409 protein-coding genes, 1 tRNA gene, 1 pseudogene and 1 riboswitch (2 of these 412 only partly in view) are annotated in these 455146 nt (G+C 69.4%); of the genes and pseudogenes, 186 read left to right on the plus strand and 225 right to left on the minus strand.

Annotated elements, in window-relative coordinates; translation table 11 throughout:
- Positions 1-1362, minus strand: partial view of an ABC transporter substrate-binding protein gene (locus JOE67_RS06180; protein ID WP_204974620.1) — the 5' portion only. 291 nt of this gene lie to the left of the window's left edge; the window shows 1362 of its 1653 coding nt (coding positions 1-1362); its start codon is at positions 1360-1362; its stop codon lies off the left edge, out of view.
- Positions 1362-3059, minus strand: coding sequence for an amidohydrolase (locus JOE67_RS06185; protein WP_204974621.1), 1698 nt, complete (start codon positions 3057-3059; stop codon positions 1362-1364). Before JOE67_RS06185 ends, JOE67_RS06180 begins: the two co-directional genes overlap by 1 nt.
- Positions 3060-3210: 151 nt before the next feature.
- Here JOE67_RS06185 and JOE67_RS06190 point away from each other — a divergent pair, with 151 nt between their 5' ends.
- From JOE67_RS06190 to JOE67_RS06205, 4 genes are read left to right on the plus strand one after another with little or no spacing between them, the layout of a single operon-like run.
- A complete protein-coding gene (locus JOE67_RS06190) occupies positions 3211-3888 on the plus strand; it encodes a TetR/AcrR family transcriptional regulator (protein ID WP_204974622.1) in 678 nt (225 codons plus the stop codon).
- A gap of 27 nt (positions 3889-3915) precedes the next feature.
- The gene (locus tag JOE67_RS06195; RefSeq protein WP_204974623.1) at positions 3916-5166 is read left to right on the plus strand and encodes a flavin-dependent oxidoreductase; all 1251 of its coding nucleotides are present in this window, start codon (positions 3916-3918) and stop codon (positions 5164-5166) included.
- Positions 5163-5633 (plus strand): DUF3237 domain-containing protein, encoded by a 471-nt coding sequence (locus JOE67_RS06200; RefSeq protein ID WP_204974624.1) that lies wholly within the window; start codon positions 5163-5165, stop codon positions 5631-5633. Before JOE67_RS06195 ends, JOE67_RS06200 begins: the two co-directional genes overlap by 4 nt.
- A 49-nt stretch (positions 5634-5682) precedes the next feature.
- Positions 5683-7119: a carboxylesterase/lipase family protein gene (locus tag JOE67_RS06205; RefSeq protein ID WP_338041518.1), complete on the plus strand. Its 1437-nt coding sequence runs from the start codon at positions 5683-5685 to the stop codon at positions 7117-7119.
- 36 nt (positions 7120-7155) lie between these two features.
- Here the strand turns inward: JOE67_RS06205 and JOE67_RS06210 are convergent, their stop codons facing one another.
- From JOE67_RS06210 to JOE67_RS06220, 3 genes are read right to left on the minus strand one after another with little or no spacing between them, the layout of a single operon-like run.
- Positions 7156-8085: a carbohydrate ABC transporter permease gene (locus JOE67_RS06210; RefSeq protein WP_338041519.1), complete on the minus strand. Its 930-nt coding sequence runs from the start codon at positions 8083-8085 to the stop codon at positions 7156-7158.
- Positions 8086-8094: 9 nt separating this feature from the next.
- Complete coding sequence (locus tag JOE67_RS06215; protein ID WP_204974626.1) at positions 8095-9054, minus strand: carbohydrate ABC transporter permease; 960 nt, start codon at positions 9052-9054, stop codon at positions 8095-8097.
- Complete coding sequence (locus JOE67_RS06220) at positions 9051-10346, minus strand: ABC transporter substrate-binding protein (RefSeq protein ID WP_204974627.1); 1296 nt, start codon at positions 10344-10346, stop codon at positions 9051-9053. The genes JOE67_RS06215 and JOE67_RS06220 overlap by 4 nt, the downstream gene beginning before the upstream one ends.
- A gap of 231 nt (positions 10347-10577) precedes the next feature.
- On the opposite strand from JOE67_RS06220, the gene JOE67_RS06225 reads away from it, so the two are divergent.
- From JOE67_RS06225 to JOE67_RS06240, 4 genes are read left to right on the plus strand one after another with little or no spacing between them, the layout of a single operon-like run.
- Complete coding sequence (locus JOE67_RS06225) at positions 10578-11708, plus strand: GntR family transcriptional regulator (protein WP_204974628.1); 1131 nt, start codon at positions 10578-10580, stop codon at positions 11706-11708.
- Between the two features lie 33 nt (positions 11709-11741).
- Positions 11742-12734: a Gfo/Idh/MocA family oxidoreductase gene (locus JOE67_RS06230; protein WP_204974629.1), complete on the plus strand. Its 993-nt coding sequence runs from the start codon at positions 11742-11744 to the stop codon at positions 12732-12734.
- The gene (locus JOE67_RS06235; protein ID WP_204974630.1) at positions 12731-14155 is read left to right on the plus strand and encodes a sulfatase-like hydrolase/transferase; all 1425 of its coding nucleotides are present in this window, start codon (positions 12731-12733) and stop codon (positions 14153-14155) included. Before JOE67_RS06230 ends, JOE67_RS06235 begins: the two co-directional genes overlap by 4 nt.
- Positions 14152-15555 (plus strand): sulfatase family protein, encoded by a 1404-nt coding sequence (locus tag JOE67_RS06240; protein WP_204974631.1) that lies wholly within the window; start codon positions 14152-14154, stop codon positions 15553-15555. The genes JOE67_RS06235 and JOE67_RS06240 overlap by 4 nt, the downstream gene beginning before the upstream one ends.
- A gap of 4 nt (positions 15556-15559) precedes the next feature.
- Here JOE67_RS06240 and JOE67_RS06245 read toward each other — a convergent pair whose 3' ends face one another.
- Positions 15560-16981, minus strand: a complete 1422-nt coding sequence (locus tag JOE67_RS06245) for a sulfatase family protein (RefSeq protein ID WP_204974632.1) — start codon at positions 16979-16981, stop codon at positions 15560-15562.
- Positions 16982-17109: 128 nt separating this feature from the next.
- Between JOE67_RS06245 and JOE67_RS06250 the strand changes: the two genes are divergently transcribed.
- A complete protein-coding gene (locus JOE67_RS06250) occupies positions 17110-19524 on the plus strand; it encodes a polysaccharide lyase 8 family protein (protein WP_204974633.1) in 2415 nt (804 codons plus the stop codon).
- Between the two features lie 84 nt (positions 19525-19608).
- Here JOE67_RS06250 and JOE67_RS06255 read toward each other — a convergent pair whose 3' ends face one another.
- The 6 genes from JOE67_RS06255 to JOE67_RS06280 form a co-directional block, all read right to left on the minus strand.
- The gene (locus JOE67_RS06255) at positions 19609-23061 is read right to left on the minus strand and encodes a bifunctional proline dehydrogenase/L-glutamate gamma-semialdehyde dehydrogenase (RefSeq protein ID WP_204974634.1); all 3453 of its coding nucleotides are present in this window, start codon (positions 23059-23061) and stop codon (positions 19609-19611) included.
- A gap of 122 nt (positions 23062-23183) precedes the next feature.
- The gene (locus JOE67_RS06260; RefSeq protein WP_204974635.1) at positions 23184-23480 is read right to left on the minus strand and encodes a hypothetical protein; all 297 of its coding nucleotides are present in this window, start codon (positions 23478-23480) and stop codon (positions 23184-23186) included.
- Positions 23481-23485: 5 nt separating this feature from the next.
- Positions 23486-23767 (minus strand): hypothetical protein, encoded by a 282-nt coding sequence (locus JOE67_RS06265; protein ID WP_204974636.1) that lies wholly within the window; start codon positions 23765-23767, stop codon positions 23486-23488.
- Positions 23764-24138 (minus strand): hypothetical protein, encoded by a 375-nt coding sequence (locus tag JOE67_RS06270; RefSeq protein WP_204974637.1) that lies wholly within the window; start codon positions 24136-24138, stop codon positions 23764-23766. Before JOE67_RS06270 ends, JOE67_RS06265 begins: the two co-directional genes overlap by 4 nt.
- On the minus strand, positions 24131-24763 hold the full coding sequence (locus tag JOE67_RS06275) for a hypothetical protein (protein ID WP_204974638.1): 633 nt from the start codon (positions 24761-24763) through the stop codon (positions 24131-24133). The genes JOE67_RS06270 and JOE67_RS06275 overlap by 8 nt, the downstream gene beginning before the upstream one ends.
- The gene (locus JOE67_RS06280) at positions 24763-25464 is read right to left on the minus strand and encodes a WXG100-like domain-containing protein (RefSeq protein ID WP_204974639.1); all 702 of its coding nucleotides are present in this window, start codon (positions 25462-25464) and stop codon (positions 24763-24765) included. Before JOE67_RS06280 ends, JOE67_RS06275 begins: the two co-directional genes overlap by 1 nt.
- A gap of 142 nt (positions 25465-25606) precedes the next feature.
- Here JOE67_RS06280 and JOE67_RS06285 point away from each other — a divergent pair, with 142 nt between their 5' ends.
- Together JOE67_RS06285 and JOE67_RS06290 are read left to right on the plus strand one after the other, a co-directional pair.
- Complete coding sequence (locus JOE67_RS06285; protein WP_204974640.1) at positions 25607-26500, plus strand: LysR substrate-binding domain-containing protein; 894 nt, start codon at positions 25607-25609, stop codon at positions 26498-26500.
- Positions 26501-26532: 32 nt separating this feature from the next.
- Complete coding sequence (locus tag JOE67_RS06290) at positions 26533-27168, plus strand: DUF6226 family protein (RefSeq protein ID WP_204974641.1); 636 nt, start codon at positions 26533-26535, stop codon at positions 27166-27168.
- Between the two features lies 1 nt (position 27169).
- Here the strand turns inward: JOE67_RS06290 and JOE67_RS06295 are convergent, their stop codons facing one another.
- The 5 genes from JOE67_RS06295 to JOE67_RS06315 all read right to left on the minus strand — a co-directional run bounded on the left by JOE67_RS06295 (position 27170) and on the right by JOE67_RS06315 (position 31696).
- A complete protein-coding gene (locus tag JOE67_RS06295) occupies positions 27170-28105 on the minus strand; it encodes a DNA-methyltransferase (RefSeq protein WP_204974642.1) in 936 nt (311 codons plus the stop codon).
- A gap of 107 nt (positions 28106-28212) precedes the next feature.
- Positions 28213-29262, minus strand: a complete 1050-nt coding sequence (locus JOE67_RS06300) for a lipoate-protein ligase LplAB (RefSeq protein ID WP_204974643.1) — start codon at positions 29260-29262, stop codon at positions 28213-28215.
- A gap of 41 nt (positions 29263-29303) precedes the next feature.
- Positions 29304-30011 (minus strand): nicotinamide riboside transporter PnuC, encoded by a 708-nt coding sequence (pnuC, locus tag JOE67_RS06305; RefSeq protein ID WP_338041520.1) that lies wholly within the window; start codon positions 30009-30011, stop codon positions 29304-29306.
- A 1-nt stretch (position 30012) separates the two neighbouring features.
- Positions 30013-30876 carry an alpha/beta hydrolase gene (locus JOE67_RS06310; protein ID WP_204974644.1) on the minus strand — a complete coding sequence of 288 codons (864 nt, stop codon included), beginning with the start codon at positions 30874-30876 and terminating at the stop codon, positions 30013-30015.
- A 76-nt stretch (positions 30877-30952) separates the two neighbouring features.
- Positions 30953-31696 (minus strand): copper homeostasis protein CutC, encoded by a 744-nt coding sequence (locus tag JOE67_RS06315; protein ID WP_239528010.1) that lies wholly within the window; start codon positions 31694-31696, stop codon positions 30953-30955.
- 97 nt (positions 31697-31793) lie between these two features.
- On the opposite strand from JOE67_RS06315, the gene JOE67_RS06320 reads away from it, so the two are divergent.
- Genes JOE67_RS06320 through JOE67_RS06345 form a run of 6 tightly spaced genes read left to right on the plus strand, consistent with a single transcriptional unit; the run spans position 31794 to position 38720 of the window.
- On the plus strand, positions 31794-32225 hold the full coding sequence (locus tag JOE67_RS06320) for a MarR family winged helix-turn-helix transcriptional regulator (protein ID WP_204974647.1): 432 nt from the start codon (positions 31794-31796) through the stop codon (positions 32223-32225).
- Positions 32222-33580, plus strand: a complete 1359-nt coding sequence (locus tag JOE67_RS06325) for an MFS transporter (RefSeq protein WP_239528012.1) — start codon at positions 32222-32224, stop codon at positions 33578-33580. The genes JOE67_RS06320 and JOE67_RS06325 overlap by 4 nt, the downstream gene beginning before the upstream one ends.
- Positions 33581-33582: 2 nt before the next feature.
- The gene (locus JOE67_RS06330; protein WP_204974648.1) at positions 33583-34761 is read left to right on the plus strand and encodes a Bcr/CflA family efflux MFS transporter; all 1179 of its coding nucleotides are present in this window, start codon (positions 33583-33585) and stop codon (positions 34759-34761) included.
- 32 nt (positions 34762-34793) lie between these two features.
- Positions 34794-35111 carry a hypothetical protein gene (locus JOE67_RS06335; RefSeq protein WP_204977171.1) on the plus strand — a complete coding sequence of 106 codons (318 nt, stop codon included), beginning with the start codon at positions 34794-34796 and terminating at the stop codon, positions 35109-35111.
- A 28-nt stretch (positions 35112-35139) separates the two neighbouring features.
- Entirely contained in the window at positions 35140-37023 is a 1884-nt protein-coding gene (locus JOE67_RS06340; protein WP_204974649.1) for a BCCT family transporter, read from the plus strand.
- A gap of 47 nt (positions 37024-37070) precedes the next feature.
- Positions 37071-38720, plus strand: coding sequence for a molybdopterin-dependent oxidoreductase (locus JOE67_RS06345; RefSeq protein ID WP_204974650.1), 1650 nt, complete (start codon positions 37071-37073; stop codon positions 38718-38720).
- A gap of 152 nt (positions 38721-38872) precedes the next feature.
- Here JOE67_RS06345 and rocD read toward each other — a convergent pair whose 3' ends face one another.
- The 7 genes from rocD to JOE67_RS06380 all read right to left on the minus strand — a co-directional run bounded on the left by rocD (position 38873) and on the right by JOE67_RS06380 (position 47777).
- The gene (rocD, locus tag JOE67_RS06350; protein WP_204974651.1) at positions 38873-40057 is read right to left on the minus strand and encodes an ornithine--oxo-acid transaminase; all 1185 of its coding nucleotides are present in this window, start codon (positions 40055-40057) and stop codon (positions 38873-38875) included.
- Positions 40054-40932, minus strand: coding sequence for a dimethylargininase (ddaH, locus tag JOE67_RS06355; protein ID WP_204974652.1), 879 nt, complete (start codon positions 40930-40932; stop codon positions 40054-40056). Before ddaH ends, rocD begins: the two co-directional genes overlap by 4 nt.
- A 219-nt stretch (positions 40933-41151) precedes the next feature.
- Positions 41152-42222 carry a M14 family zinc carboxypeptidase gene (locus JOE67_RS06360; protein ID WP_204974653.1) on the minus strand — a complete coding sequence of 357 codons (1071 nt, stop codon included), beginning with the start codon at positions 42220-42222 and terminating at the stop codon, positions 41152-41154.
- A gap of 155 nt (positions 42223-42377) precedes the next feature.
- On the minus strand, positions 42378-43361 hold the full coding sequence (locus JOE67_RS06365; protein ID WP_204974654.1) for an NAD(P)-dependent alcohol dehydrogenase: 984 nt from the start codon (positions 43359-43361) through the stop codon (positions 42378-42380).
- Position 43362: 1 nt separating this feature from the next.
- Entirely contained in the window at positions 43363-43596 is a 234-nt protein-coding gene (locus tag JOE67_RS06370) for a helix-turn-helix transcriptional regulator (protein ID WP_204974655.1), read from the minus strand.
- Positions 43596-44030: a hypothetical protein gene (locus JOE67_RS06375; RefSeq protein ID WP_204974656.1), complete on the minus strand. Its 435-nt coding sequence runs from the start codon at positions 44028-44030 to the stop codon at positions 43596-43598. The genes JOE67_RS06370 and JOE67_RS06375 overlap by 1 nt, the downstream gene beginning before the upstream one ends.
- An 84-nt stretch (positions 44031-44114) precedes the next feature.
- The gene (locus JOE67_RS06380) at positions 44115-47777 is read right to left on the minus strand and encodes a proline dehydrogenase family protein (protein ID WP_204974657.1); all 3663 of its coding nucleotides are present in this window, start codon (positions 47775-47777) and stop codon (positions 44115-44117) included.
- Positions 47778-47838: 61 nt separating this feature from the next.
- Between JOE67_RS06380 and JOE67_RS06385 the strand changes: the two genes are divergently transcribed.
- The 3 genes from JOE67_RS06385 to JOE67_RS06395 are packed head-to-tail and all read left to right on the plus strand — an operon-like array spanning position 47839 to position 49729.
- Positions 47839-48552: a hypothetical protein gene (locus JOE67_RS06385; protein WP_204974658.1), complete on the plus strand. Its 714-nt coding sequence runs from the start codon at positions 47839-47841 to the stop codon at positions 48550-48552.
- On the plus strand, positions 48546-49124 hold the full coding sequence (locus JOE67_RS06390; protein WP_204974659.1) for a hypothetical protein: 579 nt from the start codon (positions 48546-48548) through the stop codon (positions 49122-49124). Before JOE67_RS06385 ends, JOE67_RS06390 begins: the two co-directional genes overlap by 7 nt.
- A complete protein-coding gene (locus JOE67_RS06395) occupies positions 49121-49729 on the plus strand; it encodes a hypothetical protein (RefSeq protein ID WP_204974660.1) in 609 nt (202 codons plus the stop codon). The genes JOE67_RS06390 and JOE67_RS06395 overlap by 4 nt, the downstream gene beginning before the upstream one ends.
- Here JOE67_RS06395 and JOE67_RS06400 read toward each other — a convergent pair.
- Both JOE67_RS06400 and JOE67_RS06405 read right to left on the minus strand, forming a co-directional pair.
- Entirely contained in the window at positions 49630-51120 is a 1491-nt protein-coding gene (locus tag JOE67_RS06400) for a hypothetical protein (protein ID WP_204974661.1), read from the minus strand. The two genes, JOE67_RS06395 and JOE67_RS06400, sit on opposite strands and share 100 nt — an antisense overlap.
- A 33-nt stretch (positions 51121-51153) precedes the next feature.
- Positions 51154-51714, minus strand: coding sequence for a thioesterase family protein (locus JOE67_RS06405; RefSeq protein ID WP_204974662.1), 561 nt, complete (start codon positions 51712-51714; stop codon positions 51154-51156).
- Positions 51715-51834: 120 nt separating this feature from the next.
- Here JOE67_RS06405 and JOE67_RS06410 point away from each other — a divergent pair, with 120 nt between their 5' ends.
- On the plus strand, positions 51835-52344 hold the full coding sequence (locus tag JOE67_RS06410) for a GNAT family N-acetyltransferase (protein WP_239528014.1): 510 nt from the start codon (positions 51835-51837) through the stop codon (positions 52342-52344).
- Positions 52345-52462: 118 nt separating this feature from the next.
- Here JOE67_RS06410 and pntB read toward each other — a convergent pair whose 3' ends face one another.
- The 5 genes from pntB to JOE67_RS06435 form a co-directional block, all read right to left on the minus strand.
- Positions 52463-53863, minus strand: coding sequence for a Re/Si-specific NAD(P)(+) transhydrogenase subunit beta (gene pntB, locus JOE67_RS06415; protein ID WP_204974664.1), 1401 nt, complete (start codon positions 53861-53863; stop codon positions 52463-52465).
- Positions 53860-55401: a Re/Si-specific NAD(P)(+) transhydrogenase subunit alpha gene (locus JOE67_RS06420; protein WP_204974665.1), complete on the minus strand. Its 1542-nt coding sequence runs from the start codon at positions 55399-55401 to the stop codon at positions 53860-53862. Before JOE67_RS06420 ends, pntB begins: the two co-directional genes overlap by 4 nt.
- A gap of 277 nt (positions 55402-55678) precedes the next feature.
- Positions 55679-57508, minus strand: a complete 1830-nt coding sequence (locus JOE67_RS06425; RefSeq protein ID WP_204974666.1) for a cytochrome b/b6 domain-containing protein — start codon at positions 57506-57508, stop codon at positions 55679-55681.
- A 5-nt stretch (positions 57509-57513) separates the two neighbouring features.
- Positions 57514-58485, minus strand: a complete 972-nt coding sequence (locus JOE67_RS06430; RefSeq protein WP_204974667.1) for an electron transfer flavoprotein subunit alpha/FixB family protein — start codon at positions 58483-58485, stop codon at positions 57514-57516.
- A 1-nt stretch (position 58486) separates the two neighbouring features.
- Complete coding sequence (locus JOE67_RS06435) at positions 58487-59263, minus strand: electron transfer flavoprotein subunit beta/FixA family protein (protein ID WP_204974668.1); 777 nt, start codon at positions 59261-59263, stop codon at positions 58487-58489.
- A gap of 116 nt (positions 59264-59379) precedes the next feature.
- Here JOE67_RS06435 and JOE67_RS06440 point away from each other — a divergent pair, with 116 nt between their 5' ends.
- From JOE67_RS06440 to JOE67_RS06450, 3 genes are all read left to right on the plus strand, one after another.
- Positions 59380-59916 carry a MarR family winged helix-turn-helix transcriptional regulator gene (locus JOE67_RS06440; protein ID WP_204974669.1) on the plus strand — a complete coding sequence of 179 codons (537 nt, stop codon included), beginning with the start codon at positions 59380-59382 and terminating at the stop codon, positions 59914-59916.
- Entirely contained in the window at positions 59916-60362 is a 447-nt protein-coding gene (locus JOE67_RS06445) for an SRPBCC family protein (protein ID WP_204974670.1), read from the plus strand. The genes JOE67_RS06440 and JOE67_RS06445 overlap by 1 nt, the downstream gene beginning before the upstream one ends.
- 100 nt (positions 60363-60462) lie before the next feature.
- On the plus strand, positions 60463-60912 hold the full coding sequence (locus JOE67_RS06450) for a YdeI/OmpD-associated family protein (protein WP_204974671.1): 450 nt from the start codon (positions 60463-60465) through the stop codon (positions 60910-60912).
- A gap of 10 nt (positions 60913-60922) precedes the next feature.
- Here JOE67_RS06450 and JOE67_RS06455 read toward each other — a convergent pair whose 3' ends face one another.
- The 5 genes from JOE67_RS06455 to JOE67_RS06475 form a co-directional block, all read right to left on the minus strand.
- Positions 60923-61372, minus strand: a complete 450-nt coding sequence (locus JOE67_RS06455; protein ID WP_204974672.1) for a putative immunity protein — start codon at positions 61370-61372, stop codon at positions 60923-60925.
- Positions 61369-62145 (minus strand): enoyl-CoA hydratase-related protein, encoded by a 777-nt coding sequence (locus tag JOE67_RS06460; protein ID WP_204974673.1) that lies wholly within the window; start codon positions 62143-62145, stop codon positions 61369-61371. The genes JOE67_RS06455 and JOE67_RS06460 overlap by 4 nt, the downstream gene beginning before the upstream one ends.
- Positions 62146-62308: 163 nt before the next feature.
- Complete coding sequence (gene mmsB, locus JOE67_RS06465) at positions 62309-63196, minus strand: 3-hydroxyisobutyrate dehydrogenase (protein ID WP_204974674.1); 888 nt, start codon at positions 63194-63196, stop codon at positions 62309-62311.
- Positions 63193-64380: an acyl-CoA dehydrogenase family protein gene (locus JOE67_RS06470; RefSeq protein WP_204974675.1), complete on the minus strand. Its 1188-nt coding sequence runs from the start codon at positions 64378-64380 to the stop codon at positions 63193-63195. Before JOE67_RS06470 ends, mmsB begins: the two co-directional genes overlap by 4 nt.
- 30 nt (positions 64381-64410) lie before the next feature.
- On the minus strand, positions 64411-65913 hold the full coding sequence (locus JOE67_RS06475) for a CoA-acylating methylmalonate-semialdehyde dehydrogenase (RefSeq protein WP_204974676.1): 1503 nt from the start codon (positions 65911-65913) through the stop codon (positions 64411-64413).
- Between the two features lie 249 nt (positions 65914-66162).
- Between JOE67_RS06475 and JOE67_RS06480 the strand changes: the two genes are divergently transcribed.
- Positions 66163-68976 (plus strand): immune inhibitor A domain-containing protein, encoded by a 2814-nt coding sequence (locus tag JOE67_RS06480; RefSeq protein WP_204974677.1) that lies wholly within the window; start codon positions 66163-66165, stop codon positions 68974-68976.
- A gap of 73 nt (positions 68977-69049) precedes the next feature.
- Here JOE67_RS06480 and pulA read toward each other — a convergent pair whose 3' ends face one another.
- From pulA to JOE67_RS06550, 14 genes are all read right to left on the minus strand, one after another.
- Complete coding sequence (pulA, locus tag JOE67_RS06485) at positions 69050-74848, minus strand: pullulanase-type alpha-1,6-glucosidase (RefSeq protein WP_204974678.1); 5799 nt, start codon at positions 74846-74848, stop codon at positions 69050-69052.
- Between the two features lie 285 nt (positions 74849-75133).
- Complete coding sequence (locus tag JOE67_RS06490) at positions 75134-76312, minus strand: thiolase family protein (protein ID WP_204974679.1); 1179 nt, start codon at positions 76310-76312, stop codon at positions 75134-75136.
- A gap of 50 nt (positions 76313-76362) precedes the next feature.
- Positions 76363-77307 (minus strand): aldose epimerase family protein, encoded by a 945-nt coding sequence (locus JOE67_RS06495; RefSeq protein ID WP_204974680.1) that lies wholly within the window; start codon positions 77305-77307, stop codon positions 76363-76365.
- The gene (gene araA, locus JOE67_RS06500; protein ID WP_204974681.1) at positions 77304-78827 is read right to left on the minus strand and encodes an L-arabinose isomerase; all 1524 of its coding nucleotides are present in this window, start codon (positions 78825-78827) and stop codon (positions 77304-77306) included. The genes JOE67_RS06495 and araA overlap by 4 nt, the downstream gene beginning before the upstream one ends.
- Positions 78828-78871: 44 nt before the next feature.
- Positions 78872-80440, minus strand: coding sequence for a xylulokinase (locus JOE67_RS06505; RefSeq protein ID WP_204974682.1), 1569 nt, complete (start codon positions 80438-80440; stop codon positions 78872-78874).
- Positions 80437-81171, minus strand: coding sequence for an L-ribulose-5-phosphate 4-epimerase (locus JOE67_RS06510; protein WP_204974683.1), 735 nt, complete (start codon positions 81169-81171; stop codon positions 80437-80439). The genes JOE67_RS06505 and JOE67_RS06510 overlap by 4 nt, the downstream gene beginning before the upstream one ends.
- A 263-nt stretch (positions 81172-81434) precedes the next feature.
- Entirely contained in the window at positions 81435-82445 is a 1011-nt protein-coding gene (locus JOE67_RS06515; RefSeq protein WP_204974684.1) for a LacI family DNA-binding transcriptional regulator, read from the minus strand.
- 25 nt (positions 82446-82470) lie between these two features.
- On the minus strand, positions 82471-83508 hold the full coding sequence (locus JOE67_RS06520) for an ABC transporter permease (protein WP_204974685.1): 1038 nt from the start codon (positions 83506-83508) through the stop codon (positions 82471-82473).
- Positions 83505-84575: an ABC transporter permease gene (locus tag JOE67_RS06525; RefSeq protein ID WP_204974686.1), complete on the minus strand. Its 1071-nt coding sequence runs from the start codon at positions 84573-84575 to the stop codon at positions 83505-83507. Before JOE67_RS06525 ends, JOE67_RS06520 begins: the two co-directional genes overlap by 4 nt.
- Positions 84572-86179 carry a sugar ABC transporter ATP-binding protein gene (locus tag JOE67_RS06530; RefSeq protein WP_204974687.1) on the minus strand — a complete coding sequence of 536 codons (1608 nt, stop codon included), beginning with the start codon at positions 86177-86179 and terminating at the stop codon, positions 84572-84574. The genes JOE67_RS06525 and JOE67_RS06530 overlap by 4 nt, the downstream gene beginning before the upstream one ends.
- A 62-nt stretch (positions 86180-86241) precedes the next feature.
- On the minus strand, positions 86242-87246 hold the full coding sequence (locus JOE67_RS06535) for a substrate-binding domain-containing protein (RefSeq protein ID WP_204974688.1): 1005 nt from the start codon (positions 87244-87246) through the stop codon (positions 86242-86244).
- Positions 87247-87393: 147 nt separating this feature from the next.
- Positions 87394-88923 carry a sugar ABC transporter ATP-binding protein gene (locus JOE67_RS06540; protein ID WP_338041522.1) on the minus strand — a complete coding sequence of 510 codons (1530 nt, stop codon included), beginning with the start codon at positions 88921-88923 and terminating at the stop codon, positions 87394-87396.
- A complete protein-coding gene (locus JOE67_RS06545; protein ID WP_204974689.1) occupies positions 88920-89939 on the minus strand; it encodes a LacI family DNA-binding transcriptional regulator in 1020 nt (339 codons plus the stop codon). The genes JOE67_RS06540 and JOE67_RS06545 overlap by 4 nt, the downstream gene beginning before the upstream one ends.
- Positions 89940-90048: 109 nt before the next feature.
- A complete protein-coding gene (locus JOE67_RS06550; protein WP_338041523.1) occupies positions 90049-92541 on the minus strand; it encodes a family 43 glycosylhydrolase in 2493 nt (830 codons plus the stop codon).
- Positions 92542-92915: 374 nt separating this feature from the next.
- Here JOE67_RS06550 and JOE67_RS06555 point away from each other — a divergent pair, with 374 nt between their 5' ends.
- Entirely contained in the window at positions 92916-93734 is an 819-nt protein-coding gene (locus JOE67_RS06555; RefSeq protein ID WP_204974690.1) for an aldo/keto reductase, read from the plus strand.
- A gap of 42 nt (positions 93735-93776) precedes the next feature.
- Here the strand turns inward: JOE67_RS06555 and JOE67_RS06560 are convergent, their stop codons facing one another.
- From JOE67_RS06560 to JOE67_RS06575, 4 genes are all read right to left on the minus strand, one after another.
- On the minus strand, positions 93777-94964 hold the full coding sequence (locus JOE67_RS06560) for a bifunctional 2-methylcitrate synthase/citrate synthase (RefSeq protein WP_204974691.1): 1188 nt from the start codon (positions 94962-94964) through the stop codon (positions 93777-93779).
- Positions 94965-94968: 4 nt separating this feature from the next.
- Positions 94969-95871 (minus strand): methylisocitrate lyase, encoded by a 903-nt coding sequence (prpB, locus tag JOE67_RS06565; RefSeq protein WP_204974692.1) that lies wholly within the window; start codon positions 95869-95871, stop codon positions 94969-94971.
- Between the two features lie 90 nt (positions 95872-95961).
- Positions 95962-97488, minus strand: a complete 1527-nt coding sequence (locus JOE67_RS06570; protein ID WP_204974693.1) for an MmgE/PrpD family protein — start codon at positions 97486-97488, stop codon at positions 95962-95964.
- Complete coding sequence (locus JOE67_RS06575) at positions 97485-98144, minus strand: GntR family transcriptional regulator (protein WP_204974694.1); 660 nt, start codon at positions 98142-98144, stop codon at positions 97485-97487. The genes JOE67_RS06570 and JOE67_RS06575 overlap by 4 nt, the downstream gene beginning before the upstream one ends.
- A 161-nt stretch (positions 98145-98305) precedes the next feature.
- On the opposite strand from JOE67_RS06575, the gene JOE67_RS06580 reads away from it, so the two are divergent.
- From JOE67_RS06580 to JOE67_RS06595, 4 genes are read left to right on the plus strand one after another with little or no spacing between them, the layout of a single operon-like run.
- The gene (locus JOE67_RS06580; protein ID WP_338041524.1) at positions 98306-98692 is read left to right on the plus strand and encodes a PadR family transcriptional regulator; all 387 of its coding nucleotides are present in this window, start codon (positions 98306-98308) and stop codon (positions 98690-98692) included.
- Between the two features lies 1 nt (position 98693).
- Positions 98694-99068 carry a DUF1048 domain-containing protein gene (locus JOE67_RS06585; RefSeq protein WP_204974695.1) on the plus strand — a complete coding sequence of 125 codons (375 nt, stop codon included), beginning with the start codon at positions 98694-98696 and terminating at the stop codon, positions 99066-99068.
- Positions 99065-99832, plus strand: coding sequence for an ABC transporter ATP-binding protein (locus JOE67_RS06590; protein ID WP_204974696.1), 768 nt, complete (start codon positions 99065-99067; stop codon positions 99830-99832). The genes JOE67_RS06585 and JOE67_RS06590 overlap by 4 nt, the downstream gene beginning before the upstream one ends.
- Positions 99829-100596, plus strand: a complete 768-nt coding sequence (locus tag JOE67_RS06595) for an ABC transporter permease (protein ID WP_204974697.1) — start codon at positions 99829-99831, stop codon at positions 100594-100596. Before JOE67_RS06590 ends, JOE67_RS06595 begins: the two co-directional genes overlap by 4 nt.
- 133 nt (positions 100597-100729) lie before the next feature.
- Here JOE67_RS06595 and JOE67_RS06600 read toward each other — a convergent pair whose 3' ends face one another.
- Complete coding sequence (locus JOE67_RS06600; protein ID WP_204974698.1) at positions 100730-101848, minus strand: EamA family transporter; 1119 nt, start codon at positions 101846-101848, stop codon at positions 100730-100732.
- Positions 101849-101887: 39 nt separating this feature from the next.
- On the opposite strand from JOE67_RS06600, the gene JOE67_RS06605 reads away from it, so the two are divergent.
- The 8 genes from JOE67_RS06605 (at position 101888) to JOE67_RS06640 (ending at position 110378) form a co-directional block, all read left to right on the plus strand.
- On the plus strand, positions 101888-102424 hold the full coding sequence (locus JOE67_RS06605) for a CGNR zinc finger domain-containing protein (RefSeq protein WP_204974699.1): 537 nt from the start codon (positions 101888-101890) through the stop codon (positions 102422-102424).
- A gap of 422 nt (positions 102425-102846) precedes the next feature.
- Positions 102847-104118: an ABC transporter substrate-binding protein gene (locus tag JOE67_RS06610; protein ID WP_204974700.1), complete on the plus strand. Its 1272-nt coding sequence runs from the start codon at positions 102847-102849 to the stop codon at positions 104116-104118.
- A gap of 73 nt (positions 104119-104191) precedes the next feature.
- Positions 104192-105109 carry a carbohydrate ABC transporter permease gene (locus JOE67_RS06615; protein WP_204974701.1) on the plus strand — a complete coding sequence of 306 codons (918 nt, stop codon included), beginning with the start codon at positions 104192-104194 and terminating at the stop codon, positions 105107-105109.
- On the plus strand, positions 105109-105966 hold the full coding sequence (locus JOE67_RS06620) for a carbohydrate ABC transporter permease (RefSeq protein WP_239528016.1): 858 nt from the start codon (positions 105109-105111) through the stop codon (positions 105964-105966). The genes JOE67_RS06615 and JOE67_RS06620 overlap by 1 nt, the downstream gene beginning before the upstream one ends.
- Before the next feature lie 2 nt (positions 105967-105968).
- Entirely contained in the window at positions 105969-107873 is a 1905-nt protein-coding gene (locus tag JOE67_RS06625; RefSeq protein ID WP_239528018.1) for a DUF8034 domain-containing protein, read from the plus strand.
- A complete protein-coding gene (locus JOE67_RS06630; protein ID WP_204974703.1) occupies positions 107870-108670 on the plus strand; it encodes an RraA family protein in 801 nt (266 codons plus the stop codon). Before JOE67_RS06625 ends, JOE67_RS06630 begins: the two co-directional genes overlap by 4 nt.
- The gene (locus JOE67_RS06635) at positions 108640-109578 is read left to right on the plus strand and encodes an aldo/keto reductase (protein WP_204974704.1); all 939 of its coding nucleotides are present in this window, start codon (positions 108640-108642) and stop codon (positions 109576-109578) included. Before JOE67_RS06630 ends, JOE67_RS06635 begins: the two co-directional genes overlap by 31 nt.
- A 2-nt stretch (positions 109579-109580) precedes the next feature.
- Complete coding sequence (locus JOE67_RS06640; RefSeq protein WP_239528445.1) at positions 109581-110378, plus strand: amidohydrolase family protein; 798 nt, start codon at positions 109581-109583, stop codon at positions 110376-110378.
- A 27-nt stretch (positions 110379-110405) separates the two neighbouring features.
- On the opposite strand, the gene JOE67_RS06645 is transcribed toward JOE67_RS06640, so the two are convergent.
- The 3 genes from JOE67_RS06645 to JOE67_RS06655 are packed head-to-tail and all read right to left on the minus strand — an operon-like array spanning position 110406 to position 115743.
- Positions 110406-111056: a GntR family transcriptional regulator gene (locus tag JOE67_RS06645; protein WP_204974706.1), complete on the minus strand. Its 651-nt coding sequence runs from the start codon at positions 111054-111056 to the stop codon at positions 110406-110408.
- A gap of 32 nt (positions 111057-111088) precedes the next feature.
- Positions 111089-111691 (minus strand): SGNH/GDSL hydrolase family protein, encoded by a 603-nt coding sequence (locus JOE67_RS06650; RefSeq protein ID WP_204974707.1) that lies wholly within the window; start codon positions 111689-111691, stop codon positions 111089-111091.
- Positions 111682-115743, minus strand: a complete 4062-nt coding sequence (locus tag JOE67_RS06655; RefSeq protein ID WP_204974708.1) for an Ig-like domain-containing protein — start codon at positions 115741-115743, stop codon at positions 111682-111684. Before JOE67_RS06655 ends, JOE67_RS06650 begins: the two co-directional genes overlap by 10 nt.
- A gap of 328 nt (positions 115744-116071) precedes the next feature.
- Here JOE67_RS06655 and JOE67_RS06660 point away from each other — a divergent pair, with 328 nt between their 5' ends.
- From JOE67_RS06660 to JOE67_RS06685, 6 genes are all read left to right on the plus strand, one after another.
- The gene (locus JOE67_RS06660) at positions 116072-116926 is read left to right on the plus strand and encodes a carbohydrate ABC transporter permease (protein WP_204974709.1); all 855 of its coding nucleotides are present in this window, start codon (positions 116072-116074) and stop codon (positions 116924-116926) included.
- Positions 116923-117828: a carbohydrate ABC transporter permease gene (locus JOE67_RS06665; RefSeq protein ID WP_204974710.1), complete on the plus strand. Its 906-nt coding sequence runs from the start codon at positions 116923-116925 to the stop codon at positions 117826-117828. Before JOE67_RS06660 ends, JOE67_RS06665 begins: the two co-directional genes overlap by 4 nt.
- A 42-nt stretch (positions 117829-117870) precedes the next feature.
- Positions 117871-119199, plus strand: a complete 1329-nt coding sequence (locus tag JOE67_RS06670) for an extracellular solute-binding protein (RefSeq protein WP_204974711.1) — start codon at positions 117871-117873, stop codon at positions 119197-119199.
- Positions 119199-120605 (plus strand): BNR-4 repeat-containing protein, encoded by a 1407-nt coding sequence (locus JOE67_RS06675; RefSeq protein ID WP_239528020.1) that lies wholly within the window; start codon positions 119199-119201, stop codon positions 120603-120605. Before JOE67_RS06670 ends, JOE67_RS06675 begins: the two co-directional genes overlap by 1 nt.
- Before the next feature lie 91 nt (positions 120606-120696).
- Complete coding sequence (locus JOE67_RS06680; protein ID WP_204974712.1) at positions 120697-122958, plus strand: FAD-dependent oxidoreductase; 2262 nt, start codon at positions 120697-120699, stop codon at positions 122956-122958.
- A 68-nt stretch (positions 122959-123026) separates the two neighbouring features.
- Positions 123027-123929 (plus strand): LacI family DNA-binding transcriptional regulator, encoded by a 903-nt coding sequence (locus JOE67_RS06685; RefSeq protein ID WP_338041525.1) that lies wholly within the window; start codon positions 123027-123029, stop codon positions 123927-123929.
- Between the two features lie 2 nt (positions 123930-123931).
- On the opposite strand, the gene JOE67_RS06690 is transcribed toward JOE67_RS06685, so the two are convergent.
- Complete coding sequence (locus JOE67_RS06690) at positions 123932-124717, minus strand: DeoR/GlpR family DNA-binding transcription regulator (RefSeq protein ID WP_204974713.1); 786 nt, start codon at positions 124715-124717, stop codon at positions 123932-123934.
- Positions 124718-124797: 80 nt separating this feature from the next.
- On the opposite strand from JOE67_RS06690, the gene JOE67_RS06695 reads away from it, so the two are divergent.
- Positions 124798-125796 carry an acetylxylan esterase gene (locus tag JOE67_RS06695; protein WP_204974714.1) on the plus strand — a complete coding sequence of 333 codons (999 nt, stop codon included), beginning with the start codon at positions 124798-124800 and terminating at the stop codon, positions 125794-125796.
- A gap of 30 nt (positions 125797-125826) precedes the next feature.
- On the opposite strand, the gene JOE67_RS06700 is transcribed toward JOE67_RS06695, so the two are convergent.
- The 4 genes from JOE67_RS06700 to JOE67_RS06715 form a co-directional block, all read right to left on the minus strand.
- Complete coding sequence (locus JOE67_RS06700; protein ID WP_204974715.1) at positions 125827-126186, minus strand: VOC family protein; 360 nt, start codon at positions 126184-126186, stop codon at positions 125827-125829.
- An 85-nt stretch (positions 126187-126271) separates the two neighbouring features.
- Positions 126272-126691, minus strand: a complete 420-nt coding sequence (locus JOE67_RS06705; protein ID WP_204974716.1) for an RbsD/FucU family protein — start codon at positions 126689-126691, stop codon at positions 126272-126274.
- Between the two features lie 84 nt (positions 126692-126775).
- A complete protein-coding gene (locus JOE67_RS06710) occupies positions 126776-127726 on the minus strand; it encodes an aldo/keto reductase (RefSeq protein ID WP_204974717.1) in 951 nt (316 codons plus the stop codon).
- The gene (locus JOE67_RS06715) at positions 127713-129008 is read right to left on the minus strand and encodes an enolase C-terminal domain-like protein (protein WP_204974718.1); all 1296 of its coding nucleotides are present in this window, start codon (positions 129006-129008) and stop codon (positions 127713-127715) included. The genes JOE67_RS06710 and JOE67_RS06715 overlap by 14 nt, the downstream gene beginning before the upstream one ends.
- A gap of 119 nt (positions 129009-129127) precedes the next feature.
- On the opposite strand from JOE67_RS06715, the gene JOE67_RS06720 reads away from it, so the two are divergent.
- Positions 129128-129982 (plus strand): fumarylacetoacetate hydrolase family protein, encoded by an 855-nt coding sequence (locus JOE67_RS06720; protein ID WP_204974719.1) that lies wholly within the window; start codon positions 129128-129130, stop codon positions 129980-129982.
- A complete protein-coding gene (locus tag JOE67_RS06725; protein WP_204974720.1) occupies positions 129970-130725 on the plus strand; it encodes an SDR family NAD(P)-dependent oxidoreductase in 756 nt (251 codons plus the stop codon). Before JOE67_RS06720 ends, JOE67_RS06725 begins: the two co-directional genes overlap by 13 nt.
- 89 nt (positions 130726-130814) lie before the next feature.
- Here the strand turns inward: JOE67_RS06725 and JOE67_RS06730 are convergent, their stop codons facing one another.
- Positions 130815-131675 (minus strand): amidohydrolase family protein, encoded by an 861-nt coding sequence (locus JOE67_RS06730; RefSeq protein ID WP_204974721.1) that lies wholly within the window; start codon positions 131673-131675, stop codon positions 130815-130817.
- A gap of 69 nt (positions 131676-131744) precedes the next feature.
- Here JOE67_RS06730 and JOE67_RS06735 point away from each other — a divergent pair, with 69 nt between their 5' ends.
- The 4 genes from JOE67_RS06735 to JOE67_RS06750 all read left to right on the plus strand — a co-directional run bounded on the left by JOE67_RS06735 (position 131745) and on the right by JOE67_RS06750 (position 135539).
- Positions 131745-132425 carry a FadR/GntR family transcriptional regulator gene (locus JOE67_RS06735; RefSeq protein ID WP_204974722.1) on the plus strand — a complete coding sequence of 227 codons (681 nt, stop codon included), beginning with the start codon at positions 131745-131747 and terminating at the stop codon, positions 132423-132425.
- Positions 132426-132450: 25 nt separating this feature from the next.
- The gene (locus tag JOE67_RS06740) at positions 132451-133500 is read left to right on the plus strand and encodes a PLP-dependent cysteine synthase family protein (RefSeq protein ID WP_204974723.1); all 1050 of its coding nucleotides are present in this window, start codon (positions 132451-132453) and stop codon (positions 133498-133500) included.
- A gap of 113 nt (positions 133501-133613) precedes the next feature.
- Positions 133614-134123: a glycine cleavage system transcriptional repressor gene (locus JOE67_RS06745; RefSeq protein ID WP_204974724.1), complete on the plus strand. Its 510-nt coding sequence runs from the start codon at positions 133614-133616 to the stop codon at positions 134121-134123.
- 36 nt (positions 134124-134159) lie between these two features.
- Entirely contained in the window at positions 134160-135539 is a 1380-nt protein-coding gene (locus tag JOE67_RS06750) for an FAD-binding oxidoreductase (protein ID WP_204974725.1), read from the plus strand.
- Between the two features lie 10 nt (positions 135540-135549).
- On the opposite strand, the gene JOE67_RS06755 is transcribed toward JOE67_RS06750, so the two are convergent.
- Entirely contained in the window at positions 135550-136230 is a 681-nt protein-coding gene (locus JOE67_RS06755; protein ID WP_204974726.1) for a FadR/GntR family transcriptional regulator, read from the minus strand.
- Between the two features lie 154 nt (positions 136231-136384).
- On the opposite strand from JOE67_RS06755, the gene JOE67_RS06760 reads away from it, so the two are divergent.
- From JOE67_RS06760 to JOE67_RS06775, 4 genes are read left to right on the plus strand one after another with little or no spacing between them, the layout of a single operon-like run.
- Positions 136385-137620 carry an aminotransferase class V-fold PLP-dependent enzyme gene (locus tag JOE67_RS06760; RefSeq protein ID WP_204974727.1) on the plus strand — a complete coding sequence of 412 codons (1236 nt, stop codon included), beginning with the start codon at positions 136385-136387 and terminating at the stop codon, positions 137618-137620.
- A gap of 47 nt (positions 137621-137667) precedes the next feature.
- Positions 137668-138975 carry an extracellular solute-binding protein gene (locus tag JOE67_RS06765; RefSeq protein WP_204974728.1) on the plus strand — a complete coding sequence of 436 codons (1308 nt, stop codon included), beginning with the start codon at positions 137668-137670 and terminating at the stop codon, positions 138973-138975.
- Positions 138976-138980: 5 nt separating this feature from the next.
- On the plus strand, positions 138981-139952 hold the full coding sequence (locus JOE67_RS06770) for a carbohydrate ABC transporter permease (RefSeq protein WP_239528022.1): 972 nt from the start codon (positions 138981-138983) through the stop codon (positions 139950-139952).
- Positions 139949-140872, plus strand: a complete 924-nt coding sequence (locus JOE67_RS06775) for a carbohydrate ABC transporter permease (protein ID WP_239528025.1) — start codon at positions 139949-139951, stop codon at positions 140870-140872. Before JOE67_RS06770 ends, JOE67_RS06775 begins: the two co-directional genes overlap by 4 nt.
- A 115-nt stretch (positions 140873-140987) precedes the next feature.
- On the opposite strand, the gene JOE67_RS06780 is transcribed toward JOE67_RS06775, so the two are convergent.
- Together JOE67_RS06780 and JOE67_RS06785 are read right to left on the minus strand one after the other, a co-directional pair.
- Positions 140988-142001, minus strand: a complete 1014-nt coding sequence (locus JOE67_RS06780; RefSeq protein ID WP_204974729.1) for an aldo/keto reductase family protein — start codon at positions 141999-142001, stop codon at positions 140988-140990.
- Between the two features lie 67 nt (positions 142002-142068).
- The gene (locus tag JOE67_RS06785) at positions 142069-143661 is read right to left on the minus strand and encodes a DUF4407 domain-containing protein (protein ID WP_204974730.1); all 1593 of its coding nucleotides are present in this window, start codon (positions 143659-143661) and stop codon (positions 142069-142071) included.
- A gap of 104 nt (positions 143662-143765) precedes the next feature.
- On the opposite strand from JOE67_RS06785, the gene JOE67_RS06790 reads away from it, so the two are divergent.
- Positions 143766-144239 (plus strand): SixA phosphatase family protein, encoded by a 474-nt coding sequence (locus JOE67_RS06790; RefSeq protein ID WP_204974731.1) that lies wholly within the window; start codon positions 143766-143768, stop codon positions 144237-144239.
- Positions 144240-144334: 95 nt separating this feature from the next.
- Here JOE67_RS06790 and rlmN read toward each other — a convergent pair whose 3' ends face one another.
- Positions 144335-145606, minus strand: coding sequence for a dual-specificity RNA methyltransferase RlmN (gene rlmN / locus JOE67_RS06795; RefSeq protein ID WP_239528027.1), 1272 nt, complete (start codon positions 145604-145606; stop codon positions 144335-144337).
- A 40-nt stretch (positions 145607-145646) separates the two neighbouring features.
- On the opposite strand from rlmN, the gene JOE67_RS06800 reads away from it, so the two are divergent.
- The gene (locus JOE67_RS06800) at positions 145647-146402 is read left to right on the plus strand and encodes a sulfite exporter TauE/SafE family protein (protein WP_204974732.1); all 756 of its coding nucleotides are present in this window, start codon (positions 145647-145649) and stop codon (positions 146400-146402) included.
- A gap of 12 nt (positions 146403-146414) precedes the next feature.
- Here JOE67_RS06800 and JOE67_RS06805 read toward each other — a convergent pair whose 3' ends face one another.
- The gene (locus JOE67_RS06805; protein ID WP_204974733.1) at positions 146415-147245 is read right to left on the minus strand and encodes an SDR family oxidoreductase; all 831 of its coding nucleotides are present in this window, start codon (positions 147243-147245) and stop codon (positions 146415-146417) included.
- 101 nt (positions 147246-147346) lie between these two features.
- Positions 147347-148108 carry an SDR family NAD(P)-dependent oxidoreductase gene (locus tag JOE67_RS06810; protein WP_204974734.1) on the minus strand — a complete coding sequence of 254 codons (762 nt, stop codon included), beginning with the start codon at positions 148106-148108 and terminating at the stop codon, positions 147347-147349.
- 118 nt (positions 148109-148226) lie between these two features.
- Between JOE67_RS06810 and JOE67_RS06815 the strand changes: the two genes are divergently transcribed.
- A complete protein-coding gene (locus tag JOE67_RS06815) occupies positions 148227-148586 on the plus strand; it encodes a DUF488 domain-containing protein (protein ID WP_204974735.1) in 360 nt (119 codons plus the stop codon).
- A gap of 28 nt (positions 148587-148614) precedes the next feature.
- Here JOE67_RS06815 and JOE67_RS06820 read toward each other — a convergent pair whose 3' ends face one another.
- The 3 genes from JOE67_RS06820 to JOE67_RS06830 form a co-directional block, all read right to left on the minus strand.
- Positions 148615-149415 carry an energy-coupling factor transporter transmembrane component T family protein gene (locus JOE67_RS06820; RefSeq protein WP_204974736.1) on the minus strand — a complete coding sequence of 267 codons (801 nt, stop codon included), beginning with the start codon at positions 149413-149415 and terminating at the stop codon, positions 148615-148617.
- Positions 149416-149420: 5 nt separating this feature from the next.
- Positions 149421-150875, minus strand: a complete 1455-nt coding sequence (locus JOE67_RS06825; RefSeq protein ID WP_204974737.1) for an ABC transporter ATP-binding protein — start codon at positions 150873-150875, stop codon at positions 149421-149423.
- A 2-nt stretch (positions 150876-150877) separates the two neighbouring features.
- A complete protein-coding gene (locus JOE67_RS06830; protein WP_204974738.1) occupies positions 150878-151525 on the minus strand; it encodes an ECF transporter S component in 648 nt (215 codons plus the stop codon).
- A riboswitch (TPP riboswitch) is annotated at positions 151518-151627 on the minus strand. Its footprint overlaps the gene before it by 8 nt.
- Positions 151628-151700: 73 nt before the next feature.
- On the opposite strand from JOE67_RS06830, the gene JOE67_RS15495 reads away from it, so the two are divergent.
- Positions 151701-153335 (plus strand): D-alanyl-D-alanine carboxypeptidase, encoded by a 1635-nt coding sequence (locus JOE67_RS15495; protein WP_204974739.1) that lies wholly within the window; start codon positions 151701-151703, stop codon positions 153333-153335.
- A gap of 180 nt (positions 153336-153515) precedes the next feature.
- Here JOE67_RS15495 and JOE67_RS06840 read toward each other — a convergent pair whose 3' ends face one another.
- Both JOE67_RS06840 and JOE67_RS06845 read right to left on the minus strand, forming a co-directional pair.
- On the minus strand, positions 153516-155777 hold the full coding sequence (locus JOE67_RS06840; RefSeq protein ID WP_204974740.1) for an ABC transporter ATP-binding protein: 2262 nt from the start codon (positions 155775-155777) through the stop codon (positions 153516-153518).
- Entirely contained in the window at positions 155774-157501 is a 1728-nt protein-coding gene (locus JOE67_RS06845; protein WP_204974741.1) for an ABC transporter transmembrane domain-containing protein, read from the minus strand. Before JOE67_RS06845 ends, JOE67_RS06840 begins: the two co-directional genes overlap by 4 nt.
- Positions 157502-157651: 150 nt before the next feature.
- Here JOE67_RS06845 and JOE67_RS06850 point away from each other — a divergent pair, with 150 nt between their 5' ends.
- Positions 157652-158809, plus strand: coding sequence for a glycosyltransferase family 4 protein (locus tag JOE67_RS06850; RefSeq protein ID WP_204974742.1), 1158 nt, complete (start codon positions 157652-157654; stop codon positions 158807-158809).
- Positions 158810-158837: 28 nt separating this feature from the next.
- On the opposite strand, the gene JOE67_RS06855 is transcribed toward JOE67_RS06850, so the two are convergent.
- The gene (locus JOE67_RS06855) at positions 158838-159896 is read right to left on the minus strand and encodes an enoyl-CoA hydratase/isomerase family protein (protein ID WP_338041526.1); all 1059 of its coding nucleotides are present in this window, start codon (positions 159894-159896) and stop codon (positions 158838-158840) included.
- Between the two features lie 134 nt (positions 159897-160030).
- Between JOE67_RS06855 and JOE67_RS06860 the strand changes: the two genes are divergently transcribed.
- Positions 160031-162736 (plus strand): ABC transporter ATP-binding protein, encoded by a 2706-nt coding sequence (locus JOE67_RS06860; RefSeq protein WP_204974744.1) that lies wholly within the window; start codon positions 160031-160033, stop codon positions 162734-162736.
- Between the two features lie 39 nt (positions 162737-162775).
- Here JOE67_RS06860 and JOE67_RS06865 read toward each other — a convergent pair whose 3' ends face one another.
- From JOE67_RS06865 to hemE, 11 genes are all read right to left on the minus strand, one after another.
- A complete protein-coding gene (locus tag JOE67_RS06865) occupies positions 162776-163228 on the minus strand; it encodes a hypothetical protein (RefSeq protein ID WP_204974745.1) in 453 nt (150 codons plus the stop codon).
- A 282-nt stretch (positions 163229-163510) separates the two neighbouring features.
- A complete protein-coding gene (gene hemL, locus JOE67_RS06870) occupies positions 163511-164824 on the minus strand; it encodes a glutamate-1-semialdehyde 2,1-aminomutase (RefSeq protein ID WP_204974746.1) in 1314 nt (437 codons plus the stop codon).
- A 123-nt stretch (positions 164825-164947) separates the two neighbouring features.
- On the minus strand, positions 164948-165931 hold the full coding sequence (hemB, locus tag JOE67_RS06875) for a porphobilinogen synthase (RefSeq protein ID WP_204974747.1): 984 nt from the start codon (positions 165929-165931) through the stop codon (positions 164948-164950).
- Positions 165928-166725 carry a uroporphyrinogen-III synthase gene (locus JOE67_RS06880; RefSeq protein WP_204974748.1) on the minus strand — a complete coding sequence of 266 codons (798 nt, stop codon included), beginning with the start codon at positions 166723-166725 and terminating at the stop codon, positions 165928-165930. The genes hemB and JOE67_RS06880 overlap by 4 nt, the downstream gene beginning before the upstream one ends.
- A gap of 10 nt (positions 166726-166735) precedes the next feature.
- On the minus strand, positions 166736-167722 hold the full coding sequence (hemC, locus tag JOE67_RS06885; protein ID WP_204974749.1) for a hydroxymethylbilane synthase: 987 nt from the start codon (positions 167720-167722) through the stop codon (positions 166736-166738).
- Positions 167719-168396, minus strand: a complete 678-nt coding sequence (hemQ, locus tag JOE67_RS06890) for a hydrogen peroxide-dependent heme synthase (protein ID WP_204974750.1) — start codon at positions 168394-168396, stop codon at positions 167719-167721. Before hemQ ends, hemC begins: the two co-directional genes overlap by 4 nt.
- 69 nt (positions 168397-168465) lie before the next feature.
- On the minus strand, positions 168466-168813 hold the full coding sequence (locus JOE67_RS06895; protein WP_239528030.1) for a hypothetical protein: 348 nt from the start codon (positions 168811-168813) through the stop codon (positions 168466-168468).
- Entirely contained in the window at positions 168800-169210 is a 411-nt protein-coding gene (locus JOE67_RS06900; RefSeq protein ID WP_204974751.1) for a phage holin family protein, read from the minus strand. The genes JOE67_RS06895 and JOE67_RS06900 overlap by 14 nt, the downstream gene beginning before the upstream one ends.
- 3 nt (positions 169211-169213) lie before the next feature.
- Positions 169214-169612: a hypothetical protein gene (locus tag JOE67_RS06905; protein ID WP_204974752.1), complete on the minus strand. Its 399-nt coding sequence runs from the start codon at positions 169610-169612 to the stop codon at positions 169214-169216.
- A 114-nt stretch (positions 169613-169726) separates the two neighbouring features.
- A complete protein-coding gene (locus JOE67_RS06910) occupies positions 169727-171193 on the minus strand; it encodes a protoporphyrinogen/coproporphyrinogen oxidase (protein WP_204974753.1) in 1467 nt (488 codons plus the stop codon).
- Between the two features lie 148 nt (positions 171194-171341).
- Positions 171342-172355, minus strand: a complete 1014-nt coding sequence (hemE, locus tag JOE67_RS06915) for a uroporphyrinogen decarboxylase (RefSeq protein WP_239528032.1) — start codon at positions 172353-172355, stop codon at positions 171342-171344.
- Positions 172356-172499: 144 nt separating this feature from the next.
- Here hemE and JOE67_RS06920 point away from each other — a divergent pair, with 144 nt between their 5' ends.
- From JOE67_RS06920 to JOE67_RS06935, 4 genes are all read left to right on the plus strand, one after another.
- Positions 172500-173768 carry a glutamyl-tRNA reductase gene (locus JOE67_RS06920; RefSeq protein WP_204974755.1) on the plus strand — a complete coding sequence of 423 codons (1269 nt, stop codon included), beginning with the start codon at positions 172500-172502 and terminating at the stop codon, positions 173766-173768.
- Positions 173769-173966: 198 nt separating this feature from the next.
- Positions 173967-174380 (plus strand): NAD(+)--rifampin ADP-ribosyltransferase, encoded by a 414-nt coding sequence (gene arr / locus JOE67_RS06925; RefSeq protein WP_204974756.1) that lies wholly within the window; start codon positions 173967-173969, stop codon positions 174378-174380.
- A 28-nt stretch (positions 174381-174408) separates the two neighbouring features.
- The gene (locus tag JOE67_RS06930) at positions 174409-174984 is read left to right on the plus strand and encodes an HhH-GPD-type base excision DNA repair protein (RefSeq protein WP_204974757.1); all 576 of its coding nucleotides are present in this window, start codon (positions 174409-174411) and stop codon (positions 174982-174984) included.
- A complete protein-coding gene (locus JOE67_RS06935; protein ID WP_204974758.1) occupies positions 174981-175406 on the plus strand; it encodes a DUF1801 domain-containing protein in 426 nt (141 codons plus the stop codon). The genes JOE67_RS06930 and JOE67_RS06935 overlap by 4 nt, the downstream gene beginning before the upstream one ends.
- A gap of 39 nt (positions 175407-175445) precedes the next feature.
- Here the strand turns inward: JOE67_RS06935 and JOE67_RS06940 are convergent, their stop codons facing one another.
- The 7 genes from JOE67_RS06940 to JOE67_RS06970 form a co-directional block, all read right to left on the minus strand.
- Positions 175446-175919, minus strand: a complete 474-nt coding sequence (locus tag JOE67_RS06940; protein WP_204974759.1) for an adenylyltransferase/cytidyltransferase family protein — start codon at positions 175917-175919, stop codon at positions 175446-175448.
- Positions 175920-175948: 29 nt separating this feature from the next.
- Entirely contained in the window at positions 175949-177421 is a 1473-nt protein-coding gene (locus tag JOE67_RS06945; protein WP_204974760.1) for a family 20 glycosylhydrolase, read from the minus strand.
- Between the two features lie 25 nt (positions 177422-177446).
- Positions 177447-178649, minus strand: coding sequence for an endo-beta-N-acetylglucosaminidase H (locus JOE67_RS06950; RefSeq protein ID WP_204974761.1), 1203 nt, complete (start codon positions 178647-178649; stop codon positions 177447-177449).
- A 1-nt stretch (position 178650) separates the two neighbouring features.
- Positions 178651-181935: a glycoside hydrolase domain-containing protein gene (locus JOE67_RS06955; RefSeq protein WP_204974762.1), complete on the minus strand. Its 3285-nt coding sequence runs from the start codon at positions 181933-181935 to the stop codon at positions 178651-178653.
- A complete protein-coding gene (locus JOE67_RS06960; RefSeq protein WP_204974763.1) occupies positions 181932-182858 on the minus strand; it encodes a carbohydrate ABC transporter permease in 927 nt (308 codons plus the stop codon). Before JOE67_RS06960 ends, JOE67_RS06955 begins: the two co-directional genes overlap by 4 nt.
- Positions 182855-183742, minus strand: a complete 888-nt coding sequence (locus JOE67_RS06965; protein ID WP_204974764.1) for a carbohydrate ABC transporter permease — start codon at positions 183740-183742, stop codon at positions 182855-182857. Before JOE67_RS06965 ends, JOE67_RS06960 begins: the two co-directional genes overlap by 4 nt.
- 78 nt (positions 183743-183820) lie before the next feature.
- A complete protein-coding gene (locus tag JOE67_RS06970) occupies positions 183821-185119 on the minus strand; it encodes an ABC transporter substrate-binding protein (protein WP_204974765.1) in 1299 nt (432 codons plus the stop codon).
- A 140-nt stretch (positions 185120-185259) separates the two neighbouring features.
- On the opposite strand from JOE67_RS06970, the gene JOE67_RS06975 reads away from it, so the two are divergent.
- Positions 185260-186558: a glycoside hydrolase 5 family protein gene (locus JOE67_RS06975; protein WP_204974766.1), complete on the plus strand. Its 1299-nt coding sequence runs from the start codon at positions 185260-185262 to the stop codon at positions 186556-186558.
- A 16-nt stretch (positions 186559-186574) separates the two neighbouring features.
- On the opposite strand, the gene JOE67_RS06980 is transcribed toward JOE67_RS06975, so the two are convergent.
- Entirely contained in the window at positions 186575-187600 is a 1026-nt protein-coding gene (locus tag JOE67_RS06980; protein WP_204974767.1) for a LacI family DNA-binding transcriptional regulator, read from the minus strand.
- 92 nt (positions 187601-187692) lie between these two features.
- Here JOE67_RS06980 and JOE67_RS06985 point away from each other — a divergent pair, with 92 nt between their 5' ends.
- Entirely contained in the window at positions 187693-190668 is a 2976-nt protein-coding gene (locus JOE67_RS06985) for a glycoside hydrolase family 38 N-terminal domain-containing protein (protein ID WP_204974768.1), read from the plus strand.
- A gap of 620 nt (positions 190669-191288) precedes the next feature.
- Here JOE67_RS06985 and JOE67_RS06990 read toward each other — a convergent pair.
- Complete coding sequence (locus JOE67_RS06990; RefSeq protein ID WP_204974769.1) at positions 191289-191723, minus strand: hypothetical protein; 435 nt, start codon at positions 191721-191723, stop codon at positions 191289-191291.
- Positions 191724-192135: 412 nt separating this feature from the next.
- Positions 192136-193521, minus strand: a complete 1386-nt coding sequence (locus JOE67_RS06995; RefSeq protein ID WP_204974770.1) for a glycine--tRNA ligase — start codon at positions 193519-193521, stop codon at positions 192136-192138.
- Positions 193522-193631: 110 nt separating this feature from the next.
- On the opposite strand from JOE67_RS06995, the gene JOE67_RS07000 reads away from it, so the two are divergent.
- Positions 193632-194045: a VOC family protein gene (locus JOE67_RS07000; RefSeq protein ID WP_204974771.1), complete on the plus strand. Its 414-nt coding sequence runs from the start codon at positions 193632-193634 to the stop codon at positions 194043-194045.
- A 1-nt stretch (position 194046) separates the two neighbouring features.
- Here the strand turns inward: JOE67_RS07000 and JOE67_RS07005 are convergent, their stop codons facing one another.
- From JOE67_RS07005 to JOE67_RS07015, 3 genes are read right to left on the minus strand one after another with little or no spacing between them, the layout of a single operon-like run.
- On the minus strand, positions 194047-194736 hold the full coding sequence (locus tag JOE67_RS07005) for a GNAT family N-acetyltransferase (RefSeq protein ID WP_204974772.1): 690 nt from the start codon (positions 194734-194736) through the stop codon (positions 194047-194049).
- A 58-nt stretch (positions 194737-194794) separates the two neighbouring features.
- The gene (locus JOE67_RS07010) at positions 194795-195172 is read right to left on the minus strand and encodes a DUF4870 domain-containing protein (RefSeq protein WP_204974773.1); all 378 of its coding nucleotides are present in this window, start codon (positions 195170-195172) and stop codon (positions 194795-194797) included.
- Between the two features lie 38 nt (positions 195173-195210).
- Positions 195211-195831 (minus strand): hypothetical protein, encoded by a 621-nt coding sequence (locus tag JOE67_RS07015; RefSeq protein ID WP_204974774.1) that lies wholly within the window; start codon positions 195829-195831, stop codon positions 195211-195213.
- An 88-nt stretch (positions 195832-195919) separates the two neighbouring features.
- Here JOE67_RS07015 and JOE67_RS07020 point away from each other — a divergent pair, with 88 nt between their 5' ends.
- The 3 genes from JOE67_RS07020 (at position 195920) to JOE67_RS07030 (ending at position 199819) form a co-directional block, all read left to right on the plus strand.
- Positions 195920-196708: a TspO/MBR family protein gene (locus tag JOE67_RS07020; protein ID WP_204974775.1), complete on the plus strand. Its 789-nt coding sequence runs from the start codon at positions 195920-195922 to the stop codon at positions 196706-196708.
- 50 nt (positions 196709-196758) lie between these two features.
- A complete protein-coding gene (locus JOE67_RS07025) occupies positions 196759-198228 on the plus strand; it encodes a peptide MFS transporter (RefSeq protein ID WP_204974776.1) in 1470 nt (489 codons plus the stop codon).
- Positions 198229-198376: 148 nt separating this feature from the next.
- Positions 198377-199819, plus strand: coding sequence for an MFS transporter (locus JOE67_RS07030; RefSeq protein ID WP_204974777.1), 1443 nt, complete (start codon positions 198377-198379; stop codon positions 199817-199819).
- Positions 199820-199920: 101 nt separating this feature from the next.
- Here JOE67_RS07030 and JOE67_RS07035 read toward each other — a convergent pair whose 3' ends face one another.
- Complete coding sequence (locus tag JOE67_RS07035; RefSeq protein ID WP_338041527.1) at positions 199921-200856, minus strand: serine hydrolase; 936 nt, start codon at positions 200854-200856, stop codon at positions 199921-199923.
- 114 nt (positions 200857-200970) lie between these two features.
- A complete protein-coding gene (locus tag JOE67_RS07040; RefSeq protein WP_204974779.1) occupies positions 200971-202935 on the minus strand; it encodes a M13 family metallopeptidase in 1965 nt (654 codons plus the stop codon).
- 72 nt (positions 202936-203007) lie between these two features.
- Between JOE67_RS07040 and JOE67_RS07045 the strand changes: the two genes are divergently transcribed.
- On the plus strand, positions 203008-204087 hold the full coding sequence (locus JOE67_RS07045) for a hypothetical protein (RefSeq protein ID WP_204974780.1): 1080 nt from the start codon (positions 203008-203010) through the stop codon (positions 204085-204087).
- Positions 204088-204095: 8 nt separating this feature from the next.
- Here the strand turns inward: JOE67_RS07045 and JOE67_RS07050 are convergent, their stop codons facing one another.
- The gene (locus tag JOE67_RS07050; protein ID WP_204974781.1) at positions 204096-204737 is read right to left on the minus strand and encodes a TetR/AcrR family transcriptional regulator; all 642 of its coding nucleotides are present in this window, start codon (positions 204735-204737) and stop codon (positions 204096-204098) included.
- A gap of 69 nt (positions 204738-204806) precedes the next feature.
- Here JOE67_RS07050 and JOE67_RS07055 point away from each other — a divergent pair, with 69 nt between their 5' ends.
- The 3 genes from JOE67_RS07055 to JOE67_RS07065 are packed head-to-tail and all read left to right on the plus strand — an operon-like array spanning position 204807 to position 208986.
- The gene (locus JOE67_RS07055) at positions 204807-205844 is read left to right on the plus strand and encodes an agmatine deiminase family protein (protein WP_204974782.1); all 1038 of its coding nucleotides are present in this window, start codon (positions 204807-204809) and stop codon (positions 205842-205844) included.
- Positions 205844-207547 carry an amidase gene (locus tag JOE67_RS07060; protein ID WP_204974783.1) on the plus strand — a complete coding sequence of 568 codons (1704 nt, stop codon included), beginning with the start codon at positions 205844-205846 and terminating at the stop codon, positions 207545-207547. Before JOE67_RS07055 ends, JOE67_RS07060 begins: the two co-directional genes overlap by 1 nt.
- 35 nt (positions 207548-207582) lie before the next feature.
- Positions 207583-208986 carry an APC family permease gene (locus tag JOE67_RS07065; protein WP_204974784.1) on the plus strand — a complete coding sequence of 468 codons (1404 nt, stop codon included), beginning with the start codon at positions 207583-207585 and terminating at the stop codon, positions 208984-208986.
- A 91-nt stretch (positions 208987-209077) separates the two neighbouring features.
- Here JOE67_RS07065 and JOE67_RS07070 read toward each other — a convergent pair whose 3' ends face one another.
- Positions 209078-209686: a TetR/AcrR family transcriptional regulator gene (locus tag JOE67_RS07070; RefSeq protein WP_204974785.1), complete on the minus strand. Its 609-nt coding sequence runs from the start codon at positions 209684-209686 to the stop codon at positions 209078-209080.
- 103 nt (positions 209687-209789) lie between these two features.
- Here JOE67_RS07070 and JOE67_RS07075 point away from each other — a divergent pair, with 103 nt between their 5' ends.
- The 3 genes from JOE67_RS07075 to JOE67_RS07085 all read left to right on the plus strand — a co-directional run bounded on the left by JOE67_RS07075 (position 209790) and on the right by JOE67_RS07085 (position 214600).
- Positions 209790-211208 carry a purine-cytosine permease family protein gene (locus JOE67_RS07075; RefSeq protein WP_204974786.1) on the plus strand — a complete coding sequence of 473 codons (1419 nt, stop codon included), beginning with the start codon at positions 209790-209792 and terminating at the stop codon, positions 211206-211208.
- Positions 211205-212809, plus strand: coding sequence for an amidohydrolase (locus tag JOE67_RS07080; protein ID WP_204974787.1), 1605 nt, complete (start codon positions 211205-211207; stop codon positions 212807-212809). Before JOE67_RS07075 ends, JOE67_RS07080 begins: the two co-directional genes overlap by 4 nt.
- Positions 212810-212932: 123 nt before the next feature.
- Complete coding sequence (locus JOE67_RS07085; RefSeq protein WP_420827654.1) at positions 212933-214600, plus strand: GspE/PulE family protein; 1668 nt, start codon at positions 212933-212935, stop codon at positions 214598-214600.
- Between the two features lie 3 nt (positions 214601-214603).
- Here the strand turns inward: JOE67_RS07085 and JOE67_RS07090 are convergent, their stop codons facing one another.
- From JOE67_RS07090 to JOE67_RS07135, 10 genes are read right to left on the minus strand one after another with little or no spacing between them, the layout of a single operon-like run.
- Complete coding sequence (locus tag JOE67_RS07090; protein ID WP_204976764.1) at positions 214604-215842, minus strand: type II secretion system F family protein; 1239 nt, start codon at positions 215840-215842, stop codon at positions 214604-214606.
- Positions 215842-216978 carry a type IV pilus twitching motility protein PilT gene (locus tag JOE67_RS07095; protein ID WP_204974788.1) on the minus strand — a complete coding sequence of 379 codons (1137 nt, stop codon included), beginning with the start codon at positions 216976-216978 and terminating at the stop codon, positions 215842-215844. Before JOE67_RS07095 ends, JOE67_RS07090 begins: the two co-directional genes overlap by 1 nt.
- 1 nt (position 216979) lies before the next feature.
- Entirely contained in the window at positions 216980-217699 is a 720-nt protein-coding gene (locus JOE67_RS07100; protein WP_204974789.1) for a hypothetical protein, read from the minus strand.
- Positions 217699-218364: a hypothetical protein gene (locus tag JOE67_RS07105; protein WP_204974790.1), complete on the minus strand. Its 666-nt coding sequence runs from the start codon at positions 218362-218364 to the stop codon at positions 217699-217701. The genes JOE67_RS07100 and JOE67_RS07105 overlap by 1 nt, the downstream gene beginning before the upstream one ends.
- Complete coding sequence (gene pilM / locus JOE67_RS07110; RefSeq protein ID WP_204974791.1) at positions 218364-219389, minus strand: pilus assembly protein PilM; 1026 nt, start codon at positions 219387-219389, stop codon at positions 218364-218366. The genes JOE67_RS07105 and pilM overlap by 1 nt, the downstream gene beginning before the upstream one ends.
- 11 nt (positions 219390-219400) lie before the next feature.
- Positions 219401-220312, minus strand: a complete 912-nt coding sequence (locus tag JOE67_RS07115) for a prepilin peptidase (RefSeq protein ID WP_204974792.1) — start codon at positions 220310-220312, stop codon at positions 219401-219403.
- Entirely contained in the window at positions 220312-221895 is a 1584-nt protein-coding gene (locus JOE67_RS07120; RefSeq protein WP_204974793.1) for a bactofilin family protein, read from the minus strand. The genes JOE67_RS07115 and JOE67_RS07120 overlap by 1 nt, the downstream gene beginning before the upstream one ends.
- Before the next feature lie 50 nt (positions 221896-221945).
- Positions 221946-222533, minus strand: a complete 588-nt coding sequence (locus JOE67_RS07125) for a type II secretion system protein (protein ID WP_204974794.1) — start codon at positions 222531-222533, stop codon at positions 221946-221948.
- Complete coding sequence (locus JOE67_RS07130) at positions 222530-222970, minus strand: type IV pilus modification PilV family protein (RefSeq protein WP_204974795.1); 441 nt, start codon at positions 222968-222970, stop codon at positions 222530-222532. The genes JOE67_RS07125 and JOE67_RS07130 overlap by 4 nt, the downstream gene beginning before the upstream one ends.
- A 22-nt stretch (positions 222971-222992) precedes the next feature.
- A complete protein-coding gene (locus tag JOE67_RS07135) occupies positions 222993-223412 on the minus strand; it encodes a type IV pilin protein (protein ID WP_204974796.1) in 420 nt (139 codons plus the stop codon).
- Positions 223413-223716: 304 nt separating this feature from the next.
- Between JOE67_RS07135 and JOE67_RS07140 the strand changes: the two genes are divergently transcribed.
- Positions 223717-224166, plus strand: a complete 450-nt coding sequence (locus tag JOE67_RS07140) for a hypothetical protein (RefSeq protein WP_204974797.1) — start codon at positions 223717-223719, stop codon at positions 224164-224166.
- 3 nt (positions 224167-224169) lie between these two features.
- Here JOE67_RS07140 and JOE67_RS07145 read toward each other — a convergent pair whose 3' ends face one another.
- The gene (locus JOE67_RS07145; RefSeq protein ID WP_204974798.1) at positions 224170-224727 is read right to left on the minus strand and encodes a DnaJ family domain-containing protein; all 558 of its coding nucleotides are present in this window, start codon (positions 224725-224727) and stop codon (positions 224170-224172) included.
- A gap of 86 nt (positions 224728-224813) precedes the next feature.
- Here JOE67_RS07145 and JOE67_RS07150 point away from each other — a divergent pair, with 86 nt between their 5' ends.
- The 3 genes from JOE67_RS07150 to JOE67_RS07160 all read left to right on the plus strand — a co-directional run bounded on the left by JOE67_RS07150 (position 224814) and on the right by JOE67_RS07160 (position 228147).
- The gene (locus JOE67_RS07150) at positions 224814-225290 is read left to right on the plus strand and encodes a GNAT family N-acetyltransferase (protein WP_204974799.1); all 477 of its coding nucleotides are present in this window, start codon (positions 224814-224816) and stop codon (positions 225288-225290) included.
- 85 nt (positions 225291-225375) lie between these two features.
- Positions 225376-226731, plus strand: a complete 1356-nt coding sequence (locus JOE67_RS07155) for an HNH endonuclease signature motif containing protein (RefSeq protein WP_204974800.1) — start codon at positions 225376-225378, stop codon at positions 226729-226731.
- An 81-nt stretch (positions 226732-226812) separates the two neighbouring features.
- A complete protein-coding gene (locus JOE67_RS07160; protein ID WP_204974801.1) occupies positions 226813-228147 on the plus strand; it encodes an MATE family efflux transporter in 1335 nt (444 codons plus the stop codon).
- Positions 228148-228269: 122 nt separating this feature from the next.
- Here JOE67_RS07160 and JOE67_RS07165 read toward each other — a convergent pair whose 3' ends face one another.
- The gene (locus tag JOE67_RS07165; protein ID WP_204974802.1) at positions 228270-229985 is read right to left on the minus strand and encodes an acyl-CoA dehydrogenase family protein; all 1716 of its coding nucleotides are present in this window, start codon (positions 229983-229985) and stop codon (positions 228270-228272) included.
- Between the two features lie 80 nt (positions 229986-230065).
- Entirely contained in the window at positions 230066-230686 is a 621-nt protein-coding gene (locus JOE67_RS07170; RefSeq protein WP_204974803.1) for a TrmH family RNA methyltransferase, read from the minus strand.
- Between the two features lie 115 nt (positions 230687-230801).
- On the opposite strand from JOE67_RS07170, the gene JOE67_RS07175 reads away from it, so the two are divergent.
- From JOE67_RS07175 to JOE67_RS07185, 3 genes are all read left to right on the plus strand, one after another.
- Positions 230802-232088, plus strand: a complete 1287-nt coding sequence (locus JOE67_RS07175; protein ID WP_420827638.1) for an Nramp family divalent metal transporter — start codon at positions 230802-230804, stop codon at positions 232086-232088.
- Between the two features lie 116 nt (positions 232089-232204).
- A complete protein-coding gene (locus JOE67_RS07180) occupies positions 232205-232531 on the plus strand; it encodes a hypothetical protein (protein WP_204974804.1) in 327 nt (108 codons plus the stop codon).
- A gap of 2 nt (positions 232532-232533) precedes the next feature.
- Positions 232534-233136 (plus strand): iron dependent repressor, metal binding and dimerization domain protein, encoded by a 603-nt coding sequence (locus tag JOE67_RS07185; RefSeq protein ID WP_204974805.1) that lies wholly within the window; start codon positions 232534-232536, stop codon positions 233134-233136.
- 147 nt (positions 233137-233283) lie between these two features.
- Here the strand turns inward: JOE67_RS07185 and JOE67_RS07190 are convergent, their stop codons facing one another.
- Both JOE67_RS07190 and JOE67_RS07195 read right to left on the minus strand, forming a co-directional pair.
- Positions 233284-234732, minus strand: coding sequence for a Na+/H+ antiporter NhaC family protein (locus JOE67_RS07190; protein WP_204974806.1), 1449 nt, complete (start codon positions 234730-234732; stop codon positions 233284-233286).
- A 102-nt stretch (positions 234733-234834) separates the two neighbouring features.
- The gene (locus tag JOE67_RS07195; RefSeq protein ID WP_204974807.1) at positions 234835-236448 is read right to left on the minus strand and encodes an amidohydrolase; all 1614 of its coding nucleotides are present in this window, start codon (positions 236446-236448) and stop codon (positions 234835-234837) included.
- A 60-nt stretch (positions 236449-236508) separates the two neighbouring features.
- Here JOE67_RS07195 and JOE67_RS07200 point away from each other — a divergent pair, with 60 nt between their 5' ends.
- From JOE67_RS07200 to JOE67_RS07210, 3 genes are read left to right on the plus strand one after another with little or no spacing between them, the layout of a single operon-like run.
- Positions 236509-237162: a TetR/AcrR family transcriptional regulator gene (locus JOE67_RS07200; protein WP_204974808.1), complete on the plus strand. Its 654-nt coding sequence runs from the start codon at positions 236509-236511 to the stop codon at positions 237160-237162.
- Between the two features lie 47 nt (positions 237163-237209).
- Complete coding sequence (locus JOE67_RS07205) at positions 237210-237374, plus strand: hypothetical protein (RefSeq protein ID WP_204974809.1); 165 nt, start codon at positions 237210-237212, stop codon at positions 237372-237374.
- Positions 237374-237943 carry a YdeI/OmpD-associated family protein gene (locus JOE67_RS07210; protein ID WP_204974810.1) on the plus strand — a complete coding sequence of 190 codons (570 nt, stop codon included), beginning with the start codon at positions 237374-237376 and terminating at the stop codon, positions 237941-237943. The genes JOE67_RS07205 and JOE67_RS07210 overlap by 1 nt, the downstream gene beginning before the upstream one ends.
- An 8-nt stretch (positions 237944-237951) precedes the next feature.
- Here JOE67_RS07210 and pyrE read toward each other — a convergent pair whose 3' ends face one another.
- Positions 237952-238512 carry an orotate phosphoribosyltransferase gene (gene pyrE / locus JOE67_RS07215; RefSeq protein WP_204974811.1) on the minus strand — a complete coding sequence of 187 codons (561 nt, stop codon included), beginning with the start codon at positions 238510-238512 and terminating at the stop codon, positions 237952-237954.
- A 43-nt stretch (positions 238513-238555) separates the two neighbouring features.
- Between pyrE and JOE67_RS07220 the strand changes: the two genes are divergently transcribed.
- Genes JOE67_RS07220 through JOE67_RS07230 form a run of 3 tightly spaced genes read left to right on the plus strand, consistent with a single transcriptional unit; the run spans position 238556 to position 240803 of the window.
- Positions 238556-239092 (plus strand): YbhB/YbcL family Raf kinase inhibitor-like protein, encoded by a 537-nt coding sequence (locus tag JOE67_RS07220; protein WP_204974812.1) that lies wholly within the window; start codon positions 238556-238558, stop codon positions 239090-239092.
- Positions 239093-239133: 41 nt separating this feature from the next.
- Complete coding sequence (locus tag JOE67_RS07225; RefSeq protein ID WP_204974813.1) at positions 239134-239982, plus strand: exodeoxyribonuclease III; 849 nt, start codon at positions 239134-239136, stop codon at positions 239980-239982.
- On the plus strand, positions 239979-240803 hold the full coding sequence (locus JOE67_RS07230; RefSeq protein ID WP_338041529.1) for a Cof-type HAD-IIB family hydrolase: 825 nt from the start codon (positions 239979-239981) through the stop codon (positions 240801-240803). The genes JOE67_RS07225 and JOE67_RS07230 overlap by 4 nt, the downstream gene beginning before the upstream one ends.
- Positions 240804-240807: 4 nt before the next feature.
- On the opposite strand, the gene JOE67_RS07235 is transcribed toward JOE67_RS07230, so the two are convergent.
- Positions 240808-241431, minus strand: coding sequence for a dihydrofolate reductase family protein (locus JOE67_RS07235; protein ID WP_204974814.1), 624 nt, complete (start codon positions 241429-241431; stop codon positions 240808-240810).
- Here JOE67_RS07235 and JOE67_RS15640 point away from each other — a divergent pair.
- Positions 241430-241558 (plus strand): hypothetical protein, encoded by a 129-nt coding sequence (locus JOE67_RS15640; protein ID WP_274606814.1) that lies wholly within the window; start codon positions 241430-241432, stop codon positions 241556-241558. The two genes, JOE67_RS07235 and JOE67_RS15640, sit on opposite strands and share 2 nt — an antisense overlap.
- A 145-nt stretch (positions 241559-241703) precedes the next feature.
- Here JOE67_RS15640 and JOE67_RS07240 read toward each other — a convergent pair whose 3' ends face one another.
- The gene (locus JOE67_RS07240; RefSeq protein ID WP_204974815.1) at positions 241704-242879 is read right to left on the minus strand and encodes an MFS transporter; all 1176 of its coding nucleotides are present in this window, start codon (positions 242877-242879) and stop codon (positions 241704-241706) included.
- Positions 242880-242930: 51 nt separating this feature from the next.
- On the opposite strand from JOE67_RS07240, the gene JOE67_RS07245 reads away from it, so the two are divergent.
- The 7 genes from JOE67_RS07245 to JOE67_RS07275 all read left to right on the plus strand — a co-directional run bounded on the left by JOE67_RS07245 (position 242931) and on the right by JOE67_RS07275 (position 249788).
- Complete coding sequence (locus JOE67_RS07245; RefSeq protein ID WP_204974816.1) at positions 242931-243719, plus strand: HAD-IIA family hydrolase; 789 nt, start codon at positions 242931-242933, stop codon at positions 243717-243719.
- Positions 243720-243799: 80 nt separating this feature from the next.
- Complete coding sequence (locus JOE67_RS07250) at positions 243800-245134, plus strand: sensor histidine kinase (RefSeq protein WP_204974817.1); 1335 nt, start codon at positions 243800-243802, stop codon at positions 245132-245134.
- The gene (locus tag JOE67_RS07255; protein WP_204974818.1) at positions 245131-245799 is read left to right on the plus strand and encodes a response regulator; all 669 of its coding nucleotides are present in this window, start codon (positions 245131-245133) and stop codon (positions 245797-245799) included. Before JOE67_RS07250 ends, JOE67_RS07255 begins: the two co-directional genes overlap by 4 nt.
- A gap of 8 nt (positions 245800-245807) precedes the next feature.
- A complete protein-coding gene (locus JOE67_RS07260) occupies positions 245808-246986 on the plus strand; it encodes a benzoate/H(+) symporter BenE family transporter (RefSeq protein WP_204974819.1) in 1179 nt (392 codons plus the stop codon).
- Positions 246987-247059: 73 nt separating this feature from the next.
- Positions 247060-247950 carry an ABC transporter ATP-binding protein gene (locus JOE67_RS07265; protein ID WP_204974820.1) on the plus strand — a complete coding sequence of 297 codons (891 nt, stop codon included), beginning with the start codon at positions 247060-247062 and terminating at the stop codon, positions 247948-247950.
- Positions 247947-249014, plus strand: coding sequence for an ABC transporter permease (locus JOE67_RS07270; RefSeq protein ID WP_204974821.1), 1068 nt, complete (start codon positions 247947-247949; stop codon positions 249012-249014). The genes JOE67_RS07265 and JOE67_RS07270 overlap by 4 nt, the downstream gene beginning before the upstream one ends.
- 186 nt (positions 249015-249200) lie before the next feature.
- On the plus strand, positions 249201-249788 hold the full coding sequence (locus JOE67_RS07275; RefSeq protein WP_204974822.1) for a nitroreductase family protein: 588 nt from the start codon (positions 249201-249203) through the stop codon (positions 249786-249788).
- A 61-nt stretch (positions 249789-249849) separates the two neighbouring features.
- Here the strand turns inward: JOE67_RS07275 and JOE67_RS07280 are convergent.
- Positions 249850-251645: pseudogene (locus JOE67_RS07280) on the minus strand (glycoside hydrolase family 15 protein).
- A 75-nt stretch (positions 251646-251720) separates the two neighbouring features.
- Between JOE67_RS07280 and JOE67_RS07285 the strand changes: the two are divergent.
- Positions 251721-253139, plus strand: coding sequence for a glucose-6-phosphate dehydrogenase (locus JOE67_RS07285; RefSeq protein WP_204974823.1), 1419 nt, complete (start codon positions 251721-251723; stop codon positions 253137-253139).
- 28 nt (positions 253140-253167) lie between these two features.
- Entirely contained in the window at positions 253168-253464 is a 297-nt protein-coding gene (locus JOE67_RS07290; protein ID WP_204974824.1) for a hypothetical protein, read from the plus strand.
- 59 nt (positions 253465-253523) lie between these two features.
- Here JOE67_RS07290 and JOE67_RS07295 read toward each other — a convergent pair whose 3' ends face one another.
- Both JOE67_RS07295 and JOE67_RS07300 read right to left on the minus strand, forming a co-directional pair.
- Complete coding sequence (locus tag JOE67_RS07295) at positions 253524-254981, minus strand: nucleobase:cation symporter-2 family protein (protein WP_204974825.1); 1458 nt, start codon at positions 254979-254981, stop codon at positions 253524-253526.
- 48 nt (positions 254982-255029) lie between these two features.
- Positions 255030-256397 carry an 8-oxoguanine deaminase gene (locus tag JOE67_RS07300; RefSeq protein WP_204974826.1) on the minus strand — a complete coding sequence of 456 codons (1368 nt, stop codon included), beginning with the start codon at positions 256395-256397 and terminating at the stop codon, positions 255030-255032.
- Positions 256398-256648: 251 nt separating this feature from the next.
- Between JOE67_RS07300 and JOE67_RS07305 the strand changes: the two genes are divergently transcribed.
- Complete coding sequence (locus JOE67_RS07305; protein WP_204974827.1) at positions 256649-258214, plus strand: hypothetical protein; 1566 nt, start codon at positions 256649-256651, stop codon at positions 258212-258214.
- 57 nt (positions 258215-258271) lie between these two features.
- Here the strand turns inward: JOE67_RS07305 and JOE67_RS07310 are convergent, their stop codons facing one another.
- Complete coding sequence (locus JOE67_RS07310; RefSeq protein ID WP_204974828.1) at positions 258272-260425, minus strand: ATP-dependent Clp protease ATP-binding subunit; 2154 nt, start codon at positions 260423-260425, stop codon at positions 258272-258274.
- Between the two features lie 233 nt (positions 260426-260658).
- Here JOE67_RS07310 and JOE67_RS07315 point away from each other — a divergent pair, with 233 nt between their 5' ends.
- The 4 genes from JOE67_RS07315 (at position 260659) to xdhC (ending at position 266164) form a co-directional block, all read left to right on the plus strand.
- Positions 260659-261060: a hypothetical protein gene (locus JOE67_RS07315; protein ID WP_204974829.1), complete on the plus strand. Its 402-nt coding sequence runs from the start codon at positions 260659-260661 to the stop codon at positions 261058-261060.
- A 436-nt stretch (positions 261061-261496) separates the two neighbouring features.
- Entirely contained in the window at positions 261497-262981 is a 1485-nt protein-coding gene (locus tag JOE67_RS07320) for a xanthine dehydrogenase small subunit (protein WP_204974830.1), read from the plus strand.
- Positions 262978-265341, plus strand: coding sequence for a xanthine dehydrogenase molybdopterin binding subunit (xdhB, locus tag JOE67_RS07325; protein WP_204974831.1), 2364 nt, complete (start codon positions 262978-262980; stop codon positions 265339-265341). The genes JOE67_RS07320 and xdhB overlap by 4 nt, the downstream gene beginning before the upstream one ends.
- Before the next feature lies 1 nt (position 265342).
- Complete coding sequence (xdhC, locus tag JOE67_RS07330) at positions 265343-266164, plus strand: xanthine dehydrogenase accessory protein XdhC (RefSeq protein ID WP_204974832.1); 822 nt, start codon at positions 265343-265345, stop codon at positions 266162-266164.
- A gap of 74 nt (positions 266165-266238) precedes the next feature.
- Here xdhC and JOE67_RS07335 read toward each other — a convergent pair whose 3' ends face one another.
- Positions 266239-267759, minus strand: coding sequence for an NCS2 family permease (locus tag JOE67_RS07335; RefSeq protein WP_204974833.1), 1521 nt, complete (start codon positions 267757-267759; stop codon positions 266239-266241).
- 130 nt (positions 267760-267889) lie between these two features.
- Positions 267890-268393 (minus strand): nucleoside deaminase, encoded by a 504-nt coding sequence (locus JOE67_RS07340; protein ID WP_204974834.1) that lies wholly within the window; start codon positions 268391-268393, stop codon positions 267890-267892.
- A 218-nt stretch (positions 268394-268611) separates the two neighbouring features.
- On the opposite strand from JOE67_RS07340, the gene moaA reads away from it, so the two are divergent.
- Positions 268612-269640 (plus strand): GTP 3',8-cyclase MoaA, encoded by a 1029-nt coding sequence (gene moaA / locus JOE67_RS07345; RefSeq protein ID WP_239528035.1) that lies wholly within the window; start codon positions 268612-268614, stop codon positions 269638-269640.
- Between the two features lie 22 nt (positions 269641-269662).
- Here moaA and coaBC read toward each other — a convergent pair whose 3' ends face one another.
- Positions 269663-270892, minus strand: a complete 1230-nt coding sequence (coaBC, locus tag JOE67_RS07350; RefSeq protein WP_204974836.1) for a bifunctional phosphopantothenoylcysteine decarboxylase/phosphopantothenate--cysteine ligase CoaBC — start codon at positions 270890-270892, stop codon at positions 269663-269665.
- A gap of 54 nt (positions 270893-270946) precedes the next feature.
- Between coaBC and JOE67_RS07355 the strand changes: the two genes are divergently transcribed.
- Both JOE67_RS07355 and JOE67_RS07360 read left to right on the plus strand, forming a co-directional pair.
- Entirely contained in the window at positions 270947-271663 is a 717-nt protein-coding gene (locus tag JOE67_RS07355) for an NRDE family protein (protein ID WP_204974837.1), read from the plus strand.
- 157 nt (positions 271664-271820) lie between these two features.
- Entirely contained in the window at positions 271821-271967 is a 147-nt protein-coding gene (locus tag JOE67_RS07360; RefSeq protein WP_204974838.1) for a hypothetical protein, read from the plus strand.
- A gap of 142 nt (positions 271968-272109) precedes the next feature.
- Here JOE67_RS07360 and JOE67_RS07365 read toward each other — a convergent pair whose 3' ends face one another.
- Genes JOE67_RS07365 through JOE67_RS07380 form a run of 4 tightly spaced genes read right to left on the minus strand, consistent with a single transcriptional unit; the run spans position 272110 to position 276741 of the window.
- Entirely contained in the window at positions 272110-273240 is a 1131-nt protein-coding gene (locus tag JOE67_RS07365) for a glycerate kinase (RefSeq protein ID WP_204974839.1), read from the minus strand.
- 5 nt (positions 273241-273245) lie between these two features.
- A complete protein-coding gene (gcl, locus tag JOE67_RS07370) occupies positions 273246-275033 on the minus strand; it encodes a glyoxylate carboligase (protein WP_204974840.1) in 1788 nt (595 codons plus the stop codon).
- 9 nt (positions 275034-275042) lie between these two features.
- Complete coding sequence (locus tag JOE67_RS07375; RefSeq protein WP_204974841.1) at positions 275043-275927, minus strand: 2-hydroxy-3-oxopropionate reductase; 885 nt, start codon at positions 275925-275927, stop codon at positions 275043-275045.
- 28 nt (positions 275928-275955) lie between these two features.
- Complete coding sequence (locus JOE67_RS07380) at positions 275956-276741, minus strand: hydroxypyruvate isomerase family protein (protein ID WP_204974842.1); 786 nt, start codon at positions 276739-276741, stop codon at positions 275956-275958.
- A gap of 268 nt (positions 276742-277009) precedes the next feature.
- Here JOE67_RS07380 and JOE67_RS07385 point away from each other — a divergent pair, with 268 nt between their 5' ends.
- Positions 277010-278389, plus strand: a complete 1380-nt coding sequence (locus JOE67_RS07385; protein ID WP_204974843.1) for an MFS transporter — start codon at positions 277010-277012, stop codon at positions 278387-278389.
- A 112-nt stretch (positions 278390-278501) separates the two neighbouring features.
- Here the strand turns inward: JOE67_RS07385 and JOE67_RS07390 are convergent, their stop codons facing one another.
- The 3 genes from JOE67_RS07390 to JOE67_RS07400 are packed head-to-tail and all read right to left on the minus strand — an operon-like array spanning position 278502 to position 281976.
- The gene (locus JOE67_RS07390) at positions 278502-279314 is read right to left on the minus strand and encodes a bifunctional allantoicase/(S)-ureidoglycine aminohydrolase (protein WP_204976770.1); all 813 of its coding nucleotides are present in this window, start codon (positions 279312-279314) and stop codon (positions 278502-278504) included.
- Positions 279311-280576 (minus strand): DUF6986 family protein, encoded by a 1266-nt coding sequence (locus JOE67_RS07395; protein ID WP_204974844.1) that lies wholly within the window; start codon positions 280574-280576, stop codon positions 279311-279313. The genes JOE67_RS07390 and JOE67_RS07395 overlap by 4 nt, the downstream gene beginning before the upstream one ends.
- Positions 280577-280581: 5 nt before the next feature.
- Positions 280582-281976 carry an NAD-dependent malic enzyme gene (locus tag JOE67_RS07400; protein ID WP_204974845.1) on the minus strand — a complete coding sequence of 465 codons (1395 nt, stop codon included), beginning with the start codon at positions 281974-281976 and terminating at the stop codon, positions 280582-280584.
- A gap of 195 nt (positions 281977-282171) precedes the next feature.
- Between JOE67_RS07400 and JOE67_RS07405 the strand changes: the two genes are divergently transcribed.
- Positions 282172-282939, plus strand: coding sequence for an IclR family transcriptional regulator (locus JOE67_RS07405; protein ID WP_204974846.1), 768 nt, complete (start codon positions 282172-282174; stop codon positions 282937-282939).
- A 73-nt stretch (positions 282940-283012) separates the two neighbouring features.
- On the opposite strand, the gene aceE is transcribed toward JOE67_RS07405, so the two are convergent.
- A complete protein-coding gene (gene aceE / locus JOE67_RS07410) occupies positions 283013-285739 on the minus strand; it encodes a pyruvate dehydrogenase (acetyl-transferring), homodimeric type (protein WP_204974847.1) in 2727 nt (908 codons plus the stop codon).
- A 64-nt stretch (positions 285740-285803) separates the two neighbouring features.
- On the opposite strand from aceE, the gene JOE67_RS07415 reads away from it, so the two are divergent.
- Positions 285804-286556, plus strand: a complete 753-nt coding sequence (locus JOE67_RS07415; RefSeq protein ID WP_204974848.1) for an SDR family oxidoreductase — start codon at positions 285804-285806, stop codon at positions 286554-286556.
- Positions 286557-286645: 89 nt separating this feature from the next.
- Here the strand turns inward: JOE67_RS07415 and pucL are convergent, their stop codons facing one another.
- From pucL to JOE67_RS07440, 5 genes are all read right to left on the minus strand, one after another.
- Positions 286646-287539 carry a factor-independent urate hydroxylase gene (pucL, locus tag JOE67_RS07420; protein WP_204974849.1) on the minus strand — a complete coding sequence of 298 codons (894 nt, stop codon included), beginning with the start codon at positions 287537-287539 and terminating at the stop codon, positions 286646-286648.
- 9 nt (positions 287540-287548) lie between these two features.
- On the minus strand, positions 287549-287890 hold the full coding sequence (gene uraH / locus JOE67_RS07425; protein ID WP_204974850.1) for a hydroxyisourate hydrolase: 342 nt from the start codon (positions 287888-287890) through the stop codon (positions 287549-287551).
- Between the two features lie 11 nt (positions 287891-287901).
- The gene (uraD, locus tag JOE67_RS07430) at positions 287902-288390 is read right to left on the minus strand and encodes a 2-oxo-4-hydroxy-4-carboxy-5-ureidoimidazoline decarboxylase (protein ID WP_204974851.1); all 489 of its coding nucleotides are present in this window, start codon (positions 288388-288390) and stop codon (positions 287902-287904) included.
- Between the two features lie 179 nt (positions 288391-288569).
- Entirely contained in the window at positions 288570-289037 is a 468-nt protein-coding gene (bcp, locus tag JOE67_RS07435; RefSeq protein WP_204974852.1) for a thioredoxin-dependent thiol peroxidase, read from the minus strand.
- A 45-nt stretch (positions 289038-289082) separates the two neighbouring features.
- Positions 289083-289940, minus strand: coding sequence for an HpcH/HpaI aldolase/citrate lyase family protein (locus JOE67_RS07440; RefSeq protein WP_071641968.1), 858 nt, complete (start codon positions 289938-289940; stop codon positions 289083-289085).
- Between the two features lie 215 nt (positions 289941-290155).
- Here JOE67_RS07440 and JOE67_RS07445 point away from each other — a divergent pair, with 215 nt between their 5' ends.
- The 3 genes from JOE67_RS07445 (at position 290156) to allB (ending at position 293901) form a co-directional block, all read left to right on the plus strand.
- Positions 290156-291685 carry an NCS1 family nucleobase:cation symporter-1 gene (locus tag JOE67_RS07445; RefSeq protein WP_071641966.1) on the plus strand — a complete coding sequence of 510 codons (1530 nt, stop codon included), beginning with the start codon at positions 290156-290158 and terminating at the stop codon, positions 291683-291685.
- A 23-nt stretch (positions 291686-291708) separates the two neighbouring features.
- Positions 291709-292434, plus strand: coding sequence for an aspartate/glutamate racemase family protein (locus tag JOE67_RS07450; RefSeq protein WP_071641964.1), 726 nt, complete (start codon positions 291709-291711; stop codon positions 292432-292434).
- 69 nt (positions 292435-292503) lie between these two features.
- Positions 292504-293901 (plus strand): allantoinase AllB, encoded by a 1398-nt coding sequence (gene allB / locus JOE67_RS07455; RefSeq protein ID WP_204974853.1) that lies wholly within the window; start codon positions 292504-292506, stop codon positions 293899-293901.
- Positions 293902-293962: 61 nt separating this feature from the next.
- Here the strand turns inward: allB and JOE67_RS07460 are convergent, their stop codons facing one another.
- Entirely contained in the window at positions 293963-294931 is a 969-nt protein-coding gene (locus tag JOE67_RS07460) for a GlxA family transcriptional regulator (protein ID WP_071641957.1), read from the minus strand.
- Positions 294932-295030: 99 nt separating this feature from the next.
- Here JOE67_RS07460 and JOE67_RS07465 point away from each other — a divergent pair, with 99 nt between their 5' ends.
- The gene (locus JOE67_RS07465) at positions 295031-295174 is read left to right on the plus strand and encodes a hypothetical protein (RefSeq protein ID WP_204974854.1); all 144 of its coding nucleotides are present in this window, start codon (positions 295031-295033) and stop codon (positions 295172-295174) included.
- A gap of 26 nt (positions 295175-295200) precedes the next feature.
- On the opposite strand, the gene JOE67_RS07470 is transcribed toward JOE67_RS07465, so the two are convergent.
- Positions 295201-296379: a glycosyltransferase gene (locus JOE67_RS07470; RefSeq protein WP_204974855.1), complete on the minus strand. Its 1179-nt coding sequence runs from the start codon at positions 296377-296379 to the stop codon at positions 295201-295203.
- Positions 296380-296473: 94 nt separating this feature from the next.
- Here JOE67_RS07470 and JOE67_RS07475 point away from each other — a divergent pair, with 94 nt between their 5' ends.
- Both JOE67_RS07475 and mgtE read left to right on the plus strand, forming a co-directional pair.
- Positions 296474-297058 (plus strand): hypothetical protein, encoded by a 585-nt coding sequence (locus tag JOE67_RS07475; RefSeq protein ID WP_204974856.1) that lies wholly within the window; start codon positions 296474-296476, stop codon positions 297056-297058.
- Between the two features lie 224 nt (positions 297059-297282).
- Positions 297283-298641: a magnesium transporter gene (mgtE, locus tag JOE67_RS07480; RefSeq protein WP_204974857.1), complete on the plus strand. Its 1359-nt coding sequence runs from the start codon at positions 297283-297285 to the stop codon at positions 298639-298641.
- Positions 298642-298743: 102 nt separating this feature from the next.
- On the opposite strand, the gene JOE67_RS07485 is transcribed toward mgtE, so the two are convergent.
- The 7 genes from JOE67_RS07485 to JOE67_RS07515 all read right to left on the minus strand — a co-directional run bounded on the left by JOE67_RS07485 (position 298744) and on the right by JOE67_RS07515 (position 304616).
- Positions 298744-299217: a hypothetical protein gene (locus JOE67_RS07485; protein WP_204974858.1), complete on the minus strand. Its 474-nt coding sequence runs from the start codon at positions 299215-299217 to the stop codon at positions 298744-298746.
- A gap of 142 nt (positions 299218-299359) precedes the next feature.
- A complete protein-coding gene (locus tag JOE67_RS07490; RefSeq protein WP_204974859.1) occupies positions 299360-299839 on the minus strand; it encodes a hypothetical protein in 480 nt (159 codons plus the stop codon).
- Positions 299840-299970: 131 nt separating this feature from the next.
- Positions 299971-300429 carry a heat shock protein transcriptional repressor HspR gene (locus JOE67_RS07495; RefSeq protein ID WP_204974860.1) on the minus strand — a complete coding sequence of 153 codons (459 nt, stop codon included), beginning with the start codon at positions 300427-300429 and terminating at the stop codon, positions 299971-299973.
- A 2-nt stretch (positions 300430-300431) separates the two neighbouring features.
- Entirely contained in the window at positions 300432-301415 is a 984-nt protein-coding gene (locus JOE67_RS07500; protein WP_204974861.1) for a DnaJ C-terminal domain-containing protein, read from the minus strand.
- A gap of 7 nt (positions 301416-301422) precedes the next feature.
- Entirely contained in the window at positions 301423-302070 is a 648-nt protein-coding gene (locus tag JOE67_RS07505; RefSeq protein ID WP_204974862.1) for a nucleotide exchange factor GrpE, read from the minus strand.
- A gap of 2 nt (positions 302071-302072) precedes the next feature.
- On the minus strand, positions 302073-303932 hold the full coding sequence (gene dnaK / locus JOE67_RS07510) for a molecular chaperone DnaK (protein WP_204974863.1): 1860 nt from the start codon (positions 303930-303932) through the stop codon (positions 302073-302075).
- A gap of 117 nt (positions 303933-304049) precedes the next feature.
- Positions 304050-304616: an ATP-dependent endonuclease gene (locus JOE67_RS07515; protein ID WP_204974864.1), complete on the minus strand. Its 567-nt coding sequence runs from the start codon at positions 304614-304616 to the stop codon at positions 304050-304052.
- Between the two features lie 102 nt (positions 304617-304718).
- On the opposite strand from JOE67_RS07515, the gene JOE67_RS07520 reads away from it, so the two are divergent.
- The 12 genes from JOE67_RS07520 to JOE67_RS07575 all read left to right on the plus strand — a co-directional run bounded on the left by JOE67_RS07520 (position 304719) and on the right by JOE67_RS07575 (position 316978).
- Positions 304719-305408: a sirohydrochlorin chelatase gene (locus JOE67_RS07520; RefSeq protein ID WP_204974865.1), complete on the plus strand. Its 690-nt coding sequence runs from the start codon at positions 304719-304721 to the stop codon at positions 305406-305408.
- A 304-nt stretch (positions 305409-305712) separates the two neighbouring features.
- Positions 305713-307434, plus strand: coding sequence for a nitrite/sulfite reductase (locus JOE67_RS07525; RefSeq protein WP_204974866.1), 1722 nt, complete (start codon positions 305713-305715; stop codon positions 307432-307434).
- The gene (locus JOE67_RS07530) at positions 307431-308171 is read left to right on the plus strand and encodes a phosphoadenylyl-sulfate reductase (protein ID WP_204974867.1); all 741 of its coding nucleotides are present in this window, start codon (positions 307431-307433) and stop codon (positions 308169-308171) included. Before JOE67_RS07525 ends, JOE67_RS07530 begins: the two co-directional genes overlap by 4 nt.
- Entirely contained in the window at positions 308168-309082 is a 915-nt protein-coding gene (gene cysD / locus JOE67_RS07535) for a sulfate adenylyltransferase subunit CysD (RefSeq protein ID WP_239528039.1), read from the plus strand. The genes JOE67_RS07530 and cysD overlap by 4 nt, the downstream gene beginning before the upstream one ends.
- Complete coding sequence (locus JOE67_RS07540) at positions 309082-310380, plus strand: sulfate adenylyltransferase subunit 1 (protein WP_204974869.1); 1299 nt, start codon at positions 309082-309084, stop codon at positions 310378-310380. Before cysD ends, JOE67_RS07540 begins: the two co-directional genes overlap by 1 nt.
- Positions 310381-310440: 60 nt before the next feature.
- Complete coding sequence (locus tag JOE67_RS07545; protein WP_420827655.1) at positions 310441-311517, plus strand: ABC transporter substrate-binding protein; 1077 nt, start codon at positions 310441-310443, stop codon at positions 311515-311517.
- Positions 311517-312371 carry an ABC transporter ATP-binding protein gene (locus tag JOE67_RS07550; RefSeq protein ID WP_204974870.1) on the plus strand — a complete coding sequence of 285 codons (855 nt, stop codon included), beginning with the start codon at positions 311517-311519 and terminating at the stop codon, positions 312369-312371. Before JOE67_RS07545 ends, JOE67_RS07550 begins: the two co-directional genes overlap by 1 nt.
- Positions 312361-313266 (plus strand): ABC transporter permease, encoded by a 906-nt coding sequence (locus JOE67_RS07555; protein WP_204974871.1) that lies wholly within the window; start codon positions 312361-312363, stop codon positions 313264-313266. The genes JOE67_RS07550 and JOE67_RS07555 overlap by 11 nt, the downstream gene beginning before the upstream one ends.
- Complete coding sequence (gene cobA, locus JOE67_RS07560) at positions 313263-314357, plus strand: uroporphyrinogen-III C-methyltransferase (protein ID WP_204974872.1); 1095 nt, start codon at positions 313263-313265, stop codon at positions 314355-314357. Before JOE67_RS07555 ends, cobA begins: the two co-directional genes overlap by 4 nt.
- Entirely contained in the window at positions 314354-315739 is a 1386-nt protein-coding gene (locus tag JOE67_RS07565) for an FAD-dependent oxidoreductase (protein WP_204974873.1), read from the plus strand. Before cobA ends, JOE67_RS07565 begins: the two co-directional genes overlap by 4 nt.
- On the plus strand, positions 315736-316065 hold the full coding sequence (gene fdxA, locus JOE67_RS07570) for a ferredoxin (RefSeq protein ID WP_204974874.1): 330 nt from the start codon (positions 315736-315738) through the stop codon (positions 316063-316065). The genes JOE67_RS07565 and fdxA overlap by 4 nt, the downstream gene beginning before the upstream one ends.
- Positions 316058-316978 (plus strand): NAD(P)/FAD-dependent oxidoreductase, encoded by a 921-nt coding sequence (locus tag JOE67_RS07575; RefSeq protein WP_204974875.1) that lies wholly within the window; start codon positions 316058-316060, stop codon positions 316976-316978. Before fdxA ends, JOE67_RS07575 begins: the two co-directional genes overlap by 8 nt.
- 45 nt (positions 316979-317023) lie before the next feature.
- On the opposite strand, the gene JOE67_RS07580 is transcribed toward JOE67_RS07575, so the two are convergent.
- Positions 317024-317485: a DUF3817 domain-containing protein gene (locus JOE67_RS07580; protein ID WP_204974876.1), complete on the minus strand. Its 462-nt coding sequence runs from the start codon at positions 317483-317485 to the stop codon at positions 317024-317026.
- A 96-nt stretch (positions 317486-317581) separates the two neighbouring features.
- Here JOE67_RS07580 and JOE67_RS07585 point away from each other — a divergent pair, with 96 nt between their 5' ends.
- The 5 genes from JOE67_RS07585 (at position 317582) to JOE67_RS07605 (ending at position 324307) form a co-directional block, all read left to right on the plus strand.
- Positions 317582-317947, plus strand: coding sequence for an ArsR/SmtB family transcription factor (locus JOE67_RS07585; protein ID WP_204974877.1), 366 nt, complete (start codon positions 317582-317584; stop codon positions 317945-317947).
- On the plus strand, positions 317944-318942 hold the full coding sequence (locus JOE67_RS07590; RefSeq protein WP_204974878.1) for a cation diffusion facilitator family transporter: 999 nt from the start codon (positions 317944-317946) through the stop codon (positions 318940-318942). The genes JOE67_RS07585 and JOE67_RS07590 overlap by 4 nt, the downstream gene beginning before the upstream one ends.
- Positions 318943-319371: 429 nt before the next feature.
- Complete coding sequence (locus tag JOE67_RS07595) at positions 319372-320232, plus strand: serine protein kinase RIO (protein WP_338041532.1); 861 nt, start codon at positions 319372-319374, stop codon at positions 320230-320232.
- 129 nt (positions 320233-320361) lie between these two features.
- Positions 320362-321795, plus strand: a complete 1434-nt coding sequence (locus tag JOE67_RS07600; protein WP_204974880.1) for an MFS transporter — start codon at positions 320362-320364, stop codon at positions 321793-321795.
- Between the two features lie 133 nt (positions 321796-321928).
- A complete protein-coding gene (locus JOE67_RS07605; RefSeq protein WP_204974881.1) occupies positions 321929-324307 on the plus strand; it encodes a glycoside hydrolase family 65 protein in 2379 nt (792 codons plus the stop codon).
- 9 nt (positions 324308-324316) lie between these two features.
- Here the strand turns inward: JOE67_RS07605 and JOE67_RS07610 are convergent, their stop codons facing one another.
- Complete coding sequence (locus tag JOE67_RS07610) at positions 324317-325528, minus strand: NAD(P)/FAD-dependent oxidoreductase (protein WP_204974882.1); 1212 nt, start codon at positions 325526-325528, stop codon at positions 324317-324319.
- 96 nt (positions 325529-325624) lie between these two features.
- Positions 325625-326284 carry a TetR family transcriptional regulator C-terminal domain-containing protein gene (locus JOE67_RS07615; protein WP_204974883.1) on the minus strand — a complete coding sequence of 220 codons (660 nt, stop codon included), beginning with the start codon at positions 326282-326284 and terminating at the stop codon, positions 325625-325627.
- Positions 326285-326350: 66 nt separating this feature from the next.
- Between JOE67_RS07615 and JOE67_RS07620 the strand changes: the two genes are divergently transcribed.
- Positions 326351-327247 (plus strand): alpha/beta fold hydrolase, encoded by an 897-nt coding sequence (locus JOE67_RS07620; protein WP_204974884.1) that lies wholly within the window; start codon positions 326351-326353, stop codon positions 327245-327247.
- A 6-nt stretch (positions 327248-327253) separates the two neighbouring features.
- Here JOE67_RS07620 and JOE67_RS07625 read toward each other — a convergent pair whose 3' ends face one another.
- Positions 327254-327766, minus strand: coding sequence for a MarR family winged helix-turn-helix transcriptional regulator (locus JOE67_RS07625; protein WP_204974885.1), 513 nt, complete (start codon positions 327764-327766; stop codon positions 327254-327256).
- Positions 327767-327809: 43 nt separating this feature from the next.
- On the minus strand, positions 327810-329000 hold the full coding sequence (locus tag JOE67_RS15645) for a hypothetical protein (RefSeq protein ID WP_204974886.1): 1191 nt from the start codon (positions 328998-329000) through the stop codon (positions 327810-327812).
- Positions 329001-329110: 110 nt separating this feature from the next.
- Between JOE67_RS15645 and JOE67_RS07635 the strand changes: the two genes are divergently transcribed.
- A complete protein-coding gene (locus JOE67_RS07635) occupies positions 329111-330001 on the plus strand; it encodes an AraC family transcriptional regulator (protein ID WP_204974887.1) in 891 nt (296 codons plus the stop codon).
- A gap of 361 nt (positions 330002-330362) precedes the next feature.
- Here the strand turns inward: JOE67_RS07635 and JOE67_RS07640 are convergent, their stop codons facing one another.
- Positions 330363-331562 (minus strand): MFS transporter, encoded by a 1200-nt coding sequence (locus JOE67_RS07640; RefSeq protein ID WP_204974888.1) that lies wholly within the window; start codon positions 331560-331562, stop codon positions 330363-330365.
- Between the two features lie 158 nt (positions 331563-331720).
- Complete coding sequence (gene dcd, locus JOE67_RS07645) at positions 331721-332326, minus strand: dCTP deaminase (RefSeq protein ID WP_204974889.1); 606 nt, start codon at positions 332324-332326, stop codon at positions 331721-331723.
- Between the two features lie 220 nt (positions 332327-332546).
- Here dcd and JOE67_RS07650 point away from each other — a divergent pair, with 220 nt between their 5' ends.
- The 5 genes from JOE67_RS07650 to JOE67_RS07670 all read left to right on the plus strand — a co-directional run bounded on the left by JOE67_RS07650 (position 332547) and on the right by JOE67_RS07670 (position 337708).
- A complete protein-coding gene (locus JOE67_RS07650; protein ID WP_204974890.1) occupies positions 332547-333113 on the plus strand; it encodes a TasA family protein in 567 nt (188 codons plus the stop codon).
- Positions 333114-333180: 67 nt separating this feature from the next.
- The gene (locus tag JOE67_RS07655; RefSeq protein ID WP_204974891.1) at positions 333181-333711 is read left to right on the plus strand and encodes a signal peptidase I; all 531 of its coding nucleotides are present in this window, start codon (positions 333181-333183) and stop codon (positions 333709-333711) included.
- Positions 333712-333856: 145 nt separating this feature from the next.
- Positions 333857-335722 (plus strand): Ig-like domain-containing protein, encoded by a 1866-nt coding sequence (locus tag JOE67_RS07660; RefSeq protein ID WP_204974892.1) that lies wholly within the window; start codon positions 333857-333859, stop codon positions 335720-335722.
- Positions 335723-335772: 50 nt separating this feature from the next.
- The gene (locus JOE67_RS07665) at positions 335773-336492 is read left to right on the plus strand and encodes a response regulator transcription factor (protein ID WP_338041533.1); all 720 of its coding nucleotides are present in this window, start codon (positions 335773-335775) and stop codon (positions 336490-336492) included.
- A complete protein-coding gene (locus JOE67_RS07670) occupies positions 336485-337708 on the plus strand; it encodes a sensor histidine kinase (protein ID WP_204974894.1) in 1224 nt (407 codons plus the stop codon). The genes JOE67_RS07665 and JOE67_RS07670 overlap by 8 nt, the downstream gene beginning before the upstream one ends.
- A 34-nt stretch (positions 337709-337742) precedes the next feature.
- On the opposite strand, the gene JOE67_RS07675 is transcribed toward JOE67_RS07670, so the two are convergent.
- The 4 genes from JOE67_RS07675 to JOE67_RS07690 are packed head-to-tail and all read right to left on the minus strand — an operon-like array spanning position 337743 to position 341435.
- The gene (locus JOE67_RS07675) at positions 337743-338408 is read right to left on the minus strand and encodes a response regulator (protein WP_204974895.1); all 666 of its coding nucleotides are present in this window, start codon (positions 338406-338408) and stop codon (positions 337743-337745) included.
- Entirely contained in the window at positions 338405-339658 is a 1254-nt protein-coding gene (locus JOE67_RS07680; protein ID WP_204974896.1) for a histidine kinase, read from the minus strand. Before JOE67_RS07680 ends, JOE67_RS07675 begins: the two co-directional genes overlap by 4 nt.
- 26 nt (positions 339659-339684) lie before the next feature.
- Positions 339685-340494, minus strand: a complete 810-nt coding sequence (locus JOE67_RS07685) for an ABC transporter permease subunit (protein ID WP_204974897.1) — start codon at positions 340492-340494, stop codon at positions 339685-339687.
- Complete coding sequence (locus JOE67_RS07690) at positions 340491-341435, minus strand: ABC transporter ATP-binding protein (RefSeq protein ID WP_204974898.1); 945 nt, start codon at positions 341433-341435, stop codon at positions 340491-340493. The genes JOE67_RS07685 and JOE67_RS07690 overlap by 4 nt, the downstream gene beginning before the upstream one ends.
- Positions 341436-341719: 284 nt before the next feature.
- On the opposite strand from JOE67_RS07690, the gene JOE67_RS07695 reads away from it, so the two are divergent.
- Positions 341720-341793: transfer RNA gene (locus JOE67_RS07695), tRNA-Gly, on the plus strand.
- Positions 341794-341855: 62 nt separating this feature from the next.
- Complete coding sequence (locus tag JOE67_RS07700; RefSeq protein ID WP_239528043.1) at positions 341856-342593, plus strand: IclR family transcriptional regulator; 738 nt, start codon at positions 341856-341858, stop codon at positions 342591-342593.
- On the opposite strand, the gene JOE67_RS07705 is transcribed toward JOE67_RS07700, so the two are convergent.
- The 3 genes from JOE67_RS07705 to JOE67_RS07715 are packed head-to-tail and all read right to left on the minus strand — an operon-like array spanning position 342590 to position 345963.
- On the minus strand, positions 342590-343336 hold the full coding sequence (locus JOE67_RS07705; protein ID WP_204974900.1) for an IclR family transcriptional regulator domain-containing protein: 747 nt from the start codon (positions 343334-343336) through the stop codon (positions 342590-342592). The two genes, JOE67_RS07700 and JOE67_RS07705, sit on opposite strands and share 4 nt — an antisense overlap.
- A gap of 30 nt (positions 343337-343366) precedes the next feature.
- On the minus strand, positions 343367-344488 hold the full coding sequence (gene alr / locus JOE67_RS07710) for an alanine racemase (protein WP_204974901.1): 1122 nt from the start codon (positions 344486-344488) through the stop codon (positions 343367-343369).
- Positions 344485-345963 (minus strand): amino acid permease, encoded by a 1479-nt coding sequence (locus JOE67_RS07715; protein WP_204974902.1) that lies wholly within the window; start codon positions 345961-345963, stop codon positions 344485-344487. The genes alr and JOE67_RS07715 overlap by 4 nt, the downstream gene beginning before the upstream one ends.
- 266 nt (positions 345964-346229) lie before the next feature.
- Here JOE67_RS07715 and JOE67_RS07720 point away from each other — a divergent pair, with 266 nt between their 5' ends.
- Positions 346230-347285 (plus strand): homoserine dehydrogenase, encoded by a 1056-nt coding sequence (locus tag JOE67_RS07720; RefSeq protein WP_204974903.1) that lies wholly within the window; start codon positions 346230-346232, stop codon positions 347283-347285.
- Positions 347282-348679 carry an aldehyde dehydrogenase family protein gene (locus tag JOE67_RS07725; RefSeq protein ID WP_204974904.1) on the plus strand — a complete coding sequence of 466 codons (1398 nt, stop codon included), beginning with the start codon at positions 347282-347284 and terminating at the stop codon, positions 348677-348679. Before JOE67_RS07720 ends, JOE67_RS07725 begins: the two co-directional genes overlap by 4 nt.
- Positions 348680-348735: 56 nt before the next feature.
- On the opposite strand, the gene JOE67_RS07730 is transcribed toward JOE67_RS07725, so the two are convergent.
- The gene (locus tag JOE67_RS07730; protein ID WP_204974905.1) at positions 348736-349176 is read right to left on the minus strand and encodes an Lrp/AsnC family transcriptional regulator; all 441 of its coding nucleotides are present in this window, start codon (positions 349174-349176) and stop codon (positions 348736-348738) included.
- An 89-nt stretch (positions 349177-349265) separates the two neighbouring features.
- On the opposite strand from JOE67_RS07730, the gene JOE67_RS07735 reads away from it, so the two are divergent.
- The gene (locus JOE67_RS07735) at positions 349266-350468 is read left to right on the plus strand and encodes an aminotransferase class V-fold PLP-dependent enzyme (RefSeq protein ID WP_204974906.1); all 1203 of its coding nucleotides are present in this window, start codon (positions 349266-349268) and stop codon (positions 350466-350468) included.
- An 18-nt stretch (positions 350469-350486) separates the two neighbouring features.
- Here JOE67_RS07735 and JOE67_RS07740 read toward each other — a convergent pair whose 3' ends face one another.
- Entirely contained in the window at positions 350487-350681 is a 195-nt protein-coding gene (locus JOE67_RS07740) for a hypothetical protein (RefSeq protein ID WP_204974907.1), read from the minus strand.
- 168 nt (positions 350682-350849) lie between these two features.
- Here JOE67_RS07740 and JOE67_RS07745 point away from each other — a divergent pair, with 168 nt between their 5' ends.
- From JOE67_RS07745 to JOE67_RS07755, 3 genes are all read left to right on the plus strand, one after another.
- Positions 350850-351695 carry a pyruvate, water dikinase regulatory protein gene (locus JOE67_RS07745; RefSeq protein ID WP_204974908.1) on the plus strand — a complete coding sequence of 282 codons (846 nt, stop codon included), beginning with the start codon at positions 350850-350852 and terminating at the stop codon, positions 351693-351695.
- Positions 351696-351720: 25 nt separating this feature from the next.
- Positions 351721-354105, plus strand: coding sequence for a phosphoenolpyruvate synthase (ppsA, locus tag JOE67_RS07750; protein ID WP_204974909.1), 2385 nt, complete (start codon positions 351721-351723; stop codon positions 354103-354105).
- Between the two features lie 139 nt (positions 354106-354244).
- On the plus strand, positions 354245-354586 hold the full coding sequence (locus JOE67_RS07755; protein WP_204974910.1) for a protein-L-isoaspartate carboxylmethyltransferase: 342 nt from the start codon (positions 354245-354247) through the stop codon (positions 354584-354586).
- 20 nt (positions 354587-354606) lie between these two features.
- On the opposite strand, the gene JOE67_RS07760 is transcribed toward JOE67_RS07755, so the two are convergent.
- A complete protein-coding gene (locus JOE67_RS07760; RefSeq protein WP_204974911.1) occupies positions 354607-355005 on the minus strand; it encodes a peptide ABC transporter permease in 399 nt (132 codons plus the stop codon).
- Positions 355002-355361 (minus strand): DUF7882 family protein, encoded by a 360-nt coding sequence (locus JOE67_RS07765; RefSeq protein WP_204974912.1) that lies wholly within the window; start codon positions 355359-355361, stop codon positions 355002-355004. The genes JOE67_RS07760 and JOE67_RS07765 overlap by 4 nt, the downstream gene beginning before the upstream one ends.
- A 122-nt stretch (positions 355362-355483) precedes the next feature.
- Between JOE67_RS07765 and JOE67_RS07770 the strand changes: the two genes are divergently transcribed.
- Complete coding sequence (locus tag JOE67_RS07770) at positions 355484-355951, plus strand: MarR family winged helix-turn-helix transcriptional regulator (RefSeq protein ID WP_204974913.1); 468 nt, start codon at positions 355484-355486, stop codon at positions 355949-355951.
- Between the two features lie 34 nt (positions 355952-355985).
- On the opposite strand, the gene JOE67_RS07775 is transcribed toward JOE67_RS07770, so the two are convergent.
- The 7 genes from JOE67_RS07775 to JOE67_RS07805 all read right to left on the minus strand — a co-directional run bounded on the left by JOE67_RS07775 (position 355986) and on the right by JOE67_RS07805 (position 363293).
- Positions 355986-357182: a MalY/PatB family protein gene (locus JOE67_RS07775; protein WP_204974914.1), complete on the minus strand. Its 1197-nt coding sequence runs from the start codon at positions 357180-357182 to the stop codon at positions 355986-355988.
- 67 nt (positions 357183-357249) lie between these two features.
- On the minus strand, positions 357250-358266 hold the full coding sequence (gene corA, locus JOE67_RS07780; protein ID WP_204974915.1) for a magnesium/cobalt transporter CorA: 1017 nt from the start codon (positions 358264-358266) through the stop codon (positions 357250-357252).
- A gap of 89 nt (positions 358267-358355) precedes the next feature.
- Positions 358356-358925, minus strand: coding sequence for a copper resistance CopC family protein (locus JOE67_RS07785; RefSeq protein ID WP_204974916.1), 570 nt, complete (start codon positions 358923-358925; stop codon positions 358356-358358).
- Between the two features lie 83 nt (positions 358926-359008).
- Positions 359009-359599, minus strand: coding sequence for a hypothetical protein (locus JOE67_RS07790; RefSeq protein WP_204974917.1), 591 nt, complete (start codon positions 359597-359599; stop codon positions 359009-359011).
- 12 nt (positions 359600-359611) lie between these two features.
- Positions 359612-360520 carry an EamA family transporter gene (locus JOE67_RS07795; protein WP_338041534.1) on the minus strand — a complete coding sequence of 303 codons (909 nt, stop codon included), beginning with the start codon at positions 360518-360520 and terminating at the stop codon, positions 359612-359614.
- The gene (locus JOE67_RS07800) at positions 360517-361803 is read right to left on the minus strand and encodes a serine hydrolase domain-containing protein (protein ID WP_204974918.1); all 1287 of its coding nucleotides are present in this window, start codon (positions 361801-361803) and stop codon (positions 360517-360519) included. The genes JOE67_RS07795 and JOE67_RS07800 overlap by 4 nt, the downstream gene beginning before the upstream one ends.
- Before the next feature lie 59 nt (positions 361804-361862).
- Positions 361863-363293 (minus strand): AAA family ATPase, encoded by a 1431-nt coding sequence (locus JOE67_RS07805; protein ID WP_204974919.1) that lies wholly within the window; start codon positions 363291-363293, stop codon positions 361863-361865.
- 81 nt (positions 363294-363374) lie between these two features.
- Here JOE67_RS07805 and JOE67_RS07810 point away from each other — a divergent pair, with 81 nt between their 5' ends.
- Positions 363375-364475, plus strand: coding sequence for a hypothetical protein (locus JOE67_RS07810; RefSeq protein WP_239528045.1), 1101 nt, complete (start codon positions 363375-363377; stop codon positions 364473-364475).
- A 4-nt stretch (positions 364476-364479) separates the two neighbouring features.
- Here the strand turns inward: JOE67_RS07810 and JOE67_RS07815 are convergent, their stop codons facing one another.
- The 4 genes from JOE67_RS07815 to JOE67_RS07830 all read right to left on the minus strand — a co-directional run bounded on the left by JOE67_RS07815 (position 364480) and on the right by JOE67_RS07830 (position 369663).
- Complete coding sequence (locus tag JOE67_RS07815) at positions 364480-366483, minus strand: cytochrome c oxidase assembly protein (RefSeq protein ID WP_204974920.1); 2004 nt, start codon at positions 366481-366483, stop codon at positions 364480-364482.
- Between the two features lie 71 nt (positions 366484-366554).
- Positions 366555-366842 carry an HU family DNA-binding protein gene (locus JOE67_RS07820; RefSeq protein ID WP_071645077.1) on the minus strand — a complete coding sequence of 96 codons (288 nt, stop codon included), beginning with the start codon at positions 366840-366842 and terminating at the stop codon, positions 366555-366557.
- A 204-nt stretch (positions 366843-367046) separates the two neighbouring features.
- Positions 367047-368501, minus strand: a complete 1455-nt coding sequence (locus tag JOE67_RS07825; RefSeq protein WP_239528047.1) for an APC family permease — start codon at positions 368499-368501, stop codon at positions 367047-367049.
- Positions 368502-368532: 31 nt separating this feature from the next.
- The gene (locus JOE67_RS07830) at positions 368533-369663 is read right to left on the minus strand and encodes a DmpA family aminopeptidase (RefSeq protein ID WP_204974921.1); all 1131 of its coding nucleotides are present in this window, start codon (positions 369661-369663) and stop codon (positions 368533-368535) included.
- 110 nt (positions 369664-369773) lie between these two features.
- On the opposite strand from JOE67_RS07830, the gene JOE67_RS07835 reads away from it, so the two are divergent.
- Positions 369774-370385, plus strand: coding sequence for a TetR family transcriptional regulator (locus tag JOE67_RS07835; RefSeq protein ID WP_204974922.1), 612 nt, complete (start codon positions 369774-369776; stop codon positions 370383-370385).
- Between the two features lie 69 nt (positions 370386-370454).
- On the opposite strand, the gene rpsN is transcribed toward JOE67_RS07835, so the two are convergent.
- Genes rpsN through rpmB form a run of 3 tightly spaced genes read right to left on the minus strand, consistent with a single transcriptional unit; the run spans position 370455 to position 371170 of the window.
- Positions 370455-370760 (minus strand): 30S ribosomal protein S14, encoded by a 306-nt coding sequence (gene rpsN / locus JOE67_RS07840; RefSeq protein ID WP_099195867.1) that lies wholly within the window; start codon positions 370758-370760, stop codon positions 370455-370457.
- A gap of 3 nt (positions 370761-370763) precedes the next feature.
- The gene (gene rpmG, locus JOE67_RS07845) at positions 370764-370934 is read right to left on the minus strand and encodes a 50S ribosomal protein L33 (protein ID WP_045250846.1); all 171 of its coding nucleotides are present in this window, start codon (positions 370932-370934) and stop codon (positions 370764-370766) included.
- Positions 370934-371170 (minus strand): 50S ribosomal protein L28, encoded by a 237-nt coding sequence (gene rpmB, locus JOE67_RS07850; RefSeq protein WP_071645079.1) that lies wholly within the window; start codon positions 371168-371170, stop codon positions 370934-370936. The genes rpmG and rpmB overlap by 1 nt, the downstream gene beginning before the upstream one ends.
- Before the next feature lie 352 nt (positions 371171-371522).
- Here rpmB and JOE67_RS07855 point away from each other — a divergent pair, with 352 nt between their 5' ends.
- Positions 371523-372731 (plus strand): Gfo/Idh/MocA family protein, encoded by a 1209-nt coding sequence (locus JOE67_RS07855; protein WP_204974923.1) that lies wholly within the window; start codon positions 371523-371525, stop codon positions 372729-372731.
- Complete coding sequence (locus JOE67_RS07860; protein WP_204974924.1) at positions 372721-373722, plus strand: LacI family DNA-binding transcriptional regulator; 1002 nt, start codon at positions 372721-372723, stop codon at positions 373720-373722. The genes JOE67_RS07855 and JOE67_RS07860 overlap by 11 nt, the downstream gene beginning before the upstream one ends.
- Positions 373723-373856: 134 nt before the next feature.
- On the opposite strand, the gene JOE67_RS07865 is transcribed toward JOE67_RS07860, so the two are convergent.
- From JOE67_RS07865 to JOE67_RS07900, 8 genes are all read right to left on the minus strand, one after another.
- Positions 373857-374528 carry a DNA-3-methyladenine glycosylase gene (locus JOE67_RS07865; RefSeq protein WP_204974925.1) on the minus strand — a complete coding sequence of 224 codons (672 nt, stop codon included), beginning with the start codon at positions 374526-374528 and terminating at the stop codon, positions 373857-373859.
- A gap of 13 nt (positions 374529-374541) precedes the next feature.
- A complete protein-coding gene (locus JOE67_RS07870) occupies positions 374542-376248 on the minus strand; it encodes a hypothetical protein (RefSeq protein ID WP_204974926.1) in 1707 nt (568 codons plus the stop codon).
- Complete coding sequence (locus JOE67_RS07875) at positions 376238-377038, minus strand: TIGR03943 family putative permease subunit (protein WP_239528049.1); 801 nt, start codon at positions 377036-377038, stop codon at positions 376238-376240. The genes JOE67_RS07870 and JOE67_RS07875 overlap by 11 nt, the downstream gene beginning before the upstream one ends.
- The gene (locus JOE67_RS07880) at positions 377031-378065 is read right to left on the minus strand and encodes a permease (RefSeq protein ID WP_420827639.1); all 1035 of its coding nucleotides are present in this window, start codon (positions 378063-378065) and stop codon (positions 377031-377033) included. The genes JOE67_RS07875 and JOE67_RS07880 overlap by 8 nt, the downstream gene beginning before the upstream one ends.
- Positions 378062-378478, minus strand: coding sequence for a Fur family transcriptional regulator (locus JOE67_RS07885; protein ID WP_204974927.1), 417 nt, complete (start codon positions 378476-378478; stop codon positions 378062-378064). The genes JOE67_RS07880 and JOE67_RS07885 overlap by 4 nt, the downstream gene beginning before the upstream one ends.
- Before the next feature lie 77 nt (positions 378479-378555).
- The gene (locus JOE67_RS07890; protein WP_204974928.1) at positions 378556-379416 is read right to left on the minus strand and encodes a metal ABC transporter permease; all 861 of its coding nucleotides are present in this window, start codon (positions 379414-379416) and stop codon (positions 378556-378558) included.
- Positions 379413-380261: a metal ABC transporter ATP-binding protein gene (locus JOE67_RS07895; RefSeq protein ID WP_204974929.1), complete on the minus strand. Its 849-nt coding sequence runs from the start codon at positions 380259-380261 to the stop codon at positions 379413-379415. The genes JOE67_RS07890 and JOE67_RS07895 overlap by 4 nt, the downstream gene beginning before the upstream one ends.
- Positions 380258-381253: a metal ABC transporter solute-binding protein, Zn/Mn family gene (locus JOE67_RS07900; protein WP_204974930.1), complete on the minus strand. Its 996-nt coding sequence runs from the start codon at positions 381251-381253 to the stop codon at positions 380258-380260. The genes JOE67_RS07895 and JOE67_RS07900 overlap by 4 nt, the downstream gene beginning before the upstream one ends.
- A gap of 143 nt (positions 381254-381396) precedes the next feature.
- Here JOE67_RS07900 and mshB point away from each other — a divergent pair, with 143 nt between their 5' ends.
- From mshB to JOE67_RS07940, 8 genes are all read left to right on the plus strand, one after another.
- Complete coding sequence (mshB, locus tag JOE67_RS07905) at positions 381397-382293, plus strand: N-acetyl-1-D-myo-inositol-2-amino-2-deoxy-alpha-D-glucopyranoside deacetylase (RefSeq protein WP_204974931.1); 897 nt, start codon at positions 381397-381399, stop codon at positions 382291-382293.
- On the plus strand, positions 382293-383411 hold the full coding sequence (locus JOE67_RS07910) for an ROK family protein (RefSeq protein WP_204974932.1): 1119 nt from the start codon (positions 382293-382295) through the stop codon (positions 383409-383411). Before mshB ends, JOE67_RS07910 begins: the two co-directional genes overlap by 1 nt.
- A gap of 73 nt (positions 383412-383484) precedes the next feature.
- Positions 383485-384585 carry an extracellular solute-binding protein gene (locus JOE67_RS07915; protein ID WP_204974933.1) on the plus strand — a complete coding sequence of 367 codons (1101 nt, stop codon included), beginning with the start codon at positions 383485-383487 and terminating at the stop codon, positions 384583-384585.
- 8 nt (positions 384586-384593) lie between these two features.
- Positions 384594-385682 (plus strand): ABC transporter ATP-binding protein, encoded by a 1089-nt coding sequence (locus tag JOE67_RS07920; protein ID WP_204974934.1) that lies wholly within the window; start codon positions 384594-384596, stop codon positions 385680-385682.
- Entirely contained in the window at positions 385679-387421 is a 1743-nt protein-coding gene (locus JOE67_RS07925) for an ABC transporter permease (protein WP_204974935.1), read from the plus strand. Before JOE67_RS07920 ends, JOE67_RS07925 begins: the two co-directional genes overlap by 4 nt.
- Before the next feature lie 53 nt (positions 387422-387474).
- A complete protein-coding gene (gene argH / locus JOE67_RS07930) occupies positions 387475-388980 on the plus strand; it encodes an argininosuccinate lyase (RefSeq protein WP_204974936.1) in 1506 nt (501 codons plus the stop codon).
- A gap of 20 nt (positions 388981-389000) precedes the next feature.
- Positions 389001-389876, plus strand: a complete 876-nt coding sequence (locus JOE67_RS07935; RefSeq protein WP_204974937.1) for an ROK family protein — start codon at positions 389001-389003, stop codon at positions 389874-389876.
- 160 nt (positions 389877-390036) lie between these two features.
- Positions 390037-392832, plus strand: coding sequence for a PIG-L family deacetylase (locus tag JOE67_RS07940; protein ID WP_204974938.1), 2796 nt, complete (start codon positions 390037-390039; stop codon positions 392830-392832).
- Between the two features lie 101 nt (positions 392833-392933).
- Here the strand turns inward: JOE67_RS07940 and JOE67_RS07945 are convergent, their stop codons facing one another.
- A complete protein-coding gene (locus JOE67_RS07945) occupies positions 392934-394601 on the minus strand; it encodes a glycoside hydrolase family 13 protein (protein ID WP_204974939.1) in 1668 nt (555 codons plus the stop codon).
- A 283-nt stretch (positions 394602-394884) separates the two neighbouring features.
- On the opposite strand from JOE67_RS07945, the gene JOE67_RS07950 reads away from it, so the two are divergent.
- Entirely contained in the window at positions 394885-395097 is a 213-nt protein-coding gene (locus JOE67_RS07950) for a hypothetical protein (protein WP_204974940.1), read from the plus strand.
- A gap of 87 nt (positions 395098-395184) precedes the next feature.
- Here the strand turns inward: JOE67_RS07950 and JOE67_RS07955 are convergent, their stop codons facing one another.
- The 5 genes from JOE67_RS07955 to JOE67_RS07975 all read right to left on the minus strand — a co-directional run bounded on the left by JOE67_RS07955 (position 395185) and on the right by JOE67_RS07975 (position 400502).
- A complete protein-coding gene (locus tag JOE67_RS07955) occupies positions 395185-395769 on the minus strand; it encodes a DUF1349 domain-containing protein (protein ID WP_204974941.1) in 585 nt (194 codons plus the stop codon).
- 28 nt (positions 395770-395797) lie between these two features.
- Entirely contained in the window at positions 395798-397111 is a 1314-nt protein-coding gene (locus tag JOE67_RS07960; protein WP_204974942.1) for a dihydrolipoamide acetyltransferase family protein, read from the minus strand.
- A gap of 119 nt (positions 397112-397230) precedes the next feature.
- Positions 397231-398211 (minus strand): alpha-ketoacid dehydrogenase subunit beta, encoded by a 981-nt coding sequence (locus JOE67_RS07965; RefSeq protein ID WP_204974943.1) that lies wholly within the window; start codon positions 398209-398211, stop codon positions 397231-397233.
- A complete protein-coding gene (locus tag JOE67_RS07970; protein WP_204974944.1) occupies positions 398211-399338 on the minus strand; it encodes a thiamine pyrophosphate-dependent enzyme in 1128 nt (375 codons plus the stop codon). The genes JOE67_RS07965 and JOE67_RS07970 overlap by 1 nt, the downstream gene beginning before the upstream one ends.
- Before the next feature lie 96 nt (positions 399339-399434).
- A complete protein-coding gene (locus JOE67_RS07975) occupies positions 399435-400502 on the minus strand; it encodes a histidinol-phosphate transaminase (protein ID WP_204974945.1) in 1068 nt (355 codons plus the stop codon).
- 112 nt (positions 400503-400614) lie between these two features.
- Here JOE67_RS07975 and JOE67_RS07980 point away from each other — a divergent pair, with 112 nt between their 5' ends.
- Positions 400615-401016, plus strand: coding sequence for a phage holin family protein (locus tag JOE67_RS07980; protein WP_204974946.1), 402 nt, complete (start codon positions 400615-400617; stop codon positions 401014-401016).
- 19 nt (positions 401017-401035) lie between these two features.
- On the opposite strand, the gene JOE67_RS07985 is transcribed toward JOE67_RS07980, so the two are convergent.
- Positions 401036-402340 carry a WXG100 family type VII secretion target gene (locus JOE67_RS07985; protein ID WP_204974947.1) on the minus strand — a complete coding sequence of 435 codons (1305 nt, stop codon included), beginning with the start codon at positions 402338-402340 and terminating at the stop codon, positions 401036-401038.
- Entirely contained in the window at positions 402337-402597 is a 261-nt protein-coding gene (locus JOE67_RS07990) for a hypothetical protein (protein WP_204974948.1), read from the minus strand. Before JOE67_RS07990 ends, JOE67_RS07985 begins: the two co-directional genes overlap by 4 nt.
- Before the next feature lie 113 nt (positions 402598-402710).
- Here JOE67_RS07990 and JOE67_RS07995 point away from each other — a divergent pair, with 113 nt between their 5' ends.
- The 3 genes from JOE67_RS07995 to JOE67_RS08005 all read left to right on the plus strand — a co-directional run bounded on the left by JOE67_RS07995 (position 402711) and on the right by JOE67_RS08005 (position 405852).
- Positions 402711-403223, plus strand: a complete 513-nt coding sequence (locus JOE67_RS07995; RefSeq protein ID WP_204974949.1) for a low molecular weight protein-tyrosine-phosphatase — start codon at positions 402711-402713, stop codon at positions 403221-403223.
- Positions 403224-403260: 37 nt separating this feature from the next.
- Positions 403261-404634: an adenylosuccinate lyase gene (gene purB / locus JOE67_RS08000; protein WP_204976783.1), complete on the plus strand. Its 1374-nt coding sequence runs from the start codon at positions 403261-403263 to the stop codon at positions 404632-404634.
- Positions 404635-404766: 132 nt separating this feature from the next.
- Complete coding sequence (locus tag JOE67_RS08005; RefSeq protein WP_204974950.1) at positions 404767-405852, plus strand: PQQ-dependent sugar dehydrogenase; 1086 nt, start codon at positions 404767-404769, stop codon at positions 405850-405852.
- A 12-nt stretch (positions 405853-405864) separates the two neighbouring features.
- Here the strand turns inward: JOE67_RS08005 and JOE67_RS08010 are convergent, their stop codons facing one another.
- Positions 405865-406266, minus strand: a complete 402-nt coding sequence (locus tag JOE67_RS08010) for a hypothetical protein (protein WP_204974951.1) — start codon at positions 406264-406266, stop codon at positions 405865-405867.
- Complete coding sequence (locus JOE67_RS08015) at positions 406263-406934, minus strand: acyl-CoA synthetase (RefSeq protein WP_204974952.1); 672 nt, start codon at positions 406932-406934, stop codon at positions 406263-406265. Before JOE67_RS08015 ends, JOE67_RS08010 begins: the two co-directional genes overlap by 4 nt.
- A gap of 115 nt (positions 406935-407049) precedes the next feature.
- On the opposite strand from JOE67_RS08015, the gene JOE67_RS08020 reads away from it, so the two are divergent.
- The 3 genes from JOE67_RS08020 to JOE67_RS08030 all read left to right on the plus strand — a co-directional run bounded on the left by JOE67_RS08020 (position 407050) and on the right by JOE67_RS08030 (position 409374).
- A complete protein-coding gene (locus JOE67_RS08020) occupies positions 407050-407388 on the plus strand; it encodes a PadR family transcriptional regulator (protein WP_204974953.1) in 339 nt (112 codons plus the stop codon).
- Positions 407385-408374 carry an HAAS signaling domain-containing protein gene (locus JOE67_RS08025; protein ID WP_204974954.1) on the plus strand — a complete coding sequence of 330 codons (990 nt, stop codon included), beginning with the start codon at positions 407385-407387 and terminating at the stop codon, positions 408372-408374. Before JOE67_RS08020 ends, JOE67_RS08025 begins: the two co-directional genes overlap by 4 nt.
- Before the next feature lie 103 nt (positions 408375-408477).
- On the plus strand, positions 408478-409374 hold the full coding sequence (locus JOE67_RS08030; protein ID WP_338041535.1) for a DMT family transporter: 897 nt from the start codon (positions 408478-408480) through the stop codon (positions 409372-409374).
- On the opposite strand, the gene JOE67_RS08035 is transcribed toward JOE67_RS08030, so the two are convergent.
- Positions 409343-411397, minus strand: a complete 2055-nt coding sequence (locus tag JOE67_RS08035) for a YhgE/Pip domain-containing protein (RefSeq protein ID WP_204974955.1) — start codon at positions 411395-411397, stop codon at positions 409343-409345. The two genes, JOE67_RS08030 and JOE67_RS08035, sit on opposite strands and share 32 nt — an antisense overlap.
- A gap of 230 nt (positions 411398-411627) precedes the next feature.
- Between JOE67_RS08035 and JOE67_RS08040 the strand changes: the two genes are divergently transcribed.
- Positions 411628-413355 (plus strand): AMP-binding protein, encoded by a 1728-nt coding sequence (locus JOE67_RS08040; protein ID WP_204974956.1) that lies wholly within the window; start codon positions 411628-411630, stop codon positions 413353-413355.
- 24 nt (positions 413356-413379) lie between these two features.
- Here JOE67_RS08040 and JOE67_RS08045 read toward each other — a convergent pair whose 3' ends face one another.
- Positions 413380-413811: a hypothetical protein gene (locus JOE67_RS08045; RefSeq protein WP_204974957.1), complete on the minus strand. Its 432-nt coding sequence runs from the start codon at positions 413809-413811 to the stop codon at positions 413380-413382.
- Positions 413812-413988: 177 nt separating this feature from the next.
- Positions 413989-415479 (minus strand): MATE family efflux transporter, encoded by a 1491-nt coding sequence (locus tag JOE67_RS08050; RefSeq protein ID WP_204974958.1) that lies wholly within the window; start codon positions 415477-415479, stop codon positions 413989-413991.
- 197 nt (positions 415480-415676) lie between these two features.
- On the opposite strand from JOE67_RS08050, the gene JOE67_RS08055 reads away from it, so the two are divergent.
- The 8 genes from JOE67_RS08055 to JOE67_RS08090 all read left to right on the plus strand — a co-directional run bounded on the left by JOE67_RS08055 (position 415677) and on the right by JOE67_RS08090 (position 422579).
- On the plus strand, positions 415677-416645 hold the full coding sequence (locus JOE67_RS08055; RefSeq protein WP_204974959.1) for a DNA topoisomerase IB: 969 nt from the start codon (positions 415677-415679) through the stop codon (positions 416643-416645).
- A gap of 68 nt (positions 416646-416713) precedes the next feature.
- Positions 416714-416944 (plus strand): hypothetical protein, encoded by a 231-nt coding sequence (locus JOE67_RS08060; protein ID WP_204974960.1) that lies wholly within the window; start codon positions 416714-416716, stop codon positions 416942-416944.
- Between the two features lie 155 nt (positions 416945-417099).
- Positions 417100-417867 (plus strand): alpha/beta fold hydrolase, encoded by a 768-nt coding sequence (locus tag JOE67_RS08065; RefSeq protein ID WP_204976785.1) that lies wholly within the window; start codon positions 417100-417102, stop codon positions 417865-417867.
- 41 nt (positions 417868-417908) lie between these two features.
- Positions 417909-418817, plus strand: coding sequence for a J domain-containing protein (locus JOE67_RS08070; protein ID WP_338041536.1), 909 nt, complete (start codon positions 417909-417911; stop codon positions 418815-418817).
- A gap of 50 nt (positions 418818-418867) precedes the next feature.
- Positions 418868-419641 (plus strand): alpha/beta fold hydrolase, encoded by a 774-nt coding sequence (locus JOE67_RS08075; RefSeq protein WP_204974962.1) that lies wholly within the window; start codon positions 418868-418870, stop codon positions 419639-419641.
- Between the two features lie 25 nt (positions 419642-419666).
- Complete coding sequence (locus JOE67_RS08080; protein WP_338041537.1) at positions 419667-420323, plus strand: histidine phosphatase family protein; 657 nt, start codon at positions 419667-419669, stop codon at positions 420321-420323.
- 67 nt (positions 420324-420390) lie between these two features.
- Positions 420391-421290, plus strand: coding sequence for a DUF4328 domain-containing protein (locus JOE67_RS15650; protein ID WP_204974963.1), 900 nt, complete (start codon positions 420391-420393; stop codon positions 421288-421290).
- A 101-nt stretch (positions 421291-421391) separates the two neighbouring features.
- Positions 421392-422579 (plus strand): AI-2E family transporter, encoded by a 1188-nt coding sequence (locus JOE67_RS08090; RefSeq protein ID WP_204974964.1) that lies wholly within the window; start codon positions 421392-421394, stop codon positions 422577-422579.
- A gap of 79 nt (positions 422580-422658) precedes the next feature.
- Here JOE67_RS08090 and dnaB read toward each other — a convergent pair whose 3' ends face one another.
- Positions 422659-424050, minus strand: a complete 1392-nt coding sequence (gene dnaB, locus JOE67_RS08095; protein WP_204974965.1) for a replicative DNA helicase — start codon at positions 424048-424050, stop codon at positions 422659-422661.
- 498 nt (positions 424051-424548) lie between these two features.
- On the opposite strand from dnaB, the gene JOE67_RS08100 reads away from it, so the two are divergent.
- From JOE67_RS08100 to JOE67_RS15655, 3 genes are all read left to right on the plus strand, one after another.
- Entirely contained in the window at positions 424549-425571 is a 1023-nt protein-coding gene (locus tag JOE67_RS08100; protein ID WP_204974966.1) for a hypothetical protein, read from the plus strand.
- Between the two features lie 428 nt (positions 425572-425999).
- Entirely contained in the window at positions 426000-427031 is a 1032-nt protein-coding gene (locus JOE67_RS08105) for a hypothetical protein (protein ID WP_204974967.1), read from the plus strand.
- Between the two features lie 83 nt (positions 427032-427114).
- Complete coding sequence (locus tag JOE67_RS15655; protein WP_204974968.1) at positions 427115-428839, plus strand: chaplin family protein; 1725 nt, start codon at positions 427115-427117, stop codon at positions 428837-428839.
- Between the two features lie 491 nt (positions 428840-429330).
- Here the strand turns inward: JOE67_RS15655 and rplI are convergent, their stop codons facing one another.
- The 14 genes from rplI to JOE67_RS08180 all read right to left on the minus strand — a co-directional run bounded on the left by rplI (position 429331) and on the right by JOE67_RS08180 (position 442174).
- Entirely contained in the window at positions 429331-429783 is a 453-nt protein-coding gene (rplI, locus tag JOE67_RS08115) for a 50S ribosomal protein L9 (RefSeq protein WP_204974969.1), read from the minus strand.
- Positions 429784-429794: 11 nt separating this feature from the next.
- Positions 429795-430049, minus strand: a complete 255-nt coding sequence (rpsR, locus tag JOE67_RS08120) for a 30S ribosomal protein S18 (RefSeq protein WP_071641238.1) — start codon at positions 430047-430049, stop codon at positions 429795-429797.
- A 46-nt stretch (positions 430050-430095) separates the two neighbouring features.
- Positions 430096-430590 (minus strand): single-stranded DNA-binding protein, encoded by a 495-nt coding sequence (locus JOE67_RS08125; RefSeq protein ID WP_204974970.1) that lies wholly within the window; start codon positions 430588-430590, stop codon positions 430096-430098.
- A 5-nt stretch (positions 430591-430595) separates the two neighbouring features.
- Positions 430596-430961 (minus strand): 30S ribosomal protein S6, encoded by a 366-nt coding sequence (gene rpsF / locus JOE67_RS08130; RefSeq protein WP_204974971.1) that lies wholly within the window; start codon positions 430959-430961, stop codon positions 430596-430598.
- Between the two features lie 120 nt (positions 430962-431081).
- The gene (locus tag JOE67_RS08135) at positions 431082-432413 is read right to left on the minus strand and encodes a DUF6716 putative glycosyltransferase (protein WP_204974972.1); all 1332 of its coding nucleotides are present in this window, start codon (positions 432411-432413) and stop codon (positions 431082-431084) included.
- Positions 432410-433282, minus strand: coding sequence for an N-acetylneuraminate synthase family protein (locus JOE67_RS08140; protein ID WP_204974973.1), 873 nt, complete (start codon positions 433280-433282; stop codon positions 432410-432412). The genes JOE67_RS08135 and JOE67_RS08140 overlap by 4 nt, the downstream gene beginning before the upstream one ends.
- A 144-nt stretch (positions 433283-433426) precedes the next feature.
- A complete protein-coding gene (locus JOE67_RS08145) occupies positions 433427-434590 on the minus strand; it encodes an acylneuraminate cytidylyltransferase (protein ID WP_204974974.1) in 1164 nt (387 codons plus the stop codon).
- Positions 434587-435945 carry a polysialyltransferase family glycosyltransferase gene (locus JOE67_RS08150; protein WP_204974975.1) on the minus strand — a complete coding sequence of 453 codons (1359 nt, stop codon included), beginning with the start codon at positions 435943-435945 and terminating at the stop codon, positions 434587-434589. The genes JOE67_RS08145 and JOE67_RS08150 overlap by 4 nt, the downstream gene beginning before the upstream one ends.
- Positions 435942-436919: a glycosyltransferase gene (locus JOE67_RS08155; protein ID WP_204974976.1), complete on the minus strand. Its 978-nt coding sequence runs from the start codon at positions 436917-436919 to the stop codon at positions 435942-435944. Before JOE67_RS08155 ends, JOE67_RS08150 begins: the two co-directional genes overlap by 4 nt.
- Before the next feature lie 64 nt (positions 436920-436983).
- A complete protein-coding gene (locus JOE67_RS08160; protein WP_204974977.1) occupies positions 436984-437823 on the minus strand; it encodes an ABC transporter ATP-binding protein in 840 nt (279 codons plus the stop codon).
- Entirely contained in the window at positions 437813-438607 is a 795-nt protein-coding gene (locus tag JOE67_RS08165; protein ID WP_204974978.1) for an ABC transporter ATP-binding protein, read from the minus strand. The genes JOE67_RS08160 and JOE67_RS08165 overlap by 11 nt, the downstream gene beginning before the upstream one ends.
- On the minus strand, positions 438604-439509 hold the full coding sequence (locus JOE67_RS08170) for an ABC transporter permease (RefSeq protein ID WP_204974979.1): 906 nt from the start codon (positions 439507-439509) through the stop codon (positions 438604-438606). Before JOE67_RS08170 ends, JOE67_RS08165 begins: the two co-directional genes overlap by 4 nt.
- On the minus strand, positions 439506-440567 hold the full coding sequence (locus tag JOE67_RS08175) for an ABC transporter permease (protein ID WP_204974980.1): 1062 nt from the start codon (positions 440565-440567) through the stop codon (positions 439506-439508). The genes JOE67_RS08170 and JOE67_RS08175 overlap by 4 nt, the downstream gene beginning before the upstream one ends.
- Before the next feature lie 14 nt (positions 440568-440581).
- Positions 440582-442174 (minus strand): ABC transporter substrate-binding protein, encoded by a 1593-nt coding sequence (locus tag JOE67_RS08180; protein ID WP_204974981.1) that lies wholly within the window; start codon positions 442172-442174, stop codon positions 440582-440584.
- Between the two features lie 149 nt (positions 442175-442323).
- Between JOE67_RS08180 and JOE67_RS08185 the strand changes: the two genes are divergently transcribed.
- Positions 442324-442911: an Lrp/AsnC family transcriptional regulator gene (locus JOE67_RS08185; RefSeq protein ID WP_204974982.1), complete on the plus strand. Its 588-nt coding sequence runs from the start codon at positions 442324-442326 to the stop codon at positions 442909-442911.
- 14 nt (positions 442912-442925) lie between these two features.
- Here JOE67_RS08185 and JOE67_RS08190 read toward each other — a convergent pair whose 3' ends face one another.
- Positions 442926-443285: an avidin-fold protein gene (locus JOE67_RS08190; protein ID WP_338041538.1), complete on the minus strand. Its 360-nt coding sequence runs from the start codon at positions 443283-443285 to the stop codon at positions 442926-442928.
- 29 nt (positions 443286-443314) lie between these two features.
- Here JOE67_RS08190 and JOE67_RS08195 point away from each other — a divergent pair, with 29 nt between their 5' ends.
- Positions 443315-444481, plus strand: a complete 1167-nt coding sequence (locus tag JOE67_RS08195) for a hypothetical protein (protein WP_204974983.1) — start codon at positions 443315-443317, stop codon at positions 444479-444481.
- Positions 444482-444495: 14 nt separating this feature from the next.
- Here JOE67_RS08195 and JOE67_RS08200 read toward each other — a convergent pair whose 3' ends face one another.
- From JOE67_RS08200 to JOE67_RS08215, 4 genes are all read right to left on the minus strand, one after another.
- Positions 444496-444891: a DUF779 domain-containing protein gene (locus JOE67_RS08200; protein WP_204974984.1), complete on the minus strand. Its 396-nt coding sequence runs from the start codon at positions 444889-444891 to the stop codon at positions 444496-444498.
- A gap of 71 nt (positions 444892-444962) precedes the next feature.
- Positions 444963-446510 carry an acetaldehyde dehydrogenase ExaC gene (exaC, locus tag JOE67_RS08205; RefSeq protein WP_204974985.1) on the minus strand — a complete coding sequence of 516 codons (1548 nt, stop codon included), beginning with the start codon at positions 446508-446510 and terminating at the stop codon, positions 444963-444965.
- Positions 446511-446702: 192 nt separating this feature from the next.
- Positions 446703-448028, minus strand: coding sequence for a GAF domain-containing protein (locus JOE67_RS08210; RefSeq protein ID WP_204974986.1), 1326 nt, complete (start codon positions 448026-448028; stop codon positions 446703-446705).
- Positions 448029-448097: 69 nt separating this feature from the next.
- Positions 448098-449525: a CCA tRNA nucleotidyltransferase gene (locus JOE67_RS08215; RefSeq protein ID WP_204974987.1), complete on the minus strand. Its 1428-nt coding sequence runs from the start codon at positions 449523-449525 to the stop codon at positions 448098-448100.
- 154 nt (positions 449526-449679) lie between these two features.
- Here JOE67_RS08215 and JOE67_RS08220 point away from each other — a divergent pair, with 154 nt between their 5' ends.
- Positions 449680-450144, plus strand: a complete 465-nt coding sequence (locus tag JOE67_RS08220) for an ASCH domain-containing protein (RefSeq protein WP_204974988.1) — start codon at positions 449680-449682, stop codon at positions 450142-450144.
- A gap of 164 nt (positions 450145-450308) precedes the next feature.
- Here JOE67_RS08220 and JOE67_RS08225 read toward each other — a convergent pair whose 3' ends face one another.
- Positions 450309-455146 carry the 3' portion of a metallophosphoesterase gene (locus JOE67_RS08225; protein ID WP_204974989.1) on the minus strand. The gene runs 196 nt beyond the window's last position, so only the last 4838 of its 5034 coding nucleotides appear in the window; its start codon lies beyond the right edge, outside the window; its stop codon occupies positions 450309-450311.

Consider the following 455146-nt stretch of genomic DNA (forward strand, 5'->3'; position numbering starts at 1 on the left):
GCTCGAGAGATACCAGCTCGTGTAGAACAGGTCGACGCCTTCGCGCGCGCTCGGGTCGGAGAACAGCGCGGTATAGGCGGCGGGGCTGACCGACTCGATCTTCAGCGTCAACCCGATCGACTGGGCGGCGGCTGCGGTGGCCTGCGAGATGACGGCGAAGTCGTTTCCGATCGGCGCGGTGACATACGTGAGCTCCTCGCCCTCGACGCCGGCCTCGGCGATGAGCTTCTTGGCCTCTTCGAGGTTCTGCTCGTACGAGCTGATGTCGTCGAACGCGGCGGTGCGCGCGCCCTCGGAGGCATCGCCCCACACCGTCTCGGTGGTGAAGACGTCGGTGACCTCGCCGACGCCGCGGGCCGATGCCTGGATCATGCCCTCACGGTCCATCGCGAGCAGCAGCGCCTTGCGCACGCGCACGTCTCCGAGCGGACCCTCGAGGTCGCTGATCACGAGGTCGCCGACGGCGGTGCTCGGCGCGAACAGCGCATCGCCCTTCCCCGAGGCGCGCAGCTGCGGCACTGCCTCGATCGGGATCATCCACGAGCCATCGACGTCGCCCGACTTGAGCGCGTTGACGCGCGCGGTCGAATCGCCCATGAAGACGAATCTCACCTCGCCCGAGCGGGCGCGGAGATCCTCGTCCCAGTAGTCGTCGTTGCGGGTGAGGGTGATCGACTCGCCTGACTTCCACTCGGTCAGCGAGAACGGACCGGTGCAGTTGACCAATCCGGTCGAGTTGCCGTAGTCCTGTCCCTTCTCGGCGAGCGTGGCCGCCGATTCGACCACGCCCGCCGAGCCGCCCATCGAGAGGTTGAACTGCGAGTCGGGCGTCTTCATCGTCACGGTGACCTCGCGGTCGCCCGTCTTCTCGATGCCGGCGACGTTCTGGTACACCGAATACCACGAGGATCCGACGGCGGGATCGAGGTGGCGGCTGAGCGACGCGACGACGTCGTCGGCGGTGAGCGCGGCTCCGTCGTGGAAGCGCACTCCGTCGCGGATCGTGTACACCCAGGTGGTGGGCGTGGGGTGGTCGAACTTCTCGGCGAGCGCGGGGCTGAGCGTGAAGTCGGGGTTCAGGCGCAGCAGCGACTCGCAGACGTTCGCGAGCACCTGGTTGTCGCTGTAGTCGAAGGCGTACGCGTAGTCGAGCGAGTAGGGCTCGGAGTAGCTGGCGAAGGTGAAGCTGTCGATGTCGCCGCTGGGCGCGGCGGTCTCGGTCGTCAGCTTCCAGTCGAGCGATGTGTCGCCGTCGGCGTCATCGGTGCTGTTCGCAGCGGGCCCGCAGCCGGTCAGCAGACCGGCTGCGAGAAGAACGGCGGCGCCGAGGGCGACCGGCCGGGCGTTTCGGGTCGGGTTCATCAGGACTCCCTGGACGGGTCGGGTGAGGAGGTGGCGGATGCTGTGGTTCTGCGGTCATGGAGCCTGCGGCCGGTGATCCAGGTCTGCTCGACCTGGGCGCGGTGCAGCTCGTGGGCGGGCAGGGCGAACGGGTCGGGGGAGATCACGACCAGGTCGGCGAGGTATCCCTCGCGGATGCTGCCGGTGTCGTGATCGCGGTGGTTCACCCAGGCGCTACCCGATGTGTATGCGGCGAGTGCGGTAACCAGGTCGAGGCGCTGGTGCGCACCGCCGAGAGGATCCCGCTCAGAGCCCGGGTAGGCGCGGTTCACGGCGATGTGGATCGCGTCGAGCGGTGCCGCGCTCGACACGGGCCAGTCGCTTCCCGCCGCGAAGCGGGCGCCGGCGCGTGCGAGGTCGCCGAAGGGGTACTGACGGTCGACGAGCCCGTCCTGCAGGAACGGCAGGGTGAGTTCGTCGAGCTGGTCTTCGTGCGTGGCCCACAGCGCCTGCAGATTGGCGACGGCGTCGAGCTCGGCGAACCGGGGCACGTCCTCCTCGGCGATGATCTGCAGGTGAGCGAGGTGGTGCCGGCCGTCGGTGGGGCCGTTGGCCGCCCGAGCGGCTTCGAGCGCGTCGAGGCCCTCGCGCACGGCACGGTCGCCGAGCGCGTGCATGTGCACCTGCTGACCGGCGGCGTCGAGGGCCGTGACGTACTCGCGCAGCCGCTCGGGGTCGATGAAGCTCAGCCCATGGTTGCCGGTGTCATGACCGTGGTGGTCGCGGTACGGCGTGAGCATCGCCGCGGTCTGGTTCTCGGCGACGCCGTCGACCATGATCTTCGTCGTGCCGACGCTGAGGCGGCCGGCGGGCTCGAGTGCGGCGATGCGCTCTCGTTCGGCGACCATGTGCTCGACCTGCTCGATGCCGCCGTCTCGCACCCACCACTGGGCGCCGGTCACGTGCACCTGCAGCGCGCCCTCGACGAGCGCGCGCTCGTAGATCGGAAGCGGGTCGCTGAGCGCGGCGTTGCCGTGGCCCACCATGGCGTCCTGCCAGCCGGTGATGCCGAGCGCGATGAGCTCGTCCTGCGCGCGCAGCAGGCCGCGGTACGACAGCTCGGCGTCAGTTCCAGGGCGCACGGCGGCGAACAGCTCGCCCGCGCCTTCGTGAAAGGTACCCGCAGGGAATCCGTCCGGCTCGCGCTCGATCCGCCCGTCTGCGGGGTCGGCCGTCGCCGCGGTCAGGCCTGCGCGGCGGATGGCCTCGCTCGACGCCCAGGCGCTGTGGTGGTCGCGGCTCAGCAGCAGCACGGGCCTGCCGGGTGCCGCGTCGTCGAGCAGCGTGCGCACGGGGGCGCCGCCCGGGAAGTGGTCCATCGACCACCCGCCACCGAGGATCCACTCCTCGTCGGGATTGGCCTCGGCGTAGGCGCGCACGCGCTCTACCGCGTCAGCGGCCGATCCGGCCTCGCTGAGGTTGCACTGCAGCAGCTCGACGCCGCCGCCGACGGCGTGGATGTGCGCGTCCTGGAATCCGGGGCTCAAGAGCGCTCCGTCGAGGTCGATGCGCTCGGCACGGTCGCCCGCGATCTCGAAGGCCTCCGCCTCGGGAACGACGGCGGCGATGCGCCCGTCGCGGATCACGACCGCATGGCCGTGCAGGGGCTCGCCGGCGCCGGTGAAGACCGAGCCGCCGTGGAAGACGATGTCCGTCATTCCGTTCCTTCCTCGTCGAAGTGTGGGGTCGGCTCACGCTAAAGGCTGCGCAACGCCGATGTCAACACTGTTGACAACATTGTTTCCATCCGCCACGATCGCATGGCACGATGAGATGACACCGCACGACGATCGAAGAGGACACACCGCCATGTCGAACGCCTCAGCCTCCGACCGCACGGCGCGAGCGCGCCTCGACGCCGACGTCATCCTCGAGGCGGGTCTCGACCTGGCATCCACCGGCGTGCCATCGATCTCGGTCCGCGAGCTCGGCACCCGCCTCGGCTCGGATCCGACCGCGATCTACCGCCACTTCCGCAGCAAGGAAGCCCTGATGGCAGCACTGCTCGACGAGCTCAACGCCCGGGCCGTCGCCTCCGTCGACGTGCCGGCCGACGACTGGCAGGGCCGCCTGCGCGCGCTCGCCGAGTCGACCCTCGACTGGTACACCAGGCATCCGGCGATCGCCGTCGAGGCGACCTCACTCACCACCCACGGCGCCGGCGAGCTCACCGCCGTCGAACTCATGCTCGACGCCTTCCACCGCGCGGGCCTGCGCGACGCAGAGCTCGTGCGCCACTACGCCCTGATGGCGACCCATGTGCTCTCGGTCACGGCCGGCATCGCCCGCAGCCACGCCGAGCGGCAGGGCACCGGCACAAGCACCGACACCAGCTCGTGGTTCGACGCGCCGCTGCTCGCCGACCCGCGGACCTTCCCGCTCATCGCGGCCAACAGCGCGGCGCTCACCGACCTGCAGGACCGCGATCTGTTCCTCATGGGGGTGGACCTCATCATCGAATCCGCCGCACGCACCGCGGCATCCTGACACCCGCGCACCCCTGGAGAGACATCAATGAAGATCGTCATCGTCGGCGCCGGCATCGGCGGCCTCGCGACCGCCCTCAGCCTCGAGGCCGCCGGCCTGCGCGACATCGAGATCCACGAGCGCAGCACCGAGATCCGCGGCCTCGGCGTGGGCCTCAACCTGCTGCCGCACGCGATCCGCGAGCTCACCGAGCTGGGCCTCGCCGAGCGCATCAGCACGCTCGGCGTCGCGCCCACGACCCTCAGCTACATGAACCGCCAGGGTCAGCTGATCTGGAGCGAGCCGCGCGGAGTCGAGGCCGGATACCGCTGGCCGCAGCTGTCTGTGCACCGCGGGCGGCTGCAGCTCGCGCTGCGGGATGCGGTGATCGAGCGGCTGGGGGATGTGATCCGCCTCGGCCATCGCCTCATCGATGTGCGCAGCGGTGATGAGGGCCGCGAGATCGCGCGGTTCGAGAACGCCTCGGGGCTTCAGGTCGAGGCCGAAGGCGACGTGATCGTCGGCGCCGACGGCATCCACTCCGCCCTGCGTGCCCTGCGTTATCCGGCCGAGGGAGCCCCGCCGTGGAGTGGTCTGACGCTGTGGCGCGGCGTCGCCGTGGTGCCCGGGTTCCTCGACGGGCGCACCATGATCATGGCGGGCGACCCCGAGCAGAAGTTCGTCGCCTATCCCCTCGCCCCCGAGCAGGGCGACCAGGGGGTGCGGGTGAACTTCATCGCCGAGCGCCGCGGCACCGGCTCCCCCGACGCCGACTGGAACCGCTCGGTCGAGCCCGAGCCGATCGCCGCGCTGTTCGAGGGCTGGACCTATGACTGGCTCGACATCCCTGCGGTCATCGCGGCTGCCGAGCAGATCCTCGAGTACCCGATGGTCGACCGCGACGCCCTCCCGCAATGGACCTTCGGGCGCACCACCCTGCTCGGCGACGCAGCCCATGCGATGTACCCGAACGGCTCGAACGGAGGATCCCAGGCGATCCTCGATGCACGCACCCTCGCCTTCCACCTCGCGACCGCAGCCGACATCGACGCTGCGCTGGCCGGCTACGAAGAAGATCGTCGTCCGGCGATGACCGCGCTTCTGTCGACCACCCGCGCGACCGGACCCGAGCGCGTGATGCAGATCGCACGCGAGCGCGCACCCGAGGGCTTCGCCGACATCCACGAGGTGATCCCGGCCGAAGAGCTCGAAGAGGTGGCGAACGGCTACAAGCGCGCCGCAGGCTTCCACCCCGCGACGCTCAACGAGCGCGCGTCGCTGTCGGCGGTGCGCGCATGACGTTCGACGCGCTGCCGTTCCCCTCGTTGACCCCCGCCTTCGACGTCACCGTCGACCTCGCCCCGCCGGAGGTGCACGGTGCGACCAGCGCAGGCTTCCGACGCGTCGTGCCGATCATGGGAGGCCGCATCAGCGGCAGTATCGACGCCGACCTTCTGCCCGGTGGCGCCGACTGGCAGCTCGTGCGTGCCGACGGCACCATCGAGGTGGATGCCCGCTATTCGGCGCGCACGGCCGATGGCGACCTGCTTCTGCTGCACGCCTCGGGGCTGCGCACAGGAACGCCAGATGTTCTCGACTGCCTGGCCCGCGGGGAAGATGTCGACCCGCACGACTACACCTTCCGCACCGTGGTGCGCATCGAGACAGCATCGCGGAAGCTGGACGCGCTTCAGCGCTCGCTGTTCCTGGCATCCGCCGAGCGCCAGGCGAACGCGGTGCGCTACCGTGCGCACCGCGTCGGCTGACGTGGCTGTCGACCGTCGGGGCGGCGGGAACGCCGGTTACGCTGGTGCCGTGGGTGAGATCGCACTGACCACAGAGGGCCCCGTCCGCGGCATCCGCCGACCCGACGGGTCGCTCGCGTTCCTCGGCATCCCGTACGCCGCCCCGCCGACCGGACGGCGCCGCTTCCAGCCTCCGCAGCCGGTCCCGCCGTGGACCGAACCGCTCGATGCGACCGAGTACGGTCCGACTCCGCAGCGGCGCGAGGAGCCCAATGCGATCATCCCCGAGCCGAGCATCCCCGGGTCGGCGACCCTGAACCTCAACGTCTTCACGCCGGCTCTCGACGGCCGGGCGCCCGTGCTCGTCTGGATCCACGGCGGCGGGTACTCATCGGGCTCGGCGGCCAGCCCCTGGTACGACGGGCGCGCATTCGTGCGCGACGGCGTCGTCGTCGTCGCGATCTCGTACCGCCTCGGCTTCGACGGCTTCGGGGTGATCGACGGCGCCTCAGACAACCGCGGCGTGCGCGACTGGATCGCAGCCCTCGAATGGGTGCAGCGCAGCATCGCCGGATTCGGCGGCGACCCCTCGCGCGTCACCATCGCGGGGCAGTCGGCTGGCGGTGGCGCGGTGCTGACGCTGTTCGGGATGCCCGCGGCGCAGCATCTGTTCCATGCCGGCATCTCGCTCAGCGGCGCTCTCGGCGACCTGCCCCGTGAGCACGCCCGCGAGCGCAGTGCACGCCTGGCCGGGATGGTCGGCTGCGAGCCGACGCTCGACGGCTTCCGCGGCGTGAAGGAACGCGAGCTGACGAGGCGGCAGTACGAGGCATCCCTGCTCGGCAAGACCGGCCTGGCAGCGACGACCGCGACCCTCACCGACGGGCTGCCATGGGGGCCGGTGATCGACGGAGAGCTGATCACCCGTCCGACGATCGACTCGTTCGCGGCGGGCGTCGGCGCCGACAAGCCGCTGCTGCTCGGCGCCACAGACGACGAGTTCACGATGGTGTTCGACAGCGCCCCGCGCATCCTGCGGTGGGTGCCGGTGCCGCTCGCCCTGCGCATCGTCGAGAAGACCGGCACGCTGCGCCGCGGCTGGCGCCGCGCGAATCGCGCCCGTCGCGGCTCGGGCGCGGCCCTCGGCCGCTTCGTCACCGATCGCGTGTTCCGCTCGCTCGTGGTGCGGGTCGCCGAGACCCGACGGGATGCCCGCACCTGGACATATCGGTTCGCCTGGGCCTCGCCGACCAACCGGTGGTCGTTCCACTGCCTTGACGTGCCGTTCTGGTTCGACTGCCTCGACGATCAGCACGTCGCCCGCATCGCCGGCACCGACCCCCCGCAGCACCTGGCCGACGAGATGCACGCCGCCGCTGTCGCCTTCGTCCGCGACGGCGAGCCCGGCTGGCCGGCCTGGCGCACCGAACCGGGGATGACGCGGGTCTTCGGCGACCAGCCGGCCCTGTCGCGCTCGGCCTACGACGACGCCCTGCCCCTCGTCTGAGGGGCAGGTGCCGGTGTCGCATCGAAGCGGTTCAGCTCACTTGCCCATGCCGAGGGTGAGACCCTCGGTGAGTCGCCGGCCGACCCAGAGGTAGATCGCCAGCATCGGCAGCACGACGATGCAGAGGCCGGCGAACAGGCCACCCCAATCCGCGCCCGAGTACGTCTGCTGCTGGATGAACGAGATCAGCGCCACCGGCAGGGTGTACTTGTCGGTCGACTGCAGCAGGGTCAGCGCCAGGAGCGTCTCGTTCCAGTGCGAGATCACCTGCAGCACGAACGCCGTCAGGATTCCGCCCTTGGCGAGCGGCAGCGTGATGCGCCAGAACGTGCCGAACGCCGTGACGCCGTCGAGGGCGGCGGCCTCCTCCATCTCCAGCGGCAGGGAGCGGAAGAACGCGGTGAGAAGGAACACGGTGAACGGCATCGAGACGCCGATGTACACGAGGTTGAGGCCGATCAGGCTGTCGGTGAGGTACACCTCGTTCAGCATGACGAAGAGCGGGATCACGATCACCTGTGCGGGAATGCCGAGCCCGAGCACGAAGTACAGGGTGAGCGAGTTCGTCACGCGATTCTCGACGCGGCTCAGATAGTAGGCGGCCGGTGCCGCGATGGCCACCGTCAGGAACGACGAGACCACGGTCGTGACGACGCTGTTCATGGTCGCGGTGGCGAAGTCGCCCACCGTCCACGCGGTCACGAAGTTGACCGGGTCGAGCGAGGTCGGCATCCCCCACGGGTCGTTGAGGATCGAGCGCGTGTCGCGGAACGCCTGGACGACCATCCAGGCCATCCACCCGATGTTCAGCGCGACGAAGATCCACAGCAGCACGAGGCCGATGCCCCGCAGCACGCTGCGATCGCGTCCGATGGCAGCACGGCGCGGACGGGAACGCGGGCCCTTCGGCACGATCAGCGTGCGCGTCGTCTGGTCCGATGCGGGTGAGGGGGCGGTGAGTGTCACGGTCATCTCCTAGAACTCGATCGCTTCACGCTTCATCGCGCGGCGCAGCAGCAGCACCAGCACCGACACGAGGGCGAGGGAGAGCACCGCGGATGCCGACGCGGCACCGTATGCGGGCACCGACTCCCCCGAGAACGCCGTCACGTAGGTGTACACGGCGGTGGTCCAGGTCTGCGTCGGCGGCATGCCCTGGCCGCTGGATCCCCCGAACACCCAGATGATCTCGAAGATCTTCACCGAGGAGATCGTCCACAGCACGGCGCAGGTGCCGAAGACGTCCCAGGTGAGCGGCAGGATCACGTAGCGCAGCCGCTGGAAGGCGTTGGCGCCGGCCAGCGCGCAGTCCTCGTAGTAGTACGGCGGGATGCGGTCGACCCCCGCCATGAGGATCGTGGTGAAGTAGCCGGTGGTGATCCAGATCAGCATCACCATGATGAGCGGGAAGAGGTTGTCCTGGGCGAGCCAGGCCGGTGGCTCCTTCACGCCCAGACCCCCGAGCAGGGTGTTCACCAGACCGCCCGGGTTGAAGATGAACCCGGCGAGCACCCCGAAGATCATGGCGTTCACCAGGTGCGGGAAGAAGATCACCGAGCGGGCGACCTTGCGCCCGACCATGTCGCGCAGCACCAGCGTCAGGCCGAACGCGATGACGAAGATCGCGATGCCCACCACGAACAGCAGCAGCAGCGTGTTGCCGAACGAGCGCAGGAACAGCTGATCTGAGAACAGACGGACGTAGTTGCCCAGGCCGACGAACTCCATGGGGCCGGCGCCGGCCCACTTGTTGAAGCTGATCCACACGGCGAAGATCGCGGGGACGACGAACAGCACCGTGTAGAACACGAACGCCGGTCCGACGAAGGGCACGAACAGTCGCCGCCTCGCCTTGTCGATCGTGCTGCCACCGCCGTGCCGCCCGCGACGAGCGACACGGCCGGCGGGCACGGCCACCACAGCGGCCTCGGTCATGAGTTCTGCTTCCAGTAGTCGATCTGCCCGCTCTTCATCGTCTTCACGAACTGCGCGGCGTCGGTCTTGCCGAGCACGAGATCGTTGATCGCGGGCCACAGCAGCTTCTCGGTGTACCCGGGGAAGCTGATGCCGTCGTTCTGCAGGAAGTACGAGCCGGCGCCGTCGAGCGCGGACTTCACCGACGTCATCTCCTCGCTGACCGCGGCATCCTGACGGATCGGCAGGATCTTGGCGTCGGTACCGAGGGCATCCTGGTACTCCTTGCGCAGGAAGAACGAGGCGAGCTTCTGCGCATTTCCCTCGTTGCGAGCCCTGGCGGGCACCGCGAATCCGACGAAGTCGGCCCGCTCGGCGTCGCTGCCGCCGTCGATCAGCGGGAACGGGAACGACGAGTACTCGAACCCGTCAGCGGCGTACGGCCCGGTCTCGGTCGGGATCCAGGTGCCATTGAAGAGCAGGGCGGCCTTGTTGTCGGCCCATGCCTGCTGCTGCGCCGGCCACTTGCTCGCGTTGTAGCCGTCGATGAAGTAGTTCCCGTCGACGAGCTGCTCGACGAGCTGAGCGGCCTCGAGCGCCTCGTCCGAGTCCCATGCCTCGCCGGTCTCGTCTGCGGCCATCTCCTTGAGGGAGCCGGGGCCGGCGATGCGGATCATCGCCGAGGTGTACCAGTACGCGTTGTAGCCGGCCACGTCGCCGTCGATCGCGAGAGGGGTCTCGCCCGCGGCCTTCATGACGTCCATGACCGAGAGGAAGTCGTCCCAGGTCTTGGGCGGGCTCTCCACCAGCTCGGGGTGCGCCGAGGCGTTGAACCAGAACGCGTCGCTGGTGAGCGAGTAGGGCAGCATCCAGGGCGCGTCCGCGCCGTCCACCGTGAGCACGTCGCCCTTCAGGTACGCTTCCGGCACGAGCGCCGAGACCTTCTCGCCCTCGACGTCCGCGTCGTAGGCCTGGTCGAGCGGCTTCGCCTGGCCGGTCTCGGCAAGCACCGGAGCCAGACGCGCGAACGAGCCGTCGACGAGATCGGGGACCTTGTTCGTGTTGAGCGTCGGCACGACCTTCTTCACGTTGTCGCGCCCCTGCCACTGCACGTTCACCTCGATGCCGGTCTCCTTCTCGAAGTCGGCGATCGCAGCCGCGACGACCTTCTGCTGCGCTTCGCCCTCCTTCCACATCGACCAGTAGGTGAGCTCCTTCGACTCCGTGCCCGCGCTGCCTGATGCGCATCCGGCTGCGGAGAGCGCGACCGCGCCAATGAGGACGAGTGCTGAGAGCTTTCGGGACTTCGCCATCGGATTTCCTTCCGTCTGAGAGCGGCTTCTTCGCCTGCGTCGGTTGACTCTCGCTCTCACACAAGAGAGCAATCAAGGAGTAATCCCGAAATCGTGCCGACCGTTACGCCCCAATACCCCGGATGACGTCATCCATGCCACGGAAAGCCAGGAGAGGAATCGAGGAATACGTCTTTATTTCTCTCTTGCACGACCACAGAATCGGAGGAAGTGGAACGGAGGGGGATCGTCATGGCCGGAAAGCGCACTGCATCCGTGCGAGACGCGGAGTCGCGCGGGCTCAAGTTCGAGGTTCTCGCGGACCAGTTGCGCCGCGGCATCCTCGCCGGCACCTGGACGGCCGGACAGAAGCTTCCGACGGAGCAGGAGCTCTCGAAGGAGACCGGCCTGTCGCTGACGACCGTGCGCCGTGCGTTCGACGAACTGGTCGCAGAGAGGATCGTCGTTCGCCGCCAGGGCGCCGGCAGCTTCGTCGCTCATACGCGACCGCGAGAGCAGAATGCACGCCGGCGCATCGGCGTGCTGCTTCCCGACACGCAGCTGTATTACCCGCGTGTGCTGCAGGGCATAGACGAGTCGCTGTCAGCCGCCGGCGCATCCCTTCAGCTGGCCACGTACCGATACCGTCCGGAACGTGAAGACGAGGCGATCGCCTCACTCCTCGACGCCGGTGTCGACGGTCTGCTGCTCGCGCCGACCCTGACCGGACTCGAGGCGCCGTTCGAACGCGCGCAGGAGCTGCTGGCGCTGCCCGTTCCCGTCGTCCTCGTCGAGCGCAGCCTGCAGGAGCTGGGCCCTGCCGACACCACCGAGCATGTCTGCTCGGATCACGCCGGCGGGGCGTTCGACGCGGTGCGCCACCTCGCGCGCCTGGGTCACACGCGCATCGCGCTTCTCACCCGCTCGCGCACCGTCACCGAGTACGGCGTCGTCCAGGGCTACCGGCGTGCGATCGACGACCTCGGCCTTCCCGCAGGGCTGGAGTTCTCGCAGGGCAAGGCCGAGTGGGTGGCGGACGCGGCCTCGTCGGCGCTGCGCGCCGTGCGCGACTTCGAGGCCACAGCCGCGCTCGTGTTCGGTGACCGCGAGGCCACGATGCTCGAGGGAGCCGCGAACCGCGACGGCATCTCGATACCGGATGACCTCGCGATGGTCTCGTACGACGACGAGGTCGCGGATCTGGCCGGGGTCCCACTGACCGCGGTCGCCCCACCGAAGTACCGCATCGGCCGGATGGCCGGAGACATCATGCTGCGGCGGCTCGTCGAGGGCGACGAATGCCCGCTGCATCAGATCAGGCTCCGCCCGCGGATCGTGGTCAGGCGCTCGTGTGGCGCCGACCGGCAGCATGACCACAACTGACGAACACCGAACGACAGCCGACGAGGAGAACACGTGCGCATCGGATTGATCGGGGCAGGAGCGGTCGCGCCGTTCCACATCGCGGCGGCGACGGCCCTGGAGGGCATCGAGCTGACCGCCGTGTGCGACATCGACGCGGCCATCGCCCGTCGCGCGGCCTCAGGAAGCAGGGCGGCGGTATACACCGACCATCGAGCCATGCTCGAGGCGGGCGTCGTCGATGCCGTCATCGTGAACACGCCGCACGCACTGCACCTGCCGATGACGCAGGATGCCGCTGCCGCCGGTGTCCACGTCATGGTCGAGAAGCCCATGGCCACGACGGTGGACGACTGCGGTCGGCTGATCTCGGCCTGCAACCGGGCCGGGGTGGCGCTCACCGTGGGCCATATCCAGCACTTCATGCCCGACAAGCTCGCGGCACGACGGGTGATCGACTCGGGCGAGCTGGGCGCCGTGCGGATGATCCGTGACAACCGCAGCACCGATTACCGCCCCGGAACCCGTCCTGCGTGGTTCTTCGCACCGGCGATCGCGGGCGGCGGAGCGCTGATGAACATCGGCGGCCACTGCCTCGATCGATCACTGTGGCTCGGCGACGGGCGGGCGGTCGAGGTCATGGCGAGTGCGGTGAACCGCTTCGGGGCAGCCGTCGAGACCGATGGCGGGATGCTGGTTCGCCTCGACAACGGCGTCGGCGTGACCATCGCGGTGATCAGCGACCCCGCCACGCGCGGCGACAGCATGACGGTCGTCTGCGAGGAGGGGGTCATCGAGCTCGACCCGCGTCAGGGCGCGACCGTGCACGTCGACGGCCGCTCCCGGGTCGTGCACTCCGTCGGCGAGCACGACATCCAGAACGCGTTCACGGCGCAGCTGGCGGACTTCGCGGCCGTGATCGGCGGCGCAGACCCCGCTGTGCCGCTCAGCCACGCGCGCCACGTGGTCGAGGTCGTGCTGGCCGCCTACCGCTCCGCGCAGGAAGGGACGACCGTGGCCATCGCACGAGAGGAGGTCGTCGCGTGACATCCACCCGGCCGAACATCGTGATGGTCGTCAGCGACGATCAGGGCCCGTGGGCCCTCGGCGCCGCAGGCAACCACGAGATCCGCACCCCCGTGCTCGACGAGCTCGCCGAGCGCGGCGTGCGCCTGGATCGGTTCTTCTGCGCGTCGCCCGTGTGCTCCCCGGCGCGCGCATCTCTGCTCACCGGCCGCATTCCCTCAGCGCACGGTGTGCACGACTACCTCGACGGCGTCCACGCCGGTCCGGCCAGCCGCGACCATCTGCAGGGCTTCACGACCCTGACCGACGCGCTGGCCGACGCCGGATACCGTCTCGGGCTGTCGGGCAAGTGGCACCTGGGCGCGAGCGACGTCCCCCGTCGCGGTTTCGTGCACTGGTACGCGCTGGAGGGCGGGGGCAGCCCGTACCACGACGCCGTGATGTACCGCGGTGCTGAACGCGAGCACGTGACCGGCTATCTCACCGACGTCATCGCCGACGATGCCGTCGCGTTCATCGACGCAGAGCAGGCGCACGACGCGCCCTTCTTCCTGGCCGTGAACTTCACGGCGCCGCACAAGCCCTTCGCCGGCCAGCATCCCGACGAGTACACCGCGCTCTACCGCGACTGCGCGTTCGACACCTGCCCGCAGGAGCAGCCGCACCCCTGGCTGCAGACGCTGGACGGGGCGCCGATCGGCGGCGAGTCAGACGCGCGCGAAGCCCTGATCGGGTACTTCGCCGCCGTCACCGCGATGGATGCCGCGATCGGCCGCATCATCGATGCCCTGCGGAGGAACGACCGCGAGGACGACACGATCGTCGTCTTCCTCAGCGACAACGGCTTCAGCTGCGGACAGCACGGATTCTGGGGCAAGGGGAACGGCACCTTCCCCATGAACATGTACGACGAGTCGGTGATGGTCCCGTTCATCGTCTCGGCGCCGTGGATGCTGCCCTCCGGCGCCGTGGACGATCGGCTGCACAGCGCATACGACCTGCCCGCCACTCTGATGGAGCTGGCGGGCCTCGACGGATCGCCCTTCGAATCAGGGCCGGGACGCAGCTTCGCCGCCGCGCTGCGCGGTGATCTCACCGCGGCGCCCGCCGAGCAGCGTCCCGTCGTGGTGCACAGCGAGTACGGCCCGGTGCGGATGATCCGCACACACGATCGCAAGTACGTGCACCGGCATCCGTACGGGCCGCACGAGCTGTACGACCTGGCCGCCGATCCGCGCGAGCGGCGCAACCTCGCCGACCTGCCGTCGCACCGTGGCGAGGTCGCACGTCTGCGCGGCATGCTGCACGACTGGTTCGCCGAGCACTCCGCGGCGGACGCCGACGGCCAGGGGCTCCCCGTGTTCGGCGCCGGGCAGACCCGGCCGCTCGGCGACGACCCGCTCGGCGCCTTCGCCCTGCCCGGCTGGGACGGTGCCCGATGACCCGGCCGAACATCCTGCTGATCGTCTCGGATGATCACGGTCATGCCGACCGCTCCGCACTCGGGACGCCAGGGGTGCACACGCCCGTGCTGGATCGCATCGCAGCGGAAGGGGCGACGTTCACCGACGCCTACGTCACGGCGCCGATCTGCTCGCCGTCGCGAGCGGCGATCATGACGGGTCGCTATCAGCAGCGGTGGGGCGGGCTCTGGTTCGACTCGGCCGACCTCGGCACCGCCGCGACCGTCGCCGAACGCCTGCGCGACGCGGGCTACACCACCGGCTACTTCGGCAAGGTGCACTACGGCGACGAGACCGTGACCGACCGTGGTGCTCCCCCGAACCACGGCTTCGACGAGTCGTTCTACGGACTGGCGGGGCAGTCGATGGGCCGCCTGCACTACCTGCACCATTCGGACGCGGCTACCACCGCGTACGGCGAGGCTGCCGAGCCGATGGGCGTACAGCCGTTCTGGTCGGGAGATCAGCCGGCCGAGTTCGATGGCTTCACGACCGACGAGATCGCCGATCGGGCGATCGACTTCATCCGCAGGCGCGCCGCCGACGGCCCGTTCTTCGCCACCGTGGCGTTCAACGCCGTGCACAACTTCTGCTGGCAGCTGCCCGAGGAGGAGCTGCAGGCCCGCGGGCTCGCGGGCTATGAGGACTGGAACCCCGGCGCATCCCGCTACCTCGACTGGTACGACGGCGCCATCAGCCCGAATCTGCCCGACGGACGGGCCTACTACCTGGCTCAGCTCGATCTCATGGATCGCGCGATCGGCCGGCTCCTCGATGCGGTCGAGGCGCAGGATGCCTCATCGGAGACGATCGTGGTGTACCTGACGGACAACGGCGGCTCGCAGTGCAACTACGGCGACAACGGCGGGCTGCGGGGCTCGAAGTACACGCTGTGGGAGGGCGGCATCCGGGTCCCGTTCCTGGTCAGGTGGCCGGGCGTCGCCGAGCCGGGCAGCATCGTCGGCGATCCAGTCAGTGCGCTCGATCTGGCATCCACCTTCGTCTCGGCGGCAGGCCTGCCTGCCTCGCCGGACGACGACGGATGCGACCTGCGTTCGCTGCTGTCGACGGCGCGCGATGCATCCGCTCATCCGGCCGAGCGCGAGCTGCACTGGGACTGCGGCTGGCAGTGGGCCGTTCGGCGAGGCGGATGGAAACTTCTGTCGGTCGCGGGAGACGACCCCATCGCCGCTCATGTGCGTGCGGTCGAGCACACAGAGACGGGTGACGGCCTGATCCTGACCGACCTCGCAGGAGATCCGGGTGAGCGCGACAACCTCGCCAGCCGCCGGCCGCGGCTCGTCGCCGAACTGCAGCAGGCCCACCGGAGGTGGCGCGAAGAGGTCGGCCTGCCGCCGGACCCGCCTATCCGGCCCTGACCCGTCAGGCCCTGACCCGGCAGGCCCTGACCGCTGACTCGGGGTAGGTCGCGGCGAGAGCGTCGCGGCCCGCCCATGCGTCTCCGGTCTCGTCGAGCATGCGCATCAGCGCGTCGGCGAGCAGCGCGGCGGCGGGGTCGTCCGGCCTGCTGTCGAGCTCGAACGGGTCGCGCCGGAGCTCGAAGTACTCGACCTCCAGCCCGTCGGACGGATGCCAGGTGGCCACGATCTTCTCGTCGCGCGTGCGCAGTCCCCTGGCGCTCGTCGGGTCCGAGCGTGCGGGGTACCGCAGGTACAGGGCGGCATCGCTCGGGTCTCCCTCGCGGGCGGATGCGGACGTCGCGAGGAGTGCGGCTGAGCGGTCGCGCCCTGCCATCCGCGGATCTCGCGTCGTGACACCGGCGAGCCCCAGAATCGTCGGCGCGAAGTCGAGCGAGTCGATCAGCACGTCGGCCTTCCCCGCCGGGACGAGCCCCGGAGAGTGCACGATGAGCGGAAGGCGCATCGACTCCTCGTACGCCACGTTCTTGTACATCAGCCCGTGACTGCCCAGCTGCATGCCGTGGTCGGAGGTGAACAGGATGACCGTCGGGCGTGCACCGCCGCGCCTCTCCACTGCGGCGGCGAGCCGGCCGACCTGCTCGTCGACACCTGTGACGGCGGCGAAGTAGTCGCGCGCGATCGCCGCCGCCTCGGCACTCGCCTCGGTGCCCCACGGCACATTTGGGCGCGTGAGCAACGAGCGCTCGTCGAATTCGGCGTACATCCCGCGATAGCGCTCGGGCACCTGATCGAACGGCTGGTGCGGAGGATTGAGCGACAGCATCAGCGCGAACGGCTCGGCATCGTCGAGTCCGGCGATGTGCTCCACGGCGATGTCGGTCTCGTGCTCGGCCGACCAGCGGTCGACATCGACGCGCTCGTGCCGGCCGGCACCCGCGGTCCAGTAGTGCGGGGCGAGGTGCCGATCGGCCGCACCGTAGGAGTACCAGTAGTCGAAGCCGAACCGTCGGGCGGGCGGCGACCAGGCATCCCAGACCTTCCCGTCGTCGCGACGCCCCTCGCCCGACTGCTCGTCTTCCGCTGTCGGCGGTTCAAGATGCCACTTGCCGATGTAGCCGGTCCGGTAGCCGTGGTCGCGCAGGATGCTCGCCCACGTCGGCAGTCCGTCTCGCAGCCCCACGCCGTCGAGAGCCGACTCGGAGTGGACGTTGAGCGTGACCCCGTTCACCTCGGGCCGCATGCCGGTGAGGAACATGGCGCGATGGGGGCTGCACACCGGATAGCAGCTGACCGCCTGACGCGCCAGGCAGCCCGTGTCGGCGAGACGATCGAGATTCGGGGTGCTCACCGGGTCTTCGCCGAGGATGCCGAGGGCTGCGGCCCGGAACTGGTCTGACATGACCACGAGGATGTTCGGTCGCATCGGCTGCTCCTCCCGTGCTCGCGCGGTGCGAGTCGTGCTCATTCAAGGCGCCGCGAAGATGAGGAATCAACATTGATTCCTCATCTTCCGCGCTCCTAACCTCGCTGCCAACGACCGAAGGAGTTCGAATGTTCACCCCCACTCGCCGCACCGTCCTGCAGCTCGGCGGCTTCGCCGTGGCGTCGGCCCTGCTCCTCGACGCGAGCCGCCCTCTGACCGCAGCCGCGTCGCTGCACCCCCTCGCCGTCGGCTCCGCCGAGATCGAGGCGCTGCGCACCCGGTGGGTGGAGACGCTGACCGGGCGCAGCATCATCGCGGGCTCGCCCGCGACCTTCGCATCGGCCATCGCCCGGCAGGACAGGGGAACCGATGCCCTGCTGGCGAAGATCAGCCCGACATCGACCCGCTACTTCTCGGACCAGGACTGGTCGATCGGCGCCACCGACATCGCGAAGTCGAACGCGATGCGCATGAACTACTCCGGCATCCAGACGCTCGCTGTCTCCTGGTCGACGCCGGGCTCGAAGCACGAGGGCTCCCCCGCCGTTCTCGACGCCGCACTGCGCGGACTCGCCCACATGCACGAGCGGATCTACAACCCCGGCACGTCGTGGTGGGGCAACTGGTGGTCGTGGAACATCGGAGCCGCACAGCCGCTGGCGAACACGATGGCCCTTCTGCACGACGAGCTCGACCAGGCCGAGATCGAGAAGTACTGCACGGCCATCGACCATTTCCTGCCCGACCGCGACCCGCGCATGCAGCAGCACCCGACCGGCCCCAAGGAGTCCGACGGGGCCAACCGCGTCGATATCTGCCAGGCCATCATCGTGCGGGCGATCGTGCAGCCCGACCCCGAACTGCTCCGTGCGTCGGTAGCCGCGCTGAGCGACACCTGGCAGTACATCACCGAGGGCAACGGCTTCTTCCGCGACGGCTCGTTCGTGCAGCACTCCACGATCGGCTACACCGGCACCTACGGCCTGGTGCTGCTGGGCGGGCTCGCGAAGATCTTCGCTCTTCTGGCGGGTACGGCCTTCGACGTCACGGACCCGAGCAGGGCGAATGTCACGGGAGTCGTGGAGGGGTCCTTCGCACCGCTGATGTTCCGCGGGCAGATGATGGACGCCGTGCGCGGACGCGCTGTCGCCCGGTACGCCGAGCGCAGCATGACCAACGGCAACGATCTGATCGAGCACACGCTGCGCCTCGCGCAGTCGGCCGACACCGCCACGGCCGCGCGCTGGCGCGGGCTCTGCCGGCAGTGGATCGAAGGCAACCCCGCCGCGAGCATCACCTCGACGACGAACATCGTTCGCCTCTCCCTGGTCACCGAGCTGCTGGGCTCCGATACGGCCGCCGTGGCAGACCCGACCGGACCACGGCTCTTCCCCGCCATGGACCGGCTCGTCCACCGCGGTGCCGACGGCTCCTGGGCCCTCGCGGTCGCGATGTGCTCGAACCGGATCGCCTGGCACGAGGGCACCGAGGCCGAGAACTTCGAGGGCGTCAAGACCAGTCAGGGCATGACATACCTGTACCTGCGAGGCGACGAAGACCACTTCGACGATGAGTTCTGGTCGACCTCCGATCTCAGTGCGCCTCCCGGCACCACGGTCGACCTGACCCCGCTGCCGCGCAACCCGGAGGGCGAATGGGGCGAGCGCACGCCCGCCAACGACTGGACCGGAGGCGTCGTCTTCGAAGACACCGCGCTGGCAGCGATGCATCTGGTCGCGCCAGGAGGGACGGGCCTCGTGGCGCGCAAAGCCTGGTTCACCCTGCCGGATGCCTACGTCGCGCTGGGCACCGGCATCTCGACGGACAGCGAGGGCGAGGTGCGCACCACGATCGAGCACCGCAACCTCGGCACCTCCGCGCGCCGCCTGCTCGTCGACGGTGCTCCCGTGACGACGCAGAAGACCGTGGCCGGCGCACGATGGGCGCACCTGGAGGGCGTGGGAGGATACGTGCTGCTCGACGGCTCCGCCGACCTGATCGCGAGCGTCGCCGAGCGCGAGGGAACCTGGCGGCGCAACAGCACGAACGCGGCAGCGGGAACGGACGTGCTGCAGCGGCGCTGGTACGGAACGCTGAGCGTCTCGCACGGCGTGGGAGGTTCGGCAGGCGGCGGGTACGCCTACGCCGTGCATCCGGGCGCCGATCCGGAGACGACCGCGGCCGCCGCCCGCTCCCCTCGCGTCCTGGTGCTGCGCAACGACGAGGTGGCTCAGGCGATCCGGCACTCAGGGCACGTGACGGCGGCCACCTTCTGGGCGGCCGGATCCGCAGGAGGGCTCGGCGCCGATCGCCCCGCCTGCGCCATCGCGCGCATCACTCCCGGCATGGTGCGGATGTCGGTGAGCGATCCGACTCAGGCAGCCGCGACGCTCGTGATCGACGTCGCAGCCACTGACGTCACGCGGGTGCAGGGCGCCGACGCCGGGCGCGTCGCGCTCACTCGCCGCGGCGATGGCATCCGTCTCACCATCGACACCTCCGGCACAGCCGGCACGACCCTGCAGTTCTCCCTGCACCGCTGACCGGCGGGCGGCGCCATCCCCCAACCAGAGACGCACCCCCGGATGTCTCCGGAGGTGCGTCTCTGAGCTTTCAGCGGATGCGGGTCAGCGCACCGGCTCGAGAAGCGGGATCTCGTAGCGGTGCGGGGTGCCGAAGCGGTGCGCGGTGATCGACACGGCCTGCTCGCGCAGGAAGGTCAGCAGCTCGACGCGGCCGGCCGAGACGACCGGGTTGGCGTAGATCGCGAGGCTGGGCGAGCCCTCGACCGCGGTCGCCGTCTCGAGCACATCGGCACCGATCAGGCGCACGCGGCCGCCGGCAGCTGCCAGGCGCTGGGCGTGGGATGCCCAGGCGGCGGCGTCTTCGGTCACCACGACGACGTCGTGCGCGCCCAGCCAGGTCACCACCGGCGCGGGCAGCGCCGAGGCCGTGCTGACGGTGACGCGGGCCCGCAGGCGCGCACCGGCGGCCGCGACGCGCAGCAGCTCGGCGACGCGAGCGCCCTCGAAGCGGATCGCGACGGGCAGAGCCTGGTAGCGCAGCGCGTTCTGCTCGGTGACGAGGCCCGTGGCGTCGCGAACCACGCCGAACTCGGCGGCGACGGCGTCGATGTCGGTGGCCAGCGCACCGCGCAGCCACTCGGCGTCAGCGCCCTCGACGAGCTCGACGGCCGACGATGCGAGGGCGTCGAGCTTCGTGCCGGTCTGCACGGGGGCATCCGTCCACTCCGACAGACCCACGAGGTAGTTCGGGCCACCGGCCTTGGAGCCGGCGCCGACAGCCGCCTTCTTCCAGCCGCCGAACGGCTGACGCTGCACGATGGCGCCGGTGGTGCCGCGGTTCACGTAGACGTTTCCGGCCTGGATGTTCGCGAGCCACTGCTGCACCTCGTCGGTGTCGAGCGAGTGGATGCCGCTGGTGAGGCCGTAGTCGATGTCGTTGACGATGTCGATCGCCTCGGTCAGCGAATCGGCGGTCATCACGCCGAGCACCGGGCCGAAGTACTCGACCTTGTGGAACTCGCTGCCGCGCTTCACGCCGTCGCGGATGCCGGGGCTCCACAGCTGGCCGGCCTCGTCGAGCTTCTTGGGCTCGAGCATCCACGACTGGCCGGGGTGCAGCTCGGTGAGGGCGCCGAGCAGCTTGCCCTCGGCGGGCCCGATCAGCGGGCCGATGCGGTTCGTGCCGTCTTCGGGCATTCCGACCTCGTAGGCGCGCACGGCGTCGACGAGCTGGCGACGGAAGCGCTCCGACTTCGCGACCGACCCGACGAGCACGACGAGCGACGCGGCAGAGCACTTCTGGCCCGCGTGACCGAAGGCCGAGTAGGCGACGTCCTTCGCGGCGAGGTCGAGGTCTGCCGACGGGGTGACGATGATGGCGTTCTTGCCGCTGGTCTCAGCGAGCAGGGGCAGGTCGGCGCGGAAGCCGCGGAACAGCTCGGCCGTCTCGAAGCCACCGGTCAGGATGACGCGGCCGACGGCCGGGTCGCTGACCAGCTGGGTGCCGAGCTCGCGCCCGTCGAGCTGAACGTACTGCAGCACGTCGCGGGGCACACCGGCCTCCCACAGCGCCTCGACCATGACCGCACCAGAGCGGCGGGCCTGGCGAGCGGGCTTGATGATCACCGGCGAGCCGGTGGCGAGGGCCGACAGCACGGATCCGGCGGGGATGGCGACCGGGAAGTTCCACGGCGGGGTGACGACCGTGAGGCCGACGGGCTGCATGACGGCGCCGTCGACGTCGGCGAGCTTCTTCGCGCTCTCGGCGTAGTAGTGCGCGAAGTCGATCGCCTCGGAGACCTCGGGGTCGCCCTGCTCGATGATCTTGCCTGCCTCGGAGCCCATGACCTCGAGCAGCTCGGCGCGGCGGGCTTCGAGGATGTCACCGGCGCGGTGCAGGATCTCGGCCCGGCCGGCGGCGCCGAGCGCACGCCAGGCCTCACCGGATGCGACGGCCGTGGCGATGCGGTCGGACACCTGCTGCGAGGTGCTGAGCGTGTTCGCGGCCACGGTCTCGTCGCCGAGGGTCGAGCCGACCATGCGCGAGCGGATCGCGTCGGCCCACGCGCGGTTGCCTGCGAGCGACGGGTCGGTGTCGGGGGTGTTGACGAAGCCGTCGCGGGCAGCCGGCTCTGCCGGCAGCTGACGGTTCTGCACGCGGTTGGCCGCGGGCACCTCGGTGGGGATCGTCTGGATGGATGCCAGGAAGCGCTGCTTCTCGCGCTCGAACAGCGCCGGGTCGGTGTCGAGGTCGAACACCGCCGACATGAAGTTCTCGTGCGATGCGCCCTCTTCGAGGCGGCGGATCAGGTACGCGATGGCGACGTCGAACTCGTCGGGGTGCACGACGGGCGTGTAGAGCAGCAGCGAGCCGACGGTGCGCTTGACGACCTCGGCCTGAGCGGTGGCCATGCCGAGCAGCATCTCGAACTCGATGCCCTGGGTGACCCCGCGCTTCTCGGCGAGAAGCCAGGCGAGGGCGATGTCGAAGAGGTTGTGGCCCGCGACGCCGATGCGCACATTGCCCACGTGCTCGGGGCGCAGCGAGTACTCGATGACCGCCTTGTACGACGAGTCGGACTCCTGCTTGGTCGACCAGGTCGCGAGCGGCCAGCCGTGGGTCTCGGCGTCGACGGTCTCCATCGGCAGGTTGGCGCCCTTGACGACGCGCACCTTGATCGGCGCACCGCCGTCTGCGACGCGGGAGGCGGCCCACTCCTGCAGGCGCATCATCGCCGAGAGGGCGTCGGGCAGGTATGCCTGCAGCACGATGCCCGCCTCGAGGTTCTTGAACTCGGGGCGGTCGAGGATGCTGGTGAAGACCGCGATGGTGAGGTCGAGGTCCTTGTACTCCTCCATGTCGAGGTTGATGAACTTCGCGCCGGCGGGGCCGCCCTTGGCGGCGATCCGGTACAGCGGCAGAAGAGCCTCGGCGGCATCGGTGACGGCCTCGTCGAATGCCCAGGGGCTGTGCGGTGCGACGGTCGACGACACCTTGATCGAGACGTAGTCGACGTCGTCGCGCTCGAGCAGGCGGCGAGTGCCCTCGAGTCGGCGCTTGGCCTCTTCACGGCCGAGGATCGCCTCGCCGAGCAGGTTGATGTTGAGCTTCACGCCCTGCGACTCGCGGATGTGCTTGATCGCGGCGCCGAGCTTCTCGTCGCGCGCGTCGACGATGAGGTGACGCACCATCTGGCGCAGCACGGCGCGGGCCGACGGCACGACGACGCCGGGCACGATGCCGGCGGCGAAGCCGCCGAGGCCGATCGCTCCGCGCATCGGCGCGGGCAGGAAGCCGGGGGTCAGCGGCACGAGCTCCTTGAGCTTCGCGGCTGCGACCTTGAGGTCTTCAGGACGCACGACGCCGTCGACGAAGCCGACCGTGAAGTCGAGGCCGTTCGGGTCGCGCAGCACGCCGGCGAGACGCTCGCCTGCGGCATCCGTCGGAACGTCGCGGCTCTCGACGAGCCACCTCCTGACGAGGGCGACGGCCTCGTCACCGAGGGCGGCGAGTTCGGCGATGGATGCTTCGTGAGCAGGCGCGGGGGAGGTCATTCCTACAGGATGCCGGTATCCACTCTGTAAGAAAAGCGATCATTCACGATGATGACCGTTCGGTTGCGTCGATGGATCGGGAGTCCGATCAGGCGCCTGGAACGGCGAGAGCGACGACGACTTCAGCGCGCGTTGTAGGTGAACGCCCAGTACAGCGCCGCGAGTGCGTCGTCACTGAGCTCCGGATGCCGGTCGGCCATCTGCGCGTGTGCCTTCCGCCCGCCTTCCGCGAGCGTGCTGACGGACCAGTCGACCTCGATCGCCATCATCTCGTCGACGATCGCCCGCACGCGAGCGAGTACGTCGGCCGCTTCAGCGCCGGCAAGCGCGACCACTGCGGCCTCATCGGCCTTGGGGAACGCCGAGCGTCCCTTCGCCAGGTACTCGACGATCGCCCGGCTGAGCGTGTCGCCTGCCACGTCGATCAGGCTCGCGGAAGGTCTGGAGGATGCGGGAAGTCGATACCCACCGCCGCTTCGAGCGCCTCGAGGTCGGGCAGTTCTTTAAGAGCATGCTCGCGGGAGATCACCTGAGGGAAGCTGAAGGCCCCGACCTCCCAGTACGCACCGCAGAAGCGGCAGCGCCGCACCTCGGCCATGTACTCGATGCTCTCGCCGATCGCGACCGGCTGCGCGGCCGGGGCGTAGGTGGCCCAGTAGCCCGAGCAGACCTCACACGACCCGGGATAGCGCCCGCCCGCGGTCATCGCGATCGGATCTCGTTCAGAAGCGCCTCGTCGATCGCGAAGCCCGTCGTCGGGGTGCGCACGAGAAGTGCGTGACCCGGCGCGACGCCGCGAACGACGTCGATACCCTTCATCGAGACGGCGTACTGCGCGAGATCTGTGGCGACTCGCACCGCCACGAGAGAATCGCAGACCAGCATGTGAGAGACGCCGTCGACGTCGACGAGCACGGGCTGCAACGGCCCCTTGGCAGGATCGCTGCCGCTCGGAACCACGACCACGGTATCGAGGAAGCCGTTGATCAGAGCATCGTGCTCCGCCTGCCCGCCTGCGGCCGCTTTCGCGGCGAGAGCGTCGATCAGCAGGGGCTCGGACCCACTCGGCTCAACCATAGATACCGAGAATATCCCACACGCCGCCCTCACCCAGCTGGAAGACGACAGTGCCTGGAGGGAGCGGCGTGCCGCCGTCGACCACGAACTCACGCGTGGCGTTGGGGTAGTGCACACCGTTGATGTTCACAGCCGTGTGGCCTCCGGGGAGGTAGTGCAGGAAGCCGCCCGCATCCTCAGAGGTCGGCAGTCTCTGCGGCAGGTGGTCGACCGGGATCATCGCACCGAAGACCGGCTGGCCCTTCATGGCCGCCTCGGTGACGTTCGGCGCCATGCCGCTCTCGATCGCGGCGTCGATCGGGCTCGACACGTTCACCGCATCCTCAGAGGGCATCATGAAGACCGCACTCCCCGGACGACCGAGAGTCGCGTTGTCGGCGGTGTAGTACTTCAGCTGATCCTCGCCGAAGAAGCGGACGCCGTGCGAGTACGACGGGCCGTTTCCGCCGCCGCCTCCGTTACCGCCCGGCGGATCGAACTTGTCGATGCCCCTGACCTGGTGCACCACGTTGTCGAAGTGGTCGGTGAGGTTGTCGGTCAGCTGGTGCAGCTTGTCGCGCGAGTGCGCGAAGCCGTCGAGCACCGCCTGTCGCAGCTCGCGGAAGATCGGCTTCAGGGCGCTCATCAGTCGTCGCCTCCGAAGTCCAGGGCCGAGAACTCGGCGAAGAACGTCGAGGTCAGCGTCTGGATGTCGGAACCGTGCACCTTCATCGTGCTCTGCGCGTCTTCGAGGGCCTGCAGGTCTGCCTGGAACTCGTCCGAGTCTCCGACGGATGCCTCGACCATGGGCGCATCGAGGATGGCGTCGATGACAGCGGGAAGCTGGGCGGCCATCGGCTCGATGACGGCGGGCGCCAGCTGGTTCAGCAGCTGCTCGACCGCGATGTCGACCGCGGCGTTGAGCAGCTTCTTCTTGATGATCAGCATGGGACCGGCGCCGACGGCGGTGATCGGGTTGGTCAGCATGCCCACGAGCGCGATCATCGTCGTCGTCACGTCGACGATGACCTTCATCTTGAGCGCGAAGATCGCCCCGGCGCCGACATCCATCGCGACCGCAGCCGGCGGCATGATGTCGATCAGCTTCTGCAGGTTCTGCGAGCGGTTCGTGTTCCAGGCGCTCATCGTCGCCGGCCCGGTCTTGCCCATCAGCGACGCGGTGAGCTCGCTGTTCATCTGGCGGTCGACGGCCTGCACGATGCCCTCGAGGTCGTCGCCGAAGTTGCGCACGAGCACGGCGCCCTTGCGCACCTCGTCCTCGTCGATATCGGGCCACTCGAATCCGAGCTTCTCCATGATCCAGACGAGTTCGTTCGGCAACATCATTCCCACGGCACAACCTCCTGGAGAACCGTATCCGGCCATAGGGGGCGCGCGCGATGGGGAGCACTCCCCATGCCGCCCTGCTCGCGCGAACCGCCGAATCTAGGATGTAAGGGTCCCGTCCGGCCGTAGAAAGCAGATCCCGGTGTTCGAACTCCGCCGCCTCCGGCTGCTGCACGAGCTGGCCCTGCGCGGCACGATCGCCGAGGTCGCGGCATCTCTGTCGTACTCCCCCTCGACCGTCTCGCAGCAGCTCGCGCTGCTCGAGAAAGAGGCGGGGGTGGCGCTGCTCGAGCCCGACGGCCGCCGGGTGCGGCTCACGCCGCAGGGCCGGATGCTGGCCGAGCACGCCGCACGTGCACTCGAACTCGATGAAGAGGCGCGCGCGGCGCTGACCGCCCATGCGGGCTGGGAGCCGGTGCGCATCGCCGCCATGCCCACCGCGGCGCAGACGATCGCACCCGCCGCGCTGACACTGCTGGCCGAGCGCGAGCCCGCGCTGCGGGTCGAGCTCGCGGAGCTGCCTCCGGAGGAGAGCCTGTTCGAGCTCTGGGCGCGCCGCTTCGACCTGGTGATCGCCGAGCAGTACCCGGGCCAGACCCGTGAGCAGCGCGATGGCGTCGTGCACGAGCTTCTCGGCGAGGACCCGATCCGCATCGTGCTGCCGCCGTCCGAGCATCCGCTCCCCCTGCATGAGCTGCGTGATCGCGCCTGGGTGATGGAGCCCGAGGGAACAGCGGTGCGGCAGTGGACGGTGCAGCAGTGCCGGGCCGCCGGGTTCGAACCCGACGTGCGGTTCGAGGCCGCCGATCTCACCGCCCACGTGCGGCTCGTGGCATCCGGCCATGCCGTGGGCATGCTGCCCGACCTGATCTGGGGTGACGAGCCGAGCCCGCTCACCGTCGCCGAGCTGCCGGGTTCGCCCGTGCGCGAGGTGTTCACCGCGGTGCGCGCCGCCTCACGTTCGCACGAGGCCGTCGATCTCGTCCGCACCGCCCTGCGCGACGCCTTCGCCGCCCACCGCCGCGTCGCGCCCTAGCCGAACCGCCGCGTCAGCGCGAGGATGGACGCATGCCCTCGTACCTGCGCCCTGCCGTCGCGCCGCCGGTCTTCCGCGACGACGACGGCCGCGTGATCAAGTACGGGCGACGCTGGGCCGACTCGCCTCCGGAAGACAGCTACTCCGTCGACCGGAACCCCGAGCGCTTCGCACCGCTGCACACGATCGCCGACGCGCTCATCGACCACCTTCTCGCCGAGTACGACGCGGAGGCTGACGACGGCCTCGAGGTCGCGGCGGACCTGATCCGCCCTCACCCCGATGTCGTGCGCGCCGTGCGGATCCGGTCGCGCGACCCTGCCTGTGCGGCGCTGACCTTCGTGTTCACCGGGTATCCGGGCATCCTGCTGCACGCCGGCGTGCTGCACGACTTCTTCTACCCGGCCTGCGGATGCGAGGCCTGCGACGAGGAGTGGTCGGCCGGGGCCGACGACCTCGAGGAGCAGGTCCTCGCCGTCGTCACCGGGAACTTCCGCGAGAGCATCAGCGCCGGGCATCGCCCGTGGATCGACTCCGAGACGGTGTTCCCCAACGGATCGAGCTCGAGCCAGTCGCGCGGCGAGGACGTGCCGCCCGAGCGCCTCGCCGCGGCGGTCCAGGCTCTCGCAGGCCGGACGGGCGCGTGGGCGCCGGCGCCTCGCGGCTGAGTCAGACCGCGCGCACTCCGGCGTGCGGCATCCGCTCGCGCATCACGCGGATCGCCTCGGGGTTGTCGTCGACGAGCACGGCGTGCCGTCCGAGCCCCGACGCGACGGCTCCCGTGGTGCCAGAGCCGGCGAACAGGTCCAGTACGCGATCGCCGGGCCGCGATGACGCCTGCACGATGCGCCGCAGAATGCCCTCGGGCTTCTGGGTCGGATAGCCGGTCTTCTCACGCCCTGTTGTGGGCACGATCGTGTGCCACCAGACGTCGGTGGGCAGCTTGCCCCGCGCGGCCTTCGCCGCTGTCACGAGGCCGGGGGCCATATAGGGCTCGCGGTCGATGTCGTCGGCGTTGAACACGTGCCGCCCGGGGTTCTTGGCGTACACCAGGATCGTGTCGTGCTTGGTGGGCCAGCGGCTGCGCGACTTCGCGCCGTAGTCGTACGCCCAGATGAGCTCGTTCAAGAAGCAGTCGCGCCCGAAGACGGCATCCATCATCACTTTGGCGTAGTGCGCCTCGCGGTAGTCGAGGTGCAGGTACAGGGTGCCGTCGTCGGCCAGCAGCCGCCATGCCTCTTCCAGCCGCGGCATGAGGAAGTCGCCGTAGTCGTCGAAGCGGTCGTCGAACGTGCGCAGCATGCCCCGAACCCGCTCGTACGAATGCCCGTGGAACCCGTAGCGGATCTCCTTCTCGGCATCCGGCTGTTCAGAACTCCGGAGATCCGTCTCCGATTCGGCGGGTTCGGCGGCCGGGGGGGCCGAATCGGCGGAGATCTCCGGAGTTATGACCAGGCGCCGGGCGGTGACGACCTCACGGCCGCGGATGCGGCCGGTGTTGAACGGAGGGTCGAGGTAGACCAGGGTGAACGATCCGGATGCCAGCGATGCGGCCGCCGCGAGGTTGTCGCCCTCGATGATCTCGACCGTGCCGGGCTGAGCCATGTGCTCCTGGCGCGGAGTTGTGCGCTTCGCGCGGACGGATCTCGCGGATTCTTCCGCGGCAGGCGCACTTCTCCGCGCGGAGCGCTCGCCCTCCGGAGCCGTCACACTCACGGAACCCGGTGCAGCCACGCGTCGGTCGCGAACTTGCTCTCGACCAGCGCCTCGGCCTCGGCGTACTCGTCGGCGGTGATCGCGCCGTCCTCTGCGCCGGTCAGCGCCCGGAACGTGGCCTTGAAGCGCTCGATGATCTCGGCGCGCTCCATGCCGGTCTGCGTCCGCAGCGGGTCGACGCGCTTGGCGGCCGATGTCGTGCCCTTGTCGCTGAGCTTCTCGCGGCCGATGCGCAGCACCTCGGTCATGGTCTGGCCGTCGATGTCGTACGAGATGGTCGCGTGGTGCAGCACTCCCCCGTTGGCCAGGCGCTTCTGCGCGGCGCCGCCGATCTTGCCGGTGGGCGAGGCGATGTCGTTGAGCGGCTGATAGGTGGCCTCGATTCCGATCGAGCGCAGCGCGTGCAGCACCCAGTCGTCGAGGAAGGCGTACGAGTCGGCGAAGGTCATGCCCTGCACGAGAGAGGCGGGCACGTACAGCGAGTAGGTGATGATCTGACCGGCGGCCATCATCATGGCGCCGCCGCCCGAGATGCGGCGCACCACGTCGAAGCCGTGCCTGGCCGCGCCGTCGGGGTCGACCTCGTTGCGGTACGACTGGAACGACCCGATCACCACAGCCGACTCGTCCCACTCCCAGATGCGCAGGGTGGGGCGACGCCGGCCCTCTCCGACGCGCGAGGTGAGCACCTCGTCGAGCGCGAGGTTCATGCGGGGCGAGACGGCCTTCTCGTGCACGATCTCCCAGTCGAAGTCGCGCCAGCCTGGTGCGGTCACGAGGGCGCGGCGCACCACGGTGCCGACGGCCTCGGGCGAGAAGCCGAGCAGCTGGGCTCCATCGGGCAGTGCTGCGCGCACGGCGGCGGCGATCGTGGCGACATCCGCCTCGACGGGCATGCCCTCGACAGCGGCGTTGATGGCCTCGAGAGCCGTGTCGGGTTCGAGGAAGAAGTCGCCCGCGAGGCGGAAGTCGCGGATCAGTCCGTCTGCGACCTCGAGGTCGACGACGACGAGCTTTCCACCGGGAACCTTGTACTCACCATGCACCCTTCGATCTTAACCGCGCGCCCGTCGCAGATCGCCGGGCTTCACCCGCGCGCGCCCCGCACCGTCGGATCGGGCAGGTCGGTGTCGATACGAGGTTTGGCCCCGCGCGATGCGCGCATCCACACGAAGAACCCGACGATCGTGAACGCGCCGTAGAAGAGGTACATGAAGGCGGTGGCGTAGTAGCCCGCCGAGAACAGCAGCGGCACGCCCACGGCATCCACCGCCACCCAGATCAGCCAGAACTCGACCCAGCCCTTCGCCATAGCCCAGGTCGCCAGCAGCGACCCGACGAACGTCCACGCGTCGCTCCACACGGGCTCGTACGAACCCAGCATCCGGAACAGGGGCGTGAGCGCAGCCGTCCCCGCCACCAGGGCGACGACCAGCAGCAGCCGGGTGCGGCCGGACGCCCACCGCGGCGTCACGGCATGACCGTCGCTGTCGCGGGCCTGGCGCCAGCGCACCCATCCGTAGACCGACACGGCGATGAACATCACCTGCCGCCCGGCTTGACCGATCAGGTTGGCGGCGTGCTCGGTGCCGAACAGGCTGCCGAGGAAGACGGTGAGCAGCAGCAGGTTGCCCACGATGCCCACGGGCCACGCCCACAGCCGGCGGCGCATCGCGCCGAGCGCGCTCGCGAGTCCGAAGGCGTTGCCGACCACCTCGCGCACGAGCAGCGCCGACGAGCCGATGGCGATCTGCGCATTGAACGCGTCGATCAGCCACTGCAGAACGACGCCCACCTCAGTTCTTCGCCGGGATGCGCGCGTCGAGCCACGCGAGCAGATCTGCACGCACCTCGTCCTGCTGCAGCTCGTTGAAGATCTCGTGGCGCGCGTCCGGGTAGACGAGGGTGGTCACGTCGTCGAGGCCCGACCGCGTGCGGTAGGCATCGGCGAGCTTGTGCACGCTGCGCGGACCGCCGACCGGGTCGTCGCGGCCGACCATCAGCAGCACGGGGATCTGGCGCCCGAGGTTGCGCTTCGGCAGCCCGTACAGGCGCGCGGCCTCGATCGGGCCGAAGAGCGTGAGCAGCGGCACCTCGGTGGTCAGCGGGTCGTCGTGGAACGCCGCCCACACGGCCTCGTCGCGCGAGAGCCATTCGAGGCCATCGGCGTCCGGCCCCTTCCACCGTGCGTTGAGCGGCGCGGCGTTGAGATCGCGCGGGGTGCGCAGGGCAGAGCCCGACAGGACGACCGCGTCGTACGCCTCCGGATGCTGGTTCAGCAGCATCTGCGACAGGAACGACCCCCACGAGTGCCCGAGCAGGACCAGCGGCAGGCCGGGGCGCTCTGAGCGGATGATCTCGGTCAGCTGCCAGCACGCGGCGACGGCCGCGCGAAGACCTCCTGGTCCGAGTCGGCCGAGCTTCGCAGGACCGCCGTGCTGCCGGATGCCCGTGCGCCCGTGCCCGCGGTGGTCGTCGGCGTATACGTGGAACCCGGCGCCGGTCAGCGCCTCGATCGTGCGCACGTAGCGTCCGGCGTGCTCGCCGACGCCGTGCAGCAGCTGCACGACGCCGCGGGCGGTTCCGACCGCTTCGTAGACGTCGTAGACGATGGCGATGCCGTGGGCATCGACGAACTCAGCGGTGCGAGGGGCGGCCATGCGTCCGAGTCTACGGATGCGGTGCACGGCAGCGGTTCCGGCCGCGCAGAGCGCCTCGCCGCGTCGGCTCAACAGCTCAGGCGGCGTGGGCTCGCGCCAGCGCGCCGACGATCGAGCGAGCGGCGTCGAGGTCGGTGATCTCGTGGCCGGCGTCGCCGTCGCTCGCCGAGCCGAGGCGCACGCCGTTGTCGGCCGTCATGGTGCGCTTCGCCGAGAAGTGCACCGCGTCGACGCCCGTGCTCGCGACCGTCACGACATCGGCGGCGGTGATGCCGCTGCCCGCCATCACCTCTATGTCGCCGGCGGCCTCGCGCACGAGGGCCCGCAGCACATCGAGGCCGTCGACCGCCCGCGATGCCCCGCCGGAGGTGAGCACCCGGCTCATGCCCAGCTCGCGCGCCAGCCGGAGGGCAGCGAGAGGATCGGGGGTCGTGTCGACCACGCGGTGCACGGTGACGGGGGCTCCGGCGGCGGCGTCACGCAGCCGCACGAGGCCGTCGCGATCGAGTCCGCCGGTCGCGTCCTGGCATCCGATCACGACGCCGTGGGCGCCGGCGGCGAGCGCGACGCGCACATCGCGCTCCATGACGACGAACTCATCGTCGTCGTAGTGGAAGTCGCCCGCGCGCGGTCGGATCAGCACGTGCACCTCGGGTCCGCTGTCTCCCCGCGCCTCGACCGCCAGCTCGATCGTGGCCTGCGACGGCGTGAGGCCGCCGAGTGCCAGCGCCTGTGTCAGCTCTACCCGGGTCGCGCCGATCTCCCGCGCGATGCGCACGCCGGCGGTGTTCTGGACGGCGACTTCGAGCGCGAGTGGCATGAGAATCATTTTCTCACCCGACGGAGCACCGCGACAGATCAGCGGGCAATATTTTCATCCGCCCGGCGGCTGAAATCTTAGTTAGGCTATCTAAGTAATGCCTGCCGACTTCGATGACTCCGCCGCCGAGCTCCGTTACGCCCTCTTCCGCCTCACCCGACGCCTGCGCTCTGCGCGCGCCGTCGACGCGATGAGCGACGCCCAGCTCGCGACGCTCGGTGCGCTGCGCGCGCACGGACGACGCACGCTCTCGAGCCTCGCCGAGCACGAGCACGTCACCGCCCCCACGATGAGCGCGACCGTCAACGGCCTGGCCGACCTCGGGCTCGTGGTGCGCGTGCCCGACGAAGACGACCGGCGCCGGGTCTACGTCGAGCTGACCGATCAGGGTGAGAGCGTCGTCATCGAGACGATCCGCAAGCGCAACCAGCTGATGTCCGACCTGATCGACGCACAGCGGTTCGACGAAGACGAGCTGGCCGTGCTGCACTCCGCGTCCTCTCTGCTGCGACGGATGGCCGACGCATGAGCCCCTCGTCCACGGGCATGTTCCGCTCGTTCCGCAACTTCAACTACCGCACGTGGTTCCTCGGCGGCGTCATCTCGAACATCGGCGGCTGGATGCAGGCCACCGCCCAGGACTGGGTGGTGCTCACCGAGCTCACCGACAACGACGCCACCGCGATGGGCGTCACCATGGCCCTGCAGTTCGGCCCTCCCCTCGTGCTCGTGAGCCTCACCGGCTGGGTGGCCGACCGCTTCGACCGGCGCCGCGTGCTGCTGTGCACGCAGGCCGCCCTGATGCTGCTGGCGATCGCCGTGGCCGTGCTGCTGCTCACCGGGGTCATGACCCTGCCGCTGATGTTCGTCTTCGCGGCCGCGTTCGGTGTCGCGAACGCGTTCGACGCACCCGCACGGCAGGCGTTCGTGTCAGACATGGTGAGCCTGGAAGACACCTCGAACGCCGTCGCCCTGAACTCGGCCGCGTTCAACATGGCACGGCTGGTCGGGCCCGCCGTCGGCGGAATCCTCATCGTTCTGCTCGGCACGGGCTGGGTCTTCGTCGCCAATGCCGTCACGTTCCTCGCCATGATCGTGGCGCTGATGCTCATCCGCGTGCACGAGCTGACTCCGCGAGTGAAGAACCACAGCGGCGGAGGCCTCGGAGAGGGCTTCCGCTACGTGTGGCGTCGTCCCGACCTGCTCGTGGTGTTCGTGATGGTGTTCCTGATCGGCGCGTTCGGCATGAACTTCCCGATCTTCGCATCGACCATGGCGCTCGAGTTCGGCCGCGACGCCGACGGATACGGCGTGCTCAGCTCTGTACTGGCGATCGGGTCGCTGACCGGGGCTCTGCTCGCGGCGCGCCGCGATCGCGCCCGCGTGCGGGTGCTGGTCATCGCGGCGGGAGGGTTCGGCGTGGCATCCGTCATCTCCGCCCTCATGCCCACCTACTGGGCGTACGGCGCGACGCTCATGCTCGTCGGGTTCACGATCGTCACCATGCTGACCACCGCGAACGGGTACGTGCAGACGACGACGGATGCCGCGCTGCGCGGCCGGGTGCTCGCGCTCTACATGGCCGTGATCATGGGATCCACTCCGATCGGCGCTCCGATCGCCGGCTGGATCGTCGATACTTTCTCGGCCCGGACGGCCATCATGGTCGGCGGAGTGGCCGGCATCGTCGCGTTCGGCATCGGGATCGGATGGATGCTGTGGTCGGGCCGCCTGCACCGCAGCAGCGACCGCCGCTTCCAGCTGACGCTCGACGAGACCCGCCCGCTGTCGGTGATCCGCGCGATGGACCCCGGCTCATTCGACGATCGCCCGACCGCCACCACGCCCATCCGACTCGCGGACCCGCGCGACGGCGAGGACTGACGGTGCCGCAGCACCCCCGCCGGCTCATGATCGCGCTCGGCGCGCTCACGGCCTTCGGCCCCATCTCGCTCGACGTGTACCTGCCGTCGCTGCCGCAGCTCGGCACCGACCTCGGCGCCTCGGAGTCGCTCACGCAGTTCACGATGAGCGCGTGCATGATCGGTCTCGCGCTGGGGCAGCTGCTGTGGGGACCGATCAGCGACCGATTCGGCCGTCGGATGCCGCTGATCCTGGCCATCTCCGGGTTCGTCGTCACCTCGGTGCTGTGCGCCCTGGCGCCCACCATCGAGACGCTGATCGTGGTGCGCATCGTGCAGGGCCTGTGCGGCGCCGCCGGCATGGTGATCGCGAGGGCCGTGGTGCATGACGTGTTCTCGGGCGCCGAGGCGGTCGCCGCGTACTCGACGCTCGCGGCCGTCATGGGTGTCGCCCCTGTGCTCGCGCCGCTCATCGGCGGCGCGGTCGCGACCGTGTCCGACTGGCGCGGGGTGTTCATCGCGCTCGCGGTGATCGGCGCTCTGCTGCTCGCCACCGCCGCTTCGGTTCCCGAGACGCTCGATCGCGCGCACCGCACAACGGGCGGCATCGGCAGCGACGTGCGCGGCCTCGGATCGGCGCTCGCGAACCGCGGCTTCATGCTCAGCGCGGTCACTCTCGGATGCGCCTCTGTCGCCCTGTTCACCTACCTGCAGCTGTCTCCCTTCGTGCTGCAGCAGCAGTTCGGTCTGACCGCGCAGCAGTTCGCGCTCGTGTTCGCCGCGAATTCGATCGGCATCATGGCCATGGCGCAGCTCGACCGTCGCCTGGCCGGCCGGGTGCCCGGCCTGCGGCTGCTGCGGTGGACGCTGACCGTCGCCATCGCCGCCTCGGTCGCGCTGACGCTGGCCGGGATGCTCGGATCGGCCGTTCCCTGGCTGCTCGTGCCGCTCTTCGTCGCGATGTCGACCCACGGCGTGAACAACCCGTCGCTGACCGCGATCGCCCTCGGGCGGATCCGGCACAGCGCGGGGTCGGCCTCGGCCGTGCTGGGCACCCTGTCGATGCTGCTCGGCGCGTTCGTGCCGCCGCTCGTGTCGATGCTCGGGGTGTCGGCGACGATCATGGGCGCGACGATGCTGGCATCCTTCACCGTCGCCCTGGTGCTGCTCCTCTGCCAGCCGCGCGCTGTCAAGGGGGTGTGAGCGCGCCGCACCGCACGCCTACCGTCGCGGGCATGAATGACCCGGAGCGCACCCCGAAGTACGGCTCACCTGACGGCCAGCACCCGCACGTGCCCGGTCACGACCCGCTGGGCAGCGGCATGCCCCGCCAGCAGGAGTGGGCGCAGGCGGAGTCGTCGGAGTCCGCCGACGACGCCTCGCCTCCAGACGAGACTGCGGCGGCGAACGCGTCGCAGGAGCCTGCCGGTGACCGCGCCGACGACGGCGCCCCGCTGGGTGGCGATGAGAACACCGAAGACCAGCTGACGGCAGACACGGCGGTCGAGCGCGACGCGCTGAAGTCGCTCGACCCCGACGACACTCCCGCGTGAGGTCGCGGATCTCGGTAGCGTGGAGAGCATGAGCGGAAACCGAGACGCGTCTGATCCGAACGCCACCGCGACACCGGATGCCCCGACCGCGGCGTCTGCGCGCGAGCCAGAGGTGCTGAGGTGGGTCTTCTGGCCCGCCGCCGTCATCGTCGTGGTGTTCGCGCTGTTCGCGCTGCTGCTGCCCGGTGTCGCCGAGACGGCGTTCCAGGCCATCCAGACGAGCATCGTCAACGCGTTCAACTGGTACTACGTGCTGATCGCCGCGTTCTTCGTGGCGTTCTGCCTGTTCCTCGGGTTCAGCCGCTTCGGCGACATCAAGCTCGGCCGCGACGACGAAGAGCCCGAGTTCTCGCTGATGAGCTGGTTCTCGCTGCTCTTCGCGGCCGGAATGGGCATCGGCCTCGTCTTCTACGGCGTGAGCGAGCCGCTCTCGCACTACACGAACCCCCGTCCGGGCGTCGAGGGCACTCCAGCCCAGCTGGCGCAGGCCGCCCTCGGCCAGACCTATCTGCACTGGGGCGTGCACGCCTGGTCGATCTACGTGGTGATCGGCATCGCGCTCGCCTACGCGATCCACCGCCGCCGTCGTCCCATCTCGATCCGGTGGACCCTCGAGCCCCTGCTCGGCAGGAAGGTCGAGGGCGCGTGGGGCCACGCGATCGACGTGATCGCTCTGGTCGGCACGCTGTTCGGCGTCGCCACATCGCTCGGCCTCGGCGTGCTGCAGATGAGCTCGGGGCTGCACACGGCTGGCATCGCCGACCCCGACGAGACGACGCAGGTCGTGCTGATCCTGATCATCTCGGTGTTCGTGCTCATGTCGGTGCTCTCGGGCGTGACCAAGGGCATGAAGTGGCTCTCGAACGCCAACCTCGTGCTCGCCGGGCTGCTGGTCGTCTACCTTCTCGCGGTCGGGCCGACCGAATTCCTGCTGCGCGACTTCGTGCAGTCGATCGGCTACTACATCCAGAACTTCGTCGGCCTGTCGTTCAACGTCAGCGCCTTCCAGGGCACCGAGGGCGAGCAGTGGCAGTCGTCCTGGACCTCGTTCTACTGGGGCTGGTGGATCTCATGGGCACCCTTCGTCGGCATCTTCATCGCCCGGGTCTCGAAGGGCCGCACGGTGCGCGAGTTCGTCGTCGGCGTGATTCTCGTGCCGACGCTGCTCGGCATCCTCTGGTTCGCCGTCCTGGGCGGATCGGCCCTCGCGCTCGAGCTCGCAGAGCCGGGCACCCTGACCGGCCCCGAGGGCACGGTCGACCTGCAGGGAGCCCTGTTCACGCTGCTGCAGAACGTGCCCGGATCGATGATCGTCAGCATCGGCGCGATCCTGCTGCTCGCGATCTTCTTCATCACCTCGGCCGACTCCGGCGCGCTGGTGATGGGCATGATCGCCACCGGCGGCAAGCCGGAGCCCAAGCGCTGGATCCGCACGTTCTTCGTTGCGGTCACGGCACTGCTGGCCATCGCGCTGCTGCTGTCGGGCGGCCTGACCGCGCTGCAGACGGCGGCCATCACGATCGCGCTGCCGTTCAGCGTGGTCATGCTGCTGATGTGCTGGTCGACGGTGGTCGCGTTCAGCCGTGAACGCCGGGCGTACGCCAAAGCCGAGCGCGCGCAGTTCATCGACAAGATCGGCGACTACTACGGGCTCGAGGTCGAGGCGCACGACGCGACCGGAGTGTTCGGCGCGCAGCCCCGGTGGATGCGCCGGCTGCAGCGCTCGTTCGGCCTGCCTGTCGCCCCGGCGGACCCGGCGCGAGCGACGCCGGGAGCGCTGGCGGCCGAGAGCCACGTCGACTCCACGCCGTCGACGCAGGACGTCGACGTGCTGATCGCCGAGGACGAGCTGGCCGGTCTCGACGATCCCGACGTGAAGCCGCAGGAGTCCGGTCCGTTCCTGAAGGACTGACCTGCGGGAGGGTCCGGACCGTAACGAGGCGCGCGTAGCCTTGACGCATGAAGGGCACTTCACGGCGACGCGGCATGGCTGCGCTCGCGGGCATCGCGGCTGCGGTGCTCGGCGCAGGTGCCGGCGAGCTGCTCGCCGCCCTGTTCGCCCCCTCGTCGAGCCCGTTCGCCGTCGTCGGCGGAGCCCTGATCGACGCGGCACCGACCTGGGCCAAGGACACGGCGATCGCCTGGTTCGGCACGGCAGACAAGGCCGCCCTGCTCATCGGGATCGCGATCGTGCTTCTCGCACTCTCCGCGGCGGCGGGCATCGTCGAGGTGCACCGACGCCGCGTCGGTGTGGTCGCCCTGGTGGTGATGGGCACGGCCGTCGGCGTGCTCGCGCTGACCAGAGCGGATGCCGGGATGCTGGCCTGGCTGCCGTCGGTCCTCGCCGGAGCTGTCGCCGCGACCGCGCTGCGGATGCTGGTGCGCGGCGCCTCGTTCGCCGGTGCGGCGGCGGCGGTGGCGCCCGAATCGGTGAACGCGCCGCGGCCCGGATCGGTGCGCGTGGGCGACTCGGCGCCGACGCCCGGATCGGTGCCGGCGGACGAACGGGCTGCGGGCACGGCATCCGGATCCCCCTCCATCTCCTCGCGACGGGCCTTTCTCGTCTGGGCCGGTGGCACCGCCCTCGTCGGCGTTGCCCTGGCCGCCGCCGGTGCGCTCACCAAGGCCGGCTCGGCGGCGGTCGCCGTCGCCCGCGACGCGCTGCGGCTGCCCCGCGCGGCATCGCCGGCCCCGGTCGCGCCGTCCGGCGCCGAACTCGATGTGGCGGGCATCTCGCCGTTGATCACGCCGAACCGCGACTTCTACCGCATCGACACCGCCCTCGTCGTGCCGACCGTAGATCCTGCCGAGTGGCGGCTGCGCATCCACGGCATGGTCGACCACGAGGTCACGCTCACCTGGGACGAGCTGCTCGCTCTGCCCCTCGTCGAGCGGGCGGTGACGCTGTCGTGCGTGTCGAACCCCGTCGGCGGCGACCTCGTCGGCAACGCCGTGTGGCTCGGGTACCCGATCCGTGAGCTGCTGGCTCGCGCGGCTCCACACTCCGACGCCGACATGGTGCTCTCGACCTCTGCCGACGGCTTCACCGCCGGCACGCCGCTGGAGGCGCTGACCGATGACCGCGACGCCCTGCTCGCGATCGGCATGAACGGCGAGCCCCTTCCGCTCGCACATGGCTTCCCTGTGCGCATGGTCGTGCCGGGTCTGTACGGCTACGTCTCGGCGACGAAGTGGGTGACCGAACTCGAGGTGACGCGCTTCGACCGCTCTCGCGCGTACTGGACCGACCGCGGCTGGTCGGCGGAGGGCCCGATCAAGCTGCAGTCCCGCATCGATGTGCCGCGGGGTGGCGGCGGCGTCGACGCGGGCGACGCGGTGATCGCGGGCGTCGCGTGGCAGCCCGGTTCAGGGGTCTCGGGGGTCGAGGTGCAGGTCGACGACGGCCCGTGGGAGCGCGCCGAGCTGGCATCCGCTCTGTCGGACGACACCTGGGTGCAGTGGCGCACGCCCTGGCGCGCGGAGCCCGGCGATCACCGCATCCGGTGCCGGGCCATCGCCGCCGACGGCACCTCGCAGACAGACGCGATCGCCCCGCCTGCACCCGACGGCGCCACCGGGTGGCACACGATCTCGGTCACCGTCGCCTGACCCGCCGCGGCCCCGCCCCCGGCCCCGGCCCGCGTGCCCGCCCGCCCCCGCCGAGACCTGCACTTCCCGCCGAGACCTGCGCTTCCCGCCGAGACCTGCAGTTGCTACTGCAGGTCTCGGCAAAAAGTGCAGGTCTCGACGACGGGTGGCGGTCAGCCTTCGAGCACGAGGCGCAGCTGCTCGACGGCCCAGTCGAGCTCGGTCGCGCGGATGACCAGCGGCGGAGCGATGCGGATCGTCTGCCCGTGGGTGTCCTTCACGAGCACGCCGCGCTCGCGCAGCTTCTCAGCGATCTCACGACCCGTGCCGTACGCAGGGTCGATGTCGACGCCCGCCCAGAGACCCGCGATGCGCACGGCGGCCACGCCGTGACCGATGAGCGCCTCGAGAGCCGATCCCAGGTGCGCGCCGAGCCGGCGGGCGCGCTCCTGGAACTCGCCGGTGCTGAGCATCTCGACGACCTTGTGGCCGACGGCCGCCGCGAGCGGGTTGCCGCCGAACGTCGAACCGTGCTCCCCTGCTCGGATGACCCCGAGCACGTGGCGGTCGCCGACGACCGCCGATACGGGCAGGATGCCGCCGCCGAGCGCCTTGCCGAGCAGGTACAGATCGGGCACGACGCCCTCGCGCTCGCACGCGAAGGTCTCGCCGACCCGGCCCAGGCCCGACTGGATCTCGTCGGCGATGAACAGCACGTTCTTCTCGTCGCAGATCTCGCGCACGCGCCGCAGGTAGCCGTCGGGCGGGATGATCACGCCACCTTCCCCCTGGATCGGCTCGATGAGCACGGCGGCGGTGTCATCGGTGATCGCAGCGGCGATCGCATCGGCATCCCCGTAGGGCACGGTGTCGAAGCCGGGCGTGTACGGCCCGAAGTCGTCACGCGCCTGCGGGTCGTCGCTGAAGCTGATGATCGTGGTGGTGCGGCCGTGGAAGTTGCCGGCCGCGACGACGATCCGCGCTCTGCCCTCGGCGATGCCCTTGACCCGGTAGCCCCACGCGCGAGCGACCTTGACCCCGGTCTCGACTGCCTCGGCGCCCGTGTTCATGGGCAGCACGAGATCCTTCCCGCACAGCTCGGCGAGCGCGGCGGCGAAGGGCTCCAGCTGGTCGTTCATGAACGCGCGGCTGGTCAGCGTCACCCTGCCGAGCTGCGACGTGAGCGCGTCGACGATCGCCGGATGCCGGTGGCCGAAGTTCACCGCCGAGTAGGCCGCCAGAAGGTCGAGATAGCGTCTGCCGTCGGCATCCGTGACCCATACGCCCTCACCCCGGGCGACGACGACGGGCAGCGGGTGGTAGTTCTCGGCGACGTGCGGCTCGACCGCGGACATCATGCGCCGCGCAGTTCCAGCGTGCAGCACTTGATGCCGCCGCCGCCGAGCAGCAGCTCGGAGAGGTCGACGGTGATCGGGTTGTAGCCGCGCTCGCGCAGCTGCTTCTCGAAGCCCTTCGCCCGCGGCGAGATGATGACGTTGTAGCCGTCGCTCGCGGAGTTCAGGCCGAAGACGGCGCCGTCCTCATCGCTGACGATGATCGCGTCGGGGAAGCGCTCGGCGAGGATCTTCTGCGACGCCTCGTCGAAGGCGGCAGGCAGGTAGGCGACGTTGGCACGCTCGGGGCCGCCGTTCTCGACGCCCTGCACGGGGTCGAGAACGGTGAGGGCGGTGTCGAGGTGATAGAAGCGCGGGTCGACGAGGTTCAGCGTCACGACCTCGCGACCGAACACCTCGCCCACCTCGAGGTGGCTGTCACCGACTGAGCGGAAGCCGGTGCCTGCGAGGATCACGTCGCCGACGAGCAGGAAGTCGCCCTCGCCCTCGTTGACCTGCTCAGGCATGACGGTGTCGAAGCCGTTGGCGCGGAACCAGTCGGCGAAGGCGGGCGCCTCGCCCTTGCGCTGCTCGAAGTAGAACTCGGGCACGTACGCACGGCCGCCGATGACGAAGCCGCCGTTGGCGGTGTAGACCATGTCGGGGTAGCCGGCGAGCGGCTCGATCAGCTCGACCTCGTGGCCCAGCTCGAGGTACAGGTCGTGCAGCTTCTGCCACTGTTCGACCGCCTTGGCGGTGTCGGTGGGCTTGGTGGGCTCCATCCACGGGTTGATGGAGTAGTTGACCGTGAAGTGCTCGGGACGGCACATCAGGTAGCGACGGTGGTGTGCCGTGCGGGTGGGGGCGTCGATCGTCGTCGCGGTGTCAGGCGTGGACATGAGTGCTCCTCGAGAAGGTGCGGCGGACGCTGTCCAGGGGCCTGGCGGAAGTTCGACCCGCCCCTCCGATGCGGAGGGCGGGGAAGATGCGACAAGGCACGCCACAGATATTTTTGCATCCGGATGCTGAGAATCGCCACCCGCGCGGGGAGGGATTCCGGATGCCGCCGGGTCCCGGTGCGCGCGTACGCGCGCACCGGGACCCGCCGCATCGGCCGATCACTCGTCGGCGCTGGAACCAGAACGCTGCTCGGCCAGGGTGTCCCAGAACGAGATGTCAGCCGTCTCGATCTCGCCGCTGGCGATCGCCCGGATGGTGCTCTCGAGCGTGAGGACCGTCTGCTGCCGGAGGTAGCCGTTCGACTTCTGCCCGAGCACGGCACCGGGGTTCTCGTGATCGCTCATGCCGCGCATCTCGAAGAGCAGGGTCGAGATGCCGTACTCGGCGGCGATGCCGTTGCGCGCGATGGTGTTGGCCGTGCCGCCGACGTACTTGCCGAGGTGACCCCAGCCGGTCGCGTCGACGTTCTGGTAGACGATCGCGCCGAGGCGCTTCGATCCTTCGAGCACATCGGGGGCGACGTCAGGAGTCGTCGGGTACAGGATCGAGCCCGACACGAGCTTGCCGTCGATACGCGACTGCGTGCCCTGGTGGTGCAGGTCGATCATGTAGTCGATGTCGTACTTCGTCAGCACATTGCCGTGCAGTGCCTGGATCTCAGGCTGCGTCTTGGCGACGTGGTCGCGGTTGATGTCGACGTTGTTCGCGTTGTACCTGGTCAGATGGCGATCGCCTGCCGCCAGGTAGTCGTCGAGCGGGAAGTCGACGTCGCCCATGGCACCGTCGGGGTTGAGCATCGGCAGCACGAGGATGTTGATGTTCTCGAGAACACCCTTCATGCGTCCGCTGCCGAGGTGCTTGATGACCTCGAGCGCCCCCTCGGTGGTGAGCTGCTCGTTGCCGTGCTGCTGTGTGAGGAACAGGATCGTGGGGTTGGCGGGGTCGGACAGGTACTTCGCGAGGTACAGGTCGCGGCCCTTCACCGACTGTCCGATGACCTCCAGCTCGAGCGCCGCCTGCTTGGCATCCTGCGCCTTGAGCTCGGCGACCATCGAGTCGTAGGTGTGCAGTATCGACGTGTTGATCGTCTCGTGCCCGTTGTAGTCGGGGCCCTCTCCGACGGCGAGCGCAGGGGATGCGCTCAGGGCGAGGACGAGAGCCGAGCCGGCCAGGGCGCAGCCGACTTTCGTGCTCAGGCGGGCGGCTGATCGGAAGGGAGTGCTTTTCATGGGGAGTTCTCCTTTGAACCGAATGGTGGGCCGGAAGTCCGCTTCTCGGTATTCCGGTCAGCACCGGGACCCTTCGATCCAATCACGCGGCTCCGGGCCGGGCAATCGTTTTCCGCAGAGCCGCACGCGCCCGTTATCGCATCGGGCGCTGCACCTCACCCGGCGACGTGCACCACGACCTTCCCGACCGTGTGGCCGGCCTCGACGTGAGCGAGGGCGTCGGCGACGTCGGCGAACGAGTACTCCCGCTCGATCAGCGGATGAAGTCTCCCGACCGCCACGAGGTCGAGCAGCCGCGTGAGGATCTCAGCCCTCGGCGTCGCCGCAAGAGAGCGGATGCGGCGGTTCGAGCCGGCCGAGAGCAGCGCGGCCCGCAGCATCCGGGGCACGGGTCCGAGCACCCGACCGCCATCGCCGCCGACGAGCACGACCGATCCACCGTCGCGGACGAGGCGGCGGAGGTCGCGCAGCGGCGCCCCGCTGGCGATCTCGACCACGGCGTCGTACGATTCGGCAGGCAGTCGCGCAGGCCGGGTGTCGCGGTCGATCACGTGGGCGCCGAGGCCTTCGACGACGACACGGTTGCGCGCGCTGCACGTGGCGTCCACCTGCGCCCCGCGCAGCGCCGCGAGCTGCACGGCGAAGGTGCCGACGCCGCCAGAGGCGCCGAGGATCAGCACTCGCTGCCCGTCGCCGACGCCGGACGCATCGAGCGCCTGCCAGGCGGTGCCGGCGGCGATGGGCAGGGTCGCGGCCAGGTGGGGTGCGACGGCGGCAGGCCGCCGTGCGAGTCGCACCGCCGGAGCCACCGCGTACTGGGCCAGCCCTCCCCCACCGGGCAGCTCGACGACGACCTCCTCGTCGACGTCCACGCCGTCGACGCCCTCGCCGAGCGCGACCACGGTGCCGGCGACGTCCATGCCTCGCACGGGGTTGCGCGGACGGCGGATGCCGAACACGGGCCGCACCAGCAGTGGGTCGCCGAGCATGATCCGCACATCGCCGGCGTTGAGCGCGGTCGCGCGCACCTGCAGAAGCACCTCTCCCCGGCCGGGGGCGGGAATCGGTCTCTCGACTCGTCTGACCCCGGATGCGGGTCCGTAGCCTTCCTGCTCCCAGGCGCTCATCGTCTCGGGCATGTCAGTCCTCTCGCTTCTGAGTCGGTTCGGGGTACTGGAAGAGGTCTTCGAGCGGCAGGCCGAAGGCACGGGCGATCTGGAAGGCGATTTCGAGCGTGGGCGAGTACCTGCCCTGTTCGATTGCAATGAGGGTCTGCCTGGTGACGCCGATCAGCCCGGCGAGTTCGGCCTGGGTCATCCCCGCCTCTTCGCGCCGCGAGCGGATCGTGTTGGTGACGAGGGTGGGCTTGACCATCAGACGAGCCCGCGCCGGTAGGCGATGACCCGTGCGATGCCGCCGATCAGGGCCGAGATCGCGAACCCGAGGAACATGGTGTTCGCGATCCAGAACAGATGGGCGCCTGCGCCGCACAAGGCGATGACGACCAGTCCGGCGATCACGAGGAAGGAGTGCTCGACCCGGCCGCCGAGGCGGCTGATGTCACGATCGCGGATGTCGGTGGTGGTCGCCGATTGCGGGTCGCGCATGCCGGCCACGATCCCCCACAGGACGCTCAGGACGACGGTCAGCACGATGCCGCCGCCGATGGTCCACAGCATGAGCGGCAGCCAGTCGACCGACGTCAGCTCGCCGCCGCCAGCGCTTCTCAGCACCAGTGCGGCGTAGACCGCGATGGTGATCACCGAGACGATGAGCTGCGACCAGGCGACTCGTTCCTGATAGACCATCGGACACCTCCATGTAAAAGATTCTTTACACGCAGGCTAGGCCCGCCTCGTGATAGATGTCAAGAATCTTTTACATCACCCGAGTCAGATGACGTCGGCACTCCAGTCGTCGGGGTTGCCGAAGCGGTGCGCCGTGATCGAGATCGCCTGCTCGTGCACGAACGGCAGCAGCTCGATGCGGCCGGCCGAGGTCACCTCGCCGTCGTAGACCGCGAGGTCGGGGTCACCCTCGACAGCCTCCGCGAGCGCGCGGTGCAGCGACGCGACCGTGTACCGTGCCCCGATCAGCCGCACCCGGTCAGGGGTGGCGGCCACGGAGGCACCCTCTTCTGCGGGGATGCCGCGGCGCAGCATCCGGTCGATCCACTCGGCATCGCTCTCGACCGCCACCAGCACGCCCAGGTCGCCCAGTTCGCCCCTGATGCCGGCGGGGAGGCCCGCCGGCACCGAGAGCATGAACTCCGCGCCAGAGCGGATACCCGCGAGCACTACCCGCAGCACCTCGTGCAGCGGAGCGTCGGCGGTGGCGCGCACCGCAACGGGCACCGGCCGGTAGCGGAGCAGATTGCGCTCGACGCCGAGCTGCGACACGTCGCGCACCTGGCCGAACTCGCGGTCCCAGGCGACGGCGTCGGCGAGCGCCGACTGTCGCAGCCATTCGAACCCCTCGAAGTCGAGCGACGGCTGGGCCGCCTCGATGAGAGCCGCGATGCGCACGTCGAGGCCGCGCAGGTGCAGGGTGTTCGACGCCTTGCCGCGCGGACGGGAGCGCCATGCTCCGAGACCGATCAGGTAGTGGGGTCCGCCGGCCTTGGCGCCGGGGCCGACCGACGAGCGCTTCCAGCCGCCGAAGGGCTGGCGCTGCACGATCGCCCCGGTGATCCCCCGATTGACGTAGAGGTTCCCTGCCTGCACATGCTCGAGCCACAGAGCCAGGTCTGCGGGATCCTGAGTGTGCAGACCGGCCGTGAGGCCGTACGAGACGGCGTTCTGCAGGTCGATCGCGGCGCTCAGCGTGGGCGCGTGCATGATGCCGAGCATCGGACCGAAGAACTCCTCGAGGTGCGTGCGAGATCCGGGCTGCACCCCGACGCGCACACCGGGGCTCCACAGGCGACCGCTGTCGTCGAGCGAGCGTGGCTCGATCAGCCACTTCTCATCGCCCTCCAGTCGGGTGAGCGCCCAGTCGAGCTTGCCCTGCGGCCGCTCGATCACCGGACCGACTTCAGCCCTGGGGTCCGACGGCCACGCGACCCGCAGCGAGCGGACGGCGTCGAGCAGCTGACGCACGAATCGCTTCGAGTGGCCGACAGGCCCGACGAGGATCGCGAGCGAGGCTGCCGAGCACTTCTGGCCCGCGTGGCCGAACGCGCTCTTCACGAGATCCGCGACAGCCAGATCGATGTCGGCGGTCGGGGTGATGACGATCGCGTTCTTGCCGCTGGTCTCGGCGAGCAGCGGCAGGTCGGGCCGCCACGAGCGGAACAGCGCAGCGGTGTCCCACGACCCGGTGAGGATCACCCGGTCGACCGCCGGATGCGTGATGAGCTGCTTTCCGAGCTCGCGCTCCCCCAGCTCGACGAGCGCGAGCACGTCTCGGGGCACCCCGGCCTGCCACAGCGCTTCGGCGATCACCGCCGCGCACCGGCGCGCCTGATGCGCCGGCTTGAAGACCACCCCCGATCCGGCGGCGAGCGCCGCGAGCACTCCCCCGGCCGGGATCGCGAGGGGGAAGTTCCAGGGCGGAGTGACGACGGTGACCTTCGCGGGCTCGAACACCGCGCCGCTGATGGCGTCGAGCTCGCGGCAGGTCGCGGCGTAGTACTTCGCCATGTCGACGGCCTCGCTCACCTCGACGTCGGCCTCGGCGAACACCTTCCCGGTCTCGACGGCGGCGACCTCGATCAGTTCGCCACGGCGCGCGGCGAGAGCGGCGGCGGCGCGCTGCAGGATCTGCGCGCGTTCGGCGGCTGGCCTGGATCCCCAGGCGGATGCTGCGCCCTGAACGCGCTCGATCACGGCATGCAGCCCCTCCGCGTCGTCGATGCGCGATGCACGCAGGGTGGGAATGCCGAGTCCTCGGTCGCGGGCGATGTGCGCGAAGATCTCGCCCGCCCAGGCGCGGTTCGCCGGGAGCGCGGGGTCGCTGTCTGCGGTGTTCTCGAAGCCAGGGGCGCCGTCGGCGGCCGTCAGCTCCTGCCTGGCGTAGACGGCTGTCTGCAGGAACGGATCGTCAGCGCCCTCGTCGATGCCCGACGACCCGCGAGCGATGTCGAGCACGACCTCGGTGAGACCCTCGTCGGCCGTCCGCGGCTGCGCGAGCGGACGCACCGATTCATGTGCCGGCGCTGCGCGGTTCTGCGTGCGCCGGGGCCCGGCCAGCAGACTGCGGTCACGTGAGCGGGTGATCGAGTCGACGAAGCGCAGCCGCTCGCGTTCGAAGAGAGAGGGGTCGTCTGCGAGATGGAAGGCGGCCGACAGGAAGTTCGACGACGAGGCGTTCTCGTCGAGACGGCGCACGAGGTAGCTGATCGCGACGTCGAACTCGTTCGGATCGACGACGGGAACATAGAGCAGCACGGGACCGACCTCGCGCGAGACGGCCTCGACCTGGCCCTGCGCCATTCCGAGCAGCATCTCGAACTCGATCGCGTCGCGCACCCCGCGCTCGCCGGCGAGCAGCCAGGCGTACGCGATGTCGAAGAGGTTGTGCCCTGCGACGCCGATGCGCACGGCCGAGGTGCTGCGCTGCTCGAAGGCCACGTCCAGGCAGCGCAGATAGTTGGCGTCGGTGTCGAGCTTGGTGCCGTAGGGGGCCTGCGGCCAGCCGTGCATCACCGCATCGACCTTCTCCATCGCGAGATTCGCGCCCTTCACGAGCCGGATCTTGATCGGGGCGCCGCGATGCTCGACCCGGTTGCGGGCCCAGGCAGTGAGCTCGCGCAACGCGGTCAGCGCATCGGGCAGGTAGGTCTGCAGCACGATGCCCGCTTCGAGCGCCGCGAGCCTCGGGTCTTCGAGCAGCCGGGTGAACACCGCGATCGTGAGGTCGAGGTCGCGGTACTCCTCCATGTCGAGGTTGATGAACGTGCCGTTGTCGGCGGCGGTGAGGTACAGCGGCAGCAGCCGCTCGACGACCTCGTCGACCGTCTGCTCGAACGCCCACATCGACAGGTGACTGACGATCGCCGACACCTTCACCGAGACGTAGTCGACGTCATCGCGGCGGATGAGCTCGTGGATGCCCTCGAGGCGCCGTCGCGCCTCGGCATCGCCCAGCACCGCCTCGCCCAGAAGATTGAGGTTGAGCCGGGCTCCCGCCTCAGAACCCGTGCGGATCTTCTCGAGGGCGGGCCCGAGCTTGTCGGGCCTGGCGTCGACGATGAGGTGCCCGACCATCTCGCGCAGCACGCGCCGGGCGATCGGCACCGTCGGCACGGGCAGCACAGGCGCGACGCCGCCGCCCAGGCGGACGACCCCTCGCAGGTACCAGGGCAGGAAGTCCGGCGCCAGCGGCGCGACGCGGCGGAGGCTGGATGCTGCGGCCGCCGCGCTCTCGGGCCGCATCACTCCGTCCACGAATCCGAGCGTGAACGGCAGACCCTTGGGGTCGTGCAGCACGCCCGCGAGCCGCTGCGCGGCAGGATCGACCTGCACCTGCGCCGCCTCGTCGACCCAGCGCCGGGCGAGTGCCGTGGCGGCATCGGCCAGGCGACGATCAGAGGACGATGACGACAGCTCAGCCATGCATCCAGAGTAGGCACGATCGGTCGCGCGGCGCGGAACCGCTGCGTTCTATGCTGTGTTCGTGGGGGAGAAGAAGGCGCTCGGTCCGCGCGCGAGCGCGCGCGAGGCGGCTGCCCAGGCGACGGCAGCCGCACAGGCGACTGCGCGTGATCGGACCCCGTCGCGTGTGCGATGGGTGCGCACCATGGCCGACCGCATCCCTACGAAATGGGCGAGCATGATCGGCGTGGGACTCTTCCTCGCCGCGACCGCGTCGTTCGGCGGGCTGAACAGCGTCGCCGCCCCCGAGACGTCCCAGGTCGAGGTCGGCGAGCACGTCGTCACGTCGAACCTCGACATGGCCGTCGACAGCGCCTACCTCTCCGACCGCGTCGAGAACGGAAGCTCCGCCGACAAGGAGAACGGCGAGCGCGTGCTGGCGGTGCGGATGAGGATCACAAACCTCTTCCCCGAAGCCCGCACGATGCGCGCGTCGACCGGGTTGCAGGGCACCCGCATCGTCGGCGGCCCTGACAAGACGCCCGAGTTCAGCCGACCAGGCGAGACCACTCAGGGCGTGCTGGCCCTGCAGCCCGGCGTGTCTGACGAGATCATCCTGTCGTGGACGGTCAACGCATCCGACTACAGCGCAGGCGACCAGGTGCGCATCGCGCTGTCCGACCCGCAGACCTACCGTGGGCAGTTCCTCGACGACGATCTGCACTGGTTCGAAGGCGGCACATCGGCAGTCGTCACCGCGACTCTCGAGGATCTCGGGGAGGGGGACCCGTGGTGAGACGTCTGCTTCCCTGGGCGATCACGATCGGCCTGCTGGTCGCGGCGTGGCTCGTCGCCCAGGCGACCCCCGGTGACGACTCCGCGGAGCGCGCCTTCGTGCAGCAAGCAGAAGTCGGCGAGCGCGTCGAGGGCCGTGATCTCGCCGTCACCGTGCAGCGCGTGCGGGCTGCCGAGGCGATCACGACTCCCGCCGGATGGCGGGCCGAGGGCACGTGGGTCGTCGTCGAGATGGATGCCGAAGCCGTCCTCACCGAATACGGAAACCTGCTGAGCCGGACCGTGCTTGAGGTCGGCGACCGCGTCTACAGCGCGACCGAACGCGGCGAGGGCGAGAGCAGCATCGACGACTACATGCTCTCGGGCGAACAGCTCGTGCCGGGCATCCCGAAGTCGGGGGTGCTGGCGTTCCAGCTGCCGGATGACGAGAGCCTGACCGGGGCCGCGATGCTCGAACTGGCCACGGATCGGTTCCCCGTCTACGACTCGATCATCACGGTGCAGATCGACCTCGACGCCTTGCCCGTCGAGAACTCGGTCGAGCTCGAGACGGTGGATTGGGCGGGCGAATGAGCGGCCGCAGCTGGTGGAAGGCGAACGCGGTCGCGCTCGGCATGCTGGTGGTGCTGCTGCCCGCGGGGGCCGTCGCGATCGGCTGGAAGGACTGGACCGCGGCGAACAGCACCGCGTTCAACCGGGTGACGCCGGTGATCGCCTCCGACGGCGAGACAGTCGAGCTGTCCGGCGCGACGTGGGGGCCGATCCGCTCCGCAGCAATCCATGACACAGAAGGCATGACCACTCCCCCGAACACACGCGTGATCGGGGTCGCCATACCGGTGAAGCCCGATCCGGTCGATCCCGAAGATCCCAGCGACCCGGTGAAGTGCAACAGCCCGCTGATCATCGAGCAGAGCACAGGCCGTCAGTGGAACGAGAGCAGCTTCGAGCTCGGCTTCGACTACAGCTCGACCGAGTACAGGGAGTGCGACTCAACGGTCACCGAGCCGTACGAGATCATCGTTCCCTTCGCGATCCCGGAAGACGCCGAGGGCCCGTTCTGGATCGACGTGGTGCCCTACAACGGCTTCGGCAAGGACGGCGAGCTGCTCGATCCCGACGAGGGCGGCACCGGCGTCGACGGCCGGTTCGTGCGGTTCGAGATCGACCCGTCCTGACCGGACGGAAGCGGAGGCGCCCCCTCGGGCAATGGCTCAGCGCCACGCGCATCGGCAACAACCGCTGCCTCATCGGGAATCGTGACCTCGGCAGGAATCGGCACCTCGGCGACGGCCGGCTGCGCGGGCTGCTCGATGGCATCCTGAGCGATCTCCTCGGCGAGCGCCTCGGACTCCTCCGCGCGCGCTGAGCGCGTCGCCTTCAGCGTGCTGTCGTACGCGGCCGAGACCAGAGCGATACGAGCAGGCTCGGCGATCAGCAGCGGCGCGGTGGCGATCAGCGTCGAGAACGTGCCCCAGACCACGAGCTCCTGCGGTCCGACCAGCGTCACGATGGCGAGGCGTCCGAGCGGTTCGAGCGCAAGCGCCACGGTGTACAGCAGCACGTAGGCGGCGATCATGATCGGGCCCGCGCGCCACATCAGCACGATCGCCCGCCCGATCGGGCGGAACCGCGACGTCAGCTCGTCGCCCAGGTCGCCGGCGCGACGACGGATGGCGCTCGGCACCCGCTCTGCGCGTGCCTTCGCTCGTTCGAGCAACCGGTTCTCGATGCGCAGCTTCTCGGCCACGATCGTCTGCCCGAAGATGACCCCCGCGATCATCAGCCAGGCAAGGGGCTGCAAGATGATGCCGCCGGCCTCACCGAGCAGCCAGCCGATGGCGTCCCACACCGCAGCGAGCGGCGCGAGCTGCTCGCCGACCCAGGTGCGCACGCCGTCGAGCCAGACCATCGCGACGCGGGTGTCGACCCAGCCCTGCACCGCCGAGGTCGCATCGCCGATGAGGGCGACGGCGAACGCCACCCACACGACCTCCAGATACACGGCGACCAGCGCCGCGAACCTGGGCAGCCGGTCTGACCACTTCTTCCACGCCCACCGGCCCGCGTACGCGAGCCCGATGATGAGCAGCACCCAGGGCCCGAGCGACACCTCCAGGGCCACATCCTGCTCCGTCACCTCGCGCCCACCCACCGCTGCACTGAGGTTGTTCCCGAAGGAGATGGCGAGTGCGATGTTCGCGTACTCGGCGGCGTCTTCCTTCAGGTTCCCGGCGGCGGCGTAGACCGCGTAGAAGGGCAGGATGCTGGCCATCAGCGATCCGACGAACGCGGTGCGCCGCTCGCGAGCGTCTTCGGGAACGGGAGCGATCGCCTGCAGATTGCGCAGCCCGTCGCGTACGACGAGGAACATGCCCACGAAGCTGATCAGGCGCGCGAGTACCGCCAGCGGCAGGATCAGCATGCCCAGCGTGCTGTTGTATCCGCCGACGAAGCCCGCGAGCTGGATGATGAAGTACCGCGCCACCACGCCGGCGAAGAACCACAGCAGCAGCGCAGGCCAGTGTCGCCACAGCACGCGCCCTGTCGCCTTGAGCATCTCCCCCACGCGCACAGATTACCGCGCGCGGGCGGCGGCCCGTCAGCGCCAGACGCTCGGGGCGGGCTTCTTCGTCGAAGGCAGCGCAGAGGCCGATGACCAGTCGTGGATCCACGGCTCGACCTCGGGCAATCCCTGCGGCTTGCCGACCGCGGCGAACAGCTCCTCGTTGCTGACCGTGCCGCCGCTGCGGCGCAGCATCCGCGACCTGACGATCACCCTGGCGTACACCTCGCCGTCGACCACGGCGCGGTGCTCGAGGAAGACGGCCTTGTCGTCGTGGCCGACGAAGCGCGACTCGACGTCGAACCGCTGCCAGAGCTGCAGCGACTTGCGGAAGGTCACCGTCTCACTCGAGACGACCGCGTACCAGCCTCGTTCGTTCATGGCATCGAACAGGCCGGTGCGGATCAGCAGGTCCCAGCGTCCGAGGTCGAACAGCGACAGGTAGCGGCCGTTGTTCATATGACGCAGGATGTCGAGGTCAGTGGGCAGGGTGGTGAGCCGGATGCGGCTGACCGCCGACGGGTCGAGGCCCTGACCGCGGCGCGTGCGCAGCCGTGCCTGCAGGATGACGAGGAGGGTGCGCCAGATCACATTCACAAGGGGCGATAGTAGCGATCCACGATGAAACCCCCAACTTCATTGGCTGATCACCACATACGGCTTCATGTGTCATCGGCGGATTTCACCTCCGCGGCAGCGGCGCGTAGAGTCACGCACATGAGCACCGAAGCCCATACCGAGATCATCGTCCGACCCGTCCGCGATGTCGATGCGGAAGCCCTCGGTCGCGTGCACGCCCAGTGCTGGCACGAGACCTACGACCATCTGATCAGCAAGGCAGCACTCGAGCGCATCTCGCCGCGTCGCATGGCCGAGCTCTGGACGAACTGGGCCCGCCAGGGCGACGACTTCCGCATGAGCGCGGCGCTCGTCGACGGCGAGATCGTCGGATTCGTCGGCTCGGGCCCCGCTCGCGACAAAGACGCCCCGGCGCTGCGCGAGCTCTACTTCATCTACCTGCTCGACCAGTACCACGGCACGGGCATCGGGCAGAAGCTCTTCGACGCGGCCGTCTACGAGGGCGAGCCGAGCTACCTGTGGGTCGCCGACGACAACCCGCGTGCTCACCGCTTCTATCAGCGCAACGGGTTCGTGCTCGACGGCGAGAGCCACACCGAGCCGTTCCTCGGCGAGTCCCTCACCGAGGTGAGGTTCGTCCGCGCCTGATCTCGCGGGCCCGGTCCTCACCCCTGCCTGACTACCTCACCCCTGCTGATTCACGTGGATCAGCAGGGGTGAGGTAGTTGAGCAGGGGCGTCGGCGACAGAGCATCCGGATGCCCGCCTCACAGCGCCCGGATGATGTCCTCCACTCGCTCCTTGGCATCGCCGAACAGCATCTGCGCGTTGTCGCGGAAGAACAGCGGGTTCTGCACGCCCGCGTACCCCGCGGCCATCGAGCGCTTGAACACGATGACGTTCTCGGCCTCCCAGACACGCAGCACGGGCATCCCGGCGATGGGGCTTCCCGGGTCCTCGGCGGCGGCGGGGTTGACGGTGTCGTTCGCGCCGATCACGAGCACGACCGAGGTCGATGCGAAGTCGTCGTTGATCTCGTCCATGCCGAGCACGATGTCGTACGGCACCTTCGCTTCGGCCAGCAGCACGTTCATGTGGCCAGGCAGACGTCCGGCGACCGGATGGATGCCGAAGCGCACGTCCACGCCCCGGTCGCGCAGCCGAGCCACCAGATCGGCGACGGGGTACTGCGCCTGAGCGACGGCCATGCCGTAGCCGGGAGTGATGATCACGCTGCTCGCGTTCTCGAGCATCGCGGCGGCGGTGTCGGCGGTGATCTCGCGGTGCTCGCCGTGCTCGTCGTCGGATGCCGTCGACGCCACGATCCCGAATCCTCCGGCGATCACCGACAGGAACGACCGGTTCATCGCCGTGCACATGATGTACGACAGGTACGCACCCGACGACCCGACCAGCGCGCCGGTGACGATCAGCAGGTCGTTGTTCAGCAGGAAGCCGGCGGCGGCCGCCGCCCATCCCGAGTAGCTGTTCAGCATCGATACGACCACGGGCATGTCGCCACCGCCGATGGATGCCACCAGATGCCAGCCGAGCGCGAACGCCAGCGCAGTGACGGCGACGAGCAGCCAGAGCTGCGGGTCGATCACGAACCACACGGTGAGCGCGACGAAGGCGACCAGAGCCCCGACGTTGAGCACGTTCTTGCCAGGGAGCATGAGCGGGCGAGATGACATCTTCGCCGACAGCTTCAGGTACGCGACGATCGATCCGGTGAAGGTGACACCGCCGATGAAGACGCCGATGAACACCTCGGCGTTGTGGATGTCGACCAATCGGGCGGGGATCGCTGCGTGCGCGAGGTGCCCGTTCCACCCGACGAGCACAGCGGCGAGGCCGACGAAGCTGTGCAGCAGGGCGATCAGCTCGGGCATCTCGGTCATCTGCACGACCTTGGCGCGCCACAGGCCGATGGCCGCGCCGATCAGCACGCCCACGGCGAGCAGGCTGAGTCCGAGCGTCGCTCCGGGCTCTCCCCAGGCATCCGCGATCGTGAGCGCCAGCGTCGCGCCCAGTGCGATGGTCATCCCGGTGATGCCGTAGATCACGCCGGCGCGGGCCGATTCGTGCCGGCTGAGACCGGCGAGGCTGAGGATGAACAGCAGGGCCGCGACGATGTACGCGGCGGCGGCGAATGCGTCGACGGTCACCTGCTGCCTCCCTTCTGGAACATGCCGAGCATTCGCCGCGTCACGGCGAACCCGCCGAAGATGTTGATGCTGGCGACGAGCACGGCCACGGCGGCGATCACCTGCACGAGCGGGTTGCCGTCGGTGATCTGCAGCATGGCGCCGACGATGATCACGCCCGAGATCGCGTTGGTGACCGACATGAGCGGCGTGTGCAGGGCGTGGTGCACCTTGCCGATCACGTAGAAGCCGACCACGACCGAGAGCATGAGCACGGTGAAGTGCTGCGGCAGCGGTGCGGGCGCGAAGGCGTTCACGAGGAACAGCGCGGCGATGCCGGCGACGATGAGCCCCGCCTTCTTCGCCGCCGACATCGGCTGCTTCTCGGGCACGGGGGCGGGCCCGGCCTTCGGAGCGGATGCCGTCGGCGCCGCCGCGACCTGCACCGCAGGAGGTGGCCAGGTGACCTCGCCGTCGCGGACGACGGTCACCGAGCGCTGCACCACGTCGTCGAAGTCGATCGTGATCGCGCCGTCCTTGTTCGGGGTGAGCAGGGCGACGAGATTGGCGACGTTCGTGCCGTAGAGCTGGGATGCCTGGGTCGCGAGCCTCGAGGCGAGATCGGTGTATCCGAGGATGATCACGCCGTTCGCAGTGACCACCCGCTGGCCGGCGACCGAGCCCTCGACGTTGCCGCCCTGTGCTGCCGCCATGTCGATGATGACGCTGCCCGGCTTCATGAGCGAGACGTCGGCTGCGGTGATCAGACGAGGAGCCGCGCGCCCCGGGATCAGCGCCGTGGTGATGATGATGTCGACGTCGGCCGCCTGCTCGCTGTAGATCTCGGCGGCGCGGCGGTCGTAGTCGGCGCTGGTGGCCTTGGCGTAGCCGTCGGTCGACTTCTCGACCTGCACGTCGACGTCGAGATACGTGCCGCCGACCGAGCGCACCTGATCGGCGACCTCGGGTCGGGGGTCGGTGGCTCGAACGATGGCGCCGAGGCTCGAAGCCGCTCCGATCGCGGCCAGCCCGGCGACACCGGCCCCCGCGATGAGCACTTTCGCCGGGGGCACCTTGCCGGCCGCCGTCACCTGACCTGTGAAGAAGCGCCCGAACTCGTGGGCGGCCTCGACGACCGCGCGATACCCGGCGATGTTCGCCATCGAGCTGAGCACATCCATCGACTGCGCCCGCGAGATGCGCGGCACGGCGTCGAGCGCGAGTGCCGTGATGCCGCGCTGCGCGAGGGATTCGACCAGCTCGGGTCGCAGGGCGGGCGACAGCAGGCCGATGAGCGTCGCGCCGTCCGCGAGCCGGGCGATCTCGGCATCCGTCGGCGGATTGACCTTCAGCACCACCTCGCTCGCCCACGCCTCATCGGGCGGCACGATGCGCGCACCGGCGTCGGCGTACGCCTCGTCCGGGTACGACGAGCGCGCACCCGCCCCCTGTTCGACGACCACGTCGTGGCCGAGCTTCATCAACGTCTGCACGGTCGCCGGGGTCGCGGCGACCCGCGCCTCGTCCGGCTGCTCCTGCACGATTCCGATCCGCGTCATCGCGATCCTTTCCCGTCCGGCGTCCTCGCCGGTTCGCTCAGGTTACTGAGCAAGGCGAAGGAAACGAACGCACAGCAACCAGATGACGCCTCAAGAATCAGCGTTCTTGTCGCAGGGCGAAACCCCGGACGTCTGTCGCGGCACTCCGGGCGTCGCCGCCCCCTCTGAACGCCCTCGCCCCCTCTGATCGACGGGGATCACCGGGGGCGAGGATGCCGAGCGGGGGCGAGGATGCTCAGCCGGGGCGAGGATGCCGAGCGGGGGCGAGGATGCCGGGTCAGCGACCGGATACCTGCCCGAACAGCTTCGCGATCGGAGCGAGCACGAGCGGACGCGCGGCGAACCAGCCTGCGGCGATCACCGCGACGGCGAGCACGAACACCCAGAACCCCGTCCAGTTCGCGGCGTACTCGATGCCGTCGACCGATCCCTGGGCGGCGAACATGTGGTTGAGGTTGCGCAGCATCCCCGTCAGGAAAACCAGCGCGACGTGCACGATGATGAAGGCCACGAAGTAGAGCATCACGGGGAAGTGCAGCGCCCGCGCCCACTCGACCGGGTACGCCTTCGACAGCTTCTCGGCCTTCTTCGGCCACAGGCCAGACATGCGGAACCCGGTGACGATCGCGAGCGGAGCCGCGATGAACACGGTCGCGAAGTACGCGAGCTGCTGCAGGCTGTTGTAGTTGACCCAGCCGTTGTCGGTCGGCCAGTCGAACGAGACGTACTGCAGACCGGCCGAGAGCGCGTTCGGGAAGACCTCCCAGCTCGTGGGCACGATGCGCGCCCAGTGGCCGGTGGTGAACAGCAGCACCACGAAGATGACGCCGTTGATGATCCAGAGCAGGTCGAGCGCCTGGTGGAACCACAGCGTCAGGCTGATCTTGCCCTTGCTGTCGCGACGCGGACTCCAGAACACCGTGGGCCGCTTCTCGCTGCGCACGCGCAGGCCCGAGCGGATGATCAGCACCATCAGGAACATGTTGAAGAAGTGGGCCCAGTTGGCCCAGGGGGCGAATCCCGGCTCGACCTCGATGGCGGGGTGGTACTCGCCCGGGTACGTCGCTAGGAAGTCCTGCATGGCCGGCGTGCTGAGGAAGGTGCGGACGAGGAAGACCGCAGCGACGGCCAGCAGACCGAGGGATGCCAGCCCCAGCAGACCCCCGATGGCCCGCGGCCACGTCGGCCGCAGCGGAGAGGGCTCGGGCAGCGGTTCGGTCGCATGCCGGGGCGCGCGGCCCTGCCAGACCGTGCGTGGGTACGGGAGAGGCGTCGACACGTCGGGCGTGGATGCCGCGACGACCGCGACGTCCTGGGCTGCGGGTGCCTCCGCGGTCGCAGCGACCTCGGGGGCGGGGGCCTCAGGGTTCGCGGCGGCCGGGGATCCTCCGGTCGCGTCGACCGGTGCGGTCCCGGCGACCCTCGCGGTCCCGGCGACCGGCGCGGTCCCGGCGACCGGCGCGGTCCCGGCGACCGCGCCTCCGTCGGCGATCGCGGGCACAGTGCCCGCCGGGGGCCACGGCTCCCCTCCGGCGACGCGCGGCAGGCCACGGCGCACAGCGCCGCGGGCATCCGTCGCGGTGGGGGTGGCCATCGGCGCGGCGAGTGCACCACCTGCTGCCGACTGCACCACTTCTTCGCGCGGGGAAGTGGTGTTCTCGGCGACATCCGGTGCGACCGAGGCCGCAGCAGGCGCGGCTGCCGAACCGGGTGCGGTGGCCGAAGCAGGCGTAGCGGCGGATGCCACTGCCGCGGCGTCCGCGGGAGGCCAGGGCTCACCGCCGGCCACACGAGGCAGCCCGCGCCGCAGGCTCAGCGCGGCGGGGACTGGGGCATCCGGAGTCGACGCGGCCGGGGCTGGTGCCGCAGCGGCACCGGCACCGGCGACGGCAGGGGTTGCCGCCGACAGCACCACATCGTCGCGCGAAGAAGCAGTGTTCTCGACGGCATCCGGTGCACTGGGCGCCTCAACGACCGGCGCCTCAACGACCGGCCCCTCAGCGACCGACTCGGAGGCGACGGCGGCAGGCGCCTCGATCTCCGTGGCAGGAGGCCACGGCTCGCCGCCCTTCACGCGCGGAAGACCTCGACGGATCGATCCGGCCATGGCGATCACTTCTTCCGGGCTTCGAGCGCCTCGATCAGCTGCGGCACGACGGTGAACACGTCCCCGACGATGCCGAAGTCGGCGACGTCGAAGATCGGCGCGTCGCCGTCCTTGTTGATCGCGACGATCGTCTTGGCCGTCTGCATTCCCGCGCGGTGCTGGATCGCACCCGAGATGCCGAGCGCGACGTACAGCTGCGGCGAGACCGACACTCCGGTCTGCCCGACCTGGTGAGCATAGGGGATGTATCCGGCGTCGACGGCGGCGCGCGAGGCGCCGACCGCGGCGCCGAGGGCGTCGGCAAGCTGCTCGACGAGCACGAACTTCTCCTTCGAGCCGAGCCCGCGCCCGCCCGAGACGACTCGGGTGGCTCCACGGAGCTCGGGCCGCGACGAGGTCTTCTCCTCGGCCGCGATCTCACCCGCGGTGGCTGCCGCCGCTCCGGATGCCGTGACCGCCAGCTCTTCGACCACGGGCGAGGCGACGGCCTCGGCACGCGCGTCGACGGCGCCCTGGCGCACCGTGATCACGGGCGCCCCGAAGGTCGGCGCGGAGTCGGTGAGGTACGAGCCGCCGTAGACCGAGTGCTGCGCGGTGACGCCCTCGTCATCGCGTGAGACGCCGATCGCGTCGACCGAGAGCGCGAGCTTCTCGCGCACCGCGAAGCGCCCGGCGACATCGCGCCCGGCGATCGAGTTGGAGATGAGCACGGCATCCGGCTGCACCTCGCGATATGCCGCCTGCAGGGCGTCGACCATCGGCACGGTGAGCGACGAGGCGTCGCCTGCCGCAGTGAGCACGACCTGTGCGCCCGCCGCAGCTGCCGCGTCGGCAGCTGCCTGACTGCCGCCGACAACCAGCGCCACGGGGGCTCCGATCGTCGAGGCGGCGCCGATGAGAGCAGCCGTGCTGCTCGCTGCGTCGCCAGACGGGTCGACGTCGACGAGGACGAGGATCGACTTCTCGGGGTACGCCATGTCACACCAGCCTGTTCTGCGCGAGGAACTCGACGAGCTGCGCCGCGGCGTCGCCCTCGTCGGTGATCTTGACTCCGGCGGCCCGCGGGGGCTTCTCTGCCACGGTCGTCATGATCGTGCGGGGCGCGAGGGCCGGGTCGGCCGAGACGCCGAGGTCGGCCAGCGAGAGCACCTCGAGCGGCTTCTTCTTCGCGGCCATGATGCCCTTGAAGTTGGGGAACCGAGCATCCGGAAGTGCCTCGGTGATGGAGATGACGGCCGGAAGCGGCACAGTGACGTCCTGCGTGCCGGCGTCGCCGGTGCGGGTGCCGGTGAGCTGCCCGTCGCCGATCTCGACCGCGCTCAGCGCGGTGGCCTGGGCGTAGCCGAGGTGCTCGGCGAGCATCGCGGGGATGACTCCGCCCGAGCCGTCAGTCGACAGGTTTCCGGTGATGACCAGGTCGGGCTCTCCGCGGCGGATCGCGGCGGCGAGCACCTCTGCCGTGAGGGTGAGGTCGGCTCCGCGCAGCTCTTCGTCGACGACGTGCACGGCAGATGCCGCACCGATCGCGAGCGAGCGGCGGACGGATGCCGTGGCCGTCTCGGGGGCCATCGAGAGGCTGACCACCTCGGCGCCGGGGTTCTTGTCGGCGTACGACAGGGCGACCTCGAGTGCGCGCTCGGTGATCTCGTCGAGGACGACGTCACCCGCCCCTCGATCCGCCAGACCCGTCTCGAGGTCGAGCTTGCGGTCACCGTAGGTGTCGGGCACTTCCTTCACCAGGACGTAGATCTTCATTGAACCTCCCTCACGCAGGTTCGATCCTACCCGCGCGTTCCTCTGGAATCAGGTCTCACCTCACATGATACTGAGTCTCGAAGCCGTTCGGGCGCGCTTGCCGATACCGTTGGTTCATGGCTCGTCCCCGCCCTCTTCCGATCGACCCGCTCGCCGAGGCGAAGCGGCAGTGGCTCGCGCACGGCTGGACGGATGCGGCCGAGGGCATGGCCGTGGTCACGTCGGTGATGCGGGCGCAGCAGCTGCTGCTCGCTCGGGTGGATGCCGCCCTCAAGCCGTTCCAGGTGACCTTCGCCCGATACGAGGTGCTGCGTCTGCTCGCCTTCAGCCGCACCGGCACGCTGCCGCTGTCGAGCGTCGTGGCGCGTCTGCAGGTGCATGCGACGAGCGTGACGAGCACCGCCGAGCGCCTCGTGCGCGACGGACTGGTGCGCCGCGACCCGCATCCGCACGACGGTCGCGCCGCGCTCCTCACCCTCACCGACTCGGGGCGAGACCTCGTCGAGCGGGCGACGGCGGCGCTGAACACCGAGGTGTTCTCGTCTCCTGGGCTGGATGCCGACGACGCGGCATCCCTCGTCGGAATCGTCGCCCGCCTGCGCAAGAACGCCGGCGACTTCACCGACCCCAGGCCCACGCCCGACCCGCTCTGATGCCGTCGTTCACCCTCGAACGCGTCGTCGCCGCATCGCCGGAGCAGGTCTTCGACCTCTCGCTCGACGTCGGGCTGCATCTGGCGTCGCAGCGCTCCCACGGCGAGCGCGTGGCGTCGGGGCGCACCTCAGGTCTGCTCGGAGACGGCGAGCACATCACCTGGAGCGCGCGGCACTTCGGGGTGAGATTCCGGATGGCCTCTGTCGTGTTCGACGTCGACCGCCCTCGACGCTTCCGCGATCGGCAGGTGCGAGGACCCTTCGGGTCGTTCCTGCACACCCACGAGTTCGAGCCCGTCGACGGCGGCACGCTGATGCGCGACACGATCCGGTTCCGCTCACCCCTCGGCCCCCTCGGCAGGCTCGTCGACGCCGCCGTGATGCGGCGGCATCTGATGCGCGTGATCACCGAGCGCAACGACGCGATCAGTGCGCATTTCGGCTGACCCCGCTTTCGAATCGCTCACCTGGCAGCCGATCGGGCCGGAGAAGTGCAATTCGACCGATTCGAAGCGCTGACGCACACCGGCTCATAAGATGACCGGCATGAGCGAACTCCGACTGAACACGATTCTCGAGCCGATGGGTCCGGCCGGCGCGATCGTGCTCGACGACGATCAGGTCGCCACCCTGAGCAGCGCTAAGGCCTTCCCGGTGGTCGTCACCATCGGCGATCGCACCGCCCGGCTGCGCCTCGCCCGTATGGGCGGGAAGAACCTCATCGGCTTCAGCAAGGCGGCGCGCGCCGAGATGGGCGTCGAGCTCGGCGACGAGTTCGACGCGATCATCACTCCGGATGCCGAGGAGCGCACCGTCGATGTACCGGACGTGCTCGCCGCCGCGCTGGAGTCCGACCCTGTCGCGAGGGCGGCATTCGAGGCACTCGCATACTCACGCCGCAAGGAGATCGCGCGGTCGATCGCCGACGCCAAGCAGGATGCCACGCGTCAGCGTCGCCTCGAGAAGGCGCTCGCCGACCTCCGCACCGCCCTCTGAGCCGGCAGCCTCAGTCGCCGTCGTAGACGTAATGGTCGAAGCGCTCGGGCACGCGCATGCGCTGCCAGGCGAGCTCTTCATCGCGCCGCGATCGGTCTCCGGGAAACGCCTTGGCCGTGTACCGCGGCACCTGGCGGGCGTGCCCGGCCATATGCGCGACGGCCGCTGCCTGTCCGCACACCCGCGCGGCGGCGATCGCGTTCGGGTCGGTCGACTCCCGTGCCGCGGCATGGCAGGCGAAGGCCGTCTCGCGCACCTCGTCTATGCCGAGCTCACCGCGCAGGAACGCGTGAGCGGCGTCGAGCGCCTCGCGGGGGCGGGAGTCGTGCGGGCGCTCGGCGAGGAACAGAGGCAGCATCCGCTCTGCGCATGCCACCGTCCACTGCACGAGCTCGCGGCGGTCGTCTTCTGAGAGGGTCAGGTCGGCATCGTCGGGCAGCGGTCCCATGGCGGCGCTCATCGGTGCTGGAAATGAGGGGGGCGCTTCTCGCGGAACGCGGCCATCCCCTCCTTCTGGTCCGCGGTGTCGAACAGGGCGGCGAACTGCTGCTTCTCGACGGCGAGACCCGCCTCGAGGGTGGTCTCCATCGCGGCATCCAGGGTCGCCTTCGCCGCGTACAGCGACGGGAGCGACTTCTCGGCGATCGTCTCGGCGAGCCGGGTGGCCTCGTCGATCAGGTCGGCTGCGGGCACGACGCGTGAGACGAGTCCGATGCGCTCGGCCTCATCGGCTTTGATCAGGCGGCCCGACAGGATGAGCTCGGCGGCCTTGTAGTAGCCGACCGCGCGGATGAGCCGCTGCGTTCCGCCCATGCCCGGCACCACGCCGAGGTTGATCTCGGGCTGACCGAACGTGGCCGTGTCGGCGGCGAGGATGATGTCGCACATCATCGCCAGCTCGCAGCCGCCGCCGAGCGCGTAGCCAGACACTGCGGCGATCACGGGGGTCCTGACCGCGGCGAAGCGTGTCCAGGCGCCGAAGTGGTCGGTGTCGAGCATCTCGGCGCCGGTCTTCGACTCCATCTCCTTGATGTCGGCTCCGGCGGCGAACGCGCGCTCGGATCCCGTCACCACGATCGCGCCGACGCTGTCGTCGGCATCGAAGGCGGATGCCGCTGCCGCGACCTCCTCGGAGACCTGGCCGTTCAGGGCATTCAGGGCCTGCGGCCGGTTGAGGGTGATCCAGCCCACCCGTCCTCGCTGTTCGACAAGGATCGTCTCGTACTCGGTCATGGATGCTCCCTCCGCCGCCCCACTGCGGCTCCTCCAGTATCTCAGTTCGCCTGTCGCGACGACGCTGGCGCTCCGCGTGCGCGTGGCCCACGCGGCCGCCTCGCCGGTGACGGGACGGCCTCGAGGGCCACGGGGATGGGAGCTCAGCCGCGCGACACGGCGGTCACACAGTGCCCTCGCGGATGTCGGTGATGATGCCCGAGAAGTCGCGACCGGCACCCTCGCCGTCGGCGAACGCGGCGTAGAGCTGCTGCGCGAGGCGGCCCATCCTGGCATCCGTTCCGGTCTGCTCGATCGCCTGCAGCGCGAGCCCCAGGTCCTTCGCCATCAGCGCTCCGGCGAAACCGGGCTGGTAGTCGCGGTTGGCCGGGCTCGTGGGCACCGGCCCAGGAACGGGACAGTTGGTCGTGATCGACCAGCACTGACCGGATGCCTGTGACACGACGTCGAAGAGGGCCTGGTGCTCGAGGCCGAGCCGCTCGCCGAGGACGAAAGCCTCGGCGACGGCGATCTGCGAGACGGCCAGGATCATGTTGTTGCACACCTTGGCTGCCTGGCCGAGGCCTGGTCCGCCGCAGTGCACGATGCGCTTGCCCATCGCCTCCAGCAGCGGCAGCGCCGCCGCGAAGTCGTCATCCGACCCGCCGACCATGAACGCCAGAGTGCCGTTCTCGGCGCCGACGACGCCGCCGGAGACGGGCGCGTCGACATTGCGATGTCCGGCGGCGAGCGCGAGCTCGTGGGCGGTGCGGGCCTCGTCGACCGCGATGGTCGACGACTCGATGAACAGGGTTCCGGGGGCGGCCGCGCCGAGCAGCTCATCCTCGTATGCGCTGATCACGTGCCTGCCTGCGGGGAACATGGTGATCACGACCTCGGCTTCGGCCACCGCCTCGGCCCCGCTCGCGGCGACCGGGATGCCGGCGGCCCTGGCCGCGTCGGTCGCGGCCGGCATGAGGTCGAAGCCGTGCACCTCGTGCCCCGCCTTCACGAGGTTCACGGCCATAGGCAGGCCCATGTGGCCGAGGCCCAGGAAGGCGATGCGCGTCATGATGCGCTCCGCATCGAGGCCGATCCGGCTGGGCGCAGCATCTCGCGTCCGACGATGAGTCGCATGATCTCGTTCGTCCCTTCCAGGATCTGGTGCACGCGCAGGTCGCGCACGACCCTCTCCACTCCGTAGTCCTGAAGGTAGCCGTAGCCGCCGTGCAGCTGAAGGGCCCTGTTGGCGACCTCGAAGCCCGCGTCCGTGGCGAACCGCTTCGCCATGGCGCAGCGCATCGTGGCATCCGGGGCCTTCTCGTCGACTGCCCGCGCGCCGTCCTGCACCATCAGGCGGGCGGCCTGCAGCTCGGTGCGCATGTCGGCGATCGCGAAGAGGATCGACTGCTTCTCGGCGAGCGGCTCGCCGAAGGCGACGCGCTCGTGCACGTACTGCACGGCCTTCTCGAGCGCCCACTGCGCGCCGCCCAGCGAGCAGGCGGCGATGTTCAGCCGGCCGCCGTTGAGGCCCGACATCGCGATGGCGAAACCGCGGCCCTCGTCGCCGAGCATCGCCGAGGCCGGAACCCGCACGCCGTCGAGGATGACCTGCCTGGTGGGCTGGGCGTGCCAGCCCATCTTCTTCTCGGGGGCGCCGAAGCTGAGGCCGTCGGCGTCGCCGGGCACGAGGAACGCGCTGATCCCCCTTGCACCCGATCCGGCATCGCCCGTGCGCGCCATCACCACGTACACCCCGGCCTCGCCCGCGCCCGAGATGAACTGCTTGACGCCCGTGAGCACGTAGTCGTCGCCGTCCCGGGTCGCGCTGGTGGCGATGTTCGCGGCATCCGACCCCGCTCCCGGCTCGGTGAGGCAGTAGCCGCCGAACTGCTGCATGGCGGTCAGCGGCGGCAGCCACTGGGCGCGTTGAGCGTCGTCGCCGTAGGTGTCGATCATCCACGCCACCATGTTGTGGATCGAGATGTACGCGGCGACCGCAGGATCACCCTTCGCCAGCTCCTCGAAGATGGCGACGGTGTCGACGCGGGCGAGCCCTGTGCCGCCGAACTCCTCGCCGACGTAGATGCCGCCCAGCCCCAGCTCGCCGCCGCGGTGCAGCGATTCGCGGGGGAAGATGTGCTTCTCGTCGCGCTCGGCGGCGAAGGGGGCGAGCTCGGTCTCGGCGAACTCGCGCACGGCGTCGAGGATCGCCTCTCGTTCCTCGGCGGTGACGGTGGTCGTGATCATGGTCATCGTTCTGATTCCTGAGCGATCGGTCGCGGACTAGTTCATGGTGGGGATGACGAAGCTTGCTCCGTCTCGCACCCCGTGCGAGGGCCAGCGGCTCGTGACCGTCTTCGTCTTCGTGTAGAAGCGGAACGCGTCGGTGCCGTGCTGATTGAGGTCGCCGAATCCGCTGCGCTTCCAGCCGCCGAAGGTGAAGTACGCGATCGGCACGGGGATCGGCACGTTGACGCCGACCATTCCGACGTTCACCCTCGCGGTGAAGTCGCGGGCGGCGTCGCCGTCGCGCGTGAAGATCGAGACGCCGTTGCCGTATTCGTGGTCGGATGCCATCGCCAGCGCCTCTTCATAGTCGGCGGCGCGCGCGATCACGAGCACGGGCCCAAAGATCTCCTCGCGGTAGATCGCCATGTCGGTGGTGACGTGGTCGAACAGGGTCGGTCCGAGATAGAAGCCGTCTTCATGGCCCTCGACCGTGAAGCCGCGCCCGTCGGCGAGCAGCGTCGCGCCCTCGTCGAGCCCCTGCTCGATGTACCCCGTGACCCGGTTCACGGCATCGCGGGTGACGAGCGGCCCGTAGTCCACGCCCTCGGACAGCGAGGGGCCGACCTTGAGCTCGGCGACGCGCTCGGTGAGCTTGGCGGCAAGGGCATCCGCCGTCTCCTCCCCCACCGGCACCGCCACCGAGATCGCCATGCAGCGCTCGCCCGCCGAGCCGAAGCCGGCGCCCATCAGGGCGTCGGCGACCTGGTCGAGGTCGGCGTCCGGCATCACGATGAGGTGGTTCTTCGCGCCGCCGAAGCACTGCGCACGCTTGCCGTTCGCGATCGCTGTCGTGTAGATGTACTCGGCGATCGGGGTCGAGCCGACGAAGCCGACCGCCTGGATGCGCGGATCGGCGATCAGGGCGTCCACCGCCTCCTTGTCGCCGTGCACGACGTTGAAGACGCCGGCGGGCAGGCCGGCCTCGAGGAACAGCTCGGCGAGCTTGACGGGAACCGAGGGGTCACGCTCGCTCGGCTTGAGGACGTAGGTGTTGCCGGATGCGATCGCGGGACCGGCCTTCCACAGCGGGATCATCGCCGGGAAGTTGAACGGCGTGATGCCGGCGACCACGCCGAGCGGCTGGCGCATCGAGTAGACGTCGATGCCGGCGCCCACGCCGGTCGAGAACTCGCCCTTGAGCAGGTGCGGTGCGCCGATGCAGAACTCGATGACCTCGAGTCCGCGCTGCACGTCGCCCTTGGCGTCTTCGAAGGTCTTGCCGTGCTCGCTCGAGAGCAGGCGCGCGATCTCGTCCATGTCGCGGTTCACGAGATCGACGAAGCGCATGAGCACGCGGGCGCGCTTCTGCGGGTTGGTCGCCGCCCACTCCGGCTGCGCGGCCTCGGCGACGTCGATCGCCGCACGCACCTCGTCGGTGGTGGCGAGGGGCACGCGGGCCTGCACGGCGCCCGTGCTGGGCTCGAAGACGTCGGCGACGCGGCCGCCGACGGATTCGACATGCTTTCCGCCTACGAAATGGGGGATCATACGGGTCATTGTGCTGACACTCCTCTGCACCTTCTTTGGCACTGTGACCAGGATACGCGGAGCACCGACCATTTACTAGGGCTTCCTAGTAAATGGTCGAACCGCGTGCCGGAGCATCCGATCGCCGAATCTTTTCCGGCGCTTCCTCTTCCCTCTCAGCGATTCGACAGGTAAACCCTTATCTGTGCGCCCTGACCGGGGCGCTTCATTTCGCACCGTCGCGAGATCCCTTCACGACGGTGTCCGAAGGGAGAAGCAATGTCACATCGGACTGCCCCAGCGCGACGACGCGCCGTGGCCGCGACGTCCGCCTTCGTGATCGCTGCCGCAGGCCTCACGGCCTTCGGCGGAGCGAGCGCGACCGCGGCACCGTCGCCCGACACCGGGGCCCCACAGGCGGCGCCGCAGATCGGCTCTGACGAGTACTACATGAACTACGTCGCGCCTCGAGCCGACAACATGGTCGAGGTGCCGGCGGATGCGCCGATCGCCAACACCAAGGGTCAGATGAAGCGCTCGGTGAGCGGCGAGGCCATCGAGAAGGCCACCGCTCACGACCAGAAGTTCGCCCAGGGCAACCCCAAGGCCGCAGCGCAGCTGGCCAAGACCGAGGCGAAGTCGATCAAGACCGGCAAGAGCCCCAAGGCCCTGAAGAAGGCGAAGGGCACGCAGGAGGCGAAGCTTCTCACGATCCTCGTCGAGTTCGACGGCACCGAGGACTTCAGCGACCTCTACGTGCCGACGGAATTCGGCGCGACCGACTGCAAGCCGGGTAGCGTTCAGGGCCCGACCCTGCACAACAACATCCCGAACCCCGCCGACACCGAGCAGCTCGACAACAACTCGATGTGGGTGCCGGACTTCTCGAGCGAGCACTTCAACAAGATGCTGTTCACCGACGAGGGCATCACCGAGCGCGTGCGCACCGACCTCACCGGCCCCGATGGCAAGCCCGGCTTCGACATCTCCGGCTACACCATGAAGAAGATGTACGAGGAGATGTCGCGCGGCGCCTATTCGCTCAGCGGCGAGGCCACCGAGTGGGTCAAGGTGCCCCACTCCGAGGGCTACTACGGCGCCACCGTCTGCCACAAGAACGACAAGGGCGAGTGGGAGGCCGGCCCCATGCAGGACATGCAGGGCCACCCCGACAACCCGCTCGGACCGGGCCAGCTGCCCATCGACGCGGTTGCGGCCGTGGCGGCGCAGAACCCCGACTTCCCGTGGGCCGACTACGACATCGAAGACCAGGGCGACCGTGACGGCGACGGCAACGTCAACGAGCCCGACGGCGTCATCGACCACGTCGTGCTCGTGCACGCCGGTGCCGACAAGTCCGGCGGCGGCGGCGAAGAGGGTACCTACGCCATCTGGGCGCACTCGTCGGCTGTCGCCGGTGGCGCCACGATCCCCGGAACCGACCTCAAGATCTCGAACTACATCGTGCAGCCCGAGGACTCGGGCGTCGGCGTCTTCGCCCACGAGTACGGGCACGACCTCGGTCTCCCCGACCTCTACGACACGTCGAACGCCGGCAACTCCGACGTCGACTTCTGGGATCTGATGAGCTCGGGCTCGCACTCCGGCCCCATCTTCCAGTCGATGCCCACCCACATGGGCCTCTGGGACAAGTGGGTGCTCGGCTGGGCCGACCCGGAGGTCGTGAACCCCGGCGACGACACCCGCACCATCAAGGTGGGCCAGACCTCGCGCCCGAAGAAGGGCACCGAGGACGGCATCAAGGTGAATCTGCCCGACAAGAAGATCGTGCTGTCGACGCCGCACAGCGGTGACGACATGTGGTACTCCGGTGCAGACCAGAGCTGGGCCGACGTCACCCTCACCCGCAGCATCGACAGCGTTCCCGCGAACGCGAAGTTCTGGATGTGGAACGACTACGTCATCGAGGAGGACTGGGACTACGGCTTCGTCGAGGTCTCGACCGACGGCGGCAAGACGTGGGGCGAGCAGAAGGTCTACGACGAGGCCGGCGCGCTGGTCTCGACCGACGACGGCTACTCCGACCCCAACGGGCGCCTCAAGGACTTCGGCGGCAAGAAGTACGGCCTCACCGGATCCAGCGACGGATGGCGTCACGACTACATCGACCTGTCGGCGTACGCCGGTCAGAGCATCCAGGTGCGCCTGCGTCAGGCGACCGACGCGGCCTTCGAGGAGCGCGGCTGGTTCGCCGACGACTTCGCCCTGACCAGCGGCGCTGACACCGTCTGGAGCGACGACGTCGAGAACGGTGACAACGGCTGGACCGCCGCGGTCGGCACGTGGACCGACACCACCGGCGCCGGCTGGCACCACGACAGCGGCACCCAGATCAAGGCGCAGTACTACCTGGTCGAGTGGCGCAACCTCGACGGCTTCGACGAGGGCCTGAAGTACGGCTACACCACGGTGTACAGCGACGAGGCCTGGAAGGTCGAGAAGGTGCCGTACAACGCACCTGGTGCGCTGGTCTGGTACCGCGACACCACCTACGGCAGCACCAACCACGTCGCGTCCAACCACACGGCTCTGCCGAGCTGGGGCGCGAAGGGCGGCCTGCTGCTCGTCGACAGCCACTTCGACCCGCTGCGCCGCACCGGCGCACAGGCCGCGATGGACCCGTCGCCGCTGAAGAACATCTCCAGCCGCGCCCAGTCGTCGAACGCCGCGTTCGGTCTGCAGCCGACGTACTCGTTCAAGGACTGCTCGGTCGACGAGAACTACAACGAGGCCTGCACCACGCTGGCCCCGCAGCCGCCGGTGAGCACGTTCACCGACGACAAGGGCTGGGTGCCCGGCCTCGAGGTTCGCGACGGCCAGCTGTACTACCGCCTGCGTGACGCCTCGGTCGTCGTGCCGTCGGTCGGTGACGCCCCGTACTCCACTCGCGTGGTGAACGCGGACGGCTCGCCCGCCACCGCCCTCTACGGTCTCGACCTGGGCAACACCCTGCTCGGCAGCGGCAACCCCGCTGACGACGGGGTCGGCTACGGCACCGTGATCAGCGTGAAGAAGGCGATGCAGGGCAACACCGCAGTGCTCATCTCGGTCACGCCGCCCGCGGCGCAGTGATCGCGATCTGATCGCTCAAGCGGAAGCGCCGGCCACCCTCGGGTGACCGGCGCTTTCGCGTGCGCTGAGGGCGTCAGCGCCCCTGGGCGTCGACCAGCACGGCGACCGTACGGGCTGGCACGGTGACCGTGCCGGTCGTGGCATCCCACGTCGTCTTCTTCACGACCGCGTCGGCACCCTTGGCCTGTGCCCGCGTCAGCGCGAACGAGCGGCCGGCGAGACCGTCGACCGTCTGCGTGACGGCATCCGGCGAGGCGTTGAACACGACGAGTGCGCCGTCGAGAGCGGGATCGACGTCGGCACCCACGAGGTCGTCGATCTGCATGACGATGACGCCGGGCGCGGCATCCGCTCCCCCGTTCGGGAAGGTGACCTTCTGCTCGATCAGCTTCGCCGAACCCAGGCGAAGCAGGTCGACCTCGCTGCGCACGCGCAGCAGATCGAGCGCGGATGCCTCGGCCGCGGCCATGTCGGCCGCCTTCGGCTCGAGCGCAGGGTTCTCGAGAAGCGGACGCATGGCACCCCACTTGCCCTCATTGTCGGCCGCCATCGGTAGACCGGAGCCGAAGGTCGACTCCTTGCCTGTCCAGTCGATGCGGTTGAACCAGTCACCGGAGTCGTAGCTGTTGCGGTCGAGCGACTTCGAGCGCAGCAGCTCGGTGCCCGCGTGCCAGAACGACGGCGACTGAGACAGCGTCACCGTGGCGAGCGACAGCGTGTTCATGCGCACCCGGTCTGCCATCGAGGTGCCGACTGGCAGCTTGAAGACCGACAGGTCGTAGAGCGTCTCGTTGTCGTGCGCATCGACGTAGTTGATGACCTCGTCGGGTTCGTCGGCGTATCCGGCACGGGAGCCGCGATAGTCGATGTCATCACCCGAGGTGACCTTGCCGTCGCTGGTCGTGAACGAGAAGTCGCGCAGGTTGCCTGCGAGGCCCAGCTTGACGAGATCGGTCTCGTGCCCGAGGTCGGCCAGCGCCTGCGGGGTGCTGCCGTTGATCGGGTCGCCGTTCGGGTCCGTGCCGAGTCCGGTGCCGAAACCCTGACGGAACGTCGACGAGCCGTCCACCGGGCTGCCGCCGTGCACGGCATCGCGCAGCCGGTCGTTGAACGTGCCGATGCCCGTGCCGCCGAGCTGACCCTGCACGGCCTGCTCGAACAGCGCATTGTTCGCGACCTCGCCGAAGTTCCAGCCTTCGCCGTAGAGGTAGATGGCCTTGCCGTCGACGCCGTCCTCGTCGAGGGTGAGCGCGTCGAGCGCCTCGCGCACGGCGAGCATGTTGCCCACCGAGTGGTGACCCATCAGGTCGAACCGGAATCCGTCGACCTTGTAGTGCCGCGCCCAGGTGACGACCGAGTCGACCATGAGCTTCTGCGCGACCTCGTTCTCGGTCGCCACGTTCTGACAGCAGGTCGAGGTCTCGACGGCGCCCGCGGCGTTGAGGCGGTGGTAGTAGCCGGGAACGACGCGATCGAGCACAGAGCGGTCGCCCTGGCCCGAGGCGGCGGTGTGGTTGAAGACCTGGTCGAGCACCACCTGCAGGCCCATGCCGTGCAGCGCCCCGACCATCGAGCGGAACTCGGCGACCCGCGCCCCGCCCTCGGGATTCACCGCGTACGACCCCTCGGGGGTCGAGTAGTGGTACGGGTCGTAGCCCCAGTTGAAGCCGTCGTCGCCGGCGATCGCCGATACGCACGCCTGCTGCGCCGTGTCGGCCGGGCCGTACGAGCCGAGGTCGCACGCCGGCGTCGCCTGCGCGTCGCGGTTCTCCTCGATCGTCGCGATGTCGAACGAGGGGAGCAGATGCACCGTGTTGATCCCGGCATCCGCCAGTTGACGCAGCTGCTTCGCCCCTGCACCGTCGCGGGTGAAGGCGAGGTACGTGCCGCGCTCAGCGGCTGGCACGCTCGTGTCACCGATCGAGAAGTCGCGGATGTGCAGCTCGTAGATCGCGCGATCGACGGGCCGGTCGACCACGGGCGTCTTCGTCTTGCGCCAGTCCTTGGGCTGGAACGCCTTGTCGGCGAGGTCGACGGCGACGGAGCGCTCGGAGTTCTCGGTGAGGGCGACCGAGTACGGGTCGGTGACGCGGTTGGTCTCGATCCTGCCCGTGGTCGGGGCGTAGACGACGACCTCCCACAGGTACTCGTCGTTCTTCAGGGCCTTCTTGCCCTTGACCGTCCAGACGCCCGATGCCCGGTCGTACGCGGCCTTGTGACGGACTGGCTCCGCGTCGGCGCCGGCCTCCGCGTCCCAGGTGAGCAGCGTCGCGCTCTGCGCGGTGGGCGCCCACAGGCGGAAGGTCGGGTTGACGCCCGCGAACGTGACACCGAGCGTCTGCTTCTGCACCTGGTCGGCGTAGAGGTCGTCGAGCACACCCGCGATCTGCATACCCGTGAAGGCGGTGAGCGCACCGGTCGTGTCTCGCTGCGCGACGGCCAGCTGACCCTTCAGAAGGGCCGCGACGTCGGCATCAGGCACCCGCAGGGCGAGGTAGCCGCCGAGCGCGGGGAAGCGCTTCTTCTGCGCATCGGTGAGTCCGCCGGCGATCTGCTCGAGCGCGATCGGTTCGGCGGCGGTCACCTCTGCGTCGGCGACCTTCACCGAGGCGTCTGCCGAGGCGTACAGCTCGTACGCGGCACGATCGGTCGAGCCGAGGTCAGCCGGCCACGCGATGGTCGTCTCGTCGATCCAGTGCGCACGCAGCTCGCCGGTGCCGGGCAGCGGCGCGTCGTCTGCCGTGACCTCGAGCACGTGCGTGGCGAGCGTGTACCGGAACGAGGTGACCTTGCCCTCAGTGGCGCTGAACGAGATGTTCGCGCCGTCCCTCGCCCCGCCGGCTCCGTAGTTCTCGGCCCAGCTGAGTCCATGCGCGACCTTCAGCTCGTAGGCGCCCGTCGGCAGCGATGAGGTCGAGAACTCGTACACCCCGTCGCGGTCGCCGTCGGCCATCAGCGTGGCGAGGCAGTCGGGCATCCAGTCGCCTGCGCAGCCGAGCTCTTCCTGCAGCGAGCCGGGCAGGGTCACGATCGGGCCTTCCGAACTCGACTGCACGATGTTCGTGCGGGGGTCGAAATAGAACGAGATGGGCCCGCCCTTGTGCGAGACGGTGACGTTCGGCCCGTCCGGCACGCCGTTCGCGCCGTAGTTGACCGCCCAGCTGCCGTCGATGGCGGCCTTGTACTCGTAGTCGCCTGCTGGCAGATCGAAGGTGCCAGCCCACACGCCGTCGGCGCGCAGGGTCAGCTTCGCCTTCTCGCAGGCCGGATCCCAGTCGCCGGCGCAGCCCATCTCGGAGTTCAGGCTGCCAGGCACGGTCACCATCTCGATGGGCGACTCGGGCTGCTCGTCGACGGCGAGCGAGACCTGGTTGCCGACCGAGGCGTAGGTGGATGCTGCGGCGTGGCCGCCTGCGGCATCCGTCGTCACCGCACGGTACTCGACCAGCGTTCCCTTCTTCAGCCCGCGGATGTCGTGGTACACGCGCGGCTCGGTGTCTTCGGCGGCGCCGAGCGCGTGCCACTCGTCGGATCCGACGACGCGCCACGCGAAGCTCGTCTGCGCCCACTGGTCGGCGATGCCGGCCTGAACAGGCGACTGTCCGCTGAGGCCGGCACCCGGGGCGGGTGCGGCGATCGTCACGGGCGCGGCCTCGGCCGGGGCGGTGACCGTGCCATCCGCCTTCCACACCACGGCCGAGAGGGCGGGCACCGTGACGGTCGTCGCGGCGCCGGCATCCGTCGTCACCGGCGTGCCGTCGCCGTACAGCACGGCGTACGAGGCGTCGGCGGTGAGGGTCGTGAGGTCGACGGTCTGCGCGGAGGTCGCGTTGTTGACCGCGACCAGGTACTCGACCTTCTCATCGGCGTCGACGCGCGAGAAGGCGTAGACGCCTGCGCCCGACGCCGCGTGGCGCTCGATCTGAGCACCGTCGCGCAGGGCGGGGTGCGCCTCGCGCAGCGCCGAGAGCCCCGCGATGTGCTCGTAGAGCGGGGCGTCGGTGCCGTAGCGGTCGACGGATCCCGCCTTCTCGCCGGTGATCAGATTCTGGTTCGCGTACTCGTCGACCTGGGTGGCGAAGAGCGTCTGACGGGCGTCCTTGTCGCCGCCGGCGCCCGCGAAGCCCTGCTCGTCGCCGTAGTACACGACCGGCTGGCCACGGGTGAGGAACATGAGCTCGTTCGCGAGCTCGGTGCGCTGCAGCGGAGCATCCGTCCGCTGCAGGAAGGAGCCCACCCGGCCCATGTCGTGGTTGCCGAGGAAGGTCGGCAGGGCCGTCGCACTCGAATCGGGGGTCGTGTACCGGTCATCGCCGGCGAACAGGGTCTGCAGGCCCTTCGCCGAGTTTCCCGATGCGTAGCTTACCGCCGACGACTGGAAGGTGAAGTCGAGCACCGAGTTCATGTCGGTGTCGCGCACGTACGGCGCGAGCTTGACGGGGTCGGCGTCGTACACCTCGCCGAACATGAAGAACTCGTCGTCGCCCTTCGCGTGCGCGTAGTCGAGCACCTCCTTGGTCCAGGTCTGCCAGAACTCGAAGTTCACATGCTTGACCGTGTCGATGCGGAATCCATCGATGCCGAGGTCGATCCAGTCCTGATACACCTGCACGAAGCCGTTCACGACCGTCGGATGCTCGGTCATCAGGTCGTCGAGTCCGTCGAAGTCGCCGTAGGTGACGGACTCCCCCGACCAGGTCGAGTTTCCGCGGTTGTGGTACAGCGTGGGGTCGTTGAGCCAGTCCGGCGTCTTCGCGGTCTTCTCGGCCTCGGCTACCACGGGCGTGTAGGGGAAGCTCGTCGCGGGGTCGAGAGCCGGGAAGCCGTCGGTGCCCGCGTACTCGGCCGGGTCGAACGCCGTGCCGTCGGCCGCCTTGTACGGCTCGGTCGCCTGATCGATGTACGAGTACTGCTTCTCGCTGTAGTCGATCACGTCGGCGGTGTGGTTGGTGATGATGTCGAAGTACACCTTGATGCCGCGCTGATGCGCATCGGCGATGAGCGCCTCGAGCTCGGCATTGGTGCCCAGGTGCGGGTCGATGCGCGTGAAATCCGTCACCCAGTAGCCGTGATAGCCCGCGCTCGCGTTGTCGCCTGTACCCTGCACGGGCTTGTTCGCGAAGCTCGGGGTGAGCCAGATGGCCGTCGTGCCGAGCCCCTCGATGTAGTCGAGCCGGTCATGCAGCCCCGCGATGTCGCCGCCCTGGAAGAAGCCCTTGTTCGCCGGATCGAATCCGGTCGCGAGGCGGTCGCCCTCGATGCCGCCGGTGTCGTTCGACGTGTCGCCGTTCGCGAAGCGGTCGGTCATCACGAAGTAGAACTGCTCGTCGGACCCCGGCTGCCGCACCGGCTTCTCGATGAGCGCGTCGTCGTCCGATGAGTAGCCCTGGCGCAGGTCCTCGACCGCGACGCCGACGCGCTTCAGCCCGGCGTCGAAGGTGAAGCGCAGGGTGGCGGGCCCGGCGACGGTCAGCGGGATGTTGTCGCCGCCCCCGTCGAGACCATAGGCCTCATCCCAGCTGTCGTCGAGCGCGACCTTGTACTCGTAGCTGCCAGCCGGCACCTCGAACGCGGCCGAGTAGATGCCCTCGGCCCCGGTCGGGGCGAGCTCGGTCGCGGCGCAGTCGGGTGCCCAGTCTGCGGTGCAGCCGAGCTCGGACTGCAGGTCGCCGACGAGGGCGACGGTGCGGTCGGCGGCGGCGGCCGGCGCCGCGAGGGCGCCGAACGATGACAGGCCGGATGCCACGAGCGCGGCGGTGGCGAGCAGGGCGGTACGGCGTAGAGAGGTCTTCTTCGACACAGGGACTCCGTCAGGAAGGGCGCGGCGGCGCGCCGGTGGCTGTGCTGTGAAGGTAACAGCCCGCTGCGTCATTCTGCAAGCGCTTCCAGTATTCGGATGCGGGGATTCCGGCACCTCAGGACCAACCTTGCGCCTTCGGACGCAAGCGCTTTCAGCGCCTGCACCGAGGGTTGGGTCGCTGTTCACCTTGCTGTCACCTGCGCCGCGTACAACTGACTGTGCGCGGCGACAGAGCTTGACCGGATCGGGTGCCTGCCACCGCCGCGCCGTGGTGAGCGAGCCGCTCCCACCGCGGTCTCAGACCGCGAGACCCCCGCCGAATCGGGTCGGCGGGGGTCTCCCTCTTCAGTCGATGGGTCAGAGGCGCTCGACGATGAGCGCGTTCGCCATGCCGCCGCCCTCGCACATGGTCTGCAGTCCGAGGCGTCCGTCGATCGCCTCGAGGTGGTCGAGCAGGGTGCCGAGCAAGCGGGTTCCCGACGAGCCCAGCGCATGCCCCAGGGCGATCGCGCCCCCGCGCGGATTCAGCTTCGCCGGATCGGCGCCGAGCTCTGCGGCCCAGGCGAGCGGCACCGAGGCGAACGCCTCATTGACCTCATAGGCGTCGAGGTCGTCGATGGTGAGGCCGGCGCGTTCGAGCACGCGGCGCGTGGCGGGAATGGGGCCGGTGAGCATGAGCAGCGGGTCGTCGCCGATCACATCGAGCGCGACGATGCGCGCCCGCGGAGTGAGGCCGAGCTGCTCGGCGCGGTCGGCGCTCATCATCAGCGCCGCCGATGCCCCGTCGGTGAGCGGCGAGGAGTTGCCTGGCGTGATCGCCCACTCGATCTCAGGGAAGCGTGCGGCGAGGGCGTCGGTGCGGAACGATGCCGGAAGCCCCGCGAGCCTGTCGGCCGTGGTGCCCTCGCGCACTGTCTCGTCGATCCGGGCATCCGGCGCCTCTGCGACGGCCACGACCGTGCGGTCGAAGAAGCCGTCGCGCCAGGCCTGCGCCGCGCGGGCGTGCGACTCGGCGGCGAAGGCGTCGAGACGCCCGCGGTCGAAGCCCCAGCGCTGCGCGATCAGCTCCGCGCTCACGCCCTGGTTGACGAGGCCGTCGGGGTAGCGCTCGCGCAGCCGCGGCGACAGGGGCGACCCGCCGGCGGCCGACGCGCCGAGCGGCACGCGGCTCATCGACTCCACTCCCCCGACGATCACGATGTCGCTCTCGCCTGCCGCGATGCCGGCCGCGGCGAAGTGCACGGCCTGCTGACTCGAACCGCACTGGCGGTCGATGGTCGTCGCCGGAACGGTCTCGTCGAATCCCGCGGCGAGCACGGCCTGGCGAGCGATGTTCATCGCCTGGTCGCCGACCTGGCTCACGCAGCCGAGCAGCACGTCATCGATCTGGCCGGATTCGAGGCCGTTGCGCTCGAGGACGCTCTGCAGCACGCCAGCCGCGAGATCGACGGGATGCACGCCCGACAGCATCCCGCCCGGCTTGCCGCGCCCGACCGGGGTGCGGACGACATCGACGATCACGGCTTCGCTGCTCATGACTCCATCCTCGCGCGTTCCGTCGCCCCGCGGCGCGTCCCGCTGACGGATCAGACCGCCTGGATCGTCCAGGAGGCCGCGTGCGACTCGCCGGAGGCGAGCGCGATCAGGCCCATTCCGGAGGTGAAGGCATCGGGGGCGCAGGTCATGGGCTCCACCGCGAGACCGACCCGGTGCGTGGTGAGGTCGTCCGGGGTGTCTGCCGTGTGCACTTGCACCCACGGACACGCCTCGCCCCAGCTGATCGCTGTGCCCGTGCCGTCCGGCGCCCGCACTTCGACGCGCGACAGGCCGCCATCGCGATCGAGTGCGGTGAAGGCGTGGTCGATGAACGTCGTGCCGATCGGCCGCGGGGTGCGGAAGTCCCACTGCGGATGCCTGTCGACCGGCTCGACGCAGACCGGGATCAGCCGGTCTGCGGTCACGGTCAGCACCTCGGATGCCGGAAGCGACAGCGTCCACGAGTCGACGGCCGAGGCGCCCGAAGCGTCGGCGACGAGGTAGGGGTGCGGACCGGTGCCCCAGGGTGCGGCATCCGGACCCAGATTGCGGCCGGTGACCACCTGCGTGAGTCCTCCGGCGTCGAGCCGGTACTCGACCTCGACCTCGACGCGGAACGGATAGCCCGCCTGCGGCTCGACCACCGCGGCCAGCACGACGCGATCCGACTCGACCACCCGATCGGCGAACTCGAGCCAGCCGACCAGTCCATGCAGGGCATGCCCGCGTGCGGGCTCGGTCAGCGGCAGCCGGTGCTGCATGCCGTCGAACGCGTAACGACCGTCGACGACACGGTTCGGCCACGGCGCGAGCGTCGCCCCGCGGTACCCCGGACGCACGTCGTCGGCCTCGAACGGCACGACCAGGTCGCGGCCGTGGTGCGTCAGCGTGCGAAGCGTCGCGCCGACGCTCGCGATCACCGCCTCGTAGCCGTGCCCCGCGAGGGCGAGCTGGCGGCCGGAGCGCGGCCGCCCCTCGGCCTCGGTCGGCGTCACAGCCCCTGCGCCAGGCGGTAGTAGGCCTGGTTCCAGCGCACCTGCTTCTGGAACTCGGGCAGCGTGGTGGACTCGTCGATCACGAGCAGCTCGATCTCGGCCATCTCGGCGAAGTCGCGGAACGCGTCGATCCCGACGGCCGTCGACATCACGGTGTGGTGGGCAGCGCCGGCGGTGAGCCAGGCTGCGGCGCTCGTGGTGAAGTCCGGCGCCGGCTTCCACACGGCGCGCCCCACGGGCAGCTTCGGCAGGGCGGCACGGGGCTCGACGTTCTCGACGACGTTCGCGGTGAGGCGGAACCGGTCGCGCATGTCGCTCAGCGCGACGACGACCGCGGGGCCCGGATCGGCGGTGAAGACCAGACGCACGGGGTCGCCCTTGCCGCCGATGCCGAGCGGGTGGACCTCGAGGGTGGGCTTGGCGGTGGTGAGCGAGGGCGAGACCTCGAGCATGTGCGCGCCGAGGATGAGCTCGTCGCCAGGGGTCATGTCGTAGGTGTAGTCCTCCATGAGGCTCGCGCCACCGGGCAGACCCGCCCCCATGACGTTGGCGACGCGCACGAGGATCGCCGTCTTCCAGTCGCCCTCGGCGCCGAAGCCGTACCCCTCGGCCATCAGCCGCTGCACGGCGAGACCAGGCAGCTGCTTCAGCTCGCCGAGGTCCTCGAACGACGTGGTGAAGGCGCCGAAGCCGCCCTCCTCGAGGAACGAGCGCAGGCCGATCTCGATCGCTGCGCCGTCGCGCAGCGACTGGTGACGCTCGCCGCCTGCGCGCAGCTCGGAGGCGACCTCGTACAGCTCCTCGTACTCGGCGACGAGGGCGTCGATCTCCTGCTCGGACGCGGCGGCCACGGCATCCGCCAGATCGTTCACGCCCCACGTGTTGACCTGAACGCCGAAGCGCAGCTCGGCCTCGGTCTTGTCGCCCTCGGTCACCGCGACGAAGCGCATGTTGTCGCCGAAGCGCGCGAGCTTGAGAGAGCGGGCGGCGGCGAGGCCGGCGGCGGCGCGCTGCCAGGTGCCGAGCTCCTGACGCACCCGCGGGTCGGAGGCGTGCCCGACGACGGTCTTGCGCGGCACGCCCAGCCGGGTCTGGATGTACCCGAACTCGCGGTCGCCGTGCGCCGCCTGGTTGAGATTCATGAAGTCGAAGTCGATGTCGGCCCAGGGCAGCTCGACGTTCGCCTGCGTGTGCAGGTGGGCGAGAGGCTTCTGCAGGGCATCCAGGCCGGCGATCCACATCTTCGCGGGACTGAACGTGTGCATCCACGCGACAAGGCCGATGACGTTGTCGGCGGCGTTGGCCTCGAGCGCGATGCGCTTGATGGCGACCGAGTCGGTGAGCACCGGCTTCCAGACGATCCGCACCGGGGTCTCATCGGCCTCGTCGAGCAGGTGCGCGATCTGCTGCGACTGCTCGGCGACCTGCGCGAGCGTCTCAGGACCGTACAGGTGCTGACTGCCGGTGAGGAACCAGACCTCGTACTCGTCGAGGGCGGTGGTGAGCGGCGTGCGGGTCATGGGGTTCCTTGCGTTCTGGCGTGCGGCTGGTGCGGTCGAGGGGGTCAGAGAGCGGCGACCGCGGCGACCTCGACGGCGATGCCGGCGCGGTAGCGGTCGAGATAGGCGGCGTATCCGGCGACGTCGTCGGCCATCGGTTCGGCGACCCGGATGGCGGCACCGGCGAACACACGCTCGGCGAGGTGATCGCCGAGCGGACGGTCGGATCCGAGGTACGCCGCGAGCACGGCGATGCCCCAGGCTCCGCCTTCGGATGCCGTGTCGCCGACGGCGACGGGGGCGTTCAGCGCTCCCGCGAGGAAGCGCTGCGCGACGCCGGCCGTGCGGAAGATGCCACCGTGCGCGAACATCCGGTCGATCGCCACGCCCTCGCCCGCGAGCACCTGCATGCCCAGGGCCAGGGTGCCGAAGACGCCGTACAGCTGGCTGCGCATGACGTTGGCCAGCGTGAAGCGGCTGTCGGGGGTGCGAACGAAGAGCGGGCGGCCCTCGTCGGTGCCGGTGATCGGCTCGCCCGCGAGGTGATTGTAAGCGAGCAGACCGCCCGCGTCCGGTTCTCCGTCGAGCGCCTCGCGGAACAGGGTCTCGAAGACGGCATCCGCCGAGTGCGGGGTTCCGGATGCCTCGGCGAACCGCGCGAACATGCCCACCCAGGCCGCCAGCTCGCTGGCGCCGTTGTTGCAGTGCACCATCGCGACGGCGTCACCCGCGGGCGTGGTGACCAGGTCGAGCTCATGGTGCACTTCGGCGAGCGGACGCTCGAGCACGACCATCGCGAAGATGCTGGTGCCGGCGCTGACGTTTCCGGTTCGGGGAGCCGTGGCGTTCGTCGCGACCATCCCGGTGCCTGCGTCGCCCTCAGGCGGACAGAACGGGATGCCGGGCTGCAGCGCTCCGGTCGGGTCGAGCAGCGCGGCCCCGGCGGTCGTCAGCGCACCGGCCTCGGCACCGGCGACCAGCACCTCGGGCAGCAGCGCGCGCAGGTCGCCGCCGGTGTGGGCGTCGTACCGCTCGATGAGCGGCTGATCGTAGTCGCGCGTCGCCGAGTCGATCGGGAACATGCCCGATGCGTCGCCGATGCCGAGCACGCGCCGCCCCGTCAGCTGCCAGTGCACGTAGCCGGCGAGCGTCGTGAAGAACCGCACCTCGTCGGCGTGCGGCTCGGCGTCGAGCTGGGCCTGGCGCAGATGGGCGATCGACCAGCGCAGCGGGATGTTGACGCCGAGCAGCTCGGTCAGCTCGGCTGCCGCAGGGCCGGTGTTCGTGTTGCGCCAGGTGCGGAACGGCACGAGCAGGTCACCCGAGCGGTCGAACGCGAGGTAGCCGTGCATCATGGCCGAGATGCCGATGGTGCCGAAGGTGGAGGGGCGGATGCCGTAGCGGTCGTACGCATCCGCGATGAGGCCGGCGTAGGCCTCTTGCAGGCCGTTCCACACGGCGTCGAGCGAGTAGGTCCACAGGCGGTTCTCGAACCGGTTCTCCCAGTCGTGGAAGCCGGTCGCGAGCACCTCGTGGGTGTCGGCGTCGATCAGGCAGGCCTTGATGCGCGTCGAGCCCAGCTCGATGCCGAGCGCTGTGCGGCCCGAGCGGATGGCCTCTGCGGTGGCGCTCATCGGCGGGCATCCGAGTTCTGGCCGTAGACGTTCTGGTACCGGTCGTACAGGCTGTCGATCGCAGCCTGCGGGATGGGGATGAGCGGCCCCGCCTCCCGTGCGTGGTGCACGGTGCGGGCGACGTCCTCGACCATGACGGCCGCCTTCACCGCGTCCTTCGCGTCGACGCCGATCGTGAACGGGCCGTGGTTCTGCATGAGCACTGCGCGCGAGCGATGCCCCGTGAGCGTGTCGACGATCCCGCGGCCGATCGAGTCGTCGCCGATGATCGCGAAGGGTCCGACCGGAATCGGACCGCCGAACTCGTCGGCCATGGCCGTGATCACGCAGGGGATCTCCTCTCCCCTGGCGGCCCAGGCGACCGCGTAGGTCGAGTGGGTGTGCACCACCCCGCCGACCTGTGGCATGTGGCGGTACACGTAGGCGTGGGCGGCGGTGTCGCTCGACGGCGAGCGGTCGCCGCCTTCGCTGCCTGGCACGACGTTGCCGTCGAGGTCGCAGAGGATCATGTTCTCCGGTGCGAGGTCGTCGTAGCTCACCCCGGACGGCTTGATGACGAACAGGTCGGCGGTGCCGTCGTCTGAGAGGCGGACGCGTCCTGAGACGTTGCCACCGGTCCAGACGACGAGACCGTAGCGGACGAGTTCGCCGTGCAGGCGGGCGACGTCGGCGCGGACGGATCGGATCGCTGCCTCGACCTCGGGGGTGAAGGCGGGAACTGCACTGGTCACGGGCACCTCATCACGCCGGTCACTGTGACCGGTCACAGTCAGTGTGACACCGGCACCCGGCGAGCGTCAAGGGCGCAGTGCGCGAGATGCGTGCGTCACAACTCAGGAGATCCGCGGCCAGCGCCGGCACACATTCCCGGAATCCCGTGGCCGGTGCGGCCGCACGTGCGGCGGATCTCCTGAGTTAGGGCGCAGTGCGGCCGCAAGTGCGCGGCTCTCGCCCTGCGCGGAGCGGGCCGGTCGCGGGTCAGGCCGGTCGCGGGTCAGCGCGGCGTTGCGATCGAGTCGCGCCGCACCAGCACCGGCTCCACCGGCGCGAGATCGGATGCTGCGGCGTCCGCTCCGCCGAGCAGGGCGGCAACCGCGCGCCGCGCAAGCTCATCGAAGTCCTGCCGCACGGTCGTGAGCTTCGGCCAGTAGTACGCGGCGTCCGGGACATCGTCGAAGCCGACGACGCTGATGTCGCCTGGTACCGACAGCCCCGCCTCGTGCAGCCCGCCGAGCAGGCCGAGCGCCATCTGGTCGTTCGCCGCGAACACCGCGGTGACCCTCGAGTCGCGGATCGCGGCGGTGGCGGAGTAGCCGGAGCCCGCCGACCAGTCCCCCGCGAGCACCGGGCCGGGCTCCAGCCCGCGGGCCGCGAGCTCGGCGGTGAAGCCATCGGCACGGGACTCCGCCTCGAGCCAGTCGGCTGGTCCGGCCAGATGGGCGATCCGGGTGTGCCCTGCATCCGCCAGTGCGGCGACGGCCAATCTGGCGCCTGCGACCTGGTCGACCGAGAGACCGCGCGCGCCGCGATCCGAGGAGTGCAGGGTGACGACCGGCACGCCGATGCGCAGTTCGTCGAGCGCCTCGAGGGTGCCGGCGTGGGGCGCGACGACGACGATGCCCTCCACGCCCTGGGCGACCAGATGCTCGACAGCCGAGACGACGGCGGCGGCGTCCCCGGCGTCCGCGAACGCGGCGCTCACCCAGTAGCCGACCTCTCGGGCCGAGGCCTCGATTGCGGCGATGCTGCGCGAGGGACCGTACTGCAGGGCATCCGAGGCGAGCACTCCGAGGGTTCGGGATCGGCGGGTGCCGAGTGCGCGCGCCGCATTGTTCATGCGGTAGCCGAGCTCAGCCATGGCCGCGAGCACGCGCTCTCGCGTCGCCGTCGCGACCTCCGGATGCTCGTTGAGCACCCGCGACACGGTCTGACGCGAGACCCCGGCGAGCGCGGCGACCTCGCGCACACCCGCCGTGCGCTGGGGCGCCTGACCTGATCCGCTCATCGTCCCGAGTGTACGGCCCGTCGCGCTACTCCTTCTTGCGGGTGACCGCGCGCTGCAGCAGCACGAACACGAGCAGGATGCCGCCGGTGATGATCGTCGTCATCTCGGGCGGAATGCCGCCGTCCCTCGTGATGAGGACCGTCATGAGGCCCAGCACGAGCGCGCCGACGACCGATCCGAGCACGTAGCCGTACGCGCCCGTGAGCACCGTGCCGCCGATGACCGCGGCCGCGATGGCGTCGAGCTCCCAGCCGATGCCGGTGATGTTCTGCGCGGTGCCGAGGCGAGCGGTGTAGAGCACAGCGGCGAGACCCGCCAGGGCTCCGCTGATCACATAGACGAGCACCTTGGTGCGATGAACCGGCAGGCCCATGAGCAGCGCCGAGTTCTCGGAGCCGCCGATCGCGTACACGGTGCGACCGGTGCGCGTGCGGTGCAGCACGAAGAACGCGGCGAGTACGACGATCACGGCGACGATCACCGCCGGAGTGACGGTCAGGTCGTTGACCTTGGGCCCGTCGATGAGCTTGATCTTCTCGCCGATCCACCGCAGGCCCGAGTCCTCGGGCAGCCGCTCGGGCTGCGTGCTCAGCAGCGAGGCGAGCCCTCGCCCGAGGAACATCATCGCGAGCGTGGCGATGAACGGCTGCACGTTGAAGTAGCGGATCAGCACGCCGGAGACGAGGCCGAACACAGCGCCGATGACGATCATCGTCACCGCGACCGCGAACGGGTTCCATCCGGCGTTCACCAGCATCACGCCCGCGACCGACGAGAAGGCGATGATCGAGCCGACCGACAGGTCTATGCCGCCCGTGATGATGACGAACGTCAGGGCGACCGCGAGCACGATGAGGTGCGCATTGTTGATGAGCAGGTTCGACAGGGTGCTGGCCTGCACGATGCGCCCGTACGCGATCTCGCCGTAGACGATCATGCCGACGAAGATGACGACCGAGGCGATGGTCGGCAGCACCGACGGGTTCGAGGTGACGCTGCGCCCGACTCGGGCGGCGAGCGCCGCACCGGCGGGGCGGGCGGGGGTCGCGGTCGCGGAGCTCATGCCGCCACCTCCTTCTTCGGTGCGTCGACGCTCGGGGCGGTGGCGGCCGACCTCCGCCGGCGGAACCATGCCCGCACGCGGTCGGACTGCAGCAGGCAGATGACGATGATGACGAGCGCCTTGAACGCCGGAGTAGCCGACGACGAGACGCCGAGGAACAGCACGGTCTTGTCGAGGGTGGCGATCAGGAGCGCTCCGACGAACGCGCCCGAGAGCGAGAACTTGCCGCCCATGAGAGAGGCTCCGCCGATGACGACGGCGAGGATGGCGTCGAGCTCGAGCTGGTATCCGGTGCGGGAGATGTCGACGGTCATCACGCTGCCGACCGACATGACGCCTGCGACACCCGCGAGCACGCCGCTGAGGATGTAGGCGGTCAGCAGCAGCCCCTTCGGCTTGATCCCGGCCATCCGGCTGGCCTTGGGGTTGATGCCGATCGCCTCGATCATGAGGCCGAGGGCGCTGCGCCGCACGACCCAGGCGACGGCGATCACGATCGCGACCGCGAGGATGAAGACGACGGGGATGCCGAGGACGTAGCCGTTGGCGATCCACCGGTACGACTCGTTGGATGCCGCGGTGTTCTGCCCGCCCGTGATCACCTTGGCGATGCCGCGGCCGGCGAGCATGAGCACCAGGGTCGCGATGAACGGCTGCAGCCCGACATAGGCGACGAGCACGCCGTTGACGGCGCCGAGCGCCGCTGTGACGAGCAGCGACAGCCCGACCGCGGTGAACGCCGCGCCGGCGGATCCGGTCGCACCCGGTCCGCTGAGGAACTCCATCGACACCGCTCCGGCGACGGCCATCATCGAGCCGACCGAGAGGTCGATGCCCGCGGTCGCGATCACCAGCGACATGCCGATCGCGATCATCATGATCGGGGCCGCCTGGCGCAGGATGTCGATCACGTTGCCGACCAGGTTGCCGTTGTTGGGGTTGATCGAGATGGCGAGATAGCCGGGGTCCTTCATCACGTTGAGCACGAGCAGCGCGACGATCGCGATGATGCCCCAGAAGAACGGCTTGTGGATGAGGTCTCGCCAGACGGCGGTCGCGTTGTTCATCGCGCGCCCTCCTCTGCGGTCGTTGCGGTGATGGTCTCGGGCAGGGCGCCCTGCGCGTCGTCGAGCGTGGCTGCCGCGGCATCCGTCCCGTGCGCCGCGATGACGTCGACGATCTCCTGGGCCGTCACGTCGGGCCCGTTCTGGATCTCGCCGATCTTCTCATGGTCCTTGAGCACGACGATCCGCTCCGAGAGGCGCACGACCTCTTCGAGCTCCGATGAGATGAACACGACGGCGACCCCTTCTTCGGCGAGCGCCGCGACGGCCTCCTGGATCTCCGCCTTGGCTCCGACGTCGATACCGCGGGTCGGCTCGTCGAGGATCAGCACCTCGGGCTGGGTCGCGAGCCAGCGGCCGAGCAGCACCTTCTGCTGGTTGCCGCCGGAGAGGTTCTTGATGAGGCGGTTGGGGTCGGCCGGGCGCACGTTCAGCTCGGCGATGTACTTCGCGACGAGGGCATCCTGCTCCCGCCGCGGGATGGGTCTGGCCCACCCGCGTTCCGCCTGCACGGCGAGGATGATGTTCTCGCGCACGGTCAGGTCGCCGACGATCCCCTCGTCTCGACGGTTCTCGGTCGAGAAGGCGATGCGCTGGGCCAGCCCCTCGGCGGGCGACGTGATGCTGACGCTGCGCCCGCGCAGCGACAGCTCCCCCTGGTCGGGGCGATCGGCGCCGTAGAGCAGGCGGGCGAGTTCTGTGCGGCCGGAGCCGAGCAGGCCGGCGAGGCCGACCACCTCGCCAGGGCGGATGTCGAGGTCGGTGGGCTCGACGGATCCCCGGCGGCCGATTCCGGATGCGGAGAGCAGCGGCTGCTCATCGGATGCGCGCGGGGCGGTGCGGCGGTTTCCGCCGAGCGACTTCAGTGCATCGAGGTCTTTGCCGATCATCTTCGAGATCAGCGCGTGCCGGTCGAGCTCGCGCGTGAGGTACTCGCCCTCGTAGCGTCCGTTGCGCAGCACCGTGAGGCGGTCGCTGATCGCGTAGATCTGGTCGAGGAAGTGCGAGACGAAGAGGATCGCGACGCCCTGATCGCGGAGGGTCCGCATCACGCGGAACAGCCCGTCGACCTCGGCGGCGTCGAGGCTCGACGTCGGCTCGTCGAGGATGAGCACCTTGGCCTTGATGGCCATAGCGCGGCTGATCGCGACGAGCTGCTGCATCGCGATCGAGAGAGTGGAGAGCGGCCTGCGGGTGTCGAGCCGGTCGAGTCCGAGGCGGGCGAGCGCGTCGGTCGCCGCGCGGTGGGTGGCTCGCCAGTCGACGCCGAACGGCCCCCGCACCTCGTGCCCGAGCATGACGTTCTCGCCGATGCTGAGGTTGGGTGCGAGGTTCACCTCTTGGTAGACGGTGGAGATCCCGGCATCCTGAGCGTCGCCGGTTCCGGCGAACCGCCTCTCCTGCCCGGCCACCACGATCGCTCCGGAGTCGATCCGGTAGACGCCGGTGAGCGCCTTGATGAGGGTGGACTTGCCGGCGCCGTTCTCGCCCATCAGGGCGTGCACCTCTCCGGGGAAGAGGCGGAACTCGACGTCGTCCAGAGCCTTCACCCCGGGGAACTCGATCGAGATCCCGCGCATCTGCACGATGGGCAGTTCTTCGGTCATCGCTGTCTCTCCGTCTGGGTCGACGAGGCCGGGTGGCGCAGCGCGCGCCACCCGGCTCCCGGTCAGTACTTGCGGTCGGCGAGCACGGCCTTCGCCGCGTCGGCCGAGTCGAACGCCTCGCTCGGAACGATGATGTACGGCTCGACGTCCTCGCCGTCGAGCGCCTTCTGCACGACCTCGAGCGCGGTCTCGCCGAAGAGCGGGTTGTACTCGTGCACGTAGCTGAGCTTGCCGTCGGCGAGCGCCTGGATCGCATTCTTCGTGCCGTCGATCGTGGCGATCTTGATGTCCTCGCCGACGACGAGACCGGCCTCTTCTGCGGCCTGAGCGGCTCCGAGACCCATCTCGTCGTTCTGCGCGAACACGAACTGGATGTCGTTGCCGTTGGCCTTGAGCATGGTCTCGAGGACGCTCTTGCCCTCTTCCGTCGACCAGTTCGCCGTCTGCGCGTCGACCTTGGTCAGCTGCGCGCCTCCCAGGCCCTCTTCGAAGCCCTTGTTGCGCTCGTTCACGACGCCGACACCGGCCGGGCCCTCGAGCACGACGTAGTTGCCGCCGTCGGGGAAGGCGCTCGCCGCCCAGGCGCCGACCTCCTTGGCGACCTCGACGTTGTCGGGCGCGATGCGGGTGACGTACAGGCTGTCATCGTCGGGCTCGATGCCGCGGTCGAGCAGGATGACCGGGATCTCGGCCTCCTGCGCGAGCTTGAGCGAGTCCTCCCAGCCGGTGGCCTCTGTCGCCGAGAGCAGGATCACGTCTACGCCCTCATCGACGAAGGCGGTGAAGCTGTCGATCTGCGACTTCTGGTCGAGGTTCGCCGCTGGTGCGTAGCTGAGCTCGTACCCGGCCTCCTCTGTGAACGTGTCCTTGATGTTCTGCTCGTTCGCCTGACGCCAGCCGCCCTCGGGGCCGACCGCGACGAACCCGACGTTGATCAGATCGCCCGAGCCGCCGTCGGCGCCCGCATCCGCATCGGCCGTCCCTCCGCTGCAGCCCGTCAGGCCGAGCGCGAGAGCGCCGACCGCGGCGAAGCCGAGTACCGCTGTGATGTGCCTCTTTGCAGACATTGTTCTCCTCCTTGAGACCGGGTGCCGCCCGGGTGGACCGTGATGGTCCGATGTGGGTTCGCAGGACGTGGGTGCGTCCTGGCAAGGATGTTACCGGGAACATTCCGCTGAACACAAGAGATGTTTCTGCGGCGACCGCCGGCGCCGTCAGGCGTGGTCGGCGGCGATCATCTCGACGACCGTGTCGACCGTGACTCCTGGCCCGTTGCTCAGCTCGCCGATCTTCTCGCGATCCTTGAGCACGAGGATCCGATCGCTCAGCCGCACGACCTCTTCCAGCTCGGACGAGATGAACACCACGGCGGTCCCCTCGGCGGCCAGCCGGCTGACGCGCCGCTGGATCTCCAGCTTCGCCGAGACGTCGATGCCGCGTGTCGGCTCGTCGAGGATCAGCACATGGGGCCTGACGATCAGCGCCCGGGCGAGCATGACCTTCTGCTGGGTGCCGCCCGAGAGCAGCTCGACCGGACGATCGAGCTCGCCAGGGTCGAGATGGAGCGCGTCGATGCAGGCATCCACCAGCCCGGCCTGCTCCGCCCTCGACACCGGACGAGTCCACCCGCGCACCGCCTGCAGCGACAGCAGGATGTTCTCGCGCGCGGTCAGCCCGGCGACGATCCCGTCGGTGCGCCTGCTCTCGCTCGACCGCGAGATGCGCCTGCGCAGCGCCGCCGACGGGCTGCGCAGAGCGACCCGCTCGCCAGAGACCTGCAGGTCGCCTGCATCGGGGCGCAGCGCTCCGCCGAGCAGCGAGGCCAGCTCGGTGCGGCCGGAACCGCGCAGCCCGGCGAATCCGACGATCTCACCTCGGTGCACCTCGACGTCGGTCGGCGCGAGCACTCCGCGACGGCCGATGCCCTCGGCCCTGAGCGCCGGCTCGCCCTCCGCCTGGTAGTGGTGCGCCTTGCGCTCCGACCCGAGGGCGCGCAGCCCGTCGATGTCCTTGCCGAGCATCTGCGAGATGAGGTCGGCGCGCTCAAGGTCGCGCGTGGCGTGCTCGCCGACCTTCCTGCCGCCCCGCAGCACGGTCATCCGGTCGCTGATCGCGAATGCCTGCTCGAGGAAGTGCGACACGAACAGGATGGCCGTGCCGCCGTCGCGCAGTCCGCGGATCACCCGCATGAGCGTCGCGACCTCTGCCTGGTCGAGGCTCGCAGTCGGCTCATCGAGCACCAGCACCCGTGGTTCGTCGACGACGGACCGCGCCAGTGCGACCAGCTGCTTCTGCGCGGGCGACAGCTGAGTCAGCGGTGTGCGCGGGTCGAGCTCGTCGAGGCCGAGCCGGGCGAGCGCCCGAGCGGCATCCGCCCTCGTGCGGCGCCAGTCGATGCCGAAGCGGCCCCGGCGCTCACGCCCCAGCATCACATTCTCGGCGACGCTGAGGTTCGGGCTCAGCTGCGCCTCCTGGAACACGGTCGCGATTCCCGCCGCGCGGCTGGCCGCGACGCCCGAGAACTCGCGCGCATCCCCGTCGACGAGCAGCATGCCTGCGACAGGGCGCCGCGTGCCCGTGAGCACGCCGATCAGCGTCGACTTGCCCGCGCCGTTCTCGCCCATGAGGGCGTGCACCTCACCGGGGAAGAGCCGGAAGTCGACGTCGTCGAGCGCACGCATGCCGGGGAAGTCGACCGTGATCCCGAGCATCTCGATGATGGGGTCGACGGGCGAGGCGGTCACCGCACCTCCCTCGGCGGCGCGGTCGATTCGCGCACGACGAGCTCGGTGGGGATGCGCGTGACCTGGGGGATCTCGCGCTTCTCGATGGCCGCGCGCAGCATCTCGACCGCGGCCGAGCCCAGCGCCTCGAAATCCTGGCGGACGGTGGTCAGCGGCGGCAGGAAGTGCCGGGCCAGCGGCACATCGTCGAAGCCCACGACGCTGAGGTCGCCCGGAACGTCGAACCCGCGGTCGTGCAGGCCGTGGATGAGGCCGATCGCGGTGTCATCGTTCGCGGCGAAGATGGCGGTGAAGTCGGGCAGTCGCTTCAGGCCGATGGCGAAATCGTAGGCGAAGTCCGCGCTCCAGTCGCCGACGACGATCGGCCGCTCGCGCACTCCCCACGACTTCGCCCTGGTGTGGAAGGCCCGCTCACGGGCACGGGCGTCGAGCCAGTCGAGAGGTCCCGATACGTGCAGGATGTCGCGGTGGCCGAGAGAGACGAGGTGGTCGACGACCAGCGCGGCTCCCGCGTTCTGGTCGATCGACACCGTGAGGAACGTGGGATCGGCATCCGCCTTGATCACCAGCATCGGCACGCTCATGGCGACGCGGCGCAGGGCGGCCACGGACGACGACCGAGGGGCGATCACGCAGATCGCATCGACCCCCTGAGTGGTGAGGCTGTCGACCGCGTCCTGCGGGGTCAACGGGTCGCCTTCGAGTAGCGCGACGGGCGTCACGGAGTAGCCGGCGCCGCGGGCGGCGAGCTCGACGGCCCGGAGGATGCTGGTCGGCCCGTGCGCCACTGCGCTCTCGACGATCACGCCGATGCGCTGGCTGCGCTGCGTGGCCAGAGCCCTCGCGACGAGGTTCGGACGGTAGTCGAGCTCTTCGATCGCCTCGAGCACGCGACGTCGCGTCTCGGGCTTGATGTTCGGGTAGTCGTTGAGCACCCGCGAGACCGTCATGTGCGAGACACCCGCGATCGTCGCGACCTGCCTGATGTTCGGCTTGTCTGAACCGACGTTCGCCATGCGGTCCTCCGTCGAGCGTGCTTCTCGCGATGTTATCGGGAACGACTCGGGCGGCACAATGAGGGGCCGGCCGGAGCGTACTCCGGCCGGCCCCGATCGCGGATCGCGATCAGCCGCAGCGCGCGACCGGTGTCGCGATCTCCTGCGTCAGGTCGACCCGCTCGCCGTCCACCACGGCGGTAGCGGAGACGGTGATCACGCCTTCGGGCACGACGGCCCGCTTGGTGTTCACCACCGTCGACGCAGCGGCACCGGCGTCGACCGCGCCGATGCCCCGGCGTCCGTACGGCGTCTCCACCGTGAACGAAGCCGGCACGGCGGCGCCGTTGGTCACGCGGATGGTCAGGCTGATGAACTTGCCCGCCAGGCAGCGATCGGTGACCTCGACGGTGAAGGGCAGCGCCGGCGCGATGTCGCGCTCGAACGCCCAGTTGTCGACCTCGACGAGGCCGGCACCGTCTTCAGCGCCTTCCGGGGCGGCGAACACGAAGAACACGTCGTGCTCTCCGGTCGCCCCTTCCACATCGGCCTGCACGGTGGTCCACTCTCCGAGCGCTCCCGTGAGCGGGATCTCAGCGACGACCGGGCCGTCGACCTGGTCGAGTCGCACCTGGACGCTGCCGCCCGCGACGAGCGGCTTCACCCGGGCGGACACCGTCTTCGCGCCGGCGCCGAAGTCGACACCCGAGATACCCGCGAAATCGCCATCGTCGACCTTCGACAGCACCATGTTGCCGCCGCCGTTGTGCTCGGGGAACTCGACCGACGAGGCATCCGTCTTGGTGACGGCGAGTCCGAGCTGCCAGGCGAGTGTCTCGGCCTCGAACGTTCGGTACGGGTCGAAGGCCTCGACCTGCTCGACACCGGCGCGCGTTCCGACGATCGGCTTGATGGTGCCGTCTTCGTTGAACTCGAGCTTGTCGATGTGCACCGAGCGATAGCCCTGGGTCGACCCGGGTGTGCCGAGAGCCGCAGCCCATGCCGCACCGCGCGTCTGCGCGTGATACGTGAAGTAGGTCTCGCCCTTGAACTCGAACATGTCGGAGTGGTTGTTGCCCCCGTTGCCCGCACCGAAGAACGTCGACTGGTTGAGGAACGCCTCTCCTGCGTACTTCGAGGCCGGCAGGTCCATCGGGTCATCGGTCATCATGTAGGCGATGGCGCCGGTTCTCGGGTACTTGCCCGCCTCGGCCTTCACCTGGAAGTTCGACGAGTACGAGTAGTAGTACCTGCCGTCGCGCTTGAACATGCTCGATGCCTCGAACATGCCGGGGCCGTCGATCTCGACCGGGTCGCCGTCAAGGGTGACCATGTCGTCCTTCAGCTTGACCACGCGGGTCGACTTGGGGTTCTGCGGGCCCTGCACGTTCGGCGCGGTGCCGATCTGCGAGTTGCCGCCGAAGTAGAGGTACGCCTGACCGTCGTCGTCGATGAACACCTCAGGGTCGAAGAGCCACATGCCCGCCGGGAATCCGCCCGAGGCGATGTAGTCGCGCGACACGGTGTCGGGGATGATCTTCTTGCCGAGCGGATCGGTCCACGGGCCGAGCGGCGAGCCGCCGACGACCACGGCGGTTCCCGTGCCGCTATCGCAGAAGTACAGGTAGACCTTGCCGTCCTTCTCGATGGCCGCGGGTGCCCACGAGTTGCGGGCCCACGGCGCCGCACCGCCCTCGCGCGCGATCGGCACCGCACCGTGGTCGACCCAGTTGACCATGTCGCTGGTCGACATCACGTTGAGCCGGGTGATCGCACCGTAGCCGTTCGACTGCGTCGGCAGCCCGTTGGCGTCCTTGCTGTTCGCCTCGTACTGCTGCGTGTCGTCGGTGGAGTAGATGTAGAGGCGGCCGTTGTAGACGAGGTGGTGCGGGTCTGCGCCGAACTTGTGGCCGACCAGCGGGTTGTGGTCGCCGATCGGCTTGGTCTGCACCTTCTCGAGGCTCGTGAAGGCCGGCTGCTCCGGGGCGTCGGCGATCTTGATCAGCGAGAGCTCGTCGACCGCGAAGTCCTGCAGCGCACCCGATCCCCATGGGGTCTCGACGAAGAACCAGCCCGCGGCGGCGTGCTTGGCCTCGGCCGTGAACTGCTGGGTGAACGAGCCCCATTCGCCCTTGGTGAACGTGGTGCCGTAATCGGCGCAGCCGTTGAAGTTCGTCGGGCAGAAGGTGAAGTTGAACCGCTGCGTGTCGGCGCCCTCGGTGTACTTCAGCTTGCCGCTCATCCGGTAGGTGGCCCCCGTCTCGAGTCGTCCGCTGACGTTCGCGAACGGACCGGACTGGGTGTTCTCGCGCCCCGTCACGGCCAGCGAGTGCGTGCCGCTGGCGGCATCCGTGCTGAGGGCGAGAGTCCCGCCTCTGGTGTTCGTCCATCCGGCGTAGTCGCCGGCGAAGCGGCCATCGGGCAGCAGGTTGCCCGGCACCGGCGGCACTTCAGGACCGGCCGCCACGACGGCCTGAGGGGCGAGGGCGACCGGCGTCGCCGAAGCAGACTGGCCGATGGCGACCGCCGATGAGGCGATCAGTGCCGTCACGCCCGCCAGGGCGGCGACGCGACGCGCCGATCGACGCCGCCCGCGGCGGACGTCGTTGTCGATTGTTCTCACGTGTACGTACTCCTTCTACTGCATCGGCCGTTCATGGGCGCGACAGAGCGCACGCGCACTCGAGCACCGGCCTGAGGCCGCTGCGGCACGGGGTGCCGAGAGGACGCGCCGAGGACGGCGGTGGGGATCGGCCGGACGGCCGGCGGCGGAGCCGCTGTCTCAGCTGGGGCCGGGCCACCGGGTTCGGTGCGGGTCTCTCCTCCTCGAGATACGACGGATGCCACGGCATGGGATCAGCTGCCTCGGATGTTACCGGTATCACAATGGCGTCCACAAGACCTGTGCGGAGTGATTCTCCCGACCCCGGCGCACCCCACGCGCCGGACGCGACGAGCCGGCCTCCAGGGTGCGCCGCGCCGTGTGAGGATGTCGGCATGCCCGCATCGTTCCCCCTCGCAGACGGCACCCGGCTTCCGGCGCTCGGTTTCGGCCTCTACAAGGTGCCGGTCGAGCAGACCGCCGAGGTGGCTCTCGCCGCGATCGAGGCCGGCTACCGGCTGGTCGACGGCGCGCAGTTCTACCGCAACGAGCGCGAGCTGGGCGAGGCCATCCGCGAGTCAGGGCGCCGCGACCAGCTGCTCGTCGCCTCGAAGTTCTGGGGCGACCCTGTGCAGAGCCGGGCGCAGGCGCTCGCCGACTTCGCGCAGTCCGAGCACGACCTCGGCATCGGGCCGCTCGACCTGTACCTGATCCACTGGCCGCGCTCGACGCGGGGCACGTTCGTCGAGGTCTGGCGCGGACTCATCGAGCTGCAGCAAGAGGGGCGCGTGCGCACGATCGGCGTCGCCAACTTCGAGATCGACGACCTGCGTCGTCTCATCGACGACACCGGCGTCGCCCCCGCACTCAACCAAGTGGAATCGCACCCGTGGCTGCCGCAGCATGAGCTGCGCGCGTTCCACTCAGAGCACGGCATCGTCACTCAGGCGTGGAGTCCGCTCGGTCGCGGGCGGCTGCTCGATGACCCCACCCTGGCCGGCATCGCGGCGAAGCACTCGGTGTCGGTCGCCCAGGTCATCCTGCGCTGGCATCTGCAGCTGGGCGGAGCCGCGGTGGTCAAGTCCGTGCATCCGGATCGTCTGCGTCAGAATCTCGATCTCGACGGCTTCGACCTCGACGCCGACGATCTCACCGCCGTCGCCGCGCTCGAGACCGGCGAGCGCACCGGCACCCACCCCCGCGACCGGCAGTAGGCGCCGGCGCCTATCGCCGGCCGCAGCGAATCGGGATGCCGGTCAGCCGGCGGCTTCCTCCGGGCGCTCCTGCACGTCGATCGCCGCAGTGTCGGGCACGTAGGCCTGGATATGACGCTCGTCGACGCCGTTGTACGCCGACAGCGGGCGGATCAGCGCGTTCGCGCCCTGCTGCTCGGCGATGTGCGCCGTCCAGCCGACGATGCGCGCCGCGATGAACAGCGGCGTGAAGGTGAGCGTGTCGTAGCCGATCAGGTTGTACGCCGGGCCCGACGGGTAGTCGAGGTTCGGGTAGATGCCCTTGCGATCGACGAACTCGCTCTCGAGCGTCTCGTACAGCTCGGCCACGTCGGGGCGGTCGTAGTGCTCGACGAGCGAGTCCAGGGCAGCCTTCATTGTGGGCACCCGCGAGTCGCCTCGCTTGTACACGCGGTGGCCGAAGCCCATGATCTTGCGCTTCTCGGCGAGCGCCTTATCGAGCCAGGGCACGACCTGGTCGGCCGACCCTATCTCGTCGAAGATGTGCATCACGGCCTCGTTGGCGCCGCCGTGCAGCGGGCCCTTGAGCGCGCCGATCGCACCCACCACCGCCGAGTACAGGTCACTCAGGGTCGAGGTGATCACGCGGGCGGTGAAGGTCGATGCGTTGAACGAGTGCTCGGCGTACAGGATCATCGAGCGGTTGAACGCGTCGACGACCGTCTCGTGCGGCTCTTCTCCGAACGTCAGCCACAGGAAGTTCGCGGCATAGTCGAGGTCGTCCCTCGATTCGACGAGCTCCTGGCCGCGGCGCCGGCGCTGGCCATACGAGACCACGGCCGGCAGCACCGCGAACAGCTGCAGGCTGCGCTGCAGGTTCTGCTCGGGGGTGCCCACGGCATCCAGCACGTTGCCCGTGCCCGCGGTCTCGAAGGCGCCGATCACGCTGACCGCCGTGCGCACCTCGTCCATCGGGTGCGAGTCGAGCGGCAGGGCGTCGATCGCCGCCTTGACCTCGGGCGTGAGGGCACGGTGAGCGCGCTCGGTCGCACGGAACTCCGCCAGCTGCGCATCGGTCGGCAGCTCGCCATGCCACAGCAGGTAGGCGACGGCCTCGAACGACTGGGTCGCCGCGAGCTCCTGCACCGGGTATCCGCGGTAGAGCAGGCTGTTGGTCTCGGGGTTGACCTTGCTGATGGCCGTCACGTCGGCGACGACGCCGGCCAGGCCCTTCCGGATCTCATCGGTCATGCGCTCAGCCCTTCTCGATGGTGAAGTTGAAGACTCCCGAGTCGAAGTGGTTGTACGACTCGTAGTCGATCAGATCATAGAGATCGGCGCGGTGCTGCATCTCGCCGAGCTTCGAGGTCAGGTGCCCCTCGTCGTTCAGGGTATCGAGTGCGCGACCGGCCGCGCCCATCGCGATGCGCAGCAGCGAGACCGGCCAGATCACGATGTTCACGCCGACATCGCGCAGCTGGTCGACCGAGAACAGGTCGCTCTTGCCGAACTCGGTCATGTTGGCGAGGATCGGCACGTCGACGGCATCCCGGATCGCGGCGAACTCCTCGAGCGAGCGCATCGCCTCGGGGAAGATCGCGTCGGCCCCGGCATCCACCAGCGCCTTGGCGCGGTCCTTCGCGACCTCGAGTCCGTCGACGGCGGCGATGTCGGTGCGCGCCATGATGAGGAAGTTCCGGTCGCGTCGTGCGTCGACCGCAGCCCGGATGCGCTTGACGGCCGTGTCCTCGTCGACGACCGACTTGCCGTCGAGGTGCCCGCAGCGCTTCGGGTTGATCTGATCCTCGATGTGCGCTCCGGCGATGCCGGCGTCTTCGAGGGCCTGGATCGTGCGGGCGACGTTCATCGGCTCGCCGAATCCGGTGTCGGCATCGATGATCGCCGGCAGCTCGGTCATCCGCGCGATCTGCTGGCCGCGCCCGGCGACCTCGGTGAGCGTCGTGAGCCCGATGTCGGGAAGGCCGAGGTCGGCCGAGAGGACGGCACCCGAGATGTAGACGCCCTCGAACCCCTTCTGCTCGATGAGTCGCGCGCTGAGCGGGTTGAACGCGCCGGGGAACCGCAGCAGCTCACCCGACGCGAGCCGCTCCCGGAACGCCCGGCGCTTCTCGTGCGCCGGAGTGGTGGAGTACAGCATGAGAACCTCCTTCAGCTTTCGAATAGCTCGACTGGCGGCGAAACCAGCCGACAACGGGCCAGTTGAGCGATTCGACGGCGGGTCAGACTTTCAGAACAGGCCCTTCGGGGCGTCGGCGGATGCCAGCAGGCGCGGCTTCGCGACGATCGAGAGCTCCTGCACCTCGTCGGCGGTGAGCTCGGGGAGCCTCTGCACCAGCGACAGGAAGCGCTCGATCTCGGCCACCTCGAGCACGGGCTCGGCGAGGATGCGGAACTTGCGGATGTAGTTCTCGCGCGTGAAGGGGCGGGCGCCCAGCGGGTGCGCGTCGGCGACGGCGATCTCATCGACCACCGTCGTGCCGTCGGTCAGCGTGATCTCCACGCGTCCGCCGAACGCCTTCTCGGCGGGGTCGATGGAGTGGTAGCGGCGGGTCCACTCCGGGTCCTCCGCGGTGGTGATCTTGTTCCACAGCTCGACGGTGTCTGCCCGCCCGGCGCGCTCGGGAGTGTACGAGTCGACGTGGTGCCAGGTGCCGTCCTGCAGTGCGACCGCCAGGATGTACGGGATCGAGTGGTCGAGCGTCTCGCGCGATGCGGTCGGGTCGTACTTCTGCGGGTCGTTCGCGCCCGAGCCGATCACGTTGTGCGTGTGGTGACTGGTGTGCAGCACGATCGACTCGATGTTCGCCGGGTCGCGCAGCTCGGGCCGCGCGGTGCCGAGGCGGCGCGCGAGGTCGATGATCGCCTGCGCCTGGTACTCGGCCGAGTGCTCCTTGGTGTACGTGTCGAGGATCGCGCGCTTCGGCTCGCCTGCCGCGGGCAGCGGCACCTCGTACGAGGCGTCCTTGCCGTCGAGCATCCAGGCGATCACGCCGTCTTCGCCTTCGTAGATCGGTGACGGCGAGGTCTGGCCGCGCATGGCACGGTCGACGGCCTCGACGGCCATCTTGCCTGCGAAGGCCGGGGCGTGCGCCTTCCAGGTCGAGATCTCGCCCTTGCGGCTCTGACGGGTGGCGGTGGTCGTGTGCAGCGCCTGGCCGATGGCCTGGTAGATGGTCTCGGCGTCGAGGCCGAGCAGGGTGCCGATGCCGGCTGCCGCCGACGGGCCGAGGTGCGCGACGTGGTCGATCTTGTGCTTGTGCAGCGAGATCGCCTTCACGAGATCGACCTGGATCTCGTAGCCGGTGGCGAGGGCGCGCACGAGCGCGCGGCCGTCGGCTCCCGTGTGCTGGGCGACGGCGACGATCGGCGGGATGTTGTCGCCGGGGTGCGAGTACTCGGCGGCGAGGAAGGTGTCGTGGTAGTCGAGCTCGCGCACGGCGACGCCGTTCGCCCATGCCGCCCACTCGGGGCTGGTGCGCTCATCGAGGGTGCAGCCGAACACGGTGGCTCCCCTGCCGCCGGTCGAGACGGGGTGGCTGAACGCCTGGGCGCGGGCCGCGTTGATCGGGCCGCGGGTAAGGGATGCCGCAGCGACCGACGCGTTGTCGATGATGCGGTTGATGATCATGTCGACCACCTCCGGCTCGACCTCGACGGGGTCGACGGCGACCTGCGCGATCTTCCAGGCGAGCTGCTCCTCGCGGGGAAGCTCTTCTTCCGAGCGGTAGACGCGGACGTGGTGGTTGACGGTCATCGTGTTCCTTCCGTGAGGGACTGCAGGATGCTCTCGAGAGCGTTGTGGAGGTGGACGTGGGTGGCATGGGCGGCGAGATCCGCGTCGCGGGATGCCAGGGCGCGGGCGATCAGCAGGTGCTCGCGCGCCGAGGCGGCGAGCCGCTCGGGTTTGTCGCGAGCCATCCGTCGCACGCGCACGAGGTGGGTGCGGACGGTGCGGAGGGCCGATGAGAGGTAGTCGTTGCCCACCGCGGCGTCGAGCTGGGCATCGAGGCGGGCGATGAGGGCGTAGTACGCGTCGCGGCCCTCATCGCCGTCGAGGTCGACATCGGCGAACTCGTCGGCGAGAGCGGCGAAGGCCCTGGCATCCCCCCGCTGGGCGGCGAGGCGGGCCGAGGTCTCTTCGAGAGCACGGCGGATCTCGAACAGGGCGCGAATGTCGTCGGCATCGAGCCCCGCGACGACGGTCACGCGCGGGGACTGCTGCACGGCGAGGCCGTCGGCGGCGAGGCGGCGCAGCGCCTCGCGCATGGGCGTGCGGCTGACGCCGAGCCTCGTCGCCTGCTCGACCTCGCCGAGCACGGTGCCTGCGGAGAGGGTCCCCGACTGGATCTCTTCGAGCAGCGTCTGGTAGGCGCGGTCGCTCGCTCTGACGCGGTCGACGATGGTGCTCATACCGCGAGCGTATACACAAAGGCGACCGAATGCCAGAATCTCTGCACCTGCATGAACTTGCGTATACATAAACCGAGCTCGATTCACTCTTGCACTCCCGCTACTCAGTGTTACTATGTACCAGTAGTCAACATCACTGAGTACTGGTAGGGAGGGTCGAAGTGGGCAAGCAGATGACCGAGATGCTGAAGGGCACGCTCGAGGGAATCGTCCTCGCCCTGCTCGCGGGGCACCCCGCATACGGATACGAGATCACCACGCAGCTGCGCGACCGCGGCTTCGTCGAGATCGCAGAGGGCACCGTGTACGCACTGCTCGTGCGCATCGAGCAGAAGGGCCTCGTCGACGTCGAGAAGGTGCCCAGCGAGAAGGGACCACCGCGCAAGGTGTTCACCCTCAACGCGCAGGGCGCGCAGGAGCTCGCGGAGTTCTGGAGCACGTGGACCTTCCTGACAGAGCGGATCGACCAGCTCCGCTCCCCCGACACCGACACCGGCACCGACACCGACACCGACAAGACGAACACCGCCCCTGAAGGAGAGAACTGACATGGCCGCCAAGTGGATCGAAGCGCTCACCGGATCGCTCGAGCAGAAGAAGCAGTACAAGAACGCCAAGGGCCGCATCGACGCACTGCCCGAACCGCATCGCACCGCCGCCACGGCGATGCACCGCTACCTGCTGTACTACGGCGGCGTCACCGACGGAGACACCCTCACCCAGATGTTCGTCGACCTCGCCGACTTGTGGGAGCGGGCCGCGATCGACGGCATCCCTGTGGGCGAGATCACGGGAGACGACCCCGTCGACTTCACCGAGACCTTCGCGCAGTCGTACGCCGGCACCCGCTGGATCGACAAGGAGCGCGCCCGCCTCGCCGAGGCGATCGAGACCGCCCGACGAGAAGAAGGGGAACGATCATGAACGACGCAGCCACCAGCGCCATCCGCGTCCGCGGCATCCGCAAGTCCTACGGCGATCTCGCCGTGCTGCGCGGAGTCGACCTCGACGTCGCACAGGGCAGCATCTTCGCCCTGCTCGGGTCGAACGGCGCCGGCAAGACGACGCTGGTCAGGATCCTGTCGACGCTGCTGCCGGCGGACGCCGGCACGGCATCCGTCCTCGGCTCCGACGTGGCCGGAGATGCTCGGCGCGTGCGGGAGGCGATCAGCCTCACCGGTCAGTTCGCCGCCGTCGACGAAGTGCTCACCGGCCGCGAGAACCTCGTCCTCGTGGCGAAACTGCGGCACCTCCCCGACCCGGGCGGGGTGGCGGATGCCCTGCTCACCCGATTCCGGCTGACGGATGCCGGCAGCAGGCGCGCCGGCACCTACTCCGGCGGCATGCGCCGCCGACTCGACATCGCGATGAGCCTGGTCGGCGAGCCCGAGGTGATCTTCCTCGACGAGCCGACCACTGGCCTCGACCCCGAGGCCCGCATCGAGGTGTGGGACATCGTGAAAGAGCTCGCGGGCTCCGGACGCACCGTGCTGCTCACCACGCAGTACCTCGACGAGGCGGAGCATCTCGCCGACCGCATCGCGATTCTGCATGAGGGCGGCATCATCGCGAACGGCACGCTCGCCGAGCTGAAGGGCCTGCTGCCCGCCGCGAAGGTCGAGTACGTCGAGAAGCAGCCCACTCTCGAGGAGATCTTCCTCGCCGTCACAAGGAGGGACGCAGCATGACCACCCACGCACTGGCGGACACCGCCACTCTCACCGGCCGCTCGCTGCGGCACATCTTCCGAAGCCCCGACACGATCATCACGACCGCAGTCACCCCGATCGCGCTGATGCTGCTGTTCACGTTCGTCTTCGGCGGTGCGCTGCGCCAGAGCATCGGAGACGCGAGCTACGTCGACTATCTGCTTCCCGGCATCCTGCTGATCGCGATCGCGTCCGGCATCGCCTACACGGCGTTCCGGCTGTTCACCGATCTGCAGGGCGGCATCTTCGAGCGGTTCCACTCCATGCCGATCGCTCGGTCGAGCGTGCTGTGGGCGCATGTGCTCACATCGCTCGTCGCCAACGGCGTGACCGTCGCGATCATCTTCGGGGTGGGGTTCGCGATGGGCTTCCGCACCTCGGCCGGCGTGCTCGAGTGGCTGGCGGTGCTGGGCATCCTGGCGCTGTTCACCCTCGCCCTCACCTGGCTCGCGGTGATCGCAGGGCTGACCGCCAAGACGGTCGACGGAGCGAGCGCATTCTCGTACCCGCTGATCTTCCTGCCGTTCATCAGCTCCGCGTTCGTGCCGACCCAGACGATGCCGGGGCCGGTGCGCTGGTTCGCTGAGAACCAGCCGGTCACGTCGATCGTGAACTCGATCCAGGCGCTGTTCGCCGGACGCCCGGTGGGGGCGGAGATCTGGATCGCGCTGGCCTGGTGCGTGGGCATCCTGGTCGTCGCGTACCTGTTCGCGATGCGCGCGTACCGCCGCCGCATCGCCTGACCCCGCCGCGCGATCCCCTCGGCACGCCGAGACCTGCACGTGCCGCCGAGACCTGCGGTTGCAACTGCAGGTCTCGGCGCCACGTGCAGGTTTCGGTGAGATGCGGGGCGCGACGAGAGGGCCAGCGTCGGCGCTACGGCGAGACGGCTGCGGGCAGCCTGTCGCCCTCGGGACGATCCGCCTCGGGGTCGTCGGGGCGATCCGCCTCGGGGTCGTCGGGCTCGGGCTGGTCAGGGTGCGACCGGGCGGTCTCCTGCTGGTCGGATTCTGGCCGGCCGGCCTCAGGCAGAACCGGATGCTGTGGCGCCGTCACTCCGGACTCGCCGAGCTTGACGATGATGACGCCGGCGAGCACCAGCATCCCTCCGATCGCCTGCACGGGCCCAGGCACCTGCCCGAGCATCAGCCAGCCGAACACCATCGCGGCGACCACCTCGGACAGCGCGATGAACGACGCCAGCCGCGAGCCGAGGATGCGGGTCGAGGCGATGCCGAGGCCGTAGGCGAGAGCCGTCGCGATGACCCCGACCGCGATCACCGGGACGAACCACGGCACGGTCATCACGCGGAACTCCACGTCGGCCGTGGTCCACGCGAAGGGCAGCACACCGACGACCGCGGCGACCGTCAGGCCGATCGAGCCGATCAGCAGACCCAGGCCGGCGAGGGCGATCGGCGGCAGGCCGGTGTCGCCGCGCCCCGAGAGCACGAAATAGGTCGCCGCACCCACCATCGCGCCGAGGGCGAAGAGGATGCCGCCGACGTTCACGTCGCCGCCGGTCAGCACGTCGAGCATGAGCACGAGTCCCGCGAACGCGATCACGGCGCCGATGATGCTGCGCCGGCTCGGGCGCTCACCGCGCCGAACCCAGAGCCAGAGGATCACCGCGATCGGAGCGGTGTACTCGATGAGCAGGGCGATGCCGACATCCATCACGGCGACCGCCTGGAAGTAGCAGAGCTGGGCGGTCGTGACGGCCAGGAGGCCGTACATCACGATCATCCCGGCGTTCTTGCGCACCATGGCCCAGCGGCCGCGCAACGCGATCAGGGTGGGCACGAGAAGCACGATCGCCGCGACCCACATGCGCACGGTGACCGCGGCGCCGGGGGTCCAGCCGGCGTCGATCAGACCGCGCGCGAAGACGCCTGAGGTGCCGAACGACAACGCAGCGCCGAGCGCGAAGAGCAGACCGATGTTGACCCCGCGGCGCGCGGCCGGCAGGCGGATGTCATCGACGACGGTGCTCATGAGATGTGACACTATCCCCGCGCCATGTAAGGTGTCAACATGATTTTCACCGATGACACCGAGGGCGCTCTGCGATCGGCCGTCTGGCTGGTGAACTCCGCCCAGGAGCCCGACACCCTCACGACGATCGCCGACGAGCGCGCGTTCCTCTCGCTCTTCCCCTACACGGGCCGGATCGACCGCGACGCCGCCGAGGTCACAGCCCTTCGCGAGCTGCGCGGACGCCTGCGGACCATGCTGCTCGCCCCTCGCGACCAGATGGTCGCCGAGGTGAACGCGGCCCTCGCCGAGAGCACTCTCGCGCCTCAGCTGCGACGCCACGACGGCATCGACTGGCACCTGCACGCGGTCGGCGACGACCATCCGTTGGCCGAACGCATACTGATCGAGACCGCGATGGCGATGATCGACGTCATCCGTGCAGACGAGGGCAGCCGCATCGCGGTGTGCGACGACGCCGACTGCGAGGCCATCGCGCTCGACCTGTCGCGCAATCGATCGAAGCGCTACTGCTCGACCACCTGCGCGAACCGCAATGCGGTCGCCGCGTACCGCGCGCGACGCGCCCGCGACTGACCCCGCCGCTGCGCGCCGGCACCCTCACACGCCCCTCCCCGCGCCGCCCCGCCCCGCCCCGCGCCGCCCCGCGCCGCCCCGTCCCGGCCCGCATCCGCCGGACCATCCACGTTCAGGTCGCGATCCGCCACGGAAAGAACCCCGAATAGCGGGCCGAAGTGCGACCTGAACGACAGGCGGCCGGGCCGAATCGCGACCCGAACAAGCACGTGCCCGAGTCAGCGGGCCGAATTGGCGACCTGAACGAGCACGGCGGACAGCGCCCGCCCGGGCCAGCGCCCGCCCGGGCCAGCGCCCGCCGAGACCCGCACGCGCCGCGGGTGGCGGATGCCCCCACCCATGGACGCCGTCCGGAGCACTTCACAAACGATTATCGATTAGTGTAATCTCCTGAGCAGCACCCACCCCCGAAAGGATCAATGATGATCAAGGCTCGACTTCTTCCCGCGGTCGGCATCACCGCCGTCGCGGCACTCGCCCTGGCGGGCTGCAGCGGCAGCGCCGGCGCCGGCGAGGGCGGTGACTCGAACGAGAAGGTCACCCTGCGGATGCTCGTGAACGTCACGCCCAACCTCACCGAGGAGTTCTGGAACGACCTGGTCGCCCCGTTCGAGAAGGCGAACGAGAACATCGACGTCGTCATCCAGGACCCGGGCGCCGAGGGCGTCGCGGCCGCCGTGCCCCGTCTGCTGGCATCCGGCGACGCCCCCGACATCGTCCAGTCCCTCGCCCCGAACGGGAAGCTCGCCCCCGAGCTCGTCGACCTCTCGCAGTACGAATGGGCCAAGAACGGCCCGCTCGCCGAGCAGTACTCGATGGACGGCAAGTACCTCATGGCCGGCATCGGCGTGCAGCTGCAGAGCCTGTTCTTCTACAACAAGACCGCCTTCGAAGAGGCGGGCATCACCGAGCTCCCCGAGACCGTCGACGATCTGACCGCCGCGCTCGGCAAGCTCAAGGACGCCGGCTGGACTCCGATCCAGGAGGGCGGCGACTGGATGTCGAGCCACACCCTGCAGTCGCTCGCCCTGCCCTCGGTGATCGCAGAGAACCCGAAGTGGTACCAGCAGATGTCGGCCGGCGAGGTCACCTTCGGTGAGACCTACGGCCCGGCGATCGAGGTCTTCTCGGACTGGGTGAAGCAGGGCTACGTGCCGAAGGAGGCGCTGGGCATCAAGTACCCGGATGCCGAGCAGTCGTTCCTCTCGGGCAAGACCGCGATCTACTCCATGGGCAGCTGGTTCGCCGGATCGCAGGCGAAGGCAGCGGACTCGGCCGAGATCGGCGTCTTCCGCGCGCCCGCGATGGATGCCGGTGAGCAGCCGGCGATGGGCGCGAACATCGCCAGCCCGTACTCGATCCTCAAGGTGAGCGAGCACCAGGACGCAGCGGCGAAGCTGATCGAGTACCTCACCACCGACAAGACGGCGGTGGCCGATCAGCTCGAGGTCGACGGCAACTTCCGCGACGGCTACGAGTACGAGATGACCGACCTCGGCAAGGAGCTGCTGCAGATCGTCGCCGACACCCCGGCTGAGGCATACACCCCCACCGGCGGCGGCTACGGCGAGCGCACCCTGCCCGACGGCTACGCCAACGAGATCAATACCCAGACGCAGGCGCTGATGGGCGGCACGTCGGCCGCCGACGTCGTCGAGGCGATGGATGCCTGGTTCGCTGCGAACGCGGGCTGATCTGCCCTCCGTGTCCCGGGGCGCCCGCCGCCCCGGGACACGCACGCCCCACCCCCGACAGGAGCCTCGACGCATGAGCTCGACGATCGCCCCGCAGCGTCGCAGCGGCGCCGCGCAGCGCTGGCGGCGCCGCGTCCCCGGCCTGATCATGGCCACTCCCGCCGTGGCGGTGTTCCTCGCGATGTTCGTCATCCCGATGATCCTTGCCGGAGTGCTGAGCTTCACCGACTGGACGGGCTACAGCCTCAACTTCGACTTCGTCGGCTGGGACAACTACGCCAGGGCCTTCCGCAACCCCCGCTCGATCTCGGCCGCCGTGTTCACGGGCGTCATCGCCCTCGTCGGCACGCTGTTCTGCAACCTGGTCGGTCTCGCGATCGCCGCGCTGATCTCGGGACCGGGGCGCTCGAACACGATTCTGCGGACGATCTTCTTCTACCCGTACGTGATCAGCTCACTGATCATCGGCTTCATCTGGTCGGCGATGCTCGCCCCGACCGGCGCGGTGAACGGGATGCTCGCCTCCTTCGGCCTTCCGGCCATGCCATTCCTCACCGACCCGACCTTCGCGAAGGCGAGCGTGATCTTCACCATCGTGTGGTCGCATTTCGGCTTCAACATGATCCTCTTCCTCGCCGGCATCAAGTCGGTGCCCGCCGAGTACTACGAGGCGGCGACGGTGGACGGCGCATCGCGCTGGCAGCAGTTCCGCTCGATCACGGTCCCCCTGATCGCACCGGTGTTCACCGTGAACATCGTGCTGACCCTGGTCGGGCTGCTCAAGGCCTACGACGTCGTGCTGTCGCTGACCGACGGCGGACCGGCGGGCTCGACCCAGACGATCGTCTACCAGATCCTCAAGGACTCGTTCGCGAACTCGGCGCTGGGATTCGGCGCCGCGCAGTCGATCGTGCTCCTCATCGTGACGGCCGTGATCGGCCTCGGCGTGACGCTGGTGCGCCGCCGTGCAGAGCAGAAGGCGGTCGACTGATGATCCGGCAGACGCGCAACCGCCCCTCGGCACTGGTCGGCGGCATCCGCTGGCTCGTGCTCGGAGTCGTGGCGATCACGATGCTGATCCCCATGTACACGATGGTGATCAACGCCTTCAAGCCGCAGAAGGACATCATCGAGAGCCCCCTGCTGATCACCCCGCAGAGCTTCACCCTCGACTTCCTGTGGGCGGCGATCACCAGCAGCAAGTTCAACGTCATCGCCGCGTACGGCATCACACTGCTGTTCGTCGTGGTGGTCAACATCTTCTGCATCCTGCTGTCGGCTCCGGTCGCCTACGTGATCGCGCGCGGCCGCTCGAAGTGGCATCTTGGTCTGCTGCTGCTGTTCGTCTCCGGCCTGTTCATCCCCGGTCAGGTCACGCTGATCCCTGTGGTCTTCGTGCTGCGGATGCTGGGACTGATCAACACCATCCCCGGCTTCATCCTGTTCGAGACCGCGGCGACGCTGCCTGTCACGATCTTCCTGTTCAGCGCGTATCTGCGCAGCGTGCCCCGCGACATCGACGAGGCGGCGGCGCTCGACGGAGCAGGACCGGTGCGCGCGTTCTGGTCGTGCATCTTCCCGATCATGAAGCCGGTCGTCGCGACGATCGTCGTGCTCAACTCGATCGGCGTGTGGAACGACTTCGTCAGCCCGCAGATCATCCTCGGGCCGAGCTCGGGCATCTACACGGTCACGACCGGCGTATACGCCGCGGTCGGCCAGTTCTCGACCGACTACACGCAGGTGTTCCCGACCCTGCTGCTCGCGGTGCTGCCTGCCATGGTGTTCTTCATCGTCATGCAGCGGCACATCATCGGCGGCCTCGTGGCCGGTGCGACGAAGGGATGACCATGACCCCCCTCTCCGCTCCGCTGCGCTCGATCCCTGCCTGGGCGGTGCTGCAGCGACGCCTCTTCGACGAGGTCGAGCAGGCCAGACGCGTGTTCCGCGATCGCTACACCACACCCGACGGACGGCTGCGCGGGGTGGCCGAGTTCGAGGACCGTGACGGGGTCGACGACCTGTACGAGCCGTTCTTCAACTGGCCGGCGTTCTACCTGCTGGGCGGGCCGGATGAGGCTCTCGCCGACAGCAAGCGCGTCTGGGAGGGCGTGACGGCTCAGCTGACCGAGGCGGGCATGCTGACCGACGAGTACGACAACGGCTACGACTGGTTCCACCAGGGCGAGTCGCTGCTGTTCTTCGCCGGCATCTGCGCCGCCGATCCGGCGGATGCCCGGTACGCGACGCGCGCGCGGCGCTTCGCGCGCCTGTTCATCGACCCCGCGCAGGGCAACTACGACGCCGAGCACAATGTTCTCCGCGCTCCGCACAACGGCGCCCTTGGCGCCCGGCCTGGTCTCGACGACACGGTCGTTCCCTACTCGGCCGATCGTGCCGAGATGCGCCCCTACGGGCTGCCGATCCACGGCCTGGACGGCATCCGCACCTGGGACGACCTCGCCGACCCCGAGAAGGCGCTGCGGATGTCGGAGGAGATGCATCGACGTGCGCAGGGCGACATCGCCGTGAATCTCGCGGCGACCTCGCTCGCCGCGAACGCCTGGCTGTACGACGGCGACGACACCGCTGCCGCGTGGATCCGGCGCTACGTCGACGGCTGGCGCGAGCGCACAGGCGACAGCATCATGCCCGACAGCGTCGGACCGGACGGCGTGGCCGGATCGATGCAGGAGGGTCGCTGGTGGGGCGGGCACTACGGCTGGACCTGGCCGCACGGCTTCCACTCGGTGGGGATGAGCGCTCTCATCGGAGCGCTCAATCACGCCCTCATCAGTCGCGACGACGCGGCTCTCGATCTCGTGCGCACCATGCTCGACACTCTGCTCGCGGAGGCGCGCTCCGGCTCGGTCGCCGAGAGCTCGTACAGCCTCCGCGGAGGGTGGACGGCGCGCTTCGGCGCCGCCGCACAGGAACAAGGGATGCTGGTGCCGTATCGCCACGGGGCTGACGGCTGGTTCGACTTCGGCCCGCTCCAGCTCGACGTGCCGGTGTGGCTCTGGTGGTGGACGCGCTCGGACGCCGACCGAGAGCGCCTCGAACGCGCGATCGCTGGCATCCCCGCATCCGCCGACCGCATCGCCCCCTTCCGCGACAAGACGGAGGCGGGCCACGAGGCGGGCTGGTTCGACTTCCTCTCCGGCCGCCTGCCCGACTACCCGGAGCGCGCCCTCGAGATGGCGCTGGGGCAGGTCGCCAGGCGCACCGCGATGATGCTGGGTGATGCGCAGGACCCCGATGCCACCCACCTGCACTTCTGGCAGCGGGTGAACCCGGTGGTCACCGAGGTACTGACGCAGCTCATCGGCGGGGCGCCTCAGGTGCTGTACAACGGCGGGCTCGGGCACACTGCGCTGCGCTACGAAGACGTCGATCGCGCACGACCCGGTCTGCCCGACGACGTGGCGGCGCTCGTGCACCGGCTCGACGCCGACGGCGTCGGCGTGCGACTGGTGAACACCTCGATCGTGCACACCCGCACCGTGCGGCTGCGCGGCGGGCGCTTCGGCCTCGACCGCATCGTGCGGGCCGCCGCCGCCGTCGAGGACTCCTCGGGCCACCCCGGCGCATCCGGCACATACGCCTCGCCGATAGGGGCCGTCGCGCTCGCCACCGTCGACTGCGACGACGATCTGGTCGTCGTGCTCCCTCCCGCGCACGGCACCGACCTCGACCTGACCATCGCGCGGGCGACCGGCTCGCCCCGCCACCTCACCTTCGAAGGACAGCCATGAGCGACGACCTGATCCGGCCCGACTTCCCCCTGCCCGTGCGTGGATCGCAGTACAGCCGCACCGACGAGGCCGTGATCGACGAGTTCGCCTCGATCTCCTCAGCGACGGCGTGCGCGAAGCTGCATCAGCTCGGCATCCGCCGCACCTTCGTCGACGGGCCACGGCCGCTGACGACCGGCACGCGGGTGGTCGGCTCCGCTCTGACCCTGCAGTTCATGCCGCAGCGCGAGGACCTCGCGCTGCCGCAGGACCCGACGGCCGGCGTCGAGCAGGAGTACGCCGAGCGTCACACCGCGCTCTGGCACGTGCTCGAAGCCGTGCAGCCCGGCGATGTGCTGGTCGTGCAGGCCTATGGCAGCCGCTTCTCGGGCTGCCTGGGCGACATCCTGGTCCGCTACTTCATGCGCAAGGGCGGCGCGGGGATCGTCGTCGACGGGCGCATCCGCGACGCGGCCCGCATCCGCGAGCTCGGGATCCCCGTCTGGTGCACGGGCGAGACGCCGCACTATGCCTCCCAGTCCGAGCTCGCTCCGTGGGCGTACGACGTGCCGGTCGCCGTCGGCGGCGCCCTGTGCATGCCGGGCGACCTCATCGTCGCCGACGACGACGGTCCGGTAGTCGTACCGCAGGCGATGGCACCGCAGGTGGTCGCCTCGGCGCGCGATCACGAGGAATGGGAGGTGTTCAGCCGCCAGCGCCTCGACGAGGGCGCGCGTCTGAGCGACTATTACCCCCTGACCCCCGACAGCCGTGAGGAGTACGAGGCATGGCGTTCGCTGCAGAGCTCCGCCCGCTGACGCCCGTCGCCGGCGCACACGACGACCTCGGTCTCGGGTGCGCGCCGATCGGCAACCTGTTCACCCCGGTGACGGACGCCGATGCGGTGGCGACGATCGAGACGGCGCTGTCTCTGGGGGTGCGGTTCTTCGACACCGCGCCCCTGTATGGCGACGGCGAGAGCGAGCGCAAGCTGGGCCTCGCTCTGCGAGGTGTGCCGCGGAATGAGGTGGTGCTCGCCACCAAGGTCGGCCGCCGCCTCCTGGATGCCGACGGCTCGCCCGTCGCCCCCGGCGCCACCGGCTCGTCGTCGGTGACCGATCTCAGTCGTGATGGCGTGTGGCGCAGCCTCGAGGGCTCGCTTGCACGCCTGGGCACCGACCGCGTGGATGTGCTGCACCTGCACGACCCGCTCGATGTCGAGGCCGGCCTCTCTGGAGCGATGACGGCGCTGACGGAGCTGCGCACCCAAGGGGTGGTGCGGGCGATCAGCGTGGGGCTCGGGCGCCTCGAGCCTCTCGAGCGCTTCGTCGCGTCGGCTCCCCTCGACGTGGTGATGGAGGCCGGGCGGCTGACGCTGCTCGACCGGTCGGCAGAGGAGCGCCTGATGCCCCTGGCCGAGGCACGCGGCATCGGGGTGATCGCCGCCGGCGTGTTCAACTCGGGCATCCTCGCCGACCCAGACACCGCGCCGTTCTTCGAGTACCGACCGGCGGATGCCGACCAGATCGAGCGGGCGCGCCGGCTTCAGGCGCTGTGCCGCGAGCACGGCGTCGCGCTGGCCGACGCCGCCGTGCAGTTCCCCCTGCGCCGCGGCGCCGACGCCGTCGTCGTCGGCGCTCGCACGCCCGCCGAGGTCGAGGCGTTCGTCGCAGGGCGAGGGGCCGAGATCCCGGCGGCGCTGTGGGACGCGCTCGTGCGCGGGTGACCATGCGGATCGTCGACGCGCACGTGCACGTGTGGGATGCGACGGCGTTTCCCATCCCCTGGCTGCGCGACGGGATGGGCCTGCCCGCCGTGGCGTCGCCCGCCGACTACCGCGCCGTGGCCGAGGCCTGCGGGATCGTCTCGGGGGTCGCGGTGCAGGTCGCCGACTCGGCCGCGGAGGCGCGCTGGCTCTCCGCCATCACCGACGCGGATGCCGTGCTGTCGCGCGCTGTGCTGCAGTACGAGCCGGCGCCCGGCCGGGCCTTCGGGGCGACGGCGGACGGCGGTGCGGGCTTCTCCGGCATCCGAGCCGCTGTGCCGCAGCGCGCCGCCGATCTCTCGGATGTGCCTGGCCTCGACCGGCTCGCCGCCGCGCTCGGCGCATCGGGGCGCGTTCTCGAGCTGCTGATCCGCCCCGAGCAGCTCGGCGGGGCCGCGGCTCTGGCTGCCCGGCATCCGTCGACACCCGTGGTGATCTGTCATCTCGGCCTCGGCTTCGCTGACGCGACCGCCGAATGGGCCGCCGGCCTCGGCGCTCTCGCGGGGCAGCCCAACGCGCACGCGAAGTTCTCTGGACTGATCTCGCCGACCCGCACCGATGCCGAGCTCTCGCACATGGCCGATATCGCCCTCGCCGCGTTCGGTCCCGAGAGGCTGATGTTCGGCGGCGACTGGCCGCTCTCGGTCCGCGTCGCGGACTATCCTCGGCTGCTCACGAGAGTGCGTCTGGCGGTGCCGGATGCCGCAGGTGCAGCCTTCTGGCACGGCACCGCCGAGCGGTTGTACGGCCTGCACGCCTGACAGGCGTCGCCCACGAGACGCGGTGCGTCAGTCGAGCAGCGTTCCCGCCGCGTGCGCACGGAACAGGTCGGCTGCGGCGTCGGGCGCATCGCCCTCGAGCACGTCGAGCAGACCGCGGTGCCAGTCGGCGACCTCGTGCCAGTCGCCCGTGAAGGTCGGGTCGCCGAGCACGTGCATCGAGCGCAGGCTCGGCTCGAGCAGATCCCACATCTTGGGAAGGTACGCGTTGCCGCTCGCCTCGATCACGGCGCGGTGGAACGCGAAGTCGAGTTCGCGGAAGCGCGCGAGATCGCTGTTCTCGGCTGCCGTGTGCATGCCCTCGATGAACTGTTCGAGAGCGCTGCGCCGCTCGGCGTCCAGCCCGCCGCAGGCCAGGCGACCCGCGAGCGCCTCCAGTTCGACCCTGGCGACCTTCGCCTGCGCCGCCTCTTCGGCCGAGTAGCTGGCGACGAAGTTGCCCTGATGGCGAACGTGCGAGACGAGACCCTCGTGCGCCAGGCGCTTGAGGGCGTCGCGCACCGGCGCCTGACTCACCTCGAGCTGGCGGGCGAGCTGCGACTCGACGAGCTGCTCCCCCGGACCCAGCGTCGAGTCCTTGATCATCGCCTTGATCATGGCGTAGATCTGGTCAGACAGCAGTCCGCGCTGCAGGCCTGCGGCGCCCATCACATCGGTCATGGTGCTCATTCTACTTCCGTTATCGACTATCGCTAATGACCCAGCGCGCGGTAGGCATCGCGCCAGGCCTGCGCGATCGCGCGCGATGCCTCCGGCAGCGGATGCACGCCGTCGGGGGCGAGGTCCGCGGCATCCCGTCCGCGAGCGGCCTCGGTCAGCACATCGTGCAGCCGCACCAGCTGCGCGCCGAACCCGGTCGCGAGCCGGGCGACCGCCGCGCGCTTCTCGTCCAGCTCCGGGAGCCACTCGCGCTGCTCGTCGCTCACGGGCAGCAGGTACGGCTCCATGAGGATGAGCTGCGGCGAACCGGCCCGGACCGCCGAGGCCAGCAGGCCGCGCATCGTCGACTCGAACCGCTCTGTCGGCGTGGGGTCGCCACTGTCGAAGCGACGCCAGACCTCGTTCACGCCGACGTAGACCGTCAGCACGTCCGGCGCCGCCGGCAGCAGATCCGAGTCCCACCGGGCGGCGAGATCCGCCGCCCGGTTGCCGGCGATGCCGAGGTTGACCACCTCGGCACCGCCGGCCGTCAGCTCGGGCGCGAGCATCGAGACATAGCCGTCGCCGAGCGAGCTCGGGTCGGTCCTGTCGCGTCCGGCGTCCGTGATCGAATCGCCGATGAAGATCAGCCGCATCGCTCCACTTCCAGATCCTTCTTGTTGTCCTTCGGTCGCACCGAGATCGGCAGCGTCACCGTCGCACCCTCGTGCGTCACGGTGAGCGTCTGCTTCGGCGCCACCTTCCGGCTGTCGAATCCGCTCACCATATCGGCCGTCACCTGCATCTGCGTCACGCGGTCGTCGCTCCACGCGACATCGAGCAGCATGCCTGAGACGTCGAGTTCCTCACCACGCAGGTAGCGGGTCTTGGGAGTGGCGTCCTTCGACCAGCAGATCGACACGACCTCGGCGTCCGACGGCGCCGGACGCACCGCGAAGGTGTTGGTCTTGCCGTAGTGATACAGGTTGAAGAAGCCGTCCGCCGCGATCTTCAGGTTCTCGCGTGCGTCCAGCATGTTCCACACGGTCTTGCCGTCCACCCGCAGCACGACGCGACTCGCGTCGCCCTCCTCGATCGCGCCCACCTCGATGAGATGGGTGCTGTCCGGCTCGATGACGGTGTTCGGGATGATGTCGAGCATCGTCTGGCCGGGAGACCAGCTCTGGAACTCGATCGTGTCCTCCTTGATGACGAACACATACCCGGTGTTCGAGTTCTGCCAGGCCGGAAGACCGGTCTGATCGGAGCGCACCTGGAAGCCGTACCAGCCGCCGTCGAACGTGCCGAAGTCCGCCTCGACCTGAAGCAGCTTCGAGCCGAATCGCTCGGCCTTGTAGCCGTACACGCCCTGTTCCGTCAGCTTCACGCCGTTCTCATCGACGGCGATCCCCTTCGCGACGCTCCAGTTCGCGGCATCCGTCAGCTGCTCGTCGAGCCGCTGAGTCGGATACTCCGCATCCGTGACCGTCACCGCGACCTGGGCGGTCAGCGACGGATCGGCGACGGATGCGGCAGTGATCGTTGTCGTCCCCGCGCTCACCCCGGCGATGCGGCCGTCGGCGACGGTCGCGATCGCGGGATCGGCGCTTGTCCAGCTGACGCGCGTGTCACTGGCGTCTTCCGGAGCGGTGGTCGCCTTGACCGTCCGGCGCTCGCCGGTGCGGAGGTCGAGCTTCTCGGAGTCGAGCACCACGCCCGTCACCGGCACATCCGAGAGCGAGAAGCCGATGTTGTCGATGTCGAGGCTCGTGAAGCCCTCGACGTAGAAGCCGACGCGACCGGCTGCCGCGGGTGCGGGATCCTTGCCCTCGAGCGACACCTTGCCATTGGTGACGATGCGGATCGTGCCGTCCTGCACGGCGATGCGCACGTGCGAGGTGCGGCCGTTCGGAAGGCCCTCGCCGGCGGGCAGCACCTTCTCGGCGACGATCTGCCAGTTGCTGTCGAAGATGGTCCAGGTGGGGCCGGCGTCGGCGTTGCGGTAGCGGATGTAGCCCCCGCGGTTCTGATGGCGGTTGTAGATCAGCAGATCGGACTTCACCGTGTCGCCCGCGGGCGGGGTGACGTCGAAGTCGAGCACGAACTCGCTGAAGTCCCTCGGCAGCAGGGCGTTGGCGCCGTTCACGATGCGGTAGACCTTGTTGCCGCTCGCATCCGTCTGGATGCTGCGGTTGGGGTCGGTCGGCCAGCCGTTCGCGCCCGATTCGAAGTCGGTGAAGTGCAGCACGCCGTCACCCTCCGAGACGATCACCTCGATGGTGGCCGTCTTGGCGGAGTCCGACTTCGCCGTCGCCGTGATCGTCGTGGCGCCAGGGCCCACGCCGAGCACGATGCCCTTGTCGTTCACGGTGACGACCGATGTGTCGGCCGAGGCGTAGGTGAACTCGGCACCCGACGCGTTCCACGGCAGCGGGACCGCGCGGAGGCGCACCTCGTCACCGGCGTCGAGCAGCAGCTTCTCGCTGTCGAAGGCGACCGCCTCCAAGTCGATGCTCTCGGGCGACTGGGAGTGGCCGATATGGCCCTGCAGCCCGATCTTGTCGAAGGCGATGGCCTCGAACCCGGGGATCTTCGTGAAGACCTCGGAGTCGGCTTTCAGCGTGTAGTCGCCGTTCGCCGCATCGACGAAGCCGGGGTCGGCTGTGGCGACCATGTTGACACCGTAGTTGAGCAGGTTCTTGCCGTCTTTCGCGCCCTGATCGTTGATGCCGGCGATCGGCTTGCGGTTCGGGTTCCAGACGACGTTCTTCGCGAACGTGCTGTGGTTCGGGTAGTAGTGGTCGTCCTCGAAGAAGTGCCCGAGCTCGGGGTACTTCTCGAGGTACGGGGTTCCGACGAAGTCGTTGTTCTCCTCGAAGACGCGCTTCCACTCCGGCATGTACGAACGGTCGACCACGTTGCCCTCCTGGTCGCCCATCCACTGCTCGTAGTTGTCGTAGGGCGCGAAGGCGTCGACGAAGACGTTGTTCGTCGCGGAGATGTAGTCGGCGGACCCGCTCTTGATCGCCGCGTTGCCCATGTTGACGAACACGTTCTTCTCGATCGTGAGGTCCCACGTGAAGTTGTCGGCGTAGATGCCCTCGACGCCGGCCATGCCGACCCCGATGTCGTGGAAGTGGTTCTCGCGGAACACGTGGCCGCGCTGCTGCGGGGTCATGCCCGAGTTCATGTAGATCGCACCCAGGTCGTTGAACATCTTGCAGACGTCGTACACCTCGTTGCGCTCGAACAGGTGGTCGTTGCCGTGCACGATGATGCCGGGGTGCGGTGCGTCGTGGATCTTGTTGTTCTTGGCGACGTTGCCGACGCCGTCGAACATCACGCCGGGGTTGTAGGCCTTGTGGTAGTACGCGAAGTCGGCGATCTCAGAGTTCTGCACCCGGTTGCGCCCTGGCGCGAGGGTCTTCTTGTCGCCGCCCTGCAGCACGACGCCGACACCGCCGACGTGAGTGATCCGCGAGTCGGTGACCGCGTGGTCGCGTCCGCCCCTGTTGATCGGGATGCCGTCGTACGTGTACCTGCCCGGCGAGTTGATCAGCACACCGCCGTCGGTGAAGTTGCGGATGTCGGCGTGCGAGATGGTGACGTTCGACCCGCCGAGGACGACGGCCGCGGTCGCCCTGCCGTACTCCATGACGATGTCGTCGAAGGTGATGTGCGAGGCATCCTCGGCGCGGATCATCGGCTCGTCGAGCGTGGTGACCGTCACGTCGCCGCGGCCCTGGGTGAAGGCGGCGTTCGGGATGAGGTAGAGCTTGCCGGCGTCGCGATCGATGTAGTACTCACCGGGAGCGTCGAGCTCTTCGAGAAGGTTCTGCGCGAAGTGGAAGTCAGGGAACCAGCTCTTCATGATTCCGGACATCTCGCCGTAGCGCAGCGTGATGGTCTTGGCGGCCGTGTCGATCTTCTCGATCTTGTTGTACGACCATTCCCAGCTGTAGCCGAAGATGCCGTCGAGCCAGATGTCCTTCGCCGCCGTCCAGTGCTTGGGGCGGTCGTAGGTGTAGGCGAACGTGCCACCGCGCTCCTGCAGGTCGGCGTCGCTGCGGGTGGGGCCGGGGTCGATGATGTCGCCCATCTGCACGGTGGGAGTCGCGGCGTCGGCGTTGGGCCAGCGGGCGAGAGTCATGCCCTGCCCCTCGATGAACAGCTCCATCGGCGGGGTCTCGCTGACGTCGTTCGCCTTCCAGTATCCGTGCCTGCTCAGCTGGCCGTAATCGGTGAGGCCCATGGCCTCGAGGTCGATCTCGAGCACCTTGTCTCGCGCGCTCGCCTCGACGATGCGCTCGGTGACCGCGGTGTCGGAGACCTTCGAGAACCGGTCGCGCGGCAGATCGCGCCCTCCCGTCAGGGTCGCCGTCTCGCCGGGGTACGAGCGGTACTCGATGGGCGCGTCGGCGGTGCCCGAGTCGTCTGCGCCGAGCAGGAACGACGAGCTGCGCTGGTACTCGCCCTCGCGCAGCAGGACGGTCATTCCCTCGGGCAGGCCGGTGTCGCCTTTGAGTTGGCGGATGCGGTCGCGCGCGCCTTCGAGTGTGGCCAGAGGTGCATCGATGGACCCCGCTGCGCTGTCGTCACCTCCCGGTGCCACATACAGTGTCGGTCCGTCGGCGGCCGACGCGGGCGCGACCGCGAAGGCCGTGCCGATCATCGCCGCGATCGCAGCTGCTGCAAGTGCACGCTTCATTGCGTCTCCGATTGCTCTCTGGGGAGTGGGCCGATCGGACGACCCATCGGGAGCCTAGCTAATCGATAATCGCTAATCAAGGATGGATCTGGCGTCCGTCCGAGACATGAACTGCACACTTCTTTACATTTGCCCTCACAATCTCTCGTTACTTGATCGTGACTGATTGCAGTTGACCCGACCGTCGCAGTCCGAAACACTGGTGTTTCCGCGATACCCGCACTCATCGCCGAGAATCTCGAAGGCCAAGGATGTCCATTTCATGACACAAGTACCCATTTCTTCACAGAAGACGACGGGTCATCGCCCCCGGCGACTGACAGACGGGATGTTCGCCCTCCTGCTGACCGCGCCCGGGCTCGCCCTTCTGGCCGCTGTCGTCGTGTACCCCCTGATCACCGCGCTCATCACCGCGTTCTACAAGCAGAGCCTCGTGGAGCCGGGCCGCGAGTTCGTCGGTTTCGACAACATCGTCGATGTCCTGAGCGGCGACTTCTTCACACTGCTCAGCCAGACCATCGTCTTCACGCTCGGCACGACCATCGCGCCGTTCGTGATCGGCTTCGGTCTCGCGCTGGCGCTGAACACGAAGATCCGCGGCGCCAAGGTGCTGCGTGGTCTCATGCTGGTCCCGTGGCTCATTCCGGGCGTCGTGGTCTCGTTCCTCTGGATGTGGATCTTCAACGCCAACTACGGCGTCATGAATGCGCTGCTCGAGTCGGTCGGCCTCATCGACGCGCCGCAGGCCTGGCTCGCGGATCCGACCACGGCCATGATCGCCGTGATCGTCGCGAAGACCTGGCAGTCGTTCCCCTGGATGATGGTCATGCTGCTCGCCGGACTGCAGACGGTTCCGCCCGAGCTGCACGAGGCGGCCGAGATCGACGGCGCCGGCACCGTCCGCCGCTTCTTCTCGATCACCGTCCCCCAGATGAGCGGCATCATCGGCCTCGTGCTGCTGCTCGAGTTCATCTGGAACTTCCAGCACTTCGACATCATCTACGTGCTCACCGGCGGCGGACCCGCCGGCTCCACCGAGACCTTCGCCACCGCGGTGTACGAGACCGCCTTCGACGGCTTCGACCTCGGCAAGGCCGGCGCCCTCGGCCTGCTGTGGATGGTGCTGCTGATGGGACTCGTCGTCGTCTACGTCCGCTTTTCCGAGAAGGGGGAGAAGCGATGACCGCGCTGCTCACCGAACCGCCCGCCGTGGCATCCGCCCCGCCCGCTCAGCCGCCCCGCAAGCGCCGCGTGCGTGCCGACCATCGTGCCGTGACCGTCAGCGCCTGGGTCGCCGTCGTCGTGTTCGGCGGTTTCGCGCTGCTCCCGGTGTACTGGCTGCTCTCGACATCGCTCACACCGCGCACCGAGGTCTTCTCGTACCCGCCGCGCCTGTTCCCCTCCGAGATCAGCTTCGACGCGTACCTCGCCCTCGCGAACAACCCCGCCCTGTTCGGCTATCTCCGCAACAGCATCATCGTCTCGGTGATCACCGCCGTGCTGTCGGTCATCGTCTCGGCCTACATGGGATACGCGTTCTCGAAGTTCCGCTACCGCGGTCGGCGCAGCCTGATGTACTTCGTGCTCGCCTCGCAGATGTTCCCCCAGGCGCTGCTGCTGATCACGCTCTACAGCGTCTTCGCCGCCTACGGACTGCTCAACAGCTACGCCGCGCTGGTGCTGTCGTTCACGACGTTCACCCTGCCCCTGTGCGTGTGGATGCTGAAGGGCTTCTTCGACACGATCCCCGACGAGCTCATCGAGGCCGCCCTGGTCGATGGAGCCTCGCGCATGCGCATCATCCACTCCATCGTGCTGCCCCTCGCCGCACCCGGTCTGATCGCCGCGGGCCTGTTCGCGTTCGTGCGCGGCTGGAACGACTTCATCTTCGCGCTGACCCTCGCCGGTCCTGACAAGCAGACCCTGCCGCCAGGGCTCGTGAACACGTTCATCGGCGAGGCCTCGACAGCCTGGCCCGAACTGATGGCCGCCTCGCTGGTCGTCTCGCTGCCTGTCGCGATCGCCTTCATCGCTCTGCAGCGCTACCTCGTCGGCGGTATGACCGCCGGTGCCGTCAAGGGCTGACCCGCCCGCCCCTCCCCTCCATCACTCGAAGAAGAGAGAATCATGTCCCACCCCACCCCCTCCCTCTCGCGTCGCCAGCTGCTGCAGTTCGCAGGACTCGGCACCGCAGGCCTGCTGCTGGCCGGCTGCATGCCCAGCGGCGGATCCGCCGGTGGCGCCCCAGCCGCATCAAGCGGCTCGCTGAAGCCCGGCGGGTTCACCGCGGCCGACTTCGACTTCGCCAGCTGGTCGCTCACCGAAGAGGCCGCCGCTCCGGCGATCCGCGCCCTTCTCGACGGCTACGCGAAGAAGAGCAAGGTCGACATCACCGAGGTGTCGTTCCCCTACAACGAGTACTTCAAGCAGCTGATGCTGCAGGTGCGCGGCGGCCAGTTCTCGGGCGCGGCCCACGTCGACGTCGCCTGGCTCGCGTCGCTGGCCGCCCTCGGCAAGCTCGAAGACGTCTCCGCATTCACCAAGGACCGCGGCTACACCGCCTCGTCGCTCGAAGCCGCGCAGTTCGACGGCGTGCAGTACGGCTTCCCCTGGACCATCGGCGCCATCGGACTGGTGACCAACTCCGAGCTGATCCAGAAGGCCGGCATCGACGAGTTCCCCGTCACGGTCGACGAGTACGAGGGCGCGCTCAAGAAGCTGAAGGGACTCGGCGGAGGCCTGATCCCCTACGCCGCGTCGACGAAGGCCGCCCAGCTCAAGGACATCCTCATCTGGATGGAGACCTTCGGCAGCCCGCTCGTGAAGGACGGCAAGGTCGCCATCGGCGATGACGCCTCGATCGAAGCGGTCACCTGGTACAAGTCGCTGTACGACCAGGGCCTGATCGCTGCAGACGTCGACCGCTTCGACGCCCGCGCGCTGTTCTCGCAGGGCCGGGCGGCCATCTACGACGACGCACCCGTCGGCCGCAACGCTGTGGTGAAGGACTCGCCCGACGCCAAGCTCGGCGAGAAGCTCGTCGCAGAGTCGCGCCCCGTGCTCAAGAAGGGCGACACCCCTCGTGCGCTGGTCTGGGGCGGCGCGATCGTCGTCGTCGGCGGCGCGGGCGGCGACGCGACCGGAACCGCGGCCGAGTTCGGGCAGTGGGCCACGAGCGACCTCGACGCGGTCATCGCCGACTACGAGGTGCGCGGACTGCCGCCGGTGATCGAGAAGGCCCAGAGCTCCGAGGCGGTCACCTCCGACGCGTTCGGCGCTCGCTTCGCCGAGAAGATCACCGCAACGGCGACCGTGAACCCGTTCTGGCAGTACCCCGAGTACGCCCAGGTCGAGACCGCCATCGCCGAGCGCGTGCAGGCGGTGCTGGTCGGCCAGCAGAGCCCGAAGGATGCCATGACCCAGGCCGGCGAGGCCGCACAGAAGCTGATCGGCTGATGGGCATCCCGATGTCTCGTCGTCGCACCGTCCTGGCCGCCGCTGCCCTCTCGGCCGTGACCGCTGCCGGCCTCGCGCCGGCTGCCGTCGCCGCTGTGCACCCCACCCATGTCGAGACGGTTCCGTTCACCGTCGACGGCTCCAACCAGTCCGGCTGGTGGAACCCCCTCGCCGTGGTGGACGACATCACGTACTTCGCGTACAACGTCCCCGCAGGCGTGAACCGGCACGAGGTGCATCTCGCATCGCGTTCCGCCGCCGGCGAGTGGACATCCGGATGCCTCCGGCTCGACACGGGCGCATGCGCGAACTACCTGAACGACAACGGCCACAACCAGCCGTCGATCGCGATCGACGGCGCGGGCGACATCCATGTCTTCGCCTCGATGCATCACGAGGACTGGAACTACTTCCGCTCCACGACCCCCGGTGACGTCACCTCGCTCGTCGAGGTCAGTGCCGAGCTGCCCGATCAGGGCGGCACCATCTCGTACCCGATCACCTCGGTCGGTCCCGACGGAGACGTGTGGCTCATGGTCCGGACGGGCCCTGACACGCAGGCGCGCCGCGACGGAGTGCTCTACCACTACGACCTCGCCACCGGGGCGTGGGAGCGCGAGACCGTGATCGCCTCGGCGACGAACTTCTCGGTCTACCCCGACGACCTGATCGTCGATGACGACAACAAGGTGCACGTACTGTGGGAGTGGCACCGCTGGGCCGCAGGCCCGTACCGCCACCTCGGCTCCTACGCGATCTGGGATCCGCAGACGCGGTCGTTCGCCGATATCGCCGGCAACGCGCTGCCCGCCCCTATCAGGCCGAGCACTCCTGGGCAGGTCGTCTTCCAGCCGTTCACCGGGGGTGAGGACATGAACAGCACGACGCCGGCGTTCCAGACCGCCAAGATGGCGGTCAAGGACGGTCGCCTCGACAGCGTCGTGTACCGCTACACGGCCGACGGCTCGACGCGCTTCGACCTGCTCCGCGCCACCTGGAGCGGCACGGAGTGGCAGCGTGAGACGCTCATCGATGTCGACGCCCTCGGCGCCGACATCGACACGATCGCCGCGATGGATGCCACGGCGCACGGCTCGAAGAGCCGCGCCTACGCCGTGCTGTCGGTGCCGGTGTGCGGTGTCGCAACGAGCCAGGTCGTGATGCTCGAGTCGGCCAAGGGCCGCACCGGGTGGGCGATCGAGGCGATCGGCGACCCGATGCGCGGGCAGCAGCGCCTGCGCGCCGCGACGGCCGACGACGGCACCGACGTGCTCTATCTGAGCGCACCGGCGACCGCGGGCGGCGGCACCCTGCGCTACGCCGAGGTGCCGCGCTCCGGTCAGAAGCGCACCGGCGGCTCACTCGCGCAGATCGTCGCCGACCTGCGCGCGGACTGCGCGCCCTGACCCGCACCGCTGAACCCATCACCCGTGACACCCCCGGCGGGTGCCGGCCCGCCGGCACCCGCCACCCTCAGAACCCAGGAGAACCCCTGCCATGCGCACGCAGACCATCGAAGCCGACATCATCGTCGTCGGAGGAGGCCTTGCCGGTGTGAGCGCCGCCGTCGCCGCAGCCCGGCACGGCCGGCGCACCGTGCTGATCAACAACCGTCCCGTGCTGGGCGGCAACTCCTCCTCGGAGGTGCGGGTCTGGGTCTGCGGAGCCACCGCGCACGGAAACCAGCGCTGGGCCCGCGAGACGGGGATCATCGGCGAGATGCTGCTCGAGAACCAGTACCGCAACCCCGAAGGGAACCCGGTCTACTGGGACGACGTCGTGCTCGACATCGTGCGCCGCGAGCCCAATCTCACGCTGCTCCTCAACACCGAGGTGCTCGAGGCCGAGGCCACCGGACCCGACGACGATCGCCGCGTCACGTCGGTGACCGGGTGGACGATGGGCTCCGAGGTGCGCACCATCTTCCGCGGCCCCCTGTTCCTCGACTGCACCGGCGACGGGCTGATCGGTCGCCTGGTCGGCGCCCGCCACCGCCTCGGCAAGGAGAGCCGCGCCGAGTTCGACGAGGAATGGGCCCCGGAGGAGCCGATCCGGGAGTTCCTCGGATCGACCCTGCTGTTCTACACGAAGGATCTCGGGCATCCGGTCAAGTACGTCGCCCCCGAGTCGGCGAAGGACATCAGCACGACCCCCATCCCCGCGACCCGCATCATCCGCAGCGGTGACAGCGGCGCCCACTACTGGTGGATCGAGTGGGGAGGGCAGCTCGACATCGTCGACGACAACGAGCGGATCCGCGACGAGCTGCGCTCGGTCATCCTCGGCATCTGGGACCACATCAAGAACTCCGGCGAGTTCGACGCCGACAACCTCACGCTGGAATGGATCGGGAACATCCCCGGCAAGCGCGAGTACCGCCGCTTCATCGGCGACTACACGCTGCGTCAGCAGGACATCCTCGAGCAGGTCGCGTTCGACGACGGCGTCGCCTTCGGCGGCTGGTCGATCGACCTGCACCCGGCTGAGGGCATGTACGCCACCGGCGCCGGCGCCGTGCAGCGCTTCTCGGACGGCGTGTTCGAGATCCCGTTCCGGTCGCTGTACTCGGTGAACGTCTCGAACCTGCTGATGGCGGGCCGCAACATCTCGGCCACCCACATCGCCTTCGGCGCCGCACGGGTCATGGCCACGTGCGCGGCGATGGGAGAGGCGGCCGGCACGGCGGCATCCCTCTGCCTCGACCACGACGCCACCCCGCGCGAGCTGTACGAGAACCACCGCGCCGAGCTGCGCCAGGCGCTGCTGCGCGCCGACGCATCGCTGATCGGCGTCGCCAACGAAGACCCGGCCGACCTCGCCCGCTCGGCCCGCGTGACGGCGTCGGGATGGCAGCGCACGGTCGCGGCCGGAGCGGATGGGCCCGCCGCCGGAGCGCACGCGCTCGCCGAGGATCTGGGCATCGTGGTGCCTGTGCATCCCGTGCTCGAGACCACCGACCTGCTGCTCAGCGCGACGACCGACACGAGCCTGACGGTCGAGGTCTGGTCGACCGGTCGCCCGCAGAACTTCGTGCCGGCCCACCTCGAGCACAGCGCGACCGTCGAGGTGACCGCCGGCGGCCCTGCATGGGTGACCGCGCAGACTCCCTTCGCCCCCGCCGACCCGCAGAACGTCGTCGTGGTGCTGCGTGCGAACCCCGACGTCAGCGTGCACCTGACCGACGTGCTCCCCGCGGGCGTGCTCACCCTCGTGCACCGCGTCGACAACGACGACCAGAACGTCGAGATCAGCGACGACGGACTGCTGGTCAAGTGGCCGACCAAGCCGCTGCGCGGCAGGGCGCCCGTCTTCCGCACCGCCCCCGAGACCGCGGCGCTGGCGCCGGAGCGGGCCGTGTCGGGATTCAACCGTCCCTTCGGAGGCCCCCACATGTGGGCGTCCGAACCGCTGGCGACCGCCGGGCCGGCGTGGCTGCGTCTGGACTGGGATGCCCCGGTCGAGGCCCGCGAGATCCGACTGGTGTTCGATGACGAGGTCGACGTGTCGCTCAATACGCTGCACCACCACCGCAACCCCGACGAGATCATGCCTCAGCTGGTGCGCGACTACCGGGTCGAGGTGCTGTCCGCCGCATCGGGCGAGTGGACGACCGCGATCGATGAGCGGGGCAACCGCCACCGGCACCGCGTGCACTCCCTTCCCGCCGACCTCGGCGCCTTCACCGCGGCCCGCCTGGTCATCGAGGCGACGAACGGCGCCGCGGCGGCCCGCGTGATCGCCTTCAGGGTCCAGTCGTGATGGATGACGCTAACGTGATGCACACCCGCCTTCCGGCGGGTGAACGTCGGGCATCCAGGAGGCCGAAGGTGACGACCGCACCCGATCGCGAGCGGCGCCCCGCGCGCTCGGTCCCCGCCGCGCGCTCGTCGCGGACGGGACTGATCGCTCTCGCCGTCCCGCATCTCGAAGAGCCGTACTTCGCCGAGCTGAGCTCCCGGCTCGTGCGCGGCGCCGAGGCGCGCGGCATGGCCGTGCTGATCGTTCAGACAGAGGGAGACCACGCCCGCGAGGTGGACGTCGCCAACGGTGTCGGCCTGCCCGACATCGACGGCCTGATCCACATCCCGCGGTCGCTGACCGTGGCCGACCTCACCCGCCGCACCTCCCCAGGGCCGCTGGTGCTGCTGGGCGAGCACATCCAGGTCAGTCCGTTCACGCACATCACGATCGACAACCGCGGCGCCGCCCGCACCGCGACCGAACATCTCATCGCTGCCGGATGCCGTCGCATCGCCTTCATCGGCCGTCGCGACGCTCGCCCGTCGGATGCCGCCGACCGGCGCCACGCGGGGTATCTCGAAGCGCTCGACGCCGCGGGCATCGCGATCGACGACGCGCTCACCCTGCAGGTCGACGCGTTCAGCGCGGAGGAGGGCGAGCGGGCGACCGGCGAGATCGTGGGCGCCGTCGGCGATCTCGACGGCATCGTCTGCTCGAACGACTCGGTCGCGCTCGGTGCGCTGGCGGCACTGGCCGCGCACGGACGCCGCGTCCCGCAGGACATCGCCGTGGTCGGCATCGACGACATCCGCGCGGCGCGCTTCTCGGTGCCGGCGCTCACGTCGGTCGCACCGGACCACGACCAGCTGGTCGACGCGGCCTTCACCGAGCTCGAGCGTCAGCTCACCGCCCCTCTGGGTGCGAACCTGCCCGTGCGGCACGTCACCATTCCCGCCCGCCTCGTGAAGAGGGCGAGCACGGCGCGCTGATGTCAGCCGCTGTGCCCCGCCGCGACGACGTCGAGGCGCCCGACGTGATCGCGCAGCTGTTCGGCGGCGTCGGCAGGAAGAGCATCATCCGAGATCAGACGGTCGATGTCGCTCAGCTCGGCGATGGTCGTCAGCCCCACGACCTGCCAGCGACTGTGCTCGGCGAGCACGATCACCTCGCGGGCCATGGCCATGAAGGCGCGGTACGTCTCGGCCTCGAGCAGATTCATCGTGGTCAGCCCCGCCTGCACGTCGAGTCCGTGAGCGTCGAGGAAGACCAGGTCGCAGTGCAGCTGCTCGAGCGCGCGCACAGCCACAGGGCCGACGAGCGACTGCGACGGCGTGCGCACCCCGCCGGTGAGCACGACGGTCTGCGTATACGGGGCATCGGAGCGCGACGGGGGCGAGAAGAGGTCGGACACCAGCAGGGAGTTCGTCACGATCGTCAGATCCGCGATGCCTCTGAGCTCATGGGCCAGTGCCAGTCCCGCTTCGCCGCCCGAGATGCCGATCGCCATCCCCGGCTCCACGAGGTCGGCAGCAGCGGATGCGATGGCCCTCAGCTCCGATCGCGACGTCGTCGCCGCGCCGCTCACCGGCCGGCCGGCGCCGATCGCCCGCACTCCCCCGCGCACCTTCTGCACCTCGCCGTCTTCGGCGAGCAGGTCGATGTCGCGGCGCACCGTCATGTCACTGACGCCGAGGGTCGAGGCCAGCTCGCTGAGCGGCAGAGTGCCTCGCTCGCGCACCAGGGCGAGAATGCGCTCGCGTCGCTCGGTGACCAGCATCCGCTCTCCTTCTCGTGCCGTGACCAGTCTGCCACGCGCGCCACCCCCGACCCGATTCCCGACAGGACCCCGCACTGCGCATGACCTTTCCTGCTCCCTACGATCTCTGGTTCCCCGACGCGGCTTTCGACGGCAGCTACGGCTTCACGCTCGACACGCTCCGAGCCGTGGCTCCGGTGCCGCCGACGCCGGGTTTCGCCGACCGCTGGCGCGGTTGGCGCGAAAGCGCCCGGTCGACGGATGCCGTGCCGCGGGTCCTCTCGAGCAGCGACCGCGGCGGCCGACGGGTGTCGCTCATCGAGCTGTCGGGCGTCGACGGCGTTCGCCTGCGCGCCTGGTACGTCGAGCCGCTCGCCGAGGCGCCTCGCGTGGGCGTGGTGCACAGCCACGGCTACGGCGGGCGCGAGCGCGTGGATCTCAGCCGCGTGCCGCGCGATGCCGCCGCGATCTTCCCGGTGGCGCGGGGACTGGGTGCGCTGAACGTCGATGTCGGGGCGCCGGAGGAGCGCGAGGCGCACGTGCTCACCGGGCTCTCAGACCCGGAGGTGTACGTGATCGGGCTCTGCGCTCGCGACCTGTGGCTCGCGGGCGATGCGCTGCGCGAGCTGGCCGGCGACCTTCCCCTCTACTTCGTGGGCGAGAGCTTCGGCGGCGGCCTCGGCGCGCTCGCCGTGCCCTGGGACGACCGCTATGTCGGAGCGACCCTCGTCGTGCCCACCTTCGGGCAGTACGACGAGCGCCTCGCGGCGCCCTGCCTCGGCAGCGGAGAGCACCAGCGGAGGCACGTGAAACGGCATCCCGAGGCTCGTGAGCAGCTGCGGCCCTTCGACGCCTCCACCTCGGCGCTGTTCTTCCGCATCCCCGTGCGGGTCGAAGCGGCGCTCTGGGACCAGTACGTGCCGCCGCCTGGACAATTCTCGATCGCGAATGCCGTGCCGGCGGATCTCCTCGAGCTGGAGGTGCTGCCCGCAGGTCACGCCGAGTACCCCGGCCTCGGTCGCGTGATCATCGACGCGCGTCGCGCCGGTCGCGAGCATCTGGAGCGGTCGCTCACCCTGGCCTCTGAACCACGCGGCTGACCATCGACCGACGGGCCGAGGGGAGGCAGGTCAGCCGACGGTGCCCTCGAACAGGCCGATGCTGTTGCCGTCGAGGTCGGAGATCACCGCCCAGGCGCTCGTCTCGGTGATCGGCATCTTCTCCATCAGCACGGTCGCGCCGGCATCCTTCGCCAGAGCGATCGTCTCGTCGATCGAGTCGACCTCGACGTACGAGCGCGGCTGCGTGAAGCCCTCGCCTCGAGGCGCCAGTCCCCCGCCCGAGATGCCGTTCGGTGCCTGCCACATCGGGTAGCCCTCGAAGCCGGGAAGCTCGGCGATGTTCCAGCCGAACAGCCTGCTGTAGAAGGCGGTCGCCGCCGCCATGTCGGATACCGGGATGTCGATGTGCGTGATGTCGCCGTGAGCCATGAGCGTTCCTTCTGCGAGGGGGAAGAGCGGATGCCCAGATTCTGCGCCCGCACCGCACCGCGCACAAGGGGCGGCACCGCCGTCGTCAGCGCGAGGGGTGCCCGACGACGCCCTTGCGCAGCAGAGCGTTGCCGTATTTGCGGGTCTCGCCGGTGCGGACCATGAGGTAGGCGTCCTTCGCGATGTCGTAATAGGCGAAGCGCTCGACGAAGCGGGTGGTGTCGACATCGGTGCCCGCTGCGGCCATCAGCTCGCGCTGCACGTCGAGCACCGTCGCGTCCGCCGACTCCATCAGGTCGATGCCGGGGGCGTCGTCGAGCGGCAGCACCGAGCGGATCGCCGCGACCACATCCGGCGTCGTCGTGCCCGGGAGGTCGACGACCCTGGCCCCCAGCGCCCACGCGGGGAAGTGCGCGTCGGCGACGACGACGGCGTCGGAGTGCCCCATCCGGTCGAGATGCAGCAGCATCTCCCCGGTGAGCAGCGGGTGGATTCCCTCAAGCATCGGTCAGTCCTCTCTCAGTTGCCGAATCGCGTGATCCGCTGCATCTCCGTACCGGATGCCGCGGTTCAGACGATTCGAAAGATGTCACACCTCCGCCAGCTCGGCCCAGAGCTCGGCGGGGATGTCGACGTGCATCCGCTCGGCGTTCTGCCGCACGGACTCCGGATTCGAGGTGCCGAAGACCACGGTCGTCACCACAGGGTGCCGGGCAGGGAACTGCAGAGCCGCGGCGGGCAGCTCCACCCCGTGCGCCGCGCAGATGGCCGCCAGTCGCTGCGCCCGCTCGAGCACCTGCGGGGGCACGGCGCCGTAGTTGTACGTCGCCGTCGCGGCAGGCGACGACGTCGCGAGAAGCCCGGAGTTGAACACCGCGGCGTCGACGACCCGCACGCCTCGTTCCATGCACACCGGGAACAGCTCTTCCAGGGCAGGCTGCTCGAGCAGCGTGTACCGGCCGGCGATCATCACCAGATCGAGGTCTCCCTCGCGCACGGCCCGCGCCGCGACCGCGGCATCGTTCACGCCGACTCCGATCTCGCGCACCAGGCCCTCGGCGCGCAGGTCGGCCAGCGCGGGCAGCCCTTCGCGCAGGCCGCGGTCGAGGTCGTAGACGTCGGGATCGTGGAGGTAGAGCACGTCGACCCGATCCAGCCCGAGACGCTCGAGGGAGTCGTCCAGGCTGCGGCGGATGCCATCCGCGCTGGGATCGAATCGGCGGATCATGTCATCGGGCACGTCGAAGCCCTCACCATCCCGTCCGCCGGCGAAGTGCGGGTTGGGCTCGAGGAGCCGGCCCACCTTGGTCGAGATGACGTACTCGTCGCGGGGCTTGGAGCGCAGGAATGCGCCCAGCCGGCGCTCGCTCAGGCCCAGCCCGTAATGAGGAGCAGTGTCGAAGTAGCGGATGCCGCTCTGCCACGCCGCCTCCAGCGCCGCTTCGACGGTCTCATCGTCGACTGCCCGGTACAGGTTGCCGGCGGATGCGGCGCCGAAGCCGAGCGGACCGAACTCGATCCGCGACTCAGTCGACGACATGCTCGCCCTTCCACGTGTACTTCGCGATGCTCTCAGCCTTCATCTGCATGCTCGTACCAGGCGCGGTGGGCGCCGTGTACGACCCGCCGCGGATGTCGGTGGGGGCGACGAAGTGCTCGTGCAGGTGGTCGACGTACTCGATCAGCCGGCCCTCTCGAGTGCCGCTGACGGCGACGAAGTCGAACATCGACAGGTGCTGCACGGCCTCGCACAGACCCACGCCGCCCGCGTGCGGGCAGACCGGCACGCCGAACTTCGCGGCGAGCAGCAGGTTGGCGATGTTCTCGTTGACACCGGCGACGCGCACCGCGTCGATCTGCATCACGCCGATGGCGTCGGCCTGCAGCAGCTGCTTGAAGATCATCCGGTTCTGCGCGTGCTCGCCCGTGGCGACCCGGATGGGCGCGACGCCGCGGGCGATCTCGGCGTGCCCGAGGATGTCGTCGGGGCTGGTGGGCTCCTCGATCCATGCGGGTTCGAACTCGGCGAGCGCGTTGACCCACTCGATGGCCTCCGACACCTCCCAGCGCTGGTTGGCGTCGATCGCGATGGGGAAGTCCGGACCGCACACCTCCCTGGCCTTGCGGAAGCGTCGGATGTCGTCATCGAGGTCGGCGCCGACCTTCAGCTTGATCTGCGTGAAGCCGTCGGCCATCGCCTCGCGGGCAAGGCGCTCGAGCTTCTCGTCGGAGTATCCGAGCCAGCCGGGGCTGGTGGTGTAGCCGGGGTATCCGGATGCCAGCAGCTCGGCCTCGCGGTCGGCTCGGCCCGCCTCGGCGGCGCGGAGGATGTCGAGGGCCTCGTCGCGGGTGAGTGCGTTGGTGAGATAGCGGAAGTCGACGAGGTCGACGATCTGCTCGGGGGTCATGCGCGACAGCAGCTGCCACAGCGGCAGACCGGCGCGCTTGGCCTTGATGTCCCACAGCGCGTTGATCACGGCGCCGATGGCCATGTGCATCACGCCCTTCTCAGGACCGAGCCACCGCAGCTGCGAATCCCCGATGATCTCGCGGAAGATGCCGCCCATGTCGTCCAGCAGCGGCTCGATCTCACGACCGACGAGGTGCCCGGCGAGCGCGTCGATGGCAGCGACCTGCACGTCGTTTCCGCGGCCGATCGTGAACACGAACGAGTGGCCCTCGATGCCGTCGCCGGCGTCGGTGCGCACCACGACGTAGGCCGCGGAGTAGTCGGGGTCGGGGTTCATGGCATCCGAGCCGTCGAGGCTCAGAGAGGTGGGGAAGCGGATGTCGCTGGTGTCCAGCGCGACGATGCGGCTCACTGTGCTCCTTCAGGGGCGTCGGATGGGTGACGCCGCGCTTGAGTGTAAACATCCGATGTCTATACTGTCAATCACGGACGCCGCCCCGGCATCCCGCCTCCCTGAGGAGAAGGAGAACCATGAAGTTCGCGCGACTCGGCGAGCCAGGACGCGAGATCCCCGTCGTCATCGACGGCGACCGCACCCTCGATCTGCGCTCCGTGACATCGGACGTGAACGGCGACTTCCTCGCCGACGACCCCGTCGGCCGCACCCGCGCGGCCCTCGATGCCGGGTCGCTGCCCGAACTGGCCGATGCCGCAGAGCGGCGCATCGGCGCCCCGATCGCCAGGCCCAGCGCCGTCATCTGCATCGGGATGAACTACGCGGCGCACGCCGCGGAGTCGGGATCCGAGCCGCCGAGCATCCCGATCATCTTCCTCAAGACGCCGAACACGGTGGTCGGCCCGAACGACGACGTCACCATCCCGCGGGGCAGCGAGAAGACCGACTGGGAGGTCGAGCTCGGCATCGTCATCGGTGCCCGCACCGCCTACCTCGACTCACCGGAAGAGGCCGACGCCCACATCGCCGGCTTCGTGCTGGCGAATGACGTGTCGGAGCGGGACTTCCAGATGACCGTCTCCGGCGGCCAGTGGTCGAAGGGCAAGATCGCCGCGGGCTTCAACCCGACCGGCCCCTGGCTCGTGACGCCTGACGAGGTCGACGCGTCGTCGCTCGGGCTGCGCAGCTTCGTGAACGGCGAGCCGCGCCAGGACTCCAGCACGAGCGACATGATCTTCGACGTGCGCACCATCGTGCACCACCTGTCGCAGTACGTCACTCTCGAGCCCGGTGACCTGATCCTCACCGGCACCCCGCAGGGCGTCGCCCTGTCGGGCAAGTACCCCTACCTCGCGCCTGGCGACGTCGTCGAGGTCGAGATCGATGGCCTGGGCCGTCAGAAGCAGAGGTTCGTGGCATGGGAGCGTTGAGCACAGAGGGCCTCGTCGCGATCGTGACGGGCGCGGCGTCCGGCATCGGGGCGGCCATCGCGCGTCGCCTGCACGACGAGGGTGCGCAGGTCGCGGTGCTCGACCGCGACATCTCCGCCGCCGCTCCCGAATTCGCCGCCTTCACGGCGGACATCGCGGATCGGGCATCCGTCGACGCGGCCGTCGCCGCGGTAGGCGAGCGGTTCGGCCGCATCGACATCGTGATCAACAACGCAGGCATCGGCGCCCAGGGCGACATCACCGCGAACGACGACGACGAGTGGGCGCGGGTGCTCTCGGTGAACGTCACCGGCATCGCCCGCGTCACCGGCGCCGCACTGCCGTGGCTGCGACGGTCGCCGGCCGCGGCTGTCTGCAACACGGCATCCATCGCCTCGACCACCGGCCTGCCCCAGCGCGCGCTGTACTCGGCGTCGAAGGGCGCGGTCAGCGCCCTGACGCGTGCGATGGCCGCGGATCATCTCCGCGAGGGCATCCGGGTCAACGCCGTCAACCCCGGCACGGCCGACACTCCCTGGGTGGGGCGGCTGCTCGACTCGGCCGACGACCCCGCGGCGGAGCGCGCCGCGCTCAACGCCCGCCAGCCGCACGGCCGGCTCGTGTCGGCCGACGAGGTGGCCGGCGCCGTGCTGTACCTCGTGAGCCCGGCATCCGGGTCGACGACCGGGACGTTCATCGAGGTCGACGGCGGCATGGCATCCCTGCGCCTGCGCTCGGAGTGATCCCCCCTCACAGGTGACCCTCGGGCCCGACGCTCAGGTCGCGACGCCGCGTAGCGGGTCGAGTCGCGACCTGGGCGGGGAACGGCGGCTCAGCGGATGCCGTAGAACGCGAGCGCGTTCTCCCAGAAGAGGCCGTCTGCGTCCACGCCCCGTGACGCGGCCCAGTCGGCAACGGTCTGCAGCCACCGCTGCCGGCTGCCGGGCACGAAGTCCCCTGCCACAGCCGACACCGGCCAGTCGCTGCCCCACATCAGCCGCTGCGGACCGAACGCCTCGAGCGCCGCGTCGAAGAACGGCGCGACCTGGGCATCCGTCCACTCCCCACCCGTCTCCGCGGGCAGACCGGACAGCTTGCAGAACACCTGCGGATGCCGGGCGAGATCGGCGATGTCCCGTGACCACTCGGCGCTCGGCCGCAGCGGTGCCTGCGCCGTGCCGAGCGCGGGCTTGCCCAGATGGTCGAGCACGACAGGAAGCTCGGGAACGGCTGCGGCGAGCGCGGTGACATCCGACAGCTGGCTCGCCCGCACGCAGGCGTCGAAAGTCCACCCTCGGGATGCCAGGGCGCGAGCCCCCGCGATGAATGCGGCGCTCTGCGCGAGGCCGTCCGCCTCGCCCTGCAGCAGATGACGGACCCCGACCACGCGCTCGTGCACCGCGAGCGCATCGAGGTGCCGCTCGGTCTCGGCGCCCCGGTCGAGGCGCGCACCCGCCACCGCGGCCACGACCCCCGACTGCAGCGCGATCGAGTCGACCCAGCGCATCTCCGCCAGCTGCTGGTCCTCGACGGGGTCGGCCTGCACGAAGATGGCGACCTCTTCGTCGACGCCCGTGAGCGCGTCCTCGTCGATCTCGATGTCTGAGAAGGTGGCGTCCAGGGGTCCGTCGAGCCAGGTGTAGTCCAGAGCGGCAGGGTCCCAGAGGTGCAGGTGTGAGTCGACGACGCGCATGCGCCCATCCTGCCTCAGCAGGACCCACGATCGCGCGCAGACATCCGATCACTGTGGAATGATGTCGCCATGGCTCTCACCGACGACGCGATCGAGAAGATCAAGGCGATGATCGTGTCGGGCGAGCTGCGCCCCGGCGACCGCCTGCCACCCGAGAAGGAGCTCGCCGAGCACCTCGGGCTCTCGCGCAATTCGCTGCGCGAGGCCGTCAAGGCGCTCGAGATCATCCGCGTGCTCGACGTGCGCCGCGGTGACGGCACCTACGTGACCAGCCTCGAACCGCATCTCCTGCTCGAGGCCATCAGCTTCGTGATCGACATGCACGACGACGACTCGCTTCTCGAGCTTTTCGCCGTGCGCCGCATGCTGGAATCGCAGGCGACGGGGATCGCCGCGCAGGCGGCCTCCGACGAGCAGTCCCGCGCCCTGATCGACGAGGTCGCGTCGATCGATGCCGAGACGGTGAGCATCGACGACCTGGTCGCGCACGATCTGCGCTTCCACAGCGACATCGTGCGCCTCACCGGCAACGGCTACCTGCTGAGCCTGGTCGAGAGCCTGAGCAGCCGCACGATCCGCGCGCGGGTGTGGCGCGGGCTCACCGAGCAGGATGCCGTCGAGCGCACCATCTCAGAGCACCGCGCCATCGCCGAGGCGATCGCGCAGCACGATTCCGCTCTCGCCACCTCGCTCGCGACCGCGCACGTCGCGGGCATCGAGCGCTGGCTGCGGCAGGCGACATCGGCGTGAGCGCCGCCCGCTACGCTCGAGAACCATGAGCGATTGGGTCAGTTCCGCCATCCAGGTGCTCGAAGCGGACGGCAACCGCTCGGCCGACACGCACCTGCACCTGTTTCCGCTGCCCGCGGAGTGGGGCATCGACCTGTACCTCAAGGACGAGTCGGTGCACCCGACCGGATCGCTCAAGCATCGGCTGGCGCGCTCGCTCATCCTGTACGGGCTCGTGAACGGCCTGATCGACGAGGGCACGACCCTGGTCGAGTCGTCGAGCGGGTCGACCGCCGTGTCGGAGGCGTACTTCGCCCGGATGCTCGGTCTGACCTTCATCACGGTCGTGCCGCGCTCGACCAGCCAGGAGAAGATCGACCTCATCGAGTTCTACGGCGGCCAGTGCCACTTCGTCGAGCACGCCGACCAGATCTCGCCAGAGGCGCGCCGGCTCGCCGCCGGATGCAACGGCCACTACCTCGACCAGTTCACGTTCGCCGAGCGGGCCACCGACTGGCGGGGCAACAACAACATCGCCGAGAGCGTGTTCAGCCAGCTGTCGCAGGAGAGGCATCCGATCCCCCGCTGGATCGTCGTGGGCGCAGGAACCGGCGGCACGAGCGCGACGTTCGGCCGTTACGTGCGCTATCGCCGCCACGCGACCGAGGTCGCGGTCGTCGACCCTGAGGGCTCGGCCTTCTACGCCGGCTGGAAGGGCGATGCGCATGCCACGGGCCAGCCTTCGCGCATCGAGGGCATCGGCCGGCCGCGGGTCGAGCCGTCGTTCGTGCCGAGCGTGATCGACGAGATGATCCCCGTTCCCGACGCGGCGTCGGTCGCCGCCATCCGGCTGCTGCGCGAGCGCACCCTGCACTGGACGGGCGGGTCGACCGGCACGAATCTGTACGGCGCGTTCGAGCTGATCGGGCGCATGCGCGATGCCGGCGAGACGGGCAGCGTGGTCACCCTGATCTGCGACAGCGGCGTGCGCTACGCGCAGACGTACTACGACGACGCCTGGGTCGCCGCGCAGGGCTGGGACCTCGCTCCGCACCGCGAGCGCATGGAGCGCTTCCTCGACGGCGGCGCGTGGTGAACGCGATCGTGCGTTCATAAATCAGGAGAGCCGGGGCGGAAGTGGCTCGGCCGGTGCGGTTGCGGCCCGAAAGCGGCCGTTCCTCCTGAGTTGTGAACGGCTACGCTGAGCGCATGACCACGCTCATCCTCACGGTCGCGGGAGCGGATCGCCCCGGACTCGTCTCGGCCGTCGCCGATGTCGTCGCCGCCCACGGCGGCAACTGGGAGAACAGCCAGCTCGCCGAGCTCGCCGGCACCTTCGCGGGGGTCATCGAGATCTCGGTCGCCGACGACCGCGTCGACGCCCTGCGGACCGACCTCGATGCGCTCGACGGGATGCTGTCGATCACCGTGCACACGGGCGCCGACACCTCGGCGTCCGACTCGGATCAGCGCATCTCGATCAGCGTGCTCGGCAACGATCGCCCGGGCATCGTGCGCGAGATCTCGGGCGTGCTGAGCACGCACGCGCTCAGCATCGAGAACATGACCACGCAGACCCGTGACGCGGCGATGGCCGGCGGGCGTCTGTTCGAGTCCTCGGTGACCGCGACGCTGCCGTCGTCGGCCGACCTCGATGCCCTGCGCGGCGACATCGAGCGGCTGACGCACGACCTGCAGGTCGACATCACCACGCTCTGACCATCGGCGCGGCCACCGTGTGACACAGTGGAGGCCATGCTCTCCGAAAGCGTGATCTCCGCTCTCGTCGACGCCATCGGCGCCGACGCCGTCGTCACCTCTCCGGACTCGCTCGAGGCGTACCGTCGCGATCGCGCGGACGATCCGGATGCCGGCGTCCCGCTCGCCGTCGTACGGGCGTCGTCGACGGAAGACGTGCAGGCGGCCGTGCGCATCGCGGCCGGTGCGGGGATCGGGGTCGTACCGCGCGGCGCGGGCTCGGGTCTCTCCGGCGGATCGACGGCTGTCGACGGCGCGATCGTCGTCTCGCTGGAGCGGATGCGCGAGATCACGATCGACCCCACCATGCAGATGGCCGTCGTGCAGCCGGGGGCGTTCAACGCCGAGGTGAAGGCTGCGGCATCCGAGCACGGTCTCTGGTACCCGCCGGACCCGTCTTCGTGGGAGTTCTGCTCGATCGGCGGCAACATCGCCACCAACGCCGGCGGGCTCTGCTGCGTGAAGTACGGGGTGACCACCGATTACGTGCTGGGGCTGACCGTGGTGCTCGCCGACGGCCGCGCCGTCACGCTCGGCGGCCCTCGCCTCAAGGACGTGGCGGGCCTCTCGCTCACCAAGCTCTTCGTCGGCAGCGAGGGCACCCTCGGCATCGTGACCGAGGCGGTGCTGCGGCTCGTGCCCGCTCAGCGCCAGCCCACCACGCTCGTCGCGATGTTCCCCACGGTCGCCGGCGCGATCCAGGCCGTGGTCGACATCAAGGCGGCGATGCGGCCCTCGATGCTCGAGTTCATGGATCGGGTCACGATCAACGCGGTCGAAGACGTCACTCGCATGGAGCTCGATCGCACCGCCGCGGCGATGCTGATCGTGCAGTCCGACGAGCCCGCCGAGGTGGCCACCGCGCAGATCGAGCAGATCGAGCAGCTGTGCGGGCTGAACGGCGCCTCGGAGGTCTATGCGACGAGCGACCCCGACGAGAGTGAGGCGCTGGTCGAGGCGCGCCGTATCGCGATCCCCTGCGTCGAGAAGCGGGGGACGCTGCTGCTCGAAGACGTCGGCGCGCCGCTTCCACGCCTCGGCGACCTGCTCGAGGGCGTACGCGCGATCGCCGAGAACCGCGGCGTCGAGATCGCCGTCGTCGCGCATGCGGGCGACGGCAACACGCATCCGCTGATCGTGTTCGACCCGGCGGATGCCGATCAGAAGGCCCGCGCCGAACTCGCCTTCGGCGAGGTCATGGACCTCGCCATCGCGCTCGGCGGCACGATCACCGGCGAGCACGGCGTCGGCCGCCTCAAGCAGCCGTGGCTGGCCGACTACCTCGGCGACGACGTCCTCGAGCTGAACCTGCGCATCAAGAAGGCTCTCGACCCGCAGAACATCCTGAATCCGGGGGCGATGTTCGGCCGGCTCTGAGCATCTGTGCTCAGGCGCTGCCGGAGTTCTTCTTGACCCAGTACTCGGTGTAGGCCACGTGGGCTGACGCGGCTGCCGCCGCGGCGACAGGGTCGCCCTCCCTCAGCCCGCGCAGGATCGCCCGATGGCCGGCATCGGAGTGCAGCTTGAGCTCGGCCGCGTCGTCGGGATCCGACATCCGGTACGAGCGGGAGCGCGATCTCAGCACGCCGATGAGGCTGGTCAGGGCGTCCTGGCCCGCGACCTCGGCGATCGTCATGTGGAACTCGTGGTCGATGCGGGACTGCTCGTCGAGGTCGGCCGTCGCCTCGTTCGCGTCGAGAAGACCGTCGAGGCGGTCGAGGGTCTCCTCGTCGATCCGAGATGCGGCGAGCGCAGTGGCGTGCGGCTCGAGGGCCCGGCGCAGCTCGGTCAGCTCCAGCACCCCCTCCATCGGAAGCAGCCCGACGGTGAGCGAGAGGCTGCCGATGAGGTCGGCGGCACGGAGCTCGCTCACGTAGCTGCCCGAGCCGTGCCTCGTCTCGAGCACGCCGAGAGCGGCGAGCATCCGGATGGCCTCACGCAGCGATCCGCGCGAGACTCCGAGCTGCTCGCAGAGCTCGCCCTCGCTGGGCAGCCGGTCTCCTGGGCGCAGCGCGCTGTCGGCGATGAGCGATCGCAACCCGTGCAGGGCCGTGTCCAGTGCGCTCATCGGTCCTCCATCGATCCGCTGGAGTGAGTATGGCGGATGCTACTCACCGTTCCAATTCGTAGGACGACTTTGTCGCATAATCGCCGCTGGCGTCGCATATTCACCCCTGGTATGGCAAAGTTGTGCAACAAGTTACCGAAACCTGCGAGGAAGCATGACCACGGCAGCGCCGTTCCCCCTGATCCGGCTGAAGTCCTACGAGCGCGCCCGTGACGCATGGCCGCTCGACCCGGCGATCATCCACCTCAACCACGGTTCCTTCGGCGCAGTGCCCACCGCGGTCGTCGAGCACCAGAACGCGCTGCGCCATCAGGCCGACCTCACCCCTGTCGGCTGGTTCCCGCGCATCGCCGAGCAGGTCCGCGAAGCCATCGAGCAGACGGCACCGTTCGTCGGAGCACGCGCCGACGACAGCGCCTTCGTGCCGAACGCCTCGGCGGCAGCCACCGTCGTGTACAACTCGCTGCGTCTCGGCGCCGGCGACGAGATCCTGGTCACCGACCACGGCTACGGCGCGGTGACCATGGGCGCGCAGCGCCTGGCCCGTCGCTTCGGGGCCGCCGTGCGCGTCGTCGAGCTGCCGCTGCTGGCATCCGACGACGAGGTGGTGCGGCGATTCTCCGACGCGATGACCGCCCACACGCGACTCATCGTGATCGACCAGATCACCTCCCCCACCGCACGGATGCTGCCCACCCGGCGCATCGCCGATATCGCCGCCGAGCGCGGTGTGCGCACCCTCGTCGACGGCGCGCACGCACCGGGGCTCATCGCCTCGGCCGCGGAGCAGGCGGGCGGCGACTGGTGGTTCGGCAACATGCACAAGTGGCCGTGCGCCCCGCGGGGGTCGGCACTGCTGGTGACCACGGCGGCCGACCGTCAGGAGCTGTGGCCGCTGATCGACTCGTGGGGCGCACCCGAGCCGTACCCGCACCGCTTCGACACGCAGGGCACCATCGACGCGACGACGTACATCGCGACGCCGGCCGCGATCGACTTCGTCGAGAGCGAGTTCGGCTGGGACGCCGCCCGTGACGCACTGTCGGCACTCGCCGACGCCGGCGCCGAGATGATCGCCGAGGCGCTGCGCCCCTTCAGCACTCACGAACCCCTCACCCCACTGCCGTCGCCCGTCCCCTCGATGCGGCTGGTCCGGCTGCCGGACGGCCTCGGAGCGAGTCGCGAAGAGGCCGATGCGCTGCGCATGGACCTCTTCGACGAAGAAGGCGTCGAGACCGCCTTCACCAGCTTCCGCGGCATCGGCTACTTCCGCCTCTCGGCGCACCTCTACACCGAGGCATCCGACTTCGAGGCGTTCGTCGAGCGCTGCGTGCCGCAGATCCTGCGCCGCGCCGGCATCCGCGTTCCCCTCACGACCACCATCGCCTGAGCACCCCGCCCCCAGAAGATCCCCAACCCACCACAGAGAGGCACATCGTGAAGCACAAGATCTTGACGACCGTCGCAGGAATCGGCACCGTCGCCGTTCTCGCCCTCACCGGATGCTCGCCGTCGGCCGGATCGGCCGACGGCAAGGTCACGCTGCAGATGGTCGAGAGCCTGACCAACCCTGCGCGCACCGAGCTGATCCGCGGACTGCTCGACGACTTCGAGAAGCAGAACCCCGACATCACGGTCAAGCTCGTCTCGCCGCCCACCGAGCAGGCCGACCAGAAGATCCAGCAGATGCTGCAGTCGGGCAAGGGCGTCGACGTGCTCGAGGTCCGAGACATCACCGTCGGCCCCTTCTCGAACAACGGCTGGCTGCGCGACCTGAGCGGCGACGTGAAGAAGTGGGACGGATGGGACGCGCTCACCGAGAACGCGCAGTCCGCGTCGGTCGCCGAGGACGGCAAGAGCTACTTCCTGCCATACGGGTTCTACGGCCTGTCGCTGTTCTACCGCAAGGACCTCGTCGAGCAGGCAGGGTTCGACGGCCCGCCGAGCAGCTGGAAGGAGCTGCTCGAGCAGGCGTCGGCCATCCAGGATCCGTCCAAGAACATCTACGGCTACGCGTTCCGCGGCGGCCAGAACGCGAACAGCAACGTCGTCGCCGCGATCGAGGCGTACACGATCGACGACCTCGACGTCGACGACGCGTTCCTGCTGAAGAACGGCGACACCATGTTCTCGGCTCCCGAGGCGCAGGATGCCGTCGACGATTACTTCGACCTGTTCAAGAAGGCCTCGCCGCCCTCGGCGGTGTCGTGGGGCTACCCCGAGATGGTCGCCGGCTTCACGAACGGCTCCACCGCGTTCCTGCTGCAGGACCCCGAGGTCATCGCGACCGTGCAGGACTCCTCGCTGAAGCCCGAGCAGTGGGACACCGCTCCCCTGCTCACCGGCCCCAGCGGCAAGGCCGCGCAGCCGCTCGCCGTCGCGGGCTGGGGTGTCGCCGAGAAGAGCGCCAACAGCGAGGCGGCCGTCAAGCTCGTCGAGTTCCTCGCCTCCGAGGAGCCGGCGACCGAGTTCGCGCAGGCGAACAGCCTCGTGCCGATCGTCACCTCGGCCGCTGACGACGAGTTCTACAAGACCGGCCCGTGGACGAGCTACGTCACGATGACCGAGAACCCCGACACCTACATCAACGTGCGCCAGCCGCGCGGTGTGAGCTGGTGGACGGAGTGGATCCAGAAGTCCGATCAGGATGTGCAGAAGGTGCTTCTCGGGAACATGACCACCGAAGAGCTGCTGACGTCCTGGGACGAGTTCTGGACGGAGAAGTACGCCGCGGAGAAGGGCTGATCGCCTTGTCCGCTCCGACCACCCGCGGCATCCGCGCGAGCCGCGGCCTCCGCGAGAGGGGCTCCGCCGGCACCACCGGCGGGGCCTCCCCCTCGCGTCGCCCGTTCCGCGCACGCCACGCGCTGACCCTTCTCGCGTTCATGGCGCCGGCGATCGTGTTCGTGTGCTGGTTCACGTACGCCCCGATGCTGCAGGGTGCCCGCATGGCGTTCCACGACTGGAACCTGTGGGACCTCACCTCGACCCCGTTCGTGGGGTTCGACAACTTCGTCACCGTCTTCCAGGATCCGGCGTTCCCGACCGTCGCATGGAACTCCGTGCTCTGGGTGGTCGGCTCGCTCGTGCCGCAGCTGGTGATCGGCTTCCTGATCGCACTCGCGCTGCGCAAGCGGTTCCGCTTCCGCGGCCTGTATCAGGCTCTCGTCTTCTTCCCCTGGGCTGTCTCGGGCTTCCTGATCGGGATGCTCTTCCGCTGGATGTTCAACGCCGAGTTCGGCGTCGTGAACGACCTGCTCATGAAGGCGGGGCTGATCGATGCGCCGCTGCCGTGGCTGGCAGACCCGAAGCTCGCGATGTTCGCCGTGATCGTCGCCAACGTCTGGTACGGGGTCACATTCTTCGCGATCATGATCCTCGCCGCGCTGCAGTCGGTCCCCGATGACGTGCTCGAAGCCGCCAGCCTCGACGGCGCAGGCAAGGCACGCCAGCTCTTCTCGATCATCATCCCGTACATCTCGGTGACGCTGTTCCTGACCGTGCTGCTGCGCGTGATCTGGATCTTCAACTTCCCCGACATCATCTGGGCGATGACGAGCGGCGGACCGGCGAACCAGACGCACATCATCACGACCTGGATGATCAACTACACGCAGCAGGGCAACTACGGCATCGCCAGCGCGATCGGCCTCATCGTCGTCGCATTCCTGTTCGTCTTCTGCGCGTTCTATCTCATGGCGATGCGGAAGGCTCAGCGATGACCACCCTGACCGGCTCCACTTCGGCGCGCACCTCGATCACCGACACGCGCCGCGTGACCGTCCCCGACCCGGCATCCGCACCCCGCGGCCCGCGCAAGGTGACCGTCGGCGGCGTGATCCGGGTCGTCGGACTCGCGCTGTGGCTCATCATCACGCTGTTCCCGCTGTACTGGATCGCGCTGACCTCGTTCAAGTCGCCTGGCACCATCAACCGCTACCCGATCGAGTACTGGCCGAGCGAGCCGTCGCTCGAGAACTACGTCAGCCTGTTCGAGACGAGCTCGTTCGGCGTCTTCCTGGGCAACTCCGCCCTGGTGGCGGTCACGGCCGGTGCGGTGGCGACGCTCATCGCCCTGCTCAGCGCCTACGTCCTCGCGCGCTTCGAGTTCCGCGGCAAGGGACCCGTGCTGATCGCGTTCCTGCTGACACAGATGATCCCGGCGTTCATCGCGCTCGGACCGCTGTACTCCATGATGAGCGACCTGGGTCTGGTCGACACCAAACCCGGCCTCATCCTCGTGTACATCGCGATCTGCATCCCGTTCTCGACGGTCATGCTGCGGGGCTTCTTCGAGAACGTGCCCGACGCGCTCGAAGAGGCGGCGCAGATCGACGGATGCTCCCGCCTGGGCGCACTGTTCCGCGTCCTCGTCCCGGTGATGACACCAGGCATCATCGCAGCGTTCATCTTCAACTTCGTCAACTGCTGGAACGAGCTGTTCCTGTCGGTCGTGCTGATGAACACCGATGAGAACCGCACTGTCCCGTCGGCGCTGAACGGATTCATCTCCACGTTCAACATCGACTGGGGCTCCATGTCAGCCGCGGCCGTGCTGACGATCCTCCCGACGATGCTGATGTTCGCGCTCGCGAGCCGCTGGATCGTCCAGGGACTGACCTCCGGCGCCGTCAAGGAGTGACCGCTCGCGCGGACGCCCGTCTCGGGCATCCGCAGCACTCAGGTCGCGATCCGCCCCGCTGTTTCACCGAGATGGCGGGACGAATCGCGACCTGAGCGCGTTGAGGAGTAGGGCGTCAGACCAGTCGCGTCTTCGGCGAGACGTCGTAGGTGTCTTCGGGGTCGGTGTTCGCCACTCCACCGAGCGCCTCGTCGATCGCCGTCATCACGTCGGCGCCGAGACGCACGCCCGAGGCCTTCACGGTCTCGGCGAGCTGCTCGGGGCGCGACGCGCCCACGAGGGCGGCGGCGACGTTCTGGTTCTGCAGCACCCAGGCGATGGCGAGCTGCGGCATCGTGAGTCCGGCATCGGCGGCGATGGGCTTGAGCCTCTGCACCGCCTCGAGGATGTCGTCCTGCAGCAGGCGCTTGATGAAGTCGGCGCCCGAGTGCGGGTCGGTCGCGCGCGAGCCGTCGGGCACGGGCTGACCGGGGAGGTACTTGCCGCTCAGCACGCCCTGCGCCATCGGCGACCACACGATCTGCGAGATCCCGAGGCTCTCCGAGGTGGGCACGACCTTGCCCTCGATCACGCGGTGCAGCATCGAGTACTGCGGCTGGTTCGAGATCAGCTGGAAGCCCAGCTGGCGCGACAGCGCGTGACCTTCGCGCAGCTGCTCGGCCGTCCACTCCGAGACGCCGATGTACAGCGCCTTGCCCTGCCGCACGACGTCGGCGAACGCCTGCATCGTCTCTTCGAGAGGAGTCTCGTAGTCGTAGCGGTGCGCCTGGTACAGGTCGACGTAGTCGGTGCCGAGTCGCTGCAGCGAGCCTTCGATCGACTCGAAGATGTGCTTGCGGCTGAGCCCGGTGTCGTTCGGACCCTTCGGTCCGGTCGGGAAGTAGACCTTGGTGAAGATCTCGAGGCCGGCGCGGCGCTGACCAGCGAGCGCCTTGCCGAGCACGACCTCAGCGGCCGTGTTCGCATAGGTGTCCGCGGTGTCGAACGTGGTGATGCCGGCGTCGAGTGCGGCGTGCACCGTCGCGATCGCCGCCTCGTCACCCACCTGCGACGCGTGGGTCACCCAGTTGCCGTAGGTGATCTCCGAGACCTTGAGCCCGCTGTTTCCGAGGTAGCGATAGTTGACCATGCACCAACGCTATCCGCGATCGGCGCGATGACGGCCAGATGAGTCGGGCCTTGACAACCGGGCGATGTCAGACCGAAGTGGTCTCGCGGATGTCGGCCCGGGTCATCGGCTGGGTCGGCGCCGGATCGGTCGCGACCGCCGCCGGTGACGAACCGGATGCCCGTGACGCGGCGGCAGGGGCATCCGCAGCGGTCACGATCGCCGCACGATCGCGGAAGCCCTCGGCGGTGACCCGGTCGAGGTCGACCTGCTTGCGGATATCGCGTGCGCGCTCGTAGAGCGACGGGTCGCCCCAGCTGGTGAGCACCTTCACGAGCACGGGCAGCAGCTCGATCATGAAGAACAGCGCGGCGATCAGCCAGTGCGCCCAGAAGATCGTCGGCTCCTTCTCGCCGAGGCGGTTGAGTCCGGTGATCTGACTGAGCAGGCCGATCGCGCCCGCGTTGCCCTGGGCGACCGAGTCGGCGCGCGCGTTGTATGCGGCGAGCGCCTGCTCGTAGGTCTTCTTCGCGGCGGGAAGCTGATCCTTCGCCTGCTCGCGGTTGGCCTGCTCGGATGCCGCGGTGTTGGCCTTCGCGTCGGTCTCTGCTGTCGACAGGTCGTCGTTCGCCGACCGGAGCTGCGCCGACAGCGCGTCGTAGGTCTGCTGAGCCTGGGCGAGCTGCGCCTTCGCGGCGTCGGAGCTGGAGCCCTCGCCGTTCACGCCGGTGCAGCCCGGCACGGTGCCAGCGCCCTCGCCGGTCAGCTCGCACTGGTACAGCGCACGGGCCGAGTCGATGACCTTCTGCTGCTCGGCCATCTTGGCGGTCAGCTCGTCGACGGTCGACTTCGCGGCGCTCGTGCTCGCCGAGCCCGAGTCGGTGCCGGCGACGACGCCGGTCGCGGCCTGGTTCTCGAGGGCGGCGACGCGCTCGGTCGCCGCGTCGAGGGCCTTCTTCTCGGGGCCCTTCTCGAGGGCATCCTGGTCGGACTGCGACTGGGTGATGTTGGTGGATGCCACCTCGCGGGCGATGTCGTTGTGGAACACCTGGAGCACGAGGGGCTCGGCGACGAGGAATCCGATCAGCGCGGCCATGGCGACACGGGGCAGCGCCAGCGCGAGCATCTTGCCGACATTGCGGGTCGACGACATCGTCGAGGTGAGGAAGCGGTCGAGGTTGAAGATGATCGCCGCCCACACGAGCGCCAGCGGGATCGCGACCCAGATGGCGACCTGCACGCCGGTCGTCAGCGCGAACATCATCGAGATCGCCGAGACCAGCGCGGTGCCGACCAGTACGAAGAACATCTGCACGAAGCGCGGGGTCTCGCCGGGCACCCGGTCAAGGATCTCGCCCTCGGCGCCGCCGAGGATCGCCATCGTCCGCATGCGCGAACCGGGGGTGCGGGGCCGTCGCTCGCGCTTCGGCCGCGGTGCGCGCTTTGGACGACGCGACTCGGCCGGCTCGTCGGATGCTGCGGGCTCGGCTTCCTCGATCACCGTGGTCGGGTGCGTCTCAGGAGCGTCGTCAGCGGGCTGCGCGGTCTCGGAGCCGGTGGGCTCGTACTGGCGCAGGAAATCGAGGTCTTCGTCGGTGACCGAGCCTTCGGGGGCGTCGGACTCGAACGAGATCCGCCCCTGGGAATCCATCCGGCCAGGGCGATGTGCGGAATAGGACATCCCTCCAGAGTAGGAAACCCCGGCTGTGCGACTCCCGGACGATCCCTGCGAGCGGCTCACAGAAAAGGGTGCGGAGAGCGGTGGCGGATGCCAGGCTGGGCGTCATGAAGACGCTGCTGCTGGCCCGTCACGCGAAGTCCGACTGGGGCGATCAGGCGGTGCGCGACCACGATCGCCCGCTCAACGCCCGCGGGATGCGCGACGCCCCGGCGATGGCGGCCAGGCTCGTCGGCGAAGGGGTGCCGTTGGGGCACATCGTGTCGAGCACGGCGCTTCGCGCCCGCACCACGGCCGACGAGTACGCGGCGGCGTTCCGCCTCGAGGTCGCCGACGAGCCGGCGCTGTACGCGGCGTCGGCCCGCACCATCCTGTCGGTGGCCGCGGCGCTTCCGGATGCCGTCGACGTCGCGATGCTCGTCGGCCACAACCCCGGAATGGCGGATGCTGTCGCCGAGCTCACCGGCGAGCACGTCGAGTTCCCGACGTGCGCCGTCGCGGAGTGCGCGGTGGACGTCGAGTCGTGGGCGGAGCTGATCGAGGGTTCGGGCCGCCTGGTGTCGCTGCGCACGCCCCGCTGACCGTGATGCGTCCTCGCCCCCTCTGAGCGTCCTCGCCCCCTCTGGATCGCGTGATTCAGAGGGGGCGAGGACGACGAGCAGGGGCGACGACGAGGTCAGACCAGCGCGGCGGCCTCGGCCTCGTCTTCGCTGGTGGCGACGAGCTGACCGCAGGCGCCGTCGATCTCCTTGCCGCGGGTGTCGCGCAGAGTGGTCGGGATGCCCGCGTCGTTGAGCCGGCGCACGAACTCGTTCTGCACGTCGACCTCGGAGGCCGTCCAGATCGAACCAGGCGTGGGGTTCAGCGGGATGGGGTTCACATGCACCCAGCCGCGGCCGCGAGAGTTCAGCTTCGAGGCGAGCAGGTCGGCGCGCCACGGGTGGTCGTTCATGTCCTTGATCAGGGCGTACTCGATCGACACGCGGCGCCCGGTCTTCTCGAAGTACTCGCGGGCGGCATCCAGCGCCTCGCCGACCTTCCAGCGCGAGTTCACCGGGATCAGCTCGTCGCGCAGCTCGTCGTCCGGCGCGTGCAGCGACAGCGCGAAGGTGACCGGGATGTCTTCATCCGCGAGCTTCTTGATCGCGGGAACCAGGCCGACGGTCGACACCGTGATTCCCCGGGCGCTCATACCGAGGCCGTCGGGCTGCGGCGCGACCATGATGCGCACGGCGTCCATGACCCGCTTGTAGTTGGCGAGTGGCTCGCCCATGCCCATGAAGACGATGTTCGAGACGCGCTCCATCGAGTGGTCGTTCGCCTTCTTGCCGCCGAGCTCGCCGTTCGCGATGGCCCGGTTGGCGCGCACGATCTGCTCGATGATCTCGGCGGTCGACATGTTGCGGGTGAGCCCCGCCTGGCCGGTGGCGCAGAACGGGCAGTTCATGCCGCAGCCTGCCTGCGAAGAGACGCACAGCGTGATGCGGCCGGGGTAGCGCATGAGCACCGACTCGACGAGGGCGCCGTCGTGCAGACGCCACAGGAACTTGATCGTGTCGCCCTTGTCGGTCTCGAGGCGCTTCACCTCGGTCATCAGGGGCGGCAGCGTGCCGGCGACGAGCTCCTCGCGCTGAGCGGCGGGAAGGTCGGTCATATGCGCCGGGTCCGAGGTGTAGTGCGTGAAGTAGTGGGTCGACAGCTGCTTCGCGCGGAAGCCGGGCAGGCCCAGCTCCTTCACCTTCTCGACGCGCTCGGCGGGCGTCAGGTCGGCCAGGTGGACGGGCGGCTTGCCGCGCTTCGGGCTGGCGAACTGCAGGAGCGGGCGCCCCTCGGCATCCTTCTGCTGCGTCCATCCCTCGGTCGCGGGGCGCACCTGAGTGCCGCGGGCGGGCCCGGTCTTGCGCACGGGCGTGCTGCGGGAGGGCGGCGTCTTGTCGGATGCGGGCATGAGTCAAGGGTACGGCGTACCGGCTGGGAGACTGGAGGGCATGGAGATCTGGGCGTGGGCGCTGCTGGCCTTCGCGGCGCTCATCGCCGGACTCGGCAAGACAGCCCTGCCCGGCAGCTCGACCATCGCGGTGGTGATTCTGGCATCCGTCCTGCCTGCACGCACGTCGACGGCGGCGATGCTGCTGCTGTTCATCGTCGGCGACGTGTTCGCGCTCATCGCCTACCGGCGGCACGCCGACTGGCGCACTCTGCTGCGGCTCGCGCCGGCGGTCGTGGTCGGTCTGCTCGTGGGCGCGGTGTTCCTCGCGGTGAGCACCGACGGGATCGTGCGCCGCACGATCGGCGTCATCCTGCTGGCGATGATCGCGCTCACGCTGTGGCGCCGGCATCGGGCATCGGCCCGACCGGCCGGTGCCGATGCTGAGCCCGGCGCACGGGCATCCGGTCGTATCGCCGCCGGCGGATACGGCACCCTCGCCGGATTCACGACGATGGTCGCCAACTCGGGCGGGCCCGTGATGTCGATGTACTTCCTCGCGACCCGCACCCCGGTGAAGGTGTTCCTCGGCACCTCGGCATGGTTCTTCGCGATCGTCAACCTCACCAAGGTGCCGTTCCTCGCCGGCATCGGACTGCTGACGCCCGAGGTGCTGCTGCTCGATCTCACGCTCGCGCCGATGGTCGTGATCGGTGCGCTGATCGGCATCCGCCTGGCCAGACGGATGCCGCAGCAGCTGTTCGACCGGCTCGTGATCGCACTCACGATCGCCGGATCCGTCTATCTGCTGTTCTGAAGGAGCGCCCCCTCAGTCGAGGAAGATGTCGGGGAACAGCCGGTCGTCGGGGGTGCCGGGCACCGCTGCGTACTTCGAGAAGTCGGTGACGCCGTCGGCCTCGAGCACGTCCTCGACGATCAGGGTCTGACCCGTGTACTCAGCGGCGGGCTTGGTGATCACCGAGTACGCGGCATCGGCGTAGATGTCGGCCGTGCGGCTGGCCGCCATCACCCTGTCGCCGCCCAGCAGGTTCTGCACGGCGGCGGTGGCGATCGTGGTGCGTGGCCAGAGCGTGTTGGCGGCGATGCCGGCATCCGCGAACTCGGCCGCGAGCCCCAGCGTCGCCATCGTCATCCCGTACTTCGCGAGCGTGTACCCGGTGTGCGCACCCAGCCACTTCGGCGAGATGTTCAGCGGCGGCGACAGCGACAGGATGTGCGGGTTCGCCGCCTCGCGCAGCACGGGCACGGCCGCACGGGAGAGCATGAAGGTGCCGCGCACGTTGACGTCCTGCATGAGGTCGTACTTCTTCGCGGCGAGGTCGAGCGAGCGCGAGAGATCGATGACGCTGGCGTTGTTGATGACGATGTCGATGCCGCCGAACTCGCCCTGCGTCTTCATGACGGCCTCGGTCACCTGGTCGTCGTCGCGCACGTCGCCGACGATCGGCAGCGCCTGCCCGCCGGCCGCGCGGATCGCCTCGGCGGCCGAGTGCACCGTCCCCTCCAGCTTGGGATGAGGGGTGTCGGTCTTCGCGAGCATCGCGATGTTCGCGCCGTCGGCGGCTGCGCGCAGCGCGATCGCGAGGCCGATGCCGCGGCTGCCGCCCGACATCAGGATGGTCTTTCCGGCCAGTGACATGGTCTCTCCCTTGCTGGGTGGCGCTTTCTGCTTTCGAATCGCGTGAGTTGCTGTATTTCGGTCGAGATCGCCGCAATTCACGCGATTCGAACCGAGGTGGTTTACTTCGGTGCCATGCGGATGGCGCCGTCGAGACGGATCGTCTCGCCGTTGAGGTAGCCGTTGGCCACGATGTGCTCGACGAGCGCGGCGTACTCGTCGGGCTTGCCGAGCCGCGACGGATACGGCACCTGCTGACCGAGCGAGTCCTGCGCGGCCTGCGGCAGGCCGGCGAGCATCGGGGTCTCCATGATGCCGGGGGCGATGGTGCAGACCCGGATGCCGTGGCGCGCGAGCTCACGGGCGATCGGCAGCGTCATCGCATGCACGCCGCCCTTCGATGCCGAGTAGGCGGGCTGGCCGATCTGGCCGTCGAACGCCGCGACGCTGGCGGTGTTGACGATGACGCCGCGGTCGCCGCCCTCGGTCGGCTCGGTCTGGGCGATCACGGCGGCGGCCTGCGAGATGACGTTGAAGGTGCCGACGAGGTTGATGCGGATGATGCGTTCGAACGCGTCGAGCTCGGCGGGGTTTCCGTCGCGGTCGAGGACCTTGGCGGGAGGGGCGATGCCGGCGCAGTTCACGACGACGCGCAGCGGGGCGACGGCATGGGCGGATGCCACGGCCGCGGCGACCTGCTCGGAGCTCGTCACGTCGGCAGGCAGGAAGAGCCCGCCGAGCTCGGCGGCGATCTCCTCGCCGGGGCAGCTCGGAAGGTCGATGATCGCGACCCGCGCTCCGGCCGCGGAGAGCCTGCGTGCGGTGGCGAGGCCGAGTCCGCTCGCGCCGCCCGTGATGAGCGCGCCCTGTCCCGTGATCTGCATCGTGTTCTCCTTCGAACGGTTCGGCGCCGGTCGGACGTCGAATGCGACTGAGTCTCAGCATACGTGGTTCTGAGTCTCCCGCTGGTGCCGTGGCCGCGAGCGGGTGGATGCTGAGGATATGGAACTTCGTCGCAGACGAGCCTACGACAGCGCATCACCCGACGACGGGTTCCGCGTGCTGGTCGACCGGCTCTGGCCGAGGGGCGTCTCGAAGGAGCGCGCGGCGATCGATCTCTGGGCGAAGGACGTCGCGCCGACCACCGAGCTGCGTCGCGAATGGCACGCCCCCGGCGCCGACTTCGACGCCAGCGCCCAGCACTACCGCGCGCAGCTCGAGGGGGAATCCGCGGGTGCTCTCGCGGCCCTCGTCGACGAGCTGCGCGGGCGTCCCGTCGTCACCCTCGTCTACGCCGTCAACGACACCGAGCGCAACCACGCGATCGTGCTCGAGGATGTGCTTCGGTCGCTTCTCGACTGACCCTGTCGGCACCTTGCGCGGGACCGGATCAGCTCCAGACGAACCTGAAGACGCCCGAGGCGACGGCCGCGGCGATCGCGAGCACCATGATCGCGATCCCGCCTGCCAGGGCCATGGCATCCCGCGGGTGCAGGCGCGAGGGCCGCGACCACGTGCGCTCGATCCCCGAGCCGAACCCGCGCGCCTCCATCGCCATCGCGAGCTTCGTGCCGCGACGCACCGCGAACACCAGCAGCACGAACGCCATCGAGAAGAACCGCCTGACGGCACCGGAATCTCCCACGCCGCGCGCACGTCGAGCCAGGGCCATCGTGCGCCAGTCGTCGAGGAAGAGACCGAGCATGCGCGTACCGGCCAGCGCCCCGAGCACGAAGCGACTGGGCAGGTGCGCCACCTGCGAGAGCGCATCGCCGAGCTCGGTCGGATCCGTGCGCCCGAACAGCAGGATCGTCGGCAGCCCCAGGGCGATCACCCGCAGGGTCACCGCGATGGCCAGTGAGATCGACCCATCGCTGATCACGGCGAACCCGAACTGCCAGTACACCCTCCCCTCCGGCTCCGCGTAGAGCAGCATGCTGATGCCAGCGAGCGGCGAGAACACGATGATCGGCAGCATGCGCAGCAGCACCGTGCGCACCGGCAGGCCTGTCAGCGGCAGGCACAGCAGCTGCAGCCCGATCGCCACCAGGGCGCTCACCGGATCGATGGACGCGAAGAGCGGCACCGACAGCACCAGCGCCAGCACGATCTTGGTGACCGGGTTGACGCCGTCGAGCCAAGCGGTGCGCTCACCCGAGCGCTCGGCCGATGCCGCCGCCGGCAGATCCATCCGACTCATCGCACGCCCATCGCGTCGAGCTCGAGACGCTGGCCGCCGAGGTGCCGGATCACCTGATCGTCATGACTCACGGCGATCACGGTGCGACCAGCGGCGATCTCGTTCTGCAGCAGCTCGACGATGCCGATCCACCCGCGCCGATCCTGCCCGAACGTCGGCTCGTCGAGAACCATCACCTGCGGAGAGGCCGCCAGCACCGTGGCGACCGAGAGCCGGCGCTTCTGCCCGCCACTGAGCGTGAAGGGATTGGCGAGCCCGAGCGGCGCGAGCTGCAGCCGTTCCAGCAGGTCGTCGACGATCGCCTCCACTTGGCTGGCGGACATGCCCAGTGCCCGAGGTCCGACGGCGAGCTCATCGCGCAGCGTGCGGGAGAGGAACTGATGCTCGGGCTCCTGGAACACCGTGCCGATGCGCGTGAGCAGTTCGCGCGAGGTCCATTTCGATGGACGGCGTCCGCTGCGACCCGCCAGATCGGGTGCCGACTCGACGGCTCCGGCCAGTTCGGGCAGAAGTCCAGCGAGAGTGAGCGCCAGCGTTGATTTGCCCGCCCCGTTCGGCCCGGTGATGACCGTCGCCATCGCCCGCGGCACATCGAGATCGAGATGCGACTGCACCGGCGTGCGCCGATCGCGGGAGACCGACAGGTCGTGCGTCTCGAGCACGGCGTCCGTGGGCACCACCCTGCCCAGCACCGCGAGCTCCACATCGTGATGCGGCACCCACACGCCCGCATCCGCGAGCGCATCACGATGCGCGCCGAACACCTCAGCCGGAGTGCCGTCGGCGAGCAGCCCGCCGTCGGCATCCAGAACGATCACCCGTGTGAGCAGGTCGACCCAGATCTCGGTGCGGTGCTCGACGACGACCAGCGTGGCGCCAGTGTCGTCGAGCACGCGTGCCACGCTGTCGCGCACGTCACGCACGCCCTGCGGGTCGAGGTTCGCCGTCGGCTCGTCGAGCAGCAGCAGGCCAGGACGCATCGCGAGCACGCCGGCGAGCGCGAGGCGCTGCTTCTGCCCGCCCGACAGCGCTTTGGTCGGCCGGTCGAGGGGAACGTCGAGCCCCACGGCCTCCATCGCCTCGGCTACCCGCACAGGAATCTCCTCGGCAGGCACCGCGAGATTCTCACAGCCGAACGCGACATCATCGCCGACCTTCGACAGCACCACTCCGGCGTCCGGGTCCTGCAGCACGAGCCCGATGTCGCCGCGGCGGGACTCCGGTATCGCACCGTCGACCAGCAGCGAGCCGGTGCGCTCACCTTCCTCGGCGTCCCCGAGGACACCGGCGAGTGCGGCCAGCAGCGTGGACTTCCCCGCACCGGACGCGCCGAGCAGCAGCACCCGTTCGCCCGGCTCGATGGTGAGGGAGACGTCGCTGACGGCCGGGAGACGCCTTCCGGCGTACCGCCAGCCCCACCCGTTCGCGCAGACGCGAGCAGGAGCCGACATCGTCAGACCTCCTGGCGGGCTTCCCGGCCGGCGGCGAACCTGCTCAGTGCTCCCGTCGACGCGAGTGCGCGCACCAGCAGCCAGCCGACGAGACCGGCCAGCAGCGCGCCCGACACGACCAGCGTTCCCAGGTAGATCGAGTTGAACTCGACGCTCTTCAGGATGTTCGGCGACGAGCCGTAGAACAGTTCGAACACCCAGGCCGCGGCGGCGGCGCCGACACCGGCGAGCATGGCCACCGGCAGGGTGAAGCGGCGGTAGAGGAACAGCGCGAAGATGAGCTCGGCGCCGAGCCCCTGCACCAGGCCCGACAGCACGGTCGAGATGCCCCACACGTTGCCGATCAGCGCTGAGACGATCGCCGCGATCAGCTCGACCACGAGAGCGGCTCCTGGCTTGCGGATCACCAGACCGCCGAGCACACCGCCCAGCAGCCAGATGCCGACGGCGATGCCGCCGAGACCGGGGGTGAGGGCGTCGGCCGCGCCGAACCACGCGTACCCGGCGCCGTTCCAGGCCCAGAAGATCAGGCCCGTGGCGACCCCGAGCACCGCGGCGACGACGATGTCGACGACACGCCACTTCAGCTTGCGTGCGGGCGGTGCGGTCGTCGCGTTCTCGGTGACGGAACGGTGCGTGGACGTACTCATATGAACTCCTCCCTGCGCCGGCATGATCCGGATCAGGTTCGACGGTCGAAGCGCTTTTCGCTTCCTCTCAGCCCGCCCGTGCGGACTCCCGTGGTGATGGCTCCATCATAGCGCCGGTCGCGCGGCCGCGGGCCTGCGTTTCGTCCCGCGAAACACCGGCCTGTAGCGTGGTGAGGTGACCCCTCCCCCAGAGTCCACGCGCCCTGTCACGCGCCGCGTCATGCGCGAGCGCACACGCGCGCGGGCCGCCCGCGCATCCGGCGATGCCGCGACGCTGCCGAAGTTCGGCGACAGCCTCGGGCCGGAACTGGCCGCGACCAGGGATACTGACGCTGTGGATGTCGAGCGGAAAGCGCCTGCAGACGCGCCCGAGGGCGCTGTCGAGCGCGCCGATGACGCGCCTTCGGAGAGAACCATGCTCGCGACGACGGCAGGCGTCGCGGCGGGGACCTCGCCCACCGGCGGCGCGCCCCAGGCGTGGGCTGACGAAGAGCGTCCGCCGACCGCACTGACGTGGCTGGAGACGTCCGCCCTGCTCGATGAGCACCCGGCCGCAGCCGAACCCCGCCCGCTCTTCGAGGGCGCCAGGCTGACACCAGGATGGCGGCGCCCCCGCATCCTGGTCCCCCTCGGCATCGTCGCCGCACTCTGCGGCGCCTACGTCTCGACCACGCTGATGTGGCCGCTGAACCAGGTCTCCCCGACGGCGCAGGCATCCGCCGTGACGATCGCCCCCGCTCCCGCCGCCGCCGTCACCTGGCCGGCGCAGGGCAGCGCGGCGGTGGGCATCCAGGGCATTGCACCGGTGACCTCGACTGCGTCGGCAGACGAGATCGCGAGCATCTCCAAGGTCGTCAGCGTGATGATGGTGCTCGACGAGCTGCCGCTGAAGGTGGGCGAGCAGGGACCGAGCTTCCGTTTCACCTACGCCGACTCCCGCGAGTTCTGGCGCTACCGCGAGGCGAACCAGTCGTCGCTCGACGTGCCCGTCGGCGGCAGCCTCACCGAGTACCAGATGCTGCAGGGCATCATGCTCGGCTCGGCGAACAACTACATCGACCGCCTCTCCGACGAGCTGTGGGGTTCCGACCGGGCTTTCGCCCAGGCTTCGGCGCAGTGGCTCAGCGATCGCGGCATCGAGGGCGTGACCCTCGCCTCTCCCTCGGGGTTCGACAAGCGGAACGTCGCACCGCCCGGCGCGCTCATCCAGATCGCGGAGCTGGCGATGGCGAACCCCGTCTTCGCCGAGATCGTGGCCACCCGCACGGCCGAGATCCCAGGCGTCGGCACCGTGACCAATACCAACCAGATGCTCGATGACCCCGGAGTCGTCGGCATCAAGACAGGCACTCTTTCGCACTGGAACCTGCTCACCGCGAAGGACATCACCGTGGGCGACACGACCGTGCGGCTGTTCAGCGCCGTGCTCGGTCAGGACGATAACAAGGCGCGCCTGGCCGCGACCCGCCAGCTGCTCGCCGACGTCGAGAAGAGCCTCACCGAGCAGGCGCCGTCGGTGCCGGCGGGCACCGTGGTCGGGCACGTGAGCACCGAGTGGGGTGCCCGGGTCGACATCGTGGCCGACGCGGATACGCGGGTGCTGCTGTGGAACGGCGCTGAGGCGACCTCGTCGACCTCGTTCTCGCTGGGCGAGAAGACGAAGAAGGGCGCCGAGGTCGGCACGCTCACTGCAGAGGGTCCGCTCGACACGGCGACGACGCCGGTCTCGCTGGCCGATGACATCACGCAGCCGAGCGCCTGGTGGCGCCTGACCCACCCGCTCGAGCTCTTCGGCCTCGACAACGACTGATTCTCGGGGTTGCCGCGCGAGTGCACCATGTCGCGCCGAGGTCACCGTGTGCCGGCGCCGGTAGGTGGTGAGTTCGGCGGAGCATGGTGCATTCGGCGCCAGGACTGACCGCATGCACACGCAGAGCGCTCGCCCCGGGATCGGGGCGGGCGCTCTGCTGCTCTGTGCGGTGCCGCGCGGTCAGTCGCGGCGGGGGTCGGATGCCGTGGACTCTGCGTCCTTCACGGCTTCGCCGAGCTGGTGCGCGTCGGGTGCGGCGACGACTCTCTGCTCTGCGGCTGTCTCGGCCTCCGTCTCGGCTTCGTCTTCGGCGTCTCCGGTGACGATCACGGGCACGGAGCCGGTGAGCGCCTCCTCGGCGTCGATGTCGGTCGCGGCCTGCTCGAACTGCGACTGGTACAGCCGCCAGTATGCGCCCTGCTTCGCGATCAGCTCGTCGTGGTCGCCCTGCTCGACGATGTCGCCGTGCTCCATCACGAGGATGAGGTCGGCGTCGCGGATCGTCGACAGGCGGTGAGCGATCACGAACGACGTGCGTCCTTCGCGAAGGGCTGCCATCGCCTGCTGCAGCAGCAGCTCGGTGCGGGTGTCGACGGCGCTGGTCGCCTCATCGAGGATGAGGATCGACGGCCGCGAGACGAACGCCCGTGCGATGGTGATGAGCTGTCGCTCACCCGCCGACACGTTCGAGGCGTCTTCGTCGAGCACGGTCTCGTAGCCCTCGGGCAGTGAGTGCACGAACCGGTCGACGTAGGTCGCCTCGGCGGCCGCGATGATCTGCTCGTCTGTGGCCGCATCGTTGCCGTAGCGGATGTTCTCGCGGATCGAGCCCGCGAAGAGCCACGGGTCCTGCAGCACCATGCCGGTGCGACGGCGCAGGTCGTCGCGACGCATCTCGGAGATGTCCTGACCGTCGAGCAGGATGCGACCCGAGTTCAGCTCGTAGAACCGCATGATGAGGTTCACGAGCGTCGTCTTGCCTGCACCCGTCGGCCCCACGATCGCGACCGTCTGCCCTGGTTCGACGCGGAACGAGAGGTCCTTGATGAGCGGACGGTCCTCGCTGTACGAGAACGCGACGTGCTCGAACTCGATCACGCCCTTGCCCTCGGGCGCGGTGGGCGCGTCATCGGCATCCGGATCCTGCTCGTCAGCGTCGAGCAGGTCGAAGACCCGCTCGGCCGACGCGGTGCCCGACTGCACGACGGCGGCCATGCCGCCCAGCTCGCTGAGCGGCTGACTGAACTGCTGCGAGTACTGGATGAACGCCTGCACGTCGCCGAGGCGCAGGTTGCCGCCGGCGACCAGCAGACCGCCGAGCACTGCGATGCCGACGTACTGCAGGTTTCCGACGAACATCATGGCGGGCATGATGATGCCCGACAGGAACTGCGCCTTGAACGCGGCCTGGAAGAGCTCTTCGTTCTCGACCTGGAAGCTCTCGAGCGCGTCCTTCTCGCGGCCGAACACCTTGACCAGCGCGTGACCGGAGAAGGCCTCTTCGACGCGGGCGTTCAGACGGCCGACCTTGCGCCACTGCTGACCGAAGGCCTTCTGCGAGCGCGGGCCGATGATGCCGAAGATGACGCCCATCAGCGGCAGGGAGACGAGTGCGACGAGCGCGAGCTGCCACGAGATCGAGAACATCATCACGAGCACGCCGATAACGGTGAGCACGCTGGTCAGCGCGCCGGACAGCGACTGCTGCATCGTCTGCGTGATGTTGTCGATGTCGTTGGTGACGCGCGAGATCAGCTCACCGCGCTGCACCTTGTCGAAGTACGACAGCGGCAGGCGGTTGATCTTCGCCTCGACGTCTTCACGCAGGCGCCACATGGTGCGCACCATGATGACGTTGATGACGTAGCCCTGCAGCCAGCTGAGGATCGACGCGACCACATAGATCGCCAGCACGGCGATGATGATCCAGCGCAGCCGCTCGAAGTCGACGCCGTCGCCGACGGCGAAGTCGTCCATGGCCGAGACCATGTTGGCGAACTCGTCCTGTCCGGCACCGCGCAGCGCCTCGACGACCTGGTCGCGGCTGGTGCCCCGCGGGAATCCGGGCGCTCCACCGAAGCCCTGCCCGAGCACGCTCGAGATGAAGCCCTCGTACACGACGTTGGTCGCCTCGCCGAGCACCTTCGGCGCCGCGACGGCCAGCACGACCCCGACGGCGCCGAAGAACGACACCAGCGCGAACCACCATGCCGACGGCTTGAGCAGCCCGATCATCCGTTTGAAGCTCGGCCCGAAGTTGTCGGCCTTGCCCGGTGCGGGGCCGTCGAACATGCCGCCGCCCTCGAGGCGCGCCTTCTCGGCGAGCTCGGCCTCTTCCTTCTCGGCCTCGGTCATCTCGACCTCGGCCACCGCTGTCCCCTGAGCGCGCGCGGCGAGCGCGCGCTCACGACGCGACTCCTTCTTGTCTGCGTTGCCGCTCATGCGTCCACCCCCAGCTGCGACTCGACGATCTCTCGATACGTGGCGCTCGTGGCCAGCAGCTCGTCGTGCGTGCCGACACCCACGACCGCACCGTCGTCGAGCACCACGATGCGGTCCGCATCGGTGATCGTCGAGACGCGCTGCGCGACGACGATCTTGGTGACGTCGGGCAGCTCTCTCCAGAGCGCCTGGCGCAGCCGGGCATCCGTCGTCAGGTCGAGAGCCGAGAACGAGTCGTCGAAGATCAGGATGCGCGGCCGGTGCACGATCGCCCTGGCGATCGCGAGGCGCTGGCGCTGACCGCCCGAGACGTTCGTGCCGCCCTGAGCGATGCGCGACTCGAGCCGGTCGGGCATCGCCTCGACGAAGTCGCGACCCTGCGCGATCTCGAGGGCCGCCCACAGTTCGTCGTCGGTGGCGTCGGCGCGTCCGTAGCGGAGGTTGGATGCCACGGTGCCCGAGAAGAGGAAGGGACGCTGAGGCACCAGCCCGAGGTCCTGCCAGAGGGCGTCGAGATCGGCATCCCTCACGTCGACCCCGCCGACGCTCACCGAGCCGCCGGTCGCATCGAACAGGCGCGGGATCAGCGAGACCAGCGTGGTCTTGCCCGACCCGGTGGAGCCGATGATCGCCACCGTCTCGCCCGGCTTCGCGTCGAAGCTGATGTCGGAGAGCACGGGCACCTCGGCGCCCGGGTAGGTGAACTCGACGTTGCGGAACGCGACGGCACCGGGCTCGGGGAACTCGGCGACGCCGTTCTCGGGGCGGCTCATCGTCGACTCGGCGTCGAGCACCTCGCCGACACGCTCGGCCGAGACGGCGGCACGCGGGATCATCATCGCCATGAAGCTCGACATGATCACGCCCATCATGATCTGGCCGATGTACTGCATGAACGCGAAGATCGTGCCGATCTCGGCGTTGCCCGCGTTGATCTCGACGCCACCGAACCACACGACCGCGACGATCGTGACGTTGAGCACGAGCATGAACAGCGGGAACATCAGCACGAACAGCGAGCCGATGTTGCGACCGAGCACCATCAGGTCGGTGTTGACCTCGCGGAAGCGGCGCTCTTCGATGCGCTCGCGCACGAAGGCGCGCACGACGCGCACACCCGTGAGCTGCTCGCGCATGATGCGGTTGACGTCGTCGAGCTTCGCCTGGTTGCGGCGGAACAGCGGCACCATGCGGCCGATGATCAGCACCGCGATGATCAGCAGCAGCGGCACCGAGACCGCGATCAGCCAGCTGAGGCCGACGTCGGTCTGGATGGCCTTGATGATGCCGCCGATCGCGAGCAGCGGGGCGGTGACGAACATCGTCGCGCCCATCATCGCGAGCATCTGCACCTGCTGCACGTCGTTCGTGTTGCGGGTGATCAGCGAGCCGGCGCCGAACTGCGACACCTCGCGCTCGGAGAAGCCGCTGACGCGCGAGAACACGTCGGCGCGCATGTCGCGCCCGGCGCTCATCGCCATCCTGGCGGCGAAGTAGGTGGCGAAGATGGAGGCGAGGATCTGGCCGAGGGAGACGAGCAGCATGAAGCCGCCGCGGCTCCAGATGTAGCCGATGTCGGCCTTCGCGACGCCGTTGTTGATGATGTCGGCGTTGATCTCGGGCAGGTTGAGCGATGCCATGACGCTGGCGAACTGCAGCACGACGATCGTGACCAGCAGCGGCCAGTATCTCTTCAGATAGCGGATGAGGAGTTTTCCGAGCACAGGCGGACTTCCTTGTGAGAATTCGGAGGGCCGAAACGCGGCCATCAGACAGAGTGCCACGAAGCGCCGACATTCGTATCCCCCTCAAGGATGACCTTCGCTGTCAGCGGAAACAGGTGCTCGAGATGACCCCTGAATAGACTCGCTGTCATGCCCTTCGAGAACGCCGCCCGCGTGCTGATGGTGTGCGACTACTCGCTCAGATACCTCGGGGGCGCTCAGACCGCCTTCGTCCGACAGGCCGAGGCGCTCGCCGGCGAGGGCGCGAAGGTCGTCGTCCTGGCGCCGGACGCCGAAGCCCTGGCTGCAGAGGGCATCATCACGGTCTCCCCTCCCCGACGAGGCACGATCCCGGTGCTCGACCTCCCGCTGCTCGGCCGCGCACGAGATCTCGAGCCGCTGGTCGCCGCGACGATCCGCAGACACGGCATAGAAGCGGTCATCGTGCACTCCGAGTTCGCGCTCGCCGCCGCCGCGATAGATGTGGCGCGGCAGCTGGGCATCCCGTCGCTCCACACGGTGCACACGTTCTTCTGGCGTGCCCCTGCGGCGCTCGCGCTCTTCGCACCGGTCGTGTCCCGCGTGCACAGGGCACTCACCGGCATCCGGAGCGGCGGCCGCTTCACCGGCAGCCACCCGCTGAACAACGCCCTGCGCACCATGACCCTGCGGATCGCCGAACGCGCTGACATCGTGCTGTCTCCGTCGAAGCATCAGGCCGTCGCGCTGCACGAGGCGGGAGCGGGGCGCGTCGAGGCGTTCTCGAACGTCGCCCAGCCGCTGCAGGTCGCCGCTGCGCCGGACGGCGGGCCGCTGCGCCTGCTATGGGTGGCGCGCTTCGCGCCCGAGAAGCGTCTCGATGTCGCGCTCGACGCCATGCGCCTCGTGGTCGAGCGGCTCGGCGAAGACCGCGTGCACCTCGACGTGGCCGGCGGCACGCACCGGCGACTGCCGGGGGTCACGTTCCACGGACCGGTTCCGGGTGAGCGCGTGGCCCAGCTGATGGATGCCGCGGATGCCGCGCTCATCACCTCGCTGGGCTTCGACAATCAGCCGATGGTCGCGCTCGAGGCGTTCGCGCACGGTCGCCCGGTGATCGTCAGCGACCCTGTGCTCGCGACGGAGTTCGGCGATGCCGCCCTCGGCACTCCGACACCGGATGCCGAAGGGCTCGCCGGCCTGATCATCCGGCTCGAGGCCGACCGCTCGCTGCTCGCCGCGCCGCGCGAGGGCGCTGTCGCCTATGCGAGCGAGCGCGTGGCATCGGCGCACGTCGCACGGCTGCTGGAGCTCGCCGCCTCGGTCTGAGCTACGCGCCTGCCGCCAGGCTCACGGCTCAGAACAGCGCCGGCTCCGGCACGTAGCTCCGCGCGGGCGCGCCCGGGTCGGCGGGCAGCTCAGCCACGGTGGCCGGCTGCCACTTCGGGTTGCGGTCCTTGTCGACCAGCTGCGCCCGGATGCCCTCGACGAGGTCCGGGTGGTGGTGACCGAACCACATCACGCGGCGGTACTCCCCCTCGAGCGCCTCGCGCACCCCGCTCATCGCGCGGGCCTCGCGCACCGCGTCGAGCGTGACGGCAAGACCGGTGGGGGCGAGCTCCTCGAGCGTGGCGAGGGCCGATGCGGCATCCGGGGCATCCGAATCCCGCAGCCGCTGCATGATCTCGCCCACCGTGTCTGCCGAGAACGCCTCGTCGATCCATCCCCGGGCAGCCGGCAGGGCCGAAGGCTCGGGCGTCTCGTCGAACAGCAGCGCCATCTCGTTCGGGGTGCCGGGGTCGGCGCGGGTCGCGAGCGCATCGCGCAGCCCGTGGAGGTTCTCGGAGGGCACGTAGTGATCCGCGAACCCCAGGTACAGGGCATCCGACGCGCTCATGCTCTGCCCGGTGAGGCCGAAGTACTCCCCCAGCCTGCCCGGTGCCCGCCCCAGCAGCCAGGTGCCGCCGACGTCGGGGGTGAAGCCGATGCGCGTCTCGGGCATCGCCAGACGCGACCGCTCGGTCACGATGCGCACGGCGGCGTGACCGGCGAGGCCGATGCCGCCGCCCATCGTGATGCCGTCGGCGAAGACGACGACCGGCTTGGGGTACTCGGCGATCATCGCGTTCATGACGTACTCGGCGCGGAAGAAGTCGGCGATGTGCTCGGGGTGACCGCTGGTGATCGAGTCGTACAGCGCGCGCACGTCGCCTCCGGCGCACAGTCCACGGTCGCCAGCGCCGTCGATCAGCACGGTCTGCACGTCGGTGTCGTCGATCCATGCGGTGAGCGCCGCGGTGATCTGCTCGATCATGCCGAGATCGAGAGCGTTGATCGCCCGCGGCCGGTTGAGCGTGATGCGTCCGAGCGAGCTCTCGGTGCGGGCGAGGACGGTGGCGGCTTCGGTGTCGATCACGCCTGCCAGGCTACTCCGCTTCACGTTCTGCCCCCATTTGGGCACCATGATGGGCGCTTTCGGCAGGTGAAGCCACGGTTTCCGCGGATTTCCGAGAAGATGGGAGGAATTGTCCCGAAGACGAGAGGTCGACCATGCCCGAAGGACAGGTGCTCGAGTTCAGCCAGGTCACGAAGCGCTTCGGCGCCGTGACCGCGGTTTCCGATCTCTCCGTGCGGGTCGAGCCGGGCGCTGTCACCGGCTTCCTCGGCCCGAACGGCGCCGGCAAGACGACCTCGCTTCGCATCCTTCTCGGTCAGATTCGACCCACATCCGGCACCGCGACGATCGGCGGCGCGAGCTACTCCGATCTGCGCCACCCGCTGCGCACCGTCGGCGCCGTGCTCGAGGAGTCGGCCTACCGCCCGCGCCGCACCGCCAGCCGCCAGCTGCTGATCGCCGCGAAGGCGAACGGCATCCCGTCGGCCCGCGTCGACGAGGTGCTGCGCCTGGTCGGCCTGCAGGAAGACGCCGACACCCGTCTGGGCAGTTACTCGCTCGGCATGCGTCAGCGCCTCGCCGTCGCATGCGCCCTGCTGGGCGACCCGGGCGTGCTCGTGCTCGACGAGCCGGCGAACGGACTCGATCCCGAGGGCATCCGCTGGATGCGCCTGCTCATGCGCCGCCTCGCCGATGAGGGGCGCACCGTGCTCGTCTCGTCGCATGTGCTGAGCGAGATCGAGCAGGTCGCAGACAACGTCGTCGTGCTCTCGAAGGGACGCGCCGTGCACGCGGGTCCTATCTCCGAACTCGCGGATGCCTCGGGCGGAGCCGTCGTGGTGGACGCCGAGAACCGCGCACCCCTGATCACCGCGCTCTCTGCCGCCAAGCTCGACTTCGATGTGCTGCGCTCGGGCGTCACCGTGCGCGATTCGGACTCCGCGACGGTCGGTGCGGTCGCCGCGGCGGCAGGTGTCGCCCTGACGATGCTGCAGCAGCGCGGGCCGAGCCTCGAGGAGGTCTTCCTCGATCTGGTCTACGGTCGACGCTCCGACAGCCCCCGGCTCGACACGTCAGCCAACCCGGTCGCACATGCCCCGCTGACGGCCCCTGCGATCGACGACGCGGGCGACGTCGCGCTGGTCGCCGGCGGCGTGCCGCTCGCCGGCGCCGCGGCCGTCGTGGCCGATGGCGGAATGGTCGCCGCCGCGGGCGTCGGATACGGCGCTGCGCCTCACGACGCTGCGGATGCTGCGGATGCTGCGGATGCTGCCGCGACCCCGGATTCGGCTGCCTCGGATGAGCCGCATGCCGCCGTCGGCGACGACGTGCAGGCCGAGAGCACCGACGAGCATGGCGATGCGGCCGCGACGGAAGGGCCCGGGGCTGGCGCCTCTGACGCCGACGCCGGTGCCGATGCCGATGCCGATGCCGATGCCGATGCCGATGCCGATGGCGATGCCGATGCGATGTCGTCGGATGAGGCCCGTGCCGCTGAGCAGAGCGATGACGATCTCGTCGACACCCTGACCGATGCCGCACCCGCGGAAGACGCCGACGAGGCCGATGACGCCGAGGGGAGCGACCAGCACGCTGAGGCGGATGCTGAGCCCGCCGACCTCACCGAGGGCGACATCGCCATCGCCGGCCTGTTCGGCGCCGCGGTTGAGGAGTCGGACGAGGACCGCGCCGACGCTCCGGACGAGCACGCGGAGCAGCAGCACGAGGGATCGACTGACGCGGTCGAGACGGCCGATCAGCACGGCGATGACGCGCACGCCGAGCAGGGCGAAGACGCGCAGGGCGACGAGCACGCTGACGACGAGCAGGGTGACCGCGAGCGGGGCGATGAGGACCGCGATGACGCGGACGCTGACGAGGGTCGCGCCGACGAGGCGCGGACCGACACCCAGCAGGGCGGCGCCGAGCAGGGCGACGACCTCGCGGCCGGCGAACAGCACGACGAGCACGCCGCCGACGCGCAGCACCAGGTTGAGCAGAGCCACGCTGAGCACGGCGACGGCGCGCAGGGCCACGCTGAGCACGACGACGCCGAGCACACCGAGCAGGGCGACGCCGAGCAGGGCGACGACCTCGCGGCCGGCGAGCAGCACGACGAGCACGCCGCCGACGCGCACGCTGCGGGCGAGCACTCCCCCGAGGGCCACGACACGCAGCACGCCGATGAGCAGCAGCCGGCCCATGAGAACGACGCAGCGCCCGCGTCCCCCGAGCACGATGGCGCCGCCGACGAATCGCAGAGCCACGCGGAGCACGACGCCGAGCATGGCGACGCCGTCGCCGCGGAGCACGACGCACAGCACGACGACGACGACGCCGCGGAGCACGACGCACAGCACGACGACGCCGTCGCCGCGGAGCACGACGCGGCGGACGAGGAGTCGGCGGACGAGCATCCCGCAGCCGACGGCACTGATTCGAGCGCTGACGAGCCGTCCGACGAGACGCGCCCGCTGATCCTCCCGCTGGCGACCGAGGCCGTCACCCTTCCGTCGGCCACCGTCGAGCCGACGTTCACCGAGCTGATCACGGGCATCCCGGCATCCGTCACCACCGAGGGTGCCGACGGCCCGACGGCGACGACCGAGGCGATCTCGATCGTGACTCCCGAACTCGCGCACGATGAGGACGAGGACGCGGTTGACGACGGTGACGACGACCCGCGACTCGCCGCGATGCGCACCTCGCTGTCGGCCGCGGCCAGCCGCTTCTTCGACGGACCCGCTCCCGACTACCCGTACAGCTCGCGCGCCGAGCGTCGTGAAGACGCCGCCGAGGCGTCGGCGAACGACGAGGGCGCCGCGCAGCACGACGACGGCGAGCGGGACGACCACAGCTGAGCACGGCGGCACTGGGCGCCGTGCTCGTCTCGCGACAGGTCAGATGGTGCGCGGTCGCGGACGGATGACCGGACGCTGGCGCGACTTCTGCACCGGAACCGATCCGGTCGCGATGTCCACCACGTCTTCCGGCTGATCGGTCACCTCAAGACGCAGCGCCTGGGTGAGCGCCAGCCCGTGGCGGGTCGTGAGGATCAGCCGTTGGAACTGCGGATCGCCCTCGAGATCGATGACCACGCTCGGCTTGCGCCGGCGGATGAGCACGAAGTCGGTGGTCTCCGCGGCCTTCCACGTACCGGCGGCGAGAATGCCCGGGATGTGCGTGCCAGGGCCGGGCACGCCGCGCAGCCAGGTCCAGGCATCCTGAGTCAGCTGCACCTTGGTGATGTGATCGCGCTCGATGCGCACGTTCTCGCGATGGAAGGTCGACGCCCGCTCGATGGGCGAGAGCACGACCTCGAGCCGTGTCTGATCCAGCAGCAGGGTCACCATGCGTCCAGTCTGCCAGCGCGCACGGGCGACACGCGCATGACTTGCTGACAGGACGGCAACGATCCTGTTGTGCCGAACCGCAATCCGGCACGCGGGACGTCTCAGACCGAACGTCCGCACACCGGCGTGGCGCCCCACGACACGCCGCCGGAACACTAGACGGTCCGAGACTCCCGACAGCGAACCCGGCACGCGGGACGTCTCAGACCGAACGTCCGCACACCGGCATGGCGCCCCACGACACGCCGCCGGAACACTAGACGGTCCCAGACTCCCGACGGATCAGGCGGATGCCGCGGCCGCAGCCGCCGCAGGCAGCGCCGCCTCGATGGCAGCGAGCTCGTCTTCGCCGTGCGCGGCCGTGAGGAACCACGCCTCGAAGACGCTCGGCGGCAGCGCCACGCCGTGCTCGCGCATCGAGTGGAAGAACGGCGCATACCGGAACGACTCCTGCGTCTGCGCGGTCGCATAGTCCTGCGGAGCCTCGGGGAGGAAGGCGACGCCGAACAGGTTGCCCGCCCTGGGCACGGAGTGCACGACTCCGGCATCCGTCAGCGCGGCGTCCAGCGCCACAGACAGGCGCTCGGCCGAGGCGTCGATCCGCGCGTACACCTCGGGCGTCGCGAGCCGCAGCGTTGCGATGCCGGCTGCGACCGAGAGCGGGTTACCCGACAGGGTGCCCGCCTGGTACACGGGGCCGACCGGAGCCAGCATCTCCATGACCGCCGCGCTGCCGCCGAGGGCGGCGAGAGGCATGCCGCCGCCGATGACCTTGCCGAACGTGATGATGTCGGGAACGTACTGCTCGCCCGCCTGCTGCTGCAGGCCCCAGAACCCGGCGGGGTGCACGCGGAAGCCGGTGAGCACCTCGTCGAGGATCATCAGCGCGCCGTGCGCGTGCGCGGTGTCGGCGATGAGCTTGTTGAAGCCGGGCAGGGGCGCGACGACGCCCATGTTCGCCGAGGCCGCCTCGACGATGACCGCGGCGATGCGCTCGCCATGCTCGGCGAAGACCGCGGCCAGGGCATCCGGGTCGTTGTAGTCGATGACCAGCGTCTGCGCGGCGATCGGCGCGGGCACTCCAGCCGAACCGGGCAGGGCGAGGGTGGCGACACCCGAGCCGGCGGCGGCGAGCAGGCCGTCGGAGTGGCCGTGGTAGTGCCCGGCGAACTTGACCAGCAGGTCGCGTCCTGTGGCGCCGCGAGCGAGCCGGATGGCGGTCATGGTCGCCTCGGTGCCCGTCGACACCAGGCGCACGCGCTCGACCGGGCGCACGTCGCCGTGCCGCACGCGATCGGCGATCAGCTGAGCCAGCTCGACCTCGCCCTCGGTGGGTGCGCCGAACGAGAGGCCGCGGGTCGCGGCATCCTGAACCGCCTGCACGACCTCGGGATGCGCATGGCCGAGCAGAGCCGGCCCCCATGACGCGACGAGGTCGAGGTACTCGTGACCGGCGGCGTCGGTCACACGGGCGCCGGTTGCGGATGCCAGGAACCGCGGCGTCCCCCCGACCGAGCCGTAGGCCCGCACGGGCGAGTTCACTCCGCCGGGGATCACAGAGCGGGCGGTGTCGAACAGGGAGTCGTTGCGGTCCATGCATCCAGCCTACGGATACCGGCTATGAGCGGCTCCTCAGCCACTGGGCGGCTTCGCTCGCCCTGTTTCGACTCGATCGGCTCCGCCGCTCGCACTCAACAACCGTTCTGGCGCTGACGCGCCTCAGCGGCTCCTCAACCACTGGGCGGCTTCGCTCGCCCAGTAACTGAGGACCGCATCGGCACCGGCTCGGCGGATCGACAGGAGCGACTCGAGCACCGCGGCCCGGCGGTCGATCCATCCGTTCGCGGCGGCAGCCTCGACCATCGCGTACTCGCCCGACACCTGGTACGCCCACACGGGCACGTCGACGGCGTCGCGCACCTCGCGCAGCACATCGAGGAAGCCCATGGCCGGCTTGACCATGACGATGTCGGCGCCCTCATCCTGATCGAACAGGGCCTCGCGCACACCCTCGCGGCGGTTGCCGGGATCCATCTGGTACGTGCGCCGGTCGCCCGTGAGCTGCGAGTCGACGGCCTCGCGGAACGGGCCGTAGAACGCGCTCGCGTACTTCGCCGAGTACGCGAGGATCAGGGTGTCGGAGAAGCCCTCATCATCGAGCGCCTCGCGGATGATCGCGACCTGGCCGTCCATCATCCCGCTGAGCCCCAGCAGCTGCGAGCCGGCGCGCGCCTGAGCGAGGGCCATCGAGGCGTACCGCTCGAGGGTGGCGTCGTTGTCGACGGCGCCGTCCGACGACAGCACACCGCAGTGGCCGTGGTCGGTGAACTCGTCGAGGCAGAGATCGGTCTGCACGACGAGCGCGTCGCCCACTTCTGCAGCCAGTGCGGCCGTCGCGACGTTGAGGATGCCGTCGGGATCGTCAGCGCCGGAGCCGATCGCATCGCGCACGGCAGGGACGCCGAAGAGCATGACTCCGCCGACGCCGGCCTCGGCCGCCTCGACCGCCGCGCGACGCAGAGAATCGAGGGAGTGCTGCACGACACCGGGCATCGAGCCGATCGGCGCAGGGTCGGTCAGACCCTCGCGCACGAACATGGGCAGAACGAGCTGACGCGGCTCGAGCGAGGTCTCGCGCACCAGGTTGCGCACGGGCGCCGACTGGCGCAGGCGACGCAGCCGCGCCTCGGGGAAGCGGCTCACGGCGCGAACTCGTCTGCTGCGTGAGGAAGGGTGAAGCGCGAGACCGTGTCGATCAGGGCATCCACCGTCTGCTTGTCGGCGATGGCTGTGACCGGAAGACCGGCCTTCTCGGCGTCCTTGGCCGTGCGGGGTCCGATCGCGGCGAGCATCGTCGTGTCGGGGATCTCGGGGAACTGCTCCCGCACCTGCTTGGCGACCGATCCGCTCGTGATCAGGATCGCGTTGATGCGGCCGTTCTCGACATCGCGGCGGATGCGGTCGGTGACCGGCACCCCCACCGTGCGGTACGCGACGACGCTGTCGACGTCGTGCCCGGCCTCTGTGAGCATGACCGACAGCACGGGCTTCGCGATCTCGCTGCGCAGGGTGAGGATGCGCTGCGCGTCGGGCTCGATCGAGATGATCTTCTCGGCCATGCCCGCCGCCGAGTTGTCGAGCTCGGGCATGAGCGCGACGTCGTAGCCGGCGGCCTGCAGGGCCGCGGCGGTCGTTTCGCCGACGGCGGCGACCTTGGTGCGCGACGGGATCTCGACCCGGTGCGCATAGAGCACGTCTACCGTCGTGGCGCTGGTGATCGTCAGCCAGTCGTACTCGCCGGCCTGCAGACGGGCGAGGGCGGCGTCGAGGGCATCCTGGTCTGTTGTCGGGGCGAAGTTGATGAGCGGTGCCACCACCGGCACCGCACCGAGCGAGCGAAGGCTGGCGGCGACGCCATCACCCCAGGGGCCGCCTCTGGGCACGAGAACGCGCCAGCCGTCGAGCGGCCTTGCGGTCTTGGTATCGGAAGCAGTCATCTGATCACTCTCACGGAAGGAGGTCGGCCGCTCCCTGTTCGAGCAGCCGATGGGCCGCAGAGTCGCCGAGCTCACGAGCCGTGCGCATCGGGTCTGCACCATCGGCAGCATCCGCTCCGTTGCCGCTGCCGTTCCGTCGAATATACCCCCTGCTCAGGGACTCGGTGACGTCGAGACCGATCCGGCGTCCGCCGCCGGGTTCGTATACGACCGCGCGCACCCGGATGCTGTCTTCTGTGACGACCGCGTGGGCAGCCATCGGCGCCTGGCAGCCAGCCTCGAGGCCGGCGAGAACTGCGCGCTCGACCGTCACCGCGATGCGGGTCTCGAGGTGATCGAGCTGCGACAGCGCGTGCAGCAGATCGGCCGGAGCATCGGCCGTGGTCTCGACCGCCAGGGCCCCCTGACCGGGCGCGGTCGGCCATTCGGTGAGGCCGAGCGACTCACGGCGCAGCGTCGTCTCGGATCCGAGACGGGTGAGCCCCGCTGCCGCGAGGATCACTGCATCCAGCTCGCCGGACGACACCCGCTCGAGACGCGAGTCGACGTTGCCTCGGATGTCGACGACCTCGGCGTGCGGCGCCCTGCGCCGCACCTGCGCGATGCGACGAGGCGAGCCGGTGCCGACCGTGCTGCCGTGACGCAGCTCGTGCAGGGGCGTGCCGCCGCGCGTGATGACGACATCCCTGGCATCCGCCCGCCGCGGCGTCGCCGCGATGACCAGCTCGGGCGGCACGGCCGTCGGCAGATCTTTCAGCGAGTGCACGAGGATGTCGCACTCCCCCGCGATCAGCGCTTCGCGCAGGCGGTTGGCGAAGATGCCGGTGCCGCCGATCTCGGAGAGGGATGCCCGGTTCGTGTCGCCCTCGGAGACGATCGGAACGAGCTCGACGGGGCGCCCTGCGACAGCGGCGAGAGCGTCGGCCACGTGACCCGACTGCGCCTGCGCGAGAGCGCTGCGTCTGGTTCCCAGCCGGATCGGCGCGAGGGTGCTCACTGCAGCACTTCTGCGATCTCGTCGAGGCGCAGGCGGCGCCCGGTGTAGAAGGGCACCTCCTCCTTCACGTAGCGACGCGCCTCGGTGTAGCGCAGGTCACGCATGAGGTCGACGAGCTCGGTCGGCGAATCCGACTCGAGCGGAAGCAGCCATTCATAGTCGCCGAGGGCGAAGGCCGCGACGGTGTTGGCGATCACGCCGGTGAACGCGGCGCCCTTGCGACCGTGGTCGGCGAGCATCTTGCGACGCTCGGACTCGTCGATCAGATACCACTCGGGCGTGCGCACGAACGGGTACAGGCAGAGCCAGTCCTTGGGCTCGACGCCGCGCAGGAAGCCGGGCACGTGCTGGCGGTTGAACTCGGCGTCGCGATGCACGCCCATGACGTTCCACACCGGAAGCAGGTCGCGCAGCAGATCGGTGCGGCGCAGGCGGCGCAGGGCGCGCTGCAGCTCTTCGACGGTGTCGCCGTGCAGCCAGACCATGAGGTCGGCGTCGGCCTTGAGCCCGCTGACGTCGTAGAAGCCGCGGACCGTGACACCCGAGTTCTCGATGTGGCCGACGAGAACCTCGAGTTCGGACGCGTCGGCTTCGATCGCCGGGGCTGCGGGGTTGCGACCCCACACTGCCCACAGGGTGAATCCGGACGGGTGTGCATCGAGCGTTTCGGACATGCTTCCAGTCTGCCCCTTCTCAGCGAGGGCGGCGAACCGGGGCGAGCGTCCGCCCGTGCAAGCCTCCGCTCAGCGAGAGATCGCGCGGGCGATCACCCACACGAGTCCGCCGACGGTCGCGGCTGCGGCGACGACAGCGGCCCCCGCACCCACCGGGTTGCGGTGCGCGAAGGCGCGAGCGCGCACGACGCCGCGCGCCGTCGCCTTCTCGATGCGACGAGGGAAGTTGCCCCGGACCTCGATTGCCGCGAGAGCGGCGCGGAGTTCGGCACGGGCCGACTCCACGGGGTCGACGATCCCCACCGGCACGACAGTGCGCGGCAGGGGGCTCTGCACGATGTCGGCGTTGCGTGCGAGTTCGGCGTTGCGTGCTCGCTCGTCGCGGCGTGCCACCTCGGTGTACTCAGAGTCGGTCATGTTCGGGAGCTCCCTTGATGAGACGCACATCGGTGGCGACAGCCTGGCCGGGGTTCTCGCGCTTGGTCACCTTGCGGAAGCGCGCGATGCCGAGAAGCGCGAAGATCACGATGAAGACGAGCAGGAATCCGAAGACAGCGAGGGCCGAGACCCACGCCGGCCACCACGAGCTCAGGCCGATGATGCCGAACGCCAGCAGTACGGGGATCGCCCAGAACAGCAGGAAGAGGACGATCACGAACCACAGGCTGCCGATACCGGCGTCTTTCGCGGTGCGCGAGACCCACGCCTTGGCGGCGTTGACCTCGGCGGTCACGAGATTGCGAACCAGCTCGGGCAGATCCCCGAGCAGGGTCAGCAGGCTGTCGTCGGCACGATCGCGGTATCCGCGAAGCATCCGTCAGGCCTTTTTCTTGGGCGTGACGCTGTCAGACCCGACCGGCTTGGCGGGGGGCATGGTGCCGCCCGACTTCGCGTCGTTCGAATCCTTGGCGTCGGCCACCTTCTCTGCCGCGTCCTTGGTCGCGTCGATGGCGCCGTCGAGCTTCTCGCCCGGAGTCGTGCCCGACTTCGAGACGGCCTTGGCGACCTTGACCGCACCGGTCCAGACGGCACCGGGAACGGCGGCGGCCTGCGACTTGGCGAAGTCCTGCACGCGCGAGACCTGCTCCTGAACCGGGTCGAGGTTCCACACCTTCAACCACTGCGTCTTGATCTGCTGGTAGCGCTCGCGCCCCGCTCGACTGCCGAGGACGTAGCCTGCGCCGAGTCCGATGACGAGTCCGATCTTTCCCTTCATGAGGGCCTCCTGACGTTGGTTGCGGCCTCTTCCGCGTTCCAGGGTAACCGCATATTCCCGATTCGACATCTGGTCTTGCGCGTGGAGCCGGATAGATGTAGCGCTCGCTCGGGTTCAGTCCCAGAGCAGGTCGCCGCGCAGCCTGTCGGCCTCGGCGACAGCATCCGGAATCACCTGCGCCAGCCCCGTGCCGGCGACCCACGCGCCCACGACGGCGAGCCCAGCGACCGCCTGCACCGCGGCGCGCACGGCGGCGCGACGCTCGGTCGCGCCGATCAGCGACGTCGGCTGCGCCTGCACATGCCTGGCGCGATGGGCGGCGAGCAGCTGGTTCGGGTGCAGGGTGACGCCGAGCAGCGCGGATGCCTCTGACAGGGCGAGCGCGGCGGCCGCATCGTCGTCGAGGGCGGCCGTCGCCGCCGGCTCGCCCTGACTGCCGAACGACACCCGAACGAGGTGACGGCCGGATGCCGCATCACGCAGCCAGTCCCATTTGGCGGTCGAGTGCGTGAGCGCCTTGGCGGTGTGGCTGCCGGGAACGGTGAGCACGCCGCTGCCGCGCGGAGCCGCGTCGAGTTCGGGCGCGTCGAGCAGCAGCGTGACGATCTCGATCTCGGGGGCGGCGCCGGCGTCCCCGAGCCCTGCGACATGTGCGTCGATGAGGCGCCGGGCCGACGGCTCGGCGGTGGCGACGACCACCCCGGTGGCGTGCAGGGAGGTCACGACCGAGGCATCCGGATTCTCGTCGGCCGGTGCCTCGATCTCGACCGTCCAGCCGTCGCCGTCGTGGTCGAGACGGGTGGCCACGGTTCCGGTCCGCACATCGGCGCCGTACGCGGTGAGGTCGGCGCGCAGCGCGTCGACCAGCCGGCTCATCCCGCCGACGAGTCCGAGCACCGCAGCGCCTGGTGCCGTTCCCTTGCGCTCGGCGGCGAGCAGGCCGACGGCTCCGCTCAGGGAGCCGATGCGGGTGAGGGCTGCGTTGAGTCCGGGGGCGGCGACGTCGGTGTCGACGTCGTCCGGGTCGGCCGAGTAGACACCGGCGGTGACGGGGGCGACGAGCCGGTCGCGTACGCGCGCGCCCATGCGCGAGCCGACGAGCTTGCCGAGGCTGCGCTCGTGTCCGACGGTCAGCGGCGGGCGAAGGCGGTCGACATAGGCGCGCCAGGCACCTCGCCAGCCGATGATGCGCCGCACGTCTTCCTGGAAGGGATTGGCCGGGATGCCGAGAAGGCTGCCGACCGGAAGCGGCGCGGCGGGGGCATCGGGGATTCCGCTGAGCCAGGCAGCGCCGCCCTGCGGTGGAATGATCGCATCCGTGAGTCCGAGTTCGTCGACCAGCGCGCGCACGTGTCCGCCGCGCGTGGCGAAGCTCTCGGCACCCACATCGACGACGATGCCGCCGAGCTCGGCCGAGCGGATGCTGCCGCCGAGCGCGTCCGAGGCTTCGAGCACCGTCACGCGCATACCGACCTTCGCGCACTCGCGAGCGGCGACGAGGCCGCCGATCCCGCCGCCCACGACGACGATGTGCTGCTGCGCCGCGCGCGCGGCGAGTTCGGGCGAGTGCTCGGATGTCATGCTGCGATTCTTCCACCGAGGCCTATGCGGCGGATGCCCACAGCTGACCGTTCACAACTCAGGAGATTCCGGCTGATGAAGGCCGGCTCCGTACTGGAACCCTGCCTCCAGGCCGGTCGGCGCCTGAATTACGAACATGCGGCGAGGGTCAGAGCTCGCCGTGGGCCAGCTGCACGATGCGCGTCAGCTGATCGGGATCGGTCTCGGGCGGCACGCCGTGCCCGAGGTTGAGGATGTGGCCCTTGGCGCCCCGGCCGCGCGCGATCACGTCGCGCACGTGCGCTTCGAGCACGGGCCACGGCGCCTGCAGCATGGCGGGGTCGATGTTGCCCTGCACCGCGGTGTCGGGTCCGACGATCGAGATCGCCTCGTCGAGCGGCATGCGCCAGTCGACGCCGACCGCCGAGGCCGTGCCGTCGAGGCGCATGTCGGCGAGGAAGGGTCCGGTGCCGACGCCGAAGTGGATGCTCGGCAGGCCGATGCCCTCGAGCGCGGCCTTCGAGTGCTGCGCGATGTGCGCGCGGTAGTCTGCGGTGCTCAGTGAGCCGGCCCACGAGTCGAACAGCTGCACGACCGAGGCGCCGGCATCGCGCTGGATCTCGAGGAAGCGGCGCGAGATGCGCGAGAGCCATCCGGCGAGCGCGTTCCATGCCTCAGGGTCGGCGTGCATCATGGCGCGGGCGCGGAGGTGCTCCTTCGACGGGCCGCCCTCGATCAGGTACGCGGCAAGCGTGAACGGCGCTCCGGCGAACCCGATCAGCGGAGTGTCGCCGAGCTCGGCGACGGTGAGGCGCACAGCCTCGGCGACCGCAGTGCCGTCGAGGTCGGCCGGGTCGATCTGCGTGATCTTCGCGACGTCGTCGGCCGTGCGCACCGGGTTCGCGAAAACAGGACCGCGACCAGGTTCGATCTCGACGTCGACGCCGGCCAGGCGCAGCGGAATGACGATGTCGCTGAAGAACACCGCGGCATCGACCTTGTGCCTGCGCACGGGCTGCAGCGTGATCTCGGAAGCGAGGTCGGGGGTGAGGCAGGCGTCCAGCATGCGGGTTCCGACGCGCAGCTCGCGGTACTCGGGAAGCGACCGCCCGGCCTGACGCATGAACCAGACGGGGGTGCGCTCGGGGGTATCACCCGCGAGCGCGCGCAGCAGATCACTCATGCCGCCATCCTCGCATCGAGCGCCTATGCACGCGCCGGGCATGGCACAGCACACCCGTGGGCGAGGAGCCGGGGTGCGGCAGCGCACCCCGGGGTTAGGTCGCCCTTGGATGCCCTTCTGAAATACCGGGCGTAGACTTGTCGGGTGCTGCTCTGCGTGACGGCGAGTCACAAGACCGCCTCTTTCGAACTGCTCGAACGCCTCAGCCGCCACCCCGAGACCGTCGCCCCCAGCCTGATGGCTGCCGGCGTGCAGGGAGCCGTCGTGCTCGCCACCTGCAACCGATTCGAAGCCTACGTAGAGGCCGATGAGGTGGATTCGGAGGCGGTCATCGAGACGGTCGCGCAGGCCACTGGCATCCCCGCCGCAGATCTCTCGGGCTCGTACCAGGTCGTCGACGACCCGCACGTCGCCGAGCACCTCTTCGCGGTCGCATCCGGCCTCGAGTCGGTCGTGTCGGGCGAGGGCGAGATCGCGGGGCAGGTCCGCCGCGCCCTGAGCGGAGCCCGCGAGCAGGGCACCACCTCGCCGCAGCTCGAGCGCCTGTTCCAGCGCGCCAGCCAGGCGCAGCGCAAGGTCAAGAACGTGACGGCCCTGCATCGCGCCGGCCGCTCGCTCGTGCGTCTCTCGCTCGAGCTGGCCGACAGCCGCATCGCCGACTGGAGCGCCGAGCGCGTGCTGCTCGTCGGCACCGGCTCGTACGCCGCGGTCACTCTCGCGACGCTGCGCGAGCGCGGCGCCGTCGACATCTCGGTCTACTCCCCGTCTGGCCGGGCTGTGCCGTTCGCCAAGAAGCACGGCATCCGCCCTGTCTCGGCCGATGGCTACGCGACCGTCGCTCAGCGCTCGTCGCTGCTGATCACCTGCACCGCGACCGAGATGGTGCTGGGGCCGGCGCAGTTCGAGCGCACGGCCGGCTCGGGTTCCGGATGCCCGGTTCCCGGGCACTCCGCCCCGCAGCTCGTCATCGATCTCGGGATGCCGCGCAACGTCGACCCCGCAGTGGCTCAGCTCGAGGGCGTCGCGCTGCTCGACCTCGAGACCATCCGCCTGCACGCTCCGCTCGAAGAGCTGCACGCGACGGATGCCGCGCGCGATGTGGTGCGCGAGGCTGCCGAGAGCTTCCATCTCGACGGCTCGCGTCAGAGCGTGACGCCCGCGGTCGTCGCGCTGCGCACCCACATCTTCGGGCTGCTCGAGGCGGAGATCGATCGTGCCCGCCGTCGCGGTGACGAGAACGGTCTGGTCGAGCAGGCGATGCGCCACCTCGCCGGCGTGCTTCTGCACACTCCGACGACGCGGGCGCACGAGCTCGCTGCCGAGGGCCGTGCCGACGAGTTCCACGCCGCACTCGAGACCCTGTACGGCCTGAGCGCCGACTCTGCCAGCGCGTCGGACGCCGCGACCGCCTGATCCGGCCCCACCTGGGCATCCGGTCTCGCGCTGCGGTCTCGCGCCGCAGTCTCGCGCTGCACGCGTCGCGCTGCAGTCTCGCGCTGCACGCTTCGCGCGGCAATGTGCACTTCCCGCGGATCGGATCCGCGGATTCATCCGCGCGAAGCGCACAACTCCGCGCGAAGCGCACACCGAACCCGGTGCGACACTGGGTGCATGGCTCTCGACGACGGCCCCTTCTTCCACGGCACCACCGCTGCGCTGCAGCCAGGGGACCTGCTCACGGCAGGCTTCCCCTCGAACTACCGACCAGAGATCGTGATGAACCACGTGTACTTCACGGCGCTGCGCGACGGAGCGGGACTTGCGGCCGAGCTGGCCGCAGAACTGGCATCCGGCGAAGCCGAGCCGCACGTGTACCGCATCGAGCCGACGGGCGAGTTCGAGAACGACCCGAACGTCACCGACAAGAAGTTCCCCGGCAACCCGACCCGCTCGTACCGCACCGCCCGTCCGCTGCGGGTCGTGGAAGAGGTGCACGACTGGACGCGACTGTCGCCGGGTGACCTGCAGTCCTGGCGCGAGCGACTGACGACGCTGCGCGACAGCCGGGCCGAGATCATCAACTAGCGACGCGGGCCTCTGCGAAACTGGACGCATGGCCCTTCACATCACCGGAGACACCGCCGCCGACGACCTGCTCACGAACAACCCGCTCGCTCTGCTGGTGGGCATGCTGCTCGACCAGCAGGTTCCCATGGAGACCGCCTTCGCCGGTCCGCTCAAGATCGAGCAGCGCACAGGAGCGGCCGACGCCGCCGCCATCGCGAGCATGGATCCGGATGCCTTTCTCGAGGCGTTCACGCAGACGCCGGCCGTTCACCGTTTCCCCGGCTCGATGGCCACGCGGGTGCAGACGCTCTGCCAGACGCTGGTCGACGAGTGGGGCGGGGATGCGTCCGCTCTGTGGACGTCGGGTGACCCCGATGGCCGTGAGGTGCTCACGCGCCTGAAGAAGCTGCCCGGGTTCGGCGAGCAGAAGGCGAAGATCTTCCTGGCTCTGCTGGGCAAGCAGTACGGCTTCACCGGCGCGGGGTGGCGCGAGGCATCCGCTCCCTACGGCGAGGAGAACGCGTACCGCAGCGTCGCCGATATCGTCTCGCCCGAGTCGCTGACCAAGGTACGCGAGCACAAGAAGGCGATGAAGGCGGCCGCCAAGGCGGCGAAGGAGTGAAGCCGACCGGCGACGACGTCGCTGGCCTGATCGCTCGATCGGCTCCGGCGATCCGGCGGCGGGATGCCGAGACCCTGACCGCCCTGATGCAGGAGATCTCGGGGCGCGACCCCGTGGTGTGGGGCACGATCATCGGCTTCGGCCAGGTGCACTACCGGTACCCCACCGGAACCGAAGGAGACACCGGACTGCTCGCCTTCGCTCCGCGCACGGCGGCGACGACGATCTACCTGCTCGACGGCGTCGACGCGCACGCCGACGCGCTGGCGCAGCTGGGCCCGCACACCTCGGGCGCCGGATGCCTGTACATCAAGGATCTCGAGCAGATCGACCTCGACGTGCTGCGGGGCGTCCTGACCAGGTCGCTCGCCTGGGCTGAAGCGGGCGGCAGCGAAGGGATTCAGCTCACCGTCGTGAGCTGAGCGTCGACCTCCCTGCGCCGCCGTCAGCCCGCCGGAGGCTCAGCCGCGGGCGACGCGCTCGGCCTCTTTCGCGGCCACGATCTTGCGCAGGCCCGAGCTCGAGAAACGGTGGTTGCGGCTGTTGAAGTACAGCTCGATGCCGGCCTCTTCGCAGTAGCTGCGGCCGGTGAAGTCGCGGTCCTCGTACTCGTCGCCGACGATGCGCACGTCGAGCTTGAACGAGCGCAGGATGTCTTCCAGGTCCTGCTCGGTCGAATACGGGACGATCTCGTCGACGTACTCGCAGCCCCGCAGCTGGATGTAGCGCTCGACGACCGTCTGGGTCGGAGCGTTCTTCTCGGGGCGGTCGAGCGTGGGGTCCATCTGCAGACCGCAGATGAGGTAGTCGCACTGCCGCTTCGCTTCGGCGAGCATCATGATGTGCCCGGCGTGCAGCAGGTCGAAGGTGGAGAAGGTGATCCCCACCCGCGGCCCGGGGTTGTAGTCCTGGTGCTTCTTGACGGTCTCGCTCATGGCGTCCTTCCGTATGGCTTCAGATGATTCTATGGGGACGCAACCCGGGTAACCGCCGTGCCGACGGCGTCGTCCAGCCGCGAGAACTCCTCCAGGGTGAGCCGGGAGCCGCCGTTCCAGCCGCGTTCGGCCATGGCGCGCAGCGGCCCGCGCACACCGGCGGCGACCTCGGCCGGAGTCTGTGCACCGGGGTCGTCCGCCCACATCGCGAACGAGCAGCCTCGCAGTTGGGGCGGGTATGGCTGCGTGATCTCCTGCCGCTTCCGGCCATGCGGTGACGAGTCCGGCAGCGATGGGAACAGGCCCGGATGCCAGTCTGCCTCCCAGACGCGCATCGCGGTCGGGTACCGGTAGCCGGCGTTCTCGCCGAGCACGTAGTAGAACACCGCGTCGCTGACGTTCACGACCGAGTGGCCGGCCGCCAGCGCATCCGCCAGCGGGCGCATCTGAGCGTGCCAGTTCGTCCACCATGTCAGCTCGACCCCGGGGTCGAGCCGCACGCACGACCCCCGCAGCATCCCGTCGTTCCAGACGCGCGTCGTGAACCCCCGCCGGCGCAGGTGGGCCGCCATCTCGTTGACGAATCCGGTGAGCAGGTCGAATCCGCTGGCTCCGGAGCCGTGCCGCGCGATGGCCGCCGCGGCGAGCGCGGGGTGATCGTCGATGCGGGCGAAGTCGACGAACTCGTCGCCGCCGAGATTCCACCGCGTGCTGTGGGGGAAATGCGCGACCATGTCGTCGATGAGAGCACGGGCGAAGTCGACCGCCTCGCCGCGGGTGATGTCGAGCGCGTTCTCGCTGCGCACGAGCGCGTAGGGGTCGCTGGAGGCGGGCATCCGCAGCTCCGGATGCCGGTTCAGCACCCACCCGAGGTGTCCGGGCATGTCGAGGGAGGGGACGACGTCGATGTGGAGCGACCGGGCGGTCTCGACGATGCGCCGCGCTTCGTGCGCGGTGATGTGGTCGGGCGAGACCACTTCGGGGAAGGCGTCGGAGGCCAGCCGGAACCCCTCGTTCTCGGAGAAGTGCCATTGCAGCACGTTCACGCCGACGTCGGCGGCGTCGTGCAGCAGAGCGATGATCCAGTCGGCCGGATAGTGCTTGCGGGCCGCGTCGAGGTGGATGCCTCGTTCGGAGACCGCGGGCGCGCTCTCGACGCGGCCGTGCGGCACGTGTTCTTGCGCGCGCAGGTTGTGCAGCAGCTGCCGGGCTGCGCGGAAGGCGCCGGCCGCCGTCCGCGCCTCGATGACGATGTCGTCGCCCACGTCGATCGCGAACGCCTCGCGCGAGGGCCGGGTGGTCGACTCGCGCAGAGCGATGCGCGACCCCTCCCCCGGCGGGATGCCGAGGTCGGCGAACTCCTGCTGCAGGCGGGCGGCCTCGTCGGCGAACTCGGGACCGTCAGCCTGCACGGTCGCCGAGGCCGGACGCCAGCATCCGCCCGCGGGCACGAAGCGGGACGGCTGCGGCAGCGCGAGCCACGCCGCAGCCGTCCCGGTCATGTGTTCTCCCGTTCTGCCGCTGTGATCAGCGGCAGGCCGGCACGGCGTACGGCTCGACGAGATCGAGCGTGCCGTCGGGCCCGGTCACGCTGACGGTCAGCTCGCCGTCGGCGGCCGCGCCGCGCTTCGCCTGCTGCACGACGGTGCGGCTCTCACCGCCGGCGATGCCGCTCACCGTGCGTGTTCCGACCGACGAGGCGACCGTCGCGCTGAGCTCCGCATCGTCGGCGCTGTCGATGCGCACCTTCAGCTTCACGTCACCGCCGGCGCAGGTGGCCTGCACCTCGAGGTCGACGTCGTACCACGGGGCGCGGTAGGCGGTGGCGTGACCGGTGAGGATCTCGGTGATCTTCGACAGGTACGCCGAATGATCGCCGGCGGTGAGGTTGTACGTCACGTAGACGCCGTAGCCCTCGTCGACGGTTCGCTGGGCCAGAGCGGTCGCGCGATCGACGCTGGTGCTGGTCAGGTCGACGGCGGCGGCGCCGAACTGGTCCTTGGTCATCCCCGGCACCTGCGGCGGGTTCCACGCACCGTAGTACGGGTTCCACGAGTAGTCGAGATTCTCGCTCGCGCCGGTGCCCTCCCAGTCGGTGAGGTCGTACGACGGACCGATGTTGTAGAGCGTGATCAGCTTGTCGGGGCCGAGGCGATCGCGCAGCTCGTCGAGCAGGTAGGCGAACGAGGTGGGGTTCGGCTGAGCGGTGCCGTTGTTGCCGTAGCCCGACCACTCGTCGTCGAAGTCGATGCCGTCGAGGCCGTAGGTCTCGACCGCATCGGCGAGCTGGTCGGCGAACGCCGCGGCGCTCTCGCGCGAGGTGAAGTTCGCGAATCCCGCGCCCTGGTGGTTGCCGAGCACCGAGAGCAGCACCTTGGTGCCTCGTTCCTGCAGCGGGCGGATCTGCGTGTCCGCCTGCTCGAGCGTCTCGGTCACGCGCTCGTTGAGGTGCAGGTACGCCTGCTGCGAGTCGACGTCGTAGTTGATGTTGGCGGCGAAGATCATCGCCATGTCGAACGCGGGCCGGTCGGTGCCTTCGAGCGTGTAGTCGGCGACGTTGGCCATGTCGTTGCTGTTGACCTCGACGTAGACGACGCGCTTCGGGTCGTCTACGTCGTGTGGCGCGGTCGGCGCGGCGGATGCCGCCGCGGGCACGGTCAGGCCTGCGATGGCCAGGCCGATGGCTGCGACGGCGGCGATGCCGGCGCGGCGGGGAGCTGAGGACTGCATGTCATTCCTTCCGATCTGCTTCTTCGAATTCCGGTGGGGATGCCAGATCGAACAGCTCGATCTGACGCAGGGTGAGGGCGCTCGCCGTGGCGTGCACCCTCAGCATTCGGGCGGTGACGGGTTCCGCGAACGTGAAGGGGGTGGTGCGGTCGGCGGGCAGCGGCTCGCGATGCGTGGTCGCGATGTCGCGCCACGTGCGGCCGTCGTCGCTTGCCTGCCAGACCCAGTGGCCGTCGACCATGGGGTCGCCGGCGGTGAGGGTGACGTCGGTGACGGTGCGCGGCGCATCGAAGGCCCAGCCGGCGTCGGTGACGGCGAGCGCCTCGGCACCGGCATCGTCGAACAGCGCCGCGTGGGCTGCGTCGAGCGGCTCGCCGTGAGCGGCGGTGAGATCCGGATGCCGTTCCGCCGCCTGCGCGTCGGCATCCCACAGCCCGCTTCGCGCCGCCTCACCGGGGTCGGCGGTGAAGAACAGCTCGAGCAGGCGATCGCCGCGGAGGGCGTCGACCGAGAGCGTCGCGTTCTCGAGCGGTGCGGCGTCGAGGGTCGCGGACGCCAGGTATCGGGCATCCGGATCCGGGCGATGCGACACGACCCGCAGACGCGAGCCGTCGGCTCGGCGCAGGGTGATGTCGTCGAACAGCGGGCAGCCGAGGCGCAGCTCGCCGGAGGCGAGCTCGAGCGGATACAGCCCGACGGCGGCCCACAGCCACCACATGCTCATCTCGCCGTTGTCTTCGTCGCCCGGAAAGCCCTGACCGATCATGGCGCCCGCGAACAGGCGTCCGGCGAGCTCGTTCGCGAGGGCGCCTGCCTGCCACGGGCGGTCGCCGTGCACGTGCATCCACGGGATGTGATGCGCGGGCTGGTTCGAGATCGCGCACATGCCGCTGCGCTGGGCGCGTGCCTCGCGCTGCTCATGGATCACGGTGCCGTAGCTGCCACCGAAGGCCTCGTCACCCGTCTCGGGCTCGGCGAAGAGGCGGTCGAGGTGCGCGCGCAGAGGCGCGCGGCCGCCGTGCAGAGCCGCGAGGCCTGCGCCGTCGTGCACGGCGCTGACCGACATTCCCCATGCGTTGGTCTCGACGTTGTCGCCGCCCCAGACGCGCGGGTCGAACTCGTCGGCGAATCGGCCGGAGCGGTCGCGGCCGCGGAAGAATCCGGATGCCGGGTCGAACAGCACGCGGTACGACAGCGCCCTGTTGCCGAAGTAGCGTGCGTAGGCGGCGTAGCGGGCACTGTCGGTGTTCGAATCGCAGGACGTGCCGGTATTCGGCCCGCCGGGCGACCGGGTGAGCGATTCGACACCGGCGAGCCGGCGCGCGAAGCGTGCGATGCCCGCGTCGGACATCGCGTTCTCGAGGCTCCAGCTCATGCCCTCGGGCACGTCACGGCTGACGTAGCCGGCGAACCGTCCGCGGGCGATGCCCTTGCGGCCCTTGCGGGGGTCGTCGCTCGGCTCGCAGGCGTTGCGCCAGGCCGTCTCGAACGCGGCCCGCTCGTCGAACGAGATGCCCCACCGCTCGGCGTCGGCGAAGATCTGGTCGCTGGAGGTGCCGACCATCGAGTCGACGTAGCCGGGCGCGCTCCACCGTGCCATCCATCCGCCGCGTGCCGCCTGCTGCAGCAGACCGTCGAGCATGCGTCCGGCCCGCGGGGCGTCGAACAGCGCTAGCGCCGGCCAGGCGGTGCGATAGGTGTCCCAGTAACCGTTGTTCACGAACAGCTCGCCGTCGGCGATCGGTGCACCGGTCGCGTCTTCGCCATGTTCGGCGGCCGGCACGGTCGGATCGGCGAACTGCAGCCGAGGCTGCTCGGGCGAGCCGACGTTCTCGGCGGTCGTGTTCGGGTACAGGTGCAGGCGATACAGCGCAGAGGCGATCTGCGCCTGGGCCTCATCATCGGCGAGGCCGCGGAACGGCCGATCCTCGGGGTCGAGGTCGGGGATCTCGACGGCGCCGAGCAGCGTGTTCCACTCATCGCGCAGATCGTCGCGCAGGCTGTCGAATCCCCGTGCCGGCGGCAGCTCCTCGGCCAGCGCCCGCCGGGCCTGCTCGATCGAGAGGAACGACTGCGCGACGCGCAGCTCGAGGCCACCGGCCGCGCTCAGCACAGCGGATGCTCCGGTCTCGGTCAGCTCAGCGGCGGCTTGCCCGCCGACGACGCTGCCCGCGAAGTACGCGCGGGGCGGGTTGCCCCAATCGGCGGAGCCCTCGGGCGTCCAGCCGTCGAAGGTTCCGTCGGGGTGGATGGTGACGCGGCCCTCACCGTCGGGCGACCCCACCGCGAAGCCGACGGTGGTGCGCGGGTCGTCGGCGAGCAGCCGGAACGCGCCGCCGTGCGATGTCGCGGTCATCTCGGCCATGCCGCCGCCGACAAGCTCGGCCCGATACACGTGCGGCCGGGCGTGCTCGGTGCCGGGGGCGATGCGCAGCAGCACGTGGCCCGCGTCGTCGGCCGCGCCCACGAACGGCCGCAGCTGCAGCACGCCGCGGTCGCCGATCCAGGGGCTCGGCTGATGGGAGAACTGCAGCGCGGCGAGCGGCCGCCCGCGGGCGTCGTCGTGCACCGACCAGCGGTACGGCCACCGGGTGTCGGCCACCTGCGTGGCGGGGGTGAGGAAGCAGAAGCCGTGCGGCACGGCGGTGATCGGGATCGTGTTTCCCCGCGAGAAGCGATCGCCCGAGTGGCTGCCGCGGCGGGTGTCGACGCGATCGGCCGCCGTGAGGTCGCGGCCGGACACGGTCGGGGGCGCCAGGGCATCCGTCGTGCTGCCCAGCACGAGCTCGACGAAGCCCTCCACGATCTGCTCGCCGTCGTCGGAGCCTGCGGCGAGCGCCGGTGCGCCCAGCACCACCTCGACGCGAGCGACCCACCCCGCCCAAGGCTCGAGCGACACCGAATCGGCGTTCCACTGCTCGGGCATCGACCACGCCGCCGCGAACTGCGCCTCGGCCGTCAGGCCGAAGCCGTAGCGATCGCGCACCATCGGATGCTCGCTGAGACGCTCCTCCGGCGTGCCGGCCGCGCGCTCGAACACGACGTCGACGGTCACGGCGAGCGCCGAGTGCGGGGCGTGCACGGCATCGGGACCATCCGCGTAGAACGCCCAGTGCAGCACGGCATCCGGAGCCACCTCGAACGCGCCGGGCAGCGGCACCCGCTGCACACCGGCGGCGGGGTCGAAGCGGAACGCGTGCACCTGCCCGCCGAGCACGCCGGCGAGAGGCCGGGATGACGGCGGGTCCGCAGGACCGTCCGCCCTCCTCAGCTCGGCCGAGGTCATCCCTTGACCGCTCCCTCTTGCACTCCCTGGAAGAAGAAGCGCTGCATGACGGAGAACAGCACGATGATCGGAATCAGGGCGACCATGGTGCCCGCCGCGATCATGCGCGGGTCGGGCGAGAAGTTGCCGTTCAGGTACGCCATGCCGACTGTCAGCGTGTACTTGCTCGGGTCGGTGAGCACCATCAGCGGCCACAGGTAGTCGTCCCACTGGCCGATGAAGGTGAAGATCGCGACGACGCTCGCCATGCCCTTCACGTTGGGCCAGACGATGTGCCGGATGCGCTGCCAGGTGGTGGCGCCGTCGACGGTTGCGGCGTCGAGCACGTCCTGCGGGATCATGCGGCAGGCGGTGGCGATCAGCAGCACGTTCATCGCGCCGATCGCGCCCGGCAGGAAGACGCCCCACAGCGAGTTGGCGAGGCCGAGCGAGTTGATCGTGAGCAGGTTGGCCGTCACGGTCACCTCACCGGGCAGCAGCATGGTCGAGACCAGGATGCCCAGGGCGATGTACTTGCCGCGGAACTTCATGCACGCGAGGGCGTATCCGCCGAACAGCGAGAGCACAACGTTGGTGATGACCGAGCCGACAGCGACGAGCAGCGAGTGCCAGGCGTAGGTGTACACCGGGATCAGGTCGGTGACCTTGATGTAGTTCTCGATGGTCGGGTCGGTGGGGATGAAGTTCGGCGGGAAGGTGTAGAGGTCGTCGGCCGGACCCTTGAACGAGGTCGACAGCTGCCAGACGAACGGTCCGATGACGAGCAGCAGGACCATGGTGAGCAGCACGTACCGGCCGATCAGGCCGCCGATGGTGGGCTTGCTGAAGTCGCCCGACCCCTTCCGGCGGAACCGGCGGTCCGGGCGCAGCTGCTGGGGCTGGGTCTGCTCGGGGGACGCGGGGAGATCCTGCAGGACGCTCATGCCGGCACCTTCGCCTTCTTCTCGCGGTTCATCAGGGCGATCGCGACCAGCGGGATCAGCGTCAGCAGGAACAGGGCGACGCTGATCGCGGCGGCGTAGCCGAGGTTGCCGTTCAGGCCCGAGCCGACCTGGCGGATCAGCATGACGATCGACATGTTGTAGCCGCCGGGGCCTCCCGTGCCGTTCGAGAGCACGTCGAGCTCGGTGAACACGCGCATCGCCGAGACGGCGACGAGCACCGAGATCAGCAGCATCGCGCCCCGCACGCTCGGGATGGTGACGCTGACGAAGCGGCGGAAGCTGCCGGCCCCGTCGAGCATGGCCGCCTCGTGCAGATCCTTGCCGACGTTGCCGAGCGCGGCGAGGTACACGACCATGTAGTAGCCGAGGCCCTTCCATACGGTGAGCAGGATCGAGACGCCGAGCATCCACCACCGGTCGACCAGGAAGGCGACGGGCTGGTCTGTGACGCCCATCCACTGCAGGCCCTCGTTGATGATGCCGCGGCTGTCGAACAGCCACCCCCAGATGAGCGCGACGACCACGACCGAAGCGATCACCGGGAAGTAGTACGTCGTGCGGAAGAGCGCGATCCCGGGGATGTTCTTCTCGACCAGCAGGGCGAGCAGCAGCGGCAGGATCGTCAGCAGCGGCACGCAGACGACCACGTAGATGAGGCACGTGACCAGCGCGTAGCGGAACTGCTCGTCGGTCAGCAGGCGCTCGTAGTGCTCGAACCCCACCGGCTGCACGGGTTGCAGGGGCCGCGCGTCGGTGAAGCTGAGCACGACCGTGTTGAGGAACGGCCAGAGCGAGAACACCAGCACCCAGATGACGGCGGGCGCCAGGAGCAGCCAGGGTGTGAACCACCTGTGCGACTTCATGTGTGCTGCCTTTCGTCGGTGCGTATGCCGGGTGCTGGTGTTCTGCGCTTGTGTCGGTCGTCGATCAGACGCGGTGCGTCACTGATCGATGCGGTTGTCGTTGGCGTACTTGACGATCTTGTCGAGCGTCTCCTTGGCCGGAGCGTCGCCGCGGATCGCGAGCGCCATCTGCTGGTTGAGGTAGTCGGTCATGCCGCCGGTCCACTGGAACGGCGTCGCCTCGGCGTTCGGGATCGCGTCGAACATGACCTTCATCGCCTGCGCCTGCGCCGGGTCGAGGTCACCCTCGACGGCGCTGACGACCTCATCGGCGCCCTCTGCAGTGCCGGGTGCGAAGCCGACCGCGATCTTCACGAACTCGACCTGGTTCTTCTGGTTGGTGACGAACTCGGCGAACGCGAGAGCGGCGGCCTTGTTGTCGGAGTCGGCGGCGACGTTCACGCCCTGCACGAACAGCGGCGGGATGCCGGGGCGCGGCGTCGCGACAGTGGTCTCGAGCAGCGACGGAGCCTTGGTGCGCAGGTCGCCGGCGAAACCAGAGCCTCCGGTCGAGTACGCGACCTTCTCCTGCAGGTACATCTCGGCGTTGCCGCCGTAGCTGCCGGTCAGCGACTCGGGCGGCATGGCACCGGCCTTGTACGCGTCGGCGTACTGCTGCACGATCTCGACCGCCTCGGGGGTGTTGAAGATGAACGTGCCGTCGTCGTCCATGATGTCGATGTCGGCAGACACGAAGGTGTCGAGCCCGGGCATCGACGAGACGAGCTTGACCTTGCCATTCGAGTCGGCGGCGACCTTCTTGGCGAGCTCGAGCCATGCGTCGGTCGAGGTGGGCAGATCGGCTTCCTTCACTCCGACCTCGCCGAGCTGCTTCATGTTCCACCACGACTCATCGCTGCCGAGGTACCAGGGCAGGCCGTAGGTGCCGTCGACGCCGGTGAAGTTGCTGTACGCGTCCCAGCCACCCTCGTTGTACTTGTCTTCGAGCTCGGGATCGGCCTCGTCGAGGTCGAGCAGCTTGCCGGCCTTGACCAGCGGGAACGCGATGTCGGGCGGCAGGTTGAGCACGTCGGGCAGCGTGTTCGAGTTCGCCTGGCTGAGGATCTTGTCCTGATAGCCGTCGCCGGGCTGGTCGAGCCACTCGACCTTGACCTTGGGGTGCTCCTTCTCGAAGTCCTTGATCAGCGCCTCGAAGTACGGCGTGAACTTCTCGTTCTTCAGCGACCAGGTCTGGAACTGGATCTCGCCGCTCAGCTCGCCCTTCGTGTCGACCGCTCCGCCGTCTCCTGGTGCGGGAGCGGCGCCGCCCGTGCAGCCCGCGAGGGCCAGCGCGGTCACCGCGGCGAGTCCGGTAGCGAGAGTCGTTCTGATCCTCATGGACGTTCTCCTTCGAAGTGGTCCGGGATGTTCGCCCCTTCGGGTGGCATCCTCAACTAAACCGTTATAGTGTCCATAGCATTGCACATGACGGGCGCCCCGTCCAGCGAGACCGTGATCCATCCAACGAAAGGACAGCGATGTCCGCGCCATCCCCCGCCGCGCCCCTTCGCTTCGGCGCGAACTACACGCCGTCGACGAACTGGATGCATTCCTGGCTCTCGCTGAACCTCGACGACGTGCGTCGCGACTTCGACGGGCTCGCCCGCCTCGGGCTCGACCACGTGCGCATCTTCCCGCTCTGGACGGTGCTGCAGCCCAACCGCTCGCTGATCCGCGCCGAGGCCGTCGCCGACGTGCGCGCGGTCGTCGATGCGGGGGCCGAGTTCGGTCTCGATGTGAGCGTCGACGTCATCCAGGGACACCTGTCGAGCTTCGACTTCATCCCCTCGTGGCTCTACACGTGGCACGACAAGAACATGTTCACGCACCCCGACGCGCTCAGCGGCCAGGTGGCGCTGGTCGAGCGTCTGGGCGAGGCGCTCGACGGGGCGAAGAACTTCCTCGGGTTCACGACGGGCAACGAGACCAACCAGTTCTCGGCATCCGTGCATCCCTCCCCGTGGCCGGTGACGACCGCCGAGGCGGCGAACTGGATCACCACCCTCCTCGATGCGGCCGACCGCACCGCCCCCGGCCGCGAGCACGTGCACAGCGAGTACGACGCCGCCTGGTACCTCGACGGCCACGGCTTCACCCCGGCCCTCGCCGCGCGCCTGGGCGCGATGACGACCGTGCACTCGTGGATCTTCAACGGCACCGCGCAGCGCTATGGCGGCAGATCACAGGCATCCGACCGCCATGCCGAGTACATGATCGAGGTGTCGCGCGCGTTCGCGACCGACCCTCACCGCAGCACCTGGCTGCAGGAGGTCGGCGCCCCGTCGAACTGCCTCGCCGACGACGAGACGCCCGGGTTCCTCGAAGCGACCGTGCGCAACGCCGCCCGCACCGAGAACCTGTGGGGCGTCACCTGGTGGTGCTCGCACGACGTCAGCCGCAGCCTCGTCGACTTCCCCGAGCTGGAGTACTCGCTCGGCCTGATCGACCAGTCGGGCGCAGCCAAGCCCATCGGCCGGCGATACGCCGAGATCATCCCCGAGCTGCGCGAGCGCGGCCCCCACGTGCCTCGATCGGTGGGGATCGTGATCGAGGTCGACGCCGACGACACTCCCGTCAGCCGCGGAGCTCTCGCACCAGGCGGACCGATCTTCGCTGCGTGGGTGCAGGCGTGCGAGAGCGGGGTGGATGCCGCGTTCGTCACGTCGAGGACCGCGGCGGATGCTGCAGCACTGGCCTCACGCGGGATCACGGAGCTCGTGCATCCCGACCTGTCGAAGCCCGTCGCAACCTACTCGTCGAACAACACCGTCGTCTGACGGGCGGGGCGCGCGCTCAACCCTGAGGGCGACCGGTGCTCTCGCGCACCGTCAGCGTCGGCACGGGGCCCATGCGGTCGGGCAGCACCTCGGAGGCGTCGAGCTGCTCGAGCAGGAAGTCGGCCGCCCGCTCCCCCAGCAGGAACGTGTCTCGCGTGAGACAGGTTATCGAGGGATGCACGAGGCCGGTGACGATCGAGTCGTCGAACGACGCCAGCGACAGCTCGCCGGGCACCCGCACGCCCATCTCCTGCGTGACCCGGAGGCCTGCGATCGCCATCATGTCGTTGTCGAACACGACGGCGGTGGGCAGCTCGGCCCGGCTCAGCAGCGAGCGCATGACGGTCGAGACCTGCGAAGGCGAGTAGTCGGTCTCGACGACTTCGCCGCGCACTCCGCGCGCGGACATCGCGTCGAGCACTCCCCGGCGCAGGCGCACGTGCTCGTGCGCGGCCGCACCGGAGATGTAGACAATGTGCCGATGGCCGAGGCGGGCGAGATACCCGAACACCGTCTCGGCGGCAGCCGAGTCGTCGAGCCAGAGCGTCGCGTGCTCGCCGTCGGGCGACGGCTGTCCGCCGATGGTGATCGACGGCAGACCCAGCGTGCGCAGCAGTTCGGGGCGCGGGTCGTCGACGCGCGGATCGAGCACGAGCACGCCGTCGACCTGATTCGCCCTCCGCCACCGGCGGTACGTGTCGAGCTCCTCCTCGAGCGTGGGTACGACGACCAGCTGCATACCGATGCGCCGGGCCGCGAGCGACGACTGCACGCCGGCGATGAGATCTGTGAAGAACGCCTCTGTGCCGAGGGTGCGCGCCGGACGGTTGACGGCGAAGCCGATGACCCCGGCGTGTGCACCGACGAGGGCGCGCGCAGTCGAGCTCGGGCGCCAGTCGTGCTGGTCGGCGATCGCGAGGATGCGCTGCCTGGTCTCTTCGCTCACACCCGGACGCCCGTTGAGGGCGAAGGACACCGCGCCAGGAGACACACCCGCCTGCCTCGCGATGTCCGCGATGGTGACACGCTTGGACCGTGGCATAGACTCACCGTACTAGATCGTTTTAGTTGCGATCGTCCCCTGGGCCCCCACGGCCGATCGCCCTCATTCTCCCACCGCGAAGGAGCGCCCCCGTGCACGAAGAGACCTCGCTCACCGTCGGACGCGTGAACCGCGTGCTGCTCGAACGAGTCCGGCCGGCGGTGCACTCCGCTCGCGTGCCGCTCGAGATCACCGCGCATCAGCTGCCCGGCGAGCCGATCAGCCCGGCCGAGGGCCTCGCCCTCGACTTCCAGCCCTTCGAAGCCGGCACCATGTGGGGCCCGGCCTGGGGCACCACCTGGTTCCGCCTGCGCGGACAGGTGCCCGCCGAATGGGCCGGCCGCAAGGTCGAGGCGCTGATCGACCTCGGCTTCGACATCAACATGACCGGCTTCCAGTGCGAGGCGCTCGCGTACCGCCCCGACGGCACCCCGATCAAGAGCATCAACCCGCGCAATCAGTGGCTTCCGGTCGACGTCGCATCCGGCGGAGCCGTCGAGTTCTATCTCGAAGGCGCCTCGAACCCCGTGCTGCTCGACTACCACCCCTTCCTCCCCACGCAGGAGGGCGACATCCGCACCTCCTCACCCGAGCCGCTGTACCGCGTGCGCCACATGGATCTCGCCGTCTTCGAGCCCGAGGTCTTCGATCTCTCCCTGGACCTCGAGGTGCTCATCGAGCTGCAGGCCGAGCTGCCCGAGACCAGCCCGCGTCGCATGCGCATCCTGCAGGCGCTCGACAACGCCCTCGATGCCCTCGACCTGCAGCGCATCGTCGAGACCGCACCCGACGCCCGTGCCCAGCTGGTCGACGTGCTCGCCTCGCCGGCCGACGCCAGTGCGCACCGCATCGCGGCCATCGGCCACGCGCACATCGACTCGGCGTGGCTGTGGCCGGTGCGCGAAACGATCCGCAAGGTCGCCCGCACCACCTCATCGATGACCACCCTGATCGACGAGCAGCCCGACTTCCTCTACGGCATGTCGAGCGCGCAGCAGTACGCCTGGATCAAGGAGCACCGCCCCGAGGTCTTCGAACGAGTGCGCGATGCCGTCAAGGCAGGCCGGTTCCTGCCGCTCGGCGGCATGTGGGTCGAGTCCGACACGGTCATGCCCACCGGCGAGTCGCTCGTGCGTCAGTTCTCGCACGGCCAGCGCTTCTTCGAGCGGGAGTTCGGCATCCGGTCGAAGGGCGTCTGGCTGCCTGACAGCTTCGGCTACTCCCCTGCGCTGCCGCAGCTGATGCGCCGTGCCGGATTCGAGTGGTTCTTCACGCAGAAGATCTCGTGGAACCAGCGCAACGTCTTCCCCCACCACAGCTTCCTGTGGGAGGGCATCGACGGCTCGCGCATGTTCACGCACTTCCCGCCGATGGACACCTACAACTCGCAGCTGAGCGGCATGGAGGTCGCGAAGGCCTCCCGCCAGTTCAAGGAGAACCGCGTCGCGACCATGTCGATCGCGCCCGTCGGCTGGGGCGACGGCGGTGGCGGCACGACCCGCGAGATGACGGGCAAGGCCCAGCGCATGGCGTCGCTCGAGGGTGCAGCGCAGGTCGAGTGGAAGCATCCGGATGCCTTCTTCGACGACGCCAAGGCCGAGTTGACCGACCCGGCCGTCTGGGTCGGCGAGCTGTACCTCGAGCTGCACCGCGGCACGCTCACCAGCCAGCACGCGACCAAGGCGCTGCACCGCTGGGCCGAGCAGGCGCTGATCGAGGCCGAGCTGTGGGCGGCGACGGCCGCCGTGCAGCTCGGCGCCGAGTACCCGCACGACGAGCTCGACCGGCTGTGGCAGCTCGTGCTGCTGCACGAGTTCCACGACATCCTGCCCGGAACGTCGATCGCGTGGGTGCATCGCGAGGCGGTCGAGGTGCTGTCGGGTGTGCTGGCGGATGCCCGCGACCTGGCATCCATGGCACGCGCGGCACTTGCCGGCGACGGAGAGCGCGAGCTGGTGTTCGACCGGATGACAGCGGGCGCATCGGCCGCTGTCGCGGCGGGCGCATCGGCGACCCTCTCGGACGGCGAGAACGGCTCGTTCGTGCTGTCGAACGACCTCGTCACCGTCACCGTGTCGGCCGAGGGACTGATCACCTCGGCCGTCGACGAGGCCACCGGCCGCGAGACGATTCCGGCGGGCAAGCCGGCGAACCTGTTCCAGCTGCACCAGGACTTCCCGAACATGTGGGATGCGTGGGACATCGACCGGTACTACAAGAACCGCGTCGACGATCTCACGGCGGTCTCGTCGATCGAGGCGTCGATGGTCGACGGCGCCGCCGTCGTGGTCGTGAAGCGCCAGTTCTCGGCATCCGCTCTCACGCAGACGATCAGCCTGTGCCCGGGCTCCCGCACGGTCTCGCTGCGCAACGACATCGACTGGCATGAGACCGAGAAGCTGCTCAAGCTCGCCTTCCCGCTCGACATCTTCGCGCGGGAGACGCTGGCCGAGACGCAGTTCGGCTTCCAGCGACGCGTCACGCACGTGAACACGAGCTGGGAGGCGGCGAAGTTCGAGACCTCGATGCACCGCTTCGTGCTCGCGCAGGAAGACGACGGCTTCGGCGCCGCGCTCATCAACGACTCGATCTACGGTTACGACACCTCGCGTGATGTCGACGGCGACGACGTCACGACGACCGTGCGCCTGTCGCTGCTGCGCGCCCCCCGGTTCCCCGATCCCGACACCGACCACGGCCGTCACCAGATCGAGGTCGGACTGGTGGTCGGAGCGGATGCCGAGATCGCGACGGCAGAGGGCATCCGTCTCAACGCTCCGGCGACCGTCGTGCGCGGCGGTCAGGACGTGCAGCCGCTCGTCTCCGTCAGCGGCAAGGGCATCGTGCTCTCGTCGGTGAAGCTGGCCGACGACCGCTCGGGCGACGTGATCGTGCGCGTCTACGAGGCGCTGGGCCGTCGCACGACCGGGTCGCTGACCGTCGGGTTCCCGCACTCCGAGATCCGCGAGGTCTCGCTGATCGAAGACGAGCTCGACGACGCCCGCACGGGTGGCGAACTCGTGCTCAAGCCCTTCGAGGTGCGCACCCTGCGCATCGCGCGCTCCTGAGCCGGGGCGGTTCGTCGCCGCCCCTGCTGAGCGTCGCCGCCCCTGCTGAATCGCGTGATTCGGCAGGGGCGGCGGCGTTTCACAGGGGCGAGGTCAGGTGGTCGCGGCGACAGAGTCGGGGATTAACGCGCTGCAAAGATTCTCTGTTCTTTCGTGCATGTTCGGCCGCAAGAGTGGGAATCGATGTCGGATGCTGGATTCAACCCCCAGACATCCGCGCGAAGGAGCCTCACATGGACCGCGAGAACGACATCATCGACACCGACGCCCTGCTGCACATCGGCCGCCCGTACTGGTTCGACCGTCACCCGTCGCAGGCCGAAGGCGAAGACTTCTGATCACACGCTGATCTGGCGGACGGGCCCCTCAGGATCATGGCGATCCGGAGGGGTCCGTTTGCGTCCGGCGTCGGATTTCTCGGACCATTCGGTTCGCACACGGCGCGGCGGATGCTGACACGCCGCAGCACGGGCATCCGGCCCGGAGTTCCGACCGGCGCCCCCGGCGCGCGCCCGGGTCGGAAGCCTCGGACCGTTCGGCCCCCGCACGGCGCGGCGGATGCTGACACGCCGCGGCACGAGCATCCGGCCCGGCAGTTCCGACCGGCTCGCATGCGCGACTCAGCGCATCGCCGCGTGCACCCAGATGACAAGCCAGCCCAGCAGGAGGAACAGCAGCGCCACGCCCGCGAGCAGACGCTGCACCGGAGTGGACCGCCGCCAACGGGACCACGCGATGACGACGGCGACGAGGCACACCACCGTGCCGGCCACGGCGACGAGCGTGACGGTCTGGCCGGTCTGCACGGTGATCGTGCCACCTGTTGTGGCGTCGTACACGCATGCACGACCGATCGGGAGGAACGTGACGTCGGCTGCGAACCGGGGCATCTCGCCGGTCATGACCGCGTTCTCGGGCACGCTGCGAAGGCACGCACCGTCGATCTCACGAGAGTTCCCGTACTGCGAGAGCACGGCGACCCAGATGGCGGCCTGTCCGACGAAGGCCAGAATGATCAGCCAGGCGGTGTGCACCCTCTGTGTCGCCCGTGTCATCCGGCCAGTGTTCCACAGCGTCGCTGTGAGGTCAGCGCATCGTCGATGTCGCTCGCGGTCTGACGTCGGAAGTCTCGGACCATTCGGTCTGCGGGCGGCGTGCCGGATGCTGACGCGCCGCGCCGCGAGCATCCGGGCTGGTAATTCCGACAGCCCCGGAGCCCAGCGGAGTCAGTGAACGGCCGGCTGTCGGAAGTCCCGGGCCATCCGGTGCGCGCACGGCGCGGCGGATGCTGACACGCCGCGCCACGAGCATCCGGTCTGGCACTTCCGACGGTCGCGTCCGGCAGTTCCGACCGGCCTGACAACCCAACCCGACCGACCCGACCCAACCCACCCCAACCCACCCCCGCCCCGCACACGACGAAGCCCCGATTCACCGCGGTGAATCGGGGCTCCGCGGAGACAGGCCTCAGGCGCCGCGCAGGCGCTCAGCCAGGTAGGCCTCGAGGTTGTCGAGCGGCACGCGCTCCTGACCCATGGTGTCGCGGTCGCGCACGGTGACGGCGCGATCGTCGAGCGAGTCGAAGTCGACCGTCACGCAGAACGGGGTGCCGACCTCGTCCTGGCGGCGGTAGCGGCGGCCGATGGCGCCGGCGTCGTCGAAGTCGATGGTCCAGTTGCCGCGCAGCGTGTCGGCCACCTCGCGGGCGAGCGGCGAGAGGCGCTCGTTGCGCGACAGCGGCAGCACGGCGACCTTGATGGGCGCGAGGCGCGGGTCGAGCTTGAGTACGGTGCGCGTGTCGGTGCCGCCCTTGGCGTTGGGCACCTCTTCCTCTTCGTACGCGTCGACGAGGAAGGCCATCATGGCGCGGGTGAGTCCGAACGACGGCTCGATCACGTAAGGCGTGTAGCGCTCTCCGGATGCCTGGTCGAAGTACGTCAGCGACTGGCCGGAAGCCTCGCTGTGCGACGACAGGTCGTAGTCGGTGCGGTTGGCGACACCCATCAGCTCGCCCCACTCCGAGCCCTGGAAGCCGAAGCGGTACTCGACGTCGATGGTGCCGGCCGAGTAGTGCGCGCGGTCGTCTTCGGGGACGTCGTACTGACGGATGTTCTCGGGGTCGATGCCGAGGTCGATGAACCAGTTCCAGCACGCCTCGACCCAGTGGTCGAACCATTCCTTGGCTTCGGCGGGCGGCACGAAGTACTCGATCTCCATCTGCTCGAACTCGCGGGTGCGGAAGATGAAGTTTCCGGGGGTGATCTCGTTGCGGAACGCCTTGCCGACCTGGCCGATGCCGAACGGCGGCTTCTTGCGCGAGGCGGTGAGCACGTTCGAGAAGTTCACGAAGATGCCCTGCGCGGTCTCGGGACGCATGTAGTGCAGGCCCGACTCGTCGTCGACGACGCCGAGATAGGTCTTCACGAGACCCGAGAACGACTTCGGCTCGGTCCACTTGCCGCGGGTGCCGCAGTCGGGGCAGACGATGTCGGCCAGGCCGTTCTCGGGCTGGCGGCCCTTCTTGGCGACGAACGCCTCGACGAGGTGGTCTTCACGGTGGCGCTTGTGGCACTGCAGGCACTCGACGAGCGGGTCGCTGAAGGTCGCGACGTGGCCCGACGCCTCCCACACGCGCTTGGGCAGGATGATCGACGAGTCGAGGCCGACCATGTCGCCGCGTCCGCGCACGAACGTCTGCCACCACTGGCGACGGATGTTCTCTTTCAGCTCGGTGCCGAGGGGGCCGTAGTCCCATGCAGAACGCGAACCGCCGTAGATCTCACCCGCTTGGAACACGAACCCGCGGTGGCGGGCGAGGGCGATGACCTTGTCAAGACGGGACTGTTCGGCCACGGTGGCTCCAATGGTCGGATGCTGCGGGTGAGAAGCCCGTGAACACGGGCATCCCAATCCTACCCGCGACGCCCTTCCGGCATGTCGGATGCCGGTGGGATGCTGGGGCCATGGAACAGCGCGTGAGCTTCATCACCCTCGCCGTGGCCGACGTCGCCCGCACTCGGAGGTTCTACGTCGACGGACTCGGCTGGCAGCCGATCTTCGAGTCCGACGACGTGATCATGCTGCCCGTCGCCGAGCACCTGATCCTGTCGCTGTGGAGCGTCGACGGCTTCACCGCCGAGATCGGCGCGGCACCCGCATCCGGGATCGCACCGATCACCCTCGCGCACAACCTCGAGACCGAAGCCGAGGTCGACGCCGTGCTCGCCGAGGCCCAGGCGCTGGGCGCGACCGTCTCACCCGCGGCGAGGCGCGAGTGGGGCGGCTATTCGGGGTACTTCGCCGATCCAGACGGCTTCCGGTGGGAGATCGCGGTCAACCCGGGCGACACCGGTGCGTTCGTGCTGCCCCGAGCGTGACCTATTCGGTGAAGAGGTAGCCGCGCTCGTTGTCGAAACCGGCGATCTTCAGGCCACGACCGAGCAGCTCCTCCATCTCGCCGCGCAGACGCAGGCGCCACTCGTGCGCGGCATCGGGGTCGCTGACGCGCATCGCCTCGATGTCGTCCGGGATCTCGAGCGTCGCGACGACCGATTCGGATGCCGGGGGCTTGGCGATGTCGGCCAGCGCCCACTGCACGTCGAGACGGTCGCTCTCGTCGCCCGCGTCGCCGCCACCGAAGATGCCGTAGCGGTTCACCGAGTAGCCGCTCACGCGTGCGCCGAGCACGGTGAGGAAGAAGTGCGCGTTGCGGGCGACCAGCGGGTCGTACGTCCAGGTGATGCTGCCGACCTCGCGCGAGAAGGCCCACTGACGCTGGTGCTCCTTGAGCTCGCGACCCCAGCCGCGGCCACGGTACTCGGGCAGCAGGGCGGTGATGTGCGAGTGCATCGTGCGCTTTCCCGGCTCGCCGAAGAAGGCGATCGAGGCGCCGACCATGCGCTCCTGTCCGTCGCTGTCGTCGAACAGTCCGACGACGTAGTTGCCCGAGTGCTGCAGGGCACGCAGCGTGCCGGCGTCGATGACGCGGTTCTCGCCGCGGATCGAATCCAGCAACTCCTGGGCGTCGATGATCAGTTCAACGGTGTCGAGATCTCGAATCGTGCGCACGATGTCAGTCTTTCCTTCTCGGAGCGATTGCGAAAACGCCGGATGCCCGGGTGCCGCGTCAGCGGACGAAGCGGATGCTCATCGGGTACTCGTACGGCCAGCCGCCGTTCGACTTCACCGCCGCGATGATGCTGAAGACGATGTTGAGCACCCATGCGGCGAGCATGATGAGCAGGCCGATGCCGATGATCGACAGCAGGCTGCCGACGAAGTAGGCGATCAGCAGCGTCAGCTGGAAGTTCAGGGCGGTTGCGGTGTGCGCCCGGACGAACGGCCCGCGCTCCTTGAGCACGAGGTAGCCGATCAGTGCAGGCAGGAACTGGAACAGGATCCCCCCGACGTGCACGAGCGTCGACCACATCTTCTCGTCGGACGGGCTCATCGGCTGCGGTGCTGCCGCGTAGGGTCCGGGCTGCGGCGGGGGAATGTTGCTCATGCGGCCAGCGTACCGGGGCTGTCAGCGAGCCGGAAAGGTCAGCGGGCGGGGAAGGCTTCACCTCCGCCTGCGGCGAGCGCGTGCGCGACGATCTCGAGGTACTCCTGCATCATCGCGTCTGGCATGGCCGGCAACGCCTGCTCCCAGTAGGGCAGGATCGCCCCGCGGCCCTGCATCATCCCAGCCGGTCGTGCGTACGCCCACAGGTGCAGATGCGCCGACCCGTCGTTCCAGCGCGAGAAGTGACAGCGGGCGACCGCAGGGATGCTCTTGGCGGCCTCCGAGACACGCTGCAGAATCGGGCCCAGCCCGGCGAGCACCTCGATCGGGGCGTCTTCGAGCGTGACGTGCCTGCGCGGCGAGATGGCGCCGATGAACGGGATGCCGCTGGCGCCCTGCATGCCGCCGCTGACGCGCCACTCATCGTCCTGCCAGATCGTGTGCTCGTTCGCGGGCCTGCAGTGACCGCACTGCGACGGGTCGAGTTCGCCGCTGCGCGGCTTCTCGGGCACGAGCATCGGCTCGAGCGGCAGCAGCTCGAATGCGGCGATGCTCGCGCGAGGACCGCTGCCGGGTATGCCGCTCGTGTCGAGGGTCTGCCCGATGGGGGCCCAGCGGTGCCAGTCGGTGTCGGCGGGATGCTGCTCGTCGGCGCTCATGGGTCCATCGAACCACGTGGTACCGACGAAGCCCCGCTGTGTCAACGGGCCAGCCGAGCCCCCACCGCCCGCCGGTAGGGTCGGCGGCATGCACAGCACCGGACGCGACATCGTGAGGCAGTCGACCATCATCGCCGCGGCGGTGTTCATGATCATCGGGGCAGCCGTCGGCGGCGGCGCGTTCGGCGGCGAGTCGGTCGCCGAACTGCAGAACGGTGCGCTGTCGGCGCAGGGCTCGTACCTGGCTCCAGCCGGACCTGCGTTCGCGATCTGGTCTGTCATCTATCTCGGACTCGCCGCGTACACGGTGTGGCAGGCGCTGCCCGCGCAGCGCGACAGCACTCGTCAGCGGGTGATCGGGTGGTGGGTCGCGGCGTCGATGGTGCTCAACGGCCTGTGGCTGGTGACCGCCCGCTACCTGAACCTCGTCGCGACCGTGATCGTGATCGCCGCTCTTCTCGCCGTGCTGGCCCGCATCATCATCATGCTCGGGCGCGATAGGGCATCCGGTGTCGTCGATCTCACCCTCTTCGACGGCACGATGGGACTGCACTTCGGCTGGGTGACGATCGCGACGGTCGCGAACACCGCCGCGTGGTTGACGCAGACGCTGCCGGCCGAGCTCGGCGAGCAGGCGGATGCATGGGGCATCGCCGTTCTCGTCGTCGTCGCCGTCATCGCCGTCGCGAGCGCTCTCGCCTCGCGCCGGCTCGCGCCGGCGCTCGCCACGTCATGGGGCCTCGTCTGGCTCGCGGTCGGACGGCTCGGGGGCGAGCCGGAGAGCACGCCGATCGGCGTGACGGCGCTGGTCGTCGCCGCCGTGGTCATCGTCGCGGGAGTGATCGGGATGCTGCGGGCCCGGCGCGCCCTGCGCTGACAGGCATCCACGGCCCCGGGCCGCATCAAGGCGAAGCGTAGGCTGGAACGATGCCTTCCCCAGAGACACCCTCCGCCACGACCCCGGCGGAGAAGCACTTCCTCGGTCAGCCACGCGCACTGGCCCACCTCTTCGGCGTCGAGATGTGGGAGCGCTTCAGCTTCTACGGCATGCAGGGAATCCTGCTGATCTACCTGTACTTCAGCGTCACCAAGGGCGGGCTGGGGCTCGACGAGGCGGTCGCCGGAGGCATCGTCGGCGCCTACGGCGGATCGGTCTACCTCTCGACGATCCTCGGCGCCTGGCTCGCCGACCGCCTGTTCGGCTCGGAGCGGGTGCTGTTCGGCAGCGCGATCGTGATCGTCGCGGGTCACCTGGCGCTCGCCCTCATCCCCGGCATCGCCGGTGTGGCCGTGGGCCTGGTGCTCGTCGCGCTCGGATCGGGAGGCCTGAAGGCCAATGCGACCGCTGTCGTCGGCACGCTGTACGCCGAGGACGACACTCGCCGCGACGCCGGTTTCTCGCTGTTCTACCTCGGCATCAACCTGGGCTCGTTCTTCGGTCCGCTGCTCACCGGTCTGCTGCAGAAGTCGGTCGGCTTCCACTGGGGCTTCGGGCTCGCCGCGGTCGGCATGACCGCCGGCCTGATCCAGTACAGCTTCGGTCGCAAGGAGCTGCCGGCTGCGGCGCGCGAGGTTCCCAACCCGCTGCCGCGCGGCCGCTACCCGCTGTTCGCCGGCATCGCCGTCGGCGGCATCGCCGTGATCGCCCTGCTCGTGCTGGTGGGCGTGATCCGCGCCGACAACCTCGCGAGCATCGTGATCTTCTGCGCTCTCGCGGCGACCATCGCGTACTTCGCCGTCATCCTGTCGAGCCGTCACATCGACTCGACTGAGCGCTCGCGGGTGTGGGCGTTCGTGCCGCTGTTCATCACCAGCGTCGCGTTCTGGTCGCTGTACCAGCAGCAGTTCACCGTGCTGACCGTCTACAGCGACAAGCGCCTCGACCGCTCGCTGTTCGGCATGGAACTGCCCGTATCGGCCGTGCAGTCGATCAACCCGGTGTTCATCATCGTCTTCTCGGGCATCTTCGCCGCCCTGTGGACGCGCCTCGGCTCCCGCCAGCCGTCGACCCCGGTGAAGTTCGCACTCGGCACCGCGCTGATGGGCGGGGCGTTCCTGCTGTTCCTGCCGTTCGCGAACGGCGGCGAGGGCTCGACCCCGTTGCTCGCGATCGCCGGCATCCTGTTCGTGTTCACGGTCGCCGAGCTGCTTCTGTCGCCCATCGGCCTGTCTGCGGCGACCAAGCTCGCACCTGCCCGCTTCAAGACGCAGATGGTGGCGCTGTTCTTCCTGTCGATCTCGCTCGGCACGGCGATCTCGGGTTGGCTCGTGCAGTTCTACGACCCGACGAACGAGGTGCCGTACTTCACGGTGCTCGGCCTGATCGCGATCGCGGTCGGTGCGGGCCTGTTCGCGTCGGTGAAGCCCGTCATGAAGCTGATGAAGGGCGTCAGCTGACGAGATCGGCTTCGGAGACGCGGCGGTCGTCCTGAGATCCGGATGCCCGGCATCCGGCGTCCGGATGCCCGGCGTCCGGAACCTGGCCGACCTGCCGGATCCGAGGCGTTCGCGCCGTCGCCCCTCCGGGCACCGGTAGCCTCGTTCGGTGGGCAATGCGGATGACAGAGCGAGGAAGCGGCTCTCCCGCACCCCCTCCCGGGCGGCGATCATCGCGGTGCTGGCGTTCGTCGGGCTCTGCTCGGCGTTCATGTTCACGCTGGTCGTGCCGCTGCAGGCCGAGCTTCCGCGGCTGCTGAACGCCTCGCGCGAAGACACCAGCTGGGTCGTGACGATCACACTGCTCGTCGCCGCCGTGGCGACTCCGATCTCAGGACGTCTCGGCGACATGTACGGCAAGCGCCGCGTCGTGATCGCGCTGCTCGCCCTGCTCGCGGTCGGCTCGATCGTCGCGGCACTGTCGTCGTCGATCATCGGGGTGATCATCGGTCGCGCCCTGCAGGGTGCGACGACCGGAGTCGTTCCGCTGGGCATCGCGATCATGCGCGACGTGCTGCCGCCTGAGCGCCTCGGCACGGCGGTCGCACTGATGAGTGCGACCATGGGCGTCGGCGGGGCGGTCGGGATGCCCGTCGCCGCGTTCGTCGCCGAGAACGCCGATTGGCACGGGCTGTTCTGGCTCGCCGCCGGGCTGGGCGTGATCGGACTGGTGCTGGTTCTGCTGGTGGTTCCGGATGACGTGCTGCTCGCACCGGGTCGGCTCGACGTCGTCGGCGCGCTCGGCCTCGCTGCGGGGCTCACCGGCCTGCTGCTGTACGTGTCGCGAGGCGCGGAGTGGGGCTGGACCTCGCCCTTCGGCCTGACGTGCCTGATCGGCGGGCTCGCTGTGCTGGGCGTCTGGGGCTGGTATCAGCTGAGGGCGAAGGAGCCGCTGCTCGACCTGCGCGTCGCCGCGCGACCGGCCGTGCTCTTCACGAACATCGCCGCCATCGGCATGGGCTTCGCCCTGTTCTCGTCGAACGTGACCTTTCCGCAGATGCTCGAGCTGCCCCGCGAGTCCGGTTCGGGGCTGGGTCTCGACATGTTCGCCGCGGCCATGATCGTCGCCATCTCGGGCGTCATGATGATGATCATCTCACCGCTGTCCGGCTGGCTCGAGCGCACCGTGGGACCGCGGCCGCTGTTCACGGTCGGCACCGCGGCGATCGTGCTCGCCTATGCGTTCGTGCTGATCTGGTCGACCGAGGTGTGGCACTTCGTCATCGCCAACGTGCTGATCGGGATCGGGATCGGATTCGCGTTCGCCGCTATGCCGATGATCATCATGCGCGCCGTGCCCGCGCACGAGACCGGAGCCTCGAACGGCCTGAACGCGCTGTTCCGCTCGGTCGGCACCTCGACCGCATCGGCGGTCATGGGTGGTGTGCTGGCCGCGATGAGCATCGAGGTCGGCGGGCGCGCGATCCCGACCCGCGAAGCCTTCGAGGTGTGCTTCTGGCTGTCGATCGTCGCGGGGGTCATCGGCTTCGCGCTGACGTTCCTGATCCCCCGGCATCCCGCCGCCGAGGCGCATCCGGCCCTCCCCCGCTGACCGCGCGTCGCCGGCGTCCGCCGGTGGCCGGTCCGGATGCCGGCACCGGTGCGTCAGGGCCTGGGCCGACACCCGCAGATCGAGCGCCGCACCCACTGGGCTCAGTGCGTGTACTCCATGAGGTCGGTGCCCAGCACACGGAACGCGTCGTGCGCGCGCAGCCGGTGGCTGATCGAGAGGTCGTCGAAGCACACGGTCAGGGCGTAGGCGACGCCGGACCGCGGCCCGACGAGCACTCCCGCCTCAGCGCGCACGCCCCTGTCGCGTCCGGTCTTGTTGATGAACAGCAGCCGGTGCGCGTCGTTGTCGTGCGCGAACGGGTCGAGGCCGGTGGCCGACGCGACCAGGCTGAGATCGTGGTTGAGGCTGAGCCACTCCGCGACCTGCGCGCTGACGGCCGCATCGACGGCCTGCGAGTCGACGAGGGCCGCGAACAGCTTCGCGAACTCGCGGGTCGTGCCGACCGCGACGTGCGGAGCGTCGTCAGGGCCGCGTTTGTCGCGGAATCGGTCGAGCACCGCGCTGCGCGGCATCCCGAGCGACACCATGCGCGCACGCACCTGATCGTGACCTACGGCGTCGAGCAGCACGTTCGCGGCAGTCGGGTCGCCCGCAGCTGCGGCGAGCACGGCGAGGTCGATGAGCGGCAGCGCGGGCGCGCGCAGGTGGCGCCACAGGCCGGCGCGGGTGACCAGCGAGTCGTCGGGGCGGTCGACGATGCGCAGCGGGTCGAGCGTACGCGATTCGAAGCCGGCGGCCGCCTCGACCAGCACGGGAACGACACCGAGCCCGGCGATAGGCAGGGGAACGTGGTCGTCTCCCGACAGCACGACGCACCCCGAGTCGAGTTCGGCGACGTGCACCGAGACCTGCGCACCGCTCTGCGCCAGCTCTTCGAGCCGGTGAAGGCTCGGCGCGAACGACCGGCGGTCGACGGCAGCGCGGCGCGGAACGCGACGCCCGCCGCGGGGCGCACGACGGCGGATCGCGGGCGCGCCCGATGCGGGCTCGGAGCCGGGAGCGGAGGACGGAACCACGCGCGAAGTCCTAACAGGAGTGGTGGGAGCAGCGTCTGTGGGGATCAGCCCCTCCTGCCGAACCCCCATGCCTAGGTCAGCATAGTCGCGCGACCTCCGCCCGGTAACCCGACCTCACCAGATCGTGACGCGCTGTTCCTTCGGCAGGTGCAGGCGGTCGCCCTCGTTCACGTCGAAAGCCTCGTAGAAGGCATCGATGTTGCTGAGGATCTGGTTGCAGCGGAACTCGTTGGGCGAGTGCGGATCGATCGTGAGCAGGCGGATGGTCTCCGCGTCGCGGCTCTTCTGCTGCCACACCTGGGCCCACGACAGCAGCAGGCGCTGGATGCCCGTGTAGCCGTCGATCACGGGCGCCTCTTCGCCGTCGAGCGACAGCTCGTATGCCTTCAGGGCGATGCCGAGTCCGCCGAGGTCGCCGATGTTCTCGCCGATCGTGAGCGCACCGTTCACGGTGTTCTCGTCGCTGAGGCCGAGCGGCACGAGCACGTCGTACTGTGCGATGAGCGCCTTGGTGCGCTCGTCGAACGCCGCGCGATCAGCATCCGTCCACCAGTCCTGCAGACGACCGTCGCCGTCGTACCGGCTGCCCTGGTCGTCGAAGCCGTGGCCGATCTCGTGGCCGATCACCGCGCCGATGCCGCCGTAGTTCGCGGCCGCGTCGCGGCCGGCGTCGAAGAACGGGTACTGCAGGATCGCCGCCGGGAAGACGATCTCGTTCATCAGCGGGTTGTAGTACGCGTTGACCATCTGCGGCGGCATGTGCCATTCGTCGCGGTCGATCGGTCCGCCGACCTTCTTGACCTGACGGTCGTGCTCGAACACCGTCGCGCGGTGCGCGTTGCCGACGAGGTCGGCCGGGTCGATCTCGACGCCGTCGTATTCGCGCCACACGTCGGGGTGGCCGATCTTCGGACGGAACGTGTCGAGCTTGGCGAGCGCCTTCTCTCGCGTCTCGGGGCTCATCCAGTCGAGTTCCTGGATGCTCTGGCGGTACGCCTCGATGAGGTTCGCCACGAGCTCGTCCATGGCGGCCTTGGACTCTGACGGGAAGTGACGCTCGACGTAGATCTTCCCGACGGCGTCGCCGAGCGAGCCCTCGACGAGCGAGACACCGCGCTTCCAGCGCTCGCGGATCGACGGGGTGCCGGTGAGCTCGGTGCCGTAGAACGAGAAGTTCTCGTCGATGAAGTCGTCAGTGAGGTAGGCGGCCATGCCATGCACGACCTTGGCGCGCAGCCACGCCTTCCAGTCGTCGAGGCGCTCGTCGACGAGCAGAGCGCCGAGCCCTTCGAAGAAGCTGGGCTGATAGACGACGAGCTCGTCGAAAGCGCTCGGGTTGGCCACGGCCACGGCATCGCGCCACGGCACGAGGTCGACGCCGACGAGGTTCTGGAACTCGTCCCACGACTGCAGGTTGTAGGTCTTGACGGCGTCGCGCGAGGCGACGTTGTCCCAGTGGTGGCCGGCGATGTCGTGCTCGAGGCCGAAGGCGCGGTCGGCCTGGCCTGCCGGGTCGTCGATTTCGGCGAGGGTGAGGATGCGCTCGAGGTGCGCACGGTACGCGGCGCGGGTGCCGTCGAAGCTCTCGAGACGGTAGTAGCTCTCGTCGGGCAGCGAGAGACCGGCCTGCACGACGAACGGCACGTAGCGCTCGGGCTTGCCGGGGTCGGGCTCGATGAAGACGCCGATCAGCGCGGCGATGCCGTCGCGGTCGAGCGTGCCGACGGTCTGAAGGAACGACGGGATGCTGTCGATCGCGTCGACCTTGGCGAGCTCGGCCTTCAGGGGTGCGAGGCCCAGCTCGGCGATGCGCTGGGTGTCCATGAAGCTGCGGAACAGGTCGCCGACCTTGCGCTCGAGGGTGCCCTCTGCGGCGTCCTGCGACTCGACGATGATCTCGCGGACATCCTTCTCGGCCTGCTCTGCGAGCATGTGGAACGAGCCCCAGCGCGCCTTGTCTGCGGGGATCTCGGCGGCGTCGAGCCACGCGCCGTTGACGTGGCGGTAGAGGTCGTCCTGCGGACGGATGTCGGAGCTGAACTCGCTGATGGCAAGGCCGGAGGGCAGAACGTCAGTCATGCCCTCAGCCTATGCGGCGCCGCGGACGTCTCAGGTGATGGATAGGGTCTGGAAGAGGCAGAGGAGCGCGACATGATCGACAACCCATTCGTGACATGGGCGGTGGTGGGCATCGTCACGGTCGCCTCGATGAGCCTGTTCGCTTCAATCCTCAACCTCGCGCAGTACGCGACGATGCGGCCACCGCGACTCCGCCGATTCGCCGCAGTCAGGCATCGCGCTCTGGGCCTGCAGCAGCTGCTTCTGCCAGCGCTGCTCGCTCTGGGCACCGGCCTCATCATCAGCATGTCAGCCACCTACCTGACCGCCGGGTTCCGGGAACCGGGGGCCGGTGACGACACCCTGATCGGCCTGGCGCTGCTCGTCGCCGCGTTTCTGCTCGCGGCTGTGATCGGTGCGTTCCTCTTGACGGGCGGGGTCGAGATCGCCGACCTCGCGAAAGATCCCGTGACCATCACCTCGGCGGCAGGTTCTCTCACCGGCGCGGCCCCGGACGACGCAGCTGCGCTCGCCGACCTCCGGACGAACCTCGCTGAGTGGCGCCGGGTACGAGGCGTGCGGGCGTTCTTCTCCAATCGCGACCTGGGCGACGATGCACTCAACAGCGCGCTCGACGCTGTCATCGATGCGCGGGCGGCGAAGCTGTCGACGTCGATCCGCTATCTGCGGCCGCGACTTCTCATGCCCGTGCTCCGAGCGTTCCCGTCGATGCTGCTCGGCCCGCTGACGGTGATCTCGGGGCTGGTCATCGCACTGGTGGCGCTGCAGATCGATCCGTCACGAGGCAGCCTGCAGTGGGCTGGTGTGACGGCGGCCGTGGTGACGATGGTCCTTCTCGCCTTCGCGGCGACCGTGTTCCACTGGTGGAGCAAGCTGCTCTGCGCCGTGAGGCAGTACGCCGACTATCGGTCGTACGAGCTGCCGGCGGCCCAGGCGCTCGACGAGGCAGACGCGCGGATCACCGGCGAGCTGGCCCGCCGGCAGGGGCTGGCCGCTCTACCCGCTCGTCTCGACATGCTCGCGGCGGCGGTGTCTGCACCCGGGCGCAGGAAGGCAGGTCCGGAGCTGCTCGGTGCCGTAGCCGTCGGCGCCGTCACCGCCTGCACTGCGCTCCTGGTCTCGAGAGCCGGCGCTCGACGCGGCGACCGCTGAAGCTCGCGTCAGCCGCGCGGGCTGAGCTCGGCCACGATCGTCCCGGCCCGCGCACCCACGAGCGTCTCGCACGCCTGGGCCAGGCGCTCGGCGAACGCTGCGCCGTCGGTGCGGCGGGTGAGGGCGTGCGCGGCGATGCCGTCGATCATGGCGAGGATCTGCCATCCGACGGCCAGGGGGTCCTCGGTGGTGAAGAGCCGGGCATCCCTGCCCTCGTCGATCACTGCGGCGATGAATGACTGCCAGGCGTCCATCTGCTCTTCGATGGCCTCGGCGAGCGCGGCGCTGCCGCGGCCGAGCGACCAGGCGTCGACCCAGATCAGGGTGACGTCGTTGTGGCCGCTGTCGAGCACGGTCTCGATCATGCGGGCGACGCGGGCGGGCGGTGAGTCCGCGAGGGCGACCTCGGCGCGGATCTCATCGAGCTCGGCGCTGACGAGTTCGCGGAAGGTGCGCACGAGAAGGTCGTCCATGCTCTCGACGTAGTGCGCGACGAGTCCGGATGCGACCCCGGCGCGGGCTGCGACGGCCCGCAGGGTGAGGGCCGACAGCCCGTCCTCTCGGGCGACGGCCAGCGCGGCGTCGTGGATCTCGGCGGATCGCTGCTGCGGGCTCTTGCGCGTGCGAGTGCGGGTGGCGGGTGTTGACATGGTGCCTCCAGTGTAGGAACATCATCTATTGATCGCTAGATCAATAGACAGCCGGGCAAAGGAGACCACATGAGCTGGCGGATGCCGCACGAAGGCGCACAGCACGACCGCACCTGGATGGCGTTCCCCCGCGCCGGCGTCACGCTGGGCGACGGCTCCGAATGGCAGGAGACGGCGTACCGCTCCTGGACCGACACGGCGCTCGCGATCGCCGAGTTCGAGCCCGTCACCATGGTCGTCGACCCGACCGAGGTCGAGCGCGCGAAGCGCATGCTCGGCTCCGACGTCGAGATCGTCGAGTCGCCCCTCGACGAGTTCTGGATGCGAGACTTCGGGCCCACCTTCGTCGTCGACGACGAGCGCCCGGGCGTGCTCGGCGCAGTCGACTGGATCTTCAACGGCTGGGGCGCTCCGGCCTGGGCCGAGTGGCAGGTATCGGCCGGGATAGCCCGCATCGTCGCCGAGCGGGTCGGCGCCGAGCTCGTCAGCTCGGTGCTGGTGAACGAGGGCGGTGGCATCCACGTCGACGGCGAGGGCACGGTGCTGCTCACCGAGACCGTGCAGCTCGACCCCAACCGCAATCCGTACGCCGACAAGGCACGCATCGAGGCCGAGATGCTGCGCACCCTCGGCGCCGAGAAAGCGATCTGGCTGCCCCGCGGCCTCACGCGCGACTACGACGAGTTCGGCACCAACGGACACGTCGACATCGTGGCCGCTTTCGCCGGCCCCGGTCGTGTGCTGCTGCATCGGCAGGACGACCCCGCGCACCCCGACCACGAGGTCACCCGCGACCTCAAGCAGATGCTGCAGCAGCAGACGGATGCCGCCGGCCGCACCCTCGAGATCATCGACGTGCCCGCTCCCGCCGAGCTGCGCGACGACGAGGGCTTCGTCGACTGGAGCTACATCAACCATCTCGTCGTCAACGACGGCGTCGTCGTGTGCGGTTTCGGAGAGGAGAAGGCGGATGCCCGTGCCAGGGAGATCCTCGAAGAGGCCTACGGCCGTCGTGCCGTGACCGTCGACGCCCGCCCGATCTTCGCGCGCGGCGGCGGCATCCACTGCATCACCCAGCAGCAGCCGCGCCTCGAGAGGAGCAACTGATGTTCGACGTCTACGAGCGCTCGATCGCCGAGCTGCGCGCGGCCCTCGAGTCGGGTGAGACCACGAGCGTCGAGCTCGTGCGGGCGTACCTCGCCCGCATCGACGCCTACGACGGCCCCGACACCGAGACCGCGCTGAACGCGGTGGTCGTGCGCAATCCGGATGCCCTGGCCGAGGCCGCGGCATCAGACTCCCGCCGGGCCGCAGGCGAGACGCGGGGGCCGCTCGACGGCATCCCGTACACGGCGAAGGACAGCTACCTCGTGACCGGGCTGACGGCTGCGGCCGGGTCGCCCGCGTTCGCCGACCTCGTCGCACAGCGTGATGCGTTCACGATCGAGCGCCTGCGTGCGGGCGGGGCGATCTGCCTGGGTCTGACGAACATGCCGCCGATGGCGAACGGCGGCATGCAGCGCGGTGTCTACGGCAGAGCCGAGAGCCCGTACAGCGCCGAGTGGCTGACGAGCGCGTTCGGATCCGGCTCGTCGAACGGCTCGGGCACCGCGACGGCGGCGAGCTTCGGCGCCTTCGGCCTCGGCGAAGAGACCTGGTCGAGCGGCCGCGCCCCCGCGTCGTGCAACGCGCTCGTCGCCTACACGCCCAGCCGCGGCGTGATCTCGGTGCGCGGCAACTGGCCACTCGTGCCGACCATGGACGTCGTCGTGCCGCACACCCGCACGATGGCCGACCTGCTCGAGGTGCTCGACGTGATCGTCGCCGACGACGCCGATGCCCGCGGCGACTTCTGGCGCGCGCAGCCGTGGGTGCGCATCCCGGCCGCGTCGGAGGTGCGACCAGGGTCGTACCCCGCGATCGCCCCGGCGAACCTGCGCGGCATGCGCATCGGCATCCCGAAGATGTACATCAACGCCGACCCGGATGCCGGCACCGGCACCACCATCGGCGGGCCGACGGGTCAGAAGGTCGAGACCCGCGGGTCGATCATCGAGCTGTGGCAGCAGGCGCGTCTCGATCTGGAAGCAGCCGGAGCCGCGGTCGTCGAGGTCGACTTCCCCGCTGTCACCAACTACGAGGGCGACCGTGCGGGCGCCCCGACCATCGCCACCCGAGGGCTGGTGAGCCCCGAGTTCCTGAAGAGCGAGATCGTCGACCTGTCGGCATGGGCGTGGGACGACTTCCTCGCCGCGAACGGCGATCCGAACCTCGGCACGCTCGTCGGCGTCGACGGCGCGACGATCTTCCCCGCGCCTGAGGGCGCCCTTCCCGACCGGTACGACGGCTTCGACGACGACATCGCCACATACCCGGCTCAGGTCGAGGCGCATCCGTACGCGAGTGTCACCGACATCCCGCATCTCGAAGAGGGGGTGCGCGGGCTGGAAGAGACCCGGCGCATCGATCTCGAGCAGTGGATGGACGGGCTCGGACTCGACGCCGTCGCCTTCCCGGCCATGGCCGACATCGGCCGCGCCGACATGGACGTGAATCCCGCGTCGGCGGCGGCGGGCTGGCGCAACGGCGTGTGGGTCGCGAACGGCAATCTCGTGCCGCGGCACCTGGGCATCCCGACGGTCACCGTGCCGATGGGGACCATGGCCGACATCGGCATGCCGGTGGGCCTGACCTTCGCCGGCCGCGCCTACGACGACACCGCGCTGCTCGCCCTCGGCCTCGCCTTCGAGACCACCGGCGACCGCCGCACCCCTCCCCCGCGCACGCCACGGCTTCCCGACGCCGACTGACGCGCGCTCATCGCTGGTTTACAGAGAGGTAACCCATGACCACCACCGCACCAGGCGCACCGAGTCTGCACCGCAGCCTCACGCAGCGTCACGTCGTCTTCATCGGACTGGCGTACATGTCGCCGTTCGCCGTGTTCGACACCTTCGGCATCGTCTCGGAGGCCACCAAGGGCCACGTGCCCATGTCGTACATCATCATCACGATCGCGGTGCTGTTCACCGCGTTCAGCTACGCGAAGATGGTGCGCGTCTACCCGTCTGCGGGCTCGGCGTACACGTACACCCGCCGCACGATCGGCGCCCCGGTCGGATTCATGGTCGGCTGGGTGGCGCTGCTCGACTATCTGTTCCTGCCGATGATCAACGCGCTGCTGGCCGGCATCTACCTGTCGGCGTCGTTCCCCGACGTGCCCGAGTGGGTGTGGATCGTCGGGCTCATCGTGATCATCACGGCGCTGAACATCGTCGGCGTGCGCATCAGCGCGGTCGCGAACATGATCATGGTCGTCTTCCAGGCGCTGCTCGCCGCCGTGTTCCTCGTGCTCACGATCGGCGCGATCACCAGCGACAACGCCCTCGCCTTCACTTTCGCGCCCTTCTACTCGATGAGCGCAGACCTCGCGAGCCTGGTCGGGGGCGCCGCCGTGCTCGCCCTCGCCTTCCTCGGCTTCGATGCGGTCACCACGCTGTCTGAAGAGACGGTCGACCCCCGCCGCACGGTGCCGCGCGCGATCATGTGGATCGCCGCCCTCGGCGCCGCCTTCTTCGTCACGATCACCTACGTCATGCAGACCCTCGTGCCCGACATCGACGCGCTCTCGGCGATCACGCCCGACATCGAGGGCGCCTCGCCGTACATCGCGCTGTTCATCGGCGGCATCGTGTTCCAGACGTTCTTCCTCGCCGGGGCGACGGTGTCGGTGCTCTCGTCCGGCCTCGCGTCGCAGCTCAGCGCCTCACGTCTGCTGTTCGCGATGGGCCGCGATGGCATCATCCCGCGAAAGGTCTTCGGCTACGTGCACCCGCGCCTGGGCACGCCGGTGTTCAACATCGTCGTCGTCGGCGCGATCGCGCTGACCGCGCTGGGGCTCGACCTGAACGCGGCGACGTCGCTGATCAACTTCGGCGCCTTCACCGCATTCGCGTTCGTCAACCTGTCGGTGATCGCGTTCTGGTGGCGCCACCGCGGTGACGAGAGCACACGCGGCTCGGTGCTCGCCTGGACCGTGGTGCCGGGCATCGGCTTCGTCATCAACCTCTGGCTGTGGCTGAGCCTCGACCAGATGGCCATGACGGTCGGCCTGATCTGGGCCGGAGTGGGCGCGCTGTACCTGCTGTGGCTGACCCGCGGCTTCCGCCGCCCGACACCCGAGGTCGCCTTCGACGAGGCAGAGGATCTTCCGACCGGCGTCGTGCGGACCCCGAAGGTCAACGCCTGACGCGGGAGCGCACCGAAGACTCAGAGACGCAGGTTCCCGGTCATCCGGACCTGCGTCTCGTCTTTCCGCGGGAGCGCGCCGGCTACTCGACCTACCCGAGCGCGCCGTCCGGCAGCCCCAGCGTCCACGCGGCGACGTCGGCGACGAAGCTGGAGTAGCCGAAGCGCTCGGGGCCGGGCGGGTCGTTGACGTAGGTGGTCGTCGCGTCGACGGCCATCAGGATGCGCACGGCCGCGGCACCGGCATCCGCAGTCCGGAACTCTCCACGCGACAATCCTGACGCGACGATCTCGGTGATGCGCTCGAGGTACGCGGCCTCCTGCGCGGCGATGGCCGCGGCGAGCGCGGGGGTGAAGCGCGAGAGGTGACGGGCGTTCAGCCACAGACGCGAGAGCGGGACGGATGCCTCTGACGCGAAGAATGCGACGAACCGCGCCATCCTCTCGCTGGGGGTGCCCTCGCCGAGCAGCACCTCGGTGCGCTCGCTCGACGCGGCGCGCTCGAATGCGGCGATGACGAGGTCCTGCACGGCGGGGAAATAGTGCGAGATCAGGCCTGGTCGCACGCCGATGCGCTCGGCGACGGCGCGCACGGTGATGCGCTCGAGTCCGTCGTCGAGGGCGATCCCGGCAGCCGCGGCGAGGATCTCCTCACGGCGCTGGCCTGGCTGTTTCCGCGTGTACGAAGCGGGGCTTGACATCACCTTCCCCATGTTATTGGATAAGTGACCAACAGCACTATTGGCTACCCGATCAATAAGGATCGCCCAGGACGACGACGTCCCAGACCGCTGAGAGGCACCCATGTCCCTGAACCCCGCGAGCGACGCTGCGGCAGACGCGGCTTCCGCCACCCACCCCGAGACGCGCGGCATCGAGCTCATCGGCGACGCCGAGCGCCACGGCCGACCCCGCGACCTGTTCTTCGTCTGGGCCGCACCCAACGTCAGCGTGCTCAACTTCACCGTCGGCGCGACGCTCATCGTGCTCGGTCTCGAGCTCTGGCAGGCACTGCTCGTGATCATCGCCGGAGCATTGCCGTGGATCTTCACCGGCGTCATCGCGATCTCGGGCCCCGCAGCCGGCACATCGGGCTCGGTGATCATGCGCGCGATGTACGGCGTCATCGGCAACCGCATCGTGGTCGCGTTCATGGGCTGGCTGGTATCGGCCGTCTACCTCGCGCTCAACTGGCTCGCCGCCGCCTTCCTCGGCGCCGACATGCTCGCCCGCCTAGGATGGGACGCCCCCATCGCCGCACCCATCGTGGTGACGATCGTCGTCGCCGCCGTCACCGTTCTCGTCGCGGTCTACGGCCACGGACTGATCCTGCGCACCTACACCTACGTCGCGGTGCTGCTGCTCGCGATCTTCCTCGTGCTCACCGGGTTCATCCTGCCGAACGTCGACTGGGCGTACCGGGCCGCAGAGCCGCTCCAGGGCGGCGCGCTGTGGTCTGCGGCATCCATCGGGTTCGCGATCCTGGCATCCTCTCCCCTGTCGTACATCAACAGCCCCGATATGGCGCGATACCTGCCCCGCTCGACGCCGCCGGGTCGCATCATCGCCGCGACCGCCCTCGGCGGCGCGGTGCCCGGCGTCTTCTTCACGACGATGGGCGCGCTGATGGCGACCGCCGTGAGCGCGGAAGATCTGCAGTTCGGCGTCGAGGGCGTCATGCTCGGCATGCTGCCCGCCGCCCTCGCACCCCTGCTCGTGTTCGGCGTGATCCTGAACACCGTCGCCCTGAACGGCATGACGACGTACACCTCGAGCATGGCGCTGCAGGCGATCGGCGTCCCGCTGCGGCGCATCCCCGCCGCGATCGTCGTCGGTGTGATCGGCACGGCGCTCACCATCTACCTGACGCTGTCGACCACGTTCCTCAGCGCGGTGAATCTGATCCTGCAGTTCCTCATCGTGGTCGCCGCGCCCGTGATGGCGATCTTCGTGGTCGACGTGGTGCTGCGCCGCAACCGCTACGACGGACTCGACCTGTTCGACGACCGGCCGGGTGGACGCTACTGGTACTCGGGCGGGTGGGGTGTTCCCGGGATCGTCGCCTTCGTGGTCGGCATCATCGCAAGCGCGCTCTGCCTGTCGACCGACGTGTGGACCGGCCCGATCGCCGAGGCACTCGGCTACATCGACCTGTCGGTCCCGGTCGGCGTTATCGTCGCCGGAGGCCTGTACGCAGTGATGAGCGGAAAGGTCGCACGATGACGACGCAGCTGTACACCGGAGGACGCATCTTCACGGCCGACCGGCGGGCCTGGGCGACCGCGATGGTGCTGGCGGGCGACCGCATCCAGTACGTCGGCGACGACGCCACCGCGAGCCGCATCGCCGGGCTGGATGCCGAGCGGCATCCGCTCGACGGAGCGCTGGTGCTGCCAGGGTTCGTCGACGCGCACTCGCATGTGATCCACACCGGCGAGGCGGCGCAGCAGGTCGACCTGTGGAGCGCGGCCGATCTGACGCAGATCCAGGCGGCGATCTCCGAGGCGGCGGCCGCCGATCCGGAAGCCGTGCGCATCCGCGCTCAGGGGTGGCAGCAGAGCGCGGTCGCTCACCCCACCAGGCAGATGCTCGACGAGATCGTGCCGGATCGCCCCGTGTACGTGCAGGCGTTCGACCTGCACTCGATGTGGCTGAACACCGCGGCGCTGGCCGAAGTGGGGATCGGCGACGACACCGCCGACCCGGTCGGCGGTCGCATCCACCGCGACGCGGACGGCCACGCCAGCGGCGTCATCGACGAGACGGCCATGCAGCAGTTCGCCTGGGCGGCACTCGACAGCTTCGAGACCGAGGCCGACACCGACCGCGCGCTCGAGGTGGCGCTGCGCGGCTTCGCCGAGACCGGCGTCACCGCGGTGACCGACATGGCTCTCGATGAGGCGCAGCTGGCGACCATGCGCCGGTCGTATGCGGCGGGCGCTCTGACGACCCGCATCTCGGCGCACTGGCTGCTGAACCCGACCGGCGATGCCGAGAAGGACCTCGCTCAGGTGCACCGCGCCGCCGAGCTGGCCGACGCGATGGGCGACGACTGGCTGCGCGTCATCGGGGTCAAGATCCTCTCCGACGGCACCGTCGACGGCTGCACGGCGGCGGTGCGCGCGCCGTACGCCGACGGATCGCTGCCCGAGCCCGTGTGGTCGCTCGACGCCCTGACGACGGTCGTGGTCGCGGCCGATGCCGCCGGACTGCAGGTCGCGATCCACGCGATCGGCGATGCGGCCGTGGCGAACGCGATCACGGCGATCGAGCGCGCCGTCGCCGAGAACGGCCCGGCCCAGCGCCGGCACCGCATCGAGCACCTCGAGGTCGTCGACCCCGACGACATCGAGCGCCTCGCAGCCCTCGGCATCACGGCGTCGATGCAGCCCGTGCACTCCGACCCCGCTATTCAGGACAACTGGCGCGCGATGCTGGGAGACCAGCGCATCGACCGCGGATACCCCTGGCCCGAGATGACCGAGCAGGGCGCGACCCTGGTGTTCGGCACCGACTCCCCCACCTCGCACTTCGATCCCCTGCCGAACATGTTCATCGCCGCGACGCGGCGATCGGCGCTGAACCCGGCCCTCGAGCCGAACGTCGAGCGGTACAAGCTGCCGCTGGCGGATGCTGTGATCCACGCCACGCGCGACGCCGCCTGGGCGTGCCGCGCCGAGAACCGCTACGGCCGACTCGCGGCCGGGCTGCTCGCCGACTTCATCGTGCTGGATCGGAATGTGTTCGAGCGCCCTGCGGAGGAGCTGCTGGAGGCGCGGGTCGTGCGCACGGTCGTCGGCGGAGCCGTGGTCTACGAGGCCTGAGGGCGGGGCCCGCCGGAGCGGGTTTCCGCGGAATTCGGGGGCGACGGGCGGGGCTGGTTCGGCTTAGTATGAAGCCAGGTGAGTGCCCTAGGGGGGGCGGTGCTCACGGGAATGGGGATCGCTGTGCGAGGACTCGCGCATACTCTTGTGCTGACCGGCGCGGCCAGGGCCGATGACGTGTCGGCCGCCATGGCCGCCGTCGGCGACGGCGACGAGCTCGGCCCCTGGCTGGTGCGCAAGGGAGCCACCACCGACGCCCAGCTCGCCGAGGCGATCGCGCTCGCCACGAACCACCGTTACATCGATCTGTCGACGTACGAGTTCGATCCCGATGTGATCGCCCTCGTGCCGGGCAACCTCTGCCGCCGCTACCGGCTGATCCCGTTGCGCGTGATGCGCGACGAGCTGACCGTCGCGATGATCGACCCGACCGACATCATCGCGCTCGACGACATCGCGAGCCTGACTGACATGCGCGTCACGCCGATCGTCGCGGCGGCGGATGCCCTGGCGCAGACCTTCGAGCGCTTCCTGCGCTCCGACGGCGAGCTGACCGACCTGTCTGAGCAGATAGGGGAATCGTCGAGCTCATCCGACATCGTCTTCACCGAGCACCTCGACGATCAGGACGCCGATGCGCCCGTCGTGCGTTTCGTGAACCTGCTGATCACACAGGCGATCAACGACCGTGCGAGCGACATCCACATCGAACCGGGCGAGCACCGGCTGACCGTGCGGTTCCGCATCGACGGTGTGCTGCACGAGATGCAGAGCGCCGACCGCGGCATTCAGGACGGCGTGATCTCGCGACTGAAGATCATGTCGTCGATCGACATCGCCGAGCGTCGTGTGCCGCAGGACGGCCGCATCTCGGTGCTGCACGAAGGACGCTCCGTCGACCTTCGCGTGGCGACTCTGCCGACGGTGTGGGGCGAGAAGATCGTCATGCGCATCCTCGACAACACCGGTCAGTCGATGACGATGGAAGACCTGCGCTTCTCGCCGGTCAACCGCGACCGGTTCAGCGACGCGATCACCCGGCCCCACGGCATGGTGCTGGTGACCGGTCCGACCGGCTCGGGCAAGTCGACCACTCTGTACACGGCGCTGCGCACGGTCGCGAACCCCCGGATCAACGTGATCACGGTCGAAGACCCGGTCGAGTACCGCATCGCGGGCATCAACCAGGTGCAGGTGAATCCCCGTGCCGGCCTCACCTTCGCGACCGCGCTGCGCTCGATCCTGCGCTCCGACCCCGATGTCGTGCTCGTCGGAGAGATCCGCGACCGCGAGACGGCCGCGATCTCGATCGAGGCGGCACTCACCGGTCACCTCGTGCTCTCGACCCTGCACACGAACGACGCCCCGAGCGCGCTGACGCGTCTGACCGAGATCGGCATCGAGCCCTTCCTCGTGGCGACCGCGTTGAGCGCCGTCGTCGCGCAGCGCCTTGCCCGGCGACTGTGCATGCGGTGCCGCAAGCCGTACGAGGGCGATGCCAAGATGCTGCGGCAGATCGGCATGCCTCCCGCTCTGATCGACTCGGCCGACGTACATGTCGCCGTCGGGTGCGCGAGCTGCTCGAACACCGGCTACCGCGGCCGGGTCGCCCTGCACGAGGTGATGACCGTCACCGACGAGATCGAGCAGCGGCTGGTCGCCCGCGCGACCGGTGCCGACCTGCGTGAGCTCGCGCTGAGGCAGGGCATGCTCGAGCTGCGCGACGACGGCTGGACGAAGGTCGCCGACGGCATCACGACGATCGAGGAAGTGCTGCGCGTCTCGGTGTGACGGTCAGCCCTGTTTCGCGATGTCGCCGTAGAGGGTGAAGATCGGCATGTACAGCGCGATCACCATTCCGCCGATCACCACGCCGAGACCCACGATGAGCACCGGCTCGATGAGCGACGACAGCTGCTCGGTCGCGGTCTCGACCTCATCCTCATAGAAGTCGGCGATGCTGCCGAGCATCTGGCCGAGCGTTCCCGACTCCTCACCGACGGCGACCATCTGCGACACCATCGGCGGGAACACGGCGGCGTTCGACAGGGGCACGGCGAACGAGCGACCCGCGCGGATCGACTCTTGGATGTCGCGCACGGTCTGCTCGATCTTCCAGTTGCTCGACGCCTGGCCCACGATCGACAGCGCCTGGATGATCGGCACACCGGCGTCGAGCATCATCGATAGGTTCCGCGAGAACCGCGCGACGGCCATCTTGGTCACCAGCGCGCCGAAGATCGGGAGCTTCAGCTTGATCGGGTCGACGATCTTTCGATAGCCGTCCGTGTAGCGGTTGCGCATCCACCACACCCACCCGATCAGCACTGCCAGCGCGATCACAGGCAGGATCCAGATCATGTTGTGCGAGATCGTCACGAGGATGAGCGTCGGCAGCGGCAGCTCGCCGCCCAGTCCCTCGAACATGTCCTCAAACACCGGCACGATGAACGTCACCATGACAAGCACGCCGAGCATCGCGATCACGAGCACCACAGCCGGGTACGTCGTCGCGGATCGGATCTTGCCGTGCAGCTCTGCCTGCTTCTGGTAGTTCTCGGCGATCGACTCGAGCGCGGCCCCGAGGAAGCCGCCCGACTCCCCGACGCGCACGATCGACACCATCAGCGGGGGGAAGATGAGCGGATGCCGCTGCAGCGACGCTGACAGCGACGAGCCCGTCTCCACATCATTGGCCACCATCGAGACCACGGCACTGAGCTTCTTGTCGGAGGTCTGGTCCGCCAGCACGTTGAGCGTGCGCAGCAGAGGCAGACCGGCGTTGATCAGCGCTGACATCTGCCGAGCGAAGATGGCGAGCGTCTTGGCCGGCACGCCCTTCTTCAGACTGGGGAGTGTGATCTCGCGTCGCAGGCCGGTCTTGGCCAGAGCCGAGACCTCGATGGGCATGAGGCCCTGAGCTCTGAGCTTTGCAGTCACGACGGCCTCGCTGGTGGCATCCATCGTGCCCTTGAGGGTGTGCGTCGTGTTGGGGTCGATGGCCTGATACTGCCACTCCTGCATCGTGGCCATCACGAACCCCACTCTTCGAGCTGCTGGTCGACGGCATAGTGCGACCATGAGTCGGCGTCGAAGTCGTTCGCACGCACGAAGACGTTGTCGAGCGATGCGGGGTCCGATGCGAAGGTGCGAGCCACCGCCGCCGCGACCGTCCCCTCGCCGACCAGGCGGCGCAGGTCCTGATCGAGGGTGTGCATGCCGTCGTTCGCGCCCGCCTGCATGGCGGTGTAGAGCTGAGCCACCTGCCCTTCGCGGATGAGGTTGGCCACGGCGGGATTGTTGACGAGCACCTCGGTCGCAATCGTCCGTCCGCCGGACTGCGCGCGCGGCAGCAGGGTCTGGCTGATGACTCCCTGCAAGGTGTCGCCGAGCTGGGTCCGGATCTGATGCTGCTGATCGGCGGGGAACACGTCGACGATGCGGTTCACCGACTTCGCAGCGCCCTGGGTGTGCAGCGTGGAGAGCACGAGGTGGCCCGTCTCCGCGGCCGACAACGCGGTCATGATCGACTCGGGGTCTCGAAGCTCGCCGACGAGAATGACGTCGGGATCCTGACGCAGCACGCGCCGCAGCGCCTCGGCGAACGAGTTGGTGTCGCTGCCCACCTCGCGTTGGTGGATCAGAGCCCGCTTGCTGGTGTGGTGGAACTCGATCGGGTCCTCGATCGTGACGATGTGCACCGGGCGGGTGCTGTTGATGATGTCGACCATGGCGGTCAGCGTGGTCGACTTGCCAGATCCGGTCGGGCCCGTCAGCAGCACAAGGCCGCGCGGGCGCAGGGCGAGGTCTCTCGCGATCGCGGGCGCTCCGAGCTGCTCGAGCGTGAACACCTGTTCGGGAATGAAGCGCAGCGCGATGGCGATGGAGCCCAGCTGCTGGAACACGTTGACGCGCAGGCGCCCGACGCCATCGACGGCGAAGGCCAGGTCGACCTCGTGTCGCTCGTCGAACTCGGCACGCTGACCGCTGTTCATCAGCGTGAAGGCCGCGGATCGGACCCAGCTGTCGCTGAGCACATCCGGGTGCCCAGGGATGGCGACGAGGTCGCCGTCCACGCGCATCAGCGGGATCGCCTCGGCAGTGATGTGCACGTCGGATGCACCGGATTCGGCACCGACGCGAAGCAGATCGTCGAGAGTCTCAGTCATGTCATTCGTCTCCATCGTCGTGCAGGAAGGCGATCACCGTGATCTGCATGTCGAAGGTCTCAGCTGTGCGGGTGGTGGTCACAGAGTCGATCGCGATGCCCCTCGGCCCGGCCCTGAGACCGTCGAGGAACGCGAATGCGCTGCTGATGTCGGTGGCGCTCGCGCGGATGGTCAGCTCGACCTGCTGTCGCGACGGTTCAGTTGCGGCAGGCGTCGCGGCGTCGGTTCCCTCGGCAGCCGCGCCCTCAGGGGTCGCGGCGGCGGCTGCGTCGTCGGCGACCTCGGCCGCATCGTCGATCGGGGTTCCGGTCTCGGTCTGCTCGGCCGGTTCCGCTGGTGCGCCGGGAGCGTCCGCGCCGCCGGTGGTGCCCGTCCGGGCGGCGTACGGCGCGAGATCGCCCCTGCTGACGCCGGTGATCTCGACGCCGGCCGATGTGCCCGCACGCGAGATGCGGTCGAACACCTGGTTCAGCAGCTCTCCGTCGGGGATCTGCGCGCGCAGCTGTTCAACGCCGCTCTCGATCTCGTCGAGGCGCTCGTTCTGCGCGGTGAGGTCGGCGATCTGCGCTTCATACCCCGCATTCGTGGTCTCGACCTGCTGCCGCTGGCCCGCTGCGGTGAAGACGCCGCCCACGAGGGGCACGACGCCGACCAGAACGGCCGCAGCGAGCACGGCGGCCGCGACGAGCGCTCCGATCAGAGTGATCAGCTGCTTCGTCATCACTTCGCCTCTTCTTCCGGCTCGGTGGCGAACCGCCCTGTGTACACGTTCTGATCGAATGCGACGTCCATCGTGTATGTGAAGCGGCCTTCGTCAGCAGTGCTCTCGATGAGGGCATTCGCGTCGCTGCGCACGATCGCCGGCACGTTTCGCAGCCGCGCGGCGATCGTGGCGATCTCCAGCGTGTTCGGGCTGTCGAGAGTGATGGTCCCGCTGAGTCCGATCTTGTTCGCCGCCTCTTCCTCATTGATCGCCAGCGCCGAGGGCGGTCCCGGCGTCAGCTCGAAGCCGACGAGTCGCACATCGCCGGGAAGCTGCGATTCGATCTTGCGCTGGATGTCCTTCCAGACCAGGTCAGACCCCATGGCCTCGGCGAGGTATCCGCGCAGTTCGCGGTCCGTAGCGAGAGCGCCGCTCACCTCGGACAGCGAGCCGATCTGCGTGATCAGGATGTTCGTGCGAGTCTGCTCGGACGCCAGCTGCTGCTGGGCGAATTGATTCCACACCCAGGCACCGGCGACGAGCAGCACCGAGACGATGATCGCCGCGATGCCGACCCACACCCACCGGCCGGCAAGGGCCTCTCGCTCCCGCCGTGCGACTTCAGACGGCGGCAGCAGGTTCACACGGGGGGCCTGGCCCACCATGGCGGCTGTGCGTGCCATCAGCTGTCCTTTCCGAGCGCGAGACCGAGGGTGCTCACGAGATTCAGCGCGAGCTCGCCCGTCGGCGCGCTCTCACGCATCGCGATCACCTCGGGCAGGCCGATCACCCTCACGGGTGCCCCCGCGTGCTCATTCAGGCCTGCCTGCACGCCCTCGACCATCGCTCCGGCGCCCGTGAGCAGCACCTGCTGGATCTGGGCGGCGCCGGGGCGGTTCAGGTAGAACGACAGCGTGCTTCGCAGACGCGCGATGAGATCGGCTGAGGGGCGCCCGCCGACGTCGCCGCGCAGAGCGCCGCGCGGCAGCACGCCGGCGCTGCCGACAACGCTTCCGGCGAGCTCGGCGGCCGGTGCCGTCATGCTCTCGTCTGACGCGATCAGGCTGCGCCGGCGGACGGCCGCGGTCTCGAGGTCAGCGGGAAGGATGCGGACGAACTCGGGAATGCCATCCCGCATGATCACGATCTGCGTCGTGTGGTCTCCGACATGGATGACGGCGACCGTGCCCTGCGGCGCGACGACGCGTCCGGCCCGAGCCAGTCCGAACGCCGTGAGGTCGACCGCCTGCACCCGCAGCTTCGTCCGCGTGAAGGCCGCGATGAGCTGCTCCACGGTGTCGGCGACGGCGGCGACGAGCAGCCCGTGCAGCTGCTCGCCCTGCTGCGACGTGGGGTAGTAGTCGAGCACCGCCTGGCTGACCGGAACAGGAAGCAGGTCCTGCACCTGGAAGGGCAGCGCCTTGCGCAGCAGCTCGGGCGGCATGGCTGCCGTGCTGTACTCACGGACGAGCACGCGGCGACTGGCGATGCCGAGGGTGACGGAACGGCCCTTGATGCGTGCGGTCGTCCACAGCTGCCGCAGCGCGACGGCGACCGCCCCCTCGTCGATGATCTCGGAGTCTTTCGCGGCGTCGGGCGGCAACGCCACTTCGCCGAAGGCGACCACGCGCGGGGAGCGCCCGGCGCTGACCTCCACCGCGCGCACGCTCTCTTCGGTGATCTCGACACCGACGTGAGTGGCTGCCATTGTCATGACTCCTAGCTGTACAGGCCCAGGTACCAGCGGCCTACCGGCTCACCGATAAGGATTCCGACCCACGCTCCCGCGAGAATCCACGGGCCGAACGGGATCGCTGTCTTCCGTTTCGCTCGATTCAACAGCATCAGGCAGATTCCGAACACTCCACCGAGCAGGAAGGCGGCGAAAGCACCGACGGCGAGCGCTCCCCATCCGAACCAGCCCAGCACCGTTCCGACCAGGCCGGCGAGCTTCACGTCGCCGCCGCCCATGCCGCGCGGACTGATCACACGCACGACGAAATAGAAGACGTACAGTGCGGCGCCGCCGATGAGCGCGCGCAGGAACGGCCACCAGTCGATCTCGCCGCTCGCCGACGCCCGGCCGGGCGATGCGCTCAGTTCACCGGCAGCGGCAGGGAACATGCCCGACAGCACGGTCGTGATCAGCAGCAGGATGACGATCGCCGCCCAGCCCGGCAGCACGATCGCATTCGGCAGCCGCTTCGTATCGAGGTCGATGAGTGTCAGAGCGATGCTCAGGCTCGCGAAGACAAGGAGCATCACGAGAACGCCCCAGAATTCCGCCGTTCCGAACCACAGAGCGCCGTCGACGGGGCGGGCGTCGAGCGGCCGTCCGGCCGCCACACCCCACGCGACACCCGCAAACAGCACGGCCGTGGCGGCTTCAACGAGCGGATAGCGCGCCGATATCGGAGTTGAACAGCTCGCGCATCGCCTCCGCAGCGCCAACCACGACGCCACCGGTATGTTCTGATACCAGCGGATGCTTGCGTTGCATCCGGGGCATCTGCTCTCTCGCAGCAGGGAGATTCCGGCCGGTACGCGATACGCGACCACGTTGAGGAAAGATCCGATTGCGAGCCCGAACAGCCCTGCGAACACTGCGACGAAGATGACGGCCGCCGCCATCAGCGCTCCACTTGCCGGGTGCGGTCGCTCAGCGAGTACTCCATCTGCGTGACGATGACGGCGTCATCGCTCTCGCCGCGCACCTTGCAGCCCAGCTTCTTGAACGCGTCCGGCCAGCTCATGGTCGCGCAGGTGTACGACGCCCCGTTGCCGAACATCACCGACCCGGTGTCGTTCGAGTACAGCTGTCCGGTGAAGCTCGCTCTGACGTTGCCGGTGAGTCCGCACGGTGTGTAGATCATGATCTTCGCGCCCGACACATTGGCTCCGCTAGCGATGTCGATCGTGTCCTTCTGACTGCCGTTGCCGCAGGTCGGCGACGTCTCGCCGTCGGTGAGCGCCCTGTTGGCGTCGGCATGCAGGAAGACCAGCTGCTTGCCGCCCGTCAGGCCGGTGTTGAGCGTCAGGTTCATCCTCTTGCCCGCCGGCGCGAGAAAGACGACGTCCTTGTTCAGGGCGACCGACGACGGGCCGGTCAGAGTGATGTCGGTGCTCACCGACGAGCAACCGCGGTAGTCCAAGGCGATCGGAGTGGTGGGCCCGGTGGAGAGCAGCGAGATGATCTCGGCCGAGGTCTTCGTGCAGGCCGAGACCGGGGCGACGTTCCAGCTGGACGTCTCGTCGAGGTCGATCCACGAGGTGACCGATTTGATGAAGGCCAGCGTGGGGTCGAAGACCGGTGAGGGAGCAGCAGTCGTCTGCGAGCCAGAGACGACCCACTTGCTCCCCACGTTGATCGATCCCGTGGCCGAGACGTTGCCGTACACCCGACCGTCCGTGGCTCCCGTGTTGGTCAGGTCGATGCTGCCACCGGCCAGAAGGTTGCCCGACCCGACCGGGGTGGGCGGCGCCTTGCCGAGCACAGAGCCGTTCGACGTGAACGTGATGTTGCCCGCCGCTCGCACCTCTCCCGTCACCTTGACCAGCTGAGAAGCCCCGTTGACGTTCTCGTGAGCCCAGATGCTGCCGTTCACCGTGCAGTCTCGGCTGAGGTTGACGCTGCCGTTCGTCACGTAGAGATCACCGTTGATGGTTCCTTCGTTCGCGCAGGTGTAATCGCCCGAGCGCACGACGAGGTCGCCGGTGTAGTTCGAGACCGTGGAGGTCACACCTCCGGCGAAGTAGGCGAGCACACCGCCCGCGTACATTTTCTCGGCGTGCTCCCACCGGTAGATCGAATCGATCTCCGCGCGCGCACCCTGAGCATCGGTGCCGATCGAATTGATGACGAAATAGCCGAGCTTCTCGCTCACCGGCGGGCAGGTCTGTGACAGCCCGCTGTCTTCGTGACTCGACGGAGCCACGTCACTCGGCGTCCAGTAGATCGAGTACTGGAACTGCACCGGCGATGCGTTCGTGCTGTTCCACGAAGTGGTGTCGCATGTAAAGCTCTTGCGGTCGGCAGACACTCCAGCGGTCAGCAGGGCATAGGCGGTGTCGCGGCCGGATTCGGCCGAGATGAAGGCCTGCGTGCTGCTGCGGTTGGCGGTATTGGCTTGCACAGTGAAGACGACACTCGCCGCGATGGTCGACGCGACGAGGAATCCGAGCAGCATCACGACGACGACGACGGCGACCAGCACGGCACCGGCGTCATTCGGAGAATGGGGGGCGCGTCGTGAAGACGATCGGATCATGGCCAGCACGGCGACACCCCTGACCCCGCGCCGGTGTTTCGGGCTGCCACCTCGCCTCGGAACACGACCGGCGAGGCCTCAGTGCGGATCTGGAACGAGTAGGTAATCACGTTGCCGTCCTTGGTGAAGTAGGTGGGGGACGGAGAGACGTCCTGCCGGATGGTCGGGCCTTTCCATGGGGGTGTGGTCCAGGAGGGGGTCCCGGATCCGGCGGTCATGAAGGCCGCCGAACCCTTGGCGGTGTCGGCCGGATCAGCGGGGGCGAACTTGAAAGCCTGGCAAGTTTTCGTGCCAGCCCCGATTGTCCAGATGGTCAAGGTATCCGCTCCCGAGACCCGCGTACCGTCGGAATTTCGCACCGCGTGTTCGACTGCGGACGCCACGACCTGACCCTCGTTCGTCGCCACAGTCGTGGAGCTCACCTGCCGCTGGGTGTTCCAGGAGTTGACGAGGATCATCGTGACGACTCCGCCGAGCAGCGCCACGATGAGGACGACGACGATCAGCTCGATGAGTGAGATGCCGTCGTCACTTGCGCCTGCGGGTCCTCTCGGTCGCCGCAAGGAGTCAATCGGGGGGGTCATTGCTTCACGTAGATGATCGCGTCGACGCGCACCAGGATCGAGGAATCGTGGACGGCGTCGAGCGACACCTGAACTGCGGTCTTCGGTGTGCACGTCGGGTTCCTCCCCCCGGCGGTCGGCGCCTCGATGCTGAACTCCCGGTTGGTGCCTTCGAAGTACGGATCGGCGATAGCGCGGATGGCGTTGACCTTGGCGCAGGTCTGCGCTGTACGCGCTTCTTCTATGAGGCTGTTGAGCTCACGGGTGGCCGTCGCAGTGACCGACTGCGTGGAGGACTGACTGATGCCTCGCGCAAGAAACGGAAGCAAGGCGACCGCGATGATAGCGAGGAGCATCATCGCGATGACGACCTCGACCAGACCGAAGCCCTCATCCGAACGCGTGCGAAACATCTGAGTTCTGCCAAAACCATCTGTAGCGGGGATGACAGCAGTCATCCCCGCTGCAGGCGGCATCAGATTAAGGGCATCCTGGACCTTCGAGCTTGGCGTCCAAGTCCGAGGGCCAACGAGTGTTACCCGCCGCAACATCGGCACTCACACACACGTCGTTCACCTGGGTGTCAGTCAGGGCGAAAGTTCCTCCGACCCCAACCGTGATGTCGTCATTGCTGACGCTGGCGAGAGCGGTCGTGGGTGTGGTTGCAGTGTCGTTGTCCCCCAGGGCGGCGGCGACCGCTGCGGCACCGTTGGCGGCGGCGCTGTCGATCGCAGCCTGCTGCGAGGACCTTTGAATGTTGCCGAACACCGGAATGGCGATCGCGACCAGGATGCCGAGGATCACGACGACGATGATGAGCTCGATGAGAGAGAAGCCGGCCTCGCCGTTCTCCTCCCGCTCGGCCTTCTTGGCCTCGATGAGGCGGCGGATAGTGAGCATGCTTGAGGTTCCCTCCGGGATAACGGTGTGTGGGGGTAGGTCCCTGGGCATGGCTCACTGAGTCAGCGTCATTGCTGACGGCGTCAGTTTCCCCGGGGTCTCGGAGTCGCCGTCATCCCATTTGAAAACGACTCCTCAGAGGTCATAGTGGCCCCCTAAAGGGGGCAAGCGCAAGAACTAATTGTCACGTTCAGATCACGCTCTCCTCGATATCGAAATATGCGTGATATCGCGTAACTAGTACGCCGAACTACGTGGAATTCACGCACTCGATCCAGTTATCGAACGCGCTAGTGTCCAGACCATGAAGATCCGCATCGCCGCCCTGCTGGCGCTGCCCCTGGTGCTGTGCTCATGCAGCGTCGTCGACGCCGTAACAGCGCCCGTGGGCCCAGCCCAGATAGGCACGACGATCGAGCAGCAGGAGACGACGCAGCGACCCGCTGGAGCGCTCGACTGGTCGGCCGCGCGAGCGAGCATCGGCAGCACGGCAACGGTCTGCGGGCCGGTCGTCAGCACGTTCACAGCGACGAAGAGCGAAGGGCAGCCGACGTTCCTCAACCTCGGAGTCGACCACCCCGACCCCGCCGGCCTCACCGTCGTCATCTTCGGCGACCACCGCAGCGCCTTCCCGTTCGACCCCGCGCTCGAGTACGACGCCGCCGAGATCTGCGTCACCGGCGAGATCCGCCCGCACGAGCAGTTCGTTCAGATCGAAGCGCGGACCCCCGAGCAGATCACCGTGATCGGCTGATCCTCAGCGACGCCACCAGCGTCGAGTGCGCCGCGGCTCAGCATCCGGAAGCGTCTCGGCGCGGGCATCCGCGATCCGAGCCGCACGACGCTCCCGCCATGCCGCCACCTCGGCGTCGATGTCGCGCGGCCGCGTCACCACCGGCGGCCCGCCCCGCAGCTGCCGCCGCGCATCGACCACACGGCGGTTGAAGTCGTCGAGCACGACGCGCACATCCTCCTCGCGGCCGAGCTGATCCAGCTCGCCGTCGAGCTCACGGTCTTCGACCCGGAGCATGAGAGCGGGCGGACCGAGGCCAGACAGGTTCTCGGTCTCGATCTTGCGGCGGATCCACCAGTCGGGATCGTGATGCGAGCCCAGGCCCTCGAGCGGCTTGCCTGCGCCGGGCAGGTTGTCGAACTCGCCCCGGCGGATCGCGAGCTGGATGGCCGTCTCGACGAACTCCGCCTTGTTCTGCGCATTGAGCACCATCGACGCTTCTGCGTCCTGATCGGCATCCGTGCTCTCGCCCGCGTCACGGCGGGCTCGGTAGCGGGCGGCATTGCTCATCGCATCAGACATGAGAGGCACCTCCGTGCTCTCCAGGGTACGCGGGTGACGGCGCTCGGGCCCCGGGCGATCACCAAGCGCCCTGAGACAATGGGCCGGTGTCCTCCCCGCAGCCATCAGCCGTTCCGGCCCTGCGCATCCGTCCCTCGAAGGGGGTGGAAGAGTATCCGGCGCTCGCCTCGATCTGGCGTGGTGCTGTCGACGCGACCCATGACTTCCTCGCAGACCCGGATCGCGACGACATCGAGGCCAGGCTGCAGTCCGACTACTTCCCCGCGGTCGTGCTCTGCGTCGCGGAGCGCGATGGCGTGCCCGTGGGATTCGCGGGCACCCTCGACGGGAATCTCGAGATGCTCTTCATCGATGCGAGCCGGCGTGGTGAGGGAATCGGCACCGCACTGCTCTCGCACACGATCGCAGAGCATGGCGTGCGCAAGGTCGACGTCAACGAGCAGAACCTCCCGGCCACAGCCTTCTACACCCGCCGCGGGTTCGAGGTGGTCGGACGCAACGACACCGATGAGGCCGGTCGGCCTTACCCGCTGCTGCACCTCCGACTGAATCGTTCATCGTAGTTCTGTTCGAAGATTAGGGGTCAGAAAGTGTCGCTTTCTCGTACCTTTGGTTTACTGCGGGTGGACTGAGACCTAGGCTTCTTTCATGTCAGTAACCGCTCTTCATCCCCTGCGAGAGGCCGTCGCGGCTCTCGCCGGCATGTGGGCGGATGCTGCGACCGCAGCCGATCTCGACCGCGCTGACCTCGTGTCGATGACCCGCGCCATCGGGTCGGCCAGACGTGCGCTCGACGCCCTGCAGGCGGATATCGCCGCGGCGATCGCGCATGAGTCGCGGCCCGAGCTGGGCGCGGAGTCACTCGCAAAGCAGCAGGGGTTCCGGAACACGGCGCAGCTCATCGCCACGACCACCGGCACCAGCGCAGGAGACGCCGCTCGGCTGGTGAAGGTCGGGGAGGCGATCGCTCCGCGGCGTGATCTTCTGGGCGAGCCGGCGCCGGCGAAGTATCCGGCCGTGCAGGCGGGCGTGATCTCTGGCGCCCTCGGCGGGCCGGCCGCAGCGCTGATCGTGGAGTTCCTCGACAGGGCACGCGTGGGCGTCGACAAGGCTGTCGTGGCCGATGTGGAGCGGCAGCTCGTCGACCGAGCGGTCGGACTGTCACTCGACGACGTCCGCCGGCTGGTGAAGCGCGCCGAAGCGCTGCTCGAAGCAGACAGGCTCGAAGCGCGCGAAGAAGAACGGCGTGCGCAGCGGTCGCTGAGCATCTTCGAGCGCGACGGGATGCTGCACCTGAACCTCGTGACGCCTGTCGAAGAGGGCGCGGCGATCAGAGCCGCGGTCGACGGATACGTGACGGCGCAGTTCCAGGCCCGGAAAGACGTCGACGCCGGCGGGGCGGATGCCGATCAGCGCACCGTCGCCATGATGCGCGCCGACGCGCTCAGCCTGTTCTGCAGCCACGTGCTCGACTGCGACAGCCGGATGCCCGTCAGCGGCGCCACCGTGATCGTCCGCATCAACGCGTCGGACCTCGAGAACGGCACCGGGCACGGCACCATCGACGGCGTCGACCAGCCCATCTCGGTCGCCTCGGTCCGCCGGATGGCGGCGTCAGGCGGAGTGATCCCGTGCGTGCTCGACTCGACCGGAGAGATCCTCGACTGGGGACGCGAGAAGCGACTGTTCACGAGGGCTCAGAAGCTCGCGCTCGTCGATCGCGACGGCGGATGCGCCATGTGCGGGCTCCCCCCGAACATGACCGAGGTGCACCACATCAGATGGTGGAGCCGAGATGCGGGCCCGACCGACCTGCGCAACGGAATCCTGCTGTGCTCGACCTGTCACCACCGCATTCACGACAACGGGTGGGAGATCCGCGTGGAAGGCGCCGACAGGCGATCCGGCACCAGGGGGCGAGTGTGGTTCGTCCCACCGCCCCACGTCGACCCGACCCGAGCACCCCGCCTCGGCGGCAGAGCCCGCTACGACATCGCCGCCTGACGCCCGCGCGGCCGGCGCGGCGACCCTCCCGGCCCGGCACCCGCCGCGCGGGGCGTCCGAGCCACCCCATAGGCTCGTGAGGTGGCATCCACCGCATCCCCTTCCTCCTCTCTCAACCGCGAGATCCTGCGCCTCGCGGTGCCGGCGCTGGGCGCGCTCGTCGCCGAGCCCGCCTTCCTCATCCTCGACTCGGTGATGGTCGGCCACCTCGGCACATCACCCCTCGCCGGCCTCGGCATCGCCAGCGCCGTGCTGCAGACGATCGTCGGCCTGATGATCTTCCTCGCGTACTCGACGACCCCCGCCGTGGCCCGCCGATTCGGCGCCGGCAACCCCGGCGACGCCGTCTCGGTCGGCATCGACGGCATGTGGCTCGCCCTCGGACTCGGCGCCGTGCTCGCCGCCGCCGGAGCCGTCGCGAGCCCCGCACTGGTCGCCGCGTTCGGGGCATCCGACGCCGTCTCGACTGAGGCGCAGACCTACCTCACCATCTCGATGTGGGGCCTGCCCGCCATGCTCATCGTGTTCGCCGCGACCGGGCTGCTGCGCGGCATGCAAGACACCATGACCCCGCTGTGGATCGCCGGTCTCGGCTTCGGCGCCAACGCCCTGCTCAACTGGATCTTCATCTACGGGTTCGGCTGGGGCATCGCCGGCTCCGCCTTCGGCACCGTCGCCGCGCAGTGGGGGATGGTCGCCGCGTACGTCGTCGTCATCCGCCGCCTCGCCCTCAGGCACGGCGCATCGATGAAGGCGCAGCGCGACGGCATCCGCGGCACCGCCCGCTCGGGCGGATGGCTGTTCCTGCGCACCGTCAGCCTGCGCGTCGCACTGCTGGCGACCGTCGCGGTCGCGACCGGCATCGGCACGCAGGAGCTCGCCGGCTGGCAGATCGCCTTCACCATCTTCTCGACCGCCGCGTTCGCGCTCGACGCGCTCGCGATCGCCGCGCAGGCGATGATCGGCAAGAGCCTCGGCTCGGGCGACATCGACCAGGTGCACCGCGTGCTGCGCCGCACCGTCGCGTGGGGCGCATGGTTCGGCGTGATCGTCGGCGCCACGATCGCCGCCCTGTCTGGCGTGATCGGGGTCGTCTTCACCGGGGATGCCGAGATCGGCGCGCTCGTGCAGCCCGCCTTCCTCGTGCTCGCCATCGCCCAGCCGATCGCCGGAATCGTGTTCGTGCTCGACGGCGTGCTGATGGGCGCGAACGACGCCCGCTACCTCGCGATCGCCGGTCTGCTCAACCTCGTGCCGTTCCTCCCTGCACTGTGGATCATCTCAGCCACCGGCGTCGACGGCACAGCAGGCCTCATCTGGCTCGCCGCCGCCTTCTTCGGCATCTACCTGCTCGCCCGCCTCGGCACGCTCGGCTGGCGGGTGCGCACCGACGCCTGGACCAGGGTCGGCGCCTGACCCTCTGACGCCGCCGACGAACCCCGGGTTCCGTACGGCGCCGGACTCACGCCGCCCACACCGGCGCGGACTGGCGCCGACCGTCCCGGACCGGCGCCGAACAGCGCGGATGAGTCACCTGCTCAGGCGACCTCGCCCGCTGCCACCGTCTCGGCGAGCATGTGCACCCGAGGCAGGTGGTGCGCTCCATAGAAGTCGGCAGACACCAGGCGCGCGGCGTCAGAAGCATCCAGAGTCTCGTGCGTCAGCACAGCGGCGACTGCGAGAGCATGCATCCAGCCACCGGCGAGCGTTCCGAGCAGCATCAGGTACGGCACGCTGACGCCGTACGCGTCGCGGGTCGCGCCGAAGCCCACGACGGATGCCGTGGCGCGGCGAGCCGCCTCCACCGCGCGCTCGAGGCGATCGGCCGTGCGCCCCGCGACCTCGTGGTCGAGGGCGCGCAGCTGCCCCACGGTCTCACCGATGAGACCGAACAGCGACTCGGCCGTCGCGCCGCCGTCGCGGATCACCTTGCGACCGATGAGGTCGTTCGACTGGATCGCGGTCGTGCCCTCGTAGATCGGCATGATCCGGGCATCCCGGTAGTGCTGCGCGACGCCGGTCTCTTCGATGAAGCCCATACCGCCGTGCACCTGGATCGCATCGCTCGTGAGGGCGACGGCGTCTTCGGTCGCCCAGCCCTTCAGGATCGGCACGAAGAACTCCGCCAGCGATCCCGTCCCGTCGGTGTCGGCGCGGTCGAACAGGTCGCCGAGGTAGACGCCGAGAGCGCGCATGGCGAACAGGCGGCTCTGCATCGACAGCAGCAGCCGGCGCACGTCAGGGTGCTCGGCGATCGGCGCGCCGGCGGGGCGGTCGAGCACCGCGCCCTGACGGCGGTCGTTCGTGTAGGCGACGGCCTGCTGGTAGGCCCGGTCGGAGATTCCGGTCGCCTGGAAGCCCATGCCAGCGCGCGCCGAGTTCATCATGACGAACATGCCCGCGAGCCCGCCGCCGACCTCGCCGACGAGGTACCCGGTCGCGTCCTCGTAGGCGAGCACGCAGGTGGGGCTGCCGTGGATGCCGAGCTTGTGCTCGAGCGCCACCGTCGCGACGGCGTTGCGCTCGCCCGGCTTGCCCGACGCGTCGGGCAGGAACTTGGGCACGACGAACAGCGACAGGCCCTTCGCCCCGGCGGGGGCGTCGGGCGTGCGCGCGAGCACGAGGTGCACGATGTTCTCGGCGACGTCGTGGTCGCCCCAGGTGATGAAGATCTTCTGGCCGCTGACGCCCCACGATCCGTCGGCGCGCGGGGTGGCGATCGTGCGGATCGCGCCCAGGTCGGTGCCGGCGTCGGGCTCGGTGAGGTTCATCGTGCCTGTCCACTCGCCCGAGACGAGCTTGGTGAGGTAGATCTCGCGGAGCTCGTCGGATGCCGCCGCATCGAGCGCGTGGATCTGACCGGCTGTCAGAAGCCAGCAGAGCGCGAAGGCGGCGTTGGAGGCGTTCCAGATCTCACCCAGGCCCGCGCGGATCGACCCGGGCAGGCCATCGCCGCCGGCCGACTCGGGCGCCTCGGCGCTGACCCAGCCTGCCTCGACGAACGCCTGGTAGGCCTGGGCGAAGCCGTCGGGAAGCCGCACCTGCCCGTCTTCGATGCGAGCGCCCTCGCGGTCGCCGCTGGTTTCGAGCGGTGCGAGGACGGATGCCGCGAACTCGCCGGCCCCCGCGATGATCTCGGTGGCATCCTCGGCCGTGAACGCGCCGCTCGTCGCGCGGGCGGGCAGGTCGAGACCGAACGCCTCGCCGAAGAGGAAGCGGTAGTCGTCGACCGGGGGGACGTAGTCGGATGCCATGGTGCACTCCATTCGGGTGAAACTCAGACCCAGTTTACGCGAGACTGCGTCTCAGTGGAATGGGCGAGTCCGGCATCCGCTCAGGCGTACCGGCGGCACCACTCGTACATCACGACGGCGGCGGCGGCACTGGCGTTGATCGAGCGGGTCGAGCCGTACTGCGTGATCTCGATGTGGCCGGATGCCGCGGCGAGCGCCTCATCCGACAGCCCAGGCCCCTCCTGCCCGAACAGCAGGACGCAGCGCTCGGGCAGCTCGGCGCGGTCGACCGGCACGGCCTCGCCGACGTTGTCGACGGCGATGATCGGGATGCCCTCGCTCGCAGCCCACGCCGCGAACGTCTCGACGTCGGGATGGTGCACCACGTGCTGGTACCGGTCTGTGACCATCGCGCCGCGCTTGTTCCACCGCCGACGGCCGATGATGTGCACGGTATCGGCGAGGAAGGCATTGGCGCTGCGCACGATCGAGCCGATGTTCATGTCGTGCTGCCAGTTCTCGATGGCGACATGGAACGGATGCCGCTGCGTGTCGAGGTCGGCGACGATGGCATCCATCCGCCAGTACCGGTAGCGGTCGATGACGTTGCGGGTGTCGCCGTGCGCGAGCAGCTCGTGGTCGTAGTGCTCATCGGCCGGCCACTCGCCCTGCCATGGGCCGACGCCGTAGCCCGGCTGCGCCTCTGAACCGGTCTCATCCATCACGACCCAGCGTAGCCGCGGGTGCCCCTGCCGGCTCGAATCGCTCAGGTCGGGGGCCGCGATCGGCGCCGGTCGAATGATCTGGAAGCGAGGGCCACCGATGCTATGTTTAGGCATGCCGAAAAATCAGGTTCATGAACCCGGTCCGCAGCCGATCCGGGTGCGCAGGTCATGGATGCGCAGCGCCTGGCTGCTCGGCCCCGCCCTCGTCGCCGGCGTCGCCTACCTCGACCCCGGCAACGTCGCGAGCAACATGACCGCCGGCGCCCGCTACGGCTACCTGCTCGTGTGGGTCGTGATCGCAGGCAACGTGATGGCCTGGCTGATCCAGTACCTCTCGGCGAAGCTCGGCATCGTCACGGGTCGCAGCCTGCCCGAGGTGCTGGGCACCCGCATCCGCAACCGCTGGGCGCGCCGCGCGTACTGGCTGCAGGCAGAGCTCGTCGCCATGGCAACCGACATCGCCGAGGTGCTCGGCGGAGCGGTCGCACTGAACCTGCTCTTCGGCGTGCCTCTGCTGCTGGGCGGCGCGATCACCGGTGCCGTCTCGATCGTGCTGCTCGCGATCCAGACCCGCCGCGGACCACGGCATTTCGAGTTCGTCATCATCGGCCTGATGACCGTGATCGTCATCGGGTTCGTCGCCGGGCTGTTCGTCGCACCGCCCGACCCCGCCGGCGTGGTCGGCGGCATGCTGCCGCGCTTCGCCGACAGCGGATCGGTGCTGCTCGCGGCATCCATCCTCGGTGCGACCGTCATGCCGCACGCGATCTACGCGCACAGCGCCCTGACCCGCGACCGGTTCGGTTCCGGCAGCGGCACGGCCTCTTCGGGGTCGCGACTTCCGAGCATCCGGATGCTGCTCACCGTCACCCGCTGGGATGTGACCATCGCCATGATCATCGCCGGCTCGGTGAATCTCGCGATCCTGCTGCTTGCCGCCGCCAATCTGCCCGGCGTCGAGGGCACCGACTCGCTCGAGGGTGCGCACGCCGCGATCAGCGCCGGACTCGGGCCGATCATCGGCACCCTCTTCGCGGTCGGCCTGCTGGCATCAGGGCTCGCCTCGACCTCGGTCGGCGCCTACGCCGGGGCCGAGATCATGCACGGGCTGCTGACCGTGCGCGTGCCTGTGCTCGCGCGGCGGCTGGTCACGCTGATCCCGGCGCTCATCATCCTCGGCGTCGGGTTCGACCCCACGCTGGCGCTCGTGCTCAGCCAGGTCGTGCTGTCGTTCGGCATCCCGTTCGCCCTGATCCCGCTCGTGGTCCTGACCGCTCAGCGTCGCACGCTCGGCGAGCACGCGAACCGGCGGCTGACCACGGTGCTCGGCGTGGTGTTCGCCGCTCTGCTGATCACGCTCAACGGCGTGCTGCTCTGGCTCGTCGCGACCGGGGCCTGACGCGGGCCCACTCCACTCGCTCTCGTCGAGACAAAGCCCGGCAGACAATCTCCGCAGCAGCGGCGAAAGCAGCGCGATCGAAGGGCCGGGCGAGCACCGCGGGTAGGCTCGAGAGCATGCCCTCCTCCCCCGCCAAGAAGCACCGCGACGACTCCGAGGCGCGCCGCGCGATGCAGCTGAGCACCTGGTTCGCGCTCGGTGCGGCGGCGCTGGGAGTGCTGCTCATCGCGCTGCCGAAGCTGCTGCCCGCGGGCGGACCGTGGGTGCAGCTGGGTCTCGGCGCGCTGACGCTGTTCCTCGCCTTCCGCGCCCGCACGATCGGCACGCGAGGCGTCAACGACTACGACGGACGCCTGTCACTGCTCGCGGCGATCGCCGGCTTCGCGATCCTCTTCTTCGCGGGCAACGCCGCCTTCACCGTGCTCGCCTCGATGAACGGCTGACCGTGGCATCCCCCGCCTTCGACGACTACCTCAAGACGGTCTACGCGCACACCGAATGGCAGGACGCGCCGATCACCCCATCGCAGCTCGCCGCCGCCCTCGGCATCGCCCCGTCGAGCGTCACCGAGATGGTCAAGAAGCTCGCCGCCGCCGGGCTCGTCTCGCACGTTCCGTACGGCGCGGTGAAGCTCACGGATGCCGGGCGCGGGCGCGCCCTGCAGATGCTGCGCCGCCACAGGTTGATCGAGACGTGGCTGGTGCGCGAGTTCGGCTACGCCTGGCACGAGGTGCACGACGAGGCGGAGGTGCTCGAGCACACCATCAGCGACCGGCTGCTGGATGCCATCGACGAGCGTCTCGGCCGACCGCGGTTCGACCCGCACGGCGACGCCATCCCCGACGCCGACGGCGAGGTCGTGCGTGAGCCCTTCGTGCTGCTCGCCGACGCCGCGTCAGGGCACCGCGGGCGCGTGCTGCGCGTGAGCGATCGCGATCCCGAGCTGCTCCAGCAGCTCGAGGATGCCGGCATCTCCGTCGGTGCCGAGATCACCGCCCCGGCCGACCTGCCTGCCGGCGCGGCCGATGCGGTGTGGCTGAGCGCCTGACGTCAGCGCCGCTCATCGCGACCGCGTCAGTCGCCGCTCCGCGCGACCGCTTCGTCGGCCGTTCTGACGACCGACGCTTCGCGCGCGGGACCCCGGGTCCCCAGTCGAAGCGACCGGGGGCGCCGGGGTCTGCCGCAGCCGCCGCGATCACACCATCGCGAACCCGGCGACCAGGTAGGCGATGAGCGACAGCACCGCGGCGATGCCCGCGTAGGGCAGGATCGCCAGCATCAGGTTGATCGGCTTGATGCCGATCGTGCGCGAGGCGAGGATGATGCCGTCGCCGTACAGGCAGGTCGTGCTTCCCAGCGCTGCACCCGAGAAGACCGCGGCACCTGCCAGGATCGGGTCGGCGCCGAGGGCGACCGCGAGCGGCAGCACGACGGGCGTGATGACGGCGGCGAGGTCCCAGAACGATCCGGTGGCGTAGGCGTAGATGCCGCACACGACGAAGACGATCGCCGGCAGCAGCGCAGGGGTGAGCACCGGCTCGGTGACCTGGATGACGAACTCGGCGAGCTGCAGGGCGATGTTCATCTCCTGCACCATGAAGGCGAGCACGGTCAGCACGATGACGAAGAGCATGCTCTCGATGCCCTGCATGGCGCCGTCGACGATGCCGCGCAGCGTGAGGCGGCGCTCGATCAGGGCGAGCGCGACGGTGACCGCGAGGGCAGCCCCGGTGCCGGTGACGACGTTCGCGTCGGTCGCGATGGTGACGCCGACCAGCGTGGCCATCACGATCAGGAACGACCACGGCCGCGCCTGACGCGGCCGGCCGATCACATCGGTCGAGACGGCGACGGCGACGCGCTGGGCGGTCGACCCGTCGGCGTCGTCGGCGCGCAGCTCGGCCAGCAGCCTGCCGCCCTCGGCGACGCGCTCGTCGTCGGTGGTGCCCAGGGGGAAGACGTCGCCGTCGCGATCCGCCCGCTCGGCGTCACGGCGCAGGAGGCCGATGCGCGGCAGCCAGCCGGCGCTCATCAGCAGCGCGACGACGAGCGCCGCCCAGCCGAAGAAGATCAGCGGGATGGCCTGCAGATACGCGCCGAAACCGCTGCCGCCGACCGTCACGCCCTCGGCCTCGAACAGGCCTGAGAAGAACAGCGCCCAGGTCGAGACAGGGACGAGCACGGCGATCGGCGCGGCGGTCATCTTCATGATCGAGCCGAGCTGCGTGCGCGGCACGCGGTAGCGGTCGGTGACGGCCTTCATCGAGGTGCCGACGGTGAGCACGTTCAGGTAGTCGTCGACGAACAGCACGACCGAGAGCACGAAGGTCAGCAGTGTCGACTTGCGACGGGAGTTGATGAATCGCTCGGCCCAGGCGGCGAAGTCGGAGACGATGCCCGACTTCTCGAACAGGGTGATGAGGATGCCGAAGAGCACGACGATGAGCAGCAGCCACTGCGCGGTCTCGTTCGACAGTGACTTGCCGACGTATTCGACCCAGATGTCGAAGCCGCCCACGCCGCCGAGCAGGACGGCGCCGACGACGGTGCCGCACAGCAGTGCCAGCAGGGTGCGGCGGGTGAGGACGGCGACGATGAGAATCGTCACGATCGGCAGGAGCGCGAGTGCGCCATATGCGGGCATGGGGAATCACCTCGGTGTGATCGATGCGCGGACGCGCAGGTTCGGGGCGGGAAGGAGGGGCGGGAAGGAGGGGCGGGGAGGGCTCGGGCGGGTGCGAGCGGATCAGGCGGGGATGCCGCCGACGACGGTGCGCAGGATGGGCGCGTCCGGAAGGTCGTCGGGCGCGATGTGCAGAGGGTTCTCCTCCCACACCACGTAATCGGCGCGGCAGCCGGGAGCGATCCGCCCCAGGTCGCCGTCCCCCTGGGCGCGAGCAGCGCCGACGGTGTAGCCGTGCAGGGCCTGGTAGGCCGTGAGTCGCTGCTCGGGTTCGAAGACGGGCGCGTCTGGCTGGCCGGGACGGCGGCGCAGCATCGCCCATGCCAGTCCGATGCGCGCGTCGTTCTGCGCGATCGGCCAGTCGGAGCCGAGTGCGACGGGTGCGCCGGCAGCCCAGAAGTCGCCTGCCCGCCACGCGCGTGCGACACGCTCGGGGCCGAGGCGACGCGACCACTCGTCGGAGCCGTCGGCCTTGCGCCACTGCAGGTGCAGGGGCTGCACGGATGCCGTGATGCCGGCAGCCGCGATGCGCCGGACGTCGCGATCGGTCGTCAGCTCGAGGTGCTCGATGCGGTGCGGAGCGCCGTTCGCGCTGCGGGCGCCGGCGGCGAGGTACGCGTCGACGACCTCGCTGACCGCACGGTCGCCGATGGCGTGGGTGGCCACCTGGAATCCGGCATCGGCGTACTCACGCACGGTGCGGGCGTAGGCCGCGGCGTTCTTCCAGAAGGGCTCGCCCCCGCCGCCGTCGATGTCGAGCTCGTGCAGCCACGCGGTGCCGGTCTCGACCACGCCGTCGGCGTAGAGCTTCACCACGCCGCCGCGCCAGCGTCCGCCGCGGCGGTCGCGCATGCGCAGGTTCTCGGCGGTGCGATCGGCATCGAAGCCGGGCTCGTGATCGATCGCCGAGACGATGCGCACCGGCAGACCGGGGCCGCTCTCGAGCTCGTCGAGCAGCGCAAGGGTGTCGAAGCCGCCGTCCATGATCGCTCCGCCGGTCAGGCCCGAGCCGGTGAGCCCGCGCAGCAGGTCGTGCGCTGCGGCGAGCTCGGCCTCGCGGCTGAGGGCGGGTGCAGCCTTGCGCACCGGCTCGTAGGCGGGCAGTTCGCGCAGCTCGCCAGTCGGGCTGCCCGCCGCGTCGACGACGATGCAGGAGCTGTCGTCGAAGTCGCGCGCGCGGTCGATCCCGGCCCGCGTGAGAGCAGCCGCGCTGGCCAGCGCCGTGTGCCCGTCGTAGAGGATGACGAGAGCGGGAAGGCCGCGAACGGCGTCCTCGATCGCGGCCGACGTCATCGGCACGTCGTGGAAGACGTCGTAGTCGAGGTTCCAGGCGCGTACCCAGGGGTCGGCGTCATCGGCGATCGCGCGATCCGCCTCGGCACGCAGCACCTCGCGCAGCCGTTCGATCGTCGTGATGCCGCCGAGGTCTGCACCGGCCGTGAGAGCGATGCCCTGCAGAGGGTGCAGGTGCGCGTCGATGAGGCCTGGGGTCACCGTCGCACCGTGCAGATCGAGCACCTCCGTGCGGGCGGTGCGGAGCTCCCGAACGATGTCGTCGGACCCGACCGCGATGAACCGGCCGTCGCGGATCGCGAACGCGGTGGCCGCGGGGCGCCGCGGATCCATGGTCACGACGCGCGCGCCCGTGACGATAGTGTCGGCTCCGACATCCCGCATGGCATCTCTTCCCGCAGTAGAATTGAAAGTGTTTCAATAAAGTAGCAGAATCGAGCTCCGATGATGAGAACCCCGCGGGGCGCGGGGCGCCCCACGGCACCCCTGCTCACCGAGGACCGCATCCTGCAGGCCGCGTTCCGGCTGACGCGCGAGCGCACTCCCCGGCAGTTCACGATGACCGCGCTGGCCGAGGCGCTGGGCGTGCGCACCTCGGCGCTGTATCACCACTTCGCGAACCGCGACGCGGTGATCCGGGCTATGCGCGGCCGCATCTCGGCGATGATCGACACCGAATGGCAGCAGAGCGACGACCTCGCACGCACCCTCGAGTCGTGGGGGCACGCCTACCGCTCGGCGATGCTCGCCGCCCCCGGCGCCATCGTGATGCTGGCGACCCTGCCCATCGACGAGGACGCCTCCTCGTTCGCACAGTACGAGCACGTCACCCGGCTCATGACCGCCGACGGATGGCCCGTCGAGAAGGCTGCCGACGCGATCATCGCGATCGAGTCCTTCGTGATCGGATCGGCCCTCGACGCCCTGGCCCCCGCCGACAACATGTCGCCTGGTGCCCTCGCCGAGACGTTCCCCGCCTTCGCCGACGCCGAGCGCCGTCGTGCCGCCGCGAGCGACGACCCGGCGCGCCGCACCTTCGCGATCGGTCTCACCGCCCTCATCCACGGGCTCACGCACTGGGCCGCCCGCCGCGACTGATGGCCCCGCAGCGCCTAAGCTGAACGGACCGGATCGAGAGGACGCCCATGGACCAGCAGGACATGCTCTTCCTGGTGCTGATCAGCATCGGCCTCGCGTCGCTCACGATCGTCGTCATCCAGCTGCTCAAGCGCCCCAGCCGCGACAACCGCGGCGAGTGGTACGAGGGTCCGTGGGACGATGACGACACGCCCCGCGGGCGCAAACGCTGATGGGGGCTCTCGACGACGGCGAGCGGATCACCGCACCGGATGCCGGTACGTGGCGCGCCTGGCTCGACGAGAACCACATGCGCGCCGGCGGCGTCTGGCTGCTGCACGTGCGCCGCGCGAGCGACGACGGCCTCTCCTACGAAGACGCGGTTCGGCAGGCGCTCTGCTTCGGCTGGATCGACGGCCCCGTGCGCACCTTCGGCGATGACACCGTCGGGCAGTGGTTCTCACCGCGTCGACGCGGCAGCGGATGGGCGGCGACGAACAAGGCCCGACTGATCGAACTCGAGGCGGCCGGCTTGCTGGCCCCTGCGGGCATCCGGGTGATCGAGGCAGCGAAGGCCGACGGATCGTGGACGATGCTCGACGGCCCAGAGGCCGGCATCGAGCCCGACGACTTCGCCGCGGCGCTGGATGCCGTTCCCGCCGCGCGCGAGAACTGGAACGCCTTCCCCAAGTCGGTGAAGAAGCTCGGCCTCACGAGCATCGCCACGGCCAAGCGCGCCGAGACCCGGGCATCCCGCATCGCGAAGATCGTCGCCGACGCGGCCGTCGGCAGGCGGCCCTGACGTGGAGGCTACTGCGGGTCGAGAGCCAGGTCGTCGAGGTCGTAGGCGGCGAGCCACTGCAGGCCCTCGGCCTCGATAGCGGCCTGTGCGCCGGTCTTGCGGTCGACGATCACGGCGACCGCGACGACCTCTGCGCCCTCGCGGCGCAGGACCTCGACGGCCTTCAGAGCCGACTGCCCAGTGGTCGAGGTGTCTTCGAGCACCACGACCAGCTTGCCCGCGACGTCGGCACCCTCGACCTGGCGGCCGCGGCCGTGGTCCTTCGGCTCCTTGCGCACGACGAACGCGTCGAGCGGACGGTCGGATGCCACCGAGGCGTGCATCACGGAGTTCGCGATCGGGTCGGCGCCGAGCGTCAGGCCCCCGACGGCCGAGATGTCGTGGTCTTTGATGAGGTCGAGCATGATGCGCCCGATCGCGGGAGCCGCGCGGTGATCGAGCGTGAGCTTGCGCATGTCGACGTAGTAGGTCGCCTTCTTGCCGCTCGAGAGCGTGAAGTCGCCGTGGAACACCGCCTCATCCTTGATGAGGTCTAGCAGGGACTGGCGGTCTTCGGCGAGGGTGGTCACGGATTCATCCTATTCGGCCTACCGTTGAGCGCAGGAGGTCCACATGTTCTCATTCGATCCCTATGCCGAGCTCGCCCGGCTGCGCCCCGTCGCGCCGCTAGAGCTGACCAGCCCCGACTTCGACGCGGGCGGGCCGCTGCCCGGCTTCGCGTGGTCGTCGGATCGGGCCGGTGAAGACCGGCATCCGACCCTCGAATGGTCCGACCCGCCTGCCGGGACCCTCAGCTTCGCCATCTCGTGCTTCGACCCCGACGCCCCGACCGGATCGGGCTTCTGGCACTGGGCCGCGTACGACATCGCCCCCGACGTGCGCCGGCTCGACAGCGGCGACGGCACCTCGGCGAACCTGCCGACCGGTGCCGTGGTGCTGCCGAACGAGGCCCGCACCGAGCGCTTCATCGGCGCGGCTCCGCCCGCCGGCACGGGCGTGCATCGCTACTTCTTCGTCGTCGACGCGCTCGACGTCGACCACCTCGACCTCGAGCCCGGATCGACACCGGCGGTACTCGGCTTCAACAGGCACTTCCACACGCTGGCGCGCGGCGTGCTGATCGGCACGGGAGACCCCTCGGAGCGCTAGGCCCGGCCGCGGCTGTCCGCCGCCACGAATAGGCTGGATGCATGCGTCTGGCCACCTGGAACATCAACTCGATCCGCACCCGCGTCTCGCGCGCCGTCGACTTCGCCGTGCGGGAAGACATCGATGTGCTGGCCTTCCAGGAGATCAAGTGCAAGCCCGAGCAGTTCCCGTACCAGCCGTTCGAAGAGGCCGGCTACCAGGTCGAGGTTCACGGGCTGAACCAGTGGAATGGCGTCGCGATCGCGAGCCGCCTGCCGATGACCGACGTGCGCACCTCGTTCGCGGGGCAGCCGGGGTTCGCGAAGGGGCATGAGGGCCCCGACGCCCCGCTCGAGGCCAGGGCCCTCGGCGTGATGGTCGACGGAGTGCGGGTGTGGAGCCTGTACGTGCCCAACGGCCGCTCGCTGAACGACGAGCACTACCACTACAAGCTGCACTGGCTCGAGGCTCTGCGCACCGCGACCGCCGCCGAGCTCGCCGCCGATCCGAACCTGCCGCTCGCCCTCGTCGGCGACTTCAACATCATCCCGTTCGATCACGACAACGGCGACCCGGCCATCGTGCAGGGCTTCTCGACGCACGTGTCGCCGCCCGAGCGCGAGGCGTTCTTCGCCCTCGAGTCGGCAGGCGTCACCGACGTCGTGCGCCCGCTGATCCCGGAGGGCTTCACGTACTGGGACTACCAGCGCCTCAAGTTCCCGCGGAACGAGGGCATCCGCATCGATTTCGTGCTCGGCTCGAAGCCCTTCGCCGACGCCGTCACAGGCGCGGCGATCCACCGCAACGAGCGCAAGGGCGAGCAGCCCAGCGACCACGTGCCCGTCGTCGTCGACCTCGACTTCGGCGGTGACGACGACGGCGACGGCGACATGCCGATGATCTTCGCGTGAGCGCTCTCTCGGGCATCCGCCTGATCGCGACCGACCTCGACGGCACGCTGCTCGATGACGGCGGGCGGGTGAGCGCGCGCACACGTGCGGCTCTCGACGCCGCCCGCGATGCCGGGATCGAGACCATCCCCGTCACCGCCCGCCAGCCGATCGGGCTGCGGCCGATCGCCGAGCAGGCCGGCTTCGACTCGTGGGCGCTGTGCGGCAACGGCGCCTACGGACTGCACCTGAAGACCGGCGAGCACCTGTTCGCAGAAGAGATCCCCGCCGACGTGCAGCGCGAGCTGGCTGAGGCGCTGCTGAAGAGCATCCCGGATCTGGTCTTCGCCAGCGTGCGCGACGCAGGCGAGGGTTTCGTGGCCCAGCACGGCTACGCCGACATCGCGCAGCTGAGCGACCACAAGCGCGACCCGCAGACGATGGGCGGCGTCGCACTCGACGAGGTCGTCGGATCGCCCAGCCTCAAGCTCGTCATCCGGCATGCGTCGGTGCCCATCGACGAGATCTTCATGGCGCTGAATGCGCTGGGCCTCACGGGTTTCGCTGCGACTCTGTCCGGTGCACCGTTCGTCGAGGTGATGGCGCAGGGCGTGACCAAGGCCACCGGGCTCGCGCAGGTGTGCGAGCGGCTCGGCGTCGAGCACTCCCAGGTGCTGGCCTTCGGCGACGCGCTCAACGACCTCGAGATGCTGCAGTGGGCAGGTCATGGCGTCGCGATGGCGAACGCGATCGACGTCGTGCGCGATGCCGCCGACGAGGTCACCGCATCGAACCACGACGACGGCGTCGCCGCGGTGATCGAGCGGATGCTCGAGGGCTGAGCCTTCAGGACCCCATGGTGCCGGTGCGCACCTCTCCCGGTTCGGGGGCATAGCGCAGCAGCAGGGCGCCGCCGTCTCCTGTCTCGGCGCTGATCAGGCGCATGTTGTGCGGGGCCGCTCCGTCGGGGAACACCTTCTTGCCCCGCCCGAGGACCACGGGGTACACCCAGAGCTGCAGCTCGTCGTAGAGCTGCTCGGCGAGCAGGGTCTGCACGAGGTCGACGCTGCCGATCACGTGCACGTCCTGATGCCGCTCGCGCAGGCTGGCGATCTCGGCGGCGAGGTCGTCGCCGATTAGCGTCGAGCCCTGCCAGTCGAGCGCGAGCGAGGCATCCCGCGATGCCACGTATTTCGGCACCCGGTCGAACAGCTGCCCGATCGGCCCCTCCGGCCCGGTCGTGTGCTGCGGCCAGTATCCGGCGAAGATGTCGTACGTGCGGCGTCCGAGCAGCAGGGCGTCGAGGGTCTGCATGCCCGTCATCACGCTCTCGCCCACCGCCTGGCTCGGGTATCCCGCCTGCCATCCGCCGTACGGGAAGTCGTCGCTCGGATCCTCTTCCGGGCCGCCCGGCGCCTGGGCGACGCCGTCGAGGGTGGTGAACAGGTCGATGATGATGCGTCCGCTCATGACGTTCATCATGCGCCTGCTCTCTCGGGCGCGAAACCCCGATCTCGGCGGCACCCCGCCCATCCCGACGATGTGGCCGGGCGGCTGGGGCATCCTCGCCCCTGCTGGTCGTCCTCGCCCCTGCTGATCGACGCGAATGAGCAGGGGCGACGACGCTGAGCAGGGGCGACGACGCTGAGCAGGGGCGACGACGCTGAGCAGGGGCGGGAGCCAGGGGCTCAGGCGGACAAACCGGCGCGAGCCAGGCCGACGAGCCAGCACGACCCACGCCCTCAGCGCGAGCGGCGCAGGCCGAGCGCGGCGAGTGCGCCGGCTCCGGCGGTGAGCGCCGCGACGACGAGCAGGCCGGCGCCGGCGACGGATGCTGTGCCGACCGCACCGGCGATCAGCGGACCGCCCGCGTCTCCCAGCTCGCGCCCGAGCTCGGCCGATCCCATCGTGCGACCCATGCGCTCCTCGGGCGTCGAGGCGGCGAGGTGCGAGAAGGCGACCGGGGTGGCCGACCCGACGCCGACGCCCACCAGCAGGGCGGTCGCGATGAGTCCGATGAGCGCCGGCGTCAGGGCATCCAGCGCCACCGCACCCGACAGCGCGAGGCCCGCAGCGATCAGCGCAAGACCGCCGATCCCGCCGACGCGCACCGAGATGCGGCCGCGGTCATGCGCGGTGCCTACCAGCGGCTGAACGACGGCCGACGCCACCGCGAGCACCGTCACCAGTGCCATGCTGCCGACCGTGCCGATGCCGGCCTGGCGGGCGAGCAGCGGCAGGAAGCCGACCGCGACGGCGAGCGCGCCGGTCGTCGCAGCGAGCACGAGGGTGGGCACGACAAACCCGGGCGCTGTGAGCTCGCGTCCGAGGTCGACGAGCGTCACCCTCGTGCGCGGCAGCACGGGCACCTTCGGCACGGCGAGCATCACCCACACGGCGGCGACGAGGCCGATCACGGCGAGCGCCCAGAACAACGAGGGCAGACCGCCCCACACGACGAGCACGGCGCCGAACAGCGGCCCGAGTGCGTAGCCGAGGCTCTTCCACGATCCGTAGCGTCCGAAGTACCTGCCGCGCGAGGCGCCGTCGGTCAGTCTGGCGACGGCGGCCGACGATGCGGGCGAGAACGCCGACGCCGCCGCCCCCTGGCCGAAGCGCGCGACGATCAGTCCGACCGTGCCCGGTACGAGCGCGCCGAGCACCGAGAACGCCGTGAACGCGAGCAGCCCGCCGACGATCACCGGCCGCACGCCGACGCGATCGCTGAGCGCACCGAACAGGGGTTTGAGCAGCACCTCGGCGAGGTCGTACAGCGCGAGGGTGAGGCCGAAGGCCAGCAGGGTCCAGCCGATGTCGTCGGTCTCGGCACCGAGCGCCGCCGCGATGCCGTGCGCCCCGAACGCGGTCGTGAAGCCCGCGAGGTACAGGGGCGCGAGGCGGGGGCGCGGGTCGGTCACGCTCGATTCTCACACGTGCCGCGCTCGGGCTTCGGCCGATAGCCTGAAGCCATGGCTGATCGCTCCGAGATCGAATGCTGGCTCACAGACATGGACGGCGTCCTCGTGCACGAGAACGACGCCATCCCCGGGGCGTCCGAGCTTCTCGCGGGGTGGGAGCGCGACGGCATCCCGTACCTCGTGCTCACCAACAACTCGATCTTCACGGCGCGCGACCTGTCGGCCCGGCTGCGCGCCAGCGGCCTGCACGTGCCTGAGCACCGCATCTGGACCTCAGCCCTCGCCACCGCCGACTTCCTCGCCCAGCAGCTGCCTGGCGGCTCGGCGTTCGTGATCGGCGAGGCGGGTCTGCTCACGGCTCTGCACGAGGCCGGCTTCATCATGACCGAGACGCGGCCCGACTTCGTCGTGGTCGGCGAGACGCGCAACTACTCATTCGAGGCGATCACCAAGGCGATCCGTCTCATCGGCGCGGGCGCGCGCTTCATCGTCACCAACCCCGACGCCACCGGCCCCAGCGCCGAGGGCCCGCTGCCCGCGACCGGCGCGATCGCCGCGCTGATCACCAAGGCGACGGGGCGAGAGCCGTACGTGGTGGGCAAGCCGAACCCGATGATGTTCCGCTCGGCCCTGAACAAGATCGGTGCCCACTCCGAGAAGACGGGCATGATCGGCGACCGCATGGACACCGACATCGTCGCCGGCATCGAAGCCGGCCTGCACACGGTGCTGGTCATGACCGGCATCAGCGACCGCGTCGAGATCGAGCGGTATCCGTTCCGTCCCGACGAGATCGTGCAGTCCGTCGCTGATCTGCTTCCGCCCGAGCGCACCGACTGACGCGCTCGGTCGCGAGTTCGCCCGCCCCGTCCGCCGTGAGGGGGATGCCGTGGCATCCTCCGCCTCCGTAAGTTGGAGAGATGCCCGAGTCCGCCGCCTTCACGCGCACGCCGACCGACCGCGACCGGCAGCAGGACGTGCTGCTCGCCGTGGTCATGCTGGTCGGCGGCGTCATCAGCGCGGCGCTGTCGACCATCGCCGGCCTCTACGGCGATGAGCAGGCGCCGATGTGGTGGGCGCTGCTGGTGGTCGTCGGCATCTCGCTGCCGCTGATCGTGCGGCGCCGCTACCCCGCTGCGGTCGCCATCGTGATCGCGCTCGTCATGTTCACGAGCGTCACGCTGCGCGTGCCTGAGATCTACGCGACGAACATCGCCATGTTCGTCGCCCTGTACACGGTCGGCGCGTGGATGAACGATCGCCGCCGTGCGTTCTTCGTGCGCGCGGGCATCATCCTCGGCATGTTCATCTGGCTCCTCATCGTCATGTACCGCGACGCCATCGACGAGGCCGACAAGGCCGACGTCGCTGCCGGGCTCTTCTCGCCGTTCGTCGCGTTCATGATGATCAACCTGCTCATCAACGTGCTCTACTTCGGCGGCGCCTACTACTTCGGCGAGCGCTCGTGGCAGGCGGCGGCGCAGCGCTTCGCCCTCGAAGAGCGCACGCGCGAGCTCGAGGCCCAGCGAGAGATCACGGCCGCGCAGGCGGTGGCGCTCGACCGGGTGCGCATCGCGCGCGAGCTGCACGATGTCGTGGCGCATCACGTGTCGGTCATGGGCGTGCAGGCCGGGGCCGCGCGGCTCGTGATCGACAGCGACCCCGATGAGGCGAAGCGCATGCTGGCAGGCGTGGAGCAGGCGTCGCGTGAGGCGATCAGAGACTTCCGGCAGTTGCTTGAGACCCTGCGCGATCCTGGCGACGGCGGGTCGGATGAGCCGTCGTCGGTCGGGCTGGCAGACATCGAGCGGCTCGCTCAGGCGTCTCGGGATGCCGGGCTGCCCACCGATTTCACCGTGATCGGCGAGCCCGTCGCGGTGCCGTCGACCGTCGAGGTCAACCTGTACCGCATCGCGCAGGAGGCGCTCACGAACGCCCGTCGTCACGCCGGCTCGGGAGCTTCGGCCGACGTGCGGCTGCGCTGGGTTCCGGATGCCGTGGAGCTGGAGATCGTGAACACGGGCCGTTCGGTGGGCGTGCTTCGCCCTGGTCTCGGTCAACTGGGCATGCGCGAGCGCGCTCTTGCGTCGGGCGGTGAGATCGAGCTGCAGCCGCGTCCGCAGGGCGGATTCCGTGTGCGGGTGGCCGTGCCGCTGGGCGCCTCTTCCGAGTTCGAGTCGCGCGAAGTGCAGATTCCAGGCCCCCAGGGCGACCAGTTGAGCGATGCGAACGCTGAGAGAGGGGCCCTCCGATGATCCGCGTGCTCCTGGTCGACGACCACGCCATGCTGCGGGCGGGTTTCCGGGCGATCCTCAGCACGCAGCCCGATATCGAGGTCGTCGGCGAGGCCGCGACCGGCGCCGAGGGCGTGCGGCTCGCCGCCGATCTGCAGCCGGACGTCATCACGATGGACGTGCAGATGCCGGACATGGACGGCATCGAGGCGACCAGGCGCATCATCGCAGACCCCGCGAGCACGGCGTCGATCGCGATCGTCACGACCTTCGATCGCGACGAATACCTCTTCCAGGCGCTGGATGCCGGGGCAGGGGGTTTCCTTCTGAAGAACGCCGGCCCTGAGGAGCTGATCACCGCGGTGCGGGCGCTGGCCGCAGGCGACGGGATCCTGGCTCCGGAGGTGACCAGGCGGGTGCTCGCCAGGTTCACGGCACCGGTCGGCGGGCCGCAAGAACGGAGCGCCCCCGCTCCCGCACGCGTACTCGCCGAGCCCCTCACCGACCGGGAGTCCGAGGTTCTCACGCTCATGGCCGACGCGCGCAGCAATGCCGAGATCGCCGGCGAGCTCTTCATCGGCGAGGCGACCGTGAAGACGCATGTGTCGCGCGTGCTGCAGAAGCTGGGCGCGCGCGACCGGGTGCAGGCGATCGTGCTCGCCCACCGCCACGGACTCACCCGATGAGCGCCGGCATGCGCCCTTCGCCGGCCCGCCCCTCGCCGACCCGCCCGATCACCGCCGGCATCGTCACCGCGCTCGTCGGGTTCACCAGCTCGTTCGCCGTGGTGCTCACCGGACTCGACGCCGTCGGCGCGAGGCCGGCGCAGGCGGCCAGCGGCCTGCTCGCGCTCAGCCTCACGATGGGCGCCGCGTGCATCATCCTCGCCTGGCGCTACCGCATGCCGATCACCTCGGCCTGGTCGACCCCCGGTGCCGCGCTGCTCGCCGCGATCAGCGCGGTGGACGGCGGCTGGCCGGCCGCGGTCGGCGCATTTCTCGTCGTCGCGGCACTCATCCTGCTCACGGCGCTCGTGCCGAGCCTCGGCGCGCTCATCGCGGCGATCCCGCCGTCGATCGCGCAGGCCATGCTCGCCGGGGTGCTGCTGCCGCTGTGCATCGCCCCGGTCGCCGGCATCGTGACGAATCCGTGGGGCGTGGTGCCCGTGGTGCTCACCTGGCTGGTCGTCACGCGGATCGCCCCTCGATGGGCGGTGCCTGCGGCCTTCGTGACTGCGACGGTCGTCGTGGTGGTCGGCATCGCGGCATCCGGAACCGAGGTCGATCCGGCCGCGCTCCTTCCGGCTTTCACGCTGACAGCGCCCGCCTTCACGGTGGGGTCGATCGTGGGCATCGCACTGCCGCTGTTCATCGTCACGATGGCCTCGCAGAACGTGCCGGGCATCGCGGTCATGCGCAGCTTCGGATACGAGGTGCCCTGGCGGCCGGCGATGCTCGTCACGGGCATCGGCACCGCGCTCGGTGCGCCTGCCGGCGGCCACGCGATCAACCTCGCCGCGATCAGCGCCGCTCTCGCCGCGGCTCCCGACGCCGAGCCGGATCCGGCCCGACGCTGGATCGCCGGCATCTCGACCGGCGTCTCGTACATCGTGCTCGGCGGCCTGTCGGCCGTCTTCGCCGCGCTCGTGCTGCTGGCGCCGGCCGCGGTCATCCCCGCCGTCGCCGGACTCGCACTGTTCGGCGCGTTCGGCTCGGCGGTGCAGCAGGCGATCGACGACCCCGGCGAGCGGATGCCCGCCGTCGTGACGTTCCTGGTCGCGGCATCCGGCATCGCCCTGCTCGGCATCAGCGCCGCGTTCTGGGCGCTGGTCGCCGGTCTGCTCGTCCGGGCCGTGCTGCACCTCGGCAGGTAGGCCGCGGGAGGGACCCGCCGGATCAGCCGCAGGGGGGATGCCGGGCACCACCCGCCTTCCCTAGCGTGAGGGCATGAGCGTTCTCAGACTCGACGGCATCACCAAGAGCTACGGCTCGCGCAGAGTGCTCGACGGCATCCGGTTCGACGTCGCCCCAGGGCGGCTGACCGGATTCGTCGGCGGCAACGGCGCAGGCAAGACGACCACCATGCGCATCATCCTCGGCGTGCTCGCCGCCGACGGCGGCACCGTCACTCTCGGCGACCGGCCGGCCACCACCGCCGACCGGCAGCGCTTCGGGTACATGCCAGAGGAGCGAGGGCTGTACCCGAAGATGAAGGTGCTCGAGCAGGTGGTCTATCTCGCGCGCCTGCACGGCTTCAGCAAGGCGGATGCCACGACGCGCGCCACCGCGCTGCTCGAGGAGCTCGGGCTGGCCGAGCGCCTGAACGAGAAGATCGAGGCGCTGTCGCTCGGAAACCAGCAGCGCGCGCAGATCGCCGCCGCCCTCGTGCACGACCCGCAGGTGCTGATCCTCGACGAGCCGTTCTCGGGCCTCGACCCGCTCGCGGTCGACGTGGTCGCCGAGGTGCTGCAGCGTCGTGCCGCTGCAGGAGCCGCCATCCTGTTCTCGTCGCACCAGCTCGACGTGGTCGAGCGGCTCTGCGACGACCTGATCATCATCGCCGGCGGCACGATCCGCGCCGCCGGATCGCGAGAAGAGCTGCGTTCGGCGCACTCCACGCTGCGGTACCAGCTGCACTCCAGCGGCGATGCCGGCTGGCTGCGCAGCGAGCCCGGCGTCGCGGTGCTCGACTTCGAGGGAGGTTCGGCGCTGTTCGACGTCGACGCTCCCGACACCGCGCAGCGCGTGCTGCGTCAGGCCATGGACCGAGGCGCCGTGTCGAGCTTCGCCCCCCAGCATCCCTCACTCGCCCAGATCTTCAAGGAGGTCATCGCATGAACAGCGCGATCTGGCTCGTCGCCGAACGTGAGATCACCGCGAAGCTGCGCAGTCGTGCGTTCGTCATCGCCACGGGCATCCTGCTGCTGATCGCCCTCGCCGGGGTGCTGATCGGCGGGTTCGCGAGCAAGAGCCCGTCCGCGGATGCCATCGCGGTCACGCCCGAGACGGCGAGCGCGGTCGAGGGGATTCCCGGGGTGGAGGCGCATCAGGTCGCCGACCGCGCCGCCGCGGAGAAGCTCGTCACCGCCGACGACGTCGAGGCGGCCCTCGTGCCCGGCGACAGAAACGGGTTCGGGTTCGTCATCCTCGCGAAGGAGAACGCGCCGTCGGACCTGATGATGATGCTGTCTCAGTCGCCGACCGTCGAGATCCTGCAGCCGGCCGGCACCGACCCGCTGCTGCGCTACCTCGTGGCGCTCGGCTTCGGGCTCGTCTTCCTGATGGCGGCATCGACCTTCGGAGGCACGATCGCGCAGAGCGTGGTGGAGGAGAAGCAGACCCGCGTGGTCGAGCTGCTCATCTCGGCGATCCCGACGCGGGCGCTGCTCGCGGGCAAGGTGCTGGGGAACACGGTGCTCGCGATGGGGCAGATCATCGCCCTCGCGGTGATCGCGATCGTCGGGCTGATCGTCACCGGGCAGGAGGACGTGCTCAGTGGCATCGGGGCGCCGATCCTCTGGTTCGCGGTGTTCTTCCTGTTCGGGTTCGTGCTGCTGGCGGCGCTGTACGCGGCGGCGGCATCGATGGTGTCGCGTCAGGAGGACATCGGCTCGACCACCATGCCGCTCATGATGCTGGTGATGGCGCCGTACTTCCTCGTGATCTTCTTCAACGACAACCCGCTGGTGCTGACGATCATGTCGTACGTGCCCTTCTCGGCCCCGGTGGCGATGCCGGTGCGGATGTTCGTCGGCGAGGCGCAGTGGTGGGAGGGCGCGCTGTCGCTCGTGATCCTCGTGGCATCGTGCGTCGCGGCGATCCTCGTGGCGTCGAAGATCTACGAGAACTCGCTGCTGCGGATGGGCGGACGCGTGAAGCTCGCCGAGGCCCTGCGGGGCTGATCAGGCGTCGCGAGACCTCTTGTTCCCGCACGAGACGGCGCTGGCGCGCATCCGTCTCGTGCGGGAACTCGCGCCTCGTGTGAGGGAATCTGCGGATGCCGGGAATATGCGCATGCATAGGCTCGTTGGAGCACTCAGGACGATGAGGTCCGCCCGTGATCAGCCGTAAACGAAAGGCCTCATCTGATGAGCACCCCTGTCCTCGACCGCACCGCCCAGACCGAGCACCCCGTCCTCGACGTCCTCGCCGACCGGTGGAGCCCCCGGGCCTTCGACTCCGAGACGCCCATCGACGAGGCCAAGCTCTCGTCCGCACTCGAGGCGGCCCGCTGGAGCCCCAGCGCCAACAACTCGCAGCCCTGGCGCTTCATCGTCGCCCGCCGCGGCACCGAGCTGCACCGCGGCATCCACTCGGCACTGATGGGCTTCAACCAGGCCTGGGCCGGCAACGCCGCTGCACTCATCGTCGCGGTCGCCGAGACCGTGAACGAAGAGGGCGCCCCGATCTCGCACGCCGTCTACGACCTCGGCCAGTCGGTCGCCCACCTGTCGGTGCAGGCCCACCACGACGGCCTCGTCGTGCACCAGATGAGCGGCTTCGACGCCGACGACCTGCGCGAGGTCACCGGCCTCGGCGAGCGCTTCACCCCGATCACCGTCATCGCCCTGGGCGACCTCGGCGACGCGGGCGCTCTGCCCGAGGTGCTGCAGGAGCGCGAGTCGGCCCCGCGCGTCCGCCGCCCGATCGACGAAACAGTGCTCGCCAACGCCTGAGCCCGCTGCTTTTTCCACGACGAGAGCGCCGTCCCCTCTGGGGCGGCGCTCTCGTCGTTCGTCAGCGGGGCGTGCTCTCGCCACCGCTCAGCGCATCGGCGGCGCGCACGAGTGCGAGGTGCGAGAACGCCTGCGGAGTATTGCCGAGCTGACGCCGGTTCACCGGGTCGTACTCCTCTGCCAGCATCCCGACGTCGTTCGTCAGGGCGCAGAGCCGATCCATGAGCGCAGACGCCTCTTCGCGCCGGCCCGTGCTCGCGTACTGCTCGACCAGCCAGAACGAGCACGCGAGAAAAGGGCTCTCCTCCCCCGTGAGCCCGTCCACACCGCTCTGCGTGCGATAGCGGTGCAGCAGACCGTCATGCATGAGCGTCTGCTCGATGCGGGCGACCGTCGCCAGCATGCGCGGATCGTCGGCCGCGCAGTAGCCGACCTCCGGAAGCAGCAGCAGCGACGCATCCACCTCGTCGGTGTCGTAGTGCTGGGTGAAATGCCCGTCGCGCACTCCCCGTCGGTCGATCTCCGACCGCAGCAGGTCGCGCAGCTTGCGCCATGTGCCGACCGCTCCGGGCAGCCCGTACTGCTCGACAGCCCGCACGCCGCGGTCGAAGGCGGCCCACATCATCACCCGCGAGTGGGTGAACATGCGCGCGGGTCCGCGGATCTCCCACAGTCCCTGATCCGGACGCCCGATCTGATCAGCCGCGAAGCGCAGCAGGCTGCGCTCGAGCGGCCACGAGAACTCGCTGTCCTTCAGACCGGCGGCCCGTGCGGCGGACAGGGTCACGAGCACCTCGCCCACGACATCCGCCTGGTACTGCCCCCACGCTCCGTTGCCGACCCGCACCGGCGCCGAGGCGGCATACCCCGGCAGCGCCCTCAGCACGCTCTCGGTCAGATCGCGCTCCCCCGCCAGTCCGTACATGATCTGCAGGTCGGCGGGGTCGCCTGCCACCGCCCGCAGCAGCCACTCGCGCCAGCTGTCGGCCAGACCGAGGAAGCCGTGATCGAGCAGCGCCTCGAGCGTGAGCGCCGCGTCGCGCAGCCACACATAGCGGTAGTCCAGTTGCGCTCGCCCCCGATCTGCTCGGACAGCGCCATGGTCGCGGCGGCCGCGATGCCGCCCGTCTCGTGGTTGGTCAGCGCACGCAGGATCAGCAGCGAGCGGACCACCTTCTCGTGGTGCGGCCCCGAATGCTCGATCCTGTCGGCCCAGCTCTGCCACCACGTCTTCGTCACCTCGAGCACCTCATCGACGTCGAGCGGCTCGGGCGCCGGCCGATGCGAGGGGAACCAGGCGAGCTGCAGGTCGCGCACCTCTCCGGCCGTCACGCGCACCTCGCCGCGGTGCTCATGATCGACGGCCGTCAGCCGCGCCCCTCGCACGCCGAGCGCGTCCGGCCCGGCCATCGCGACCAGCTGCGGCTCCGCGTCGGTGCCGGTCTGCCGCACCCACGGCATCGCCCGCGAGTAGTCGAACCGGATGCTGAGCCGCTGCGTGAACGACATCTCGCCGGCGACGCCGACGATGCGGCGCACGACATCCGTCCGCCTGATCTGCACGCCGGGATCGGGATCTATCGGCATGAAGTCGTGCACCTCGGCGACCGCATCCCCGCTCTGCCAGCGCGTGACCAGCACGAACGTGTCGCGGTCGTAGTGACGAGTGGCCGTGGCATCCGGATCGTCGGGGCGCAGCAGCCATCGCCCGTGCGATTCGTCGCCGAGCAGAGCGGCGAACGTGCTCGCCGAGTCCAGCCGGGGCAGACAGAGCCAGTCGATGCTGCCCTCTCTCGACACGAGCGCCGCGGTGCGGCAGTTGCTGAGCAGGGCATAGTCCTCGATCGGCGTCACCACCCGGGCAGTCTCGCACCGCCGCCTCGCCGGCCGCACCCCCTTGCTTTCAGCGGGGCGGCGACTACCGTCGGTGTCATGTCGACGACCACCGCATCGCCTTCCGCCACCACGCCTGCGACCACGACGCTCTTCATCCTCGGAGCAACGGGCGACCTCACCTCGCGGCTGCTGCTGCCATCGCTCGCGTCTCTGCTGTGCAAAGAGCAGAAGCACCGGGTCATCCTCCGGGGGTCGGGAACCGAGGAGTGGGATGCCGCGACCTGGCGCGCCACGATCGAGAAGGCATTCGCCGACCAGCCGCAGGCGATGGACCGCGTCGAGATCGCCGACTACATGCGCGCCGATGTGACGGATGCCTCGGCCGTGGCGTCGCTCGTCGAGACGCTCGATCCCGCGACCGTGCTCTACTTCGCCCTCCCGCCGGCCGTGACCGCCGCGGCGATCGATGCGATGGAGGGTCTGACACTGCCCGAGGGCACCGTGCTCGCGATGGAGAAGCCGTTCGGTCAGGACGAGCAGTCGGCCCACGAGCTCAACCAGAAGCTCTTGGCCCTGGTGCCCGAGAAGCAGATCTTCCGGGTCGACCACTTCCTCGGCCGGTCGACCCTGCTCAACCTGCTCGGCGTGCGCCTCGCGAACCGCATCTGGGAACCGGTGTGGTCGGCCGAGCACATCGAGCAGGTGCTCATCCGCTTCGACGAGTCGGTCGCCCTCGAAGGCCGGGCGCGCTACTACGACAAGGCGGGAGCCATGATCGACATGATCCAGAGCCACCTGCTGCAGGTGCTCGCACTGCTCGCGATGGATCCGCCGGCAACCCTCCACGAGCGCGATCTGCGCGACGCGAAGGCCGCGGTGCTGCGCGCCACGCATGTGATGGACGACGATCCCGCACGCTGGTCGCGCCGTGCTCAGTACACGGCCGGCACCCAGAAGCTCGCCGACGGCGGCTCGCGTGAGCTGCCCTCGTACCGCGACGAGGAGGGCGTCGACAACGTGCGCAAGACCGAGACGCTCGCAGAGGTGGTCTTCGAGGTGGCCAGCGACCGCTGGACAGGGGTGCCGTTCATCCTGCGCTCGGGCAAGGGCCTCGACCGCAAGCACTCCGAGATCGTGGTGACCTTCAAGCCGGTGCGCCATCTGCCGCCAGGGCTCACCGGCAGCCCGTCCGACGGCGGCCGGCTGACGTTCTCGCTGGGGCCGGACGAGATGCACCTGCGGCTGCACGTCACGGGCGGCGACGACCCGTTCGCGCTGCGCGACGAAGACCTCGTGACCGAGCTCGGCGTCGGCCAGCAGCGGTCGTACGAGGAGGTTCTCGACGAGCTGCTCGACGGCGACGTCGCCCTGTCTGTCCGGGCCGACGAGGCCGAGGAGTGCTGGCGGATCATCCAGCCGGTGCGCGATGCCTGGGCTCGCGGCGAGACTCCGCTCGATGAGTACCCCGCCGGTTCCACGGGCCCGGCGTCGTGGAAGACGTCACAGGCGTCATGAGACGCGCGGAGAGCAAACAGGAGGGACGATGCACGAAGACCGAGTGACCGTGACAGCGACGAACACTCACCTGTATCGCGGGGCGCGGCTGCTGGCTCCGCTGTCCGCAGCGGAACTCTCATCCGGCCCGCGGGGCCTGCAGATCGTGTTCCGCGACGGCGTGGAGATCCCCGCAGAGCTGCTGCAGCACGATGACGGCGATTTCGCGATCGACGTCCCCGAGTACCTCACCGCCGCCGGCTCCACGATCACCACACGCATCTGGCATGTGACGATCGATGCGGTCGACGACACCTCGGCGATCGTCGTCGGCACGAAGGTGTGACGAAGACGAGCCCGGTCGTGGCGACCGGGCTCGTCTCACGGTGTCAGGTGCCAGGCCGGCTAGTGGTCGGCCCGCTCGACGTCGACCTCGTTGCCGTCCTTGTCGACGACCTTGCCGTCGACGACCGAGTCGCCGTCTTCCAGGGCATCCAGGATGTAGATCGGGATGCTGCGGGTCGGAGCCGACACGAACGCGTTCTTGCGCTTCACGCCACCGAGGTGGTTGAACAGCAGGTTCAGGAAGATCGCGGCGACCGCTGCCGAGCTGATGCCCGAGTGGAAGATCGTGTTGAACCAGTCGGGCATCTGGTCGTAGATCGTCGGAGCGGCGATCGGCAGCATGCCGATGCCGAGCGACGCCGCGACGATGATCAGGTTCATGTTGCCGCGGTAGTCGACCTTCGCCAGGGTGCGGATACCGGATGCCGCGACCGAGCCGAACAGCACGATGCCCGCTCCGCCGAGCACCGGCGAGGGGATCTCGCCGACGACGCGTCCGAGGACCGGCAGCAGACCGAGGATGACGAGCACGACACCACCGGCGGTGACGACGAAGCGGCTCTTGACACCGGTGATGGCGACCAGGCCCACGTTCTGAGCGAAGGCCGACTGGGTGAAGGTGCCGAAGATCGGCGACACGGCGCTGGAGAGCATGTCGGCGCGCAGGCCGTCGGCGATGCGCTTCTTGTCGACCTTGGTGTTGACGATCTCGCCGACGGCGAGGATGTCGGCCGTGGTCTCGGTGAGCGTCACGAGGATGACGATGAACATCGAGATGATCGCGGCGATCTCGAACGTCGGCCAGCCGAAGGCGAACGGCGTCGGGAACGCGAAGATCGCGCCCTCGCCGACCTGCGAGAAGTCGACGCGTCCGAGGAACGCGGCGAAGATGGTGCCGGCGACGATCGCGAGCAGGATCGACAGGCGCGAGACCGCGCCGACGGGCACCTTGCTGAGGATCAGCACGAACAGCAGCGTGACGAAGGCGAGCAGCAGGTTCTCGGGTGCGCCGAAGTCGTCGGCCGTGGCGTTTCCGCCCATCGCCCAGCGTGCCGCGACCGGCAGCAGGGTCAGGCCGATCGTGGTGATCACGACACCGGTGACGACCGGCGGGAAGAACCGGATGACCATCGCGAAGATCGGCGCGATCAAGAGGCCGATCACCGACGCGGCTATCACCGACCCGAACACCGCCGGCAGACCGCCGCCGTTGGTGACGATCGCGCCCATGGTCGCGACGCCGGCGAACGAGACGCCCTGCACGAGAGGCAGCTGCGAGCCGAAGAACGGGATGCCGACCGTCTGCAGGATCGTCGCGAGACCGCCCATGAAGAGGCACGACGCGATGAGCACGCCGATCTCTGCAGGGTTGAGTCCGGCGAGCTGCCCGATGATCAGCGGCGGGGCGATGATGCCGCCGTACATCGTGAGCACGTGCTGGAGCCCGTACCCGAAGGTGGCGCCGATGGACAGGCGCTCGTCCTCCGGGCGGAGCGCTTCCTTCGTCTGCTTACTCATTTTCTGGACCTCTTCGTCGAGTGGGGTGGATCGGTGTTTCGGGGGATGTCAGGAATGTCGGGCGAGAAGGCCGCGGGCCGCCTCGCTGTGGTGGGCGATGAGCTGGGGAAGGTCGAGGCCGACGATCTGACCGTCGAGCACCCGCCACGCGCCGCCGACCATGACGCGGTCAGCACGCTCTGCGCCGCAGAGCAGCAGAGCCGCGACCGGGTCGTGGCTGCCTGAGAAGCGCAGCTCGTGGAGCGTGAACATCGCGAGATCTGCCTGCTTGCCCGGTGCGAGCACTCCGACGTCGTTGCGGCCGAGTGCCCTGGCCGACCCCTGGGTCGCCCAGTCGAGGGCGCGCTCGGGGGTGACCGCGGCGGCGCCGTAGCGCAGTCGCTGCAGGTAGAGCGCCTGGCGCACCTCCTGGATCATGTTCGATCCGTCGTTGGATGCCGAGCCGTCGACGCCGAGCCCGACCGGCACGCCGGCTTCCTGCAGCTCGACAGCGCGGGCGATGCCCGACGCGAGTCGCATGTTCGAGGTGGCGCAGTGCGAGACGGCAGTGCCGGCGGCACCCAGCCGCGCGATCTCGTCGTCGTCGAAGTGGATGCCGTGGGCGAGCCACGTGCGGCCGCTCAGCCACCCGACGCTCTCGAGGTAGTCGACCGTGCGCAGGCCGAACATCTCGCGGCAGAAGTCCTCTTCGTCGAGGGTCTCGGCGAGGTGGGTGTGCAGGCGCACGTCGAGGTCGTGGGCGAGCTGGGCGGTGTCGCGCATGACGCCCGTCGTGACGGAGAACGGCGAGCACGGCGCGAGGCCGATCTGCACGAAGGCGCCCTCGCCGCGCTCGTGGTACGCGCCGATGAGGCGCTCGCTGTCGGCGAGGATCGTCTCGGCGTCCTGAACGGTCTGCTGCGGCGGCAGCCCGCCGTCCTTCTCACCGAGCGACATCGAGCCGCGGGTGAGGGTCGCGCGCATGCCGAGCTTCTTGACGACGTCGACCTGCACGTCGATGCCCTCTTCGAGGCCGTTCGGGAACAGGTAGTGGTGGTCGGCCGCGGTGGTGCAGCCCGACAGCAGCAGCTCGGCGAGGGCGGCGGTCGTCGCGAGCTCGAGGTCGCGCGGAGTGAGCCCTGCCCATACGCCGTACAGACCCTTCAGCCAGCCGAACAGCTCGGCGCTGACGACCGGGGTCCAGGCACGGGTGAGCGTCTGGTAGAAGTGGTGGTGCGTGTTGATCAGACCGGGGATGATCACGTGTCTCGACGCGTCGATGGTCTCATCGACCGGGCGCGTGGGCGCGCCGCCCGCCGGGACGGCCTCGAGCACACGCGAACCCTCGACCACGATGCCGCCGCGGGCGTCGGCGGTGTCACCGGTGTAGATGCCGAGCGGGTTCTTCAGCCAGATGCTGCGCTGCGGTGCGGTCATGGGGGTGTGCTCCATCTCGGGATCAGCGAAGCCGGCGGATCCGGCTCTCGGGGTGAGCCAGCTCAGTTCGCCTGTCTGCTGATCCAGGTGCCTCCGTCTTCGGAGGCACTCCCGATCATGACCGATCGCCGGGAGCAACGTCAATAGTTTTTCCGAATATCGAACGCAAGCTTCCATATCATGAAAAGATTGCGAGCGTCGGCCGGTGTGTGCCATCCGTGAGCGGGAGGACCATCGGTAGCGTGGGGCCTGTGAACGCCCATCCGCCTGCCGACGCCGCCGCCTCGCGTGACCTGCGCCTCCAGCGTGAGATGAACACCGCGATCACCAAGGGACGTCGGGCCGTCGTGGTCTCGGCCTTTGGAGCCGCTTTCTTCTCCTCGGTTCTCGCCTACCTCGCGGTGACCCTACTCGATCCGCCCGCTGTCGACTTCGGCAGGACGCTCGAAGGCCTGCACCGAGACCTCGTAGGTCAGCTCGCCGACGGCACCCAGCCTCACGACATCGATCCCGACGCCCGAATCTACGGGTTTCTGGCTGTCTTCGCCGCCATCGCGATCGCTCTCGCGGTAGCCCTCGACGCGACAGGACGCCGGCTCCACGCCCTCGACGAGAGCCGGCCGACGGGGAGGCCCTTCTGGGAGAACGAGTTCACGGCCTACTCCGCGTGGGCCCAGGCGGGCGCGGCCTTTCGCGTGCTCACGTTCATCGAGCTGCTGGTCCTGAGCGCAGTCACCGGCCTTTCAGCGCTCGTCGCGCTCTCTCTCAGCGTCGGCGGAGCAGGGCGTCTGCCTGCACTCACCGCGTGGCTGCTGACAGCGCTGCTGCTTCTCGAGGCGACCCGAGGCTTCTACGTCTGGCTCGTTGCGAGCGATCTGAAGACCGTGCCCGATGCGGCCGAGCTGCAGCGACGCGTGGAGGAGCTTCGGCGCCCCGCTCTCCGTCGACGCGTTCGCCGGCTGACGACTAGCGCGCTTCTGCTCGTCTCTCTACTCGTCCTCGCGGTGTCTTCGTGGAGCACGGTCGGGCCGGCGGCGGCCGGCCCGATCATCGGCGCCGTCATCCTGTCCGCAGCGGTGTGGCTCGGAAGCCGCGCGATCGCCCGCGGCGCGGTTCTCGAGTGGGGAGCGACCCGCATGACCACGGTGGCGATGGCGTCGATCCTGGCGGCCCTCTTTCTGCTCTTCTTCGCGCTGACCCTCGTCGCCGAGATGGCCGCTGCCATGTCGGCGGGGCGTGCCGCGTCCGACACGCCACTCTGGTGGGCGCTGGGCGCGGTCGTGGGCCTCACGACGGCGGGAATCGCCGGGGTGCTCGACGCAGGCGGCGTCTTCCCGCGATCATCCTCCGCTCTGGACTGGCAGACCTCAGCGCCGCTGTCTCAGCCGCACCCCCAGACGCCCAGGCGCAGCGTGGGCCTGCTCGCGCTCATCACGTTCGCAGGAGGCCTTGCCCTCGCCGACGGCCCGTCGGATCTGGGACCCGCGCTCATCGTCAGCGCGACGGTCGTCACGGTGGTCTCGCTGCTGCACTGCGCCAGTGGCCGCACGCGATTCATGCTGAACCTCGGCGTCACCACGGTTCTCGCCGCCATACTGGCCCATCGACTCGGCGAAGCCGACACGGTGCATGCGTTTCTCGCCATCCTGCTGTTCGCTGTGGTGCTGATCGCGAATCTCGCGTCGACTCGCACGCGCACCACCGCGGCCTTCTCCGTTCTCACCCCGGTCGCAGAGGGAATCCGGCGAAGGCGGCTCAAGGCGTGGGAGGCGCGTCTCGCAGCGGTGGGGATCACCGCGCCGACGCCCGTCGACTGACGCGGTGAAGGGCGGCCAGCCCTCCACAGCCCGGCCGACGGACGTCGGGTGGGCGGTTCAGACGCCGCCGGAGGCGGTGAGGGCGAGGCCGCTGCCGTCGGCCGCGACGTCGACCCGGACGATGTCTCCGTCGCGCACGCCGCCCGAGAGCAGCGCGGTCGCAAGGCGGTTCTGCACCTCGGTCTGGATGAGCCGGCGCAGCGGGCGAGCACCGAACACCGGGTCGTACCCCCGCTCGGCGAGCCAGGCTCGGGCATCCGGAGTCACTGCCAGCGTCAGCCGGCGATCCCCGAGCCGGCGCTGCAGGCCGTCGACCGCGAGCTCGACGATCTGCGCGAGGTCGTCGTGCGAGAGCGCCTGGAACATAACGATGTCGTCGAGTCGGTTCAGGAACTCGGGACGGAACGACTGCCGCACCAGCGCCATCACCGCCTCGCGCTTGTCGTCGGTCGACATGACGGGGTCGATGAGGATCGGCGAGCCGATGTTGGAGGTGAGGATCAGAATCACGTTCGAGAAGTCGACCGTGCGGCCCTGCCCGTCGGTCAGCCGTCCGTCGTCGAGCACCTGCAGCAGCACGTCGAACACCTCGGGGTGCGCCTTCTCGACCTCGTCGAGCAGCACCACCGAGTACGGGCGTCGCCGCACCGCCTCGGTCAGCTGGCCGCCCTGCTCGTAGCCGATGTACCCGGGAGGGGCGCCGACGAGGCGCGAGACGGAGTGCTTCTCTCCGTACTCGCTCATGTCGATGCGCACCATGGCGTGCTCGTCGTCGAAGAGGAACTCCGCGAGCGCCTTGGCCAGCTCGGTCTTGCCCACGCCGGTCGGGCCGAGGAAGAGGAAGGATCCCGTCGGGCGACCGGGGTCGCTGATGCCGGCGCGCGAGCGCCGGACGGCATCGGACACGGCCTTCACGGCATCCTTCTGCCCGATCAGGCGCTTGCCGAGCTCGCTCTCGAGATGCAGCAGCTTCTCGCTCTCTCCCTGCAGAAGACGGCCGACCGGGATGCCCGTCCACGCGGCGATCACGGCGGCGATGTCCTCTTCGGTGACCTGCTCGTTGACCATCCGCCCCTCGTTCGAGACGGCCGCCTCGGCCTGCTCGGCCTCGGCGATCTCGGCGTTGAGGCGCCGGATGGTCTCGTACTCGAGCTTGGATGCCTTGGTGTAATCGCCCTCGCGCATCGCGAGGTCACGCTGGGTCGTCGCCTCGTCGAGCTGCTTCTTCAGTTCGCCGACGCGATTCAGGCCCTGACGCTCCCGCGCCCAGCGCTCCTCGAGGGCGGCGAGTTCGTGCTCGAGTCCGGCCATCTGCTCACGGAGGGCCGCGAGGCGCTCCTTCGAGGCGGCGTCCTTCTCGCGCTTGAGGGCGAGCTCTTCGAGCTTCATCCGGTCGACCTGGCGCTTGAGCTCGTCGATCTCGACGGGAGACGAGTCGATCTCCATCTTCAGCCGCGACATGGCCTCGTCGATCAGGTCGATCGCCTTGTCAGGCAGCTGGCGGCTGGGCAGGTAGCGGTTCGACAGGGCAGCGGATGCCACGAGTGCGGTGTCGGAGATCGTGACCCCGTGATGCGCCTCATAGCGGCCCTTGAGCCCACGCAGGATCGCCACGGTGTCCTCCACCGAGGGCTCGCCGACGTATACCTGCTGGAACCGTCGCTCCAGAGCGGCATCCTTCTCGATGAACTCGCGGTACTCGTTCAGGGTGGTGGCCCCGATCATGCGCAGCTCGCCGCGGGCGAGCATCGGCTTGAGCATGTTGGATGCCGCGACCGAGCCCTCGCCGCCGCCGGCCCCCATCAGCACGTGCAGCTCATCGATGAACGTGATGACCTTGCCGTCGGATTCGGTGATCTCCTTGAGCACGCTCTTGAGACGCTCCTCGAACTGTCCGCGGTACATGGCGCCGGCGACGAGGGCCGAGATGTCGAGTGAGACGAGCTCCTTGTCCTTGAGGGACTCGGCGACGTCGCCCGCGACGATGCGCTGCGCGAGACCCTCGACGACGGCGGTCTTTCCGACGCCGGGCTCGCCGATGAGCACGGGGTTGTTCTTCGTGCGTCGGGTGAGCACCTGGCTCACCCGTCGGATCTCGCTGTCGCGGCCGATCACCGGGTCGAGCTTGCCCTGGCGGGCGCGATCGGTGAGGTTGATGCCGAACTGCTCCAGGGCGCTCTGCTGCTCGTCGTTCTGTGCCGGGTTGGTCATTCGTCCTCCTGCGGAGACTCCTTCAAAGTTGAGTGTTGATGACTCAAGTTTACGTCGAGAGGCGAATCACGGCAACCCAGTGACATTCTTCACCTGCTGACCGCCCCCATCAGCAGCACGGCCGCAGCCGATCCTGACGACTGTTCATGCCATCTGAACAGCGTTTCAGCCAGAATGCAGGGGATTCACCCCACTCCGCGTCACGAATCGGAGCGCGCCCACTCTCTTCAGATATGGGAGCGATTCAGCGCGTTGACGACACGACACACCCCGAGACCACTGGGGGGCCGCTGGGCAGCGACATCTACCGGGACCTGCTTCGGGGCAGCGCCGACGGCGCGCTGCTGCACCGCCACACCTGGGAGATCCTGAACACCATGGTCGAGCGTGAGCTGCAGCAGCCCGAACCGCCGACCGAGGAATCACTGTTCGCGGCGAGCACCATCGGCGGGCCGCTGCGCGCCCGTCGCTTCCGCCGTCGCCTCGACCACCTCGTCCGCCTGGGACTCGCTCAGCGCCAGGAGCGCTGGGTGCGGCCGACCGTCGCCGGAGTCGCCGCCGTGCGCCCGCTGTGGTCGCAGGTCGACGGCCCCGTGCGCACGAAGCTCCGCTCCCTCATGCCCGACGACGCCTGAACTGCCGCCACCCGCTCACCCGCGACGCCTCACGGGTGCTTGACCGCCTCCCGGCACCCCGCGTACACTGACCGGTGATCAGAAAGAAGTTTCCGAATCCTGGAACTCGCAGACGATTCGGAATACAGCGAAGACTGGACTCAGTGAAGAGAGGGGCCGTGATGCACGTCGACGTTCACGCCACCGCCCCCTCCGAGAGTGCCACCGCATGGGGGAACTGGTACGCCCACGGCGCCTGAGTCGCCGCCTACGGAATCGCCTTCATCACGATTCCGAGGCCTCGCCATCGGTTCGCACTAGACTCACGGCAACCGCGCGCGACGTCGCCATGTGATCGCCCGGTGCGAGCGCAGTGCGGCGCTCACCCCTCGGGATCTCAGCAGGCACGCGAGCAGCGTGCGCAGAGACGCCTCCGCGTCATACCCGAGGAGAGACAATGACTGACATCACGGTCACCGTGAACGGGCAGAGCCGCCCGCTCGACGGTGTGGCCACCCACGTGACGGCGCTCGACTGGCTGCGCGAGTCGGGCCTGCCAGGCAGCAAGGAAGGTTGCGCTGAGGGCGAGTGCGGCGCGTGCGCGATGATGATCGCCACGGCCGACGACGACGGCACGACCCGCTGGACGCCCGTCAACGCCTGCCTGGTTCCGGTCTACGCACTCGACGGCCAGGAGATCGTGACCGCCGAAGGCCTCGGTGGCGTAGAGAACCTGCATCCGGTGCAGCAGAAGCTGGCCGAGGCCGGCGGATCCCAGTGCGGCTACTGCACCCCGGGGTTCGCGTGCAGCATGGCCGCCGAGTACTACCGACCAGAGCGCGACTCGGCCGGCGACGACTGCCCCGTGCACGTCGGCGACGCAGTGCACGACGGCGACAGCGATCACGAGATCGGTCCGAACGGCTTCGACCTGCACGCCCTCAGTGGCAACCTGTGCCGCTGCACCGGCTACCGCCCGATCCGCGATGCGGCGTACGCTCTGGGCGCGCCTGAGGGCGACGATCCGCTGCAGCAGCGCCTGTCGCAGCCCGCTCCCCCGGTCGTCCCCACCGATGTCGAGGTGGCGGGCGGACGCTTCGTGCGCCCCTCCACCCTCGCCGACGCCCTGCGTCTGCTGCGCGATGAGCCGGATGCCCTGATCGTCGCCGGCTCGACCGACTGGGGCGTCGAGGTCAACATCCGCGGCCGTCGGGCCCCGTTCGTGGTCGCGATCGACCAGCTCGACGAGCTGCGCGGTCTCACCGAGACCGACGAGTACGTCGAGATCGGCGCTGCCCTGCCGCTCTCGGATGTCGAGCGCCGCCTCGGCGGCCGCGTGCCGCTGCTCGCCAAGCTGTTCCCGCAGTTCGCCTCCCGCCTGATCCGCAACCGCGGAACCATCGGCGGAAACCTCGGCACCGGATCGCCGATCGGCGACACCCCGCCGGCGCTCCTCGCCCTCGATGCGCGCCTGCTGCTGGCATCCGTCGACGGCGAGCGCGAGGTGCCGCTGGCCGACTACTTCACCGGCTACCGGCAGACCGTGCGCGCGAAGGACGAGCTGATCACCGCCGTGCGCATCCCGCTGCCGCTCGCCGAGTACACCGCGTTCCACAAGATCGCGAAGCGCCGCTTCGACGACATCTCGTCGGTCGCGATCGGCTTCGCGTTCGACATCGAGGACGGCTCCGTCACCTCGGCCCGCATCGGGCTGGGCGGCGTCGCCGCCACTCCGCTGCGTGCCACCGCGACCGAGCAGGCGCTGGTCGGCAAGCCGTGGAGCATCACCACGGTGAAGGAGGCATCGGCCCTCCTGCAGTCCGAGGGCACCCCGATGTCCGACCACCGAGCGAGCAGCGAGTACCGCTCGCACATGCTGGGCTCGGCCCTGCTGAAGTTCTACAGCCAGACCGTCATCCAGTCGAAGGAGGTGTCGGCATGAGCGCTCTCGCCGACCGCCCCGAGAACCCCGTCGTCGGCCACCGCGCCGTGCACGAGAGCGCGGCGCTGCACGTCACGGGTGCGGCGATGTACACCGACGACATCGCCACGCAGACGCACGGCACGCTCACCGCGTGGCCGGTGCAGTCGACCAGCGCGCACGCCCGCGTCACCATCGACGTCTCTGGCGCCTACGAGGTGCCCGGTGTCGTCCGAGTGCTCACCGCCGACGACGTACCGGGCCTCAACGACGCGGGAATCCGCAACGACGAGCCCCTCTTCCCCAGCGAGGCCATGTTCTACGGACATGCGCTGGTGTGGGTGCTCGGCGAGACGCAGGAGGCCGCGCGCCTCGGCGCCGAGCGGGTGAAGGTCGAGTACGAAGAGCTGCCGTCGCTGATCACCGTGCACGACGCCATCGAGGCGCAGTCGTTCATGGGCACTCCGCGCACGGTCAAGCGCGGTGACGCCGCCGCAGCCCTCGCGAACTCGGCGCATGTCTTCGAAGGCGTCACCGAGTTCGCCGGCCAGGAGCACTTCTACCTCGAGACCCACGCGTCGTTCGCCGTGCGCGACTCGGAGGGGCAGTACTTCATCCAGTGCTCGACCCAGCATCCGACCGAGACGCAGGATCTCGTCTCGCACGTGCTGGGCATCCACGCCAACGAGGTCACGGTGCAGTGCCTGCGCATGGGCGGCGGCTTCGGCGGCAAGGAGATGCAGCCGCACGGCTTCGCCGCCATCGCCGCCCTCGGGGCCAAGCTCACCGGCCGCCCCGTGCGGGTGCGTCTGAACCGCACGCAGGACCTCACGATGACCGGCAAGCGGCACCCCTTCCACATCAGCTGGAAGGTCGGCCTCGACGAGAACGGCATGCTGCAGGCGCTCGACGCCGTGCTCACCGCCGACGGCGGCTGGTCGATCGATCTGTCGGAGCCGGTGCTGGGTCGAGCGCTCTGCCATCTCGACAACGCTTACTGGATCCCGAACGTGCACGCCTACGGGCAGATCGCGAAGACCAACAAGCAGTCGAACACGGCGTACCGCGGCTTCGGCGGCCCGCAGGGCGTGTTCCTGATCGAAGACATCCTCGGCCGGGTCGCGCCGACGCTCGGCATCGATCCGCTCGAGCTGCGCCGCCGCAACTTCTACCAGCCGGGGCAGACCACGCCGTACGGCCAGCTGGTGAAGGACGCCGAGCGGATGCCGACGATCTGGGACCAGCTGTCCGACGAGGCGTCGATCGCCGAGCGCACCGTCGAGATCGAGGCGTTCAACGCCGAGAACCGCGATGTGAAGCGCGGGATCTCGATGACGCCGATCAAGTTCGGCATCTCGTTCAACTTCGCCGCGTTCAACCAGGCCGGCGCCCTCGTGCACGTCTACAAGGACGGCTCGGTGCTGGTCAATCACGGCGGGACCGAGATGGGCCAGGGCCTGCACACGAAGATGCTGCAGATCGCGGCGACTGCACTGGGTCTCGAGCTGCACCAGGTGCGCCTCGCCCCGACCCGCACCGACAAGGTCCCGAACACGTCGGCCACGGCCGCGTCGTCGGGCGCCGATCTCAACGGCGGCGCGGTGAAGAACGCGTGCGACCAGATCCGCGAGCGGATGGCCGCGGTGGCCGGGCGCCTGCTGGGCGTCGACGAGCGCGATGTGCGCTTCGGCGGCGGGTTCGTGACGGCTCTCGGCAAGGATGAGCGCGTGACCTTTGCCGAGGTCGCGAAGGCCGCCTACTTCCAGCGCGTGCAGCTGTTCGCCGCCGGCTACTACCGCACGGCAGGCCTGCACTGGAACCCCGAGCTCATGCAGGGCTCGCCGTTCAAGTACTTCGCCTATGGAGCCGCCGCGACCGAGGTCGAGGTCGACGGGTTCACCGGCGCGTACCGCATCCGCCGCGTCGACATCGTGCACGACGTGGGCGACTCGCTGTCGCCCATGCTCGACATCGGCCAGATCGAGGGTGCGTACGTGCAGGGCATGGGATGGCTGACGCTCGAGGATCTCCGGTGGGATGCCACCGACGGGCCGCACCGTGGTCGTCTGCAGACGCAGTCGGCGTCGACCTACAAGCTGCCGAGCTTCTCGGAGATGCCCGAGGAGTTCACCGTGCGCCTGTTCCAGAACGCCCGCGAAGACGGCGCGGTCTACGGCTCGAAGGCCGTCGGCGAGCCGCCGTTCATGCTCGCGTTCAGCGCCCGCGAGGCGCTGCGGCAGGCCGTCGCGGCCTTCGGCCCGGCCGGTCACTCTGTCGACCTGGCGTCGCCCGCGACGCCCGAGTCGGTGTACTGGGCTGTCGAGACGGCCCGCGCCGCGGAGGGCGCGGCGGAGCCGGAGCCCGAGCTCGCAGCGGTCTGACATGGTCGACTGGCTGGATGCCCTGCGCGCGCTGCGCGAGAGCCGCACCCCCGCGGTGATCGTGACGCTGGCCATGGTGCGCGGGCACGCGCCCCGCAACGGCGGCGCGAAGATGATCATCTCGCCGAGCGACCAGTTCGGCACGATCGGTGGCGGCAACCTCGAGGCCACCGCCACCGATCGTGCGCGTGAGATGCTCGCGGCCGGCACCGCCGAGCCGCAGCTGCTCACGCTGACGCTCAGCGACAAGGCGACGACAGAGTACGGAGTGCAGTGCTGCGGAGGAGAGGTCACGATCATGCTCGAACCGGTACGGGTCGTGCCCTCGGTGGCGGTGTTCGGCATGGGGCACGTGGGGCTCGAGCTCGCGCGCATCCTGTCGCGTCATGAGCTCTCGCTGCACCTCATCGACTCGCGTCCCGAGATGCTCGATCCCGACCGCCTGGCGCCTGTCACGGCGGCTGCCGTCGCCGACATCCGGCCGCATCATGCGCCCGTACCAGAGGCGGCTCTGCTCGACCTCCCCGCCGGCGCACACGTGCTGGTGATGACGCACGACCACGTAGAAGATCTCGCGATCGTCGATCAGTCCCTGCGCACGCGGGCGCTCGGATCCATTGGCTTGATCGGGTCGGCGTCGAAGTGGGCGCGCTTCCGCAAGAAGCTGCTCGAGCTCGGTCACACCGATGCCGAGCTGGAGCGGGTGACGACACCCATCGGCGTCCCCGAGGTGTCGGGCAAGCAGCCTGCGGTCATCGCGGTGAGCGTTGCCGCTCGCATCCTGCAGCTGATCGAGGAGGCCGCGCCGGCGGCATCCGGCTGATCCACTCCTTATATATAGAGAGAGGAACCCCGACCCGCTGAGCGGGTCGGGGTTCCTCTCTCTGGGCGTTGGACTCAGCCGGCGGCCCCGCTCAGGAGCGCCTCGATCGGGCCGCGCGCGAAGTAGATCGCGAATCCGGCTGCGACCACCCACAGCAGCCAGTGCACCTTGCGCCCACGGCCCGCGAGGGTGTTGATCAGCGCCCACGCGATGAAGCCTGCGCCGATGCCGTTTGCGATCGAGTAGGTCAGCGGCATCGTCACGATCGTGAGGAACGCAGGCATGGCGACCGAGAACTTGTTGAAGTTGATCTCGCGGATCTGCGCCATCATCAGCGCACCCACGATCACGAGCGCTGCGGCCGCCACCTCGATCGGCACGATCGCGGTGAGCGGGGTGAGGAACATCGAGAACAGGAACAGCGCACCGGTGATGACTGAGGCGAGGCCCGTACGGGCGCCCTCGGCGATGCCCGCGGCGCTGTCGATGAACACCGTCGCCGACGAGCTCGACGTGCCACCGCCGACCACGGCACCAGCACCCTCGACCACGAAGGCGCTGCGCAGACGGGGGAACGTCGCATCCTTGTTCGCGATGCCGGCCTGCTTCGCGAGCCCGGTCATGGCGCCCATGGCGTCGAAGAAGTTCGTGAACAGCAGAGTGAAGACGAGCATGATCGCGGCCAGTGCGCCAATGCGTCCGAACGAGCCGACGAGGTCGAACTGACCGATCAGCGAGAAGTCGGGCAGGCTGAACCAGTTCGTCGGCACGCCGGGAACGGTCATGTGCCAGCCTGCCGGGTTGACCTCACCGTCGCTGCCGACGGTCGGACCGAGCTTCAGAAGGCCCTCGACGATGATCGACACGACGGTGCCGGCGACGATGCCGATGAGGATCGCACCGGGTACTCGCCTGGCGATCAGCACGCCCATCAGCACCATCGTGCCGATGAAGATCAGCGTGGGGACCGAGCTGAGCGAGCCGCCGTCGCCGAGCTGCACAGGAGGGCCGGCGGGCGTGCGGTTGACGAAGCCGGAGTCGACGAAGCCGATGAAGGCGATGAACAGGCCGATGCCGACCGTGATGGCCGCTTTGAGCGCGTGGGGCACGGCATGGAAGATCGCGGTCCGGATGCCCGTGGCACCGAACAGCACGATCAGCACGCCGTTGATCATCACCAGGCCCATCGCCTCGGGCCAGGTGACCCCCTGCACCACGGAGACGGCGAGGAACGAGTTGATGCCGAGGCCCGCGGCGAGCGCGAACGGGACGCGGGCGATGAAGCCCATCAGCAAGGTCATGACGCCGGCCGTAAGACCGGTGACGGCGCCGACCTGAGCGAAGTCGAGGGAGTTGCCGACGGCGTCGACGCCTCCTGAGAGGATGATCGGGTTGAGGATGACGATGTAGGCCATCGCGAAGAACGTGACGACGCCGCCGCGGATCTCCTGCGGAACCGTGGACCCGCGCTTGGTGATCTCGAAGAAGCGGTCGAGCGCGCTGCGCGGCTCGGGGGCACTCGTGGTGTTCGTCGTGTTCGTGGTGCTCTTGCGGGGAAGGTCCGCGTCTTCGCGGATGCCGGTGGTCTGAGACATGGCGATAGTGCTCTCTGTCGGGTGGAGAGGGATGGGTGGACGAGCGGTCGCTCGAGCGTCGGTGCTCGGGCTTCGGTGCTCGGGCTTCGGTGCTCGGTGAGTCGGTGCTCGGTGAGTCGGTGCGGAGTGCTCAGTACTCGGTGCGGGCGGAGTTCTGATTCCACTCGGTGAAGGGCGCGACACGCGTGCCGGCGTCGAGGGTCTCGCGTGCGACCGGCATGATCTCGCGGTCGGCGGGGCCGCCCTCGAAGTACCGGTAGAACACGGCGTCGTCGAAGCCCGCATCCGCCGCGTCCTCGCGATCTGCCGCGAAGTAGACCCGGTCGATGCGCGCCCACAGCGAGGTGGCGAGGCACATCGGGCAGGGTTCGCAGCTCGTGTAGAGCGTGGCGCCGGTGAGGTCGAATGTGCCCAGCCCCTGGCAGGCGTTGCGGATGGCGGTCACCTCGGCATGAGCCGAGGGATCGAGATTCGCGGTGACACGGTTGACCCCTTCGAAGATCTGGCCGTCTGCCGAGACGACGATCGCTCCGAACGGACCGCCCGCGTTGCGGACGTTCTGCACGGCGATGTCGACGGCACGGGCGAGGTACTGGGCAGGTGTGAGCTGTGCCCCGAGAGCGGTGGTTGACATGCTTGAGAGCTTCCTTGCAATCTCACAGCAGTGATACGGCTTATCGGGTCGGATCCGGATCGGAACGTTCCACGAGATATACGTCGAACCGCTTGTTCTTCTGTTGTCGACTCGGAACTCCTGGTGACGGTTCCGCGCTGAGAAGACGGTAACAGGATCTTCGGCACACGTCCAGCTTCGTGTGAAAGTTTGTTTTCACCATGTGGTATACAGGCTCCATGCTCACCGACGAACTCGATCGCCCTCTGCGCGATCTGCGCATCTCGGTGACCGACCGCTGCAACTTCCGTTGCGTGTACTGCATGCCGAAGGAGATCTTCGGCCGCGACTATGCCTTCCTCGACCGCGACGAGCTGCTGAGCTTCGAGGAGATCACCCGGATCGCCACCGTCGCCGCCGCGCACGGCGTGCAGAAGCTGCGGCTGACCGGGGGCGAGCCGTTGCTGCGTCGCGGCATCGAGGCACTCATCGAGCAGCTCGCCGCGATCCGCACGCCGGAGGGCGAACCGCTCGACCTCGCCCTGACCACCAACGGCTCGGCACTCGCCGTGAAGGCCGAGGCGCTCAAGGCGGCGGGACTGAAGCGGGTCACGGTCTCTCTCGACTCGCTCGACGACGAGCTGTTCCAGCGGATGAACGACGTGCGCTTTCCCGTGACGAGGGTGCTCGACGGCATCGATGCCGCCCACGCGGCGGGCCTCGGCCCGATCCGGCTGAACATGGTCGTGAAGCGGGGCGTCAACGACGGCGAGATCATCGACATGGCCAGGCGCTTCAAGGGCACCCCGTACACCCTGCGCTTCATCGAGTACATGGACGTCGGCAATACCAACGGCTGGTCGCTCGACGAGGTCGTGCCCTCTGCCGAGATCATCGAGCGCATCGCGGCGGAGTTCCCCCTCGAGCAGGCGGCGTCCACCGTGCAGGGCGAGACCGCGAAGCGCTGGCGCTACGCCGACGGAACGGGCGAGATCGGCGTGATCTCCAGCGTCACCAACGCGTTCTGCGGCACGTGCACGCGCGCGCGGATCTCGACCGAGGGAAAGCTTTTCACCTGCCTGTTCGCCTCGAACGGTCACGACCTGCGGGCGCTCATGCGCGGCGGCGCCGACGATGTCGAGCTCGCCGCGGCCATGGCATCCATCTGGGGCGGCCGCAGCGACCGCTACTCCGAGATCCGCGCCGGGCTCACCCCGGCGCTGCGCACGCAGCGCAAGCGCATCGAGATGTCGTACATCGGCGGCTGACGCGCCCGCCGCGGCGACCGGGTCAGTCGAGAACGTCGGCGATGACATCCCAGACATCGTCGGCGACCGACCGCTTGCTTCCGGATGCCCTGGCCACGACCGCACCGCCGTCGCCGATGACGTGCACGGCGTTCTCCCCCGACTCGAAGCCTCGGTCCCAGCCGACCTCGTTGACCACGAGCAGATCGACGCCCTTGCGCTCGCGCTTGCGCCGTGCGCGCTCGAGCAGTTCGTCACGGTCATCCGGCGTCTCGGCGGCGAACGCGACCACGACCTGGCCCGGATGGCGCCGCGCAGCCAGGTGGGCGACGATGTCCTCGTTCTGCACCAGCTCGATGCTCTCGAGCGGGCCCGACTCCTTGGTCAGCTTGCGGTCGGAGACGTCGGCCGGGCGGTAATCGGCGACGGCCGCGGCCATCACGATCACCGCCGCGTCCTCCGATGCGCGACGCATCGCCTCGCCGAGCTCGGCCGCGGTTCCCGCATGCGCGATGCGGATGCCGGGGTGACGCTCGGCGTCGGCCAGCACCGCGCCGTCGATGTGCGCGGCGACGAGCTCGACCTCGGCACCGCGGTCGGCCGCGGCGAGGGCCAGAGCGACCCCCTGGCGCCCGCTGGAGCGGTTGCCGAGAAAGCGCACAGGGTCGAGGGGCTCGCGGGTACCGCCGGCCGAGACCACGACGCGCAGCCCGTCGAGATCCTGCTCGTCGCCGGCAGCCGTCGGGGTCGAAGCGATCAGGGCGAGGGCTTCGGCCATGATCTGCTCGGGCTCGAGCATCCGGCCAGGACCCGAGTCCCCTCCCGTCAGCTCGCCCTCGCCTGGTCCGAGGATCGCGACGCCGCGCTCGCGCAGGGTGGCGATGTTCGCCTGGGTCGCGGGGTGCCGCCACATCTCGGTGTGCATGGCCGGGGCGATCGCGACCGGGGCGGTGGTGGCGAGCAGCGTGGTGCCGAGCAGGTCGTCAGCCAGGCCCGCCGCCATCTTCGCGATCGTGTTCGCGGTGGCCGGGGCGACGATCACGAGGTCGGCGGCCTGGCCGAGGGCGACATGGCGCACCTGCGCGACGTCCTCGTGGACGCTCGTGGTGACCGGCCTGCGGCTGATCGCCTCCCAGGTGGGCAGCCCGACGAAGCGCAGCGCGTCTTCGGTCGGCACGACGGTGACCTCATGACCCGCCTTGATCAGCAGGCGCACCAGGTGCACGCTCTTGTACGCGGCGATCCCGCCGGTCACGGCGACGACGATGTTCACGCTTCGATTCTGCCTCAGGCCGCAGGGGTGCGGGGCGCGCATAGACTCATGCTCGTGTGCACCGTCGTGATCGATGTCGCCCCCGCTTCAGGCGAGCACGCGCGGCTGCTCGCCGTGCGGGATGAGGATCCGGACCGCCCGTGGGACGACCTGGGCGAGTGGTGGCCTGACGAGAGGCCCGGTGTGATCGGCATCCGCGATCGCCGCGCCGGCGGCGCCTGGCTCGCCGCCGACCCTGCCGCCGGGCGCCTCGCCGTGCTGCTCAATCGCGCCGATGTGCTCGACCTGCCGGCCGACCAGACGCTCTCGCGCGGCTCGCTTGCGCTGGAGTCGGTTGCTGGCCGGTCGCCTGATGCCCCCGGGCACGGCGATCTGGTGAAACGGATGCACGGGTTCAATCTGCTCGAGGTGAGGCCGGACGGGGCGCGGGTGCTGTCGTGGGATGGCGTCGAGCTGCGCGAGACGCGGGTTCCCGAGGGCGTGCACATGATCGCGCACGATGACCTCGACGACCCGCGCACCGCGCGGATCGAGACCTGGCTCCCGCGTTTCGCCGCCGCCGCCCCGGAGGACGACGGCTGGGCGTCACGCTGGGTGGATGTACTCGGAGAGAGCGCCGCGCTGTCTCCTGAAGACGACAGGGCGATCGTGCGCGACAACCACGTGCACGGCTACCCGACCATGTCGCTGCTGTTCTGCACGGCCGAGGTCGCCCCCGGCGCGGTGACCGTGCAGTCGCGCGTGCTGCCGAGCCCTGGACGCTGGGACTGACGGGGTCACTCCGGCCATCGGGCGGCGACGCGCCCGCCTTCCCCGATTTGACGTTGCGCATCGTGGAAGGCTATTGACTCTTCGGTGACCCCGTGCGTACTCTTTTCATACAGCAAGACGATTCTTCCACTTTATGGAAACGAGAACGGAGAGGGACATGAGCGCACACGCGATCGAGGCGAACGGGTACGTCCCGTCCGCAGAGAACCCGTCGGTCAACATCGACCCCGACTTCCACCTGCCGGCCGACGAGGGCAACGGCTTCATCCGCGCATTCCGCATCCTCTTCCCGAAGGCGGCCTGAGGACTCACACGCGAGAAGAGGGGATCGGCGCCGCCCACCGGCGGGCCGATCCCCTCTTGCGCGTCTGCGGCTCCATCCTGCGCGCGAGACCTGCGTCGCAGCACGAGACAGAGCGTCCGGAGCGCTGCTCCGCGGGCCGGACTCAGGAATCGAGCAGTGCGGGAGCGTCGACGCCGATCGCACGGCCGATCTCACGCAGCAGCGGCACCGCGTTGGCCATGCTCTTCGCCGGTTCGGGCTCGATGGCGCTCAGCGCATAGACCTTCGCGAAGCCCGCAGACGTCGCCTGCGCAGCATCCAGCGTCGTCCGGCCGCACACCGCGACGACGGGCTTGCCCGCTCTCGCCGCCGCCGCTGAGACGCCCAGCGGAGTCTTGCCGCCGAGGCTCTGATCATCGAGGCTGCCCTCGCCGGTGATCACCAGGTCGGCGTCGGCGATACGCGCCTCCAGCCCCGTCAGGCGCTGGATGACGTCGATGCCGGGCTCGCGCACGGCGCCGAGCACCGCGAGCGCGGCGTAGCCGACTCCCCCGGCCGCGCCCGCACCGGGCGCGGATGCCGAGGGTCGCACGCCGGGCAGCGAGTCGACGAGCTCTGAGAGACGCGAGAGGCCTGCCTCGAGGACGGCGACATCGTCGGCGCTCGCCCCCTTCTGCGGCGCGAACACCGCAGCAGCCCCCCGGTCTCCCAGAAGAGGATTGTCGACATCAGCGGCGAGCACGAAGCTCACGCCGTCGAGTCGGGGGTCGAGGCCCGAGATGTCGGCCGAGACCAGGTCGACCAGACCCGCGCCCCCAGGGCGGACGGGCCGGTCTTCTGTGCGCAGCGCCACACCCAGCGCCTGCAGCATGCCCGCACCGCCATCTGTGCAGGCGCTGCCGCCCACGCCGAGCACGATCGACGTCGCACCCCTGTCGAGCGCGGCGACGATGAGCTCACCCGTGCCGCGGCTGGTGGCGCCGAGGGCGTCCTTCTCGCCGTCCGGCAGCACGTCCAGCCCGCTCGCCGCCGCCATCTCGATGATCGCCTCGTCGTCCCGCAGGGCGAAGGTGGCATCCACCTGCCGCCCGGTCGGGCCCGTGACCGATACCGTCACCGGAGTGAAGCCGCTGGCGACGGCCGCGTCGACCGTACCCTCGCCGCCGTCGGCGACGGGAGCCGCGTCGACGACGGCATCCGGGATGATCTCCCGGATGCCGTCGGCGACCGCCGCCGCCACCTCGGAGCCCGTCGCCGAGCCCTTGAACTTGTCAGAGGCGATGAGGATGCGCATGTCGATCAGTCAAGCAGAGCGTAGATCGCCTCAGGTGCATCGGCGGGCGACGACGCGAGATCCTCGAACTCGTTCATGGTGTCGAGGTCGGCACCCATCGCGATGTTCGTCACCCGCTCGAGGATGACCTCGACCACCACGGGCACCTGGAACTCGTCGCGCAGACGCGCGGCCTCGGCGAACCCAGCAGCGAGCTCTTCGGGGCGCTCGACGCGGATCGCCTTGCAGCCCAGACCCTCGGCGACCTTCACGTGGTCGACGCCGTAGCCGGTCGCGACGCTGTTCGGGTCGTTCGGGGTGTTGACGTTGTCGAAGGCCAGCGAGACCTCGTAGTCCATCTCGAAACCGCGCTGCGACTGACGGATCAGACCCAGGTAGCTGTTGTTCACCACGACGTGGATGTACGGCAGCTTGTGCTGCGCTCCCACGGCGAGCTCTTCGATCATGAACTGGAAGTCGTAGTCGCCCGAGAGCGCGACGACCTGCTCGCCCGGCTTGCCCCGGACGACGCCGAGGGCGGCGGGGCCGGTCCAGCCGAGGGGGCCGGCCTGGCCGGCGTTGATCCACTTGCGCGGGCCGTAGACGTGCAGCAGCTGCGCGCCGGCGATCTGCGACAGGCCGATCGTGGTGACGAACGTGGTGTCGCGGTCGAACGCCGTGAGCATCTCCTGGTAGACGCGGTGCGGCTTCATGGGCACGTTGTCGAAGTTCGTCTTGCGCTGAAGGCGCGCCTTGCGGTCGCGGCACTCCTGCGCCCAGCCGTTGTAGTCGGGCAGCTCGGCGACGCGGTCGCGTGCTGCCGCGAGCAGCGCGTCGATGAACGCGCCGGCGTCGGAGACCACGCCGTAGTCGGGCGCGAACACGCGGCCGATCTGCGTCGGCTCGATGTCGACGTGCACGAAGGTGCGGCCCTTGCGGTACGTGTCGAGACCGCCGGTGTGGCGGTTGGCCCAGCGGTTGCCGATGCCGAGCACGAAGTCGCTCTCGAGGAAGCTCGCGTTGCCGTACCGCTGCGACGTCTGGATGCCGACCAGGCCCGCGGCCAGCGGGTGATCATCTGCGATGGCGCCCCAGCCCATCAGGGTGGGCACGACCGGAACGCCGAGGGTCTCGGCCAGCTCGACGAGCTTGTCGGACGCACCGGAGTTGACGATCCCGCCGCCGGCGACGATCACCGGGTGCGTCGACGAGGTCAGCATGTCGAGCACCTTCTCGGCCTGCGCGGCCGTGGCCGCGGGCTTCGCGACCGGCAGCGGCTCGTAGGTGTCGATGTCGAACTCGATCTCGGTCATCTGCACGTCGAACGGGAGGTCGATCAGCACCGGACCGGGCCGGCCGGAGCGCATGATCTGGAACGCGCTCTGGAAGACGCCTGGCACCTGGGCGCCCTCGAGCACCGTCTTGGCGAACTTGGTCACCGGCTTCGCGATGGACGCGATGTCGACAGCCTGGAAGTCCTCCTTGTCGAGCTTCGCCACCGGAGCCTGACCGGTGATGCACAGCATCGGGATGCTGTCGGCGATCGCCGCGTACAGACCGGTGATCATGTCGGTGCCGGCCGGGCCGGAGGTGCCGAGGCAGACGCCGATGCGGCCGTCGCCGGTGCGGCTGTAGCCGTCGGCCATGTGCGAGGCACCCTCGACGTGGCGGGCGAGCGTGTGGCGGATGCCGCCGTTGGCGCGCATCGCGGAGTACAGGGGGTTGATGGCGGCTCCCGGCAGGCCGAACGCCTCGTCGGCGCCCTCCTTGATCAGGATCTGGACGATGGCGTCCACTGCACGCATGCGGGTCATGATGTGTCCTTAGTTGTTGTCGCGGCCCGAGAGCTCAGCGGTGAGCTTGAAGAGGCCGGAGTGGTCGAGGCCGCCGTCGCCGCGGGCGACGAGCGAGGTGACGAGCTGGGCGACAGCCGCGCCGAGGGGCACCGCCACGCCGGCGCCGCGGGCAGCGGCGGTGACGATGCCGAGGTCCTTGTTGTGCAGGGCCAGGCGGAAGCCGGGGGCGAAGTCGCGGTCGAGCATCTTCTGCCCCTTCTGGTCGAGGACCTTGGAGCCTGCGAGGCCGCCGCCGAGCACCTTGAGGGCCGCATCGGTGTCGACGCCGTACGCCTCGAGGAAGACGATCGCCTCGCTGAGCGCCTGGATGTTGACAGCCACGATGAGCTGGTTGGCTGCCTTCACCGTCTGACCGGCACCGGCGGGGCCGACGTGCACGATGGTCTTGCCGATCGCCTGCAGCACGGGCTCGGCCTTGGCGAAGTCCTCTGGCGAACCGCCGGTCATGATCGACAGCACGCCGTCGATCGCGCCCTGCTCGCCACCCGAGACGGGGGCGTCCACGGCGCCGAACCCTGCGGCCACGGCCTCTTCGGCGAGCTCCTTCGCGACGTCGGGGCGGATCGACGAGTTGTCGATCCACAGCGCGCCCGGCTTCGCATTGGCGAAGACGCCCTCCTCGCCGCGGACCACGCCCTCGACATCCGGGGAATCGGGAACCATCGTGATGATGACGTCGGCGTCCTTGACGCCCTCGGCGATGCTCGCCGCTCCCTTGCCACCGGCTTCGACGAGCTTCTCGACGGCCTCGGGGCTGCGGTTGACGCCGGTGACGGTGTACCCCGCCTTGACGAGGTTCTTCGCCATGGGAAGGCCCATGATGCCGAGACCGATGATGGTGATGTTGGTCATGTCGTCGCTCCTTCGCGGAAGTGGGATGTCAGTTCTTGGTCCAGGCGAACGGGTCTGCCTGGGTGGCCTTGTACTCGAGGCCGATGACGCCGTCGTAACCCCCGGCGCGCGCCGCGTCGATCCACTCGGCGATGGGCAGCTCGCCGGTGCCCGGTTCGCCGCGGCCGGGGGCGTCGGCGATCTGGATGTGACCGAACTCGCTCGCGTGGCCGGCGATGACCGCGGCCACGTCGTCGCCGTTGACGGCGAGGTGGTAGAAGTCGGCGAGCAGCTTGACGTTGTCGACGCCGTGCTCGTCCTTGACGCGCGCGATGATGGCGAGCGCGTCGGCGGCGGTCTTCAGCGGGTAGGCGTCGGCGCCGGAGACGGGCTCGAGCAGCACGATGCCGCCGATTCGGGCCACGGCCCTGCCTGCGATCGCGAGGTTCTCAACGGCGAGGTCGTCCTGGGTCTTCGCGTCGACGCCGTCCTGCCGCAGGCCGTAAAGGGCGTTGAACGCCTTTGTGCCGGTGCGCTCTCCGATGCCGACGACGACCTCGACGTTGTCGCGGAACTCGCTCTCGCGGCCGACCCATGAGACCAGTCCGCGGTCGCCCGCAGCCATGTCGCCTGCGAAGAAGTTCAGACCGGTGAGCTGCACGCCCGCATCCTGGATCGCGGCGACGAACGCGTCGACCTCCTGCTGCGCGGGCACAGCCGAGGCGAAAGGCCACCAGAACTCGACGGCGTCGAAGCCGGCGGCCTTGGCGGCGGCGGGACGCTCGTTCACGGGGAGGTCGGTCAGCAGGATCGAGGCGTTGACGGTGTAGCTCATGATCATCCTTGATTTCGGATTACGGAATAAAAGTTCCTAGTGATGAAAGCGTAGGACGGGCATGAGCACCCTGTCAACGAAGGGCGGCCCGCATTCCAGCATCCGGAACGCACTGCGGGGAGAGACGTTTCATGGGCACATTTTCCGCACTGCGGATATCAGCTTCTTCATTGCGGAAGCTGAGGGAGCGCGGCTACAGTTCTCGAGCGCCCTCAGGTCGGGGAGCGCCCAGACTCAACTCGATGTCGAGCAAGAGAGGTCTCACACCATGTCATCTATCGGTCATCCCGATCCCGCCAAGATTCCCAAGACGGGGCTGATCATCCCGCGCCCAGCCAGAGTCGGCCGAGTGCGATGGGGTATAGCGTTCCTGCTGTTCTTCGCCGTCCTCGTCAACTACATCGACCGCAGTTCCATGTCGGTCGCAGAACACGAGATGCGACTGGAGTTCGGCATGACAGCCGGCCAGATGGGCATCATCCTGGGCTGCTTCGGCTGGTCGTACGCCCTGATGCAGATCCCGATGGGAATGCTGCTCGACAAGATCGGCATCAAGTGGGTGATGCGTGTCGCAACCGTGCTGTGGGCCGTCTCCTGCTTCCTCACCGCCATGATCAGCGGCATGGGTCTGCTGCTGATCGCGCGGCTCATCCTCGGCTTCGCCGAGGCGCCGATCTTCCCCGGTGCGATGAAGGTGACCAGCTACTGGTTCCCCCGCACGGAACGAGGGATGGCGACGGTCATCTTCGACAGCGGCCAGCGTCTGTCCAATGTGATCGGGTTCCCGATCGTCGGTGCCGCGGTCGCGATGTTCGGATGGCGGGGCGCCTTCGTGGCCATCGGCATCCTGAGCCTCGTCTGCACGGTGCTGTTCTTCCTGCGCTACCGCGACCCGAAGGAGATGAACCGGGAAGGCAAGCTCAGCGACGCCGAGCTCGCGCACATCCTCGACGGCGGCGCACAGCACGAAGACGCCCCCAAGCCCGACCCGCTCGCGAACCTCGGCTACATCCTGCGCCAGCGGAAGGTCTGGGGCATGTCGCTCGGCCTCGGCTGCGCCGGCTACGTGCAGTGGATGCTGCTGACCTGGCTGCCCGGCTTCCTGCAGGCCGAGATGGACATGGACGTCGCTCGCTCGGGCCTGGTCACGGCCATCCCGTGGCTCTTCGCCGTCATCGTGCAGTATCTGCTGCCCGGGTTCTGGCTCGACCGTCTGATCAAGAACGGCAAGTCCAGCACACTCGTGCGGCGGGCCTTCATCATCGGCGGCATGCTGCTGGCGATCACGATCGCAGGAACGGCGTTCACCGACGACCTGTTCTGGGCTCTGGTGTGGATCACGCTGGGGACGACGGGCATCACCATCGCGTTCAGCGTGACCAACTCGCTGCCTGCCCTGATCGCCCCCGAGGGTTCGGTGGGTGCAACCGGAGCGGTCATGAACACCGTGAACAACCTCATCGGAACGACCGCCCCGATCGTCACGGGCTTCATCGTTCAGCTGACCGGCAGCTTCGCCGCCGCGTTCGTCGTCGCCGGCGTCATGCTGGTGCTCGGCGTGTTCTTCTACACCGTCGTGCTGGGGCGGATCGAGCAGATCCCGACCGCAGCGGAGCGCGCCGCCGCGAAGGCGGCCGGCACGGCCTGAGCCGCGCCCGAACGAGAAGCGGGGCCCGCCGACGCGGGCCCCGCTTCTCGTTCGGGCGCGAGCACGATGAAGGCGCCGCCCCGTGGGGGCGGCGCCTTCATCAGACGATGCGTCAGGTGAGCTTGATCTGACGGTTCATGTCCTTGTAGAGCAGGTAGCGGAAGTCACCGGGACCGCCGGCATAGCAGGCCTGCGGGCAGAACGCGCGGAGCAGCATGTAGTCGCCCGCCTCGACCTCGACCCAGTCACCGTTGAGGTGGTAGACCGCCTTGCCCTCGAGCACGAAGAGGCCGTGCTCCATGACGTGCGTCTCGGCGAACGGGATCGAGCCGCCCGGCTTGAACGTGACGATGTTCACCTGCATGTCGTGCGCCATGTCGTTCGAGTCGGCGAAGCGGGTGGTGAGCCACGCATCGGTGCCGACCATCGGAGTGGGCTCGATGTCCTGATCGCGGGTGACGAACGACGCGGGAGCATCGACGCCCTCGAGCCACTCGTACGCCTTGCGGATCCAGTGGAAGCTCGTGATCTCGTCGCCCTCGTTCTTCAGCGACCAGTTGGCGCCGGGCGCGAGGAACGCATAGCCGCCCTCTTCGAGCACGTGCGTCTCACCCTCGAGCGAGAGGGTGAGCGCGCCGGTCGTGACGAAGATGACCCCCTCGACACCGGCCTCGGGCTCCGGCTTGGCGGCCTCGCCGCCGGGCGAGATCTCGACGATCAGCTGCGAGAAGGTCTCAGCAGAACTCGGGGTGGGCTTGGCGATGATCCATGCACGGGTGTTCGAGAAACCGGGCAGGCTGCTGGTGACGATGTCTCGCAGAACGCCCTTGGGGATCACCGTGTAGGCGAGCTTGACGATCGCGCGGTCAGTGAGCAGCTCGGTCTGCCCCGGCAGTCCGCCGGTCGGGGTGTAGTAGGACATCAGGCCTCCTTGGTGGCGAGTTTGGGATGGGCGAGGCGGGTGAGCTCTGCGGGCGAGGCGCCGGTCGAGGTGCGCACCTCGTCTTCGGTGAGCGCACCGCATTCCAGGCCGCGCACGACGAATCGTGCGAGCGCGCGTGCGGTGGCCGGCTCATCCATGATGGTCGCGTCGTTGCCGTGCAGGTAGTTGTCGAGTCGGCGTGCGGCCGCCTCAAAGCCCTCGCGGTAGAACGCGTAGGTGGCCAGGTACCGGGTCGGCAGCTGGTTGGCGTGCAGATCCCAGCCCTGGTAGTAGCCGCGCTCGAGCGAGCGCCGCACCAGACGGGCGTGCAGCTTCCAGGCATCCTGGGCCTTCTCACCCACCGGGATGACGTTGGTCGACCCGTCCGAGAGGCGCACTCCGGTCTCGGCGACCGCGACCTGCATGACCTGCTTGGCGTAGTCGGCGGCCGGGTGCTCCATCGACTGGTACGCCGCGGCGATCTGCAGCGAAGCGCTGTAGTCGTAGGTGCCGTAGTGCAGGGCCGACACGCGACCCTGCCCGCTGTGCAGCAGCGTCGCGACCGGGATGGTGCCGTCGGCCGCGACGATGAGCTGCGGCGTCTCCATCTGCACCTCGAAGCGCAGACGGCCCGGTGCCAGGCCCAGGCGCTCTTCGAAGCGCTCGCAGAGCGCCACCATCGCCTCGACCTGCGCGACGGTGGTCACCTTGGGCAGGGTGAGGATCAGCCCGTCGGGCAGCTCGCCGGCGGCGGCGAGCGTCGTGACGAACCGGTCGAGGGTGCGGATGCCGCGGCGCCGGGTCGGCGCCTCGAAGCACTTGAACCGGATGCCGATGAACGGCGTCGCCGTGCCTGCGGCGACCGCCTCTGCGACGCGCTCGGCGGCGAGGACGGCAGCGGCATCCTCTTCGTCGTCGCCGCGAGTGCCGTAGCCGTCCTCGAAGTCGAGTCGCAGATCTTCTATGGGCTCCCGACGCAGCTTGGCGTCCACCAGCGGCGCGAGCTGATCGGCGAGGTGCCCCAGTCCGACCGACTCGGCGAGCTCCGCCATGCCGCCGGCCGCATCGACGGCGTCGAGGGCCTCCGCGCCGAAGCGCGCGGGCAGAGCGGGGTCGAAGCGGTCGGCGGGCACGTACAGCGTGTGCACCGGCTGGCGACTGCCGTCGTCACCCGGGTACGAGTTCGTGAGCAGGGCGTCGGTCTGCGCCAGACGCGAATCGATGTCGGCGAAGTCGTCTTCGCGCAGGGATGTATTGGCTGACACTCCGGTCACTCCTTCTCTGCGGCCTTGACGACGCGGACGATCGCCTCTGCCACCGCTCCGGCGACCTCGGGGTCGAAGACGCTGGGGATGATGAAGCTCGCGTTGCGCTCTTCGTCGTCGACGCGCGATGCGATGGCCTCGGCGGCTGCGACCAGCATAGGCGGGGTGATGTCGGACACACCCGCGTCGAGCAGGCCGCGGAAGAAGCCGGGGAAGGCCAGCACGTTGTTGATCTGATTGGGGAAGTCGCTGCGACCGGTGGCGACGACGGCGGCGTGCTTGGAAGCAACGACCGGGTCGACCTCGGGAGTGGGGTTGGCCATCGCGAAGACGATCGCGTCGTCTGCCATGGCGGCGATGTCGTTCTCGTCGAGCACGTTCGGCGCGCTGACGCCGATGAAGACGTCTGCGCCCACCATGGCCTCCTTGAGGGTGCCCGTGAAGTTGCGCGGGTTCGTGTTCGCCGCGAGCTCGACACGGTGCGCGTCGGTGTACTCCTCGTCGCGGTTGATGGCGCCGTTGCGACCGCAGGCGACGATGTCCTTCGCGCCCTGCTCGAGCAGCAGCTGGGCGATCGCGTTGCCGGCCGCTCCGACACCGGAGAGCACGATGCGCACGTCTTCGATCTTCTTGCCGACGACCTTCAGAGCGTTGACGAGCGCGGCGAGGGTGACGATCGCCGTGCCGTGCTGGTCGTCGTGGAAGACGGGGATGTCGAGCTCTTCGCGCAGTCGCGCCTCGATCTCGAAGCAGCGGGGAGCGGCGATGTCCTCGAGGTTCACGCCGCCGTAGACGGGGGCGATCGCCTTCACGATCTTGATGATCTCCTCGGTGTCCTTGGTGTCGAGGCAGACCGGCCACGCGTCGACGTTGGCGAACTGCTTGAACAGCGCCGCCTTGCCCTCCATCACGGGCAGAGCGGCCTCGGGGCCGATGTCGCCGAGGCCGAGCACGGCGGTGCCGTCGGTGACGACGGCGACGGTGTTGCGCTTGACGGTGAGGTTGCGCGCCTTGCTCTTGTCTTCGGCGATGGCCATGCAGACGCGGGCGACACCGGGCGTGTAGGCGCGCGAGAGGTCGTCGCGGTTGCGCAGCGGGACGCTGGGCACGACTTCGAGCTTGCCGCCGAGGTGCATGAGGAAGGTGCGGTCGCTGACCTGGCGCACGTGCACGCCCTCGAGCGCCTGCACCGCGTCGCGGATGCGCGAGGCGTGGTCGTCGTCGATGGTGTTGCAGGTGAGGTCGACGACGATCGAGGTCGGGTGCGACTCGACCACGTCGAGCGCGGTGATGGCAGCGCCGGCGGATGCCGCGGCTGCGGCGAGCTCGCTGGTGACGCTGAAGTTGGAGGGAGCGTCGATACGAAGTGTGATCGAGTTACCGGGACCGGGATTGGCCATGTTTCCTCTTCCCTGAGGTGTGCCGCACGCCTCTGCGCCGACTCACGTGAGCTGATGGACTTCTTCGTGCTTTCGCATCGTGGAGACTATTGTCTATCTTACGAAAGTTCGATGCAATCAACGATGATGGATGCGCCAGGATTTTCGCTCACACTTCTCGCATGATGGAATCATCTCGGTACCTAGGAGGACCTGATGGCCGAAAGCAAGACTCCGCGCGGCAGCGGATCAGGAGTGCAGTCCGTCGAGCGCGTGTTCGAACTGCTCGAGCTGGTGACCGATGCCGGCGGTGACGTGACCCTGAGCGAGCTCGCATCGTCGACCGATCTCCCGCTCCCGACGATCCACCGCCTGCTGCGCACGCTCGTCTCGCTCGGCTACGCGCGCCAGCTGCCGAACCGCCGCTACGCGCTGGGGCCACGGCTGATCCGCATCGGAGAGGGTGCGTCCCGGCAGTTCGGCGCGCTGGCCCGACCGCAGTTGAAGGGTCTGGTCGACCAGCTCGGCGAGAGCGCGAACATGGCCGTGCTCGACGGCAACATGGTCGTGTACGTCGCCCAGGTGCCCTCGCTGCACTCGATGCGCATGTTCACCGAGGTCGGCCGCCGAGCGCACACCCACGACACCGGTGTCGGCAAGGCGATCCTGGCGCAGCTGCCCGACGACACCGTCCGCAGCATCGTCACGCGCGCCGGCATGCCCACCCCGACCGAGTTCAGCATCGGCGACGTCGATGCCCTGATCGCCGAGCTCGACCGCATCCGCGAGCGCGGCTACGCGATCGACGATCAGGAGCAGGAGATCGGCGTGCGCTGCTTCTCGATGGCCGTTCCCGATGCGCCCACTCCGACCGCCGTCTCGGTTTCGGGCCCCATCTCACGCGTCGACGAGGCATTCGGCGAGCGCGCCGTGCCCATGCTCCGCAAGGCCGCCGAGGCGATCAGCGCCGAACTGGTCTCCTGACAGCCCGAGCGCCGCATGCAGAGAGAGGCCCGGATGCGATGCATCCGGCCCTCTTGGCGTCTCGTGACGAGGATCAGGCGTCGCCGCCCGCGTTTCCGCTCGTCCCGGCGTTCACGTCGTGCAGGCGGTAGCGCTCGGCGGCCTGAGCGGGAGCCGCGGCATCGACCTCTCCCCTGGCGGCGAGCAGCTGCAGCGCGCGCACCACGACCGAGTGCGAATCGATCTTGAAGAAGCGGCGGGCGGCGGCTCGGGTGTCCGAGAAGCCGAAGCCGTCGGCGCCCAGCGTGGCCCAGTCGTTCTTCACGAACTGGCGGATCTGGTCTGGCAGGTCCTTCGCATAGTCGCTGACCGCCACGATGGGGCCGTGCGCGTCTGCCAGCTGCTGCCGCACGAACGGTGTGCGCACGCCGTTCTCTGGGTGCAGGAACGCCTCCTCCTCGGCACGCACCGCGTCGCGGCGCAGCTCGGTCCACGAGGTGACCGAGAACACGTCGGCGGCCACCCCCCACCCGTCGCGCAGCAGCTGCTGCGCCTCGAGGGCCCAGGTGACGCCGATGCCTGACGCCAGCAAGTGCGTCCGTGGTCCCTCCCCCTGCGCGGGAGAGATGCGGTGGATGCCCCCGAGGATGCCCTCGACATCGACCCCATCGGGCTCTGCAGGCTGCACGATCGGCTCGTTGTAGACCATGAGGTTGTAGATCCAGTTGCGATCGGTCGAGTCCTGGCCGTACATCCGCTCGATGCCTGCGCGCATGATGTGACCGATCTCGTAGCCGTACGCCGGGTCGTAGGTGATCACGGCCGGGTTGGTGGCGGCGAGCAGCGGCGAGTGGCCGTCTGCGTGCTGCAGGCCCTCACCCGTCAGCGTGGTCCGACCCGCTGTCGCCGAGATGAGGAAGCCACGGGCCATCTGGTCGGCCGCGGCCCACAGCGAATCGCCCGTGCGCTGGAAGCCGAACATCGAGTAGAACACGTAGACCGGGATCAGCGGCACGCCGTGCGTGGCGTACGCGGTGCCGGCGGCGGTGAAGGCGGCGATCGAGCCCGCCTCGTTGATGCCGACGTGCACGATCTGCCCCGACGTCGACTCCTTGTACGAGAGCACGATGTCGCGGTCGACCGCGAGATAGTTCTGTCCGTTGGGGTTGTAGATCTTCGCGGTCGGGAAGAACGCGTCCATTCCGAAGGTGCGCGCCTCATCGGGGATGATCGGCACGATGCGCTTGCCGAACTCCTTGTCTCGCATGAGGTCCTTCAGCACGCGCACGAACGCCATGGTCGTCGCGGCCTCCTGCTTGCCGGAGCCTCGGGCGGCCACCTCGTAGGCCCTGGCATCGGGCAGTGTGATCTCGCCCGCCGCGTGGGGACGGCGTTCGGGCAGGTATCCGCCCAGCTCCCGGCGGCGCTCCTGCATGTACCGGATCTCCGGCGCATCGGCGCCCGGGTGGTAGTACGGCGGCTGATACGGGTCGGCTTCGAGCTGGGCATCCGTGATCGGCACACGCAGGTGATCGCGGAAGTCCTTCAGGTCCTGCAGCGTGAGCTTCTTCATCTGGTGGGTGGCGTTGCGCGCCTCGAAGCGCTGCCCGAGGCCGTAGCCCTTCACCGTCTTCACGAGGATGACAGTCGGCTTGCCGTTGCGCTGCATCGACTGCTGATACGCCGCGAACACCTTGTGATAGTCGTGGCCGCCGCGCTTCAGACCCCAGATCTCGTCGTCCGTGAGGTTCTCGACCAGGGCCGCCGCGCGCTCGTCGCGCCCGAAGAAGTTCTCGCGGATGAACCCGCCCGACTCCGCCTTGTACGTCTGGTAGTCGCCGTCGCGCGTGGTGTTCATGATGTCGACGAGCGCGCCGTCCTCGTCGCGGGCGAGCAGGTCGTCCCACTCCCGGCCCCAGATCACCTTGATGACGTTCCAGCCGGCACCGCGGAAGAAGCCCTCGAGCTCCTGGATGATCTTGCCGTTCCCTCGCACCGGACCGTCGAGACGCTGCAGGTTGCAGTTGACGACGAAGGTCAGGTTGTCGAGGCCGTCGTTGGCGGCGAGCTGCAGCAGGCCTCGCGACTCGGGTTCGTCCATCTCGCCGTCGCCGAGGAACGCCCAGACGTGCTGGTCACTCGTGTCCTTGAGGCCACGGCCCTGCAGGTAGCGGTTCGACTGCGCCTGGTAGATCGCGTTCATGGGACCGATGCCCATCGAGACGGTGGGGAACTCCCAGAACTCGGGCATGAGCCGCGGGTGCGGGTACGAGCTGAGCGCGTGCCCCTCGCGCGACTTCTCCTGACGGAAGCCGTCGAGGTCCTCTTCGCTCAGACGACCCTCCATGTACGCGCGGGCGTACATGCCCGGCGACGCGTGGCCCTGGAAGAAGACCTGATCGCCGCCGCCGGGGTGGTCCTTGCCGCGGAAGAAGTGGTTGAACCCGACCTCGTAGAGCGTCGCCGCGCCCGCGTAGGTCGAGATGTGGCCGCCGACGCCGATGCCGGGCCGCTGCGCGCGATGCACCAGCACGGCCGCATTCCAGCGCATCCACGCCCGGTAGCGGCGCTCGAGCTCTTCGTCGCCGGGGTACTCGGGCTCGTCGGCCGCGGCGATCGTGTTCACGTAGTCGGTGGTGGCGCTGGGTTCGTCGCGCAGGCCGGCGCGCTCGACCAGGCTGCGCACGAGGTGCTCGCCGCGGGCCGGGCCGCGCGCGCTCACGACGGCGTCGAGGGACTCGAGCCATTCGGCGGTCTCCTCCGGATCGATGTCGCCGGGGGCTGAGTCGAGGATGGATGCTGAGGCGCGATCGTCGTTCACTTTCGGCCTTTCTTGTTAGATGGAGTGAGGCTGCCGGTCAGGCAGGCGAACAGAAGCGGAAGGGGTGGCTGTGAGCGATCGCATCGCCGTCGTCACGGGTGCAGGTTCAGGGATCGGCCGGGCGGTCACCGTGGCGATGCTCGACGCCGGATTCAAGGTCGCCCTGGCGGGTCGACGGGCGGATGCCCTCGAGCAGACCGCGGCAGGGCATCCGGATGCCCTGGTCGTGCCGACCGACATCACCATAGCGGCGGAGGTCGACGCGCTTTTCGAGCGGGTCGTGGCCGAGTGGGGCCGGGTGGACGTTCTGTTCAACAATGCCGGGGTGTTCGGCCCGGCCGCATCGGCCGCCGAGATCGACCCCGAGGAGTTCACGCGCACGATCGAGGTGAACGTGACGGGCGCCCTGCTGTGCGCAGGTGCGGCGATGCGCACGATGATCGCGCAGCAGCCCTCGGGCGGACGCATCATCAACAACGGCTCGATCTCGGCGCAGGTGCCCCGCCCGCAATCGGTGGCCTACGCGGTCAGCAAGCATGCGATCACGGGGCTGACCCGGTCGATCGACCTCGATGGCCGTCGCCACGGGATCAGCTGCGGCCAGATCGACATCGGCAACGCCGCCACGCAGATCATGTCGGAGATCGGCGTGGGCTCGGGCGCCCTGCAGGCAGACGGATCGCGCCTGGTCGAGCCGACCTTCGATGTGGCGGATGCCGCTCGGGCCGTGCTGTTCATGGCGCAGCTGCCCGCGGAGGCGAACATCACCTCGCTCACGGTGGCGGCTGCGGGCATGCCGTTCGGCGGCCGCGGCTGACCCTGCGCTGCGGTCCCGGATGCCCCGAGGGCCCGTCGGCATGGCCGACGGGCCCCGGGGTGCGCATGCGGTGATCGCCGGGCGCAGGATCAGCAGAAGCCGGCGATGCCGTCCCACGACCAGTGGTCGGTGTCGGCGCCCTCGCGAAGGAACGACGCCTCGATGAGACCGTACGGGCGGTCGGCCGCGTAGAAGACCTCGTTGGGGTTCTCGAGACCGAACGGCGACAGGTCGACCACGAAGTGGTGGCTGTTCGGGGTCGAGAAGCGGATCTCGTCGATCTCGGGGTGTGCCTCGAGCACGGCCTCGGCCATCTCCTTCAGCGTGTGCTGCAGGGCGTACGAGTAGTTGCGCGAGAATCCCGCGAGCAGCAGGCGGCGGACGTCGGCGAAGACCTCGTTGTAGTCGAGGTCGTTGCGGTTGTAGCGCCACTTGGCGGTGACCGAGGTGGCGAGGATGCGGTCCTCGGTCTCGGGCAGCGTCGTGTACTTGTCCTTCGGGTAGCCGACGAAGCCGCTCTGGGTCGACTTCAGCACCTTGAGGTCCTGCAGGCCCGCGATCACGACCGTGTCGTCGCCGTCGATCTGCACGACGGACGTGCGGGTCTCGGTGCCCCCGCGCACGAACGAGTGGTCGTGCTCGCCGTCGTCGCCCTGGATGCGCTGCCAGGTGTACTGCTCGGCCTCCCAGCGACCGCCGGTGATCCAGTCGAACTCACCCGTGAAGTGGCGGCCGAGGCGGAGCAGGAACTCCTCGGGGCTGCCGACGCCGTCCTTGGCGAAGGCGTACACCGTGTTCTTCTGCGTGTCGGTCGGGACGACGTGCTCGTTGTTGCCCTCGAAGTGGGCGCTGTCGAGGTCGCCCCGCAGCTGCGACGTGACGTTGAGGTCCTCGATCTCGTGACGTGCGGTGTCGCGCGTGACCCGGACGACTCGGACCTCGGCCTTGCCGTACTGGTTCTTGCCCAGAATGATGTTGGTCATGATTTCTACTCAGCTTCCTCGGTAAGTGGAATAGGCGAACGGGCTCAGCAGCAGCGGCACGTGATAGTGCGCCTGCTCAGCGTCGACCTGGAAGGTCAACACCACCTCCGGGAAGAAGGTGTCCGTGTCGATGCCGGCGAAGTAGGCCGCCGTGTCGAACCGGAGTCGGTACGCACCGCTCTCCAGCCGCTCGGGGCCCAGTTCTTTCACCCGCCCGTCAGCATCTGTGGATCCTGAGCCGATCGCGACCCACTCGTCGCCCTGACGGGCTTCGAGCGCGACCGCGACGTCGGGCGCGGGGCGCCCGACCGAGGTGTCCAGGATGTGGGTGGTCACGTGGGAAACGCTCATGTCGCGCTCCTTCAGCTCTCGAGGGCTCCGGCCAGGCGCAGCGCCGCGATCTCGCGCAGCTGCTGGTCGACCACGACGAGCTCCTGTTCGGGGGTGTTGCCCAGCCGCTCCTGCAGCAGGGCGAGGATCTCTTCCGCCGAGCGTCCGGCGGCGCGCACCAGGTACACGCGGTCGAACCGCTGCTCATAGGCCTTGTTGCCCTCGGCGAGCCGCGCTGCGGTGTCGGCGTCGACGCCCGGCTGCTCCTTGCGTGAGAGCGCTGCCTCGGCGGTCTCGCCCTGGGGGCGCTCGCCGATACGAGGGTGGTGCGCCAGGGCGCCGTCGATCTCGGCCTCGGTGAGCGGGGCTGCGACGGTGGCGGCTGCGGCCGCGACCTCGTCGATGCTCTGGTACGGCCGGCCGTCGATGATCCCATCGATCCAGCGAGCGATGTCGAGCGCCGGCTTCACGACGGCGACGGCTTCTTCGCGAGCGGCCACATTGAAGTTCTCGAGCAACATCTTCGATCCTCAAGCAGATGCTGGCATCCGGCGCGAAGGCTATACGGAAACCCCTGACGGAGTCTTCACGAGAAGGTTACTTCCGTATGCCGGAACTGTTATTTCAGCATGTGTAAGTATTGTGCGGGCCGCCGGAGTCGTTTGTCAACATCCCCGGCGGCCCTTTTCACATTGTGGAGTCAGACTCCGAGTTCTGCGCGCAGACGGGCCACGTGACCCTCTGCATCCACACCATATTCTGCCCGCTGCACGACGCCCTCGCCGTCGAGGACGAAGGTCGAGCGGATCACGCCCTCGAACGTGCGGTCGCCGACCGTCTTCTCGCCCCACACGCCCCACGCCTTGGCGACCGCGGCGTCCCTGTCGGCGAGCAGCGGGAAGGTGAGGTGCTCGGCTTCGGCGAACGATCGGATCTCCTCGACCGAGTCCGGCGAGACGCCGATGACCGCGTAGCCGGCGGCGTCGAGAGCCGAGAGGCTGTCGCGGAAGTCGCAGGCCTCGGTGGTGCAGCCGGGGGTGGCCGCCTTCGGGTAGAAGTAGACCACCACGTTGCGGCCCCGGTAGTCGGCGAGCGAGGTGGTGCGGCCCTCGGCGTCGGCGAGGGCGAAATCGGGCGCCGTGCTGCCGGCGGTGAGCTTGTCGGTCATGATGACTCCGTTCTGTTCGGGGATGGATGCTGGGTCGCGGCGCTGTCAGCGCGCGACGGGGAGCACGTCGAAGGCCTCGGCGAGCTGCATGATCTTGCGGGCCCGGCCGAGGCGGGGCAGATCGCTGCCGTCTCGCACGATCCGCCCGCGGGCGTCGAAGTCGGCGAGGAACTCGTGTGCCCACTCGACGTCGGTGCGGGTGGGGCTGATGACCTCGTTGACGACGGGGGCCTGGTCGGCCGAGAGGCAGAGCTTCCCGGTCATGCCCATCGAGACGGTGGTGGCCGACTGCTCGCGCAGGATGGGATGGCTCGATCCGACCGTGGGACCGTCGATCGGACCGGGCAGGCCGCCGACCCGGCTCGAGATGACCAGGCGGGCACGCGGATAGGCCATGGCCTCGCGATCGGCCGACATGCCCGTGTCGCGGCGGAAGTCACCGCTTCCGAAGGCGAGGCGGAACACGCCCTTGGCCCGGGCGATCTCACTGGCGTTCTCGATTCCGATGGCCGACTCGACCAGCGCCACGATCGGGACACGGGCGCCGAGACGGTTGTAGGTGTCCATGACCTGACCCCCGAGCTCGGTCTTGGCGAGCATCACGCCCTGCAGACCCGGCGCCGTGCGCAGCTCCTCGATGTCGTCGGCCCAGTAGTCGCTGCCGGCGTCGTTGATGCGCACCCAGGCACGACCGCCCTCGCTCAGCCATCGCACCACATCGGCGCGGGCCGACTCCTTCTTGCTGGCGTCAACGGCATCCTCGATGTCCAGCACGACGGCGTCGGCGTGCGAGGCCGCCGCGGCGTCGAAGGTCTCGGGACGCGTGGCAGCCACGAGCAGCCACGAACGCGCGAGTTCGGGGGCGATCTCGCGTCGCGTAGTAGAGGTGAGTGAAGCGTTCATGCCAGTTCCGATCAACGAAAATCAAGTTCTGCTATACGAAAAGTCTAACGCGAGGGGTCACCCCGCGCCACAGCCCCGGAGTCCACTTGACAGGCGAGCCGCGCTGTGTTCGAATAACGTACTACGAAAGAATACTTTCGCAATACGAAATATCGGAGCAGAATCACATGCTCCACTCATTCCCGACGGCGTAGTCCGGATATTGGAGTCCCGCAATGGCAACCGAAGAGTACGCGCATCCGCGCAGCCGCGCTTCTGAAGGTCTCGACGAGGCCCCTTCGGGGACTTTCGCCGTTCAGATGGGTCTGAGCCCCCGTCTCTACAACAGCGACCTCGCGCCGACCACCCGTGAAGGGCGGCACTGGAGCGCCTACAGCATCTTCGCACTGTGGGCGAACGACGTGCACAGCCTCGGCAACTACGTCTGGGCGATCGGGCTCTTCTCGCTCGGCATGAGCGGCGGCGCGATTCTGGGGTCGCTGGCGTTCGGCGCCCTCTTCCTCTTCCTGCTCCTCACCCTGTCGGGATTCATGGGCGAGAAGACGGGTGTTCCGTTCCCCGTCATGAGCCGCATCTCCTTCGGCATCTACGGCGCGCAGATCCCCGCACTCCTGCGAGGCGGCGTCGCCATCGCCTGGTTCGGCATCCAGACGTATCTCGCCTCCCAGGTGCTGCAGGTCGTGATCATCGCTCTCCTCCCGGGCGCAGCCGCGTGGCAGCAGGGCTCGTTCCTCGGACTGTCGGGCCTCGGCTGGCTGACGTTCCTCGTGCTCTGGGTGCTGCAGTCGATCATCGTCAGCTACGGCATGGAGATGATCCGCAAGTACGAGGCCTTCGCCGGCCCCGTCATCCTCGCGACCTTCGTCGCACTCGCCGTCTGGGTCCTCGTCCAGGCCGACTTCCAGATCTCGTGGACGAACGACTCACCCCTGCAGGGAGCCGACCTCTGGCTGCACATGCTCGGCGGCGCATCGGCCTGGGTCGCCATCTACGGCACGTTCGTGCTCAACTTCTGCGACTTCACCCGCGGCGCCAGGTCCAAGAAGTCGATCGTGAAGGGCAACTTCTGGGGCATCCCGATCAACATGCTCTTCTTCGGCACCGTCGTCGTGGTGCTCGCGGGCGGCTCGTTCACGATCAACGGCGTCGCGATCGCCTCCCCCGCCGACGTCGTCGCCGCGATCCCGAACACCCTGCTGCTCGTGCTCGCCTCGCTCGCGCTGATCGTGCTCACGATCGCCGTGAACCTGATGGCGAACTTCGTCGCCCCGACGTACGCGCTCACCAACCTGTTCCCGCGGCACCTGAACTTCCGCAAGGCGGCGCTGCTCTCGGCGGTCATCGGCCTCGTGATCCTGCCGTGGAACATGTACAACTCGCCCGTCGTGATCGGCATCTTCCTGAACGGTCTCGGCGCTCTGCTGGGCCCGCTGTTCGGCATCATCATGGTCGACTACTGGCTCATCAAGAAGCAGCGCATCAACGTGCCCGAGCTCTACTCCGAGCACGTGACCGGCGAGTACTACTACGCCCGCGGCTTCAACCCGCGAGCCGTGATCGCCCTCGCCATCTCGGGTACCATCGCCCTGCTGCTCACCTTCGTGCCCGCCTTCCAGGTCGTGAGCCAGTTCTCGTGGTTCCTCGCCGCCGGTCTCGGCGCCATCGCGTACGGCATCCTCGCCGACCGCCGCGGCCCCTTCGCCGATGTCGAGGGCACCGACATCGCCGTCACCCCCACGCACTGATCGACAGCGAACGGAGAACACCCATGCGCATCCTGGTTGCGAACGTCAACACCACCCAGACGATGACCGACGGCATCGCCGAGGCGGCCCGAGCTGCCGCCTCGGCCGGCACCGAGATCATCGGCCTCACACCGGACTTCGGGGCCGACTCGTGCGAGGGCAACTTCGACAGCTACCTCGCCGCCGTAGGAGTGATGGACAAGGTCGTGCGCTACGAGGGCGAGTACGACGCCGTCATCCAGGCGGGCTACGGCGAGCACGGCCGCGAAGGGCTGCAGGAGCTGCTCGACGTGCCCGTCGTCGACATCACTGAGGCGGCCGCCTCCACCGCGATGTACCTGGGCCGCACCTACTCGGTCGTCACGACCCTCGATCGTGCGGTTCCGCTGATCGAGGACCGCCTGATCCTCGCGGGCCTGCACGATCGCTGCGCGTCAGTGCGCTCCTCGGGGCTCGGAGTGCTCGAGCTCGAGAGCGACCCCGACCGCGCGGTCGAGGCCATCGCCGCCGAGGCGAAGCTCGCCGTCGAGGTCGACCGCGCCGAGGTCATCGTGCTGGGCTGCGGCGGCATGGCCGAGCTGAAGGACCGCATCGTCGAGCTGTGCGGCGTACCCGTCGTCGACGGCGTGCAGGCGGCGGTCGTCGTCGCCGAGGGCCTGGTCAATCTCGGCCTGAAGACCTCCAAGGTGCGCACCTACGCCCCTCCGCGCGCGAAGCGGATCACGGGTTTCCCCGGTCTCGTAGGCTGAGGCCACCCCGCACCCATCACCCCCACAGAACACAAGCCCGGCGGAGCGCCGGCAGAAGGGACGCGCGACATGTCGCACGAGACCGAAGAGCACGACGGGGAATCCGTCTCGCTCGATCCGACCGGCGAGCACTACGACCTCGTCATCCGCGGTGCGCGAGTGCTGACGACCGCGGGCATCCGCCCGCGCGAGGTGGGCGTGCGCGGCGGCGTCATCGTCGCCATGCAGCCGCTCGGCAACAATCTCGCCGGTGACGAGGTCATCGAGCTCGCCGACGACGAGACCCTGATCCCCGGCCTGGTCGACACACACGTGCACGTCAACGAGCCCGGCCGCACCGAGTGGGAGGGCTTCGCCTCCGCCACTCGCGCGGCCGCCGCCGGCGGCGTGACGACCATCATCGACATGCCGCTGAACAGCATCCCGCCGACCGTCAGCGTCGACGCGCTCGAGACCAAGCGCGAGGCCGCTCGCGGCCAGACCCACGTCGACGTGGGCTTCTGGGGCGGTGCGATCCCGGGCAACACGGCCGACCTGCGCCCGCTGCACGACGCCGGCGTGTTCGGCTTCAAGAGCTTCCTGCTGCACTCGGGTGTCGACGAGTTCCCCCCGCTCGACCCCGATGAGCTCGAGACGGACATGCGCGAGCTCGCCACCTTCGACTCGGTGATGATCGTGCACGCCGAGGACTCCCGTGCCATCGACCGTGCACCCCAGCCCGAGGGCGACGACTACGGCAAGTTCCTGGCCTCGCGTCCCCGTGGTGCCGAGAACCTCGCCATCGCCGAGGTCATCGAGCGCGCGCGCTGGACGGGCGGGCGGGCGCACATCCTGCACCTGTCTTCGTCTGACGCGCTGCCCATGCTGCGCAGCGCCAAGAGCGACGGGCTCAAGCTCACCGTCGAGACCTGCCCGCACTACCTGACGCTGACGGCCGAGGAGATCCCGCACGGCGCGACCGCCTTCAAGTGCTGCCCGCCGATCCGCGAGGCCGGCAACCGCGAGCAGCTGTGGCAGGGACTCGAAGACGGCACGATCGACTTCATCGTGTCGGATCACTCCCCCTCGACGCTTGACCTCAAGGACCTCGAGAACGGCGACTTCGCGGTTGCATGGGGCGGCGTCGCATCACTGCAGCTCGGCCTGTCGCTGATCTGGACCGAGGCGCGCCAGCGCGGACTGTCGCTCGAGACCGTCGTCGGCTGGATGAGCGAGCGCCCCGCGCAGTTCGCCGGCCTCACCGGCAAGGGACGCATCGCCCCTGGATACGACGCCGACTTCTCGATCTTCGCCGCCGACGACGCCTACGTGGTCGACGTCAAGAAGCTGCACCACAAGAACCCGCTCACCCCGTACCAGGGCAAGGCGCTCGCGGGTGTCGTGCGCAGGACGTGGCTGCACGGCGAGGTCATCGACTTCGAGAACGCCCGCGGTCGTCTGCTGCGCCGTGGCATGACCAACGCCTGAGCGCTCGAGCTGAGGTCGACAGAAGAGGTTCCCGCCGTCCGGCGGGAACCTCTTCTCCGTCTCAGGCGGGCATCAGCTCGTCCCGGCACGAGAAGCGCGCCCGGTAGGCGGTCGGCGTCGTGCCGAGAACCCGGGCGAAGTTCTGTCGCAGGATGGCCGCCGAGCCGAACCCGCTCTCTTCTGCGATGCGGTCGAGCCCGAAGTCGGTGCGCTCGAGCATTCGCTGCGCGCTGATCACCCGCTGGCGGGTCAGCCACGCGGCGGGCGTCGCCCCGAACTCGGCCTTGAACCGCCGCGCGAAGGTGCGCGCCGACATGTGCGCGTGGTCGGCCAGCTGGTCGACCGAGAGATCGTCGTGCAGGTTCTGCACCGCCCAGTCGGCCACGGATGCCAGCGACCCGCCCACATCGACCGGCAGCGGGCGGTCGATGTACTGAGCCTGACCGCCGTCGCGCTGCGGCGGCACGACCATGCGGCGCGCGATGCGCCCGGCCATCTCGGCGCCGAGCTCGATGCGCAGCAGGTGCAGGCACGCGTCGATGCCCGCGGCGGTCCCGGCGCTGCTGATGATGCGGCCGTCCTGCACGAAGAGCACGTCGGGATCGACGTCGATGAGCGGATACATCTCGGCCAGGGTGTGCGCGTACATCCAGTGGGTCGTCGCACGGCGTCCGTCGAGCACGCCGGCGGCGGCGAGCGCGAAAGAGCCGCTGCAGACGCTCATCACCCAGGCATCCCGTTCGACGGCCGACCTCGCCAGATCGATCAGCCTCGGATCCACATTCGTCCACTGACTGCGCGGCATGGGGCAGAAGATCACGAGGTCGGCCTCGTGGGCGAAGCTGAGGTCGTGCTCGACCTCGACCGCGAATCCGATCTTCGAGCGCACCAGCCCCGGCTCGGGGGCGACGACGCGGAAGTCGAAGTTCGGCACGCCGTCGTCCGCGCGATCGAGGCCGAAGGCCTCGCACGCGACGCCGAACTCGAACGGTGCGAAGCCGTTGTCGATCACGCAGGCGACGGTCTTCATCGGGGCTCTTCTCATGCGGTGGATGCTTGGCAGCAATCCTACGCATGATGTCCTGTCTGCCACTAGTGGCAGTTCTGAACCGATCGTAGCGTTACTGCCATGTTCATCGTCATCATCATCAGCGCGCTGGCCCTCTGGGGTGCGGCGGCCACCATCGCCGAGCTCCGCCGCGACGGATTCCGTGCGACTCCAACCGACTGGGCGCGCGTCGCCGAGAACGACCGCACCGTTCCGACACGCTGACCCTGCCCGGGCATCCGGCGCCGAGCTCAGGCGGGCAGCGGCTCGTCACGGTAGAGCGCCTCGAAGGTGTCGAGCGTGCGGTTGATGTCATGCACCGCGACACCGTCGAGTGAGGCGCGCTGCATGCGCTCGTACTCGGCGGGCGACGCGGCCAGCACCTGCGTGAGCTTGTCGGCGAGGTCGTCGACGTTGCCGGGCTCGAAGAGGTGGCCGTTCTCGCCATCGTGCACGAGGTGCGGCAGCGCGACGGCGTTGGCTCCGACGACGGGCAGGGCGGACGCCATGGCCTCCATCGTCACGATCGACTGCAGCTCGGCGATCGACGCGATCGCGAACACCGACGAGCGCGAGTAGAGCTCCCGCAGCTGCTCGTCGGTCACCCGCCCGTGGAAGGTGACACGATCGGCGATGCCGAGCTGCGCGGCGAGCGCCTCGAGAGCCTTGCGCTGATCGCCGCCACCGGCGATGTCGAAGTGCACGTCGAGCGCCGGGTCGAGCTTCGCGACGGCGCGCAGGACCACGTCGACCTGCTTCTCGCCGGTCAGACGGCCGACGAACAGGATGCGGTTCCTGTCGCGGGGCGCGATCACCGGCGTGTAGTTGCGGCGGTCGATGCCGCAGCTGATCGGTACGACGCCCTGCGTCCTGATGGTTCGCTCGAGGAAGTCCGCCGCCTTGCGGGTCGGCGTGGTGACCGCGCGCGCCATGTCGAAGGTGCGCTTGGCGTCAGCCCACGCGAAGCGCAGCACGATGTCGTCGACGAACTTCGGCATGGCCGTGTGATCGAGGATGTTCTCGGCCATGACGTGGTTGGTCGCGATCACCGGGATGCCGCGCTCGTGGGCGATCCGGGTCAGGCCCCGTCCGATGATGATGTGCGACTGGATGTGCACGATGTCGGGCTGCACCTCGTCGAGCACCTTGCGCGCCCAGTGCTTCGACCGCCACGGCCACACGAAGCGCACCCAGTCGTGGGGCAGCCAGCGCAGGGCGGGGAGGCGGTGCATGGTCATGGGCTCGCCCTCGATCACCTCGGTGTGCGCGGGCGAGCGACGGTAGGCGGTGTTCGGCGCGACCACGTGCACGTCATGGCCGCGCTGCACGAGGCCGGCGGCGAGGCGCTCGGCGAAGCGAGCGGCTCCGTTGATGTCGGGCGCGAACGTGTCGCATCCGATGAGGATCTTCAGGGGGCGTCCGGAGGTCACGGGAAGTCAGCTGCCTATCTCTAGCCTTGGGCGCCCGTCACTCTACCCGAGGGGACTGTGCCCGCCCGGGAGGCGGGCCGCGTACCGTGGGGTCATGCGCCTGATCTCGTCTGCCGACCGCGCCCTCTGGATCCCCGTGACCGGCTCGCTCGGCTTCACCGGCCGGCGACACCGCAAGGCCGCCATCCGGATGCTGATGGCCCAGGCCGGCACTGGCCTCGGGCGCGAGACGCTGCCTGGCGCCCGCTTCGGCAGCTGGCTGGCGAGTCAGGCCATCCCGTTCGCGATGCGCAAGGCCGACGGCCGGGTGCTCGCCTGGACATGGAAGGCCGAGCCCGAGCTGGTGGTGGCCATGGCGACGGTGCAGGAGCTCACTCCTCAGCTGCGTGCCGCGCGCGCCATGATGCCGATGGAGTACGACGACACCGAGGACTTCCGCACCGCGCTCGGTCAGGGCGAGAAGCTGTGGATGCCTGTGCCGCCGAACCCGGCATCGCCCTCTTCGGCGACATACACGTGGGACACCGGGACGCACCTCATCACCCTCACGGCGGTGTGCAGCGACCGCGAGCGCTTCGGCACGCTGCAGGGCGCCCTCGACGACCTCGCGCGCAGCATCCGGATCGCCACCGACCTGACCGGCGGCGAGGGCGACGTTCTTCGCCTGCCGCCTGCCTGAGCGCTCATCCCCCTTTCCTGCGTCTAGAATCGACGGGTCGTACGAGCAACGGAAGCGAGGTGGTGCCGCATGTCCAGTGACAGTCACAGTCGCAGACACGATCTCCCCCCGCTTCCGCACCGCTGAACTGAGCCACGAGGCGGCGTCTGCTGCGACGCGCGCCCCCTTGCGCCCTTGTCAGGGCGATCCCGTTCGACGCGGTGCCCTTCCCTGAAGGCGCCACCATGACCCCCTCCCAGCTGCAGACCGTCTCCGAAGCCGCGGATGACATCCGCCACCTGATCGCAGAGAACGACCTGGCCGGCGCGTCCGCCGCGCTCACACCCCTCGCCGTTCCCGAGCTCGTCGAGGTCGTCGACCGCCTCGGCATCGACGACGCCGCCATCGTCTACCGGCTTCTCGCGAAGTCTCGAGCTCTCGAGGTGTTCGAGGCGCTCTCGCCGGGCACCAGAGGCGATCTCGTCGGCGCCCTGCGCAAGGCCGAGGTCGCCGCGCTGTTCGCCGAGATGGATCCGGATGACCGGGTCTGGCTGCTCGAGGAGCTGCCGGCGTCGGTCGCGCCTCAACTGCTGCGTGGGCTGAACCGCCGAGAGCGCGATCTCACCGCCGCGATGCTGGGGTATCCGCAGGACTCGATCGGTCGCCGCATGAGCCCTGAGTTCGTGACGACTCATCCGCACTTGAGCGTCGCGCAGACGATGACGCGCGTGCGGTCGGCGCTCAGCAGCGCCGAGACGGTGTACACGGTGCCTGTGACCGACGGCGGGCGCAGGGTCGTCGGCGTCGTGAGCCTCCGCGACCTGCTGTCGGCCGAGCCGGACGACGGCATCGCCGACCTCATGAGCGAGGCGCACGTCGCGGTGGCCACCGAGGACGCAGAGGCGGCCGCACGACGCACCACCGACCTGGCGCTCCTGGCGCTGCCGGTCGTCGACAGCGAGCAGCGGCTGGTCGGCATCCTCACGATCGACGACGCAGCACGCATCCTGAAGCAGGAGGAGAGCGAGGACGCCGCCAGGCAGGGCGGTGTCGAGCCGTTGCGCCGTTCCTACCTGTCCACCCCGATCCGCCAGCTGGTGCGCTCGCGCGTGGTCTGGCTTCTCGTGCTCGCCGTCGGCGCGACGCTCACCGTGCAGGTGCTCGACACCTTCGAGGCGACGCTCGCGCAGATGACGGTGCTCGCGCTGTTCGTGCCGCTGCTCATCGGCACCGGCGGCAACACCGGCAACCAGGCGGCGACGACCGTCACCCGCTCGCTTGCGCTCGGCGAGGTCACCCCGCGCGATGTGAAGCGGGTGCTCTCCCGCGAGGTCAGAGTGGGCTTCAGCCTCGGCCTGCTGCTCGGCACGCTCGGCTTCGCGCTCGCGGGCCTCGTGTACGACTGGCACATCGGCGTCGTCATCGGACTCACCCTCGTCGCGGTGTGCACGGTGGCCGCGTCGATCGGCGGCATCATGCCCCTCGCGGCACGCGCGATCAAGGTCGACCCGGCGGTCTTCTCGAACCCCTTCATCACGACGTTCGTCGACGCGACTGGGCTGATCATCTACTTCCTCATCGCGAAGGCGGTGCTCGGCCTCTGAGCTACGACACAGCGACGTTCTCCGACGTGCGGCCCCGGAACGGAAGAACCCGCCCCCTGCACGAGTGCGGGAGCGGGTTCTCGTCAGCGATCAGTGCGCTGATCAGCCGTTGCAGGCCTCGCCGAGCTTCTTGCTGGCGTCGGTGACCTTGGTGACGGTGTCGCTCATCTTCTCCATGGCCTCGTTGGCCTTCGACGGGTCGGACGAGACCTCGCCGATGATGGTCGAGAACTCGCCGTATGCCGTGACGAACTCGTTGTAGACGGGCGAGATCTCCTCGTTGGTGATCTTCTCGCCGAGAGCCTCGAACTCCTTCTGCACGTCCTCGAGCGCGGCAGCCGCGGCGGCCGGGTCGGTGGAAGCGGAAGCCGAGAGCTCCTGAGCCTTGTTGCTGATCTCGGTGCCCTCGTCGACGAAGAGCTTGCAGGCGTCGGCGACGCTCTGGCTGCTCGCGGCCGGCTTGTCTTCGGTCTTCTGGCCGTTGCCGTCTCCGGCCGGTGCGCCCGAGCAGCCGGTGAGGCCGACGGCGAGGGCGAGAGCGGTGACGAACAGAGCGGTCTTGGGTGCGGTGCGCATGGATTCTCCTCCGGTGACAGGCCGAAGGCCCGCCTTGCGCAGCCCCCCGACTGGGACGAGCCTATTGCACGTGTCAGCCTCGGCGCGAGGCGATGCCTCGTGACTCGCGCACGGCCACGGCCCACGGGCCCGGCTCACATCGTCATTGCGAGCAGGTCTGGTCGATCTGCGTGCCCGCGTCGACGAACCTCTCGATGGCCGCCTGCATCTCGTCCATCGCGTCGGGGTTCTCGCCCTGCGCGGCGATCTCCGCGACCTTGCTGTACGCGTCGCTGAACGAGTTGTAGACCGGAGAGACGGCATCGTTGGTGATCTTCTCGCCGAGGGCCTGGAACTTCTGGTCGAGTTCCTGCACGGCCGCGACGCTCGCCTCCGGATCGTTCTGCGTCGAGGCGGAGACCTCCTTCGCCTCGTCTACGAGGGCGCCGCCTTCATCGGCGATGATCGCGCAGGCCTCGTCGATGCTCTGCATGGTCGCCGTCGGCGAGGGCGACGACTTCTCATCGCTCTTCGGGGCGCTCTCGCTCGTGCTCTCCGCTGCTGGGGCTCCCGAGCAGCCTGTGAGAGAGACGGCCAGGGCGATCCCGGCGATGAGCAGACCTGTTCTGGCGGCAGTGCGCATGGTTCCTCCTCGTCATGAGGCGGGAGACATGCCCGATGCAGTGCCCCAGCCTGTGCGCGAAGACTAGACCCCCTCCGATCAGCGCGAAAGAGCCTTCCGCGCCGGTGGCAGCATCGGCTCCAGGGGCGCGGCTACCCCTCCCGCGGACCCGCCTGCTGCTGGTCGTCAGACGGGTGTTCGGCTCCGCGCGGATGCCAGAGCACGACCTCCGTCGAACGGCGGATGCGCCGACCCGACGGCAGGGTGACGACCTGCCCGGTCGCCCCGGCGGCGAACACGCGCACACCGGGGCGATTCTCGCGCTCGGCGCGCAGCGAGCCCTCGAGCTCGCTGACGCGGCGCCGCAGCATCCGCACCTCGTCTTCCAGATCGAGCAGGCGGGCGATGGCAGGCAGGCTCATCCCCTCGCTCGAGAGCTGCGCGACCTCGCGGAGCTGCTCGATGTCGCGCATCGAGTAGCGCCGCGAGCCGCCGCGGGTGCGGCCGGGCACCACCAGACCGATGCGGTCGTACTGCCGCAAGGTCTGAGGGTGCATTCCGGCGAGCTCCGCGGCGACCGCGATCGCGAAGACGGGCGAATCGGCATCCATCGTCAGGCCTTCGCCTTGGCCATCATCTCGGCCCGCGGGTTCTCTTTGGGCTCGAGCTCATGGAAGCGCTCGAGGGCCTCGCGCGCGGCCTCGTCGAGGTGCGCGGGTACGGCGACCTGCAGCTCGGCGAGCAGGTCGCCGGTGCCCTTCGACGACGTGACGCCACGTCCCTTGACCCTCAGCACGCGCCCGGAGGGCGTGCCAGGCGCGACCCGGAGCTTGACCGTCTCGCCGCCGAGCGTGGGCACCTCGATCGTCGCGCCGAGAGTCGCCTCGGTGAACGTCACCGGCACCGTGAGGCGCAGGTTCAGTCCGTCGCGGGTGAACACGGGGTGCGGGCGCACCTTGACCTGCACGACGATGTCGCCTGGTTCGCCGCCGTCGGGCGACGGGCGCCCGCGACCGCGCAGGCGGATCTTCTGCCCGTCCTTCACGCCGGCGGGGACCTTCACCTTGAACGGCTTGCCGTCGGCCGCCTGCAGGGTGATCGTGTCGCCCTGCACGGCCGTGACGAAGTCCAGCGTCGTGGTGGCCGTGACGTCGGTGCCCTTCTGCGGTCCGCCGAAGCCGCGGTATCCGCCCGACGGCTGGCCGAACCGGCCCGCGCCGAACGAGCCGCCGCCCTGCGAGAACATCGAGAAGATGTCGTCGAAGTCGGCCTGGCTGCCCCGGCCGCCCTGCCCGAACCGGCTGAAGACGTCTTCGAAGCCGCCTGCGCCGCCCGAGCCTGGCGCCGTGAACCGGGCACCAGAGCCCATGGCGCGGATCTCGTCGTACTCCCGACGCTGCTCGGCGTCGCTCAGCACGCTGTACGCCTCGCTGATCTCCTTGAACTTCGCCTCGGCCGCGGCATCACCCTGGTTGGAGTCGGGGTGGTACTTGCGGGCGAGCTTGCGGTACGTCTTCTTGAGATCGGCGTCCGAGACGTCTTTCGAGACGCCCAGCGTCTTGTAGAAGTCCTTGTCGAACCAGTCCTGGCTAGCCATCGATCACCTACTCTGCGGGTACGGCGACGACGACCTTGGCCGGACGCAGCTCGACGTCGCCGAGCCGGTAGCCGACCTCGACGACCTCGAGGATCGTCGACGTCGTGGCACCGGGGGTCGGCTGCTGGAAGATCGCCTCGTGCTGCTGCGGGTCGAACTCGTCGCCCTGCTCGCCGTAGGCGACCACGCCGAGCCGTTCGACCGCCGCGCGCAGCTTGTCGGCGATCACGGCGAACGCCGAGCCCTCGGCGAGGTCGCCGTGCTGCTGGGCGCGCGCGAGGTCGTCGAGCACGGGCAGCAGCCCCTTCGCGACCTCGCCCTTGGCGCGGGCGATCTCGACGTGGCGCTGCTCTTCGGTGCGGCGGCGGTAGTTCGCGTACTCGGCGGTCAGGCGCTTCAGGTCTGTCAGCAGAGCGTGCTCGGCGTCGGCGATGCCGGCGTCGGAGCCGTCTGCGCTGGCCGCCTCGTCGATCTGCTCGGCGTTCAGGATGTCGTCGACCGTGAGGTCGTCGTCAGAGCCCTCGGCCGCTGCGGCCTCGGTCGAGTCGGGGTTGTCTGGAGCGCTCTGGTTCTGCGACGCGGGGCCGGATGCCTGAGCATCCGACCCCTCGCCGGGAACCTCGGCGCTGTTGTCGTCGAAGTTCTTGTCCGTCATGATTACTTCTTCTCGTCCTCGTCGTCCACGACCTCGGCGTCCACGACATCCTCATCGGAGGAGGGGTCTGCGGGAGCCTCGTCGCCTGCGGGGGCGCCGGCTGCGGCATCCGCCTGGGACTGCGCGTAGATCGCCTCGCCCAGCTTGGTCTGCGACTCGTTCAGCTTGTCGAACGCGGTCTTCACGGCCTCGTCGTCGTCGCCGGCGAGAGCCGTCTTGAGAGCGTCGACGTCGCCCTGGACCGAGGTCTTGACGTCCTCGGGGAGCTTGTCCTCGTTCTCCTTGATCAGCTTCTCGATCGAGTAGGCGAGGGTCTCGGCCTGGTTGCGGACCTCGGCGGCCTCACGGCGCTTCTTGTCTTCGGCCGCGTTCTCCTCGGCCTCGCGCACCATCCGGTCGATGTCCTCCTTCGACAGCGACGAGCCGCCGGTGATGGTCATCGACTGCTCCTTGCCGGTGCCCTTGTCCTTGGCGGACACGTGCACGATGCCGTTGGCGTCGATGTCGAAGGTGACCTCGATCTGCGGGATGCCGCGGGGGGCCGGGGCGATGCCGGTGAGCTCGAAGGTGCCGAGCGGCTTGTTGTCGCGGGTGAACTCGCGCTCGCCCTGGAAGACCTGGATGGCGACCGACGGCTGGTTGTCGTCGGCGGTCGTGAAGGTCTCGCTGCGCTTGGTCGGGATCGCCGTGTTGCGGTCGATGAGCTTGGTCATCATGCCGCCCTTGGTCTCGATTCCGAGGCTCAGCGGGGTGACGTCGATGAGCAGCACGTCCTTGCGCTCACCCTTGAGGACACCGGCCTGCAGGGCGGCGCCGACGGCGACGACCTCATCCGGGTTGACGCCCTTGTTGGCGTCCTTGCCGGTCTCGCGCTTGACGAGCTCGGCAACCGCGGGCATACGGGTCGAACCGCCGACGAGCACGATGTGGTCGATGTCGGCCACCTTGATGCCGGCCTCGCGGATGACGTCCTCGAAGGGCTTCTTGGTGCGGTCGAGCAGGTCTTTGGTGAGGTCCTCGAACTTCGCGCGGGTGAGGCTCTCGCTCAGCGAGACGGGGCCCGACTCGGTCAGCGAGAGGTAGGGCAGGTTGATCGACGCGCTCGTCGACGACGAGAGCTCCTTCTTGGCCTGCTCGGCGGCCTCCTTGAGGCGCTGCAGGGCGATCTTGTCGCCCGAGACGTCGACGCCGGTGGTCTCCTTGAACTGCTTGATCAGGTAGTCCACGACGCGCTGGTCCCAGTCGTCGCCGCCGAGGCGGTTGTCACCGGCGGTGGCGCGCACCTGGATGGTCGAGAAGTCGTCGTCCTTGCCCACCTCGAGGAGGGAGACGTCGAAGGTTCCGCCACCGAGGTCGAACACGAGGATGAGCTCGTCTTCCTTGCCCTTGTCGAGGCCGTACGCGAGGGCCGCTGCCGTGGGCTCGTTGATGATGCGCAGCACGTTGAGGCCCGCGATCTCACCGGCCTCCTTGGTGGCCTGACGCTCGGCGTCGTTGAAGTAGGCGGGGACGGTGATGACCGCGTCGGTCACGGTGTCGCCCAGGTACGACTCGGCGTCGCGCTTGAGCTTCTGGAGGATGCGCGCGGAGATCTCCTGCGGCGTCCACTTCTTGCCGTCGACGTCGAACGACCAGTCGGTGCCCATGTGGCGCTTGACCGACGAGATGGTGCGGTCGACGTTGGTGACGGCCTGGCGCTTGGCGGTCTCGCCGACGAGCACCTCGCCGTCCTTGGTGAACGCGACAACCGACGGGGTGGTGCGGAAGCCTTCGGCGTTGGCGATGACCTTGGGCTCGCCGCCCTCGAGGACGCTGACGACGGAGTTGGTGGTTCCGAGGTCGATACCGACAGCACGTGCCATGTGTTTCTCCTTTGCATTGGTGAAAGTCTGCGGACGATCAGATGTGAACCTGAGTCGTGATGACTCAAGTGTAAACCGACGACCGGATGCTGTCAAACAAAGTTGATATGAGTCGACTCAGGTTTTCTCCGGCTGGTTCGCGAGAGCGCGATCCAGCAGGCTCGTGAGAGGCACGGGCATCCGCTCCAGGGGGATCACGTCGATGAGATCCGCCGCGAAGCGCGACTTGCGACCGGCTGCGGTGCCCGCGAAGCGGTGCAGCTGCTCCTGGATGCTGCGCACGCGCTGCGCCGGTTGACGCTGGAACCTCCTGAATCGCGCGAGCTCGCCGCGCTCGGCGAGCGTCTCGAGCACGAGCTCAGGCCCGGCGGCGCGGATCACCTCGTCTTCCAGGTCGCGCTCGCACCCGAAGAAGCCGGCCGCCTCGAGATCGGTGACGCCGAAGGCCTCGAGAACGCGAACGACATAGTGCCGCTCGGCCCCGTCGTAGAGCCCGACCACGCGGTCGGTGCCGGTCGCGAGCAGCTCAGCGCGCAGGTTGGTGATCCCGCCGAGGTCGACGATCTCGACGCCCTGCAGCGAATCACCGCGCCTCCGTGCGAGCGCCTGCAGCGCCAGCCGGTCGCTCGCACCCTCGACGAGCAGCCTCGCCGCAGCAGATCGCCGCTCGACCACGTCCGACATGGCACGACGATAGCGCGGCCGTCTTCGCGCCGTGCCGCTCTGCATTTCCCTGTTTGACGCCGCGCGCGACGCATCCGGTTCCGGCGACCTAGAGTCGCCCGCATGGCCAGACCAGCGCTGCTCGCCGTCTCGCACGGCACTTCAGACCTCGACGGCGCGCGGTCGATCGCGGCTCTCGTCGCACGGGTGGCCGATCGGATGCCCGATGTCGACGTGCGCGAAGGGTTCGTCGACGTGCAGCAGCCCGACGCGGCGAGCGCGCTGGCCGCAATCGACAGGCCGGCCGTGATCGTGCCGCTGCTGCTCTCGCAGGGGTTCCACGTGCATCACGACCTGCACGGCATCGCGAGCGGGCGCGCGGATGCCGTGGTCACCGCACCGCTCGGCCCTGACTCCCTGCTCGCCGAGGTGCTCGCGCTGCGGCTCGACGGGATCGGCCGCCCCGGCTCCCCCGTCGTGCTGGCTGTCGCGGGGTCGCGCGACGAGCGCTCGGTTCCGGATGCCGAGGGCATGGCCGCTCTGCTGCGTGCCCGCACCGGACGCCGCGTCGACATCGGATACCTCGCGGCACGGCATCCGGATCTGCCGACGGCGCTGGCCGCTGCTCCGGATGCCGTCGTCGCGACCTACCTGCTCGGGCGCGGATTCTTCTTCGATCTCGCGGCACGGCAGGCGGGCGATCACGTCATCACCCCTCCCCTGCTCGACGATCTGCAGGCCGACGACGGCATCCCGGAGGCCCTCGTCGACCTCGTGGTCTCCCGATACGAGCAGGCCGAGTCCCGGAGCTGAGTCAGCGAGAACAGGAGAACACGCGAGAACAGGACGGATTCCGCGGTTCCGTCCTGTTCCCGTTGAAGATCCTGTGCTCGGGCACTCCCGCCTGCTCGTGCACCCCCGCCTGCTCGTGCACCCCCGCCTGTGCGCGTGCCCGCCGCCGGATGCACAGATCCGGCGAGCGCGCCACCCCTCTGGCGTCATGTTTCGCGTCACATGACGCCGTGTGTCGTCCGTGGTCGCTGCGTGTCATGAACGCTTCCGGCTCGCACAGGACAGTCCGTACGTTGATCCCCAGCCATTCAACCGAGGGGGCGAGATGACCATTCAGCAGCCGGCGGCGATCCGCGGCGCGAGGACGCGCACCAGCCGCACACCGACCAAGCCGCACGGCCAGTGGGCGATCGACGGCACCGAGCCGCTGAACGGCAATGAGGAGTTCAAGCTCGCCGACAACGGCCTCAACGTGCGCGAGCGCATCGAGACGATCTACGCCCAGGGCGGGTTCGAGAGCATCGACCCGACCGACCTGCACGGACGCTTCCGCTGGTGGGGCCTCTACACGCAGCGCAAACCAGGCATCGACGGCGGACGCACCGCTCAGCTCGAGCCTCACGAGCTCGAAGACGAGTACTTCATGCTGCGCGTGCGCATCGACGGCGGGCAGCTGACCACCGGGCAGCTGCGCGTCATCGGCGAGATCTCGACCGAGTTCGCCCGCGACACGGCCGACATCACCGACCGGCAGAACGTGCAGCTGCACTGGGTCGAGGTGCAGAGCGTGCCGGAGATCTGGCGTCGCCTCGAGGCCGTCGGCCTCAGCACGACCGAGGCCTGCGGCGACGTGCCCCGCGTCATCCTCGGCTCTCCTGTGGCCGGCATCGCGGCGGACGAGCTCATCGACCCGACCCCGCAGATCCGCGAGATCGCCGACCGGTTCCTGGGCGACGAGACCCTCTCGAACCTGCCGCGCAAGTACAAGACCGCGATCACCGGGCATCCCAGCCAGGACGTCGTGCACGAGATCAACGACTGCGCCTTCGTCGCGGTCGAGCACCCTGAGCTCGGCATCGGCTACGACCTGTGGGTCGGCGGCGCGCTGTCGGTCGTGCCGCGACTCGGCGAGCGCCTGGGCGTCTTCGTCGCACCAGACCGGGTCGCCGAGGTGTGGCACGGTGTCACGCAGATCTTCCGCGACTACGGCTACCGGCGCCTGCGCAACAAGGCGCGGCTGAAGTTCCTGCTCGCCGACTGGGGCACCGAGAAGTTCCGCGACGTGCTCGAGAACGAGTACCTCGACAGCCCGCTGCCCGATGGACCCGCGGCACCCAAGCCGAAGAGCCTGGGCGATCATGTGGGCATCCACAGGCAGAAGGACGGCCGGTTCTTCGTCGGTGCCGCCCCGCTCGTCGGTCGTGTCTCGGGCAGCACCCTCACCGCGCTGGCCGACCTCGCCGAGGCGCACGGCTCGCAGCGCGTGCGCACCACCCCGCATCAGAAGCTGCTCGTGCTCGACATCGACGAGAGCCACGTCGAGAGCCTCGTGGCCGGTCTCGACGCCATCGGCCTGTCGGCTCGCCCGAGCCTGTTCCGCCGCGGCACGATCGCGTGCACCGGAATCGAGTTCTGCAAGCTCGCGATCGTCGAGACGAAGGTCAACGCCGCCCGCGCCATCGAGCAGCTGGAGGAGCGCCTCGGTGCCCTCGAGCCGGAGATCGGCCGCCCGATCACCCTGCACGTGAACGGATGCCCGAACTCGTGCGCTCGAATCCAGACCGCGGACATCGGGTTGAAGGGTCAGCTCGTGCTGATCGACGGCGAGCAGGTGCCCGGCTACCAGGTGCACCTCGGCGGGGGACTGGCGAACGTCGACCGCGAGGAGGCCGGCCTCGGGCGCACCGTCCGCGGGCTGAAGGTGCCCGCCGACGGCATCGCCGACTACGCCGAGCGGGTCATCCGCCGCTATCTGGCCGACCGGGAGAGCGCCGATGAGACCTTCGCGCAGTGGGCCCACCGTGCAGACGACGAGGCCCTGCAATGAGCATCCCCTTCGCCGCCAGCACGGGGCGCCGGCCCGCCGCCGACCTCAGAGCCCTGGCCGAGCGGGGCAACGTCGAGCTGCGCAGCCGCCGCCCGGATGAGGCGACCCCGGCCGAGGTCGTGGCCTGGGTGGCCGAGAACTTCGCCGTCTCGCAGGCGGCCGTCGCATGCTCGATGGCGGATGCCGCGCTTCCCCACCTCGTCTCCCAGAGCCTCTCGGGTGTCGACGTGCTGTTCCTCGACACGGGCTACCACTTCGCCGAGACGACGTTCACGCGCAACGAGGTCGCCGCACGTCTCGACGTGACGGTCGTCGATGTGAAGCCGGTGCAGTCGGTGCGGGAGCAGGATGCCGAGTTCGGCACGGACCTGTTCGCCCGCGACCCTGGTCTGTGCTGCGCACGCCGCAAGGTCGAGCCCCTGCAGCGGGCGCTCGGCGGCTACGAGGCGTGGTTCACCGGGGTGCGCCGCGACGAGGCGCCGACACGCTCAGCGACCGAGCTGGTCGTGTGGGACGAGCGCAACGGGCTCGTGAAGGTGAACCCGGTCGCGGCGTGGAGCTTCGACGACCTCATCGACTACGCCACCGCGCACGACGTGCCGGTGAACCCCCTGATCGCGAACGGGTACCCCTCGATCGGCTGCGCTCCGTGCACCAGGCCGGTCGCGCCCGGCGAAGACCCCCGATCCGGCCGCTGGGCCGGACTGACGAAGACAGAATGCGGGCTGCACGTATGAGCACCACCATCGATCAGACAGCGCTGAGCACGCTCGACCTGCTCGAGGCCGAGGGCATCCACATCATCCGCGAGGTGGTCGCCGAGTTCGAGCGCCCCGTGCTGCTGTTCTCGGGCGGCAAGGACTCGGTCGTCGTGCTGCACCTCGCGGCGAAGGCCTTCGCCCCTGGCCGCGTGCCGTTCCCGGTTCTGCACGTCGACACGGGTCACAACTTCCCCGAGGTCATCCGGTTCCGCGACGAGACGGTCGCACGTCTCGGCATCGACCTCGAGGTCGCCAGGGTGCAGGACTACATCGACGACGGCAGGCTGTTCGAGCGCCCCGACGGCACCCGCAACCCGCTGCAGACCCAGCCCCTGCTCGACGCGATCGCCGCCGGCCGCCACGACGCGGTGTTCGGCGGCGCCCGCCGCGATGAAGACAAGGCGCGGGCCAAGGAGCGCATCATCTCGCTGCGCGACGAGTTCGGGCAGTGGGATCCGCGCAATCAGCGCCCCGAGCTGTGGAGCCTCTACAACGGCCGCCACCTGCCGGGTCAGCACGTGCGGGCCTTCCCGATCTCGAACTGGACCGAGCTCGACATCTGGCGCTACATCGACCGCGAGGGCATCTCGCTGCCTCCGCTCTACTACGCGCACGAGCGCGAGGTGTTCCAGCGCTCGGGCATGTGGTGGGCGGTCGGAGAGTTCTCGCAGCCGCGTGAGGGCGAGCAGGTGGTGCGCCGCACCGTTCGCTACCGCACCGTCGGCGACATGAGCTGCACAGGAGCGGTGGAGTCCGATGCCGCCGACACGGCGTCGATCGTCGACGAGGTCGCCCGCACGACCCTCACCGAGCGCGGTGCCACCAGGGCCGATGACCGCATCAGCGAGGCCGCCATGGAAGACCGCAAGAAGGACGGGTATTTCTGATGAGCGCCGAGACCACGCTGTTCCGGTTCGCGACCGCCGGCTCGGTCGACGACGGCAAGTCGACTCTCGTCGGGCGGCTGCTGCACGATGCGAAGGCGATCCTCGCCGATCAGCTCGACCAGGTCGCCGCCACGTCGCGCGCTCGCGGGTTCGCGCACGGCGCGTTCGACTTCGCCCTGCTGACCGACGGCCTGCGCGCCGAGCGCGAGCAGGGCATCACGATCGATGTCGCGTACCGCTACTTCGCTACCGACCGGCGCAGCTTCATCCTCGCCGACTGCCCTGGGCACGTGCAGTACACGCGCAACATGGTCACCGGCGCCGCCACGGCCGATGCCGTGGTCGTGCTGGTGGATGCCAGGAAGGGCGTCGTCGAGCAGACGCGGCGCCACCTGGCCGTGGCCTCGCTGCTCCGGGTGCCGCACGTGATCGTCGCGGTCAACAAGATCGATCTCACGGGCTTCGACGAGCAGACCTATGTCGACATCGAGCTGGAGGCGCTGCGTGTGGCCGACGAACTCGGCATCCGCGCCGTGCGCGTGCTGCCCGTCTCGGCGCTCGAGGGAGACAACATCGTCGATCGCTCCGAGCGCACGCCCTGGTACCGGGGCGAGACGCTGTTCGAGCTGCTCGAGACACTGCCCGTCCGCACCGACGCCGAGGCGCCGCTGCGCCTGCCGGTGCAGCTCGTGCTGCGCCCGCAGGGCGGCCTGTCGCCCGAGATCGATGCCGACGAAGCCGAGCGGCTGCGCGATTTCCGCGGTTTCGCTGGTCGCATCTCAGCCGGAGCCGTCTCGGTCGGCGACCGCGTGCAGGTGCTGCCCTCCGGTCGCACGACCGAGGTGACCGGCGTGCATGTCGCAGGAGCCGACGCGGGCAGCGCGGGAGCGCGCCAGTCGGTGACGCTGACCCTGGCAGACGAGATCGACGCCGCTCGCGGCGCGCTGATCGTCGCCGAGGGCTCAGCCCCCGCGCTGCGCAGGGATGCCGTGGTCGAGCTCTTCCAGCTGAACGCTCGCGCCACGGTCGCCGGGGCCCGCGTGCTCGTGAAGCACGGCACGGCGACGGTGCAGGCGATCGTCGCCGAGGTGCTCACCCGTCGTGACCTCGAGACCCTCGCGCACCACGACCTGACAGCAGCGGGCTCCCTCGCCGAGAACGAGATCGGCCGGGTGCGCCTTCGTCTGGCATCCGATCTGCCTCTCGAACCGTACGCGCAGAGCCGCGAGGGCGGCTCGCTGCTGCTGATCCACCCCGCAGACGGCGCCACGCTCGCCGCCGGCACCGTCATCGATTGACCCCGCAGACCCGCACCACCCACACCGCACCACCGAGCCTAAGGAGGCGAAACCGTGAACATCACCCGTAAGAACAGGACATTCACCGCACTGGGGGGCCTGGCGATGGGCCTCACCGCTCTGGCGCTCGCGGGCTGCGCCCCGGCATCCGGCGCGGCCGCCGAAGGCGGGAAGGACGACCTCGCCGAGGTGCGTCTCGGCTACTTCGCCAACGTCACCCACGCGCCGGCTCTCGTCGGCCTGTCGGAGGGTCTGTTCCAGGATGCCCTGGGCGACGTCGACCTGAAGACCGAGGTCTTCAACGCCGGCCCCGCCGCGATCGAGGCCCTCTCGGCCGGCGCGATCGACGCGACCTACATCGGACCCAACCCGTCGATCAACACGTTCATCCAGTCGGGCGGCACGTCGGCGCACATCATCGCCGGCGCCACCTCCGGCGGAGCGGCGCTGGTCGTGCGCGACGGCATCGACTCGCCAGCCGATCTGAAGGGCGCGAACATCGCGACCCCGCAACTCGGCAACACGCAGGACGTCGCGCTGCGCAGCTGGCTCGCCGACGAGGGCTTCGAGACCTCGGTGTCGGGCGGGGGTGACGTGAACGTGACGCCCACCGAGAACGCGCAGACGCTGACGCTGTTCCAGGACGGGCAGCTCGACGGCGCGTGGCTGCCCGAGCCGTGGGTGTCGCGTCTGGTCGTCGAGGCGGGTGCGCATGTGCTCGTCGACGAAGCGGACCTGTGGAAGGACGGCGCCTTCCCGACCACGGTGCTGCTGGTGCGGGCGGAGTTCGCGGAGCAGCATCCCGACGTCGTCGAGGAGCTGCTCGAGGGGCACATCGCCGCCGTGGAGTGGCTCGACGAGAACTCCGACAAGGCGCCCGCCGTGATCAACGATGCGCTCGACGAGGCCACGGGCAAGACGCTCGACGATGCGGTGCTCGCCCGTGCACTCGAGAACGTGACCTTCACGGTCGACCCGGTGGCGTCGACCTTCGAGACGCTCGTCGACAACGGCCTCGCGGCCGGCACGCAGAAGGACGGCTCGATCGACGGCCTGTTCGACCTTCGGGCGCTGAACGCGCTGCTCGAGGAGGCGGGCACCGAGCCCGTCTCGGCGGCAGGCCTCGGGGAGGAGTGATGGGCGCCACCGCGGGCAAGACGACCCTGGCTGCACCGGCGGCCGCCCCCGAACCGGGCACCCCGCTGGCGCCGAGCTTCGACGGCGTCACGCCGCTCGCGGCGCCGGCGCCGGTCGTCGAGCCCGCGGTGCGCATCACCCGTGTGACCAAGCGCTACGGCGCGGGTCCGGTGGTGCTCGACGACATCTCGCTCGACATCGCCCCCGGCGAGTTCGTGTGCCTGCTCGGGGCATCCGGATGCGGCAAGTCGACACTGCTCAACCTCATCGCCGGGCTCGAGCCGCTCACCTCCGGCGAGCTCACGACACCGGCATCCGGCTCGGCGGTGATGTTCCAGGAGTCGGCTCTGATGCCGTGGCTGACAGCCCGCAGGAACGTCGAGCTGGCGCTGCGGCTGCGAGGGATGCCCCGAGCCGAGCGCCGTGCGGAGGCCGAGAGGCTGCTCGGCACCGTCAACCTGACCGAGGCGGCCGACAGACGTCCGCACGAGCTCTCGGGAGGGATGCGCCAGCGCGTGGCCCTCGCGCGCGCTCTTGCGCAGGACCGCTCGGTGCTGCTGATGGACGAGCCGTTCGCCGCACTCGATGCGATCACCCGCGACCTGCTGCACGAAGAACTGGAGCGGGTGTGGCGGGCGACGGGACGCACCATCGTGTTCGTGACGCACAACGTGCGCGAGGCTGCGCGCCTCGGGCAGCGCGTGATCCTGCTCTCGAGCCGCCCCGGCCGCATCGCCGGCGAATGGCGCATCCAGAACACCACGGGACGACGCATCGAGTCACCCGAGGTCGCGGCGCTCGCCACCGAGATCACCGCCGAGCTGCGGAAGGAGATCGCCCGAAATGCCGCGTGAGCTGACCCAGCCCCGAGCCGAGGCGGGCGAGACCGCCGACCTCGACACCCTCTCCGCCGGCCTCGACCGCCTGCAGTCCGACACCGCCGAGCGTCAGCCGCTCGGCCGCACCCTGCTCGGCAAGGTCGTGCCGCCTGTCGCCCTTCTGCTGGTGCTGCTGGCCGTCTGGCAGCTGTACGTCGTGATCGCGAACCCTCGCCCCGACAAGGCGCCCAGCCCTGCCGCCGTCGCCGGCGCCTTCGGCGACGCCTGGGAATCGGGCCGTCTGCAGGAGGCCGTGGTCACGAGCCTCGAGCGCGGCGTGATCGGCTTTCTCATCGCGATCGTCGTCGGCACGGCGCTGGGCATGCTGCTCGCCGAGTGGCGGCTGCTGCGGCGGGCCGCAGGCCCCCTGATCTCGGGCCTCACCGTGCTGCCATCGGTCGCATGGGTGCCCGCCGCGATCATCTGGTTCGCGCTGAGCGACGCGACCGCGTACTTCGTGATCCTGATGGGCGCCATCCCGTCGATCGTGAACGGCCTGCTCTCGGGCATCGATCAGGTGCCGCCGCAGCTGCGCCGCGTGGGAACCGTGCTCGGCGCCAGCCGCTGGCAGCTCGCCACGGCGGTGACGCTGCCCGCGGCGCTGCCCGGATACTTCGCCGGCCTCAAGCAGGGCTGGGCGTTCTCGTGGCGCTCGCTCATGGCCGCCGAGATCATCACGAGCGGCGGGTCGATCGGCTTCGGCCTCGGCACGATGCTCAACCAGTCGCGCGAGCTGGCGGACCTCGCCGGCGTGCTCGCCACCATCCTGCTCATCCTCGCGATCGGCATCGTCATCGAGCTCGTGCTGTTCGGGCCGATCGAAAGGCGCATGCTGCGCAACCGCGGACTGCTGCTGGGAGGCACCCGATGACCGCCGCATCGACCACCCCCGGGCGCGTGCGCCCGACCGGCACCGTGACCCTGGTGGGTGCGGGCCCGGGAGACGCGGGCCTGCTCACGCTGCGCGGGCTGCGCGCTCTCGAGAAGGCGGACGTGATCGTCGCCGACCGGCTCGGCGCCCGCAGCGTTCTCACCCAGCTCGAGGCCGAGGGCACGACGATCGCTGCCGAGGTGATCGACGTCGGCAAGCTCCCCGGCCATCACCGCGTGCCTCAGGATGCCATCAACGAACTGCTCGTCGAGCTCGCGCAGGCTGGCCGCGAGGTCGTGCGCCTCAAGGGCGGCGATCCGTTCGTGTTCGGTCGCGGACGCGAGGAGCAGCTGTTCTGCGAGGCCGCCGGCGTGCGCGTCGAGGTCGTGCCCGGCGTGACCAGCGCCGTCTCGGTGCCCGCGGTCGCGGGCATCCCGCTGACCCACCGCGGCGTCGCGGCGTCGTTCAGCGTCGTGAGCGCCCACGATCAGATCGAGCCGGGCGGATCGGTGAGCACCTCGGGGTCCGACCACACGCTCGTGCTGCTGATGGGAGTCAGCACGCTCGGGCACTCGGCGCACGTGCTCGCCACCGGCACCCGTGGCGCCGACTGCCCCGTCGCGATCGTCGAAGACGGCTACGGCGCGGGCGAGCGGGTGACGATCGGAACTCTCGGCACGATCGCGCAGCTCGCGGCAGTCAGGCAGGTGCGCTCGCCCGCGGTCGTCGTGATCGGCGAGGTGGTGCGGCTCAGCCCGCACGCCGCGTCGCTCACCCCGGCAGCGGTCCCCGCACCGAGGAATGCGTCGCCTGTGCCGGCGGATGCGTTCCCTGTGCCGGCGGATGCCGGTGACGCCGCGACCACGGCATCCCCGACGACCACGACGTCCGCGACGATCACGGCATCCGGACCCACATCCGGCACCGCCTCGTCCGCAGCACCCGGAAGCCCGTCCCGGCCCGTGCGCCGGCGTGCCCGTTCGCGTCTCGCCGCGGCGCTCGACGCCGGCCTCGCGGTCGACACCGGGCTCATCCGCGCAATCGACGCCCACTCCCCCTCCCCCTCGTCCCGAAAGGCACCCCTGTCATGACCCTCTCCACGCTGCGCGTCGCGATCGTCGGCGCAGGCCCGGCCGGCATCTATGCGGGCAACCTCCTCGCCCAGGCCGTCGCGGCGCACGACGCCATCGGCGCCGTCGAGATCGACCTGTTCGAGTCGCTGCCCGCCCCCTACGGCCTGATCCGCTACGGCGTCGCACCAGACCACCCGCGCATCAAGGGCATCGTCACCTCGCTGCACGAGATGCTCGACGCCTTCCCCGAGACGGGTAGCGCGCGACGCACGATCCGGTTCATCGGCAACGTCGAGGTGGGGCGCGACATCGCCCTCGACGAGCTGCGCGAGCGGTACCACGGCGTGATCCTCGCCACCGGGGCGCTGCGCGACGCCGCACTCGACCTCCCCGGCGTCGACCTGACCGGCTCGTACGGAGCCGCGGACTTCGTGGCCTGGTACGACGGGCATCCCGACGTGCCGCGAACCTGGCCGCTCGACGCGTCGTCGGTCGCGGTGATCGGCAACGGCAACGTCGCCCTCGACGTGGCTCGCGTGCTCGCCAAGCACGCGGTCGACCTGCGCACCACCGAAGTGCCAGACAACGTGCTCGCCGGCCTCGAGTCGTCTGCGGTGACCGACGTGCACGTGTTCGGCCGCCGCGGGCCCGCCGACATCAAGTTCACCCCGATCGAGCTGCGCGAGCTGGGCGACGTGCGCGACGTCGACATCGTGCTGTACGACGACGATTTCGAGGGCGTCGACCCGACCGCCGCATCGAACAACCAGCTCAAGGTCATGCTGCGCACGCTGAACTCGTGGCGCGACCGGCCGTCGACGGGGGCGTCCCGCAGACTGCACCTGCACTTCTGGCACGCGCCGGTCGAGATCACCGGTGACAGCCGCGTCGAGGGCATCCGGTTCGCCCGCACCGCACCCGACGCCGACGGCGCACCCGTGCCGACCGGCGAGGTGCGCGAGTACGACGTGCAGGCGGTGTACCGCGCCATCGGCTACTACGGCACCCGCGTCGAGGGTGCCGACTTCGACGAGCACCGCGGCGTCGTGCCCAACGACGAGGGCCGCGTGCTCGGCCAGCCGGGCCTGTACGCCACGGGCTGGATCAAGCGAGGGCCGGTCGGCCTGATCGGGCACACGAAGTCCGACGCGCTCGAGACGATCGGGCACCTCGTCGCAGACGCCGCAGCCGGCGCTCTCACGGCGCCGGCCGTCGAGACCGACGTGCTCGACCTGCTCGACGAGCGCGAGACCGCGTACACGACCTGGGATGGATGGCTGGCGCTGGATGCCCACGAGCGCGCCCTGGGTGAGAACCACGAGCATGTGCGTGAGCGCGTGAAGGTCGTCGGCCGCGACGAGCAGGTCGACATCTCGCGGCCGGGGGTGCTGGCCCCGTGACCTACGTGATCGCGCTGCCGTGCGTGGACGTGAAGGACCGCGCCTGCATCGACGAGTGCCCTGTGGACTGCATCTACGAGGGCGAGCGCTCGCTCTACATCCACCCCGACGAGTGCGTCGACTGCGGCGCCTGCGAGCCGGTGTGCCCAGTCGAGGCGATCTACTACGAAGACGATCTGCCCGAGGAGTGGGCCGACTACTACAAGGCGAACGTCGAGTTCTTCGACGAGATCGGGTCACCGGGCGGGGCGTCGAAGGTCGGGACGTACGACTTCGACCACCCCGTCGTGGCAACTGTCGCGCCGCAGGAGACGGCGCATGGCTGACTACGACGTGCTCATCGTCGGAGGGGGCCCGGCCGGTCTCTCGGCGGCGCTGAACCTCGGCCGCTCCCTCGCCCGCGTGCTCGTCGTCGACGCCGACCGGCCCCGCAACGCCGCGACGCTCAACTCGCACGGCTTTCTCACGCGCGACGGTGTTCCGCCGTTCGAGTTGCGGCGCATCGCCCGTGAGGAGCTCTCCGCCTACCCGAACGTCGAGATCCGCTCACGAGTGCGGGTGGGCTCTCTGACGACGACGGATGCCGGCTTCGCCGCCGGCATCGGGCGACGCGAGCCCTCTGAGCACGTGACGGCGAGGTCAGTGCTGCTCGCCACAGGGCTGCGTGAGACTCTGCCCGAGGTGCCGAACCTGCGCGGCTTCTACGGAATGACCCTGTTCAGCTGCGCGGCGTGCGATGCGTGGGAGCTGCGCGGCCGCAGCCTCGCTCTCATCGGCGAATCCGCCGACCTCGCCGACCGCGCCAGGCTCATCTCGCACTGGACGCCGCAGCTCACCGTGTTCACCCACGGATCCGACGCGGTGACCACCGCCGAAGAGGCAGAGCTCGCGACGGCCGGCGTCGCCGTGGTCCGCTCGCCGATCGTCGAGCTGGCCGGCGAGCGCGGCCGGATCGAGGCGGTGCGCACCGCCGACGGCACCGCGCGCCCCATCGACGGCGGCTTCGTGCGCCCCGACTGGGAGGCCGACCTGTCGTTCCTCGACGGCATCGCGCCCGACCGCGACGAGGCAGGACACCTGCTGACCGACAGGTCCGGCCGGACGAGCTTCCCCGGCCTGTACGCGGCCGGAGACGTCGCCGCTCCCGGTCCGCAGCAGCTGATCGTCGCCGCCGGCGCCGGAGCCCGCGTCGCCGCCGTGATCACCCACGATCGCATCGGCGTCGCCACCGCGCACTGAGGGGTTCCGTGCGCAGCTGTGCCGAGGCGCGACCGAGCGCGCTGGTCAGCGGCCGCCGGGAGGGCCGACCAGCAGCAGGATGCTGAAGATCGCCGCCACCGCGACCAGGATCAGCAGACCGAGCACCCACGGCCGGTGCAGGAACCAGCGCATCGTGCGGTCGTACCAGGTGCGGTCGCGCGGGTCATCCGTTTCGGTGAGCCGCCACTGACCATCGAGGCGTCCGCTGCGGTGCAGCCAGATCTCGACGGGGATCGTCGCGTAGGGCACGACGGCGCTCGCAACGGCGACGATCGCCGCGCCGACGTTCCAGCGCTGGTGGAAGGCGAGCAGCACCGCCGTGGCGCCATAGGCGAGGAAGACGAAGCCGTGGATGCCTCCCGCGATCGTGACGAGCACGGCGGGCTGTCCGACCGCGCGCGCGATGAGGGCGCTGATGAGCAGGGTCCAGGTGATCGCCTCGGCGATCGCGAGCGCGCGGAACAGGCGGGCAGGAGTGGTGAACACGGGTCTCCTCGAGTGGGCGTGCCTTCACGCTAGTGAGCACGACTATGCGCCTCCTGATCCGCCCCGTCGGAGTCGGGAATGTGACAGTATCTGCGTATGCATGCAGATAAGCGGATGTGCGGCCTCGACCCAGACAGTCAGTTCGTCGAACTCGCGGTGGAGGTGTTCGGCCTGCTCGCCGACGCGACCCGGATCCGCATCATCCTCGCCCTGCGCCGCGAAGAGGAACTGGCGGTGAATCAGCTGGCCGGGATGGTCGACCGCCCGCCGGCCGCCGTGTCACAGCACCTGGCAAAGCTGCGCATGGCCCGGATCGTCTCCACTCGCCAAGAGGGACAGCGGGTGTTCTACCGACTGGCGAACGAGCACGCATCCCAACTCGTCTCGGATGCCGTGCTGCAGGCCGAGCACTCGCTGAGCGACCACCCGAGCCACCACCACTCCGACCGGACCGGCTCATGAGCGTCCACGGCCACGACCACTCGACCCCGCACTCGCACTCGCATGCCCCCGGACTGCGCGGATCCCTCCGGGAGATCTTCGTGCCGCACTCACACGACGCGGCGGACTCGATCGACGACGCGATGCAGACGCAAGCCGAAGGCATCCGGGCAGTGAAGGTGAGTCTGGTCGTCATGCTCGCGACCACCGTGCTCCAGGCGGTCATCGTCGCCTTCTCGGGCTCGGTCGCCCTGCTCGCCGACACGATCCACAACTTCTCGGATGCCCTCACCGCCGTGCCCCTCTGGATCGCGTTCGCCCTGTCGCGGCGGGCACCGACCCGGCGGTACACGTACGGCTTCAAGCGAGCCGAAGACATCGCAGGCCTGTTCATCGTGCTCATGATCGCCTTGTCGGCCGTGGTCGCCGCGTGGGAGGCGATCGACCGGATCGTCGAGCCCCGACCGATCACCAACGTCGGATGGGTTCTCGCGGCCGGCGTCGTGGGCTTTCTCGGCAACGAGGCCGTCGCGCTGTACCGGATCCGCATCGGGCGACGGATCGGCTCGGCGGCTCTCGTCGCCGACGGCGTGCACGCGCGCACCGACGGGTTCACCTCGCTCGCCGTGGTGGCCGGCGGCGTAGGCGTGTTGCTGGGCTTTCCCCTTGCAGACCCGATCGTGGGCCTGGTCATCTCGGCCATGATCGTCGTGCTGCTCGCGGGTACGGTGCGGTCGGTCGGCCGGCGTCTCATGGACGGCATCGAGCCAGACTTGCTCGAGCGTGCCGAGCACGCCCTCGGACACGTCGCCGGCGTCAGCGTCGGGCGGGTGCGTCTGCGCTGGGTCGGCCACCGCCTGCACGGAGATGCAGTGCTGCACGCGGGCGACATCACGCTCGCGGACGCCGACCGGATCAGCACCGAGGCCCAGCGCTCGGCACTGAGTCACGTGCCGCACCTGGATGAACTCGAGATACGCGTCACGGCCGAGCCGCTCCACAGGCGCCGGCCCTGACTTCGCGTCGGAACGGCGCTTCGGCGAAAGTGACGGTGTTCTGCGGGGCGGCCGGTCGATGTAGGTGCGGCCTGTGGGACTCGTCCACTCGAGCACTCCGTCGCCGAGCTGTACGACGCGCCACGGCTCGACCACACGCGCGGCGTAGGCGGCTCGACGAGCACCTCGGCCGCCGGCATTGGGGCCGCACGGTATCAGGCCGAGACGGAGCCGGGTTCTCACGTCACGAAGGAGTAACGACCGGGCATCCGGCGGTATCGCCCCCGCATCGCCCGCCCCTACACTCGACCTGCACCGGGAAGCGCCCGGAAGATGCCAGCGGAAGGAGCGACCGATGAACACCGTCACCGTCATGCCCGCCGCCGACGTCCTTCCCGTCGAGGCCACCCGCTTCTGATCCGCGTGTGGCCTCCCTTCCGGAGCCACATCGTGAACACTCACCACTCCGCGTCCTTCGACGCATCGCCCTTCGACATCACCCTCGCCTTCGCCGACACCGAGATCGGCGAGAATCAGCGCTGGTCGACCTGGCCCGCGACCATGCCGACCGAGCGAGGCCCGCTGCCCCGTCCCGAGTGGGTCGTCACCAGCGCCGCCGCGGTCGACACCGAGCTCGGCATCCTCAAAACAGGCAAGGAGGCCGACGTCTTCCTGATCGAGCGGGCCGTCCCCGGCGCCGGCTCGAAGCCGGGCACGAGCACCCTGCTCGCCGCCAAGCGCTACCGCGACCGCGAACACCGCAGCTTCCAGCGCTCATCGGCGTACACCGAGGGTCGCCGCACGAGGAGAACGCGCGATGCCCGAGCGCTCGCGAAGAAGTCGGCGCACGGCCGCGCCGTCGCGGCCGCCGAGTGGTCGTTCGCCGAGTTCGCCGCGCTCAGCCGCATGCACGAGCTCGGCGCGCCAGTGCCCTATCCCGTTCAGGTCGACGGCACCGAGATCCTCATGGAGTTCATCGGCGACGATCGCGTCGCCGCACCCCGGCTCGCGCAGGTCAGGGCGGATGCCCGAGAGCTGGCCGGCCTGCTCGACCAGATCGTCGAGACCATGCACCTCTTCGCAGCCGCCGGACTCGCGCACGGCGACCTCTCGCCCTACAACCTGCTCGTGCATCGCGGCAGGGTGCGCGTGATCGATCTGCCGCAGATCGTCGATACGGTGTCCAATCCGCAGGGCTTCGACCTGCTGCACCGCGACTGCGTCAACATCTGCGACTGGTTCGCGCGCCGCCGCGTCGCCTGCGACGCCGAGGACCTGTTCGCCGCGCTGATGACCAGCGCGTTCGGCTGAGCGGGCGGAGGACCCGGAATCATCGCGAGCGCGACCGGCACGCGCTACTACGGCGCCACCGACCCGACGAAGCTCTCGGAGGTGCTCGGCGACCTCGTCGCGAGCGTGCGATCCGGTAGCGTGACCGCTATGACCGGTCGTGACGCCGACGCACCCCCGCCCACCGCTCGCACCGGAGCCGTCGCGGCCTTCGGCCGGGAGCACCCCGATTCCGGACGTGAGGCGACGCGCAAGCAGGTCGTGTCGTGGGCGATGTGGGACTGGGCGATGCAGCCGTTCAACACCGTCATACTCACCTTCGTCTGGATCGCGCTGTACCTGACCTCGCGGATGTTCCTCGACCCCACGGTGCGCGAGTCGGGACTGCTCGCCGACGGCTCGTACATGAACTGCAATCAGTCGGAGTACGCGGGTTCGGCGTACTGCCAGGGGCTCACCGATCTCTCGGAGTGGTGGGGCTGGGCGAACTTCGCCGCCGGCATCCTGATCCTTCTGCTCGCACCGGTGCTCGGCCAGCAGGCCGACGCACGCGGCAGCAAGAAGAAGTGGGTGATGGGTGCCACGCTCGCGATCGCGCTGGTGCAGTTCTCGCTGTTCTTCGTCGAGGCCGACCCGAAGTTCTTCTGGTTCGGCGCCTTCGCCGTCGCGATCGCGGCCGTGATCGGCGAGATCGGCAATGTCAGCTACTACGCGATGCTGTCCGAGGTGTCGACGCCGAAGAACGTCGGCCGGGTCTCGGGTCTCGGATGGGGGCTCGGGTACATCGGCGGCGTGGTCGCCCTGATCGTGTGCATCCCCGTGCTGTTCCTGGTGGGGCAGAGCGAGCCGCTCGCCTTCAAGCTCGTCGCGGTCATCTGCGGCGTGTGGACCCTGGTGTTCTCGATCCCGATGTTCCGCAACGTGCCCGAGTCGCCCTCGTACGCCTCGACCGAGAAGGTGGGCTTCTTCCGCTCGTACATCGTGCTGGGCCGCAGCATCGCCGAGCTCTTCCGCACGAACCGCCCCACGTTCTGGTTCATGCTCGCGGCGGCCGTGTACCGCGACGGGCTGGCCGGGGTCTTCGCGTTCGGCGCCGTGCTGGCCGCCCAGGGGTTCGGCTTCTCGTTCCTCGAGGTGATCGTCTTCGGGCTCGCAGCCAACCTCGTCGCCGGCATCTCGACCCTGCTCGCGGGGCGCATCGACGACGCGATCGGCCCGCGCCGCCTCATCATCTTCGCCCTCGCCGGGCTCGTCGTGATGGCATTCGTCGTCTACGCGCTGCGCGACTACGGCACGATCGTGTTCTGGGTGTGCGGCCTGCTGCTGTGCGCCTTCGTGGGGCCGACCCAGGCATCCAGCCGCAGCCTGCTCACGCGCCTCACCCCGCCCAGCCAGCAGGGCACCATCTTCGGCCTGTACGCGACGACCGGTCGCGTGGCGTCGTTCCTCTCGCCGCTCGCCTGGTCGCTCTTCCTGTTCTGGTTCGGCGGAATCGTCTACGGCGTGCTCGGCATCGGGCTCATCCTGCTGATCGGCCTCGTGCTGCTGCTCTGCGTTCGCTTCCCCGATGACGTCGGAGCCTGACAGCTCGATCCCCGACCGACGGCCCTGTTGCCGGATGCCATAGCCGGATGCCCGCGTGCGACGCAAGGGCCGCGCTCGCGAGCACCCTCGCGACGCACAATGGTCGCTCCGAGTCGATCACGACGGGAGCGACATGGCACAGCACCGATTCGACGTGGCTGCGTGGGGCATCGGCTGGTCGTGCCTGCAGGACGCCGGCTGGGAGGAAGAGGGACAGTCGCACCGCGAGTCGGTCTTCGCTCTCTCGAACGGGCACATCGGCTGGCGCGGCACCCTCGATGAGGGCGACCCGAGCGCCGCGGCGGGCAGCTACCTCAACGGCGTCTTCGAAGAGCATCCGATGCCCTACGCCGAAGACGGCTACGGCTATCCAGAGCACGGGCAGACGGTCGTGCACGTGCCCGACGGCAAGGTCATCAGGCTCATCGTCGACGACGAGCCCTTCGACATCCGCACCGGCACGCTCTCCGCCCACGAGCAGCGTCTCGACTTCCGCACCGGCATCCTGCACCGCACGGCCACCTGGACCTCCCCCGCCGGGCGCACCGTGACGGTCGACTCGCAGAGGCTCGTGTCGTTCACCCGCCGCTCGATCGCCGCCGTGCGCTACGAAGTCACCGCGGTCGGCGAAGACACCGAGGTGACGGTGCTCTCAGAGGTCGTCGCCGACGAGCCGCTTCCCGAGGTGCACTCCGAGCCGCGCGTGATGGATGCCCTGCGGCATCCCTTCGAGCCGGTCTCGCACCGGGCATCCGGAGGCCGCGCCACCCTCGTTCAGCGCACCAAGCGCAGCCGGATCACCGTCGCCGTCGCGACCGATCACCGCCTCAGCATGTCGACGGCGCGTCCCGCTGCCGAGCCGGTCACCGAGAGCACCCCCGACCTCGCGCGCACAACGGTGCGAACCAGGCTCGGCGCGGGCGAGAGCATCAGTCTCTTCAAGGTGGTCGGGCACGAGTGGGCGGCCGATGTCGATGACGTCGGACTGCAGGATCGGGCTGAGGCGGCGGCCGGCGGCGCGATCGACGCCGGGTGGCAGGCGCTCGCCGATGAGCAGCGCGAGTACCTCGACGAGTTCTGGGGCTGCGCCGACGTCGTCATCGAGGGCGACGAGCGCCTGCAGCAGAGCGCCCGTTTCGCCCTGTTCCAGGTGCTGCAGGCCGCAGCACGCGCCGAGGTGCGGTCGATTCCGGGCAAGGGTCTGACGGGCGTGGGTTACGAAGGCCACACCTTCTGGGACGCCGAGACCTTCGTGCTGCCCGTGCTGACGTACACGGTGCCGCATGCCGCGAGAGACGCTCTGACGTGGAGGCACACGACCCTCGGCCACGCCCGCGACCGGGCGAAGCAGCTGCACCTCGAGGGCGCGACCTTCCCATGGCGCACGATCGACGGGCGGGAATGCTCGGGCTACTGGCCCGCCGGCACCGTCGCGTTCCACATCAACGCCGACATCGCCGCCGCGATCGTGCGGTACGTGAAGGCGACCGGCGATGAGCGGTTCGAGCGCGAGAAGGGCACCGAGATCCTCATCGAGACCGCGCGGCTGTGGTGCTCGCTCGGCCGCTGGGACGACGACGGCGCCTTCCACATCGACGGCATCACGGGGCCAGATGAGTACTCCGCGCTCGTCGACGACAACGTGTTCACGAACCTCTCGGCGCAGCGCAACCTGCGCGCCGCGGCGGCTGCGGCGCGCAGGCATGGCGATCGGGCATGCGCCCTCGACGTGACGGCGGACGAGATCGCACTGTGGACGGCCATCGCCGACGCGATCGCGATCCCCTACGACGAGAAGCGGGGCATCCCGCAGCAGTCCGCCGGCTTCACAGAGAAGGAGCGCTGGGATTTCGACGGCACTCGCGACGACCAGTACCCGCTGCACAGCCACTTCCCGTACTTCGACCTGTACCGCAAGCAGGTGCTGAAGCAGGCCGACCTCGTGCTCGCCCTGCAGTCGATGCCAGAGGCCTTCACGCCCGAGCAGACCGCGCGCGCCTTCGCCTACTACGAGCAGCTCACCGTGCGCGACTCGTCTCTCTCGGCATCGGTGCAGGCAGCCGTCGCCACCCGGGTCGGGCACCTCGACCTCGCGATGGACTACCTCGTCGAGGCCGGCACCGTCGACCTCGACGATCTGCAGGACGACGTCGACGAGGGCCTGCACGTCGCCGCACTGGCCGGCGTCTGGAACGCGCTGGTCGGCGGGTTCGGCGGCATGCGCGATGACGGCGAGACCCTGCGTTTCGCACCGCGGGTCGCGCCGCCGATGACGGCCTTCTCGTTCGGGATGCGGGTGCGCGGCCACACGCTCCGCGTCGACGTCGAACAGGATGCCGTGACCTACCGGCTCACGGACGGGCCGGCGCTCGGCATCCGGCACTTCGACGAGGATGTCACGCTGACAGCGGGCGAAGCCGCACGCCTCAGCACCCCGCCACTGCCCGACCCGGGACCGCGCCCGACGCAGCCGCGCGGACGGGCGCCGCGGCGAGCGCACGACGCGACCTGAGGTCGCGCGTCAGGCTCGCCCCTGCAGGATCAGGCGCCAGTACACCTGCGGGAAGATCCGCCGGTCGATGATCCAGTTCATACGGCTCTCGCGATACGAGCTGCGCCACAGGGTGGGCTGCAGCCGGCGCTGGTCGTCGAACTCGGCGAAGACGGCCGTCGAGCGCGAGACGGTGAAGGGGCAGACGCCGTACCCGTCATAGCTCGAGGTCGGCTCGCGTCCGTCGAGGACGGCGCTGACATTCTCGGCGAGCACCTTCGTCTGCTTCCTCAGCGCCCCGCCCGACTTGGAGTTCGTCGTTCCCGCGGCGTCGCCCAGCCCCCAGATCTCAGGATGCACGGTCGAGCGCAGCGTATGCGGATCGACGGCGACGAAGCCGTCGTCGTCGGCGAGGCCGCTGGCGCGGATCCACTCGGGCGCCTTCTGCGGCGGCTCGGCGAGCAGCAGGTCGTACCGCAGCTGCTGCCTCTCGCCGCCGTCGGCCCCGAAGACGACGGTACGGTTCTCGGCGTCGACCTCGTGCAGCAGCGTTCCCGTGCGCACGTCGATGTCGTACTCATCGATGCTGCGCTGCAGCTCGGCATCGATCTCGGGGATGCCGAAGATGGTCGGCGACGGCACGAGCAGCACCACATGGATGTCGTGCAGCACGTTCATCGCCCGCCAGTAGGCGCAGGCCTGGTACATGGGCTTCTGCGCGGCACCCGCGCACGACGCGGGCCCGGGCGCCTGCACGAAGACGACCGTGCCCGAGCGCACCGATCTCAGCAGCTGCGACGCCTTGCGCGCCAGCCCGAACTCGTAGTTCGACGCGCCGTGCGGCGAGTTCATCGCCTGGTCGAGGCCGGGCACGGCATCCCAGTCGTTGCGGATGCCTGGGCTCAAAATCAGCTGCTCGTACCGGACGGTGCCGCCGGACGCCACGTGCACCCGCCGGTTCGCCGGATCGACCGCGGTCACGGCATCCGGAATCCACGTCACCCCGCGCGGGATCACATCGGCCTGCGCCCGCACGGCCTCATGCGCCCGGGCGGTGCCGCCGGCGACGTGAGAGAAGAGCGGCTTGTAGTAGTGCGTCTGCGACGGCTCGATCACGGCGATATCGGTCGCGCCAGAGCGACGCAGCCGCCCGGCGACCGACAGTCCGCCATTGCCTCCGCCGACGACGAGCACGCGATGTGCGCGCTCGGTGCTGTCGTGATGCTGGTCGTGTGCACTCATGCAAGCCGACCGTAGGCGGGGCGAGGGGCCACGGCGACGGGCTTGACAGCGCGGGGCGGAGACTGCGGTCTTCCTGCGGAGCGCGTGCGCCTCACGTCAGGGGGTCAGCATCTCCAGCTCGCTCTCGTCCGCTCCGGCGCGGACGAGCAGGTCGCGCATCCCCAGCTGGGCGAGGAGGTAGGGCCCGTCGCTGCCCCAGAGCAGTGACCGCGCATTGGCCTGCTCGTAGAGAGCGGGCAGCGAGAACGCCAGCAGCTCTATGCCGTCTTCATCCAACTCGAGCTCTCCGGCGTCGACCGCCGCGCGCACCTGCGCCTGCACATATCCATACCAGTCGTGCATCGCGGCGCGCACCGCTTCGCGGACGGGCCCCGGCTTCGAGTCGTAGTCCGCGCTCACGGCGGCGAAGAAGCATCCGCCCGCGAACACGCGGTTGCGGGAGTAGTCGATCAGGTGGCGCATCAGTGCGACGAGGCGCGGCAGACCCCGTTCATGACGACGTGCCGGGTCGACCACGGTCTCCATGAAGATCGCCCGCCCTGCCGCGACGGTCGCCAGCTGCAGTCCTTCCTTGTTCTGGAAGAGCCCTGCGATGCTGCTCTTGCTGTGGCCCGATTCGGCTGCCAGCCGCCCTATGCTCAGGCCGTCCAGCCCCTCGACCGAGACCAGATCGGTGGCGCGCCGCAGCACCGATCGGCGCGACGCGTCGCCGCGCACTCGGCGACCGTCGGCGACTGCAGAGTCATGATCCGTCACGCCTCTAGTCTACGAACGATCGTTCGGATACTCTATGAACGATCGTTCGTATTGATAGGAGACGTCGTGTCCGCAACCGTGAGCATCGCCACGTCCGGCATCCGCCTGCTCGGCGCCACCTCGCCCGCCCTGGCCGCGCGGATCGCTCTCGCAGCCTTCTTCTCGACCGCCCCGCGCATGTCGGTACGGGAAGACGACCAGCACACCCACGCCCAGGCCGAGCGCCGCGAGATCGAGGCGCGGGGCCGACGCGTGACCGCATACGAATGGGGCCGCGGCCCGCGCGCCGTGCTCCTCATGCACGGATGGAATGCCCGTGCCGCGCAGTTCGCCACACTCGTCCGCGAGCTCGTCAGCGAGGGGTACCGGGTCGTGAGCTTCGACGCGCCCGCCAACGGGGACTCCCGCGGCCGACGCACCGACGTGCGCGACTGGGTCGCCGCCGCCCAGCACCTGTCCGACAGCGAGGGGCCGTTCGACCTGATCGTCGGGCACTCCTTCGGAGGATTCGCCGCGCTCGCCGCGGTGCGCGCCGGCGTCAGGACGCCTCAAGTGGCGACCGTCTCGGCCGCAGGCGCGGTGCAGGCCTTCCACGATCAGTTCGCCACGACCCTGCGGCTCACTCCGCCCATCAGGACGGAGTTCGAGAAGCAGTTCTACCGCCGCCTGGGCCTCACGCGCGCCGCCGCGGACGCCCGCTACGACTCATTGCAGAACCCCCTCCCGGCGCACGTCGCGCTGCTGATCGTGCACGACGTCGATGACCGCAGACTCGATGTCCGCCATGCGCATGCACTGCATGCGGCCCACCGTGGGCACTGCGAGCTCGTGCTCACCGAGGGCTGCGGCCACAACCGCACGCTCCGCGCCGACGCTGCGCTGGACGCCATCCTCGCCTTCGCCGCCGCCCCGAGCATCCCGGTGGTGCCGGCCGAAGCGGAGCCGTCGCGCCGACCGCGCTGACCCTCGTCAGCCCGGCCAGCCGTCGGCGAGCTTCGTGAGCAGACGGGCGAGCTCGTCGCGCTCATGCTCGGTCAGGGTCTGCAGCGCGACACCCAGTCGCTCGCGACGTTCGCCGCGCACGCCGCGGATCATCCGCGACCCCTCGTCGGTGAGCGCGATGCGGGTGCGGCGCGCGTCGTTCGGGTCGGCCTCGCGCCTGACCCACTCGCGATCGACACCCTGCTGCACGAGCCGGGATGCGCGGGGCTGGTCGACGCCGATGGCGTCGGCGATCTCGCTGACGCCGAGCGGATCGGATGCGGTCGACAGCGCCTCCAGCATGCGGATCACCGCGGGGGCCCCAGCTCGATCGCCGCCCCACGCGCGGGGGCCCGCACCGCGACCGCCGTGGCCTGCGTGCGGATGAGGGTGCGCGTGGCGGTGGGAGTGGTGCTCATGCGGGCCGGGTCCGCGACCGCCACGCAGGCGCGCGAGCGCCGAGGCGATGGCTTCTGCCGGATCGGGATGCTGCTCGGTCATGCTCCGACTTTACATGCAACTTGACATGCTTCTGGGTTGCATGTCACACTGCATGTACATGCAATATGACATACAAAGGATCACCATGAAGAACCCTGACACTCGCCCTTTCGGGTACTGGATCACCGCGGTCGACCGCCTCATGCGCGCCGAATTCGCCACCGTGTTCCACGACGAAGGCATCACCCGCCGCGACTGGCGAATGCTGAACCGCATCGACGGCACGCACGGCGACCGCCCCCACCATGGCCGTCACGGTGACGCGCTGCGACGCCTGAGTGACCTCGGGTGGATCGAGCACACCGCCGACGGCTGGGCTCTCACCGACTCCGGCGCCCTCGCCAAGGGGCGACTGGGCACCTCCGTGGACGAGATCCGCACCAGGGTCGCCGACGTGCTCGCTCCCGACGAGTACGCCGCCATGACGGCGTCCCTCGAGAAGATCGCTCGCGGCTTCGGCTGGGAGGAGGGCAAGCCGCTCCCCCGTCGGCACAAGCGCCGCGGTCGGCGTGAGCGCGGTCGGAGTCATGATCGCGGTTTCGGGCACGGACATGACGGCTGCGGCAGATTCGGGCACCACGGGCACGGGCACGGTGGGCACCCCCACGCGCCGGAAGGCCATGAGCACCGCGAGGACGGTGGGCATAAGCGGGGCAGGCACCACGGGCACGAGCACGGTGGGCACGAGCACGGGCACGGGCACGGGCACGGGCACGGGCACGGGCACGGGCACGGGCCGGGGCACGGGCACGGGCACGGGCACGGGCACGGGCACGGGCACGGGCCGGGGCACGGCCTCGACGACGGGCACGGCGGCAGGCACGACGGGCGCGACGGCTTCGACAGCCGGCACGACTGCGGGCACGCGCCCGGGGCCGGCGGGTGCGACGGTCTCGACAGCGGCGGATACGGCCACCAAGACCACTTCCGTCACGGTCGCGGACATGTCAGGCACCGGAACGGGCATGCGCACGCGCACGACGATCTCGGCGGCGGCGGACACAGCCGTCAACACCACTTCGGTCACGGTCGCGGCGACCATGGGCACGACTGCGGGCACGGGCACGGCGGGCGCGACGGCCTCGACAACCGGCACAGCGGTGGGCACAACCGTCGAGAGCACCGCGGTCACGGTCACCGGCACGGCCACGGGCAGAGCCCGCACGAGTACGGCCGAGTGGCCGGCTGCGGGCACGAGCGCCACAGCGGCAACGACCGCTTCACGGCTGGGCACCCCGTGCACAGCCCCGCACAGCGCTGACCACCACCAGTGAGCAGCCCGTCACCGAGCACCCCGCGTCCGAGCGCAGGAATAGTCCCGCGCTCGGGCGGGTTGCCAGAGGCATGACCCTTCTCGCGCCCGCGCCCGCGCCCGCCGCACCCGCGGCCCGCAGCGCGCGCAGCGATGCGCTCGAGAAGCTGCTCGGAGCGATCGCGATCAGCATCCGCTCCCAGCGCCGGCTCTTCCCCGCGGTCGACGACACGATTCCGCTCGGCACTGATGGACTGTCGCTCGTCTACGTGCTCGCCGGACGCGTCGCGGTGCCGGCCGCCGCCGGACTGCCCGACGACCTGTCTGCCGGCGACGTCCTGCTGCTCTCGGGCGCGCGGCCGCTGGCCCTGCACGTCCCCTCCGGCGCCGGGGTGCTCGTCTCGCACCTCTCTCTGACCGACGGCTCGGCGCACGTCGGCGAGCTGCTGCCCGATCTCGCGTGGATCCGAGGCTTTGCCGAGCTCGAGCCAGCCGCGGCCGCGCTGGCGCAGCACATGGGCACCGATGCACCGGTGGTCTGCGATCGCGACGGAGACCTGGTCATCTGCCGCATGATGGCGACGACCCTGCTGCAGTCGGTCATCCGGGCGTGGTCGAACGTGTGCGCGCCGCAGGGGTGGCCGTCGCTCACCGGCGATCCGTTCCTCGACCGTGTGGTCGACGCGGTGAACGCCGACCCCGGGCGCGATTGGACCGTCGAGCAGATGGCATCCGTCAGCGCCCTCTCCCGCTCGGTGTTCGCCGAGCGGTTCCGCGCGGCATTCGACCGGTCGCCGGGGCAGTACGTCGCCGAGGTGCGGATGCGCGCTGCGCGCGCCCTGCTCATCGACGGGCGGGGCGTCAGCGAGGTATCGCGCGAACTGGGCTATGCGTCCGACGAGGGCTTCAGCCGCGCGTTCCGCCGGCACACCGGGCTGACACCGTCGGCCTGGCGTGCGCGCGGCTCCTTGGCATCCGCCTGATCCGACCCGCGGCGCTCTCGCCTCCGAGCCCGCACCGAGAAGTCGAAAAGGCACCGCAACACGGCCCTTCCGGTGCTTTTCTGACCTCTCACCCCGGCGCCCGCGCGAGCGCGCGGCGCTCTCGCCTCCGAGCCCGCACCGAGAAGTCGAAAAGGCACCGCAACACGGCACTTCCCGTGCCTTTCTGACCTCTCGATCCGGAGCGCAGCGCGCAGCGCGGAGCGACACCGGGCCGGCACCCCGAGGCGGCGGCGAGAAGTCGAAAAGGCACCGCAATACGCCGATTCCGGTGCTTTTTCGAGTTGTCGGCCGGCGCGCGCGGGGCGGGCGCGCGTCGCGCGGCGCGGCGGCGCGGCGGGGATCAGCGGCTGCGGCGGTCCGACAGGCCGAAGAGCACGGCGCCCACGGCGAGCATCGCGGCACCCACCGTGTACGCGAGCTCGATGCCGATGGCATCCACGAGCATCCCGCCCACTCCCGCGGCGAGCATGATCGCGGCCTGGAAGCCGACGACCACCAGTCCTCCGCCCGCCTCGAGGCGATCGGGCATCCGGTGACCGACCCACGTGTTCACGATCAGCAGCCACGACGCGAAGAAGAAGCCCCAGACGAACGCGACGACGCCGACCGTCCACAGCGAACCGGCGCCGACGATGATCAGCATCACGGCGAGCGCGATCGCCACGGGCGTCGCCACGGCGAGCACGCGGTACGTGCGGTCGATGCCGGCTCCGATCACGAGGTTGCCGATGAATCCGCCGACCCCGAACACCGCGAGCAGCACGATCACGGTGCCCTCGTCGATGACGCCCCCGTCGACCTGCACCCGCTCGAGCGCGAGGCGGATGTACGTGTACGCCAGCGCATGACCGAAGATCACCAGCACATGCCCGACGATCCCCAGCCCGATCCCCGGCCGGCGCAGGGTCTCGGCCAGCACCGACAGCCGCGCGGCGTTCTCGGCCGGGATCGCTGGCAGCAGGGTCCGCAGCGCCAGCGCGAGCAGAGCCGTGGCTCCCGCGGCGATGCCGAACACCCCGCGCCAGTCGAGCAGCTGACTGAGCATCACACCCACCGGAACCCCGGCGACCGTGGCGAGCGAGGTGCCGGCCGCGGTGAACATCACCGCTCGGCCGAGCCGCTCGGGCCCCGCGATGCGCGCCGCGACCGTGATCGACATCGTCCAGAAGCCCGACAGGGCGGCGCCCAGCAGCACGCGTGCGACCAGCATCAGCGCGAGCGAGGGCGCGACGGCGACCACGAGGTTAGAGACCGCGGCGAGCACGGCCATCCAGACCAGCAGGGTCCGCCGGTCGAGTCGGGGCAGCATGAGCCCGATCGTCGGCGCGACGAGCAGTCCGGCGAGCGCGGTGACGGTCACGAGCTGCCCGGCCTGCCCCGGCGTGACCCCGAGTTCGGCGGCGATCTCGGTGAGCACGCCGTTGGGCAGGAACTCGGCGCTGACGAGCAGGAAGCTCATCGCCATCATCGTCAGCAGCGCCGCATACGGCATGCGCGCGACCCGGTCGTTCGCCGTGGGAACAGGTGCGGTGGTCGTCATGGTTCCAGCCTGATGGTGGGGCGGATGCTGCGCCCGACCGAGCGTCCGGCGCATCCGACCGTTCGTCCGGGAGGCGCAGCAGGGTCGATCGTGCACGGCAGTCGGGCCGGAACCGCGCACGGATCACCCCCGCGGGCGCGGCGCGGCGGGGCGGGGAGTCAGCCGCCGATGGCGCCGGCGTCGGTCGTGCCCACGTCGGTGCGGTGGAAGTTCTGGAACGAGCGGGATGCCGTCGGTCCGCGCTGCCCCTGGTAGCGGTTGCCGTACGGGCCCGAGCCGTACGCGTTCTCGGTCGGCGAGGTGAGACGGAAGAAGCAGAACTGCCCGATCTTCATGCCCGGCCAGAGCTTGATCGGCAGGGTCGCGACGTTGGCGAGCTCGAGCGTCACGTGTCCGCTGAAGCCCGGGTCGATGAACCCCGCGGTGGAGTGGGTGATGAGCCCGAGCCGGCCGAGCGACGACTTGCCCTCGAGACGAGCGGCGACATCGTCGGGCAGCGAGATCTGCTCGAAGGTCGCGCCGAGCGCGAACTCGCCGGGGTGCAGGATGAACGGCTCGTCGGGGTCGACCTCGATCAGGCGGGTCAGCTCGGGCTGATCCTCCGACGGATCGATGAACGGGTACTTGTGGTTGTCGAACAGCCGGAAGTACCGGTCGAGACGCACATCGACGCTCGACGGCTGCACCATCTGCTCGTCATACGGGGCGAGGCCGATGCGGCCGGTCGCGAGTTCTGCCTTGATGTCGCGGTCGCTGAGAAGCACGAGTTCAGCGTAACGTTGCCGCTCCCACAGCGCCGCGACGTGACGCGCGCCGAGATGCGCCGAGGGGCGAGCTGTAACGCGCGGCCTGCAGCTGTAACCGAACCGGGGCGGCCATGTTGCCCTGCTGTGGCAGAGCCGTAATCGCCGCCTCCGTAGCTTCGAATCACAAGCTTTCCCCACGAACAGCCGCCGGAGATCCGGCCCCGCAGAACGGAAGACCATGAACGAGACCACCACCACCGCAGCCGCCCCCGCCAAGTCGCGCAAGCGTCTCGCCATCGTGCCGCTCGCCGGCCTGCTCGTCGCAGCGGCGGTCGCGGTCGGCTCTGGCGCCGACTTCGTGTCGAACTCGGTCAACACCGCCAACGCGTTCAGCACCGGCACCCTTTCGCAGCAGAACTCGAAGGCCGACAAGGCGATCTTCGATCTCGCGAACCTCAAGCCCGGCGACACCCTCAACGGCTCGGTGACCATCACCAACTCCGGCAGCCTGCCCGCATCGTTCACCCTCACCGAGAACGCGGTGAACGGCTTCGTGAAGGCCGACAACCTCACCCTCGTCATCACCCGCGCCGGCACGGCGACCCCCGTGTGGTCGGGAACGTTCGGTGCGCTCACCAAGGCCGGCCCGCTCGACCTCGGCACGTTCGCCGCCGGCGAGAAGCGCGACTACACCTTCAGCACCACCCTCGCGCAGAGCGCCGACAACACCGAGCAGGGCAAGACGGCGAAGGCGACCTACACCTGGGATGCCAAGCAGGGCGTGGCCGAGACGGTCAACCAGTAAGACCTCAGACCGGTGAGCTGACAGCTCACCCACCAGCTGATCACCCGAGATCAGAAGAAGGACGAGCATGAGCACTGCGCGGACGACCCGAGTGATCGGCACCACCCTGATGACGATCACCGTCCTCATCGCCACGGCGATCGCAGCGCTCATGCTCGTCCCGTCCGTGCTCGGCTTCGACCGCTACGTCATCACCGGCGGATCGATGTCGGGCACGTTCGAGCGCGGCACCGTCGTCTACGAGCGGCAGGTGCCCGTCGCCGACCTGGAGGTCGGCGACATCATCACGTACATCCCGCCGGCAGACTCGGGCATCGACGAGCCCGTCACCCACCGCATCCTGTCGATCACCGACGACCCCGCCGTCCAGGGCGGGCGCATCCTGCGCACGCAGGGCGACGCCAACGCGAGCGCCGACCCGTGGACCTTCACCTTGGCGGCGACGGTTCAGCCGCGCGTCGAGGGATGGGTTCCGGGGATCGGCTGGATCTTCATCGTGCTGTCGATGCCGGGCATCCGGATGCTGGCCATCGGCCTTCCTGCCGCGATCATCGCCGCACTCTTCCTGCGCGACCTGGTCCGCAGCCTGCGCGGCTGATCGCAGCCCGCCCCGTCGCTCCCGCCTGCGCGACACGTTCGCAGCCCCTCCTGGGCGACACGTTCGCAGCCCTGCCTGCGATCGTGTCGCGGCTGAGGGACGGGTGTGGCACGCCTGTAACCCACCGCTCCGTAACGTCGAGTACATGACCGAAGGAAGGGCCGCGACCATGCCCGGCACCGCTCTGCGCAGCACCGCACTCGCGGTCCTGCTCTGCGCGCTGCTGGCCGTCGCCGGCCTGAACGGGCTGCGGTTCTCGACCGCGGCGTACACGTCGCAGTCGACCAACACCGCGAGCACGGTCGGCGCCGCCGCCGACTGGACTCCCCCGACCGTGAGCGTCGTCGCCCCCTCAGCCCCCCTGAAGGGCGCGGCGGCGCTCACTGTGAACGCCGCAGACGGCGAGACCGGCGTGAAGACCGTCGTCGTGCAGTCGCAGCCCGTCGGCGGCTCGACCTGGACGACGCTCTGCTCGCTCACCGCCTCGCCGTACACCTGCACCTGGCAGACCGCGACGGTCGCCGACGGCGCCTACGACGTGCGCGCCATCGCCACCGACAACTCCGGGTACTCGACGACGTCCGCCGTGGTGCGCGTGAGCGTCAGCAACGCGTTCGGCATCGTGCTCACCGACCCGGGTGATGTGCTGCGCGGCACCGTGCCGCTTCAGGCCAGCCTGCAGAACGCCGACATGCTCGCCGCCTACAACCTGACGTTCGAGTACTCGGTCGCAGGTTCAGGACGATGGACCACGATCAGCGTCGGCTGCCCCAACCTGCTGGGCGGCGCGACCTGCACGCGCGACTGGTCGACGACCGGCATCGCGAGCGGAACCTACGATCTGCGAGCCAAGGCGACGCCGCTTCTGGGCGCCACCGTGTATTCGACCGTCTACACCGACATCACGATCGACAACACCGCCCCGACGGTGTCGATGACGACTCCGACCTCGCCGCTCAGCGGCGCCGTGACGCTGAGCGCGACGGCCGCGGACGCCGACTCGGGCATCGCCTCGGTGACGATCCAGTACCAGGCGGTCGGCGGGGCATGGACGACCGCGTGCGTCGTGACCGAGTCGCCGTACTCCTGCCGCTTCAGCACTGTCGGACTCGCGAACGGCTCGTACATCTTCCGTGCCGTCGCCGCCGACCTCGCCGGCAACACCACGACGTCGGCCTCGACCGCGAGCCGCACCATCGACAACACGATGTCGTCGGTGTCGCTGGATGACCCGGCCGCCTACCTCTCAGGAACCACGACGCTGACCGCCCAGGCGAACTCCACCGCCGGAGTCTCGTCGGTGACGATCCAGTACGCCCCGGCCGGCACCACGAGCTGGGCGACCGTCTGCACGCGCACCGCCGCACCGTACTCGTGCTCGTGGAACACCACGACCGTCGCCGATGGCGCTTACGACCTGCGCGCCGTGCTCGTCGACGGCGCAGGCAAGACGACGACCTCGGCCATCGTGACGAACCGTCGCGTCGACAACGCCCCGGTTCGCGGTGCAGACGTCCAGACCGCCAACGGCGCGGGCACGGCCGGCCGCGTGGACGTGGGCGACTCGATCACCTTCACGTACAGCAAGCAGATGAGCCCGGCGAGCATCGCCGCAGGCTGGAACGGCGGCTCGACGGCCGTGACCCTGCGCCTGCGCGACGGCGGGCTGACCGGCGTCGGCACCGGCTCCGCAGCCGACAGCGTCGACGTGCTCATCGGCAGCAGCCCCGTGAACCTGGGATCGGTCAACCTGCGCGGCGACTACATCAAGACCGGCAAGACCTCGACCTACGCGGCGACGATGACCGCGACGACCGTGACCGTCAACGGTGCATCGGTGACCGTGGTCACCGTCACCGTCGGATCGCTCACCTCGGGCGGCGCTGTCCGCACCGCGACGACCAGCGGCGCCATGATCTGGACGCCGTCGACCAACGCCACCGATCTCACCGGTGCGCACAGCACGAACGCCCCGGTCACCGAGACCGGCGCACTCGACAGGGAGTTCTGATGTCACACACCGGTATATCGGGCGCGGACGAGGTTGATAGCCTCGACCACGTGGGGCGAAGAATCCTGGTGGTCGAAGACGACGACGGCATCGCGGTGCCGCTGCTGCGCACCCTCGACCGCGAGGGCTACGTGGTCGAGCGGGTCGCCGACGGGGGTTCTGCGCTCGAGCGCGCAGGTGACGACGTCGACCTCGTGGTGCTCGATCTCGGCCTCCCCGACATGGACGGTCTCGACGTGTGCCGGCGCCTGCGCGAGCAGGACTTCGCGGGAGGCATCGTCATCCTCACTGCGCGAGACGGCGAACTCGACCGCGTGGTCGGGCTCGACGTCGGCGCAGACGACTACATCCCCAAGCCGTTCGCGCTGGCCGAGCTGCTCGCGCGCCTGCGCGCGCTGCTTCGCCGCAGCGGAGCCCCCGTCCCGGTCTCGCCCGTCGAGACCGGGCATCCGGATGCCACCGCCGCGGCCCCCGCGCCGACGCTCGTCGTCGATGTCGCGGCGCGACGCGTGCTCGTCGGCACGCGCGAGATCGCGCTGAGCACCAAGGAGTTCGACCTGCTCGCCCAGCTCGACGCCACGCGCGGCGCGGTCGTCACCCGCGAGCGGCTGATGGACCAGGTGTGGGACGAGAACTGGTTCGGATCGACCAAGACACTCGACGTGACGGTCGCCCGACTGCGCCAGAAGCTCGAGGAGTCGGGGGCGGACGTGCGCATCACGACGCTGCGAGGCGTCGGCTTCAGGCTCGATGAGGGCGCCGATGCGTAGGCGTCTCATCGTCGCCTTCCTCACCCTGGCGCTGGGCATCATCGTGCTCTACGGCGTGCCGCGCATCATCATGGTCGCCGACCTCGTGCACGCCTCCGAGACCCAGTACGCCGGGCGGATGGCAGGAGTGGTCGCCGCCGTGATCGACGATCGCGGCGAGCCCGTCGACGAGGCGTTCCTCGCGTCGCTGCTCACCGATGGCGAGAGCGTCGAGTACCTCCCGGCGAGCGGCGAAGCCGTGCGGGCCGGCGGCACGCCCGCCGCAGGCGACATCACGCGCTCCGCCGATGTCGCCGGAGGAGGCACCGTCGCGTTCACCCGCTCAGGCGAGATCGTCGCCGACCGCGTCACCACCGCCGTCGCACCGGTCATCTTCATCGGCATCGGCCTGCTCGCCGTCTCGACGGTCGTGGCCGTGCTGCTCGCCCGCAACCTGTCGCGCCCGTTCCTGAAGATCCTCGAGACCGTGCGCGATATCGGCAGAGGAGATCTGCGACCCTCGTCGGAGCGGTTGCCGACGCCCGAGGCGCGCGCCATCGACGCCGCGCTGCGCGACAGCGCCGCGACGCTCGAGAACCGGATCCGCCGCGAGCACGAGTTCGCCGCCAACGCCTCGCACCAGCTGCGGACCCCGATCACCGCGCTCCGCCTCGAGCTCGAAGATCTGTCGCTGTGGCCGCAGACCGCACCGGTGGTGCGCGAGCAGCTGGACCATGCCGTGCGCGAGATCGACCGGCTCGCCGATGCCATCTCGCAGCTGCTCGAGTTCGCCAGGGGTGAGACCCCCGGCTCGGGCACCTTCGAGCCGCTCGGCGAGGCGATCCGGGCCGCCGCCGCACGATGGACCGCGCAGGCGGAGGCATCCGGGCGTCGCATCCGGGTCGGCTCAGCCGATGCTGCGCTCGGCGATGCGCCCGCGGCGACCTCGCAGATCCTCGATGTTCTGCTGCACAACGCACTGAAACACGGCAGCGGTGAGATCACGATCAGCGGTTCGCGACGCGCCGAATATGTGACCGTGCAGGTGGCCGACGAGGGCCAGCGCCCCGCTGGCAACCAGATCTTCCAGCGCGGTGCCACCCAGCGCAACGCCACCTCGGGAGAGGGCATCGGCCTCGCCCTCTCAGCCGAGCTGGCCGAGAGCCTGGGCGGTCACCTGCTGCTCGAGGGCACGGCGATGACCACGTTCTCGCTGATCCTGCCCGCCCGCGCCTGAGCATCGACCGACGGCCCTCAGACCAGCCCCGCCCTCAGACCAGCCCCGCCTCGTAGGCGAGGATCACCAGGTGGATGCGGTCTCGCGCGCCGAGCTTGGCCAGCACGCGCCCCACGTGCGTCTTGACCGTCGACTCGCCGAGGAAGAACCGCTGGGCGATCTCGCCGTTCGTGAGTCCCTGCGCGATCGCGAGGAACACCTCCCGCTCGCGCTCGGTGAGCTCCGAGGTCGGGTCGGCGACCGCTCCGGATGCCGTTGGCGCGACCTCGATCTGCCCCGAGACCCTGTCGAGCAGTGCCCGCGTCACGCGCGGAGCGAGCACGCCGTCACCGCGGTGCACGGCGCGCACGGCGGCGACGAGCTCGTGCCGCTCGGCGTCCTTCAGCAGGAAGCCGCTCGCGCCGGCGCGGATCGCCGCGAACGCGTACTCGTCGAGGTCGAACGTGGTCAGCACGAGCACCCTGGTGCCTGGGTGACTGCGCACGATGGCATCCGTCGCGGCTATGCCGTCGGTTCCGGGCATCCGGATGTCCATCAGCACCACGTCGGGGCCGATGGCCGCGACCTGCGCGATCGCCTCGGCGCCGTCGGCGGCCTCTCCGATCACGTCGACGTCGGCCTCGGCGTCGAGGACCATCCGGAAACCGAGCCGGATGAGTGGCTGGTCGTCGACGAGCAGGACGCGGATCCGATCGGTCACGACCCCGCTCCTTCGAGCAGCTCGCGGGTGCGATGCGGCAGTTCGGCGCGCAGCATCCATCGCCCGGCGCCTGCCGGAGCAGATACGACCCGGCCGCCGAGCAGGGCGGCCCGCTCAGCCAGTCCGCGCAGGCCGAATCCGGCCTCGGACGATTCTCCGGTCGCACCGTCGTTGACGATCTCGATGATCAGCGGCGTCGCGTCGTGGTCGATGCGCACGTCGATGGCCGTGGCGGACGGCGCGTGACGGATGGCGTTCGTGACGCCCTCCTGCACGATGCGCCCGACCGCGAATCGCACGGCGGGAGCGGGGTCGGGGTCGCCTCGAACGGCGATGGATGCCGGGAATCCGGCGGCCTGGGCGGCCGCCACGGTCGCGGCGGGGCTGGCGGGCTCGAGGGGTGCGAGTGAGGCATCCGAGTCGCCGTCGCGCAGCACACCGAGCATCGAGCGCATCTCGGTGAGAGCGGAACGGGCGGTGCGGGCGGCTGCGAGCGACGCATCGCGAGAGCGGCTGCGGTCGTCGGTGGCGGCCGCGCCCTCTGACAGCGCCACGACGACGGTCAGCGAATGCGACACGATGTCGTGCATCTCGCGCGCGATGCGGTCGCGCTCTGCGGCCGCCGCCAGCTGCGCCTGCTGATCGCGCTCGACGAGCAGCTGCCGGGACCGGTCGATGATCGCCTCGAGGTAGCGGCGGCGACCGCCGATGTTCATGCCGATGAGAACGCCGATCACGCCCGGCACCGTGACCGAGAGCATGGCGTTCCACAGGTCCTGCAGGGTGAGGTCGCCGCCGAGCAGCATCGCGAGGGCCAGCGCGGTCACCGCCGCGCAGCCGGCGCCCAGCCAGATCCACGCGCGGCGCGTCGAGCGGTACACGGCGACGGTGTAGACCGCGACCGTGAACATCGGAGAACCGGTCGAACCCGTGGTCACGAGAAGAGTGAGGTCGACGATGATCGCTGCCACGACGGCGGTGGTCGTGCGGGTGCGCCGCCACACGAGCAGGACGCACGAGGCGACGGTCACGAGGCCAAGCACAGCGCTCACGACCGGCGGCATCACCGGGTCGGGATCGCCCGGGATCGCGTTGACGCCGAATGAGGCCGTCAGGCAGAACAGGGCGATGAGGATGTCGGCGAAGAGCGGATGCCTGGCCCAGAACCGCCTGATCACCCCCGGCGGACGCGGCAGCCGCAGCCCGTCGTCTGCGAGGACGTCCGAGCTGCGGCTGCGCGGTGAAGACACGCTCACGACTCTACGTGGCGGTGCTCTCAGGCGTCCCGTCCACGCAGCGTCGCCCAGCCGGCGAGCAGCGAGACCGCAGCCCATCCGCCGAGCGTCAGCCACGACTCGGCGGCGTTCAGCGCAGACATGTCGGAGGGCAGGATCGCACTGGGCGCAGCGGATGCCGGCAGGTAGTTGGCCGCGTCGATCAGCCAGGTGAGGTCGGGCAGGAACGAGCCGACCAGGCTGAAGATCACGGGCAGCACGAAGATGATGCCGACCGTGGCGGCGATCGCGCCGGCGCCGGAGCGCAGCAGGAAGCCGAGGCCGACGCCGATCAGCGAGAACAGCGCCATGGCGGCGGATGCCGAGAGGATGGGCAGGATCGCCGCATCCGGCGTCGCCCAGTCGAACGTCACGCCGTCGGCGGCGAGGATCGGCGTGACGATCAGCGCAGCGGCGACGAAGATCACTAGCGACACGGCGAACAGGAACGCGGCGAGCACAGCGGCCTTCGCGGCGAGCACCGAGCCGCGTCGCGGGTTGGCGGTGAGGGTCGAGCGGATCATGCCGGTCGAGTATTCACCGGTGACCGAGATGACCCCGAGGATGCCGGCGAGAAGCATGGTGAACTGCACGGGTGCGACGATCACCATGATCGGGTCGCGCATGCCCTCGGGCAGGTTGGCGCCGAAGAGCACCGCGATGCCGACGGTGAGCACCGCTACGATCACGACCGACCACCAGGTGCCGCGCACCGAGAGCAGTTTGATGAGCTCGCTGCGCAGCTGGCGACCGAGCGAGACGTGCGATGCGGTGGTGGGGATGTGCGTGGCGCGGGCCTGGATGGCGGTCATGCGCGGGCCTCCTCGAGAGGGGCGACGTCCTGCGGGACCTCGCGGGTGCGGTATTCGACGGAGTCGCCGGTGAGGGCGAGGTAGGCGTCTTCGAGCGAGCCGCTCGTGGGGGTGAGTTCATGCACGGCGATGCCGCGGTCGGCGGCGATGTCTCCGATGCGCGACGCCGGCAGTCCCGTCACGTCGAGCGTGAACCGGTCGCTGCTCGTGACCTCGACGTCGGTGCCGGCCAGCGCGTCAGCGAGTTCTGCCGCGCGAGGGCTGCGCACGTGCACGCGCTCGGTGGTCCAGGCGCGCACGAGGTCGGGCAGCGGCGCGTCCGCGAGAACCTTGCCGCGGCCGAGCACGATCACGTGGTCGGCGGTCTGCGCCATCTCACTCATCAGGTGGCTCGAGAGAAGCACGGTGCGCCCCTCGGATGCCGCATGGCGGACGAACTGCCGCACCCAGCGCACGCCTTCGGGATCGAGGCCGTTGACCGGCTCGTCGAGGATGAGCGTGTGCGGGTCACCGAGCAGGGCTGCCGCGATGCCGAGCCGCTGGCCCATGCCGAGCGAGAAGCCGCCTGCGCGCTTGCGAGCGACCGAGCCGATTCCGGTGATCTCGATCACCTCGTCGACGCGGGAGGCCGGGATGCCGTGCGTCGCAGCCATGGCGCGCAGGTGGTTGCGGGCGCTGCGGCCGGTGTGCACGGCCTTGGCGTCGAGCAGCACGCCCACTTCGCCCAGCGGCGACTTCAGGTCGGTGTAGCTCTGGCCGTTGATCATGACGCGACCGGATGTCGGACGATCGAGCCCCACGATCATGCGCATCGTGGTCGATTTGCCGGCGCCGTTCGGCCCCAGGAAGCCCGTGACGCTGCCCGGGCGCACCGTGAACGACACGTCGTCGACGGCGATCTTGTCTCCGTACCTCTTGCCGAGGCCTTCTGCTGTGATCATGCCTTCGACGCTACGGATCGGGATGGCCGCGCCGCGTCCGCCCGCAGAGTGACTCTGGGCGATCCGTGTCATCCCGTGGTACTACTTCTCGGACGCCTGGCGGCGGCCGGTGTCGGCCGGTGTCGGCCCGTGTCGGCCAGTGTCGGAAGTCTCGGACCATCCGATTCGCGCACGGCGTGTGCCCCGCGAGGTGGGCGCGCCGGCAGCGTGTCGTCCGAGATCCCCGACACCGCGCGAGCACCCTGAGCACCTTTGTTATGCTTGCCACGCGCCTCCGGGCGTGCGGGGCTGTAGTTCAATGGCAGAACTTCTGCTTCCCAAGCAGACAGCGCGGGTTCGATTCCCGTCAGCCCCTCCACCAGCAGATTCGAGCACCGCGCCTGACGGTACTGTCGTCGTATGCAGGTCGCGACGAGCAGTATGGGCCGAGGATTCGATGTTCTCAGCGCTGTGGCGGACGTCGTCGCAGACGGCCGTCCCGCTACCGTCTCCGAGATCGCGACCATGCTCGGTCGCGAGCGATCCCAGGTGTCGCGCTCTCTGACGGCGCTGGACAAGCAGGGGTTCATCACTCGCGGCGCGGGACGCGGCTACACCCTGGCGTGGTCCTGGTATGCGACCGCGCAGGAGCTCACGGCTCACCGGATGCATCAGCACGGGCTCGCCGTACTGGATGACCTCGCCACCACGGTCGGCGAAGCCGCCTTCCTCGGCGTGCTGCAGGGCAGCACGACCCTGACGGTGCTGGAGAGTCTTCCGCCCACGACGCGGATGATCGGCTCCTGGATCGGACGTTCCTACCCGGCGTACTGCAGCGATGCGGGTCGCGCCACCCTGTGGGACGCGTCCGACGATGAGGTGCGCGCCGTCTTCTCCTCGACGACGTTCCGCACGCAGGGTCCGAACACGCCGACGTCGGTCGATGACCTCCTGGAGCGGCTTCGCGCGGATCGCGAGCGCGGGTACTGCATCGTCGATCAGGAGGCGGAACCAGGACTGTACTCGGTCGCGGCGCCGGTCTGGGACTTCCGCCAGGAGGTGGTCGCGGCGGTACAGGTGGTCGGTGCGTATGACGACCTGGTGGGGCGCTCCGCCGAGTGCGGTGACGCATGCGCGCGGGCGGCTGCAGCGCTCAGCGAGCTGCTCGGTGCTCGCTAGTCCGCATCCGCGGCGGTCGACAGCTCGCCCGCCAGGTGCACGAGCGTCGCACGCATCGCACGGCTGATGCCCGCCGGCCGGTGCCTGCCCCTCACCGCCAATGACGCGATGACCGCTCCTCGATGCCGGATCGGCACGGCGTACTCGTCGACGCCTTCGTCGTACTCCTGGTCGGCGGAGATGACGCCTGCCTCCCGGTCGCGCTCGAGACGGTCGTGCACCTCGTCGACGGAGCGTGGGGCGTGCGGGCCGCCCACACCGCTGAACTGCACGCCGTCGAGCAGGCTGCGCAGGTCGGACGCGGAGTGATCCCAGAGCAGGGCGCGTCCTGCGCCGGTGCACCAGATCGGGGTCACCAGCCCGTCACGGATGGAACGATCGAAGTCGTCCGACGCGAGCTCGTAGCGCAGGAGCATCGCACGGGGCCCGTTCGCCACGGTGATCAGCGCATGGACGCCGAGCCCGGAGCTGAGCGACCGAAGTGCTGGACGCGAGGCGCGCAGCCAGCCCGCGTTCAGCGCTGACGCCGTCCGGAAGAACGCGCTGCCTGCCGAGAGAGCCGCCGTCTCATCACGATGCAGCATCTCGCGAGCGCGCAGTTCGCGACTGAGGCGCGACACCCTGCTTCGTTCGATCCCCGTCTGCTCGGCCAGGCGGGACGCGTTCAGACCGGGCTGGTTGCGCCGCTCCTGATCGATGACAGCACCCAGCAGACTCAGGCCCTGAGTCAGAGACGACGTCATCCCGCCCCCTTCGTGTGACGAACAGCAACTCTATCCGGTGGGCTGCACAGCGACCCGCGGCAGCAGCTGCCCCCAGCTCGGATAGAGATCGGCGGCGATGTGACCGTGTGAGCGCTCGACATCATCCGAGGTGATGCACTCCGCACCGCTGCGGCCGAAGAGGACGACCTCGTCGCCCGGCGCGACCCCGGGGATGTGGGTGACATCGACGAGAAAGCCGTTCATCGCGATGCGGTCGACGATCCGCGCACGCGCCCCGCGGACCAGGACCTCACCCCGGCCGCTGAGGCTCCGGTGGAATCCATCCGCGTATCCGAGAGGAATCAGTGCCAGCGTCGCGTCGTGGTCGAGCCGGTGCCAACGGTCGTACCCGACGGAGCTTCCCCGTCTGTAGGAGTTGACCGCGGTGACGGTGGAGAGCACGCGCATCGCCGGGCGCAGGGCGCCGTCGAGGGCGGATGTGTCGCCGTAGAGCCCCGCGCCGATGCGCACCATGTCGAGACGGCTCTCGGGCACATGCAAGCTCGCATACGTGGTCGCGCAATGGCGGGTCACACTGCTCGTCCCCGGGGCAACGCTGCTGCATTCGAGCAGGAACTGCGCCGTCCCCCGTCGAACGTCCTCCGCGTCCTCACGGGGGAAATGCGTGCACACGCCCACGATGTCGACCGACTCGTCAGCGAACATCCTGCGGACAGCATCCGCTGCGCCTGACGCCCCGACGTCCCATCCGTCACGGCTCAGCCCCGTCGAGTTCAGCGAGAGATGGCCCGCCAGGGGCCGGCGCTGCCGACGGGCGACCGAGCGGACGACATCTGCGTGAGCGGGCCCGCCGATCCACTCCTCGATGCCGAGGGCCACACCTTCGTTGATCTCGTCGGCAGCCGCAGGGCGCACTCGTATGAGTCGCCCCGGGAAGCCGCAGCGCCGAGCCCGGTCGGCCTCCGCGTTGGAGGCCACACCGAGGACCTTCACCCCTGCGGCCTGCAGCACCGGGACGACGATGTCGACTCCATGCCCGTAGGCGTCGGCCTTCACGACCGCGCAGAACTCGACGGCGTCGCCGAGCTCTGCGCGGATCGTGCGCACGTTGTGGGCGAGCGCGGCTGAGTCGATCTCGACCCAGCCGCGAGCCCGAAGCGAGGATGTCACTCAGCGGGTGCGGATTCTCGGTCGATGCGCGGGCTCTGCTGCTTTCCCTTGCGACCGTGGCGCAGCCAGAAGTACAGGTAGCACGCGCCGACGAAGGGGACGCCGAAGTACAGCGCCGCGACCTGGTTCGGGTCGAAGGCGATGGCCACCACCGAGATCAGCAGCACCACGAACGCGAGGATGGGAAGGAGCGGGTACCAGGGGGTGCGGTACGACAGGTCCGCGACGACACCGCCCTCTCGCACGAACCGCCGACGGTGGAAGAACTGCGACGCCACGATCGACATCCAGACCGCGACCACTGCGAACCCTGCGATGGACACCAGCACCAGGTACACGGTGTCGGCGGCGATCACACTGGTGAGCAGCGAGACGAGGCCGATGAGGATGCTCACCGAGAGGGCGAACAGCGGCACACCGCGCTTCGTGAGCTTTGTGAAGGCCTGGGGTGCGTGCCCCTCCTCGGCGAGGGAGAACAGCATCCGAGCGCAGGAGAACAGCCCGCTGTTGCCTGCGGACAGCAGCGCGGTGATGATGACGAAGTTCATGATGTCGGGCGCGAACGGCACGCCGACGTACTGGAAGACGTCCACGAACGGGCTGCTGGTCAGGCCGGCCTCCTGCCACGGGATGATCGCCGCGATGACGGCGATCGCGCCGACGAACAGGATCAGCAGTCGCAGCACCGTTGAGCGCAGCGCGCGCGGGATGTTCTTGGCCGGATCCTTGGTCTCACCGGCGGCGACGCCGATGAGCTCGGACCCGCTGAAGGCGTAGAACACCGCCAGCGCGGTGACGATGACGCCGCTGAATCCGTTGGGGAACAGTCCCTCACCGGTGTCGAAGTTGCTCAGCAGCAGAGCAGGCGGATGCTCGCCGGACAGCGGCGTGAACCCGAAGATCGCCGCTGCGCCGAGAACGATGAGCGCGACGATGGCGAGCACCTTGACGAGCGAGAACCAGAACTCCGCCTCTCCGAACACGCGGGCCGAGATGGCGTTCAGCGTGAAGAGGATCGCGGCGAAGATCAGGCACCACACCCAGACCGGCACGGCCGGGAACCAGCGCTGCATGAGGATGCCTGAGGCAGTGAACTCCGACCCGAGGGCGACGACCCAGCAGAGCCAGTAGAGCCACGCCGTCGTGAATCCCGTCGCGGGGCCGATCGAACGGGCCGCGTAGATGTGGAACGCTCCCGACACGGGATAGGCGATGGCGAGCTCGCCGAGACATGCCATCACCAGGTAGACGACGGCGGCGCCGACGAGATAGGCGATGATCGCTCCGAGCGGCCCGGCCTGGGAGATCGTGTATCCCGAACTCAGGAAGAGTCCGGAGCCGATGACTCCCCCGAGGGCGATCATGATCAGGTGGCGGGCGTCCATCGTCCGCTGCAGACGCCGGAGGGGCACCTGGGTGGCGGTCGTCTGCGGTAGGGCGTTGGGAAGAGTCTTCTCCCCTGGAAGAGGCGTCATTGGAACTCTCATTCAGGTCGGGTGTGCATCATTTTCACATCGATGTGACTATGCAGCAAGGTCTCTGCTGTCTCGGGGACGATATCCGGTCGTGGATCACGACACAAGAGGGCCACTTCCGTTCTCGTGACATGCCGTCATGCGGACCGACATTCCGTCATGGTCCGCCGCCCTCCCGGCAGGGGTGGACGGACGCAGGGTCGCCTGATCATGGGACTACCGGCGCGGCGCTGATGCCCGCCGCATCCACGAACAAGGAGAAACCCGTGACCCACCACGACCTGGCCCTCATCGGCTTCGGGGGCGTCAACCGCGCGCTCGCCGAGATCATCCGCGACCGCGGTGCGGACCTGGACGACGAACTCGGCTTCGGCCTTCGTGTCGTGGCGATCACCGACCTGCGCCTCGGCTCGCTCATGCAGGCCGACGGCATCGACCTCGACGCCGTGTTCGCCATGACCGGGGACGACTCGTTCGCCTCCATGCCCGGAGGTCATGCAGAACCGCGCAACGACTACGTGATCCGGAACAGCACCGCCGACATCGTCGTGGAAGCGACATTCACCAACCCTATCGACGGTGAACCCGCCGTCTCGCACGTGCGCGCAGCGCTCGAGAGCGGCAAGAGCGTCACCACGACCAACAAGGGTCCGGTCGCCATCGGCGGCGTCGAGCTGAATCGCATAGCCGCAGACAACAGCGTCTTCTTCGAATACGAGGGCTCGGTGATGAGCGGCACCCCGGTGCTGCGCTTCGCATCCACGACCCTCAAGGGCCTGCAGATCACGCGCATCGAAGGCATCCTCAACGGCACGAGCAATTTCGTGCTGGGCGAGATGGAGTCCGGCAAGAGTCTCGAGGCGGCGGTCGCCGAGGCCCAGGCGCTGGGCTATGCAGAGGCCGACCCGACGGCGGACATCGAAGGCTCCGACGTGCAGCTCAAAGTTGCGATCCTCGCCAATGAGGTGCTCGGAGCACACATCACGACCGCAGATGTCGCCCGCACCGGCATCAGCCGGATCAGCGCCGGCGACATCATCGCAGCGGGAGCCGCAGGTGAGCGGTGGAAGCTGATCGGATCGGTGGAGACCAACGCCTCGGGCGCGGTGACGGCATCCGTCGAGCCGCGGTCGCTGCCGGCCGACCACCCGCTCGCGGGCATCTCGGGAGCGACCAACGCCGTGTCGTTCACCACGGACCTGCTCGGCACGGTGACGGTCTCCGGCCCTGGCGCGGGTCGGATGGAGACCGCCTACGCACTGCTGTCGGACATCATCGCGATCGACGAGCGGCAGCGCTCCTTCGCGGGGGCGGGACGATGACCCCCGCCGTCGTCGCCGCAGAAGAGACGCTCGCCGTCTGCAACCCCTATTCGGGCGACCTGATCGCGCATGTCGATCAGAGCGGAGTGGAAGACGTCGACGCCATCATGACCAGGGCCCGCCTGGGAGCGACGCTGTCGAAGGAGCTGACGCGGCACACCCGGCACGGGATCCTCGACCGCGCCTCGCGCCTGCTCAGCGCACGCGCGGATGAGGCAGCCGACCTCATCGTCCGCGAAGCGGGAAAGACGATCACCCAGGCCCGGAAGGAGGTGTCCAGAGCGGTCAGCACCCTGTCCCTCTCCGCCGAGGCAGCCCGTGCAGCAGATGGCGAGGTGATCCCGTTCGACGCGTTCGAAGGCTCCTCCCGGCGGCGCGGATGGTTCACTCGCGAGCCGCTCGGCATCATCCTCGCCATCACTCCCTACAACGACGCCCTCAACCTCGTCGCGCACAAGCTGGGCCCGGCGATCGCCGGCGGCAATGCGGTCATCCTGAAGCCGTCCCAGCTCACACCGCTGACGGCCGGTCTGCTCGTGGAGATCCTGACGGAAGCGGGCCTTCCCGACGAGATCATCACGACCGTCCACGGTGATCGGACAGTCACCCAGGCGCTCATCGCCGTCCGCGACATCCGCATGGTGTCCTTCACCGGCGGCTTCGCGACGGGCGACGCGATCGCCCGAACGGCGGGGATCAAGCGCCTGGCCATGGAGCTCGGCGGCAACGCCCCGGTCCTCGTGTTCGCGGATGCCGACCTGGATGCCGCCGTGGAAGCGTGCGTGTCGGGCGCCTTCTGGGCGGCGGGACAGAACTGCGTGGGCGCTCAGCGCATCCTCGTCGAGCGCTCTGTCTACGACGCGTTCCGCGACCGCCTCGTGGCGCGAACGATGCTCCTGCGCGCCGGCGACCCCGCCGATCCGTCCACCGACGTCGGTCCGATGATCACCGAAGCCGCGGCGCGGAACGCGCAGCGGATCGTCGACGATGCCGTCGCGTCCGGCGCGCGCGTCGTCGCCGGTCATCACCGTGAGGGTTCCGTGTACTGGCCGACAGTCGTCGAGAACGTCGACACCACATGCGCGTTGTGGAGTGAGGAGGCTTTCGCTCCCGTGGTGTCCCTGGCCCCCTTCGACACCGAGCAGGACGCCATCACGGAGGCGAACAGCGTCGACTATGCGCTGCACGCCGGCGTCTTCACCTCCGACCTCGCTCGAGCACTGCGTGTGTCCGAGGCGCTCGAGGCGGGAGGCGTCATGATCAACGACTCGTCGGACTACCGGATCGACAGCATGCCTTTCGGCGGCGCGAAGTACGGGAGCATGGGCCGCGAGGGCGTGCGCTTCGCATACGAGGAGATGACTCAGCCGAAGGTCACCTGCATCGCGCTGTGAAGGCTCCTCGCGGGGAAGGAGGGGTCCAGGGGGATACCCTCCTTCCCCGCGAGGTCTCAGCGATCCACCACCCTGGTCAGCGTCACCGACGTGACCGTGTTCTCTACGCCGGGGAGAGCCGCCAGGATCTCCCAGATCTCGCCGATGCGCTCCATGGAGTCCGCGTCCAGCGAGACGAGGAGGTCGAACTCCCCCGACATGACGTCGCACCGCTTGACCTCGGGGATCCGCGCGATCTCGGCGATGACGCCGCCGCCCCGCATCCGGTCGCTGCGGTAGACCAGCACCGTCGCCGCGACTCGGGCTGCGCCCGCACGACCCGGCACGACGGTGTAGCCGGCGATCACGCCCTGACGCTCCATCCGTTCGATTCTCTGCTTGACGGCGTTCCGCGAGAGGTGCACGCGGGCCGCCAACGCCACCAGAGGCACCCGCGCATCCTCGGTCAGCGCGCTCAGGATCGTGCGATCGGTCTGGTCCAGCGGCGAACGTTGCATCATCACTCCGTTGCGATATAAACATTTGCGTGTGTTTATTATGCACTCTAGGCTGACACCATCGTTATCTTGCCGTCGAAGGAGACACCGTGACACGCCCCGATCGCACGGAACCGCTCACCCTGTCCGACCTGAGCCTCGCAGTCCACGGAGGCATCGAGCTCGACTCGACTCAGGCGCTGCGCACACCGCTTGTGATGGCCAACTCGTACCAGCTGCCCGACGACCCCAGCGAGATCAGCTGGTCGGCGACGGCTTCGGGACTGTACACGCGCAATTCCGGCGTGAACCAGGTGGCTCTCGAGAAGAAGCTGGCAGCCTTCGACGAGGCGGAGGACGCCGTGGCGCTGGCATCCGGGGTGGCCGCTCTGCACGCCGTCTTCTTCACTCACGTGCGAGCGGGCGACCACGTCGTGGTCAGCGACGTCGTGTACGAGGCCACGTGGCGGCTGTGGACAGAGCTGCTGCCGCACCGGTACGGCCTCGAGGCCACGTTCGTCGACATCAGCGACCTCGACGCGGTTCGCGCGGCCATGCGACCGACCACGCGCCTGGTGTGCATAGAGGCGATCGCGAACCCCACGACCAAGGTCGCCGATGTGGCGGCGGTCGCCGAGATCGCACATACGTCGGGCGCGCTGCTGATGGTCGATTCCACGTTCTCGCCACCTCCGTTCTACCGTCCGATCCGTGACGGAGCCGACCTCGTCGTCCACTCGCTCACGAAGTACATCAACGGTCACGGTGACGCGATGGGAGGATCGGTGGCCGGAAGGCGCGAACTCATCGAACCGATCAAGGCCGATGCCATGGTGGACGTGGGCGGCATCATCTCGCCTTTCAACGCCTGGCAGATCCAGAGAGGCACCGTCACTCTTCCGCTTCGCCTGCGCCAGCATTTCGGGTCGGCCCAGCGCATCGCCGAGATGCTGAGCGAGGATCCGCGTGTCGAGTACATCGCCTATCCGGGCTTGGACTCGCACCCTGACCATGACCTCGCAGCGCGCCAGTTCGGCGGTGCCGGGTACGGCGGGATGATGGCCTTCGCCGTGAAAGGCAGCCCCGACACACAGAATCGATTCGTCGCGAACCTGCGCCTCATCACGTCCGGGTTCTCACTCGGGCACGATGACTCCCTCATCGTGCACACGGGAACAGAAGGCGGCCGTGTGACGACGTACCCTGAGCCATTCCGCGTCCATGGCCACCTGCGGCTGTCCGTCGGCCTGGAGGACACCGATGATCTTCTCGATGACCTCGCTGCCGCGCTGAACGAGACCTTCCCCCGCTGACCGCGCCCCTCTCTCCGTCTACTCCCCGAGGCGCAGCACGCTCAGCCGCATGTCGAGCTGCTCGACCCTGTCGGCGTCACCCTGCCCGAGCGCTCGGTCTCGCAGGTGCTGCAGCTTGGCGATCTCATCGGCTCGGGTCGCGGTGCCGTTCTGCAGCCGCTCGACGACCGCCTCATCCAGTCCGCTGAGGTCTTCCAAATTCTGCTCGCTCATGCCGGCACTCTAGCCACGGCACCGTCGCAATGAGCGGGGGTTGCGCGCCGCACCGGAGACGGCAATGGAGTCACGCATCCGGCGCTCCTTGCCGTCTGCGTAAAATCACTCAATCTTTAGAGCGATATCACGCGAAGGTTCACCCGTTCCTGCACCTAGAGTCGGTGCATGGCCGAGACGACCGCGAGCGACACGACCACGACGCGTGCTGTGCGCGCGGCGTACTTCGTGTCCGACAGCACGGGCATCACGGCTGAAACCCTCGGAAACGCCCTGCTGGCGAACTTCCCCGGCATGGTGTTCCTCAAGCACACGATCCCGTTCGTCGACTCGGTCGACGTCGCCGTGACGATCGCCGACCAGATCGCCCAGGATGCCGCGAACGGCCTCGAGCCCCTCGTCTTCACGACGGCGAAGAACCCCGCCGTCCTCACCGTTCTCACCGCCGTGCCCGCGACGCACATCGACCTGCTCAGCGGTCACCTCAGCGAACTCGCCGAGGCGCTCGGCACCCCGCCTTCCGAGCAGCTCGGCCAGTTCCACACCCTCGGTGACGCCACCGAGTACTTCGCCCGCATGCGCGCGGTCGAGTACGCGATCGAGCACGACGACGGGCAGAGCGACAGGGCGCTCGACCTCGCCGACGTGATCATCGTCGCGCCGAGCCGCTGCGGCAAGACTCCGACGACGATGTACCTCGCGCTGCAGTACGGCCTGCTGGTGGCGAACTATCCGCTCACCGACGACGACTTCCCCACCGACGACCTGCCGCCGCTCATCAAGAAGTACGCATCCCGCTGCTTCGGGCTGACGACGACGCCGCTGCGCCTCAGCCAGGTCCGCCACGAGCGTCGGCCGGACTCCCGCTACTCGAGCCTCGCACAGTGCACCACCGAGCTGCGCAGGGCCGAGAAGCTGTACGCCCGCAACGGCATCCCCTTTCTCAACTCCTCGACGAAGAGCGTCGAGGAGATGTCCGCAGTGATCCTGCAAGCCCTCGGCCTTCGCCGCTGACCACCCTCAGACGAAAGAGCTCCTCGTGACCAACATCCTCTGGTTCGATTCGATCGGAATGACCGACCTTCCCCAGGTCGGCGGCAAGAACGCCTCGCTCGGCGAGATGATCTCGAATCTCTCCGACCTCGGCGTGCGGGTGCCAGGCGGCTTCGCCACGACGGCGGATGCCTACCGCCGCTTCCTCGAGCACGACGGGCTGCGCGATCGCATCCGCGAGGCGATCGCCTCGCTCGACACCGATGACGTCTCGCGTCTCGCCCTCGTCGGCACAGAGATCCGCGGCTGGGTCACCGAGCATCCGCTGCCTGACGACCTCGAGCGCGATATCCGCGACGCCTATGATCAGCTCGTCGCGAACGACGCCGACCCCGAGGGGGTCACGTGGGCGGTGCGGTCGTCGGCGACGGCCGAAGACCTTCCGGATGCCTCGTTCGCCGGTCAGCAGGAGACATTTCTCAACGTGGGCGGGATCGACAACGTGCTCGCGGCGATCCGCAGCGTGTACGCATCGCTCTACAACGACCGTGCGATCGCCTACCGCGCGCACCAGGGATTCGACCACGACGAGGTCGCGCTCTCGGCGGGCGTGCAGCGCATGGTTCGTTCCGACATCGGCGCCTCGGGCGTGATGTTCACGGTCGACACCGAGTCGGGCTTCGACGAGGCCGTGTTCGTCACCAGCTCCTACGGGCTGGGCGAGGCCGTCGTGCAGGGCGCGGTGAATCCCGACGAGTTCTACGTCTCAAAGCCGGCGCTGCGCGCCGGCCGCCCCGCGATCCTCAAACGCTCGGTCGGCGAGAAGGCGATCGCGATGCGCTACACCGACAGCAAGGAGGCCGGCGCCAGCACCGCGTTCGTCGACGTGCCCGCGGCCGACCGCCGCCTGTTCTCGATCACCGACGGCGACCTCACCGAGCTCGCGCGCCATGCGCTGGTCATCGAGGCGCACTACGGCCGCCCGATGGACATCGAGTGGGGCAAGGACGGCGTCGACGGGCAGCTGTACATCCTTCAGGCGCGGCCCGAGACGGTCGTCTCGCGGGAGTCGGCGAATGTCATGCGACGGTTCCGGCTGCAGCAGAAGGGCGAGGTCGCGGTCGAGGGGCGCGCGATCGGCCAGCGCATCGGCGCGGGCCCGGTGCGCATCCTCCGTGACGCCACGCAGATGAGCGAGTTCCAGACCGGCGATGTGCTCGTCGCCGACATGACCGATCCCGACTGGGAGCCGATCATGAAGCGCGCGTCGGCCATCATCACCAACCGCGGCGGCCGCACCTGCCACGCGGCGATCATCGCCCGCGAGCTCGGCATCCCCGCGGTCGTCGGCACCGGCGACGCGACCAGGGTGCTGACCGACGGGCAGCCGGTGACGGTCTCGTGCGCCGAAGGCGACACGGGCGTCGTCTACGAGGGCATCCTCCCGTTCGCCGAAGAGGAGACGGCCCTCGACAGCATGCCCGAGGCGCCGGTCAAGATCATGATGAACGTCGGCACCCCAGACCAGGCCTTCTCGTTCTCGCGCCTGCCGCACCGCGGCGTCGGCCTCGCGCGGCTCGAGTTCATCATCAACCGCCAGATCGGCATCCACCCCCGCGCTCTGCTCGAGCACGACTCCCTGCCCGACGACCTCCGCCGGCAGGTGGATGCCCGAATCGCCGCCTACCCGTCGGCACGCGAGTACTTCGTGCAGCGGGTCATCGAGGGCGTCTCGATGCTGGCAGCGGCCTTCGCTCCCGAACCCGTCATCGTGCGCATGAGCGACTTCAAGTCGAACGAGTACGCCAACCTCATCGGCGGCGAGCGCTACGAGCCGCACGAGGAGAACCCGATGATCGGCTACCGCGGAGCGTCGCGGTACATCTCGCCCGACTTCCGCGAGTGCTTCGAGATGGAGTGCGAGGCGCTGAGGTTCGTGCGCGATGAGATGGGCTTCACCAACGTGCAGGTGATGGTGCCTTTCGTGCGCACGGTCGCCGAGGGAGCGGCTGTCGTCGAGCTGCTCGCTCAGAACGGCCTGCGTCGCGGTGAGAACGACCTGAAGGTCGTGATGATGTGCGAGGTGCCCACGAACGCGCTGCTGGCCGACGAGTACCTCGAGCACTTCGATGGGTTCTCGATCGGCTCGAACGACATGACGCAGCTGACCCTCGGCCTCGACCGTGACAGCGCCCTCGTCGCCGAGACGTTCGATGAGCGCGATCCGGCGGTGCTCAAGCTGCTCTCGATGGCGATCGAGGCGTGCCGCCGGCACGGCAAGTACGTCGGCATCTGCGGCCAGGGGCCGAGCGATCACCCCGAGCTCGCGGAGTGGCTGGTCGAGCAGGGAATCGAGTCGGTGTCGCTCAACCCCGACACGGTGATCGAGACCTGGCTGCGACTCTCCCGGGCCCAGCCGGCGAGCGTGTGATTCTAGCGACTCCGCACGGACCGAGGACGAAAGGCCGCTTCGCATTCCGTACGCGACGTGTCTTCACGGCCTCGCACTCAGGGCGGTCGACTAGCGTTCACCATGAACGTGTCTGCGTTCAGTGAAGAGAAGGTGCCCCATGCCATATCGCGACCGGACCACAGTGGAGCGCTGGGTCAACGAGTACATCGTGTCGCACAGTGCTGACTCGCTGGGTGTCGCCGTGCTCGACAACAACTTCGAGTCCGGACCGAACTCGGGGATGGTCGTCGTGACCCTGCGGTCCGCCAGCACCATCACTCTGCTGCATCCGGAGATCCGTCGGGGCATGCCCACCTGGGTGGTGACGTTCGAAGGCCGTGACGCCTCGATCGACCTGGACGACGCCGACCTCCGCCTGCTCGCCGACGACATCGCACGCCTTGCAGAGCTCCGCTCGTTCCTTCAGCAGAAGACCGACGAGGTCGTGCTCACGCACTGACCTGCCGTCGGCGCGGCTGCTCAGACGGGAACGACGCTGAGCAGCGCGCCCAGCGCTGCGGTCGCCGCGGCGACCAGACCGGCGGACGCCGCGATGGGCGCGACGGTCTCGGAGAGACGTCGGTCGCGGATGCGCGTGCGCTCGGGCTTCCATGCGAGCACGGCCGACTTCGCTTCGGACAGCTCGGCGTAGCGGCCGATCGGTGCGCTCGTGCCGTCGAACGCGACGAAGTGCCCGTCAGGCGTCGTGTCGACCGAGCCCACGTACTCCCCCGCCCGTGATGCGACGTGGAAGCCGGTGTCGACCTTGCTCCACGTGACCGCCCGCGGGATGGCCGTCGCGACAGGAGCGGCGGGTGCCGCCTGCGCGGTGGCCCCCGGCACGAAGAGCCGGCCTGCGGGGTGCTCTGCGATGGTCATGCGACACGCGCCAGGGCCGGGGTGCTGACGGCGATCTCGGAGATCTCGCGCTCGGTCACCTGGTCGCAGAGGTCGATGACGACGCCCGTCGAGGAGTTCGCCTGGTCGGCGAGCTGCTGCAGGTAGGCGCGGTCGAGCTGCTTGGAGGCTTCTGCGTCCATCTGGAACTGCAGCGGGATCGAGCAGTGCAGCCAGATGCTGGATCGCTCGACGGCTCCGTCGATGAGGCGATCCCACGACAGCGAGAAGCTCTCGTTGCGGCGCAGCTTGGTCGAGATCAGAACCTTCAGGTGAGCGAGGATGCGGTCCGGCATCTCGATCGGATCGCCGGTGGCTCCGTAGTGCAGCGTGCCCATGTCAACTCCTCAGGTCGGTGTGAATCTGATGTGAGAAAACTTACTCAGATCAAAAGTAGTTTGTCAAACTACATATCCGGCACACTTCATGTTTTGCTATGATCGATCACAAGGAGGGGCACATGAGCGATCACGTGAGTTCCGAAACCCAGATCATCAACGCACTTCGGCAGTACCAGGAGGCCGACAGCGCGATGCACGCACGTGCTCGCGCGGCCTCGTCGATGTCCGACAACGAGATCCGGATCATCCAGTACCTGCTCACCGCGGCGCGCAGCGACAACACGGTCACGCCGACCGCGCTGGCGAAGCACCTCGGTGTCACCTCAGCGTCTATGACTGCACTGCTCGACCGTCTCGAGCGCGCCGGCGCCATCGAGCGCGTGCGCCACCCCTCTGACCGCCGCAGCCTCGTCATCACCGCGACTCCGCTCGCAGAGCGCACCGTCGGAGCCCCCGTCGTCGCCTTCCAGCAGGCGACGCGCCAGATCGCCTCCGAGCTCAGTGCAGACGAGCATGCCGCTGTCGTCGGATTCCTCGGCAAGCTCACGAAGGCCGTGGATCAGGCCGCTCGCACCGCCGCCTCCTGACGCCCGCACGCGCCGCGATCACCTGCATCAGGGGTCAGCGCGCGAGCGCCTCGGCGATCCGCAGCACCGCTTCCCGGATGATCGGCCTCGGCGTCGCGAACACGAAGCGCGTGCATCCCACCGCCGCCGCACCGCACAGCGCACCATCGGTCATTGCGACTCCTGCATTCTCGCGGAACCAGGTGCCGAGGTCGGCGTTCCCGCCGAGCTCATCCCACAGGCGCGTGCCCCGGAAATCGAGCAGCGCGATGTACGTGCCCTCGGGCACCGTGACCCGCACACCGGGAAGGTGCTCGGCCACCAGCTCGGCGAGCAGACGCCGGTTGCCGTCGAGGTAGTCGGTGACCTCATCGAGCCACTCTGCGCCCGCCGTGTACGCGGCCAGCTGAGCCACCGCCCCGATCGTCGCTGTGCCATGCCCCGCCCAGCCGCCGTCGGCCTCCCAGGCGCCACGCGTCTCGTCGTTCGACAGGATCAGCTGCGCGCATTTGAAGCCAGCCAGGTTCCACGCCTTCGACGCCGAGGTCGCGGTAAGGGTGTGCTCGGCCGCCGCCGCCGACACCGACGCATACGCGATGTGCCGCGCGGGGGCGTACACGAGCGGGGCGTGGATCTCGTCCGAGAACACCCGTCCGCCGGCATCCGTCACCGTCTCGGCGATGGCCTTCAGCTCATCGAGCGTCGCGACCGTGCCGAGCGGGTTGTGCGGATTGCACAGCACGAGCAGCTCGCCACCGTCGGCGAAGGCCGCGGCGACGGCGTCGAGGTCCATCACCCACCGCCCGCCGGTCTCGACGCTCGGCACCTCGATCACTCGCCGCCCGTGACGCAGCGGCACATCGAGGAAAGGCATGTACGCCGGTGTCGGCACGATGACGGCGGCGCCCGGCTTCGTGTACGTGGTGATCGCGAACTCGTACGCCGCGATCACGTCGGCCACCAGGCGCACATCGTCCGCGGCGACGGCCCAGTCGCACTTCTCGGCGTACCAGTCGGCGACCGCCTGCTGCAGCGCCTGAGCGGTCGGCTGCGGCAGGTAGCCGGTGAAGCCGGCGCGCAGCGCATCGGCGACCGCATCCGAGATGGCGGGTGCGACACCGAAGTCCATCTCGGCGATGAACGTGCCGATCGCGTCGGGGAAGCGCGTCCACTTCACGCTTCCCGCGTCACGCAGCTGGTCGGCCGTGATGGCGTCGAACGGGTGCGTGGTGGCGAGGTCGGCGAGCGTCATGCATCCATTCTGCGCCGAGCGGCGGGCGTCCGGGCGCAGGGCGTCCCACGGCGTCACAGAACGGCGGCTACAGCCAGCCCTTGCGCTTGAACGCGAGCCAGAGCCCTCCGGCGAGGGCGACCATCGCCGCGATCGAGAGCGGGTAGCCGAGCGGCCAGTCGAGCTCGGGCATGTAGGTGAAGTTCATCCCGTAGATCGCGCCGATCAGCGTCGGCGCGAACAGGATCGCCGCCCACGCCGAGATGCGCTTCATCTGCTCCCCCTGGCGCATGCTCTCCTCCGTCATCCGCCGCATCTCCTCGTTCTGCCTGCGGGCGACGATCGTCGACTCGACGGTGAGCGCGTTCTCGAGCACCGCGCGGAAGGTCGCGGCGCGATCCGCCACGCGGATCGTGTGATCGTGCACATCTCGCAGCCGGCGCTGCAGCTCGGCATCCGCTCCCCGCTTCTCGCCCTCCCGCAGCAGGCTCCCGACCATCTCGGTCAGCGGCTGCGCCGCCCGCTGGAAGTCGAGCACTTCGCGCGAGAGCTCGTAGATGCGCTGAGTGGCGTCGACGTCATCGACGAACAGCTGGTTCTCGATCTCGTCGATGTCGTTCTCGAGCCCGGCGAGCACTGGCGCGTAACGGTCGACGACCTCGTCGAGGATCGCGTAGAGCACGGCCTCGGGTCCGTGAGCCAGCAGCTCAGGCTCGGCCTCCAGCCGGCGGCGCACGCGGCCCAGGTCGGGCTCTTCGGCGTGCCGCACGGTGACCACGAAGTCGCGGCCGGCGAACACGTGCACCTCGCCGAACTCGACCTCCTCCTCTGCGTCGAGGTAGCGAGCCGGGCGCAGCACCACGAAGAGATGGTCCTCATACTGCTCGAGCTTGGGACGCTGATGTCCGCGCAGCGCGTCCTCGACCGCGAGCTCGTGCAGCCCGAACTCGGCGGCCACCGCCTGCAGCTCGGCGGCATCGGGGCGGTACAGGCCTATCCAGCCCATGCCGCCGCGCTCGCGCATCAGCTCGAACGTCTCGTCGAGGCTGCCGGGGTTGGCGGTGCGCACCCCGTTCACGTAGATGCCGTTGTCGATGATCGCCATGCCGTGCCTCCTGAACCCGCGCGCCTCGCCGACGCTATCACCGCGAACGGGCCCCGCCGATTCCGGCGAGGCCCGTTCTGTCGGGGGTGTCAGCGCTTGCGTCGCGCGGCGATCACGATCACGATCACGATCGCGGCCAGCACCACCACGCCCAGGCCGATCAGCAGCGGCCACTGCATCGAATCGGGCTGCTGCTCCGGCTGCGTCGTCTTGGCCGGCTCGGGCTGCTCGCCGGCCGTCTCACTCGGCGTCGCGCTCGGCGAAGCGGATGCCTCGGCCGCGGCCAGCGAGAACGAGTACTCGCCCGACGTCGGGTGACCGTCGCTCGAGACGACCTGCCAGGTCACCGCATAGGCGCCGTTCGGCATGCCCTCGGCGAGCGGAACCGTGACGCTGTCGGCCTGGATCACCGGCTCGCCGTCGACCCAGTCCTCACCGGTCGCGTCGACGACGGTGATGGCGGTGCCGCTGTTCTCATCGAGCGAGAGCAGGTTGTTCGAGAAGGTCAGCGACAGCTCGGCGGGCGCTGCGGTGAGCTGGGCATCGGCGGCCGGAGTGCTCGACACGAGCTCGTCGTGGGCGGATGCCGGTGCCGCGACGGCGAGGGCGGCGATGGTCGCCACAGCGGCAGCGGCGACGGCGGTGCGGATACGGAACATGGAGAACCTCTTTCTGGGTGCCGCGAAGCGGCGAGTCATCTGGAAACGGGCGCGACGGCGCCCTGCGGCAGAGCCGCGGTGGATCAGACGACGAGCAGAGGCGGGCCGCGCCGCCGGAGGCAGGCGAAGCGAGGTTCGGTGCGCAGAGGCGCGGGCCGCACAGCCCACCGCGTGCGCGACGGGGCGAGAGGAAGGGCCGGAGAGGCGACGACGGCACGGCTGAGCCATCGCGCGATGACGGATGCCAGGGCCGTGAGCGCCTGCACCAGTCGCTCACCGCGATGCAGGGCGAGCACCGTGATCGCCGCGGCGATGCCGTGCGCCACCCACATGCCCGCATCCTCGGGGACGATCAGGGCGGCGCCCGCCGAGGGAAGAGCGAGAGGACCGTGCACGTGCGGCGCGACACCGCTGCGCGGCGCGATGGCCCCCAGTACGAAGAGCGAGTGGAACAGCGCCTGCGACAGCAGCACAGAGGCGGTCAGGCGGAAGGCCGAGAGCCGGATGCCCGAGAGCAGCGTGCACAGCATGAACGACAGCACCCAGGGGACGACGATGCCCAGCATCCCCGGCATCTGCCCGCCGACCCAGACGTGCGAGGCCAGAGCGACGAAGGTCGAGACCGAGGCGCCCGCGAAGCCGCGGAGCAGCCGGGTTCTACGAGACGCACGCACCCGTCCATCCTTTCACGGCGTGGGAGGCACATCGGTGGCGAGGTCGGGCTCGGCGCGCTCGACCCGCCCGGCCCATACCGCGCCGGCGCTCGCGACCACCACGAGCGCGACCCCGGCGATCTCGAGCAGAGAGAGCCGCTGCCCGAGCAGCACGAAGCCGGCCACGCAGGCCAGGGCTGGGCCCAGGCTCATGAGGATGCCGAAGACAGCCGGCGTCAGGCGACGCAGTGCCACCAGCTCGAGCGCGTACGGGATGGTCGAGCTCAGCACGGCGACGGCCGCTCCGAGGGCGACCAGCTCGATGCGCAGCAGTGCGCCACCGGCATCCGCGATCCCGGACGGCAGCGAGAGCAGCGCTCCGAAGGCCATCGCGAGCGCGAGACCGTCAAGGCGGTCGAAGTCCCGCCCCACCCGCGCCGACGACAGGATGTATCCCGCCCAGCTCGCCGCCGCGCCGAGGGCGAAGAGCACTCCGGCGACCGTCAGCCGGTCCCAGCCGCCGCCGCCCAGCGCGACGATGCCGACCAGCGCGAGCCCCGCCCAGACCCATGAGGTGCGCGTGCGCGCCGCGACCACGGCGAGCGCGAGCGGCCCGAGAACCTCGATCGTGACCGTCACGCCGAGGGGCAGCTCGCGCAGCGCCAGGTAGTAGAAGCTGTTCATCAGCGCGAGCACGCCGCCGAGCATGAGAGCCGAGCGCCACGCGCGCGGCGAGTGCCCCCGCAGCGCGGGCCGGGCGATGGCCAGCAGGATCAGAGTCGAGAAGACCAGCCGCAGCATGACCATGCCGAGCGGCCCCACCTCGGGGAACAGCATGATCGCCGCCGAAGAGCCGACCTGCTGGCAGATCAGTCCGATCGCGACGAGGCCGACCGCGCCCACTCCGGCGGTGCCGGCTGCGGGCGCCGATGCCGCGCTCACCCTTCCGCGGGCGGAGAGCAGATCGCCGCGTCGGCGATGCTCTTGGCGTACTGCTCAGCCGTGAACGGCAGCCCGAACTCCGGAGCCGTCTGCCCCTTCGCGGCCGGTGCCTTCGAGGCGATCGCAGCCAGCTGCCACGCCAGGTAGGCGGCGAGCGAGCCGCCGGCCGACGAGCCGTTGAGCGTCACGGCGACCGTGAATCCGGTGGCCGGATCGGAGTACGCCGCTGTCGCGTAGCCGGGAACCCAGCCATGCTGGCCGATGAGCGAGCCGACGAGGAATCCGCCGCCCGTCGCCTGGTACCAGCTCGGGGCCTTGGCCGTGGCCGGAAGCGGCGCGCCGAAGCGAGCGGGTTCCGCGTTCTTCTCGCGCAGCGCCTGGCTCGCCTCTGCCTGGGCGTAGCGGCCGAGATCGGTGATCGTCGAGACGACGCCTGAATCGGTGAAGCCGATGCTCGACGAGCTCTTGGTGATGTCGACGGGCGCGGCGCAGTCGTAGCCGCCCCCCTTGACGACGGGCAGGTAGGTGCCCGTGAGCGCAGGCGCCGGCGTCGGCGCGGCCGACTGCCGCGGTGGCAGGGACGTCGATTCGAGCCCGAGAGGCGTGGTGACGTACTTGGCGATCAGCTGCGCGGCGCTCATCCCCGAGATGCGCTCGAGGGCCATGCCGAGCATGAGGTAGCCGGCGTCGGAGTCGCGGTAAGCGGTGTGCGCGGGGCCGCGACTGCCGCCGAGGCCGAAGCTCGCCAGCTGGAGTGGCGCCCACTCGCGGCCAGGGGTGTTCAGCCAGTACTGCTTCACGGCGGCCTCGGACGAGCCGACCCCGCTGGTGCCGTTGCACAGATCGAGAAGCGTGATGTCGGTGAGGTCGGCGACGCCCGAGACGTACTTGGTCACAGGGGCGTCGAGTTCGACCTTGCCGTCGTCCACCATGCCGTACAGCACGTCGCAGGTCATCAGACGGGTCACGTCGGCCACGCGGAACGACATGTCGGCGCTGACCTTTGCGCCGTCCTTGCCCTGCGTGCCGAGGCCGGCGACCCACTCGCCGCTCCATGGCACCCAGACGCCGACGATGGCGCCGGTCGAGCCGGTCGCGACCATCGCCTGCTCGACGGCGGCCTGCAGCTGACCGGTGACGTCGTCCGGCAGCTTCGCGTCGACCTGCTCGGGCGGCGTGTAGCTGAACTCAGCATCCGACCCGGTGCAGCCGGTCAGTGCGAGGGCCAGGGCGAGGGCGCCGCCGACGGCTGCGCGCACGCGGCGCGACGAACGAAGATGCATATGACACTCCCGGAGATGGACTCTCCGAGTCTAGGGCGACGAGCCTGAAAGGCGGCCGGTCATGGCATCCGGATGCTCTTCACGGTACTCTCGGCGCTCTTGGCCGTCTCGGTCTCGGCCTTCTCGGCCTGCCTGGCCTCCCAGGCTTCGCGCATGAAGCGGCGCACATCCTCGTCGACGCGGATGTCGCTCGGCCGCAGCGGTCGCGACAGGTACAGGCCGTCGAGCGAGGTGAGCCGCGACAGCGCCACGTACGTCTGCCCCGGCGCGAACGCGCCCGAGCCGAGGTCGACCACCGCGCGGTCATAGGTCTTGCCCTGCGATTTGTGGATCGTCACGGCCCAGGCCAGTCGCAGAGGGAACTGCGTGAACTCCGCGGCGACCTCTCTCGTCAGCGTCTTGGTGCCGGGGTTGTACGCGTAGCGGAACCTCTCCCACACCGCTGGCTCGACATCGAACTCGTCCCCGTCGACATCGACGCGCACCGAGTTGCCCATGATGCGCATGACCGTGCCGATCGAGCCGTTGACCCAGCGCGGCGGCTCGCCCTGCATCGAGATGTCGTTGCGCAGGAACATCACCTGGGCGCCCACCTTGAGCTTGAGCTCGGCGTCGGCCGGGTAGTTCGCCTCGCCGCGGCCGAAGTCACCCGACACCTCAGCGTGCGCGGTCTGCTCGCGACCGGGGAGGGCTGCGAGATGGCGGCGGTTGATGCTGTTGACGATGTCGTTGCGGGTGGCGAGCGTGATGATCGGCACCTCCCCCGGCTCGGGTTCGGGCGGCGTGCGGGCGCCCTTCGCGTTGAGCACGTCGGCGATGTCCTTGGTGACGCGGCCGTATCGAACCGCGTTCAGCATCGCCTTGAATCCGTCGTCCGACTGGCGGTGGATGTGCACCAGCTCGTGCACGTGCAGCTTCGCGCCGTACGTTCCGATGTCGAGCATCCCGCCGCCGTCGTCGCCCTGACGACCGCCGGTCCACACCTTCGCGTCGAAGAACCAGAACGAGCGGTAGTGGTCCTGGATGTAACGCAGCTCGTCACCGCGCGGTGGAACGGGCGCGAGCTGGTACGGATCGCCGAACATGACGATCTGCACGCCGCCGAACGGGATGCCCCGCTTGCCCCGTGCCTGGCGGAGCGACCGGTCGATGGCGTCCATCAGATCCGCGTTCACCATCGAGATCTCGTCGATGACGAGCGTCTCGATCGCGTTCAGGATGCGCCGGGTCGCATCGGACTGATCGATCTCGCTCTCGGCGATGAGGCCGATCGGCAGCCGGAACAGCGAGTGGATCGTCTGGCCCTCGACGTTCAGCGCTGCGACGCCCGTCGGCGCGCAGATCGCGATCTGCTTCTTCGTGTTCCACGCGAAGTGCTGCAGCAGGGTCGACTTGCCCGTGCCCGCCCGGCCCGTGATGAAGACGTGCTCGTCGGTGTCCTCGATGAGCCGGAACAGCGCCTGCTGTTCTTCTGAGAGGGCGATGGACACGCCCCCTATGTTAAGTCCCGTGTGCGCTCCCGAGTCGCGCGCTCGGCTTCGTCCCAGCACCGACTCCTTAGACTTGGCGCCATGATGCAGGGGCGGGTGTCACGCGAGAGCGCGCGCCCGCGCGCGCGCTCGACGCTGCGTGCCGACCTCGCGCTTCTGGCGTTCATCGGCCTGATGCTGGTCGCTGCGATCGGCGCCGGCGGCATGTCGCTGTACCAGTCCTTCTACAGCCCTTCGGCTTTCGTGCAGCGCTACGTCGACCTGCTCTCGAACGGCCGCGCTGTGGAGGCCCTGCAGGTGCCTGGCGTCTCGCTCGACCTGGCGGTGCTGCAGGATGCCGGGATCGACGCGTCGGCGTCAGAAGCGCTGCTGCGCCGAGCCGCTCTCACCCCGCTGACCGACGTCACCGTCACCGAGACGGGTGAGAAGGACGGCGTGCACGAGATCGTCGTCGACTACCGCGCGGGCGGCGTAGACGGCACCTCGGTGTTCACCGTCGCGCAGGACGGCTGGGTCGGAGTCACCCCGAACTGGCGCTTCACCCAGAGCCCGCTGGCCGAGATAGAGCTGACCGTGCGCGGTGCCGACGTGTTCGCGGTGAACGGCTTCCCCATCGACCGTCGCCAGGTGTCCGTAGACGGCGCCGAGGCCGGCCCGCTCGACCCCGTGCACCTGCTCGTCTTCACTCCCGGGCGCTACTCGGTCACCGTCGACACCGCGATCGCGACATCCCGCGGCGTGAGCGTGCTCGCCGACACCGCCCTCGCCCGCACTCCGGTCGACGTGCAGGCAGAGCCCACCGATAAGTTCATCGGCGTCGTGCAGCAGCAGGTCGAGCAGTTCCTCACCCAGTGCGCCACGCAGGAGGTGCTGCAGCCCACCCGCTGCCCGTTCGGGCTGCAGCTGCACAATCGCCTCGCCCCCGGCACCACCCCGAAGTGGTCGATCGCGAAGCAGCCCGCCGTCACCCTCGAACCGGATGGCGCCGGCTGGGCGATCCCCGTCACCGAGGCGATGGCCCACATCGACGTCGAGATCCAGTCGCTGTTCGACGGCACCGTGCGAGAGGTCTCGCAGGACGTTCCCTTCCGGGTCAACGGCACCGCAACCGTGCTCCCCGACGGCACCGTGTCGATCCGGGTCGGATCCCCCGAAGGCGATCAGCCCGCACTCGAGGAGTGAGCCCTCAGCGGGCGCTGTCGCGCTCGGCCATTCGCGCGAGGCGCGCGTTGTACTCCTCGAGCTCGGCGTCACCCGTGCGATCGGCGTGCCGATCGCGTCGGCGCTGCAGCCTGGCGTCCGATCTCGACCACTGGATCGCGAGCGTGATCGCGAGGATCAGCGTCGGGATCTCGCCGACGGACCAGGCGATGCCGCCGCCGATGTACTGGTCCTCCATCGGAGTCGGGCCCCACGTCCTGCCCATCGATCCGTACCACTCGGCGACGATCAGCCCCGACTGCATCATGATCGCCATGCCGAAGAAGGCGTGCGTCGCCATCACCGCGATGAGCGTGATCAGACGGCCGGCGTACGGCAGGCGGTAGGGGATGGGGTCGACGCCGATCAGCGTCATCGCGAACAGGTAGCCCGAGATGAGGAAGTGGATGATCATCCACTCGTGGCCGAGGTGGTCGTACATCGCCCAGCGCACGAGATCCGTGAAGTAGAACGCCCATAGCGACAGCGCGAAGATGCCGGCGGCGACGAACGGATGCGTGATGAACCGCGAGTACGGCGAGTGCACCGCCCAGAGGATCCACTCACGTCCGCCGCGGGTGCCGTCGTCGCGCTTGTGGATGCTGCGCAGCGCCAGCGTGATCGGCGCTCCGGCCGCGAGCAGCACGGGGATGGCCATGCTCAGCAGCATGTGCCCGGCCATGTGCACGCTGAACAGGTAGTCCTGGTAGGCGTTGATCGGCCCGTTGGTGACCCAGAGCAGCAGGGTCAGCCCTGACATCCAGAAGATCGTGCGGTGCAGCGGCCAGGCATCCCCCCGCCTGCGCAGCCGGATGATCCCCGCGGCGTAGAGGAAGACGCCGAACGCGACGGCAGCGATCCACAGCACGTCGAGATCGAAGGAGGTGAACCACCGGTCGAGAGTCAGCTCGGGCGGCAGCGGACTGCGGGTGAGGCGCTCTGCCGGTGTCTGCACCGCCGGCGCCTCTTCGCCGAGCGGCGGGGGTGTGCGGGCGAGCGCCGCGGCGGCACCCGAGGCGATGCCCATCAGGGCGAGCTCGCCGAGGATGAGGGTCCAGAACGCGCGCTTCTCGCGGTCGCCGTCGAGGTGCGGGATGAGCCTGCGGCGGTACCACGCCCCGAACAGGCCGAGCCCGACGAGGGCCACCGCCTTGGCGATCACGATCAGGCCGTAGGGCGAGAGCAGCTCGCTCCACGCGCCCAGCGCGACCACGGTGCGCGCGACGCCCGAGAACGCCACCACCGCGAAGGCGGCGATGGCCAGCGACGAGTAGCGCGAGACGAGCACGGCGAGGTCGAGTCCTGCATCCGGTCTGCGGCTCTTGCCCTGTGCGGCCGGACGGCCGTCGACGTGCCGGAGGATGACGAGCAGCAGCACGCCGCCCACCCAGACGGCCGCGCCGATCGTGTGCAGCAGGATCGCGTTGACCGCGACGGTGTGACCGGCGACATCTCCCGAGTGGCCCTGCGTGGCCATGGGCAGGAACGAGGCCGCGGCGAGCACGGCTGTGAGCATCGTGCCCGTCCAGCTTCGCCACCCGAACAGCAGCAGCGTGATCACGGCGCCCATCAGCGTGGTGATCAGCCAGGCCTGGCCGAGGGGCAGCTCTAGCAGGTACCGCCCGAACTGCTCGCCGAAGCCGCGGTCGGCGGTGAGCTTCGGGTTGAAGGCCGCCATGAAGGTGAGGAAGGCCGTGATGCCCGAGCCGATCGTGAAGACGGCGGCGCCGACGGATGCCGTGTCGATCGCGACCTCGAAGGGACGCGATGCCGCGCGCAGGCCGAAGAGCGCGAGGACGAGCGAGCCGAGCATCGCCGCCGCCCCCAGGTTGGCCGCGAGCTTGGCGGCCGGAAGGCCCCACATGACGACGGGACCCGGATCGAGCAGCTTCGGCGGAACGGCGCCGCCGCCGATGAGAAGGGCGGCGATGAGGCCGGCGACCCCGCTGACGACGAGGATCGCCAGGCCAGCGAGACGGTACGGATTCACCGTTCCAGCCTACGGCCGATACGAGAGAAGGCCGCCCCCGGAGGGACGGCCTTCTCTTGCAGCAAGCGGTCTTACTTGACGGCTGCCTTCAGCTTGGAGCCAGCGGTGACCTTGACGCGCTTGCCGGCCGGGATCTTGATCTCGGCGCCGGTCTGCGGGTTGCGGCCGGTGCGAGCGGCGGTGTCGACCTGCTCGAACGCGATCCAACCGGGGATCGAGACCTTGCTGCCCTTGGCAACGGCGTCCGACACGGTGGTGAACAGCGAGTCGAGGACGCGCGAGACGGTGGCCTGGCTCTCGCCGGTGGCCGAAGCGATGCTCGCGACGAGCTCGGTCTTGGTGATGGACTTGTCAGCCATGTCACTCCTCCAGCGACGAAGGTCCGTCGCATCGTGTTGATTTCGAGGGAGAGCCCCCGTCGGTCGTTCGACCGCCTCGAATGTACCAACCACAACCCGTGATTCCGCGTCATTTCGCGGGTTTTGGCGTGATTTCTCGGCGAGTTCCGTCACTTTGGTCACTTCAGTCACAGATTCGGGCGGATCGGATGCCCGAGCGGCCTGTCAGTCGCCCTCATCCGCTGCATCCGGACGCGCGACCGCGCCGCGCCTCCGGACCGACATGCCGATGGCCAGGGCGACGAAGGGAACCACGGCGAGGCCGATGCTGACGGCGACGCTTCCGCCGGTCACGAGCGTGAAGTTCGACAGCACCAGCCACAGGCAGATGAGCAGCCCGACGATCGCGATCAGGGGCACGACGCGTGTCGTCCACACCCTGCCGGCGTTCGCGTCGGTGTCCCTGGCGAAGAACACGATCACCGCGAGGGTCGTCGACAGCAGAAGGATCATCATTCCGACGGTGGCGACTCCGGCCATCGATCCGAACACTCCGACGAGCGGATCCACCTGGAACAGCGCGAACACGGCGAGGATGACGAACGCCGTCACCGTCTGCACGAGAGATGAGCGTGAGGGCGAGCGATGCGCGGGATGCACGTGATCGAGCCACCGAGGGAGGTATCCGTTTCCGGCGAGCGTGAACTGGTAGCGGGTGATGACGTTGTGGAACGAGAGGACGCACGCGAACAGGCTGGTCAGAAGGAGGACGTTGACGATGTCGCGCCCGATCGTGCCGAGCATCGACGCCGTCGTCTCGAGCAGCATGTTCCCCTCCCCCGCGAGCGTGCGATCGGCATTCGTCACGACGCCCTGGGTGCCATCGGCGACGACGAACATCCAGCAGGTCACGGCGTAGAACACTCCGATGAGCAGCACCGAGATGTATGTGGCCCGGGGGATCGTGCGGCTCGGGTCGCGCGCCTCGTCGCGGAAGATCGCCGTCGATTCGAACCCGATGAACCCGGTCAGAGCGAACAGCACCGCCACCCCGAGGGCTCCTTCCGTGAAGACCGACGGCTGGAACGGCGCGAGCGTCAGACCGTCTGGCCCTGGATTGGCGAGGATCACGAGGTCGAGCACCACGACGATGCCGATCTCGAGTGCCAGGGCGACGCCGAGCACCTTCGCGCTCACGTCGATGTGCCGGTACCCCAGCAGCGCGACGATGACCAGGGTCGCCGCCGAGTAGATCGGCCAGGGGATGCTCGGTCCACCGTAGAAGCGCACGGTGTCGTCGATGGCCCAGCCGATGTATCCGTAGATGCCGGCCTGGATCGCGGTGTAGGCGACGAGGGCGACGAATGCGATGCCCATCCCCGGCCTTCGACCCAGGCCTCTCGTCACGTAGGAGTAGAACGCGCCTGCCTCCCGAACGTGCGGCGTCATCTTCACGAAGCCGACGCTGAAGACGAGCAGCACGACGGCCGCCGCGAGGAAGCCCACCGGAGCGCCCGCGCCGTTGCCGAGGCCGATGGCGAGGGGCATGTTCCCGCCGATGACCGTGAGGGGTGCGGCGGCGGCGACCACCATGAGCACGATCGCCGGCGTGCCGAGCTGCCCCGAGAGTCGCGTCGTGTCGGCGCGATCCGACTCTATGGGCGATATGTGCATGGACATGTTCCTCCTTGAATTTGTCCTGCACCCTGCGTCACTGCGGTGTGGCGAGGGCGGTGCGCAACAGCGCGTGATCGAGGGAGTGAGCGGTGACTCCCCCGGGTCCTGTCGTGGTGTGCGCCGCGACGAGGCAGTTCACGATCGCCTCCTCGGTCGCTTCGACGGTGAGATCGAACAGCCGCGTCATCAGCTGGGGCGCCACCATCCGCAGCGGGATCTCGGCGCGGGCGGTGCCGGCGTCCTCGTCCCACGCGTAGGGAGGGATGCCGCGGTTCGCCGTCGAGAAGGCCAGCATGAGATCACCGCTGTACTGCTCGCCGGTGCCGCCCATGCGCGCGACCGCCAGCGCTGCCCGCTGGGCCAGACGCGTGCACTGGTGAGGCAGCAGAGGGGCATCCGTCGCCACGATCACGACGATCGACCCCGATCCTCGCTCGAAGCGCGCGCTGTGGTCAGGCACCGGGATGATGTCGGGGCCGATGCGCTCGCCCACGCCGACGCCGTTGATGCGCAGTCGCTCGCGGCGACCGTAGTTCGCCTGCACGAGCACGCCCACCGTGTACGGTCCTGCGGCGGTCTCGGTGACCCGGGAGGCCGTTCCGATGCCGCCCTTGAAGTCGTGGCAGATCATGCCTGTGCCGCCGCCGACGCAGCCCTCGCCGACCTCGCCCGCACTCGCGGCCTGCAGCGCCGCGTCGAGGTGGTCGGCGGTGACGTGGTGGCCGTTGATGTCGTTGAGCAGGCCGTCATAGGTCTCTGCGACGACGGGCAGACTCCAGTACAGCCCGTCGCCCCGTTCGGCGACCTGCTGACGCACGAGCGCATCTCGGACGACTCCGACGCTGTGCGTGTTGGTCAGCGCTACCGGGGTCGTGAGCTCTCCGGATTCTCGGACCCACTCCAGGCCGGTCATCTCCCCGCTGCCGTTGAGCCGGTGCGCGCCGGCGAAGACCGGCTCGCGCCAGATGTCGTCGTGAGGGATCACGACGGTCACCCCGGTGTTGACAACGGGGTCCTGTCCGGGGGCCGAGGTGAGGGTGGCGTGTCCGACCCGCACTCCCGCGACGTCGGTGATCGCGTTGTGGCGTCCTGTGGGGTGCGTGCCGACGACGATCCCCAGGTCGCGAGCGCGCAGGGACGAGGGGGGTTCCGGAGTTTCTTGCATGATGTGAAAAGAATGACTCATCTCCCCCGGGAGCGCAAGAGGTTCGCCGATGCGACTTCGGCGACCGGGCAAGATGGATCAGACGACGACGGTCTACCGAGGGAGCAGGCGTGGCACGGCCGAGCAATCGCGATCAGCGGGCGAGAGAGATACTCGACGCGGCGATCCGCGTGATCGAGCGCCAGGGCGTGGAGGGGCTGCACCTGCGCGACGTCGCCAGCGAGATGGATCTGACCGTCAACGCCATCCGCTACTACTTCAAGACCGTCGATGCCCTGCTCGCCGCCCTGGCCGCACGCTCCGACCGCCGATTCCTCGACGAACGGCGCGAGACCGTCTCGTCTCTCGCCGACCACGCCGCTCAGCTCGCCGCGCTGATCGGAGACGGCCTCCCGCGTGGCGTTGACGACACGGAGTGGCGGGTGATCTGGGAGGCCGTGCTCGCCGCAGGATTCCGGCTCGACGCACGGGAAGACGTGCAGGGCATCTACCACCGGCAGGTGCAGCTGTACGTCGATGTGCTGAACTCCGGCGCCGCCGCCGGCGCCTTCACCCTCTCGGCGGACGCCGTCGACACCGCACGGGCGCTGATGTCGCTCGAGGACTACCTGGGGTTCCGCATCGCCGCCCGTGATCCTCAGATCACCCGCACCGAAGCCATCCGCGTCATGCGCTCGGTCGCCGAGGCGGCCACTGGAGCCACCCTGCCCCCGATCGAGTGACGCGGCACAGTCCGGGAACGAGAAAGGGGCGAGGATCCGAAGATCCTCGCCCCTTTCTGAAGCGGATGCTTACCAGCTCGACTTGGTGATGCCGGGCAGCTCGCCGCGGTGAGCCATGTCACGGAAGCGGACACGCGAGATGCCGAACTTCGTGAGCACGCCACGGGGGCGGCCGTCGATGGCGTCACGCGAACGGACGCGGATCGGCGACGCGTTGCGCGGCAGCTTCTGAAGGCCGACGCGAGCGGCCTCGCGAGCCTCGTCAGTGGCGTTCGGGTCGACCAGGGTCTTCTTCAGCTCGGCGCGACGCTCGGCGTAGCGCTCGACGATGACCTTGCGCTGCTCGTTACGCGCGATCTTGCTCTTCTTAGCCATGGATCAACGCTCCTCTCGGAATTCGACGTGCTTGCGAACCACCGGGTCGTACTTCTTCAGCACGAGGCGGTCGGGGGTGTTGCGGCGGTTCTTCTTGGTCACGTAGGTGTAACCGGTGCCCGCCGTCGAGCGCAGCTTGATGATCGGACGGATGTCCTGAGCCTTCTTGGCCATTAGAGCTTCACACCCTTCGCCTTGAGGTCTGCGACGACCTTCTCGATGCCGCGAGCGTCGATCACCTTGATGCCCTTGGCGGACACGTTCAGGGTGACCTTACGACCGAGCGACGGCACGTAGTAGGTCTTCTTCTGCACGTTCGGGTCGAAGCGACGCTTCGTCCGGCGGTGCGAGTGCGAGATGTTGTGACCGAAGCCGGGAACAGCACCGGTCACCTGGCACACTGCTGCCATTTTGTGACTCCTTCATTACCGTGAGACCGGACGGCCTCACCCAAGATCCCTTGTCTGCATCCCACTCGCAGGCACAGCACAAGGCCGCTCAGGAGATGTGGGATACGAACTGCGCACAGGAGTGTGCACAGACAAGGAGTCAGTCTAGCACGGGGCACGGCGCCACCCGAACGCCCCTGATCACCCGACCTCACACCCGTCAGACCCCGACGTGCATTCCGGGGCGAGTCGTGGTACTCTACCCGCGTAGATCACTGGGGATACAGGGATCTCGAAACCGTTCTGAGGGGCACGGTTTCGAGATCCCTGACTCAGTTGACACCCGTTGACGCGCGGTGGAAGACTGCGGCATATGGCGTTCACCTTGGGGCTCGTCGGCGCGGGCCAGTTCGCGGGTCAGTTCGCCACCCTCTTCCATCATCATCCCGGCGTCTCGGCTGTGCACGTCACCGACGTCGTGCCCTCACGAGCGACCGAGCTCGTGGCATCCGCCGGCCTGGCCGGCACCTTCGGCAGCTTCCAGGAGATGCTCGACTCGCCCGATATCGACTCGGTCGCGATCTTCACCCAGCGCTGGACCCACGGGCCGCTCGTGGTCGAGGCGCTGCGCGCCGGCAAGCACGTCTACTCGGCCGTGCCCATGGCCATCACGGTCGACGAGATCGCCGCGATCGTCGATGCGGTGCGCGAGACCGGGCTCACCTACATGATGGGCGAGACCAGCTACTACAACCCCTCGACCGTCTACGCCCGTCAGAAAGTCGCATCGGGCGAGTTCGGCAGGCTGTTCTACGGCGAGGGCGACTACATCCACGACATGGATCTCGGCTTCTACGAGGCCTATCAGTACTCCGGCGGCGAGGCGTGGAAGAGCACGGCGAGCTATCCGCCGCTGCTCTATCCGACGCACTCCATCGGCGGCGTGCTCGGTGCCTGGCCGACCCATGCCGTCGCGGTCTCGGCGATCGGCGTCGTCGACGAGCGGGGCGACGGGGTCTTCGAGCGCGGAGTCAGCCAATTCGACAACGACTTCTCGAACGCCACCGCGCTGTTCGAGCTGGCAGCGGGCGGCTCCATGCGCATCAACGAGTTCCGCCGCGTGGGGTACCCGACGCATCTGCGTGAATCGCGGTTCCGCTGGTTCGGCACCGAGGGCTCATTCGAGCAGCTCGCGCGCACCACCGTCTGGCAGAACCGTGACGGCATCGAGGACATCTCGCACCTCATCGACACCCACGCCTCGGCATCCGTCGACGATCCCGCCCTCGCCAACGTCGCCCCGGCTCTCCGCGATGCGTTCGTCTCGGGCTACGCCGCGATCCATGAGCACGAGCGCCGGCGCATCCCCGCCGAGCTGCAGTCGCTGCACAACGGCCACGAGGGCAGCCACCACTTCCTCGTCGACGACTTCGTGCGCGCGGTGACCGATCAGACGCTGCCGCCGGTCAACGCCTGGCAGGCCGCGAGGTTCACTCTTCCTGGCGTGATCGCGCACGCTTCGGCGCGCCGCGGGGGCGAGCGGCTTATGATTCCCGATATGGGCGAACCGAATGCACGCTGACCGCCGACCGCGGTCGGTGACCCGCGCCGACGTCGCGCGATACGCAGGCGTCAGCACGGCCGTCGTCAGCTACGTGCTCAACGACGGGCCGAAGGCCGTCGCGCCGCTGACCCGCGAGCGGGTGCTCGACGCGGTGCGCGTGCTCGGCTACCGGCCGAACGCCGCCGCTCGCGCGCTGTCGATGGGGTCGGCCGACATGTTCGGCCTTCTCGTTCACGACAACCGCAGCCCGTTCTTCGCCGAGCTGTGCCACGCGCTGGATCAGGCGAGCGCCGACAACGGGCGCTCGCTGCTGATCGTCAACTCCGACCGCGAGCAGGTCCCCACCGCGGAGCAGATCCGCGATCTCGTGTCGCGTCAGATCGGCGGACTGATCATCGCCGACGTGCTGACCGCGCGCGAGCAGTCACTGGTCGAGGCACTGGGCATCCCGGCGGTGGTGATCGGCCAGTTCGGCGAGACCGACGGGCTGCACAGCGTCGGCGTCGACTTCGCGATCGGTGCGCACGAGGCCACCGCGCATCTCGTCGGCCACGGCTACCGTGACATCGCCTTCGTCGGAAGCGCTGCGCGGTACGACGAGCGCGAGCGCGGGTGGCGCGAGGCACTGACCGAAGCGGGTCTGCCGCTCGGCCCGCTCATGCACGTGCCCTTCACCTACCAGGGCGGATACGAGGCCGCGGTGCAGCTCATGCAGGCGGCTCACCCGCCGCGCGCGGTGCTGGCGGCATCGGACCAGATCGCGATCGGCATGCTCGCCGCATTCGGCCAGCACGGCAAGCGCGTGCCCGACGACGTCGCGATCGTCTCGTTCGACGGAACGGTCGCAGCCGACTTCGTCTGGCCGCGGCTGACGACGGCGGCCCAGCCGCTCGAGGCCATGGCGGAGGCTGCCGTGCGCATCCTGATGGAATCGGGCGACGAGCGCGGGCACCGGGCGTTCGCGACCCGGCTGCGGATCCGTGAATCCTGCGGCTGCACGCCGGAGTGACCCTGCTCGATGCCGTGGGGCCCGCCCGACGGTCGTCGGGCCCACCACATCTCGTCGAGCGAACCACCTGACGACGTCGGCACCCGGTGCACTCGGCGAGTTCCGGTGCTCTCGACGGTCAGAGGCGCAACCGGTCAGCGCTGCTCGGCCGCCTCTCGGGCGCCGCGGCCCCAGCGGAACGGCGACACGGTCGGGTCGCCGGTGATCCAGTAGCGCCAGGGGAAGGCATCCGTCCCCGCGATCCCCGCGACGCCGACGCGCGGGCCTTCTGACACATCGGCGACCGGCTCGCCCCAGCTCAGCGTGGCGACAGCGCCGTTCTGCTCGGCCCCATTGACGAAGTCGATTCCGTCGTGCAGCGCGTGACGCAGCCCGAGTGCCTGGCCCAGACGACCCGGCCCGCGAGCGAGGTCGCGCAAGGCGATGCGCGACAGGGGTGCCGTGACGCCACGCCGGTGCGCCGCGGCATCGACGCCAGAGACGATCTCGCCCGCGCGCAGCAGGATCCCCCCTGCGGTCCCCTCGGGCCCGCAGACGACGTTGATGCACGAATGGATGCCATGGCTGAGGTAGACGTAGAGGTGCCCCGGCTCGCCCCACATGGTGGCATTGCGGGCGGTCGGCCCCATCCGCGCGTGCGAGCCGGGGTCGGGCACGTCGCCGGTTCCTCGGCCGTGGTACGCCTCGACCTCGGTGATGCGCAGAGCCGTCTCGATGCCGTCGACCACCGTGCGCAGCTCGGCTCCCAGCAGCCGGGGCGCCACCTCGATCGGCAGGCCCAGCAGGTCTGCGCGCTCGATCGTCATCGCGGTGAGCCCGTCATGGCAGCGGGGCGGTGCGGCACCACGAGATGTCGAAGCCGCTGAGCGTGGGCAGCTCGCGATCGCCGACGAGGTCGATCAGGCGGGTGTGCATGGTCGTGGGCAGGGGCAGCAGCAGGTCGTCGTAGTCGTTGGTCGCGAGATCGGGGGCGATGGCGACGGCGACGTACTGGCCGCCGGGCGATGCGCAGGTCTGCAGGATCGAGTCCTCGCCACTGACCTCGGCGATCACGGTCGCCGCCCCCTTCTCGTCGACCTTCACCACGGCCTGGCCCGTTGGCATGCCGAGCTCGTCGCGCTGGATGACGTGACGCAGGGTCCCGCCGGGGAACGCCTCGATGCCGACGGCATCTCCATAGTCGGGATCCGACGCGGGCAGCGGCTCCTCGCCGCCGCTGGTCAGGTCGAGCACGACCAGGCTGCCGTCGACCCGCTCGACGAGAGCGGTGTAGGTGCCCCGGTTCACTCCGAGGATGCTGGCGGCCTTGCCCATGGGCTGCGCGCCGGCGTCGCCGGTGGGGTCCTCGACGCTCAGCGAGCCGTCGAAGTCGATGAACAGCAGCGACGACGAGTCGGGCACGAACCGCCACTCGGCGATGTTCACGTCCTTGTCGTCGATCTGCACGACGCGCGGTTCGCCTGCGCCGCTCAGCGACTGGGTCACGAGCACGCTCGCGCGTCCCGACGTCTCGGTGAGCTCGCGGTCGGAGTAGCTGTATCCGACGAGGCCGCCGCGGTCAGACACCTGCACCGACGAGACGTAGCCCTCGCCCGGCAGCGGCAGCTCACGCTCGCCTGATCCGTCGCGGTTCATCACGAGCAGGCGGGAGCCGTCCTTCTCCTCCACGGCGACGACGAGCACGTCGGTCGTCGCGCGGAAGTCGCTGATGCGCGGGTGCTCGAACACCACCGCGGCCTTCTCTCCGCTGAGGTCGGAGAGGAAGATCTTGTCGGCACCGTCGGCCGAGCGCTGCAGCAGCATGATGTTCGACGCCGGGGTGCGGAAGCTCGTCTCGAGGTTCGCGGCCTTGCCCCCGCCGGTGGCGGTGACGCCTGCGACCGCGACCCGATAGGTCGTGTCGTCGCGCAGGGGCACGGTGAACCGGATGCCGACGCTGCGACCGCCGGCGTCGACCGTGAACGGCACCGCCGGCTCGACGGTGACCTGGTCGGCATCGATGTCGTCGAGGCTCTGGTTGGCGGTGAGGATGAGGCGGCTTCCTGATGCCTCGATCGCCTGCGCGGGGTCGACCTGAACGTCGCTGAGCCGGGGCCCCTGCACGAGGCTCACGACGGCGAGGACCCCCGCGACGAGAGTCAGGATGCCCAGGACCGACAGCAGCGTGAGCGTGAACCGCCGGTCGCTCGGGGCAGGGGTTCGCGCGGGCGTGGGCGCCTCCGCGGACGTCTGCGTCTGCACGGGAGTCTGCGGCTCCGCGGTCTGCGTCTGCGCCGCCGTGGGCGCGGGCGCCTCGTCGGCCGTCGGGGCCCCCACCGGCGCTGGCACATCGGATGCAGGCTCGTCAGATGACGGATGCTTATCGTGCGCCGGTGCGCCATCCGCAGCCTCGGCCACCGGCTCGGCGCGGGGGTCATCTGCGGGCTGAGCAGAGTCGTCGGCGGGCTGGGCAGCATCGTCGGCGGCACGCAGCGCGCGCAGCTGGGCGCGGGTGAGAGGCTGCTCGCCGGATCCGTCAGTACTCATACGGATCCTTGGGCTCGTCGATCTTCTTCACCGTCGCCGATTCGATGCTCAGCTCGCCGGCATCGCCCGCGCGCACCGTACCCGTCACCTCGACCCACTGCCCGGTGGCGTAGTCGCCGTCGAGTCCGCCGCCGCTGAGCGGAACGGATGCCGGCTGCGCGTCGATCACGCAGTGCGAGATCACCATGCGGGTCAGGTTCACGTCGCCGTCCTGAGACGGCGTCACGAAGCCCGTGAGCGTGACGGCCGCGCCGTCGTACTTCTCGGGGCGGGTGGAGTTCGCGAACGCGACCGACCAGTCGCCCACTCCGAAGCTCGTCGTGTCGGCGACTCCCAGCGCCACGTCGTCGGCGCCCGCGAAGAGCGTCGGCGATTCGCCCACCCGCGACAGCGCGAGCTGGGCCGAGAGGGATGCCGGCGGCAGCACGAGCCCCGCGAGGACCACGGCGGAGGCGATGATGCCGCCGCTCACCACCGCGGTGGTCTGCATGCGGTGTCGACGCTGCTGCTGGGCATCCGTCGCCGCGGGCGCATGCGTGTGGTCGTGCTCGCCCTCGGCACCGAGCGGCAGGGTGCACGACCAGACGGCGACGATGAGCGTCACCGCAGCGGCGGCCGCGGCGAACCAGACCGTCTCAGGGCTGATGTAGAGGGTCAGCCGCCCGGTGAACGCGAGCACGAGGGTGACCACAGAGATGACCGTGGCGAGGCCGACACCCAGCCATCGGGTGGCCAGGGCGCGCAGACGCTCGCGACGGGCATCCGGTGCTGCGGAGGAATGATCAGCCAAGGACGTTCACCCCGATCCCGATCACGCAGGCAGACAGGACGACGACCCCGACGACCGCCGCGAGCACGCGCGCCGTGAAGGTCGTGCGCAGGAGCGCGAGCATCTTCACATCGACCAGCGGGCCGACGATGAGGAAGGCGATGATCGCACCCGACGAGAACGTCGAGGCGAACGACAGGGCGAAGAACGCGTCGACGTTCGAGCAGATCGCCACGGTCATCGCGAGCGCCACCATCGCGATGATCGACAGCACCGGGTTCGACCCGATCGCCAGAAGCACGTCGCGCGGCACGAGGACCTGCACGGCGCCGGCGAGGGCCGATCCGATCACCAGCGCGGGCATGACAGCGCGCAGCTCGACGAGGAACTGCACGAGGCTGCGACGTGTGGGGCTGCCCGGCTCGTGGGTGACGTGCTCGCAGGTCTCGACGAACCGCTCGGTCAGCAGCGCCTGCTGATCGCGCCGAAGACTGAAGAGCCAGCCGAGGAGATTGGCGATCACGAAGCCGCCGAGCAGGCGCGCGACGAGGATGCCGCCGTCCCACCCGAACGCGGCATGCGTGGTGAGGATGACGATCGGGTTGACGATCGGAGCCGCGATGAGGAACGTCATGGCCTCGGCCGGCGCCAGACCACGCATCATCAGACCCCGGGCGAACGGCACGTTGCCGCACTCGCAGACCGGGATGAACATGCCCAGCAGCGACAGCACACCGCGCCTGGCCCACGCATTGCGGGGCAGCCAGCGCTGCACGGCATCCGAGGGCAGCCACACCTGCACGACGATCGACAGCACCACACCCAGGATCACCCAGGGCAGCGCCTCGATCAGCACGCTCAGCGCGAGGGTCAGGCCGTCCTGCGCACGGTCGGGCAGGGCCTTCGGGAAGAGCGCCGGGGCCAGCAGGTCGATGAGCACGAGCACGGCGACGATTCCGGCGCCGATCGCGATCGCCGCTCCCGTCGGCAGCCGTCGCTGCGGCGGCCGGTGCGCGTGCGGCACCGACGCAGGCGCGGTCAGCGTCACTGCGCGGCCCCGGTCACGGCATCCTGCCGGTTGGCGCACGAGGCGCAGAGGCCGAAGATGTCGACGACGTGCTCGGCGTCGCGGAAGCCGTGCAGGGATGCCGTGCGCTGAGCCCACTGCTCGACATCCTTCGCCTCGATCTCGACGGTCAGCCCGCACGACCGGCAGATGAGGTGGTGGTGGTGTCCCTCGGTGGAGCACGCGCGGTAGAGCGCCTCGCCCTCAGGGCTCTGCAGCGAGTCGGCCTCACCCGAGGCGGCGAGCCCGGCCAGAGCGCGGTACACCGTGGCGAGACCGATCCCGGTGTTCGCCTGACGCAGGTCGGCGTGCAGGGACTGGGCGCTCACGAAGCCGCGCGCGTCGGCGAGCGCATCGCGCACGCGTTCGCGCTGCCAGGTGTTCCGCTGAGCCATGATCCGAGTCTAGGCCGGGTGCCTGAGCGGGCGGTCAGGACGCCGGTCACCGGCGTCCTGACGAGCGGCACAGACCGTCACGCGGCCAGCCGGCGCACACGCCCACGCATCCGCTGCGCGACCCAGCAGCTCGCGTAGATGAGGAACGAGATCGTGGTGATGTACGGGCTCACCGGCAGGCTTCCCGCGAGCGCCAGCAGGATGCCGCCAACGGCAGACACGAAGCCGAACAGGGCCGCGAGCAGCGGCACGGCGACCGGTCCTGCGGACAGACGCATCGCGGCGGCGGCGGGGGTCACGAGCAGGGCCATCACGAGCAGTGCGCCGATGATGTGCACGCTGACCGCCACGATCAGGCCGAGCAGCACCATGAACGCGAGGCTCACGACCCGGGTCGGCACGCCCCTCGCGGCAGCGGATTCGGGGTCGAGCGAGTCGAAGCGAAGGGGGTGCCACATCACGAGCATCCCGATCAGCACCACCACGCAGATGCCGATCAGCCAGCTGAGATCAGGGCTCGACACCGACACGATCTGGCCGGTGAGCAGGCCGAACCGGTTGGCCGTCCTGCCCTCGACCAGCGACAGGAACAGGATGCCGAGGCCGAGGCCGAACGGCATCAGCACGCCCACGATGGAGTTGCGGTCGCGGGCTTTCGCGCCGAGCACGCCGATGAGGATCGCGGCGACCAGCGCGCCGCCGAGCGAGCCGGCCACCACGCTGCCGCCGAAGAGCAGCGCAGCAGCGGCGCCCGCGAACGACAGCTCGCTGACACCGTGCACCGCGAAGGCGAGGTCGCGCTGCATGACGAAGACCCCGATCAGACCGCCGACGATGCCGAGCGCGGCGCCGGCGATGATCGAGTTCGACAGCAGGGCGAGCAGCTCGCCGTAGTCCTGGAACGAGAAGACGTCTCCCCAGTCGAGCAGCGGCCTCATGCGTGGGCCCCCGGGTGGCTCTCGTCTGCGGAGTGCTCGTGCGCGTGGGTGCCCTCGGCATCCGGTGCGCCGACGACCACCAGCCGGTCGCCGGCCCGCAGCACGAACACCGCGGTGCCGTACAGCTCGGTGAGCACGCGGCTCTGCAGCACCTCATCGGGGGTGCCGAGTACGAAGCGCCCGCCGGCGATGTACAGGATGCGATCGACGAGACCGAGGATCGGATTGACGTCATGGGTGACGAACAGCACGCCTGCACCCTGTTTGCGCTGCCGGTCGATGATGCCGGTTATGGCGCGCTGGTTCGCCAGGTCGAGACCCGAGAGGGGCTCGTCGCAGAGCAGCAGCGCCGGGTCGTCGGCGAGCGCCTGACCGACCCGCAGCCGCTGCTGCTCGCCGCCCGAGAGCAGCCCGACGGGACGCTCGGCATAGTGCGCAGCGCCGACGCCCTCGAGCAGCGCATCGACGCGCTCACGATCGCCGCGGCGCGGGAGAGGAAAGCCGAAGCGCGTGCCGTTCACGCCGAGAGCGACGAGGTCGCGCGCGCGCATGCTCGTGTCCGGCGCGAGCGGACGCTGCTGCGGCACATAGCCGATCCGGCGGTCGCCTCGCTGGGCGGTGCGGCCGTCGACCCGGATGCTGCCGGCCGAGAGCGGCTGCAGACCCAGGATGCTGCGCAGCAGCGTGGTCTTGCCGGAGCCGGACGGCCCGAGCACGGCCAGGAACTCGCCCGGGGCGACGTCGAGGTCGAGCCCCGACCACAGCTCGCGGTCGCCTCGCTGCAGCGCGGCCCCGCGGATCTCGAGGATCGATGCGCGTTCGGGCGCGTGATGAGCGCGGCTCATCCGCCGAGAGCGGCGGCGAGGTCGGAGATCGCGGTGCGCATCCACTCAGCGTACGACTGGTCGGCCTCGAGCAGCTCATGGAAGGTGATCACCGGGATGTCGGCGGCCTTCGCCGCATCCTCGATGCGGCTCGTCTCGCCCCCGCCGGTCTGCGCGTTGGCGAGCACCGCCTGCACCTTGCCGTCTTCGACGAGCGAGAGCGACTCGAGCAGAGTCGCGGGTGCGACCTCGTTGCCCTCTTCGACAGCCGAGGCGAAGCCGTCGGGTGCGACATCGTCGAGGCCGGCAGCCGCGGCGAGCGCGCCGGGCAGCGGCTCGGTGATGAACACGGGCGTGCCCTCGAGCTTCTCGTGCAGGGCGTGCAGCTCGCCCTCGATGCCTTCGAGGTCGGCGGCGAGCTTCTCGGCGGCGGCCTCGTACTCGGACTTTCCTGCGGGATCGATCTCGGTGAGATCCGCAGCGATCTGCTCCGCGACGTGCGACATGGTGTGCACGTCGAACCAGACGTGCTCGTTGAAGCCCTCGATGTGCGAGTGGCCCTCGTGCCCCGCCTCCTCCTCGGCGTGCTCGTCTGCGTGCTCGCTTCCTTCGGCGTGCTCGTCTGCGTGCTCGTCGTGGTCTTCGACGACGGCGTCCGGGTAGTCGTGCGAGAACTCCGCGGCCGTGATCACCACGGCATCCGATCCGTCGATCAGCTCCTGCATGAAGGCGTCGTAGCCGCCGCCGTTCTCGATGACGAGGTCGGCCTTCTGCACCGCGAGGCGATCGCGCGCCGTGGCCTCATACCCGTGCGGGTCCTTCTCGGCCGAGTCGATGAGGCTGGTGACCTCGACGCGGTCGCCGCCGATCTGCGAAGCGAGCTGGCCGTAGACGTTGGTCGATGCCACCACCTGGAGAGCTCCGTCATCACCTGTGTCGGCCGTGGCTGAGCATCCCGTCAGGGCGAGAGCGGAGACGGCGGCGATGGCGAGGACGGAGAGGCGCTTCTGCATGCGTCCACTCTAAGCGTTAATGATAACCATTCTCAACTCGGCGGATGAGGCGACTTATTTTCCGCTGTGTCGCACTTAGATTCTTGCTGCCAGAATCTAAGTCATCCGGCACAGAAGCCGGGGCACGATCAGAGGAGACCGACATGGCGAGCGCATCGCACTTCCTTCTCACTCACGCGCATCCCGACGACGAGAGCTGCGCGACGGGAGGCACGATCGCCCGCCTCGTCGCAGAAGGACACGGCGTCACAGTCGTCACATCCACGCGGGGCGAGCAGGGGCGGATCGCCGTGCCCGAGCTGCAGCATCTGCATGCCGACCACGACGATGCGCTCGGCCCCGAGCGGGCACGTGAGCTGTCCGCCGCGATAGCCGCCCTCGGGGTGAGGGATCACCGCTACCTCGGCGGAGAAGGCCGCTACCGCGACTCCGGGCGGCTGGGCATCGACGCCAACGACCGGCCCGACGCGTTCTGGCAGGCCGACCTCGACGAGGCCGGACGGCTGATGGCCGCGATCATCCGCGAGACCCGACCGCAGGTCGTGATCACCTACGACCCGAACGGCGGGTACGGGCACCCCGACCACATTCAGACGCACCGCGTCACCATGCGCGGCCTCGAACTCGCGGCCGATCCGGCCGCCCCGCTCGACGCGGAGGCGTGGGACGTGCCCCTCGTCTACTGGACAGCCGTGCCGCGCGATCTGATCGTCGAAGAGCTCACCGAGCTCGCCACGCGCGCCGATCAGCTCGGGCTCTGGGTGGACCCCGACCCCGCCGCCTACCCCGACGGGGTACACGACGACGGAGCGATCGACGTCGAGTTCGACGTCTCGCAGCACCTCGCCGCGAAGACCGCCGCCCTCGCGTGCCACCGCACACAGCTCACGGTGCGCGAGCCGTACTGGATCCTCGCCTCGGGTCGGGGGATGCGCATCCAGGACCGCGAATGGTTCATCCGGGTCAAGGGAGGGCACCGCACCGGACCGCAGTACGAGACCAGCCTGCTGCCCCGCGCTGAGCAGGACGGGATCCGCTGATGTCCCGTCCCACCCTCGCCCTCGCCGATCGACGCACGCAGCGAGCGCGCGTCGTCGGAGCCCTGCACGAGCAGCGCAAGAGCCGCTCCGACCTGGTCGAGCAGTTCGGAGTGAGCTCGTCTCTGATCACCCGTCTCGTGCGCGGCCTGATCGACGACGGCATCCTGCGCGAGGTCGGCGCGCAGGCTCAGGCCATCGGGCGACCGCCCGTGCGGCTCGAGGTGGTGAGGGATCACGGTGCGCTGCTCGCCGTCTCCTGCACCTCTGATGGTCTGCGAGCCCGGTGCGTGAACCTGCACGGGGGCATCATCAGCGAGACGCGCGCCGACCCCGTCGACGGGGTGGTGAGCCCCGATTCGATCATCGAGACCATCGCCGCGCTCGTCGAGCGCACCCCGCGCGTGCTGGGCATCGGGGTCGCCGTGCCCGGCGTGGTCGATGCCGACACGGGCGATGTGAGCGCCGCACCCGATCTCGGCTGGACCGCCGAGGTGCCCCTGCGCTCTCTGCTGCGCGAAAGGTTCGGCGTCGTCGTCACGATCGACAACGACGTGAATCTCATGATGGCGTCGGAACGCCGCAGCCTCGGCGTCAGGGCAGGCCGCAATGCCGTCTACCTGTACCTCGGCGCCCGTGGCATCGGCGCAGGAATCGTGGCAGGCGGGCGCCTCATCGAGGGCGACCACGGCGCTGCAGGCGAGATCGGCCTGTCGCCGCTCAGCACCAACGACCGCACCGATTTCGAGGACACCACCTCGACCCGTGCGATCGCCGCGCGTCTCGAGGCCGCCGGCCACGAGGTCGCCGATCCCGCCATCGAGCGGCTCCTCGTCCTCGCCGACGGCGGCGACGATGCGGCTCGGCGCATCAGGGCCGATGTCATCGCCGCCTTCTCGCACGCTATCGCCGTGATCACGGCCCTGCTCGATCCGCACGTGATCCTGCTCGGCGGGCATGCGCGAGCGTTCCGCGACGTCGAGCACCGCGAGATGCTCGACCCGCTTCGCGGTGAGCTGCCGTTCCTCCCCGAGGTGCGCTCCGCGCAGCCGAATCCGGACGCCGTTCTGGACTCCGCCCTCAACCGCTGCTGGCAGCAGCTCCTGGCGGGAGGTCTGTGAGCAGCATCCCATCCATCCGATCCCTTACCCACCACCCCGCGGCACCCGCCGCACGACTTCGACGAGGAAGAAAATGAAGGCATACACCACCCGTCGCCGCCTCCTGGGGCTCGCGACCTTCGCCACGGCCGGCGCACTGGTCCTGAGCGGCTGCGCAGGCGACGTCGAGCCCACTGCGAGCGAGAAGCCCTCGCAGAGCGACTCCGAGCTCAAGCCCAGCGAGAGCCTCACCATCTACACCGGACGCGACAAGGACGAGGTCGCCTGGGTCGTGTCCGAGTTCGAGAAGGAGCATCCCGAGTACGCAGGCAAGGTGACCACGGTCATCGCCGGTGCTCAGGAGAACCTCGACCGCATGCGCGCAGAGGCCGGAAACCCGCAGGCGGGCTTCCTCTGGGGCGGCACGCAGCAGCAGTTCGAGCAGGCCGCAGACGAAGGCCTGCTGGCAGCGTACGAGCCGAAGAACGGCGACGCCGTCGACGACAAGTACAAGGACGCCGACGACCGCTGGATCGCAGAGATGCTGCTGCCCGAGGTCATCATCTACAACTCCGATCTGCTCGACGAGAAGTCGGCGCCTCAGGACTGGGCCGATCTCGCCGACCCTGAGTGGAAGGACAAGATCGTCATCCGCGACGTCATGCCCTCGGGCACCATGCGCACGATCTACGCGTCGATGGTCTACTCGGCGTTCGAGAAGGACGGCAAGCCGGATGCCGGCTACGACCTGCTGAAGAAGATCGACGCCAACACCGTCTCGTACGCGGCGACGCCGGACGACATGTACACCCAGCTCGACCAGGGCACCGGTCAGGTCACGGTCTGGAACATGCAGGATGCCCTCATCCAGCCGCTCAAGAACAACCGTCCGTGGGACTACATCATGCCGAAGTCGGGTGCCCCCGTGCTCGTCGACGGGGTGGCCGTGATCAAGAACGAGAAGCAGCAGGCCGCAGGCCAGGCGTTCATGGACTTCCTGATGGAGCCCAAGATGCAGGCCAAGCTCGCCGCCGACTACTACCAGATCCCGGCGATGGAGATCCCCGAGGCCGACCAGCCCGACTGGATGAAGGACTTCGAGCTCAACGAGATGAAGATCGACTGGGCCGTGTTCGCCGAGAACCAGGACCAGTGGATGACGTACTGGGCCGACAACATCAAGGACAAGGGCTGATCTGACACATGGTCTCGGTCACACTGCACCAGCTGCGCAAGTCGTTCGCCCGATCGGGGACCGTCGTCGACGGCATCGACCTGACGATCGCCGACGGGGAGTTCTTCACCCTGCTCGGCCCGTCGGGGTGCGGCAAGTCGACGACGCTGCGGATGATCGCCGGGTTCGAGGAACCCGACAGCGGCACGATCCACTTCGACGACCGCGACGTGACGTATGCGCCGGCGAACAAGCGCGACGTGGGTCTGGTCTTCCAGAACTATGCGCTGTTCCCGCACATGTCGGTCACCCGCAACGTCGGATTCGGACTCGACGTGCGCAAGGTGCAGAAGGCCGAGGCCGAGCGTCGCATCCGCGACGTCCTCGCACAGGTGGGGCTCGCCGCACAGGCGGGCGCCCGCGTCGACGAGCTCTCGGGCGGGCAGCAGCAGCGTGTCGCGCTCGCCCGAGCGCTCGTCTTCCGCCCCCAGCTGCTTCTGCTGGACGAGCCGATGTCGAACCTCGACGCGAAGCTGCGCCTCGAGATGCGCGGCGCTCTGCGCGACCTGCACGCCGAGACCGGCATCACCTCGGTCTACGTCACGCATGACCAGGCCGAGGCGCTGGCCATGTCGACGCGGATCGCCGTCATGAACACCGCGATGGTGCACCAGGTCGGCACACCCGACGAGGTGTACAGCCGGCCCCGCACGGCCTTCGTCGCCGGCTTCCTGGGACGCAACAACCTGCTCGATGCCGTCGTGCGCCGCGTCGACGGCCGAAGAGCGGCGCTCGAGCTGGCCGACGGCAGCACCCTCGAGGTGCTCGTCGAGAACGCGGCGCCCGGAGTCGCGTTCGAGGTCGGCTCCGCAGTCGTCGCGACCGTGCGCGCCGAGAGCGTGCGCCCTGCAGCATCCGACGAGACGCACAACGTCGTCTCGGGAACCGTCGCCGACGTCGACTTCGTCGGCTACTCCCTCTCGTGCGAGCTCGACACGCCCATCGGCCGCATCAAGGTCGACCTCACCGGCACCCACGCGCGCCCGCAGCGAGGCGATGCCCTGCGCGTCGTGCTGCCCGCCGAGTCGGCGTACTGCGTTCCGGCGGAGCAGCGATGACCACTCTCACGAATGCGCAGCGGGTGACCGGCCCGTCGAAGCGCCCGCCGTGGATCCGCCGCCGCTGGTCGACCGTGCTCACGCTCGCTCTGCTGCTGATCGTGCTGCTCGGATACGTGATCGGTCCCATGATCGCCACGGCACGACGCAGCGTCTCGCAGGACAAGGCGGCGGTGCTCGGCTTCTCCTTCAAAGCGTGGAGCGACTTCTTCGCGAACCCCACCCAGACGTCGGCGATCGGCGGATCGATCGTGCTGTCGCTGCTCTCGGTGCTCTGCGCCGGCGTGCTCGGCACACTCGTCGCCATCCTGCTCACCCGCTGGGACTTCCCCGGCCGGCGCATCTGCCAGGTGCTCGCGCTGCTGCCGATCGCGCTTCCGCCCCTCATGGGCGTGTGGTCCTTCAAGCTGCTGTTCGGCGTCGGCGGTCGCATCCCGTTCGCGATGGAGGCCTGGTTCGGCCTCGACCAGCAGGCGTTCTGGCTGCAGGGCCTGGGCGGAGTGCTCATCGTGCACGCCATGACGATGTATCCCTACTTCTTCCTCACCGTCTCAGCGGCGCTCACCAACTCCGACGCCTCCCTCGAGGAGGCAGCCGCATCGATGGGCGCCGGCAAGGCGCGCATCTGGATGCGGGTCATCCTGCCGATGCTCACCCCTGCGCTCGTCGCGGGCTCGCTCATCACGTTCATGTCTGCGATGTCGTCCTATACGGCGCCCCTGCTGTTCCAGTACACCGACGTGATGACGCAGCAGATCGTGATCGCCAAGACCAACGGCGACATGCGCCTGGCGTCGATCATCTCGACGGCGCTCGCGATCATCTCGATCGTGTTCCTGGCCATCATCCGGTCGTACGAGCAGCGCAAGGTGTACCGCACCCAGTCCAAGGGCGGCGGACGCAAGCGCTCAACGGTCACCTCGACTCCGGTGAAGGTGCTGCTGCTCGTCATCGCCGTGCCGACCACCCTGTTCCTCGTGCTGCCGATCGTGATGATCGCGGTGCTCTCGTTCACCGCGAAGGGCGGATGGCTGCGCAGCGTGCTGCCCAGCGGCTACACACTGGAGTGGTGGGCTCAGCTGTTCAGCGGCGCGGAGTTCTGGAGGCCGGTCACCAACTCGCTGCTGATGAGCGTGATCGCCGTGGGCGGAGCGATGATCCTGGGCGCCGGAGCGGCCTACGTCATGAGCCGTCTGCAGTTCCGCGGCAAGCTCGCCCTCGACATCGCCATCATGCTGCCCTGGGCTCTGCCTGGCACGGTCGTCGCGATCAACCTGATCACCGCCTTCTCGAGCCCGTCGCCGTTCGCCTTCGGGCAGGTTCTCGTGGGCACGTTCGCGATCCTGCCCCTGGCCTACTTCGTGCGATTCAACCCGCTCATCTTCCGCTCGACGTTCGCATCGTTCTCGCAGCTGGATCCGAACCTCGAAGACGCCGCACGCAGCCTCGGCGCCACGTGGTGGTACGCATTCAGGCGCGTCGTGCTGCCGCTGATCTCCCGCGGAATCATGGCCGGCGCTCTGCTCGCGTTCGTCGACGGCGTCGGCGAGTTCGTCGCCAGCATCCTCATCTACACGCCGGCATGGGTGCCTCTGTCGATCGCCATCAACAACGAGAACTACCAGGGCAACATCGGCACCGGATCGGTGTACGGCATGATCCAGGTCCTGCTCGTGCTCGGCGTGCTGATCGTCACGCGCCGGATGGAGGCCAGAGAAGCCACCGCCACCGCGCTCTGATCGCCTCCGCCACGACCCCGCATTCCGCCACACCACTGAAAGAAGAAGAAGCAATGAACCGTGACGAGATCATCCAGCGCGATGGAGAGACGTTCCCGGGCGAGAGCTACACCACTGCTGTGCTGCGACCCGCGTACGACCAGGCGAAGCGGATGCTGCTGCCGTCGATGATCCAGATCCACCGCGCGCACCTGGTCATGCTGCACAGCGCCGGCATCCTGAACGACGAGGACGCCGCGGTGATCGCGCGCTCGATCGACGGACTCGATCTGGAGGCGCTCGCGGCCAGCGAGTACGACGGGCGGTTCGAAGACCTCTTCTTCACGGTCGAGCACGAGATGATGCGCATCGGCGGCGAGGTCACAGGGAGCCTGCACACCGCACGCAGCCGCAACGACATGGGCATGACCCTGTACCGCATGGTCATGCGACGCCAGCTGCTGCAGGTGCTCGACGCGGCCGGTGAGCTCTACGAGACGCTGGTGCGCCTGGGGGCGGAGCACGCGTCGACCCTGTCGCTCGAGCACACCCACACCCAGCCCGCTCAGCCCTCGATCCTGGGGCACCGCTTCCTCGCGATCGCCGATGTGCTGGGGCGCGACATCCGCCGCGTCCAGCAGGCCTACGAGAGCCTGGACTATTCCCCCATGGGCGGGGCGGCGCTGACCGGCACCGGCTTCGCGATCGATCGCGACCACATGGCGCGCCTGCTGGGCTTCCGAGGCCTGGTCGAGAACTCGTACGACGCCGTCGCCGCGACCGACTACATCGCCCACTCCGCCGTCGCACTGCAGCTGATGGCGATCGACACGGGGCGCAGCTGCGTCGACTTCCTCACGTGGTGCACGGCCGAATTCGGGCTGTACCGGGTGGCCGCCCCCTACGTGCAGATCTCGTCGATCATGCCCCAGAAGCGCAATCCCGTCTCGATCGAGCATTCCCGGTCGCTGCTCTCCGCGGCGTCGGCCAGCGCGGCGACCGTGCTGACCATGATGCACAACACGCCGTTCGGCGACATCGTCGACACCGAGGACGACCTGCAGCCCTACGCGTGGCGCGCGGTCGAGACCCTCACCGACGTACTGCACCTGCTCAGCGGAGTGCTGGGCACCATTCAGGTGAACACCGACATCATGCGCGAGCGCGCCCTCGCCTCGTTCGCGAACGCGACGGAGCTGGCCGACACACTGGTCCGCGACGGCGGGCTGACATTCACGCAGGCGCACACCGTGGTCTCGCGGATCGTGCGCGAGGCGGACGCCGCCGGCGTGGTCGACGTGCGCACCATCGACCCGCAGCGCGTGCACGAGGTCGTCACGGAAGTCGCAGGAAGGGACGTGTCGCTCACGCCCGAGGATCTCGCACGAGCACTGGACGCCGACAACTTCGTGGCCGTTCGCACCTCCACGGGCGGCGCCGCCCCGAGCGAGGTGGCCAGGATGGCGGAAGCACGGCAGAAGACTGCTGAGGAGTTCCGGCAGTGGCGGGTCGACGTCCGCGCTCACCTCGACGGGGTGGCCGACGAGCTGGTCGCGGCCACCGCCGCTCTCAGCGCGTGACATCGGCGGAGGGTGCGCGCATGAACGTCCTCGGCATCGACTTCGGCGGCACGAAGGTCGCGCTGCGGGTCGAAGGCGAAGGAGGACGTGCGGAGGAGGACCGCCTGCGGATCGGCCAGGGGGAGCCGGCAGACGCTGTCCTCCACCGCACGTTCGAGGCCTCGAGGCGCCTCGTCGGTCAGGTAGGCGGCGTCGCCTCGGTGGGCGTGTCGACGCCGGGCATCGTGTTCGAGGATCGAGTCGACCTCGCGCCCAATGTGGCCGGATGGTCGGAGCTCGACCTCGGCGCGCGCCTGCGCGTCGAGTTCGGATCGGTGGAGGTCGCCATCGAGAACGACGTCAAGGCGGCTGCCCTCGCAGAGTGCCGCGAGGGCGCGCTGCGCGGATCGCCCGTGGGTCTGTACGTGAACCTCGGCACGGGCATCGCGATCGCGCCCGTGGTGGACGGGCAGCCGCTGCGCGGTGCGCACGGCGCAGCGGGAGAGGTTGGTTACGGGATCGTGGGAGCCGTGCAGCACTGGGATGCCTCGACGCCGACGCTCGAGGAGTACGCCGGAGGCAGCGGTCTTGAGCGGCGCATCGCAGCAGCCGGTGATGTCGCTGCCCATGACGTCGCGCAGCTGGTCGCGGACGCGCGTTCGTCGGCGACGGCGGCGACGATGTGGCGGGAGGCGGTCGACGAGATCGCGCGCCACCTGATCACCGCGGCCCTGACTGTCGATCCGTCGCGGATCGCGATCGGCGGCGGGATGACGCGGGCGGGAAGTGCGCTTCTCGATCCCCTCTCAGCGCGCCTCGCGGCGGCACTGCCCTACGCCCCTGAGATCGTGCTGTCGCAGTTCGACGCCGACGCCTCCCTGAGAGGCGCCGTGCTGCTGGCGCGCGGTCGGGCCTGACCGAGCGTGCACTTATTTTCCGGCGTTGACGACCAGCGGGCAGGCGAGTGGAATGGGTGCAGCACTTATTTCTGGACAGAAATAAAGTGACTCCTCTCCTTCTCATCGACGGCTCGGAGCGCGACATCGGCGTGCGCCCGGGCGAAAGGCTGGTCCAACGATGGACGATCGTCATACCCTCTCCGACTACACGCTGACCCGCAGGGGCCTGTTCCGTGCCGGCGGTGCGCTCGGCATCGCCGCTGCCGTCACCGGCGCGCACATCAGCGGCCTCACGCCCGCCGAGCAGGCGCTCGCAAGCGCCCCGCGCGAGTCCACGAAGCTGAACGTGCTCTTCATCGGCGCCCACCCCGATGACGAGGCCGGCAATCTCGGCGTGTTCGGACAGTGGAACGAGTACGAGGGCATGAAGGCCGGAGTCATCACCGTGACCCGCGGCGAGGGCGGCGGGAACGCCGTCGGTCTCGAAGAAGGTCCGCCGCTCGGCATGCTGCGCGAGGCCGAGGAGCGCAAGGCGGTCGGCTACGCAGGCATCGAGAACATCTTCAACCTCGACGGGCTCGACTTCTACTACACCGCCAGCGCACCGCTCTCGTACCAGGTCTGGGACGGCGGCGCGGTGCTCAACCGGATCGTGCGCGTCGTGCGGGCGACGAGGCCCGACGTCATCGTCACGATGAACCCCTCCGCTGTCGAGGGCAACCACGGCAACCATCAGCAGGCGGCGATGTTCGCCGTCGAGGCCTATCTCGCGGCCGGCGACCCTGATCGGTACCCCGAGCACTTCGACGAGGGATTCGAGCCCTGGCAGCCGCGCCGCATCCTCCGCTCCGGAGCGAACGGCTCGGGAGCGACGGGCGAGGGCGGCGTCGCCGCCGGATACGCCCCGACCGTGGCATCCGATGTCGTCTTCGGATGCTGGAACGGAACCCCCAGCGCCCGCCACGGCAAGCGCTGGTCGGAGATGCTCGACCTCGCACGCTGGGCCTACGTGACCCAGGGATGGGCGGAGTTCGCCGCCGGCCCCACTGACCCGGCGAAGATCTCCAACTCCTGGTTCACGGTCATCCACTCCCGTTCTCCCCTCACCGACCCTCGCTCCGGCGGCGACGCGGCGCTGCGAGGAGCCGCTCTGCCGATCGACGGGGGCCTGCCGCTCGGCACTCTGGTCGATGTCCGCCCCGCCCGCTTCGAAGTCGTCGCAGGCGAGAAGAGCACGGTGCAGGTGATCATCACCGCTCCGCCATCGTCCCGACTCGCTGCCGGACGGCTGACCCTGACCGTGCCCGACGGCTGGTCGACCAGCGGCGCCGTCGACGTGCCGGCACTGAATCGCGGACGTTCGCACACCGCGACGTTCCAGGTCACCGCCGGATCGGACGATGCACCAGGAACGCAGGTGCGGGTCGACGCGACTCTGGCGGCAGGAGGGGCCAGTGGCACGACGTTCGCGCAGCTGCGCGTCGCCGGGGCAGTCGAGGCGACCATCCGCCCCCTCGACGAGATCCAGGAGTTCCGCTCGTGGACAGCCGGACTGGGGATGAAGCACCTCGACGTCCTCGTGCCCGAACTCTTCGCGATCGGGCAGGGACGCACGCGCACCCTCGAGATCGTCGTCGAGAACTTCTCGTCGCAGACCCGATCCGGCTCGGTGTCGCTGACACTGCCGACGGGCTTCACCGCGTCGCCAGCGCAGAAGTCGTACGCGGGACTGGCGGCGGGCAAGACCGCGACGATCACCTTCGAGGTGACGAACACCGACACGTCGATTCCCACCGCGAACCGTGCACCCAACAAGGGCAGCTGGCCTGTGACCGTCTCGGCGACGAGCGAGGCCGGCGCGGCCGAGCGCGCCGTCACCATGAACCTGGTGCCGACCTACGCCGTGCAGCGCTCCTCCACCGCTCCGGTGGTCGACGGCATCCGCCGGGATGGCGAGTACCCCGGTGAGCCGATCCCCGTCGACACCATCTGGGACGGCTCGCCCATGGGCGGCACGACCCCGTCGATCAGCGCGCAGACCTGGATCACCCACGACGATGCGAACTTCTACCTGTTCCTGTCGGTCGTCGACGACGTGCGCGGCACGATCCTGCCCGGAAGCGACAACAAGAGGCAGCGGCGCACGGACTCGGTGGAGATCTACATCGACCCGCGCGGCGTCGCAGGCAACACCGCGCAGACGTTCATCGCAGGCATCATGCCCTCGATGGACTCCATGACGGGCGCCCCTGGCGTCGGCCGCGACCGCGACAACTGGCAGGGTGAAGCGGCGATCACCGCACCGGGCATGCAGGTCGAGGTCCGGATGGCAGCGACCGAAGCCGAGTACGCCGGCTATGACATGGAGGTGAAGATCCCGTTCGCCGTCCTCCCCGACAACCTCGACCCCGAGCACGTGGGGTTCAACGTCGTCATCAACGATTCCGACACGCAGAACAAGGCTGCGCAGCGGCGCGTCGGCTGGTCGACGTTCCCCGGGATGCGAGCCGATCCGTGGCGCTGGGGGATCATCACCCTCGACGGCATCGCCGATGCGGGCAGCCGGCCGAAAGAGCCGACGCTGCCCGACACCGCCGCCCGTTCGGTGTCTTCGCCGCAGTCGATCCTGCAGTCCGCGAGCGACAACGTCCCCCTCGGCGGGTTCCCCCCGACCAGCCACGAGCTCAAGGTGCTGAGATCGTCGATCTCGGCCGGGGTCGTCACGGTCGCGCTGCAGACCCCGCGGGCCGGTACCGTGCGCGTCTATCTCTGGGACGGATCGCAGGTGATCGGCAGCGCCGAGAAGCAGGTGTCGTCGGGACGCACCGAACTGCGCTTCGGAGCACGCACGGCTGCCACGGGGAACGGCAGCAGTCTCGAGGGCACGAAGGCCTCCCCCGTGCTCGCCGTGTCCTTCGAGTCGAAGGGCGGCGTCTACGCCGCCAAGGCTCCGCTGGGCGGCCGCTCCGTCTGACCGCGCCCGGCCTGACCGAGCCCGGCTGCACGGCCCCGGCTGCACGGATCAGAAACGCACCTCCGACGACGTTCGGAGGTGCGTTTCTGATCTTCAGCGGGTCAGGCCCTGAGCCAGGCGGTCGCCTCGCCCGGCAGGGCGCCGCCGTGCAGCGGCCGGGTGGTCAGCACCACAGCATCCGCGTCGGCGCCGAGGGCGAACGGCTCGGTGCCGAAGTTCGTCACCACCTGCCAGCCGTTGGGCCGGGCGAAGCGCAGCACGTCGACGCGATCGGTCTCGAGCCACTCGAGCTTCTCATCGGTCTGCAGATCGCGGCGCAGCCTCAGCGCCTCACGGTAGAGCGAGAGGGTGGATGCCGGATCGGCCGCCTCGACATCGACCGCATACTGCGCGAACCAGGAGGGCTGCGGCAGGTGAGCGCCGTTCGACCCGAATCCGAACGACGAGCCCTCGGCCGTCCAGGGCAGGGGCACGCGGCATCCGTCGCGGCCGAGACCGTCGAACTCGCCGCCGCGGAAGAAGGCCGGGTCCTGACGCTGCTCGGGCGTGATCGCGGCAACCTCGTGCAGTCCCAGCTCCTCGCCCTGGTACAGGTAGGTGCTGCCAGGCAGGCCGAGGAGCATCATGGTGGCCGCCTCCGCGCGACGGCGTCCCTGATCTCGGTCCAGCTGCTCCTCCGGCCCGCCGGCGCGCACCCACTCGACCCCCTGCTTGACCGGGCGGCCGTTGAGGGGCGGCAGCCCGTAGCGGGTCGCGTGCCGGGTGACGTCGTGGTTCGAGAGCACCCATGTCGTCGATGAACCGCTCAGCGTCGCCTGCGCGAGGTTGTCTGCGACGATGCGACGGAACTCCGCCGCATCGAAGTCGGCGACCAGCAGGTCGAAGTTGAACGCCTGCCCGAGGCCCTTCGCCGACGCGTACTTCGCTCGGCGCTCGGGCGTGGACACCCACGCCTCTGCGACCGCGGTGCGCGGCGGGTCGTACGAGTCGAACACCGTGCGCCACTCGGCGTAGATCTCGTGCACGTCGTCGCGGTCGATCAGCGGGTGCGTGCCGTCCTGCGGCAGCAGCGCGAGCTCGGCGCTGCTGGGCAGCGGCTCGCTGAGATCCTTCGTGAGCATGTGCGCCACGTCGATGCGGAAGCCGTCGACGCCACGGTCCGACCAGAAGCGCAGGGTGGTGAGGAAGTCCTCGCGCACCTCGGGGTTGCCCCAGTTCAGGTCGGGCTGCTCGGTGGCGAAGTTGTGGAAGTACCACTGGCCGTCTTCGACCCGCTCCCACGCGGGGCCGCCGAATACGGAGACCCAGTCGGTCGGCGGCTCGGCCCCGTCGGGGCCCTTGCCCTCGCGGAAGATGTACCGGTCACGAGCCGCCGACCCCCGCCCGGCGGCGAGCGCCTCCCGGAACCACTCGTGCCGGTTCGAGGTGTGGTTCGGCACGATGTCGATGATCACCTTCATGCCGCGCTCGTGCAGGGCAGCGACCATCGAGTCGAACTCGTCGAGGGTGCCGAGGCGCGGGTCGACGTCGCGGTAGTCGTCGACGTCGTAGCCGCCGTCGGCGAGCGCCGACGGGTAGAACGGGCTCAGCCAGACGGCGTCGATGCCCAGCTCGGCCAGGTAGTCGACTCGGGATAGGATGCCCCGCACGTCGCCGATCCCGTCGCCGGTGGCGTCCGCGAAGCTGCGGGGATAGATCTGATAGACGGCGGCCTGGCGCCACCAGGCTGCGTCATCGGCGGGCTTGTCGAGGGAGTGGACGTCGCTCATCCTCACCACGGTACGTGAGTCACGCGGAGTCGAGAGGTCAGGAAGGCACGGGAAGGCGGGGCTTCCCGTGTCGAGAGGTCAGGAAGGCACGGGAAGGCGGGGCTTCCGGTGCCTTCGTGACCTCTCGGGGGCGCGGGCGGGGGCGCGGGCGGGCGGGCGGGGGCGGGCGGGGGGCGGGCGGGGGCGCGCGGCGGCGCGGGCGGGGGCGGGGGCGCGGGCCGCGGGCTACGCTGTCGTGCAGGGCCTGGATCTCAGATCCGGCGAAGGACGGAACGAGGACCACATGCAGGCACTGATGATCGGCAGCTGGGCTCTTCAGATCCTCGCGTTCGCCGGAGTCCTGTACGCCATCATCCGGTTCGCGATCGTGCATGCGCTGCGCCAGGCACGGCACGAGGCGCGAATCGAGCAGCACGTGCCGAAGGCGGCGACCTGGCTCAAGGGCGAGGAGCACCGCCTGCTCGACGTGTCGAATTCATCGCACGAGAACGTCTGACTCGCCCTCGGCGCTGCAGCATCCGCCGAAAGTTCACAAAAGCACCGGAAGGCGACGCCTCCCGTGCTTTTCTGACCTCTCGGCAGGTCAGTGCAGCGCGGCGTCGGCAGCCGTCGTGCGCCAGGCGTGGAACGGCACGGTCAACCCGGCGCGAGTAGGTGCGCAGATCAGCGGACCGGCTTCGGCGTGCGCCTCGGGCGGAAACGGCACCACCCGCACCAGGCGCAGTTCGCCGCCGTCGACGGATGCCCGGATCGTGAGCGCATCGCCCGACCTGCTGACCCGCACGAGCACGCGGCGACCCAGCCACTCGGGAACAGGGGCGACCGACCAGTCGGATCTGCCGTCGGTGACCACCGCACCGAGCTGAGGCTGCCCGTCGGCGTACTCCACCCCCGCTTTGACCCAGTGCTCGTCATCGATGCGCACGAAGACCCCGGCCTGATCGAACTGCTGCGAGAACGCGGCGGCGAACTCGACCTCGACCGCGGTGTCCTGCGGGAAGGGAGCGAGCAGCGCGTGCTCGCTGTCATGCACGAAGCCGTAGGAGGTGAGGCGCCAGGCATCGCTGCCCTCTGCGGCGGTCACGACGAGGTCGTCCCCGTGCTCGACTGCAGCGACGGGCGGATGCGTCCAGCGTCCGTCGCGCCAGGCGATCCTGTCGTCGTTCATCCGATTCCCTTCCGTTCACCCGCAGGCGTCAGTCGACGAGCAGGGCGGGCTCCTCGAGGATCGAGGCGACGTCGGCGATGAAGCGGCTCATGCCGTCACCGTCGATGACGCGGTGGTCGAACGAGCCCGACACCGTCGTGACCCAGCGGGGACGCACCTCGCCGTCGACGACCCACGGCTTCTGGGCGATCGTGCCCATGGCGACGATGCCGGCCTCGCCGGGGTTGATGATCGGGGTGCCTGCGTCCATGCCGAAGACGCCGATGTTCGTGATCGTGATGGTGCCGCCCTGCTGATCCGCGGGGGTCGTCTTTCCCTCGCGGGCCGTGAGGGTCAGGCGGTTCAGCGACCGCGCGAGGTCCTTCATGCTGAGGTCCTGGGCGTCCTTGATGTTCGGCACCAGCAGCCCGCGCGGGGTCGCGGCGGCGATGCCGAGGTTCACGTAGTGACGCACCACGATCTCGGCGCCCGCGTCGGTGTCGACCCATGCGGCGTTGACCATCGGAGTGCGACGGGCAGCCCAGATCACGGCACGCGCCATGATCAGCAGCGGCGAGACGCGGATGTCGGCGTAATCGGGCGACGCCTTGAGCCGCTTGACGAGCTCCATCGTGCGGGTCGCATCGATCTCCTTCCACACGGTCACGTGCGGGGCCGAGTACGCGCTCTGCACCATTGCCGACGAGGTGGCCTTGCGGACGCCCTTGACCGGGATCGACTCGGATCGACCGTCGTCGACCTTCGGCGCTACCGTCAGCTTCTCCTCACGCACAGCCCCCCACTCAGGAGTCTGGATGTTGCGGAAGACGCTCGCCTGCTCCGCGTGCTTCACGACGTCGTCACGGGTGACCTCGCCGTCGGCACCGGTCGGAGTGACCTCGGTGAGCTCGACGTTCAAGTCACGGGCGAGCTTGCGGATCGGCGGCTTCGCGATCACGCCCACCGACGAGCGCACAGGGCGCTCGGCCGGCTTGCGGCGGCGTGAGGTCGCCCCTCCCCCGGTGCCGTAGCCGACGAGCACCGAGCCGCCGCCCTCGTCGGTCGCGGGTGGTGCCGCGGGATCAGTCGGGTTCACCGCGATACCGGCATCCGCCGCGTCCGCCTGGGCCACGAAGGTGATGATCGGCGAGCCGACCTCCACCGTGACCCCTTCGGCGACGAGCAGCTCGCCGACCACCCCGGCGTGCGGGGAGGGCAGCTCGACGAGCGACTTCGCAGTCTCGATCTCGCAGATGACATCGTTGATCGCCACGGTGTCGCCGGGGGCGACCTTCCACGCGACGAGTTCGGCTTCGGTGAGGCCCTCGCCGACGTCGGGAAGGGTGAAGGTCTGAGTGGTCATTGCGAGTCCTTTCGGCCGGAGCGGCGTTCGCAACTCAGGAAGGAGGTGCCGGGACGACCGCTCTGGTGCACAGTGCGAGCAGATCGCGCGGATTCTTCCTGAATTGCGAACATGAAGGGTCAGTAGGCGAGGGAGCGGTCGACGGCTTCGAGGATGCGGTCGGCATCCGGCAGGTACGTGCCCTCGAGTTTGGCGGGCGGGAACGGGGTGTCGAAGCCCGAGACCCGCAGCACCGGCGCCTCGAGTGCGTAGAACGCGCGCTCCATGACGGTCGCGGCGATCTCGCTGCCGACGCTGGTGTGCCCAGGGGCCTCCTGCGCGTAGACCATGCGCCCGGTGGAGCGCACCGAGTCGAGGATCGGACCGTAGTCGACGGGTGAGAGCGAGCGCACGTCGACGACCTCGCAGCTCGTTCCCTCGGCCTCGGCGAGCGCGGCGGCCTGCAGCAGGGTCGTGACCATCGCGCCGTGGCCGACGAGGGTCACATCGGTGCCGCGACGGACGATGCGCGAGGCGTGCAGCGGCAGGGCGGATGCCTCGAGCTCGACCTCGCCCTTCTGCCAGTAGCGGCTCTTCGGCTCGAGGAAGATGACGGGATCGTTCGAGCGGATCGCCTCCTGGATCATCCAGTACGCGTCATTCGGGGTCGACGGCGAGACGACCCGCAGGCCCGGCGTGTGCGTGAAGTACGCCTCGGGGCTCTCCTGGTGGTGCTCGACGGCTCCGATGTGCCCGCCGTAGGGGATGCGGATGACGACCGGCATCGACAGCGCGCCCTCGTGCCGGTTCGTCAGCTTCGCGAGCTGCGAGGTGATCTGGTCGAACGCGGGGAAGACGAATCCGTCGAACTGGATCTCGATGACCGGACGGAACCCGGCCATCGCGAGTCCGATCGCGGTGCCGACGATGCCGGATTCGGCGAGCGGGGTGTCGAGCACGCGGCGGTCGCCGAAGTCGCGCTGCAGGTGCTCTGTGATGCGGAACACGCCGCCGAGGCGGCCGATGTCCTCGCCCATCAGCAGCACGCGCGGGTCGTCTTCCATCGCCTTGCGGAGTCCGGCGTTCAGGGCCCTCGACATGGGCATCGTCTCGATGGTCATCAGCGCGCTCCTCCCTCGAACGAGGCCTCGTAGTCGTTGAGCCACGTCTTCTGCTCGGCCATCAGCGGATGGGGATCGCTGTACACGTGGTCGAAGATCAGCGAGCGCTCCGGCGAGGTGAGGGTGATGGCGCGGCTGCGCAGGTCTTCTGCGGCGTCGGCCGCCTCGGCATCCGTCTCCTGGAAGAGGGATGCCGGGGCACCGCGTCCTTCGAGGAAGGCCCGCATGCGGGCGATCGGGTCGCGCTGCGCCCAGCGCTGCTCCTCGTCGGAACCGCGGTACTTGGTCGGGTCGTCGCTGGTCGTGTGGGCGCCCATCCGGTAGGTGACCGCTTCGACCGCCCGCGGGCCGAGTCCGCTGCGCGCCTCGTCGAGCAGGGTGCGCGAGACGGCGTAGCTGGCGAGCACGTCGTTGCCGTCGACTCGCACCGAGGGGATGCCGTACCCGGCGCCACGACTCACGAGAGGCACCTTCGACTGGGTCTCGACGGGCACCGAGATCGCCCAGTGGTTGTTCTGCAGGAAGAACAGCACGGGGGCGTCGTAGCTCGCGGCGAAGACCATCGCCTCGTGCACGTCTCCCTGGCTGGAGGCTCCGTCGCCGTAGTAGACGACGACGGCCTCGTCGCGCTCGGGGTCACCGGTGCCTGTGCGGCCGTCGAAGGCGAGGCCCATCGCGTAGCCGGCGGCGTGCAGGGTCTGCGAACCGAGCACGAGCGTGTAGATGCGGGTGTTGCCGTTCTGCGGATCGGTCGGGTTCCAGCCGCCGTGCGAGGTGCCGCGCATGACCTTGAGGATGTCGACCGGGTCGACGCCCCGGATGCGGGTGACGGCGTGCTCGCGGTATGACGGGAACAACGTGTCGTGGGCGCGGGCGGCGCGGGCGGATCCGACCTGCGCCGCTTCCTGGCCGCGGCTCGGCGGCCACAGGGCGAGCTGGCCCTGGCGCTGCAGGTTGGTGGCCTGGGTGTCGATCGCGCGGATGACGACCATGTCTCGGTAGAACTGCTCGAGTTCGGCGTCGGTCAGCGCGTCGATGAGGGGCAGATAGCGCTCGGCGTCAGCCGATGGTGCGTAGCTGCCGTCGTCGGCGAGGACGCGAACGAGAGGGGCTTCGATCGGGGTCACGTGACCCACGCTACCCACGCCGGCATGCCAGGTCACGCATACCTAGGGGACCCTACTAAGTGCCCGGAACCTGGACTTTTCGCGTCAGGGGCGAGGTCAGAGCAGTGACTTCGCGACGGCGAGCACCCGTTCGATCGACTGCTCCTCGCCCACAGAGATGCGGATGCCGTCGCCGGGGAACGGGCGGACGATGAGGTCGGCGGCGTCGAACGCGGCTGCTGCCTCGGAGGTGTGCTCCTTGGTGCGCAGCCAGACGAAGTTGCCCTGAGCGTCTGGCACCTTCCAGCCGAGTTCGCGCAAGCGTGCGGCCAGGCGGTCGCGACGCTCGACGATCACGGCCACGCGCTCGAGCAGTTCGCTCTCGGCGTCGAGGCTGGCGATCGCGGCGCGTTCGGCTGCCGAGGTCACCGACAGCGGGATGGCGGTCGTGCGAGCGGCGTCGAGCACACGCGGATCGCCGATGGCGTAGCCGACGCGCAGCCCGGCGAGCCCGTAGGCCTTCGAGAACGTGCGCAGCACGACGACGTTCGGGTGCTTCTCGAACACACGCTCGGCGAGGCCGTCGACGGCGTCGGGGGCGGTGACGAACTCGGCGTACGCCTCGTCGAGCACGATCAGCACGTCCTGCGGCACCTTCTCGACGAACGCCGCGAACTCGGCGCTCGTGATGATGGGGCCGGTGGGGTTGTTCGGCGTGCAGACGATGATCACGCGGGTGCGGTCGGTGATGGCATCCGCCATCGCGTCGAGGTCGTGACGCGCGCCGGATGCCAGCGGGACCTGCACGGCGGTCGCCCCGGCGACCAGCGGGAGGCTCGGGTACGCCTCGAACGAGCGCCATGCGAAGACGACCTCGTCGCCGATCGACGAGGTCGCAAGCACGAGCTGATGCAGGATCGCGACGCTGCCGGATGCGACGTGAACGGCGTCGGCGGAGACACCGTACTTCTCGCCCAGCCGGGCGCGGAGCGCGGCGGCGGAGGCATCCGGGTAGCGGTTGACCGGAGTGGTGTGCTGCAGCGCCTCGACGACCGAGGGAAGCGGGTCGAACGGGTTCTCGTTGCTCGAGAGCTTGAACGCGTCGGGCCCTGCCTGCTTGCCCTGTCGGTACGGCGGCAGGGCGGCGATCTCGGGGCGGATGCGGGGCAGGATCGGCTCAGTCACGGCATCAGTCTATGAGCCGCACCCACCTGACCCTCCTGGGGCCATCCTCGAGACGGGAATCCGCGACGCACGCCTCGTCGCGGGACCGTCTGTCACGTGGCAGGATCAGCAGATGCGATTCCTCATCCGTGTCGTCATCAACGCCTTCGCCATCTGGGTCGTCACGCTCATCCCGCTGCTCGGGATCGGCATCCGCCCCTTCGAACCGGGCGGCGACCTGCAGATCGCCCTGACCTTCCTCGCGGTCGGAGCGGTGTTCGCACTGGTGAACTCCATCATCGGCACGGCGATCAGGATCGTCGCCTTCCCGCTGTACATCCTGACGCTCGGGTTGATCTCGTTCATCGTGAACGGGCTGCTGCTGTGGATCACCGCGTGGATCACCAGTGCCTTCAGCTGGGGTCTGACCGTCGACTCGTTCTGGTGGGGTGTCGTCGCCGCCTTCCTCATCTCGATCATCAACGCGATCTTCGGCGCCGTGCTGCGGCCGCAGGAGAAGAAGAAGCGCCGCTGACGCGGACGGGGTGGCCGCCTCACGGCCTGCTCGCCCGGTACTCGGTGCGCTCGACCGAGACGACGTCGGCCGCCTCGGTCTCGAGACCCGCTCGCAATGCCACGACGCGGGCGTCGCCCGACTCGTCGGCAAGTTCGAGGGTCTGGTCATAGGCGTCGCGGAAGTGGGAGTGCACCGACGTGGCCTCTCCATGCGTGGCGTACTCGCGCGAGATGGTGATGCTCTCCGCGGATCCTGTGGCGCCGGCCGGCCCGCCTCCGCTGAGGCCGGCTCCGACCGGATCGTCGGTGTGGAACGCGCGGATCAGCGTCTGCTCTTCGTCGAGAACGGGCACCGTCGGACTGCCGACGATCATCACTCGCGAGGTCTCGTAGACGCCGCTCATGGCGACCGCTCCGGCGATGGCCGCGCCCTGCGAGTATCCGACCACGTCGACGCGCGCTCCCGGCTCGGCGCCCGCGAGCCTGAGCGCCTCGACGGTCGCGGCGTATGCCGCGCTCTGCTCCCCCGCCGCGTACAGATCCCAGTTCGACCCCATGTCCCACGGATCGTCGCCCGCGAAACCGAGGCTGCGCGTGCCGTCGATGTAGGCCACGTACGAGACCGAGCCGTCGCCGTGGGTGCGTTTCTCGACGGCGACCTGCGCCTCACCGCCGGGCAGGCGCTGCACCAGCTGCGTCAGCGTCGTCGCCGATCCGCCGACGCTCGACCGCGACACCTGCGCCACCGCGACAGGCGGGGCCCCGCCCGTGACCCGCTTTCCCGGGAGGGCCGAGCCGGCCGCGTCGGTCGCATCGCCCAGCATCCGGGTGAGCACGCGCATGGGTACGAGAGCCGCCAGCCTCATCGCGCCCAGCGCGAAGGCGTCGAGCCACTGATCGAGCATGCCCTCCTGCGACCGCTTCTCCCACGCCGCCTCGATCGAGACCGCCATCGCGTCGAGCTCGGGATATGACGCGACGAGCTCGTCGATGCGCCCCTGCAGCCGACCAGCCTCGACGGGGTGCTCGATCGACAGCATCTCCTGTCGCGAGCGCAGGTCGGCGAGCTCGAAGGCATCCGCCATGATGCCCGTGCCCCTGGCATCCGACGCGAGCTCGTCTGCGTGGTCGACGAGCGCCTGCCCGCAGGCCCACAGGGCCGGAAGGTCGGGCCGAGCAGGCGCGCCCCAGGTCGACGCCAGCGTCTGATGAGCACGCCGCACGCTCTCGCCCGCGTCGGCGAGACGCGCGGCCACAGCCGACATGCGGTCGGCCACCGCGCGCATCTGCTCGGGGTCGACCGAGATCGCCCCGCCGCTCGTGATCTCGAGCTCGCCGCTCATGAGATCCCTGCCATGCATGCGCTGCGCTGCGATTCGACGGCGGCGCAGTGCTCGGTCAGCGCCGCGACTCGCTCGAGTAGCGAGGCGCGCAGGACCTCCACGGCATGCGACCTCCACTGCGAGTCGGCGACCAGCCGCCACAGCTCGATCCGCACCTGGGTGATGGTGTCGATCGCGTCGTCGAGATGACGCACGCCGCCGAGCAGTGCGGCGACCTCTTCGGCCGTCGGCGATGCGGTGTGAAGGGTGGTGAGCATGCATCCAGGGTGCGGGCGACCGGGCATCCGTCCTCGCCCCGTTCCCGCACGATGTGCACAACTCGACGCATGACGCGATTGGGGACGGAAGTGGATGCGGGCAGAATGGTGAGATGACCGACCCGGATCCCTTCCGCGTCATCTTCGTCTGCACGGGCAACATCTGCCGCTCTCCGATGGCCGAAGTGGTGCTGCGTGCGCTCTCAGAACAGCGTGGGCTCGGCCGGCGCGTGGTCTCGAGAAGCGCCGGAACCGGCGACTGGCACGTCGGCGAGCGCGCCGACGAGCGCACCCTCGACGCGCTGAACCGGCGCGGCCTCGACGGATCGCAGCATCGCGCCAAGCAGTTCAGCGCGGCATCGTTCGCCGAGAACGACCTGATCATCGCACTCGATCGCACGCACGAGCGCATCCTGCGCGCCTGGGCCCGCACGGAAGACGACGAGGGCAAGGTCATCCTGCTGCGCGCCTACGACCCGAGTGCGTCGAGCATGGACGTGCCCGATCCCTACTACGCAGGGCCTGCGATGTTCGATTCGGTGCTCGGTATGATTGAGACCGCCACCCGCGGCCTCTTCGCGCAGCTCGAACCGGCTGTGCGGGCATCCCATCGCCGTCCCGCGTGACGCGGGACCCTGAGCAGGAGGACCTGCCCTGACTTCTCTGCCCTCGCTTCCGACCCAGCCGCTCAGCCCCCTCGACGGCCGCTACCAGGCCGCCGTCTCGGGCCTCGCCGACTACCTCTCGGAGGCAGGGCTCAACCGCGCCCGCGTCGAGGTCGAGGTCGAGTGGCTGATCGCCCTCACCGATCGGTCGCTGTTCGGGACGTCGCCGCTGGCGGATGCCGACAAAGAGCGTCTGCGTGCGCTGTACCGCGAGTTCGGTCAGGCCGAGATCGACTGGCTGGCCGAGAAGGAAGCGGTCACGCAGCACGATGTGAAGGCCATCGAGTACCTGGTTCGCGACCGGCTTCAGACCTTGGGGCTGGATGCCATCGCCGAACTCACGCACTTCGCGTGCACCAGCGAAGACATCAACTCGGCCTCGTACGCCCTCACGGTGAAGCGCGCCGTCGAAGAAGTGTGGCTGCCTGCCCTCGACCTCGTGATCGCCACGCTGCGCGAGCTCGCCGTCGAGCACGCCGACGCGGCGATGCTGTCGCGCACCCACGGCCAGCCGGCGACGCCGTCGACCATGGGCAAGGAGCTCGCCGTCTTCGCGTGGCGCCTCGAGCGCGTGCGAGGGCAGATCGCCGCATCCGACTACCTGGCGAAGTTCTCGGGCGCGACCGGCACCTGGTCGGCGCACCTGTCGGCCGACCCCGACGCCGACTGGTCGACGATCGCCCGCGAGTACATCGAGGGCATGGGCCTCGGCTTCAACATCCTCACTACGCAGATCGAGTCGCACGACTGGCAGGTCGAGCTGTACGACCGCGTGCGTCACGCCGGCGGCATCCTGCACAACCTCGCCACCGACATCTGGACGTACATCTCGCTGGGCTACTTCGCACAGATCCCCGTCGCGGGTGCGACCGGCTCGTCGACGATGCCGCACAAGATCAATCCGATCCGGTTCGAGAACGCCGAGGCGAACCTCGAGCTCTCGGGTGCGCTGCTGAACTCGCTGTCGCAGACGCTCGTGACCTCGCGCCTGCAGCGCGACCTGACCGACTCGACCACGCAGCGCAACATCGGCGTCGCGTTCGGTCACTCGCTGCTCGCCCTCGACAACCTGCGCCGTGGCCTGGGCGCCATCTCGCTGCGCCGTGACGTTCTGCTCGACGACCTCGATCAGAACTGGGAGGTGCTGGCCGAGGCTATCCAGACCGTGATCCGGGCCGAGGTGGTCGCGGGCCGCTCATCGATCAGCGACCCCTACGCGCTGCTGAAGGAGCTCACCCGCGGACACCGCGTGGGCGCGACGGAGCTGGCCGAGTTCGTCGAGAAGCTCGAGATCGGGGATGCCGCGAAGCAGCGTCTTCTGGCTCTGACCCCCGCCACGTACACCGGCATCGCCGAGCGCCTCGCGCGCTGATCCGGCGGGCTCGGCGAGAACCCCTCTTCGCGTCGAGTGCAGTGACCTCGGCGCCGCAGGTATGCCCGCGGGCTGGATCAGCGGCCCGAAGTGGCGGATGCTTGAGGGCACACGTCTGAGAGGAGCACCGTCATGAGACGGATGGTCGCACCCGCCCTGCTGGTCGGCGCTCTCCTGCTCTCCGGGTGCTCGGGCCCTGGCAACCCCACGCCCGCGATGACCCCGCCTCCCGCCATGGCGCACGCCGAGGCGGTCACGCTCGCGAGCGGGCTGAAGGCGCCGTGGTCGGTGGTGCGGCTCGACGGCGGCGGCGCGCTGATCTCGCAGCGCGACGGCGGCGAGGTGCTCGAGCTGACAGCATCCGGCGACCTGCGCGAAGCGGGCGTCGTGCCCGGCGTCGTCTCCGGGGGCGAATCGGGGCTGCACGGCCTCGCGGTGCTCGACGACGACGACGCACGCTGGCTGTATGCGTACCACGGCGCCGAGGAAGACAACCGGGTGGTGCGGATGCCCCTGACCGGCGACCCCGGGTCCCTGGCCCTTGACGTCGCTGCGCTCGAGGTCGTGGTCGAGGCCATCCCGCGCGCATCGAACCACGACGGCGGCCGCATCGCCTTCGGCCCCGACGGCATGCTGTACATCGCCACGGGCGACGCCGGCCAGCGCGACCGCGCGCGCGACCGGGACTTCCTCGGCGGGAAGATCCTGCGGGTGGCGGCGACCGGAGAGCCCGCGCCCGGCAATCCGTTCGGCACCGCCGTCTACAGCCTCGGTCACCGCAACGTGCAGGGTCTCGCGTGGACCGCCGACGGCACGCTGTGGGCGAGCGAGTTCGGGCAGAACACGTGGGACGAGCTGAACCGCATCGAGGCGGGTGGCGACTTCGGCTGGCCGGATCACGAAGGGTTCGCGCGGGTCGACGATGCGATCGACCCTGTCGCGGTGTGGGCGCCCGATGAGTCCAGCCCCAGCGGCATCGCCGTGGTCGACGACGTCGTGCTCGTGGCCGGCTTGCGGGGAGAGCTACTCTGGGTCTACGACACGAAGACGCCGAGCGTCGAGCCGTGGGCGCTGCACACCGGCGAGTTCGGCCGGCTGCGCGACGTCGTCCCCGGCCCCGACGACACGTTCTGGGTGCTGACGAACAACACCGACGGACGCGGATCACCCGGCGCCGACGATGACCGGCTGCTGCAGCTCACGCTGCCGGAGGGCTAGAGCGCAGGGGCGTCAGGATGCGGGCGCGCGGCTGTCGCCGGCATCCCGGCCGTCACCGGCGTCGCGACCGTCGGCGTTCGACGGGCCCGGCTTCGACGTCGACGGGGGCTCGTCCTGGTCGAACAGCACCGGCCGGTCGATGGTCTTGGTGACATCGGCGGGATCGACCGCGAGCATGAGCATCGCGAGGCCCAGCAGCGTGACGATGAACGAGGCGCCTCCGATGACCAGACCGAGACCGAGCGGGGTCAGGCCCTCGTAGGTGCCCTTCGCGATCGAGAGGTTGACGCGCTGGGTGAAGGCGCCGGTCGAGACGAGCGTCACGACGGTGGCGAAGATGCCGGCGGCGAGCGCGATGCCCACGAGGTGCAGCGGGCGCAGGATCTCTTTGCGCGTCGGCTTGTGGTCGGTCATGCCTCTCCTCCGTGGTCGGCCAGGCGGTCGGCCCCAGCAGTCGTCTCGCCGTTCGCCTCAGCGCTCTTCGTCGCTGGCGCGAAGCCCGCGATTCCGAGGAACACCGCCACGATGGCCGCATAGCCGCCGAACAGTCCGACACCGATGATGATGCCGGTGAGCGAGAAGGCCTGTCCCTCGACCGCGTAGTTCTGCACGAACCCGACGGGGATCACCAGCAGCAGCAGCGCGAGCAGCAGGCCCAGCGCGCCGATGGTGATCGCGTCGCGCGAACCCTCCTGGCCGCGGGTGCGGATGCCCCAGATCAGCTCGACGAGACCGGTGAGGGCCGCCCAGGTGATCACGAGCACGAAGAACAGCGCGTCGGTGCGCCAGGCGGGGATGCTCGCGGCCATGCCGAGCACGAGGGTGATGGCGCCCATGAGCACCGCGGGCCAGCGCTGGCCCGCCCGGTGCACGATGACCGCGCCCGCGATCAGCACGAGCGAGGTGACGATCGCGAACCCGCCGAACACCGACAGGCCGACGGCCGCGGAGTGGTCGGGCGAGAACGTGATCATGAGTGCGGCGACGGCCGCCATGAGAGCGCGCGCCAGCTGCACAGAGCGCGTGGTGAAGGGTCGCCCCGTTGACGGGCGCGCGGTGCGCGAGGCGGAAGCGGCGGGCATGACAGTCCTCAGATAGGTGACCCGTCCAGTCTACCCGCGCCGCCTCTGCGAAGCCCCGGCCCTGGTGCCCTAACCTTATATTGCAATACTTGCATTGCATGATTACTCTGATGCCATGACCGAGAGCATCGAGCGCATCGCCACAAACCTGCGCAAAGGGGTGCTCGAGCTCTGCGTGCTCGGGCTGCTCGCCGCGGGCGAGCGCTACGGCCTCGATCTGGCATCCGACCTGCAGGGCCGCGGCCTGATCGCCGGCGAGGGCAGCCTGTACCCGCTGCTGGCCCGCATGCGCGACGGCGGTGTCGTCGACACCCGCACCGAAGCGGTCGGCGGCGGCCGGCCGCGCAGGTACTACACGATCACTGCCGCCGGGCGCGAGCAGCTGATGACGTTCATCGAGGTCTGGCGCGCGATCGGCGTCGAGGTCGACACCATCATCGAGGGGGCAGCATGAACACCGAAGACACGTACCTGCGATCCGTGGAGCGGATGCTGCACACCATCGCCCCCACCCACCGCACCGCGGTGCTCGACGACCTGCGCGGTCACTTTGCCGATGCCGCAGACGCCGGCCGGGCGGTCGATGAGACGATCAGGGGCCTCGGCTCGCCGCAAGAGATCGCGGATCGTGCCATCGAGGAGTTCGGCGCAGATGCCCCGGCCGTCGACGCCCGCGCGGAGCGCGCGTGGCGCGTTCTGCAGGGCACGGCCCTCGGGGTCTCCATCGTGATCGGCGCGGTGGCGGCGTTCATCATGCCGACGCAGGAACTGGTGACGACCTCCGTTGATCCCGATGGCCTGGTGACGATGACTCCCACCGCGACCATCGCCGAGACGATGGGGGTGGGTGCGGCTCTTCTCGCCCTGATTCCCGCACTGCTCACCGCGATCCCGCTTGTCGTCCCTCGGACCGCACGAGCGGTGAGCGCACTGCTCTGCGACGCAGCGCTGACCTGTGCGGCCGTGGTCAGCTGGTTCGTCCCCGGGGACATCTTCATGCCCGCAGCGATGCTGGCGTGGTCCGGGCTGATCGTGTGGCGATACCTGTCGTCTGGTCGCGGTTTCAACTGGATCTGGCGACTCGTCGGCGCCGTGCTCACGATGATGCCAATCGTCGGATTCCTTCTCATCCTGGGCCTCTCCCTGCCCTTCGGCGCGATGCCTCGTCGCTACGCCGACTACAGCGACGTCGACGGGGGCGGCCCCAGCGTCGGCATCGAGGGAGGCGGATGGGTGCTCGGGGTCGTGGTCGCCGTACTTGCGGTGTTCTTGATCATCGGTCACCGATGGACTGGCTGGGCACTGGCAGCCATCGGCGCCGCGACGTTGGTTTCAGCGCTCATCTCGGGCTCGCTGCTCATCACGATGATCACCTGGATCGGTGCCTTGTGGCTCACGATCGGCCTGTCCCACGCCATCGCGACTCCCCGCCGCCGCTGACGCCCGTCCACGAGTCGGCGCGATCTCCGGCATCCGGACCGGCATCTGTCCATCGCGCCGTCATCCGTTCCGCACAGCCTCTGCGAAGACGCGAGAATCTACTGTGCCCTCTCGTGTTCGCTGGATGCGCCTGCGCCCGCAGGAGCTCGCCCTCATCGCCATCACCGCCGTCTGGGGCAGCACGTTCCTGCTCGTGCACTGGGCGATGCAGCACTCCGGCCCGTGGTTCTTCGTCGGCCTGCGGTTCCTCGTGGCCGGCGCGATCAGCATCCTGATCTTCCGCCGGTCGCTGCGGGGCATGACCTGGGCCGACATCGGAGCCGGCTCCGCGATCGGGGCGATGATCTACGGCGGCTACGGTTTGCAGACTCTCGGGCTGCAGACCATCGACTCGAGCACGTCGGCATTCCTCACCGCGCTGTATGTGCCGATGGTACCGTTCGCGCAGTGGCTGTTCTTCCGCAGGCGCCCGCCCGCGCTGGCCTTTCTCGGCGCCGGGCTGGCGTTCGCCGGCCTGCTGCTCATCGCGGGTCCTGCCGCGCTCACCTTCTCGCTGGGCGTCGGCGAGACCGCGACGCTGATCAGCACGCTGCCGATCGTGGGCGAGATCATCCTGATCAGCCTGTTCGCGAACCGCATCGACCTCGGCCGCATCACCGTCGTGCAGCTGGTCACCGCCGGCCTGCTGGGCTTCGCGACGATGCCGTTCACGGGCGAGACTGTGCCCGCCTTCTCGTGGGTGTGGGTCGTGGCCGGCGTCGGGCTGGGAGCGGCGAGCTGCCTGATCCAGCTGACGATGAATTGGGCCCAGAAGTCGGTCTCGCCGACCCGGGCGACGATCATCTACGCCGGCGAGCCGGTGTGGGCCGCGGCCATCGGACGCATCGCGGGTGAGCGTCTTCCGGCCGCGGCCCTGCTGGGCGGGATGCTGGTGGTGCTGGGCATCATCGCCAGCGAGCTGCGGATCGTCAGGCGCTCGCGAGCGCGCGCCGGTGACTGATGCGGTGTCCGGCCCAGAAGCCGATCGCGATCAGACCGGCGAGGCCCAGACCCAGCATCCAGGGCAGCATCGACGGCGCCGCCTTCGCGGTCGCCGACGCGAGTTGAACCGAGCCGGCGGCCAGCTTGCCGTTACCGTCGCTGAGCTTGGTCGCGCCGCCCGACAGCTCGCCGCCGCCGGCGGCGAGCTTCGCCGTTCCCTCGTCGACGGCGGTCGCGCCGTCTGAGAGCGCGCCGATTCCGGTGCTGAGGTCGGATGCCCCGGTGCTGAGCTTCGACGTGCCCGCAGCGAGCTCGCCGGCGCCCGTCTCGAGCTTGGTCGCGCCCGCGCTGAGCGTCTGCGCGCCGGTGCTGAGGCGCCCGGCGCCCGACGAGAGCTCCATGAGCCCCGCCGTCAGATCGGCGGCGCCAGCGGCGAGCTTGGCGGTTCCGTCGCGCAGGTCGCCCGATCCGGATGCCAGGGTGCTGAGGCCCCCGGAGAGGGTGGCCGCACCGGCCGAGAGGCGCGAGTTGCCGGCCTGGAGATCAGCCGCGCCCGTGGCCAGGTCGCCTGCACCGGCAGACAGCGCCGTGGCGCCGTCGGAGAGAGCCATCGAGCCCTTGTGCACCTCGGTGGCGCCGGCTGCCAGCGTGCCCGCGCCGGCCGACAGGTCGCCGGCGCCCGTCGAGACAGCGCCCGCACCCGCCGACAGCGTTCCGGCGCCCGCGGACAGGCTGCCCGCGCCGGTGGACACACTGTCTGCACCCGCCGACACCTTCGCGACACCCGCGGCCAGAGCCTCGGCTCCTGCGGAGAGATCTGCCGCCCCGACCTTCAGCCCGCCCGTTCCCGGCCAGCCCAGCTTCGCATCGCCCTGTACGAGGGTGGTCGCGCCGCTCGCGACAGCGTGCGCGCCGGCGGATGCGGCCACCAGGCCCTCGGCGAGCGACGATGCAGCCGCGGTCGGCGCCGCCATGCCCTGAACCTGCTGCTTCAGAGCGATCGACACCTGCACGAGGTTCGCCAGCTCGGTGTTGGAGGGGTCGGCTGCAGCGAGCTTCGCCAGGTCGTCGGCGAGCTTCTGCGCCGTGGCGGGTGCCGCCGTGGCGAGGCCGGTGAGCTGAGTCTTGGTCGCCGGGTCGGCCAGCATGCGCACCTGGTCGGTGACGCCGCCCGAGAGCTTCGCGTCGAGGTCGGCAGCGCCGGCGAGCAGCTTCGACGAGATGTCGTGAGCGGCGGCGACACCGGCCGAGAGGCCGGTCGCGCCTGCCGAGATCCTGGCAGCACCCGCACTGGCCTCGCCCGCTCCCGTCGCGAGCGCCGACGCACCGGACGAGAGCGAGGTGGCACCCGTCGCGAGGTCGGATGCACCGGTCGCGAGTGTCGATGCACCGGACGAGAGCGACGTCGCGCCCGACGAGAGCTTCACGGCCCCTCCAGCCACCTGCCGTGAGCCGTCCTCCAGGGCTCCGGCACCGCCGGCGACCTTCCGGGCCCCGTCTGCAAGGGCAGCGGCACCGCCCGAGACGAGCTTCGAACCCGCCGCTGCGGCCTGCGCACCCACGGCGAGCTGGTCGGCGCCGCCGGATGCCCTGGCCGCGCCGTCGGCGAGCTTGCGGGCTCCCGCGCTGGCCGATCCTGCGCCTCCGGTCACCTTGAGCGAGCCGGCGTACGCCTTGGAGGCCCCGCCGTCGAGCTTCGACGCGCCGTCGGCGGCTGTCGACGCGCCGGCACTGAGCGTGGTCGCTCCCTCAGCGAGCTTCAGTGCGCCCGCGGCCGCGCTCGTTGCGCCGTCGCTGAGCCTGCTCGCGCCGTCGCGGGCAGCCGTCGCGCCTTCGGCGAGAGCCGATGTGCCGTCGGCGAGTTCGCCCGCGCCGTCGGCGAGCGTCGTCGCACCGGAGGCGAGCTGCGTCGAGCCGTCGTGCGCGGCCGACGATCCATCGGCGAGCTCGGCGGCACCGGCGGCGATGCGCCCGGTCGTCGCGAAATAGAGGAACACCATCGCGGCCAGCAGGATGCTGAGCACGACGACGAAGATGCGCATGCCGATTCCGTGCGCGTGAGGGGTACCACTCGTCATTGAGCACTCCAGGGTCGGGGGGCGTCGTCGCCCGGAGCGAGCGTAGGGACGAACCGCCACGGCGGGTGGTACTTGGGCCGCCGAAACCAAGTTCCGGATCCCATGACACTCGGTTTCTGTACGTTGTCAACAAAATCGTTGTCGGCGCGGCTGAGTGAAGATGGAGGGGTCCGAATCGAGCAAGGGAGCCTTCGATGACCCGCGCCGCCACCGCAGCGACCACCGCCATCCGCGAGATGCGCGACTTCCTCTTCGCGAACGGAGCCGACTACGACCGAGCCGTCGCCGGGTTCTCGTGGCCACAGGTCGACTCGTTCAACTTCGCCCTCGAGTGGTTCGACGTCGTCGCCGCCGAGATGCCCGACCGCCCCGCCGTGCAGATCGTGTCGGCCGATCTGACGGTGCGCACCTGGACGTACGGCGAACTCTCGGCCCGATCGGACCAGGTCGCCTGCTGGCTCCGCGACCTCGGCATCCGGCGGGGCGACCACCTGATCGTGATGCTGAACAACACGATCGAGCTGTGGGAGATCATGCTCGCGATCACCAAGATCGGTGCCATCGCGATTCCCACATCCACCCTGCTCTCGGCATCCGACCTCGCGTATCGGATCGCCCACGGCCGCGCGCGCGGCGTGGTCGCGCTGGGCGGGCTGGCCGGGCGGGTGGCGGATGCCTCGGACTCGGCCACCACGGATCTCGTGCGCATCGCCGTCGGCGAGGCGCCCGCCGAGTGGCACGACTTCGCCGCCTCGCACCACGCGAGCACGGCATTCGAGCCCGATGGTCCCACCCCGGCATCCGACACCGCCCTGCTCTACTTCACCAGCGGCACCACCAGCCGGCCCAAGCTCGTGCAGCACACCCACGTCTCGTACCCGGTGGGGCACCTGTCGACCATGTGGTGGCTGGGTGTGCGGCCGGACGACGTGCACCTGAACATCTCGTCGCCCGGCTGGGCGAAGCACGCCTGGTCGAGCTTCTACTCGCCGTTCCTCGCGGAGGCGACGGTCTTCGTCTACAACTACGAGCGCTTCGACGCGAACACGCTCATGCAGGTGATGGACACCCACCGCGTGTCGACCTTCTGCGCGCCCCCGACGGTGTGGCGGATGCTGATCCAGGCCGACCTGAACCGGCTGAGCCACCCGCCGCGCGAGCTCGTGGGCGCAGGTGAGCCGCTGAACCCCGAAGTCATCAGCCGGGTCCGCGACGCCTGGGGCTCGACCATCCGCGACGGCTTCGGGCAGACCGAGATGACGGCCTGCATCGGCAACTCCCCCGGCCAGGTGGTCAAGGACGGCTCCATGGGCCGGCCGCTGCCCGGCTATCCCGTCGTGCTGCTCGACCCGGTCACCGGGCTGCCGGCCGATCGCGAAGGGGAGATCGCGCTCGACCTCGCCGAGCAGCCGCTGGGTCTGATGGCCGGGTACTACGAGGATCCGGAGAAGACCGCCGAGTCACGCGCCGGCGGCTATCACCACACCGGCGACATCGCGGTGCGCGACGACGACGGCTACCTCACCTACATCGGCCGCGCCGACGATGTCTTCAAGGCGTCGGACTACAAGATCTCGCCGTTCGAGCTCGAGTCCGTACTGCTCGAGCACGATCTCGTCATCGAGGCCGCTGTGGTGCCCAGCCCCGACGAGACGCGGCTCGCCGTGCCGAAGGCGTACGTCTGCCTGCACGGCGATGCCGGCATGGGGGCCGACGCCGAGCGCGACGCCGCGGCGCAGATCTTCGCATTCGCGCGCGAGCGCCTGTCATCGCACCTCTGGGTGCGCATCATCGAGTTCGTGCCCGAGTTGCCGAAGACCATCTCGGGCAAGATCCGCCGGGTCGAGCTGCGTGCGCGCGAGGCCGAGCGCGTGGCATCCGGAGATGTGGCTGGGCAGCAGTTCGACCGCGACCACCGGTAGCGACCGTTCGGCCCGCGCTGGGGGTCAGGAGGCGACGCGGACGGTCTCGGTGATCGCCCGTGCGGGGATGCTGCGCGCCGGGGTGCGAGGCGCGCCGGCGCGCGGCGACGCCTCTGCCGCCGGCGTCGCGGGCTCCTGCACCGCTGCGTGCACCTGGGTCTCCGCCGGAACAGTGGTGCGGGTCAGAGTGACGCCGCGGAACAGCCTCCGGAGCACAGCGCCGACGACGAACGCCGCGACGAGAGCACCCACGGCGATGAGGAACGGCGTCCAGAGCATGGCGAACGATGCGCACAGGCTGAGCAGCGCGCCCACGATCCATACGCCGGCACCGCCGCCCGCGAGACCCGCCGAGCCCCGCGCGAGCGCGAAGGTCGTGATGAGCGCGCACACGACGGCCATCACCGCTCCGGCGATGCCGATCGGCACCAGGAACGACGCCAGTGTGTTGGTCACTGCGAGAGTGGACATTCTCGACCCCCCGGTCATCCGCACACCGCCCCCCGGCGTGCTTCTGGGATCAAGGTTACGCGGGGAGATCCCATCCATGCGTCAGCCGAGGGAACGATTCGGCATCATCCTGAGGGATGACGCGTGAACGGCGCATGACGAGGTGCGCGCTGCCCTGCGAGGTCAGCGCGGGCGCCGCGGGAGGCGCGGCAGACGAAGGGCGCTGAGGCGCGGAGCGACCACGGGCACCGGGGCCGTGAACACCGCATCCACCATCCTCGACCCCTCAGCGGGGCCGATGACGGCGATCGGCGTGGTCAGGGTCGTCTCGACCGGCTCCACGGGCATGCGGGCGAAGCCGCGGTGCGCCGCGACGTAGGCCGGCACGAGGATCGCGACCGCGCCGATCCACGCGAGCGGATTGCTCATCGCGACCCCCGCGAAGTCGAACATCGCGCCGAGCACGATCGCTGCGACGACGCGGGCGATCAGCTCGATCACCCCGGTCACCGTCGGCACGAGCACCCTGCCGACTCCCTGCAGCACACCGCGCAGCACGAACAGCACTCCGAGCACCCAGTACGTCACCCCGTTGATGATCAGCATCTGGTGCGCGAGATCGACCACGTCATCCGAGCCGTCGCCGACGAACAGCCGCACGACCGCCTGACCGAAGGCGATCATGATCACACCCAGCACGGCCGAGGTGATGACGGCCATCCACAGCGCCTGGATCGTGCCGCGGCGGATGCGGTCGGGGCGGCGGGCACCGAGGTTCTGCGCCGCGTACATCGATGCGGCCAGGCCCAGTGACGCGAGGAAGGCCACGGCGAGACTGTCGACGCGCGACGCCGCGGTGTAGGCGGCCACGGCCTCGGCGCCCAGCATGTTCAGCGCGACCTGCACGACGAGCGCGCCGATCGCGATGATCGACGCCTGGAAGCCCATCGGCAGACCCAGCCGCAGGTGCTCGGCGACCTCGGCGCGGCTGATCCTCCAATCGGCGCGGTGCACGTGCAGCACAGGCAGCCGGCGCCACAGGTAGCCCAGGCACAGCAGCACGGAGATGGCCTGCGCGATGACCGTCGCCCAGGCCGCGCCGGCCACGCCCCAGCCGAGCGGGCCCACCATCAGGATCACGAGGCCCACGTTGAGTCCGCACGAGATCACGAGGAACACCAGAGGGGTCGTGGAGTCGCCGATCGAGCGGATGATCGCCGCGAGGTAGTTGAAGAACATGATCGTGCTGCCGCCGATGAAGGTCACCTGCGTGAAGACGGTGGCCTCGGCGAGCAGCTCCGGAGGGGTCTGCAGCAGCTCGAGGCACGGCTGCGCGATGAGCGGGCCCAGCACTGTGAGGATCACGCTGGTGGCGGCCGTCAGCAGGGTGCCGGTGGCGACCGAGCGGCTCACGCCACGGGCATCCCCCGCGCCGAACGCCTGGGCGGTCGGGATCGCGAACCCGCTCGCGAGACCCCACGCGAAGCCGATGATGAGGAAGATGAGGCTGCCGGTCGCGCCGACCGCGGCGAGCGAGTCGACGCCGAGCCAGCGACCCACGACGATCGTGTCGACGAACTGGTACAGCTGCTGCACGACGTTGCCGATGAGCAGGGGCACGGAGAACAGCAGGATGACGCGCCAGGGGCGGCCCGTGATGAGGGTGGTGGCCATGATGATCCGGAGAGAGGCTGAGGGGGCTGAGCCGAGAGTGCCGGCAAAAAGACGGCGGCACCGTGGATCGTCACGGCGCCGCTCTGCACAGTCTATCGAAACGATTCGACGAGGTCGAGGACGAGCCACGTATTTCTTTCGCGCCCCCAGCGCCAGGGGCTTGCCCGCAGTCGGCGTCGTCGGATAGTCCGGATGCCATGACCCGACTGCGTCGAAGCGATCCGCACTCCCCCGGCATCCGGCGCGTGCGGCACGGGCGCGGGTACCGTTTCCTCGGCGCCGACGGCGCCCCCATCGACGATCCGGAGCTGCTCGAGCGCCTGCGGGCCCTCGTCGTGCCGCCCGCGTGGAACGACGTGTGGATGTGCCCCTACGCGAACGGGCACATCCTCGCGACGGGGATCGACGCCGCCGGGCGCCGCCAGTACATCTACCACCCCGCATGGCATGAGCGGATGGCGCGCGAGAAGTTCGACCGCATGCTGCAGCTCGCCGAGGTGCTCCCCGCCGCCAGGGGAGGCGTGACTCGCGACCTGCGCACCGACGGGTTCGGCCGGCCGCGGCTGCTCGCCGGGGCATTCCGGATGCTCGACTCGGCCCTGCTGCGCGTCGGATCCGAGCAGTACGCCAAGGCCCACGGCAGCATCGGCCTGGTCACTCTGCGCGGTTCGCACGCCCGCGTGCGCGGCGGCCGGTTCGTCGAGCTGCGCTTTCCCGGCAAGAGCGGACAGCCGTGGGAATCGGAGGTCGACGACGCCGACCTCGCCGTGCTCATCACGGGACTCAAGCGCCGGGGCGGACGCTCGCTGCTGCTGAGCTGGCAGGACGACGCAGGGGCGGACTGGCATCCGCTTCGCGCCGCCGACATCAACGACGACGTGCGGATGCGCACCGGCGGCGACTTCACCGCCAAGGACTTCCGCACGCTGCACGGCACCATCTCCGCCGCCGTCGCCCTCGCCGAGATCGGTCTCAAGCCGTCGGCCACGGCGCGCTCGCGCGCCGCATCGCAGGCAGTTCGCGTCGCGGCATCCGCTCTGGGCAACACCCCCACCGTCGCCCGCGCGAGCTACATCGACCCCCGCGTCTTCGACCTGTACGACGAGGGTGTCGTCGTCGACCCGTCGCGGCGCGTCGAAGGCCAGCTGATCGAGCTGTTCGGCTGACCCTGTCAACCCGGTCGGCGAACCGCATGCCCTGGTCTAGCGTCGCCTGACACGACGAAGGAGGAGCGATGCGCGACGACACGTCAGCCGAAGAGCTCGGCACGGAGGAGAACACCGCGGGCGACGGCCGCGACGAGGGGCTGCAGACGACCGAGACCAGCGGCCGGTCGGGCGGCGGCGACCACCCGAGCCAGGCCGAGGGCGAGGATCCGAACGACCCGCCTCAGCGGCCCGACCCCGACACCGACGGCCACCCGTCGCAGGCGGAGGGCGAGGGCACGGATTCCTCGCGGTCATAACTCAGGCGATCCGCTGCGGAACCGGGTCCGCGGGCGCCGAATCGGCGGCCTCCGGCCCGGTTCTCCTGAGTTGTGAGCGCAACACCTCCGCGCTCGGCTCGTCGAGACAGGAGGAAGATGGTGGGGTGGTCGACATCCTCTCCGCTCTCACCAAGATGCCCGAGCCCCAGTACATCGAGGTCGGCGACGGCGTCGGCCTCGCGACGTACTCGTGGGGCGATCCGGACGGACCGACGGTCGTGCTCGTGCACGGATTCGCGTCGAGCACGGCTGACACCTGGGTGCACACCGGATGGGTGCGGATGCTCGAGCGCGAGGGCTTCCTCATCATCGGCATCGACCAGCGGGGCCACGGGGCCAGCCAGAAGCCGCACGACGCCGCCGGCTACACGGTGCGCAACCTCGCGCGCGACGTCGAGGCGGTGCTCGACACGTTCCTCGTCGACGAGGCGCTGTACGCCGGATACTCGCTAGGGGCCAGGGTCGGCTGGCAGGTCGCGCTCGACCTCGCCGACCGCGTGCCGCGGGCGGTGCTCGGCGGCGTACCGGACGGCATCCCGCTCGACCGGCTCGACACCGATCAGGTGCGCCGGTACGCCGACGACGGCACACCCGTCACCGACCCGGTCACGCAGAACTACATCGCGCTGGCCGAGCGGGTGCCGGGGAACGACCTGTACGCGCTGCTGGCCCTCGCGGAGGGCATGCGCGACTCACGATCGATCGACCCAGATCCTGCCCACGCCCCGCAGCAGCCCGTGCTGTTCGCGACCGGCTCGCAGGACGCCGTGCTCGACGGCTCGCGCAGGCTCGCCGACGCCGCGGCCCAGGCGTCGTTCTTCGAGATCCCCGGGCGCCACCACTTCAACGCACCAGGAGCGAAGGCGTTCCGGATGGCGGCACTGGAGTTCCTGAAGGGCTGACCCGTTTCCCGCGGCTCGCACCGCGCGTCTAACGTGTGAAGGTGACCTTCGACGGCCCGCTCTCGGCATCCGCGTACGAGCTGCTCGGCGTGGCGGCGAGCGCCGACGACGACGAGCTGCGCCGAGCGTACCGGTTGCGACTGCGGCAGACGCACCCCGACACCGGCGGCGACGCCGGGCTGTTCATCCGCGTGCAGCGGGCGTGGGAGCTGATCGGCACGCCGGAGGCGCGTGCTCGATACGACCGCGCGAGCGGATCGTGGGCTGCGCCATCGGCATCCGGTCGCCGCTCGGGCACCCGGCCGGGAACCCGGTCGTACGGCACAGCCGGTGCGTGGCACCGGCTGCGGTACCTGCAGCTGCTGACCGATCACCTGGATCGCCCCGTGAGCGCACGCGAGGCTGTCGACCCCGCCGTCGTGCGAGCGGCGCCGTGGCAGGCGAGGCGGATGCTGGCCGAGGCCCTCTCCGAGGAGGCGACCGCCTCGACGATCGACGACCTCGGCATCGGGTTCACCGCCTGGCACGACCTGGTGGCGGGAGCTGATGCCGCGCAGAAGCTGTCGCACGCGGTGCTGGGCCCTGCCGGGCTGTACGGCCTCGCATCGGAGGACTTCGGCGACGCCGTCCGCTTCCGCCAGGGCGAGGTGATCGGCGCGACCGTCGGCGGCGAGACGCCGATCGCCGATCTGCTGTCGCGGGTGCGTGCGATCTCGCGCGCCGCCCGGGTGCGGTTCGCCGGCGCGATCCTGATACTTCCCGACGAGCAGCTCGACGAGGCTGTGACGGTGCTCGGATCGGTGCGCGGCGTGCTCGTCGCGGTCGTTCGGCGCAGCGCGCTGCGCACGGTGCTGCGCGGCGGCATCCCCGGCGCCAGACCCCTCGGCGCAGTCGAGGCGTTCGATGTGCGCACCCGCCTTCCGCAGGCTGCGCGCGTGCTGGTGCCGTGACGACGCTGTGCCGCTGGTGAGGTGTCGGATGCCCGTGCTTTGATGTGCGCATGACCACCGCGACCTCTGCAGACGGCACCTCCATCGCATTCCACACGCGAGGCGACGGGCCCACCGTCGTCATCGTGAACGGCGCCCTGTCGACGGCCGCCGACGCCGCGCCCCTGGCCGATGCCCTCGTCGAGGCCGGCTTCCGCGCTGTCACGTGGGACCGGCGGGCGCGGGGCGGAAGCGGCGACCGAGACGGTTCGGGTCCGGATGACGAAGTCGCCGACCTTGCCGCGGTGATCGCCGCCGCCGGCGGGGCGGATGCTGTGCTCGGGCACTCCTCCGGTGCGGTGCTGGCGCTGTACGCCGCATCGCAGGGTGTGCCGACGGGGGCGCTGTTCCTCTCAGAGCCGCCTATCGATTTCGATGGCTCGGGGTACGGCCCCGAGCTCGCCGACCGCCTGCAGGCTCTCGTCGACGGCGGCCGGCCGAGCGACGCCGTCGCGACCTTCCAGCTCGATGCCATCGGACTGCCGAGCGAGATGGTCGACGCGGGCCGGACGAACGGGATGCTGGATGCGCTCGCTCCCCTCGGGCAGTCGACGGTGTACGACGTGCGCCTCACATCGCGCGTGCGGCAGCCGGACGCGGAGCTGCTCGCCGTCGAGGGGCCGGTCACGGTGCTGCGCGGTGCGCAGACCTTCCCCTTCCTGATCGGGTCGTCGGATCGGCTGGCCGCCGAGATCGCCGGCGCCGAACGGGTGATCGTGCCCGAGTCGGTCATGCACCGCCCCGACCCGGCGGCGACGGCGCGGGTGGTCGCCGAGCGGATCTGACCGCATCGCGGGTTACGGTGAGAGCGTGGATGCCACCGACCCGCTGCCCGATCACCCCGCCCCCGACGCGCCGCAGGGCAAGCTCGTGCTGCTGCGTCATGGCGAGACGGAGTGGTCGCGCACAGGCAGGCACACCGGACTCACCGACATCCCGCTGACCGAGCACGGCGAGGATCTCGCGCGCGCCGCGGGTGAGCTGGTGAAGGGGTACGACTTCGGCCTCGTTCTGAGCTCGCCGCTGCAGCGCGCAAGGCGCACGGCCGAGCTGGCAGGGCTCGACGCCGGCATCGACCCGCTGCTCGTCGAGTGGGACTACGGCGGGTACGAGGGTCGGACGACCAAAGAGATCCGTGAAGAGCTCGGCTACAACTGGACGACCTTCGCCCACGGCGTGATCCGCGGCGAGACCCCCGGCGAGACGGTCGAAGAGGTCGCAGCCCGAGCATCGCGCGTGCTCACCAGGGTGCTGCCGGCCATGGCATCCGGAGATGTCGCTCTCGTCGCGCACGGCCACTACCTGCGCATCCTCACCGCCGTGTTCCTGCGGCAGGCGCCGCGATTCGCGGCGTCGATCTCACTCGACGCCGGGTCGGTGTCGGTACTCGGGTTCGCACGGGAGCAGCCCGCGATCCTCGCGTGGAACCACGGGCCGCAGCTGCCGATGAAGCCCGCGGAGTCGTGACGCCACCCCCTGCCTGAGTTCCCGAGGCGCTGATACTGTTCGGGCATCACCGACCCGAAGGATCACCATGAGCGACCTCACTCCCCCTCCTCCGCCTGAGCCCGCTCGTGTTCCCTCCGGATCACCGGATCCGGCGGTACCGCCGATGCAGCCGCCGGCAGCTAACCCGTCTGCACCTGTCGCGCCTCCGGTCTATGCGCCGCCCCCGGCACCGCCGAGCGCTCCGCTCTACGGCGAGCCCACCTACCCGCAGCCGTCGGTGCCCGTCTACGGAGACCCCGGGTACCCGCAGATCCCGACGCCGGCGTACGGTGCGCCTCCGCAGGCCCCCGGGCAGTATGCGTACGCCGCCGCGCCGCAGCCGATCGGCCTGCGCCCTCTGCGCGGCATCGGCACGGCGACGCGCTGGCTGATCGCGGCGACCGCCATCGCGACCCTGATCACGATGGCCGTCGAGCTGTGGGGCATCTCGCTGCTCGACTCGTTCGCCTCGGGAGCCGTCGGGCCAGGGGCCCTGCAGGCCTACGATTCCGCGTCGCTGGCACTGGCGGGTCTCACCGGTCTCATCACGATCGCGGCGGGCGTCTGCTGGCTGATCTGGCAGCACCGTGCGGCGTCGTCGGTGCCGCCGGCGTCGTTGCGCCGTTCACCCGGCTGGCACGTGGGGTCGTGGTTCATTCCGGTGGTGGCCTGGTGGTTCCCGTTCCAGAACATGAAGGACATCGTGCGCGGATCTCACGCCGCGGTCAGCGGCGGGATGCTCGGCGGATGGTGGGCCCTGTGGATCGCGACGGGCGTGGCCTCGGCCGTGTCGGCGCGGATGACGACGGCGGCCGACTCCGTGCCGTCGTTGACCGCGGCGATCGGGGTGTCGGTCGTGGGCGACGTCCTGTGGATCGCGGCCGCGGCATTCGCCTGGATGGTCGTCTCGCGCATCACGAAGACGATCGACCCCGGATTCCGGTGACGGTCACCGTCTGCCTGGGCGACCACGGCGCACTGTGCAGCATTCGCGCCACGCGGTCAACCACCCCGCCGGGCGGTGTGAGCGCCGCTTAGGCTCGCCGCATGGCCCTGTTCCGACGAGACCGCCCGCAACACGTCCTGATCGAATCTCCGACCGTCGACCCCCGTGCGACCCGCCCGCCGTGGAGCCTCTGGGCCGACGGCTTCGGGCGGCTCGGCATCCGCTCGATCCAGATCATCGTCATCGTGGCGGTCGCCGCGGCGATCGTCTTCGTCATCCAGTACCTCACCCTGGTGACCATCCCGCTCGCGATCGCACTGATCCTCGCGTGCGCTTTCGCACCTGCCATGAACTGGCTGCGCCGGCGACGCGTGCCGGATCTGCCGGCGACGATCATCACCCTCTTCGCCATCGTCGCCGTGCTCAGCGGCCTGAGCTGGCTGATCGTCTGGGCCGTTCGGAATCAGTGGGACGACCTGTACGAGCAGGCTCAGCAGGGCATCCAGCACCTGATCGAATGGACCGAGACGCTGCCGTTCCAGCTCTTCACCCCCGAGCAGCTCGAGGAGTGGACGGCGACGCTGACCGACTTCGTCACCAGCGCCCAGTTCGGGTCGGGCGCGCTGGCCGGCGTGGGGGCCGTCGCGAGCTTCGTGACCGGCTTCGTGCTGCTGGTCACCATCCTCTTCTTCTTCCTGAAGGACGGCCCGCAGATGTGGGAGTTCCTGCTGCGTCCGTTCCGCGGCGAGCACGAGCGCCGCGCCCGCCGGATCGGCCACAAAACGGTCGGGGTGCTGGGGTCGTATGTGCGCGGCACGGCGACAGTGGCGCTGGTCGATGCCGTCGGCATCCTGATCGGCCTGCTCATCCTTCAGGTGCCCCTGGCCATCCCGCTCGCGGTGCTCGTCTTCCTGCTGGCGTTCATCCCGATCGTGGGTGCGACGCTCGCCGGAGTGCTCGCGGCTCTCGTCGCCCTGGTCGCGAACGGCTGGATCAACGCGCTCCTGGTCGTCGGCGTCGTCGTGCTCGTGAACCAGCTCGAGGGCAACCTGCTGCAGCCCTTCCTGATGGGCCGGACGATGAAGCTGCACGCGTTCGTGATCCTGGTGGCCCTCGCTGTCGGCACGGCCCTCAGCGGCCTCATCGGAGCCGTGCTCGCGGTGCCCGTCACGGCCGCCGTGTGGGGCATCGTCCAGGTGTGGGACGGCGACGATCTGCCGGTGAGCTGGGCGCGAAGGAAGCGCCGCGAACCCGACCCGTCGAAGAGCACAGCCGTCGAGGTGGCCTGAGTGGTCCTTCGGCCTCGGGGCCTCACGGGAATCGCACCCGGCTTCTCCCGCCCGGCTCGATCCGGCGGGAGGAGCTCGCTCAGTTGAAGTCGCCGCCTCCGCCGCCGAAGTCGCCAGGCGCCATGTCCTTGAACCGCGAGTAGTGGCCCTGGAAGGCGACGGTGATCGTCGCGGTGGGACCGTTTCGGTGCTTGGCGACGATCAGATCGGCCTCGCCCGGGCGGATGTCCTTGTCGTATGCGGCCTCACGATGCAGCAGGATCACCATGTCGGCATCCTGCTCGATCGAGCCCGACTCACGCAGGTCGCTGATCGCCGGCTTCTTGTCTGAGCGCTGCTCGGCACCACGGTTCAGCTGCGACAGCGCGATCACGGGCACCTGCAGCTCTTTCGCGAGCAGCTTGAGGGCGCGCGAGAACTCCGAGACCTCCTGCTGACGCGACTCGACGCGCTTGCCGCTCGTCATCAGCTGCAGGTAGTCGATCACCACGAGCCTCAGGCCGGCGCGCTGCTTCAGCCGTCGGCACTTGGCGCGGATCTCGACGAGCGTCATGTTCGGGCTGTCGTCGATGTAGAGCGGAGCATCGTTGATGCGACCACGGGTCGCGGCGACGGTGGTCCAGTCGCGAGGGTCGAGGGTTCCCTTGCGCATGTTCTGCAGGGGGATCGCGCCCTCGGCGCTGAGCAGACGCATGGCGATCTCGCTCTTGCCCATCTCGAGCGAGAAGAAGATCGACGGCTCGTTGTGGCCGATCGACGCGGCGCGGGCGAAGTCGAGCGCGAGCGTGGACTTACCCATTGCCGGTCGTGCGGCGACGACGATCATCTGACCGCCGTGCAGGCCGTTGGTCAGTTCATCGAGCTCGCGGAAGCCGGTCGGGATGCCGGTCATCGTGCCGTCTCGGCCGTTGGCCGCCTCGATCTCTTCGACGGCGGCGTCGACGGCGACGGTGAGCGGCACGTAGTCTTCGGCGGTCTCTGAACCGGTGACCGAGTAGATCTCGGCCTGCGCGTTGTTGACGATGTCGGCCGCGTCGCCTTCGCCCGCGTAGCCGAGCTGGACGATGCGCGTGCCGGCGTCGACCAGGCGACGCAGGATCGCGCGCTCGGAGACGATGCCCGCGTAGTAGCCGGCGTTCGCCGCTGTCGGCACGATCGAGGTGAGCGTGTGCAGGTAGTCGGCACCGCCCGCGCGACCCAGCTCACCTGTCTTGATGAGCTCGTCGGTGACGGCGACGACGTCGGTCGGCTCACCGTGCGAGTACAGCGAGAGGATCGCCTCGAAGATGAGCTCATGCTTCGGCACGTAGAAGTCGGCGCCCTTGAGCGTCTCGATCACATCGGCGACGGCGTCTTTCGAGAGGAGCATGCCACCCAGGGCGCTCTGCTCTGCGAGAAGGTCGTGCGGAGGGGTCCGCTCAGGGGGGCGCGTTCCGCCCAGACGCTCGTCTGAGATATCTGCGATCGACACCGTGCTCCTCCCCGGCCGGCGCGACTCGCCGCCCGTCACCGACCCCTGCGACCGGCTGGGTGATCGGCTGCAGGCACAAGCAGAGCACCCACCACCGACATCCGGTCTCCCCAAAGCTAGAAGCCGAGTTATCCCCATGCAACCGGGCCTGTGGATAACTCTGTGGAGAGGATGCGGAGAACTCTGGTGTGTCTGTGCAGAACGACTGTGGACAACCCGGTGGAGAGTTTCACTTCCCACATCTTTTTTAGCGCTTGATCGGGTTTTCTCTTGTTCCCCACCCTGTGGATGAGATTCCGCTTCAACGTGAGATTTAAGGTTTGCTCAGGCCGCGAGCCGATGTGAAGAACCTGGGGAAAGTCAAGTGCGAATACGTCCCGGGCGCGGCGGCCTTCACGCACCCGCTCCGTCATGTGGACTTCTCGCCACGGCCGCGGTAGATTCTCCCGGTCGAGCTACGTCCGCCCGCCTAGGGACGACTCACCGGGGAGATGTTCCGTGCGATTCGCATCTGCAGATCGCCGCAGCCTGTGGCTGTGGTGTGGTCTCGGCGTCTTCGCATGGCTGATGCTCGCGTCGATCCTCGGGGCTTCGCAGGCGTCGGCCGCTGAGCGACCGGATGCCGCCCCCGGTGCCTCCGCGTCTGCTGCTGCGCAGCAGCGGGCGAGTCACAGCGACGAGGGCAGGGCGACACCGGCCGAACGCCCGGCGCGGACGGCCGGCCCCGCCGCCGCCACCAAGCAGGTGACGCCGCGCGCCGAGAAGGCCGCCGCGCCGATGCAGAAGACACCAGCGCCCGTCAAGAAGGCCACAGCCTCGATCGAGAGGGCAGCAGCGCCCGTCAAGAAGGCCACAGCCTCGATCGAGAAGGCAGCAGCGCCCGTCAAGAAGGCGACCGCGTCGATCGAGAAGGCAGCAGCGCCCGTCAAGAAGGCGACCGCGTCTGCGAAGAACACGGCTGCCGCGAGCAGCGCGCTCGGTTCCGCCCTGGCCGCCGTGTCTGACAACGCTCGAGGCGACGACAAGGCGATGCAGAGCAGCCACGCGCTCGCGATGCAGAAGAGCGACGTCGGCGTCTCTCCCGCCTCCCCTCAGGCAGCAGCGGCCGGCGCACGTCAGGGCCAGGAAGAAGACGCAGCGCACACCTCGCGCGGTCACGCGGAGGCCCGCGCGGTCACCGGCCATGCCGAGCGAGCGGTCACCGTCGGCACCCACCACAGCTCGAAGCCGTTTAAGGCCCCCCACACATCCGCCGCTGCCCCGGCGACCGCATCGACCGCCGCTCCCGTGATCGCCGCCGAGTCGGCGCCTGTCGAGGGCCCGGTGCCCGGCCCGGCATCGAGCACAGCAGCCTCGAGCGGATGCGCCGCCGCATCCGGAGCATCCTCGATCCTGTCCCTGGCTGGAGAGGTCACGGGTCTCGCATCCCGCCACGGCCTCATCCGTCTCAACTCCTTCGCCAATGCGGCAGACCGGCCACTCGCCGGGCCCGCCGCGGCCACCGACTGTCGCCCTGACTGATTCTCGAGTCGCACCACCACCCGCTCGACACTCACTCAGGAGCTCTCATGCGCGCAACCGCGCACCGCGCCCATTCCGGCGCCGGCCGCAGCATCCCGGCCTGACGACTCCCGTCGGCAGAGCGCCCGCCTTCGGGGGAGGGCCTGGCGCCGCCGACGGCGCGGCGTCGATCTGCAGGTGATTCTCCCCAGTCTCACCTGCATTCGACGCCCCTGGGCGATCATGGACCCCCTCTCCATGACCGCCCTCATGGCGGATCGGCTTTCCTGCCTCCGCCGCGGCGGGTGTCTCGCTCCCACTTCGCGAGACACCCGCCGCACCTCTTCTCCTCTCCGGATCTCGGCCCTCACAGGGGGTGGACTCCGTCGGCGACGTGCGGTAACGTCTCGCGAACAAGCCGAAGTATCGGATGTACGGGGACGACAGTCATGGGCGACGAGACGACCGGGCGCCGCATTCCTGCGGTGTACCTCTGGGGTGCTCTCGTCGTGCTCGCCTGGGTCGCGCTGACAGCCCTCGTCGGCGGCGGCGGAGCCAAGGCGGATGAGTCGTCCGACACCCCGCTCTCGGGGCTGACGTCGCTCGTCGGCGACACGGTGGACGACGTCGTCGCTCCTGTCGCCAAGACCACGACGAAGACGGTCGACCAGGTCGCCGCCCCCGTCACTCAGAGCGTCCAGAAGGTCGTGTCGAAGACGACCTCGACGGTGGCCGCCGCCCCGGTGGTCGGCAAGCCCGTCGCCGAGACGGTCGCGAAGACCGCTGACACCGTCACCACGGTCACCAAGACGGTCGAGAAGGTCGCTTCGTCAGCGCCCGTCAGCGCGATCGTGACCCCCGTGACGGATGCTGTGCGCGACGTTCCTGTCGTCGGCGACGTGCTCGAAGACCTCGGCGCAACCGATCTGGTCGATGAGACCGCGGGCGCCGTGGATGAGGTTCTCGAGACCGTTCCTCCGGTCGTCGGCAGTGCAGTCGATCCCGTCGTCGACGGGCTGCAGCCGAGTATCCCGGATGACGAGGAGCCGCAGCTCCCGGGTGTGGATGTGCCCGGCGTGAACGTGCCCGGTGTCGACCAGCCGAGCGTCGATGCGCCGACCGTCGTGGTCGACCTGCCTGCTGCTGACGTCTCTGCGCCGTCGTCCGACCGGCAGGCGACAAGCATGGACGGGATGCGGGCGAATGCGGCATCCAGCGTCATCCCTCCGGCCGGCGACGCCATGACCGCAGATGCGACGCGCAGCGCGCCGATCGATCCCAGCGGTGGTCTGCCCACTTCTGCTCCCGGCGCCGTGACCTCGACGACATCCGCCGGCAACGGCGGGCCGGCTCCCGGCGCGAGCTCTGACACTCCTTCCACCGCGCGGGGCATCGGTGCAATGTCAACGCGCACGGGCATCCCTGCGGATGCCGCACTGCCGCCGTCTCCGGCGGGCAGCACCGACGTCTCTCCTGACTGACGAGAGGGCGGCCGATCCTCGGATCGGCAAGCCCGGCCGCACGACCGTGCGGTCTCACACTCGTACAGATCAGGAGTTCTCTCATGAACAAGCAAGTCAAGTACGCCCTGTGGGGCGTGCTGCTGGCCGGCGGCGTCTCGCTGCTCGGCGCGTCGGCCGCGAACGCGGCCGAGACCAACGGAGACGATGGTCTCCTCTCGGGCACCCAGATCGTCGCTCCGGTCACGGCACCGGTGAACGTCATCGGCAATGCCGTGTCGGTGCTCGGCACCAGCGAGGCCGAATCAGGCGCGGATGCTGCACCTGCGGCCCCCGCACCCGCTCCCGCTCCCGCGCCTGCCGCGGAGACGAGCGGGAACGATGGCATCGGCTCTGGCACCCAAGCCGTGGTCGAGGTCGACGCACCGGTGACGGTGTCGGGCAATGCGGTGAGCGTGCTCGGCGAGTCGTCTGCCGAGTCGGCTCCGGCCGCAGCGCCGGCACCTGCTCCGGCGCCTGCTCCCACCGCGACCACCTCGGGTTCCGACGGCCTGCTGTCAGGCACGCAGGGTGTCGTGTCGGTGAACGTGCCGATCACGGTCACTGACAACGCGGTCTCGGTGCTCGGCGAGTCGGCTGCATCCAGCGGCACCACCGGCACCACGACCCAGCCGGGCACGGGCGGGGCCGACGCCACCACCGACGGCACCGACAGCGCCCTCGGAGGCACCCAGGTGCTCGCACCCATCACCGCACCGGTCACCGTCGGGGGCAACGCCATCTCCGTCCTCGGAGAATCCGCCGTCACCGGCGGCACCACCGGCACCACGACCCAGCCCGGCTCGGGCGGGGCCGACGCCACCACCGGCGGCACCGACAGCGCCCTCGGAGGCACCCAGGTGCTCGCACCCATCACCGCACCCGTGAACGTCGGGGGCAACGCCATCTCCGTCCTCGGAGAATCCGCCGTCACCGGCGGCACCACCGGCACCACGACCCAGCCCGGCACGGGCGGGGCCGACGCCACCACCGACGGCACCGACAGCACCCTCGGAGGCACCCAGGTGCTCGCACCCATCACCGCACCGGTCAACGTCGGAGGCAACGCCATCTCCGTCCTCGGAGAATCCGCCGTCACCGGCGACACCACCGGCACCACCGGCACCACCGCACCCACGGGCGCAGCCGGCACCGACGCCACCACCGGCGGCACCGACAGCGCCCTCGGAGGCACCCAGGTGCTCGCACCCATCACCGCACCGGTCAACGTCGGGGGCAATGCCATCTCCGTCCTCGGAGAATCCGCCGTCACCGGCGGCACCACCGGCACCACGACCCAGCCCGGCTCGGGCGGGGCCGTGACCGACGGTGGAGGCTCGCTACTCGGTGGCACGCAGATCCTCCTGCCGATCACTGCACCGATCACCATCGGCGGCAACGCCATCTCGGTGATCGGCGAGAGCACGGTGGACGTGCCTGGCACCACTCCGGGCACCGACCCGGGAACGGACCCCGGAACGGACCCCGGTACTGACCCGGGCACTGACCCCGGCACCGACCCGGGCACCGACCCCGGCACCGACCCGGGCACCGACCCCGGCACCGACCCCGGAACGGACCCGGGCACCGACCCCGGCACTGACCCTGGTACGGACCCCGGCACTGAGGGCATGAACTCGCCGCGTCACTCAGCCGTGGCCGCGCCCATGGCTGGTGCGCCGGCCCTGGCGATGACCGGCGGCGGCGACATGGCTCCTGCGCTGGCTCTGCTGGCCGGTCTCATGCTGCTGATCGGAGGATCTCTGATCCGTCGCGCTCGCGCGGCCTGATGCACGGCCCTTGCGGCGGATGCGGCAATTGACATCGCATCCGCCGCATCGGCATGCCCACCCGCATCCCGCGCACACCACCACATCCGGAAGCACGTTCCCGCCTCTAAACACCCCCGCACGCGCCCGCGCCCGGGCGAGAAGTCAAAAGGGCACCGGAAACGGGCTCCAGCGGTGCTTTTCTGACCTCTCGCCGACCTCCGGCAGGCCGGGCGACGGCACCAGGCCGATGGTCGCAAGGGCGGACCGACGGCCGCACCCGCCTCCCCAACCCGCGCACACCCCCGCAACCCGCGCACACCTCCGCACGCGCCGCACGCCCCGCCGAGAGGTCGAGAAGGCACCGGAAACGGGCTCCGGCGGTGCTTTATTGACTTCTCGGTAGATGAACGGGACGGGAGGCGAGTCGGGACGGCAGACCGAGCCGAACGCCGGGCATGCAGAAGGCCCCCGGCATCCGGAGATGTCGGGGGCCTGCTGGTGAAGCGGGATTACTTCGCTGCGATGACCTGAAGGGTGATCACGGCGGTGACGTCGTCGTGCAGACGAACCGTCGCCTCGTGCTCGCCCGTCGTCTTGATCGGAGCGGTGAAGTGCACCTTGCGCTTGTCGATCGAACCGAGACCCTCGGCGGCGACAGCGTCGGCCACGTCGGCGGTCTTGACCGAGCCGAAGAGACGACCCTCGGCGCCGGCCTTGACGGTCAGGCGCACCTTGGTGCCCTCGAGCTTGTTCTTGAGTGCGGTCGCCTCGTCGAGGTCGTGGATCTGGCGGGCCTTGCGGGCTGCCTGAATCGACTCGACCTGCTTCTGGCCACCACGGGTCCACGCCACTGCGAAGCCCTTGGGGACGAGGTAGTTGCGGGCGTACCCGTTCTTGACCTCGATGACGTCACCGGCGCTACCCAGCCCGGCGACCTCGTTCGTGAGAATCAGCTTTGCCATGTCGGTACCCCTCAGCGGCCAGCGCCAGCGTAGGGCAGGAGAGCCATCTCGCGAGCGTTCTTGATCGCCTTGGCGATCAGACGCTGCTCCTGCACCGAGACACCGGTGATACGACGGGCGCGGATCTTGCCGCGCTCCGAGATGAACTTGCGAAGCGTTGCGACGTCCTTGTAGTCAATGACGCCAACGCGGATGGACTTCGCGGGAGCGGTGGGCTTGCCACCCTTCCGCGGCTTGCGGCGGTCGCCGCTCGACTTTCCAGCCATGTTTCTTCCTTAAGAGATGAGATCGGATGCCGGTGGCATCCGGAATTCAGAACGGGGTGTCGTCGCCGAAGCTGCCCGGAGCACTCCAGGCGTCAGCGCTCGAGGAGCCGGGCGTCGACCACGGCTCGTCCGAGACCTGCTGCTGCTGCTGCGGACGTGACTGCCCACCGCCGTTGGATGCGGCCCGCGTGACCTGTGCCGTCGCGTAACGAAGCGACGGACCGATCTCGTCAACCTCCAGCTCGATGGCCGTGCGGTTGTTGCCTTCGCGGTCCTGGTAGGAGCGCTGACGCAGACGGCCCTGCGCGATGACGCGCATGCCCTTCGTCAGTGAACCTGCCACGTGCTCGGCGAACTCGCGCCACACCGACGCGCGGAGGAACAGCGCTTCGCCGTCCTTCCACTCGTTGGCCTGACGGTCGAACGTGCGCGGGGTCGAGGCGATGGTGAAGTTCGCCACCGGCAGGCCGTTCTGCGTGTAGCGCAGCTCGGGGTCTGCGGTGAGGTTTCCCACCACGGTGATGACGGTTTCGCCGGCCATGAGCCTTAGGCCTTCGCGACCTTGGGCTTGCGAGCGGCCTTGTCGGCAGCGCGCTTGGCCTCGGCGGCGACCATGGCCTGTGCCTCTTCGGCACGCAGGACCTTGGTGCGGAACACGAGCTCGCTCAGACCGAGCTGACGGTCGAGCTCCTGCGTGGCCTCGCTGGTGGCGGTGAAGTTGACGACGGCGTAGATGCCCTCGTTCTTCTTGTTGATCTCGTAGGCGAAACGTCGCTTGCCCCAGATGTCGACCTTGTCAATCGAGCCACCATCGTTGGTGATGACCTTCAGGAACTTGTCGAGGTTGGGGGCAACCTGGCGCTCGTCCAGCTCGGGGGTCAGAATGACCATGAGCTCGTACTGGTGCGTCACTTACCCACCTCCTTCGGACTAGAACGGCTCCCGGGACTTTCCCGGAAGCAGGAGGGTGTGTAGCACGTCATCTGTCGCGGCTTCCCGAATGGATTCCGGCGGGCAGACAACCACAACAGTCTACCGGATGGAAGCGGATGCCGCCGACCGCCGCCGGACGGGCTCTGCGAGCGGGCTCGGGGCGAGCGTGAAGTCGGCTGCCAGGGCATCCGGGATCGCGGCCTGCCGGCGGCGGCGCTTGAGCGCCGTCAGGGCCGCGATCACCGGCGTCATGAGCATCCCGGCGATCCGCCCCGACAGCGTGCGGTCGGCGTCCCCGAGCACGGTGCGTCGGTGCCACGCGGCGTGGAGCGGGCCGCCGCGGGGCGCCGGCACCGTGCGGGCGGGCAGTGCGCCGCGACGTCGCTGCGCGACGAGCCGGCGCACCTCGTCCCACCATCGCGAGTCACGCGAGTCGTGGAAGTAGTTGGTCGCCGCCCACCGGGCATCCGGATGCCGGAATCGCCGCGCCACGACATCGTCAGCCGATCCGAGCAGGCCGCTGTGCTCGAAGACGTGGTTGAGCAGATCGGGCCGGACGCCGAACTCGTCGAGCGCGATGACCGGCACCCCGGCCGCCATGGCCTCGATCGCCGCGGTCGAGCTGACCGTGACGAGCCCCTCGGCGGAGGCCAGCGCCTCGGCCATCGGAGCGAACGAGAAGACGAGGTTGTCTGGCGCGTTCTCGAGGAGGTCGGTATAGCCGTCGCGCTCCTGGTGCGCCTCGACCTCGCCTGGCCGCGAGCGCAGCTTGACGACCACGCGGCGCGAAGGATCGGCGACTGCGGCGAGACGCAGGATCTCGGCGATGCGCCTGCGCTCCTCACGGTCGGCCGGCACGAGCGCCTGGGCGGCGAAGACGAGGTCGGTGCCTGTGCCGGCAGTGCGCACCGATGTGGCGAAGGGCAGCGTCGCGAGCGCGACGGGAACCGTCACCCCCAGAGCACGGCCGAGGCGTGAATACGCGGTGACCTCGCGGTGCGAGTGCACCACCATCAGGTCGCAGTGCCGCCGGTACTCGAGTGCACCGCGCAGGGCCGGGATCGACATGCCCGGCACACCGCTGACCACGACGGGCCGGCGGGCGAGCCGGTCGATCTCGCGGCCGAGCAGGCGCACGAACGGCGCGCGCCCGGCGAGCACGACGACGTCGGGGGCATCCTTCGCGAGCCATCCGGCGATGTCACCGAACGCGATGCGCGTGACCGACCCGGGGTGCTGCGCGAACCGGGTGCCGGCGACCGCGGCATCCCGCTGGGCGTCGCTCACGACCAGGGGCGTGTGCACCAGCAGCAGGTGCTGGCTGATGTCGTCGACCTGGTCGAGAAGATGCGCCGCCCACTTGACGAAGGAGTCGGCGTCGCCGATCGCGACGACCTTCAGCCGGGGCGACCGGCTGCCGGGAAAGGTCATGCGCCGACGCGGCGCAGCTTCGCCATGGGCGCGAGCTCGCCGGGGTAGACGCGCTTGACGCCGTCGCCGAGCGCCTCTTCGATGACGCGGATGTCGCGCACCAGCCGCTCGAGTCCAGCGGGTTCGAGCGATGCCGCATGGTCGGATCCCCACATCGCGCGGTCGAGCGTGATGTGGCGTTCGACGGCCACAGCGCCCAGTGCGACCGCGGCGAGCGAGATCTGCAGGCCCCGTTCGTGGCCCGAGTAGCCGACGGGCACGCCGGCGTAGCGGTCTCGCAGGGTGCCGATCATCTTCAGGTTCGCCTCGCCGGACTCCATCGGGTACGTCGAGGTGGCGTGCATGAGGATCGTTCGGTCGGTGCCGAGGGTCTCGAGCGCCTGGTCGATCTGCTCGATGGTCGACATGCCGGTGGAGAGGATGACGGGCTTGCCGGTCTCTCGCAGCGTCTGCAGCAACTCGGTGTCGGTGAGGCTGGCGGATGCCACCTTGTGCGCGACCACGCCCAGGCCTTCGAGGAATTCGACGCTCGGCACGTCCCACGGCGAGGCGAACCAGTCGAGCCCTGCCATGGTGGCGTGGTCGCCGATCTCGATGTACTGCTCGCGGTCGAACTCGACGCGGCGCCGGTAGTCGAGGTAGCTCATGGTGCCCCAGGGCGTCTCGCGCGGCACGTCGCGCATGTGCTCGGGGGTGGCGATCTCGGGCGTGCGCTTCTGGAACTTCACAGCGTCGGCGCCGGCGGCACGGGCCACGTCGATGAGCTGCTTGGCGATCTCGACGTCGCCGTTGTGGTTGAGGCCGATCTCGGCGATGACGTACGTGGGTCGGCCCCCGCCGATCACGCGGTCTGCGATGCTGACGGTCATGAGGACCTCCGTTTCCGGTCGTGTCCTCTGTGTCTACGTGCGCGAGGTGAACCTGCAGGGTCGCGCGGGTGACCGTCTGCCTACGCCCGTGCGACGAACCGGGGCTCGCCGAGCGCGCGGCTCAGGCACCAGCCGGTCAGCCCGTCAGCGGGAGGCGAGCATCCGCTCGATGACCTCGCGCACCGCGCCCTCGCCGCCGCGCCGGGTGAGCACGATGCGCGCGGCGGCCTTCACGGCAGGGTGCGCATCGGCCACCGCGATCGGCCAGCCGACGACACCGAAGGCTCCGAGGTCGTTCACGTCGTTGCCGACGTAGGCGATGTCGGCGAGCGCGACGTCGTTCTCGGAGGCCCAGCGGGTGAGCGCCGCAGCCTTGTTGTCGATGCCGTGCAGAACCGGCAGCTGCAGCTTCTCGGCCCTGCGCGCGACGACCGGGTTCAGCTCGGTGGAGAGGATCAGCATCGGGATGCCCGCTCGCCGCAGCAGTGAGACGCCCATGCCGTCTTCGCGGCTCACCCGCACGGACTCGCGACCGTCGGTGTCGACGGTCGCCGTGTCGTCGGTGTGCACTCCGTCGAAGTCGGTCACGAGCACGGATGCCGGGATCGGGGCATCCGCCGATGCGCCGAGCGCGGCGAGCGCGCCGGCGACGGCGAGCTGGTGCTCGTCGTCGATCTCGATGGCCGACGCCTCGGGCACCTCGACGATGCCGATGCGTCCGAAGAACCTGTGGCCTGCCGTGCGGAAGCCGTCGGCGGTGAAGGCGTAGAAGGCGCCGGTCTCGAGATAGTGCGGCTCGCGGTCCTGCCGGCGGGGGCGGTGCGTGGAGTCGTGGTTGATGGCGGCGGCGTGCTGATCGGCATCCCGTCGCCAGAGGAATCCGTAGGTCTCGAAGGCCGAGAAGACGCTGTCGAACCGGTCGGCGGCGATGTGCGCGACCGCCTCGGCGATGCCCTCGCGGGGGATGAACGGCGAGGTGGCCTGCACGAACACCACGGTGCCGACGTCCAGGCCGTCTGCGGCGAGAACGTCGAGCGTGTGCAGCAGCGCGCTCTCGGAGGTGGCGGTGTCGCCCGACAGCTCGGCGGGGCGGGCGACCACCCGCGCACCGGCGGCCTCGGCGATGCGGGTGATCTCGGCGTCGTCGGTGCTGACGACCACGAGGTCGACCCCGTCCGCTGCCGTGCAGGAGCGCACGGCACGCTCGATCAGCGGCATGCCTCCCACGCGGCGCAGGTTCTTGCCTGGCACGCCCTTCGATCCACCTCGTGCGGGGATGATCGCGACGGTGAGCGCGTTCTCGGTCATCGGCCGGTCGCCGCCTTCCAGACTCTGCGTGCACGGCGCTTCGCGCCGGCTGCGGTGAGCCGCAGCTCTTCCCAGCGTCCCACTCCCCCGGCCGATCCGCCCGCACGCTGCGGCAGTGTCGGCGCCGGCGCACCCGGCAGATCCAGCCTCCGCAGCCGCGACGCGGGCACGAGGCGCTCGCGCTCATCGGGGGTCAGGCGTTCGAGCACGGGGACGGCCCTGGCGCGAAGATGGGTCACGATCTCGGGCTGCATCGCGTAGCCGACCGCGTCGACGAGCCCCTGAAGATCGACGGGGTCGACACGCCTCTCGAGTCCGTCGACGATGACCGCAGGCACCCGGTTGCTGTTCTCGAAGGGCGCCAGTCGCGCGAGCACGGTGCCGGTTCCGACGGCATGAGCCGGGATGCCGAAGACCTCCCGCACCGTCGGCAGCGCGGTCGAGAAGCCGGCGATCACGGCCATGGCCCCGAGGCGGTGCGCGACGAACTCGGCCGGCTGGTCGCCGGCGTATGTGGCGAAATCGAGCCCGAGAGCGGATGCCCGTCTCGCCAGTGCCTCAGACAGCGCCGGCGGAGCGGACGGGTGCGGTTTGAACACGATGCGCCGCGCCCCGGCATCCGCCGCCCTCTCCACCATCCGCACCTGCAGGGCGGTCTCCTCCTCGGCGCTGACCAGTCCGAGCGCGGAGAGGTACTGTCCGAGCACGAGCGCCGTGGCAGTCGCGGGGTCGACGAGGGCATCGAGCAGGGCATCCGGCTGCGCCTCGCCCGCCTCGCGCAGCACCCGGCCGAACTCGGCGACCGCGACCGGCACCCGAGCCGCCCCCGTCTCGGCGAAGACGAGCGGGGCGACGCCGGGCACGACATCGGGATACACGACGCGGGAGACGCGCTCGGTGAGCTGCCGGGGCAGCTGGTCACGGATCGGCGAGTAGGTCATGAGCCCGTCGCCGATCACGCCCAGCTCGGCCTGCGAGAACAGCGCCATCAGGGTGCGCGCCGGGGCGACCTGCGGCGACTGCACGAAGAGCTCGAGCCGCGCGTCGCCGAGGTTCCACGCCCGCCGGAAGAGCCGCTCGAGCATCGGCAGATCCTGTTCGTCGGGCTGCCAGGTGGTCGGATGCAGCGGGTCGAGCACCGGGTTCAGCGGCTCGATGCGCTCGAATCGCGCTCGCAGGGGCGTCAGCCGTGGCACCTCCTCGAGATCGTGCGCGGTCTCAGGAACCTTCGCCGTGTTCATCGGAATGAGGATGCGCTCGTGCGCTTCTCCCAGCAGACCCGCGTCGATCGCCGCCGCGGCCGTCATCAATCCATATGTGCTGTGCAGGGCGAACAGCTGGATCGTGCGGGTCATGCGTGCGACGCCTCTCGCAGCACACGCGCGAGCACCCGGCGGCGCGGGCCGCCGATCCGTTCGATCGCCGCGCGCGCCTGGTCGCGGGGCAGGCGCGCCAGCAGGCTCAGGATGCCCGCCCGCATCTCCCTGCGCACCGCAGGCTGCATGCGACGAGCGCGTACGAGGTGGTGCGAGCTCAGCGCCAGCACGCTGAAGACCGCCTTGGGCAGCATCCGCTCCGCCTCGCGATCGGCTTCGACGAGATCGAGCACCTCCCCGAGCGCTCGGCAGAAGTGCAGCTGACGCCGGTCGAGGGTCTTCGACAGCGAGTCCGACAGGCCGCGCCGGTACAGCAGGTGCGGGGCGTCGACGACAGCGAAGGATCGGGCCTGCAGATGCAGGCGCCAGATCCACGGGCGGTCCTCGGCCGTGAACAGTCCGTCGCTGAATCCGGCGAGGCCGCGGTCGAGCATCCGGCGGTGCAGCAGGCCCGCCCAGGCGAACGGATAGTCGACCATCGTGCGGTCATCCGTCGGCAGGATGGCCTCCCGCGGATCGGTGACGACGCCCCGGTGCGTGAAAGGGGCGCGCACCAGCCGCCGCTCGAGCCCCTTGACCGTGACGTGGTCGGTGCGCACGAGGTCGCAGCCGAGCTCATGCAGGGTCCGGTGCAGCACCGGGAGCCGGCCCGGCTGCATCCAGTCGTCGCCGTCGAGAAAGCAGAAGGCGTCGCCCTCGACGTGCGCGAGGCCCTGGTTGCGCGCGGTCGCGAGCCCGCGCGGCGACTCGTTGCGGATCACCTCGGCGTGCGCGAAGCGCTCCGCGTAGCGCCGCATGACCGCGCCCGTCTCATCGCTCGACCCGTCGTCGATCGCGACGAGCTTGAGCGAGTGGTCGTCGACGAACTGCCGGGTGAGGGTCTCGAGCGTCGTGGCGATGAACTCGCCGGCGTCCTTCGCGGGCACGATCACGGTCATCGAAGGCGCGGGCACCGGGTCATCGTGCCGGGTGATGCTTACGCGCCCGCGTCCGGCGGATGAACAGCGGGTGACGTCGTCAGCGCTGGACGGCGGGGATGTCTGCCCAGATCGCCCGCTCGGCAGCCGACGGCGCAGACGGGATGCGACCAGCGCCGTCGGGCTCGGGTATCGCGGCCAGCAGCGCCTGCGTGTACGGGTGCTGCGGGTCGGCCCAGAGCTGCGCGGTCGGCCCCGACTCGAGCACCCGCCCGCCGAACATCACGAACGTGCGGTCGGCGATGCGCTGCACGACGGCGAGGTCGTGCGAGATGAACAGCATCCCCGCGCCCGCCTCCTTCACGAGATCGCGCATGAGGGCGGCCACACTGGTCTGCGTCGACGCGTCGAGTGCCGAGATCGGCTCGTCGGCGACGAGCAGCTGAGGGCGGGCGGCGAGCGCCCGCGCGATCGCGATGCGCTGCTTCTGGCCGCCAGAGAACTGGTGCGGGAACTTCGAGACGGATGCCGTGGGCAGGCCCACCTTCTCGAGCCACTCCTCGACCTTCGAGCCCTCGGCGCCGCGCGCGCGGGCGGTGGCGATGCCGTCGGCGATCTGCTCGCCGATGCGGCGACGCGGGTTGAGCGAGGTCGACGGGTCCTGGAAGACCATCTGGATGCCGGTGAGGTGCTTCGGGCGGCGGCGCACGCGCAGCGGGGTGACCTCGCCGTCGAGGAAGCGGGCGGTGCCGCCGGCGAGCTTCTCGATGCCGACCGCAGCGCGGGCGAGGCTGGACTTGCCACTGCCCGATTCGCCGACGAGGGCGACGGTCTCACCGGCGTGGACCTGGAGCGACACGTCGTTCACAGCGACCACGGGCGGGTTGCCCGGGTAGCGGACGACGATGCCCTGAGCGTCGAGGACGGTCTCATGCGTCATGGTCGTCGCCTCCTTCGATGCGCGAACCGGGCAGAGCGGCGAGCAGCTGCCTCGTGTACTCGTGCTGCGGGTCGCGGAACAGCGTCGCGCGGTCGGCGTGCTCGACGACCCTGCCGTCCTTCATGACGGTGACGACATCCGCGATCGCGCTCATCACGCCGAGGTCGTGCGTCACCAGCAGGACGGCGATCTGACGTTCGTCGGCCAGCTCCCGCAGCAGGGTGAGGATGCCGGCCTGCACGGTCACGTCGAGTGCCGTCGTCGGCTCGTCGGCGAGCAGCACCTCCGGGTCGCAGGCGAGGGCACAGGCGATCGCGATGCGCTGCCGCTGGCCGCCCGAGAACTGGTGCGGGTAGCGGCGCAGTGCCTCTTCGGGGTTCGGCACCTGCACGCGCTCGAGCAGCTCGACGGCGCGACGGCGGGCGGCCGCCCCGCGCAGCCCGAGGTGCACGCGCATGTGGTCGGTGAGCTGGCGTCCGACGGGGATCTGCGGGTGCAGCGACGCCGACGGGTCCTGGAAGACCATCGCGATGCGCTTGCCGCGGATGCGGTTCAGCGCACGCCTGCCGAGTCCGAGCAGCTCGGTGTCGCCGAGCCGGATCGAACCGCCGGTGCGCGCATGCCGCGGCAGCAGACCGAGGACCGACATCGCGGTCAGGGTCTTGCCGGATCCGGATTCGCCCGCGAGGCCGTGGATGCGCCCCGCGTCGAGCCGCACCGAGAGGCCTTTGACGAGGGGGCGGCCGATGTCGACCGTGAGGTCGCGGATGTCGAGGATGCTCATGCGCCGCCTCCGCTCGATGCGACGAGTTCGGTCTGCTTCTCGTGCGTCACCTCGGCCGTGGGGTCGAGGATGTCGCGCAGGGCATCGCCGAGGAAGTTGAAGGCGAGCACGACCGTGAGGATCGCGAGACCGGGGAACACGCCGAGCCACCATGCGTCGAAGTTCTGCATCGCAGCGGAGATCATCGAACCCCATTCGGGTGTCGGCGGCTGCGCGCCCAGGCCGAGGAACGACAGGCCCGACAGCAGCAGGATCGCCGCGCCGATGTCGAGCGTCGCGAGCACCAGCAGAGGACCCGCCACGTTGGGAAGGATATCGACCAGCAGCGTGCGCGCGGGCGAGTGACCCAGCAGGCGGCCGGCGATCACGTAGTTCTGGTTGCGCAGCGACAGCACGATGCTGCGGGTCACGCGCGAGTACTGCGGCCACGAGACGACGACGGCCGCGATCACGGCGTTGAACAGGGAGGGGCCGAGCGATGCGGCGACGACCATCGCGAGGATGACGGTCGGGAACGCCATGAACAGGTCGGTGATGCGCATCAGCGTCTCGTCGACCCAGCCGCCGAAGTAGCCGGCGAGCGCGCCGATCACCGCGCCGATGACGAGGGCCGCGACGACGAGGGTGAGGGCCAGCGGGATGGTGACGGTCGCGCCGGTCATGAGTCGCGAGAAGATGTCGCGGCCGTTGCCGTCAGTGCCGAGCAGGGTGTCGATCCCCGGCGCCTGCAGGCGCGGCAGCGCCTGGGCATTCGGCTCGAACGGCACCCACCACTGCGCGGTGAACGCGACGATGATCCAGGCGGCGGCGATGACGGTGCCGATGATGCCGAGCGGGGTGCGCCAGGCGCGGGGCCAGCGCAGCTTGAGCCGCCCCGGCATGCGGGGTTCGCGAGGGCTCATGCGATCCTCACTCTCGGGTCGAGTACGCCGTACAGCAGGTCGACGACGAAGTTGATGACCAGGTAGATGACGCCGACGATGAGGCCGACGCCCATGATCCCCGGCAGGTCGAGGTTGGCCGCCGAGTTGTACGCGTACGTGCCGAGACCCGGCCAGGCGAACACCGACTCGACGAGCACGGTGCCCGAGAGCAGTGAGCCGAATGCGACGCCGACCACGGTCAGCACCGGCAGTGCGGCTCCGCGGAGGACGTAGTCGAGGATCACCCGCATGGCAGGCAGCCCCTTCGCTCGTGCCGCCCGCACGTAGTCGCTGGCGAGCACCTCGAGCACCGAGGTGCGGATGAACCGCGTCAGCAGGCCGATGGTGACCAGCGACAGCACGATCACCGGCAGCGCCAGGTGCGCCATCGCGTCGGCCCAGCCCACCCCATCGCCGTTCAGCAGGTAGTCGATCGTGTACAGGCCTGTCACCCGCGGCGGCGGGATGATCGACGGCGAGACGCGGCCGGAGCCAGGGGCGATGCGCAGGTTGAGGAAGAACACGTAGAAGCTCACGAGCGCGAGCCAGAAGGTCGGAACGCTGAGCCCGATCAGCGTGACCACCCGCACGATCTGGTCGGTGACCAGGCCGCGCCGGTAGGCAGCCAGGGTACCCAGCACGAGGCTGACCGCGAGGCTGAGGATGATCGCGCACAGGGCGATCTCGATGGTGGCCGGCACGGCCGTGGCGAGATCTGCGGTCACCGGCTGCCCGGTGACCAGCGAGGTGCCGAGGTCGCCGCGCAGCAGCTTGCCCATGTAGATGAAGTACTGCACGAAGAGGGGCTGGTCGAGGCCCTGTGCCTTGATGAAGGCCTCGCGCGTCTCGGGGTTCTGAGACGCCCCCTCACCCAGTGCCGCGGAGACGGGGTCTCCGGGCACCAGGTTGGTGAGGAGGAACGTCACGACCGTGACGCCGATCAGCAGCAGCACCGAGGTGCCGGCCCTGCGCAGCAGGTACCCCGCCAGGGGCGACTTCTTGCGCTGCGCCTGTGTCTGCACAGCCACTGTCGTCATCACGGTCGGTCCGTTCAGCCGGCGGGCGTGATCTCGGCGATGTCCATCTCCCAGACGGAGTTGTAGACGGCGCCGTCGACCTTGTCAGAGGTGGCGATGTTGCGGCCGGGGACGATCAGCGGCACGAAGGGGCCGCTCTGCTGCATCGCCTCCGCGAACTTCGTGAATGCGGCGGTGCGCTCGTCGGGGTCGGTCGCGCTGGCGGCATCCGCGGCGATCTCGGCGATCTCGGGGTTGGCCGACTGCTCCCAGCCCGAGCGGAGGCCGACCTTCAGGCCGGGGCCGAAGGGCAGGAAGTTCGCGGAGTCCGCGTAGTCGGGACCCCAGAACCAGAGGCCGAAGCCCTCGGTGCCGTTCACGTAGGCGTCGAGCTCAGTCGCGAACGGAGCCGGGGCGAGCTCGACGGCGACGCCTGCGTCCTTCAGCTGCGCCTGGATGCGCTCGGCGAGCGGGGTGAACTCCACGCCGCCGACCGGGTAGTCGTTCGGGAACTGCAGCTTGAGGGTCTGACCGGTGTAGCCGGCCTCGTCGAAGGCGGCCTTGGCCTTGTCGAGGTCCTGCGTGACGCCCTCGTCGAGTGCGCCCTCGAACCCGGGCGGGATCACGCCGGTGGCCTGCTCGGCACCGGCGCCGGCGAGCTCGAGCAGAGCCGGGTAGTCGAGCGCGTACCGGATGCCCTCGGCGAGCTTCACGTTGGCCAGGTCGCCGGCGACGCCGGTCGACTGGTTCAGCAGCAGGAAGATGGTCTGGCCGGACGGGACCGAGTCGACCTCGAGGCCGTCGCCCAGGCCGCTGACCTGGTCGCCGTTGAGGTCCATGGCCACCATCGAGTCGCCGCCCTTGAGGTTGGCGAGCTGTGTCGCGCTCTCCGAGACGTTGCGGATGACGACGCGGTCGTAGGCGGGCTTCTCGTCGCCGTTGTACTCGTCGTTCTTCTTCAGCACGATCTGCGAGCTCAGGTCGAGCGTGTCGAGCACGAAGGGACCGGAGCCGGCGGATGCGCCATCGAAGTACTTCTGCGCGGAGTCGGCGCCGTCGGTGCTGCCGCCGTTCTTCATCACCACGTCGGCGTTGACGATGCCGAGCGCCGGGTTGGCGAGGATGGCGGGCAGCTGCAGCAGGGGCGTCTCGGTCGTGAAGACGATCGTCTTGGCGTCGACCTCCTTGATGGTGACGCCGGCGAGGAGGAAGTTGGGCTTGGCGTCGGCCATGCCCTGGATGCGCTGCAGCGAGAAAACGACGTCCTTCGCCTCGATCGGGGTGCCGTCCGAGAAGACGCGGCCGTCTTCGAGGGTGAACGTGAACTCGGTCGCAGTGTCGTTGGCCTTCCACGACGCCAGCCCGGGGATGGGGGTCGAGACGTCGGAGCCCTTGAAGTCGACGAGGGTCTCGTACATCGCCTTGGCGAGCATGTTGCCGGTCGGGTCGTAGGTGTGGCCGGGGTCGGCGGTCTCGACCGAGAAGGCGGTGTCGATGACCAGGGAGCCACCGGACTTCGCTCCGCCGTCGTTGCCGTTGTTCGCGGAGTTCCCTCCCGAGCATCCGGTCAGGGCGATGAGCGCGACCGCTCCGAAGACGATCGCCGGCGTGCGCAGCGTCGACAGCATGGGTACCTCCATTGGCAGGGTGGATCGGGAGTCCTGGTCATCCAACCGTGGACGACCGTGATCAGATTCCCATGATGTGCGACGATCTGTCCAATGACATCGCGTCATGAAGACAAAGTCTGTCCGAACGATGAGGATTGGGGTACAGAATGTCCAGCACTGATGCTGAAGACCACCGGGATTCTGGACGAAGTGCCGTCACCCTCGATCCGGTCTCATACCGGATCCTGGATCTGCTCCGTGAGAACGGACGAATCTCGATCGCCGCCCTGGCCGAGAAGGTCGGGATATCTCGGGCCAACGCGTACACCAGGGTCGAGGCGCTGATGGCCGACGGGGTCATCACGGGTTTCAGCGCACGGGTCGATCCGGCGAAGGCAGGTCTGTCGATCGGAGCGATGATCTTCGTCACGGTCTATCCGCAGGCGTGGGCGTCGTTCCGAGCGCAGATCGCCGAGATGCCCGACATCGAGTACTGCGCCGTGACGACCGGCGAGCACGACGCGATGCTGCTGATCCGGGCGACGGATGTCAGCGGGGTGCACGAGTTCTCGACCGGGGTGATCGCCCAGCTTCCCGAGGTGCGCACCGTGGTCAGCGTCGTGGTGCTCGACGAGGTGATCCGCCGGCCGTTCGTGCTTCCCCCCGACCTGCCCGAGCGCAGCCTCGACGTGCCCCTTGGCATGACCCAGTGGACACCGGCGACGGCCGGGCGCGGAGCCCTGCCGCCGCGGTGACGGCTCGACTGCTGTCAGGCCGCCGCGGTCTCGACGCAGACGCTGAGCTGCGCGGCGCCGTGCATCTCGTAGTGCTCGACCAGGCGCAGCATCCCGTCGTCGTCGACCTCGATGTCGCTCTCGCCGTCGCCGGTCACGACCTCGCCCGTTGCGGCCAGCACGTGCACGAACGACACCCAGATGGTGTCGCCGGTGCGGGTGCCGACGAAACGGCCGATCGTGACGGTGTCACCGGTGTAGTCGCCCCAGATCGCGCCGTCCTGCTCGAAGTAGTGGAAGACGCTCGGGGCGTCGTGATCGACGACGGAGGTCGTCGACGACACCATCTTGAACGTGCGGCCGTCGAGACTGGGGAGGGTTCGGGTCTGAGTCACCCATCGATCATGGCAGGTACCGTGGACGCATGAATCCGGCGCCGCCCCCGCAGCACCCGTTCGAGACGCGCCCGCTCACCGAGCCGGTCGACCCTCGTGCCGTGAGCGAGTTCTGGCGCAGGGTCAAGGCGCAGAACCCGTCGTCGGGTGCCCAGGTGGCGATCATGATCGTCGTCGGCGTCATCTTCGCCCTCGTGTTCCTGCCCGCGATCGGCATGACGCTGTTCGGGCTGATCGCGGTCGCCGGCTCGGGCGAGTCCGGGTTCGGCGCGCTGTTCTCGCTTCCGGCGCTGATCCCCTTCGTGATCGCCGGCATCGGCATCCCGCTCTTCGTGGTCTCCCAGCGGAAGACCCGCGAGAGCACCTACCGGATCGCGCGGTTCGCCGAGGCGAACGGCATGACCTTCCGTCCGTTCGTCGCCGACCCCCCGCTGCCGGGCATGATCTTCCACCTCGGTCATTCCCGCATGGCATCGCAGCTCGTCCGCGGCCAGCACCCGCGGTTCGTCGAATTCGGCAACTACCGGTACACGACCGGGTCGGGCAAGAACAAGACGACGCACAACTGGGGGTACGTCGCCGTCAAGCTCGACGTGCCGCTGCCGAACATCGTGCTCGATGCGCTGGGGAACAACTCGCTGGGCTCGAACCTGCCCTCGACGTTCTCGAAGGACCAGCGGCTCTCGCTCGAGGGCGACTTCGACCAGCACTTCACCCTGTACTGCCCGAGCGGCTACGAGGCCGATGCGCTCTACCTGTTCACGCCCGACATCATGGCGCGCTTCATCGACCACGCAGCGCAGCTCGACGTCGAGATCGTCGACGACTGGCTGTTCCTCTACATGCGCCGCCCGGCCTCGACCACCGACGTGAGCACGTGGGCGTGGCTGTTCGGCACGGTCGGCGCACTCATGACGAAATTCGATCAGTGGGCGCGCTGGCGCGATGACCGGCTGAGGCTCGCGCAGGAGGCGGTGCACCATCCGGTCACGCAGCCGGGCACGGCGACGGCCGCGCCGCTGCCCTTCGCCCCGCCCGTCGGCATGCTCACTCCCCCGGCCCCAGGCGTCGCCCCGCAGGGCCGGCGCCTGCGCAAGGGCTTCTCATGGGTCACGCTCGTGATCATCCTCGTGGTGTTCGGCGTCACGCTTCTGCCGCAGCTCTTCGGCATGCTCTCGTTCTTCTTCTTCCGCTGACGCGGATCCGGATGCTAGGCCGGAGCGAGGCCGAAGTACTCGAGCTCGGCGTCGTTCAGCATCCGCGATCGGGTGAGGAAGCGCATGCCGGTCGGGCCCTCGACGCTGAACCCGGCCCCGCGACCCGGCACCGCGTCGATCGTGAGGTGCGTGTACTTCCAGTACTCGAACTGCGACTCCGACATGAACACCTCGATCGGGTCGAGTCCCTCGATGTCGAGCCGGCCGAGGAGCACGTCGCTCGGGCCGGTGATGAACATGCCGATCGGATAGCACATGGGCGACGAGCCGTCGCAGCATCCACCCGACTGATGGAACATCAGCGGCCCATGCTGGGCCGTCAGCTCGCGCAGCAGCTCGGCGGCGGCATCCGACACATCCACCCGCTCGTACTTTCCGATGCTGACCATCTGCGACTCCTCTCTGGGGAACGGCTGCCGGGCGGACGTCGCGAGACGCCCGCCCGGCTCGGGGAGGCCGATCAGAAGAAGCCCATCGGGCCTTCCGCGTACGACACCAGCAGGTTCTTCGTCTGCTGGTAGTGGTCGAGCATCATCTTGTGGTTCTCGCGGCCGACGCCCGACTGCTTGTACCCGCCGAACGCGGCGTGCGCCGGGTACTGGTGGTAGGTGTTGGTCCACACGCGACCCGCCTGGATGGCACGGCCGGCTCGGTACGCGGTGTCGCCGCTGCGGCTCCACACACCCGCGCCGAGACCGTAGAGGGTGTCGTTGGCGATCGAGATCGCGTCGTCGAAGTCGCTGAAGCTCGTGACCGAGAGCACGGGGCCGAAGATCTCCTCCTGGAAGATGCGCATGCTGTTGCTGCCCTCGAAAACCGTCGGCTCGACGTAGAAGCCCTCGCTGAGGTCGCCGCCAAGGTCGGCCCGCCCTCCTCCGGCGAGCAGCTTCGCGCCCTCCTGCGTGCCGATGTCGATGTAGCTGAGGATCTTCTCGAGCTGATCGTTCGACGCCTGCGCGCCGATCATCGTGGCGGGGTCGAGCGGGTTGCCCTGGATGACCTTGCCCACCCGCTCGAGTCCGTCGGCGAGGAAGCCGTCGTAGATCGAGCGCTGGATGAGTGCGCGCGACGGGCATGTGCAGACCTCGCCCTGGTTGAGCGCGAACATCGTGAAGCCCTCGAGCGCCTTGTCGTAGAACGGGTCGTCGGCGCGGGCGACGTCTTCGAAGAAGACGTTCGGCGACTTGCCTCCGAGCTCGAGCGTGACGGGGATGAGGTTCTGCGACGCGTACTGCATGATCAGCCGACCAGTGGTGGTCTCACCCGTGAACGCGACCTTGCGGATGCGCTTGTGCTGCGCGAGCGGAGCACCCGCCTCGATGCCGAAGCCGTTGACGATGTTCACCACGCCGGCGGGCAGCAGGTCGCCGATGATCTCGAAGAGGAACAGGATCGACGCCGGGGTCTGCTCGGCAGGCTTGATCACGACGCAGTTGCCCGCGGCGAGCGCGGGAGCGAGCTTCCACGTGGCCATCAGGATCGGGAAGTTCCACGGGATGATCTGGCCGACCACGCCCAGCGGCTCCTGGAAGTGGTACGCCACGGTGTTCTCATCGAGCTGGCTGATGCCGCCCTCCTGCCCGCGCAGGACGCCGGCGAAGTAGCGGAAGTGGTCGACAGCGAGCGGGATGTCTGCGGCGAGCGTCTCGCGCACCGGCTTGCCGTTCTCCCACGTCTCGGCGACGGCGATCATCTCGAGGTTCTCTTCGATGCGGTCGGCGATCCTGTTGAGGATCACGGCGCGCTCGGCGGGCGAGGTGCGCTTCCACGACTCGAACGCCTTCCAGGCGACATCGACCGCGCGGTCGATGTCTTCTGCGGTGCCGCGGGCGACCTCGGTGAACGGCTTGCCGTTGACGGGGCTGACGTTCTCGAAGTACTGCCCCTTGGCCGGTTCGACGAACTCGCCGCCGATGTAGTGCCCGTAGCGGGCGCGGTAGTTCGCGACGGCTCCCGGCTGACCGGGAGCGGCGTAGGCGGTGGACACGTCTTCTTCGACGATGGTCATCGTTGACTCCTTCGACGGGCCGCGGCCTCGATGCTGCGCGGCTGTTGGGTTCGAAGGTAGGTCGCCTCACGTTGCGCCCCCGTGCGCAACGTTGCAGTCGGTTGCGTGAGCTCGTCCCGGGTCTCGAATCGCTCGACTGGCAGGCGAATGCGGCCCGGAGCGACCAGTTGAGCGTTTCGAGAGGGGAGGCGGTCAGCCCAGACGCTCGATACGGGCGACGAGACCTGCGCGTCTCGGCGAGCGCGCGGGGAGCATCTCGAGCGCGAGGCGCAGCGCCTCGGCGTCGTTCTGCCCCTCGGGGATCTCGGCGTACGCGAGCAGCACGTCGAGGCTCGCCTCGCTGACCATCACCTCGTGCAGCGCCGCGCGCACTGTCTCGCGGAACTCCTCGACCCCGGGCGACGCCGACTCGGGCAGCACCGCACCCGGATAGGCGCTGAGCGCGACGCGGTGCGCCCCGCGGTCGAGCAGCGACAGCACGTTCTGCGCGTCGGTCTCGAGCGGCGCAGTCAGCCGGTAGGGACGCGACTGCGGTGCGAGGTCGGGTGAGACGCGTTCGAGCACCTTGCGCAGTCGCACCATCTCGGGCCGCAGGGTGTCGGGCGACGCCCCCTCGCCGTACACGAGCTCGGTGAGCCGCTCTGCCGACAGGCCCTGACGGTGCACGGCGAGCATGAGCAGGATCTCGGCATGCCTGGCGCTGAGCTCGATCACGGTCTCGCCGTCGGCGGCGTCGACCTCGAGGCGGGCGCGATCGCGTGCCAGCACCTGCAGTCGCGCGTGCCTGGTGTCACGCGGTGAGCGGCGCGGCGACCGCTCCGATCCCCTGGGCGCCTCGCTGCGCGCCCGCAGGCGGGCGACGAGCAGCTCGGACTCGACGGCTCGCGCCGTCGCATCCACCAGCATCCGGGCTTGCGAGGTGACCGCCTCGGCACCGCCGGTCACGTCGATCACGCCGAGGATGCGGCGGGTCTCGGGATCGAACACCGGGGCCGCGGTGCACGACCACGGCTGCACGAGACGGTTGTAGTGCTCGGCGTGGTGGATCTGCACCGACTCGCCCAGGGTGAGCGCAGTGCCCGGGGCCGAGGTTCCGACCATCTGCTCTGACCAGTTCGCACCCGCGACGAATCCCATCTCGCCCGACAGCACGCGCTGACGCAGGTCTCCCTCGACCCACAGCAGCCGGCCGGCGTGGTCTCCGACCGCCACGACGACGCCCGAGTCCTCGGCACTGCCGGGCAGCAGCAGCGAGCGGATGAGATCCATCACCCCGGCAAGCGGATGCCCGGTGCGGTACGCCTCTAGGGCGTCGTGGCTGAAGTCGAGCGGAGGCAGCCCCTCGGCGCCGACGCGGCCCTGCCAGGCTCGTTCCCACGACGCCCGCACGAGCGGTCGCACCTGCTGCAGACGGCGATCATCGAGGTTCCCTGCGACGAGCTCTTCGTGCGCGCGCTCGATGAGAAGGCGCGAGACCTCGGGTGAGGCGTCACGCGATGACGACCAGGGGGACGGCACGCTGGCTCCGATCGGCGCTGATGGGTGTGCCCAGTGTAGATCGGATGCAGGGCGCGGCGCCCTCACAGTTCAGCCGCGGGCGGCCCACCATTCGCGGAGTCGCTGCTCCGCGGCATCCGCACCGATCACGCCCTCGTCGAGACGCACCTCGAGCAGGAACCGGTACGCCTCGCCCACCTCACGGCCGGGCGGGATGCCCAGGATCTGCTGGATCTGATTGCCGTCGAGCTCGGGGCGGATGCTGTCGAGCTCTTCCTGCTCGCGCAGCTCGACGATGCGTCGCTCGATGTCGTCGTAGGCCGAGGCAAGGCGGGCGGCCTTGCGCTTGTTGCGGGTGGTGACATCGGCGCGCACGAGGATGTGCAGGCGCTCGACGAGGTCTCCTGCGTCGCGCACGTAGCGTCGGACGGCGCTGTCGGTCCATGCGCCCTCGGCGTAGCCGAAGAAGCGCAGGTGCAGCTCGATCAGCTTCGCGACGGCATCGATCGTGTCGCCGTCGAAGCGCAGGGCCTGCAGGCGCTTGCGGGCCATGCGCGATCCGACCACGTCGTGGTGGTGGAAGGTGACCCCTCCCCCTGACTCGAGCTTGCGGGTGCGCGGCTTGCCGATGTCGTGCAGCAGCGCCGCGAGACGCAGCGGCACGTCGGGCCCGGCATCCGGATTGCGGTTCTTCTCGAGCTCGATCGCCTGCCGCAGCACGGTGAGCGAGTGCTCGTAGACGTCTTTGTGGTGATGGTGCTCGTCGACCTCGAGGCGCAGCGCGCTGACCTCGGGCAGGAACTCGTCGATCAGTCCGGTCTCGACCAGCACCCGGATGCCCCCGACCGGGTCATCGGTCTGCATGAGCCGCACGAGTTCGCCCTGCACCCGCTCGGGGCTGACGATCTTCAGGGTCTCCCTGAGCTTCTCGATGGCCGCGAAGGTGCCGTCTTCGAGGGCGAAGCCGAGCTGTGCGCTGAAGCGCGCCGCCCTCAGCATCCGGAGCGGGTCGTCGCCGAAGCTGATCTCGGGATCGATCGGGGTGCGCAGCACGCCGGCGACGAGGTCTTCGACGCCGCTCGTCGGGTCGATCAGCTTCACCGCAGGCACCTGCAGGGCCATCGCGTTCACGGTGAAGTCGCGACGCAGCAGGTCGCCGTCGATCGCGTCGCCGAACTCGACGACCGGCTTGCGGGTGACGCCGTCGTAGCTGTCGGCGCGGTACGTGGTGATCTCGACCTGCTCGCCGCGGATCCTGGCGCCGATCGTGCCGAAGGCGCGCCCGATGTCCCACTGCGTGCTCGAGATCGGCTTGACGATGCGCAGGATGTCATCGGGGCGGGCGTTCGTCGTGAAGTCGAGATCGTGCGTCTCGCGACCGAGAAGCGCGTCGCGCACCGGTCCGCCGACGACGGCGAGATCGAAGCCCGCGTCGGCGAAGGCGGTCGCCAGGGTGGCGACGACGGGATTCGCGGCGAGCGCGCCGAGTCGGGACAGGCCCTCGGCCATATTGAGCATGGATTCAAGGGTACCGGCGCAGCGAAGGCGCTCACTTCTGAAGGACGATGGCGATTCTGAAGGACGCTGACGGCCTGGGAGTCCTTCAGAAGCGAGGACGTCCCTGATCGCCGCATCCGCATGGTCGATCGTCCGGGGCGCGTACGGTGAGGGGATGCATACCGACGCCGCCATCGACGAGTTCTGGCGCGAGTGCCGCGCCGCGCTGCCGCACCTGCCCGAGGCGCTGCCCGAGGTGTGGTCGTTCGGCGCCACACCGGAGCACGCCGACGGCCTGCTCGCCCTCGTGCTGGCAGGGACCAAGACGGCCACGGCCTCGTCGCTGTGGGACTACGAGCACACCGGCGAGCCGCTGCCCCAGGTGGGCGAGCTGAGCATCATCCTCGACGGGCGCGGCGCGCCCCGCGCGCTGCTCGAGACCACGGCCATCGACGTGGTGCCGTTCGATCAGGTCTCGGCATCCCACGCCTTCGCCGAGGGCGAAGGCGACCGCACTCTCGAGCACTGGCGTGAGGTGCACGAGCGCTACTGGCGCCAGCATTCCGAGAATCCGCGCGGCTACGATCCGACCATGCCCGTCGTCTGCGAGGAGTTCCGCCTGCTGCGCCCGCCCGCGTAAGGCGCTCATTTCTGAAGGACCATGGCGATTCTGAAGGATGCTGGACGCTGGGGAGTCCTTCACAAGTGCGAACGTCCCTCAGAGTTGAGGCTCTTGTCTCGCAGTCGGGCGGTGAACGAGAAGACCCCGCCGGCGAGTGCCGACGGGGTCTTGCAGCACAGGCGCTAGGCCCGGCGGCGGCCGTTCAGGTACAGGATGCCGCCGGCCACGAGCGCGAGGAGCGCGACGATGCCGAGGCCGAGCGTCCATGTTCCGGATGAGCCGGTCGTCGCCAGCGCGTCACCGGGACGGTCGACACTGGGGCTCTTCGGACCGCCGTCGGAGGCGCCGGCGTCCGGTCCCTCTGAACCGCCGTCACCAGGACCGCCGTCACCGTCCCCGGGACCACCGTCACCGTCACCAGGACCCCCGTCACCGTCACCAGGACCCCCGTCTCCGTCCCCGGGACCACCGTCCCCGTCACCAGGACCACCGTCACCGTCACCAGGACCACCGTCACCGTCACCAGGACCACCCTCGCCGGGGTCGGTCGTCGGCTTGCCATCGGTCGTGAACGAGCGCACCTCAGTGCTCTCCACTCCGCCGAACGGGCCCATGGTGCGCACGTACCAGCCGTGCTCACCGGCATCCAGGCCCTTCCACGCGACCGTCGTCTGCTCGCCGCTCACGACGTCCTGCACGCAGCCAATCTCGTTCGTGGTCAGGATGTCGACCCGGAACGAGTCGGTCGACAGCACCTTGGTCACCGGGGCGATGCCGCCGGCGGCGTAGGGGATCTCGAACTCCTGCATGCCGGCCGGGCTGTTCAGCGACGCGTCGTCGGAGTCGAAATCGTCGAGCGACGGCGAGTACGTGCGCACGATGATCCGGCCATGCTCGTTGTCGAAGTGCAGCAGACGCAGGTAGCCCTGACCGCCCTCCGGCAGACCCTGATAGTCGAACAGCATCGAGTAGACCGTGCGGTCGGCGACGCCGTCGCCGTCGTCGTCGAACTCGTCGAGACGCGTGTACGCATCGTGATAGTGCCCTGAGCCGACCGAGACGACGTTCGCGTTCGGCGCCACGACCTCGTCGTAGATCCGCTGCGGGAAGGGTCCGAGTCCGCCCGTGGTGAGCATGTACTCGTGCAGGTTGATCATGACCTTGCGCTCGGGGTACTGCCGGATGATCGAGTTCATCCAGGCGATGTCCTCGCTGTTCGACGCCTCGTCGTTGGGGTCGGGCCAGCCCATGTACATCATGAGCATGTCGATCCCGCCGGCGGTGACCAGGTCGTAGTGACCCCGGTTGTCCTTGTATGAGCCGCCGTACCAGGGGTTCCCGGCGAAGCGGGCCTCGCCGAAGTTCCTGCTGTACTCGGTGTAGTCGCCGTCCCAGTGGCCGACGTCGTGGTTGCCGGCGAGCACACCGTAGGGGATGCCGGCGTCGTCGAGCAGGCGGTACGCCGCATCCGCGTTCTTCCACTGATGCGGCTGGTCGTAGTTGTCGACGATGTCGCCGGTGTGCGTGACGTACTGCAGGTTGAGTGCGTCGCGCTGCGAGACCAGGAACCGGTTCATGTTCTGCTGGTGCTGGTACCAGACGTCCGAACCGCCGTCGCCGGCGAGATCGCCCTCGTTGCGGTTGTAGTACTGCGTGTCAGACAGCCAGCCGAGCGTGAAGTCGTACTGGTCCCGGGGCGTGGCGCCGGCGTTGAACGGCGTCACCTGCGAGTCCCGCGAGCTGCTGTCGGTGCCCGCCCAGCCCTCGGAGTGCTGCACGAGCAGGGTCAGCGCGCCATCCTTCGCGTGACCGTCGACCGCGACCTCGGCCTCCAGGGCGAAGCTGGTCGGCGAACCGCCTGTGGTGACGTGCCGGTCGACCTCGTGCCACGAGCCGTCGGTCTTCTGCACGTAGAGCAGCACCTTGGCATCCGCGTTGGCAGAACCCTCCCACGCGACGCGCACCTGGGCGTCGGAACCTGCCCGCTCGGGCACCTGCACCGTGAACAGCTGGTACGGCATGGCGGTGTCGGAGCTCGCGGCGACCTCGATGCCGTCCAGGCGCGCGATGCGCGCCAGCTCGTCCTCGGTCAGCGCCTTCGCGTCGCCGCGGTCGGTCGAGCGCGAGCTCGAGGTGGTGCCGGCGGCGACGCGCACCTCGTCATCCATAGACGTGTACGTGTACCCCTCGGCGAAGCAGAGCTCGAGGCGGTCGTCGACCTGCGACCCGGGCCTGGCGACGAGGTCCACCTCGTCGCCGGTCAGCTCGGCGCCGTCATCGGGGCTGATCAGCTGCGTGTTCGGCTTCTCGTCCGCGGTCGAGAAGGCGATGGTCGTCGTCGAGACGTTGCCGACGGCGTCCTTCGCGGTGATGACCGCAGTGTGGTCGCCCGGCGTGAGCGTGAGCGATGAGGTCGCCAGCGGCAGCGTGATCTCCTTCTCGTCGAGCGTCGCCGTGACCGACTCGAAGCCGGAGCCCGCGTCGGTGACGGTCGCGTCGATCGTGAACGCACCCCGGTACTGGCGGCCGTCGACGATCGTGCTCTCGATCTGGGGAGCGGTGTTGTCGACGATCACGGTGCGCGTCGCCGACATCGCGTCGGCTGCCCGGGCGGCGGACTCGGCCTCGGCCTCCGGCGATGCGGATGCTGTGATCACGTGCTCGCCGTCTGCGACGGCCGTGGTGTCCCACAGCGTCGAGACCGGGTCGAAGGCGTCGTCGGGGATGGTGAACGTCGCGAGGAAGTAGACCAGGTTGGCGTCGCTGAAGTTGATCCGCTCGGCCGACGTGGCGGGGCAGGCGCGCTCGGTCGGCTCCTGGCCCTCGCCCGCACCCGCGCACGAGGTCGGGCGCAGCACCCTGCCGTCGGGCAGCACGAGACGCGGGTTCATGGCCGTGTAGTCGTCGTTGTTCTCGTTGGGGTCCGGCTGCGGCCAGGCCTTCGTCCCGGCGTACACGCCGAGCGTCAGCTGCTCACCGCGCACGACCTCCTGCACGGGCACCTCGCCATCGACCGTCACGATGCGGTCGTAGTAGCCCTCGTCGAACACCTTCAGCACGGTGTCGCCGAGCTTGAGCCCGTTGCGGAAGAACGCGTCGGTGCTGGTCGCCTCGATCGCGAATCGCGGTGCCCGCTCGAGCGACGGCGTCGTCTCACCGGCCTTCTCGCCGTCGATGCCGAGCGAGAGCGACGCCGGGTCGCCGTCGGTGGTCGCGACGAGCGGCGTCTGCCCGCCGACGAACTGCCCCTCGGTGACGTTGAGCCGCACGGGGTCGTCGGGGGTGTCGTCGAGCGTGAGGCGCACCGGTCCGAGCGTCGTGGTCTGGCTGCCGTCACCTGCGGTGACCGAATACTCGAGCCAGCGCTTTCCGTAGACGTCGACCGACGGGATGCTGTACCCGTAGCGACCCGCGGTCGTGAACGTCAGATCACGGGTCTCGGTCGCGCCGAGGTCGTCGGTGAGCGTGAGGGTGACGCGGCGCACGAGCACGTCGTCGGAGATGTCGAAGCCGAGCTCGATGCCCTCGCCGCCCGGCAGTTCGCTGCCGCCGGTGAGGTCGACGATCGTGGGGGCGGACCCGGCCGCGGGATGCGGTACGTACGATCCTGCGACCTGGCTGTCGCTGACCGCGCCCGGGGTGGGGGCGGCCAGACCCTGCATGGTCTGGATGCTGCCTGCGGGATCGGCGGGCACCCACAGGGCACTGCTGACGTCGGCGGGGTTCCAGCCGTACTGGATGGCGGTCGACGCCGTGGTCTGCGCATCGTCGAAGTAGTAGGCGCGCGAGATGTCGTGGCCGCTCTTCGTGCTCAGCTGCAGGCCACGCGATCCGCCGTTCGCCATGCCGCCCGACTGGATGGTCAGGATGCTCTCGCCGAGCACCAGATCGGTGCCGAATGCCGCGTTGAAGTCGGCGACCGTGTACCCGGCGCTGAGTACGGCCGGGTTCTGGATCCACAGCACGAGCGTCTCGCCGGCGCCGATGGTCGGCTCGCCTGGTCCGGCCGGCCACAGCGTCGACGCGTTCGTGGTCGGGCCGGTGAGGGCATTGTCGGTGGTGAGGTAGCTGAGCGCGTAGTCGCCGAAGCCCACGGGTGCGTCGGAGGCGTTGTAGACCTCGATGAACTCGAATGCGTCGGAGCCCGAGACGTTCGCCGTGTCCGGCGCGACCTCGGTGATCTGCAGGATCGGGCCCTTGGCGTCGGGGTCGGTGGGCTTGGGCGCGGGGATCAGCTCGCTCGTGACCTGGTCGACCGTGATCGTGCCGGGAGTGGGCGCCGCGGTCGCTCCTGTCGGGTCGAAGTCGAGCAGACGCGCTTCTGCCGAGCCGATCTGGTTCGGCACCGCGAACTGGGCGTTCCACGGGGTCGAGCTGACGCCGTCGTCTGACGGCACCCAGGCGCGTGCGAGGGTCGCGCCCTCGGCATCCGTCAGGCTGAAGCCGCGCGAGCCGCTGTTCGCGAACCCGCCCTGCGGTCCGAAGCGCAGCACCTGCACGGTCTCGGGAACGTGGTAGAACGCGCGGAACTGCTCTTTCGTGAGGCTGCGGCGCGCGTCACCGTCGGCGTAGTTCATCCAGAGCACGGCGGTGCCGCCGGCGGGGATGACCGCCGGGCTGTCGGCCTCGCCGTCGAGGTGGATCAGCGGCTGCACGGTGCCGGTGTTCCACTGGCTCGTGTGGTATCTGATCTGCAGGCCCTCTGCGGTGAGATCGATCGGCTCGGCCGTGGTGTTCGTGACCTCGACGAACTCGTACATGTCGGCTCCGGCGTTGTCGCCGTTGATCTCGGTGATCACGAGCGGCCAGTGCTCGGCGGCGTTGCCGCTCTCGCCGGTGACTGGCGCGATTTCGGATGCCTCAGGCGCGACCTCATCGGGAGCCGGGACCGGTTCTGTCGGCGCCGGCTCCGTCGGGTCCGGCTCTGCGGGCTGCTCCGTCGGCGCGGGCTCCGTTGGCGCGGGCTCCGTCGGCGCCGGCTCAGCCGTGGGTGCGGGCTCTGTGGCATCCGGAGTCGGCT

The organism is Microbacterium esteraromaticum, assembly GCF_016907315.1.
In the GTDB taxonomy this organism is placed as follows: Bacteria; Actinomycetota; Actinomycetes; order Actinomycetales; family Microbacteriaceae; genus Microbacterium; species Microbacterium esteraromaticum.

What these genes read in the sequence shown, in the direction of transcription:
- JOE67_RS06185 (WP_204974621.1), bottom strand. Translation starts at nt 3,059, where the DNA reads ATGACGGACATCGTCTTCCACGGCGGCTCGGTCTTCACCGGCGCCGGC.
- JOE67_RS06190 (WP_204974622.1), top strand. Translation starts at nt 3,211, where the DNA reads ATGTCGAACGCCTCAGCCTCCGACCGCACGGCGCGAGCGCGCCTCGAC.
- JOE67_RS06195 (WP_204974623.1), top strand. Translation starts at nt 3,916, where the DNA reads ATGAAGATCGTCATCGTCGGCGCCGGCATCGGCGGCCTCGCGACCGCC.
- JOE67_RS06200 (WP_204974624.1), top strand. Translation starts at nt 5,163, where the DNA reads ATGACGTTCGACGCGCTGCCGTTCCCCTCGTTGACCCCCGCCTTCGAC.
- JOE67_RS06215 (WP_204974626.1), bottom strand. Translation starts at nt 9,054, where the DNA reads ATGACCGAGGCCGCTGTGGTGGCCGTGCCCGCCGGCCGTGTCGCTCGT.
- JOE67_RS06220 (WP_204974627.1), bottom strand. Translation starts at nt 10,346, where the DNA reads ATGGCGAAGTCCCGAAAGCTCTCAGCACTCGTCCTCATTGGCGCGGTC.
- JOE67_RS06225 (WP_204974628.1), top strand. Translation starts at nt 10,578, where the DNA reads ATGGCCGGAAAGCGCACTGCATCCGTGCGAGACGCGGAGTCGCGCGGG.
- JOE67_RS06240 (WP_204974631.1), top strand. Translation starts at nt 14,152, where the DNA reads ATGACCCGGCCGAACATCCTGCTGATCGTCTCGGATGATCACGGTCAT.
- JOE67_RS06245 (WP_204974632.1), bottom strand. Translation starts at nt 16,981, where the DNA reads ATGCGACCGAACATCCTCGTGGTCATGTCAGACCAGTTCCGGGCCGCA.
- JOE67_RS06250 (WP_204974633.1), top strand. Translation starts at nt 17,110, where the DNA reads ATGTTCACCCCCACTCGCCGCACCGTCCTGCAGCTCGGCGGCTTCGCC.
- JOE67_RS06255 (WP_204974634.1), bottom strand. Translation starts at nt 23,061, where the DNA reads ATGACCTCCCCCGCGCCTGCTCACGAAGCATCCATCGCCGAACTCGCC.
- JOE67_RS06265 (WP_204974636.1), bottom strand. Translation starts at nt 23,767, where the DNA reads ATGACCGCGGGCGGGCGCTATCCCGGGTCGTGTGAGGTCTGCTCGGGC.
- JOE67_RS06270 (WP_204974637.1), bottom strand. Translation starts at nt 24,138, where the DNA reads ATGGTTGAGCCGAGTGGGTCCGAGCCCCTGCTGATCGACGCTCTCGCC.
- JOE67_RS06275 (WP_204974638.1), bottom strand. Translation starts at nt 24,763, where the DNA reads ATGAGCGCCCTGAAGCCGATCTTCCGCGAGCTGCGACAGGCGGTGCTC.
- JOE67_RS06280 (WP_204974639.1), bottom strand. Translation starts at nt 25,464, where the DNA reads ATGATGTTGCCGAACGAACTCGTCTGGATCATGGAGAAGCTCGGATTC.
- JOE67_RS06290 (WP_204974641.1), top strand. Translation starts at nt 26,533, where the DNA reads ATGCCCTCGTACCTGCGCCCTGCCGTCGCGCCGCCGGTCTTCCGCGAC.
- JOE67_RS06295 (WP_204974642.1), bottom strand. Translation starts at nt 28,105, where the DNA reads ATGGCTCAGCCCGGCACGGTCGAGATCATCGAGGGCGACAACCTCGCG.
- JOE67_RS06310 (WP_204974644.1), bottom strand. Translation starts at nt 30,876, where the DNA reads ATGGCCGCCCCTCGCACCGCTGAGTTCGTCGATGCCCACGGCATCGCC.
- JOE67_RS06315 (WP_239528010.1), bottom strand. Translation starts at nt 31,696, where the DNA reads ATGCCACTCGCGCTCGAAGTCGCCGTCCAGAACACCGCCGGCGTGCGC.
- JOE67_RS06320 (WP_204974647.1), top strand. Translation starts at nt 31,794, where the DNA reads ATGCCTGCCGACTTCGATGACTCCGCCGCCGAGCTCCGTTACGCCCTC.
- JOE67_RS06325 (WP_239528012.1), top strand. Translation starts at nt 32,222, where the DNA reads ATGAGCCCCTCGTCCACGGGCATGTTCCGCTCGTTCCGCAACTTCAAC.
- JOE67_RS06335 (WP_204977171.1), top strand. Translation starts at nt 34,794, where the DNA reads ATGAATGACCCGGAGCGCACCCCGAAGTACGGCTCACCTGACGGCCAG.
- JOE67_RS06340 (WP_204974649.1), top strand. Translation starts at nt 35,140, where the DNA reads ATGAGCGGAAACCGAGACGCGTCTGATCCGAACGCCACCGCGACACCG.
- JOE67_RS06345 (WP_204974650.1), top strand. Translation starts at nt 37,071, where the DNA reads ATGAAGGGCACTTCACGGCGACGCGGCATGGCTGCGCTCGCGGGCATC.
- rocD (WP_204974651.1), bottom strand. Translation starts at nt 40,057, where the DNA reads ATGATGTCCGCGGTCGAGCCGCACGTCGCCGAGAACTACCACCCGCTG.
- ddaH (WP_204974652.1), bottom strand. Translation starts at nt 40,932, where the DNA reads ATGTCCACGCCTGACACCGCGACGACGATCGACGCCCCCACCCGCACG.
- JOE67_RS06360 (WP_204974653.1), bottom strand. Translation starts at nt 42,222, where the DNA reads ATGAAAAGCACTCCCTTCCGATCAGCCGCCCGCCTGAGCACGAAAGTC.
- JOE67_RS06365 (WP_204974654.1), bottom strand. Translation starts at nt 43,361, where the DNA reads ATGCCCGAGACGATGAGCGCCTGGGAGCAGGAAGGCTACGGACCCGCA.
- JOE67_RS06370 (WP_204974655.1), bottom strand. Translation starts at nt 43,596, where the DNA reads ATGGTCAAGCCCACCCTCGTCACCAACACGATCCGCTCGCGGCGCGAA.
- JOE67_RS06375 (WP_204974656.1), bottom strand. Translation starts at nt 44,030, where the DNA reads ATGGTCTATCAGGAACGAGTCGCCTGGTCGCAGCTCATCGTCTCGGTG.
- JOE67_RS06380 (WP_204974657.1), bottom strand. Translation starts at nt 47,777, where the DNA reads ATGGCTGAGCTGTCGTCATCGTCCTCTGATCGTCGCCTGGCCGATGCC.
- JOE67_RS06395 (WP_204974660.1), top strand. Translation starts at nt 49,121, where the DNA reads ATGAGCGGCCGCAGCTGGTGGAAGGCGAACGCGGTCGCGCTCGGCATG.
- JOE67_RS06410 (WP_239528014.1), top strand. Translation starts at nt 51,835, where the DNA reads ATGAGCACCGAAGCCCATACCGAGATCATCGTCCGACCCGTCCGCGAT.
- JOE67_RS06420 (WP_204974665.1), bottom strand. Translation starts at nt 55,401, where the DNA reads ATGACGCGGATCGGAATCGTGCAGGAGCAGCCGGACGAGGCGCGGGTC.
- JOE67_RS06425 (WP_204974666.1), bottom strand. Translation starts at nt 57,508, where the DNA reads ATGGCCGGATCGATCCGTCGAGGTCTTCCGCGCGTGAAGGGCGGCGAG.
- JOE67_RS06430 (WP_204974667.1), bottom strand. Translation starts at nt 58,485, where the DNA reads ATGGCGTACCCCGAGAAGTCGATCCTCGTCCTCGTCGACGTCGACCCG.
- JOE67_RS06435 (WP_204974668.1), bottom strand. Translation starts at nt 59,263, where the DNA reads ATGAAGATCTACGTCCTGGTGAAGGAAGTGCCCGACACCTACGGTGAC.
- JOE67_RS06440 (WP_204974669.1), top strand. Translation starts at nt 59,380, where the DNA reads ATGGCTCGTCCCCGCCCTCTTCCGATCGACCCGCTCGCCGAGGCGAAG.
- JOE67_RS06445 (WP_204974670.1), top strand. Translation starts at nt 59,916, where the DNA reads ATGCCGTCGTTCACCCTCGAACGCGTCGTCGCCGCATCGCCGGAGCAG.
- JOE67_RS06450 (WP_204974671.1), top strand. Translation starts at nt 60,463, where the DNA reads ATGAGCGAACTCCGACTGAACACGATTCTCGAGCCGATGGGTCCGGCC.
- JOE67_RS06455 (WP_204974672.1), bottom strand. Translation starts at nt 61,372, where the DNA reads ATGAGCGCCGCCATGGGACCGCTGCCCGACGATGCCGACCTGACCCTC.
- JOE67_RS06460 (WP_204974673.1), bottom strand. Translation starts at nt 62,145, where the DNA reads ATGACCGAGTACGAGACGATCCTTGTCGAACAGCGAGGACGGGTGGGC.
- mmsB (WP_204974674.1), bottom strand. Translation starts at nt 63,196, where the DNA reads ATGACGCGCATCGCCTTCCTGGGCCTCGGCCACATGGGCCTGCCTATG.
- JOE67_RS06470 (WP_204974675.1), bottom strand. Translation starts at nt 64,380, where the DNA reads ATGACCATGATCACGACCACCGTCACCGCCGAGGAACGAGAGGCGATC.
- JOE67_RS06475 (WP_204974676.1), bottom strand. Translation starts at nt 65,913, where the DNA reads ATGACCCGTATGATCCCCCATTTCGTAGGCGGAAAGCATGTCGAATCC.
- JOE67_RS06480 (WP_204974677.1), top strand. Translation starts at nt 66,163, where the DNA reads ATGTCACATCGGACTGCCCCAGCGCGACGACGCGCCGTGGCCGCGACG.
- pulA (WP_204974678.1), bottom strand. Translation starts at nt 74,848, where the DNA reads ATGACGCAGCGGGCTGTTACCTTCACAGCACAGCCACCGGCGCGCCGC.
- JOE67_RS06490 (WP_204974679.1), bottom strand. Translation starts at nt 76,312, where the DNA reads ATGAGCAGCGAAGCCGTGATCGTCGATGTCGTCCGCACCCCGGTCGGG.
- araA (WP_204974681.1), bottom strand. Translation starts at nt 78,827, where the DNA reads ATGACCCGCACGCCGCTCACCACCGCCCTCGACGAGTACGAGGTCTGG.
- JOE67_RS06505 (WP_204974682.1), bottom strand. Translation starts at nt 80,440, where the DNA reads ATGAGCGCCACCGCAGAGGCCATCCGCTCGGGCCGCACAGCGCTCGGC.
- JOE67_RS06515 (WP_204974684.1), bottom strand. Translation starts at nt 82,445, where the DNA reads ATGAGCGGATCAGGTCAGGCGCCCCAGCGCACGGCGGGTGTGCGCGAG.
- JOE67_RS06520 (WP_204974685.1), bottom strand. Translation starts at nt 83,508, where the DNA reads ATGAGCTCCGCGACCGCGACCCCCGCCCGCCCCGCCGGTGCGGCGCTC.
- JOE67_RS06525 (WP_204974686.1), bottom strand. Translation starts at nt 84,575, where the DNA reads ATGAACAACGCGACCGCCGTCTGGCGAGACCTCATCCACAAGCCGTTC.
- JOE67_RS06530 (WP_204974687.1), bottom strand. Translation starts at nt 86,179, where the DNA reads ATGACCGAAGAACTGCCCATCGTGCAGATGCGCGGGATCTCGATCGAG.
- JOE67_RS06535 (WP_204974688.1), bottom strand. Translation starts at nt 87,246, where the DNA reads ATGTCTGCAAAGAGGCACATCACAGCGGTACTCGGCTTCGCCGCGGTC.
- JOE67_RS06545 (WP_204974689.1), bottom strand. Translation starts at nt 89,939, where the DNA reads ATGGCGAACGTCGGTTCAGACAAGCCGAACATCAGGCAGGTCGCGACG.
- JOE67_RS06555 (WP_204974690.1), top strand. Translation starts at nt 92,916, where the DNA reads ATGCCCGCATCGTTCCCCCTCGCAGACGGCACCCGGCTTCCGGCGCTC.
- JOE67_RS06560 (WP_204974691.1), bottom strand. Translation starts at nt 94,964, where the DNA reads ATGACCGATGAGATCCGGAAGGGCCTGGCCGGCGTCGTCGCCGACGTG.
- prpB (WP_204974692.1), bottom strand. Translation starts at nt 95,871, where the DNA reads ATGCTGTACTCCACCACTCCGGCGCACGAGAAGCGCCGGGCGTTCCGG.
- JOE67_RS06570 (WP_204974693.1), bottom strand. Translation starts at nt 97,488, where the DNA reads ATGACCGTCAACCACCACGTCCGCGTCTACCGCTCGGAAGAAGAGCTT.
- JOE67_RS06575 (WP_204974694.1), bottom strand. Translation starts at nt 98,144, where the DNA reads ATGAGCACCATCGTCGACCGCGTCAGAGCGAGCGACCGCGCCTACCAG.
- JOE67_RS06585 (WP_204974695.1), top strand. Translation starts at nt 98,694, where the DNA reads ATGGCCGCCAAGTGGATCGAAGCGCTCACCGGATCGCTCGAGCAGAAG.
- JOE67_RS06590 (WP_204974696.1), top strand. Translation starts at nt 99,065, where the DNA reads ATGAACGACGCAGCCACCAGCGCCATCCGCGTCCGCGGCATCCGCAAG.
- JOE67_RS06595 (WP_204974697.1), top strand. Translation starts at nt 99,829, where the DNA reads ATGACCACCCACGCACTGGCGGACACCGCCACTCTCACCGGCCGCTCG.
- JOE67_RS06600 (WP_204974698.1), bottom strand. Translation starts at nt 101,848, where the DNA reads ATGAGCACCGTCGTCGATGACATCCGCCTGCCGGCCGCGCGCCGCGGG.
- JOE67_RS06605 (WP_204974699.1), top strand. Translation starts at nt 101,888, where the DNA reads ATGATTTTCACCGATGACACCGAGGGCGCTCTGCGATCGGCCGTCTGG.
- JOE67_RS06610 (WP_204974700.1), top strand. Translation starts at nt 102,847, where the DNA reads ATGATCAAGGCTCGACTTCTTCCCGCGGTCGGCATCACCGCCGTCGCG.
- JOE67_RS06615 (WP_204974701.1), top strand. Translation starts at nt 104,192, where the DNA reads ATGAGCTCGACGATCGCCCCGCAGCGTCGCAGCGGCGCCGCGCAGCGC.
- JOE67_RS06620 (WP_239528016.1), top strand. Translation starts at nt 105,109, where the DNA reads ATGATCCGGCAGACGCGCAACCGCCCCTCGGCACTGGTCGGCGGCATC.
- JOE67_RS06625 (WP_239528018.1), top strand. Translation starts at nt 105,969, where the DNA reads ATGACCCCCCTCTCCGCTCCGCTGCGCTCGATCCCTGCCTGGGCGGTG.
- JOE67_RS06630 (WP_204974703.1), top strand. Translation starts at nt 107,870, where the DNA reads ATGAGCGACGACCTGATCCGGCCCGACTTCCCCCTGCCCGTGCGTGGA.
- JOE67_RS06635 (WP_204974704.1), top strand. Translation starts at nt 108,640, where the DNA reads ATGGCGTTCGCTGCAGAGCTCCGCCCGCTGACGCCCGTCGCCGGCGCA.
- JOE67_RS06640 (WP_239528445.1), top strand. Translation starts at nt 109,581, where the DNA reads ATGCGGATCGTCGACGCGCACGTGCACGTGTGGGATGCGACGGCGTTT.
- JOE67_RS06645 (WP_204974706.1), bottom strand. Translation starts at nt 111,056, where the DNA reads ATGACCGATGTGATGGGCGCCGCAGGCCTGCAGCGCGGACTGCTGTCT.
- JOE67_RS06650 (WP_204974707.1), bottom strand. Translation starts at nt 111,691, where the DNA reads ATGCGGCTGATCTTCATCGGCGATTCGATCACGGACGCCGGACGCGAC.
- JOE67_RS06655 (WP_204974708.1), bottom strand. Translation starts at nt 115,743, where the DNA reads ATGAAGCGTGCACTTGCAGCAGCTGCGATCGCGGCGATGATCGGCACG.
- JOE67_RS06660 (WP_204974709.1), top strand. Translation starts at nt 116,072, where the DNA reads ATGTTCGCCCTCCTGCTGACCGCGCCCGGGCTCGCCCTTCTGGCCGCT.
- JOE67_RS06665 (WP_204974710.1), top strand. Translation starts at nt 116,923, where the DNA reads ATGACCGCGCTGCTCACCGAACCGCCCGCCGTGGCATCCGCCCCGCCC.
- JOE67_RS06670 (WP_204974711.1), top strand. Translation starts at nt 117,871, where the DNA reads ATGTCCCACCCCACCCCCTCCCTCTCGCGTCGCCAGCTGCTGCAGTTC.
- JOE67_RS06675 (WP_239528020.1), top strand. Translation starts at nt 119,199, where the DNA reads ATGGGCATCCCGATGTCTCGTCGTCGCACCGTCCTGGCCGCCGCTGCC.
- JOE67_RS06680 (WP_204974712.1), top strand. Translation starts at nt 120,697, where the DNA reads ATGCGCACGCAGACCATCGAAGCCGACATCATCGTCGTCGGAGGAGGC.
- JOE67_RS06690 (WP_204974713.1), bottom strand. Translation starts at nt 124,717, where the DNA reads ATGCTGGTCACCGAGCGACGCGAGCGCATTCTCGCCCTGGTGCGCGAG.
- JOE67_RS06695 (WP_204974714.1), top strand. Translation starts at nt 124,798, where the DNA reads ATGACCTTTCCTGCTCCCTACGATCTCTGGTTCCCCGACGCGGCTTTC.
- JOE67_RS06700 (WP_204974715.1), bottom strand. Translation starts at nt 126,186, where the DNA reads ATGGCTCACGGCGACATCACGCACATCGACATCCCGGTATCCGACATG.
- JOE67_RS06705 (WP_204974716.1), bottom strand. Translation starts at nt 126,691, where the DNA reads ATGCTTGAGGGAATCCACCCGCTGCTCACCGGGGAGATGCTGCTGCAT.
- JOE67_RS06710 (WP_204974717.1), bottom strand. Translation starts at nt 127,726, where the DNA reads ATGTCGTCGACTGAGTCGCGGATCGAGTTCGGTCCGCTCGGCTTCGGC.
- JOE67_RS06720 (WP_204974719.1), top strand. Translation starts at nt 129,128, where the DNA reads ATGAAGTTCGCGCGACTCGGCGAGCCAGGACGCGAGATCCCCGTCGTC.
- JOE67_RS06725 (WP_204974720.1), top strand. Translation starts at nt 129,970, where the DNA reads ATGGGAGCGTTGAGCACAGAGGGCCTCGTCGCGATCGTGACGGGCGCG.
- JOE67_RS06730 (WP_204974721.1), bottom strand. Translation starts at nt 131,675, where the DNA reads ATGCGCGTCGTCGACTCACACCTGCACCTCTGGGACCCTGCCGCTCTG.
- JOE67_RS06735 (WP_204974722.1), top strand. Translation starts at nt 131,745, where the DNA reads ATGGCTCTCACCGACGACGCGATCGAGAAGATCAAGGCGATGATCGTG.
- JOE67_RS06740 (WP_204974723.1), top strand. Translation starts at nt 132,451, where the DNA reads ATGAGCGATTGGGTCAGTTCCGCCATCCAGGTGCTCGAAGCGGACGGC.
- JOE67_RS06745 (WP_204974724.1), top strand. Translation starts at nt 133,614, where the DNA reads ATGACCACGCTCATCCTCACGGTCGCGGGAGCGGATCGCCCCGGACTC.
- JOE67_RS06750 (WP_204974725.1), top strand. Translation starts at nt 134,160, where the DNA reads ATGCTCTCCGAAAGCGTGATCTCCGCTCTCGTCGACGCCATCGGCGCC.
- JOE67_RS06755 (WP_204974726.1), bottom strand. Translation starts at nt 136,230, where the DNA reads ATGAGCGCACTGGACACGGCCCTGCACGGGTTGCGATCGCTCATCGCC.
- JOE67_RS06760 (WP_204974727.1), top strand. Translation starts at nt 136,385, where the DNA reads ATGACCACGGCAGCGCCGTTCCCCCTGATCCGGCTGAAGTCCTACGAG.
- JOE67_RS06775 (WP_239528025.1), top strand. Translation starts at nt 139,949, where the DNA reads ATGACCACCCTGACCGGCTCCACTTCGGCGCGCACCTCGATCACCGAC.
- JOE67_RS06780 (WP_204974729.1), bottom strand. Translation starts at nt 142,001, where the DNA reads ATGGTCAACTATCGCTACCTCGGAAACAGCGGGCTCAAGGTCTCGGAG.
- JOE67_RS06785 (WP_204974730.1), bottom strand. Translation starts at nt 143,661, where the DNA reads ATGTCCTATTCCGCACATCGCCCTGGCCGGATGGATTCCCAGGGGCGG.
- JOE67_RS06790 (WP_204974731.1), top strand. Translation starts at nt 143,766, where the DNA reads ATGAAGACGCTGCTGCTGGCCCGTCACGCGAAGTCCGACTGGGGCGAT.
- rlmN (WP_239528027.1), bottom strand. Translation starts at nt 145,606, where the DNA reads ATGCCCGCATCCGACAAGACGCCGCCCTCCCGCAGCACGCCCGTGCGC.
- JOE67_RS06800 (WP_204974732.1), top strand. Translation starts at nt 145,647, where the DNA reads ATGGAGATCTGGGCGTGGGCGCTGCTGGCCTTCGCGGCGCTCATCGCC.
- JOE67_RS06805 (WP_204974733.1), bottom strand. Translation starts at nt 147,245, where the DNA reads ATGTCACTGGCCGGAAAGACCATCCTGATGTCGGGCGGCAGCCGCGGC.
- JOE67_RS06810 (WP_204974734.1), bottom strand. Translation starts at nt 148,108, where the DNA reads ATGCAGATCACGGGACAGGGCGCGCTCATCACGGGCGGCGCGAGCGGA.
- JOE67_RS06815 (WP_204974735.1), top strand. Translation starts at nt 148,227, where the DNA reads ATGGAACTTCGTCGCAGACGAGCCTACGACAGCGCATCACCCGACGAC.
- JOE67_RS06820 (WP_204974736.1), bottom strand. Translation starts at nt 149,415, where the DNA reads ATGGATCTGCCGGCGGCGGCATCGGCCGAGCGCTCGGGTGAGCGCACC.
- JOE67_RS06825 (WP_204974737.1), bottom strand. Translation starts at nt 150,875, where the DNA reads ATGTCGGCTCCTGCTCGCGTCTGCGCGAACGGGTGGGGCTGGCGGTAC.
- JOE67_RS06830 (WP_204974738.1), bottom strand. Translation starts at nt 151,525, where the DNA reads ATGAGTACGTCCACGCACCGTTCCGTCACCGAGAACGCGACGACCGCA.
- JOE67_RS06840 (WP_204974740.1), bottom strand. Translation starts at nt 155,777, where the DNA reads ATGAGCGGCAACGCAGACAAGAAGGAGTCGCGTCGTGAGCGCGCGCTC.
- JOE67_RS06850 (WP_204974742.1), top strand. Translation starts at nt 157,652, where the DNA reads ATGCCCTTCGAGAACGCCGCCCGCGTGCTGATGGTGTGCGACTACTCG.
- JOE67_RS06860 (WP_204974744.1), top strand. Translation starts at nt 160,031, where the DNA reads ATGCCCGAAGGACAGGTGCTCGAGTTCAGCCAGGTCACGAAGCGCTTC.
- JOE67_RS06865 (WP_204974745.1), bottom strand. Translation starts at nt 163,228, where the DNA reads ATGGTGACCCTGCTGCTGGATCAGACACGGCTCGAGGTCGTGCTCTCG.
- hemL (WP_204974746.1), bottom strand. Translation starts at nt 164,824, where the DNA reads ATGGACCGCAACGACTCCCTGTTCGACACCGCCCGCTCTGTGATCCCC.
- JOE67_RS06880 (WP_204974748.1), bottom strand. Translation starts at nt 166,725, where the DNA reads ATGACTGCTTCCGATACCAAGACCGCAAGGCCGCTCGACGGCTGGCGC.
- hemQ (WP_204974750.1), bottom strand. Translation starts at nt 168,396, where the DNA reads ATGTCCGAAACGCTCGATGCACACCCGTCCGGATTCACCCTGTGGGCA.
- JOE67_RS06895 (WP_239528030.1), bottom strand. Translation starts at nt 168,813, where the DNA reads ATGACCGACTCTGAGTACACCGAGGTGGCACGCCGCGACGAGCGAGCA.
- JOE67_RS06900 (WP_204974751.1), bottom strand. Translation starts at nt 169,210, where the DNA reads ATGCTTCGCGGATACCGCGATCGTGCCGACGACAGCCTGCTGACCCTG.
- JOE67_RS06905 (WP_204974752.1), bottom strand. Translation starts at nt 169,612, where the DNA reads ATGAAGGGAAAGATCGGACTCGTCATCGGACTCGGCGCAGGCTACGTC.
- JOE67_RS06910 (WP_204974753.1), bottom strand. Translation starts at nt 171,193, where the DNA reads ATGACATCCGAGCACTCGCCCGAACTCGCCGCGCGCGCGGCGCAGCAG.
- hemE (WP_239528032.1), bottom strand. Translation starts at nt 172,355, where the DNA reads ATGAGTGATCTGCTGCGCGCGCTCGCGGGTGATACCCCCGAGCGCACC.
- arr (WP_204974756.1), top strand. Translation starts at nt 173,967, where the DNA reads ATGGCTCTCGACGACGGCCCCTTCTTCCACGGCACCACCGCTGCGCTG.
- JOE67_RS06930 (WP_204974757.1), top strand. Translation starts at nt 174,409, where the DNA reads ATGGCCCTTCACATCACCGGAGACACCGCCGCCGACGACCTGCTCACG.
- JOE67_RS06940 (WP_204974759.1), bottom strand. Translation starts at nt 175,919, where the DNA reads ATGAGCGAGACCGTCAAGAAGCACCAGGACTACAACCCCGGGCCGCGG.
- JOE67_RS06945 (WP_204974760.1), bottom strand. Translation starts at nt 177,421, where the DNA reads ATGACCGGGACGGCTGCGGCGTGGCTCGCGCTGCCGCAGCCGTCCCGC.
- JOE67_RS06950 (WP_204974761.1), bottom strand. Translation starts at nt 178,649, where the DNA reads ATGCAGTCCTCAGCTCCCCGCCGCGCCGGCATCGCCGCCGTCGCAGCC.
- JOE67_RS06955 (WP_204974762.1), bottom strand. Translation starts at nt 181,935, where the DNA reads ATGACCTCGGCCGAGCTGAGGAGGGCGGACGGTCCTGCGGACCCGCCG.
- JOE67_RS06960 (WP_204974763.1), bottom strand. Translation starts at nt 182,858, where the DNA reads ATGAGCGTCCTGCAGGATCTCCCCGCGTCCCCCGAGCAGACCCAGCCC.
- JOE67_RS06965 (WP_204974764.1), bottom strand. Translation starts at nt 183,742, where the DNA reads ATGAAGTCGCACAGGTGGTTCACACCCTGGCTGCTCCTGGCGCCCGCC.
- JOE67_RS06970 (WP_204974765.1), bottom strand. Translation starts at nt 185,119, where the DNA reads ATGAGGATCAGAACGACTCTCGCTACCGGACTCGCCGCGGTGACCGCG.
- JOE67_RS06975 (WP_204974766.1), top strand. Translation starts at nt 185,260, where the DNA reads ATGTCCGCGCCATCCCCCGCCGCGCCCCTTCGCTTCGGCGCGAACTAC.
- JOE67_RS06980 (WP_204974767.1), bottom strand. Translation starts at nt 187,600, where the DNA reads ATGCCACGGTCCAAGCGTGTCACCATCGCGGACATCGCGAGGCAGGCG.
- JOE67_RS06990 (WP_204974769.1), bottom strand. Translation starts at nt 191,723, where the DNA reads ATGACACGGGCGACACAGAGGGTGCACACCGCCTGGCTGATCATTCTG.
- JOE67_RS07000 (WP_204974771.1), top strand. Translation starts at nt 193,632, where the DNA reads ATGGAACAGCGCGTGAGCTTCATCACCCTCGCCGTGGCCGACGTCGCC.
- JOE67_RS07010 (WP_204974773.1), bottom strand. Translation starts at nt 195,172, where the DNA reads ATGAGCAACATTCCCCCGCCGCAGCCCGGACCCTACGCGGCAGCACCG.
- JOE67_RS07015 (WP_204974774.1), bottom strand. Translation starts at nt 195,831, where the DNA reads ATGAGCGCCGACGAGCAGCATCCCGCCGACACCGACTGGCACCGCTGG.
- JOE67_RS07020 (WP_204974775.1), top strand. Translation starts at nt 195,920, where the DNA reads ATGCACAGCACCGGACGCGACATCGTGAGGCAGTCGACCATCATCGCC.
- JOE67_RS07025 (WP_204974776.1), top strand. Translation starts at nt 196,759, where the DNA reads ATGCCTTCCCCAGAGACACCCTCCGCCACGACCCCGGCGGAGAAGCAC.
- JOE67_RS07040 (WP_204974779.1), bottom strand. Translation starts at nt 202,935, where the DNA reads ATGACTGACGTTCTGCCCTCCGGCCTTGCCATCAGCGAGTTCAGCTCC.
- JOE67_RS07045 (WP_204974780.1), top strand. Translation starts at nt 203,008, where the DNA reads ATGATCGACAACCCATTCGTGACATGGGCGGTGGTGGGCATCGTCACG.
- JOE67_RS07050 (WP_204974781.1), bottom strand. Translation starts at nt 204,737, where the DNA reads ATGTCAACACCCGCCACCCGCACTCGCACGCGCAAGAGCCCGCAGCAG.
- JOE67_RS07055 (WP_204974782.1), top strand. Translation starts at nt 204,807, where the DNA reads ATGAGCTGGCGGATGCCGCACGAAGGCGCACAGCACGACCGCACCTGG.
- JOE67_RS07060 (WP_204974783.1), top strand. Translation starts at nt 205,844, where the DNA reads ATGTTCGACGTCTACGAGCGCTCGATCGCCGAGCTGCGCGCGGCCCTC.
- JOE67_RS07065 (WP_204974784.1), top strand. Translation starts at nt 207,583, where the DNA reads ATGACCACCACCGCACCAGGCGCACCGAGTCTGCACCGCAGCCTCACG.
- JOE67_RS07070 (WP_204974785.1), bottom strand. Translation starts at nt 209,686, where the DNA reads ATGTCAAGCCCCGCTTCGTACACGCGGAAACAGCCAGGCCAGCGCCGT.
- JOE67_RS07075 (WP_204974786.1), top strand. Translation starts at nt 209,790, where the DNA reads ATGTCCCTGAACCCCGCGAGCGACGCTGCGGCAGACGCGGCTTCCGCC.
- JOE67_RS07080 (WP_204974787.1), top strand. Translation starts at nt 211,205, where the DNA reads ATGACGACGCAGCTGTACACCGGAGGACGCATCTTCACGGCCGACCGG.
- JOE67_RS07090 (WP_204976764.1), bottom strand. Translation starts at nt 215,842, where the DNA reads ATGGCCACGATGCAGGAGTGGCAGTATCAGGCCATCGACCCCAACACG.
- JOE67_RS07095 (WP_204974788.1), bottom strand. Translation starts at nt 216,978, where the DNA reads ATGACTGAGACTCTCGACGATCTGCTTCGCGTCGGTGCCGAATCCGGT.
- JOE67_RS07100 (WP_204974789.1), bottom strand. Translation starts at nt 217,699, where the DNA reads ATGACGAAGCAGCTGATCACTCTGATCGGAGCGCTCGTCGCGGCCGCC.
- JOE67_RS07105 (WP_204974790.1), bottom strand. Translation starts at nt 218,364, where the DNA reads ATGGCACGCACAGCCGCCATGGTGGGCCAGGCCCCCCGTGTGAACCTG.
- pilM (WP_204974791.1), bottom strand. Translation starts at nt 219,389, where the DNA reads ATGGCAGCCACTCACGTCGGTGTCGAGATCACCGAAGAGAGCGTGCGC.
- JOE67_RS07115 (WP_204974792.1), bottom strand. Translation starts at nt 220,312, where the DNA reads ATGGCGGCGGCCGTCATCTTCGTCGCAGTGTTCGCAGGGCTGTTCGGG.
- JOE67_RS07125 (WP_204974794.1), bottom strand. Translation starts at nt 222,533, where the DNA reads ATGACCCCCCCGATTGACTCCTTGCGGCGACCGAGAGGACCCGCAGGC.
- JOE67_RS07130 (WP_204974795.1), bottom strand. Translation starts at nt 222,970, where the DNA reads ATGACTGCTGTCATCCCCGCTACAGATGGTTTTGGCAGAACTCAGATG.
- JOE67_RS07135 (WP_204974796.1), bottom strand. Translation starts at nt 223,412, where the DNA reads ATGCTCACTATCCGCCGCCTCATCGAGGCCAAGAAGGCCGAGCGGGAG.
- JOE67_RS07140 (WP_204974797.1), top strand. Translation starts at nt 223,717, where the DNA reads ATGAAGATCCGCATCGCCGCCCTGCTGGCGCTGCCCCTGGTGCTGTGC.
- JOE67_RS07145 (WP_204974798.1), bottom strand. Translation starts at nt 224,727, where the DNA reads ATGTCTGATGCGATGAGCAATGCCGCCCGCTACCGAGCCCGCCGTGAC.
- JOE67_RS07155 (WP_204974800.1), top strand. Translation starts at nt 225,376, where the DNA reads ATGTCAGTAACCGCTCTTCATCCCCTGCGAGAGGCCGTCGCGGCTCTC.
- JOE67_RS07165 (WP_204974802.1), bottom strand. Translation starts at nt 229,985, where the DNA reads ATGGCATCCGACTACGTCCCCCCGGTCGACGACTACCGCTTCCTCTTC.
- JOE67_RS07170 (WP_204974803.1), bottom strand. Translation starts at nt 230,686, where the DNA reads ATGGATGAGACCGGTTCAGAGGCGCAGCCGGGCTACGGCGTCGGCCCA.
- JOE67_RS07175 (WP_420827638.1), top strand. Translation starts at nt 230,802, where the DNA reads ATGCCGAAAAATCAGGTTCATGAACCCGGTCCGCAGCCGATCCGGGTG.
- JOE67_RS07180 (WP_204974804.1), top strand. Translation starts at nt 232,205, where the DNA reads ATGCCCTCCTCCCCCGCCAAGAAGCACCGCGACGACTCCGAGGCGCGC.
- JOE67_RS07190 (WP_204974806.1), bottom strand. Translation starts at nt 234,732, where the DNA reads ATGCCCGCATATGGCGCACTCGCGCTCCTGCCGATCGTGACGATTCTC.
- JOE67_RS07195 (WP_204974807.1), bottom strand. Translation starts at nt 236,448, where the DNA reads ATGCGGGATGTCGGAGCCGACACTATCGTCACGGGCGCGCGCGTCGTG.
- JOE67_RS07200 (WP_204974808.1), top strand. Translation starts at nt 236,509, where the DNA reads ATGATGAGAACCCCGCGGGGCGCGGGGCGCCCCACGGCACCCCTGCTC.
- JOE67_RS07205 (WP_204974809.1), top strand. Translation starts at nt 237,210, where the DNA reads ATGGACCAGCAGGACATGCTCTTCCTGGTGCTGATCAGCATCGGCCTC.
- JOE67_RS07210 (WP_204974810.1), top strand. Translation starts at nt 237,374, where the DNA reads ATGGGGGCTCTCGACGACGGCGAGCGGATCACCGCACCGGATGCCGGT.
- JOE67_RS07220 (WP_204974812.1), top strand. Translation starts at nt 238,556, where the DNA reads ATGTTCTCATTCGATCCCTATGCCGAGCTCGCCCGGCTGCGCCCCGTC.
- JOE67_RS07225 (WP_204974813.1), top strand. Translation starts at nt 239,134, where the DNA reads ATGCGTCTGGCCACCTGGAACATCAACTCGATCCGCACCCGCGTCTCG.
- JOE67_RS15640 (WP_274606814.1), top strand. Translation starts at nt 241,430, where the DNA reads ATGACGTTCATCATGCGCCTGCTCTCTCGGGCGCGAAACCCCGATCTC.
- JOE67_RS07235 (WP_204974814.1), bottom strand. Translation starts at nt 241,431, where the DNA reads ATGAGCGGACGCATCATCATCGACCTGTTCACCACCCTCGACGGCGTC.
- JOE67_RS07245 (WP_204974816.1), top strand. Translation starts at nt 242,931, where the DNA reads ATGGCTGATCGCTCCGAGATCGAATGCTGGCTCACAGACATGGACGGC.
- JOE67_RS07250 (WP_204974817.1), top strand. Translation starts at nt 243,800, where the DNA reads ATGCCCGAGTCCGCCGCCTTCACGCGCACGCCGACCGACCGCGACCGG.
- JOE67_RS07255 (WP_204974818.1), top strand. Translation starts at nt 245,131, where the DNA reads ATGATCCGCGTGCTCCTGGTCGACGACCACGCCATGCTGCGGGCGGGT.
- JOE67_RS07260 (WP_204974819.1), top strand. Translation starts at nt 245,808, where the DNA reads ATGCGCCCTTCGCCGGCCCGCCCCTCGCCGACCCGCCCGATCACCGCC.
- JOE67_RS07265 (WP_204974820.1), top strand. Translation starts at nt 247,060, where the DNA reads ATGAGCGTTCTCAGACTCGACGGCATCACCAAGAGCTACGGCTCGCGC.
- JOE67_RS07270 (WP_204974821.1), top strand. Translation starts at nt 247,947, where the DNA reads ATGAACAGCGCGATCTGGCTCGTCGCCGAACGTGAGATCACCGCGAAG.
- JOE67_RS07275 (WP_204974822.1), top strand. Translation starts at nt 249,201, where the DNA reads ATGAGCACCCCTGTCCTCGACCGCACCGCCCAGACCGAGCACCCCGTC.
- JOE67_RS07285 (WP_204974823.1), top strand. Translation starts at nt 251,721, where the DNA reads ATGTCGACGACCACCGCATCGCCTTCCGCCACCACGCCTGCGACCACG.
- JOE67_RS07290 (WP_204974824.1), top strand. Translation starts at nt 253,168, where the DNA reads ATGCACGAAGACCGAGTGACCGTGACAGCGACGAACACTCACCTGTAT.
- JOE67_RS07295 (WP_204974825.1), bottom strand. Translation starts at nt 254,981, where the DNA reads ATGAGTAAGCAGACGAAGGAAGCGCTCCGCCCGGAGGACGAGCGCCTG.
- JOE67_RS07300 (WP_204974826.1), bottom strand. Translation starts at nt 256,397, where the DNA reads ATGACCGCACCGCAGCGCAGCATCTGGCTGAAGAACCCGCTCGGCATC.
- JOE67_RS07310 (WP_204974828.1), bottom strand. Translation starts at nt 260,425, where the DNA reads ATGACCAACCCGGCACAGAACGACGAGCAGCAGAGCGCCCTGGAGCAG.
- JOE67_RS07315 (WP_204974829.1), top strand. Translation starts at nt 260,659, where the DNA reads ATGGGAGCGATTCAGCGCGTTGACGACACGACACACCCCGAGACCACT.
- JOE67_RS07320 (WP_204974830.1), top strand. Translation starts at nt 261,497, where the DNA reads ATGACTGACATCACGGTCACCGTGAACGGGCAGAGCCGCCCGCTCGAC.
- xdhB (WP_204974831.1), top strand. Translation starts at nt 262,978, where the DNA reads ATGAGCGCTCTCGCCGACCGCCCCGAGAACCCCGTCGTCGGCCACCGC.
- xdhC (WP_204974832.1), top strand. Translation starts at nt 265,343, where the DNA reads ATGGTCGACTGGCTGGATGCCCTGCGCGCGCTGCGCGAGAGCCGCACC.
- JOE67_RS07335 (WP_204974833.1), bottom strand. Translation starts at nt 267,759, where the DNA reads ATGTCTCAGACCACCGGCATCCGCGAAGACGCGGACCTTCCCCGCAAG.
- JOE67_RS07340 (WP_204974834.1), bottom strand. Translation starts at nt 268,393, where the DNA reads ATGTCAACCACCGCTCTCGGGGCACAGCTCACACCTGCCCAGTACCTC.
- moaA (WP_239528035.1), top strand. Translation starts at nt 268,612, where the DNA reads ATGCTCACCGACGAACTCGATCGCCCTCTGCGCGATCTGCGCATCTCG.
- JOE67_RS07360 (WP_204974838.1), top strand. Translation starts at nt 271,821, where the DNA reads ATGAGCGCACACGCGATCGAGGCGAACGGGTACGTCCCGTCCGCAGAG.
- JOE67_RS07365 (WP_204974839.1), bottom strand. Translation starts at nt 273,240, where the DNA reads ATGCGCATCCTCATCGCCTCTGACAAGTTCAAGGGCTCGGCGACGGGC.
- gcl (WP_204974840.1), bottom strand. Translation starts at nt 275,033, where the DNA reads ATGACCCGCATGCGTGCAGTGGACGCCATCGTCCAGATCCTGATCAAG.
- JOE67_RS07375 (WP_204974841.1), bottom strand. Translation starts at nt 275,927, where the DNA reads ATGACCAACATCACCATCATCGGTCTCGGCATCATGGGCCTTCCCATG.
- JOE67_RS07380 (WP_204974842.1), bottom strand. Translation starts at nt 276,741, where the DNA reads ATGAGCTACACCGTCAACGCCTCGATCCTGCTGACCGACCTCCCCGTG.
- JOE67_RS07385 (WP_204974843.1), top strand. Translation starts at nt 277,010, where the DNA reads ATGTCATCTATCGGTCATCCCGATCCCGCCAAGATTCCCAAGACGGGG.
- JOE67_RS07400 (WP_204974845.1), bottom strand. Translation starts at nt 281,976, where the DNA reads ATGGCCAATCCCGGTCCCGGTAACTCGATCACACTTCGTATCGACGCT.
- JOE67_RS07405 (WP_204974846.1), top strand. Translation starts at nt 282,172, where the DNA reads ATGGCCGAAAGCAAGACTCCGCGCGGCAGCGGATCAGGAGTGCAGTCC.
- pucL (WP_204974849.1), bottom strand. Translation starts at nt 287,539, where the DNA reads ATGACCAACATCATTCTGGGCAAGAACCAGTACGGCAAGGCCGAGGTC.
- uraH (WP_204974850.1), bottom strand. Translation starts at nt 287,890, where the DNA reads ATGAGCGTTTCCCACGTGACCACCCACATCCTGGACACCTCGGTCGGG.
- uraD (WP_204974851.1), bottom strand. Translation starts at nt 288,390, where the DNA reads ATGTTGCTCGAGAACTTCAATGTGGCCGCTCGCGAAGAAGCCGTCGCC.
- bcp (WP_204974852.1), bottom strand. Translation starts at nt 289,037, where the DNA reads ATGACCGACAAGCTCACCGCCGGCAGCACGGCGCCCGATTTCGCCCTC.
- JOE67_RS07440 (WP_071641968.1), bottom strand. Translation starts at nt 289,940, where the DNA reads ATGAACGCTTCACTCACCTCTACTACGCGACGCGAGATCGCCCCCGAA.
- JOE67_RS07445 (WP_071641966.1), top strand. Translation starts at nt 290,156, where the DNA reads ATGGCAACCGAAGAGTACGCGCATCCGCGCAGCCGCGCTTCTGAAGGT.
- JOE67_RS07450 (WP_071641964.1), top strand. Translation starts at nt 291,709, where the DNA reads ATGCGCATCCTGGTTGCGAACGTCAACACCACCCAGACGATGACCGAC.
- allB (WP_204974853.1), top strand. Translation starts at nt 292,504, where the DNA reads ATGTCGCACGAGACCGAAGAGCACGACGGGGAATCCGTCTCGCTCGAT.
- JOE67_RS07460 (WP_071641957.1), bottom strand. Translation starts at nt 294,931, where the DNA reads ATGAAGACCGTCGCCTGCGTGATCGACAACGGCTTCGCACCGTTCGAG.
- JOE67_RS07465 (WP_204974854.1), top strand. Translation starts at nt 295,031, where the DNA reads ATGTTCATCGTCATCATCATCAGCGCGCTGGCCCTCTGGGGTGCGGCG.
- JOE67_RS07475 (WP_204974856.1), top strand. Translation starts at nt 296,474, where the DNA reads ATGCGCCTGATCTCGTCTGCCGACCGCGCCCTCTGGATCCCCGTGACC.
- mgtE (WP_204974857.1), top strand. Translation starts at nt 297,283, where the DNA reads ATGACCCCCTCCCAGCTGCAGACCGTCTCCGAAGCCGCGGATGACATC.
- JOE67_RS07485 (WP_204974858.1), bottom strand. Translation starts at nt 299,217, where the DNA reads ATGCGCACCGCACCCAAGACCGCTCTGTTCGTCACCGCTCTCGCCCTC.
- JOE67_RS07490 (WP_204974859.1), bottom strand. Translation starts at nt 299,839, where the DNA reads ATGCGCACTGCCGCCAGAACAGGTCTGCTCATCGCCGGGATCGCCCTG.
- JOE67_RS07495 (WP_204974860.1), bottom strand. Translation starts at nt 300,429, where the DNA reads ATGGATGCCGATTCGCCCGTCTTCGCGATCGCGGTCGCCGCGGAGCTC.
- JOE67_RS07500 (WP_204974861.1), bottom strand. Translation starts at nt 301,415, where the DNA reads ATGGCTAGCCAGGACTGGTTCGACAAGGACTTCTACAAGACGCTGGGC.
- JOE67_RS07505 (WP_204974862.1), bottom strand. Translation starts at nt 302,070, where the DNA reads ATGACGGACAAGAACTTCGACGACAACAGCGCCGAGGTTCCCGGCGAG.
- dnaK (WP_204974863.1), bottom strand. Translation starts at nt 303,932, where the DNA reads ATGGCACGTGCTGTCGGTATCGACCTCGGAACCACCAACTCCGTCGTC.
- JOE67_RS07515 (WP_204974864.1), bottom strand. Translation starts at nt 304,616, where the DNA reads ATGTCGGACGTGGTCGAGCGGCGATCTGCTGCGGCGAGGCTGCTCGTC.
- JOE67_RS07520 (WP_204974865.1), top strand. Translation starts at nt 304,719, where the DNA reads ATGGCCAGACCAGCGCTGCTCGCCGTCTCGCACGGCACTTCAGACCTC.
- JOE67_RS07525 (WP_204974866.1), top strand. Translation starts at nt 305,713, where the DNA reads ATGACCATTCAGCAGCCGGCGGCGATCCGCGGCGCGAGGACGCGCACC.
- JOE67_RS07530 (WP_204974867.1), top strand. Translation starts at nt 307,431, where the DNA reads ATGAGCATCCCCTTCGCCGCCAGCACGGGGCGCCGGCCCGCCGCCGAC.
- cysD (WP_239528039.1), top strand. Translation starts at nt 308,168, where the DNA reads ATGAGCACCACCATCGATCAGACAGCGCTGAGCACGCTCGACCTGCTC.
- JOE67_RS07540 (WP_204974869.1), top strand. Translation starts at nt 309,082, where the DNA reads ATGAGCGCCGAGACCACGCTGTTCCGGTTCGCGACCGCCGGCTCGGTC.
- JOE67_RS07550 (WP_204974870.1), top strand. Translation starts at nt 311,517, where the DNA reads ATGGGCGCCACCGCGGGCAAGACGACCCTGGCTGCACCGGCGGCCGCC.
- JOE67_RS07555 (WP_204974871.1), top strand. Translation starts at nt 312,361, where the DNA reads ATGCCGCGTGAGCTGACCCAGCCCCGAGCCGAGGCGGGCGAGACCGCC.
- cobA (WP_204974872.1), top strand. Translation starts at nt 313,263, where the DNA reads ATGACCGCCGCATCGACCACCCCCGGGCGCGTGCGCCCGACCGGCACC.
- JOE67_RS07565 (WP_204974873.1), top strand. Translation starts at nt 314,354, where the DNA reads ATGACCCTCTCCACGCTGCGCGTCGCGATCGTCGGCGCAGGCCCGGCC.
- JOE67_RS07575 (WP_204974875.1), top strand. Translation starts at nt 316,058, where the DNA reads ATGGCTGACTACGACGTGCTCATCGTCGGAGGGGGCCCGGCCGGTCTC.
- JOE67_RS07585 (WP_204974877.1), top strand. Translation starts at nt 317,582, where the DNA reads ATGCATGCAGATAAGCGGATGTGCGGCCTCGACCCAGACAGTCAGTTC.
- JOE67_RS07590 (WP_204974878.1), top strand. Translation starts at nt 317,944, where the DNA reads ATGAGCGTCCACGGCCACGACCACTCGACCCCGCACTCGCACTCGCAT.
- JOE67_RS07600 (WP_204974880.1), top strand. Translation starts at nt 320,362, where the DNA reads ATGACCGGTCGTGACGCCGACGCACCCCCGCCCACCGCTCGCACCGGA.
- JOE67_RS07605 (WP_204974881.1), top strand. Translation starts at nt 321,929, where the DNA reads ATGGCACAGCACCGATTCGACGTGGCTGCGTGGGGCATCGGCTGGTCG.
- JOE67_RS07610 (WP_204974882.1), bottom strand. Translation starts at nt 325,528, where the DNA reads ATGAGTGCACACGACCAGCATCACGACAGCACCGAGCGCGCACATCGC.
- JOE67_RS07625 (WP_204974885.1), bottom strand. Translation starts at nt 327,766, where the DNA reads ATGACCGAGCAGCATCCCGATCCGGCAGAAGCCATCGCCTCGGCGCTC.
- JOE67_RS07635 (WP_204974887.1), top strand. Translation starts at nt 329,111, where the DNA reads ATGACCCTTCTCGCGCCCGCGCCCGCGCCCGCCGCACCCGCGGCCCGC.
- JOE67_RS07640 (WP_204974888.1), bottom strand. Translation starts at nt 331,562, where the DNA reads ATGACGACCACCGCACCTGTTCCCACGGCGAACGACCGGGTCGCGCGC.
- JOE67_RS07650 (WP_204974890.1), top strand. Translation starts at nt 332,547, where the DNA reads ATGAACGAGACCACCACCACCGCAGCCGCCCCCGCCAAGTCGCGCAAG.
- JOE67_RS07655 (WP_204974891.1), top strand. Translation starts at nt 333,181, where the DNA reads ATGAGCACTGCGCGGACGACCCGAGTGATCGGCACCACCCTGATGACG.
- JOE67_RS07660 (WP_204974892.1), top strand. Translation starts at nt 333,857, where the DNA reads ATGACCGAAGGAAGGGCCGCGACCATGCCCGGCACCGCTCTGCGCAGC.
- JOE67_RS07670 (WP_204974894.1), top strand. Translation starts at nt 336,485, where the DNA reads ATGCGTAGGCGTCTCATCGTCGCCTTCCTCACCCTGGCGCTGGGCATC.
- JOE67_RS07685 (WP_204974897.1), bottom strand. Translation starts at nt 340,494, where the DNA reads ATGACCGCCATCCAGGCCCGCGCCACGCACATCCCCACCACCGCATCG.
- JOE67_RS07690 (WP_204974898.1), bottom strand. Translation starts at nt 341,435, where the DNA reads ATGATCACAGCAGAAGGCCTCGGCAAGAGGTACGGAGACAAGATCGCC.
- JOE67_RS07700 (WP_239528043.1), top strand. Translation starts at nt 341,856, where the DNA reads ATGGGCCGAGGATTCGATGTTCTCAGCGCTGTGGCGGACGTCGTCGCA.
- JOE67_RS07705 (WP_204974900.1), bottom strand. Translation starts at nt 343,336, where the DNA reads ATGACGTCGTCTCTGACTCAGGGCCTGAGTCTGCTGGGTGCTGTCATC.
- JOE67_RS07715 (WP_204974902.1), bottom strand. Translation starts at nt 345,963, where the DNA reads ATGACGCCTCTTCCAGGGGAGAAGACTCTTCCCAACGCCCTACCGCAG.
- JOE67_RS07725 (WP_204974904.1), top strand. Translation starts at nt 347,282, where the DNA reads ATGACCCCCGCCGTCGTCGCCGCAGAAGAGACGCTCGCCGTCTGCAAC.
- JOE67_RS07730 (WP_204974905.1), bottom strand. Translation starts at nt 349,176, where the DNA reads ATGCAACGTTCGCCGCTGGACCAGACCGATCGCACGATCCTGAGCGCG.
- JOE67_RS07740 (WP_204974907.1), bottom strand. Translation starts at nt 350,681, where the DNA reads ATGAGCGAGCAGAATTTGGAAGACCTCAGCGGACTGGATGAGGCGGTC.
- JOE67_RS07745 (WP_204974908.1), top strand. Translation starts at nt 350,850, where the DNA reads ATGGCCGAGACGACCGCGAGCGACACGACCACGACGCGTGCTGTGCGC.
- JOE67_RS07755 (WP_204974910.1), top strand. Translation starts at nt 354,245, where the DNA reads ATGCCATATCGCGACCGGACCACAGTGGAGCGCTGGGTCAACGAGTAC.
- JOE67_RS07760 (WP_204974911.1), bottom strand. Translation starts at nt 355,005, where the DNA reads ATGACCATCGCAGAGCACCCCGCAGGCCGGCTCTTCGTGCCGGGGGCC.
- JOE67_RS07765 (WP_204974912.1), bottom strand. Translation starts at nt 355,361, where the DNA reads ATGGGCACGCTGCACTACGGAGCCACCGGCGATCCGATCGAGATGCCG.
- JOE67_RS07770 (WP_204974913.1), top strand. Translation starts at nt 355,484, where the DNA reads ATGAGCGATCACGTGAGTTCCGAAACCCAGATCATCAACGCACTTCGG.
- JOE67_RS07775 (WP_204974914.1), bottom strand. Translation starts at nt 357,182, where the DNA reads ATGACGCTCGCCGACCTCGCCACCACGCACCCGTTCGACGCCATCACG.
- corA (WP_204974915.1), bottom strand. Translation starts at nt 358,266, where the DNA reads ATGGCGATCATCGACAACGGCATCTACGTGAACGGGGTGCGCACCGCC.
- JOE67_RS07785 (WP_204974916.1), bottom strand. Translation starts at nt 358,925, where the DNA reads ATGTTCCGTATCCGCACCGCCGTCGCCGCTGCCGCTGTGGCGACCATC.
- JOE67_RS07800 (WP_204974918.1), bottom strand. Translation starts at nt 361,803, where the DNA reads ATGCATCTTCGTTCGTCGCGCCGCGTGCGCGCAGCCGTCGGCGGCGCC.
- JOE67_RS07810 (WP_239528045.1), top strand. Translation starts at nt 363,375, where the DNA reads ATGATGCAGGGGCGGGTGTCACGCGAGAGCGCGCGCCCGCGCGCGCGC.
- JOE67_RS07820 (WP_071645077.1), bottom strand. Translation starts at nt 366,842, where the DNA reads ATGGCTGACAAGTCCATCACCAAGACCGAGCTCGTCGCGAGCATCGCT.
- JOE67_RS07825 (WP_239528047.1), bottom strand. Translation starts at nt 368,501, where the DNA reads ATGTCCATGCACATATCGCCCATAGAGTCGGATCGCGCCGACACGACG.
- JOE67_RS07830 (WP_204974921.1), bottom strand. Translation starts at nt 369,663, where the DNA reads ATGCAAGAAACTCCGGAACCCCCCTCGTCCCTGCGCGCTCGCGACCTG.
- rpsN (WP_099195867.1), bottom strand. Translation starts at nt 370,760, where the DNA reads ATGGCTAAGAAGAGCAAGATCGCGCGTAACGAGCAGCGCAAGGTCATC.
- rpmG (WP_045250846.1), bottom strand. Translation starts at nt 370,934, where the DNA reads ATGGCCAAGAAGGCTCAGGACATCCGTCCGATCATCAAGCTGCGCTCG.
- rpmB (WP_071645079.1), bottom strand. Translation starts at nt 371,170, where the DNA reads ATGGCAGCAGTGTGCCAGGTGACCGGTGCTGTTCCCGGCTTCGGTCAC.
- JOE67_RS07855 (WP_204974923.1), top strand. Translation starts at nt 371,523, where the DNA reads ATGGCGTTCACCTTGGGGCTCGTCGGCGCGGGCCAGTTCGCGGGTCAG.
- JOE67_RS07860 (WP_204974924.1), top strand. Translation starts at nt 372,721, where the DNA reads ATGCACGCTGACCGCCGACCGCGGTCGGTGACCCGCGCCGACGTCGCG.
- JOE67_RS07865 (WP_204974925.1), bottom strand. Translation starts at nt 374,528, where the DNA reads ATGACGATCGAGCGCGCAGACCTGCTGGGCCTGCCGATCGAGGTGGCG.
- JOE67_RS07870 (WP_204974926.1), bottom strand. Translation starts at nt 376,248, where the DNA reads ATGAGTACTGACGGATCCGGCGAGCAGCCTCTCACCCGCGCCCAGCTG.
- JOE67_RS07885 (WP_204974927.1), bottom strand. Translation starts at nt 378,478, where the DNA reads ATGGCTCAGCGGAACACCTGGCAGCGCGAACGCGTGCGCGATGCGCTC.
- JOE67_RS07890 (WP_204974928.1), bottom strand. Translation starts at nt 379,416, where the DNA reads ATGAGGCCGCTGCTCGACTGGGGAGACGTCTTCTCGTTCCAGGACTAC.
- JOE67_RS07895 (WP_204974929.1), bottom strand. Translation starts at nt 380,261, where the DNA reads ATGAGCCGCGCTCATCACGCGCCCGAACGCGCATCGATCCTCGAGATC.
- JOE67_RS07900 (WP_204974930.1), bottom strand. Translation starts at nt 381,253, where the DNA reads ATGCAGAAGCGCCTCTCCGTCCTCGCCATCGCCGCCGTCTCCGCTCTC.
- mshB (WP_204974931.1), top strand. Translation starts at nt 381,397, where the DNA reads ATGGCGAGCGCATCGCACTTCCTTCTCACTCACGCGCATCCCGACGAC.
- JOE67_RS07910 (WP_204974932.1), top strand. Translation starts at nt 382,293, where the DNA reads ATGTCCCGTCCCACCCTCGCCCTCGCCGATCGACGCACGCAGCGAGCG.
- JOE67_RS07915 (WP_204974933.1), top strand. Translation starts at nt 383,485, where the DNA reads ATGAAGGCATACACCACCCGTCGCCGCCTCCTGGGGCTCGCGACCTTC.
- JOE67_RS07920 (WP_204974934.1), top strand. Translation starts at nt 384,594, where the DNA reads ATGGTCTCGGTCACACTGCACCAGCTGCGCAAGTCGTTCGCCCGATCG.
- JOE67_RS07925 (WP_204974935.1), top strand. Translation starts at nt 385,679, where the DNA reads ATGACCACTCTCACGAATGCGCAGCGGGTGACCGGCCCGTCGAAGCGC.
- argH (WP_204974936.1), top strand. Translation starts at nt 387,475, where the DNA reads ATGAACCGTGACGAGATCATCCAGCGCGATGGAGAGACGTTCCCGGGC.
- JOE67_RS07935 (WP_204974937.1), top strand. Translation starts at nt 389,001, where the DNA reads ATGAACGTCCTCGGCATCGACTTCGGCGGCACGAAGGTCGCGCTGCGG.
- JOE67_RS07940 (WP_204974938.1), top strand. Translation starts at nt 390,037, where the DNA reads ATGGACGATCGTCATACCCTCTCCGACTACACGCTGACCCGCAGGGGC.
- JOE67_RS07945 (WP_204974939.1), bottom strand. Translation starts at nt 394,601, where the DNA reads ATGAGCGACGTCCACTCCCTCGACAAGCCCGCCGATGACGCAGCCTGG.
- JOE67_RS07950 (WP_204974940.1), top strand. Translation starts at nt 394,885, where the DNA reads ATGCAGGCACTGATGATCGGCAGCTGGGCTCTTCAGATCCTCGCGTTC.
- JOE67_RS07955 (WP_204974941.1), bottom strand. Translation starts at nt 395,769, where the DNA reads ATGAACGACGACAGGATCGCCTGGCGCGACGGACGCTGGACGCATCCG.
- JOE67_RS07960 (WP_204974942.1), bottom strand. Translation starts at nt 397,111, where the DNA reads ATGACCACTCAGACCTTCACCCTTCCCGACGTCGGCGAGGGCCTCACC.
- JOE67_RS07965 (WP_204974943.1), bottom strand. Translation starts at nt 398,211, where the DNA reads ATGACCATCGAGACGATGCCCATGTCGAGGGCCCTGAACGCCGGACTC.
- JOE67_RS07980 (WP_204974946.1), top strand. Translation starts at nt 400,615, where the DNA reads ATGCGATTCCTCATCCGTGTCGTCATCAACGCCTTCGCCATCTGGGTC.
- JOE67_RS07985 (WP_204974947.1), bottom strand. Translation starts at nt 402,340, where the DNA reads ATGAGCGGCGAGCTCGAGATCACGAGCGGCGGGGCGATCTCGGTCGAC.
- JOE67_RS07990 (WP_204974948.1), bottom strand. Translation starts at nt 402,597, where the DNA reads ATGCTCACCACCCTTCACACCGCATCGCCGACGGCCGAAGAGGTCGCC.
- JOE67_RS07995 (WP_204974949.1), top strand. Translation starts at nt 402,711, where the DNA reads ATGACCGACCCGGATCCCTTCCGCGTCATCTTCGTCTGCACGGGCAAC.
- JOE67_RS08005 (WP_204974950.1), top strand. Translation starts at nt 404,767, where the DNA reads ATGAGACGGATGGTCGCACCCGCCCTGCTGGTCGGCGCTCTCCTGCTC.
- JOE67_RS08010 (WP_204974951.1), bottom strand. Translation starts at nt 406,266, where the DNA reads ATGACCGACCACAAGCCGACGCGCAAAGAGATCCTGCGCCCGCTGCAC.
- JOE67_RS08015 (WP_204974952.1), bottom strand. Translation starts at nt 406,934, where the DNA reads ATGCCCGCCGCTTCCGCCTCGCGCACCGCGCGCCCGTCAACGGGGCGA.
- JOE67_RS08020 (WP_204974953.1), top strand. Translation starts at nt 407,050, where the DNA reads ATGACCGAGAGCATCGAGCGCATCGCCACAAACCTGCGCAAAGGGGTG.
- JOE67_RS08025 (WP_204974954.1), top strand. Translation starts at nt 407,385, where the DNA reads ATGAACACCGAAGACACGTACCTGCGATCCGTGGAGCGGATGCTGCAC.
- JOE67_RS08035 (WP_204974955.1), bottom strand. Translation starts at nt 411,397, where the DNA reads ATGCGCATCTTCGTCGTCGTGCTCAGCATCCTGCTGGCCGCGATGGTG.
- JOE67_RS08040 (WP_204974956.1), top strand. Translation starts at nt 411,628, where the DNA reads ATGACCCGCGCCGCCACCGCAGCGACCACCGCCATCCGCGAGATGCGC.
- JOE67_RS08050 (WP_204974958.1), bottom strand. Translation starts at nt 415,479, where the DNA reads ATGGCCACCACCCTCATCACGGGCCGCCCCTGGCGCGTCATCCTGCTG.
- JOE67_RS08055 (WP_204974959.1), top strand. Translation starts at nt 415,677, where the DNA reads ATGACCCGACTGCGTCGAAGCGATCCGCACTCCCCCGGCATCCGGCGC.
- JOE67_RS08060 (WP_204974960.1), top strand. Translation starts at nt 416,714, where the DNA reads ATGCGCGACGACACGTCAGCCGAAGAGCTCGGCACGGAGGAGAACACC.
- JOE67_RS08065 (WP_204976785.1), top strand. Translation starts at nt 417,100, where the DNA reads ATGCCCGAGCCCCAGTACATCGAGGTCGGCGACGGCGTCGGCCTCGCG.
- JOE67_RS08075 (WP_204974962.1), top strand. Translation starts at nt 418,868, where the DNA reads ATGACCACCGCGACCTCTGCAGACGGCACCTCCATCGCATTCCACACG.
- JOE67_RS15650 (WP_204974963.1), top strand. Translation starts at nt 420,391, where the DNA reads ATGAGCGACCTCACTCCCCCTCCTCCGCCTGAGCCCGCTCGTGTTCCC.
- JOE67_RS08090 (WP_204974964.1), top strand. Translation starts at nt 421,392, where the DNA reads ATGGCCCTGTTCCGACGAGACCGCCCGCAACACGTCCTGATCGAATCT.
- JOE67_RS08105 (WP_204974967.1), top strand. Translation starts at nt 426,000, where the DNA reads ATGGGCGACGAGACGACCGGGCGCCGCATTCCTGCGGTGTACCTCTGG.
- JOE67_RS15655 (WP_204974968.1), top strand. Translation starts at nt 427,115, where the DNA reads ATGAACAAGCAAGTCAAGTACGCCCTGTGGGGCGTGCTGCTGGCCGGC.
- rplI (WP_204974969.1), bottom strand. Translation starts at nt 429,783, where the DNA reads ATGGCAAAGCTGATTCTCACGAACGAGGTCGCCGGGCTGGGTAGCGCC.
- rpsR (WP_071641238.1), bottom strand. Translation starts at nt 430,049, where the DNA reads ATGGCTGGAAAGTCGAGCGGCGACCGCCGCAAGCCGCGGAAGGGTGGC.
- JOE67_RS08125 (WP_204974970.1), bottom strand. Translation starts at nt 430,590, where the DNA reads ATGGCCGGCGAAACCGTCATCACCGTGGTGGGAAACCTCACCGCAGAC.
- JOE67_RS08135 (WP_204974972.1), bottom strand. Translation starts at nt 432,413, where the DNA reads ATGACCTTTCCCGGCAGCCGGTCGCCCCGGCTGAAGGTCGTCGCGATC.
- JOE67_RS08140 (WP_204974973.1), bottom strand. Translation starts at nt 433,282, where the DNA reads ATGACCGTCAGCATCGCAGACCGCGTGATCGGCGGGGGCCGACCCACG.
- JOE67_RS08145 (WP_204974974.1), bottom strand. Translation starts at nt 434,590, where the DNA reads ATGACCGAGAACGCGCTCACCGTCGCGATCATCCCCGCACGAGGTGGA.
- JOE67_RS08150 (WP_204974975.1), bottom strand. Translation starts at nt 435,945, where the DNA reads ATGACCCGCACGATCCAGCTGTTCGCCCTGCACAGCACATATGGATTG.
- JOE67_RS08160 (WP_204974977.1), bottom strand. Translation starts at nt 437,823, where the DNA reads ATGACGCATGAGACCGTCCTCGACGCTCAGGGCATCGTCGTCCGCTAC.
- JOE67_RS08165 (WP_204974978.1), bottom strand. Translation starts at nt 438,607, where the DNA reads ATGAGCATCCTCGACATCCGCGACCTCACGGTCGACATCGGCCGCCCC.
- JOE67_RS08170 (WP_204974979.1), bottom strand. Translation starts at nt 439,509, where the DNA reads ATGAGCCCTCGCGAACCCCGCATGCCGGGGCGGCTCAAGCTGCGCTGG.
- JOE67_RS08175 (WP_204974980.1), bottom strand. Translation starts at nt 440,567, where the DNA reads ATGACGACAGTGGCTGTGCAGACACAGGCGCAGCGCAAGAAGTCGCCC.
- JOE67_RS08180 (WP_204974981.1), bottom strand. Translation starts at nt 442,174, where the DNA reads ATGCTGTCGACGCTGCGCACGCCGGCGATCGTCTTCGGAGCGGTCGCG.
- JOE67_RS08185 (WP_204974982.1), top strand. Translation starts at nt 442,324, where the DNA reads ATGTCCAGCACTGATGCTGAAGACCACCGGGATTCTGGACGAAGTGCC.
- JOE67_RS08195 (WP_204974983.1), top strand. Translation starts at nt 443,315, where the DNA reads ATGAATCCGGCGCCGCCCCCGCAGCACCCGTTCGAGACGCGCCCGCTC.
- JOE67_RS08200 (WP_204974984.1), bottom strand. Translation starts at nt 444,891, where the DNA reads ATGGTCAGCATCGGAAAGTACGAGCGGGTGGATGTGTCGGATGCCGCC.
- exaC (WP_204974985.1), bottom strand. Translation starts at nt 446,510, where the DNA reads ATGACCATCGTCGAAGAAGACGTGTCCACCGCCTACGCCGCTCCCGGT.
- JOE67_RS08215 (WP_204974987.1), bottom strand. Translation starts at nt 449,525, where the DNA reads ATGCTCAATATGGCCGAGGGCCTGTCCCGACTCGGCGCGCTCGCCGCG.
- JOE67_RS08220 (WP_204974988.1), top strand. Translation starts at nt 449,680, where the DNA reads ATGCATACCGACGCCGCCATCGACGAGTTCTGGCGCGAGTGCCGCGCC.